The organism is Sphingomonas sp. Leaf231 (assembly GCF_001421995.1).
GTDB lineage: Bacteria > Pseudomonadota > Alphaproteobacteria > Sphingomonadales > Sphingomonadaceae > Sphingomonas.
Genome location: NZ_LMLS01000001.1, coordinates 903,221 through 1,325,000 on the forward strand (window position 1 = coordinate 903,221; position 421,780 = coordinate 1,325,000).

General features: G+C 67.3%; 368 protein-coding genes, 4 tRNA genes, 2 rRNA genes, 2 pseudogenes, 3 riboswitches and 1 other annotated feature (2 of these 380 cut by a window edge). Of the genes and pseudogenes, 211 read left to right on the forward strand and 165 right to left on the reverse strand.

Annotation, left to right across the window (positions count from 1 at the left end):
* A protein-coding gene (locus tag ASE95_RS04290; RefSeq protein ID WP_056631857.1) for a biliverdin-producing heme oxygenase crosses the window boundary here: on the forward strand, nucleotides 1–468 show its 3' portion. The gene continues 54 nt to the left of window position 1, outside the view; only the last 468 of its 522 coding nucleotides appear in the window; the start codon falls outside the window, past its left edge; its stop codon occupies nucleotides 466–468.
* 4 nt (nucleotides 469–472) lie between these two features.
* Here the strand turns inward: ASE95_RS04290 and ASE95_RS04295 are convergent, their stop codons facing one another.
* Nucleotides 473–2,611, reverse strand: coding sequence for a histidine kinase dimerization/phosphoacceptor domain -containing protein (locus ASE95_RS04295; protein WP_056631863.1), 2,139 nt, complete (start codon nucleotides 2,609–2,611; stop codon nucleotides 473–475).
* A 136-nt stretch (nucleotides 2,612–2,747) separates the two neighbouring features.
* Between ASE95_RS04295 and ASE95_RS17930 the strand changes: the two genes are divergently transcribed.
* A complete protein-coding gene (locus ASE95_RS17930) occupies nucleotides 2,748–3,104 on the forward strand; it encodes a PilZ domain-containing protein (protein WP_162234662.1) in 357 nt (118 codons plus the stop codon).
* A 44-nt stretch (nucleotides 3,105–3,148) separates the two neighbouring features.
* Nucleotides 3,149–3,700, forward strand: a complete 552-nt coding sequence (locus ASE95_RS04305; RefSeq protein ID WP_056631870.1) for a (2Fe-2S)-binding protein — start codon at nucleotides 3,149–3,151, stop codon at nucleotides 3,698–3,700.
* On the opposite strand, the gene ASE95_RS04310 is transcribed toward ASE95_RS04305, so the two are convergent.
* Nucleotides 3,682–5,037: a L,D-transpeptidase family protein gene (locus tag ASE95_RS04310; RefSeq protein ID WP_235528174.1), complete on the reverse strand. Its 1,356-nt coding sequence runs from the start codon at nucleotides 5,035–5,037 to the stop codon at nucleotides 3,682–3,684. The genes ASE95_RS04305 and ASE95_RS04310 overlap by 19 nt on opposite strands.
* The gene (locus ASE95_RS04315) at nucleotides 5,037–5,288 is read right to left on the reverse strand and encodes a hypothetical protein (protein ID WP_056631875.1); all 252 of its coding nucleotides are present in this window, start codon (nucleotides 5,286–5,288) and stop codon (nucleotides 5,037–5,039) included. Before ASE95_RS04315 ends, ASE95_RS04310 begins: the two co-directional genes overlap by 1 nt.
* A 227-nt stretch (nucleotides 5,289–5,515) precedes the next feature.
* Here ASE95_RS04315 and ASE95_RS04320 point away from each other — a divergent pair, with 227 nt between their 5' ends.
* The gene (locus ASE95_RS04320) at nucleotides 5,516–5,788 is read left to right on the forward strand and encodes a DUF1488 family protein (RefSeq protein ID WP_056631877.1); all 273 of its coding nucleotides are present in this window, start codon (nucleotides 5,516–5,518) and stop codon (nucleotides 5,786–5,788) included.
* Nucleotides 5,789–6,085: 297 nt separating this feature from the next.
* Here ASE95_RS04320 and ASE95_RS04325 read toward each other — a convergent pair whose 3' ends face one another.
* A complete protein-coding gene (locus ASE95_RS04325) occupies nucleotides 6,086–9,127 on the reverse strand; it encodes a TonB-dependent receptor domain-containing protein (RefSeq protein WP_056631880.1) in 3,042 nt (1,013 codons plus the stop codon).
* A 176-nt stretch (nucleotides 9,128–9,303) separates the two neighbouring features.
* Here ASE95_RS04325 and ASE95_RS04330 point away from each other — a divergent pair, with 176 nt between their 5' ends.
* From ASE95_RS04330 to nagE, 6 genes are read left to right on the forward strand one after another with little or no spacing between them, the layout of a single operon-like run.
* Complete coding sequence (locus ASE95_RS04330; protein WP_056631885.1) at nucleotides 9,304–10,311, forward strand: N(4)-(beta-N-acetylglucosaminyl)-L-asparaginase; 1,008 nt, start codon at nucleotides 9,304–9,306, stop codon at nucleotides 10,309–10,311.
* Nucleotides 10,308–11,060, forward strand: coding sequence for a copper homeostasis protein CutC (locus ASE95_RS04335; RefSeq protein WP_056631888.1), 753 nt, complete (start codon nucleotides 10,308–10,310; stop codon nucleotides 11,058–11,060). The genes ASE95_RS04330 and ASE95_RS04335 overlap by 4 nt, the downstream gene beginning before the upstream one ends.
* 46 nt (nucleotides 11,061–11,106) lie before the next feature.
* Entirely contained in the window at nucleotides 11,107–12,177 is a 1,071-nt protein-coding gene (locus ASE95_RS04340; RefSeq protein WP_235528175.1) for an SIS domain-containing protein, read from the forward strand.
* Nucleotides 12,174–13,310: an N-acetylglucosamine-6-phosphate deacetylase gene (gene nagA / locus ASE95_RS04345; RefSeq protein WP_056631890.1), complete on the forward strand. Its 1,137-nt coding sequence runs from the start codon at nucleotides 12,174–12,176 to the stop codon at nucleotides 13,308–13,310. The genes ASE95_RS04340 and nagA overlap by 4 nt, the downstream gene beginning before the upstream one ends.
* A 22-nt stretch (nucleotides 13,311–13,332) precedes the next feature.
* Entirely contained in the window at nucleotides 13,333–15,825 is a 2,493-nt protein-coding gene (gene ptsP, locus ASE95_RS04350) for a phosphoenolpyruvate--protein phosphotransferase (RefSeq protein ID WP_056631893.1), read from the forward strand.
* Nucleotides 15,822–17,531: an N-acetylglucosamine-specific PTS transporter subunit IIBC gene (nagE, locus tag ASE95_RS04355; protein WP_056631896.1), complete on the forward strand. Its 1,710-nt coding sequence runs from the start codon at nucleotides 15,822–15,824 to the stop codon at nucleotides 17,529–17,531. Before ptsP ends, nagE begins: the two co-directional genes overlap by 4 nt.
* Nucleotides 17,532–17,604: 73 nt before the next feature.
* Here the strand turns inward: nagE and ASE95_RS04360 are convergent, their stop codons facing one another.
* On the reverse strand, nucleotides 17,605–18,342 hold the full coding sequence (locus ASE95_RS04360; protein ID WP_056631900.1) for a GntR family transcriptional regulator: 738 nt from the start codon (nucleotides 18,340–18,342) through the stop codon (nucleotides 17,605–17,607).
* Between the two features lie 340 nt (nucleotides 18,343–18,682).
* Here ASE95_RS04360 and ASE95_RS04365 point away from each other — a divergent pair, with 340 nt between their 5' ends.
* The 7 genes from ASE95_RS04365 (at nucleotide 18,683) to ASE95_RS04395 (ending at nucleotide 34,899) form a co-directional block, all read left to right on the forward strand.
* Nucleotides 18,683–21,514, forward strand: coding sequence for a TonB-dependent receptor (locus ASE95_RS04365; protein WP_056631903.1), 2,832 nt, complete (start codon nucleotides 18,683–18,685; stop codon nucleotides 21,512–21,514).
* A gap of 135 nt (nucleotides 21,515–21,649) precedes the next feature.
* Nucleotides 21,650–23,980, forward strand: coding sequence for a beta-N-acetylhexosaminidase (locus ASE95_RS04370; RefSeq protein WP_056631906.1), 2,331 nt, complete (start codon nucleotides 21,650–21,652; stop codon nucleotides 23,978–23,980).
* Entirely contained in the window at nucleotides 23,980–26,571 is a 2,592-nt protein-coding gene (locus ASE95_RS04375; RefSeq protein WP_056631908.1) for a beta-mannosidase, read from the forward strand. Before ASE95_RS04370 ends, ASE95_RS04375 begins: the two co-directional genes overlap by 1 nt.
* Complete coding sequence (locus ASE95_RS04380) at nucleotides 26,568–29,090, forward strand: glycoside hydrolase family 3 C-terminal domain-containing protein (RefSeq protein ID WP_056631910.1); 2,523 nt, start codon at nucleotides 26,568–26,570, stop codon at nucleotides 29,088–29,090. The genes ASE95_RS04375 and ASE95_RS04380 overlap by 4 nt, the downstream gene beginning before the upstream one ends.
* 127 nt (nucleotides 29,091–29,217) lie before the next feature.
* Nucleotides 29,218–30,657, forward strand: coding sequence for a glycoside hydrolase family 125 protein (locus ASE95_RS04385; RefSeq protein ID WP_056633188.1), 1,440 nt, complete (start codon nucleotides 29,218–29,220; stop codon nucleotides 30,655–30,657).
* Nucleotides 30,657–32,969, forward strand: coding sequence for a GH92 family glycosyl hydrolase (locus tag ASE95_RS04390; RefSeq protein ID WP_082449527.1), 2,313 nt, complete (start codon nucleotides 30,657–30,659; stop codon nucleotides 32,967–32,969). The genes ASE95_RS04385 and ASE95_RS04390 overlap by 1 nt, the downstream gene beginning before the upstream one ends.
* A 28-nt stretch (nucleotides 32,970–32,997) precedes the next feature.
* Nucleotides 32,998–34,899: an alpha-L-fucosidase gene (locus tag ASE95_RS04395; protein WP_056631916.1), complete on the forward strand. Its 1,902-nt coding sequence runs from the start codon at nucleotides 32,998–33,000 to the stop codon at nucleotides 34,897–34,899.
* A 65-nt stretch (nucleotides 34,900–34,964) separates the two neighbouring features.
* Here ASE95_RS04395 and ASE95_RS04400 read toward each other — a convergent pair whose 3' ends face one another.
* Nucleotides 34,965–36,794, reverse strand: coding sequence for a methyl-accepting chemotaxis protein (locus tag ASE95_RS04400; protein ID WP_235528178.1), 1,830 nt, complete (start codon nucleotides 36,792–36,794; stop codon nucleotides 34,965–34,967).
* A 115-nt stretch (nucleotides 36,795–36,909) separates the two neighbouring features.
* Complete coding sequence (locus tag ASE95_RS04405) at nucleotides 36,910–37,965, reverse strand: DUF2332 domain-containing protein (protein ID WP_235528179.1); 1,056 nt, start codon at nucleotides 37,963–37,965, stop codon at nucleotides 36,910–36,912.
* Nucleotides 37,966–38,262: 297 nt separating this feature from the next.
* On the opposite strand from ASE95_RS04405, the gene ASE95_RS04410 reads away from it, so the two are divergent.
* Genes ASE95_RS04410 through ASE95_RS04450 form a run of 9 tightly spaced genes read left to right on the forward strand, consistent with a single transcriptional unit; the run spans nucleotide 38,263 to nucleotide 45,408 of the window.
* Nucleotides 38,263–38,526 (forward strand): STAS domain-containing protein, encoded by a 264-nt coding sequence (locus tag ASE95_RS04410; protein ID WP_082449529.1) that lies wholly within the window; start codon nucleotides 38,263–38,265, stop codon nucleotides 38,524–38,526.
* 33 nt (nucleotides 38,527–38,559) lie between these two features.
* A complete protein-coding gene (locus tag ASE95_RS04415; protein ID WP_056631927.1) occupies nucleotides 38,560–40,743 on the forward strand; it encodes a chemotaxis protein CheA in 2,184 nt (727 codons plus the stop codon).
* A complete protein-coding gene (locus tag ASE95_RS04420) occupies nucleotides 40,740–41,594 on the forward strand; it encodes a CheR family methyltransferase (RefSeq protein ID WP_056631929.1) in 855 nt (284 codons plus the stop codon). Before ASE95_RS04415 ends, ASE95_RS04420 begins: the two co-directional genes overlap by 4 nt.
* A complete protein-coding gene (locus ASE95_RS04425) occupies nucleotides 41,591–42,616 on the forward strand; it encodes a protein-glutamate methylesterase/protein-glutamine glutaminase (RefSeq protein ID WP_056631932.1) in 1,026 nt (341 codons plus the stop codon). The genes ASE95_RS04420 and ASE95_RS04425 overlap by 4 nt, the downstream gene beginning before the upstream one ends.
* Nucleotides 42,604–43,173, forward strand: coding sequence for a chemotaxis protein CheD (locus ASE95_RS04430; protein WP_082449531.1), 570 nt, complete (start codon nucleotides 42,604–42,606; stop codon nucleotides 43,171–43,173). The genes ASE95_RS04425 and ASE95_RS04430 overlap by 13 nt, the downstream gene beginning before the upstream one ends.
* A 34-nt stretch (nucleotides 43,174–43,207) precedes the next feature.
* Nucleotides 43,208–43,582: a response regulator gene (locus ASE95_RS04435; protein ID WP_056631934.1), complete on the forward strand. Its 375-nt coding sequence runs from the start codon at nucleotides 43,208–43,210 to the stop codon at nucleotides 43,580–43,582.
* A gap of 20 nt (nucleotides 43,583–43,602) precedes the next feature.
* Nucleotides 43,603–44,043 carry a chemotaxis protein CheW gene (locus ASE95_RS04440; RefSeq protein WP_056631937.1) on the forward strand — a complete coding sequence of 147 codons (441 nt, stop codon included), beginning with the start codon at nucleotides 43,603–43,605 and terminating at the stop codon, nucleotides 44,041–44,043.
* Nucleotides 44,044–44,080: 37 nt separating this feature from the next.
* Nucleotides 44,081–45,085: a chemotaxis protein CheB gene (locus ASE95_RS04445; RefSeq protein ID WP_056631939.1), complete on the forward strand. Its 1,005-nt coding sequence runs from the start codon at nucleotides 44,081–44,083 to the stop codon at nucleotides 45,083–45,085.
* Nucleotides 45,082–45,408: a hypothetical protein gene (locus ASE95_RS04450; protein WP_235528180.1), complete on the forward strand. Its 327-nt coding sequence runs from the start codon at nucleotides 45,082–45,084 to the stop codon at nucleotides 45,406–45,408. The genes ASE95_RS04445 and ASE95_RS04450 overlap by 4 nt, the downstream gene beginning before the upstream one ends.
* A gap of 341 nt (nucleotides 45,409–45,749) precedes the next feature.
* Here ASE95_RS04450 and ASE95_RS04455 read toward each other — a convergent pair whose 3' ends face one another.
* The 8 genes from ASE95_RS04455 to ASE95_RS04490 all read right to left on the reverse strand — a co-directional run bounded on the left by ASE95_RS04455 (nucleotide 45,750) and on the right by ASE95_RS04490 (nucleotide 54,271).
* Nucleotides 45,750–46,478 (reverse strand): DUF2490 domain-containing protein, encoded by a 729-nt coding sequence (locus ASE95_RS04455; protein ID WP_056631942.1) that lies wholly within the window; start codon nucleotides 46,476–46,478, stop codon nucleotides 45,750–45,752.
* Nucleotides 46,479–46,885: 407 nt separating this feature from the next.
* On the reverse strand, nucleotides 46,886–47,440 hold the full coding sequence (gene rpsI, locus ASE95_RS04460; protein WP_082449533.1) for a 30S ribosomal protein S9: 555 nt from the start codon (nucleotides 47,438–47,440) through the stop codon (nucleotides 46,886–46,888).
* The gene (gene rplM / locus ASE95_RS04465; protein WP_082449535.1) at nucleotides 47,440–47,919 is read right to left on the reverse strand and encodes a 50S ribosomal protein L13; all 480 of its coding nucleotides are present in this window, start codon (nucleotides 47,917–47,919) and stop codon (nucleotides 47,440–47,442) included. The genes rpsI and rplM overlap by 1 nt, the downstream gene beginning before the upstream one ends.
* A gap of 182 nt (nucleotides 47,920–48,101) precedes the next feature.
* Nucleotides 48,102–49,142, reverse strand: a complete 1,041-nt coding sequence (locus tag ASE95_RS04470) for a COX15/CtaA family protein (RefSeq protein WP_056631944.1) — start codon at nucleotides 49,140–49,142, stop codon at nucleotides 48,102–48,104.
* 47 nt (nucleotides 49,143–49,189) lie between these two features.
* Nucleotides 49,190–49,735, reverse strand: a complete 546-nt coding sequence (locus ASE95_RS04475; RefSeq protein WP_056631947.1) for a CinA family protein — start codon at nucleotides 49,733–49,735, stop codon at nucleotides 49,190–49,192.
* Entirely contained in the window at nucleotides 49,699–50,400 is a 702-nt protein-coding gene (locus ASE95_RS04480; protein WP_056631950.1) for a 2OG-Fe(II) oxygenase, read from the reverse strand. Before ASE95_RS04480 ends, ASE95_RS04475 begins: the two co-directional genes overlap by 37 nt.
* A gap of 48 nt (nucleotides 50,401–50,448) precedes the next feature.
* Complete coding sequence (locus ASE95_RS04485) at nucleotides 50,449–51,327, reverse strand: RcnB family protein (RefSeq protein ID WP_082449537.1); 879 nt, start codon at nucleotides 51,325–51,327, stop codon at nucleotides 50,449–50,451.
* A 73-nt stretch (nucleotides 51,328–51,400) separates the two neighbouring features.
* Nucleotides 51,401–54,271, reverse strand: coding sequence for a PAS domain-containing protein (locus ASE95_RS04490; protein WP_056631958.1), 2,871 nt, complete (start codon nucleotides 54,269–54,271; stop codon nucleotides 51,401–51,403).
* 96 nt (nucleotides 54,272–54,367) lie between these two features.
* Here ASE95_RS04490 and ASE95_RS04495 point away from each other — a divergent pair, with 96 nt between their 5' ends.
* The gene (locus ASE95_RS04495) at nucleotides 54,368–56,410 is read left to right on the forward strand and encodes an NAD(+) synthase (RefSeq protein WP_056631961.1); all 2,043 of its coding nucleotides are present in this window, start codon (nucleotides 54,368–54,370) and stop codon (nucleotides 56,408–56,410) included.
* A 63-nt stretch (nucleotides 56,411–56,473) separates the two neighbouring features.
* On the opposite strand, the gene ASE95_RS04500 is transcribed toward ASE95_RS04495, so the two are convergent.
* Nucleotides 56,474–57,997: a fumarate hydratase gene (locus tag ASE95_RS04500; RefSeq protein WP_056631964.1), complete on the reverse strand. Its 1,524-nt coding sequence runs from the start codon at nucleotides 57,995–57,997 to the stop codon at nucleotides 56,474–56,476.
* Between the two features lie 344 nt (nucleotides 57,998–58,341).
* Between ASE95_RS04500 and ASE95_RS04505 the strand changes: the two genes are divergently transcribed.
* The 4 genes from ASE95_RS04505 to ASE95_RS04520 all read left to right on the forward strand — a co-directional run bounded on the left by ASE95_RS04505 (nucleotide 58,342) and on the right by ASE95_RS04520 (nucleotide 64,308).
* The gene (locus ASE95_RS04505) at nucleotides 58,342–60,261 is read left to right on the forward strand and encodes a ribonucleoside-diphosphate reductase subunit alpha (protein ID WP_056631967.1); all 1,920 of its coding nucleotides are present in this window, start codon (nucleotides 58,342–58,344) and stop codon (nucleotides 60,259–60,261) included.
* A gap of 129 nt (nucleotides 60,262–60,390) precedes the next feature.
* Nucleotides 60,391–62,337 carry a methyl-accepting chemotaxis protein gene (locus ASE95_RS04510; RefSeq protein ID WP_156347872.1) on the forward strand — a complete coding sequence of 649 codons (1,947 nt, stop codon included), beginning with the start codon at nucleotides 60,391–60,393 and terminating at the stop codon, nucleotides 62,335–62,337.
* 49 nt (nucleotides 62,338–62,386) lie between these two features.
* A complete protein-coding gene (dinB, locus tag ASE95_RS04515; protein WP_443025431.1) occupies nucleotides 62,387–63,490 on the forward strand; it encodes a DNA polymerase IV in 1,104 nt (367 codons plus the stop codon).
* A 14-nt stretch (nucleotides 63,491–63,504) separates the two neighbouring features.
* The gene (locus ASE95_RS04520) at nucleotides 63,505–64,308 is read left to right on the forward strand and encodes a shikimate 5-dehydrogenase (protein WP_056631977.1); all 804 of its coding nucleotides are present in this window, start codon (nucleotides 63,505–63,507) and stop codon (nucleotides 64,306–64,308) included.
* A gap of 217 nt (nucleotides 64,309–64,525) precedes the next feature.
* Here ASE95_RS04520 and ASE95_RS04525 read toward each other — a convergent pair whose 3' ends face one another.
* Together ASE95_RS04525 and ASE95_RS04530 are read right to left on the reverse strand one after the other, a co-directional pair.
* Nucleotides 64,526–65,440, reverse strand: coding sequence for an ROK family protein (locus tag ASE95_RS04525; RefSeq protein WP_056631980.1), 915 nt, complete (start codon nucleotides 65,438–65,440; stop codon nucleotides 64,526–64,528).
* Nucleotides 65,441–65,884: a MarR family winged helix-turn-helix transcriptional regulator gene (locus ASE95_RS04530; RefSeq protein ID WP_056631983.1), complete on the reverse strand. Its 444-nt coding sequence runs from the start codon at nucleotides 65,882–65,884 to the stop codon at nucleotides 65,441–65,443.
* 131 nt (nucleotides 65,885–66,015) lie between these two features.
* Here ASE95_RS04530 and ASE95_RS04535 point away from each other — a divergent pair, with 131 nt between their 5' ends.
* Nucleotides 66,016–66,924, forward strand: coding sequence for an alpha/beta fold hydrolase (locus ASE95_RS04535; protein ID WP_056631986.1), 909 nt, complete (start codon nucleotides 66,016–66,018; stop codon nucleotides 66,922–66,924).
* Here ASE95_RS04535 and ASE95_RS18180 read toward each other — a convergent pair.
* Nucleotides 66,912–67,727 (reverse strand): PEPxxWA-CTERM sorting domain-containing protein, encoded by an 816-nt coding sequence (locus ASE95_RS18180; protein ID WP_056631989.1) that lies wholly within the window; start codon nucleotides 67,725–67,727, stop codon nucleotides 66,912–66,914. The two genes, ASE95_RS04535 and ASE95_RS18180, sit on opposite strands and share 13 nt — an antisense overlap.
* Before the next feature lie 228 nt (nucleotides 67,728–67,955).
* On the opposite strand from ASE95_RS18180, the gene ASE95_RS04545 reads away from it, so the two are divergent.
* Together ASE95_RS04545 and ASE95_RS04550 are read left to right on the forward strand one after the other, a co-directional pair.
* The gene (locus ASE95_RS04545) at nucleotides 67,956–68,141 is read left to right on the forward strand and encodes a hypothetical protein (protein WP_056631992.1); all 186 of its coding nucleotides are present in this window, start codon (nucleotides 67,956–67,958) and stop codon (nucleotides 68,139–68,141) included.
* Nucleotides 68,142–68,260: 119 nt separating this feature from the next.
* Nucleotides 68,261–69,457: a GGDEF domain-containing protein gene (locus tag ASE95_RS04550; protein WP_056631995.1), complete on the forward strand. Its 1,197-nt coding sequence runs from the start codon at nucleotides 68,261–68,263 to the stop codon at nucleotides 69,455–69,457.
* Nucleotides 69,458–69,470: 13 nt separating this feature from the next.
* Here ASE95_RS04550 and ASE95_RS04555 read toward each other — a convergent pair whose 3' ends face one another.
* Together ASE95_RS04555 and ASE95_RS04560 are read right to left on the reverse strand one after the other, a co-directional pair.
* A complete protein-coding gene (locus ASE95_RS04555; RefSeq protein WP_056631998.1) occupies nucleotides 69,471–70,694 on the reverse strand; it encodes a pyridoxal-dependent decarboxylase, exosortase A system-associated in 1,224 nt (407 codons plus the stop codon).
* The gene (locus tag ASE95_RS04560) at nucleotides 70,691–72,190 is read right to left on the reverse strand and encodes an AMP-binding protein (protein WP_056632001.1); all 1,500 of its coding nucleotides are present in this window, start codon (nucleotides 72,188–72,190) and stop codon (nucleotides 70,691–70,693) included. Before ASE95_RS04560 ends, ASE95_RS04555 begins: the two co-directional genes overlap by 4 nt.
* Nucleotides 72,191–72,287: 97 nt before the next feature.
* Between ASE95_RS04560 and ASE95_RS04565 the strand changes: the two genes are divergently transcribed.
* Nucleotides 72,288–72,560 (forward strand): acyl carrier protein, encoded by a 273-nt coding sequence (locus ASE95_RS04565; RefSeq protein WP_056632003.1) that lies wholly within the window; start codon nucleotides 72,288–72,290, stop codon nucleotides 72,558–72,560.
* Nucleotides 72,561–72,884: 324 nt separating this feature from the next.
* On the opposite strand, the gene trxB is transcribed toward ASE95_RS04565, so the two are convergent.
* Nucleotides 72,885–73,853: a thioredoxin-disulfide reductase gene (gene trxB / locus ASE95_RS04575; RefSeq protein WP_056632008.1), complete on the reverse strand. Its 969-nt coding sequence runs from the start codon at nucleotides 73,851–73,853 to the stop codon at nucleotides 72,885–72,887.
* A 78-nt stretch (nucleotides 73,854–73,931) separates the two neighbouring features.
* Between trxB and ASE95_RS04580 the strand changes: the two genes are divergently transcribed.
* Nucleotides 73,932–75,317: a leucyl aminopeptidase family protein gene (locus ASE95_RS04580; protein WP_056632010.1), complete on the forward strand. Its 1,386-nt coding sequence runs from the start codon at nucleotides 73,932–73,934 to the stop codon at nucleotides 75,315–75,317.
* Nucleotides 75,318–75,417: 100 nt separating this feature from the next.
* On the opposite strand, the gene tpiA is transcribed toward ASE95_RS04580, so the two are convergent.
* Nucleotides 75,418–76,155 carry a triose-phosphate isomerase gene (gene tpiA, locus ASE95_RS04585; RefSeq protein ID WP_082449543.1) on the reverse strand — a complete coding sequence of 246 codons (738 nt, stop codon included), beginning with the start codon at nucleotides 76,153–76,155 and terminating at the stop codon, nucleotides 75,418–75,420.
* A gap of 121 nt (nucleotides 76,156–76,276) precedes the next feature.
* Between tpiA and ASE95_RS04590 the strand changes: the two genes are divergently transcribed.
* Nucleotides 76,277–78,211 carry a peptidylprolyl isomerase gene (locus tag ASE95_RS04590; protein ID WP_056632012.1) on the forward strand — a complete coding sequence of 645 codons (1,935 nt, stop codon included), beginning with the start codon at nucleotides 76,277–76,279 and terminating at the stop codon, nucleotides 78,209–78,211.
* Nucleotides 78,192–79,727 (forward strand): anthranilate synthase component I family protein, encoded by a 1,536-nt coding sequence (locus tag ASE95_RS04595; protein ID WP_056632015.1) that lies wholly within the window; start codon nucleotides 78,192–78,194, stop codon nucleotides 79,725–79,727. The genes ASE95_RS04590 and ASE95_RS04595 overlap by 20 nt, the downstream gene beginning before the upstream one ends.
* Before the next feature lie 114 nt (nucleotides 79,728–79,841).
* Here the strand turns inward: ASE95_RS04595 and ASE95_RS04600 are convergent, their stop codons facing one another.
* On the reverse strand, nucleotides 79,842–80,279 hold the full coding sequence (locus ASE95_RS04600) for a hypothetical protein (protein WP_056632018.1): 438 nt from the start codon (nucleotides 80,277–80,279) through the stop codon (nucleotides 79,842–79,844).
* A gap of 159 nt (nucleotides 80,280–80,438) precedes the next feature.
* Here ASE95_RS04600 and ASE95_RS04605 point away from each other — a divergent pair, with 159 nt between their 5' ends.
* From ASE95_RS04605 to lexA, 6 genes are read left to right on the forward strand one after another with little or no spacing between them, the layout of a single operon-like run.
* Complete coding sequence (locus tag ASE95_RS04605) at nucleotides 80,439–81,029, forward strand: anthranilate synthase component II (protein ID WP_056633209.1); 591 nt, start codon at nucleotides 80,439–80,441, stop codon at nucleotides 81,027–81,029.
* Nucleotides 81,026–82,021 (forward strand): anthranilate phosphoribosyltransferase, encoded by a 996-nt coding sequence (gene trpD, locus ASE95_RS04610; protein ID WP_056632021.1) that lies wholly within the window; start codon nucleotides 81,026–81,028, stop codon nucleotides 82,019–82,021. Before ASE95_RS04605 ends, trpD begins: the two co-directional genes overlap by 4 nt.
* A complete protein-coding gene (trpC, locus tag ASE95_RS04615; protein WP_056632023.1) occupies nucleotides 82,018–82,803 on the forward strand; it encodes an indole-3-glycerol phosphate synthase TrpC in 786 nt (261 codons plus the stop codon). The genes trpD and trpC overlap by 4 nt, the downstream gene beginning before the upstream one ends.
* Nucleotides 82,803–83,273 (forward strand): cyclic pyranopterin monophosphate synthase MoaC, encoded by a 471-nt coding sequence (gene moaC, locus ASE95_RS04620; protein WP_056632027.1) that lies wholly within the window; start codon nucleotides 82,803–82,805, stop codon nucleotides 83,271–83,273. The genes trpC and moaC overlap by 1 nt, the downstream gene beginning before the upstream one ends.
* Nucleotides 83,270–84,445: a molybdopterin molybdotransferase MoeA gene (locus tag ASE95_RS04625; protein WP_056632032.1), complete on the forward strand. Its 1,176-nt coding sequence runs from the start codon at nucleotides 83,270–83,272 to the stop codon at nucleotides 84,443–84,445. The genes moaC and ASE95_RS04625 overlap by 4 nt, the downstream gene beginning before the upstream one ends.
* A gap of 57 nt (nucleotides 84,446–84,502) precedes the next feature.
* Nucleotides 84,503–85,165, forward strand: coding sequence for a transcriptional repressor LexA (gene lexA / locus ASE95_RS04630; RefSeq protein ID WP_056632035.1), 663 nt, complete (start codon nucleotides 84,503–84,505; stop codon nucleotides 85,163–85,165).
* A gap of 332 nt (nucleotides 85,166–85,497) precedes the next feature.
* On the opposite strand, the gene ASE95_RS04635 is transcribed toward lexA, so the two are convergent.
* Nucleotides 85,498–87,753, reverse strand: coding sequence for a ComEC/Rec2 family competence protein (locus ASE95_RS04635; protein ID WP_082449545.1), 2,256 nt, complete (start codon nucleotides 87,751–87,753; stop codon nucleotides 85,498–85,500).
* A 29-nt stretch (nucleotides 87,754–87,782) separates the two neighbouring features.
* Here ASE95_RS04635 and gltX point away from each other — a divergent pair, with 29 nt between their 5' ends.
* The 3 genes from gltX to ASE95_RS04650 are packed head-to-tail and all read left to right on the forward strand — an operon-like array spanning nucleotide 87,783 to nucleotide 90,723.
* Complete coding sequence (gltX, locus tag ASE95_RS04640; RefSeq protein WP_056632037.1) at nucleotides 87,783–89,216, forward strand: glutamate--tRNA ligase; 1,434 nt, start codon at nucleotides 87,783–87,785, stop codon at nucleotides 89,214–89,216.
* A gap of 12 nt (nucleotides 89,217–89,228) precedes the next feature.
* Complete coding sequence (gene gltA / locus ASE95_RS04645; protein ID WP_056632040.1) at nucleotides 89,229–90,512, forward strand: citrate synthase; 1,284 nt, start codon at nucleotides 89,229–89,231, stop codon at nucleotides 90,510–90,512.
* Nucleotides 90,513–90,522: 10 nt separating this feature from the next.
* Nucleotides 90,523–90,723, forward strand: a complete 201-nt coding sequence (locus ASE95_RS04650; RefSeq protein ID WP_056632044.1) for a hypothetical protein — start codon at nucleotides 90,523–90,525, stop codon at nucleotides 90,721–90,723.
* Between the two features lie 9 nt (nucleotides 90,724–90,732).
* Here ASE95_RS04650 and ASE95_RS04655 read toward each other — a convergent pair whose 3' ends face one another.
* Genes ASE95_RS04655 through ASE95_RS04665 form a run of 3 tightly spaced genes read right to left on the reverse strand, consistent with a single transcriptional unit; the run spans nucleotide 90,733 to nucleotide 94,362 of the window.
* Nucleotides 90,733–92,073 carry a sensor histidine kinase gene (locus ASE95_RS04655; RefSeq protein ID WP_056632046.1) on the reverse strand — a complete coding sequence of 447 codons (1,341 nt, stop codon included), beginning with the start codon at nucleotides 92,071–92,073 and terminating at the stop codon, nucleotides 90,733–90,735.
* On the reverse strand, nucleotides 92,058–93,149 hold the full coding sequence (locus tag ASE95_RS04660) for a DUF2336 domain-containing protein (RefSeq protein WP_056632050.1): 1,092 nt from the start codon (nucleotides 93,147–93,149) through the stop codon (nucleotides 92,058–92,060). Before ASE95_RS04660 ends, ASE95_RS04655 begins: the two co-directional genes overlap by 16 nt.
* 34 nt (nucleotides 93,150–93,183) lie before the next feature.
* The gene (locus ASE95_RS04665) at nucleotides 93,184–94,362 is read right to left on the reverse strand and encodes a hypothetical protein (RefSeq protein WP_056632053.1); all 1,179 of its coding nucleotides are present in this window, start codon (nucleotides 94,360–94,362) and stop codon (nucleotides 93,184–93,186) included.
* A gap of 232 nt (nucleotides 94,363–94,594) precedes the next feature.
* On the opposite strand from ASE95_RS04665, the gene ASE95_RS04670 reads away from it, so the two are divergent.
* Nucleotides 94,595–96,793 carry a hypothetical protein gene (locus ASE95_RS04670; protein WP_235528182.1) on the forward strand — a complete coding sequence of 733 codons (2,199 nt, stop codon included), beginning with the start codon at nucleotides 94,595–94,597 and terminating at the stop codon, nucleotides 96,791–96,793.
* Between the two features lie 386 nt (nucleotides 96,794–97,179).
* Here the strand turns inward: ASE95_RS04670 and ASE95_RS04675 are convergent, their stop codons facing one another.
* The 3 genes from ASE95_RS04675 to ASE95_RS04685 form a co-directional block, all read right to left on the reverse strand.
* A complete protein-coding gene (locus tag ASE95_RS04675) occupies nucleotides 97,180–97,563 on the reverse strand; it encodes a MarR family transcriptional regulator (RefSeq protein WP_056632056.1) in 384 nt (127 codons plus the stop codon).
* Nucleotides 97,563–97,871, reverse strand: a complete 309-nt coding sequence (locus tag ASE95_RS04680; protein WP_056632059.1) for a PAS domain S-box protein — start codon at nucleotides 97,869–97,871, stop codon at nucleotides 97,563–97,565. The genes ASE95_RS04675 and ASE95_RS04680 overlap by 1 nt, the downstream gene beginning before the upstream one ends.
* 147 nt (nucleotides 97,872–98,018) lie before the next feature.
* Nucleotides 98,019–98,843 carry a class I mannose-6-phosphate isomerase gene (locus ASE95_RS04685; RefSeq protein WP_056632062.1) on the reverse strand — a complete coding sequence of 275 codons (825 nt, stop codon included), beginning with the start codon at nucleotides 98,841–98,843 and terminating at the stop codon, nucleotides 98,019–98,021.
* 117 nt (nucleotides 98,844–98,960) lie between these two features.
* Between ASE95_RS04685 and ASE95_RS04690 the strand changes: the two genes are divergently transcribed.
* On the forward strand, nucleotides 98,961–99,974 hold the full coding sequence (locus ASE95_RS04690; RefSeq protein WP_082449547.1) for an outer membrane protein assembly factor BamD: 1,014 nt from the start codon (nucleotides 98,961–98,963) through the stop codon (nucleotides 99,972–99,974).
* A gap of 100 nt (nucleotides 99,975–100,074) precedes the next feature.
* Nucleotides 100,075–101,730 carry a DNA repair protein RecN gene (gene recN / locus ASE95_RS04695; protein WP_056632065.1) on the forward strand — a complete coding sequence of 552 codons (1,656 nt, stop codon included), beginning with the start codon at nucleotides 100,075–100,077 and terminating at the stop codon, nucleotides 101,728–101,730.
* A gap of 44 nt (nucleotides 101,731–101,774) precedes the next feature.
* Here the strand turns inward: recN and ASE95_RS04700 are convergent, their stop codons facing one another.
* Nucleotides 101,775–102,110, reverse strand: a complete 336-nt coding sequence (locus ASE95_RS04700; protein ID WP_082449972.1) for a hypothetical protein — start codon at nucleotides 102,108–102,110, stop codon at nucleotides 101,775–101,777.
* An 11-nt stretch (nucleotides 102,111–102,121) separates the two neighbouring features.
* Nucleotides 102,122–103,573: a L,D-transpeptidase family protein gene (locus tag ASE95_RS04705; protein WP_056632071.1), complete on the reverse strand. Its 1,452-nt coding sequence runs from the start codon at nucleotides 103,571–103,573 to the stop codon at nucleotides 102,122–102,124.
* Nucleotides 103,574–103,783: 210 nt separating this feature from the next.
* Here ASE95_RS04705 and ASE95_RS04710 point away from each other — a divergent pair, with 210 nt between their 5' ends.
* On the forward strand, nucleotides 103,784–106,531 hold the full coding sequence (locus tag ASE95_RS04710; RefSeq protein ID WP_156347873.1) for a TonB-dependent receptor domain-containing protein: 2,748 nt from the start codon (nucleotides 103,784–103,786) through the stop codon (nucleotides 106,529–106,531).
* A 650-nt stretch (nucleotides 106,532–107,181) separates the two neighbouring features.
* Here ASE95_RS04710 and ASE95_RS17220 read toward each other — a convergent pair.
* The 7 genes from ASE95_RS17220 to ASE95_RS04740 form a co-directional block, all read right to left on the reverse strand.
* Nucleotides 107,182–107,565 carry a DDE-type integrase/transposase/recombinase gene (locus ASE95_RS17220; RefSeq protein WP_162234664.1) on the reverse strand — a complete coding sequence of 128 codons (384 nt, stop codon included), beginning with the start codon at nucleotides 107,563–107,565 and terminating at the stop codon, nucleotides 107,182–107,184.
* Nucleotides 107,566–107,856: 291 nt separating this feature from the next.
* Nucleotides 107,857–108,504: a glutathione S-transferase family protein gene (locus ASE95_RS04715; RefSeq protein ID WP_056632074.1), complete on the reverse strand. Its 648-nt coding sequence runs from the start codon at nucleotides 108,502–108,504 to the stop codon at nucleotides 107,857–107,859.
* Nucleotides 108,501–109,337 carry a class I SAM-dependent methyltransferase gene (locus tag ASE95_RS04720; RefSeq protein WP_056632077.1) on the reverse strand — a complete coding sequence of 279 codons (837 nt, stop codon included), beginning with the start codon at nucleotides 109,335–109,337 and terminating at the stop codon, nucleotides 108,501–108,503. Before ASE95_RS04720 ends, ASE95_RS04715 begins: the two co-directional genes overlap by 4 nt.
* 34 nt (nucleotides 109,338–109,371) lie before the next feature.
* Nucleotides 109,372–110,445, reverse strand: a complete 1,074-nt coding sequence (gene recA, locus ASE95_RS04725) for a recombinase RecA (RefSeq protein ID WP_056632080.1) — start codon at nucleotides 110,443–110,445, stop codon at nucleotides 109,372–109,374.
* A 112-nt stretch (nucleotides 110,446–110,557) separates the two neighbouring features.
* A complete protein-coding gene (locus ASE95_RS04730; RefSeq protein ID WP_056632081.1) occupies nucleotides 110,558–111,391 on the reverse strand; it encodes a 4-(cytidine 5'-diphospho)-2-C-methyl-D-erythritol kinase in 834 nt (277 codons plus the stop codon).
* A complete protein-coding gene (locus tag ASE95_RS04735; RefSeq protein WP_056632084.1) occupies nucleotides 111,392–112,942 on the reverse strand; it encodes a tetratricopeptide repeat protein in 1,551 nt (516 codons plus the stop codon).
* Between the two features lie 324 nt (nucleotides 112,943–113,266).
* Nucleotides 113,267–114,925, reverse strand: a complete 1,659-nt coding sequence (locus ASE95_RS04740) for an electron transfer flavoprotein-ubiquinone oxidoreductase (RefSeq protein ID WP_056632087.1) — start codon at nucleotides 114,923–114,925, stop codon at nucleotides 113,267–113,269.
* Between the two features lie 119 nt (nucleotides 114,926–115,044).
* Between ASE95_RS04740 and ASE95_RS04745 the strand changes: the two genes are divergently transcribed.
* The 3 genes from ASE95_RS04745 to moaB all read left to right on the forward strand — a co-directional run bounded on the left by ASE95_RS04745 (nucleotide 115,045) and on the right by moaB (nucleotide 118,303).
* Entirely contained in the window at nucleotides 115,045–115,809 is a 765-nt protein-coding gene (locus ASE95_RS04745; protein ID WP_056632090.1) for a uracil-DNA glycosylase family protein, read from the forward strand.
* Nucleotides 115,806–117,638 (forward strand): lytic transglycosylase domain-containing protein, encoded by a 1,833-nt coding sequence (locus ASE95_RS04750; RefSeq protein ID WP_056632093.1) that lies wholly within the window; start codon nucleotides 115,806–115,808, stop codon nucleotides 117,636–117,638. The genes ASE95_RS04745 and ASE95_RS04750 overlap by 4 nt, the downstream gene beginning before the upstream one ends.
* Before the next feature lie 137 nt (nucleotides 117,639–117,775).
* A complete protein-coding gene (gene moaB, locus ASE95_RS04755) occupies nucleotides 117,776–118,303 on the forward strand; it encodes a molybdenum cofactor biosynthesis protein B (RefSeq protein WP_056632095.1) in 528 nt (175 codons plus the stop codon).
* Here moaB and ASE95_RS04760 read toward each other — a convergent pair.
* On the reverse strand, nucleotides 118,278–118,775 hold the full coding sequence (locus ASE95_RS04760) for a hypothetical protein (protein ID WP_056632098.1): 498 nt from the start codon (nucleotides 118,773–118,775) through the stop codon (nucleotides 118,278–118,280). The two genes, moaB and ASE95_RS04760, sit on opposite strands and share 26 nt — an antisense overlap.
* A 147-nt stretch (nucleotides 118,776–118,922) precedes the next feature.
* Between ASE95_RS04760 and ASE95_RS04765 the strand changes: the two genes are divergently transcribed.
* Nucleotides 118,923–120,005, forward strand: coding sequence for a PA0069 family radical SAM protein (locus ASE95_RS04765; RefSeq protein WP_056632102.1), 1,083 nt, complete (start codon nucleotides 118,923–118,925; stop codon nucleotides 120,003–120,005).
* A 37-nt stretch (nucleotides 120,006–120,042) separates the two neighbouring features.
* Here ASE95_RS04765 and dnaE read toward each other — a convergent pair whose 3' ends face one another.
* Nucleotides 120,043–123,543, reverse strand: coding sequence for a DNA polymerase III subunit alpha (gene dnaE, locus ASE95_RS04770; protein WP_056633218.1), 3,501 nt, complete (start codon nucleotides 123,541–123,543; stop codon nucleotides 120,043–120,045).
* Between the two features lie 104 nt (nucleotides 123,544–123,647).
* Between dnaE and ASE95_RS04775 the strand changes: the two genes are divergently transcribed.
* Complete coding sequence (locus ASE95_RS04775; protein ID WP_056633221.1) at nucleotides 123,648–124,235, forward strand: HdeD family acid-resistance protein; 588 nt, start codon at nucleotides 123,648–123,650, stop codon at nucleotides 124,233–124,235.
* Between the two features lie 113 nt (nucleotides 124,236–124,348).
* Here ASE95_RS04775 and ASE95_RS04780 read toward each other — a convergent pair whose 3' ends face one another.
* From ASE95_RS04780 to ASE95_RS04800, 5 genes are all read right to left on the reverse strand, one after another.
* Complete coding sequence (locus tag ASE95_RS04780) at nucleotides 124,349–124,828, reverse strand: glutathione peroxidase (protein ID WP_056632104.1); 480 nt, start codon at nucleotides 124,826–124,828, stop codon at nucleotides 124,349–124,351.
* Nucleotides 124,825–125,421, reverse strand: coding sequence for a GNAT family N-acetyltransferase (locus ASE95_RS04785; protein WP_056632109.1), 597 nt, complete (start codon nucleotides 125,419–125,421; stop codon nucleotides 124,825–124,827). Before ASE95_RS04785 ends, ASE95_RS04780 begins: the two co-directional genes overlap by 4 nt.
* Complete coding sequence (locus tag ASE95_RS04790) at nucleotides 125,418–126,110, reverse strand: ABC transporter ATP-binding protein (protein ID WP_056633224.1); 693 nt, start codon at nucleotides 126,108–126,110, stop codon at nucleotides 125,418–125,420. Before ASE95_RS04790 ends, ASE95_RS04785 begins: the two co-directional genes overlap by 4 nt.
* Nucleotides 126,111–126,147: 37 nt before the next feature.
* Complete coding sequence (locus ASE95_RS04795) at nucleotides 126,148–127,398, reverse strand: lipoprotein-releasing ABC transporter permease subunit (protein ID WP_056632114.1); 1,251 nt, start codon at nucleotides 127,396–127,398, stop codon at nucleotides 126,148–126,150.
* A 514-nt stretch (nucleotides 127,399–127,912) separates the two neighbouring features.
* On the reverse strand, nucleotides 127,913–130,381 hold the full coding sequence (locus tag ASE95_RS04800) for a TonB-dependent receptor (RefSeq protein ID WP_056632117.1): 2,469 nt from the start codon (nucleotides 130,379–130,381) through the stop codon (nucleotides 127,913–127,915).
* Between the two features lie 201 nt (nucleotides 130,382–130,582).
* Between ASE95_RS04800 and ASE95_RS04805 the strand changes: the two genes are divergently transcribed.
* Nucleotides 130,583–131,050 (forward strand): Hsp20 family protein, encoded by a 468-nt coding sequence (locus tag ASE95_RS04805; protein ID WP_056632121.1) that lies wholly within the window; start codon nucleotides 130,583–130,585, stop codon nucleotides 131,048–131,050.
* Between the two features lie 161 nt (nucleotides 131,051–131,211).
* Here ASE95_RS04805 and ASE95_RS18185 read toward each other — a convergent pair whose 3' ends face one another.
* The 3 genes from ASE95_RS18185 to secG form a co-directional block, all read right to left on the reverse strand.
* On the reverse strand, nucleotides 131,212–132,165 hold the full coding sequence (locus ASE95_RS18185) for an SGNH/GDSL hydrolase family protein (protein ID WP_156347875.1): 954 nt from the start codon (nucleotides 132,163–132,165) through the stop codon (nucleotides 131,212–131,214).
* Nucleotides 132,166–132,347: 182 nt separating this feature from the next.
* Nucleotides 132,348–133,985 (reverse strand): CTP synthase, encoded by a 1,638-nt coding sequence (locus tag ASE95_RS04815; protein ID WP_056632127.1) that lies wholly within the window; start codon nucleotides 133,983–133,985, stop codon nucleotides 132,348–132,350.
* 86 nt (nucleotides 133,986–134,071) lie between these two features.
* Nucleotides 134,072–134,434, reverse strand: a complete 363-nt coding sequence (gene secG, locus ASE95_RS04820) for a preprotein translocase subunit SecG (protein WP_056632131.1) — start codon at nucleotides 134,432–134,434, stop codon at nucleotides 134,072–134,074.
* Between the two features lie 265 nt (nucleotides 134,435–134,699).
* Between secG and ASE95_RS04825 the strand changes: the two genes are divergently transcribed.
* The 9 genes from ASE95_RS04825 to ASE95_RS04865 all read left to right on the forward strand — a co-directional run bounded on the left by ASE95_RS04825 (nucleotide 134,700) and on the right by ASE95_RS04865 (nucleotide 143,609).
* On the forward strand, nucleotides 134,700–135,044 hold the full coding sequence (locus tag ASE95_RS04825; protein ID WP_056633226.1) for a MarR family transcriptional regulator: 345 nt from the start codon (nucleotides 134,700–134,702) through the stop codon (nucleotides 135,042–135,044).
* Nucleotides 135,045–135,096: 52 nt separating this feature from the next.
* The gene (locus ASE95_RS04830; protein ID WP_056633229.1) at nucleotides 135,097–135,351 is read left to right on the forward strand and encodes a hypothetical protein; all 255 of its coding nucleotides are present in this window, start codon (nucleotides 135,097–135,099) and stop codon (nucleotides 135,349–135,351) included.
* Nucleotides 135,348–136,277: an N-acetyl-gamma-glutamyl-phosphate reductase gene (argC, locus tag ASE95_RS04835; RefSeq protein WP_056632134.1), complete on the forward strand. Its 930-nt coding sequence runs from the start codon at nucleotides 135,348–135,350 to the stop codon at nucleotides 136,275–136,277. The genes ASE95_RS04830 and argC overlap by 4 nt, the downstream gene beginning before the upstream one ends.
* A gap of 19 nt (nucleotides 136,278–136,296) precedes the next feature.
* Entirely contained in the window at nucleotides 136,297–137,760 is a 1,464-nt protein-coding gene (gene zwf / locus ASE95_RS04840) for a glucose-6-phosphate dehydrogenase (RefSeq protein WP_056632137.1), read from the forward strand.
* An 84-nt stretch (nucleotides 137,761–137,844) separates the two neighbouring features.
* On the forward strand, nucleotides 137,845–138,549 hold the full coding sequence (gene pgl, locus ASE95_RS04845; RefSeq protein WP_056632140.1) for a 6-phosphogluconolactonase: 705 nt from the start codon (nucleotides 137,845–137,847) through the stop codon (nucleotides 138,547–138,549).
* Nucleotides 138,550–138,681: 132 nt separating this feature from the next.
* Complete coding sequence (gene edd, locus ASE95_RS04850; RefSeq protein WP_056632143.1) at nucleotides 138,682–140,511, forward strand: phosphogluconate dehydratase; 1,830 nt, start codon at nucleotides 138,682–138,684, stop codon at nucleotides 140,509–140,511.
* Nucleotides 140,512–140,564: 53 nt separating this feature from the next.
* Nucleotides 140,565–141,536, forward strand: coding sequence for a glucokinase (gene glk, locus ASE95_RS04855; protein WP_056632145.1), 972 nt, complete (start codon nucleotides 140,565–140,567; stop codon nucleotides 141,534–141,536).
* Nucleotides 141,533–142,138, forward strand: coding sequence for a bifunctional 4-hydroxy-2-oxoglutarate aldolase/2-dehydro-3-deoxy-phosphogluconate aldolase (eda, locus tag ASE95_RS04860; RefSeq protein WP_056632148.1), 606 nt, complete (start codon nucleotides 141,533–141,535; stop codon nucleotides 142,136–142,138). The genes glk and eda overlap by 4 nt, the downstream gene beginning before the upstream one ends.
* A gap of 133 nt (nucleotides 142,139–142,271) precedes the next feature.
* The gene (locus ASE95_RS04865; RefSeq protein WP_056632152.1) at nucleotides 142,272–143,609 is read left to right on the forward strand and encodes an amidohydrolase; all 1,338 of its coding nucleotides are present in this window, start codon (nucleotides 142,272–142,274) and stop codon (nucleotides 143,607–143,609) included.
* A 57-nt stretch (nucleotides 143,610–143,666) separates the two neighbouring features.
* Here ASE95_RS04865 and ASE95_RS04870 read toward each other — a convergent pair whose 3' ends face one another.
* Nucleotides 143,667–144,101 (reverse strand): NIPSNAP family protein, encoded by a 435-nt coding sequence (locus ASE95_RS04870; protein ID WP_056632155.1) that lies wholly within the window; start codon nucleotides 144,099–144,101, stop codon nucleotides 143,667–143,669.
* Between the two features lie 137 nt (nucleotides 144,102–144,238).
* On the opposite strand from ASE95_RS04870, the gene ASE95_RS04875 reads away from it, so the two are divergent.
* Entirely contained in the window at nucleotides 144,239–145,192 is a 954-nt protein-coding gene (locus ASE95_RS04875; RefSeq protein WP_056633232.1) for a 2-hydroxyacid dehydrogenase, read from the forward strand.
* Between the two features lie 46 nt (nucleotides 145,193–145,238).
* Here the strand turns inward: ASE95_RS04875 and asd are convergent, their stop codons facing one another.
* A complete protein-coding gene (gene asd / locus ASE95_RS04880) occupies nucleotides 145,239–146,093 on the reverse strand; it encodes an archaetidylserine decarboxylase (RefSeq protein WP_235528184.1) in 855 nt (284 codons plus the stop codon).
* Between the two features lie 38 nt (nucleotides 146,094–146,131).
* On the opposite strand from asd, the gene ASE95_RS04885 reads away from it, so the two are divergent.
* Nucleotides 146,132–147,790, forward strand: coding sequence for an aminotransferase class III-fold pyridoxal phosphate-dependent enzyme (locus ASE95_RS04885; protein ID WP_056632160.1), 1,659 nt, complete (start codon nucleotides 146,132–146,134; stop codon nucleotides 147,788–147,790).
* A gap of 81 nt (nucleotides 147,791–147,871) precedes the next feature.
* Here the strand turns inward: ASE95_RS04885 and ASE95_RS04890 are convergent, their stop codons facing one another.
* Entirely contained in the window at nucleotides 147,872–148,519 is a 648-nt protein-coding gene (locus ASE95_RS04890; RefSeq protein ID WP_235528185.1) for a hypothetical protein, read from the reverse strand.
* Complete coding sequence (locus tag ASE95_RS04895) at nucleotides 148,516–149,160, reverse strand: class I SAM-dependent methyltransferase (protein WP_056632162.1); 645 nt, start codon at nucleotides 149,158–149,160, stop codon at nucleotides 148,516–148,518. The genes ASE95_RS04890 and ASE95_RS04895 overlap by 4 nt, the downstream gene beginning before the upstream one ends.
* Nucleotides 149,161–149,412: 252 nt before the next feature.
* On the opposite strand from ASE95_RS04895, the gene ASE95_RS04900 reads away from it, so the two are divergent.
* The gene (locus ASE95_RS04900; RefSeq protein ID WP_200918736.1) at nucleotides 149,413–149,793 is read left to right on the forward strand and encodes a hypothetical protein; all 381 of its coding nucleotides are present in this window, start codon (nucleotides 149,413–149,415) and stop codon (nucleotides 149,791–149,793) included.
* A 132-nt stretch (nucleotides 149,794–149,925) separates the two neighbouring features.
* Here the strand turns inward: ASE95_RS04900 and ald are convergent, their stop codons facing one another.
* Nucleotides 149,926–151,014: an alanine dehydrogenase gene (gene ald, locus ASE95_RS04905; protein WP_056632164.1), complete on the reverse strand. Its 1,089-nt coding sequence runs from the start codon at nucleotides 151,012–151,014 to the stop codon at nucleotides 149,926–149,928.
* 111 nt (nucleotides 151,015–151,125) lie between these two features.
* Here ald and ASE95_RS04910 point away from each other — a divergent pair, with 111 nt between their 5' ends.
* The 3 genes and pseudogenes from ASE95_RS04910 (at nucleotide 151,126) to ASE95_RS18540 (ending at nucleotide 153,645) form a co-directional block, all read left to right on the forward strand.
* On the forward strand, nucleotides 151,126–151,611 hold the full coding sequence (locus ASE95_RS04910; protein ID WP_056632167.1) for an Lrp/AsnC family transcriptional regulator: 486 nt from the start codon (nucleotides 151,126–151,128) through the stop codon (nucleotides 151,609–151,611).
* A 1,007-nt stretch (nucleotides 151,612–152,618) separates the two neighbouring features.
* Nucleotides 152,619–153,182: pseudogene (locus ASE95_RS18195) on the forward strand (methyl-accepting chemotaxis protein); the annotation flags it as partial.
* 37 nt (nucleotides 153,183–153,219) lie between these two features.
* Nucleotides 153,220–153,645 carry a methyl-accepting chemotaxis protein gene (locus ASE95_RS18540; RefSeq protein ID WP_235528187.1) on the forward strand — a complete coding sequence of 142 codons (426 nt, stop codon included), beginning with the start codon at nucleotides 153,220–153,222 and terminating at the stop codon, nucleotides 153,643–153,645.
* A 330-nt stretch (nucleotides 153,646–153,975) separates the two neighbouring features.
* Here the strand turns inward: ASE95_RS18540 and ASE95_RS04925 are convergent, their stop codons facing one another.
* The gene (locus ASE95_RS04925) at nucleotides 153,976–154,971 is read right to left on the reverse strand and encodes a Gfo/Idh/MocA family protein (RefSeq protein ID WP_056632178.1); all 996 of its coding nucleotides are present in this window, start codon (nucleotides 154,969–154,971) and stop codon (nucleotides 153,976–153,978) included.
* A 72-nt stretch (nucleotides 154,972–155,043) separates the two neighbouring features.
* Complete coding sequence (locus ASE95_RS04930; protein WP_082449550.1) at nucleotides 155,044–156,003, reverse strand: MDR/zinc-dependent alcohol dehydrogenase-like family protein; 960 nt, start codon at nucleotides 156,001–156,003, stop codon at nucleotides 155,044–155,046.
* 35 nt (nucleotides 156,004–156,038) lie between these two features.
* Between ASE95_RS04930 and ASE95_RS04935 the strand changes: the two genes are divergently transcribed.
* The gene (locus ASE95_RS04935; protein ID WP_056632183.1) at nucleotides 156,039–156,548 is read left to right on the forward strand and encodes a DUF1003 domain-containing protein; all 510 of its coding nucleotides are present in this window, start codon (nucleotides 156,039–156,041) and stop codon (nucleotides 156,546–156,548) included.
* On the opposite strand, the gene ASE95_RS04940 is transcribed toward ASE95_RS04935, so the two are convergent.
* Entirely contained in the window at nucleotides 156,523–157,455 is a 933-nt protein-coding gene (locus ASE95_RS04940) for a glycosyl hydrolase (protein WP_056632186.1), read from the reverse strand. The two genes, ASE95_RS04935 and ASE95_RS04940, sit on opposite strands and share 26 nt — an antisense overlap.
* Nucleotides 157,452–158,243, reverse strand: coding sequence for a TIGR04290 family methyltransferase (locus tag ASE95_RS04945; RefSeq protein WP_235528188.1), 792 nt, complete (start codon nucleotides 158,241–158,243; stop codon nucleotides 157,452–157,454). The genes ASE95_RS04940 and ASE95_RS04945 overlap by 4 nt, the downstream gene beginning before the upstream one ends.
* A 117-nt stretch (nucleotides 158,244–158,360) precedes the next feature.
* On the opposite strand from ASE95_RS04945, the gene ASE95_RS04950 reads away from it, so the two are divergent.
* Together ASE95_RS04950 and ASE95_RS04955 are read left to right on the forward strand one after the other, a co-directional pair.
* Nucleotides 158,361–159,272, forward strand: a complete 912-nt coding sequence (locus ASE95_RS04950) for a glycosyltransferase family 9 protein (protein WP_156347876.1) — start codon at nucleotides 158,361–158,363, stop codon at nucleotides 159,270–159,272.
* A complete protein-coding gene (locus tag ASE95_RS04955; RefSeq protein ID WP_056632195.1) occupies nucleotides 159,229–159,627 on the forward strand; it encodes a DUF6165 family protein in 399 nt (132 codons plus the stop codon). The genes ASE95_RS04950 and ASE95_RS04955 overlap by 44 nt, the downstream gene beginning before the upstream one ends.
* A 3-nt stretch (nucleotides 159,628–159,630) precedes the next feature.
* Here the strand turns inward: ASE95_RS04955 and ASE95_RS04960 are convergent, their stop codons facing one another.
* On the reverse strand, nucleotides 159,631–160,227 hold the full coding sequence (locus ASE95_RS04960; RefSeq protein WP_082449551.1) for a histidine phosphatase family protein: 597 nt from the start codon (nucleotides 160,225–160,227) through the stop codon (nucleotides 159,631–159,633).
* Between the two features lie 157 nt (nucleotides 160,228–160,384).
* Between ASE95_RS04960 and ASE95_RS04965 the strand changes: the two genes are divergently transcribed.
* The 7 genes from ASE95_RS04965 to ASE95_RS04995 all read left to right on the forward strand — a co-directional run bounded on the left by ASE95_RS04965 (nucleotide 160,385) and on the right by ASE95_RS04995 (nucleotide 167,647).
* Nucleotides 160,385–161,497: an NAD-dependent epimerase/dehydratase family protein gene (locus tag ASE95_RS04965; RefSeq protein ID WP_082449975.1), complete on the forward strand. Its 1,113-nt coding sequence runs from the start codon at nucleotides 160,385–160,387 to the stop codon at nucleotides 161,495–161,497.
* Nucleotides 161,494–162,555, forward strand: a complete 1,062-nt coding sequence (locus ASE95_RS04970; protein ID WP_056632199.1) for an SDR family NAD(P)-dependent oxidoreductase — start codon at nucleotides 161,494–161,496, stop codon at nucleotides 162,553–162,555. The genes ASE95_RS04965 and ASE95_RS04970 overlap by 4 nt, the downstream gene beginning before the upstream one ends.
* A gap of 243 nt (nucleotides 162,556–162,798) precedes the next feature.
* A complete protein-coding gene (locus ASE95_RS04975) occupies nucleotides 162,799–163,884 on the forward strand; it encodes a glycosyltransferase family 4 protein (protein ID WP_056632202.1) in 1,086 nt (361 codons plus the stop codon).
* Nucleotides 163,881–164,990: a CgeB family protein gene (locus tag ASE95_RS04980; protein WP_056632205.1), complete on the forward strand. Its 1,110-nt coding sequence runs from the start codon at nucleotides 163,881–163,883 to the stop codon at nucleotides 164,988–164,990. Before ASE95_RS04975 ends, ASE95_RS04980 begins: the two co-directional genes overlap by 4 nt.
* Nucleotides 164,987–166,075: a CgeB family protein gene (locus tag ASE95_RS04985; protein WP_056632208.1), complete on the forward strand. Its 1,089-nt coding sequence runs from the start codon at nucleotides 164,987–164,989 to the stop codon at nucleotides 166,073–166,075. Before ASE95_RS04980 ends, ASE95_RS04985 begins: the two co-directional genes overlap by 4 nt.
* Nucleotides 166,075–167,151 (forward strand): CgeB family protein, encoded by a 1,077-nt coding sequence (locus tag ASE95_RS04990; protein WP_056632212.1) that lies wholly within the window; start codon nucleotides 166,075–166,077, stop codon nucleotides 167,149–167,151. The genes ASE95_RS04985 and ASE95_RS04990 overlap by 1 nt, the downstream gene beginning before the upstream one ends.
* A 211-nt stretch (nucleotides 167,152–167,362) precedes the next feature.
* On the forward strand, nucleotides 167,363–167,647 hold the full coding sequence (locus ASE95_RS04995) for a CsbD family protein (protein ID WP_056632215.1): 285 nt from the start codon (nucleotides 167,363–167,365) through the stop codon (nucleotides 167,645–167,647).
* A gap of 45 nt (nucleotides 167,648–167,692) precedes the next feature.
* Here ASE95_RS04995 and ASE95_RS05000 read toward each other — a convergent pair whose 3' ends face one another.
* Genes ASE95_RS05000 through ASE95_RS05010 form a run of 3 tightly spaced genes read right to left on the reverse strand, consistent with a single transcriptional unit; the run spans nucleotide 167,693 to nucleotide 172,092 of the window.
* The gene (locus ASE95_RS05000) at nucleotides 167,693–168,076 is read right to left on the reverse strand and encodes a response regulator (protein ID WP_235528189.1); all 384 of its coding nucleotides are present in this window, start codon (nucleotides 168,074–168,076) and stop codon (nucleotides 167,693–167,695) included.
* Nucleotides 168,069–171,542, reverse strand: a complete 3,474-nt coding sequence (locus ASE95_RS05005; protein ID WP_056632219.1) for a CheR family methyltransferase — start codon at nucleotides 171,540–171,542, stop codon at nucleotides 168,069–168,071. Before ASE95_RS05005 ends, ASE95_RS05000 begins: the two co-directional genes overlap by 8 nt.
* Entirely contained in the window at nucleotides 171,535–172,092 is a 558-nt protein-coding gene (locus tag ASE95_RS05010) for a PAS domain-containing protein (protein ID WP_056633251.1), read from the reverse strand. The genes ASE95_RS05005 and ASE95_RS05010 overlap by 8 nt, the downstream gene beginning before the upstream one ends.
* A 130-nt stretch (nucleotides 172,093–172,222) precedes the next feature.
* On the opposite strand from ASE95_RS05010, the gene ASE95_RS05015 reads away from it, so the two are divergent.
* A complete protein-coding gene (locus ASE95_RS05015; protein WP_056632228.1) occupies nucleotides 172,223–172,459 on the forward strand; it encodes a hypothetical protein in 237 nt (78 codons plus the stop codon).
* A gap of 103 nt (nucleotides 172,460–172,562) precedes the next feature.
* On the opposite strand, the gene ASE95_RS05020 is transcribed toward ASE95_RS05015, so the two are convergent.
* Nucleotides 172,563–173,963, reverse strand: coding sequence for an L-serine ammonia-lyase (locus tag ASE95_RS05020; protein ID WP_082449976.1), 1,401 nt, complete (start codon nucleotides 173,961–173,963; stop codon nucleotides 172,563–172,565).
* A gap of 155 nt (nucleotides 173,964–174,118) precedes the next feature.
* A riboswitch (glycine riboswitch) is annotated at nucleotides 174,119–174,206 on the reverse strand.
* A 77-nt stretch (nucleotides 174,207–174,283) separates the two neighbouring features.
* On the opposite strand from ASE95_RS05020, the gene ASE95_RS05025 reads away from it, so the two are divergent.
* On the forward strand, nucleotides 174,284–174,895 hold the full coding sequence (locus ASE95_RS05025) for a TetR/AcrR family transcriptional regulator (RefSeq protein ID WP_056632234.1): 612 nt from the start codon (nucleotides 174,284–174,286) through the stop codon (nucleotides 174,893–174,895).
* 269 nt (nucleotides 174,896–175,164) lie between these two features.
* Nucleotides 175,165–175,572 carry a hypothetical protein gene (locus ASE95_RS05030; protein ID WP_056632237.1) on the forward strand — a complete coding sequence of 136 codons (408 nt, stop codon included), beginning with the start codon at nucleotides 175,165–175,167 and terminating at the stop codon, nucleotides 175,570–175,572.
* Here ASE95_RS05030 and ASE95_RS05035 read toward each other — a convergent pair.
* Nucleotides 175,569–176,819, reverse strand: coding sequence for an arsenic transporter (locus ASE95_RS05035; protein ID WP_056632239.1), 1,251 nt, complete (start codon nucleotides 176,817–176,819; stop codon nucleotides 175,569–175,571). The genes ASE95_RS05030 and ASE95_RS05035 overlap by 4 nt on opposite strands.
* Nucleotides 176,820–176,922: 103 nt before the next feature.
* Here ASE95_RS05035 and ASE95_RS05040 point away from each other — a divergent pair, with 103 nt between their 5' ends.
* The 5 genes from ASE95_RS05040 to ASE95_RS05060 all read left to right on the forward strand — a co-directional run bounded on the left by ASE95_RS05040 (nucleotide 176,923) and on the right by ASE95_RS05060 (nucleotide 184,335).
* The gene (locus ASE95_RS05040; RefSeq protein ID WP_056632242.1) at nucleotides 176,923–180,492 is read left to right on the forward strand and encodes a hydantoinase B/oxoprolinase family protein; all 3,570 of its coding nucleotides are present in this window, start codon (nucleotides 176,923–176,925) and stop codon (nucleotides 180,490–180,492) included.
* Between the two features lie 200 nt (nucleotides 180,493–180,692).
* A complete protein-coding gene (locus ASE95_RS05045) occupies nucleotides 180,693–181,355 on the forward strand; it encodes a DUF969 domain-containing protein (RefSeq protein WP_056632246.1) in 663 nt (220 codons plus the stop codon).
* A complete protein-coding gene (locus ASE95_RS05050) occupies nucleotides 181,352–182,257 on the forward strand; it encodes a DUF979 domain-containing protein (RefSeq protein ID WP_056633256.1) in 906 nt (301 codons plus the stop codon). Before ASE95_RS05045 ends, ASE95_RS05050 begins: the two co-directional genes overlap by 4 nt.
* Nucleotides 182,254–183,249 (forward strand): DUF2891 domain-containing protein, encoded by a 996-nt coding sequence (locus ASE95_RS05055; protein WP_056632248.1) that lies wholly within the window; start codon nucleotides 182,254–182,256, stop codon nucleotides 183,247–183,249. The genes ASE95_RS05050 and ASE95_RS05055 overlap by 4 nt, the downstream gene beginning before the upstream one ends.
* A gap of 66 nt (nucleotides 183,250–183,315) precedes the next feature.
* Nucleotides 183,316–184,335, forward strand: a complete 1,020-nt coding sequence (locus tag ASE95_RS05060) for a patatin-like phospholipase family protein (protein WP_056632251.1) — start codon at nucleotides 183,316–183,318, stop codon at nucleotides 184,333–184,335.
* Here ASE95_RS05060 and ASE95_RS05065 read toward each other — a convergent pair.
* From ASE95_RS05065 to ASE95_RS05075, 3 genes are read right to left on the reverse strand one after another with little or no spacing between them, the layout of a single operon-like run.
* A complete protein-coding gene (locus ASE95_RS05065) occupies nucleotides 184,313–186,655 on the reverse strand; it encodes a xanthine dehydrogenase family protein molybdopterin-binding subunit (protein WP_056632253.1) in 2,343 nt (780 codons plus the stop codon). The two genes, ASE95_RS05060 and ASE95_RS05065, sit on opposite strands and share 23 nt — an antisense overlap.
* The gene (locus ASE95_RS05070) at nucleotides 186,652–187,641 is read right to left on the reverse strand and encodes an FAD binding domain-containing protein (protein WP_056632256.1); all 990 of its coding nucleotides are present in this window, start codon (nucleotides 187,639–187,641) and stop codon (nucleotides 186,652–186,654) included. The genes ASE95_RS05065 and ASE95_RS05070 overlap by 4 nt, the downstream gene beginning before the upstream one ends.
* Complete coding sequence (locus ASE95_RS05075; RefSeq protein ID WP_082449552.1) at nucleotides 187,638–188,156, reverse strand: 2Fe-2S iron-sulfur cluster-binding protein; 519 nt, start codon at nucleotides 188,154–188,156, stop codon at nucleotides 187,638–187,640. Before ASE95_RS05075 ends, ASE95_RS05070 begins: the two co-directional genes overlap by 4 nt.
* A 156-nt stretch (nucleotides 188,157–188,312) precedes the next feature.
* On the opposite strand from ASE95_RS05075, the gene ASE95_RS05080 reads away from it, so the two are divergent.
* Both ASE95_RS05080 and ASE95_RS05085 read left to right on the forward strand, forming a co-directional pair.
* A complete protein-coding gene (locus ASE95_RS05080; RefSeq protein ID WP_056633262.1) occupies nucleotides 188,313–189,626 on the forward strand; it encodes a metal-dependent hydrolase family protein in 1,314 nt (437 codons plus the stop codon).
* A gap of 50 nt (nucleotides 189,627–189,676) precedes the next feature.
* Nucleotides 189,677–191,734, forward strand: coding sequence for an alpha/beta hydrolase family protein (locus ASE95_RS05085; RefSeq protein ID WP_082449553.1), 2,058 nt, complete (start codon nucleotides 189,677–189,679; stop codon nucleotides 191,732–191,734).
* A 3-nt stretch (nucleotides 191,735–191,737) separates the two neighbouring features.
* Here ASE95_RS05085 and ASE95_RS05090 read toward each other — a convergent pair whose 3' ends face one another.
* From ASE95_RS05090 to ASE95_RS05100, 3 genes are all read right to left on the reverse strand, one after another.
* Nucleotides 191,738–193,444 carry a cation acetate symporter gene (locus ASE95_RS05090; RefSeq protein ID WP_056632260.1) on the reverse strand — a complete coding sequence of 569 codons (1,707 nt, stop codon included), beginning with the start codon at nucleotides 193,442–193,444 and terminating at the stop codon, nucleotides 191,738–191,740.
* Nucleotides 193,441–193,755 (reverse strand): DUF485 domain-containing protein, encoded by a 315-nt coding sequence (locus ASE95_RS05095; protein WP_156347878.1) that lies wholly within the window; start codon nucleotides 193,753–193,755, stop codon nucleotides 193,441–193,443. Before ASE95_RS05095 ends, ASE95_RS05090 begins: the two co-directional genes overlap by 4 nt.
* A gap of 198 nt (nucleotides 193,756–193,953) precedes the next feature.
* A tRNA-Ser gene (locus ASE95_RS05100) sits at nucleotides 193,954–194,043 on the reverse strand.
* A gap of 128 nt (nucleotides 194,044–194,171) precedes the next feature.
* Here ASE95_RS05100 and hspQ point away from each other — a divergent pair.
* The 5 genes from hspQ (at nucleotide 194,172) to ASE95_RS05125 (ending at nucleotide 196,676) form a co-directional block, all read left to right on the forward strand.
* Nucleotides 194,172–194,552: a heat shock protein HspQ gene (gene hspQ, locus ASE95_RS05105; protein ID WP_056632266.1), complete on the forward strand. Its 381-nt coding sequence runs from the start codon at nucleotides 194,172–194,174 to the stop codon at nucleotides 194,550–194,552.
* A 142-nt stretch (nucleotides 194,553–194,694) separates the two neighbouring features.
* Nucleotides 194,695–194,991: a 50S ribosomal protein L21 gene (rplU, locus tag ASE95_RS05110; protein WP_056632268.1), complete on the forward strand. Its 297-nt coding sequence runs from the start codon at nucleotides 194,695–194,697 to the stop codon at nucleotides 194,989–194,991.
* 26 nt (nucleotides 194,992–195,017) lie between these two features.
* Nucleotides 195,018–195,287, forward strand: a complete 270-nt coding sequence (gene rpmA, locus ASE95_RS05115; protein WP_022687450.1) for a 50S ribosomal protein L27 — start codon at nucleotides 195,018–195,020, stop codon at nucleotides 195,285–195,287.
* Between the two features lie 176 nt (nucleotides 195,288–195,463).
* Nucleotides 195,464–196,015, forward strand: a complete 552-nt coding sequence (locus ASE95_RS05120) for a GNAT family N-acetyltransferase (RefSeq protein ID WP_082449555.1) — start codon at nucleotides 195,464–195,466, stop codon at nucleotides 196,013–196,015.
* 370 nt (nucleotides 196,016–196,385) lie between these two features.
* Complete coding sequence (locus tag ASE95_RS05125) at nucleotides 196,386–196,676, forward strand: alpha/beta hydrolase (protein WP_056632271.1); 291 nt, start codon at nucleotides 196,386–196,388, stop codon at nucleotides 196,674–196,676.
* 543 nt (nucleotides 196,677–197,219) lie between these two features.
* Here the strand turns inward: ASE95_RS05125 and ASE95_RS05130 are convergent.
* A complete protein-coding gene (locus ASE95_RS05130) occupies nucleotides 197,220–198,074 on the reverse strand; it encodes a metal-dependent hydrolase (protein WP_200918737.1) in 855 nt (284 codons plus the stop codon).
* Nucleotides 198,075–198,128: 54 nt separating this feature from the next.
* Here ASE95_RS05130 and ASE95_RS05135 point away from each other — a divergent pair, with 54 nt between their 5' ends.
* Nucleotides 198,129–198,725 carry a TetR/AcrR family transcriptional regulator gene (locus tag ASE95_RS05135; RefSeq protein WP_235528191.1) on the forward strand — a complete coding sequence of 199 codons (597 nt, stop codon included), beginning with the start codon at nucleotides 198,129–198,131 and terminating at the stop codon, nucleotides 198,723–198,725.
* A 22-nt stretch (nucleotides 198,726–198,747) separates the two neighbouring features.
* On the opposite strand, the gene ASE95_RS05140 is transcribed toward ASE95_RS05135, so the two are convergent.
* Nucleotides 198,748–199,245 carry a hypothetical protein gene (locus ASE95_RS05140; RefSeq protein WP_056632277.1) on the reverse strand — a complete coding sequence of 166 codons (498 nt, stop codon included), beginning with the start codon at nucleotides 199,243–199,245 and terminating at the stop codon, nucleotides 198,748–198,750.
* A gap of 120 nt (nucleotides 199,246–199,365) precedes the next feature.
* Here ASE95_RS05140 and obgE point away from each other — a divergent pair, with 120 nt between their 5' ends.
* From obgE to lptG, 9 genes are all read left to right on the forward strand, one after another.
* Nucleotides 199,366–200,412, forward strand: a complete 1,047-nt coding sequence (obgE, locus tag ASE95_RS05145) for a GTPase ObgE (protein ID WP_056632280.1) — start codon at nucleotides 199,366–199,368, stop codon at nucleotides 200,410–200,412.
* Between the two features lie 250 nt (nucleotides 200,413–200,662).
* Nucleotides 200,663–201,607 carry an RICIN domain-containing protein gene (locus ASE95_RS05150; protein WP_056632283.1) on the forward strand — a complete coding sequence of 315 codons (945 nt, stop codon included), beginning with the start codon at nucleotides 200,663–200,665 and terminating at the stop codon, nucleotides 201,605–201,607.
* A gap of 44 nt (nucleotides 201,608–201,651) precedes the next feature.
* Nucleotides 201,652–202,755 carry a glutamate 5-kinase gene (gene proB, locus ASE95_RS05155; protein ID WP_056632285.1) on the forward strand — a complete coding sequence of 368 codons (1,104 nt, stop codon included), beginning with the start codon at nucleotides 201,652–201,654 and terminating at the stop codon, nucleotides 202,753–202,755.
* Nucleotides 202,752–203,654 carry an NAD-dependent epimerase/dehydratase family protein gene (locus ASE95_RS05160; RefSeq protein ID WP_056632288.1) on the forward strand — a complete coding sequence of 301 codons (903 nt, stop codon included), beginning with the start codon at nucleotides 202,752–202,754 and terminating at the stop codon, nucleotides 203,652–203,654. Before proB ends, ASE95_RS05160 begins: the two co-directional genes overlap by 4 nt.
* A gap of 42 nt (nucleotides 203,655–203,696) precedes the next feature.
* Nucleotides 203,697–203,939, forward strand: coding sequence for an acyl carrier protein (locus ASE95_RS05165; RefSeq protein ID WP_056632291.1), 243 nt, complete (start codon nucleotides 203,697–203,699; stop codon nucleotides 203,937–203,939).
* A 5-nt stretch (nucleotides 203,940–203,944) separates the two neighbouring features.
* Complete coding sequence (gene spt / locus ASE95_RS05170) at nucleotides 203,945–205,213, forward strand: serine palmitoyltransferase (protein WP_056632294.1); 1,269 nt, start codon at nucleotides 203,945–203,947, stop codon at nucleotides 205,211–205,213.
* 46 nt (nucleotides 205,214–205,259) lie between these two features.
* Nucleotides 205,260–207,170 (forward strand): ATP-binding protein, encoded by a 1,911-nt coding sequence (locus tag ASE95_RS05175; RefSeq protein WP_327196697.1) that lies wholly within the window; start codon nucleotides 205,260–205,262, stop codon nucleotides 207,168–207,170.
* 84 nt (nucleotides 207,171–207,254) lie between these two features.
* A complete protein-coding gene (gene lptF, locus ASE95_RS05180; protein ID WP_200918738.1) occupies nucleotides 207,255–208,454 on the forward strand; it encodes an LPS export ABC transporter permease LptF in 1,200 nt (399 codons plus the stop codon).
* Nucleotides 208,451–209,545 (forward strand): LPS export ABC transporter permease LptG, encoded by a 1,095-nt coding sequence (gene lptG / locus ASE95_RS05185; RefSeq protein ID WP_056632298.1) that lies wholly within the window; start codon nucleotides 208,451–208,453, stop codon nucleotides 209,543–209,545. The genes lptF and lptG overlap by 4 nt, the downstream gene beginning before the upstream one ends.
* 69 nt (nucleotides 209,546–209,614) lie before the next feature.
* Here lptG and ASE95_RS05190 read toward each other — a convergent pair whose 3' ends face one another.
* On the reverse strand, nucleotides 209,615–210,694 hold the full coding sequence (locus tag ASE95_RS05190) for a fatty acid desaturase family protein (protein WP_056633281.1): 1,080 nt from the start codon (nucleotides 210,692–210,694) through the stop codon (nucleotides 209,615–209,617).
* 120 nt (nucleotides 210,695–210,814) lie between these two features.
* On the opposite strand from ASE95_RS05190, the gene ASE95_RS05195 reads away from it, so the two are divergent.
* On the forward strand, nucleotides 210,815–211,966 hold the full coding sequence (locus ASE95_RS05195) for a hypothetical protein (protein ID WP_056632301.1): 1,152 nt from the start codon (nucleotides 210,815–210,817) through the stop codon (nucleotides 211,964–211,966).
* A gap of 54 nt (nucleotides 211,967–212,020) precedes the next feature.
* Here the strand turns inward: ASE95_RS05195 and ASE95_RS05200 are convergent, their stop codons facing one another.
* The 10 genes from ASE95_RS05200 to ASE95_RS05245 form a co-directional block, all read right to left on the reverse strand.
* A complete protein-coding gene (locus ASE95_RS05200; RefSeq protein WP_056632303.1) occupies nucleotides 212,021–212,263 on the reverse strand; it encodes a hypothetical protein in 243 nt (80 codons plus the stop codon).
* A gap of 155 nt (nucleotides 212,264–212,418) precedes the next feature.
* A complete protein-coding gene (locus ASE95_RS05205; RefSeq protein WP_056632306.1) occupies nucleotides 212,419–213,231 on the reverse strand; it encodes a transporter in 813 nt (270 codons plus the stop codon).
* Complete coding sequence (gene xth / locus ASE95_RS05210; RefSeq protein ID WP_056632309.1) at nucleotides 213,228–213,998, reverse strand: exodeoxyribonuclease III; 771 nt, start codon at nucleotides 213,996–213,998, stop codon at nucleotides 213,228–213,230. Before xth ends, ASE95_RS05205 begins: the two co-directional genes overlap by 4 nt.
* Before the next feature lie 37 nt (nucleotides 213,999–214,035).
* Nucleotides 214,036–214,374: an iron-sulfur cluster insertion protein ErpA gene (gene erpA / locus ASE95_RS05215; RefSeq protein WP_056633284.1), complete on the reverse strand. Its 339-nt coding sequence runs from the start codon at nucleotides 214,372–214,374 to the stop codon at nucleotides 214,036–214,038.
* An 88-nt stretch (nucleotides 214,375–214,462) separates the two neighbouring features.
* Entirely contained in the window at nucleotides 214,463–215,599 is a 1,137-nt protein-coding gene (locus ASE95_RS18205; RefSeq protein WP_235528192.1) for a M23 family metallopeptidase, read from the reverse strand.
* Nucleotides 215,600–215,789: 190 nt separating this feature from the next.
* Nucleotides 215,790–216,236 (reverse strand): peroxiredoxin, encoded by a 447-nt coding sequence (locus ASE95_RS05225; RefSeq protein WP_056632311.1) that lies wholly within the window; start codon nucleotides 216,234–216,236, stop codon nucleotides 215,790–215,792.
* Complete coding sequence (locus ASE95_RS05230) at nucleotides 216,215–218,860, reverse strand: bifunctional [glutamine synthetase] adenylyltransferase/[glutamine synthetase]-adenylyl-L-tyrosine phosphorylase (protein WP_056632314.1); 2,646 nt, start codon at nucleotides 218,858–218,860, stop codon at nucleotides 216,215–216,217. The genes ASE95_RS05225 and ASE95_RS05230 overlap by 22 nt, the downstream gene beginning before the upstream one ends.
* 221 nt (nucleotides 218,861–219,081) lie before the next feature.
* On the reverse strand, nucleotides 219,082–219,729 hold the full coding sequence (locus ASE95_RS05235) for a sigma-70 family RNA polymerase sigma factor (RefSeq protein ID WP_056632317.1): 648 nt from the start codon (nucleotides 219,727–219,729) through the stop codon (nucleotides 219,082–219,084).
* Nucleotides 219,730–219,832: 103 nt separating this feature from the next.
* On the reverse strand, nucleotides 219,833–219,970 hold the full coding sequence (locus tag ASE95_RS18005) for a hypothetical protein (RefSeq protein WP_056632320.1): 138 nt from the start codon (nucleotides 219,968–219,970) through the stop codon (nucleotides 219,833–219,835).
* Between the two features lie 85 nt (nucleotides 219,971–220,055).
* Nucleotides 220,056–220,850, reverse strand: a complete 795-nt coding sequence (locus tag ASE95_RS05245) for a response regulator (RefSeq protein WP_056632323.1) — start codon at nucleotides 220,848–220,850, stop codon at nucleotides 220,056–220,058.
* Between the two features lie 265 nt (nucleotides 220,851–221,115).
* Between ASE95_RS05245 and ASE95_RS18210 the strand changes: the two genes are divergently transcribed.
* The 3 genes from ASE95_RS18210 (at nucleotide 221,116) to ASE95_RS05255 (ending at nucleotide 223,258) form a co-directional block, all read left to right on the forward strand.
* Nucleotides 221,116–221,274: a NepR family anti-sigma factor gene (locus ASE95_RS18210; RefSeq protein WP_235528193.1), complete on the forward strand. Its 159-nt coding sequence runs from the start codon at nucleotides 221,116–221,118 to the stop codon at nucleotides 221,272–221,274.
* A 66-nt stretch (nucleotides 221,275–221,340) separates the two neighbouring features.
* Complete coding sequence (locus tag ASE95_RS05250; RefSeq protein WP_443025422.1) at nucleotides 221,341–222,873, forward strand: sensor histidine kinase; 1,533 nt, start codon at nucleotides 221,341–221,343, stop codon at nucleotides 222,871–222,873.
* A 271-nt stretch (nucleotides 222,874–223,144) separates the two neighbouring features.
* Entirely contained in the window at nucleotides 223,145–223,258 is a 114-nt protein-coding gene (locus ASE95_RS05255; RefSeq protein WP_443025432.1) for an entericidin A/B family lipoprotein, read from the forward strand.
* 562 nt (nucleotides 223,259–223,820) lie between these two features.
* Here ASE95_RS05255 and tatC read toward each other — a convergent pair.
* The 10 genes from tatC to petA form a co-directional block, all read right to left on the reverse strand.
* Entirely contained in the window at nucleotides 223,821–224,585 is a 765-nt protein-coding gene (tatC, locus tag ASE95_RS05260) for a twin-arginine translocase subunit TatC (RefSeq protein ID WP_082449978.1), read from the reverse strand.
* Between the two features lie 5 nt (nucleotides 224,586–224,590).
* The gene (tatB, locus tag ASE95_RS05265) at nucleotides 224,591–225,031 is read right to left on the reverse strand and encodes a Sec-independent protein translocase protein TatB (protein ID WP_056632336.1); all 441 of its coding nucleotides are present in this window, start codon (nucleotides 225,029–225,031) and stop codon (nucleotides 224,591–224,593) included.
* 29 nt (nucleotides 225,032–225,060) lie between these two features.
* Nucleotides 225,061–225,300 carry a twin-arginine translocase TatA/TatE family subunit gene (locus ASE95_RS05270; RefSeq protein WP_056632339.1) on the reverse strand — a complete coding sequence of 80 codons (240 nt, stop codon included), beginning with the start codon at nucleotides 225,298–225,300 and terminating at the stop codon, nucleotides 225,061–225,063.
* Between the two features lie 27 nt (nucleotides 225,301–225,327).
* Nucleotides 225,328–225,897, reverse strand: coding sequence for an SMC-Scp complex subunit ScpB (gene scpB, locus ASE95_RS05275; protein WP_056632342.1), 570 nt, complete (start codon nucleotides 225,895–225,897; stop codon nucleotides 225,328–225,330).
* Nucleotides 225,894–226,628 (reverse strand): segregation and condensation protein A, encoded by a 735-nt coding sequence (locus ASE95_RS05280; RefSeq protein WP_056632345.1) that lies wholly within the window; start codon nucleotides 226,626–226,628, stop codon nucleotides 225,894–225,896. The genes scpB and ASE95_RS05280 overlap by 4 nt, the downstream gene beginning before the upstream one ends.
* Before the next feature lie 95 nt (nucleotides 226,629–226,723).
* Nucleotides 226,724–227,272 carry a hypothetical protein gene (locus ASE95_RS17555; RefSeq protein ID WP_056632348.1) on the reverse strand — a complete coding sequence of 183 codons (549 nt, stop codon included), beginning with the start codon at nucleotides 227,270–227,272 and terminating at the stop codon, nucleotides 226,724–226,726.
* A 373-nt stretch (nucleotides 227,273–227,645) separates the two neighbouring features.
* Nucleotides 227,646–228,188, reverse strand: coding sequence for an adenine phosphoribosyltransferase (locus ASE95_RS05290; protein WP_056632351.1), 543 nt, complete (start codon nucleotides 228,186–228,188; stop codon nucleotides 227,646–227,648).
* Between the two features lie 78 nt (nucleotides 228,189–228,266).
* On the reverse strand, nucleotides 228,267–229,109 hold the full coding sequence (locus ASE95_RS05295) for a cytochrome c1 (RefSeq protein WP_056632355.1): 843 nt from the start codon (nucleotides 229,107–229,109) through the stop codon (nucleotides 228,267–228,269).
* A 30-nt stretch (nucleotides 229,110–229,139) separates the two neighbouring features.
* Nucleotides 229,140–230,426 (reverse strand): cytochrome b, encoded by a 1,287-nt coding sequence (locus ASE95_RS05300; protein ID WP_056632358.1) that lies wholly within the window; start codon nucleotides 230,424–230,426, stop codon nucleotides 229,140–229,142.
* A gap of 13 nt (nucleotides 230,427–230,439) precedes the next feature.
* The gene (petA, locus tag ASE95_RS05305) at nucleotides 230,440–231,024 is read right to left on the reverse strand and encodes a ubiquinol-cytochrome c reductase iron-sulfur subunit (RefSeq protein ID WP_082449557.1); all 585 of its coding nucleotides are present in this window, start codon (nucleotides 231,022–231,024) and stop codon (nucleotides 230,440–230,442) included.
* Nucleotides 231,025–231,195: 171 nt separating this feature from the next.
* Between petA and ASE95_RS05310 the strand changes: the two genes are divergently transcribed.
* The 3 genes from ASE95_RS05310 (at nucleotide 231,196) to ASE95_RS05320 (ending at nucleotide 233,179) form a co-directional block, all read left to right on the forward strand.
* A complete protein-coding gene (locus ASE95_RS05310) occupies nucleotides 231,196–231,648 on the forward strand; it encodes a tRNA (cytidine(34)-2'-O)-methyltransferase (RefSeq protein WP_056632361.1) in 453 nt (150 codons plus the stop codon).
* A gap of 89 nt (nucleotides 231,649–231,737) precedes the next feature.
* Nucleotides 231,738–232,580: an oxygen-dependent coproporphyrinogen oxidase gene (hemF, locus tag ASE95_RS05315; RefSeq protein ID WP_056632363.1), complete on the forward strand. Its 843-nt coding sequence runs from the start codon at nucleotides 231,738–231,740 to the stop codon at nucleotides 232,578–232,580.
* Nucleotides 232,577–233,179: a GNAT family N-acetyltransferase gene (locus tag ASE95_RS05320; RefSeq protein ID WP_156347880.1), complete on the forward strand. Its 603-nt coding sequence runs from the start codon at nucleotides 232,577–232,579 to the stop codon at nucleotides 233,177–233,179. The genes hemF and ASE95_RS05320 overlap by 4 nt, the downstream gene beginning before the upstream one ends.
* Here the strand turns inward: ASE95_RS05320 and ASE95_RS05325 are convergent.
* Nucleotides 233,149–233,892 (reverse strand): hypothetical protein, encoded by a 744-nt coding sequence (locus tag ASE95_RS05325; protein ID WP_056632366.1) that lies wholly within the window; start codon nucleotides 233,890–233,892, stop codon nucleotides 233,149–233,151. The two genes, ASE95_RS05320 and ASE95_RS05325, sit on opposite strands and share 31 nt — an antisense overlap.
* The gene (locus tag ASE95_RS05330; RefSeq protein ID WP_056632369.1) at nucleotides 233,889–234,701 is read right to left on the reverse strand and encodes a hypothetical protein; all 813 of its coding nucleotides are present in this window, start codon (nucleotides 234,699–234,701) and stop codon (nucleotides 233,889–233,891) included. Before ASE95_RS05330 ends, ASE95_RS05325 begins: the two co-directional genes overlap by 4 nt.
* A 140-nt stretch (nucleotides 234,702–234,841) precedes the next feature.
* Between ASE95_RS05330 and lipB the strand changes: the two genes are divergently transcribed.
* The 3 genes from lipB to ASE95_RS05345 all read left to right on the forward strand — a co-directional run bounded on the left by lipB (nucleotide 234,842) and on the right by ASE95_RS05345 (nucleotide 236,772).
* Nucleotides 234,842–235,513 (forward strand): lipoyl(octanoyl) transferase LipB, encoded by a 672-nt coding sequence (gene lipB / locus ASE95_RS05335; RefSeq protein WP_056633293.1) that lies wholly within the window; start codon nucleotides 234,842–234,844, stop codon nucleotides 235,511–235,513.
* Nucleotides 235,514–235,604: 91 nt separating this feature from the next.
* Nucleotides 235,605–235,865 carry a hypothetical protein gene (locus ASE95_RS05340; RefSeq protein ID WP_056632372.1) on the forward strand — a complete coding sequence of 87 codons (261 nt, stop codon included), beginning with the start codon at nucleotides 235,605–235,607 and terminating at the stop codon, nucleotides 235,863–235,865.
* 217 nt (nucleotides 235,866–236,082) lie between these two features.
* Nucleotides 236,083–236,772 (forward strand): hypothetical protein, encoded by a 690-nt coding sequence (locus tag ASE95_RS05345; RefSeq protein ID WP_056632375.1) that lies wholly within the window; start codon nucleotides 236,083–236,085, stop codon nucleotides 236,770–236,772.
* Between the two features lie 199 nt (nucleotides 236,773–236,971).
* On the opposite strand, the gene queE is transcribed toward ASE95_RS05345, so the two are convergent.
* From queE to parE, 7 genes are all read right to left on the reverse strand, one after another.
* Nucleotides 236,972–237,604 carry a 7-carboxy-7-deazaguanine synthase gene (queE, locus tag ASE95_RS05350; protein ID WP_056632378.1) on the reverse strand — a complete coding sequence of 211 codons (633 nt, stop codon included), beginning with the start codon at nucleotides 237,602–237,604 and terminating at the stop codon, nucleotides 236,972–236,974.
* Nucleotide 237,605: 1 nt separating this feature from the next.
* Nucleotides 237,606–238,304, reverse strand: a complete 699-nt coding sequence (gene queC, locus ASE95_RS05355) for a 7-cyano-7-deazaguanine synthase QueC (RefSeq protein ID WP_056632381.1) — start codon at nucleotides 238,302–238,304, stop codon at nucleotides 237,606–237,608.
* A 213-nt stretch (nucleotides 238,305–238,517) separates the two neighbouring features.
* On the reverse strand, nucleotides 238,518–239,435 hold the full coding sequence (hslO, locus tag ASE95_RS05360) for an Hsp33 family molecular chaperone HslO (protein WP_056633296.1): 918 nt from the start codon (nucleotides 239,433–239,435) through the stop codon (nucleotides 238,518–238,520).
* 118 nt (nucleotides 239,436–239,553) lie between these two features.
* The gene (gene argF / locus ASE95_RS05365; protein WP_056632384.1) at nucleotides 239,554–240,471 is read right to left on the reverse strand and encodes an ornithine carbamoyltransferase; all 918 of its coding nucleotides are present in this window, start codon (nucleotides 240,469–240,471) and stop codon (nucleotides 239,554–239,556) included.
* Nucleotides 240,472–240,510: 39 nt separating this feature from the next.
* Nucleotides 240,511–241,713, reverse strand: a complete 1,203-nt coding sequence (locus tag ASE95_RS05370; protein WP_268795800.1) for an aspartate aminotransferase family protein — start codon at nucleotides 241,711–241,713, stop codon at nucleotides 240,511–240,513.
* Nucleotides 241,714–241,818: 105 nt separating this feature from the next.
* Nucleotides 241,819–242,469, reverse strand: coding sequence for a YoaK family protein (locus tag ASE95_RS05375; protein WP_235528194.1), 651 nt, complete (start codon nucleotides 242,467–242,469; stop codon nucleotides 241,819–241,821).
* Nucleotides 242,466–244,442 (reverse strand): DNA topoisomerase IV subunit B, encoded by a 1,977-nt coding sequence (gene parE, locus ASE95_RS05380; RefSeq protein ID WP_056632387.1) that lies wholly within the window; start codon nucleotides 244,440–244,442, stop codon nucleotides 242,466–242,468. The genes ASE95_RS05375 and parE overlap by 4 nt, the downstream gene beginning before the upstream one ends.
* Nucleotides 244,443–244,559: 117 nt before the next feature.
* On the opposite strand from parE, the gene ASE95_RS05385 reads away from it, so the two are divergent.
* On the forward strand, nucleotides 244,560–245,423 hold the full coding sequence (locus ASE95_RS05385) for an outer membrane protein (RefSeq protein WP_056632390.1): 864 nt from the start codon (nucleotides 244,560–244,562) through the stop codon (nucleotides 245,421–245,423).
* A gap of 305 nt (nucleotides 245,424–245,728) precedes the next feature.
* Here the strand turns inward: ASE95_RS05385 and ASE95_RS05390 are convergent, their stop codons facing one another.
* Nucleotides 245,729–246,505, reverse strand: coding sequence for a GcrA family cell cycle regulator (locus ASE95_RS05390; protein ID WP_056632396.1), 777 nt, complete (start codon nucleotides 246,503–246,505; stop codon nucleotides 245,729–245,731).
* A gap of 63 nt (nucleotides 246,506–246,568) precedes the next feature.
* Here ASE95_RS05390 and ASE95_RS05395 point away from each other — a divergent pair, with 63 nt between their 5' ends.
* Complete coding sequence (locus ASE95_RS05395; protein ID WP_056632399.1) at nucleotides 246,569–247,420, forward strand: ABC transporter permease; 852 nt, start codon at nucleotides 246,569–246,571, stop codon at nucleotides 247,418–247,420.
* The gene (locus ASE95_RS05400; RefSeq protein WP_235528195.1) at nucleotides 247,378–248,124 is read left to right on the forward strand and encodes a phosphatase PAP2 family protein; all 747 of its coding nucleotides are present in this window, start codon (nucleotides 247,378–247,380) and stop codon (nucleotides 248,122–248,124) included. The genes ASE95_RS05395 and ASE95_RS05400 overlap by 43 nt, the downstream gene beginning before the upstream one ends.
* Before the next feature lies 1 nt (nucleotide 248,125).
* Here ASE95_RS05400 and galE read toward each other — a convergent pair whose 3' ends face one another.
* A complete protein-coding gene (gene galE, locus ASE95_RS05405) occupies nucleotides 248,126–249,127 on the reverse strand; it encodes a UDP-glucose 4-epimerase GalE (protein WP_056632402.1) in 1,002 nt (333 codons plus the stop codon).
* 66 nt (nucleotides 249,128–249,193) lie between these two features.
* On the opposite strand from galE, the gene msrA reads away from it, so the two are divergent.
* On the forward strand, nucleotides 249,194–249,733 hold the full coding sequence (gene msrA / locus ASE95_RS05410) for a peptide-methionine (S)-S-oxide reductase MsrA (RefSeq protein WP_056632406.1): 540 nt from the start codon (nucleotides 249,194–249,196) through the stop codon (nucleotides 249,731–249,733).
* A 102-nt stretch (nucleotides 249,734–249,835) separates the two neighbouring features.
* On the opposite strand, the gene ASE95_RS05415 is transcribed toward msrA, so the two are convergent.
* Nucleotides 249,836–250,726 carry an L-threonylcarbamoyladenylate synthase gene (locus ASE95_RS05415; RefSeq protein ID WP_056632408.1) on the reverse strand — a complete coding sequence of 297 codons (891 nt, stop codon included), beginning with the start codon at nucleotides 250,724–250,726 and terminating at the stop codon, nucleotides 249,836–249,838.
* 73 nt (nucleotides 250,727–250,799) lie between these two features.
* On the opposite strand from ASE95_RS05415, the gene ASE95_RS05420 reads away from it, so the two are divergent.
* Nucleotides 250,800–252,491 carry an acyl-CoA dehydrogenase gene (locus tag ASE95_RS05420; protein WP_056632411.1) on the forward strand — a complete coding sequence of 564 codons (1,692 nt, stop codon included), beginning with the start codon at nucleotides 250,800–250,802 and terminating at the stop codon, nucleotides 252,489–252,491.
* Nucleotides 252,492–252,862: 371 nt separating this feature from the next.
* On the opposite strand, the gene ASE95_RS05425 is transcribed toward ASE95_RS05420, so the two are convergent.
* From ASE95_RS05425 to ASE95_RS05435, 3 genes are all read right to left on the reverse strand, one after another.
* Entirely contained in the window at nucleotides 252,863–253,363 is a 501-nt protein-coding gene (locus ASE95_RS05425) for a hypothetical protein (RefSeq protein ID WP_156347881.1), read from the reverse strand.
* Between the two features lie 4 nt (nucleotides 253,364–253,367).
* Nucleotides 253,368–253,724, reverse strand: coding sequence for a GntR family transcriptional regulator (locus tag ASE95_RS05430; protein WP_056632417.1), 357 nt, complete (start codon nucleotides 253,722–253,724; stop codon nucleotides 253,368–253,370).
* 80 nt (nucleotides 253,725–253,804) lie between these two features.
* Nucleotides 253,805–254,383: a nitroreductase family protein gene (locus ASE95_RS05435; protein WP_056632420.1), complete on the reverse strand. Its 579-nt coding sequence runs from the start codon at nucleotides 254,381–254,383 to the stop codon at nucleotides 253,805–253,807.
* Nucleotides 254,384–254,507: 124 nt separating this feature from the next.
* Between ASE95_RS05435 and ASE95_RS05440 the strand changes: the two genes are divergently transcribed.
* The 3 genes from ASE95_RS05440 to ASE95_RS05450 all read left to right on the forward strand — a co-directional run bounded on the left by ASE95_RS05440 (nucleotide 254,508) and on the right by ASE95_RS05450 (nucleotide 259,231).
* Nucleotides 254,508–256,307, forward strand: coding sequence for a peptide MFS transporter (locus ASE95_RS05440; RefSeq protein ID WP_056632423.1), 1,800 nt, complete (start codon nucleotides 254,508–254,510; stop codon nucleotides 256,305–256,307).
* A gap of 104 nt (nucleotides 256,308–256,411) precedes the next feature.
* Nucleotides 256,412–258,049: a long-chain-fatty-acid--CoA ligase gene (locus tag ASE95_RS05445; protein WP_156347882.1), complete on the forward strand. Its 1,638-nt coding sequence runs from the start codon at nucleotides 256,412–256,414 to the stop codon at nucleotides 258,047–258,049.
* A 96-nt stretch (nucleotides 258,050–258,145) separates the two neighbouring features.
* Entirely contained in the window at nucleotides 258,146–259,231 is a 1,086-nt protein-coding gene (locus ASE95_RS05450; RefSeq protein WP_056632426.1) for a mechanosensitive ion channel family protein, read from the forward strand.
* Here ASE95_RS05450 and ASE95_RS05455 read toward each other — a convergent pair.
* The 6 genes from ASE95_RS05455 to ASE95_RS05480 form a co-directional block, all read right to left on the reverse strand.
* Nucleotides 259,204–260,361 carry a GGDEF domain-containing protein gene (locus ASE95_RS05455; protein WP_056632429.1) on the reverse strand — a complete coding sequence of 386 codons (1,158 nt, stop codon included), beginning with the start codon at nucleotides 260,359–260,361 and terminating at the stop codon, nucleotides 259,204–259,206. The genes ASE95_RS05450 and ASE95_RS05455 overlap by 28 nt on opposite strands.
* Nucleotides 260,362–260,472: 111 nt before the next feature.
* The gene (gene otsA / locus ASE95_RS05460; protein WP_056632432.1) at nucleotides 260,473–261,867 is read right to left on the reverse strand and encodes an alpha,alpha-trehalose-phosphate synthase (UDP-forming); all 1,395 of its coding nucleotides are present in this window, start codon (nucleotides 261,865–261,867) and stop codon (nucleotides 260,473–260,475) included.
* Nucleotides 261,864–263,648 carry a glycoside hydrolase family 15 protein gene (locus ASE95_RS05465; protein WP_056632435.1) on the reverse strand — a complete coding sequence of 595 codons (1,785 nt, stop codon included), beginning with the start codon at nucleotides 263,646–263,648 and terminating at the stop codon, nucleotides 261,864–261,866. The genes otsA and ASE95_RS05465 overlap by 4 nt, the downstream gene beginning before the upstream one ends.
* Complete coding sequence (gene otsB / locus ASE95_RS05470) at nucleotides 263,645–264,388, reverse strand: trehalose-phosphatase (RefSeq protein WP_056632438.1); 744 nt, start codon at nucleotides 264,386–264,388, stop codon at nucleotides 263,645–263,647. The genes ASE95_RS05465 and otsB overlap by 4 nt, the downstream gene beginning before the upstream one ends.
* 47 nt (nucleotides 264,389–264,435) lie before the next feature.
* Nucleotides 264,436–265,101 carry a hypothetical protein gene (locus ASE95_RS05475; RefSeq protein WP_056632441.1) on the reverse strand — a complete coding sequence of 222 codons (666 nt, stop codon included), beginning with the start codon at nucleotides 265,099–265,101 and terminating at the stop codon, nucleotides 264,436–264,438.
* 192 nt (nucleotides 265,102–265,293) lie between these two features.
* A complete protein-coding gene (locus tag ASE95_RS05480; protein ID WP_056632444.1) occupies nucleotides 265,294–266,280 on the reverse strand; it encodes an NAD(P)H-dependent flavin oxidoreductase in 987 nt (328 codons plus the stop codon).
* A gap of 489 nt (nucleotides 266,281–266,769) precedes the next feature.
* On the opposite strand from ASE95_RS05480, the gene ASE95_RS05485 reads away from it, so the two are divergent.
* From ASE95_RS05485 to ASE95_RS05515, 7 genes are all read left to right on the forward strand, one after another.
* On the forward strand, nucleotides 266,770–267,726 hold the full coding sequence (locus ASE95_RS05485) for a UDP-2,3-diacylglucosamine diphosphatase (RefSeq protein ID WP_082449559.1): 957 nt from the start codon (nucleotides 266,770–266,772) through the stop codon (nucleotides 267,724–267,726).
* Complete coding sequence (locus tag ASE95_RS05490; protein ID WP_056632446.1) at nucleotides 267,726–268,748, forward strand: glycosyltransferase family 4 protein; 1,023 nt, start codon at nucleotides 267,726–267,728, stop codon at nucleotides 268,746–268,748. Before ASE95_RS05485 ends, ASE95_RS05490 begins: the two co-directional genes overlap by 1 nt.
* Nucleotides 268,749–268,868: 120 nt before the next feature.
* Entirely contained in the window at nucleotides 268,869–269,546 is a 678-nt protein-coding gene (locus tag ASE95_RS05495; RefSeq protein WP_056632449.1) for a DUF1013 domain-containing protein, read from the forward strand.
* A gap of 152 nt (nucleotides 269,547–269,698) precedes the next feature.
* Nucleotides 269,699–270,469, forward strand: coding sequence for a 3'-5' exonuclease (locus ASE95_RS05500; RefSeq protein WP_235528196.1), 771 nt, complete (start codon nucleotides 269,699–269,701; stop codon nucleotides 270,467–270,469).
* 141 nt (nucleotides 270,470–270,610) lie between these two features.
* Nucleotides 270,611–272,182 (forward strand): sensor histidine kinase, encoded by a 1,572-nt coding sequence (locus ASE95_RS05505; protein ID WP_235528197.1) that lies wholly within the window; start codon nucleotides 270,611–270,613, stop codon nucleotides 272,180–272,182.
* Nucleotides 272,179–272,628, forward strand: a complete 450-nt coding sequence (locus ASE95_RS05510) for a response regulator (RefSeq protein WP_056632452.1) — start codon at nucleotides 272,179–272,181, stop codon at nucleotides 272,626–272,628. The genes ASE95_RS05505 and ASE95_RS05510 overlap by 4 nt, the downstream gene beginning before the upstream one ends.
* A gap of 2 nt (nucleotides 272,629–272,630) precedes the next feature.
* Entirely contained in the window at nucleotides 272,631–273,659 is a 1,029-nt protein-coding gene (locus ASE95_RS05515) for a sensor histidine kinase (RefSeq protein WP_056632454.1), read from the forward strand.
* A gap of 116 nt (nucleotides 273,660–273,775) precedes the next feature.
* Here the strand turns inward: ASE95_RS05515 and metH are convergent, their stop codons facing one another.
* From metH to ASE95_RS05540, 5 genes are all read right to left on the reverse strand, one after another.
* Nucleotides 273,776–276,451 (reverse strand): methionine synthase, encoded by a 2,676-nt coding sequence (gene metH, locus ASE95_RS05520; RefSeq protein ID WP_056632458.1) that lies wholly within the window; start codon nucleotides 276,449–276,451, stop codon nucleotides 273,776–273,778.
* Nucleotides 276,448–276,678: a hypothetical protein gene (locus ASE95_RS05525; protein ID WP_022687539.1), complete on the reverse strand. Its 231-nt coding sequence runs from the start codon at nucleotides 276,676–276,678 to the stop codon at nucleotides 276,448–276,450. The genes metH and ASE95_RS05525 overlap by 4 nt, the downstream gene beginning before the upstream one ends.
* Nucleotides 276,675–277,721: a homocysteine S-methyltransferase family protein gene (locus tag ASE95_RS05530; RefSeq protein WP_056632461.1), complete on the reverse strand. Its 1,047-nt coding sequence runs from the start codon at nucleotides 277,719–277,721 to the stop codon at nucleotides 276,675–276,677. The genes ASE95_RS05525 and ASE95_RS05530 overlap by 4 nt, the downstream gene beginning before the upstream one ends.
* 81 nt (nucleotides 277,722–277,802) lie before the next feature.
* On the reverse strand, nucleotides 277,803–278,771 hold the full coding sequence (gene metF / locus ASE95_RS05535; protein WP_056632464.1) for a methylenetetrahydrofolate reductase [NAD(P)H]: 969 nt from the start codon (nucleotides 278,769–278,771) through the stop codon (nucleotides 277,803–277,805).
* The gene (locus ASE95_RS05540) at nucleotides 278,768–279,706 is read right to left on the reverse strand and encodes an ArsR/SmtB family transcription factor (RefSeq protein ID WP_056632466.1); all 939 of its coding nucleotides are present in this window, start codon (nucleotides 279,704–279,706) and stop codon (nucleotides 278,768–278,770) included. Before ASE95_RS05540 ends, metF begins: the two co-directional genes overlap by 4 nt.
* Before the next feature lie 127 nt (nucleotides 279,707–279,833).
* Between ASE95_RS05540 and ASE95_RS05545 the strand changes: the two genes are divergently transcribed.
* The 3 genes from ASE95_RS05545 to ASE95_RS05555 are packed head-to-tail and all read left to right on the forward strand — an operon-like array spanning nucleotide 279,834 to nucleotide 281,758.
* On the forward strand, nucleotides 279,834–280,130 hold the full coding sequence (locus tag ASE95_RS05545) for a hypothetical protein (protein ID WP_056632469.1): 297 nt from the start codon (nucleotides 279,834–279,836) through the stop codon (nucleotides 280,128–280,130).
* A gap of 55 nt (nucleotides 280,131–280,185) precedes the next feature.
* Nucleotides 280,186–281,127 carry an aldo/keto reductase gene (locus ASE95_RS05550; protein WP_056632472.1) on the forward strand — a complete coding sequence of 314 codons (942 nt, stop codon included), beginning with the start codon at nucleotides 280,186–280,188 and terminating at the stop codon, nucleotides 281,125–281,127.
* Nucleotides 281,120–281,758, forward strand: a complete 639-nt coding sequence (locus ASE95_RS05555; protein WP_056632474.1) for a hypothetical protein — start codon at nucleotides 281,120–281,122, stop codon at nucleotides 281,756–281,758. The genes ASE95_RS05550 and ASE95_RS05555 overlap by 8 nt, the downstream gene beginning before the upstream one ends.
* Nucleotides 281,759–281,807: 49 nt before the next feature.
* On the opposite strand, the gene ASE95_RS05560 is transcribed toward ASE95_RS05555, so the two are convergent.
* Both ASE95_RS05560 and ASE95_RS05565 read right to left on the reverse strand, forming a co-directional pair.
* Nucleotides 281,808–282,431 carry a DUF4893 domain-containing protein gene (locus ASE95_RS05560; protein ID WP_056632477.1) on the reverse strand — a complete coding sequence of 208 codons (624 nt, stop codon included), beginning with the start codon at nucleotides 282,429–282,431 and terminating at the stop codon, nucleotides 281,808–281,810.
* Nucleotides 282,428–283,213: a 3-hydroxybutyrate dehydrogenase gene (locus ASE95_RS05565; protein WP_056632480.1), complete on the reverse strand. Its 786-nt coding sequence runs from the start codon at nucleotides 283,211–283,213 to the stop codon at nucleotides 282,428–282,430. The genes ASE95_RS05560 and ASE95_RS05565 overlap by 4 nt, the downstream gene beginning before the upstream one ends.
* A 125-nt stretch (nucleotides 283,214–283,338) precedes the next feature.
* Between ASE95_RS05565 and ypfJ the strand changes: the two genes are divergently transcribed.
* Together ypfJ and ASE95_RS05575 are read left to right on the forward strand one after the other, a co-directional pair.
* Nucleotides 283,339–284,256 (forward strand): KPN_02809 family neutral zinc metallopeptidase, encoded by a 918-nt coding sequence (ypfJ, locus tag ASE95_RS05570; RefSeq protein ID WP_056632483.1) that lies wholly within the window; start codon nucleotides 283,339–283,341, stop codon nucleotides 284,254–284,256.
* A 146-nt stretch (nucleotides 284,257–284,402) separates the two neighbouring features.
* Nucleotides 284,403–285,473 (forward strand): acyltransferase family protein, encoded by a 1,071-nt coding sequence (locus tag ASE95_RS05575; RefSeq protein ID WP_056632486.1) that lies wholly within the window; start codon nucleotides 284,403–284,405, stop codon nucleotides 285,471–285,473.
* A gap of 83 nt (nucleotides 285,474–285,556) precedes the next feature.
* On the opposite strand, the gene ASE95_RS05580 is transcribed toward ASE95_RS05575, so the two are convergent.
* Entirely contained in the window at nucleotides 285,557–286,897 is a 1,341-nt protein-coding gene (locus ASE95_RS05580; RefSeq protein ID WP_056632488.1) for a DUF2171 domain-containing protein, read from the reverse strand.
* 238 nt (nucleotides 286,898–287,135) lie between these two features.
* On the opposite strand from ASE95_RS05580, the gene ASE95_RS05585 reads away from it, so the two are divergent.
* Nucleotides 287,136–287,211: transfer RNA gene (locus ASE95_RS05585), tRNA-Ala, on the forward strand.
* 330 nt (nucleotides 287,212–287,541) lie between these two features.
* Here ASE95_RS05585 and ASE95_RS05590 read toward each other — a convergent pair.
* Complete coding sequence (locus tag ASE95_RS05590; RefSeq protein ID WP_082449561.1) at nucleotides 287,542–287,724, reverse strand: IS3 family transposase; 183 nt, start codon at nucleotides 287,722–287,724, stop codon at nucleotides 287,542–287,544.
* A 158-nt stretch (nucleotides 287,725–287,882) separates the two neighbouring features.
* Here ASE95_RS05590 and ASE95_RS05595 point away from each other — a divergent pair, with 158 nt between their 5' ends.
* From ASE95_RS05595 to ASE95_RS17560, 3 genes are read left to right on the forward strand one after another with little or no spacing between them, the layout of a single operon-like run.
* Entirely contained in the window at nucleotides 287,883–288,818 is a 936-nt protein-coding gene (locus ASE95_RS05595; protein WP_056632492.1) for a hypothetical protein, read from the forward strand.
* Between the two features lie 24 nt (nucleotides 288,819–288,842).
* Nucleotides 288,843–289,634 (forward strand): metallophosphoesterase, encoded by a 792-nt coding sequence (locus tag ASE95_RS05600; RefSeq protein WP_082449562.1) that lies wholly within the window; start codon nucleotides 288,843–288,845, stop codon nucleotides 289,632–289,634.
* Nucleotides 289,631–290,344: a hypothetical protein gene (locus tag ASE95_RS17560; RefSeq protein WP_156347883.1), complete on the forward strand. Its 714-nt coding sequence runs from the start codon at nucleotides 289,631–289,633 to the stop codon at nucleotides 290,342–290,344. The genes ASE95_RS05600 and ASE95_RS17560 overlap by 4 nt, the downstream gene beginning before the upstream one ends.
* Nucleotides 290,345–290,366: 22 nt before the next feature.
* Here the strand turns inward: ASE95_RS17560 and ASE95_RS05605 are convergent, their stop codons facing one another.
* Nucleotides 290,367–290,732 (reverse strand): hypothetical protein, encoded by a 366-nt coding sequence (locus ASE95_RS05605; protein ID WP_156347884.1) that lies wholly within the window; start codon nucleotides 290,730–290,732, stop codon nucleotides 290,367–290,369.
* A 246-nt stretch (nucleotides 290,733–290,978) separates the two neighbouring features.
* A pseudogene (locus tag ASE95_RS18215) lies at nucleotides 290,979–291,127 on the reverse strand (integrase core domain-containing protein); the annotation flags it as partial.
* A gap of 42 nt (nucleotides 291,128–291,169) precedes the next feature.
* Between ASE95_RS18215 and ASE95_RS05610 the strand changes: the two are divergent.
* Nucleotides 291,170–291,694: a hypothetical protein gene (locus ASE95_RS05610; protein WP_156347885.1), complete on the forward strand. Its 525-nt coding sequence runs from the start codon at nucleotides 291,170–291,172 to the stop codon at nucleotides 291,692–291,694.
* On the opposite strand, the gene ASE95_RS05615 is transcribed toward ASE95_RS05610, so the two are convergent.
* Nucleotides 291,604–293,628, reverse strand: coding sequence for a TonB-dependent receptor (locus tag ASE95_RS05615; RefSeq protein ID WP_200918740.1), 2,025 nt, complete (start codon nucleotides 293,626–293,628; stop codon nucleotides 291,604–291,606). The two genes, ASE95_RS05610 and ASE95_RS05615, sit on opposite strands and share 91 nt — an antisense overlap.
* Nucleotides 293,629–293,858: 230 nt before the next feature.
* Complete coding sequence (locus tag ASE95_RS05620; protein ID WP_056632502.1) at nucleotides 293,859–294,272, reverse strand: DUF2946 family protein; 414 nt, start codon at nucleotides 294,270–294,272, stop codon at nucleotides 293,859–293,861.
* Nucleotides 294,273–294,496: 224 nt separating this feature from the next.
* On the opposite strand from ASE95_RS05620, the gene nhaA reads away from it, so the two are divergent.
* Complete coding sequence (gene nhaA, locus ASE95_RS05625) at nucleotides 294,497–295,663, forward strand: Na+/H+ antiporter NhaA (RefSeq protein ID WP_056632505.1); 1,167 nt, start codon at nucleotides 294,497–294,499, stop codon at nucleotides 295,661–295,663.
* A 33-nt stretch (nucleotides 295,664–295,696) separates the two neighbouring features.
* Here the strand turns inward: nhaA and ASE95_RS05630 are convergent, their stop codons facing one another.
* Entirely contained in the window at nucleotides 295,697–296,347 is a 651-nt protein-coding gene (locus tag ASE95_RS05630; RefSeq protein WP_156347886.1) for a response regulator transcription factor, read from the reverse strand.
* Nucleotides 296,348–296,657: 310 nt separating this feature from the next.
* Here ASE95_RS05630 and ASE95_RS05635 point away from each other — a divergent pair, with 310 nt between their 5' ends.
* From ASE95_RS05635 to ASE95_RS05660, 6 genes are all read left to right on the forward strand, one after another.
* Nucleotides 296,658–297,167 carry a Csu type fimbrial protein gene (locus ASE95_RS05635; protein ID WP_056632508.1) on the forward strand — a complete coding sequence of 170 codons (510 nt, stop codon included), beginning with the start codon at nucleotides 296,658–296,660 and terminating at the stop codon, nucleotides 297,165–297,167.
* A 5-nt stretch (nucleotides 297,168–297,172) separates the two neighbouring features.
* Entirely contained in the window at nucleotides 297,173–297,697 is a 525-nt protein-coding gene (locus ASE95_RS05640) for a Csu type fimbrial protein (RefSeq protein WP_156347887.1), read from the forward strand.
* An 11-nt stretch (nucleotides 297,698–297,708) separates the two neighbouring features.
* Nucleotides 297,709–298,422 (forward strand): fimbrial biogenesis chaperone, encoded by a 714-nt coding sequence (locus ASE95_RS05645; protein WP_056632515.1) that lies wholly within the window; start codon nucleotides 297,709–297,711, stop codon nucleotides 298,420–298,422.
* A gap of 18 nt (nucleotides 298,423–298,440) precedes the next feature.
* Complete coding sequence (locus ASE95_RS05650) at nucleotides 298,441–300,726, forward strand: fimbria/pilus outer membrane usher protein (protein ID WP_056632518.1); 2,286 nt, start codon at nucleotides 298,441–298,443, stop codon at nucleotides 300,724–300,726.
* Nucleotides 300,717–301,673 carry a Csu type fimbrial protein gene (locus ASE95_RS05655; protein ID WP_056632521.1) on the forward strand — a complete coding sequence of 319 codons (957 nt, stop codon included), beginning with the start codon at nucleotides 300,717–300,719 and terminating at the stop codon, nucleotides 301,671–301,673. The genes ASE95_RS05650 and ASE95_RS05655 overlap by 10 nt, the downstream gene beginning before the upstream one ends.
* Before the next feature lie 433 nt (nucleotides 301,674–302,106).
* The gene (locus ASE95_RS05660) at nucleotides 302,107–302,367 is read left to right on the forward strand and encodes a hypothetical protein (RefSeq protein ID WP_056632524.1); all 261 of its coding nucleotides are present in this window, start codon (nucleotides 302,107–302,109) and stop codon (nucleotides 302,365–302,367) included.
* Between the two features lie 45 nt (nucleotides 302,368–302,412).
* On the opposite strand, the gene ASE95_RS05665 is transcribed toward ASE95_RS05660, so the two are convergent.
* Nucleotides 302,413–306,744 (reverse strand): YadA-like family protein, encoded by a 4,332-nt coding sequence (locus ASE95_RS05665; RefSeq protein ID WP_056632527.1) that lies wholly within the window; start codon nucleotides 306,742–306,744, stop codon nucleotides 302,413–302,415.
* Nucleotides 306,745–307,124: 380 nt separating this feature from the next.
* Here ASE95_RS05665 and ASE95_RS05670 point away from each other — a divergent pair, with 380 nt between their 5' ends.
* The gene (locus ASE95_RS05670; RefSeq protein WP_082449568.1) at nucleotides 307,125–309,317 is read left to right on the forward strand and encodes a putative bifunctional diguanylate cyclase/phosphodiesterase; all 2,193 of its coding nucleotides are present in this window, start codon (nucleotides 307,125–307,127) and stop codon (nucleotides 309,315–309,317) included.
* Nucleotides 309,318–309,377: 60 nt separating this feature from the next.
* Here the strand turns inward: ASE95_RS05670 and ASE95_RS05675 are convergent, their stop codons facing one another.
* Nucleotides 309,378–311,627 carry a hypothetical protein gene (locus tag ASE95_RS05675; protein WP_235528198.1) on the reverse strand — a complete coding sequence of 750 codons (2,250 nt, stop codon included), beginning with the start codon at nucleotides 311,625–311,627 and terminating at the stop codon, nucleotides 309,378–309,380.
* A 116-nt stretch (nucleotides 311,628–311,743) separates the two neighbouring features.
* On the opposite strand from ASE95_RS05675, the gene ASE95_RS05680 reads away from it, so the two are divergent.
* The 4 genes from ASE95_RS05680 to ASE95_RS05695 all read left to right on the forward strand — a co-directional run bounded on the left by ASE95_RS05680 (nucleotide 311,744) and on the right by ASE95_RS05695 (nucleotide 316,781).
* Nucleotides 311,744–311,944, forward strand: coding sequence for a hypothetical protein (locus ASE95_RS05680; RefSeq protein ID WP_056632532.1), 201 nt, complete (start codon nucleotides 311,744–311,746; stop codon nucleotides 311,942–311,944).
* A gap of 69 nt (nucleotides 311,945–312,013) precedes the next feature.
* The gene (locus ASE95_RS05685) at nucleotides 312,014–314,335 is read left to right on the forward strand and encodes a glycoside hydrolase family 31 protein (protein WP_056632535.1); all 2,322 of its coding nucleotides are present in this window, start codon (nucleotides 312,014–312,016) and stop codon (nucleotides 314,333–314,335) included.
* Nucleotides 314,332–315,147, forward strand: coding sequence for an SGNH/GDSL hydrolase family protein (locus ASE95_RS05690; RefSeq protein WP_056632538.1), 816 nt, complete (start codon nucleotides 314,332–314,334; stop codon nucleotides 315,145–315,147). The genes ASE95_RS05685 and ASE95_RS05690 overlap by 4 nt, the downstream gene beginning before the upstream one ends.
* Nucleotides 315,144–316,781, forward strand: a complete 1,638-nt coding sequence (locus ASE95_RS05695; RefSeq protein ID WP_056632541.1) for an alpha-L-fucosidase — start codon at nucleotides 315,144–315,146, stop codon at nucleotides 316,779–316,781. The genes ASE95_RS05690 and ASE95_RS05695 overlap by 4 nt, the downstream gene beginning before the upstream one ends.
* Nucleotides 316,782–316,962: 181 nt before the next feature.
* Here the strand turns inward: ASE95_RS05695 and ASE95_RS05700 are convergent, their stop codons facing one another.
* Nucleotides 316,963–319,932, reverse strand: a complete 2,970-nt coding sequence (locus tag ASE95_RS05700; RefSeq protein WP_162234665.1) for a TonB-dependent receptor — start codon at nucleotides 319,930–319,932, stop codon at nucleotides 316,963–316,965.
* Between the two features lie 226 nt (nucleotides 319,933–320,158).
* On the opposite strand from ASE95_RS05700, the gene ASE95_RS05705 reads away from it, so the two are divergent.
* A complete protein-coding gene (locus tag ASE95_RS05705; protein WP_056632547.1) occupies nucleotides 320,159–321,709 on the forward strand; it encodes a tryptophan halogenase family protein in 1,551 nt (516 codons plus the stop codon).
* A 69-nt stretch (nucleotides 321,710–321,778) separates the two neighbouring features.
* On the opposite strand, the gene ASE95_RS05710 is transcribed toward ASE95_RS05705, so the two are convergent.
* The 3 genes from ASE95_RS05710 to ASE95_RS05720 form a co-directional block, all read right to left on the reverse strand.
* Nucleotides 321,779–323,440 (reverse strand): DUF5597 domain-containing protein, encoded by a 1,662-nt coding sequence (locus tag ASE95_RS05710; protein ID WP_156347889.1) that lies wholly within the window; start codon nucleotides 323,438–323,440, stop codon nucleotides 321,779–321,781.
* A gap of 492 nt (nucleotides 323,441–323,932) precedes the next feature.
* Nucleotides 323,933–325,384, reverse strand: a complete 1,452-nt coding sequence (locus ASE95_RS05715; RefSeq protein WP_200918742.1) for a PepSY domain-containing protein — start codon at nucleotides 325,382–325,384, stop codon at nucleotides 323,933–323,935.
* Nucleotides 325,371–327,761, reverse strand: a complete 2,391-nt coding sequence (locus tag ASE95_RS05720) for a TonB-dependent receptor (protein ID WP_235528200.1) — start codon at nucleotides 327,759–327,761, stop codon at nucleotides 325,371–325,373. The genes ASE95_RS05715 and ASE95_RS05720 overlap by 14 nt, the downstream gene beginning before the upstream one ends.
* Nucleotides 327,762–327,788: 27 nt before the next feature.
* On the opposite strand from ASE95_RS05720, the gene ASE95_RS05725 reads away from it, so the two are divergent.
* Nucleotides 327,789–328,568, forward strand: coding sequence for a UTRA domain-containing protein (locus ASE95_RS05725; protein WP_200918744.1), 780 nt, complete (start codon nucleotides 327,789–327,791; stop codon nucleotides 328,566–328,568).
* A 60-nt stretch (nucleotides 328,569–328,628) separates the two neighbouring features.
* Here ASE95_RS05725 and ASE95_RS05730 read toward each other — a convergent pair whose 3' ends face one another.
* Nucleotides 328,629–329,972, reverse strand: coding sequence for a formimidoylglutamate deiminase (locus ASE95_RS05730; protein WP_056632556.1), 1,344 nt, complete (start codon nucleotides 329,970–329,972; stop codon nucleotides 328,629–328,631).
* A 72-nt stretch (nucleotides 329,973–330,044) separates the two neighbouring features.
* On the opposite strand from ASE95_RS05730, the gene hutI reads away from it, so the two are divergent.
* The 11 genes from hutI (at nucleotide 330,045) to ASE95_RS05785 (ending at nucleotide 343,149) form a co-directional block, all read left to right on the forward strand.
* On the forward strand, nucleotides 330,045–331,241 hold the full coding sequence (gene hutI / locus ASE95_RS05735; RefSeq protein WP_056632559.1) for an imidazolonepropionase: 1,197 nt from the start codon (nucleotides 330,045–330,047) through the stop codon (nucleotides 331,239–331,241).
* Complete coding sequence (hutH, locus tag ASE95_RS05740; RefSeq protein ID WP_056632562.1) at nucleotides 331,238–332,758, forward strand: histidine ammonia-lyase; 1,521 nt, start codon at nucleotides 331,238–331,240, stop codon at nucleotides 332,756–332,758. Before hutI ends, hutH begins: the two co-directional genes overlap by 4 nt.
* A complete protein-coding gene (gene hutG / locus ASE95_RS05745) occupies nucleotides 332,755–333,552 on the forward strand; it encodes an N-formylglutamate deformylase (protein WP_056632566.1) in 798 nt (265 codons plus the stop codon). Before hutH ends, hutG begins: the two co-directional genes overlap by 4 nt.
* Nucleotides 333,549–335,204, forward strand: a complete 1,656-nt coding sequence (gene hutU, locus ASE95_RS05750) for a urocanate hydratase (protein ID WP_056632568.1) — start codon at nucleotides 333,549–333,551, stop codon at nucleotides 335,202–335,204. The genes hutG and hutU overlap by 4 nt, the downstream gene beginning before the upstream one ends.
* Before the next feature lie 35 nt (nucleotides 335,205–335,239).
* Nucleotides 335,240–335,695 (forward strand): HutD family protein, encoded by a 456-nt coding sequence (locus ASE95_RS05755; protein WP_056632571.1) that lies wholly within the window; start codon nucleotides 335,240–335,242, stop codon nucleotides 335,693–335,695.
* An 11-nt stretch (nucleotides 335,696–335,706) separates the two neighbouring features.
* Complete coding sequence (locus tag ASE95_RS05760) at nucleotides 335,707–335,982, forward strand: metal/formaldehyde-sensitive transcriptional repressor (RefSeq protein ID WP_056632574.1); 276 nt, start codon at nucleotides 335,707–335,709, stop codon at nucleotides 335,980–335,982.
* Nucleotides 335,979–336,902: a CDF family Co(II)/Ni(II) efflux transporter DmeF gene (gene dmeF, locus ASE95_RS05765; RefSeq protein WP_443025433.1), complete on the forward strand. Its 924-nt coding sequence runs from the start codon at nucleotides 335,979–335,981 to the stop codon at nucleotides 336,900–336,902. The genes ASE95_RS05760 and dmeF overlap by 4 nt, the downstream gene beginning before the upstream one ends.
* Nucleotides 336,903–337,126: 224 nt before the next feature.
* Nucleotides 337,127–337,462 (forward strand): hypothetical protein, encoded by a 336-nt coding sequence (locus ASE95_RS05770; RefSeq protein ID WP_056632579.1) that lies wholly within the window; start codon nucleotides 337,127–337,129, stop codon nucleotides 337,460–337,462.
* Nucleotides 337,463–337,517: 55 nt separating this feature from the next.
* Nucleotides 337,518–338,792 carry a TolC family protein gene (locus ASE95_RS05775; RefSeq protein WP_056632583.1) on the forward strand — a complete coding sequence of 425 codons (1,275 nt, stop codon included), beginning with the start codon at nucleotides 337,518–337,520 and terminating at the stop codon, nucleotides 338,790–338,792.
* Entirely contained in the window at nucleotides 338,789–339,937 is a 1,149-nt protein-coding gene (locus tag ASE95_RS05780; protein WP_056632587.1) for an efflux RND transporter periplasmic adaptor subunit, read from the forward strand. The genes ASE95_RS05775 and ASE95_RS05780 overlap by 4 nt, the downstream gene beginning before the upstream one ends.
* Nucleotides 339,934–343,149, forward strand: coding sequence for an efflux RND transporter permease subunit (locus ASE95_RS05785; RefSeq protein WP_056632590.1), 3,216 nt, complete (start codon nucleotides 339,934–339,936; stop codon nucleotides 343,147–343,149). The genes ASE95_RS05780 and ASE95_RS05785 overlap by 4 nt, the downstream gene beginning before the upstream one ends.
* Nucleotides 343,150–343,311: 162 nt before the next feature.
* Here ASE95_RS05785 and ASE95_RS05790 read toward each other — a convergent pair whose 3' ends face one another.
* The 3 genes from ASE95_RS05790 to ASE95_RS05800 form a co-directional block, all read right to left on the reverse strand.
* Nucleotides 343,312–343,503, reverse strand: a complete 192-nt coding sequence (locus ASE95_RS05790) for a hypothetical protein (protein WP_156347890.1) — start codon at nucleotides 343,501–343,503, stop codon at nucleotides 343,312–343,314.
* A gap of 114 nt (nucleotides 343,504–343,617) precedes the next feature.
* Nucleotides 343,618–344,106 carry a chemotaxis protein CheW gene (locus tag ASE95_RS05795; protein ID WP_235528214.1) on the reverse strand — a complete coding sequence of 163 codons (489 nt, stop codon included), beginning with the start codon at nucleotides 344,104–344,106 and terminating at the stop codon, nucleotides 343,618–343,620.
* Nucleotides 344,087–345,958, reverse strand: coding sequence for a methyl-accepting chemotaxis protein (locus tag ASE95_RS05800; RefSeq protein ID WP_056632600.1), 1,872 nt, complete (start codon nucleotides 345,956–345,958; stop codon nucleotides 344,087–344,089). Before ASE95_RS05800 ends, ASE95_RS05795 begins: the two co-directional genes overlap by 20 nt.
* A 290-nt stretch (nucleotides 345,959–346,248) precedes the next feature.
* Between ASE95_RS05800 and ASE95_RS05805 the strand changes: the two genes are divergently transcribed.
* The gene (locus ASE95_RS05805) at nucleotides 346,249–347,355 is read left to right on the forward strand and encodes a DUF3616 domain-containing protein (RefSeq protein ID WP_082449575.1); all 1,107 of its coding nucleotides are present in this window, start codon (nucleotides 346,249–346,251) and stop codon (nucleotides 347,353–347,355) included.
* A 250-nt stretch (nucleotides 347,356–347,605) separates the two neighbouring features.
* On the opposite strand, the gene ASE95_RS05810 is transcribed toward ASE95_RS05805, so the two are convergent.
* Nucleotides 347,606–347,875: a GlsB/YeaQ/YmgE family stress response membrane protein gene (locus ASE95_RS05810; protein ID WP_056632606.1), complete on the reverse strand. Its 270-nt coding sequence runs from the start codon at nucleotides 347,873–347,875 to the stop codon at nucleotides 347,606–347,608.
* 161 nt (nucleotides 347,876–348,036) lie between these two features.
* On the opposite strand from ASE95_RS05810, the gene ASE95_RS05815 reads away from it, so the two are divergent.
* Nucleotides 348,037–349,506, forward strand: coding sequence for a PAS domain S-box protein (locus ASE95_RS05815; protein ID WP_056632609.1), 1,470 nt, complete (start codon nucleotides 348,037–348,039; stop codon nucleotides 349,504–349,506).
* A gap of 71 nt (nucleotides 349,507–349,577) precedes the next feature.
* Here the strand turns inward: ASE95_RS05815 and ASE95_RS17565 are convergent, their stop codons facing one another.
* Nucleotides 349,578–350,225 carry a hypothetical protein gene (locus ASE95_RS17565; RefSeq protein WP_156347891.1) on the reverse strand — a complete coding sequence of 216 codons (648 nt, stop codon included), beginning with the start codon at nucleotides 350,223–350,225 and terminating at the stop codon, nucleotides 349,578–349,580.
* Between the two features lie 104 nt (nucleotides 350,226–350,329).
* Between ASE95_RS17565 and ASE95_RS05820 the strand changes: the two genes are divergently transcribed.
* Nucleotides 350,330–350,926: an arylesterase gene (locus ASE95_RS05820; protein ID WP_056632612.1), complete on the forward strand. Its 597-nt coding sequence runs from the start codon at nucleotides 350,330–350,332 to the stop codon at nucleotides 350,924–350,926.
* Between the two features lie 484 nt (nucleotides 350,927–351,410).
* A complete protein-coding gene (locus ASE95_RS05825; RefSeq protein WP_056632615.1) occupies nucleotides 351,411–352,355 on the forward strand; it encodes a hypothetical protein in 945 nt (314 codons plus the stop codon).
* A 162-nt stretch (nucleotides 352,356–352,517) separates the two neighbouring features.
* Here ASE95_RS05825 and ASE95_RS05830 read toward each other — a convergent pair whose 3' ends face one another.
* Entirely contained in the window at nucleotides 352,518–353,426 is a 909-nt protein-coding gene (locus ASE95_RS05830) for a LysR substrate-binding domain-containing protein (RefSeq protein ID WP_162234667.1), read from the reverse strand.
* 97 nt (nucleotides 353,427–353,523) lie between these two features.
* Between ASE95_RS05830 and ASE95_RS05835 the strand changes: the two genes are divergently transcribed.
* Together ASE95_RS05835 and ASE95_RS05840 are read left to right on the forward strand one after the other, a co-directional pair.
* Nucleotides 353,524–354,708, forward strand: a complete 1,185-nt coding sequence (locus tag ASE95_RS05835) for an acyl-CoA dehydrogenase (protein WP_056633337.1) — start codon at nucleotides 353,524–353,526, stop codon at nucleotides 354,706–354,708.
* Nucleotides 354,708–355,832, forward strand: a complete 1,125-nt coding sequence (locus tag ASE95_RS05840; protein WP_056632621.1) for a CaiB/BaiF CoA transferase family protein — start codon at nucleotides 354,708–354,710, stop codon at nucleotides 355,830–355,832. Before ASE95_RS05835 ends, ASE95_RS05840 begins: the two co-directional genes overlap by 1 nt.
* A gap of 42 nt (nucleotides 355,833–355,874) precedes the next feature.
* Here ASE95_RS05840 and ASE95_RS05845 read toward each other — a convergent pair whose 3' ends face one another.
* Nucleotides 355,875–357,095, reverse strand: coding sequence for an NAD(P)/FAD-dependent oxidoreductase (locus ASE95_RS05845; protein WP_056632624.1), 1,221 nt, complete (start codon nucleotides 357,093–357,095; stop codon nucleotides 355,875–355,877).
* 147 nt (nucleotides 357,096–357,242) lie between these two features.
* A riboswitch (cobalamin riboswitch) is annotated at nucleotides 357,243–357,469 on the forward strand.
* 172 nt (nucleotides 357,470–357,641) lie between these two features.
* Here ASE95_RS05845 and cobW point away from each other — a divergent pair.
* From cobW to cobJ, 6 genes are read left to right on the forward strand one after another with little or no spacing between them, the layout of a single operon-like run.
* The gene (gene cobW / locus ASE95_RS05850; RefSeq protein ID WP_056632627.1) at nucleotides 357,642–358,679 is read left to right on the forward strand and encodes a cobalamin biosynthesis protein CobW; all 1,038 of its coding nucleotides are present in this window, start codon (nucleotides 357,642–357,644) and stop codon (nucleotides 358,677–358,679) included.
* Nucleotides 358,680–358,686: 7 nt separating this feature from the next.
* Entirely contained in the window at nucleotides 358,687–361,959 is a 3,273-nt protein-coding gene (gene cobN, locus ASE95_RS05855; protein ID WP_056632629.1) for a cobaltochelatase subunit CobN, read from the forward strand.
* Nucleotides 361,960–361,961: 2 nt separating this feature from the next.
* Nucleotides 361,962–363,059, forward strand: a complete 1,098-nt coding sequence (locus ASE95_RS05860) for a cobalamin biosynthesis protein CobG (protein ID WP_443025434.1) — start codon at nucleotides 361,962–361,964, stop codon at nucleotides 363,057–363,059.
* Complete coding sequence (locus ASE95_RS05865) at nucleotides 363,059–363,688, forward strand: precorrin-8X methylmutase (protein ID WP_056632634.1); 630 nt, start codon at nucleotides 363,059–363,061, stop codon at nucleotides 363,686–363,688. Before ASE95_RS05860 ends, ASE95_RS05865 begins: the two co-directional genes overlap by 1 nt.
* Nucleotides 363,685–364,410, forward strand: a complete 726-nt coding sequence (gene cobI / locus ASE95_RS05870) for a precorrin-2 C(20)-methyltransferase (protein WP_056632637.1) — start codon at nucleotides 363,685–363,687, stop codon at nucleotides 364,408–364,410. Before ASE95_RS05865 ends, cobI begins: the two co-directional genes overlap by 4 nt.
* Nucleotides 364,407–365,150, forward strand: coding sequence for a precorrin-3B C(17)-methyltransferase (gene cobJ / locus ASE95_RS05875; RefSeq protein ID WP_056632641.1), 744 nt, complete (start codon nucleotides 364,407–364,409; stop codon nucleotides 365,148–365,150). The genes cobI and cobJ overlap by 4 nt, the downstream gene beginning before the upstream one ends.
* Here the strand turns inward: cobJ and ASE95_RS05880 are convergent.
* On the reverse strand, nucleotides 365,126–365,875 hold the full coding sequence (locus tag ASE95_RS05880; protein ID WP_056632644.1) for a cobalt-precorrin-6A reductase: 750 nt from the start codon (nucleotides 365,873–365,875) through the stop codon (nucleotides 365,126–365,128). The two genes, cobJ and ASE95_RS05880, sit on opposite strands and share 25 nt — an antisense overlap.
* Between ASE95_RS05880 and ASE95_RS05885 the strand changes: the two genes are divergently transcribed.
* The 19 genes from ASE95_RS05885 (at nucleotide 365,874) to ASE95_RS05975 (ending at nucleotide 384,170) form a co-directional block, all read left to right on the forward strand.
* The gene (locus ASE95_RS05885) at nucleotides 365,874–367,082 is read left to right on the forward strand and encodes a bifunctional cobalt-precorrin-7 (C(5))-methyltransferase/cobalt-precorrin-6B (C(15))-methyltransferase (RefSeq protein ID WP_056632646.1); all 1,209 of its coding nucleotides are present in this window, start codon (nucleotides 365,874–365,876) and stop codon (nucleotides 367,080–367,082) included. The two genes, ASE95_RS05880 and ASE95_RS05885, sit on opposite strands and share 2 nt — an antisense overlap.
* A complete protein-coding gene (locus ASE95_RS05890) occupies nucleotides 367,064–367,444 on the forward strand; it encodes a cobalamin biosynthesis protein (protein ID WP_082449580.1) in 381 nt (126 codons plus the stop codon). The genes ASE95_RS05885 and ASE95_RS05890 overlap by 19 nt, the downstream gene beginning before the upstream one ends.
* Entirely contained in the window at nucleotides 367,441–368,226 is a 786-nt protein-coding gene (gene cobM, locus ASE95_RS05895; RefSeq protein ID WP_056632650.1) for a precorrin-4 C(11)-methyltransferase, read from the forward strand. The genes ASE95_RS05890 and cobM overlap by 4 nt, the downstream gene beginning before the upstream one ends.
* Nucleotides 368,223–369,530 (forward strand): cobyrinate a,c-diamide synthase, encoded by a 1,308-nt coding sequence (locus ASE95_RS05900; protein WP_056632654.1) that lies wholly within the window; start codon nucleotides 368,223–368,225, stop codon nucleotides 369,528–369,530. The genes cobM and ASE95_RS05900 overlap by 4 nt, the downstream gene beginning before the upstream one ends.
* The gene (gene cobA / locus ASE95_RS05905) at nucleotides 369,527–370,252 is read left to right on the forward strand and encodes a uroporphyrinogen-III C-methyltransferase (RefSeq protein ID WP_056632657.1); all 726 of its coding nucleotides are present in this window, start codon (nucleotides 369,527–369,529) and stop codon (nucleotides 370,250–370,252) included. Before ASE95_RS05900 ends, cobA begins: the two co-directional genes overlap by 4 nt.
* Nucleotides 370,249–371,010 carry a precorrin-6A synthase (deacetylating) gene (cobF, locus tag ASE95_RS05910; protein WP_056632659.1) on the forward strand — a complete coding sequence of 254 codons (762 nt, stop codon included), beginning with the start codon at nucleotides 370,249–370,251 and terminating at the stop codon, nucleotides 371,008–371,010. The genes cobA and cobF overlap by 4 nt, the downstream gene beginning before the upstream one ends.
* Nucleotides 371,007–371,648: a 5,6-dimethylbenzimidazole synthase gene (bluB, locus tag ASE95_RS05915; protein WP_056632662.1), complete on the forward strand. Its 642-nt coding sequence runs from the start codon at nucleotides 371,007–371,009 to the stop codon at nucleotides 371,646–371,648. The genes cobF and bluB overlap by 4 nt, the downstream gene beginning before the upstream one ends.
* 31 nt (nucleotides 371,649–371,679) lie before the next feature.
* The gene (locus ASE95_RS05920) at nucleotides 371,680–372,090 is read left to right on the forward strand and encodes a DUF1636 family protein (RefSeq protein ID WP_056632664.1); all 411 of its coding nucleotides are present in this window, start codon (nucleotides 371,680–371,682) and stop codon (nucleotides 372,088–372,090) included.
* Nucleotides 372,091–372,168: 78 nt separating this feature from the next.
* Nucleotides 372,169–372,400: riboswitch (cobalamin riboswitch) on the forward strand.
* 163 nt (nucleotides 372,401–372,563) lie between these two features.
* On the forward strand, nucleotides 372,564–373,631 hold the full coding sequence (locus ASE95_RS05925) for a HoxN/HupN/NixA family nickel/cobalt transporter (RefSeq protein WP_056632666.1): 1,068 nt from the start codon (nucleotides 372,564–372,566) through the stop codon (nucleotides 373,629–373,631).
* A gap of 492 nt (nucleotides 373,632–374,123) precedes the next feature.
* Nucleotides 374,124–374,435 (forward strand): STAS domain-containing protein, encoded by a 312-nt coding sequence (locus ASE95_RS05930; RefSeq protein WP_056632670.1) that lies wholly within the window; start codon nucleotides 374,124–374,126, stop codon nucleotides 374,433–374,435.
* On the forward strand, nucleotides 374,432–374,800 hold the full coding sequence (locus ASE95_RS05935) for a response regulator (protein WP_056632674.1): 369 nt from the start codon (nucleotides 374,432–374,434) through the stop codon (nucleotides 374,798–374,800). Before ASE95_RS05930 ends, ASE95_RS05935 begins: the two co-directional genes overlap by 4 nt.
* Nucleotides 374,797–376,749, forward strand: a complete 1,953-nt coding sequence (locus ASE95_RS05940; RefSeq protein ID WP_056632677.1) for a chemotaxis protein CheA — start codon at nucleotides 374,797–374,799, stop codon at nucleotides 376,747–376,749. The genes ASE95_RS05935 and ASE95_RS05940 overlap by 4 nt, the downstream gene beginning before the upstream one ends.
* Complete coding sequence (locus ASE95_RS05945) at nucleotides 376,736–377,254, forward strand: chemotaxis protein CheW (protein WP_327196698.1); 519 nt, start codon at nucleotides 376,736–376,738, stop codon at nucleotides 377,252–377,254. The genes ASE95_RS05940 and ASE95_RS05945 overlap by 14 nt, the downstream gene beginning before the upstream one ends.
* Nucleotides 377,251–378,135 (forward strand): transporter, encoded by an 885-nt coding sequence (locus ASE95_RS05950; protein WP_156347892.1) that lies wholly within the window; start codon nucleotides 377,251–377,253, stop codon nucleotides 378,133–378,135. Before ASE95_RS05945 ends, ASE95_RS05950 begins: the two co-directional genes overlap by 4 nt.
* Before the next feature lie 31 nt (nucleotides 378,136–378,166).
* Complete coding sequence (locus tag ASE95_RS05955; RefSeq protein WP_056632686.1) at nucleotides 378,167–379,969, forward strand: methyl-accepting chemotaxis protein; 1,803 nt, start codon at nucleotides 378,167–378,169, stop codon at nucleotides 379,967–379,969.
* Entirely contained in the window at nucleotides 379,966–380,451 is a 486-nt protein-coding gene (locus ASE95_RS05960) for a chemotaxis protein CheW (protein WP_056632688.1), read from the forward strand. The genes ASE95_RS05955 and ASE95_RS05960 overlap by 4 nt, the downstream gene beginning before the upstream one ends.
* Nucleotides 380,452–380,518: 67 nt before the next feature.
* Complete coding sequence (locus ASE95_RS05965; protein ID WP_056633343.1) at nucleotides 380,519–381,373, forward strand: CheR family methyltransferase; 855 nt, start codon at nucleotides 380,519–380,521, stop codon at nucleotides 381,371–381,373.
* A gap of 5 nt (nucleotides 381,374–381,378) precedes the next feature.
* On the forward strand, nucleotides 381,379–382,452 hold the full coding sequence (locus tag ASE95_RS05970) for a protein-glutamate methylesterase/protein-glutamine glutaminase (protein WP_056632691.1): 1,074 nt from the start codon (nucleotides 381,379–381,381) through the stop codon (nucleotides 382,450–382,452).
* A gap of 20 nt (nucleotides 382,453–382,472) precedes the next feature.
* Nucleotides 382,473–384,170 (forward strand): hypothetical protein, encoded by a 1,698-nt coding sequence (locus ASE95_RS05975; protein ID WP_056632694.1) that lies wholly within the window; start codon nucleotides 382,473–382,475, stop codon nucleotides 384,168–384,170.
* An 85-nt stretch (nucleotides 384,171–384,255) separates the two neighbouring features.
* On the opposite strand, the gene ASE95_RS18220 is transcribed toward ASE95_RS05975, so the two are convergent.
* Nucleotides 384,256–384,663, reverse strand: coding sequence for a MerR family DNA-binding protein (locus ASE95_RS18220; RefSeq protein ID WP_156347893.1), 408 nt, complete (start codon nucleotides 384,661–384,663; stop codon nucleotides 384,256–384,258).
* A gap of 72 nt (nucleotides 384,664–384,735) precedes the next feature.
* On the opposite strand from ASE95_RS18220, the gene ASE95_RS05985 reads away from it, so the two are divergent.
* Nucleotides 384,736–385,491, forward strand: a complete 756-nt coding sequence (locus ASE95_RS05985) for a glutaredoxin family protein (RefSeq protein WP_056632696.1) — start codon at nucleotides 384,736–384,738, stop codon at nucleotides 385,489–385,491.
* A 128-nt stretch (nucleotides 385,492–385,619) separates the two neighbouring features.
* On the opposite strand, the gene ASE95_RS05990 is transcribed toward ASE95_RS05985, so the two are convergent.
* Nucleotides 385,620–387,890, reverse strand: a complete 2,271-nt coding sequence (locus tag ASE95_RS05990) for a family 43 glycosylhydrolase (RefSeq protein WP_200918747.1) — start codon at nucleotides 387,888–387,890, stop codon at nucleotides 385,620–385,622.
* 677 nt (nucleotides 387,891–388,567) lie between these two features.
* On the opposite strand from ASE95_RS05990, the gene ASE95_RS05995 reads away from it, so the two are divergent.
* The 4 genes from ASE95_RS05995 (at nucleotide 388,568) to ASE95_RS17230 (ending at nucleotide 393,216) form a co-directional block, all read left to right on the forward strand.
* Entirely contained in the window at nucleotides 388,568–390,736 is a 2,169-nt protein-coding gene (locus ASE95_RS05995; protein ID WP_235528201.1) for a TonB-dependent siderophore receptor, read from the forward strand.
* Between the two features lie 68 nt (nucleotides 390,737–390,804).
* Entirely contained in the window at nucleotides 390,805–391,437 is a 633-nt protein-coding gene (locus ASE95_RS06000) for a nickel uptake transporter family protein (RefSeq protein ID WP_056632701.1), read from the forward strand.
* Nucleotides 391,438–391,827: 390 nt separating this feature from the next.
* On the forward strand, nucleotides 391,828–392,844 hold the full coding sequence (locus ASE95_RS06005; RefSeq protein ID WP_268795806.1) for a sensor histidine kinase: 1,017 nt from the start codon (nucleotides 391,828–391,830) through the stop codon (nucleotides 392,842–392,844).
* A 135-nt stretch (nucleotides 392,845–392,979) separates the two neighbouring features.
* Entirely contained in the window at nucleotides 392,980–393,216 is a 237-nt protein-coding gene (locus ASE95_RS17230; RefSeq protein WP_082449588.1) for a hypothetical protein, read from the forward strand.
* Between the two features lie 65 nt (nucleotides 393,217–393,281).
* Here ASE95_RS17230 and ASE95_RS06015 read toward each other — a convergent pair whose 3' ends face one another.
* The 7 genes from ASE95_RS06015 to ASE95_RS06050 all read right to left on the reverse strand — a co-directional run bounded on the left by ASE95_RS06015 (nucleotide 393,282) and on the right by ASE95_RS06050 (nucleotide 398,885).
* A complete protein-coding gene (locus ASE95_RS06015) occupies nucleotides 393,282–394,022 on the reverse strand; it encodes a Crp/Fnr family transcriptional regulator (RefSeq protein WP_056632707.1) in 741 nt (246 codons plus the stop codon).
* Between the two features lie 224 nt (nucleotides 394,023–394,246).
* Entirely contained in the window at nucleotides 394,247–394,930 is a 684-nt protein-coding gene (locus ASE95_RS06020) for a Crp/Fnr family transcriptional regulator (RefSeq protein ID WP_162234668.1), read from the reverse strand.
* A gap of 324 nt (nucleotides 394,931–395,254) precedes the next feature.
* Nucleotides 395,255–395,509 (reverse strand): DUF6894 family protein, encoded by a 255-nt coding sequence (locus tag ASE95_RS06025; protein ID WP_056632713.1) that lies wholly within the window; start codon nucleotides 395,507–395,509, stop codon nucleotides 395,255–395,257.
* A gap of 436 nt (nucleotides 395,510–395,945) precedes the next feature.
* On the reverse strand, nucleotides 395,946–396,134 hold the full coding sequence (locus tag ASE95_RS06030) for a DUF3008 family protein (protein ID WP_056632716.1): 189 nt from the start codon (nucleotides 396,132–396,134) through the stop codon (nucleotides 395,946–395,948).
* 157 nt (nucleotides 396,135–396,291) lie between these two features.
* Nucleotides 396,292–397,344, reverse strand: coding sequence for a zinc-dependent alcohol dehydrogenase (locus tag ASE95_RS06035; protein ID WP_056632719.1), 1,053 nt, complete (start codon nucleotides 397,342–397,344; stop codon nucleotides 396,292–396,294).
* Nucleotides 397,341–398,192 carry a lactonase family protein gene (locus ASE95_RS06040; RefSeq protein ID WP_082449590.1) on the reverse strand — a complete coding sequence of 284 codons (852 nt, stop codon included), beginning with the start codon at nucleotides 398,190–398,192 and terminating at the stop codon, nucleotides 397,341–397,343. The genes ASE95_RS06035 and ASE95_RS06040 overlap by 4 nt, the downstream gene beginning before the upstream one ends.
* Nucleotides 398,193–398,360: 168 nt before the next feature.
* Nucleotides 398,361–398,885 (reverse strand): ferritin-like domain-containing protein, encoded by a 525-nt coding sequence (locus tag ASE95_RS06050; protein WP_056632728.1) that lies wholly within the window; start codon nucleotides 398,883–398,885, stop codon nucleotides 398,361–398,363.
* Nucleotides 398,886–399,057: 172 nt separating this feature from the next.
* Between ASE95_RS06050 and ASE95_RS06055 the strand changes: the two genes are divergently transcribed.
* The 3 genes from ASE95_RS06055 to ASE95_RS06065 all read left to right on the forward strand — a co-directional run bounded on the left by ASE95_RS06055 (nucleotide 399,058) and on the right by ASE95_RS06065 (nucleotide 403,655).
* A complete protein-coding gene (locus tag ASE95_RS06055) occupies nucleotides 399,058–400,605 on the forward strand; it encodes an MFS transporter (protein WP_082449592.1) in 1,548 nt (515 codons plus the stop codon).
* Between the two features lie 87 nt (nucleotides 400,606–400,692).
* A complete protein-coding gene (locus ASE95_RS06060) occupies nucleotides 400,693–402,915 on the forward strand; it encodes a hypothetical protein (protein WP_056632735.1) in 2,223 nt (740 codons plus the stop codon).
* A gap of 2 nt (nucleotides 402,916–402,917) precedes the next feature.
* Nucleotides 402,918–403,655, forward strand: a complete 738-nt coding sequence (locus ASE95_RS06065; protein ID WP_056632737.1) for an SDR family oxidoreductase — start codon at nucleotides 402,918–402,920, stop codon at nucleotides 403,653–403,655.
* Between the two features lie 16 nt (nucleotides 403,656–403,671).
* Here ASE95_RS06065 and ASE95_RS06070 read toward each other — a convergent pair whose 3' ends face one another.
* From ASE95_RS06070 to glf, 4 genes are all read right to left on the reverse strand, one after another.
* Entirely contained in the window at nucleotides 403,672–404,898 is a 1,227-nt protein-coding gene (locus tag ASE95_RS06070) for a dicarboxylate/amino acid:cation symporter (RefSeq protein WP_443025435.1), read from the reverse strand.
* A complete protein-coding gene (locus tag ASE95_RS06075) occupies nucleotides 404,892–405,896 on the reverse strand; it encodes a methyltransferase (RefSeq protein ID WP_200918748.1) in 1,005 nt (334 codons plus the stop codon). Before ASE95_RS06075 ends, ASE95_RS06070 begins: the two co-directional genes overlap by 7 nt.
* A gap of 280 nt (nucleotides 405,897–406,176) precedes the next feature.
* Entirely contained in the window at nucleotides 406,177–407,178 is a 1,002-nt protein-coding gene (locus ASE95_RS06080; RefSeq protein WP_056632740.1) for an alpha/beta fold hydrolase, read from the reverse strand.
* A 202-nt stretch (nucleotides 407,179–407,380) separates the two neighbouring features.
* The gene (gene glf / locus ASE95_RS06085) at nucleotides 407,381–409,774 is read right to left on the reverse strand and encodes a UDP-galactopyranose mutase (protein WP_235528203.1); all 2,394 of its coding nucleotides are present in this window, start codon (nucleotides 409,772–409,774) and stop codon (nucleotides 407,381–407,383) included.
* A 119-nt stretch (nucleotides 409,775–409,893) separates the two neighbouring features.
* Between glf and ASE95_RS06090 the strand changes: the two genes are divergently transcribed.
* Both ASE95_RS06090 and ASE95_RS06095 read left to right on the forward strand, forming a co-directional pair.
* Nucleotides 409,894–412,074, forward strand: a complete 2,181-nt coding sequence (locus tag ASE95_RS06090) for a family 1 glycosylhydrolase (protein WP_056633358.1) — start codon at nucleotides 409,894–409,896, stop codon at nucleotides 412,072–412,074.
* Between the two features lie 369 nt (nucleotides 412,075–412,443).
* Entirely contained in the window at nucleotides 412,444–414,225 is a 1,782-nt protein-coding gene (locus ASE95_RS06095) for a glucan ABC transporter ATP-binding protein/ permease (RefSeq protein ID WP_056632745.1), read from the forward strand.
* Between the two features lie 107 nt (nucleotides 414,226–414,332).
* On the opposite strand, the gene ASE95_RS06100 is transcribed toward ASE95_RS06095, so the two are convergent.
* Together ASE95_RS06100 and ASE95_RS06105 are read right to left on the reverse strand one after the other, a co-directional pair.
* Nucleotides 414,333–415,148, reverse strand: a complete 816-nt coding sequence (locus ASE95_RS06100) for a Crp/Fnr family transcriptional regulator (RefSeq protein WP_056632750.1) — start codon at nucleotides 415,146–415,148, stop codon at nucleotides 414,333–414,335.
* Entirely contained in the window at nucleotides 415,145–415,756 is a 612-nt protein-coding gene (locus ASE95_RS06105; RefSeq protein ID WP_056632754.1) for a sensor histidine kinase, read from the reverse strand. The genes ASE95_RS06100 and ASE95_RS06105 overlap by 4 nt, the downstream gene beginning before the upstream one ends.
* A 430-nt stretch (nucleotides 415,757–416,186) precedes the next feature.
* Here ASE95_RS06105 and ASE95_RS06110 point away from each other — a divergent pair, with 430 nt between their 5' ends.
* Nucleotides 416,187–416,996 carry a Crp/Fnr family transcriptional regulator gene (locus ASE95_RS06110; protein WP_056632757.1) on the forward strand — a complete coding sequence of 270 codons (810 nt, stop codon included), beginning with the start codon at nucleotides 416,187–416,189 and terminating at the stop codon, nucleotides 416,994–416,996.
* 162 nt (nucleotides 416,997–417,158) lie between these two features.
* On the opposite strand, the gene ASE95_RS06115 is transcribed toward ASE95_RS06110, so the two are convergent.
* The gene (locus tag ASE95_RS06115) at nucleotides 417,159–417,968 is read right to left on the reverse strand and encodes a carotenoid biosynthesis protein (RefSeq protein WP_235528216.1); all 810 of its coding nucleotides are present in this window, start codon (nucleotides 417,966–417,968) and stop codon (nucleotides 417,159–417,161) included.
* Here ASE95_RS06115 and ASE95_RS18225 point away from each other — a divergent pair.
* Nucleotides 417,879–418,067, forward strand: a complete 189-nt coding sequence (locus ASE95_RS18225; protein WP_235528220.1) for a hypothetical protein — start codon at nucleotides 417,879–417,881, stop codon at nucleotides 418,065–418,067. The genes ASE95_RS06115 and ASE95_RS18225 overlap by 90 nt on opposite strands.
* A gap of 180 nt (nucleotides 418,068–418,247) precedes the next feature.
* Nucleotides 418,248–419,153, forward strand: a complete 906-nt coding sequence (locus tag ASE95_RS18545) for a MerR family DNA-binding protein (RefSeq protein ID WP_443025427.1) — start codon at nucleotides 418,248–418,250, stop codon at nucleotides 419,151–419,153.
* A gap of 527 nt (nucleotides 419,154–419,680) precedes the next feature.
* Here ASE95_RS18545 and ASE95_RS17570 read toward each other — a convergent pair.
* The 5 genes from ASE95_RS17570 to ASE95_RS06145 all read right to left on the reverse strand — a co-directional run.
* Nucleotides 419,681–419,932, reverse strand: coding sequence for a hypothetical protein (locus tag ASE95_RS17570; protein ID WP_156347895.1), 252 nt, complete (start codon nucleotides 419,930–419,932; stop codon nucleotides 419,681–419,683).
* A gap of 166 nt (nucleotides 419,933–420,098) precedes the next feature.
* Nucleotides 420,099–420,175: transfer RNA gene (locus tag ASE95_RS06125), tRNA-Met, on the reverse strand.
* Nucleotides 420,176–420,200: 25 nt separating this feature from the next.
* Nucleotides 420,201–420,277: transfer RNA gene (locus ASE95_RS06130), tRNA-Met, on the reverse strand.
* Nucleotides 420,278–420,354: 77 nt separating this feature from the next.
* Nucleotides 420,355–420,469: ribosomal RNA gene (gene rrf, locus ASE95_RS18550) — 5S ribosomal RNA — on the reverse strand.
* 35 nt (nucleotides 420,470–420,504) lie between these two features.
* Nucleotides 420,505–420,589: a sequence feature (5S ribosomal RNA rRNA prediction is too short), on the reverse strand.
* Between the two features lie 227 nt (nucleotides 420,590–420,816).
* A 23S ribosomal RNA gene (locus ASE95_RS06145) occupies nucleotides 420,817–421,780 on the reverse strand (it continues 1,819 nt past the right edge of the window).

Consider the following 421,780-nt stretch of genomic DNA (forward strand, 5'->3'; position numbering starts at 1 on the left):
GATGCGGCGTTCGGCGGGCACGACCTGTCCGCCCCCGCGGCGTATCGCGCCTTCCTGCGGGCGCATGCGCTCGCGTTGCCGGCCGCCGAACGGGCGATGGCGGCGCTGCCGTTCGCGCTCACCCTGCCGACGCGAACGTCGTTGCTCGCCGACGATCTCGGCACGCTGGGGATGGCGATGCCCGATCCGCTGCCTTTTCCGATTGGGGACGACGCGGCCAGCCGGTGGGGCGTGCTGTACGTGGTCGAGGGGTCGCGGCTGGGCGGCGCGTTGCTCGCGCGGCAGGTGCCGGAGGGCATGCCCCGCGCCTATCTGGGCGCGGTCCACGCACCCGGCCAATGGCGGGCGATCCGCGCCGCGCTGGATGCGGCGGCGACTGGGCGGGATGCCGACTGGAACGCGCGCATGGTGTCTGGCGCGCTGGCGACGTTCGCGCTTTACGCCGCCGCAGCCGGCGGCGGCGCGTAACGGCTCAATCCGCCTCGATCGGCGCGCTCAGTACCGCCCGCACGCCGGGGTCATTGTCCAGATATTCGACCTGCCCGTCGATCCGCTGGACCACCGCGCGCATCATGCGGCTGCCGAACCCTTCGCCTTCGTTGGTCTTGCCCACCCCCTGATCGGCGACGATCAGCCGAAGCCGGTTGCGATATTGCTCCAGCGTGATCTCGATCGGCCCGCCGTCCCGATCGGGATAGGCGTATTTGGTGGCGTTGATGACCAGCTCCGCGGCGATCAGCCCGATGTTCACCGCCCGATCGGTGGGGATCAGCACCGGCGCGAGCGCGAGCGTCATGCACCTTCCCCATTCGTCGCCCAAGGACGCCTTCATATCGTCGAGCAATTCGCTGAGATAGCGGCTGAGATCGATCGTCTCGATCTGATCCTCGCGATACAGGCGGCGGTGGACCAACGCGACCGCCGACAGCCGCGACCGCGCCTCGCGCAGCTGGTCGGCCACTACCCCCGGCCCGGCATCCCGTGCCTGGATCGCCAGGAACGACGACACCAGCTGCAGGCTGTTCTGCACGCGGTGATCGACCTCGCGCATCAGCAGATCCTTCTGCGCCAGCAGTGCGTCCTTCTCGACGCTGGCCCGCTCCAGTTCCTGGTTCAGCCGGCGCAGCTCGTTCGAGGCCCGCGCCTCCCGCAGCAGGCGGCGCAGCCGGCTCGCCCCCTCCACCTGCTCCAGCGTCCAGCGACGCGCCCGGCCACGGACCGTTTCATGCCACGATTCGAACGACGCCCGCGGATGCAGCGTGGCGCCGGGTTCGAGCGGCACCGCCTTGTGCGGATTGCCCGCCCACTCGATCTCCTCGATCTGTTCGACCCGCAGCCACATCAACAGGTGGCGATCATCAAGGCGCAGCGCGAGCACGCCGGTGATCGCACCGAAGCTGCCCGCGCCGTTCCATTCCGTCGCCAGTTCGCGGGTCACGAACGGCAACGCATCCTCGCGCAGCGACAGCGCCTGCACCAGATCGAGCACATCCTCCGCCGCCGGCACCACGCCGCTGCCGGTCACCGCCGCGCCGCGGATCAACACCAGCCCGTCGGCGTCGAGCATGCGGCGTACATCGTCGGCACGTTGCCCAAGGATCTTCAGCGGATCGCCGTCCTGAAACAGCAACGGGCGCAACGCATCTTCATCGCTGCGCAGTGTAAGGCGGCTGCGATAGGCCTCCGCCTCCTCCTTCGCCAGGATCTGCCGCGCCAGCGCGCCGGCCATCGCCGCGGCGGCCGCACGGATGCTGCGCGACAGCGTGCGGGGGGTCATGTGGTGGCACGCCACCAGCCCCCACAACAATCCGTCCTTCACGATCGAGATCGACGCAGACGCTTCCACGCCCATGTTGCGCAGGTATTCAACGTGCACCGGTGAGACGCTGCGGATCGCGACGTCGCTCAGGTCGACCCCTTCGAACCCGGCGGGGCGTAGCGGTGCCGGCACGTAGTGGACGTCGGGGATCACACGGGTGCGGTTGCGGACGTACAGCGCGCGCGCCTGTCGCGGAATATCGGTGGCGGGGAAATGATGGTGCAGGAACGACGACAGCGTGGGCGCCCGGTCCTCGCCCACGACGCACCCCGCCTCATCGTCGAGGAAGCGGTAGATCATGACCCGGTCGAAGCCGGTCAGCGTACGAAACGCCGAGGCGGCGCGCTCGCACAGCGCCTTCAGCGTACCGGCGCGCTCGAACCCGGCCGTGATCGCGTCCAGCCAGCCGAGCATCCCCGCGACCGACCGTGGTGCCTCCCCGACCCGCTCCAGTTCGGCGATCAGCCACGGGCCGGCGCGATGCAGCGCCACGTCGTGCCCGGCGACCGGCTCGGCCAACACCGTGCCACCCGGCCCCACCGGCGCGGCATCGGTGAGCCCCGCGACGTCCTGCCCGAGCAGAAGCGACAGATCCTCCCCGAGCCAATCAGCCCGAAGCGCGTCCTCGATCGGGCCGGCCCCCGCCACGACGCGCATGGTCCGCGGATCGGCGACGAGCAGGATTCCGTGAGGCTGGACCGCGCCCGACAGGTGGATGGGTTCGCGGTCGCAAGGCGTGAGTTCCGCGCCTGCCGGAAGTATCGCGCTCTCCGGCGCTGGTTGCGGATCCATCGTCGATCAATATGGTACCCGCGCGCCCGCTGGCAACCGCACTGACCCAAATCAACCATTTTCTCCTTTTAAGACAATCAACGGGATGCTCGCAGAGGTAATTGCCTGCGCGTCACGGCATGCTATCGGGGTGATGATGTCTGATTCTCCGCCTCGCGAGCCGCGCAGCAGCGTCATCCTCTACGCGCGGATCGAGCATGGCGAGCGTTCGGTCGAGGTGCGGGTGCGCAACCTGTCCGCGACGGGTGCCTGCGTCGACAATCCGGGCGAGCTTCAGAAAGGTAACCGGATCGGGGTGACGATGGGTTCGCTGGTCGCGTTGTCGGCGGAGGTGATGTGGACCTCGCCGACGCTGGCGGGGCTGCATTTCAGCGACGGCGTGATCGACCTGGCGGAGGCGCGCCGACCACGCGAACGCGGCACCGCCGGGACGAAGGCGAGCGCAGGATGGATCAACAACGTCCAACACGCCTATCGTCGCCGCGACACTTGACCATCACGCTTGTCGCGATGGCGCCCGCACCCTAGCACGGCGGCATGACCCGCCTGACCGTCAACAACGAGGCCGTCGAATACCGCATGGCCCCGGACACACCGCTGCTATGGGCCTTGCGCGACGCGTCCAACCTGACCGGCACCAAATACGGCTGCGGCACAGGCAGTTGCGGGGCGTGCACGGTGGATGTCGACGGACGGGCGGTACGATCGTGCCAGTTGACGCTAAAGGCGGCGGAGGGCGCGTTCGTCACCACGATCGAGGGGCTGTCGCGCGATCGCGGACATCCGGTGCAACTGGCGTTGATCGCCGACAACGTTCCACAATGCGGTTACTGCATCCCGGGCATCACCATGGCTGCCGCTGCGCTATTGAAGCACGATCCCGCGCCCGGCGAAGCGGCGATCCGCGCGACGATCACCAACATCTGCCGGTGCGGGATCTATCCACGCCTGGTCGAGGCGATCCAGAAGGCCGGCCGTGCCATGCGGGGTGACGAACGACTGCCCGCCGCGCCGCGTCCCGGGATCGATCCCGTCGACGCGGCGCGCCGTGTCCCCGCGCTGGACCCGGCTCAACCGTCCCGACCGTAGACGTCGTTGCGAAACGCCAGTCGCGTCGGTCCGCCGGTCGCGGTCAGATAGGTCAGGTACACCGGCGTCGGCACCGACAGGGCCACCGCCTGCTCGGGCTTCGTGCCGGGACGCAGCGGCTTGCCCATCAGCCATCGCGCCAGCCGCGGCGCATCCTCCAGCCGGATGCAGCCGTTGCTGAAATGGCGATCGTCCTTTTTCAGGAGCGCGCGATTGGGCGTGTCGTGAAGGTAGATCCCCTCCTGGTTGGGAAAGAGGAATTTGACCTTGCCCATCGAGTTCGACGGACCCGGCAGCTCGCGCAGCCGCAAGTCACGCTTTCCCGCAGCTACCGCACGCCAGTCGATCGTGTCGGCGGGGACGGGGCGCGCGTTGTCGCTCCAGTCGCTCAGCGCCTCCATCTTGAGCGACGCCAGCGTGCGCCCGCCCAGCACCTTGGTCGCGATATTCTTCTTCACCAGATAATCCGGTACGTTCCAGTACGGATTGACGATCGCCCATTGCAGCGTGCCCGCCAGCATCGGCGTCTGCGTTTCGCGCGTGCCCACCACGACGCGCATCTCGCCCTTCGGCACCCCGCGCTCATAGAACCACAGCCGACCGGAGGAAGCATCGACCTCGACATGCCGGGTCCATGGTCCCGGCAGGATGCGCGCACGATCGAGATTGCGCCGCAATCGGGCCAGCGCCGCGGGTGCGATCCCGCCGCTGCGCGCCTGCGTCGACAACGCGCGAAGCTCCACGTAGCGCGGACTCATCCAGGCCATGTCGCTGACGTACTTGGCGAACGATGTCGGGAAGCTGGCCGCACGCAGCACCGCCTCGGGCTTAGGCCGCTTCGCCTTCAACGCCGGGTCGGCCCAGATCATCCCGACATTACGCGGCCGGCGCTGATCCCGGACGTAGCGGACGAACGAATCGGACAACGCCAGTTCCGCCTTTGCCACCGCCGTCGGATCGCCGCCACGCGCCGCCGCGATCCGCTCGCGCAGCTTCGGCACGTCGTAGGAAGATGGATCGAGGGCGTCGAGATCGGCACTGCCCAGATGCCGCAGCAGCGTATCGGCGGCGGGACCGATCCGGCCGTCGGGCGCCCACAGCGCCCGATAACCACGATCGGCATAGACCCTCGCCATCCAGCCGCCGGCGTTGCTGCGGATCGCGGTGGCGACCGCGCGCTCACGCGCGGCGCGTGCTGGGTCGACGCGTGGCTTGGCGGGCTTGGCCGGCTTGCGCGTGGCCATCGCCGGCGCAAGCGGCACCGCCAGCATCAGCACGGCCAGCATCAACGATCGGGTGGAAGGGCGACGACGCCGCCCTTCCTCTCCTTCTGCCATCAGCCTCGTTCGCCGCGGCGAGTCGGTGCGGGCGGCGGGGGCGGCGGCGCCGGCGGGGCATAGGGGTGATAGATGCCGTCGGACGTGTAGTAACCGTCGACGATTCCGTCGCCATCACGGTCGGCCGCGGCGCTGCCGGCGACCGCACCGGGGGGCGGCGGGGGCGGCAGCGGTGCCGGCGGTGCCTTTTTGGCGCAGGCGCCGAGCATCAACATGCCGCATGCCGCGACCATGACCGAACGATAACGCATGAACTTTCTCCCTCTGGCGTCAACGACATCGTCGCGTTGCGCCGTTCCCCTGTCATGGCACGGCTGGTCCATTGCCGGCGTCGCCACCATCCGTGCTGCGACCAGATGTGCGTGTGGCGCGACGACATGGTTAACATGCGGCGCTTGACGGTTATCACGACGAGGCGCGGAACCTCATCGCGCTTCCCGTTTTCTCCGTGATCGACAACTGATGAAGGACACATGCCATGGCGGCCGACCGGCTCGACATCGACAACAGCACCCTGCTCGACAACATCGACGAGCGGCAAGTGGAGTTCAACGCCGAGGCCGATGGCGACGAATACGAATTCGCGGTCCAGTATGACGTGCTGGAGGCGCTGAGCGGCGACGAGCCGGATGGCGACGCGATCGACACGTTCAACCGCTTCTCCGACACGATCATCGAGGCTGCGTTGTCGGCGCTGGCACGCAACGCCGATGCAGTCCCGATCGTGGTGAGCGAAAGCGATCTGGAATAGCCCGCACCACCCATGCTCCATCCCGCCGCAACAATGTTGTTGCGGCGGCGACCGCGCCGGTCCACTCTTCCACTCCTGAAATGAAAAGTCGCCACCAAGGCGGCAGGGAGAGGATGATGGACGGACCGAGCTTGATGGTGATCGGCGTTGGCGCGATCGGGGCGCTGGCCACATTGGTGATGGTGGCGGTCCTCGCGCGCCGCGCGCCGCAACGATAGGGCGGCATATCCCCGATAACGGGTGATCACATACGGCGACAAAGGCCGCGGGCACCCCGCCCGCGGCCTTTTCTTCGGATCAGAAGTTGACCGTCGCCCCGATGGCGATCTGACGGCCCAGCGGGTCGTAACGCTGCGGGATCGTGTTGTTGCGCGCCAGCGCGATATTGTACGAATTGGGCACGAACGGCGCGACCTTGTCGAGCACGTTGTTCGCGATCAACCGCAGCGCGAACTGGCGGGTCAGGTTGAAGGTCAACGCCAGATCGAAATAGTCCATCGGATCGACCCGGTAGTAGGTGCTCTGTTCACGATCCGGCGTGCCGCCGATCGCCGCATCGCCCGAGTTGTTGGCGTTGGTCAGCGAACCGACGTGACGCCAGTTGAGCGAGGCGTTGAAGAAGTCGTCCGGCGACGTCCACGTACCACGCAGGCCATGCGACCATTTCGGGATCAACTGCCCGCATCCGTTGCCATAATAGCCGGCGCAATTGCGTTCCGGCTGGATCGGCGAGTCCTGGCCGCCCGCGAACGACGTCAGCGATCCGTTGAACCCCAGGTCGAAGCGACCCGCGGCATTGGTGTTGATCGTGTATTGCGCCTGGAAATCCCACCCGCGCGAGATCGAGCGGTAATAATTGGTGGTGCCGCGGCGGATGAAGCCGTCGGTCGGGCTGCCGGCCGCGGGCGAGTCGAGCGTCCCGTCGGCCGAGCGAACGATGCCCGAACAGAAGAACGGATCACCGCCGGACCGCAGACAGCCGTCGAGGTAATAATTGTCGTCGTTATAGCCGAGCGAATTGTCGATCTTGATCCGGTAGTAATCGACCGAGAAGGTCAGGCCCGGAATGAAGCTGGGCCGCACGACGACGCCGTAGGTCTGGGTGTAGGCGGTTTCCGGATCGGCGGTGAATCCGCCGGAGCGCACCGTGCACTGGTTGTCGCCGGGGCACAGCAAGGTCGGGCTGCCGTACAGCGAGTCCGCCAGGCCGGTCGCGCGGCAGACGTCGATCGACGCCGCCGGGGCGCCGAACGACCCGTCCGGGTTGCGGGTCGGCGCGCAGAAGTCGCCGCGCGTGCCACCCTGCTGCGCGAAGCTGATGTTGGTCGCCTGGCTGATCTCGACCACGGTCGGCGCGCGTTGCGCCTTGTTGAAGCTGGCGCGGAACGTCAGGTCGCGGACTGGTGCCCACAGCCCCTCTGCCTTCCACGTCGTGAACGTGTCCGGGTTGGTGCTGTACTTGGACACGCGGAAGCCGCCATTGGCCTGCAACAGGTGCGCGAAGGGCTTCTCCTGCACCAGCGGGGCCTGAACCTCGATGTTCGATTCCCACACGTCCTGCGACGCATTGAAATTCTCGCCGGCGTTCAGTTCGCGAAAGCGCTCGTTCGCGGAGGAGCGATAGCTGTCCTTGCGATATTCCGCGCCCAGCGCGACCGCGACGCCGTCGTTCGCGAACGGCGAGGTGATGCCGTATTCGCCGAGATCCCCGGTCATGTTGGCCGTGACGTCCCACAGGGTGCCGACGCCGCGGGTGCGGGCGCGATTGCCCGCCAGCAGGTAGTTCAGCACGCTGCCGTCGTTGCCCGCGCGGAACGCATCGAGCGGGCGGCAGGCGGGATCGGTGCCGTTGACCACCGAAACGCAGGTCGGCGTGCCGCCGACGTTGACGACGTTCAGCGCGTTGTTGACGCGGTTGAAGTCGGGGATGTCGCCGTACGCCACGTCCTGCTGGTTGCGGGCGTACACGCCGCCTACGTCATAGGTCCATGCCGTGCCCACCTTGCCGCGCACGCCGGCCACCGCACGGATGCCGCGGTTGACATATTGGTCGAGGGTATAGGGCAGGTTGTTGAAGCCGTAGCGCACGTCCAGCGGCACCAGCGCCGACGTACCCGCCGCCGGGCCGCACAGCGCGCCCGCCTGCGATCCCGACAGGAACGGATTGTCGCAATTGACCTGGAACGGCTGGTCGCCGTAGCTGGTGGAGCTGAGGATGCGGGTCGGATAACGATTGTTCGACGTATCCTTGAACCAGATCGCGGAGCCGTACAGTTCCAGTTCCGGGGCCAGCGTCAACGTGGCGAAGCCGCCTGCGTTCACACGCTCCATATCGCGCTGCAACGGATAGCCGCGGCGGTCGAACACGTTGCTCGATCCCTGGCCGTACGGGACGAAACCGCGCGTGCCGTCGGGATTGTTGATGAACTCCGGCTGCGCGATCGAGCCGACGGAGGCGTTGCCCGGCCGCACGTAGCCGCCCGGAGCGTAGGTGGAGACCGTGCACGACAACGGCCCGTCGATCACCGGCTGCTGCACCTCGCACGCGGAAGTCGAGCGCGCGTTATAGGGGACGAAATTGGCCTGGCGGTAATTGACGAAGCCCATCAGGCTCAGCTTGTCGTCGAACAGCTTCTTGCCCGCGGTCAGCGTCAGGTCGCTGCGCCCGCCGTCATTGGTCAGCCCGCGCACCGGCGTGACGCCCGCGGCGCGCGCAACGTCGCCCGCGGTCGTGCCCTTGTTCTGGTGATTGTAGAAGCTGTAATTGCCGTCGACGCGAACCCCCTCGAAGCTGGGGCGCAGGATGAAGTTCACGACGCCGGCAACCGCATCGGAACCGTAGACCGACGACGCACCGCCGGTCAGCACGTCGACCCGCTCCAGCAACGACGGCGGGATGATGCCCGTGTCCTGCCCGTTCTGCGTGCCCAGCCGCTTGCCGTCGATCAGCACCAGCGTGCGCTCAAACCCGAGGCTGCGCAGCTTGATGCGCTGGCGACCGTCGGAATCCTGATAATTCTGCTGACTGTCGGGGGCGATCTGCGGCAGGCGGTTCAGCACTTCCTCGACGTTCAGCGGCGCCTGCGCACGAATGTCCTGCGCCGTGACCGATGTGATCGGCGCAGCCGACGCGACGTTGGGGCGCTGGATGCGCGATCCGGTGACCACGATGTCGCCCGTGGCGGCGGGCGTCTGGTCCGGCTCCGCCTGGATCGCGGCCGCGCGCTGCGCTGCGGCGTCGGTATCCCCCGGAGCCGCCTGTTGCGCGAGCGCGGGTGCCGCAAACAGCATGGCCCCCGCCAGTGCCGTCACTGATACGCTGTGACTGAGGAATGTCATCGACCGCTCCCGTACATACTTGAATGTGTTGTCGTTTCTTCCTTTACGGTTGGATGACAGCCTGGCTATCGTCAATACCTTAATAGAACCAACTACATAACCAATGCATGTTTGCGTTGCGACCGGCGGTAGGACGTGCATGGTAGCCGACGACACGACAAGGGTGGAGGGATCGCATGACGAATCGACGTTCGGTGATGACCGGACTGGCCGCGCTGGGGGCGTCGGCGCCGGTCATGGCGCGTGCGGCACCGGCCGATGCGGCGCTGATCGTTTCGACATGGGATTTTGGCGCCGCTGCCAATGACGCCGCATTCGCCGCGATGAAGGCGGGCGCCACCCTGATCGACGCGGTCGAAGCGGGCGCGAAGGTGCCGGAGGCCGATCCCGCCAACCATTCGGTCGGCTACGGCGGCTATCCCGACCGTGACGGACATGTCACGCTGGACGCGGTCATCATGGACGACAACGGCGGGGTCGGCGCGGTCGCCGCGCTGGAAGACACGATCCACGCCATCTCGGTCGCGCGCCGCGTCATGGAGCGCACGCCGCACACCATGCTGGCTGGCGAAGGCGCGACCCGCTTCGCCCGCGATCAGGGGTTCGCCAGGGAGAACCTGCTCACGCCCGACGCCGAACGCGCGTGGCGCGAATGGCTCAAGACCGCGCAATACCAGCCGGTCGCGAACAGCGAGACGGGCACCTATGGCAGCCGGCGTCACGTCACGCCCGGCGGCGCACTGGATCACGACACCATCGGCTTGTTGGCGCGCGATGCCGGCGGACGGATGGCGGGCGCGTGCACGACCTCCGGCATGGCGTTCAAGATGCGCGGGCGGATCGGCGATTCACCGCAGGTGGGCGCGGGCCTGTACGTGGAGCGCGGTGTCGGCGGTGCGACGTCGACCGGGCTGGGCGAGGAGGTGACGCGCGTGTCGGGCACCGCCCGCGTCGTCGCGTCGATGCGCGCCGGCATGTCGCCGCAAAAGGCATGCGAAGAGGTGGTGCGCCATATCGCGCACCTGCGCGGCGCGGCGATAAAGGGCGTGCAGGTCGGCTTCCTCGCGCTCGATCCACGCGGAAATGTGGGGGCGTTCTGCCTCCTGCCCGGCTTCAGCTATGCCGTCACCGATGCGGCCGGCCGCACCACCGTCCGCCCCGCACCGGCGCTGTTCCGCGCATGAACCGTCGCCTGCTCGAGGTCTGCGTCGAGGATCCGCGCGGCATCGCCGCGGCGGTTGCGGGTGGCGCGGATCGCATCGAATTATGCGCCGCGCTGGATGTCGGCGGGCTGACCCCACCCGCCTCGCTGGTGCGTGCGGCGGCGTTGGCGCCGGTGCCGGTCCACCTGCTCGCCCGTCCGCGGGCCGGTGGCTTCGTCTATGATGCGGCCGAGCGCGCGCTGGTGGCAGACGACATCCGCACCGCGGCGGAGGCCGGATTGGCCGGCGTGGTGATCGGCGCGAGCACGGCCGATGGAGCGCTCGACGCGGCGACGCTCGCCGCATGGATCGCGCTTGCCCGCGATCTCGGCGCGGCACGCGGTCGACCGCTGTCACTGACGCTGCACCGCGCCTTCGACCTTACCCCCGACCTGCCGGCGGCGCTCGAAATCGCGGTGGCGCTCGGCTTCGACCGGATCCTCACCTCGGGCGGGATGCCCCGGGCCGCCGACGCACTCGCGATGCTGGCCCGGCTGGTCGAACGTGCCGGTGACGAGATCATCGTGCTGGCTGGCAGCGGCGTATCGCCAGCGACGCTGCCCGCGATCCTGACGAGCGGGGTGCGCGAGGTGCACGCCTCGTGCCGCCGCGCCACGGCGGAGCAGAACCCGGCGCTGGTCCGCTTCGGCTTTGGCGCGTCGACGGCGAAGATCACCGATGTCCGGGTCGTCGCGGACCTCGCGGCGATGCTATCCGACGAGCGGACTTGAACAATACCAATCTAGGACTTAATCCTCGCCCAGCGAGCGGGGCATCATGTCCGCACCATTTCAGGAGCCGCAGTTCATCATGCCCGTGATCGCCGACCAGACGTTGATGTTCACCGAGGCTGGCGAATCCGCCGCCGCGGTCGCGCGCATGATCGCGGCGAACCGCGACACGCTCACCGCGCTGGCGCGGGAGCTGCGCGCCGATCCTCCCGCCGTCGTCGTCACCTGCGCGCGCGGATCGTCCGACCACGCCGCGACCTATGGCAAATATCTGATCGAGACGTTCGTCGGCGTGCCGGTGGCTTCCGCCGCGCCGTCGGTGGCGTCGGTGTACGGTTCGGCGGTCACCACCCCGGCCGCACCGCTGTGCATCGCCATCTCGCAAAGCGGACGCAGCCCGGATCTGCTGGCGACCGTCGCGGCGCAGAAGGCGGCGGGCGCGCGGATCGTCGCGCTGGTCAACGACGCGACTTCTCCGCTGGCCGACGCCGCCGACACGCTGGTACCGCTGATGGCAGGGCCGGAAAAGTCGGTTGCGGCGACCAAATCCTACATCACCGCGCTGGCTGCCTTGGCGTTGCTGGTCGCCGAATGGTCCGGCGACGAGGCGTTGGGCCACGCGGTGGCCCGCCTGCCGGAGCGGCTTGCGACCGCATGGACGCTCGACTGGAGCGAAGTGGTCGCGATGCTGCGCGACGCGAACAACCTGTTCGTGATCGGGCGCGGGCTTGGCTACGGCATCGCGCAGGAAGCGGCACTGAAGCTGAAGGAAACCTGCGCGCTCCACGCCGAGGCGTTCAGCGCCGCCGAGGTCCGTCATGGCCCGATGGCGATCGTGAACGAGGGCTTCCCCTTGCTCGCCTTCGCGACTTCCGACGCGATCGGCGACGGCGTGCGAGAGGCCGCGGCGGAGTTCGCCGGGCGCGGCGCGCGCGTGGCGCTGGCCGATGCGCGCGCGGATGGCGGGGGCAGCCCGCCCGCGCTGGCGGATCATCCCGCGATCGAACCGATCCTGACGATCCAGAGCTTCTATCGCATGGCCAACGCGCTATCGGTCGCGCGCGGGCTGGACCCCGATTCGCCCCGCCACCTGAGCAAGGTCACCCGCACGCTATGACGCTGCACCGCTTCACCAACGGCCATATCGTCACGCCCGACGGGGTGTCGTCCGCCGCGACGATCGCCGTCGAGAATGAACTGATCGCATCGATCACGCCCGAAGCGGACGGCGTCAACGGCGCGGTCGATCTCGACGGCGGCTGGGTGATGCCGGGTTTCGTCGATACGCAGGTGAACGGCGGCGGAGGCGTGCTGTTCAACGACACGCCCACCGTCGACGGGCTTGCCACGATTGCCGCCGCGCATGCCCGTTACGGCACGACCGCGACCATGCCGACGCTCATCAGCGACACGCCCGACGTCATCGCGCGCGGGCTGGACGCGGTGGACGCGGCGATCGAAGCGGGCGTGCCCGGCGTCGTCGGCATCCATGTCGAAGGTCCGGTGATCGCGGTATCGCGCAAGGGCATCCACGATCCCGCGCGCTTTCGCCCGCTCGACGATGAATTGCTGGCGCTGCTCACCCGTCCGCGGCGCGGGCGCGTGATGGTGACGCTGGCGCCCGAACGCGTCACGACGGCGCAGATCGCCGCGCTGGTCGCGGCGGGCGTACGGGTGTGCCTTGGCCATACCGACGCCGATTACGCGACCGCCAGCGGCGCCTTCGCCGCGGGTGCGACCGGCGTCACGCATCTGTTCAACGCCATGTCGCCGCTGGTCCACCGCGCCCCCGGCGTCGTCGGCGCGGCGCTCGACAATGCCGATGCGTGGTGCGGAATCATCGTCGACGGCTTCCACGTCGACGATGCCGCGCTGCGGATCGCGCTGCGTGCACGCCCGGTCGACCGTTTCATGCTGGTGTCGGATGCGATGCCGTGCGTCGGCGCGGCGCAGAAGGATTTCGTGCTGCAGGGCAAGCCGATCCGCGTCGAGGACGGTCGCTGCGTCGGTGCGGACGGAACGCTGGCCGGATCGGACCTCGACATGGCGGGCGCGGTGCGCAACGCCGTACATCGGCTGGGCCTGACGCCCGAGCTGGCGGCGGGGCTCGCGGCGACCAGCCCGGCGGCGTTCCTGGGCCTGTCGGACGAGCGCGGGACGCTCTCGGTAGGCAAGCGTGCCGACTGGGCGATCCTGACCGCCGACCTGCATCCCGCAAGCACCTGGATCGGCGGACAGCCGGTCGCCTGACCTTCCTTCGTTCGGAGCTGCCATGGCCATCCTCTCGTTGACCGCACCGCTCGCGGGCTGGGCCGCACCCTTGGACGAGGTGCCGGACGCGGTGTTCGCGGAGCGGATGCTGGGCGACGGGCTGGCGATCGATCCCACCGGCGACGTGCTGGTCGCCCCGTGTGACGCGCACGTTCGGACGGTGCAGCCGACCGGTCATGCGATCACGCTGGTCACGCCGGAAGGCGCCGAACTGCTGATCCACATCGGGCTGGACACGGTGACGCTGGGTGGGCGCGGGTTCGAGATGCTGGTGGCCGCGGGTGAGCAGGTGACCCGGGGCCAGCCGCTGATCCGCTTCGATCTCGACCTGATCGTGCGCGAGGCGCGGGCGGCGGTGACCCCGATCGTCGTCACGAATGCAGAGGCGTTCGCCATCGACACGCGGATTGCGCCGGGCATCGTCGCCATCGGCGATACGTTCATGACGCTGACGGCGCGCGGTGCCGCCGCCACGCGATCGGCCGTCGACGGCCCTTCGGCCACGCGCACGATCGTCGTGCCGCTGCCCCACGGCATCCACGCCCGCCCTGCCGCGCGGATCGCGGAAACGGCGCGGCGCTTCGATGCCGCCATCACGCTGGACAAGGGCGGCACGCCGGTCGGCGCGACCAGTCCCATCGGGCTGCTGTCGCTGATCGTCGCGCAGCACGACCGGCTGACGATCACCGCGACCGGCACCGACGCCGACGCCGCCGTCGCAGCCGTCGCCGAGCTGATCCTGCACGGCATCGAGGAGGAGCCCGCCGCCCCTGCCCGCCAGGCTCCGCCTCCCTCTGCGCCGCCCCGACTTCCCGACACCCTGCCCGCTGGCGCGATCGCCGGGGTCACCGCGGCCCCGGGGCTGGCGATCGGGCCGGTCGCACGCTGGGACGTGCAGGATCTCGACGTGCCCCGGGACGGGTGCGGGATCGCCGCCGAAGAAGCCGCCTTCGCCGCGGCCTGTGCCGACCTTTCGGCCGATCTGACCGCGAAGGCCGCCGCCGCGCGCGGCCCGATGCGCGCGATCCTCGATGCGCATGGCGCGATGCTGGGCGACGACGCGCTGCTCGATGCCGCGCGTGCCACGATCGCACGCGGGCATAGCGCCGCCTTCGCGTGGCGTGCCGCGATCCGCCCGCAGGCCGATGCGCTGCGTGCCGGTGGCGATCCGCGGCTGGCCGAACGCGCCGACGACATGCGCGACCTCGAACGCCAGCTGATCGGCCGGCTGATGGGTGTCGAGGACAGCGTCATGGCGTTGCCGCACGGCGCGATCCTCGTCGCCGACGACCTGCTGCCGTCCCAATTCATGGCGCTCGACGTGGATCGTCTCGCCGGGGTGGCGGTGGTCCGTGGTGGGCCGACCTCGCACGTCGCGATCATGGCCGCCGCGCGCGGCGTGCCGATGCTCGTGGCGCTTGGCGAAGCCCTGAACGGAGCAGCGGTGGGCGCGCAGGTGATCCTCGACGCCGGCGCCGGCCTGTTCCATGCCGCGCCGGACGCCGCCACGCTGGCCGATGCGCAGGCGCGGATCGCCACCGCGGCCACCCGCCGTGCGGACGCGCTCTCCCGTGCAGCAGAGGAATGCCGCACCGCCGACGGCACGCGCATCGAATTGTTCGCGAACTGCGGCTCGCCCGCCGATGCCGAGGTCGCGGTTCGCAACGGCGCAGAGGGCTGCGGCCTGCTGCGCACCGAATTGCTGTTCCTGGATCGCGACACCGCCCCCGACGTCGCCGAACAGACCGCCGACTATCAGGCGGTGGTCGACGCGCTGGATGGCCGCCCGCTGATCGTACGGCTGCTGGATATCGGCGGCGACAAGCCGGCCCGTTATCTGCCGATCGAGGGTGAGGAAAATCCGGCGCTGGGCCTGCGCGGGGTGCGCGTGGTGCTCGCGCATCCGCACATCCTGGAGGATCAATTGCGCGCGATCCTTGCGGTGCGCCCGCTCGGCCGCTGCCGGATCATGGTGCCGATGATCGCCGGGGTCGACGAATTGCTGCGGGTCCGCGCGGTGCTCGACCGGCTGACCGGCGGCGCGCGCGACGTCGAACTGGGCGTGATGGTCGAGACGCCGGCTGCCGCGATCGGCGCGGACCTGCTTGCCGTGGAGGCCGATTTCCTGTCGATCGGCACCAACGACCTGACGCAATATACGCTGGCGATGGACCGCGGGAACGCGGCGGTCGCCGGTGCGCTCGACGGCCTGCATCCGGCCGTGCTGCGGCTGATCGGTGAAACGGTGCGCGGCGGCGCGGTGCGCGGGCGCTGGACCGGCGTGTGCGGCAGCCTGGCCTCCGATCCGCTGGCGGTGCCGATCCTGCTGGGTCTGGGCGTCACCGAACTGTCGGTCGCGCCGGCGGTGGTGCCCGAGATCAAGTCACTGGTCCGCGATCTCGATTTGGCGGCGGCCCGCGACCACGCCCGCGCGGCGCTGGCCTGCCCGGACGCCGCTTCGGTCCGACGCCTCGCACGGGAGTTTGCGCGATGAAGAATATTCTGGGCGCGCTCCAGCCGCTGGGCCGCGCGTTGATGCTGCCGATCGCGGTGCTGCCGATCGCCGGCCTGTTGCTGCGGCTCGGTCAGCCCGACCTGCTCGACATCGCGTTCGTCAGCGCCGCGGGCGACGCGATCTTCTCACACCTCGGCCTGTTGTTCGCGATCGGCGTCGCGACCGGTTTCGCGCGCGACGGCAACGGCGCGGCGTGCCTTGCCGGCGTGATCTGCTTTCTGGTCGCGACCGAGGCGGCCAAGGTGCTGCTCATCGTCCCGCCGGAGACGGGCGCGGGGCTGAGCGGCCCCGCCGCCGAACTGGCGATCGCGGCGTGGAAGGCAAAGGCGATCACGCGGCTCGACGTGCCCGCCGGCATCATCTCCGGGCTGGTCGGGGGGCTGTTCTACAACCGTTTCTCGACGATGAAGCTGCCCGAATATCTTGCCTTCTTCGGAGGGCGGCGCTTCGTTCCGATCGTCAGCGGCATCGCCGGGCTGGTGCTGGCCGTGCTGATCGGCACCGGCTTCGCCGCGATCGCCAGCGGCATCGACCGGCTGAGCTACGGCATCGCCGCCTCGGGTGGCGCGGGACTGTTCCTGTTCGGGCTGCTCAACCGCCTGCTGCTCGTCACCGGATTGCACCATCTGCTCAACAACATCGTGTGGTTCGTGATGGGCGACTATCACGGCACCACCGGCGACCTGCGGCGCTTCTTCGCGGGCGATCCCACGGCCGGGCCGTTCATGGCGGGTTTCTTCCCGGTGATGATGTTCGGCCTGCCCGCCGCCTGCCTCGCGATGTACCATGCGGCGCTGCCCGACCGGCGCAAGGCGATCGGCGGCATGCTGTTCAGCCTGGCACTCACCTCCGCGCTGACCGGCGTGACCGAGCCGATCGAGTTCAGCTTCATGTTCCTCGCCCCGGTGCTGTACGCGGTCCATGCCGTACTGACCGGCGTGTCGATGGCGCTGATGAACGCGCTGGGCGTCAAGCTCGGCTTCGGCTTTTCCGCGGGGCTGCTCGACTATGTCCTGAACTTCAACCGCGCCACCCGTCCACTGCTGCTGCTGCCGGTCGGCCTCGTCTACGCCGCGCTCTATTACGGGTTGTTCCGGTTCTTCATCGCGCGCTTCGACCTGAAGACGCCGGGCCGCGAACCGGCGGAGGCGGGCACGCCGGTCGCGGTGGCAGCCGGAGAGCGCGGCGCAGCGTTCGCGCGCGCGCTGGGCGGGGCGGGCAACCTGACCGAGGTGGGCGCCTGCACCACCCGCCTGCGCCTGAACGTCCGCGATCAGTCGGCGGTGGACGATGCCGCGCTGAAGACGCTGGGCGCACGCGGACTGATCCGCCCCTCCCCCACCGCGTTGCAGGTCGTGCTCGGCCCGATCGCCGATGTGGTGGCCGTGGAGATCCGCGACGCGCTCGCGTCCGGCGGCGTCGTGACGGCGGCCGCGCCGAAGGTCGCCGATGCCGCCGATGCCGCCGACGCCCCCGTGGTCTTGTCGCCGCCGGTGCTCGCGGCGCTGGGCGGGACCGATAACGTGCGCGCCGCCACCCTCCATCCCGGCCGGGTCCGCGTTACTTTGATCCACGACATCGTGGACGACGCCGCACTCGCCGGGCTGGGCATCCGCGCCGTGGCGCGGCCCGCCGGCGGCATGCTGCACCTGCTGGTGACCGATACGACGTCGCTGACCGTCTAGCGGCTAGGGCGGTATTCTCTCCCCGGCGTCAGGCCGTGAGTCCGGACGGGGACGCATGGCCGGGGTGGACGCGCTAAAGGTCGGACAATTCCGCTACGAAATCATAGGCGTCGCCGCGATAATAGGATCGCGTGAACTCCACGGCGCGCCCGTCGCGCCGAAACCCGCGGCGTTCGATCAACAACCCGGCATGACCGGCGTCGACGCCGAGCATTTTGGCATGTTCCGGTCCGAACGGCACCGCGCGCAACCGCTGCAACGCGCGCACCGGCCGGCTGCCCGCCTTGTCCAGCGCGCTGTAGAGCGAGTCACCCACCGCCTCGGCGGAGGGCAGGCAATAGCCGGCGATCGCCGACATCTCGAACGCCATCGGTTCGTCATCGGCGTGGCGAATGCGCTGAAAGCGGAAGACCGGGGCGCCGGGCGACAGGCCCAGCGCCATGCTCTCCTCCGGGTTCACGGTGCTCGCCACCCGGCTGATCCAGCTGCTCGACGCCGTCTTCCCACGTGCGGCCATGTCCTCGGAAAAGGACGATAGCTTGGAGAAGCTCTTCTCGACCCGTCCGGCGACGAACGTGCCGGCACCGCGGCGACGGGTCAGCAGCCCATCCTCGACCAGGCCGCCGATCGCCTTGCGCACCGTGATGCGCGACACGTCGTATTCGGTCGCCAGATCGCGTTCGGCGGGAATGGCATCGCCGTGGTTCAGGATGCCGCCGTCGATCGCCTCGCGAATCACCTGATGCAACTGGAGGTAGAGCGGCGCGGCGTTCCCTTCGCGAAACCGTCCCACCTCGTCCGAAAAGGCCATCCACGTCCTCCCACTCGTTATCGTGCGTGCGATCCCCATACGCCGACGAACCGTAGCTTATGGCCGCAAACGCGCAAACCCGTCTGCCGACCCTATTCTTGATGCGGAACGAAGCAGCGGAGCGGCAAAGATGTCGCAAAAAAGTCACAAGTCGGAAGATAAAGTGAAAATCGCTTTCGGGAATGAAACATTTCGCGCTGGGGCTATGTCCGTCCTGATTCAGATTGGTTACAAGACCAGTCTAGGACCGATGGAGACGACAGCAGCACTCGCGGCAAGTCCTTCATCGGCCGGATAAACGATAACGCCCGACGATCCGGGCATCTTGGGGGATTCAGATATGCGCTTGCGTCACGTGATGCTGGTTTCCACCGCCATGCTCGGCTTTGCCGGCGCAGCGCAGGCACAGGAAGCGCCCGTAGCTCCTCCCGCGAACACCGCGCCCGGCAGCGGCGCGCCGGAGGCGGAAACCGCCGGCGAGGATATCGTCGTCACCGGTTATGCGGGTAGCCTTCGCCAGGCGATCGAGCTGAAGCGCAACGCCAATGCCGTCGTCGATTCGATCTCGGCCGAAGACATCGGGAAGTTTCCCGACCGCAACGTCGCCGAGTCGCTCGCGCATATTCCGGGCGTGTCGATCGATCGACGCTTCGGCGAAGGCGAGAAGGTCGCGATCCTGGGCACCGACCCCGCGTTGAACCGGATGCTGCTGGACGGCCACGCGCTCGCCTCGGCGGACTGGGGCGGTAACGACAACGATCCGTCGAGCCGCACCTTCAACTATTCGCTGCTCGCACCGGAACTGGTCGATCGGCTCGAAGTCTACAAGTCGCCGGAGGCACGGCTCGAAGACGGCAGCCTGGGCGGCACGGTGATCGTGCGTACGCGCCGACCGCTGGAACTGGCCGCCAATTCGCTGTTCGCGTCGGGCGGCTATATCTACAACGACCGGTCGGAGAAGGGCAGCATCCGCGGCTCCGGCCTGTACAGCTGGCGCAACGATGCGGAGACGTTCGGCGTCCTCATCGCCGCGACCTATGACAAGCAGCAGCTGGTCCGCTCCGGCATCGAGTTCTTCGGCTACGAACAGGCCGACGGCCGCCTGTTCCAGACCGTTAACGATGCCAAGGGCGATCCGACGCGGGACGGCAACGGCAACCTGATCCTCGTGCGGGATGCGGGCGGTCAGGCCGTTTTGAAGAATCCGGCAGCGACCGTCTCCGGCGGCACGCGCAACGATCTGGCCGCCGCAAGCATGCCGTTCGGCATCAACTACGCCTATTTCCAGCAACAGCGCGAACGCACCAGCGTTTCGGGCACGGTGCAGTATCGCCCCGCCGAAAATCTGACGCTGACCCTCAATGGCCTGCACATCGACGGCAATTACAACAACTACAGCCAGTCGATGTACACCATCCCGGGTGCGTGGAGCGGCGCCGACCTGCAATCGGCGACGGTCTCGAACGGTCTGGTCAGCGCCGCCTCGTTCGGTGCGGCGACCAGCCAGCGCAATGCACAGCTCGACACGCTGGTGCGCGCCACCAAGCTGAAGACCGACAATCTGAACTTCTTCGCCGATTGGGAAGGCGACGATGGCGCCAAGGTGTCGTTCCTAGGCGGGTGGAGCAAGGCCAGCGGCGGGCGCAACCCCGAATATCTGTTCAACGTGCAGACAAAACTGCCGTTCAGCTACGCGATCACGCCAACGTCGGCGGCGGTAAACTTCACCGGCGATCTGACCAACCCGGCGAATTACTTCACCAATCCGCAGAACAACCCGGTCACGATCGAGGGCCGTCCATTCAACATGAACGGCGCACAGGTCAACGCCGCCCAGATCGGCGGGCTGGATTATAGCGTCACTACCGACCGCGACATCTTCGGCGGCTTCGATGCCACCGTTCCGCTGGGTGACAGCTTCTTCAAGCAACTGCTGATCGGCGCGCGTATCACCGACCACGTCAACCGCATCGACGCCCGCGGCGTGAACAGCTACTTGGCTTCGTCGCGGCTCGGCACCCAGCTTGGCGTCGAAACGCTGACCACCCCGGACGGCATCTTCGACGGCTCGGGCGGTTCGGGTTCGGCGACCAAGTACCTGAACCTGCCGCGCGAGTCGGTGATCGACATTCTCGCGAACAGCATCAACACCCCGCAGTTCAACAAGGTCGGCGCGACGACCCGCGTCGAGGAGCGCACCGCGGCCAGCTATATCCAGGTCAATTTCGACCAGGGCGGCCTGCGCGGCAACCTGGGCGGTCGCATGGTCTATACCCGCGACCTGTCCTATTACGCGCTGTCGCTGCCGACGCTTGGCAACGACAATCCGGTTCCGGTGCCGACCAGCACCTCGACCGACTATCTGAAGTTCCTGCCTGCGCTGAACGTCGCCTATGAAATCAGTCCGCAGATCATCGTGCGCGGGGCGGTCGCCAAGGTGATCTCGCGTCCGCGCTATCAGGATCTGGCCGCCTCGATCTCGCAGAACGACGTGACGTTCGACGCCGGCGGCGGCAACCCGAACCTGAAGCCGTATGAATCGACCAATTACGAATTGACCGCCGAATTCTACCCGCGCGCCGGCGCCTTGCTGTCGCTGGAACTCTATCGCCGCGAGATCGACAATTACATCGTATCGACCACGGTCAACAATCAAAGCTTCTTCAATTCGCTGGAGGGTCGCGTCCGGAACATCTACCGGGTGACCAGTCCGATCAATGCGGGCAAGGCGAAGGTCAACGGCGTCCTGGTCAACGGTCAGGCGGAGATCTGGGGCGGGTTCGGCATTCAGGCGAACTATGCCTATCAGGAAAGCTCGACGACGCTCATCCCGGGCGTGGTCGGCGCGCTGAACCTGCCGTATCTGTCCAAGCACACCGTCAACGTGATCCCGTATTTCGAGAAGGGACCGTTTCAGGCGCGGGTGAGCTATAACTATCGCTCGTCCTACTTCCGCGCGATCAGCCGCCTCAATTCGTTCGACATCGTTGCACCGTACAACCAGCTGGACGCCTCCGCCTCGCTGGCGCTGACCCGGAACATCTCGCTGACGGTCAACGCGCAGAACCTGCTGGACGAAACCTATCTGCAGTACAGCGGCACCCCGGATCGCCCGTCCGCTTCCTACAAGAACGGCCGCACCTTCATCGGGAGCATCTCGTTCAAGCTGTGACATCAACTACTTACCCATAAGCCGCTTGGGCCTTCGTCGTTGACGGAGGCCCATTTTTATACGCGCGGGGCATGGACGCGGCGGGCCGCGGTCGGCATGATGGCCCTAATACCAAAACGGGACCAAGGAGCTGAGATGACCGGCAAGGCGACCATCGCCATGATCGGAGCTGCCGCTGCGGGGGCGCTCGCCGCCCCCGCCGTCGCGCAGACGCCGCCATCGCTGCTTCCAGTGCCGCGCTCGGTGGTCGCGGGCACGGGTACGATCACGATTGGCGATGGCGCGACCGTCGGCACGAAGGCGTCGGAGGCGATGGCGGCGGCGCGGTTGCTGGTGGAGCATGTTCGCACCACCCGCGGGCTGGCGCTGGCCCCGGCACAGGGTGACGCCCGCATCACCTTCGAACGGGACGCCGCGATCACCGGCGCGGAGGCGTATCGCCTGATCGCCGCCCCAGCCGGCATCCGCATCCTCGCGGCGACGCCCGCCGGCTTCGTGCATGGCGCGATGACGCTGGCACAATTGCTCAGCCCGGACGCACGGACCGGACAGCCGGTGCGTGTCCCCGCACTGACGATCGACGACGCCCCGCGCTTCGCCTGGCGCGGGTTGATGATCGATCCGGCGCGCCACTTCATGCCGCTGCCGGCATTGCGCCGCATCGTCGACCAGATGGCGGCGGTGAAGCTGAACACGCTTCACCTCCACCTGACCGACGATCAGGGCTGGCGCTTCGAGGTGAAGCGCTATCCCAAGCTGACCGAGATCGGCGCGTGGCGCACCGCGCCATCGATCGGTGGACCGGCATCGACGGAGCGTGTGGGCGGGTTCTATACCCAGGACGAACTTCGCGCCCTGGTCGCCTATGCCGGGGAACGCGGCGTCACGATCGTGCCCGAGCTCGACCTGCCCGGCCATGCGACCGCGCTGGTCGCCGCCTATCCGGAGCTTGGCATGCTGGGCGATCGTCCGCCGGTCGGCAATCGCTGGGGCATCGAGGCGTATCTGTTCAATCCGGGGCCGCGCGGCATCGCCTTCGTCAAGGAAGTGCTCGACGAACTGACCGACGTGTTCCCTGGCACCTACGTCCATCTGGGCGGCGACGAGGCGGTCAAGGACCAGTGGCAGCGCAGCCCGCAGGTGCAGGCGCAGATCACGTCGCTCGGCCTGAAGGACGAAAACGCGCTGCAAGGCTGGATGATCGACCAGTTCGGCGAATATCTGCAATCCCGCGGCCGGCGGCTGATCGGCTGGGACGAGATACTGGAGGGCGGCCTGCCCGCCTCCGCATCGATCATGTCGTGGCGTGGCGAACAGGGGGCGGTCGCCGCCGCCAATCAGGGGCATGACGTGGTGCTGTCGCCCGGCACGCCGCTCTACCTCGACCGTGTGCAGAGCGGCTTGCCCGACGAGCCGCCGGGGCAGAACGTCGCCAGCACGCTGGCGGCGGTCTATGCCTATGATCCGATGCCGGCCGGGATCGCGGCCGACAAGGCGCAGCATGTGCTGGGCGCGCAGGGCAATGCGTGGAGCGAATATCTGGTCACCCCGGCCGCGGTCGAGCACAAGCTGTTCCCGCGCGCCGCCGCCATCGCAGAGATTACGTGGTCCGCGAAGGAAGCACGCGATTTCGGGGATTTCCTGCCGCGCGTGCGACGGCAGGCGGACCGCTGGACGAAGGGCAGGGTCAACGTCGCCGACAGCGCGTTCGCCGTCGACTTCGCGGTGCAGGGCACGCGCGGCGACGCGCTGCGTCGCGGGCGCGTGCCGCTGACCCTTGCGACGCAGGCCGGCTATGGCACGATCCGCTACACGCTAGACGGCTCCGCGCCGACCGCACGGTCGTCCGCCTATCGCGCGCCCTTGGCGCTGAAGCCGGGGGTGACCGTGCGTGCTGCCGCGTTCGACGCTTCCGGGCTGCCCACTGCGGCCCCGCGCCGCTTCGACACGTCGCGCGCGGCGTTGCTGGCGCGCGGCAACGCGCAACTCGCACCGTGCGGTATCGACCGGTTCGGGCTGCGCGTACCGCTCACCCCCGACGCCACCGACAGCGCACCCGCGTTCAACCTGAACCTGTTCGACACCTGCTCGGTCTATCCGGCCGCGCCGTTCGATATCGCGGGCGGATATAGCGTCGAGGTGGTGCGGCTTGCGCGCAACTGGGCGCTGGCGCACGATCAGTCCAAGCTGCGCGAACATTATGCGGTATCCCCGCACGGCGAGTTGCTTGTGCAGCTCGGCTGCGCGGCCGCCGCCGCGGCGCGCAAGGCCGGCGACAAGACTGCGCAACCGGTCGCGCTGGGCGCGTTCCCGCTGCCCGATCCGGCCACCGCGCCGCAACGTTTCACCTTTGCGGGCGCACTGCCCGCCATGACCGGGGATCAGGATATTTGTTTCCAGTTCACCTCGCCGCTGAGCGATCCATATTACGCCGTCGCCGACGTCCAGCTGACGGAGCGCCGCTGATGCGCGCACGCTGGCTGGCGATCCCGCTGCTCCTCGCCTCCACCGCCGCGGTCGCCGCGCCGAAGACGGTGACCACGCTCGACGACGGCTGGCAGGTTCGCATCGACCCCGCCGACGCACCCGCCGCGAAGGCGCATCCACGCGCCGCCAAATGGTTTCGCGCGACGGTGCCGGGCAGCGTGCAGCAAGCGTTGATCGCCACGAAACAGGTACCCGATCCATTCAAGGGCACCAACGAGGCGGCGATCCAATGGGCCGGGCTGACCGGATGGCAATATCGACGCACGCTGAAGCTGACGCCGGAGCAACTGGCGCGCGACCATCTCGATCTGGTGTTCGACGCGCTCGACACGTTCGCGACCATCGCGGTCAACGGTCAGGCCGTGCTGACCACCGACAATGCGCATCGCACGTGGCGCGTCGATGCGAAGCAGCATCTGAAGGCGGGGGACAATGTCATCGCCCTCACCTTCGCCTCGCCGATCCGCAAGCTGCAGCCGATGGTGCTGGCCGAGGCGAATCCCCTGCCCGGCGAATATGATTCCGCGTTCGGGGACGAGCCGAAGGGCAAGCAGACGTCGCCCTATATCCGCAAGCCCAAGTACGACTGGAGCTGGGACTGGGGTCCCCGCATCGTCAACATCGGCCCGACGCAACCGATGCGACTGGAGGCGTGGGACGATGCGCGACTGGCGGCGATGCGCGTCGAGCAGGTCGCGCTGAACGATGCCGAGGCGCGGCTGGATGCGCGGTTCGACGTGGTCGCCGATCGCGCCGGCCCGGCGGTGCTGCGCGCGACGATCACCGCGCCCGACGGCAAGCTGGTCACCGCGGAACAGACCGTCACGCTCGCCCCCGGCGACAACCGCGTCACGATCCTGCTGACGATCGCGCGGCCGCAACGTTGGCAGCCGGTCGGCTACGGCGCACAGCCGCTGTACCGCGTCGCCGGCGCGCTGGTCGAAAACGGCGCGGAGAGCGACCATGCCGATCGCCGCATCGGGCTGCGCACCGTCGAGTTGATCCACGGCAACGGGGCGTTCGGCTTCAAGGTCAACGGCACCGCGATCTTCGCCAAGGGCGCGAACCTCATCCCGTTCGACAGCTTCCCGGCGCGGGTGACGGCGGGGAAGATGCGCGGGCTGCTGGCGGACGCCAAGGCCGCGAACATGAACATGATCCGCATCTGGGGCGGTGGCTATTATCTGCCGGACGCCTTTTTCGACGCTGCCGACGAACTGGGGTTGATGATCTGGTCCGACTTCATGTTCGGCGGCGCGGTGACGCCGCCGGATGCCGCGTTCCGCGAGAATGTGCGGATCGAAGCGGAGCAACAGGTCGCGCGCGTCTCTGGCCATCCCTCGATCGTGTTGTGGGCGGGCGGCAACGAAGTGCTGTCCGGCTGGGAGAATTGGTCGGATCGCAAGGCGTTCAAGAAGCGCGTCGGCGCGGACGAGCAGGAACGGATCGGTGCCGGCATGGCGGTGCTGTTCGACCGCGTGCTGCGGCAGGCGGTGCGCGATTTCGATCCAGGCGTTCCCTATTGGCCCGGTTCCCCGTCCACCGACTATGAAGGTCCGGTCGACACCGATGCAGCGGGCGATCGGCATTTCTGGGATGTGTGGTCGGGGTCGAAGCCGGTCGCCAATTATCTGAACAGCTGCCCGCGCTTCATGTCCGAATACGGCTTCCAGGCGATGCCGGATCTGGCGACGATCAAGGATTTCGCCGGCACGCTGAACGTGGCGCCGACCGACCCGGTGATGAAGGCGCACCAGAAGTTCCTGGCAGGCGAGGGCAACGACCGGTTGCTCCATTACATCCGCGAGCGGCTGGGCGAGCCGAAGGGACTGGCCGATTACGCCTATCTCACCCAGGTCAACCAGGCGCAGGCGATCGAGATGGCCGCACTCCACCACCGCGCCTGCCGCCCGGTGACGATGGGGTCGCTCTACTGGCAATTGAACGACGTCTGGCCGGCGATCTCGTGGTCGAGCATCGATTATGAAGGGCGCTGGAAGCTGCTGCATCACGCCGCCCGCCGCTTCTTCGCCGATCAGGTGATCGTCGCCGAGCACAAGGACGCCGCGACGCGCATCGCGCTGGTTTCGGATGCGACCACGCCGGTCGCCGCGGTGTGGCGCGTACGCGCGCTGCGCACCGACGGCCGCGTGGTCGACGAGCGCAATGCCGCGGTGACGCTGGCCCCGCTTTCCGCCACCGAGGTCGCGACGATCCCGGACGAGGAGTTGTTCGGGCTGACCGACGCCAGGGACAGCGTCGTGCTGGCCGAATTGTCGATCGGCGACCGCTTGGTCGATCGCCGCATCGTCGAACGGGTGTTGCCCAAGGACGTGCGCTGGCCGGACCCCGGCCTCACCGCACGCTGGAACGGGCGCGACGTGACGATCACCGCCACGGCGCTGGCGCGCGCGGTGATGCTCGATTTCGGCGCGACGCCCGCCCAGCCCGCCGACGACGGCTTCGACCTGTTGCCCGGTGAAAGCCGGACCATCGCCGTGGCGTCCGACGCGACGCCCGCACAATTGAAGCGCGCGCTGACCCTGCGCTCGCTGGGAGGACGCAAATGATCTGGCTGTTGCTGGCGAGCGCCGCCGCCGATCCGGTCGCGACGACGATCGCGACCATGACGATCGAGGAAAAGGCCGCGCAACTGCAAAGCACCGCGCCCGCCGATCCGAAGGCCGGGCTGCCCGCCTATGACTGGTGGAACGAGGGGCTGCACGGGCTGGCGCGCAACGGCCATGCCACCGTCTTTCCGCAGGCGATCGGCATGGCGGCGACCTGGGACACCGACCTCGTCCACCGTATCGGCGACGTCGTCGCGACCGAAGCGCGCGCCAAATTCAACGCGAAGCCCGCCTCCGCCGATCGCCGCATCTACGAAGGGCTGACGATCTGGTCGCCTAACATCAACATCTTCCGCGACCCGCGCTGGGGGCGCGGGCAGGAAACTTACGGCGAGGATCCGTATCTGACCGGCCGGCTCGGCGTGGCCTTCGTCACCGGCTTGCAGGGGCCGGACCCGCTACAGCCAAAGGTGATCGCGACGCCCAAGCACCTTGCGGTGCACAGCGGGCCGGAAGCCGGGCGCGACGGGTTCGACGTCGATCCCAGCCCGCAGGATCTGGAGGCGACATACCTTCCCGCATTCCGGCTGGCCGTGACCGAGGGCAAGGCGCTCTCGCTGATGTGCGCCTATAACTCGATCCTCGGCACCCCCGCCTGCGCATCCGGTCCGCTGCTCAACGATCGCGTCCGGGGCGACTGGGGCTTCAAGGGTTTCGTCGTGTCGGATTGCGACGCGGTGGCCAACATCCACCTGTTCCACCATTACCGGCTCGATGCCGCTGCGGCCGCCGCCGCTGCGGTGAAGGGCGGCAACGACTTCAACTGCGGCACTACTTATGCCGCGCTGCCCGACGCGGTGCGCCGCGGGCTGGTGAGCGAAGCGGAGGTCGATACCGCGCTGCACCGCTCGCTCGACGCACGCCGCGCGCTCGGCATCGCGTTCGGCGCGACCAGCCGCTGGTCGTCGATCAAGCCCGACGCGATCAACACTCCTGCCAACGCCGCGCTGGCGCTGGAGGCGGCGCGCAAGGCGATCGTGCTGCTGCGCAACGAAAACGCGCGCCTGCCGCTGGCACGCACGACAAAGCTGGCGGTGATCGGCGCGAATGCCGACGATCTCGGCGTGTTGCAGGCCAACTATCACGGCACCGCCGTGCGCCCGGTCACCCCGCTGGCAGGATTGCGCGAGCGTTTCGCGGAGGTTGCCTATGCACAGGGTTCCGTACTGGCGGATGGCGCGCCGGTGGTGCTGCCGGAAACCGCGCTGAGCGGACTGAGAGCCAGCTACAGCGTCGGCGGCCGCGAGGTGGTGACGCGCGCCGAACGTCACATCGACCTGGACCTGACGCGTGTCGCCGCAGCGCCGGGGCTGCCGGTCACCGGCTATGTCGCACGCTGGACCGGTACGCTGACGCCGCCTGGACCCGGCGCATACCGGCTGGTGCTGGATCAGGCGCAATGCTGGAAGGATTGCAGCACCCACGACACTGCGACGCTGACGATCGGCGGCCGCGTCCTTCACGACGGCGCCCTTCCCAAGGGCCGCGTCGATCTCGCCTGGGACAGCGACGGACAGCCGCAGCCGATCGAGCTGGTGCTGAACCACGCCAGCCAGGACGAGACCTTCCGGCTGATGTGGCTGCCGCCCGAGGAACCGATGATCGCCGAGGCGGTCGCCGCGGCGCGGACGTCCGACGTGGTGGTGATGGTCGGCGGGCTGTCACCCGATCTGGAGGGCGAGGCATTGCAGGTGCAGGTGCCCGGCTTCGTCGGCGGCGACCGCAGCGACATCGCCTTGCCCTTCGCACAGCAGCGGCTGCTTGCCGCGCTGAAAGCGACCGGCAAGCCGATCGTGCTGGTGCTGGCGAGCGGCAGCGCCGTGGCGGTCGATCCCTCGCTCGCCGATGCGGTGCTGGCGCTCTGGTATCCCGGCGAGGCGGGCGGCACCGCGCTGGCCGACGTGCTGACCGGCACGACCAATCCGTCCGGCCGCCTGCCCGTCACCTTCTACAAGGCGACGACCGACCTGCCCGCGTTCGTCGATTACGGCATGAAGGAACGGACCTACCGCTACTTCACCGGCACGCCGCTTTGGGGCTTCGGGCACGGCCTGTCCTACACGTCGTTCGGCTATGACCGGCTGACCGCCACCGCCAGCGTCGCCAGTGGGCAGCCGCTGACCGTCACCGCGCGGGTCACCAACGCTGGCCGCCGCGATGGCGAGGAAGTGGTGCAGGCGTATCTCGTCCCCCCGCGTCGCGCGGGGGGCGGCCTGACCTCACCGGTGCTGCAACGCCAGCTCGTCGGGTTCCAGCGAGTGTCGTTGCGCGCGGGCAAAAGCGCGACCGCGCGGCTGACGATCGATCCGCGCATGATGAGCATCGTCGAGCGCGACGGCCGCCGCCACATCGCACCGGGCGCATACCGCCTGTGGGTCGGCGGAGGTCAGCCGGGCAGCGCGTCCGGGGCGTGGACCGACGTGACCATCACCGGACAGGACATGGACCTGCCGAAGTGAGGGTCACGCGCCGTCGTTGCGACGGCAGCCGGATACCGACGAGATTGACCTGTCCGCCCCCCGCCGGTCGCCATGAAGGCGCGATAACAGGGCGACGGGGAACGTCGATCATTACAAGGATGTACGCATGAACATCGACCGCCGCCATTTCGTCGCCGGTGCCGCCGCGCTCTCCGCGACGCCCGCGTTCGCCGCGCCCGCGGCCCGCCCCGCCGCCGGACTCGCCAGCAAGCGCCCGGCCCTTGCCGACCGCCGCTTCACCTCGCCTGCGGTCGAGCGTGAGCTGGCGCGGGTGGCCAAACAGATCGCCGATCCCAAGCTGCGCTGGATGTTCGGCAATTGCTATCCGAATACTCTCGACACCACCGTGAAGATGGGCACGGTCGACGGTCGGCCCGACGCATTCGTCATCACCGGTGACATCAACGCCTTGTGGCTGCGCGACAGCTCGGCGCAGGTCACGCCCTACCTCCATCTCGTCCGCGAGGACGCGAAGCTGGGCGAGCTGTTCCGCGGGCTGATCGCACGGCAGGCGCGCTCGATCCTGATCGATCCCTACGCCAACGCCTTCACGCAGGATCCAGCAGCGATGACCGAGCTGGAATGGTCGCTCAAGGACCAGACCGAGATGAAACCCGGCGTGGCGGAGCGCAAATGGGAGATCGACTCGCTATGCTATCCGATGCGCCTCGCGCACGGTTACTGGCGGGCCACCCGCGACGCCCGCCCGTTCGACAAGACGTGGGCCGCCGCCGCGCGCGCCAGCGTCCGCACCTTCCGCGAGCAGCAGCGCAAGGATGGCCGCGGCCCGTACAGCTTCCTGCGCACCTCCAACCGTAATACCGAAATGATGCCGCTGGAGGGCTGGGGCAATCCGATGCGCCCGGTCGGGCTGATCGTCTCCGGGTTTCGCCCGTCCGACGATGCGTGCCAATATCCGTTCCTGATCCCGTCGAACCTGTTCGCGGTCACGGCCCTGCGCGAAATGGCGGTGGTCGCCAACGATGCCGCGCAGGACGCCGCACTGGCGCAGGACGCTACCGCGCTGGCGGCGGAGGTCGAGGCGGCGCTGCGCCAGCACGGCACGATGCGGCTGCGCGACGGCCGCGAGGTATGGGCCTATGAAGTCGACGGATTCGGCAACGCGATGTTCATGGACGACGCCAACGTGCCGTCGCTGTCCGGCCTGTCGTACCTCGGCTGCGTCAAGCCCGACGATGCCCTGTGGCGGCGTACCGAGGCGGCGGCGTGGAGCGACGCCAATCCGTACTTCTTCCGCGGCAGCGCGGGTGAGGGGATCGGCGGCCCGCACGTCGGGCTGGGCCAGATCTGGCCGATGTCGCTGATCGTCCGTGCCCTGTCGAGCAGCGACGCGGGCGTCATCCGCGCCTGCCTGAAAACGTTGCGTGATACCGATGCCGGCACCGGCTTCATGCACGAGACGTTCGACAGCAACGATCCCGCCAAGTGGACGCGGCACTGGTTCGCCTGGGCGAACGGGCTGTTCGGCGAACTGATCGTGCGGCTGGCGCGCACCAGTCCCGCGATCCTGAAGGAAGCGCTGTAATGCTGACCCGCCGCGCGCTGCTCGCCACCACCGCGACCGCCGCTGTCGCCCCGCTCCCGGCCTTCGCCGCCACCACGCCGCGCGCCGCGCCGAACCTGTTCGTCGGCACCGGCGGCGACGGACACACCTATCCCGGCGCGACGCTGCCGTTCGGGATGGTGCAATTGTCGCCGGATACCGATGTCGATCGATGGGACACATGCTCGGGCTACCATCACGGCGATGGCTCGATCATGGGGTTCAGCCACACCCATCTGTCCGGCACCGGGATCGGCGACATGCTGGACGTGCTGGTGGTGCCGACGCGCGGGCCGGTGAAGCTGCTTCCCGGGCCGCTGAACGATCCCGACGCGGGTTACCGGCAACGTTATGCCGACGAACATGCCGAGCCGGGTTATTACCGCGTCGCCCTCGAAACCGGCGTGCGCGCCGAACTGACCGTGACCGAGCGGACCGGCTGGCATCGCTACACCTTCCCGCGTGGTGCCGGGCACGTCCTGGTCGACCTGTCGCACCTCGTGCTCGACAAGTCGGACGCGCGCCCGCTGATCGACGAGGCGAGCCTGCGCATCGATGCCGACGGCACGCTGACCGGCAGCCGTCGCGTTCACCGCTGGGCCAAGGGCCGCCGCATCCACTTCGCGATGCAATTGTCGCGCCGCCCGGATCGCGTCGCCTTCTACGGCGACGATGACGCGGAGCAGCCGGCAGGCGCGACCGGGGTGGCGGGCAAGCGCGTGAAGGCGGTGCTGTTCTACGAAGATGCCGGCGCCGCGCCGATCGTGGTCCGCTGCGGCATCTCCGCCGTCGACGTGGCGGGGGCGCGCCGCAATCTCGCTGCGGAGGCGAAGGACTGGAACTTCGACGGCACCCGCCGCGCCGCCGCCCGCGCATGGGCCGGGCAACTCGGCGCGATCGCCGTGGAGGGCGGCACCGCCGACCAGCGCGCGATCATGTCCTCCGCGCTCTATCACGCGCTGGTCGCGCCGACGCTGTTCTCCGACGTCGACGGCCGCTACATCGGGCTGGACCGGCAGGTGCATGAAGTGCCCGCCGGACAGCGCGCCTATTCCACCTATTCGCTGTGGGATACGTACCGCACGCTCCACCCGCTGCTGACGATCGTCGCGCCGGATCGCGCGAAGACGCTGGTCGACGATCTGATCCGCCAGACGCAGCAAAGCCCCTACGGCCCGCTGGTCTGGCCGTTGCAGGGTGTCGAGACCGGCACGATGATGGGCTGGCACGCGGTGCCCGTGCTCGCCGAGGCGCAGGCCAAGGGCATCGCGGCGGATTACGCCGCCGCATGGCCGGCGATCGCCAGACGCTCGTTCGATTTCACCGCGCCCGATCTCGACAACAGCAAGGGCCGCGACCTCTACGACGCGAAGGGCTATGTTCCCGCGGACAAATGGTTCGAAAGCGTCAGCCGCACGCAGGAATATGCCTATGACGACTGGGCGTCGGCGAAACTGGCGCGCGCCGCCGGGAAGGATGCGGATGCCGCACGCCTGCTGAAGCGGTCCGGCAATTGGCGCAACGTCATCGACGGATCGATCGGCTTCGCCCGACCGCGCTTCGCCGACGGCAGCTGGTGGACGCCGTACGACCCGATCCAGCTGGGGCACATGCCCAAGCCGTGGTGGCGCGACTATACGGAGGCGAACGGCTGGCAGGCGACCTTCCTGAACCAGCACGACATCTACGGCCTGATCGCGCACATCGGCGGCCATGCCAGGTTCGAGGCGAAGCTGGACGCGCTATTCACCGCACCCTCGACGCTGCCCGAAAACGCGCCGCCCGACATCGCCGGGCTGGTCGGCCAATACGCCCATGGCAACGAGCCGGATCAGCACGCCGCGTACCTCTACGCCTATGTCGGCGCGCCGTGGAAGACGCAGGCGATGGTCCGGCGGCTGTGCACCGAAATGTACCACAACGCCCCCGCCGGGGTGATCGGTAACGACGATTGCGGGCAGATGAGCGCGTGGTTCGTCATGTCCGCGCTCGGCTTCTATCCGGTCGATCCGGTCGAGGCGGTCTATGTGTTCGGCTCGCCGCTGTTCGAACGCGCGACGGTGGCGCTGTCCGGCGGCAAGCGACTGGTGGTCGAGGCCCCCGGCAACACCGCCGCCACGCCCTATGTCACCGCCGTGACGTGGAACGGTCGCCCGTGGAGCAAAAGCTGGATCGCCCACGCCGATCTGGTCAAGGGCGGCACGCTGCGCTTCACGATGTCCGCCACGCCGAATCCGGCGTTCGGACGCGCGATGAACGATCGTCCGCCGTCGTTCGGCCACGCGCCGGCATGACACGCGCCTTCTTCGACTGGAGTCCTCGATGACCGATCTCACCCGCCGTGCCCTGATCGCCGCCGGTGCCGCGACCACCGCGCTCCCGGCGCTGGCGCAGGGCACCGCCGCGCCGCGGCCATGGGGCGCGACGCCGTCCGCGCGGCAGCTCGCCTGGCACCGGCGCGAGCAATATGCCTTCGTGCATTTCTCGATCAACACGTTCACCGATCGCGAATGGGGCTTCGGCGATGAAAGCCCCAAGTTGTTCGATCCGACCGACTTCGATCCCGATCAGATCGTCGCCGCGGCCAAGGCAGGCGGGATGCGCGGGATCATCCTGACCGCCAAGCATCACGACGGCTTCTGCCTGTGGCCGACGATGCTGACGGAACATTGCATCCGCAACAGCCCGTATAAGGGCGGCAGGGGCGACATCGTGCGCGAGATGGAGCAGGCGACCCGCCGCGCCGGTCTTGCGTTCGGGCTGTACCTTTCCCCCTGGGATCGCAACCACGCCGAATACGGCCGTCCCGCCTATATCGATTACTATCGCAAGCAGGTGGTGGAACTGTGCACCCGCTATGGCGAATTGTTCGAATTCTGGTTCGACGGTGCCAACGGCGGCGATGGTTATTACGGCGGCGCCCGTGAGACGCGGAAGATCGACGCCCCGAAATACTACAACTGGCCGTCGATCATCGCCCTGGTCCATCGGCATCAGCCGATGGCCTGCACCTTCGACCCGCTCGGCGCGGACGTGCGTTGGGTCGGCAACGAGGATGGCGTGGCCGGCGACCCGTGCTGGCCGACGATGCCGAACCACCCGTACGTCCAGTCGGAAGGCAATTCCGGCGTGCGCGGCGCGCCGCTCTGGTGGCCGGCGGAAACCGACGTGTCGATCCGCCCCGGCTGGTTCTACCACGCGGACGAGGATGCGAAGGTCAAGAGCCCGGAGCGACTGCTGCGCCTCTACGACGAATCGGTCGGGCGCGGCACGAACCTGAACCTCAACCTGCCGCCGGACCGGCGCGGCCGGCTGAACGACCATGACGTCGCGGTCCTCCGCAGCTTCGGCGAGGCGCAGGCCCGAACCTATGCGCGCGATCTGGCGCAGGGCGCGGTCGCGCATGCCACCGCGGACCGCGGTCGCGGCTTCGCCGCCGCGCGCGTGCTCGACGGCCGCCACGACACATATTGGTCGACCCCCGACCGCGACACGCGACCGACACTGACGCTCGACCTGCCGCCCGGACGGACGTTCGACGTGATCCGTCTGCGCGAGTTTCTGCCGCTCGGCGTCCGCGTCACGCGCTTCGCGCTCGACCTGCAGGAAGCCGGCGCATGGCGCACCGTCGCCGAGCATCAGGGGATCGGCGCGCAACGGATCGTGCGGCTGGCGAGACCGTCATCGGCACGGCGGCTGCGGCTGCGCATCCTCGACGCCCCCGCCTGCCCCGCGATCAGCGAGATCGCGCTGTTCCGCCAGGTGCAGCCGGTGCCGGTCGCACCGCCACGCTCCTCCGACACGACCATCATCCCGCGCGACGGCTGGACGATCGTCACCGCCACCGGCGCGGGAGCCGAGGCACTGATCGACGGCGACGCACAGACGCGCTGGACGGTACCGTCGCCCGCCGCGGGAAGTCCGGCCAGCGTCACGGTGGATCTCGGCCGCAGCCAGTCGCTTGCGGGGTTCAGCCTGACCCCGTCGCGCACCGTCGCCAAGGATACCGCGCCACCGCGCGGCTATATCGCGGAGACCAGCGCCGACGGTAAGGTCTGGGCACCTGCGGCGACCGGCGAATTCGGCAACATCGCCTATGCGCTCGCGACGCAGCGGATCGCGTTCGCGGCGCGCCCCGCCCGCTACCTGCGGCTTCGGTTCGAGGCACCCGCGATCCCGGCCGGAAAGATGACGATCGCCGATATCGGCGCGTTCACCGGCTGATCGCTCGCTCCGGCCCGTGAAGCGAGACATCCGGACGACGCCGGATGACTTCGCGCTTCGCCGCGTCAGAACGACGACCAGTCGTCCTCCACGGTCGCCAATGCGGTATTCCCCGTCGAACGCACCACGCGCGGCGTGCTGCGCACCGGCGCGGCGACGGCGCGCGGCCGCTGCACGGGGGCCGGCGCGCGGGCCGGCTCATCGACCGCGAAGATCGCCACCGCCCCGGCCAGCTGCTCCGATTCGCGTGCCAGCAGGTTGGCGGCGGCGGTCGATTCCTCGACCATCGCGGCATTCTGCTGCGTCACCCCGTCCATCTCATTGATCGCGATGTTCACTTGCCCCAGGCTTTGCGCCTGGTGATCGGACGCGCGGGCGATCGTATCCATGATCGTGCTGACGCTGCCGACGCGGTCGATGATCTTGTTCAACGCCTGACCGGTTTCGCCGACCAGCTGCACCCCCGACTGGACGTGGTTGATCGCCGACAGGATGCGCGTCTTGACGTCCGACGCCGCGTCGGCGGAACGTTGTGCCAGCGCACGCACCTCGCTGGCCACCACGGCAAAGCCCTTGCCCGCCTCGCCCGCACGCGCCGCCTCGACGCCGGCGTTCAACGCCAGCAGGTTGGTCTGGAACGCGATCCCGTCGATGACGCTGATGATGTCGGCGATTTCGCGGCTGGCCTTGTCGATGCCGTTCATCGCCTCCACAGACTTGCGCACCACCTCGCCGCCCTGCTCCGCGGCGTTGCGCGCGTCGGCCATTGCCGCGTTCGCGCTCGCGGCGTTGGTCGCACCCTCGCGGACCGTGCCGGTGATCTCGTCCATCGCGGCCGCCGTCTCGCGCAACGAGGACGCCTGCTGTTCGCTGCGTGCGGAAAGATCGCGGGCCGACTGGCTGATCTCGTCGGCATTCTGCTTGATCGTCTCGACGCTGCGCCGCACGTTGCAGGTCAGGTCGGACAGCTTGGCCGCCGCGCCGTTGAAATCATGCGCCAGTGCCGCGAACGAGCCCGGCAGCGCCGTCAGCCGCACCGTCAGATCGGCCTCCGACAGGCGGTGAAGCCCGTCGCCGATCGCGCGCATCGCCAGTTCGCGTTCCTGGTCTGCGGTCAGCTTGGCCTGCGCAGCGTCGCGGAAGACCAGCACGGCGCGCGCCATGTCGCCCAGTTCGTCGGCGCGGTCGGCATTGGGCACGTCGATCCCGTTCTTGCCCGCCGCCAGATCGGCCATGCGCCGGGTCAGCGCGGTGATCGGGCGCGCGATGCTGCGGCTCAGCGCCATTTGCAACATCACCGCCACGCCGATCAACGCCAGTCCGCCCAGCACCAGCGCGATCGTCGCGGTGGTCAGCGCCTGCGCCTGTCGTTCGGAATTGCGTGCGATCGCTGCCGTTTCCTGCTCACGCAAGTCACGTAGCGGCAGCACGATCGCACTGGTCAGCACCTTCTTGCCCGCGTCGCGCACCGCTTGCTCGGCCGCCTCGCGCTGCCCGGCCTTCACCATCGCGACCAGCCGGTCGCTCCAGTCGTGACGCCATTTCGCGGCTTCGTGGCGGGAGGTGGTGACGAGTTCGCGGCGCTCGGGGCTGGTCAGCAGCGCCTCCAGCGCTACCGTCGTGGCGTCGTGTTCGGCGCGCGCTTCGTTGAAGGATTTCAGGTACGACGGGTCCGCCGTGACCAGATATCCGCGTAACTGGCTGTTTTCGCGGAGGATTGATGTCTCCAGCGTCAACGCCTTGGCATAGACTTCCTGGCTGTGGTTGCTGCCCGCCGTCGCCGACCGGATCATCCAGACGTTCGCAAAGAACACCACCATCATGATCGCCGCAGAAGCATTGATGACGAGGAAGGAGAAGCCCAGCTTTCTTGGAATACTCAAGGTCCGGAACATCAAAACATCTTCCTGTAGCTGGTCGGGGCGTTGATTCCGCAATTCCCGAAATGACATCTCGCAGGACTTAGGTGAGATTAGTTAAACGGGAATAAAGGCGCCCGATCGATCGACTTTATCCTTCGTCCGCACCGGCCCAGTCGATCCACGCACCGTAGGGATGGCAGGTGGCGAGCAGGCGCGTCCCGCCGTCCGGCCAGCAGGTCAGGCGCAGTTCCACGGCCGTGCGCTGTGCGTTCCATTCGAAGCATATCCACGCCAGCGGCCGTTCACGGTCTGCCAACGCGCCCGCCGCGGCGATCGCCTCCGCAAGACGGCGACGCTCCGATGCTCCGACATACTGCATCACCATCGAATGGAACACGACGCGCACCTGCCCCGGCGGCGCGGGCGAATCGAGTTGGCGAAGCAACCAGCTTGTGGCGTCCGCGCGCGTCAACGAAGGGGGGTGTCGGCGTGCGATCGCCAGCGCATGGGACAAGCGTGCGGACCGCTCCGGCTGATCCGCGAAGACATAGGCCATCAACCGCTCGCATGTCGCCGGATCGTGCGGGTCGAGCGGATGGAGATCGACCCCGCGCGCCGCCGCCACCTCGACCGGTTCGTCCGGCGCGGACGAGCCGCGCCATTCGGGCGCGATTCGCACCGACGATCCCGGCTGGCCCGCGACGACGCCACCCAGGTCGTAGGCATAGCGATCGAGATTGAGGTTCAGGCCTGCGCTGGAGCCAAGCTCGATCAGTTCGACCGGCAATGGAAAGCGCCGTCGCACCATCATCAGCGCGGCCAGGATCGCCGCCGCACGCCCGACCTCGTTGGTCTGCGGCGCGTCATGCAGCCATTCGGCGATGAAACCATCGTGCGCGGCCAGTGCGGCGCGCACCGCACCGTCCACATCGTCGTGCGCGCCGCGGTACAGCGCGCCAAGCACCGGCGGCGTGTTGCGGCGGGCGAGCGCATGAAGCGCAGCGTTGAAGCGCATCGCCACCGCCGCCGCCGCCGGATCGCCCGGCCAACCCGCCAGAATCGCCTGTGTCAGCGGCGCATGGATCAGATGCCGGTCGCCCGCCGCCAGCACATCGGCGACGAACGGAGAACCGATCGCCCGCATCACGGCCGACTGACGTGCGAGTTCGCCAGTCGCGGCGTCGCCATGCTCGGCCCCTGGCAAATTAAGGTTCCACGCTTCTAACAAGTTTACCTGCAATCAGGCGTAAGCGCCCTTCGACGCCGGTCAATGCGGCCAATTGGTTGTCATCAGATTAACCGCCGAAGACTTCTTACAATTCACGTCGAAAGCGATCGGTGATTAACGGCATATTAGGAGGCATCGGGCACATCGGGAAACAGCCCGGCGCTCCGTTGCGACAACAGGAGATGCCGGCGACCGCAAGCCAGGGGGCAGGAAGATGAACGCGCGTCACCGTCGACCAACCCGCCCTGCTGCTATCTGACAGGAAGTTCCGCGATGTCGATCGTCCTCACCTCCCGCATGGACACCGCCGCGGCGGGACCGCTGCATCAATCGCTGAAGAAGCTTATCGAGGCGGCGCAACCGATCGCGATCGACGCCAGCGCGGTCGACCAGATCGGTCAGGCGTGCCTGCAGGTGCTGGCCGGCGGCCGGGCCGCGGCGGTGGCGCGCGGCCTGACGTGGCAGGTGGCCTTGCCCAGCGTGGCGATGATCGAGGCTGGCCAGCTTGCCGCCCTCGACGTCGTCACCGCCGCCTGATCCCCCGACACTTTCTCGCGCAGGAGCCCGACCTTGGACCTCGACGCAATCCAGCAGATCTTCTTTCAGGAATGTGAGGAAGGGCTCGCCGGCATGGAAAGCGCGTTCGCCGCGCTCCGCGACCAGAATTACGATGGCGAGACGATCAACGGCATCTTCCGTGCCGTCCACTCGATCAAGGGCGGAGCCGGCGCGTTCGGCCACGAACGCCTGCAAGCCTATACCCATCAATACGAGACGCTGCTCGACCTGCTCCGCAGCGAGACGCTGGCGCTCACCCCGCCGTTGGTCGACCTGATCGTCGCGGCGTTCGACATGCTGGCCGATCACGTCGCGGCGGCACGCGACGGCGGCGACGTCCCCGACGATGCCGCGATGCTCGCCCGGTTGATCGCGGCGGCAAGCGGCGAGGCACCCGCCGCCGCGGCCAAGCCGGCGGAGGCGGCACCCGCGGCGGAGGTTCCGTCCACGGACGCGCCGGCCGGCATCGCCGATGACTTCGACGATCTGATGGCGATGCTGGACGATGTCGGCTTCGCGCTGCCGGTCCTCGAATTGCCCGAGGAAGCCGCACCGGCGTGGCTGGTGACGTTCCGCCCGCCGTCCAACGCACTGGATCACGGCGCCGAACCGCTGCTGCTGCTGCGCGAATTGCTGCGCATGGAAGGTCGCGTGCTGTCGTGCGACGCCGACGCGATGCCGGCGTTCGCCGCACTCGATCCGGAGACCTCCTATCTCGCGTGGCAAATCGCGGTGCCCGGCACCGTCGAGGAAGACGACATCCGCGCGGTGTTCGAATTCACCGATGGCAGTGCGGTGACGCTGACGCGCGCCGATTGCGCGACCCCCGCCGTCGCTCCGCCGACGATCGTGGTGGAAGAATCGTCGGCGGCACCTGCGCCGACCCTCGCGATCGTCCCTGCCCCCGCACCGGTGGCGCTGGTCGCCCCCACTCCCGTGTCCGCCCCTGCACCAGCCGCCGCCGCGCCTGCTCCGGCTGCAGCGGTGCGCACCGCGCCGTCGGCGCCGCCCGCCCCGGCCGCCCAGACGATTCGCGTCGATCTCGACAAGCTCGACCGGCTGGTGAACCTCGTCGGCGAACTGGTCATCACCCAGGCGATGCTGGCGCAACGGCTGAGCGAAAACGACATGGCCGGCATCTCGGAGCTGACCGATCTCGATCACCTGACGCGCGAGTTGCAGGAATCGACGATGGCGATCCGTGCGCAGCCGATGAAGACCGTCTTCAGCCGCGTGCCGCGCATCATCCGCGAACTGGAGGGCGAAACCGGCAAGCGCGTCCGCCTGGACATCGAAGGCGAGATGACCGAGGTCGACAAGACCGTCGTCGAGCGGATCGGCGAGCCGCTGACCCACCTGATCCGCAACGCCGTCGATCACGGACTGGAAACGACCGAAGAGCGCGTCAAGGCGGGCAAGCCGGAAACCGGCGTCGTCACCCTGTCGGCCGCGCATCATTCGGGCCGCATCGTCATCACCGTCGCCGACGACGGTCGCGGAATCGACCGTGCGCGCGTCCGCGCCAAGGCGGTCGAGCGCGGGATCATCCTGCCCGACGCGGTGCTGAGCGACGAGGAAGTCGACAATCTGATCTTCGCGCCCGGCTTCTCCACCGCGGCGACCGTATCGAACATCTCGGGCCGCGGCGTCGGCATGGACGTGGTCCGCAAGAACGTCCAGGCGCTGGGCGGCCGGATCGGCATCCATTCGCGCTTCGGTTCGGGATCGAGCTTCTCGCTCAGCCTGCCGCTGACGCTGGCGGTGGTCGACGGGATGATCGTCACGGTCGGCGACCAGACGTTCGTCATCCCGCTGAGCCATATCGTCGAAAGTCTGCGCCCGTCCGATCGCTCGGTCACGAACATCGGCGTGACCGGCGCGGTGCTGGACGTGCGTGGCGCCTATGTGCCGATCTACCCGGTCGCCGAGCAACTGGGCATCGGGGGCGGTGAGCGCGATCCCGAGAAGGCGGTGCTGATCGTGGTCGAGGGCGATCAGGGACAGGCCGCATTGCTGGTCGATTCGATCCAGGACCAGCGGCAGGTGGTCGTCAAGAGCCTGGAGGCCAATTACCAGGCGATCGACGGGCTGGCCGGTGCGACGATCCTGGGCGACGGGCGCGTGGCGTTGATCATCGACGTCGACGCGCTGACCTCGCAGCGGTCGCGCCGCGGCCAGCTGGCGCACGCGGCATGAGCGCGGCCGCCCTCGCCGGGCCATCGAGCCGGCGCGAGTTCGACTTCGCGCCTGCGGACCATCAGGCGATCTCGCGCATCGTTTATGAAACGCTCGGTATCCTGTTGCCCGATGGCAAGGCGCAGCTGGTCTATGGCCGGGTCGCACCACGGGTGCGCGCCTGCGGGCTGAACAGCGTCGCCGCCTATCTGAAGGTGATCGAGGACGACGAGGAGGAGCGCAGCCGGATGCTGGACGCGCTGACCACCAATCACACCAGCTTCTTCCGCGAATCGCACCATTTCGACGATTTCGTCGAACGGATGTGGCCGACGCTGGCGCAACGCTTGTCGGGCGGCGGACGCGTGCGGCTGTGGTCCGCGGCCTGTTCGAGCGGCGAAGAACCCTATACCTGGCTGATGGCCGCGCTGGGCGCAGAGAAGGCGACCGCGCAACGTCTGCTGAAGGGCGACTTCCGGTTGCTCGCCACCGACGTGTCGCCCAGCGTTCTGGATACCGCGCGTGCCGGGCAATATTCGGCCGATACGCTGCGCACCGTACCCGCGCGGCTGCGTGCGACGTGGGTCAGCGACCGGCTGGTGATCGATCCGCTGTTGCGCGACGCGGTGTCGTTCCGACCGCTCAACCTGCTCGGCCCATGGCCGATGAAAGGGCGGTTCGACGCGATCTGCTGTCGCAACGTCATGATCTATTTCGACGAACCAACAAAAGCCAAGCTGCAATCACGGCTGGCGGATCATCTGGAGACCGGGGGGATGCTGTACATCGGCCACTCGGAACGACTGTCGCCCGACGTGGCGAAGCGTTTCGAATGCGTGGGGCGCACCGCCTATCTGAAGGTGCGCGCATGAGCGTCCGCACCCTCGTCGTCGACGATTCGCTGACCATGCAGGCGCTGATTCAGCGCACGCTGGCCAGCGATCCGCAGATCCAGGTCGTCGGCACCGCCTCCAGCGCGGACGAGGCGCGGATGCGGATCAAGGAACTCGATCCGGACGTTGTCACGCTCGACATCGAGATGCCGGGGATGAACGGGCTCGATTTCCTCGAACGGCTGATGCGGCTGCGCCCCACCCCGGTGGTGATGCTGTCGACGCTGACGTCCGAAGGCGCGGATGCCAGCATCGCCGCGCTGGAACTGGGCGCGTTCGAGTGTTTCGACAAGCTGGCGTTGCGCCGCCCGGACGATGCGATCCGCCTGCCCGCGCTGGTGCGCGCCGCGTCCGGATCGCGCGGGCGCAGCGTCGCCGCCGCGCCGCGTGTGGCCGAGCCGGCGGCGCAGGCCGATTACCGCCCGCGCGACCATGCGATGCTGGCGATCGGCGCGTCGACCGGCGGGGTGGAGGCCTTGATCGAGCTTTTGTCGGGCTTCCCCGCCAATTGCCCGCCGACGGTGATCGTCCAGCACATGCCGCCCAGCTTCACCGCCAGCTTCGCGGCGCGGCTCGACCGGTTGTGCAAGCCGCACGTCGAGGAGGCTCGCGCCGGTGCGGTGCTGGCACCCGGCAAGGTGTATCTGGCACCCGGCGGCGACAAGCATATGGAGATCGCCGGCCCGGCGACGCGCCGTTATTGCCGGTTGCTGCCCGGCGCCAAGATGAGCGGGCACCAGCCATCGGTCGACATCCTGTTCCACTCGGTCGCGAAGATCGCGGGTGCCGATGCTGCGGGCGCGATCCTGACCGGCATGGGCGCCGACGGTGCCGAGGGGATGCTGGCGATGCGTCAGGCGGGATCGGTGACGATCGGCCAGGACGAGGCGTCGAGCGTCGTCTACGGCATGCCCGCCGTCGCCCATCGGATCGGTGCCGTCGTGCAGCAGATGCCGCTGCGCCGCATCGCCGCGCGCCTGCTTCAGGAATGTCGCGCATGACCGGCATCGTGCTTCGCGACGGCCTGCGCCGCATGACGGTGGCGCAGGGCGAAACGCGCGTCAGCGGCGAAACCGACGTGGTGCTGAGCACCGTGCTGGGCAGCTGCATCGCCGCATGTTTCTACGATCCGGTCGCCAAGGTAGGAGGTATTAACCACTATCTGTTAGCGGAGGGTCATGCCTCCGATCCCGCCTCGATGCAGCGCTACGGCGTCTATGCGATGGAAGTCCTCATCAATGCCATGCTGGCGATGGGCGGCGTCCGTTCGCGGCTCAAGGCGCGGATCTTCGGCGGCGCGACGATGCGCAGCGGATTTCGCGACATCGGCGGGGACAACATCGCCTTCGCGCGCCGTTTCCTGCGCGACGAGCGCATCCCGCTGGTCGGCGAGGATGTCGGCGGCAGTGGCGCGCGGCGGGTCGAGTTCCGCCCGGCGCTCGGACTGGCGCGGTGCCGCGTCGTGACCGAACGCTCGATCCCGGCACCGGTCGTGTTCGCACGCCCGGCCGCCCCGCCCCCGCCGCCCGCGTCGCTCGGCGACGTCGAATTCTTCTGACGATGACCCGCATTCTGCCCAGGAGCCGCAATCCGTGACCAAGACGATCATGACCGTGGATGATTCGCCCAGCATGAGAATGCTGCTGCGCGCCGCGCTGACCGACCTGGGGTATCAGGTCGTGGAGGCCGAGGACGGCGTCCATGCGCTGGAGACGCTCGCCAATTTCGACGAGGAGGACGAACCGGACCTGCTCATCACCGACATCAACATGCCGCGTATGGACGGGTTCGGGCTGATCGAGAACGTCCGCGCCGACGGCCGCCGCACCTTGCCGATCCTGGTGCTGACCACCGAAAGCTCCGACGAGAAGAAGCAGCGTGCCCGTCAGGCCGGCGCGACCGGCTGGATCGTCAAGCCCTTCAACCCCGAAAAGCTCGCCGCCGCGATCCGGCGCGTGCTGCACTGATCGCAGAAGGAACGCGCCTCATGTCCCGTCAGCTCATCACCTTCCAGCTCGGCGACCAGTATCTGGGCGTCGACATCATGGCGATCCGCGAGATCCGCGCCTGGTCGCCCGCCACCCCGTTGCCCAACGTGCCCAGCCACGTGCGTGGCGTCGTGAACCTGCGCGGCGTCGTGCTGCCGGTACTCGACCTGCGCCACCGCCTGGGCTGGGGCATGACCGATCCGACCGCGCGCCACGTCATCATCGTCGTGCGTATCGGCGAGCAGTTGCAGGGCGTCATCGTCGATGCGGTCAACGACATCGTGACCGTCCAGAACGAGGACATGCAGCCGCTGCCCGACATGGGCGACGCCGCCGCGCAACAGTTCCTCGACGGCCTGGCGACGATCGACCAGCGGCTGATCCTGGTGCTGGCGCTCGACCGACTGGTGGAGCGGGCCGCGATGGCCGACGCTGCCTGAACACGAATAGTTAACGCGCCTGCAGTAGGACGGGATCATGGCTGGAACGAAAGTATTGGTGGTCGACGATTCGCTGACCATGCGCGCGCTGATCTCGGGTGCGCTGGAGCGGATCCCGGGCGTGGAAGTGGTCGGCATGGCCGATGGCGCCGCGGAGGCGCGCGGGTTGGTCGAATCCGCCCGCCCCGACGTGATGACGCTGGACGTCGAGATGCCGGGGATGAGTGGGCTCGATTACCTGGCCGAGATCATGGACAGCAAGCCCATGCCGGTCATCATGTTCTCGACGCGGACGCAGGACGGTGCGGCGGAAACGATCGAGGCGCTGCGGCTGGGCGCGATCGACTGTTTTCCCAAGCCGCGCGTCGCCGCGCCGGCCGAGCTGGACGCGATCATCGCCAAGCTGGCCAAGCGGCTGAAGGCAGCCAAGAAGGCCGACCTGAAGCCCAAGAGCGCGCCCAAGGGAGCCAAGGCGCCGCCGATCGACTGGAACGGCCGCCTGCTGTTGGTCGGTGGTGACGCGTCGAGCACCAAGTCGATCTTCGACCTGTTCGCGGGCTTCCCGGCGAACTGCCCGCCGACCGTGGTGGTGCAGCATCTTGGGCCGGGGCTGGTCGACAGCATGGTCGAGAAACTGGCCGAGCAATGCGCGGCCAAGGTGGTGGTCGCCGCCGACGGGATGAAGCCGGAACAGGGCACGATCTACCTCGCGCCGCACGGCGACGCGCATCTGGTGATCGACAGCTGGCCGAACGGCACGCTGCGCCTGCTGCCCAAGGATCCGGTCGCGGGCGAGCGCCCGTCGATCTCGCTGCTGTTCGCCTCCGCGGCGAAGGCCGCCGCGGCCAACGCGGTCGGCGTGCTGCTGCTCGACGCCAATGAGGATGGCGCCGGTGGCCTGCGTGCGATGAACGCGGCCGGCGGCTACGCCTTTGCGCCGGCCGAGAGCGGCGGCGGCTACACGCTGACGCGCGGCATGGTGTCGCAGCCGGTGACGAGCGAGGGGCTGGTCGCGGGCGTCATGAAGATGTGCTCCAAATGAGCGCGGCGGCGGAACTGGCACCGCATCCGGAGGGCATGACGGCCGGGGCTGGCGTGACCCGTCCGCTAGCCAAGGCCCTGGCAGCCGAGCTGGTGCTGGCGTCGAGCATGCTCGCCGACCTCGCCTATGACCTGGGCAGCGACGGCGACACGCTGCGCCGCCACATGGCGAGCCTGCAACGCATCGACCATGTCACCCAGATGCAACTGGCGATCGCCGAACTGCTGCGCGGTGACGATGCGAGCAACGGCGACATCCGCGGCGTGACCCTGCAGGACATGGCCGATCGCCTGCACGCCTTCGTGGCGAACGTCGACGCGTAGGTCCGGTCGATCCGGCGATGAACGATCGCGGATCGTCGGCCGGATCGAGTCCACGGCACCGCTTTTTGCGACCCTCGTGGAAGTGAGGGGCCGAATACGGTCCGGGGCGACCGCAAAGGGGGGCAAGGCTGGATGGAAGCCGGGCTGGTTTCGGTTCGACACGGCCCATACTGCCCCTCCCGACGTCGCGGCATTCGGCGGTGCCCGGCGGCGGATCGTCGCCGCCGCGTTGATGCAGGGTTCCGCTTCCCAAGGATAACCGGCGAAACGCATTCTCGCTCGCGTGCCGGGCGCGACGAAACGGTCCCCGGACGTCGCGACGACCGCGACGACCGCGCCGGTCAGTCGTGCGTCGCTGGCGCTTCCTGTGCGTGCAGGTTCACCGTCAGCTGCAGGGTCAATGCGTGGTCCATCTGGTTGCGTCCCCCGGCGCGGCCCGGCCGGAACTGGTTGAGGTACCCGATGTCGAGACTGGTGTCCGCAATCGGCCTCACCATGATCCCGACGATGTTCCGCATCCGCTCATAGCCGCTACGCTGGCCCCAGCTGGTGCTGTTCGGAAGCCAGAAGCTTTCGTGACTGACGAACAGCGCGGTGCCCTTCGGCCCGACACGGTGATTGTAGCGGACCAGCGGCCGCACCCGAAATCCGATCTCGTCGCCGCGCGGATTGAAGCGTTCGTCGACGCGAAAGCGCGTGGTGAAGCGGCCGAAGGTGGCGACCACCTGCTGGCGTATACGGTCCTCGTCTGCGGCGGTGTTCAGGCTGTGGGTGCCCACCTTGCGGTATCCCGCACCCAATTCGATCCCGCGCGCGATGCGATAGGACAGCAGCACGCCGAATTCGGTCTGGTACAATCCCTCCTGCCGATCGCTGAACCGGCCGATCTGCTCCAGCGTGATGCGCGCCTCGTCGGTGACGGGGACGTTGGTGTTCGCCTGCAACCAGAGCTGTTCGTCGTGCTCCTGCGCCGACGCCGGCAGCGCAGCGATCGACGCCGCGGCAGCCGCGGCCAGCACGGCGCGATGGCATCCGTCCGGGAGAGTTACAGTCAGTGCCGTGCGCTTCATGGCGGCGATATGACGGCTGCTTCGGCGCGCGGCAATGGTATGTTACAGATCCATCGTCGAGGTGCGGCCGACGCCCGGCTCAGACGGTGGATGGCGCGTGTGGATCGGTGACACGCAGGCGTCAGGCGCAGTCGGGATGATCCCGACGCGATGACGTTGCCGCAACTGATTCGTCATGGCGCGTATCGCTAGGCAAGCCCGGGCGTTCCGGGCCGGATCTGGATCGCGTCGCTGCGCGCGCCGACGAAGCACGCTCGGGACGACGGCATTCTGCCCCCTTCGCGCTCAAGAACGCGCCGCGACGTCCGGATCGCGCGCATACGGAAAGGGCGGCCCGTTGCCGGACCGCCCCTTCGTTGCCGTGGCAGGTCGCGGGATCGCCGAAGCGATCTCGCGCCATCCGCGTATCAGCGCTTCGAGAACTGGAAGCTGCGGCGTGCCTTGGCGCGGCCGTACTTCTTACGCTCGACGACGCGCGGATCGCGGGTCAGGAAGCCTGCCGCCTTGACGGGGGCGCGCAGCGCCGGCTCGTAGCGGGTGATCGCCTGGCTGATGCCGTGCTTCACCGCGCCGGCCTGACCCGACAGACCACCGCCCTTGACGGTGCAGATCACGTCATACTGGCCTTCGCGCTCGGTGATACCGAACACCTGGTTGATGACGAGACGCAGCGTCGAACGCGCGAAATAGATTTCCTGATCGCGACCGTTGATCGTGATCTTGCCCGAACCCGGCTTCAGCCAGACGCGCGCGACCGCGTCCTTACGACGGCCGGTGGCATAGGCGCGACCGAACTTGTCGATCTCCTGCGCACGCAGCGGCGCGCGCTGTACCGGCTCCTGCACGTCGCCGGCCAGATAGGCATCGGCCGACGTCTCGACCTGATCGCCTTCGTTGGTCTCACGCTGCTGCTGCTGGAGCGCGGCGCCGAGATCGGAAAGGGACTGGCGGTTGTCGGACATTATGCGCCCACCTTGTTCTTGCGGCTCATGCCGGCGATGTCGAGGACCTCGGGGTTCTGCGCTTCATGCGGATGCGCCGAACCGGTGAAGATGCGCAGGTTGCGCATCTGCTGACGGCCGAGCGGGCCGCGCGGGATCATCCGCTCGACGGCCTTTTCCAGCACGCGCTCCGGGAAGCGGCCTTCCAGCACCTTCGCGGCGGTCACGCCCTTGATGCCGCCGGCATAGCCGGTGTGCTTGTAATAGATCTTGTTGGCCAGCTTGTTGCCGGTGAAGCGCACCTTGTCCGCATTGATGACGATGACATTGTCACCGCAATCGACGTGCGGGGTGAAGCTCGTCTTGTGCTTGCCGCGCAGCACGTTGGCGATCACCACCGCCGCCCGGCCGACCACGAGGCCCTCCGCATCGACGATGTGCCACTTCTTCTCCACCTCATGCGGCTTGGCCGCCTTGGTGGTCTTCATCAGCGCCTTCATGGTGCCTGGTGACCTTCATTTCGCGTCTAAAAAGATAAGGACGCGCCACCCCGCCGGGTGCACGCGCCGTTACGGTCCCAATGCCGCCGGTCGGCGACGATGTCAACGTTTCCGCGGCTTTGCTGACGGGTATTATGATACCACGCCCGTGGGAGCGCCGGTTATCGCCGTCGCCGGCAAGCTTACGCGCGGCGGCGACTGACCGCGTGCGCGGCGGCGATCGTGGCGATCAGCAGCAGCGCGGCATTGGCCTGATGCGCGACCGCGACGACGATATCGACGCCGGTCAGCAACGTCGCGACCCCCAAGGCGATCTGCACCACCACCAGCACGACGACCGCCAGCGCAGCGCCCGGCGCCCGGCGCATCCGCGCGCGATACGCCAGCCACAGCAGCGCACCGGCGGCGGCGAAGGCGATCCAGCGATGGAGGAACTGCACGACGACCGGATTGTCGAACGCGTTGCGCCACGCCGGGGCGACCATCGGCACGTCGGCGGGGAACCACGCGTCACCCATCAACGGCCAACTGGAAAAGGCATAGCCTGCATCGAGGCCGGCGGTGAACGCACCCAGCACGATCTGAACCGCCAGCACCGCGATCACCAGGGCCGCCCCCATGCCCAGCCGTGCGGGGCGGGCACCCGGATCGGCGGCCAGCGCACGCAGGTCGCGCGCGGTCCAGACGATCCCGCCCAGGATGAACAACGCGGTGCCGAGGTGCGCGGCCAACCGCAGATGGCTGACGTCGGTGCGCACCGACAGGCCGGAAGCGACCATCCACCAGCCGATCGCGCCCTGCAATCCGCCGAGCGCGAGCAGCGCGCACAGTCGCCAGCCGTAGCCGCGCGGGATCTGCCGCCGGATCGCAAACCAGACCAGCGGCACCGCAAAGGCCAGCCCGATCACGCGCCCCAGCAATCGGTGGAGATATTCCCAGAAGAAGATCGCCTTGAACCCGTCCAGCGTCATGCCGCGGTTCAGCTGCTGATATTCCGGAATACGCTGGTAATTGGCGAACTCGGCCAGCCATTGCGCATGGGTCAGCGGGGGGACGATGCCGCTGATCGGCTTCCATTGGGTGATCGACAGGCCGGATTCGGTCAGCCGGGTGATCCCGCCGACCACCACCATCGCCACGATCAACGCCGCGACGATGTGGAGCCAGCGCGCGATCGCCGCCGGCCGGGTGGAGAACGAGAAGCCCGAGCTTGCCTGTAGCATGGCGCCTTCTAGTCGCCGGGGGGGGCGAAGGAAAGCGCTTCCGCCCGCTACGCCCCGGCCAGCGCTGTCTCCAGCATATCCAGCGCGACCTCCAGCGCCGCCTCGCGCACGGGGCCGCGGCCGATGTCGCCGAAATGGCATTCGCGGTGCCACACACGCTCGTCGCTGCGCCGCCGGCAGGCGAGATGGACGAGACCGGGCTCGTCCCCCGGCGCGCCCGCGCCCGCGAAGCCGGTGATCGCCAGCGCCACGTCCCCGTCCGAATGGAGCAGCGCCCCTTCCGCCATCGCGCGCGCCACATCCTCGCTCACCGCGCCGCAGCGATCGATCCGCTCCGCCGCGACGCCCAGCAATTCGCATTTCGCCTTTGCCGAATAGACCACGAAGCCACGCTCGAACGCATGGCTCGCGCCTTCCACATCGGTCAGCAGGGAAGCGAGCAGCCCGCCGGTGCAGCTTTCGGCGGTGACGATCGACAGTTCGCGTGCGCAGGCTGCCTCCAGCACGCGGCGCGCGGCGTCGATCACCGCCGGCGGGATTCCTTGCAGCGGCTCGGTCACGATGCGGTCGCCGCGCGCGGGCGGCGTCCCCATGGCTCTTCCCGGAACCACTTGGTGACGATGTACTTGGTGCCTTCCAGCACGGCCATCCCCTCGTGCAGGGTCGCGGTGTTCGGGCTGCCGTCGGCCGCCATGTTGTTCCACACCAGCAACATGCCCCGGCGCGGCGCGACGCGCAGCCCGCCCTTGGGGAACCAGGTCGCCCCGCCTTCCTCGACATCGTCGAGGTAGATCATCGCGGTGAAGGTGCGCTGCCCGCCGTTCTCGCGCATTGCCGGCCAGTAGCTTTCGGCCTCATGGAAGTAGTCATGATGCGCGCGAAACAGCTGCCCGGGTGCATAGCGCTGCCCCTGCATCGTCTCGCCGAATTCCGCGCCCAGCCCCAACGCGCTGGCGATCGCCTCGTCCACCCGGCGCACGTCGGGGGCGTTGCGGTCCATGTCGCAGCTGTCGCTGGTGCGCGCCTCCGGCCCGCCGCGATCGCTGAACAACCGCGACGGGCGGCGGTTGGCGTCGATCACCTGCACCAGCCAGTCGCACGTGGCGTCGTCGAGGAAATCGATGCAGCGCCACGCCGCGACCGTGTCGCTGGGCAGGCGCTGCATCCGCGAGTCGGCGTCGAGCCGGGCGGCCACCGCCTGCCCGTGCGCGGCGCGAACGGCGGAGGGATAGCCGGGGGGTGTGGTCGCAAGAGACATGACCGCACGAATTTCGCGCGACGCCGCGCCGGATTCAAGTGACCTGCGTCAATCGAAGATGCCATGAATCACATCCGCCACGATACCGTCCTCGATATCGACCAGCAGCGCATCGTCATAATAGCGCACCCAGCGATACGGCTCCCCGGCGTCGGGCAGGCGATAGGTATAGGGATCGTAGATCCAGTAATGCGGCGTGTAGAGCATCGACGCCAGCGGCACGCCGACCCCGAACCGCCGGTAGCCGCCATCCCAGCCATATGGCGCATAGTAACGCGGCAGACGGAACGCGGCGCCGCGCTGCGTCCGGTAGCGGTTCCAGTCGTAGCGCGGGTCGCGTCGCCAGTCGCGATCCCACCCAGCGGCGCGACCGGAACGCCAGATCGTGGACGACGGTGCACGATCGTACCCGCCGAACCGCTGCCGCGGCACCGCCCGGTCGCTGCGCCAGACGCGATCGGCGGGCACCGCCCGTGACATGCCGCGATCCCGGCCACGCTCCCGACCGCGATCGCCATTGCCTTCGCGATAGCCGCCGCCCGGCTCACCGCGGCGGTCCACGTTTCCACGCCACCCGCCGTCGGTGTTGGCCGGGCGGGGATCGTCCCGGTCCATTCGGCGCCGATCGCCCCCGCGCTCAACCCATTGCCGATCGCCCCGCTCCCGACCACCGAACACGGGGCGTCCGTCGCGTTGCCGGGGATCGCTGCCGATATCGCGCTCCGGTTTGGGGCGCGGCATCGCGACGGCGGGCGGGTCCGGGCGCTCGGCCCGCTCGCGCCGCCACGTGCCGCGATCCATCGACCGTCCATCCTGCGCCTGAGCCTGAGCCTGAGCCTGAGCCTGAGCCGGCGGAGCCAGCGCCGTCATCGACAACAACCCCGCCATCACCGTCTTCCACATCGCGCGCACCCTCCGCCGGATCATGCCGCCTTCCTGCCGGACGACGATGCAACCCACACTGAACCGGATCGTCAGCCGATTGAAAGGCGGGCGCGGATCAGCCGTCGTGCAACAATGCGCTGACGCGGTCGACCAGCAGGCGGCGCGAATACGGTTTGCGGATCAGGCGATCCTCGCTGACCAGCGGGATTTCCGCGGGATCGGCATGGCCGGTCACGAACAGGATGCCGATGTGGCGATGCAGCAGTTCGACGCGCTGGGCGAATTCGATCCCGGTCATCCCCGGCATCGCGATATCGGTGACGACCAGCGCGATGCGCGGTTCCCGCGCCAGCGCCTCCAGCGCCGATGCGCCGTCGCTCGCCTCCACCACGTGGCAGCCGGCCTCGCGCAGCGTTTCCACCGCGATCTGTCGTACCCGGTCGTCGTCGTCGAGCACCATGACCGTCACGTCGCGCAGCGGCTCTCCGGGCGGCAGAGGCGCCGGCGGCGCGACATCGGCGGGTGGCGTATCGGCACGCGCGGACGCCGCCGCGCGCGGCACGAAGACGCTGATCGTCGTCCCCTGCCCCGGCACGCTGTCGATCCGCACCCCTCCACCTGACTGTTTGGCGAAACCAAACACCTGCGCCAGCCCCAGCCCCGATCCCTTGCCGACCTCCTTGGTGGTGAAGAACGGCTCGAACGCCCGCGCCCGGACCGCCGCGGTCATGCCCTCGCCGGTATCCTGCACCGCGACACGGACGTAATCGCCGGGCGGCGGCTCCTCCGGCGAAGTGGGTGGCCCGCGCGTGACGTTGTCGACCGCCAGCGTCAGCGTGCCGCCGCCGGGCATCGCGTCGCGCGCGTTGATCGCCAGGTTGAGGATGATGAGTTCCATCTGCGTCGGATCGACGAGGGCTGGCCAGATCGGTCCGGCGCTGCGCGTCTCGATCGCGATCTCGCGCCCCAGCGTGCTGGCGAGCAGATCCTGCATGTTGGTCATGGTGCGGTCGAGCTCGACCACCCTCGCCTCAAGCCGCTGCCGTCGCGAAAAAGCGAGCAATTGCGTGGTCAGCGCCGCGCCGCGCTCGGCGGCGATGCGGATATGGTCGAAACGCGGCTGGAAGCGCCCGTCCACCAATCCGCGTCGCGCCGCCGCGACCAGCGCGTCGACATTGCCGAGGATCACCGTCAGCAGGTTGTTGAAATCGTGCGCCACCCCGGACGTCAATTGCCCGACCGCCTCCAGCCGCTGCATCTGGTGCAGCGTCTCCTCCACGCGCTCGCGCTCCGCGATCTCCTCGGTCAGTTCGGCGGTGCGCTGCGCGATCCGCGCCTCCAGCCGCTCGCCCGCCAGATGCGCCTCCGTCACGTCGATCCCGCACGACAGATAGCCCTGGAAGACGGTGCCGAGGTAGCGGGGCCGCGCCTCGATATGGATCCACCGCTCCTCGCCGCCGGGCGTGAGCAGCGGGTATTCGCCGCTCAGCGCGGATGGACTCGCCAGCCACTCGATCCGCCGCCGCCGCGTATGCTCGCGCCGGTCGGGACGTAGCAGGTCGACCCAGCCGTGTTCGACCACCGTCTGCGGCGCAACGCCCAGGATCGCCTCGAAACCGCGGCTGGCGAAGGAGATGCGACCGTCCGGCTCGGTCATCCACACCACGGCGGGCAAGCTGTCGGCGACGGTGCGGAAACGTTCCTCGCTCTCGCGCCACGCTTCCGCCTGCAACTTGCGCGCGGTGACGTCGGTCAGGGTGCCGACGATGCGCACGCAGACGTCGCCGTCGAACAGGCCCCGCCCGCGCACCGATAGCCAGCGCACCTCGCCCAGCCGGTCGCGCGCCACCCGGTATTCGATGTCCAGCAGCCCGCGTGTGGCCGGGTCGACCACTGCCGGATATGCCGCCTCCAGCATCGCCCGGTCGTCCGGATCGATCAGCTCGCGGAACTCGGCCCGGGTCATCGGCGATGCATCCGGCTGCATGCCGTAAAGGTACATGCCGCGCGGCGAGCAGACGAAGCGGTCGCGCACCACGTCATAGTCCCAGATCGCCACCTCGCCCGCCTCCGTCGCCTGCTCCAGCGCGGCGCGTCCACGCGCCAGCGCCTCGCGCGCGCGATGCCCCTCCGTACGGTCGATGCCCTCGATGAAGATCGCGGTCACCTCTCCGTCTTCATCGGCGATCGGCTGGCAGATGAAGTCGATCCAGTAATCGCGCATCGTGCCGGGTTCTTCGCCCGGCAACTCGACCAGCATGTCGAGCGCCCGGAACGGCGTGTTCGTTCGCCGCACCTCGTCCAGCCGCGCGATGAAGCCGGCGGCGGCGACCTCGGGCAGCGCCTCGGCATAGGGGCGGCCGACCAGCGGGCGGTTGCCGGTCATCCGCCGATAGGTGCTGTTGGCCAGTTCGATGACATAATCCGGCCCGCGCAGCACCGCGATGAAACCGGGCGCCTGATCGAACATCGCGCGCAGCCGCTCGCGCTCCTGCCCTACCGCCGCTGCGTCGCGAACGCGCTCGGTGGTGTCGGACACGATTGACAGGATGCCGCCGACGCTGCCGTCGGGCAACAGGATCGGCGAATAGGACACGTCGAAATACACGATTCCGGTGCGGCCCGCGCGTTCGAAGGGGAGCGCGCGATCACGGTCGGCCACCGTCTCGCCGGTGGTGCGCACGCGTTCCATCAACGGGCCGATCGTCTCCCAGGTCTTGCCCATCCATTCGGCGGCCGGACGCGCGAAACCATCGGGGTGCGCCGATCCCATCACCGCGGCGTGCGCGTCGTTGTACAGTGTGTGATATTCCTCCCCCCAGAAGATCGCGACCTGCGCGGCGGAGGGCAGGCACATCGTCAGCGCGTTCCGCAACGTCGCCGGCCAGTCCGCCGGGGGGCCGAGCGGCGAGGACGACCAATCCACCGCCAGTATCCGCTTCCCCGTCTCGCCCCCAAGGGCCAGCGAGCGGGCAAAGTCATCCAACGGTAGATTATCTCTTTGCATCAGTGCGTAGCGTAGCGTGAACGCCAGACCGCGAATAGTTGGCAAAGCGTCGCTTCCGTCGGTATTTACGCAGGCATGAATCCCGCTTTCCGCTCGTTGCATCGCCACGGCATGGTGCGCGTCGCCGCCGCCACCCCGCTCGCCACCGTCGGCGATCCCGCCGCCAATGCGGAGGGGACGATCGCGCTGGCCCGCACCGCACACGACGCCGGCGTGGACCTGCTGGTCTATCCCGAGCTGAACCTCAGCAGCTACGCCATCGACGACCTGCACCTGCAATCGGCGTTGCAGCGCGCGACGCTGGCGGCGATCGCCGCGGTGGTCGCCGCCAGCGCGACGTTGCGCCCGGTGCTGCTGGTGGGTGCGGCGCTGGAGCGCGGCGGGCGGCTGTACAATTGTGCGCTGGCCGTCGCGCGCGGGCGCGTGCTGGGCGTGGTGCCCAAGACGTTCCTGCCCAATTACCGCGAATATTACGAAAAGCGCTGGTTCGCGAGCGGCGCGGGGCTGACCGGGATGACGATCGCGATCGACGGGCAGGATGTGCCGTTCGGCACCGACCTGCTGTTCGCCGCCGATGACCTGCCGCATTTCGTCATCCATGCCGAAATCTGCGAGGATTACTGGGCGCCCACCCCGCCGTCGACGATGGGCGCGCTGGCCGGGGCGCTGGTGTGCGCGAACCTGTCGGCATCGAACGTGGTGATCGGCAAGTCGCGTGAGCGGATGATGCTGTCCGCTTCGCAATCCGCACGCGCGATGTGCGCCTATGTCTATTCCGCCGCCGGCCCGGGGGAGAGCACCACCGATCTGGCGTGGGACGGTCAGGGCAGCGTCCACGAACTCGGCGAGTTGCTCGCGCAATCCGAACGGTTCGCGCACCAGCCGGGGCTGACGATCGCGGATGTCGATACCGAACGGCTGGTGCAGGAACGACTGCGCAACGGTACGTTCAACGACGCCGCGATGGTCGCGGGCCATCCCGAAACGCGCTTCCGCCGCATCGCCTTTTCGCACCGGCCCGATTTCGCGGACCTGGGGCTGAAACGCGAGCTGCGGCGCTTCCCGTTCGTGCCCAACACCCCCGCGACGCTCGATCAGGATTGCTACGAAGCGTTCAACATCCAGGTCGAGGGGATCGCCAAGCGGCTGGTCGCGGCACGCGCGCAGCGGCTGGTGATCGGCGTGTCGGGCGGACTCGACAGTACTCATGCGCTGATCGTCGTCGCCAAGGCGCTCGACCGGCTGGGGCGGCCACGCAGCGACATCCTGGGCATCACCATGCCCGGCTTCGCCACCAGCGCGGGCACGAAGGACAATGCGTGGAAGCTGATGCATGCACTGGGCATCACCGCGGAGGAGATCGACATCCGCCCCGCCGCGACGCGGATGCTGCAGGACATGGGTCACCCTTATGGCCGCGGCGAGCCGGTGTACGACATTACGTTCGAGAATGTGCAGGCGGGCCTGCGCACCGACTATCTCTTCCGCATCGCCAACCAGCGCGACGGGCTGGTAGTCGGCACGGGCGACCTCAGCGAACTTGCGCTCGGCTGGTGCACCTACGGAGTCGGTGACCAGATGAGTCATTACGCGGTCAACGCCGGCGTGCCCAAGACGCTGATCCAGTTCCTGATCCGCTGGGCCATCGGCACCGACCAGTACGACCGCGAAACCGATGCGGTGCTGGAAGCGATCCTGGGGCAGGAGATCAGCCCCGAACTGGTGCCCGGCGCGGAGATGCAGAGCACCGAGAGCAAGATCGGACCATATGCGCTGAACGACTTCTTCGCGCACTACCTGATCCGCCACGGCCTCGCCCCGTCGAAGGTCGCGTTCCTGGCATGGCATGCGTGGCACGATGCGTCGGCGGGACGCTGGCCGCTCGGCTATCCGCAGGAAGCACGCACCGCCTATGATCTGGCGACGATCGTCCACTGGCTGGAGCGATTCCTGATCCGCTTCTTCCAGACCAGCCAGTTCAAGCGTTCGGCGCTGCCCAACGGCCCGAAGGTGTCGGCCGGCGGCGCGCTATCCCCGCGCGGCGACTGGCGGGCACCCTCGGACGGAACCGCGGCAGCGTGGCTGGCCGAACTGAAGGAGAACGGCCCGGAGGTGTGAAGCCGCCCTTCATCCGACGCGCCGCTTCAACCCACGCCGTTGCCCGCGCCCGCCCCGGGGCGCTTACGCCCCGACCAGCAGCCCCTCGCGCGCGATCTTCTCGCGCCAGACCAGCGGGGCGAGCTGGTGGACGTTGTTGCCCTCCGCGTCGACCGCAACCGTCACGGGGAAGTCGCTGACCTCGAATTCATAGATCGCCTCCATGCCGAGGTCGGCGAACCCGACGACCTTGCTGCCCTTGATCGCGCGCGCGACCAGATATGCCGCGCCGCCGACCGCCATCAGATACGCGCTCTTGCCCTCGCGGATCGCCTCGGTCGCCGCCGGGCCGCGCTCGGCCTTGCCGACCATCGCCAGCAGGCCCTGGTCGAGCATCATCCGCGTGAACTTGTCCATCCGCGTCGCGGTGGTCGGGCCGGCGGGGCCGACCACTTCCTCCCCGACCGGATCGACCGGCCCGACGTAATAGATCACCCGGCCCGCGAACTCGACCGGCAACGGCTCGCCGGCCGCCAGCATGTCGGCGATGCGCTTGTGCGCGGCGTCGCGCCCGGTCAGCATGCGGCCGTTCAGCAGCAAGCGGTCGCCCTGCTTCCACGTCTGCACGATTTCCGGCGTCAGCGTATCGAGATCGACGCGGATCGCCGCCTTGTCCGGCGTCCAGTCCACCTTCGGCCATTCGTCGAGCTTCGGCGCTTCCAGATAGGCCGGCCCCGATCCGTCGAGCGTGAAATGCGCGTGGCGCGTCGCGGCGCAATTCGGGATCATCGCGACCGGCTTGCCCGCGGCATGGCACGGCGCGTCCTTGATCTTCACGTCGAGGATCGTCGAGAGCCCACCCAGCCCCTGCGCACCGATGCCCAGCGCATTGACCTTGTCGAAGATCTCGATGCGCAGCGCCTCCACGTCGTTGCGCGGCCCGCGCGCCTTCAGCGGCCCCATGTCGATCGGCTCCATCAACGCCTGCTTGGCCAGCAGGACGCAATGTTCCGCGGTGCCGCCGATGCCGATCCCCAGCATCCCCGGCGGGCACCAGCCCGCGCCCATTTGCGGCAACATCTCCACCACCCAGTCGACGATCGAGTCGCTGGGGTTCATCATCTTGAACTTCGACTTGTTCTCGCTCCCGCCGCCCTTGGCAGCGACGTCGACCGACACCGTATTTCCCGGCACCAGCTCGACGTGCAGCACGCACGGCGTATTGTCCTTGGTGTTGCGGCGGGTGAAGGCAGGGTCGGCCAGTACCGATGCGCGCAGCTTGTTCTCGGGATGGAGGTAGGCGCGGCGCACCCCCTCATCGACGACGTCCTGCATCGAGCGCGTGTTGTCGTCCAGCCGGCACTCCATGCCCCATTTGACGAACACGTTGACGATGCCGGTATCCTGGCAGATCGGGCGATGCCCCTCCGCGCACATCCGGCTGTTGGTCAGGATCTGCGCGATCGCGTCCTTGGCGGCGGGCGATTGCTCCGCCTCGTACGCCTGGCCCAGCGCGCGGATATAATCCATCGGGTGGTAGTAACTGATGAACTGGAGCGCGTCGGCGACGCTCTCGATCAGGTCGGCGGTACGGATCACGATCGTCATGGGCGGGGTGTATAAACCGTGACGCGCCGGGGGCAACCGCACCACCGGTTCGTGCGCGCACCGATGCGCGGCGTGTAAAAATATTTTGCCCGTCTTGCATTCCCGGAATCGGCGGAACTCCGCGCGTCGCCGCACTTAGGGCCGTTTGCAACCCTATCGCGGGACTTGCCCGAACCGCGCATCTGCCACAATCTGTAGAGGTAGAGGCCGGCTATCGGCGCTAGCGGTGGTAAAGCGAACGGTCCGAACGAGGATCACGCCGGACCATCGTGGCGCGAACCGGCCGGTGATTTCGAACAGCCGATCCGCACGGATCGCACCACAGACAGGCGGGATGCGAGCGCATGAACTTCACGACCACGAACGGGGACGCGATGACCAGCGAGACGATCGACACCGCAGCGATCGACGCGGCGACCACCGAGGAGGCGATCGCCCGCCACGGCGCGCGCAACCAGCCTTTCCCGCTCGACGTCGATCATGGCCGTGATGCGCTGCTCACCGACTTCGGCAAGGAAACGCTGAAGGACCGCTATCTGCTGCCGGGCGAAAGCTACCAGGATCTGTTCGTCCGCGTCGCCTCCGCCTATGCCGACGATGCCGCGCACGCGCAGCGGCTGTACGACTACATTTCGAAACTGTGGTTCATGCCCGCCACGCCTGTGCTGTCGAACGGCGGCACCGGACGCGGCCTGCCGATCAGCTGCTACCTCAATTCTGTCCCGGACAGCCTGGACGGGATCGTGCAGACCTGGAACGAGAACGTCTGGCTCGCCTCGCGCGGCGGCGGGATCGGCACCTATTGGGGCAACGTGCGCGGCATCGGCGAGCCGGTCGGGCTGAACGGCAAGACCAGCGGGATCATCCCGTTCGTGCGCGTCATGGATTCGCTGACGCTGGCGATCAGCCAGGGGTCGCTGCGCCGCGGGTCGGCCGCCTGCTATCTCGACATTTCGCACCCGGAGATCGAGGAGTTCCTCGAAATTCGCAAACCCTCGGGCGATTTCAACCGCAAGGCGCTGAATCTCCACCATGGCGTGCTGATTCCGGACGCGTTCATGCATGCGGTGCGCGACGGCACGGAATGGCATCTGAAGTCGCCGAAGGACAATTCGGTCCGCGCCACCGTCGATGCCCGCGCGCTGTTCCAGAAGCTGGTCGAAACCCGGCTGGCGACGGGCGAGCCGTACATCGTCTTCTCCGACCATGTGAACTCGACGATGCCCAAGCATCACCGCGAGCTGGGGCTGAAGGTATCGACCTCCAACCTGTGCAGCGAGATCACGCTGCCGACCGGCAAGGACCATCTCGGCAACGATCGCACGGCGGTATGCTGCCTGTCGTCGCTCAACATCGAGACGTGGGACGAGTGGAAGGACGAAAAGGGCTTCATCGAGGACGTGATGCGCTTCCTCGACAACGTGCTGCAGGATTACATCGACCGCCACGAACCTGGCATGGAGCGCGCGGCGTATAGCGCCGGGCGCGAGCGGTCGGTGGGCCTCGGCGTGATGGGCTTCCACTCGTTCCTTCAGGCGCGCGGGCTGCCGTTCGAGGGGGCGATGGCCAAGAGCTGGAACCTGCGCATCTTCCGCCACGTCAACGCACAGGTAAATCAGGCGTCGATGACGCTCGCCGCCGAGCGTGGCCCGTGCCCCGATGCCGCCGACGTCGGCGTCATGGAACGATTCAGCTGCAAGATGGCGATCGCGCCGACCGCGTCGATCAGCATCATCTGCGGCGGGACCAGCGCGTGCATCGAGCCGATCCCGGCCAACATCTACACCCACAAGACGCTGTCGGGCAGCTTCGCGGTAAAGAACCCGTACCTGGAAAAGCTGCTCAACGAGAAGAGCAAGAACGCCGAGTCGGTGTGGAGTTCGATCCTGGAACATGGCGGGTCGGTGCAGCACCTCGACTTCCTCAGCGCGGAAGAGAAGGATTGCTTCAAGACTTCCTTCGAGATCGACCAGCGCTGGCTGCTCGAACTGGCCGGGGATCGCACGCCCTATATCGATCAGGCGCAGTCGCTGAACCTGTTCATTCCCGCCGATGTCGAGAAGTGGGATCTGCTGATGCTGCACTTCCGCGCGTGGGAACTGGGCATCAAGTCGCTGTATTACCTCCGCTCCAAGTCGGTGCAGCGCGCCGGCTTCGCGGGGTCCGAGGGGTCGGGCGGGGTCGAGGCCGACAATACGATCGATCTTCCCAAATTCTCGCTGGGCGAGACGACCGACTATGACGAATGCCTCGCCTGTCAGTAACGGGCGGGACCGGTAACGCGGTGAACTGAGCAAAGGCGACCGTCGCCCCGGCCCGGCGCCGGCATGACGGTCGCCGCACGGCGGGACGATTAACGTCTCCTCAGTGATGTTACGTTAATGCGACGGATCATGCCGCTGCTCGCTCCCCTCCGACGTACGCGTGCGCTGATCGGCACCCGCGTGGCGACGGCGGAAGGCGGCACGCGGTCGATCCTGTGGCTATTGATCGGGCTGATCGTGATCGCGCTGCTCAGCGGGATTCTAACGGTCGCGCTCCTCATCGGGGAGCTGGATGCGGACGCCGCCGCGCTGGTCCGCGCCAAGGCGCGCGCCGCGATCCAGTATGAGGCGGAAATGGCCGGCGAGGCGGTGTTTTCCCCGTCCCGGTGGGATGCCGCCGCCGACGCCGCCGACCACGTCTATGGCACGTTCGACCGGCAATGGGTCATCACCAATCTGGTCGGGGGTGGCTCGCCGACGCTAATTATCGATCATCGCGGCGACACGCTGTTTGCGGTCGATGGCGGCGTGCGCCCGCTGCCATCGCTGGCGCAACTCACCAGCCCCGCCGTCGCGCGCGAGCTGGCGTCCGAGGCACCCGCGACGGTGGACGCGGCGCGTCGGATGCGCGTTGCCAAGGTGATGACGGTGCGGCTGGGCGGGCAACCAGCCGTAATCGCCGCGATGCCGATCACCCCCGCCTCCGTGGACAAGCGTTCGCCGGCCGGACGCCCGCGCCTGCTCGCCAACGCATTCCTGCTCGACGAGGAGCGACTGGCCTCGCTGGGCAAGATCTTCGACCTGCCCGGCCTGCACTGGACCGCGCGCGGCGAACGCTACGATCCGGTCCATGCCGTGGCGATTCCCGACGGGCACGGCCGGACGATCGGCGTATTGGCGTGGGAACCATCGGCACCCGGCATGCGCGTGCTGCGCAAATTGCTGCCGGCGATGCTGGTCGGTGCCGGACTGTTCCTTTTGCTCGCCGGGTTGCTGGTCACGTACGTGCTGCGCGCCGGCAGGGGACTGGAAGCCGCCCTGGCCGGCGCGGCTGCCGCCGCCGCCGCGCGTGAGGCGGCGCTGCGCGATGTGGAAGCGGTGCTGGCGCAGGCGGAATCCGCCCGGGTCGAGGCCGATTGCGCCCGTATCGAAGCAGAGGCAGCGCGCGGGGAGGCGATCGTCGAGGCGCGCCGTCGTGCCGACACCGACGAACGGCACCGCCGCCAGCTGCGCGCCGCGGCGCACGACACCGCCGGCCAGCTGGAGCAATCCGTCGCCGGGCTGGTCAGGCAATTGCTGGACGCCGCGCGCGCGCTGGACGGCAGCGCCGATCGTACGCTGGGCACGATCCAGCAGCAGCAACGCGAGGCGGACATCGCGCGCCACCGCTGCCGCGACAGCGCCGTCGCGATGCGCGGCATGTTGCGGACCGTCGCCGACCTGACCGAGATGGTGAAGCATGTCGGCGGCGAGGCGCAGCGTTCCGCGCGGCTGGCGTTCGACGCCTCGCATCATTCCGCCGCCGCCTTCGCCGCGAACGAAGCGCTGGAAACCAGCGTCTACGCCGTCGAAAGCGCCACCCAGCGCATCAACGCCCTGACCGGGCAGACCAACCTGCTCGCGCTGAACGCGCGGATCGAATCGGCGCGCGCCGGAGAGGCGGGTCGCGGCTTCGCGGTGGTCGCGCAGGAAGTACGCAGCCTCGCCACCCAGACCGCGGAGACCAGCGGCGACATCTCCAACCGGATCGCCGGCATCCGCGAGGCGACCGGATCTACCGTGGCGCGCGTGGTGGCGCTGCACGAGGCGATCGCCACGCTCGATCAGTCCGCACGCGAGACGGCGGGCATGGTCGCGCAGCAGGAACTCGCCGGGCAGGAAATGACCCGCGCGATCGACGCGATCGATCATAGCGCGGCGACGATCGACGAAGCGGTCGGCGCGATCGCGCAATCGCTGTCCGACACTACCGACGCGGCGCTGCTGACCCGCGAGATCGGCGGCGAGGTCCGCGCCCGCGCGGAGACGCTGCAGGCCGAATGCGGCCGCATCATCTCGACGCTCCGCGCCGCCTGACACGCCACCATTCGCGCTTTGTTCCGCTTTTCGCTGGCGATGGCGGATCATCTCGGCTAATCCGCCGCATCGTCAGCGTGATGCCGTGCCAGAACCTCGCAAGATCATCCATGTAGACATGGACGCCTTCTACGCGTCGGTCGAACAGCGCGACGCGCCCGAACTGCGCGGTCGGCCGGTCGCGGTCGGTGGCCATCGCGCGCGCGGCGTGGTGGCGGCCGCCAGTTACGAGGCGCGCACCTACGGCGTGCGCTCCGCCATGCCCTCGGTGGTGGCGGCGCGGCGCTGCCCCGACCTCGTCTTCGTCCCGCCGCGCTTCGATGTCTATCGCGCGGTCAGCCGGCAGATCCATGCGATCTTCGCCGACTATGCCGACGCTATCGAGCCGCTCTCGCTCGACGAGGCGTATCTCGACGTCAGCCAGGATCGCCGCGCACTCGGCTCGGCCAGCGCGATCGCCGCGGAGATCCGCGCGCGGATCCACGCCGACACCGGGCTGACCGCCAGCGCCGGGGTCAGCTACAACAAGTTCATCGCCAAGCTGGCGTCTGACCAGAACAAGCCCGACGGGATGTGCGTGATCCCGCCTGCGAAAGGCGCGGCATTCGTCGCGGCGCTGCCGGTCAAGCGCTTCCACGGCATCGGCCCGGTCACCGCGGAGAAGATGGCGCGGCTGGGCATCCACACCGGCGCCGACCTGCGCGATCGTCCGCTGGAGTTCCTGCGCGCGCATTTCGGCAGCCATGCCGACTATCTGCACGGCGCGGCGCGCGGCGTGGACGAGCGCCCGGTGCGTGCCGAACGCCGCGCCAAGTCGGTCGGCGCGGAGCGGACGTTCGAAACCAACCTGACCGAGGCCGCCGCGATCGACGCCGCGCTGGAGACCGTCGCCGACGCGGCATGGACCCGGATCGAGCGGGCGGACGTGCGCGGCCGCACCGTGACGCTGAAATTGCGCCACGCCGATTTCCAGACGATCACCCGCGCCCGTTCGGTCGCGGGCGTCGTCGGTACGCGCGCGGAGATGCTCGACATCGGCCGGGTGCTGCTGTCGCCGCTGATGCCGGTGCCGGGCGGCATCCGCTTGCTCGGCCTGACATTGTCGGCGATCCTGCACGATGCCGACGCGGTGCAACCCGCGCTGCCGCTGTGAAAGGATCCGCCACCATGAAGCCACCGATCGGCCCCGCCACCCGCCTGTGCATGTCGCTGGCCGCGCGCCCCGGCACGTTCGGATCGCGCTTCCAGAACCATCTCTACGATGCGCTGGGGCTGGATTACGTCTACAAGGCGTTCACCACCACCGACCTGGCCGGCGCGGTCACCGGCATCCGCGCGCTGGGCATCCGCGGCTGCGCGGTGTCGATGCCGTTCAAGGAGGCGGTGATCCCGATGCTCGACGGGCTGCGCGATTCGGCGGCGGCGATCGACAGCGTGAACACGATCGTCAACGACGATGGTGTGCTGTTGGGCTACAACACCGATTACAGTGCGGTGCGCGACCTGATCGAGCCGTTGCCGCGCGTGCCGTTCCTGTTGCGCGGCAGCGGCGGCATGGCGAAGGCGGTGGCGACCGCGCTGGTCGATGCCGGCTTCGCGCAGGGCACGATCGCGGCCCGCAACGAGGGCGCCGGGCGCACGCTGGCCGAAAAGCTCGGGTGCCGCTGGCAGGCGGAGGCGGATGGCGAGGCGGCGCTGCTGGTCAACGTCACGCCGCTGGGCATGACCGGCGCGGATCAGGATGCACTGGCCTTCACCCGCGAACAGATCGGCGCGGCACGATTGGTCATGGATGTCGTGGCGCGACCGGTCGAGACACCGCTGCTGCGCGCCGCGCGCGATGCGGGCAAGCAGATCGTGACCGGCGCGGCGATCGCCACGCTACAGGGGCTGGAGCAGTTCGTGCTCTACACCGGCATCCGACCCACCGCCGCACAGGTCGCCGCGGCGGAGGCCCATGCGCTGGGGTGAAGCGCGGATGGGGGGCGTTCCCACACCCGGGCGCGCTCGCTATCAGCCTTTCCGGATCGCGAAAGCTTCGTTCCCGTCCCGGTATCGTTACCCGCCGCCCCGGCGCTCGGCCGGGGGGGGTAAGTAACGTCACGCGAAATGGCCGGCCGGACTCGCAAACGCCGCACCGTTCCGCAAGCCAGCCCGGCTGCCCCGCGGAACGGTGCGTGACGTTCCCCTACCCCAGCACCGCCACGCCGGTGCGATCCTCCAGCGCCTGCGCGCCCAGCACCACCGCACCCAGCGGTCCGGCATTGCCGCCCAGCGCGGCGGAGACGATGAACGTGTCCATGTCCGCCACCGCCGGCAAGGCGACATAGCCGTTCAGGTTGGCCGCCGTTGCCGCGCGCAGCCGCGGCAGCAGCCACGGATTGCCGACCATCACGCCGCCGCCCAGCACGATCCGCCGCGGCACGCCGGTCAGCGTCAGCGTCGCGAACAGCGACGACAGCGCGCCGACCACCGTTTCCCACGCCGCGTGGTCGTGCGGCAGGTCCTCGCCCTTGATGCCGGTACGCGCCGCGATTGCCGGCCCCGCCGCCAGCCCCTCGACGCACGCGCCGTGATACGGGCACACCCCGGCCCAGTCGTCGCCGGGCAGACGCGGCGGGCGGATGTGGCCGAATTCGCTGTGGGTCAGCCCGTCGACCGGGCGGCCGTGCGCGATCATTCCCGCGCCCACGCCGGTGCCGACCGTGACATAGGCCAGGTCGCCCAGCCCCTGCCCCGCGCCCCAACGCGCCTCCGCCATCGCGGCGCCCACCACGTCGCTGTGGAAACCGACCGGCACGTCGTAGCGTGCCGCCAGCCGCCGGGCGATGTCGGTGCCTGCCCAATGCGGCTTGGGGGTGGAGGTGATCTTGCCATAGTCCGCCGATTGCGGATCGATCGAAACCGGCCCGAAGCTGGCGATACCGATTGCGGCCACGCCCCGCCACTTGTCCATGGCCGCTTCCAGTGCGGGCAGCGTCTCCTCCGGCCGGGTGGTCGGCACGCGCACCTCTTCCAGGATCGCATCCGGCCCGCTGGAGAGCACCGCGATGCACTTCGTACCGCCCAGTTCCACGCCCGCAATCAACGGCTGCTGCGCCATTCAGTCTTCCTCCTCGACCGCGGCGTCGATCCGCCGCAGCATGTCCGTGAATTGCGCCAGTTCGCGCGCGCCGAACCGCCCGAATATCCGACGCTCCAGCGCGGCGGCCTGCGGCGCGACCTGCGCGTACAGCGCTTCACCGTCGCCGCTCAAGCGCAGATGGTGCGAACGGCGATCGGTGGCGTTGGGCGTGCGGCTCAACAGCCCGCGTTGTGTCAGGGAGATCGCCGCGCGGCTGACCGTGACCTTGTCCATCCGGCTGCGGTCGCACAATTGCGCCTGCGTGACCGGCGCATGCTCGGCTATCAATGTCACCAGCCGCCATTCCGGGATCGTCAGGCCGAACAGCGTCTCATACGACCCCGCGATCCTCCCGCTGACGCGGTTCGACGTGACCGACAGGAGATAGGGCAGGAATTGATCGAGATGAAGGCGTTCGGCCATGGGACACCTGCGCTAACACGGGACGGGAGGGAGCGGAACCAGAACCCGAAATGTTGCATTAATGTTACGACGCCTACAAGAAGCTTCGGATTCGGCGGAAAAGCGTTCGAGGTGGCGCGACGGAGCAGACGATGGCATTGATACGGGCGAACGGGATCGAGATCGATTACGAAGACGAAGGGCCTCGTGACGGCCCGGCGATCCTGATGGTGATGGGTCTGGGCGCGCAACTGGTCCGCTGGCCGCAGGCGATGGTCGATGCGCTGGCCGCGCACGGCTATCGCGTGATCCGCTTCGACAATCGCGACGTGGGCCTGTCCACCAAGTTCGATCATCTCGGCGCACCCCATATCGTGTGGACCGCGATGCAGATGCAGTTCGGCCGCGCACCCACGGTTCCCTACACGCTGACCGACATGGCGCAGGATGCGATCGGCCTGCTGGACGCGCTGGGCATCGACCGCGCGCATGTCGTTGGCGCCTCGATGGGCGGGATGATCGCGCAATTGATCGCGGCGCGCTGGCCCGAACGCGTCCGCACGCTCACCTCGATCATGTCCACCACCGGCGCGCCGGCCTGCTCGCGTCCGTCGATGCGCACCACCGCGCTGCTGCTGCGTCACCCGCGTAGCGACGATATCGAGGCGATCGTCGCACATGGCACGCTGGCCGGACGCGCGGTCGGCGGGCGCTTTCCGATGGAGGATGCGGTGATGGCCGACCGGATCCGCGCGGAGACGCTACGCAACCGCTGCCCCACCGGCTTTCTGCGCCAGATGGCGGCGATCATCGCCGATGGCGACCGCACCGATCGCCTGCGCCGCATCACGGCGCCGACGCTGGTGATCCATGGCAGCGACGATCCGTTGGTGCCCGTCGCCGGCGGTCGCGCCACGGCGCGCACAATCCCCGGCGCGCGGCTGCTGGAGATCGACGGCATGGGTCACACCCTGCCGCCGGAGCTGGTCGATCCGATCGTCGCGGCGATCGACGACCATATCCGCCATCGCCGCCGCGACCCGATCCCTCAGGCGGCCTGACCCAGCTGCCGTGCTGCGCGAGCGGCCGGCGCGGCGGCCCGCCCGTGACGCAGGCCCCCGCCGATCAGCGCGAAGCCCAGCAGCATCATCGCCCATGTCCCCGGCTCCGGCACCGCGCCGCCGGTGACCTGCAACAGCGTCGGGGCAAGCGTCAGCCGCGTGCTGTAATCCACCCCGCCGGACCGATCGCCGGCGCTGAAGACGGTGGCGAACGCGCCCGTGCCGCTCACCGCGAACGTGCCGTCCTGACGATAATCGGGGGACGTGAACGACGCGTCGAACAACGAGAACCGCAAATCGTCGGTCGCGATACTGTACCAACTGCCGTAATCGGCGCAGCATCCCGCATAGCTGTCGTACCCCGCCGACAGCGAAAGGGTGCGCGCCACCGCGTTCTTCACGATCTCGCCGCTGTCGTCGATGCCCGACGATGCGCCGAAGCAGCCGAACCCGGGGATGCACATCGGTGGCATGTCCTCGTCGCCCGTCCGGACCGCACGTTCCACGCCGTTGATGGTCAGCATGGCGGCGACCGGCGGTCGCGTTCCGTCCTGGATCGATCCGCCCCCGCGCGCCGACGATCCGCCGGTGTCCGCCACATACAGCGCCAGCGGCATCGCATCGTCGACCTCGAACCGCGCGGTGAAGCCGCGCCCGACCACATCCTCGCCGAACGCCGCCCCGCCGTCGCTGGCGTCCCCGATGACGTTGCCGGTGACGATATAGGTGAAGATCGCGGCGCGCACCGGCGTCGCGACCATGGCGGAGATCGTCATCGCCATTCCGATCAGAAGCTGTCGCATGGTCCATTCTCCCTGGCGCGACGGCAACCGGGTGCGTGCTGCCCCGGATCGGTATCGGCGCGCGCCCGGCAGCATAGCAGCTTTTCGAACACCCGATCAGTCACTTGGTGAAGAAGGTCGATGCGGCCGCCCACCAGCCGGCATGGCAATCCGCCGTGCCGCCGCGGATCGATCCCGCGTCCGGGCGATTGATGCCTTTGCGGGCGGCGTGCCCGTCAGGGACATCGCATGTTCGTCGACTTCCGCGACCAGCCCCCGCCGCCGCCGTGGCAGCCGCGCCGCCCCAGGCCGCGCCTGACCGCGCGTCAGGAAAAGACGCTGGCGGCGATCATCGGTGTCAATATCGTGTTGCTGATCGTCGCGCCGATCGGCGGCGTGACGTTGCTCGGCGCGGTGGCGCTGCTGTTCCGCTGACCGCGCACCACACGAACGAAAAAGGAATTTTCGGGTAACGACCGATACTTGTGCAGTCGCCGGCCCACGCGTATGATCCTGTCGCGCGCCGGGGGGCCCGTAATATTTGGGGGGTTGCGGTGACGCTCGACGTGGCCACGCTGTTCGTCGCCAGCATTGCGATCGAGTTCGTCCTGGCATTGTATTTCTGGACGCTGTGGCTGGGCCGCCGCGAACAGCGCATGCACCTGTGGATCGCCGCGTCGATCACCACTGGAATGGCGGGATCGCTCGGCTTCATGCTGCGCGGTGTCGCGCCGGACTGGATCGCGGTCTGGGCGGCGCAGGTGTGTTTCATTCAGGTGTTCGCGTTCCTATGGGCCGGGGTGCGCCGCGTCCACGGTCGCACGCATCCGACGCGCGTCGTCTGGGCGGGGTCGCTGCTGTGGAGCGCGGCGTGTCTGATCCCGGCGTTCTTCCATGCCGAGGCGGTGCGCAACGCCGTCGCCACGCTTGCCTTCACCGCTTATTGCGTGGCGATGTCGGCGGAGTTGCTGCGCCGCGCCGGTGCGACGTCGCCCAGCCGGCGGTTGACCGCCGCGCTGCTCCTGTCGCTGTCCGCCGCGTCGGTGGCGATGACGGTCTATTCGGCGCTGCGCGATGACGTCGTGACCCCGCTGTCCAGCCCCTCCTCGCTTCCGGCGTTGTGGCTGCTGCTCTACACCGCGATCTACCTCACGCTGGTGGTGGCGCTGACCACGCTCGAACTCGGCAACGAGGCGCAGCGCCAGCGCGAGGCGGCGGCCACCGACGCGCTGACCGGGCTGCTCAACCGCCGGGCCTTCATCGACGGCGCGGCGCGGCTGGCGACGCATCCCCGCGGCGCGACGCTGCTGATGCTCGATCTCGATCATTTCAAGCAGATCAACGATCATTGGGGCCATGCCGCCGGTGACCGCGCGCTGGTGCTGTTCGCGGGCGCATTGCTGGACGTGACGGTACGCAGCCCGCATGCGGTGGTGGCGCGGATCGGCGGTGAGGAGTTCGCGGTGCTGCTGCCCGGCACCCGGCGCGCCGACGCGCTGGCGATCGCTGCGGAAATCGCCGCCCGCACGCGTGAGCTTCGCCACACGCCTGGCGCGCCCCGCATGACCGTCAGCATCGGCACCGCCGCCGGGCCGATGAACGACCGCAAGCTCGACGAATTGCTCGCCGCCGCCGATCAGGCGCTCTACCGTGCCAAGCGCGGCGGGCGCGATCGTGTCGAACAGGAATACGCGCCAAGCGGCGGCAACGCGATCGCCTATGTCGCGGGCGACACCGACCTCGCGGCCTGAGCACCGCTCCGCGTCACACCACGATCTCGCCCGCCGGCGGATGCCCCAGGAACGCCGCCGGGCTGGCGGTCGCCCCGTACGCCCCGGCCAGAAAGATCGCGATCACCTCCCCCTCGCTTGCCGGGGGCAGCGCGATGCGGTCGCCCAACCGGTCGAGCGGGGTGCACAGGCAACCCACCACCGACACCGCGCCGTCGCCCGCCGCCGCGCCCATCCGACCCGCCACCGCCAGCGGATAGTTGCGCCGCACCACCGTCCCGAAATTGCCGCTCGCCGCCAGCTGATGATGCAACCCGCCGTCGACCACCACGAACCTCTCGCCGCGGCTCTCCTTCACGTCGACGATGCGGGTCAGGTACACGCCCGCCTCCGCGACCAGCCAGCGCCCCAGTTCGATCGCGAAGCGGCTGTCGCGCAACACCGCGGCGCGCGTCGCCAGCGCCTCGCCCAGCGCCGCACCGACCGCCTCGACGTCCAGCGCTACGTCGCCCGCGAAATACGGCACCCCGAAACCGCCGCCCAGATTGACCAGTGGCGGGACGGCGCCCGCCTCCTCCGCCAGCCGCGCGGCGAGCGCCAGCGTCGCACCCTGCGTCTCGATCAGCGCACCCGCGTCCAGCGCCTGCGACCCGGCGAAGATGTGGAACCCGCGCCAGTCCGCCCCGCCCGCGATCACCGCGCGCACCAGCGCGGCGGCCTGCTCCGCATCGACGCCGAACGGGGAGGCGCGGCCGCCCATCTTCATCCCCGATCCGCGCAGTTCCAGATCGGGGTTCACCCGCACCGCCACGCGCGGCCGCACGCCCAGCCGCTCGCCCGCCGCCAGCGCACGCCGCGCTTCCCCGGCCGATTCGAGGTTGATCGTCGCCCCGGCGCGGATCGCCGCTTCCAGTTCGTCATCACGCTTGCCCGGCCCGGCGAAGCTGATCGCCGCCCCCGCCCCGACCGTCAGGGCGCGCGCCAGTTCGCCCGCCGATGCGACGTCCAGCCCGTCGACCAGCGGCGCGACCCGCGCCAGCAGCACCGGCAACGGATTGGCCTTGATCGCATAATGCAGGTCGACTCCCGCCGGCATCGCCGCACGGAACCGCGCCACCTGCGCCGCGACCAGCGCCGCGTCGTACACGAACAGCGGCGCGCCATGCGCCGCGACCAGCGCCGCCGCATCCCGCCCGCCGATCGTCAACGCCCCGGTCTGCGCAGCGAAGGCGGGCGGGATCGGCCCCATCGGCTTCATGGGCGCTCGCTCCTCGCCGCCGCCGCGATCGCCGCGCGGTCCAGCTTGCCATTGGCGTTGCGGGGCAAATCGTCACGCCAGTCGATCCGCACCGGCTGCATATAGGCGGGCAATTCGCGTTTCAGCCGTGCACGCAGCGCCGGTTCGGCAGCGGCATCGCCGCGCGCGACCAGCACGATCGCCTGCCCCAGCCGCGCGTCCGCGATGCCCAGCGCCACTGCCTCCGCCGCCTCGCCGCCCGCGGTGGCGGCTTCCTCCACCTCCTGCGGGCTGACGCGGTGCCCGGCGGTCTTGATCATCTCGTCGTCCCGCCCGACGAAGCGCAGCAGCCCCGCGTCATCGGCGACGACCGTGTCGCCGGACCACACCGCCATGCCGCCATAAAGCGATCCCGCCGGCGCGGGGCGGAACCGCAGCGCGCTGCGCGCCGGATCACGCCAATATCCCTTCGCGACCAGCGGCCCGGCATGCACCAACTCTCCCGCCTCGCCCGGCACCGCCAGTGCGCCGTCGCCCCGCACCACCATCACCTCCGCGAACGGCACCGCCCGCCCGATCGAGTCGGGATACGCATCGACCAGCGCGGGGTCGAGATACGTCGATCGGAATGCCTCGGTCAGCCCGTACATCGCAAACAGCCGCGCCGCCGGGAACCGCGTCCGCAACGCGCGCACCATCGCCGGGGTCAGCGCGCCGCCCGAATTGGTCAGCCGCCGCAGCCCGCCCGCCACCTCCTCGGGCCATTCCGCCTCCAGCAATTGCGTCCACAACGGCGGCACCCCGGCCAGCGTGGTCGCCGCGAAACGCCCCGCCGCCTTCACCACGTCGCGCGGCGTCAGGTAATCGAGCGGCGTGACGCACGCCCCCGCCGCCCAGGTCGAAAACAACTGGTTCTGCCCGTAATCGAACCCCAGCGGCAGCACCGCCAGCACCCGGTCGTCGGGCAGAATGCCCAGATATCCGGCCACGCCGATTGCGCCCAGCCACAGATTGGCGTGGCTCAGCATCACGCCCTTCGGTCGCCCGGTCGATCCCGAGGTATAGAGAAGCGCCGCCAGCGTATCCGGGTCCGCCCCCGATCGCGGCAATGCGTCGCCGCTGCCCGGCGTCGTCACCACCGCGCAGTCCGGCGGCACGTCGCCGGGCTCCAGCGTCGCGGCGCGCGATTCCTGCGTCACCAGCACCGCCGCCCCGCTGTCGGCAAGGATATGTGCGACTTGCCCGCGCCGCAGCACCGGATTGACCGGCACATGGACCAGCCCGGCCCGCGCCGCCGCCAGCGGCATCCAGCATGCGATGCGCGTCTTGGGCAGCCACGTCGCCACCCGCGCGCCCGGGTCCAGCCGCAACGCCGCCAGCCATCCCGCCAGCCGCGCCACCGCCGCCTCCGCCGTGGCATGATCGACCATCCCCTCGCGATCGAGCAGCGCGGGCGCATCGGGCCCGCCGCGCAGGACGTGGTCGATCGGGCGCGGCGTGGCATCGATGGGCACCATGTTTCGCCTTCTAGGGTCAGGCGTTGCGGAATCCACCCCTTGCGCCTAACGCGGCGCCGGGCGTCGGCTTCGCAGCCGCAGCAGATGGGAACGAAGCGTGATACCCGAAGGCACGAGCGAGATCGAAACGACCGTCCGCGCGGTGCTGGTGGACGCGCTCGGCCTGTCGCCCGAACGGGCCGCCGACTTCCGCGCCGACACCCCGCTGTTCGGCGCTCTGCCCGAGTTCGACTCGATGGCGGTCGCGGGCGTCTTCACCGAGCTGGAGGATCGGCTCGGCATCGTCATCGAAGACGACGAGGTCGATGGCGAGATGCTGGAGACCTTCGGCGCGCTGGTGACGTTCGTCGCGGGCAAGGCGCTGGTCTAGGGAAGCAAGGCGTCGTCGCGAACGCCGGGCCATTCTCCGGGCGTCGCGCGCGTGGCCATGGATGGCATCGCGGCGCTCGCAACGACGAAGCGGGCGACGCCGACCGCCCGCGAGTTATCGACGACGCTCGCGGCGGCACCCACCATCATCGCGGGCAAATCGACGCGATCCACAGCGGCCTGATCCGACCGCGGTCCATTCCCGACGCGCGCCATCAATCGCTGCGCCCGGCGGCGTCGCACCCCACGAGCAAACGCAGGATCACCCCGCCCCGACACCTCGGCCACCGACCCCGGGTGCCGGATCGCACCCGGACAGGCGAACCTACTCCGCGGCTTCCTTCACCGCCTCGAACTCCGCCGCCGCCAGGAAGCGTTCGGCGTCCAGCGCCGCCATGCACCCGGTCCCCGCCGCGGTCACCGCCTGCCGGTACACCTTGTCCATTACGTCGCCGCACGCGAACACGCCCGGCACGCTGGTGCGCGTCGATCCGGTCTCCACCGCGATATAGCCGTCCTCGTCCAGCGAGAGATGGCCGCGGAACAGCTCGGTCGCCGGATGATGCCCGATCGCGACGAAGCCGCCGTCGACGTCGATCCGCGACACCTCGCCGGTCCGCGTATCCTCCAGCGACAGCGCGACCAGCCCGGCGTTGCCGCCGCCGTCCACGAACTCGCGCACTTCCTTGTTCCACAACACCTTCACGCCGGGATGCGCGAACAGCCGCTCCTGCAGGATGCGCTCGGCGCGCAGCGAATCGCGGCGGTGGATCAGCGTCACGTCATGGCTGTGGTTGGTCAGGTACAGCGCTTCCTCGACCGCGGTGTTGCCGCCGCCGATCACCGCTACCTTCTTGCCACGATAGAAGAAGCCGTCGCATGTCGCGCAGGCGCTGACGCCCTTGCCCTTCATCGCGTCCTCGCTGTCCAGCCCCAGCCACTTGGCCTGCGCGCCGGTGGCGATCACCAGCACCTCGCCCTCGTACACGTCGCCGCCGTCGCCGATCAGGCGGAACGGTCGCGCGGTCAGGTCGACCTCGACGATCGTGTCCCACATCAACCGCGTGCCGACATGCTCGGCCTGCGCCTGCATCTGCTCCATCAGCCACGGCCCCTGGATCACTTCCTTGAAGCCGGGATAATTCTCGACGTCGGTGGTGGTGGTCAGCTGGCCGCCGGGCTGGATGCCCTGCACCACGATCGGCGCCATCCCGGCGCGCGCGCCGTAAATGGCGGCGGACAGACCGGCGGGCCCGGAACCCAGGATCAACATGCGAGTCGAATGTGTCGTCATGCCGCGCGATGTAGGATGCCGGTGCGCCCAAGGGAACCGCGCGTTGCGCGTAAGGGCAAGTCCTGCTTTGGTCCGGCCATGACCGACTTTACCGCTTTGCTCCAGCCCGATCGCGGCCAGCCCGCGCGCGACATCCATGTCGTCCACCCCGATCGTTTCGCCGAATGGCTGGCACGGCAGCCCGCGCGTATTCGCACCGCCGTCGCTGCGAACAAAGTCTCCGGGCGCGCCGGCAATCGCGCGATTCTGCCCGGCGAGGCGGCGGAGGACTGGGCGATGCTGCTGGTCTGCGACGAGGCGCTCGATTCGCCGTGGCGGATCGCCTCGCTCGGCGAAGGATTGCCGGAAGGGACGTACCGGCTGGCGGATGGCGGCGCCACCGGCGCGGCGGGGCTCGGCTGGCTGCTCGCGCAGCACCGCTTCACCCGGTATCGCAAGCCGGAGCCGGCGGGCGCGCGCGTCCTGCTGACCACCGACGTCGCCTCGATCGACGAAACCGTGCGCCTCGCCGCCGCCACCGCCCGCGTCCGCGATCTGGTCGACACCGGTGCCAGCGACCTTGGCCCGGCCGAGCTGGAGGCGGAGGTCGATGCGCTCGCCGCTGCGCATGGCGCGACCGTCACCGTCACGCGCGGCGACGCGCTGGCCACCGGCTATCCGATGATCCATGCGGTCGGACAGGCTGCGGCGCGGGATCGCGCACCGCGGCTGATCGAGCTGGAATGGGGCGATATCGCGCACCCTCGCGTGGCGATCGTCGGCAAGGGCGTGTGCTTCGATTCGGGCGGGCTGGATATCAAGCCGTCGGCTGGCATGCGGCTGATGAAGAAGGACATGGGCGGCGCGGCGCACGCGCTGGCGCTTGCCGGGCTGGTGATGCAGGCGCGGCTGAAGGTGCGCCTCCACCTGCTGATCCCCGCGGTCGAAAACGCCATCGCCGGCAATGCCTTCCGCCCCGGTGACGTGCTGCCGACGCGCAAGGGCCTGACGGTGGAAAACACCAACACCGATGCGGAAGGGCGGCTGATCCTGGGCGACGCCCTGACGAAGGCGGTCGAAGGCGCGCCCGACCTGCTGCTCGATTTCGCGACGCTGACCGGCGCGGCGCGCGTCGCGCTGGGGCCGGACCTGCCCGCCACCTTCGTGCAGGACGAGGCGCTGGCCGCCGACCTGCTCGCCGCCGGCGACACGGTCCGCGATCCCTTGTGGCGGCTGCCGCTGTGGAGCGGTTATGACGACATGCTAAAATCCGACATCGCCGACATGGTCAACGCGCCCGACGGCGGCTTTGCGGGCGCGATCACCGCCGCGCTGTTCCTGCGCCGCTTCGTGCCGGCGACGATCCCATGGGCGCACCTCGACACCTTCGCGTGGCGCCCCGCCGCACGTCCGGGCCGGCCGAAGGGTGGCGAAGCCTATGGCCTGCGCGCGACATGGGCGCTGCTGAAGGCCCGCTTCGGCTGAGCCCGCGCCGCGCCACTTGACGCGACCACCTTCGTTCGGTCGGCGGGCACCGCGACAGGCCACCGGCCCATCCGACCCCGCCTGCCCGAACGACGCGCCATTACGCCGCCCCCTCGATGATCGGCACGAACTTCGCCGCGGTCAGGCTCGCGCCGCCCACCAACGCGCCGTCCACATCGGCCACGCCCATGATCGCACGCGCATTGTCGCCGGTCACCGACCCGCCATAGAGGATGCGGACGCCGTCCGCCGCCTCGCCGATCAATTGGCGCATCTTGGCCCGCGCGATCGCATGGATGGCGGCGATGTCCTCCAGCGTCGGGGTACGTCCGGTTCCGATCGCCCAGCGCGGTTCGTAGGCCAGCGTCAGCCAGTCGCCGCTCGCCGCCTCGGGCAGCGACTTTTCGATCTGGGCCTGCACCACGCGCTCCGCACGCCCCGCGTCGCGCTCCGCGCCGGTTTCGCCGCAGCACAGGATCACCGACAGCCCCTTGCGCCGCGCCGCCGCCGCCTTGGCCCAGGCGTCCTGGCTGGTCTCGCTCTGATATTCGCGGCGTTCGGAATGGCCGACGATCGTGAAGCGCGCGCCCGCCTCGCGCACCATCGCGGCGGAAACGCAGCCGGTGTACGCGCCGCCATCCGCCTCGTGGATGTCCTCCGCGCCGATCGCCAGGCCGGGCACGCGCGCGGCGGCGGCGGCGATCAGCGTCGCGGGCACCGCCACCGCCACGTCGACCCCGGGGTGCGCGGCGGCCGCGGCCGCGATCGCGTCCAGTTCGGCCAGCATCGCAATGTCGCCGTTCATCTTCCAATTGCCCGCCACCAGCTTGCGCCGCATCGCCCGAAACTCCCGCCTTTGATCCATGTGGGGACCAGCGTTAGCCGCGTGCACGGCTTGATGCCAACCGGACCTGTGCCTAAAGCGTCGGGCCTCACTCCTGTCCGGTCTGCCTTTCTCCATGCTCAGCTCCCTCCGCGGCATCATCCATTCGAAGGTCGGCATGATCGTCACCTTCGGCATCCTGATCGTGATCGCGATCGCGTTCGCCGCCGGGGACGTGACCGGCTTCTCCAGCGCGGGCGGCATCCTCGGCCATCCACTGGCCAGCGTGGATGGCGAGAAGGTGACCGCCGACGACGTCCGCCGCCGCGCGCAGGACGAATTGCGTTCCGCACGCCAGCAGCAACCCGATCTCGACATGGCCGGGTTCGTGCAGGCCGGCGGGGTGGAAGGCCTGATTACCCGATCGCTGACCGGGCTGGCGCTGGAAACCTTCGGCGAGGAACAGGGCATGCGCGTCAGCCGCGCCCTGATCGGCAGCGAGCTGAAGGCGATCCCCGCCTTCGCCGGCGCCACCGGGCAGTTCGACCAGCAGGCATATCTGCGCCTGATTGCGCAACGCGGGATGACCGACGCGCAGGTCCAGCGCGAAATCGCGCGCGAGACGATGTCGCGCTTCCTGATCGTGCCCACGGTCGGCGCGACGCAGGTGCCGCAACAGCTCGCGCTGCGCTACGCCTCGCTGCTGCTGGAGCGACGCGGCGGACAGGCCGCACTGATCCCCGCCGCCCCCGCCGGCCCCGCGCCCACCGACGCGCAGGTGCAGGACTGGTACAAGCGCAACGTCGCGCGCTACACCACGCCCGAACGCCGCGTGATCCGCTACGCGCTGGTCACGCCGCAGCAGGTCGCGGCGCAGACCGCGCCCAGCGACGCCGAGATCCAGCAGGCGTATAATGCCGACAAGGCCAAATACGCCGCCAAGCCGTTGCGCGACGTCACGCTGGTGACCGTGCTCGATCAAAAGGCCGCGCAGGCGCTGACCGACGAGGTGAAGGCCGGCACCGCGCTGGCCGCCGCCGCCCGCGCCGCCGGGCTGGAGGCGCGCACCGTCACCGCCGCCGATCGGGCGACGCTCGCGACGCAAACCGCGCCCGCGGTCGCCGCCACGCTGTTCGCCGCGCCGCAGGGGACGCTGGTCGGCCCGTTGCGCGGTTCGATCGGCTTCGTCGTCGCGCGCGTCGAGAAGGTGACGCAGCAGCCCGGCAAGACGCTGGCCGAGGCGCGCGCGGAGATCGTCGCCGCGCTGACGAAGCAGAAGGGCGCCGACGCGATCGGCAAGATCCGCGACGCGGTCGAGGATGCCCTGGCCGACAACGCCAACATCAACGAGGTCGCGCGCGACCAGAAGCTGACCGTGCAGGCGACCCCCGCCGTGCTGTCGAGCGGCGCGAACCCCGATCAGCCCGGGACGCAGCCGGATGCCGTACTGGCGCCGATCGTCGCCGCCGGCTTCGCCGCGGAGGACGGCGACACGCCGACCACCGTCGCATACGGTCAGGACGGCGGCTTCGCGATCGCGGCGCTCGATCGCATCGTCCCCGCCACACCGGTCCCGCTGGCGCAGGCGCGCGCGCAGGTCGTCGCCGATCTCACCGCCGATCGCGCCCGCCGCGCCGCGCGGGCCGCCGCCGACGCGATCGTGGCGAAGGTCAACGCGGGCGCGCCGCTCGCCACGGCGGTCGCGCAGGCCGGGATCAAGGCACCGGTGGAGCGTGTCGAGGCGACCCGCGCACAGATCACCGCCAATCAGGGACAGGTGAACCCGGTGCTGGCGATGATGTTCGGGATGAAGCAGGGCACCGCCCGCGCGATCCAGGCCCCGGATGGCCGCGGCTGGCTGGTGCTGCGCGTCGACACCGTCGTGCCGGGCGACGCCACCGGGCAGCCGGCGGTGATCCAGGCGACGCGCACCGATCTCGGCCGCTCGATCGGCGGCGAATATGCGCAGCAATTCGCCAACGCCGTTGCCGCCGCCCAGGGTGCGAAGCGCTACCCCGATGCCATCGCCCAGCTGAAGAAGGATCTCGTCGGTGGCGACGCCGGTCAGTGACGCCGGTGCCGCGCCCCGCGCGGCCGACCCCGCCGTCGCGGCGCTGGGTGCCGGGCGTCCCGCGCTCGTCTGGCGGCGGCGGATCGCCGATACGGAGACGCCGGTCGCCGCCGCGCTCAAGCTGATCGAGCCGGGGCGCGGCGACTTCCTGCTCGAATCGGTCGAGGGTGGTGCGGTGCGCGGGCGTCACTCGATGATCGGCCTCGCCCCCGATCTCGTGCTGCGCGCGCATGGCGACCGCGCCGAACTCAATGCGCGCTGGCTGGACGATCGCGACGCCTTCACGCCATGCGCGGCACCGACGTTGGCGGCATTGCGCGATCTGGTGGCGTCGATCCGCATGGATCTGCCCCCGGAACTACCGCGCGCGCTCGCCTGCCTCGTCGGCTATTTCGGCTATGAGACGATCGGGCTGGTCGAAAATCTGCCCGCACCGGAGACGGACGCGCTGGGCCTGCCCGATCTGATGTTCGTGCGTCCGACCGTGATCCTGATGTTCGATCGCCTCGCCGACGAACTGTTCCTCGTCGCGCCGGTGTGGCCCGATGCCGCGCAGATGCCCGACGCACAGGTGTCCGCCGCCGAAGAACGGCTCGACGCGGTCGAGACGCGGCTCGCTGCCGCCGCGCTGCCGCCTCGCCCGCGCGTCCAGTCCGCGGAGCCTGCGCTCGCCCCCGTGCTCGCCCCCGGTGCCTATGCCGGCATGGTCGCACGCGCGAAGGAATATATCGCCGCGGGCGACATCTTTCAGGTCGTGCTGGCGCAGCGTTTCACCGCGCCCTTCCCGCTCCCTGCGTTCGAACTGTACCGCGCGCTGCGCCGCATCAACCCGTCGCCGTTCCTCTACCATCTCGATCTGCCCGGCTTTGCGCTGACCGGCTCCAGCCCCGAGATCCTCGTGCGTGCGCGTGATGGAGAGGTCACGATTCGCCCGATCGCCGGCACCCGCCCGCGCGGGCGCACCGCCGCGGAGGATGCCGCCCATCGCGACAGCCTGCTCGCCGATCCCAAGGAGCGGGCCGAACATCTGATGCTGCTCGATCTCGGCCGCAACGATGTCGGCCGCGTCGCATCGCCTGGCACGGTGCAGGTCACCGACAGCTACGGCGTGGAATTCTACAGCCACGTCATGCACATCGTCTCGAACGTCGTCGGGCGGCTCGCCCCGGAACATGACGCGATCGATGCGCTGTTCGCGGGCTTCCCCGCCGGCACGGTCAGCGGCGCGCCCAAGGTTCGCGCGTGTCAGGTCATTGCCGAACTCGAACCCGAAAAGCGCGGGGCCTATGCCGGCGGGGTCGGCTATTTTTCCCCCGACGGATCGATGGATTCGTGCATCGTGCTGCGCACCGCGGTGGTCAAGGACGGCACGATCCACGTCCAGTCGGGCGCGGGCATCGTCGCCGACAGCGACCCCGCCTACGAACAGCGCGAGTGCGAAGCGAAAGCGGGCGCGATCCTCGCCGCCGCACGCGAGGCGCTTCGCCGTGCGGAGGCGTCCGACTTCGGTCAGTAACGCTCCCACCGGGCGCGAACCGTCACCGCAAGCAGCGCGGGGCGTTCCGGCGTCCCAGCGGTACGCCCCGATCACCTCGCCACCCGCGTCGGTGGCGAAGCGTGTGTCAGGCCTTCACCGCCCGCCGGGGATCATCGAGTCGTTCTTCTCCGCCGCCCGGCGCTCCGCCGCCCACGCACGGTTGATCGACAGCGCACAACCGGTCTGCCCGCCCGATCCGACCGGCGAACACGTATCCGGCAGCCCGCCGGCGACGCGGCTCACCTGATCCGCCGTCGCGACGCGATTCGTCCATGCTTGATTCTTCGCCACCGGCTCGGCGCTGTCGCGCAACGGCTTGGGAATGCGGAATTGCTCGTCCGGGTTGATCCGGCTGCACACCACCACTTCGTCGCCCTGCGCCTTGGGACAGGCTTCGTTCCCCTCCAGCGTGACGCTGCGCACGCGCTGCGGCGCGCGACCGGCGTCTCCCGCGGATTCGACCTGCGCCGCGGCGGCCATCGGCATCGCCAGCCCGACGGCGAACAGGATAGCAACAGCTTGACGACGCATTGACGTTCTCCTCATCACCGCGAACGCGCGGCATGGCGCTTTTCTCCGCGCCGGACCATCCCGGCGAATGACGTTTCATTGCCCGCTTTTGCGACATTCTCCGGCGCCGCGCCGCGCCTGCGCCATTGCGATGGCGCGCGCATCGGCTATGGCAGGGTCATGATCCTGGTGGTCGACAATTACGACAGCTTCACATGGAACCTGGTCCATTACGTCATGGAACTGGGGGCGGAGGTGCGCGTGGTCCGCAACGATGCGCTGACGGCTGCCGATGCGCTGGCGACGGGCGCGCAGGCGATCCTGATCTCGCCGGGGCCATGCACCCCGAACGAGGCGGGGATCAGCCTCGATCTGGTCGCCGCCTGTGCGGAGGCGCGCCGCCCGCTGTTCGGCGTATGTCTGGGGCATCAGGCGATCGGCCAGCATTTCGGCGGGCGCGTGGTGCGCGGGGGGCTGATGCACGGCAAGACCAGCCCGGTGGACCATGACGGCAGCGGCGTGTTCGCCGGTCTGCCCGCGCCGTTCACCGCGACGCGCTATCATTCGCTGATCGTCACCGACGTGCCGGATTGCCTGGCCGTCAACGCATCGGCCACCGACGGTTCGGTGATGGGGTTGCGCCACCGCGAATTGCCGATCCACGGCGTGCAATTTCATCCCGAAAGCATCGCGACCGAACATGGCCACGATCTGATCGCCAATTTCCTGCGCCTCGCCGGCGTCGACCACGCAGGCCGGATCGCCGCGTGACCGCGCTGGCGTTGCTGCCCGACCCGTCGTCGCCGCTGTCGCGCGAAGCGGCGGCGCAGGCCTTCGCCGATATCCTCGACGCCCGCAGCAGCGAAGAGGCGATCGCGGATTTTCTGATCCGCCTCGCCGAACGCGGCGAAACGAGTGTCGAGATTGCCGAGGCTGCGCGCGCGCTGCGTGCCCGGCTGCTGCCGATCGAGGCACCGGCGGGTGCGATCGACGTCTGCGGCACGGGCGGCGATGGCCAGCACACGCTCAACGTGTCGACCGCCGTCAGCCTGGTTGTCGCGGCGTGCGGCGTGCCGGTGGCGAAACACGGCAATCGCGCCGCCTCGTCCAAGGCGGGGGCCGCCGACACGCTCGAGATGCTCGGGTTGAACATGGAACGCGCCGGCGCCCAGGCGGAGGCGACGCTGCGCGAACTCGGCATCTGCTTCCTGTTCGCGGCCAACCATCATCCCGCGATGAAGCGCATCACCCCGATCCGCCGCCGGATCGGCCGCCGCACGATCTTCAACCTGATGGGGCCGCTCGCCAACCCCGCGCACGTCACCTGCCAGCTGATCGGCATCGCCCGCCCCGATTACGCGCCGATCTACGCCGACGCGCTGGCGCAGCTGGGCAGTGCGGCGGCGGCGGTCGTCGCGGGAGAGGAAGGGCTGGACGAAATATCCGGTGCCGGCCCCACCCGTGTGGTCACCGTCGGCGACGTGCCGCTGCCCGCGCGGATCGTGCCCGAGGATGCCGGCGTCGCGCGCCATCCGACGATCGCGATCCGCGGCGGCGACCCGGCCTATAACGCCGCCGCGCTCCGCCGCCTGCTGGCGGGCGAACATGGCGCGTATCGCGACGCGGTGGTGCTCAACGCCGCCGCCGCACTGGTGCTGGCGGGGCGCGCGCGCGATCTGGCGGACGGCGCGCTTCACGCCTCCCGGGCGATCGACGACAAAAGCGCTGCGACCCTCCTCGATCGCTGGATAGATTGGTCATGACCATCCTCGCCGACATTTGCGGAACGAAGCGTGCCGAGGTGGCGGCGCGAAAGGCGCAAACGTCCTTGTCGGAGTTATCGGCCCGTGCCGCGGCGCAGTCCGCGCCGCGCGGATTTCGCGCTGCGCTCGACGCGGCCGTCGCGAACGGCCGTCATGCGCTGATCGCCGAAATAAAGAAGGCCAGCCCGTCGAAGGGACTGATCCGTGAGGATTTCGATCCGCCCGCGCACGCCCTCGCCTATGCCGATGGCGGCGCGACGTGCCTGTCGGTGCTGACCGATGCGCCCTATTTTCAGGGGCATGAGGATTATCTGATCGCCGCACGCACCGCCTGCGCCCTGCCGGTGCTGCGCAAGGACTTCACGGTCGATCCATGGCAGGTGCTGGAGGCGCGCAGCATCGGGGCGGACGCGATCCTGCTGATCGCCGCCGCGCTCGACGATGCGTGCATGGCCGAATGTGAGGCGGCGGCGATCGAACACGGCATGGACGTGCTGGTCGAGGTGCATGACGCAGCCGAAATGGCGCGCGCCGCACGGCTGCGCACCCGCCTTGTCGGAGTTAATAACCGCGACCTGAAGACGTTCACCGTCGATTTCCGCCGCACCTACGATCTGGTCGCCGATGCGCCCAAGGGCTGCACCTTCGTCGCCGAAAGCGGACTGTCGACGCGCGCCGATCTCGAGGAACTGGCGGCGCATGGCGTGCATTGTTTCCTGATCGGTGAGGCACTTATGCGCCATGCCGATGTGGCCGCCGCCACCCGCGCGCTGGTCGGATAGTGACCGGCCTCACCCACCTCGACGCCGACGGCGCGGCGCATATGGTCGATGTCGGCGACAAGCTCGTCACCCGGCGAGAGGCAGTGGCGACCGGCCAGATCGTCATGTCCGATGAAGCACTTACCGCGATCCGCGCCGGGGCGGTCAAGAAAGGCGACGTGCTCGCGGTGGCGCGGGTCGCCGGGATCATGGCGGCCAAGCGTACCAGCGACCTGATCCCGCTGTGCCATCCGCTACCGATCACCCGCGTGACGCTGGATTTATCCCCCGATGCCAGTGGGATCACAGCCACCGCGACCGTCGCGACCGATGGCAAGACCGGCGTGGAGATGGAGGCGCTGACCGCCGTCTCGGTCGCGCTGCTGACCGTGTACGACATGGCCAAAGCGATCGACAAGTCGATGACGATAAAGGACATTCGCCTGCTGGAAAAGCGTGGTGGCCGCTCGGGCGACTGGCGCGCGGCATGACGTTGCTGCCCGTCGCAGAGGCACAGGCCCGCGTCCTCGCGCTCGGCCAGCCGGTCGATAGCGTCGAAGTGCCGCTCGATCAGGCACTTGGCCGCTGGGCCACTGCTCCGGTGATCGCCCGTCGCACGCAACCCTCGTGCGACCTGTCGGCCATGGACGGTTATGCGCTGCGCTTCGCCGATCTTCCCGGACCATTTCAGGTGGTTGGCGAAAGTGCCGCTGGCGCGCCGTTCACCGGCTCGGTTGGCCCGGGCGAGTCGGTCCGCATCTTTACCGGCGCGGCCATGCCCGATGGCGCCGACACCGTGCTGGTCCAGGAGGAAGCCGCCCGCGACGGGGCCATTCTGACGCTCGCCGGCGAAGGCCCCGCCCACCTCGGGCGAAACGTGCGCCGTCGTGGGCTGGACTTCTCCGCAGGCGAGACACTGGTCGAGCGGGGTCAACGACTTACCGCCGCACGACTTGCCGTCGCCGCGACCGGCGGCGTCGCGCGGCTGACCGTCGCCCGTCCGGTGCGCGTGGCATTGGCGGCCACCGGTGACGAACTGGTCGAACCCGGCACGCCCGGCGATGCGCTGCCGGAGTCCAACCGCTTGTTATTGCGGGCCTTGCTCGACGGGATCGGTGTAGAGATCGTCGACCTCGGCATCCTTCCCGACCGGCTCGATCGCCTCACCCACGCCTTTGCCACCGTCGATGCAGACGTGCTGGTGACCACCGGCGGCGCCTCCGTGGGCGATCATGATCTCGTGCGCCCCGCGCTAGCCGCCGCGGGCACTAAGCTCGATTTCTGGCGGATTGCGCTGCGTCCGGGCAAGCCGATGCTCGCGGGACGGCGTGGCGCGATGGCGGTGGTCGGACTGCCGGGCAACCCGGTCTCCGCGTTCGTCACCGCGTTGCTGTTCGTCCGCCCGCTCGTCATGCATCTCGCCGGCGCGGCCGATCCATTCCCCCGCGTTTCCCGCATCTTGCTCGGCGAGGATTTGCCTGGCAACGGTGAGCGGACCGACTATCTGCGCGCCGAAATCCGCGATGGGCGGGCGTTTGCGTCCACGATCCAGGACAGTTCGATGCTGCGTACTCTGGCGCGTTCGACGTGCCTGATCGTGCGCGAACCCCACGCCCCCGCCGCGACGGCGGGCGACTCGGCGGAAGTCCTCATGATCGCTTGACGGACTGCGATATGTTCCATAAAGGTTCGCACTCCGTTCACAAGGAAGGCGCCGGACATGCTGACGCGCAAACAGCACGAGCTGATCTGCTTCATCGAGGATCGTCTGGCCGACAGCGGCGTGTCGCCCTCGTTCGAGGAGATGAAGGATGCGCTGGAGCTGAAGAGCAAGTCGGGCGTCCACCGTCTCATCAGCGCGCTGGAAGAGCGCGGCTATCTTCGCCGCCTGCCCAACCGCGCGCGCGCGCTGGAGGTGCTGAAGGCACCGGAGCGCGGCGTCGAGGCGAAGCGCGCCGCGCCGCCCTCGGTCAAGCGCACGCTTCCCGGGCCTGCGAACGACGTCGTCGAGATCCCGCTCCACGGCCGGATCGCCGCCGGCGTTCCGATCGAGGCGTTCGAGGGTTCGACGATGTTGCCGGTCCCCGCCGCGCTGCTGGGCACGGGCGAGCATTTCGCGCTGGAGGTTTCCGGCGATTCGATGGTCGAGGCCGGTATCTTCGATGGCGACTATGCGCTGATCCGCCGCCAGGAAGTGGCGCGCGACGGTGAGATCGTCGTCGCACTGATCGACGACAGCGAAGCGACGCTCAAGTATTTCCGTCAGGAAGGTGCGATGATCCGGCTCGATCCGGCCAATCGCGCCTACGATCCACAACGTTACGCCCCCGCACAGGTTCGCGTACAAGGTAAGCTGGCGGGCCTGCTGCGCCGCTATTCCTGAAATCGCTCACCGGAACATTTCATTATTTAGCAGTAACTTACTATTGATCTCGGTGAAAGTGCGGCGGTTGCGGCGGGTGGCCGCGTCGCCGATCGCGACGCGTTGATATTGGGCAGTGCGTAGGTTCGTCTGACGGCAAGCCGGGGCGTTGTTTTGCGCTGACCGACTTGCGTTATGCGAACCGTCCCGCTTCCCGCACTGCCCCGTCGGCTGCGACGGGGGCGAGAACGGGAAGTGATGATTTCCCGGCATTCAGTACGATGCCGCGCGGGCATCGACGATCGATCAGCAAGCACGCCGTCTGCCGACTACGGCCGCAGCGGGTTACCGGTTCAACGATGGGTGAAGGGCAGTGCTTCGGTCCGGGGCGCACGACCTCCCGCCGCAGAAGCGGCCCGTCGCGCACCGTTCACGTCGGCCGACCGCCCCACGATGCGACGGCCGCGACCTTCCACCGCCACCACCCACGGATGGGCGTCGCCGGCACGGTTGACCGTCGCAACCCGCCGCGTCGCCAACGTCACCGCCACGCCGCCCGTTCGCGCCAGAGCCGCCCGGTCGAGCGTCAGCCAGCGCGCGCGGCAGCGGCGCGGCAGGCGGCGGTCGCTGATCACCACGTCGGCCATGCGGCATAGCGGGACGAACGAAGCCGCCGGCACCATATCGCCGCTACGTGTCGCCAGGATACGCCACTGCCGCCCGCCGGCCTTCCGCTCCATCCAGCACAGGTCGCGGTTGCAACGCGCCCCGCGTGCCTCGCTCAGCAAGGCCGGCGCGCCGTCCAGCCCACCCGCTTCCGCAAGCAGATCGCGCATATAGTCGCCGGTTCGGTCGCGAAGGATCGCGACTTCTCCACCGTCACCGCGCAGCGCCAGATGCCGCCCGTCGCCGGTCACGATCAGGTCCGGGGTCGGCATCGCCAGTGTCCACGCCAGCCCGATCGCCACCGGCATGATCCCGAAATACCGCCACCGCTTCCGCCAGATCGCCAGCCACAGCCCACCCGCCACGATCGCGCCGAAGGCGGCATGCGGCATCACCGGCACCGCCGCGACCGCGCCCGGTGCCGAAGCGACGGTGCGCGCCAGCCAGAGCAGCACGGCGAGCGCCTGCCCCACGACCCACCATGCAGCCGATCCCAGCCCGACCGGGTCGAGCAACAGCGCGAGCGCCTCGGCCGGCATCACCACGAACGTCGTCAACGGGATCGCGATCATATTGGCCAGCGCGCCGTACAGTCCCGCCTGATGGAAGTGGAACACCGCGATCGGCATCAGCGTCAACTCGACGGCGAGGCCGGTGAGCAGCAACGATCCCAGTCCGCGCAGCACCCGCCGCCAAAGAAGGGCGTCATCGACGACGAACCAGCGGCGCACGCGTGGATGTTCGTGAAGTGCGACAATGACGGTAACCGCCGCGAACGACAGCTGGAAGCTCGCACCCACCACCGACTCGGGCCATGCCAGCAGGACGGTCATCGCGCCCGCCGCCACCAGCCGCAGGGTCAGCGCCTCCCGCCCCAGCGCCAGCGCCACCAACACCATCAGCGCCGCCACGCAACTGCGGATCGTCGGCACCTGCGCGCCGGTCAGCCATGTATAGCCGATCGCCGCGACCGCCCCCGCCGCCGCGGCGATCAGCGGCAACCGGCCGGTCAGCGCCAGCCGTGGCGACAGCGCAAGCAACCGCAGCGCCAGCCACATCACCAGCGCGACCGCAGCGGTGATGTGCAATCCGCTGACCGAAAGCAGATGGGCGAGCCCGGCGCGCCGCATCGCTTCCGCATCGGGTTCGTCGATCGCGCCGGTATCGCCGGTGGCGAGCGCCGCGGCGATCCCGCCCGCGCTGCCGGGCAGCCGCGCCTCGATATGTGCGGTCAGCCGCTCGCGCACCCCCGCGCCGGTATCGGACGCGGCGGTGACGACCGTCAGCGGCGCGAAGCCGCGTCCGCTCGCTCCCAGCCCCGCAAACCAGGCCACGCGTGAGAAATCATACGCGCCGGGGACCGCTGGCGGTGCCGGCGGCATCAACCGCGCGCGCACCCGGATCGTCGCGCCGCGTGCCACGCCCGGCGGCAACCCGTCCGCCGCCATATTGACGCGCACCCGCGACGGTGGACGGGCGCCGCCGTCCCACGCCTGCACCGCCAGCGTCATCCGCACCAGCCGCCGTGCCGGCAGGGGCTCGACGCGCACCACGTGACCCTGCACCCACGCGATCGTCGGTCGCGACAGCACCGGCGCGGCGACGCGGACGGCGCGCGCCCACACCATCCCCAACCCGATCGCGAAGCCGAAGGCCAGAACCGTGAGGAACACCGGTGCCCGCCCGCCACGCGCCACGGCCAGCCCGGCCAGCCCGGTCGCGCACGCCAGCAGGAGCGCCGCTGACCAGCCGCGCGGATCGGGCAGCACGAACCACGCGGCCGCCCCCGTCCCCAGCGCGACGGGCACCCACAACACCAGCTGGTCGCGCTCGACCTCCAGCCGCCGCTCGACCGCCGATCGTGACAAAGCGATTCCATGCCGCGCGCGCGTTTGAAGCGTCGACCATGCTTTGCTAGAGGCGGGCGCGGCTAAACTGGCCATCCGATTTTCCAGCCTGGGAGCAAGCGCGCTTGAGCGCAACCGACAAAACCGCCAGCGCGCCCGATCGCGCCGTCGTCACCCGCTTCGCCCCGTCACCGACGGGGTTCCTGCATCTGGGCGGCGCACGCACCGCGCTGTTCAATCTGCTGTACGCGCGCCACCACGGCGGCACGTTCCGGCTGCGGATCGAGGATACCGATCGCGCACGCTCCACCCAGCCCGCGATCGAGGCGATCCTGAACGGCATGCGCTGGCTGGGGCTGGACTGGGATGGCGAGGAGGTCTTCCAGTTCGCGCGCGCCGATCGCCATGCGGAGGTCGCGCACGCGATGGTGGCGAGCGGCCACGCCTATCGCTGCTATTTGACGCAGGAGGAGCTGGAGGCGATGCGGGCTGCCGCACAGGCCGCCAAGCAGCCGCTGCGCGTCCGCTCGCCGTGGCGCGATCGCACCGATCATCCCGCCGACAAACCCTTCGTGGTCCGCCTGCGCGCGCCGACCGAGGGCGCGACGACCATCCACGACGAGGTGCAGGGTGCGGTGACCGTCCAGAACGCCGAGCTGGACGATCTCGTCCTGCTGCGGTCCGACGGCACGCCCACCTACATGCTCGCGGTGGTGGTCGACGATAACGACATGGGCGTCACCCACGTCATCCGCGGCGACGACCATCTGAACAACGCCTTCCGCCAGCTGCCGATCTATCGCGCGATGGGGTGGGCCGAGCCGGTTTATGCGCATATTCCGTTGATCCACGGCAGCGACGGCGCGAAGCTGTCGAAGCGCCACGGCGCGGTCGGGATCGAGGCCTATCGCGACGACCTGGGTATCCTGCCGGAGGCGCTGGGCAACTACCTGCTGCGGCTCGGCTGGGGTCATGGCGATGACGAGATCATCGCACGGGAGGATGCGATTCGCTGGTTCGATCTGGATGCGGTCGGCAAGTCGGCGAGTCGCTTCGACCTGAAGAAGCTCGAGCATCTGAACGGCCATTACATCCGCGCCACCGACGATGAGCGGCTGGCCGCGCTGGTCGCGGAGAAGCTGGGGTTCGACCATGACGATACCCGGCGTTCGATCCTGCTGGCGGCGATGCCGTCGCTGAAGCCGCGCGCGGCGAACATCAACGAGCTGACGGAGGCGACCGCCTTCCTGTTCGCGGCGCGCCCGCTGATGGTGGAGGATGCCGCCCGCCCGTTGCTGGACGGTGACGCTCCCGTGCTGCTGGCACGCCTGCACACGGCGCTTGACGCAGTGCACAACTGGGATACGGAGACGACCGAAGCGGCGGTGCGTTCGGTGGCCGAAGAGGCAGGCGTAAAGCTTGGCCAGGTCGCCCAGCCCCTCCGCGTCGCGCTGACCGGCCGCAAGACCTCGCCGGGAATCTTCGACGTACTCGTCCTTCTAGGACGCGATGAAAGCCTGGCCCGCATCGCGGACCACATCCCCGCCCGCGGGGACTGACAGGAGAAGATCATGACCGAAGCCGCCAAAGTCTCGCTCGCGGGCAAGGACCTCGATTATCCCGTGCTGTCGGGCTCCGTCGGCCCCGACGTGGTCGACATCCGCAAGCTGTATGCGCAAACTGGCGCGTTTACCTACGATCCGGGCTTCACGTCGACCGCGTCGTGCCAGTCGAAGCTGACCTATATCGACGGTGACGAAGGTGTCCTGCTTCACCGCGGCTACGCGATCGGGGAACTGGCCGAACAGTCCAGCTTCATGGAAGTCTGCTACCTGCTGCTGAACGGCGAGCTGCCGGACCAGGGCGAACTGGACAGCTTCGACCGCACGATCACGCGCCACACGATGGTGCATGAACAGCTCGCGCAGTTCTTCCGTGGTTTCCGCCGCGATGCGCACCCGATGGCGATCCTGTGCGGCGTCGTCGGCGCGCTTTCCGCCTTCTACCACGATTCGACCGACATCCACGATCCGCAGCAGCGCATGATCGCGTCGCACCGGCTGATCGCCAAGATGCCGACGATCGCGGCGATGGCGTACAAGTACAGCGTGGGCCAGCCGTTCGTCTATCCCGACAACTCGCTGAGCTACACCGGCAATTTCCTGCGCATGACGTTCGGCGTCCCGGCGGAGCCGTACGTGGTGAACCCGGCGGTCGAAAAGGCGATGGACCGCATCTTCATTCTCCACGCCGATCACGAACAGAATGCGTCGACATCGACCGTCCGGCTCGCCGGTTCGTCGGGTGCGAACCCGTTCGCGTGCATCGCCGCGGGCATCGCGTGTCTCTGGGGTCCGGCGCACGGCGGCGCGAACGAGGCGGCGCTCAACATGCTGCACGAGATCGGCACGCCCGAGCGCATTCCGGAGTTCATCGCCCGCGCCAAGGACAAGAACGATCCGTTCCGCCTGATGGGCTTCGGTCACCGCGTCTACAAGAACTACGATCCCCGCGCGACCGTGATGCAGAAGACGGTACGCGAGGTGTTCGAGGCGCTGAACGTGCAGGACCCGCTGTTCGAAACCGCGCTGCGACTGGAAGAGATCGCGCTGAGCGACGATTATTTCGTCGAGAAGAAGCTGTTCCCGAACGTCGATTTCTATTCGGGCGTGATCCTGTCGGCGATCGGCTTCCCGACCAGCATGTTCACCGTGCTGTTCGCGCTGGCGCGCACCGTCGGCTGGGTGGCGCAGTGGAACGAAATGATCACCGATCCCGACCAGAAGATCGGCCGCCCGCGCCAACTCTACACCGGCCCGACGCAGCGTGCGTACGTGCCGGTCGGCCAGCGCTGAGGCCCGGCGGATGCCCCGCCTCCGCCCGGTCCTGATCGCCATCGGCGCGCTGTGCGCGCTGATGGGGGCGCTGTGGATCGCGCAGGGGCTAGGCTATGTGGACTGGCCGCGCTCCAGCTTCATGCTGGGGCGCGCGGTCTGGGCGGATTACGGCACCGGACTCGCGGTGTTCGGACTGTTGCTGATCCTGCTCGGCCGGCGATTGCGCTGACGCCGGCCGTCAGGGCGCGGCGGGGAGCGACAGCGTGAAGCACGCCCCCTCGCCCGACACGCTCTCCACGGTCAACGCGCCGTCCATCGCCTGCGCGAGGCGCCGGGCGATGTAGAGGCCCAAACCATTACCGTCCGGCGCGCTGCCGTCGCCGCGGACGAACTTCTCGAAGATGCGCGCCTGCTCGTGGGCCGGAACCCCTTGGCCCCGATCGTAAACGAGCAGCCGGACCTGTCCGCCGCCCGCCTCCAGCCGCATGTCCACCGTGCCGCCCTCCGGCGAATAGGTGACCGCATTGCCCAACAGGTTGACGACGATCTGCAACGCGCGGCGGTGCTCGCCGATCGCCGATGCCGGCTCCTTGCCCGTGCGCGACACGATCGTGACCCCGCGCGCCGCCGCGGCCACCGCCAGCAACACCGCGGCTTCGCGCGCGACGTCGGCCAGGTCGATCCGGTCCCGTGCGGTGGTGAAATCCATGCGTTCGATCGCCTCGATATCGACGAGGTCGTCGACCAGCCCCATCAGGTGCCGCCCCGCCGTGGCGATGTCGGCGGCGTAATCGACATATTCCGCGTCGACCGGTCCGTCGGCGGCCGCGCGGATGTTCTCCGCCTGCGCGACGATCGTGCGCAGCGGCGCGCGCAGCATCCGGTGCAGCCGGGTATTGAAGTCGCTGATCGCCCCGCCACCGGTGACTGGGACCGCGAGCACACCCCCGACGAAACCCGCGAAGCCGCCCGCAGCATCATGCCGGACGTGCCCGGCCAGTGTTACCGGGATGCCGGTCGCCCGGAGGATCGCCTGCTGACCGGTGAAATCCTGCGCCCTCGACAAGGCCTCCAGCAACGGCATCGCGCCACCAGCATCCGCCTCCAGCACGAACAGACCCGCCAGCGGCTGACCGACGATCGTCACCGGATCCAGACCGACACGCGCGATCGACGCCGCGTCGATCCGGGTGACGATCAACGCGGCGTCGACCTCCCAAGTCCATGCCGCGTCGGTCGGCGGCACGATCTCCACGATCGCGCCCGGCACGACAGGTGCCATCGGTCGCTCGCGCAGCAAGGTCGCCGCCAGTGCCACGGTCCGGTCGTCGCCCGGCACCGCGCGGACATGCCAGTCGGTGTCGCTGCGGTCGTCACCGATCGTGATCGTGCGCGCCACCGGCACGCGCAGCCCGCGCGCGATCCGCACCAGCGCGCCGACCGTCGCCAGCGCAAGTTCCGCACCTACTACGCCCCCGGCACGATCGTTCAACTCGACGAAGCGCGCGTCGCCGCTCAACACGCGGTCGTCGGCATCGACCAGCGCGTGGAAGACACCGCGGGTCACGCTGGTGGACATCGCGCCAATGCCCGCGCCGCCTCACGGAAATCGCGCGGCAATCGCAGCCCTGCCACCGCCGCGGCCGCGACGGCGGGATCGAGCGCGGCCAGCGTGTCGAGCGTCTCGATCAGGAGTGACAGGTCGCGCTCGCGATCCGCCTCGCACAGCAGGAAACCGGCGCGCGCCAGTGCGTCATGCGGCAGACCCGCCGCGCGCAGCGCCAGCCATAACCCGTCGCTCGCCGAATCCAGCACCAGGGCACGCGCGTCGTTCGCCTCGATCGACACGGCGTCCGCCAGCAGCGCCACGAAAAGGGCCACCCGCGCGCCGTCCAGAGCGCGGACCATCAGCTCGGCGCGCTCGGCAGGCGATGGCGCAAGCGCGCGCACCAGCGCCGCCGCCGCGGGATCGACCGCTCCTCCATCATCGGCATGATCGGCGATGCAGCGATGCGTCGCGTCGGCAAGCGCCCGATCCCCCACCGGGCCGGCGGTGGCGCCCAGTTGCTCGCGAAGCGCGGCGGCGACCCACCATGCTATGCGGGCGTGCAGCGTGGCGGACAGCATCGCCCGCCGCCCGCTCGCCCCGCCGCGACGCGTCCCATCCGCCACCAGATAAGCGACCGCGGCCACCCGCTGCGCCGGTGCGCCGCGCTCGACCAACGTGGCGACCAGCGTCGGTGCGGCATCCGGCGCGCGCATCGCCGCCAGTGATTCGTCGAGCAGGTCGACCCGCGCCTGCGCGATCAGTTCGCCGATCACATCGGCATCGCGCATCAATCCCGCTTCCAGCAGCCGCGGCCATGCCAGCGACCTGTTCGTATCGAGGATCACCGCCGCCTCGTGCCGGTCGGCCATCGTCAGGTCGCGCGCGGTCTCGCCGGCGATCCGCTGCTCGATCGCGCACACCGTCGCCTCCGCCAGCCGCAGCGTCGCGGCACGGGTACGGTCGTCCAGCCGCCCTGGTTGCGACAGGAAGATATCCGCCACCGCCACCTCCAGCCGTGCTTCCGCCACGCGCGCCGCATCGGCGACTCGCGACGCGAGTCGCGCCGATTCGGCCGTCAGCGAGGCGCGATGGGTAGCGGCGGACATGCCGCAGTCTTAACCGCCGATCGTTAAGGCCCGGCTAAGTCTGGCGCAGGCGTTCGACGGCGGCGATCAACGTCGCCGAGGCATAGGTCGCCACCGCGGCGATCCCGATGACGGGCAGTCCAGACAGCGCGAACAACGTCAGTAGCGCCAGATAAGCGGGGGCCACGCCCCACCATGGCCGTCGCCCGCCCGCACTCGCCGCGCGTTCCCCTACCCCGCCCACGACCAGCGCGAACAGCGCCAGCAGCCGCGCGCTCGTGGTTGCGGTCTGTCCATCGACGACATGCGCCAGCAACAGGATCGCCAGCGCCGGCGCGACGAGGATCGCGACACGATTCGCGCGCAGCATTCCGGGTTCGTCGCGGAACAATGCCAGCGCACCGGCCAGTTCGGCGGCAAGCACGCCGACCAGGACCAGCGCCAGTCCGCTGCCCGGCAGGCCGAAAGCGATCGTCGCCAACCCGGCCAGCGTCGCCGTCCCGGCCGCAGCGCTGCACGCCTCGGTCCCGATGCCGTTGCGCGCGATCCACGGGATGGCGAGTCGCGCCAGCGGGCGGAGCACCACCCGCTCGAACCAGCTCGGGCGCACCGCCATCGATGCGGAAAGCACCGCGCGCCCGCGCTCCTCCAGCGCTACGCCGCGACGCTCGATCCCGTGTCCCATCGCCATTCCGTCCAGCCGCAGCGTGACGTGGCGCGCACCGGCCTGCTCGGCGGCGTGAAGCAAGGTGGATTGCAGGTCATAATCCTCGGGCAGCCGCGCCGCATCCGCCACGCGCCCCGCATCGATCCGCGCCACCCCGGCCCATGCCGCACCGCCGCCGACCCGCTCGAAGCCCGGCGACGCCTGCGCAGCCGGCACGACCAGCAAAGCATCGCCGGCCTCTCCGGCCACGCGGCTCACCACATCCCCGGTCGTGACCAGGCCGTCGGCGATCATCACGACACGCGCCAGCGGGTGCAGCTTGGCCAGCGCGTCGGCGGCACCGCGCACTGTATCCACTGCCACCCCGCGACGCCCGATCCGCGCCAGCGCGCCGATCAGTTCGGGCGTCAGCCGGGAAACGACGACGACGATCTGCGCCGCATCGCATGCCAGCAGCAACCGCGCCTGATATTCGATCAGCGTGGCCGCAGCGAACGGCAGCGTCGCCGCCAGCATCCCAGAGCGATCCTCCGCCTCATGGGTCGCGAATAACAGGCCAGCCAGCATGGAACAGGCTGTTAGGATCGGCGGTCGCGGCTGGCAACAACCGTGACGTGACCGCTGGTTGCGCCGAACCGAACGGGCCGGGTGGCTTGAAACGGCTTTGCGGGGGCGGCAAACGTGTTACACCGGCATCATGAACGGGGGGCCGTCTTCCATTTTCGACATTCGACCAGCTGGCGCCGAGGCGCCGGCAGTATCTTTCGTCCCGACGCCGCCTGCGGAGCCGCAAACGTACGTGACCGATCCCGTCTTCTCCGATGACGACGACGCGGCCGCGCCGCTGCGTCGTCGCGCGATCCTGGGCTGGGTCGCCGCGGTGCTTGCTGTCGCATGGATCGCCACGCTGCTGTGGATCGCGGGCGATGCGTTGCTGACCATGCCGCCGCTCGCACTCGCGCAATTCGGCGCAGCTGCGGCGACCGTTCCCGCACTCGCGGGCATCGTATGGCTGCTAGCGTTGCGGACCAGCGATGCGGAAGCGCGGCGTTTCGGCGCGACGGCGCGGGCCATGCGCCTCGAATCGGCGGCGCTGGAAAGTGCGGTGGCCGCGCTCGGTGACGAGATCGAGGATCGCCGCACGACGCTCGCCGAACAGGTACGGCTGCTGACCGCGCTGGGCGAAGCGGCGACGGCGCGGCTCGCGACGATCGGTGATGACCTGTCGGCCGAGATCGGCCGCGCCGACGCCCATGCGCGCGCGCTGGCGGCGGCGACCGGCCATGCCAACGAACAACTGGCGGCATTGCTCGCCGCTTTGCCTGCGGCCGAGGACGAAACGCGCACGCTGGCCGCGACGATCGATCACGCCGGGCTGGTCGCCTACGAACATACCGCCGCGCTTGATGCGCAGGTCGCGGCGCTGACCGCGCGCGGTCGGGAGGCCGAGACGGTCGCCGGCGGCGCCGCGGAAAAGCTGGCCGCCTACATGCAGCGGATGGAGGCGACCAGCGCCACCGCCGGGCTGCGGCTGGACGGCGTCACCTCCGACGCTGCGGCGGCAGTCGACGCGCTGCTGGAGCGGACCGCCACCGCCATCGACGCCTCGCGCAAGGGCATCGTGGCGCAGGGCGAGGCGATGCTGGCGATGGTCAACGCCAACCAGCAGGCGCTGGATCACGCCGCGCGCGGCAGTGCCGAAGCGCTGGGCGAACGCATCGCGTTGGTCGAGGTGGTGATCGAACGGATCGCCGCGCGCCTTGATGCGCAACGTGGTGCGGGCGAAATGCTGTTCAGCACGCTGGACGATGCGATCGATCAGGCCAGCGGTCGTTTCGACCTGCTTCACGCGCAGGGCACGGAACGCAGCCGGCAACTCGCCGCGACGATCAGTGCGCTGCAGGCGACCACCGAGGCGTTGATCGATGCCGTGAATACGGGCAACGGCTCTGCCGAGCGGACGATCACGACCACCGAGAACCTGCTTGTCGCGCTCGACGCTGCCGCGCGTGAGATGGACGAGACGATGCCCGATGCCATCGCGCGGCTCGAATCGCGCGTCGGTTCCACCAAGCAGGTGATCGTCGCCGCCAAACCCGAACTGCTCGCGCTGGTGACCGCGGCGGAGAGCACGCACGACGCGATCGAGGCGGTGGCGCAGGTCGTTGCCGAGCAACGCCAGACCGTCGAGACGCTGACCACCCGGTTGAGCGAAGGGCTGGAGCGCGGTCGCGCGCAGGCCGGCCTGATCGGCGAGGCGGTGGACGACGCGACCCGTCGTGCCGACGATCTCGCCGAGAAAGCGGCACCGCGCTTGCTGGAAGCGCTGCTGCGTGTGCGGGAAACCGCCGCCGCTGCCGCGGATCACGCGCGCGAGGCACTGGCGCGGGTCATCCCCGAGGCTGCCGATGCGCTGGAAAGCGCCGGCGTCGCCGCGCTGGAGCGCGCGATCGAAAGCGGCGTGCAGCATCAGGTCGAACAGGTCGCGCGCATTTCGGAGAACGCGGTCGTGGCCGCAGGCCGTGCCGGCGAACGCCTGCAATCGCAACTCAACGGCATCGAGGAGACGATCGCGCTGATCGATCAACGGCTGGAGGACGCGCGCACCGCAAGCGAGGAAAACGAACGCGATACCTTCGCACGTCGTGCATCGTTGCTGATCGAATCGCTCAACTCGGCGTCGATCGACTTGACCCGAACGTTCGCACCGGAAATTTCGGACAGCGCCTGGGCCGCTTATCTGAAGGGCGATCGCGGCGTCTTCACGCGGCGCGCGGTGCGCCTGCTCGACGGCAGCGAACAGCGCGACGTCGCGCGCCTCTATGACGACGACGCGTCGTTCCGCGAACAGGTCAATCGCTACATCCACGATTTCGAGGCGATGCTGCGCACCATCCTCGCGCAACGCGACGGTTCGCCGTTGGGCGTGACTTTGCTCTCCTCCGACATGGGCAAATTGTACGTCGCATTGGCGCAGGCCATCGAACGCCTGCGATAACCGGGTCGAGGGTCGGCCTTCCGGGTGAGAGCAGCCAAGGGCGTTTCCAGGCCCGATCGGCATTCAGCCGGCGCCCTGCAAGCACCGTCATTGCGGGCGTAGCGCAGCAGTCGGGGGCTTTGTCGGAACCCTGCGTCGCTTCGCTGCGCTCGCAATGACGCGTGGATGGGACAAGTCTGCCTGATCGTGCGGGAGCGGTCAGCCCGATCGGATGAATGATCTTCATCGGCATGCAGTCCGGCACCCGTGAAGCGCTGAATGTCGATCCGGCCTGGCCCTGACCCCATCACCCGGAGGTAACGGCGCTCAGGGTCACTCCCAGATGACGATGGCCCTGACGACGGACGAACACCGCGTCGCGCCAGCCTCCGCGCGGCCCGGCCGGCTCAGATTTGTTCCGCCGCCATCAGATAGTCGCGCATCCGCTGCTCGCCATCCCCGGTGATCCGCAGCAGCACGCGGCGGCGATCGTCCGGATCGGGCACCCGCGTCACCATACCGCGCTCGACCAGCATCGCGATCTGCCGCAGCGCGGTGGTAAGTGGCGCGCCGGACGCGATCGCGGCGCTGGTCGTGTAGGTGCTGCGTCCAGCCAGATGCCGCACGAACAGGTCCAGCATCACGTCGAATGCCGGTTCGCCGAACATCTCTTCCTCGAAATACTGGCCGCGCAGCCGGCGCTTGAGCAGGATGCGCTCGGCCACGCCGCGCAGCACCCGGTCCTCCTCACCCGGCGGCGGGCCATCCAGCAACTCGACGGTCGCCATCATCAGCCGCGCGGTCCGGCATTGAACAGGCTGATGTGGTTGGTGACCCACAATATGCGGTCGTCGGCACCGACGTATCGCTTGGTGATTGAGAAAGGCGTGCCACCGTCCTTCAGCGCGTCGGCACGTTGCTGGTTCACCTCGCGGTCGTCGGGATGGGTCAGCATCAGGACGCTTCGGCCGATCAAGCCGTCACGTTTGTACCCGAGCACTGCGGCATAATCCTCGTCTGCGTCCACGATCCGGAAGTCATCGTCCGTCAGGCAACTCAACAGCCTGCGCGCTCCGGTCCGCTTGCCGGCCCGATCCATGTTCCTTCGCCCCCGTCGTCACCCTGGCACGTCGACCGGTCGGTCGCGCGCGACAATAGGGACATTCCGGCGAAATCACTGCGGTGCAACAATAATCTGGTCTTAACCGAATGGCGGGTGGCGTCATGCCCGCCACCCGGCTTTCGATCAAAGCCGCGCGTCGCCGGGATAAGCGAACAGCAGGTCGGCGTCCTCTGACGCATGCAGTTCCTCCTGTCCGGTAACGGTGACGCATTCCCCCGCCTTCCAGGCCACGCCGGCGACCACGCCCTCGCCGCGAATCGGCACCAGCCAGCCCGTCTTGCCCTCGGGCAGCGCTATCGGGCGTTTGCCGCCGGTCCAGCGCTCCAGCACGAACGTCGGCCCCTCGACCATGATCGTCCGTCCGGGCGCGACCTCCCCGGGCTGCGGCGGCGCGACATACGGGGTCAGTTCGGCGACCGCGACGCCGTCGTCCAGATGCAATTCGCGCGGGCGACCGTAATCGAACAGGCGATAGGTGGTGTCGGAGTTCTGCTGCACCTCGATCAACGTCAGTCCGGCACCGATCGCGTGGATCACGCCCGAATGCGAATAATAGAAGTCGCCGGCCTTCACCGATTTCCAGTCGAGCTTGTGTTCGAGGCTCCCGTCCTCGGCAGAGGCGCGCAATTCCTCGCGCGTCATCGTCTGCAGCGGACCGACCGCAATCGTCGAATCGGGTTCCGCGGCCAGGATCGTCCAGCATTCGTCCTTGCCGCGCGGCAGGCCACGCTTGTGCGCCTCCTCGTCGGAAGGGTGGTTCTGCACCGACAGTTTCTCGCTGGTGAACAGGTATTTGATGAGCAGTTCCGACTGCTCGGGGTGCGGCGACTGAAACCACACTTCGCCGATCGGTTCGGCACCGGCCGCGGGATCGGGGAAGCCCGGGTACAGATGATGCCGCCCCCACGGCTTCTCGACGCGCTTGGTGGCGAGCAGGGTGGCGGGCATGGCAAAGGTCCTTCGTCAGATCGTTGACGGCGGCATCAACGCACCCGCGCTACTGCGTGTTGCACGATCGCGAAAGCCGTTGTTCCGCAGCCGTGGTCTACGCTAAGAGCCGAATAGATGCGTACCCTCTTCCACCGCCCGCTCACGCCGCGCCCTCGCGCGCCCCGCCTGTTCGCGACCGGGATCGTTGCCGCGTTGGCCATCTCCCTTGCCGGCTGTTCAGGCGGCGGGCGCAACCGCGCCGACCTGCCGTATGTCGCGCGCGATGTCGGCACGCTCTACTCCGCGGCCAAGCAGCGGCTGGATCAGGCGCGCTACAAGGAGGCGGCGGCGCTGTTCGACGAGGTGGAACGCCAACATCCCTATTCGATATGGGCGCGCCGTGCGCAGTTGATGGGCGCGTTCAGCTATTACCTGTCGGGCGATTACACGCAGGCAATCCAGGGGTCACAGCGCTTTTTGTCGGTGCACCCGGGCAACCGCGACGCGCCCTACGCCTATTACCTGATCGCAATGAGCTATTACGAGCAGATCAACGACGTCACCCGCGATCAGAAGATCACGCAGCAGGCGCAGGACGCGCTGGGCGAGTTGATGCGCCGCTATCCCAACTCGCGCTACGCCGCCGACGCGCGGCTCAAGCAGGATCTGGTTAGCGATCACCTGGCCGGCAAGGAAATGGAGATCGGCCGCTTCTACGAACGCCGTCGCCAGTGGCTCGCCGCGATGCTGCGTTTCCGGCGCGTGGTCGATCAATATCAGACGACCACCCACGCGCCCGAAGCGTTGCTGCGCCTGACCGAAACCTATCTGGCGCTCGGCGTGCGTAACGAGGCCGAGAAATCGGCGGCGGTGCTCGGTGCCAATTATCCCGGCACCGACTGGTACAGCCGCGCCTATAAGCTGATGAAGGACAATCCACCGGCGACCATCGCTCCGCTCGCTCCGGGCGAGGCGATCGTGACCACATCGACCAAGCCGGCGATCCCCGGCGAGGCCACTGGCGGCACGCCGAAGGCCGATGCCCCCGTGCCATCGACGCCGGCGACGACCGGTGGTGATTCGACGGCGGGCGTTCCGACGCCGGGCGTTGGTTCGCCGTCGCCGGCAACGAACCCGACCGGCGGCTGAGCGTTCCGGCACGCGCCGCGACACGTTCGTCGTCGCGGCGCGTGCGCACAGAACAAAAAGGGTAACCAACCGCGAATTTTGCGGGTAAGGCACCGCTGGCATGCTGACCGCACTTGCCATCCGTGACGTCGTGCTGATCGAGGCGCTGGAGCTGGAATTCGGCCCTGGGCTGGGCGTGCTGACCGGCGAAACCGGCGCGGGCAAGTCGATCCTGCTGGACGCACTCGGCCTTGCACTCGGACGGCGCGGGGAAAGCACGCTGGTGCGCGCGGGCGCGACCCAGGCCGTCGTCACCGCCACTTTCGATACGCCCCCCGCCGTCGCTACGCTGCTGACGGACAACGGGCTGGAGATCGACCGCGGCGAGCCACTTATCATCCGCCGGCTGGTCAAGGCGGATGGCGGCAGCCGCGCCTTCGTCAACGATCAGCCCGCCTCCGCCGCGCTCCTGCGCGAGATCGGCCCGATGCTGGTCGAGATCCACGGACAGCACGACGATCGCGGCCTGCTCGCGGCATCCGGGCACCGCACGCTGCTGGACGCCTATGCACGCGGCGGGGTGCGCGACGTCGCCAGCGCCTATGCCGCGTGGCGCGAGGCGCGTGACGCGCTGTCGACCGCGCGTGACGCGATCGCGGCCGCGCGCGCCGATCGCGACTGGCTGGATCACGCCGTCAACGAACTGGAGGCGCTGGCCGCCGAACCGGGCGAGGAAGAGACCTTGGCCGAGCGCCGCCGATCGATGCAGCGCGCCGAGAAGACGGCCAGCGAACTCGAGGCGGTCGTCGAGCATCTCGAAGGCAGCAACGGCGCGCTCAGCCACTTGCGGCAGGCCGCGCGCGTGCTGGAACGGATCGGCGAGGATCATGCCGCGCTGGGCGAGGCGCTTGAGGCGGTCGACCGCGCGCTGATCGAAGGCGGCGTTGCTGAGGAAAAGCTGCGCGAGGCGTCGTTGGCGCTACTCCACGATCCGCGCCAGCTTGAGGACGATGAGGCGCGGCTGTTCGAATTGCGTGCGATGGCACGCAAGCATCGTGTCCAGCCGGATGCGTTGGCCGATCTCGCCGCCGAACTGAGCGAGCGGCTGGCACGGCTCGATGCCGGAGAACAGGGGCTGGTCGATCTGGAGGCGGCGGTGTCGTCGACCCGCGCCACCTATGATGCGGCCGCCGAACAGCTGACGGCGATCCGCATGGCCGCCGCGACACGATTGGATGCGGCGGTCGCTGGCGAACTGGCTCCGCTCAAGCTCGATGCCGCACGCTTCCGTACCGTCGTCGCGCCGCTGCCCGAAACCGATTGGTCGGCGGCCGGGCGCGACCGGGTGGAGTTCGAGATCGCCACCAACCCCGGCGCGCCGTTCGGGCCGCTGGCCAAGATCGCATCGGGGGGCGAATTGTCGCGCTTCATTCTGGCGCTGAAGGTCGCGCTGGCCGAAGAAGGCGGCGCGGCGACGATGATTTTCGACGAGATCGATCGCGGCGTCGGCGGCGCGGTCGCCAGCGCGATCGGGGAGCGACTGGGGCGTTTGGCGGAGACCACGCAATTGCTCGTGGTGACGCATAGCCCGCAGGTGGCGGCGCGCGGCGCGACGCATCTGATGATCGCCAAGGCCAGCGATGGCACCGTCACCCGCACCAGCGTCCGCCCGCTCGACGCATCCGGTCGGCGAGAAGAAATCGCGCGGATGCTATCGGGGGCGACCGTCACCGATGAAGCGCGCGCGCAGGCCACGCGATTGCTCGAAACCGCCTGACCTGCGTGCCGGGGGCGTCATCTGCCCCCGTTCCGCCGAAGCCGTCAGTCGCGCCGACGTGTCTCCGCCGGGGCGTTATCCTCGCCCCCGCTGCGATCGGTGCGCGCGGTCATGCCGGTGGCCGATGCATCGTCCATCATCTGGGCGTCCTCCTCCGGCTCTTCGGGCGGGGGCAGCGGCGCGGTATCGTTGCTCGGCTCGGCAGTCGGTGCAACCACCGGAGTCGGCTCTTCGGTCGGGGTGGGCGTCGGCTCGGGCGTCGGCTCCAGCTCCTGCACGGTCATGTTCATCTCGGGCGGCTCCGGTTCCGACCGCGAGCATCCCGCCACGCCCAGACTTGCCAGTGCGACCAATGCCAACCGATGCCGCCATGCCGTCATTCGTTCATCCTTCACTTCGCCGCCAGCGCCTGCGCCGCGGATCGCCGCTCGACCGTAGCAGCCAGCTTGCCGTCCCAGCCATAGGGATCTTCGCGGAAACCTACCTGCCCGTTCGCGCCCGCAAACGCCGACCAGTAAAGCAGATAGACCGTCACGGGCTCGGCCATCTTCGCGCGCACCGTCTTGCCGGCGGCCACCGCAGCGTCGATCGCCTCCGGCTGCCAGTCGGGCGTGGTCGCCATCAGCAGCTTGGCGAGGTCTTCGGGTTTCTCCAGCCGAACACAGCCATGGCTGGCCAGCCGGTCGAACTTCGAAAAGCCCGATCGCGCCGGCGTGTCGTGCAGATAGACCGCGAAATCGTTGGGGAAATCGAACTTGAACCGCCCCAGCGCACTCTGTTCCGATGCCTGCTGCAACCGCTTGCCGCCGTCGGGCGTCGCGATCACGCGGAAGCCGTTGCGCTTCAGGTAACCCGGATTGGCGCGCTCCTTGGGCCACAGTTCCTTGGTCGCGATCGATGTGGGCACGTTCCACGGCGGATTGATGACGATGCTGTTGATCTGCGACACCAGCATCGGCGTCTCGTTGCCCGGCCGGCCGGTTACCGCGCGCATCGACATGGTCGGGCGGTCGCCGTCGAATGCGGTCAGCACCGCGGCGGCGATGTTCACCTGCACACGCCGCCGGTCCAGCGTGGGAGGCAACCAGCGCCACCGCTCCAGATTGGCCATGATCTGCTGCACGCGCTGCTCGACCGGCACATTGAGCGCGGCCAGCGTCTGCGCGCCCACCTGCCCGGCGGGGTTAAGCCCATAACGCCGCTGCGCCCGCCGCACCGCCTCCAGCAACGCGGCGTCAAAACGGTCGCCGGTGCCAGCCAGTTCGCTGTCCTCGATGGCCAGCCGTTCGCGCAGCTTGCCCACCGCCGCACCGCTCGTCCCGTAAGCCGGTGCGGTCGTCAACGTCGGCCAACCGCCGGCCCCGGCGATCTTGCGATAGCGCGCCAGCCCTTCGATCAGCGTGTCATACCCTTGATAAGGCGGCGGCAGCGACCGCATCCATGTCGTGATCCGGTCGCGCTTCACCGCGTCAGCGAAGCCAGGTAGCGGATCGTAGGCGGTCGGCCGGATGCCCCAGTCGCGCTGGAAATCCGACGGCATCAATCGTCCGCCATGCACCGCCCGCGCGTGATCCAGCGCGACGCGGACCAGCGATGGCCCGTCGAGCGACTCCAGATCCGCACGTGGCGTGCGGCTCAGCCCCTGCGCAACCTCGTCCTGCGCGATCAGGCGGGCGAGTTCGCGCTGCTGCGCAACGCTCAGCGTGGGCAGCGGCAGGTTCGGCTCCACGATCGGGATCGGGGGCACGGCCGGAGTGGGTGGCGTGACCGGCACCTGCGCGGCGGCGGGGACGGCGGCCAGCGCGGCAGTGAACAGCAGGCGGTGGAAGGCGGAACGTATCATGGTCGAGGGTCTAGCACCTTTGGTGGACAGCGTTGAGCCGCCGAATCGCACAATCGCCATCGGGCACCATGCGACACGTCGGCATCCTGCCCGTCAAACGAGCGGTACCGCGAAAGGTCGCGTGTCGCGTTCACCGCCTTAACCATTCCTTATGCACGCCCGCTTTACGGACGACCCCGAAAAGCAGGTTGGCTTGACGGGAAGATGGCGATGACGACGGCGGTGTCAAAGACGGTCCTTCATCTGTCTGCGGCGATGATCGCGCTGGTCGCAGCACCTGCGGTCGCGCAAAATCTGCGCGGCTCGGCCGCCGACGCCAAGACCGGCGACGCCGCGCAGGAGGCATCGCCGAATACCGCCGACATCGTCGTCACCGCCACCCGCCGGTCGGAACGCCTGTCGAACGTGCCGATCGCGGTGTCCGCCTTCGGTCAGGCCGCGCTCCAGAATTCGGGCGCGACGGACATCCGCCAGATGACGCAGATCGCCCCGTCGCTGCTCGTATCGTCGACGGGCAGCGAGGCGAACGCGTCCGCGCGCATTCGCGGCGTCGGCACCGTCGGCGACAATCCCGGCCTCGAAAGCTCGGTCGCTGTGTTCATCGACGGCATCTATCGCAGCCGCACCGGTTCCGGCCTGAACGATCTGGGCGAGGTCGAGCGGATCGAGGTGTTGCGCGGACCGCAGGGCACGCTGTCGGGCCGCAATTCCTCGGCCGGCGCGATCAGCATCTATACCAAGCTGCCGGAATTCGACTTCGGCGGCATGGGCGAGGTCACGTACGGCAATTACGACATGATGCGCGCGCAAGCGGCGTTGACCGGGCCGATCGTCAAGGATCTGCTCGCCTTCCGTATCGATGGCGTCGCTTCACGTCGTGACGGCTTCCTGAAGGACGTCGTCAACGACACCGACTTCAACGATCGCCAGCGCTATTTCGTACGTGGGCAATTGCTGTTCACGATCACTCCGGATCTGGCCGTGCGGTTCATCGGCGACTACACGCACCGTGACGAAAAATGCTGCGGCGCGGTATACGTCGACACGAACGAGAAGGTCGATCCGACCCCGGGCGTTACGGGCGATTATGCAATCAACCCGGGCGGCAATCGCATCACCTCGATCCTGCGCAGCCTCGGCGGCGTACTGCCCAGCGAGGGCGATCCCTACAACCGGCGCATCGCGCAAACGGCGGGCCGCGCCTATTCGAACGTCACCACCGACGGCGGCTTGTCGATGCGCGTCCGCTGGAACCTCGGCGCGACGCAGCTGACCTCGCTCACCGCCTATCGCGAGTACAAGTCGGGCGGCGCGGGCGACATGGACTATAGCAACGTCGATCTCGTCTACCGCCCCGACGACGGGCAAAACTATCGTCAGTTCAAGGTTTTCAGCCATGAGAGCCGCCTCTCCGGCTCGATCTTCGACAATCGGCTCGATTGGCTGGTCGGCGGCTATTACGCGCACGAGAAGCTGCAGGTCGTCGACAATCTACGCTTCGGCGCGCAATATGGCGCGTTCGCCGCGTGCCGGATGGTGGCGACGATCAACCCGCTTGCCGCGCTTCGCAACCCGACCAACCCCGGCTGCCTCAGCGCCGCGGGTCGCGGCGCACTTACCCCCGCTGTCGGCACCGCGATCATCGGCGGGATCGAACGGCTGAGCACGCTCAACAATCTCGGGAGCCTGCGTGACGTCTACGACCAGACCAGCGAGAACTTCGCCTTCTTCACGCACAACATCTATCGGATCACCGACCGCCTCAGCGCGACGATCGGGTTGCGCTACACCAACGACCACAAGACGCTCGCCGCCGGTTTCAACAACAACAACACCATCTGCCCCGCGCAGCAGGCGGCGCTGCGCCCGCTGCTCGCCAGCGGCAACGCGACGCTTCAGTCGCTGGCCGGTGGCATCATCACGCTGTCGTGCACCGGCAATTCCACTTCGCCGCTGACCGGCGTCGCCCTGGACGACCAGATCCGCGAAGGCCAGCTGACCGGCACGGGCGTCTTGTCGTGGAAGGCGCACGACAGCACGCTGCTCTATGCCTCCTACGCACGGGGCTACAAGGCGGGCGGATACAATCTCGACCGATCGGACCTGACCGCAAACGTGTTCGCCACGCCGGTCGCCGCCAACGCCGTGAACCTGCGCTTCGACCCGGAAACCGTCAACGCCTACGAACTGGGGCTGAAGTTCACCTCGCGCCAATTCACCGCCAACGTCGCGGCATTCCGGTCCGAATTCGCCAACTTCCAGCTCAACACCTTCAACGGCACCAATTATATCGTCCAGAACATCGGCGGGTGCGACGCGGGGCTGAACGGCGCCGACCGCGACGCGTCGAGCACGACGGGCGCGTGCACCGGCAAGGTCGGCAAGGGCCTGGTGACGCAGGGGGTTGAGCTGGAAGTGGGCATGTACCCGACGCGGGACGTGACCGTGAACCTCGGTTACACGTTCACCGACGCCAATTACGCCCGCGACCTGGTCGGCAGCAAGGCAGGCGAGCCGTTGAACGCCGCCCTCTTCCTGCTTCCGGGCGCACAGATGTCCAACGCGCCGCGCCACACCGTCACCAGCTCGGCCAGCTGGACGCCCGACATCGGCGGCAACGGCATGAGCGCCTTGTTCTACGTCGATGGCCGCATGACCAGCGACTACAACACCGGCTCGGACCTGTTCATCGAGAAGGTGCAGGACGGCTTCTTCCTGATGAACGCACGCGTCGGCCTGCGCGGCGACCAGCAACGCTGGGCGGTCGAGGTCTGGGCGCAGAACCTGCTCGACACGAACTATCAGCAGGTCGCGTTCAATGCGCCGTTCCAGGGTGCCAACACGCAGTCGCAGGTCCAGGCGTTCGGCGCACCCGGCTTCGCCACGGCCAACACGGTGTTCACATCGTTCCTGGCCGAGCCGCGCACGTACGGGCTCACGTTGCGGACGCGCTTCTAAGGAGAAATCGAACGCCGATCGCCGGCCTTCCGCGTCGGCGAACGGCTGCCGGTGCGGGCACGGTTGAGCGGCAGGCGAGCGGTGGCGAGCGGTGGCGAGCGGTGGCGAGTGTCGGCCATGCTCGCGGCGCGACACTGCCGAAAGAAGGAGCGTGGGGTCGCATCGCTGCGCCTTACCGATCAGCCGTGACGTCGCGCGCGGCCATATGCGCGCTTGTGGTCTTTTCGGTTTTTCAGGACCGTCGACGTGCGTTGATACGGCCGATCGTCGCTGCGAACCTGATCCGCCGAATGCTCCGTCCCGGATAGAAGAAGGCGCTTCGCACCAAGTCCGGATCGACGGAGAATACGCCATTTAGGAAAGCGTTGTCTTCTCGACCGAACGATCCGCCGGCGCAGGTGACGATGCGGGTCGACTTGCCCGCGCCTCCGCTGCCGACAGTGGCCAAGCCTGTACCGCGCGACAACGCACCGCAACGGAACTGATGACGGTTTGCACCCGTGCTGCACGGCGTCGTAACGGGGCGCACGAACGGGCTCGCCCCGCTCGCTCGCAGCCGCCGCGCATCGGGACATCCAGCCGACCGCACGTGCCGGGCCGCTTGGGGCCCCGCACAGACGTCCACATAACGCGTGCCGAACAGGGTCGCTCTACATTCTTTTTTGTTGCCCCCTACATGGCTGACGGCGCTTCGCGGGTTCTCGCGATGAACCCGGGGGGTGAAAGATAGCCCGGCGCGCCTGCGGATGCGCCTTATTGTAACGCGCCAGCCATGCTGGCAGCTGTTCGATGATTCTCCGAGCATCCGGCGTGGGGCTCGCGCGAACATCGTCGCATCCAAAACTTCGGACGAACGCCTCGGCCATGCCGTTCGACTGCGGCTGTTGACCGGGCGTGCGCGGGATCATCCCGTTGTCGCGGGCGAACCTGCCGGTATCGCGGGCGGTGTAGCTGCTGCCATTGTCGGTCAGCCACTCGATGGGCTTGGATCGGCGGTTCACGGGTCCGCAGCGGTGCGCGACCGTGGCGACCATCAGGTTCTGCACGTCCCCGGCGGTAAGCCGCCCGTCGCCACATGCCCCATCGCGTCGCGATCGCAGCAGTCGAGCGTGAAGGCGACGCGTACTTCGCGCCATTGTCGCGGCACGTACAACCGGCTGACGGTCGGATATGGGCAGTGGCGCGGTCGGACGCGACTGATCGCCACGACGCCACCGACACCCCGACCAGCCGCGTCTAGCCCGCCGCGGGCGTCTCGCCGTACATCATGGTCACGCGAGCGATCGTCGCACGCCTCCGCCGGTGACCGCGCTCAACGCTCCGCCTTACGCATAGGCATATGGACCACCCGCTGCCAACGCACGCTGATACGCCGGCCGTGCGTGGATGCGATCCAGCCAGCCGATCGTGTTCGGGCGGCTTGCGCCCAGCCCCGCGCGATGCCGCGCGGCCTCCAGCGGGAAGCTCATCATGATGTCCGCGCCGCTGAACGCGTCGCCTGCGAACCATGGACGATCGGCGAGCGCGCCCTCCACATAGTCGAGATGCCGGTCGATCATCGGCTGGATACGTGTCCCGACCCGCTTCCCGACGAGCGGTATGCGCGACACCACCAGCTTCACCAGCAGCGGCGGCATCAACGAGCCTTCGGCATAATGCAGCCAGAAACGATAGGCGAGCGCATCGTCACGCCGCACCGGCGCGCCCAACCGACCGTCGGCGCGGTCGACCAGATATTCCACGATCGCTCCGGTCTCGGCGATCACGCGCGGTCCGGTGGCGTCCGGCGCATCGATATCCTCGATGACCGGCGACTTGCCGAGCGGATGCACGCGGCGCAGTTCCGGCGGCGCGAGCATCGTCGCCTTGTCGCGTTCATATCGCCTCACCTCATAAGGGAGATCGAGTTCCTCGAGCAGCCACAGGACCCGTTGCGAGCGGGAGTTTTCGAGGTGATGGACGACGATCGTCATGACAGTTCCTTCGGCGCGCGGGCGGACACCACCCATATCGCAGCGGAGAACGTGACCGCGCCGTCGCGTATCCGCCGCGACAGCATATCGCCGAGCCGTCGCTCCAGTTCGACCCGCTGGTCGGGCTCCGCCGCAGCAAGGACGGACGCCGCCGGGCCAATCCTGCGGTAGAAGGCGAGCGCGTCAGCGACGGGATCGTCACCCGTCCCGACCACATAGTCGACGTCATGCGCATGCAATCGCACGTCGCGCCATCCTGCGCCGGTCAGCACCTCCTGAACCGTCGCGCGTTCCGACAGCGCGAATGGTCCCGGCGCATAGCCCGGCGCTACCGGACGGACGAGATCGAGCGCATTATCGAGCGAGGCTGCCCAGTCGTTCTCGGCCCGCGCCCGGAAACAGGAAAAGACGAGCGGCGCACCCGCGACGGCACTGTTGCCCAAGCTCGCGAAACCCGCGACCGGATCGTCGAAAAACATCACGCCATGCCGCGATACCAGCAGGTCGACGGGTGCCAGCCCCGGCAGCACCTCGGCTATGTCGCCGGCCATGAAGCTGACACCGGCACGCGCCGGGCGAGCGCGAGCCACCGCGACGAGCTCGGCCGACAGGTCCACGCCGGTGATTGTCAGGCCGGGCCGCGCCGCAGCGAGCGTCAGCGCTGTGCTGCCACCGCCGCATCCCAGGTCGACAGCCCGCCCGCGTGCCGGCGCCACCGCCACGATCGCCGCATCCAGCACCGCGGCCACGCCGGCCAACGCCTGTTCGGTACGGGCATGTTCCTGCGCCCATACCGAACCGACCGCGCCGCTCCACTCCGTCGCGCCGGTCACGCCCTACCGTCGCGAAACGAAGCGCATCGCACGATCAAACGTCGTCTTCCTCGCTCGGCCCCGCCATCATTCCGTCCGATACCTGTTCGGTGCGGCCGCGGATCGCCTTTTCCAGCCGGTCCATCATCTCCGGGTTCTCGCGCAGGAAATTCTTCGAATTCTCCCGCCCCTGCCCGATCCGTACTGAATCGTAGGAGAACCAGGCACCGGCCTTCTCGACCAGCCCGGCCTTGACCCCGATATCGAGGATCTCACCGACCTTCGAGATGCCTTCGCCATACATGATATCGAACTCGACCTGCTTGAACGGCGGCGCGACCTTGTTCTTCACCACCTTCACGCGGGTCGCGTTGCCGGTCACCTCGTCGCGATCCTTGATCGCGCCGGTGCGACGGATGTCGAGGCGGACCGAGGCGTAGAATTTCAGCGCATTGCCGCCCGTCGTCGTCTCAGGATTGCCGTACATCACGCCGATTTTCATGCGCAGCTGGTTGATGAAGATCACCATACAGCGCGAACGGCTGATCGAGCCGGTCAGCTTGCGCAGCGACTGCGACATCAGCCGCGCCTGCAGGCCGACGTGGCTGTCGCCCATCTCGCCCTCGATCTCGGCGCGCGGCACCAGCGCGGCGACCGAATCAACCACCAGCACGTCGATCGCATTCGACCGCACCAGCGTGTCGACGATCTCCAGCGCCTGCTCGCCCGTATCAGGCTGCGACACGATCAGTTCGTCGATGTTGACGCCCAGCTTCTTGGCATACACCGGATCGAGCGCGTGCTCGGCGTCGACGAACGCCGCGGTGCCGCCGCCTTTCTGCGCCTCGGCGATGACGTGCAGCGCCAGCGTCGTCTTGCCCGAGCTTTCCGGACCATAGACCTCGATCACGCGCCCGCGCGGCAACCCGCCGACGCCCAGCGCGATGTCGAGCCCCAGCGAGCCGGTGGAGATCGTCTCCACCTCCATCGATTGCTTCGCGCCCAGCTTCATCGCCGAGCCCTTGCCGAATGCGCGGTCGATCTGTGCCAGCGCGGCGTCGAGCGCCTTTTGACGGTCTGTGTTCGCGGTTGCCATGCCGGTATCGATCACCTGAAGTTTGGCGGCCATTGCCGTGGAGCCTTTCGCTAGAGCAACCGCGCGCACCATTCAACGCGCCGTGCCGTTGTATTCACTTTGTTCCGTAAGAACAAGTAGCGAACTTTGGCGCACATTCAACCACTCAGGCGATCGTGGTCGCGGATTGCCACCAGTCGGGTGTCTCGATCGCGATCCGCGCCGCCGCCGAATCGCGCGCCGCCGCATCCTCGAACAGCGCAAAACAGGTCGCGCCCGATCCCGACATACGCGCCACGACCACGCCATCGCACGCACGCAGCCGCGCCACCACGTCGCGGATCACCGGGGCCACCGCCTCGGCGGGCGGCTGCAGATCGTTACGTCCGGCCAGCGCGCGGGCGAGCGTCGCGCCCGTTGTCGCCAACGCGCCGCGGTCCACCCCGTCCCAACGCGCGAACACCGCCGCGGTCGACACCGCCACGCCCGGGTTGACCAGCAACGCGGGCATATCGCCCAGCCCCTCGATCCGGGTCAGCGCATCGCCGCGCCCGCGCCCGAACGTGGCGCGGCCCAGCAGGCAGGCGGGCACGTCGGCTCCCAGCGCCGCGGCGATCGTCATCAGCCGCGGCGTTTCCTGCGATACGTCGTGGAGCCGCGCCAGCGCACGCAGCGTCGCGGCGGCGTCGGCCGAACCGCCCCCGATCCCGGACGCGACGGGCAGATGCTTGTCGAGCGTTATCGAATGGCGGGCATCAGGTGCAAACGCCTGACAAAAGGCTCGTTCCGCACGGGTCACCAGATTGTCGGCGGCCGGCCCGACTGCTGCCGCAAACGGCCCGGTGACCGCGAAAGACTCCCGGTCGGCCAGCGACACCGACACGCGATCCCCGTCGCGCGCGAAGACGAACAGCGTCTCCAGCTCATGATAGCCATCGGCGCGGCGCGCACGGACATGCAGCGCGAGATTGATTTTCGCAGGCGCGGTTTCGGTCGGCATCTATTCGGACAAGCCCCCTGCGATCCGCGCATCCAAACGCTGCGCCGCCTCATCATCGGCGGTGACCCGGGCCGCGCGCCACGCATGGCGCGCCTCGAATCGCCGCCCCGCGCGCCAGTAGATGTCGCCGAGATGTTCGCCGATCTCCGCGTTCAGCGGATCGGCGAGCGCGGCGCGTTCGACCAGCGGCAGCGCGCGGGCGGGCTGCCCGCGCAGATAGAACGCCCAGCCAAGCGAATCCGCAATCGCCGCATCGTCGGGCTTCAGTCGGGCGGCCTTCTCCAGCATCGCCTGTGCCGCCGCCATCCGTTCGCGGTGAAGGATCAGTGCATAGCCGAGATAATTGAGCGCCAGGGGCTCGTCCGGGCCGCCCGCCACGGCCCTTTCCAGCGCGGCACGCGCCTCCGGCCATTGCCCCGCCCCGTCCAGCGCCGCACCATATTGCAGCCAGTCGGCCCAATCGGCCTTGTCACCGGCGCGCTCGACCAGCCGGGCGTATAACGGAACCGCCGCCCCCGGCCGGTCAAGCTGCATGTGCAGATCGGCAAGCCGCTGGATCTCCCCGGTCGGCGCATCGGCGGGGGCGGACAGCCCCGCCAGTGTGGCGGACGCCGCATCGGCGCGGTCGTTCTCCGCCAGCATCTGCACCCGCCCGGTCGCCGCGATCGAGGCATAGGCGCTGTCGGCCTTCACCTCATCCAGCACCGCCAGCCCGGCGTCGAGCGCGCCGTCACGCGCCAGCACCCCCGCCAGCAGCAATCGCGCCCGGTCGCCGCCGGGGTCGGCGCGCAACGCGGCGCGCAGCAGCGTGTAGGTCAGCGGCCCCGGCTCCCCGGTGGCGAGGTCGGCGGCAACGCGCGTGAACAAGTGCGACGCGCCGAATGCCAGCGACGGAGCCGCCCCGCGCGCGGGGACCACGCCCAGCGCGGTGTCGCCGCCATCCTCGCCGACCAACGCGCGCGCCGCCGCCGCCTTGCCCTGCCCGATCAGCAGTCGCGCGGCGGCGACGCGCTGGTCGAACGCCGCAAGATCGCCGCCGCCCAGCGCCCGCAACGCCGCCACCCCCTCGTCCGTGCGCCCCGCCGCGATCAGCAGCAGCGCGCGCGTCTCGCTGGCGAAGCGCCGCGCGACCGGCTCGTCGGGCGCCTGCGCCAACGCCGGGAGCGGATCGCCCCCGGCGTCCAGCGCCACCCACCCACGCAGCGGTGCGGATAGGATGCGCAGCCGATCGCCATCGAACCGCGCCAGCGCGGCGGTCGCCGCCGCACGGTCACCTTCGCGCGCCGCCTTGGCCAGCGCCAACAGCGCGGTATCCGCAGGGGCGGCGCGCAAATCGGCCAGCGTCGCTGCCGCGCGATCGGCCAGCGCCATGTCGCCCGCGCGCACCGCCGCACGATAGGCGCGCGAGGCGGTGGGTATGTCGCGCTGGTCGTCGGCCAGCACGCGCGCATAATCCCGCGCGGCAGCCGCCAGGGCGCCGTCTCCCTCGGCGATCCGCGCCCGCGCATACGCGGCCAGATCGCCTGTCGCGGCGGTCGCGGGCGCGGCCATGGCGAGGAGCGACGCGGCAATGGGCACGGAGAGGCGACGGGAGAGCGGGATGGCGATCTTTCGGTATCGGGCGGAACGATTGCCGGGGTAATGACCGCGATCGACGAGGTCCAGTGGCGGTGCGGGGCGCATCATCCCGCATCAACTCGCGAACCGGCGACAGCGTTCACGAGACGTGCGGCGCGATGTCGCGTGATCCAGCCCGTCATAGCCGACAGCCGCAGCCTCGCGCGCATCCTACCGCCGCCGCACCGCACGACCGCACAACGGTTCCGAGACCTGGGGCCGACCGACGGATGACGACCCGTCCGATCGCCAACTCGTTCACATATTGGGGTAGTTCGGCCCGCCCCCACCTTCGGGCACCACCCAGTTGATGTTCTGGGTCGGATCCTTGATGTCGCACGTCTTGCAGTGGACGCAATTCTGCGCGTTGATGACGAACTTCGGGTCGCCCACATCTTCGCCGACGATCTCGTACACGCCCGCCGGGCAATAACGCTGCGCCGGTTCGTCGTAGAGCGGCAGGTCGTACTCGACCGGCACCGCCGGGTCCTTCAACGTCAGATGAACCGGCTGGTCCTCCTCGTGGTTGGTGTTCGACAGGAATACCGAGGACAAACGGTCGAAGGTCAGCACGCCATCCGCCTTGGGATAGTCGATCTTCTTGACCAGATCCTTGCGCCACAAGGTTTCGTGGTCGGGATGATGACGCAGCGTGAACGGCATCTTCAGCCCCAGATATTCCGCCCACATCGTTACCCCCGACAGCCCGGAGCCCAGCAGGTCGCCGAACTTCTTGACCAGCGGCACGACGTTGCGGACGATCGACAGCTCCTTCTTCACCCAGCTGCGCTCGAACGCCTCCGGATAGGCCGTCAGTTCATCGCCGCCTCGCTGCGACAGGATCGCGTCGACTGCCGCCTCGGCGGCCATCATCCCGGTCTTCATCGCGGTGTGCGTGCCCTTGATCCGCGGCACGTTGAGGAACCCTGCGCTGTCGCCGATCAGCGCCCCGCCCGGGAACACCAGCTTGGGGATCGACTGCAAACCACCGTCATTGATCGCGCGCGCGCCATAGCTGACGCGCTTGCCACCCTTCAGCAGCGCGGCGACCTGCGGGTGCGTCTTCCACTTCTGCATCTCCTGGAACGGCGACACATAGGGGTTGGAATAGTTCAGCCACGTCACGAAGCCGATCGACACCTGCCCGCCGGCCTGATGATAGATCCATCCGCCGCCGTTCGCGCCATGCTCGCTGATCGGCCAGCCCTGGGTGTGGATCACCTTGCCCGGCTCGTGCAGCGCAGGGTCGATGTCCCACAATTCCTTGACGCCCAGTCCATAGACCTGCGGATCGCAATCGCGGCGCAGGTCGAAGATGCGCATCAGTTCCTTGGACAAATGCCCCCGGCACCCTTCCGAAAAGAAGGTGTATTTGGCATGGAGTTCCAGCCCGGGCTGATAATCGGGCTTGCGCGTGCCGTCGCGCGCCACGCCCATGTCGCCGGTCGCGACGCCCTTCACCCCGCCATCCTCGTCGAACAGTATCTCGGCGGCGGCGAAACCGGGGAAGATCTCGACGCCCAGCTCCTCGGCCTTGCCCGCCAGCCAGCGACACAGATTGGCGAGGCTGCCGGTGTAGGTGCCCTTGTTGTGCAGGAACGGCGGGGTCCACAGGTGCGGCAGATCGAACTTGCCGTTCTTCGTCAGCACCCAATGCAGGTTCTGCGTTACCGGCACCTCGGCCAGCGGGCAGCCGGCGTCGCGCCAGTCGGGCAGCAATTCGTCCAGCGATTGCGGGTCGATCACCGCCCCCGACAGGATGTGCGCACCGACCTCGGACCCTTTTTCCAGCACGCAGACCGAGATGTCGGCGTCACGCTCGGCGGCGCACTGCTTCAGGCGGATCGCCGCCGACAGCCCCGCGGGGCCGGCACCGACGATCACCACGTCATAGGGCATGGATTCGCGGTCGCTCACTTCGTCATCTCCTGCGCGGGCGCCGCGTCGGGCGCTCGTCGTATCGTGCCAACGCTCTATCGGCATCGGCGGTGCCAGTAAGTTGACCTTCGCGTCAACTCCACATCCTAATGAGCCGGATGGGGGCGGACCAGAATCTCGATTGGGCGGCAAGCGCGGCCAGCGTGCTCGAATGGTGGCACGACGCCGGCGTCGACGTAAGCGTCGGCGACGAGGGATTCGCCTGGCTGGAGACCGCGGCACGCCAGGCGGAGGCGCGGCGATCGGCTCCGGTGCCCATCGAGCCACGATTGCCGGGACGGGTGGGTCATGCCGCCGCGATCGTCGACGACGCGCTGCCCGCTGACCATGATGCGTTCACGGCATGGCGGATCGGCGACGCGACGCCGGAGGCGCGCTGGGGCGGCGCGGCGATCGCCGCCAGCGGGCCTCCGGGCGCGGACCTGATGGTGTTCGTCGACTGCCCGGAACGCGACGACCGCGATTTGTTGATGGAGGGCGATGTCGGGCGGCTGTTCGAGCGGATGCTCGCCGCGATCGGCCGTTCCCGCGCCGATATCGGGCTGGCCTCGGTGTGCGTGCGCCGCCCGACCACCGGCCGCGTGCCCCGCGACGTGGAGGCGCGGCTGGGGGAGATCGCGCGCCACCATGTGTCGCTCGCCGCGCCGAAACGGTTGCTGGTGATGGGCGATGCGGCCAGCCGTGCGATCCTGTCGATGAATGTGGCCGACGCGCGCGGGCGTTTTCACACGCTTAACCATAAGGACGGCACGGTCACGCAGGTCGTGGCGAGCCATCATCCGCGGTTCCTGCTGGACCGGGCGGCTGCCAAGTCGGAAGCATGGAAGGATCTGTTGATGCTGACCGGGGACGTCGAACGATGAAGCGCGCTTACGCTGCCGGGCTGCTGCTTGCCGCCGCGACGCTCATACCTGCCGCGCACGCCGCGCCGGTCGGCGGCGTACTGCCGGTCGTCGCGCCTCCCGCTCCGGCACCCGCCCTCCCTGCCGACGCCGGCATCCCGTCGCAGCTCACCCCCGAACAACGCAGTGGCTATCGCGCGGTCTTCGCCGCCTTGCACGAGGGGCGGTGGAACGACGCGCAGCTCGGGCTGGACGCGATGGCCCCCGGCCCGCTCCATTCCTACGCCCGCGCCGAACTCTTCACCGCAAAGGGATCGCCGCGTGCCGATGGCGTGGCGGTGGCGCGGCTGCTGGCCGAAGCCCCCGAACTGCCGCAGGGCGATGCCTTGGTGCGCGTCGCGCGCGCGCGCGGGCTGACCGACCTGCCGGTGCTGCCGGAACAGCAACGCCTGATCTGGCAGGACGGCGCGCCGATTCGCGTGCGTGCCCGCGCGACCGGCAGTGATCTGGTCGCCGCCGATCTGGCCGTGAAGATGCAGCCGCTGGTCAAGGCGGATCTCGGCGCGGAGGCGCAGGCGCTGCTCGAATCGACGCCAGGCCTGTCGCCGGAGGCGCAAACCGAATGGCAGGCACGCGTCGCCTGGATCTACTTCCTGCAAGGGCTGGATACGCGGGCGCGCGATCTGGGCGCACGCGCCGCGGCGGGCAGTGGCGACTGGGCGATCCAGGGCCGCTGGACGCAGGCGCTGGCGGCGTGGCGGCAGAACGATTGCGCCACCACGCAGGTCGAGTTCGAGAATGTCGCCGCACGTTCCGCCGACACCGACATGCGCGCCACGGCGCTGTTCTGGGCGGCGCGCGCGGACACGGCTTGCGGTCGCCCTGACCGTGTCGAGGCGCGGCTGAAAACCGCGTCGCAATATGGCGAGACCTTCTATGGCCTGCTCGCGCGGCAGGCGCTCGGGTTGGGAATGCCGGCGGTCCGTCCGCAGCGTATCTCGGGCGACTGGGCGCGGCTGGAGCGTCGGCCCAACATTCGCGTCGCCGCCGCGCTAACCGAAATCGGCGAGATCGAGGAGGCGGATCGCGTCGTGCGGCAACAGGCGCGGATCGGCGACCCGACCGAGTTCGGCCATCTCGTCCGGCTCAGCGAGACGCTCGATCTGCCCGCCACCACCGTATGGCTGGCGCACAACATGCCGCAGGGTGCCGTCGCCACCGCCGACACGCGCTATCCGATGCCGAAATGGACGCCCGACACCGGCTGGCGGATCGACAAGGCGTTGGTCTATGCGCACACGCTGCAGGAATCGGGCTTCCGCAACAAGGTGCGCAGTCCGGCCGGCGCGTTCGGCCTTATGCAGATCATGCCCGCCGCCGCGACCGATTACATGCGGGAACGCGGCATCGCCGTCGATCAGAACGCGCTCGCCCGCCCGTCCACCAACATCGACATCGGCCAGCGCCATATCGAAAAGTTGCGCGACATGGGGCTGACCGGCGGGCTGCTGCCCAAGGTGATCGCCGCCTATAATGCCGGGCCCAAGCCGGTCGGCGAATGGAACGCGCTGGTCCGCGATGGCGGCGATCCGCTGCTCTATATCGAGAGCATCCCTTATTGGGAGACGCGCGGCTACGTCGTCACCGTGCTGCGCAATTACTGGATGTACGAGGCCCAGGGCGGCAAGGCGAAAAGCCCCAGTCGCGTCGCACTGGCACAGGGCATGTGGCCGCGCTTCCCCGGCCTGCCGGGCGCGACGGCGGTACGCATGAAGACCCCGGTCGCCCGCGATACCGCGCTCGCGGTCAACGCCAGCGTCGACGTGCGCACCCCGGTGCAGGCGAACTGACGGATCATCTTCATCGGCTTTCGGTCCGCCACCCGTGAAGCGCTGAGTGCCAATCCGCCCTGGATCGCGTTCAGCCACCATCTCGCGACGAACGCGCGGCGCTGGACGCCGCCACGCCCGGGGGTTAACCCACGGAGATGCCGATCGACGAGAACCGCAACTTCCTTCCCGTCCGCATCGCGGTGCTCACCGTGTCCGACACGCGCGGACTGGCCGAGGATCGCTCCGGCGACACGCTGGTCGCGCGGTTGTCGGCGGCGGGGCACGTGCTGGCGGATCGGGTGATCCTGCGCGACGATGCCGACGCGATCGTCGCCCGGCTTCACCGCTGGATCGACGATGCGGAGGTCGATTGCATCATCACCACCGGCGGCACCGGCGTTACCGGGCGTGACGTCACGCCCGAAGCGGTCGAACGCGTGGCGGACAAGATGATCCCCGGCTTCGGCGAGCTGTTCCGCTGGCTCAGCTTCCAGACGATCGGCACCTCGACCGTTCAGAGTCGCGCCTGCGCCTGCGTCGCGCGCGGCACCTATATCTTCGCGCTGCCCGGATCGACCGGCGCGGTGAAAGATGCGTGGGACGGCATCCTCGCCAGCCAGCTCGACAGCCGCCACCGCCCCTGCAACTTCGTCGAACTCATGCCGCGCCTGACGGAGCGGTAGGGCTCGCCTGTGCCGCCAGCATCTCGCCCACCACGTCGTAGCAATCCTCGACATGCTTGTTGCCGATCAGCTTCATCATCCCGAAGCTCAGCCCCGCCGCAACGCCCGATCCGATGACCGGCACGTAAGACGCCGCCGTCTTCGTCGCCAGCCGGACTCCGACCTGCTTCAGCACCGTCGCGATCATCCCTTCGGTTATCAGCTTTCCGATGAAGCCGCTGCCGATCCGCGCGACGGTCACCGCCACCTGCTCCTTCATCTGCTCGTCCAGCTCGTCGACCTGCGTCGGGTCCAGCCCGAACTTCTTGTTGACGGCCGGCAACAGCGAGCGGAGGTTGACGATGTCGCTGGCCGCGCCCGCGATGCCACCCGGAAGTGCGCCGGTCGCGGCGGAAAACAACGATCGCTTGGTCACCAGCCGCCGGCATTCCGCCCGGACGCGAGCGAGTTGCTGCTGGTCCTTGATATGCATCGTTTTCCCCAAGATGTTCGGTGTCGATCTACGCCGGATCGGATCGGGTGGGACAGGCGCGGCTATGGGATATCGCGCCGTTCCGGATGCACTTTCGCCACCGACGATGTTCTTGATACGTTCGCGCCTTGGTGCTAGATTGCCTCGATGGGGTCCGGCAAGATTCGCGCCGTTCGCGGTGCCACGCTCAATACGCACAGCACCCGCTTCAACCTGCCCCAGGCGGAGGAGGACGGCGACTGGCTCGATGCGCGTGCGGCGATCGACGGCGCGCCACCGCCGGTGCGTACCTCGGTAACGGTCGAGCACCCGCGCACGATCATCTCGCGCAACCAGTCCCCCGACGTACCCTTCGATCGCTCGATCAACCCGTATCGTGGCTGCGAACACGGCTGCATCTATTGCTTCGCCCGGCCCAGTCACGCCTTCCACGATCTGTCACCGGGGCTGGATTTCGAGACGAAGCTGTTCGCCAAGCCGGATGCCGCCGTCCTGCTGCGCGCCGAATTGCGCAAGCCGGGTTATGCCTGCGCACCGATGGCATTGGGCACCAACACCGATCCCTATCAGCCGATCGAGCGCGAGTGGCAGGTCACGCGCCGCCTGATCGAGGTGTTGGCCGCGTGCGATCACCCGCTGGTCATCACCACGAAATCCGACCGGGTGGTGCGCGATCTCGATCTGCTCGCCCCGATGGCGGCGAAGGGGCTGGTGGCGGTCGCGATCTCGATCACCTCGCTCGATCCGCGCATCGCGATGACGCTGGAGCCGCGCGCGACCGCGCCGGAGCGGCGGCTGGCGGCGGTGCGCACGCTGACCGACGCAGGCGTGCCGGCCTATGTCAACATGGCCCCGATCATCCCCGCGATCACCGATGACGAGGTCGAGACGATCGTCGCGCGCGCCGCGGCGGCCGGGGCGCTGGGCGTGTCGTACATACCGGTGCGGCTGCCGTGGGAGGTCGCGCCACTCTTTCGCGCGTGGCTCGACGCTTATTATCCCGATCGCGCGGCCAAGGTGATGGCGATCATCCAGTCGCTGCGTGGCGGCAAGGACAACGATCCGCGCTTCGGGATGCGGATGAAGGGTCAGGGACCGTGGGCGGAACTGCTGCGAACGCGTTTCCGGATCGCGCGCACCAGGGCCGGTTTCGAGGATCGACGGCGGCGGCTGGAGCTGCGCTGCGACCTGTTCCGCCCGCCGGCCGGCGCGCAGGGTGAACTCTTCTAGCCGCTCGTCGCTCGATACCGCACGATAAGCGGCACCCTCACCCTACCGAGCGCAGCCGCGTCTCCTCGATCTCGAACTCGACCTTCGTCACCCCCGGCAGCGCCTCGATATGCTCCGCCAATTCGGCATCCAGCACGAAGTCGCGATCGAGGATCACCGTCGCAACCTCGCCGTCGTCGATCGGCACCTTCAGCGTTACCTTGCCGCGCGCGCCGCGTACCGGACCGATCAGCGTTGCCAGCGCCTGCACCGCCGCCACATCGACGACATGCACCTCCAGCGCGAACCGCGTCGACGTCGCCAGCGTCTCGAACGGCTTGATCGACTTCACCGTCACCCGCGGCGTTTCCTCGCCCGGACGGCGATCCAGCTCGACCGTCGCCAGCCCGCACCCGCCGTTGCGTGCCGCCTCTTCCAGATCGGCGGCCGGGCCATCGTCGAAACACGTCGCCACGAATTGTCCGCTCGCATCGGACAGCGTCGCCATCATATAGCGCTTGCCACGGGCCGACGTGCGCCAGCGCGCATCCTCGACCAGCACCGCCATCGTCGCCATCACCCGCGCGCCCTCGGCAATCGCAAGATCGCCCAGCGTGACGTAGCTGCGCGCGCCATGCGTCTTGGCCAGATGGCGGTAACGGTCGACCGGATGCGCGGAGAAATAGAAGCCGAACGCTTCCTTCTCCTGCTCCATTCGCTCCGCCAACGCCCAGCGTGCCGACGCCGGCAGTTTGATTGCATCCCCAGCACCGGCATCGTCGCCGAACAGACCGCCCTGCCCGCTCGTCCGTCCTTCATGCGTGCGCGCGGCGATCGCCAACACGGTTTCGGCGACCGCATGGACGCCGGCCCGGTTGCCGTCGATGCAATCGAACGCGCCCGCCGCCGACAGCGTCTCCAGTTGCCGCTTGTTGAGCAATCGCGGATCGACGCGCGCCGCCAGATCGTCGAGGCTGCGGAACGGCCCCTTGCCGGCACGCTCCTCGCACAATTTCTCCATCGCGCCCTCGCCAACGGATTTCAGCGCCGCCAGTGCGTAGCGGACCATCGGCCGGCCGTCCTCGCCAGGCTCGACGTCGAATTCGGCGACGCTGCCGTTGATGCACGGCGGCAGCAGCCCGATGCCCAGCCGCCGCGCATCGTCGACGAAGATCGCCAGCTTGTCGGTCTGGTGCAGGTCGTAACACATCGACGCGGCGAAGAACTCCGCCGGGTGATGCGCCTTCAGCCACGCAGTCTGGTACGCCAGCAAGGCATAGGCGGCGGCGTGGCTCTTGTTGAAGCCATAGCCGGCGAACTTGTCGATCAAGTCGAACAGCTGGTTGGCATAAGGCGCGGGGATCTGGTTGTGCGCGGCACAGCCCTCGACGAACGTCGAACGCTGCGCGTCCATCTCCGCCTTCACCTTCTTGCCCATCGCGCGACGCAACAGGTCGGCGCCGCCCAGCGAATAGCCGGCCAGCACCTGCGCGGCCTGCATCACCTGTTCCTGATAGACGAAGATCCCGTACGTCTCGCTCAGGATCGGCTCCAGCAGCGGATGAGGATAGGCGATCTCCTCCGTCCCCTGCTTGCGCCGGCCGAACGACGGAATATTGTCCATCGGCCCGGGGCGGTAAAGCGAGACCAGCGCGACGATGTCGCCGAAATTGCTCGGGCGGACCGCGGACAGCGTGCGCCGCATCCCTTCCGATTCCAGCTGGAACACGCCGACGGTGTCGCCGCGCTGGAGTAATTTGTAGACGCCCTCGTCATCCCATTCCAGCGCGTCCAGATCGACATGGATGTCGCGCTTCTTCAGCAGCTCGACCGCCTTCTTCAGCACCGACAGCGTCTTCAGGCCGAGGAAGTCGAACTTCACCAGCCCCGCACCCTCGACATACTTCATGTCGAACTGCGTGACCGGCATGTCAGAACGCGGATCGCGGTACAGCGGCACCAATTGCGCCAGCGGCCGGTCGCCGATCACCACGCCCGCCGCGTGGGTGGAGGAATGGCGCGGCAACCCCTCCAGCTTCGTCGCCAGATCCCACAGATGGCGGACCTGATTGTCGTTCGAATATTCCTTGGCAAGTTCCGGCACGCCGTTCAGCGCGCGCTTCAGGTCCCACGGATCGGTCGGGTGGTTCGGCACCAGCTTGGCCAGCCGGTCGACCTGCCCATAGCTCATCTGGAGCACGCGGCCGGTATCCTTCAGCACCGCGCGCGCCTTCAGCTTACCGAAGGTGATGATCTGCGCCACCTGGTCGCGGCCGTATTTCTCCTGCACGTAACGGATCACTTCGCCACGCCGCGTTTCGCAGAAGTCGATGTCGAAATCGGGCATCGACACGCGTTCGGGGTTCAGGAACCGCTCGAACAGCAACCCCAGCTTCATCGGATCGAGATCGGTGATCGTCAGCGCCCAGGCGACGACCGAACCCGCGCCGGAACCACGGCCGGGACCGACCGGTATGTCATGATCCTTGGCCCATTTGATGAAATCGGCGACGATCAGGAAATAGCCCGGAAAGCCCATCTGGATGATGACGTCGACCTCGAATGCCAGCCGCTGGCGATACGCCTCTCGCCACTCGGGATCGTCGGCGGGCTGTCCGCCAAGCTGCTCGATCCGGTCCAGCCGCGCCTCCAGACCGGCGGCGGCGTCGTTGCGCAGCATCGTCGCCTCACCCTCGCGGTCGCCCGCCAGGCTGGGCAGGATCGGCTTGCGCTTCGGCGCGGCGACCGCGCAGCGCTGCGCGACCACCAGCGTATTGGCCAGCGCCTCGGGCAAGTCGGCGAACAGCGCGGCCATCTCGATCGCGGGCTTCATCCATGCATGGCCGCAACTGCGCGGGCGATCCTCGCTGACGACATAGCTGGACGACGCGATGCACAGCATCGCATCGTGCGCGTCGCTGAAATCGGCCTCCTCGAAACAGCACGGGTTGGTCGCGACGATCGGCCAGCCCCGGTCATAGGCGAGGTCGAGCAGCAACGGCTCCGCCTTGTCCTCCACCGCATCGTCGCGACGGCACAGTTCGAGATACAGCCGGTCGCCGAAGATCGCGTGCAGCCGGTCGCCGTAAGCCGCGGCGCGCGCGGGCTGATCCTCCGCGAACAGCCGCGCGACCCCGCCCTCGCCCCCGGCGGTCAGCGCGATCAACCCGGTGGCATGGCGTTCCAGCACGTCGAACCCGACATGCGGCACCAATTCCAGCGGCCGGTCGAGATGCGCACGGCTGACCAGCGCGCACAGATTGTTATAACCGTCCTCATCCTGCGCATATAGCGCGATCCAGTCGATCGCGGGGGCCACCCCCTCCGGCATGTCGGGGCGTGCGATGCCCAGCATCGTGCCGATCACCGGCTGCACGCCCGCGCCCATCGCCGCATCGGAAAATGCCATGGCGGCGTACAGGCCGTTGCGGTCGGTCAGCGCGGCGGCGGGAAAGCCCAGCTTGGCCGCGCGCTTGGCGATCGCCTTCGGCTCGATTGCGCCGTCGAGCATGGTGTAGCTGGAAAAGATGCGGAGAGGCACGAACCCGGAATGCGGCATCGGCATAAACTAGGCGTGCCGACCCGATTCGACCATCCCCGACACGTCCGCCGGAACCGCCGGCACGCCGGTCCGTTCGCCAGACCCGAACAGGAGTGATCGGCATGGTACAATTCGGCAGCAACCCGGCAGGCGGCCTTCGCCCCGCGACCGCGTCGATCGGGGCGGGCTGGGGCTGGATCATGGCGTATGGCATCGTCTCGGTGCTGGTCGGCATCGCCGCCTTCGTATGGCCGTTCGCCGCCACCTACGCAGCAACGGTAGTGATCGGGACGTTGCTGTTCGTCTCCGGCGTGTTCTCGATCGCCGCCGGCCTGTTCGGACAGGGCCACGAAGGCCGGCTCTATGCGGTCGTGTTCGGCGTGCTGACCGTCATCGTCGGCGCGGTCATGGTGTTCGAACCCGCCACCGGCGCACTGTCGCTGACGCTGATCGTCGCGATCTGGCTGGGGGTGCGCGGCGTGCTGGAAGTGGTGCTGGGTCTGCGGATGCGGCGGCGGCGCGGGCTGATGATCGCGCTCGGCGTGCTCAACATCCTGCTGGCCGGCTTCATCCTGTCGACGGTGCCATGGTCGGCGCTGACGCTGCCCGGCTTCATCCTCGGCCTCAGTTTCCTGGTCGGCGGCATCACCGCGATCACCGCCGCGAGCGACCATCGCAAGGGTGCCGAGGCCTTCGCTATTCCCGGTTGAACGAACGACGCGGCGAGCCATGGTGCGCGCCGGGTCGAACCGGCGAGGCGGGTCGTTGTTTCGCCACCCCCGGTCCGATCCGGAGCATGCGATCTGTCGCCGGTCAGAAGCGCCTACAGCAACGCCTCGATATCGGCGGCGATGTCCTCGGGCTTCGTCGTCGGTGCGTAGCGGTGCACGACCCGCCCGGTGCGGTCGATCAGGAACTTGGTGAAGTTCCACTTGACCGCCTTGGTCCCCAGCAGTCCCGGCGCCTCGGCCTTCAGCCGCTCGAACAATGGATCGGCATCCGCGCCGTTGACGTCGATCTTCGCGAACAGCGGGAACGTGACGTCATAGGTCAGCGAACAGAAGTTCGCGATCTCCGCCGCATCGCCCGGTTCCTGTGCGCCGAACTGGTTGCACGGAAACCCCAACACGGCGAACCCACGTGCGGCGAAGCGGCGGTACAGCGTCTCAAGCCCCTCATATTGCGGCGTGAACCCGCATTTCGAGGCTGTGTTGACGATCAAGAGGACTTGCCCGCGCCAGCGCTCCAGCGACACCGCGCTGCCGTCGGCCGCGATAACGGTCAGTTCGGTGATCGCGCTCATCGGGGTCGCTCCAGCAGATAGTCCAGATTGCGCCGCACCTGCGGCCATTCATGCGCCAGGATCGAATAGACGACGCTGTCCCGCACCTCGCCCTCCCCGGTCACCATATGCCCGCGCAGCACGCCGTCCATCCGCGCGCCCAATCGCTCGATCGCGGCGCGCGAGGCACGATTGTGCCAGCTGGTGCGGAACTGCACGCACTGGCAGTCCAGCACCGCGAATGCATGGTCCAGCAACAGTCGCTTCGCCTCGGTGTTCAGGCCGGTTCGTTGCACGCGCCGTGCATACAGGGTGCCGCCGATCTCGACGCGGCGATGCGCCTCGTTCATGCGCAGGAACCGCGTCGCGCCCGACACGCGCCCGGCGGCATCCAGCACCGTGAACGGCAGCGCGCGCCCCGCCGTCCGCTGCGCCTCGATCGCGTCGAACCAGCCGTCGATCGTCGCCGCATCGGGCACGACCGTCGCGAACACATGATCCAGCCCTTCGCCGAACGCCGCCAGCAACGCCGCCCGGTCGTCGCGCTCCAGCGGGCGCAGCGTGACATGGCGGCCGGCCAGCGTCGGCACCTCCCGCCACGCCGCCGACGTCACGGCGCGACTTCCAATTGCCCTTCGTGAAGCCGCACCACCCGGTCCATTCGCGCCGCCAGCCGCTCGTTATGGGTCGCGATCAGCGCCGCCGATCCCTCGCCACGCACCAGCCGCAGGAACTCCGCCAGGACCCGGTCGGCGGTCGCCTCGTCCAGATTGCCGGTCGGCTCGTCGGCCAGCACCAGCGCCGGGCGATTCGCCAGCGCACGCGCCACCGCCACCCGCTGCTGCTCGCCACCCGACAGCTTCGAGGGACGATGCGTCAAACGATGCCCCACGCCCAACGCGGTTAGCAGCACCGTCGCACGCTCCTCCGCCGCGGCGCGCTCGGCACCATGGATCAGCTGCGGCAGCACGACATTCTCGATCGCGTTGAAATCCGCCAGCAGATGGTGGAACTGGTAGACGAAGCCCAGTCGGTCGCGGCGCAGCGCAGTGCGCCCCGCCGCATCCAGCTTCGCCGCCTCGGTCCCGGCGATGCGGATCGATCCGGAAAATCCGCCCTCCAGCAACCCGACCGCCTGCAACAGCGTCGACTTGCCCGATCCCGACGGCCCCAGCAACGCGACGATCTCCCCCCGCGCGACCGTCAGGTCCACCCCGCGCAGGACGTGGATCGTCGTTTCGCCCTGCGTGAAGCTGCGCGCCAGCCCGGTGGTCTGCAGGACGGGTTGCGCGCCATCGAACATCGGCTGGCTGTGCGGCCCTGCGCGCGTATCGTTCGCGTCATTCATACCGCAACACCTCGACCGGATCGGTATTCGCCGCCTTCAGCGCCGGATAGATGGTCGCCAGGAACGTCATCAGCAATGTGATGAGCACGATCGCGGTCACCTCGACCGGATCGACCTTCGACGGCAATTCGGTCAGATACCGGATCGACGGATCCCACAGGTTCTGCCCGGTCACCAGCTGGACGAAATTGACCACCGCCTGCCGGAAGAACAGGAACACGGTGCCCAGCAGCAGCCCGGCGAACGTGCCCAGCACGCCGATCGACGTGCCCACCGTTATGAAGATCCGCAGCATCGCGCCCCGGCTCGCCCCCATCGTGCGCAGGATCGCGATGTCGCGCGTCTTCGACCGCACCAGCATGATGAGCGAGCTGGCGATGTTGAACGCCGCCACCAGGATGATGATGCACAGCACCACGAACATCGCCACCCGCTCGACCGCCAGCGCGTCGAACAACTCGGAATTCAGCCGCCGCCAGTCGCTGATGACGCCGTAGGGCTGCACCTGTCGCGCCAGCGGGGCCAGGATCGGGCCGACCTGATCGGCGTCGCGCGTCTGCAATTCGATCATGCCAACCGTGTCGCCGGTCAGCAGCAGGGTCTGCGCATCGGCCAGCGGCATGATGACGTAGGCCTTGTCGTAATCGTAGACCCCGACCTCGAAGATCGCGCCGACGACATAGCCGACGCTGCGCGGCACGGTGCCGAACGGGGTGGAGCGGCCAAGCGGGCTGATGACGGTGATCTCCGACCCGATCGTCGCGCCCAGCTGTTCCGCCAACCGCGCGCCGATCGCCACGTTGCCGCTGTTCGGGGTCAGCGATGCCAGGCTGCCGGCCACCACCTTGCTGCGGATCGTCGGATTGGTGCGAATGTCCTCGGGCCGCATACCGCGCAGCAGGATGCCCTCCGCACGACCGTTGAAGGTCGCGAACAACGGCTGCTCGATCATCGGCACCGCGCTGGTCACTCCCGGCGTCGCCTTCGCCAGCGTGACGACACGCTGCCAATTGTCGAGCCGGTTGTTGTAGCCCTGCACCACGGCGTGCCCGTTCAGCCCGACGATCTTGTCGAACAGCTCGGCGCGAAAGCCGTTCATCACGCTCATGACGATCACCAGCGCGGCGACGCCCAGCATCACCGCACCCAGCGAGAATCCCGCCACCAGCACGATGAAGCGCTCACCCTTGCCCGGCAGCAGATACCGCCGCGCGATCATGCTTTCATAGCGGGACAGCAACATGGACGTGGCGATAGGGAGCCGTGGGCGCTTCCGCAATGGGCGCTGTGGCGGAATCGTCACAGGAGCGCCACAATCGGTTTTGCCCCGGTTCATTTGTATCGACAGCGAACACGCTCCACCGCATACCTCGGGCACTGGCACACAGGCAAAGGCCGTGGTTCGGGGAACGCCATCAAGTCCCGCTTTTTCTTACAAAAAGCGCGTGGGCAATGGGCAGGATAGGGGGCTGACGAGCGATCGTCACGCAGGCGCCCGGGTCGTAAAAGCGGCCCGGGCGTTTGCCGTTCCGGGACAGCCGCGACCCCGCCTAAAACCTTGCCGATCGCGGGAAGCGAAAGCCGGTATCGACCCACTTCCCCGTGGCAGGGATGCCACTTTGCCCAGCTACAGAACCTGCACCAGCAGCCGAGCGTAGCGAAGCATGCGGCTTGGCGCGGAACGGCGGATTGCTTCGCGCCTGTCACGACGGCTGGATGAAGCGCGGCACCCGCGAAGCGCCGAATGTCGATGCGGCCTAGAAGCCGAAGCCCACCGTCAGCCCATAGGTCCGCGGGTCGCCGACGTTCCCCGCGATCAGGCCGGTGTTCCCAGGCGTCGTCGCCAGCACCTCGTAATATTCGGCGTCGAACAGGTTGCGGACCCAGCCGAACACATTCACCCCGCTGTCCGTCCGGAAACCCAGGCGCGCGTTCACCAGCGTATAGCCCGCCACGTCGGTGTAGATCGATCGCGACGCATTCGACGAAAACTTCGTCCGCGAATTGGCGTCCACCCCGGCATAGGCTTCGCCCGTTTGTCCGAACACGTCGGCCGGAAGGTTATATTCCCCGCCATAGGAGAAGGCGAACTTGGAGATTCCCGGCAGCCACTGGCCGGAGATGTCGCACGCCACCGGGCTGTTGGTGCCCGGCGCACCCGGCGCACCGATCGTCCCCCCGCTGCCGCCGCCCGACAGTTCGGGCGGGCACGGCGCGTTCCTGAAGTCGACATATCGGTGATCGGTGAACGCGCCGTTGGTATAGAAGGTCAACCGGTCGCTGGGCCGCACGGAGAAGTCGGCTTCCACCCCGCGCACCCGCACCTTGCCGGCATTGGCCAGATAGCCGCGCAACGTGGAGGTCGAGCTGTTGTTGACCACCGCCTGATAGTCGCTGATCTCGGTCCAGAAACCGGTGACGTTCAGCGTCACCTTGCGGTCCCAGAATTGCGTCTTCGCGCCCAGCTCGAAATGGTCGACCTTCTCGGGGTCGACCTGTGCCAGCTGCGTCTGGACCACACCGTTCACCACCGGCACGCCGTTCAGGTTCAGCCCGCCCGATTTGAAGCTGTGCGCATAGGTGGCGTACAGCAGGACGTCGCGGGACGGCTTGTACGACGCGGTCAGATCGTAGGACACGTTCCATTCGCGGAACTTCTGGTCGCGGAACTCCTGCGGCTGGATCGCGTCGCGCTGCGCCGCCTGCCGCGCGGTGCCGCCGGTGCCGGGCACCAGATTGCCCTGCGCATCGCGCACCACGCTGATGTAGCTGCCGGTCTTGTCGTCATAGTTCAGCCGCACGCCCGGCGACAGCGTCACGTCCTCGCCCAGCTTCCAGTTCAGCTTGCCGAACAGCGCGCCGGAAAAGTTCTTCAGGCTGATGTCGTTGGCCGCGGTCAGCCCGTCGAGCACCGAGGGATCGCGCGACAGCGGGTTCGACGGATTGATCAGCCACGCGCTCGCCGCCGGTCCCTGACGCTGCGTGCCGGTGGTATCGATCGTCTGATAGAAACCGAACAGGCCAAGGACATAGTCGAAGCCCCTGCCCTCACCGGCATAGCGGAATTCCTGCGTATATTGATCCTGCCGCGTCGGATTCTGCGACAGCGTGGTGATCGGCAGCCCGGTGAAGTCGCGGTCGTTGGCCGGCAGCCAGTCCCAGAAGCGATAGGCGGTGATCGACGTCAGCGTCCCCTCGCCCAGCCGGTATTCGCCACGCAGCGACAGCCCGCCCAGCTCGTTGCGCGCGCTCAGCGTCGCGTCCAGATCGGTCAGCCGGTCGAACGGATTGCGACTGGGCGGCTCATATCCCTGCGCGGCCGCCAGTGCGTCGAACTGGCGATTGAGCGGACGCTGCGTCGCGCCGACCCGCACGAAGATCTGCGCGCAGCAATCCGGGTTCTGGCGTGAATAATCGCCCGACAGCGTCAGGTTCAGGTCGTCGGTCGCCTTCCACAGGATCGCGGTGCGGATGCCCAGATTGTCCTGCGCGTTCACATTGTCGCCGGACGCGACATTGTAGACGGTCCCGCGCCGGCTGGTCGTCGACAGCCCCAGCCGGATCGCGACATTGTCGGTCAGCGGTCCGGAAACCGACGCCTTGGCCTGCTTGAACTCCAGATTGCCGACCGACACTTCCGCGCGGCCCTGCGGGGTGAAGCTGGGCGCCTTGCTGGTGATGTTGATCGCGCCCGCGACCGTGTTCTTGCCGTACAGCGTCCCCTGCGGCCCGCGCAGCGTCTCGATCTGCTGCACGTCGAGGAAGTCGAGCGTCGCCGCGGCGACGCGGCTCAGATATACCTGATCGATATAGATGCCGACGCCCTGCTCGATCCCGTCGTTGGTCAGGCCCAGCGGCGCGCCCAGGCCGCGGATGTTGATCGACGAATTGCGCGGGTTGGTGGAATAGAATTGCAGCGTCGGCTGGAGTTGCTGCAGCCGCTGGACGTTGAAGCTGCCGGTCGCGTCCAGTTCCTTCACCCCGACCACGGAGATCGGGATCGGCACGTTCTGCGCCGATTCGGCCCGCCGGCGCGCGGTGACCACGACGTCCGATGCGGCGGAACTGCGCTGCACCTGTTCCTCGCTCCGGTCGGGATCGCCCGGCGTCGTGGCGGGCGCGATCCGCTCTCCCACCACGACCGGCGTGGATTGTTGCGGCGGCTGCGGCACGGCGACGGGTGCGCCGGACTGGGCGGCCAGCAACATGGCGAGCGTGACGGACATGCGATTCCCCTTTGGTCGTCTTGATGGCCTTCTGCAGCTTTGCGCATATCCCATCAAGAAACTAGGAGTTTAACACCCCCTTGAATCGCTTCGTTCCGAACCCAAATTCATGCTCGTGCGGCGCCGGTCACCGGGCCGCACGGAACAGGTGCCGCGCAATGCCGGGCGCCGCTTTCAAATAGCTCGCTGGAGGATTTGACGATGCGTTTCGACCTTACCCCCTATCGCCGCTCCACGATCGGTTTCGACCGTCTCTTCGATCTGATCGAAGCCAATGCGCGGAGCAGCGCAGAGAATTATCCGCCCTTCAATCTGGAGCGCGTGGCGGACGACCGCTACCGCATCACGCTGGCCGTCGCCGGGTTCAGCCGCGAGGAGATCGAGATCACCGCGCAGCAGAACCTGTTGCTGGTGACCGGCAAGAAGGATGACAAGGCGGACAACAACCAGTTCCTCCACCTCGGCATCGCGAACCGCAGCTTCGAGCGGCGGTTCGAACTGGCCGACTTCGTGTTCGTGGAGGATGCACGGCTGAACGACGGACTGCTGGTGGTCGATCTGGTCCGCGAGGTGCCCGAGGCGATGAAGCCGAAGAGCATCGCGATCCGGACCGGCGCACCGCTGACCGCCGTCGAGAACCAGGCTCCCGGCGAAGCACGGGCGGCCTGAACGGGATCGGCGCTTCTTTGCTCCCTTTCGAGGCGCCGGTGGGGGCGTCCGGGCCGCAAGGCTCGGGCGCCTTTCCCTTGCCGGCTTGAGCCCGGAGCGATGTTCGCCGATCGAGACGCTCCGCCACCCCGGATCGGCTCCGCGGTGACACTCCGGCAATGCTACGCCGCCGCGCGCACCCGGCGGTCGCGCCGCAACGCCGCCCCCATCGCCGCAAACCCCATCAGCATCATCGCCCAGGTCGTCGGTTCCGGCACCGCCGGCAGCCCGAACCCGAATTGCCGGTTGATGTCGTTGTACAGCGCGCGGTGGATCGCCGCGGTCGGATGAGTGCCGTCGAACGAGAAGAATCCCGTACACGCCGGCAAGGCCCGCGCTCCCCGGCAGGTCGTCGTCGCGGGCGAAGCCGGATCGGGCAGGGTCAGCGTCGCGGGCAAGTCGTAGGCGGCGGGGTTCGCCTGCACGCGGCCGAAGAAGTCGAGGTAGCTGTAGCGCATCAACGTGGTGCCCTGCGCCAGCGACAATCCCGCCAGCGCCTCCGTCAGATAGCCTTCCGCCGCGAGCGAATAGCCAAGCGGCAGCCCCTCGGTCGCCACCGGAAAACCGGTGAGCAGGATGTTGCGCGCGCCGATGTCGTTCAACGACTGCACGGCCCGGGCATAATTGCCGGCGGCCTCCTTCAGGAACGACGTGTCGCTGTCATAACCCGCCGGGTTGCCGGGCAGACTCGCCGCGAACACGTCGTTCCCGCCGAAGTTCAGCAGGAACAGGCCGCCGGCATCGACCCCTTTGCCGGTCGCCGCCACGGCCCGGTAGACCGCCACCTGCTCCAGCGCGTCGGGAAGCAGCGAGGTCGACGTCGCGCGTGCGCCGCCAAAGGCATAATTGCTGCCGCCGCGCAGCGACGCCACCGTCGGCGTACCATACATCGCCATGCTCAGCAGGTCGGTGTAATCCAGCCCGTTGGTGAACCGCCCCGCGACATATCCGTCCGCCGGGTTCGCCCCCAATCCCAGCGCCCGGACGTTGCCCGCATCGACCAGGCTGTCACCGAACACCGTCAACGATGAATAAGGCGGCGCGACCTGCGCCATGGCCGGGGCGGCGATCGTCATCGCACACGCCAATGCCGTCATTCGTCCGATCATGACTATCCTCCCGTTTTATCTTGTAAACGGAAGGTTAACGCACGTGAGGGGGGCTGCGCAACGACTTGCGCACGACCATCGCCGCAGGCACGGCGCAGCAGGTCGGGATACCCCGGATCGCCGCGCCGTGCCTGCCGTCGCGACGCGTTTCAGACCAGCCGGCTCTGCTTCAATGCCGCGGCGATGAAGCTGGCGAACAGCGGATGCGGCTCGAACGGCCGGCTCTTCAACTCGGGATGGAATTGCACGCCGACGAACCACGGATGGTCCGGACGCTCGACGATCTCGGGCAGCGTGCCGTCCGGCGACATGCCGGAAAACACCAGCCCGCCCTGCTCCAGCGCCTCACGGTAAGAGGTATTCACCTCGTAGCGATGACGATGCCGCTCGCTGATCGTGTCGCTGCCATAGATCGAGCCGACCACGCTGTTGCCGGTCAGCGCCGCCGGATACGCGCCCAACCGCATCGTGCCGCCCAGATCGCCGTTCTCGGCGCGCTTCTCCAACCCGCGATCGCCCATCCATTCGGTGATGAGACCGACGACCGGCTCCGGCGTCGGTCCGAATTCGGTCGACGACGCCCCGGCGATCCCGGCCAGATCGCGCGCACCCTCGACGCACGCCATCTGCATCCCGAAACAGATCCCGAAATACGGCACGTTATGTTCGCGCGCGAACCGGACGGAGGCAATCTTGCCCTCTGCCCCGCGCGAACCGAACGCACCGGGGACGAGGATCGCGTGGCATGGTTCAAGATGCGCCGCGATCTCGCTGTCGTCGTCACCCTCGAACAATTCGGCGTCGATCCAGCGGATATTGACCTTTACGCGGTTGGCGATCCCGCCGTGCACCAGCGCCTCGTTCAGCGATTTGTACGCGTCCTGCAGACCGACATACTTGCCGACCACGCCGACCGTCACTTCGCCCTCGGGCTGCATCAGCCGCTCGACGATTTCTTCCCAGCGGCTCAGGTCGGGCGGCGACGACGGCGTGATGCCGAACGCACGCAGCACTTCCGAATCGAGTCCCTCGCCATGATATTGCAGCGGCACCGCATAGATGCTCTTGGCGTCCAGCGCCGGGATCACCGCGCTTTCGGGCACGTTGCAGAACAGCGCGATCTTGGCGCGCTCCGATTCGGGCAACGGCTGCTCGCAGCGACACACCAGCACGTCCGGCTGCACGCCCAGCGCCGCCAGTTCGCGCACCGAATGCTGCGTCGGCTTGGTCTTCAGCTCGCCGGCCGCCGCGATATACGGCACCAGCGTGACGTGGATGCTGATCGCATTGCCGCGCCCCACTTCGTTCTTCAGCTGCCGGATCGCCTCGATGAACGGCAGCGACTCGATATCGCCCACCGTCCCGCCGATCTCGCACAGGACGAAGTCGAGGTCGTCGGTCTCCGCCTTGGCGAACGCCTTGATCGCGTCGGTGACGTGCGGAATCACTTGCACCGTCGCGCCCAGATAGTCGCCGCGCCGCTCGCGCTCGATGATCGTCTTGTAGATCCGGCCGGAGGTGACGTTGTCGGACTGGCGCGCCGACACCCCCGTGAACCGCTCATAATGGCCGAGGTCGAGGTCGGTCTCCGCCCCGTCGTCGGTGACATAGACCTCGCCGTGCTGATACGGGCTCATCGTGCCCGGATCAACGTTCAGATACGGATCGAACTTGCGGATGCGCACGCGATAGCCGCGTGCCTGCAGGAGAGCCGCGAGGCTCGCCGCCATGAGACCTTTGCCGAGCGAGGAGACCACGCCGCCGGTGATGAAAATGTACCGCGCCATGGGACGCAACCCCTAACCTTCAACTACGCAAAAGGGCAAGCGCGCAGGGACGCTGCGCGCGACGAACCGACCTCGATGTCGGTGGATCAGCGCGCCAGCGGCACGCCGTTGTCGGCGGGGGCGGGCTCGGCCGCGGGCGGGGCCGCCTGTCCGGCGACCGGGGGCTGCGCCGGGGTCTGCGCGGCGGGCGCGCGACGCTGGAGCGAGGTATCGACCGACACCGCGCCGCGGCTGGCCGCCAGAAACGCCAGCGTGATGCTCATCAGGATGAACAGCGCGGCCAGTACGGACGTGGCGCGGGTCAGGAAATCCGCCGCGCCGCGCGCCGACATCAACCCCGACGGGCTGCCCGAAGAGGTCAGGCCGCCGCCTTCCGACCGCTGCATCAGGATCACGGTGACGAGGGCCGCCGCGATGATGGCCTGGAGGACGATCAGGAAGGTGAACATGGGCTGGGCGCGATTCCGAAGCGAGGAACGGGCGGTGGCGCGCGGATGGGCGCGCCCCGGATGACCGGCCACATAGGGGAGCGGCGCGCCGGGATCAACCGCGCCGCCGGACCCCCGACGCCGCGCTGCCGTCCCAAATTCGTGACATTACTGAAACCAGCCGCGAAAGCGGGCGTTACCCTGACGACGACCGGGATCATCCGGGCTTTTATCGAAGCGGGACGAGGACATGGCGACATTGGTTCAACCCGAACTCAGTTCGTGGATGAAGGCGCTGGTCGATTACGTGCGCTCGGGCGAACCCGATCTCACCAATCGCCAGATGGCGCTGCTGCTGGTCGTATACCTGCGACCTGGCCCGCACACCGTGCGTGGGCTGGCGCGGATTTTGAACGTGTCGAAGCCCGTCGTGACGCGCGCCTTGAATCGGCTGGGTGCGCTGGGCTATCTGCGCCGCCAACGCGACGATAGCGACAAGCGCAACATCTTCGTCGCCCGCACGACCGAAGGGGCAGATTTTCTTGAAGAGTTCGGCCAGTTCATCGGCGATGGGGACGCCGCCCCTGCCGCTGCCCGTGTCGGCGGCGCCGTCGACGCGGCCCGGGCGTAGCGGATTCGCGCTGACCGGCCGCTCGCGCGCGCTCGATCCGCTGACTCACGCTGTGCGCCCCGACATTGCCGACGTACGGCTGGCCGACCGCGTCTTCGCCCCGCATTATGCCGCGCCGCTGCGCCGTATTCTGGTGTGCGACGCGGTGCTGCGTGCGGAGCGCGACCCCGCCAGTGCGCCGCTCGCCTCCTTGCCGGCCGGCGCACCGTTCGACCTGCTCGACATGACCGGCGGCATCGCCTGGGGAATCGCGATCGACCACGAACGCGTCGGCTATATCGATGGTGCTGCGGTGCAGCCGCAATGACCGTGCGTGTCTTCATCGACGGAGCGGTCGGCACCACCGGGCTGGAGATCCGGGAGCGGCTGGAATCGCGCCGCGACATCGCGCTCATCACCCTGGACGAAGGCCGCCGCAAGGACGATGCCGCCCGCGCGCAGGCGATCAACGACGCCGATGTCGTGATCCTATGCCTGCCCGACGACGCGGCGCGCGGCGCGGTGGCCATGATCGCCAACGATCGCACGCGCGTGATCGACGCTTCCACCGCGCACCGCATCGCCGATGGCTGGACCTATGGCCTCGCGGAACTGGAACCGGATCAGGCCGACCGGATCGCGTCGGCGCGCTTCGTCAGCAATCCGGGCTGCTATCCCACCGGCTTCCTCGCGCTCGTCCGGCCGCTGGTCCGCGAGGGGCTGCTCGGCGCGGACGCCTTGCTCAGCGTCAACGCCACCTCGGGTTATTCCGGCGGCGGCAAGGCGATGGTCGCCGAGTTCGAGGGTGGCGAGGCGAACACCGCCTTCCGCCCCTATGCGCTGGCGCTGTCCCACAAGCACGCGCCGGAAATGCGGCAGCACGCCGGGCTGGTCCACGCGCCGATCTTCCAGCCCGCGGTCGCGCGCGCCTATCGCGGGATGGTGGTGCAAGTGCCGCTGCACCTGGCGCAGCTGACCCGTCCCGCATCGCTGACCGATGTCGCGGCGGTGCTGGCCGGTGCCTATGACGGCGGGCGGGTGGTCCGCTTCGCGCACGAAGCGGCGATCGTCGTGCGTGTCGAGGACGATGCGAACACCGATCGCATGACGCTGCGCGTCACCGGCAACGCCGCCACCGGACAGGCGTTGCTGATCGCGACGCTCGACAATCTCGGCAAGGGTGCGGCCGGCGCGGCGGTGCAGAACCTGAACATCATGGCCGGGCTCGATCCCGTCGCCGGCCTGACCCTGTAAGCAATCAAGGAGACGCGAGTTGGAGCGCAACCCGGTCGGCAAGCTGCTGTTGTTCGGTGCGACGGGCGATCTCGCCAAGCGGATGCTGCTGCCGTCGCTATACGGCCTGCACGCCGACGGGCTGTTGCCCGCGGGGCTGACGATCACCGGCTCCGCACGCGGCGACCTCGACGACGAGGCATTCCGCGCCGTCACGCGCAAGGCACTGGACGAATTCCTGCCCGACGATCGCAAGGACGAGGCTGCCTTGTCGTCGTTCCTCGACCGCATCTTCTTCCAGCCGGTCGACCTGTCGGATCAATCGACCTTCCAGGCGCTGGCGGACAAGATCGGCGACGTCTCGGGCGGCCTCGCCATCTATCTGTCGACCGCCCCGTCGCTGTTCGAGCCGGCGGTGAAGGGCTTGCAAAGCGTCGGCCTCGCCGGTGACACGGTGCGGATCGGCCTGGAGAAGCCGCTCGGCTACGATCTGGAAAGCAGCCGCGAGATCAACGACACCGTCGCTTCGGTCTTCCCGGAGGACCGCATCTTCCGCATCGACCATTATCTCGGCAAGGAAACGGTGCAGAACATCCTGGCGCTGCGGTTCGGCAACTCGATGTTCGAGCCGATCTGGAATGCGCAGGGCATCGACAACGTCCAGATCACGATTGCCGAAACGGTCGGGCTGGAGGATCGCGCCGGCTATTACGAGGGTGCGGGCGCGCTGCGCGACATGGTCGCCAACCACATGCTGCAACTGGTGGCGCTCATCGCGATGGAGCCCCCCGCCCTTTACGACGGCACCGCGATCCGCGACGAAAAGGCGAAGGTCTTCCGCAGCTTGCGTCAGATTTCGCCGGACGAGGTGCGCCAGAACACCGTCACCGGCCAATATGAGGAAGGCGCGGTCGGCGGGAAGGTCGTGCGGGGCTATGACGACGAACTGGGCTATGACAGCGGCGTCGAGACGTTCGTCGCGATCAAGGCGCATATCGACAATTGGCGTTGGCAGGGCGTGCCCTTCTACCTGCGCACCGGCAAGCGCATGGCCAAACGCCGCAGCGAGATCGCGATCCAGTTCAAGCCGGTGCCGCACTCGATGTTTTCCGGGCGCGGCGGCCTGCTGCAACCCAACACGCTCATCATCCGCCTCCAGCCGGAGGAATATGTCCAGCTGCTGGTGATGACCAAGGAGCCGGGGCTGGACCGCGAGGGGCTGCGCCTGCGCGAGGTGCCGCTGAACCTCAGCCTCGATGCCGAATTCGCGGGCAAGCGCCGCCGTATCGCCTATGAGCGGCTGCTGCTCGACCTGATCGAGGACGATCAGACGCTGTTCGTGCGCCGTGACGAGGTGGAGGCGCAGTGGAAGTGGATCGACGCGATCCGCGCCGGTTGGACCGCGAACCAGATCAAGCCGAAACATTATGCCGCCGGCACCTGGGGCCCGGCCGGCGCGATCGCGCTGACCGAGCGCGACAATGTGACCTGGCAGGACGATTGAGCGACCGCCGCGCGCCGATGGGCGGCGCGGCATGTGAGTATCAGATACTGGCTCCCGCCCCCGCGGGGCCGACCGAGGTGTAGAATGACCGAGATCGAATGGTGGGAATATGACGACGCGGCCGAGCTGGCCGATGCGATCGCGGGCGATATCCAGTTCGTGATCGAAAGCGCGATCGACGCGCGTGGCTCGGCGGTGATCGCGCTGGCCGGCGGCAAGACGCCCCTGCCCGCCTATGAGAAGCTGGCCAAGGCCAAGCTCGACTGGAAGCGCGTGACGATCATTCCCGGCGACGAACGCATCGTGCCGCTGGGCGACGCGCTGTCGAACGTCACCGCGCTGGGCAAGATCTTCATTCCGAAGGGCGCACGCGTGATGCCGATCGTCCCCAAGGCGACTGACGATTACAAGGCGGCGGGACGCTCGGCCGACGCGCTGATGCAGGATCTGCACTGGCCGCTCGATCTGTGCCTGCTCGGCGTCGGCGGCGACGGGCATACCGCGTCGATCTTCCCCGGCCCCGATTACGACGAGGCGCTGAACGGTCCCAAGGAACGCCGCGCACTGGGCGTGATGCCCGATCCGCTGCCGCCCGAGGCGCCGGTGGCGCGCGTGTCGCTGACGCGGCAGGGCATCGTCACCGCACGCGCGCTGATGATCGCGGTGACCGGCGCGGACAAGCGCAAGGTGATCGAGGACGCGATCAAGGAAGGCGTCGGCTCGCCCTATCCGATCGGGCGCGTGCTGGCGGATGCCGAACTGCCCGTGGATATCCACTGGGCGGCCTGACCGACCGACTGGACAGGTCATCGCGCTCCCCGGCCTTGTTCCGGGGAGCGTGCTGTCGCAAAGACTTAGCGAAACCGGCCCCGCGGGGCCGTGAATGCCGGGACCGGCCCGGCGTGACGAGGACGTAACAGCATGAACCCCGCCGTCAGCGCCGTCACCGATCGCATCATCGAGCGCAGCCGCCCGACCCGCCAGGCCTATCTGTCGCTGATCGAGCGGGAACGGCAGGGCTGGATCGGCCGTCCGCGGCTCGGCTGCGCCAACCTCGCCCATGCCTATGCCGGCACGCCCGAGGATCGCGATGCGATGAAGACGCAGCATGCGGCGATGAACATCGGGCTGGTCACCGCCTACAACGACATGCTGTCCGCGCACGCCGTCTATTATCGCTATCCCGAACAGATGAAGGTCTGGGCGCGGGAGGTCGGCGCGACCGCGCAGGTCGCGGGCGGCGTTCCCGCGATGTGCGACGGCGTGACGCAGGGCTATGCCGGAATGGAATTGTCGCTGTTCAGCCGCGACACGATCGCGCTGTCCACCGCCATCGCGCTCAGCCACGGCACGTTCGAGGGTGCGGCGCTGCTCGGCATCTGCGACAAGATTGTCCCCGGCCTGCTGATGGGCGCGCTGCGCTTCGGTCATTTGCCGATGATCCTGATCCCCGGCGGGCCGATGCCCTCGGGCCTGCCGAACAAGGCCAAGGCGGCGGTGCGGGAGCGGTTCGCCACTGGCGAGGTCGGACGCGAGGAATTGCTGGAGGCCGAGATCCAGGCCTATCACACGCAGGGCACCTGCACCTTCTACGGCACCGCGAACACCAATCAGATGATGATGGAGGTGATGGGCCTCCACATGCCGGGTGCCGCCTTCGTGAACCCGGGCACCAGATTGCGGCAGGAACTCACCCGCGCGGCGGTCCACCGGCTCGCGGCGATCGGGTCGCACGGCGACGATTACCGCCCACTGGGCGCGTGCGTCGATGAAAAGGCGATCGTCAACGCCGCCATCGGCTTGCTGGCGACCGGCGGCTCGACCAATCACCTGCTCCACGTTCCCGCGATCGCGCGCGCGGCGGGGATCGTGATCGACTGGGAGGATTTCGACCGCCTCTCCGCCGCCGTTCCCACGCTGGCGCGGGTCTATCCCAACGGCTCGGCCGACGTGAACGGGTTCGAGGCGGCAGGCGGCATGCCCTATATCATCGATCAGCTGCTGTCCGGCGGCTACCTGCACCGCGATATCATGACCGTCGCCGGCGATGACCTGACCGCCTATGCCAGCGCGCCGGCGATCGAGAACGACGTGCTGACCTGGAGTCCCGCCGGCGCCAGCCGCGACGAGACGATCCTGCGCCCGGTGACGCAGCCGTTCGCCCCCGATGGCGGGATGCGCATCCTGCAGGGCAACATCGGCCGCGCCTGCATCAAGGTGTCGGCGGTCGACCGCGAACGCTGGATCGTCGAGGCACCGGCCCGCGTGTTCGCCGACCAGCTCGACGTGCTGGAGGCCTTCAAGAACGGCGAGCTGGAGCAGGATGTGGTGGTCGTCGTCCGCTTCCAGGGGCCGCGCGCCAACGGCATGCCCGAACTGCACAAGCTTACGCCGCCGCTCGGCGTGCTCCAGAATCGCGGGTTCAAGGTGGCGCTGGTCACCGATGGCCGCATGTCGGGGGCCAGCGGCAAGGTGCCGTGCGCGATCCATTGCTCGCCTGAGGCGTTGCCGGGTCTGAACGGCGCCGGCGGCGCGATCGGCCTGATCCGCGACGGTGACCTGATCCGCGTCGATGCGGAAGCCGGCACGCTCGACGCGCTGGTGCCCGCCGACGAATGGGCGCTGCGCGAACAGGCCGCCTCGCCGCCGCCCGCCACCGGCATGGGCCGCGAATTGTTCGGTATGTTCCGCGGGCTGGCGGACGAGGCCGAAAAGGGTGCCAGCGCCGTCTTGGCGGGCGCGGGACTCTGACAGGACGACACCCCGGTTGACGGCGTGATGAAGAAGGCGGGGAGGAGACGAATATGCAGGTCGTAGCGGTCGATATCGGGGGCACGCACGCCCGTTTCGCGATTGCGGAGGTGGAGGGCGGCCGCGTGCTGTCGCTCGGCGAACCTGTCACGTTGAAAACCGCGGAACATGCCAGCCTCCAGACCGCCTATGAGGCGTTCCGCGAACGGCATGGCGGCACGCTGCCGGACGCCGCCGCGATCGCAGTCGCCTCGCCGATCACCGGCGACGTGATCCGCATGACCAACAATCCGTGGGTCATCCGTCCATCGCTGATCCCGGAGCGGCTGGGCGCCGCCACCTGGTCGATCATCAACGATTTCGGCGCGATCGGCCATGCCGTCGCGCAGTTGCCCGACGCCGATTTCGAACATCTCTGCGGCCCCGACGTGCCCTTGCCGGCGCAGGGCGTCACGACGGTCTGCGGCCCGGGAACCGGGCTGGGCGTGGCGCAGGTCTACAAGCACGACGGCCGTTACAACGTGCTGCCGACGGAGGGCGGGCACATGGACTACGCCCCGCTTGACGGCATCGAGGATGCGCTGCTCAAGCGACTGCGCAAGACCTTCACGCGCGTGTCGGTCGAACGGATCGTCGCCGGCCCCGGCATCGTCGCGATCTACGAAACGCTCGCCGAGCTGGAAGGGCGCGCCTACATCCACAAGGACGACAAGGCGATCTGGACCGAGGCGCTGGAGGGCACCGATTCGATCGCGCTCGCCGCGCTCGACCGCTTCTGCCTCGCGCTCGGCGCGGTGGCGGGCGATCTGGCGCTCGCGCATGGTGCGAAGGGCGTCGTGATCGCCGGCGGTCTCGGCCTGCGCATCAAGGACAAGCTGCTGCGCTCCGGCTTCGACCAGCGCTTCGTCGCCAAGGGCCGTTTCCAGTCGCTGATGTCCGGCTTGCCGGTCAAGCTCATCACCCATCCCCAGCCCGGCCTGTTCGGTGCCGCGGCCGCTTTCGCGCAGGAGCATCACGCATCATGAGCACCATCGAAACCGTCATGCGCACCAGCCCGGTGATCCCGGTGCTGGTCATCCACGACGCCGCGCAGGCGCGCCCGCTCGCCGAGGCGCTGGTCGCCGGCGGGCTGAAGGTGCTGGAGGTGACGCTGCGCACCCCCGCCGCGCTCGACGCGATCCGGGAGATGAAGCAGGTTCCCGGCGCGATCGTCGGCGCGGGCACCGTGGTCACCGTCGATCAGGTCGCGCAGGTCCGGGATGCCGGGGCCGAGTTCATCGTCTCCCCCGGCCTGTCGACGCGCACCGGCGACGCGATCATGGAGGCGGGCATCCCGTGGCTCCCCGGCGTCGCCACCGCCGGCGACATCATGCGCGGGCTGGACATGGGACTGGAGCATTTCAAGTTCTTCCCCGCCGAAACCAGCGGCGGGGTAAAAGCGCTGAAGGCGCTCGCCGCACCCTTCTACCAGTGCAAATTCTGCCCGACCGGCGGCATCACCGCCGCCAGCGCACCCGATTGGCTGGCGATCGCGCCGGTCCTGTGCGTGGGCGGCAGCTGGGTGACCGAGGGTACCCTGCCCGAGATCGAAGCCCACGCCCGCGCCGCCGCCGCCCTCCCGCGCTGACCCACGCTTCGCCGGGCGACCGAACCGGCTCACATCATCCCGTCACCCCCGGACCCGGTCCGGGGTGACGTACCGCGCTGCCCCTTTCCGCCCCGTCGATCGCCCGCTAGGCTGCGGAAAACAGGGGGTCTCCATGCGTCATCTGCTCGCCGCCGCCGCCGCACTCGCGTCCATCGCCCAGCCCGCGCTTGCCGAGCCGGATTACGCCGCGGCGATCCGCGCCGATTACGATCGCTCGCTCGCCGCGATGTGGGACGATTTCCATCGTCACCCCGAATTGTCGTTCAGGGAAACCCGCACCGCCGCGAAGATGGCCGCCGCGCTGAAAGCGGTGCCCACGATGCAGGTCACCGAAAAGGTCGGTGGCACCGGGGTCGTCGGCGTGCTGCGCAACGGGGCCGGCCCGGTGGTGCTGGTCCGCGCCGACATGGACGGGCTGCCCGTGGCGGAGAAATCCGGCCTCGCCAACGCCAGCACCGACCGGCAAGTCGGCATCGACGGCGTCGAGGCGCCCGTCATGCACGCCTGCGGCCACGACACGCACATCGTCGGGCTGCTCGCCACCGCGCGCCGCCTCGCCGCGATGAGGGATCGCTGGTCCGGCACGGTCGTGTTCGTGGTCCAGCCGGCCGAGGAACGCGTCGGCGGCGCGGCGGCGATGGTCAGGGACGGTCTCTACACGCGCTTCCCCAAGCCCGATTACGCGCTGGCCTATCACTCCAATTCCGAGGGGCTGGCCGGCACCGTCTCCGCCTCCGAGGACATCCAGTACAGCTCCTCCGACAGCGTCGACATCACCGTCCCCGGCATCGGCGCGCACGGCGCCAGTCCGCAGACCGGCAAGGACCCGGTCTACATGGCCAGCCAGCTGGTCATCGCGCTACAGGGGCTGGTCAGCCGTGAGCGCCAGCCGCTGCGGCCCGCGGTCATCACCGTCGGCAGCTTCCACGCCGGGCTGAAGCACAATATCATCTCCGACGAGGCGAAGTTGCAGGTGACGGTGCGCGCCAATGACGAGGCGACCCGCGCGCAGCTGCTCGCCGGCATCCGGCGCGTCGCGCGCGGCGTCGGCGAACTGAACGGCATGCCCGCCGACAAGCTGCCGGTCGTCAAGGTCATCGAAGGCACGCCGACGACGATCAACGACGCGGTCCTGGCCCGCCGCCTGAACGCGGTGATGGCTACGACGCTGGGCGCGGACAAGGTCATCCCGTTCCAGCAAAAGGGCATGGGCGCGGAGGATTTCGCCGCCTTCATCGAGCCGCAATATGGCATCAAGGGCTATTATTTCGCGGTCGGCGGCACGCAGAAGGCGGCGTTCGACGCCGCGGCGAACGGCGGCGCGCCGATCCCCTCGCATCATTCGCCGTTGTTCAAGGTCGATCCGCAAGCGGTCGTCACCACCGGCGCGACCGCGATGACCGCGGCGGTACTCGACCTGCTCAAGCCCGGCGGGGCCACCGCCTCCTGAGCGCACCCTCCCGCAGATGACGGCACGATGCCGTCACCTGCGGGAGGTGAACCCGCTCTATCGCGGCAGGATCGGCGGGGAATAATCCGCCGCGTTCATGAACACGCTGTCGACGCGCGTCACCAGCTTGCCCGCCGCCTCGGAGGTCGCAACCACCTTGCGCCACTCCGGGTCAGTCCCGAACGCCGCCCAGTCGGCGTCGCGAGCCGCGCGGCTGGGATACGCCAGCACGTAGATCAGCCGCCCCTCCGGTGCCGCCTCGGTCGCGATCTCGTTCCAATATGCGACGTTCGTCATGCCGTGCTTGGCGAACAGCGCGGTCGTATGCTCGCGAAAGCGCGCGTTCAGCGCCGCCGCCTTGCCCGGCGCGGGATAATAGGTGCGCAGTTCGTACACCGCCGTCTTCGCATCCAGCGCCGCCGGCCCGGCCTGCGCCGCCGTGCCCGCCATCATCAACCCAGTCGCCACGATCATGCCCAGCCGCATCGCCATCCTCCCTCGTTCCCGTCGCCGCTTATCGCCATCCGCCGATCCCCGGCGCAAGCCCGTCCCCACGCTTTCACCTTGTCACGCATCAATTCGCCGCCCGGCCGCGCGACGCACGGCGCGGGATGGTGTACGGATCGCGCATGACCGACACCGCCATCCTCATGCCCGCGCCGATGCCCGCCGCGGTGATCGACGCGCTCGACCGGCGCTTCGCGCTGCACCGCTTGTGGGAGCAGCCCGATGCCGGCGCCTTCCTCGCCGATCACGGCGCCGCGATTCGCGGTCTTGCCGCCAACACGCTGGCGGGGCGTGTCGACGCCGCATTGTTCGACCGCCTTCCCGCGCTGGAGATCGTCGCCAATTTCGGCGTCGGCTACGACAATATCGACGCACGCGCCGCCGCCGATCGCGGGATTATGGTCACCAATACCCCGGGCGTGCTCGATGCGGAGGTCGCGGACCTGACCATCGGGCTGTTGCTCGCGACGATCCGCCGCCTGCCGCAGGCCGATCGCTACGTCCGCGAAGGGCGGTGGCCCCATGCGCCGTTCCCGCTGTCGCCGACGCTGCGCGGGCGCACCATCGGCATCCTCGGGCTCGGGGCGATCGGCAAGCAGATCGCGCGCCGGCTGGAGGGGTTCGACGTCAGGCTCGCCTATCATGGCCGCAGCCGCCAGGCCGATGTCGCGTACGATTATCACGACACGCCCGTCGCGCTGGCGACGGCGTGCGACGTGCTGATCGCGATCGTTCCCGGCGGTGGCGGCACCCGCCACCTGATCGATGCGGACGTATTGCGGGCGTTGGGTGCGAACGGCGTCCTCGTCAACGTCGCGCGCGGCAGCGTGGTGGACGAACCCGCGCTGATCGAGGCGTTGCAATCGGGCACGATCCTCGCCGCCGGGCTGGACGTCTATGCCGACGAACCCAGCGTGCCCGACGCGTTGCTGGCGCTGCCCAACGTCGTGCTGCTGCCGCACCTCGGCTCGGCTTCCGAACACACCCGCGCCGCGATGGGGCAGTTGGTGGTCGACAATCTCACCAGCTGGTTCGGCGGCCATGGCCCGCTGACCCCCGTGCCCGAAACCGCCTGACGAGGCCCGGAACGGCGGATGCGGCCGCCTCCGCCACCGGCCGACCTCACCAATCCGCGATCGCCTCGCCCGCCCTGATCGCCCGACCTTCGCGCAATTCGCCGCGCAGCCGCGCTGCGGCGGGCAGGAACATCACGATCGTCGAGCCATGCTCGAACCACCCCATCTCCGCGCCCTTCTCCACCGTCGCGTCGCACGCGCGCCGTCCCGCGCCCTCCTCGCGCAGCAACCGCCCGGTATCGAGGAACGTCAGCCGGATGCCCGCCACCAGGATCGCCGCCACCGGCACCAGCAACAATTCGCGCCCGCCGGTTCCGCGCGCCTCGATCACCGCACGCTCGTTGCGACAGAACAATCGCTCCACCCGCTTCAACGCCACCGGATTGACGTTCCAGCAATCGCCTGACTGATACGTCACCCCCTCCACCGTCAGGTCGGCGGGAGCGTGGAAACGGTGGTACATTCCCGCGGTCAGCCGCAACGTCACGAACCAGCCATCCACGAAACGCCCCGCAACCATCGCATCGGGCACCAGTTCGTCCAGCCGGTACGGAAAACCCTTCACCTGATAGACGCACCCGTCCTCGACCCGGCCATGCGCGCCGACGATCGCGTCGCACGGGCTGGCTACCACTCCCTCGCCCGCCGCGAACACCCGTGCGCCGGCCCGCAACCGCCGGACGAACCCCTCGCGCAAGCTCGCGAAGCGCGTCGTCTCCGCATCCGACAGATCGACGTCGCAGAAGAACCGCCACGCGGCCAGCGCTGGCCGCGCCACCCACGGATGCTCCACCGCCGCGATCCGCCCGACCAGATTGGTCGCCCAGCGCCGTGGCAGCCGGTTGGTCAGCAGGAAGTTCAGATCCTCCTGCATCAGCATCCGCATCGGTCCGTTGCGCATTGTCACACCTGCGTCATCGCGGCGCGCGTAGTGGCGCCATGGAAAAAAAGACCCTCGCCGCCGTCGCCGGGCTCGTCGCCGGTACCCTGTTCGCCGCGACGAAGGGCCGTCAACGGCTCGCCCTGTCGCGCGCCAAACATCCCGGCCCCGCCGGCCACGTCCGCATGGCCAAGCGGATGGCGGCGCACATCCCGTATTACGCGCATGTCGACGACGGCTTCTTCCGCGCCGATGCGTGCGACGATATGGTCGCCGCGCGCCGCCGCGCCGGCTTTGCCCGCCTTGCCGCGCTCTACGCCGAACGATTCCCGGAAACGCTCGCGCTCACCGCCGGAACGCGCCCCGGGCTGTCGGACCTGCAATTCACCGGCCGCTACCGCGTGCCGTTCCCGTTTGCCGCGACGGTGCGCGAACATCTGCCCGTCGGCGCGTTCATGGCCCGCTCCGACGGAGCATGGCTGACCGATCTCGACGGCAATCGCTTCGTCGACCTGACCGGCAGCTACGGCGTCAACCTGTTCGGCAACGACTTCTACAAGGCGACGATGCGCGAGGCCGTCGCCATCGCGGAGCCGCTGGGCGGCGTGCTCGGCAGCTTCCACCCGGTCGTCGCCGACAACGTCCGCCGGCTGCGCGACCTGTCGGGGCTGGACGAGGTGTCGTTCCACATGTCGGGGACGGAGGCGGTGATGCAGGCGGTGCGCCTTGCGCGCTACCACACCGGACGCCGCCGGCTGGTCCGCTTCGCCGGCGCGTATCACGGGTGGTGGGGCGACGTGCAGCCCGGCATCGGCAACCCGGTTCCCGCCGATCATACGCTGACCCTTGCCGACCAGTCGGACCGCACGTTGGCAGTGCTCGCCAGCCGCCGCGACATCGCCTGCGTGCTGGTCAACCCGTTGCAGGCGCTGCACCCGAACGGCGGCGCGCCGTCGGACGGCCAGTTGGTCGACAGCGCGCGCGCCGCCGGTGCGGATCTGCCCGCCTATATCGCATGGCTCCGCCGCCTCGCCGACACATGCCGCGCGAACGGCATCGTGCTGATCCTCGACGAGGTGTTCATGGGCTTCCGCCTTGCCCCCGGCAGCGTCGCACGCGCCTGGGGGATCGATGCGGACATGATCGTGTGGGGCAAGACGCTGGGCGGCGGGCTGCCGATCGGCGTGCTCACCGGCCGCGCCGCGCTGATGAAGCGGTGGCGCGACGATCGTCCGGTGGACATCTGCTTCGCGCGCGGTACCTTCAACGCGCACCCTTATGTCATGGCCGCCACCGACGCCTTCCTGCGCCGCCTCGCCACGCCAGAGGTGGCGGCGATGTACGATGGCATGACGGCGCGCTGGGATGCGCGTGCCGCCCACCTCAACGCCGCGCTGGCCGCGGCCGGAGTGCCGGTGACGGTCGCGCACCTCGAAACGGTCTGGACGCTCCTCTACACCCGTCCGTCGCGTTATAATTGGATGCTGCAATATTACCTCCGCGCCGAGGGGCTGGCGCTGTCGTGGATCGGCACCGGGCGGCTGATCTTCAGCCTCGATATCGACGAGGCCTTGTTCGAGGAGATCGTCGCGCGGATGGTCGCGGCGGGTCGTGCGATGCTGGCGGATGGCTGGTGGGACGGGCCGGACGCGACGAACAGGCAGTTGAAGCGCCGGACGCTCGGGGAATCGCTGCGCGCGCGCCTGCGCGGCGGCTGATCTCACCCCTTATGGCGGGAGCAGCGGAACGAACCGGCGCGTCGATATGCCGCGCCGGCCCGTTCCGCCGCGGGCGCGCGTTCAGGCCGCGGCGTGGTGCTCGTCGGTCCGCCCATGCTTCAGCAGTCGCACCGGCGCGCTGCGATACAGGCGAAAGTCGCTGAACGGATCGGTGACGATCTTCGTCGCCCACACGATCCCGGTCTCCAGATCGCGCTCGATCCACAATTGGCCGACCCGGAACAGGATCGCGGACACGCCGAAGAACAGCCATCCGAACCCGACATGCCGCAGGAAGCCCGTCGTTCCCGCGGTGCGCTCCAGCACCCCGAACAGCGTCGGCGACAGCGCCAGTACCACCGGGATCGCCAGCCACAATCCCATCAACACGTATTTGCGCATCAGATTGTAGCCGACCTTCACCTCCTCCTTATATTCGTGGCTCACGCCATTCTCTTCGTCGTAATCGCGCGGCTCGAAGAAGAAATGCCCCGCCTGCCGGCTGGTCATCGCCACGCCCCACGCCAGCAGACTGGCCAGCGCGGCATCGACGAACAGCAACGCATAAGCGGTGATGAACGTGCAGGCGCTGACGAAATGCAGGCTCTGGTTGATCAGGTCATGATGATAGAAGCGGTGATCGTCCCAGCGCTGCTCCTTCAACTGCGCGCGGAACCCCGGATTGCCCTGTTCGTCCACGAAACGAAGCTTGCGTAACGACGGCATCATGCCTTCTCCTTGGCAATCCGGACGAGCGAGAAATGGCCCAGCGGGGGGATCGGCCGGCGTTCGGCCAGCCGCACGTCGTCGCGCGTCGCGATCCAGTCGGTGTACAGCGCAAACGGGAAGTCGGTGCGAAAGCCCATCCGCTTGGTCACCGGCATCAACGCTTTCTCGATTCCGCCGCGCACCCCCTGTTCCGCGCCGACGCGCGTGGTGATGACGATCTCGCCACCCGGGCGACACACGCGCGCGAACTCGTCCAGTGCGCGCTGCGGATTGGCGACCGCGCTCACCACATATTGCGCGACGACGACGTCGAACGATGCGTCGGCGAAGTCGAGCGCCTCGGCGTCGCCGACCCGGATGGCATCGACATTCGGCAGGTTCAGCCGCCGCGTCCGCGCCCGCGCCTTGTCGAGCATATCCTGCGATATATCCACGCCGGTCACCCGGCTGGTCGTGGCGTAACCGGGCAGCGAGATGCCCGTGCCCACGCCCACCTCCAGGATGCGTCCGCCGATCCGGTCGGCGGCGCGGATCGCCGCGGCGCGGCCCTGCCGGAACACCGGGCCGAACACCAGATCGTAGACCGGTGCCCAGCGGTCATATGCCAGCGCAACGCCGGCCGTCGTCATCGTCGCAGTCATGCCCGCCACTTACCTTAGCTCATGGGCCGAAGCCGGCCCGGGGACCGCGAACCTTGTGCGACGGACAGGTGTCAGGGTGACGACGATTGGGTGACGGCGGCCGTCACGCAAACGCCACGCCGCTGACACATGCGCGGGCGGTCGTTTCGGCGACGGCGTTGTTTAATCGCACGCTTGATCTGGATCACGGACCCAAGCTTGTCCGCGCTACGTTCGCGGCACGGGGCTTTTCCCTGCAAAAGGAAGATGTTGATGGCCGTCAAGTTTGCCGGAACGATGAACGCGATCAACCGCGGTCTCGACGCTACCAAGCCCGCAAAGGGCGCCGACATGATCGAGGATTGGGAAGCCGCCCTCGCCGAAACCGACGTTCCCGGCGCCAAGGGAATTCTTCGTGATCTCGGCTCGCTCCGCAAGCAGCTGGAAAAGGACGCGCCCGATGCCGACCGCGTCCATGCCCTGCTCCACCGGCTCGGCGTGGCGACGACGAAGATCGCCGACAAGGCCGACAAGTCGCAGGACAAGCTGAAGGCGCTCGGCGAGGCGCTGACCGAAGCCGGCGAGGAAGATACCGACGAGGAGGAAGACACCGCCGCCGCCGCCGCCCCGCAGCGCGCCCGCAAGAAGAAGTAATCGGCCGACGCGAGCGCAGCGGAACGGCCCGAACTTCGGACGAACCCATTGCGCTCGCGCCAGACCGTCATTCCTGATCGGCTCCCGCCACCTCCATCTCGAAGGTAGCGGGGGCCTGATCCATCGCGAAGATCAGCCCGCGATCCCCAGCGCCGCGGCCACCACCTTGTTGACGATCCGGCCGCCGCGCACGTTCACGCCCTCCATCAATCCGGCGTCCGCCTCCGCCGCGGCATAACCGCGATCGGCCAGCGCCAGCCCGTAAGGCAGCGTCGCGTTGTTCAGCGCATGGCTGCTGGTCAGCGGCACCGCACCCGGCATGTTCGCGACGCAATAATGGATCACGCCGTCCACCTCATAGGTCGGCTCGGCATGGGTGGTGGCATGGCTGGTCTCGAAGCACCCGCCCTGGTCGATCGCCACATCGACCAGCACCGCGCGCTGCTTCATCAGCTTCAGCATCGGGCGCGTCACCAGCTTGGGCGCCGACGCGCCGGGGATCAGCACCGCGCCGATCACCGCATCGGCCTCCGAAATCTCGTGCTCGATCGATTCCAGCGTCGAGACGCGCGTCCGCACCCGTCCCTGGAACAGCTCGTCCAGTTCGCGCAGCCGCGGGATCGAACGGTCGATGATCGTCACCTCCGCGCCTAGCCCCACCGCCATGCGCGCCGCATGCGTGCCGACCACGCCGCCGCCCAGCACCACGATCCGCGCCGGCTGCACGCCGGGGACGCCACCGATCAGGACGCCGCGACCGCCGTTGACCGCCTTCAACGCGGTGCCCGCCGCCTCGATCGACAGCCGCCCCGCCACTTCGCTCATCGGCGCCAGCAGCGGCAGATGCCCGCGCGCATCGGTCACCGTCTCATAGGCGACGGCCGTCACGCCGGATGCCTGCAAACCCTTCGCCTGCTCGGGATCGGGGGCGAGGTGCAGGTACGTGAACAGGATCTGGTCCTCGCGCAGCTGCACCCATTCGCCGGGCTGCGGCTCCTTCACCTTCACCACCATCTGCGCGGTGGCGAACACTTCCTCGGCGGTATCGACGATCCCCGCGCCCGCCGCGCGATACGCCGCGTCATCGGCGGCGATCCCCGCCCCCGCGCCGGTCTGCACGATCACCTCATGCCCGTGCGCGACATATTCACGCACCGCGCCGGGCGTCAGGCCGACCCGATATTCGTGGTTCTTGATTTCCTTGGGCACGCCGATGCGCATGGGTCCGTCTCCTGTGTTTTGCGGCAATATAGCGCGGCTCGCCTGCCGAAACCCGGCGAACTACATAAGCGATGCGTGACAACGCGCCGAAATCCGGCATGATCGCCGCCGATGACGCAGGAAACCTTCGCCGCCGATCGAATCGACCGCCGGCTGCTCGCGATGTTGCTCGACAATGCGCGCGCCACCGCCTTCACGCTGGCCGAGGCGATCGGGCGATCGGCCACTGCGGTCGCACGGCGGCAGCGCGCGCTGGAGGAGGCCGGCGTCATCACCGGCTATGCCGCACGGCTCGATCTCGCCCGGCTCGGCTGCGGCACGGTCGTCCACATCAAGGTGACGCTGGAAAGCCAGCGGATCGACGTGCTCGATGCGTTCGAAACCGCGATCGCCGCCAGCCCCTCCGTCGTCCGCTGCGACCTGATGTCGGGCAGCTACGACTATCTCGTCACCGTCCGGGTGCAGGATCTGTCGCACTTCGCGCGCATTCACCGCGACGAATTGTCGCGCTTGCCGGGCGTCACCCAAATGGAAAGCGGCTTCGTCCTGCGCGAGGTGGTCGCATCGCGACTGCCGCTTGCTCTGCTGGACGCATAAAACACTCGTGGCCGTGCGCGAGGATCATGATCCCGATCAACTTTTCAGGCTGAACTTGATCTGGATTTATCCTTTGATTGCGGCAGATTAAGGCCGCTTTTAACCTGACTTTCAGCAATAGGTCGTATATCACGCCTTGCTAATATCGATCAGTAGATAGATCGGAAGCAACGGAGTTCGTGATGGTCAGATGGTTCCAGTATCATGCGCCCATCCGCGCGAAGTTCACCGTACTCGCCATCATCTACATGGCACTGTCGGCGATGTCGCTCGGATCGACGGCGGCAGTCGCCTATGGCTTGTTGCCGGGCATGACCGGGATCATCATCGCAGCCGCCGCGCTCGCAATGGTAGCGATCGTCGCAGTCGCCTCACGTCAGTTGATCTGCGGCCCCTATGTTTCGACGGTGGTGCGGATGGAGGGGCTGGCCGCCGGTGATCTTACCAGCGCGATCAACTACACCAGCTCGCGCGATTGCGTCGGCCGCATGACCAAGGCGATGGAGGTCTTCCGTGCCAATGGTCAGGCGCTGGCCGCCGCCTCGGCGACCCAGCGCGAGGTGGTCGAGGCGCTCGGCCAGGGCCTTGGCCGGCTTGCCGACAGCGACCTGACGCACCGCATCGATCGTCCGTTCACCGCCGATTACGAGGCGCTGCGCGTGGACTTTAACCGCGCGATGACCGCGGTGTCGGATGCGATCGTCGCCGTCACCGCCGCGAGCAACGGCATCAACAGCGGCGCGTCCGACATCCGCCAGGCTTCCGACGATCTGTCGCAGCGCACGGAGCAACAGGCCGCGTCGCTGGAGGAAACCGCCGCCGCGATGGACGAGATCACCGGCACCGTGCGCGAGACGGCGGCCGGTGCGCGTCGCGCCAACACCGCCGTGAGCGAGGCGCGGACCGAGGCGGAAAGCTCGGGCGAGGTCGTGCGCCGCGCGGTCGAGGCGATGGGCGGGATCGAGCGGTCGTCCTCCGAGATCATACTCGCGCGCGCGGTGAACGGNCGCGAGACGGCGGCCGGTGCGCGTCGCGCCAACACCGCCGTGAGCGAGGCGCGGACCGAGGCGGAAAGCTCGGGCGAGGTCGTGCGCCGCGCGGTCGAGGCGATGGGCGGGATCGAGCGGTCGTCCTCCGAGATCAGCGAGATCATCAGCGTCATCGACGGCATCGCCTTCCAGACCAATTTGCTGGCGCTGAACGCCGGCGTCGAGGCGGCCCGCGCCGGGGACGCCGGCCGCGGCTTCGCCGTGGTCGCCAGCGAGGTGCGCGCCCTGGCGCAGCGTTCCGCCGACGCCGCCAAGGACGTCAAGACCAAGATCCTCGCCTCGACCGAGCAGGTCGACGCCGGCGTGTCGCTGGTCAGCGAGACCGGCAAGGCGCTGCAACGCATCATCGCCCGCATCGGAGAGGTCAGCACGCTCGTCTCGACGATCGCCTCGTCCGCCGAGCATCAGGCGACCGGGCTGCAGCAGGTGAACACCGCCGTCTCCGAGATGGACGGGGTGACGCAGCAGAATGCCGCGATGGTCGAGGAAGCGACCGCCGCCGCGCGCAGCCTCGCCCAAGACCAAGATCCTCGCCTCGACCGAGCAGGTCGACGCCGGCGTGTCGCTGGTCAGCGAGACCGGCAAGGCGCTGCAACGCATCATCGCCCGCATCGGGGAGGTCAGCACGCTCGTCTCGACGATCGCCTCGTCCGCCGAGCATCAGGCGACCGGGCTGCAGCAGGTGAACACCGCCGTCTCCGAGATGGACGGGGTGACGCAGCAGAATGCCGCGATGGTCGAGGAAGCGACCGCCGCCGCGCGCAGCCTCGCGGGTGAAGCCGATCGCCTGCTCGCGGAGGTGTCGCGGTTCCGCACCGACGGGAAGCAGCGTCCGTCGGCCCCCGTCCACGCCTCCCCCGTCCACGATCTTCAGGCACGCGCCGCGGCCGCCGGGCGCGACATCGCCCGCACCTCGCGCCGTCCGGTCACCGGCACACGCGGCAACGCGCTGGCCGTCGCGGAAGACGAATGGTCGGAGTTCTAGGGCCAGTCGACGATCAGCCGCCACCCTGGAAGCGCGGGCGTCACGCAGATCGATGATCTTCATTGCCGGGCAGGCCGGCATCCGCGAAACGGTGAATGTCGATAAATCCAGCGCAACCCGGCCGTCGCCGTGCCGCGCCACAACGATCGGCCTTTATCGAAACGCCTCCTTCTTGCCGGCCCCCGGAAGCGCCGCTTCCCCGCGCTCGGCAAGCGGCGGTGCCCCGGATCGACTCCGGGGCGACGGCGCGAACCCGTCGACCGTGTCCACGGTCCGCCCGGGCCGCTCCGTCCAGCGGGGGTAGTGTGGCCGCGGCGGGAGCCGGTGGCGCTATCCCCGCCCCGCCGCATAGATCGCATCCAGCACCCGCGCCGTCGCGACATATTCCGCCGCCACCGCATCGAACCGCGCTCCCGCCGCCAGCCGCATCGCCCAGTCCACGGCGGCGCGTCCGCCCCACTCGTCCGGCGGCACCGCCAGCATCTCGCGCGACGTGCCGCGGAAATGCTCCGCGGTGAAATCGTAGAACGATCCGCCGACGTTGCGCAGCGCGGCACCGCCCTCGGTGCCATAGAATGCCGCCTCGATCACCGCATCCTGCCCGGCGTGCAGCCGCCACGAACACGCCAGCCGCACCGTCACGCCATTGTCCAGCCGCACCGTCGCGGCGGCATAATCCTCCACCGCGTCCGGGCCGACCGGCGCACCCCCCGCATAAAGCGCGGCATCCACCCCGGCCACCGCCGCGCCCGGGTTCAGCCACAGCGCAAGATCGGCAAGGTGGATGCCCAGATCCATCACGCACCCGCCGCCCGATTGCGCACGATCGTAGAACCAGGGCTTGTCGGGGCCGTAAGCATTGTGGAACGTCAGATCGATCGCGAACACCCGCCCCAGCGCCCCGCCTTGCACCAGCGGCGCGATCGCGCGCATCCCCGCGGTGTGGCGATACGACAGGTCGACGCCCAGCAGCCGGTCCGCCCGCCGCGCCGCCGCGACGACCGCCTCGTTCTCGGCCGCATCGCGCCCCAGCGGCTTCTGGCAGAATACCGCCACCCCCGCCTCCAGCGCCGCGATCGACTGTGCGGCGTGCAACGCGCTCGGGCTGGCGATCACCAGGCCGTCCAGCTCCAGCGCCAGCATCTCGTCCAGCGACCCGCACACCTTCGCGCCCGCCGCGACCGCCTGCGCCTCTGCCAGCATGTCCGCCGATGGATCGCTGATCGCCACCGCCGCCACCGCGCCGCTGTCGACCATCGCCGCCATCCGGTGCCGCCCGATCCAGCCGGTGCCCAGGAAGCCGACCCGTGGCTTGCTTTCACTCATCGATCATTCTCTTTCTCTTCGATCCGTCCAGGCGCGGCGATCCGCCGCCGCTGCCGCCCCGCGAGACCGGCCTCACCCGAACGTCACCACCGCCTTGACGAACCCGGCCGGCTTGTCGCGCGTCGCCGCCACCGCCTCGTTCAATTCGGTCAGATCGAACCGGTGCGTCAGCAGCGCGGACAGATCCACGCGACCGCCCGCCACCGCCGCCACTGCTTCGTTCAACCCGCGCAGGTTCACGCGCGGATCGCGTTCGTGCGCGTTGATGACGTCGATGCCCTTCCAGTTCCAGTCCTGCATGTTCACCTGCCGCGGACCGTCCTGATGATATCCCGCCACCACCAGCCGGCCACCGAACCCGACGATCGCGGAGGCGAGGTCCAGCGGCCATTGCTTGCCCACCGCCTCGATCACGCGCTCGCACAGCGCGTCGCCGGTCAGCGCCTTGACCCGTTCGATGATCGCCCAATGGTCGGCCATCGCGATCGTCTCCGCCGCGCCGTTCGCCCGTGCCAGCGCCAGTGATTCCTCTCGGCGGGAAATCGCGATCACTCGCGCACCCGCGTCGCTCGCCAGTCTGGTCAGCACCGCGCCCAGAAAGCCGATGCCGACGATCGCCACCGTCTGCCCCGGCAGCACGTCGGCGCGGCGGAAGATGTTCATCGCACATGCCAGCGGCTCGCCCGGAAACGCCTGTCCGTCCAGCGCGTCGGGCAGCGCCACCAGCTGGTCGACGCGCGCGACGTCATAAGGTGCGAAGCTGTTGCCCGACAGCATCGTCACCCGCTGCCCGATCGCCACCTCGCCGACATCGGCACCCAGCGCGTCAACCACGCCCCAGCCCTCATGCCCCATGCCGCCGGGCGCGCCGGGATAGGTCGACCACGGCTGCCCCTCCCAAGGCTCAATGTTCGATGCACATACGCCGCATCCCTCCAGCCGCACCCGCACCTCACCCGGTCCGGGTTGCGGCACGGGGGCATCCTGCATCTCGAAACGTCCCGGCCCCACCAGCACCGCCGCGCGCATCATGCTTCCATTTTCCTGGTCCAAGCGTTTGACTTCCCATGAATGTTTCTACCGACCTCAACGGCGCGCTCGCCGCCAACATCGATCGGCTGACCGATCGGCAACGCCGCGTGGAAGCCGAAGCGCCATGGTCGGAACGGCTGGCCGGCCGCATCACCGCCTTCACCGGGTCGATGCTGTTCGTCCTGCTGCATCTGTGCTTCTTCGGCGGCTGGATCGTCTGGAACCTGTGGCTCGCGCCGAAGTTCGATCCGACGTTCGTGGTGCTGGCGATGATCGCGTCGGTGGAGGCGATCTTCCTCTCCACCTTCGTCCTCATCAGCCAGAATCGCATGGCGGCGCAGGCGCAGGCCCGTGCCGATCTCGACCTGCACATCAACCTGCTGGCCGAACACGAACTCTCCCGCCTGACCACCCTGGTCCGCCGCATCGCCGAGCGGCTCGACATCGAACCGCCCGCCGACCTGGCCGAAATCGAGCAGGACGTCCGTGCCGAGGATGTGCTCGACACCCTCGATCAGGTCACGCCGCGACAATCTGCGGGGTGACCGCCTTCGGCGCGGCGGTGGCCGGCGCGTAACGGTCGATCATCCACGCACAGAAATCCGCGAACGCCTGCGGGTCGCGCGCCGCGCTGCTGTGATGCGGCTGGATGCCGAGATGCTCGGGCGTGAAGCAGAACGTCACCGTGGTGTCGAACTCGGCCAGCGCTTCCATCTGCCGGTCGAACCAGTCGATCGCGTCGGGACGGAAGCTGTCGGCCCAGCTCAGCCCGGTGCGCAACTTCTTCGTCCCCAGCCGGCGCATCCACTTGACCGCATCGTCCAGCCGCGGGTCCTGATAATGGAACCACTGCATCAGCCCCATCTCCGACGCGACCTTGGCATAACTGTCGAGCGACGGCTTGGGCGTGCCGTCGGCGCGGATCAGCCCCATGTAGAAATGCCGGTAATAGCTCGATCCCTCCGCCTCGCGGTGGCGGGTGGTCGCGCCCCATTCCTGCGGCAGGTCGAACAGCGAATACCAGTAGATGCGCGGCACGCGACCGATCAGCAGCTCGGCGGTCTTCTCGACGCCGAACACCTGCACCTCCTCGGCCCCGAACGATCCGACGCCGACCTCGGTAACCCACACCGGCTTGTCCGTCACCGCCTCGATCTCCGCGATCTTGGCGGGCCAGTCGTGGATGCTCCACAGGTTCCAGTCCAGCGGGAAGCCGTGCACCGCGATCACGTCGACCGCGTCGAGGCAGCCGTGCCCCTCCAGCCTTTTCACCCACAGCGGATCGATCGGCGACATGCCGCCCAGCACGCGCGTGACGTTCGGGTTGACCGCGGCGATCGACGCGCCCGCGCGCGACACCGTGTCGGCGAACAGCGACCAGTCGGGGTCGACCTCCGGGTCCCAATGCGACTTGTTGTTGGGCTCGTTCCAGATCATCGCCGCTTCGATCACGCGCGCATTCCCCCCATGGATGGATAGACCGCCGCGGCCCCGTGCTCCGCGAAGGGCACGTCGGCGATGCGGCAGAGATAGACGTCGTCCTGCGGATGCGCGGTCACCGTGAAGCCGGCGGCGCGCAGCATCGCTTCGGAACAGGCGCGGTTGGGCGCCCACCAGTTGGTCCAGTCGCCCGCGAACTTCCGCTCGATGAAGTGCATCTTCGGGTAATCGCGATCGTCGAAATATTCGGGCGGCGTCCACGTGCCCGGCACGTAGAACGGGTGATCCTCCGGCACCTGCGCATCGTCCTTCGACCCCTGCTGCATCGTCTGGAACAGCATCATGTCGCCCGCGACATGTTCGCGGATCAGGTCCAGCGCCAGCAGCGGATGGCGCAGGTGATACAGCACCCCCATGAAGATCACGAGGTCGAACCGCTCGCCCAGCTGCGCGACGTCATAGACCGACAGGTTGCGGAACTCGACGCCGTCGCCGAACCCCAGCGCCTCGCTCGCCAGCCGCGCCTGCGCCAGATACCGGTCGTCGGAATCGATCCCCACCACGCGCGCCGCGCCGCGCCGCTTCATCTCGACCGAGTAGAAGCCGGCGTTGCACCCGATGTCCAGCACGGTCTTGCCGGTCAGGTCGTCGGGGAGGCACACGCCGAATTCCGCGAATTTGTTCGCGGGGTAATCCAGCAGGAAATGGTCGGGCGCCGTCTCGAGCCCCCCCGGCAAATGGATATTGTGAAACCACGGCGCGAGCCGTTCGACGCGCGCGCGCAAATCCGCAGCCATCATGCCCCCATCATTCATCGTCAAGCATCAACGATGCTGCCTGCAGGCCGTTCCACCTGCTGATCTCGCTCAGTATTTTCGCGCGGAACCATGTGCCGGGTACGCCGCGTTTGCGCCGCGATGACCGCTGCCGACTGGACCGATGCGATGCGCGACGCGCGCTACGGCGACGCGTGGGCGATCGAGCAGGCGACGCTTGGGGCGCGTGATCCCGCCACCCGCGACGATCCCCGGCTGCCATATCATCAGCGCTGGGTCTGGGATGGTCGCGGCTTCGACGGCCGCGACGTGCTGGTCCGCTGCTACCACGGGCTTGGCGACACGCTGCAATTCGCGCGCTTCCTGCCCGTACTCGCCGCACGCGCCCGCTCGGTCACCGTCGAGGCGCCGGCTCGCCTCCACCCGCTGCTGCGCTTTCCCGGCATCGCCCTCGCCGCCTTCGACCATGCGCAGCCGTTGCCGCCGGCCGAATGCGACATCGAGATCACCGAACTCGCCTTTGCACTGCGCTGCGCCCCGCGCGACGTGGCGCTGCCCTATCTCCACGCCGCCCCCGCGCCATTGCCGCCGGCCACGATCGGCCTGTGCTGGCAGGCGGGCGACTGGGACGCCGAACGCTGGGTCCCGCCCGGGCTGCTCGCACCGGTCGCGCACGATCACCGCTGCCTGTCGCTGGTCGGCGCACCCACGACGCTGCCGGTCCTCAATCCGGCGGGCTGCCCGTTCGACCTGCCCGCCACCGCCGCGCTGGTCGCGGGCTGTGCGCTGGTCGTTACCGTCGACACGATGATCGCGCATCTCGCCGGCGCGCTCGGCCGCCCGACATGGCTGCTGGTGAAGGCCGCCCCCGACTGGCGCTGGAACCCGGCCCGCCGCGACAGCGACTGGTATCCGTCGATGCGCCTCTACCCGCAACCGACCCCCGGCGACTGGGCGACCCCGCTTGCGGCGGTCACCCGCGATCTCGCCGACCTGCAAGGAGAAGACCATGGCCAGCCTGCCCAGCCCGTCGGTGCCGGTTTCCTGGGGTGAGTTGCTCGACAAGATCACCATCCTCGAAATCAAGCAGCACCGCATCGCCCGTGCGGAGGCGCGCGCCAACGTGTCGCGCGAACATTCGTTGCTGGCGCGGATCGGGGCGGGCGTGCTCGGGCTGGACCGGGTGGCCGCGCTGTTCGGCCGCCTGAAGTCGGTCAACGAGGATCTGTGGGAGATCGAGGATGCGATCCGCCGTCAGGAAGCCGCGCGCACCTTCGGCGGCGAATTCGTCCGCCTCGCCCGCGCCGTCTACGTCAAGAACGACGAACGCGCCGCGCTCAAACGCGAAATCAACCTCGCGCTCGAATCCGATCTGATCGAGGAAAAAAGCTACGCCGATACCGCGTGACCCTCACCGCGCGATCGCTACCCGCTCGTTCAACGTCACCAGCCGCGCGCCGTCACCCTCCAGCGCCAGCGTCGTCACCGACGCTGGGTCGCACCCCAGTGAAAAGATGCGGTCCAGCGGCAGGCCAAGGTAATGCGCCACCACTCCGCGGATCACGTCGCAATGCGACACGCACAGCGTGACGCCGGCGGGCAGCGCTGCGACGATACCGACCGCACGCGCCACCGCCTCCGCCATCGTCTCGCCGCCCGGGCAGCGCGCTTCGCCGCGCGCCGCATTCCAGTGCCGCCAGTCCGCATCCTCCTCCAGCGCGGCGAAGCTGCGTCCGGTGAAGCCGCCGAAATCCACCTCGTCCAGCGCCGCGCTGGTCTCCACCGCCAGCCCGTGCGCCGCTGCGACCACCGCCGCCGTTTCCCGCGTGCGCGGCCGCGGGCTCGACCAGATCCGCGTCGGCGGCTGCGCCGACAGCCGCCGCGCCAGCGCCGCCGCCTCGTCGCGCCCCTGCGCATCCAGTGAAATCGCCGAGCGCCCGCTAAGGATGTGACCGACCTCCGCATGGTGGCCGTGACGGGCAAGCAACACCAGCCGTGTCACGCGCATTGACCTGGATCAGTCACTATTCACCTGCCAACACGTTACGATAGCGCAATAAGTTCGGGAACTAAGCTAAGTAGAAGATGTTCTTGCCTGCGTAATCAAACAGCAATGCGCGCTCGTGTCATTGATGTCGATCAATCATGGGGCGGGAAGGATCAGCGTGGAAACCATTCTCATCACCGGTGGAGCCGGGTTCATCGGGCGATTCGTGGCCGATGAATTGCTCGCACGTGGCAACAAGGTCCGCGTCCTCGACAGTCTGATCGAGCAGGTACACGGCGATTGCGAACGCCCGCCGCTGCTGAACGACGAGGTGGAACTGATCCGTGGCGACGTCCGCAACGGCGATGTGGTCAGCAAGGCGCTGGACGGGGTCGACAGCGTGATCCACCTCGCCGCGGAGGTCGGGGTCGGCCAGTCGATGTACGAGGTCGAACGCTACACTTCCACCAACGACGTCGGCACCGCCGTCCTGTTCGAAAAGCTGATCGACAAGCCGGTGCGCCGCGTCGTCACCGCCTCCTCGATGTCGATCTATGGCGAGGGGCTGTACCGCGACGCCGACGGCAATCTGGTCCAGGATGCCGAACGCAAGGGATTGCGCGACGGCCTCAGCAATTGGGAGCCGGTCGATGCGCAGGGCCGCCCGCTCACCCCGGTCGCCACGCCGGAGTGGAAGCAGCCCAACCTCGCCTCGATCTACGCGCTCAACAAATACGTGCAGGAACGCACCACCCACATCATGGCCGCGCCTTACGGGATGGAGGGGGTGTGCCTGCGCCTGTTCAATGTCTACGGGCCGGGTCAGGCGCTGTCGAACCCCTACACCGGCGTGCTGGCGATCTTCGCCTCGCGGTTGCTCAACGGGCAGCAGCCGATGATCTTCGAGGATGGCGAGCAGCGTCGCGATTTCGTCCACGTCACCGACGTGGCGCGCGCCTTCGCCGACGCGCTGGTCCTGCCGCAGGCGGTCGGCGGCACGTTCAACATCGGTTCGGGCCATGACCGTTCGGTGCGGGAGATCGCGACCGAACTGGCCAGGGCGATGGGCAAGAACGATCTCGAACCGGAAATCGTCGGCAAGGCGCGGATCGGCGACATTCGCCACTGCTTCTGCGACACCACGCTGGCGCAGGACCGCCTCGATTTCCGCGCTACGCAGGATTTCACCGCCGGCCTTGCCGAACTCGCCGAATGGGTCGCGCAACAGACCGCCGAGGACAAGGTCGCGACGATGCGCGCCGAACTCGAAAAGCGCGGGCTGGTCGCATGAGGACCGATGCGGTCAGGGGGCCGGTGCTGGTCACCGGCGGCGCCGGCTTCATCGGGTCCAACCTTGCCGATCGGCTTGCCGGCGACGGGCATGACGTCGTGGTCTATGACGCGCTTGCCCGCCCTGGCGTGGAGCGCAATCTGGCGTGGCTGCGCAGCCGCCACGGCGCGCGCATCCGCTTCGTCCATGCCGACATCCGCGACGCCGCCCGGCTCGCGGACGAGGTGGCGCAGGCTTCGGCGGTCTTCCACTTCGCCGCGCAGGTCGCCGTGACGACCAGCCTCGACGATCCCGTCGACGATTTCACCACCAACATCACCGCTACCTTCCAGTTGCTGGAGGCGCTGCGCACCCGCGCCCCGCACGTGCCGCTGATCTTCGCCTCCACGAACAAGGTCTACGGCGATCTCGGCGATCTCGATTTCGTGCTGGAAAACGACGCCTATCACCCCGTCGACGCGAACGTCCGCGCGCACGGTATCGGGGAGGCACGCCCGCTCGACTTCCACACGCCCTATGGCGTGTCGAAGGGGGCGGCGGATCAATATGTCCTCGATTATGCGCGCAGCTTCGGGTTGAAGACCTGCGTGTTCCGCATGAGCTGCATCTACGGCCAGCGTCAGATGGGCACCGAGGATCAGGGCTGGGTCGCGCATTTCCTGATCCGCGCGCTCAATGGTGAGGCGATCACCCTCTATGGCGACGGGCATCAGGTCCGCGACGTCCTCGATGTCCGCGACGCGGTGAACGCCTATGTCGCGGCGTGGCAGCGGATCGACGATGTTGCCGGACGTGCCTTCAACCTCGGCGGCGGTCCCGACAATGCGGTCAGCCTGCGCCAGCTGCTCGCGCATATCGCCACGCTCACCGGCCGCCCGGTCGACGCCCGTTATGCTGGCTGGCGCGCGGGCGACCAGCGCTATTTCGTCGCGGACACCCGCGCCGCGCAGGCCGCGCTGGAATTGCCTGCCCGCCGCGACTGGCGCGAAGGCGTCGGGGCTTTGGCAGACTGGCTGGAGCATGAACGCGGCACCGTCGCCATCGAGGCGGCGGCGTGAAGCCACGCGCCTGCCCGGTCGCCGCTACGGCGCCCGGCGACGCCCGGCATCCCGCGCCCGCAACGGCGCACGACGGGAGGGTCGCGGCGTGACGCGCGACCCACGGGCCGATCGGGCGGTACCGCGCCCCGAACGGCGTCGCCGCATGGATCGCCGACATGGCCTGATCGCGACGGGCCGTCGCCGGTCGGCGCATGACCCTGCCTGTGCCCGCCGATCGGCCGGCGAGCGGCACGCCGTCGCATGACCCGCCGCGTGTTGATGACCGCCGATGCGATCGGCGGCGTTTGGCAATATGCGCTCGGCCTCGCTGCCGATCTCGTCCGCGCCGGCTGGACGGTGGACATCGCCACGCTCGGCCCGTCTCCCTCGCCCGCGCACCACGCGCAGGCCGACGCGGCGGGCGTCACGCTGATCGACACCGCGCTCCCGCTCGACTGGCTCGCCGCCGACGCCGCGGCGGTGACCGATGCCGCCGCCGCGATCGCCGATCTCGCCCGCGCGCGCGCCGTCGACGTCGTGCAACTCAACCAGCCCGCGCTCGCCATCGCCACCTTCGCGATGCCGGTGGTCGCGGTCGTGCACAGCTGCGTCGCCAGCTGGTGGGACGCGGTCGAGAGCGGCCCGCTGCCCGCCGATCTTGCGTGGCAGCGCGATCTGACCGCGCGCGGCCTCGCCCGTGCCGATGCGATCGTCTGCCCCACGCGCGCCTTCGCCACCACCGTCCAGCGCCTCTACGCCTTGCCCGCCGCCCCGATCGCGATCCACAACGGACGCGCCCTCCCCGCCGCCACTGGCGCGCTTGCCGACCGTGCCTTCACCGCCGGGCGGCTGTGGGATCGTGCGAAGAACGTCGCCACGCTCGATCGTGCCGCCGCCACGCTGCCGCTGCCCTTCGCCGCCGCCGGCGCCACCGTCGGCCCGCATGGCGAGCGGATCATGCTCGACCATCTCCAGCCGCTCGGCCAGCTGGACGATGACGCCATCGCCGCGATCCTTGCCACCCGCCCGCTCTTCGTCTCCTCCGCCCGGTACGAGCCGTTCGGGCTGGCCGTGCTCGAAGCGGCGCTCAGCGGCTGCGCGCTGGTGCTGTCGGATATCGCCACCTTCCGCGAATTGTGGGACGGGGCCGCCACCTTCGTCCCGGCCGATGACGTCGCCGGCTTCGCCCGCGCGATCGCCGCCCTCGCCGCCGATCCGGCGCGGCGGCTGGCATTGGGCGCGCGCGCCCGCACCCGCGCGTTGGACCATGCTCCAGCACGCACCGCATCGGCGATGATCTCCGTCCTCGATCGCGCGATCGACGCCACCAACCGGGTTGCCGCATGAAACTCGTCTACTTCACCCACAGCCTCGCCTCCTGCTGGAACCACGGCAACGCGCATTTCCTGCGCGGAGTAATGTCTGAGTTAATCGCGCGTGGTCATGACGTGCATGTCTACGAACCCGCGGGGTCGTGGAGCCTCGACAACCTGTTGAGCGACAACGGGCAAGCCGGTCTCGCCGCCTATCACGCCGCTTACCCCGAACTGTCCTCGCGCACCTTCGCGCCCGATGCCGATCTCGCCGGGCTGGTCGACGGTGCCGATGTCGTGATCGTCCACGAATGGAACGCCCACGATCTGGTTGCCGGTCTGGGTAAGCTGCGCCGTGAAGGTGCGCCTTACACGTTGTTTTTCCACGACACCCACCACCGCGCGGTCAGCGCGCCGGAGGAGATGCGCGCCTACGATCTCGATGGCTACGACGGCGTGCTGGCATTCGGGGAGGCCTTGTCGCGCGTCTACCGCCACTGGGGGTGGGGCGACCGCGTCTGGACGTGGCACGAAGCTGCTGACACCCGGCGCTTTTTTCCTATAGATGCCGACCGCGAGGGGCTGGTGTGGATTGGCAATTGGGGCGACGGCGAACGCACTGCGGAAATCGAGGATTATCTGCTCGCCCCCGCGCGCGCTGCCGGCTTACCGCTTGATATCTATGGCGTCCGCTACCCGGACACCGCCACGGCGATGCTGGCCGATTATGGAGCGCGCTATCACGGCTGGGCGCCCAATGCCGCCGCCCCGGCGATCTTCTCCCGCGCGCTCGCCACGGTCCACGTACCGCGCAGATATTACACGACGATCCTGCCCGGTATTCCCACGATCCGCGTCTTCGAGGCGCTCGCCTGCGGCCTGCCGCTCGCCTCGGCGCCATGGGACGATGCAGAGGGGCTGTTCCGCCCCGGCAGCGACTTCCTCTTCGCGCGGACGTCGGAGGAAATGACCAGGATCCTCAAGGACTTCCGCAACGATCCCGCCCTGCGCGCCGCCCTGGCCGCATCGGGGCTGGAAACCATCCACGCGCGCCACACCTGCGCGCACCGCGTCGACGAACTGCTGGCGATCCTCGCCCGGCTCGACGCTCCCTCGCCTGCACGGAGCATCCCAGCGTGAAGATCGCTTTCTACGGTTCCAGCCTGCTGTCATCCTATTGGAACGGTGCCGCAACTTATTACCGCGGCATCCTGCGCGCGCTTGGGGAGCGCGGCTACGACATCACCTTCTACGAACCCGACGCCTTCGATCGGCAGCAGCACCGCGACATCGATCCGCCGGCTTACGCCAAGGTCGTCGTCTATCCCGCCACCGAAGAAGCGATGCGCAACGTCCTGACGGAGGCCGGAAAAGCCGATATCGTCGTCAAGGCCAACGGCGTCGGCGTGTTCGACCGCGAGTTGCTGGAGGGCATTATCGCGCATGCCCGTCCCGACGCACTGAAGATCTTCTGGGACGTCGATGCCGCCGCCACGCTGGACGAGATGCGCGCCGATCCCGACCACCCTGTCCGCGCCGCGCTGCCGCACCTCGACATGGTGCTCACCTACGGCGGCGGCGATCCGGTCGTGAACGCCTATCGCGGCTTCGGCGCAGCCGAATGTATTCCGGTTTACAACGCCTTGGACCCGCAGACCCATCACCCCGTTGCCGCCGACGATCGCTTCGCCTGCGACCTCGCCTTCCTCGGCAACCGCCTTCCCGACCGGGAAGCGCGGGTCGAGGAATTCTTTCTGCGCGCCGCCTCGCTGCTGCCTGAGCGGGAATTCCTGATCGGCGGCAACGGCTGGGATTCCAAGGCGATGCCCGGCAACGTCCGCCATCGTGGCCATGTCTTCACCGCCGAACACAACGCCTTCAACTGCACGCCAAAGGCGGTGCTGAACGTCGCACGCGATTCGATGGCGCATATCGGTTTCTCCCCTGCCACCCGCGTGTTCGAAGCGGCGGGTGCCGCCGCCTGCCTCATCACCGACGCATGGGAGGGGATCGAGTTGTTCCTGATTCCCGATCGGGAGGTGCTGGTCGCGCGCGACGGGCAGGATGTCGCCGATCACCTCGCTGCACTCACCCCCGATCGTGCGCAGGCGATCGGCCAGGCCGCGTTGCGGCGCGTGCTGGCCGAACACACCTACGACCTGCGCGGAGCACAGGTCGATGCGCTGTTCAAGGCGCATGCCGCGCGCCAGCGGGAGGCGGCGTGATGAAGCTGGTCGTCCTCGGCCTTTCGCTGAGTTCCGCATGGGGCAACGGCCATGCCACCACGTTCCGCGCGCTGCTCCGCGCCTTCGCCGCACGCGGGCATGACGTGCTGTTCCTCGAACGCGACATGCCGTGGTACGCCGCACACCGCGACGAACCCGATCCCGATTACTGCCGCCTCGCATTGTACGACAGCCTGCCCGCACTGGCCGAATGGCGTGCCGAGATCGAGGGTGCGGACACGGTCATTGTCGGCTCCTATGTGCCCGACGGTATCGCCGTCGCGCGGCTGGTGCAGGCGTGGGCGCGCGGCACCACCGCCTTCTACGACATCGACACGCCCGTCACGCTGGCGCAACTCGCGCGCGGCGCCTGCGATTATGTCTCGCCGGAGGTGATCCCCGGCTACGACGTCTATTGCTCGTTCACCGGCGGGCCGACGCTGCGTCTCATCGAGGAACGCTACGCCGCCCCCGCCGCCCGCGCACTGTATTGCTCGGTCGATGCCGACCGCTACCGCCCGACGGGTGCGGCCAAACGCTGGGACCTGTCGTATCTGGGCACCTACAGCGACGATCGCCAACCGACGCTGGAACGCCTGCTGATCGAGCCTGCGCGCCGCAATCCCGATCAGCGCTTCGTCGTCGCCGGCCCGCAATATCCGGCCACGATCCAGTGGCCCGCCAATGTCGAGCGGATCGAGCACCTCGGCCCCGCCGATCACGCTGACTTCTACTCGGCCAGCCGCGCGACGCTGAACGTCACTCGCGCCGATATGATCGCCGCCGGCTGGTCCCCCTCCGTCCGCCTTTTCGAAGCGACCGCCTGCGGCACCCCGATCATCTCGGACAAATGGCCGGGCATCGAAGAATTGCTGATCCCGAACGCCGAAATCGTCTTGGCAGAGGGTGTTGCGGACGTCGCAGCGGCACTGAGGCGTGACGATCTCGACGCGATCGGTGCCGCCGGGCGTGCTCGCGTACTGGCCGAACACACCTCGCATCACCGCGCCGCGGAACTGGAGGCACACCTGCACGAAGCGGCAGCGGCGAAGCGGACGCCCGCTCTTCCGGCCTGACACCTGCCACATCGACGGTGCCGGGGACTCGATCCCCGGTACCGCCGTGGCGCCGGCTGGTTCGCTCTAGGCCGGCGGATTACGTCAGCGCGCCCTGCGCCTCCGGGGAACGAAGCGCGCGCCGTCCGGTTGTGCACCGCAAGCGCGCGGTCGGCGGTCGATCGGCCATCCCCTGCGCGTCCTATTCACTCCCGAAAGAAGGACAAACGCGATGAACACCGACACGCTGGCAGGCTCGACCACGGACGTAGGCGGCAAGCTGAAAGAAGGTCTGGGCAAGGCGTTCGGCGACGACACGCTCCGTACCGAGGGCAAGGCCGATCAGGCCGAAGGCACGATCCAGAAGACCTATGGCGAAGCCAGGGACGTGGTCGAAGGCTCGATCCGCCCCGTCATGGACTATGCGCGGCAGTTCATGCGGGAGCGGCCGTTCACCGCCGCCGCGGTGGGCGGCGTGCTGGGCATCGCGATCATCAACTCGCTGCGCGGCAAGTAAGCCGCGACCGTGGGCGGGAGCATCGATCAGGTGCTCTCGCTCCTGTCATGCAACCCGGCCCTGGTCCGCACATCGCTTGAGCGCAGCGGCTAGCACGTCGGGCGCGCTCGGCTTGGGACATACCGTCGCGCTCGGATAGCGTTCCCGTAACGCCACGTCATCGGCATGACCCGAATGAAATAACAGCGGCACTCCGGCGGCGTGCAGCCGGTCGGCGGCCGGAAACACCGTACCGTCGGCCAGGCGCACGTCCAGCACGGCCACCGCGAACCGCGCGGCCCCGCGATCGATCTCCGCGTGGGCCTCCGCAATCGTCGCACATGGCCCGACCACGCGAAAGCCCGCCTCCTCGATCGTCTCCTGAAGATCGAGCGCGATGAACAGCTCGTCCTCCACCAGCAAAACATCGTCGGCGTCGGGGTCAGTCACTGGCCAGAATACCCATTGGAAGTTTCATACGCAGCCGGAACGATCGTCCCGCTGCCTCGCTCCGTACCTCTCCGCGCAATTGGCGCACGCTGGTCTCGACCAGCAACGAACCGAACCCGCGCGGTGCGGCATCGACATCGTGATCGCGGCTTCCGCGCTCGTCCCAGACCAACGTCAGCCCATCGTCGCCTACGCTCCAGCTGACCGACAGGCCCACGTCGTCCATTTCGCTCGCATCGCCATCCAGCGCGCCGTATTTCACGGAATTCGTCGCCCATTCGTGCAGCACCAGCGCAAGCGAGGACAGGCAGTTACGATCGAGTGCCACCATCGGCCCGTCGATCACGATCCGTGAATGGTCGCGGTACGGCGCCAGGGTCAAGTCGACGAGTTCGGCCAGCCCGATCGCCTGCGGCTGTCCGGCGGGTGCGGCGAGCGAATGGGCCGAACCGAGCGCGGCGATGCGATGGCGCAAGTCGTTCGCGAACGCGCGCACGTCATGCTGGCTGCGAGCCGCGACCGTGATCATTCCCGCGATCACCGCGAACAGGTTTTTCACGCGGTGATTCATCTCGCGCAGCATCAGGTCGCGGGTATGCGCCAGCGCATATTCGGCGGTGACGTCGATCGACACGCCGACCAGCCGCGGCGGCTGGCTGCCCGCCACCACCCGGCCGAACCCCTTGATCCAGCGCTGTTCGCCATGTGCGGTACGGATGCGGAACGTCGCCTCGTAATCGGCGCTGCGTTCCATCGCGCGCCGCAACGCCGCCTCCACGGTGCCGCGATCGTCCGGCTCGATGCGGTCGAGCAGCGCGTCGATGCGCGTCGCCTCCGTCGCGCTCAAGTCGAACAGGCGCCGCTGCGCATCGTCGAGCATCGTGTCGCCGGTTTCCGGTCGATATTCCCACACGCCGATCCCCGCGGCCCTGACCGCCAGTTCCAGCCGCTCGCGCTCGGTGGCAAGCTGCCGCTCCAGCGACAGCGCCTCGGTGATGTCGGTCAGCACCAGCGACGCACCGTCCACCGCGCCGCTCTGCGTCCGGTACGGCAGCACGCGCAGCGACAGCACGCGCGTGCCGTCGGCGGTGGTGACGCGCCGCTGTCGCGCGGCGCTGCCCCCGGCGACCGCGCGCGCGTCGTCCAGATGCTCCGATCCGCTCAGCCTGCTCGCCACGTCGGCCAGCGGGCGTCCGCGATCGCCGGGTTGCAGCGGAAAGATCGGCGTCGCGGCGGCGGTGTAGCTGCGCACCTTCAACCCGGCGTCCAGCACCACCACCGCCAGTTCGGTCGACTGATAGAAATTGCGGAGGTCGGAATTGGCGAGCGTCAACTGCTCGACCTTGCTCTTCAACTCGTCGTTGACGGTCGACAACTCTTCGTTGGTCGACTGCAACTCCTCGTTCATCGACATCATTTCTTCGTTCGAGCTTTTCAGCTCCTCGTTCGCCGTCTCCAGTTCCTCGATGGCGGCGCGCAGCCGATGCCGCGTCTGCCGCAGCTCGTCCTCGATCGCCTCCAGATGATCGTCGTGCGCGGCCAGATCCTGTTCGTCACGGTCCGACGGGCGGAACGGACCGCTGTCGCGGAACACGCACAACAAGGTCCCGTCGCCCAGCGGATCGCAGATCACCTCCACCGGCTGCACGCCATAATCGCCCTGCACCTGAACCTCGCGCGCGATGACGCGGCGTCGTTCCTCCCGCGCCTGCCGCAGCAACGGCCCGATGATCGTGCGCAATCCCGGTCGCGCCAGGTTCACCGCGCTGCTGCCGCCGCTGCGCGTAACCGGGAACTCGAAGTAACGGCTCAGCTTGCCATAGGCCGAAATGATCCCGCCATCCTGGTCGACGACCATGCTGGCGGGGGCATAGCGCTCGACGATGCGTCGGATCGCCACGCCTTCATCGGTCAGCGCCGGCCCGTCGCCACGCCCCTCGCGATCGCGCCGCTGAATGATCTGACGCGCGCTGCCCGGCAATTCGATCGGGTAGGTCGGCGCACCGGGCGTGCGTTCGAACAGTCGGGCGGGCTGGTCGATCGGCGCGAACAACTGCTCAAACCGTCCGATGCTCTCCGACGGGCCAAGGAACAGATATCCGCCGGGGCGCAGCGCGTAATGGAACAGGGGGATTACCGATTGCTGCAGGCGATCGTCGAAATAGATGAGCAGGTTGCGGCACGACACCAGATCGATGCGCGAAAACGGCGGATCCTTGATCAGGCTGTGATTCGAAAACCGGATCATGTCGCGGATCGGTGCCGCCATCGTGAAGCGATCGGCATGCGGCACTGTATATCGCTCGCGCAACGCCGGTGGCACGTCGGCGAGCGCCGCGGCCGGGTAGCTCGCGTCACGTGCGATCGCCAGCATCTGTTCGTCGATGTCGGTGGCGAAAATCTGCACTGCCGGCCGTTCGCCCGCGACGCGCGCCGCCTCCGCGAACAGCATCGCGATCGTATAGGCCTCCTCGCCGCTCGAACAGCCCGGCACCCAGACGCGCAGATCCTCGTCGGCGGTGCGCTGGCGCAACAGCGGCTCGACCACGCGGGTGCGCAGCGTTTCGAACGCGTCGGCGTCGCGGAAAAAGCAGGTGACATTGATCAGCAGGTCGCGGAACAGCGCCCGGCACTCCTCGCCATCGGTGCGGATCCGGGCCAGATAGGCGTGCCCGGTATCGATGCCCAGCACATGCATCCGCCGTTCGACCCGCCGCACGACCGTCGAGCGCTTGTACCCCGAAAAGTCATGCCCGGTCGCGTTGCGCAGCACGCTGCACAACGCGTCGACGTGATCCGCGACCACGCCCGCCGGCGCCCCCGCGGCTGCGCCCGCACGGGGATCGGTGCCGCGTCGGCGGAAGAACTGTTGCAGGCACGCCAGAATGTCGCCCGCCGGCCTGACGTAATCGATCAACCCGGTGCCCACCGCCGACAGCGGCATCCCGTCATAGCGCGCGCTCTCCGGCTGCTGGACGATGCCCAGCCCGCCATGCTCCTTGATGGCCCGCAACCCGGTGGTCCCGTCCGCGCCGGTCCCCGACAGGATCACGCACGCCGCATTCGCCTGCTGGTCGACGGCCAGCGACAGGAAGAAGTCGTCGATCGGCCGACGCAGCCCGCGCGGCTGCTGGAAATCGGTAAGTTCGAGAACGCCGTCGCGGATCGCCAGGCCACGCCCCGGCGGGATGATGAAGACGGTGTCCGCCGCGATCCGCTCGCCGCCCGCGCATTGCTGTACCGTCAGCGCGGTGGCGCGGTCGAGCAGTTCGGCCAGCATGCTTTCGTGATGCGGATCGAGATGCTGGACGACCACGAACGCCAGCCCGGTCGGCAGCCGCGCGGGGGCCAGCATGTCGCGCAACGCTTCCAGCCCGCCCGCCGACGCCCCGATCCCGATCACCGGGACCGCCGCTGCCGGCCTGTCGACGGCGGCATTGTCGTGCGGGGTGGCGAGCTTATGCATCGGTGGCGAAGTCGATTTCCGCGAGCATCATCTTGGCCTGCGCGACGGTGGCGGCGCTGTTGGCGATGGTCATCAACGTGCCCTCCACCACGATCCCGGCGTCGCTCGCGATCGGCACCAGCCGCCCCAGCGTGTGCCCGAGCTGCGCATCGTATTCCGCCAGCAATTCGGGTTGCGAGCGACTGACGTCGAATTGCGACGCGAAGAAATAGCGGGTCGTCCCGTCGATGCCGCGCAGCCGGGACATGTAGAGCAGGTTGACGAACGGCGTGCCGTTCTTGCGGAAATTGACGATCGGCGTACGGACGCTCGCCTGATCCGTCCGTGCGAGAAACTCGCGCAGCCGCGCGCGCGGCTCGACGTTTGGTGCCTCCCGCTGCAACATTCGGCAATTTCGGCCGACGACGTCGTCGGAGACATAACCGGTGAGCGCGGAGAACGAGTCGTTGACCAGCAGAAGATGGTTGTCGTCCTCGGCCGTGGCCAGCGCCAGGGCGACGCGGGAATGGGTCAGGTAATCGACCAGCGTTCGTGGAAGTTCCGGGGTCACGCGCACTCCGATCTCGACGGAATCTCACCCGATTACGCACGATGCTCCGACAATAACAACCCGCTTCGCCGCTGCGGCGTCACGGATCGGCACGCCCGTGCCCCGCGACGGCGCGGCCCGATGCCGGGGGATGACCCGCCGAACGCCGCCGCCCCGCATCCGAAGGTTTGAAAGGACAGCGGTATTCATCGGCACCGCCGACAGCGATGCACAAGGCCGCAACCTGCTGAAGATGCCAGCCTATGTCACCACCGACGTGCTGCACGCGATCGCGCCGACCCGCATCGACGAAGATCGCATCCCGGCCAGCCACATCGTGCGTGGGCGCGCGCCACCGGCCGCGCGATGGCCACCACGTCGCGACTGAACTTTCGGGGCGAAGCCAAAGAACGTCGGGTCCTCCCGAAGCCATCATCTCGAACGCCGCAGCTTCGCCATGCTCGCGCTGACGTATCGTTCGGCCTTCCCGCTCAGCATTCCACCACGTTGACCGCCAGTCCGCCCAGGCTCGTCTCCTTATACTGGGTGCGCATGTCCTCGCCGGTCTGGCGCATCGTCTCGATCACCGCGTCCAGGCTGACGACATGGCTGCCGTCACCGCGCAGCGCCAGATAGGCGGCGTTGATCGCCTTTACCGCGCCCATCGTGTTGCGCTCGATGCACGGGATCTGGACCAGCCCGCCGATCGGATCGCAGGTGAGGCCGAGGTTGTGCTCCATGCCGATCTCCGCGGCATTCTCGATCTGCCGGTTGCTACCGCCCAGCACCGCCGCCAGCGCCCCTGCCGCCATCGAACAGGCGACGCCCACCTCGCCCTGGCACCCCATTTCCGCCGCGGAGATCGAGGCGCGCTTCTTGTACAGCATCCCGATCGCCGCCGCGGTGTACAGAAACCGCCGCGCACCGTCGCGCCGCACCGCCGTCGGTTCGTCGTGCGCGACCAGCGTCTCGTAAAAACGCAGCACCGCCGGCAGTACGCCCGCCGCGCCGTTGGTGGGGGCGGTCACCACGCGCCCGCCCGCGGCATTCTCCTCGTTGACCGCCAATGCCCACAGGCTGACCCATTCGAAGACCTCGGCCGGGTTGTGCCCGGGCGTGTCGCCGGTCAGCGCCTGCGCCAGCGCGCTGGCGCGGCGTCGCACCTTCAACCCACCGGGCAGCACACCGTCCTGCGCGATCCCGCGATCGATGCACGCACTCATCGCGTCGCGCACCGCATCCAGGAACGCATCCGCCTCGTCAGGGCTGCGCCATGCCTCCTCGTTGGCGCGCACGATGTCGGCGATCGACAAGCCGGTCAGGTCGCCGGTCGCCAGCAATTCGGCGCCCGATGAGAACGCATGACGCACGTGGACGTTGTGCGCCGCGGCGGGCGCGCTCTTGCGCAGTATCGCGCCCCCGCCGACCGAGAAATAGGTTTCGGCATAGCCGGTGCCGTCGCCCAGGCGCGCGGTGAAGGTCAGGCCGTTGGGATGCTCCGGCAGGAAATCGCGGGGGTGGAAGACGATATCGACCGCCTCGGCGAAGGGGATCATGCGCTCCCCCGCCAGCGCCAGCTTGGCGCGGTCGCGGATCGCCGTCAGCAGCGCCGGCGTCTCGTCCGGGTCGAGCCGCTCCGGCTCCCAACCAGCCAGCCCGAGGATCGCTGCGGTATCGGTGGCATGACCGCGCCCGGTCAGCGCCAGTGACCCGTACAGGTCGCACCGTACCCCCACGACGACGGCGTCCTGCGCCACCGCGCGCTGCGCGAAGTCGAACGCCGCGCGCATCGGCCCGACGGTGTGGGAACTCGACGGTCCGATGCCGATCGTGAACAGTTCGGCGACGCTGATCGGGCGCGTGGCGCAGCGATCCAGCGTGGTGGCGGGCATGTCGGCGTGCATCTGTCCTCCCCGGTGGTCTGGCCCGGTTGGTGGGGCCCGGTCCGGGTCGCTGCCCGGCTGCATGCCCCATCTGTCCCTTGCGCCTGAGATCGCTATCCCGTCGGCGGGCGCGGGACATGCCCGTCGCCACTCTCCAGATGTCCGTCGCCGCCGTGGTCCTTCTGCCTGAGAGTTTCCGGGGCGGTTGCTCCTTCGGCGCCGGGCATGCCCGGTCTCTCCCACGTCGACACACTAGGTATCGGCCGGGACACCGGACCGGTCAAGCACCCCTCGACGCCGCGCACCCCCGCTATTATATACCGTCCGTTATGGAATCGATCACCACCGTCTCTCCGCGCGGTCGCCCGCGCGAGTTCTGCACCGATGCAGCGCTCACCGCCGCGCTCGGCGTGTTCTGGGCCAAGGGCTATGACGGTGCCTCGATGGCGGACCTGACGGCCGCGATGGGCATTACCAAGCCGAGCCTGTACGCCGCCTTCGGCAACAAGGAACAATTGTTCAATCAGGCGCTCGACCGCTACGAATCGGAAAAGCTCGCCTTCACGCGGGAGGCGTTGCAGCAACCCACCGCGCGCGAGGTCGCCGAACATTTCATGCGCGGCGCGGTAGCGGCGCAAACCAGCAATTGCGATCCCAAGGGCTGCCTCGGCGTCATCAGCACCACGGCCTGCGGCGGGGAAGCCGATTCGATCCGCGACCATGTGCATCAACGCCGCGCCTCCTCCAACGCCGCGCTGGTCGATCGCTTCCACCGCGCGCAGCGTGAGGGGGATCTGCCTGCGCACGTCGATCCGCAGGGACTGGCGCATCTTCTCTACGCCGTGTTGCAGGGGATGGCGGTCCAGGCCGCCTCCGGTGCGACCCGCGCCGACCTCGACCGGATCGTCGACACCAGCCTGTCGATGTGGCCCAGCGCCTGACCCGGAATAAATTACCGGCCGGTACAGAAAGCAATTGACGCCCCGCGCGGCCCTTTATATACCAGACGGTATGGAATGAGGAGCTACCCCGGCACCTCGCCATAACGGAGGCCGGCCATGGATCCTCGTCTGTACGCCTGCCCCGTCGCGACCTGAAAACCGCGAAGACCGCCATCCGTCTCGATCCCGCGCCATTCCACCCGTCGTCGTCCCGACGCCGGACACGATAGCGCCTGCCCGTTTCACCCGTTCGCTCCAGGGAGTTCCCCATGGCCTATCTCATGCTCGACGATCCCCGTGCGGTCGTCACCACCGCCCCCCAGCCTGCCCCGCTTCCGGTGGCGACGATGCCCTGCGCCGATCCGACCCCGACCCGGCTGACCGCGCTGGAATGGTCGGTCGTGGCGCTGGCCCGCAAGGACCGGCTGTCGTCGCTGCGTCGGCCGGGGCGGCTCGCCGTCGCGCTCGGGATCGTGTTCAAGCCGCAGCACAATCCGATGCTCGCGGACGAACGGCTGGAGGCGCTGCGCCGCATGGCCGTGCTCGGCTGGCATTACGGCTACACCGTGCCCACCACGGAATTGAGCCGCTTCCTCGACGCCGGCTTCTCGCCCGCGCAATACGACCTGATGATGGACAGCATCGGCGTCGCGAAGCTGCGCACCGCACACCGCTAACCCAGCGACAACCGCGCGCCCAGCGCGGCGGCCAGTGCCGGGATCATCGTCGCCGCACCGACCTTCAGGAACCGCACGAAGCCGACGTCCTCGCCCTCGCGCCGGATCGCCTGCAACCACAGGATCGTCGCCAGGCTGCCGGTCACCGACAGGTTCGGTCCCAGGTCGACCCCGATCAGCAGCGCGTCGACGATCACGCGCGGCGGATGCGCCTGCGCCACCGCGGTGCCGGCGATCAGCCCGGCGGGCAGGTTGTTCATCAGGTTGGACGCGAACGCCAAGACGGTTCCCGTCCACGCCGCGCCCCGCACCGGGTCCGCCGCCGCATCGCGCAAGCCCTGCGCGACCCATGCGATCACCCCGGTGCGGTCCAGCGCCTCGACCAGCACGAACAGCCCTGCGACCAGTGGCAGCACGCTCCACGACACCGCACGCGCGGTCGCCAGCGGCGATCGCCGGACCAGCGCCGCGATGCCCAGCGTCGTCGCCATCCCCGCCGCAAAGGTCGCCGACCCCAATGGCCGGTCGAGTGCGGACACGACCAGCAACAGCACCGCCGTCGCCGCGATCCCCGCCAGCGCCGCCTTGCCGCCGCGCGACAGCCCGGCGCGCCCGGCCACCGTCTCGCACGTACCCGCCAATCCCGCCCGCTCGACATGACGCAGCATCGCGAACGTCACCGCGATCGCCGCGATGGAGGGCAGCGCGAACGACGCGAACCACGCGCCCAGCGGCGGCATCCGCCCGCCATACAGGACGAGGTTCGCCGGATTGGAGATCGGCAGCACGAAGCTGGCGGCATTGGCGATCAGCGCGCAGGCGAACAGCAGCGGCAGCGGCTCCGCCTTCGCACGCCGCGCGGCGGCATAGACCGCCGGGGTCAGCACCACCGCGGTCGCGTCGTTCGACAGGAACGTCGTCGTGACGATCCCGGTGGCATAGACCAGTGCGAACAAGCGACGCGGCGATCCGCGCGCATGGCGCACCGCAACCGCCGCCACCCAGTCGAACAAGCCCTGCTCGCGCGCGGTCTCGCTCAGCAACATCATGCCGACCAGGAAAAGGTAGACGTCGGTCCCCTTGCCGATCGCCCGCAGCGCGTCGGAAGGTGCCAGCAACCCGAACGCCAGCAGCGACGCCGCCCCGCTCACCGCCCACACCGCTTCGGGCCAGCGGAACGGACGCGCGATCACTCCCGCGGTCGCCGCGGCGCAGATCGCCCAGGTCGCGCCGGTCGCGACGATCATCGAACGACGGGTGAGGCGACGAACATGCCGGCTCCCTGCCCGATCGCCACGGTGAGCGCCAGCGCTCTGGCGGCAGGCACGGATCGGTGACAGACAGGGCCGCATGACATGGCATTTCTGGATCGATCGCGGCGGCACCTTCACCGACGTGGTGGCGCGCCGTCCCGATGGCACGATGGTAACCGCCAAGCTGCTGTCGGAGGATCCGGGCCGTCGTCACGACGCGGCGGAGGCGGCGATCCGTCAGCTGACCGGCGTAACCGAAGGGCCGTTACCTCCCTGCGCGATCCGCATCGGCACCACGATCGCCACCAACGCGCTGCTCGAACGACGGGGCGCGCCGGTGCTGCTGGCGATCACCCGCGGCTTCGGCGACGCGCTGACGATCGGTTATCAGGACCGGCCGGATATCTTCGCCCGCGACATCCGCCGCCCGGCGCCGCTGTTCGCCGAGATGGTCGAGATCGACGAACGCCTGGCGGAGGATGGCACGTTGCTGGTTCCGCTCGACCGGGCGGCGGCGGCGGCGGCGTTCGCCCGCGCCTATGACGCCGGTCTGCGCGCCATCGCGATCGTGCTGGTCCACGGCTGGAAACACCACGCCCACGAAAGCGCGCTGGCGGAACTCGCGCGCGCCGCCGGCTTCACGCAGATATCGGTCAGCCATCGCACCGCGCCGCTGATCCGGCTGGTCGCGCGCGGCGATACGACGCTTGCCGACGCCTATCTGTCGCCGGTCCTGCGCCGCTACGTGCATGGACTTGAAACGTCGCTCGGCGATGCGGCGGCGGGCGGGCTGCTGTTCATGCAGTCCAGCGGCGGGTTGGTCGCGGGCGATCGCTTCGGTGGCAAGGACGCGTTGCTGTCCGGCCCGGCGGGCGGGATCGTCGGCATGGCGCGCACCGCCGGGGCGGCGGGGTTCGACCGCGTGATCGGCTTCGACATGGGCGGCACCTCCACCGACGTGTCGCTCTACGCCGGCCGATACGATCGTCGTTCGGACGCGGTGCTGGCGGGGGTGCGCGTCGCGGTGCCGATGATGCGCATCGATACGGTCGCGGCGGGCGGCGGATCGATCTGCCATTTCGACGGCGGGCGGCTGCTGGTCGGTCCGGCCTCTGCGGGGGCGGACCCCGGCCCCGCCTGCTATCGGCGCGGCGGGCCGCTGACCGTCACCGACTGCAACCTGATCCTCGGCAAGATCCAGCCGGCGCACTTTCCCGCGCTGTTCGGCCCCGATCGCAACCTGCCGCCCGACGCCACCGCCGCGCACGCCGCGCTCGACGCGCTGCTTGGCGAGGTGGCGGCGGCAACCGGCGAACGGCTCGATCCGCGCGCCGTGGCCGAGGGGCTGGTGGCGATCGCCGTCGCCAACATGGCGCGTGCGATCCGCGCCGTTTCGGTCGCGCGCGGTGAGGACCCCGCCGGCTATGCACTGGCCTGCTTCGGCGGCGCGGGGGGGCAGCACGCCTGCCTCGTGGCCGATGCGCTGGGTATGGAGCAGGTGCTGATCCACCCGCTCGCCGGCGTCCTGTCGGCGGTCGGTATCGGGCTGGCGGAACGCAGCATCGTCCGCGACGCCACCGTCGCGCTCCCGCTCGATGCTCCCGCACTCGCCACCGCGCTCGCGACGCTGCGCGACGAAGCGTCCGCCGCCCTCGTGGCGCAGGGTGTCGCCCGCGACACGGTCCGCACCGACGCACTGGCGCACCTGCGCTACGCCCGCAACGATCAGACGATCGCCGTGCCCTGGGGCACGCCCGCTGTGATGCGGGCCGCCTTTGCGGCGGCGCACCGCCAGCGATTCGGCTTCACCGGCGACGATGCACTGGTCGTCGAACAACTTCGTATCGAGGCACGCAGCGGTGACGCCGACGCCGGTCTTCCCGCGCCCGCGCTACCCGCCGTCTCCGCCGCCCCGCTCGCCACGGTCGACATGTATCTGGCCGGTGCGGCGCACCAGGTGCCGGTTCATCGCCGCGAGGGTTTGGCGTTCGACGCGCGCGTCGCCGGTCCGGCGCTGATCGTCGACCCTGTGTCCACCGTCGTCGTCGAACCCGGCTGGTCGGCGCGCGTCCTCGCCGAAGGGACGTTGCTGCTCGAACGCGGCGCGGCGCGGCGTGGTACGGCCGCCGATGCGAAGGTCGATCCGGTCCGCCTGGAGATTTTCGCCGGGCTTTTCATGGGCATCGCGGAAGAGATGGGGGCCGCGCTCCAGCGTAGCGCCGCCTCGGTCAACATCCGCGAGCGGCTGGATTTCTCCTGCGCGCTGTTCGACGCCGACGGCGGGCTGGTCGCCAACGCCCCGCACATCCCGGTCCATCTCGGTTCGATGGGCGAAAGCATCCGCACCGTCATCGCCGCCCGCTCGGGCACGATGCGCGCGGGGCAGGTCTATGCCCTCAACGATCCCTATCGCGGCGGCACCCATTTGCCCGACATCACCGTCGTCATGCCGGTGTTCGCGGACGGCGATGCGCCGGTGTTCTTCGTCGCCGCGCGCGGTCATCACGCCGACGTCGGCGGCACCACCCCCGGCTCGATGCCGCCCGACAGCCGCACGCTGGCGGACGAAGGCGTCGTGTTCGACGACGTGCTGCTGGTCGAGGATGGCGTCCTGCGCGAAGGCGCGGTCCGCGATCTGCTGGCCAGCGGCCCCTACCCGGCCCGCAACATCGACCAGAATATCGCCGACCTCGCCGCGCAGGTCGCCGCCTGCGCCCGCGGTGCCGAAGGGTTGCGCCACCTCGCCGCACGACAGGGCACCGAAGTGGTCGCCGGCTATATGGCGCATGTCCAGTCGCATGCCGAGGCGATGGCGCGCCGGATGATCGTCACCCTGCCCGACGGCCACTTCCGCTACGCGATGGATGACGGTGCGGCGGTGGAGGTCGCGGTGCGCATCGACCGTGCGACGGGCGGCGCGACGATCGACTTCACCGGCACCAGCGAACAGCGCCCGACCAACTTCAACGCGCCCCTCGCGGTGACGCGCGCCGCCGTCCTCTACGTGCTGCGGCTGCTGGTGGACGAGGCGTTGCCGCTCAACGAAGGCTTCCTGCGCCCGGTGACGATCGTCGTACCCGAAGGATCGATGCTCAACCCGCGCTTCCCCGCAGCGGTCGTGGCGGGGAATGTCGAGGTCAGTCAGGTCGTCACCGATGCACTGCTCGGCGCGCTTGGTGCGATGGCGGGCAGTCAGGGGACGATGAACAACCTCACCTTCGGCGACGACAGCTATCAATATTACGAGACGATCGCCGGCGGCGCGGGGGCCGGCCCCGGCCACGACGGCGCGGACGCGATCCAGACGCACATGACCAACAGCCGCCTGACCGATCCCGAGGTGCTGGAGACCCGCTACCCCGTGCTGGTCGAACAATTCGCGATCCGTCGCGGCTCCGGCGGCGCGGGGCGGCACCGTGGCGGCGACGGCACCCTGCGCCGGCTGCGCTTCCTGCACCCCTTGCGCGCCGGCATTCTCAGCAACCGCCGCATCGTCGCGCCGTTCGGGCTTGCGGGCGGTGCCGACGGCCTGCCCGGCGAAAACCGGGTCGAGCGCGCCGACGGCACCGTCGAACCGCTCGCCTCCACCGCGCGCATCGAAATGCGTGTGGGCGATACGCTGGTGATCGCGACGCCGGGCGGCGGTGGCTATGGAGCGACCGAATGACCGATAACGGCGCGCCTTGCCGGGCGGCGGCCGTCACGGCCGACTGCGACCGACCTCTCCTGACACACCGTGACAGGAACATCACGCAACCCGCTGCCCCAAGGGCAGGATCACCCTGTATGGCCAGCGAACGCGCCCAAGCGCGAACCCTCGTTCGGTCTCAACATTCGCAACATTCGCGCCGCGGGAGCATCCGCTAGATGCTCGTCCTTGCCGGCATCGTCGTCATCGCCGCGGGCTTCCTGCTGCGCTTCAATCCCCTGTTGGTCATCGCCGCCTCGGCACTGGTCACCGGCCTTGCCGCCGGGCTGGACCCGCTGAAGATCCTCGCCACGTTCGGCCACGCCTTCAACGACACCCGCTACGTCACCGCCATCTACATGGTGCTGCCGGTGATCGGCCTTCTGGAACGCCGTGGGCTGCAATCCCGCGCCCGCGCGCTCGTCGCCGGGCTGCGCGGCGCGACCGCCGGGCGGCTGCTGATCGGCTATCTGCTGTTCCGGCAGGTCACCGCCGCGCTCGGCCTCACCTCAGTGGCGGGACCGGCGCAGACCGTCCGCCCGCTCGTCGCGCCGATGGCGGAAGCTGCGGCGGAGCGGCAGGGGGCGGCGGACCATGCCGAACGGGTCAAGGCGCTGGCCGCCGCGACCGACAATATCGGGCTGTTCTTCGGGGAGGACATCTTCATCGCGATCGGCTCGATCCTGCTGATGAAGGGCGTGCTGGAGGGATATGGCATCGCGCTCGAACCATTCCAGCTGTCGGTGTGGGCGATCCCCACCGCGATCGCCGCCTTCGCGATCCACGGCGTTCGGCTGCTGCTGCTCGACCGGTGGCTCGCGCGCGGCGCGGCGCGGCGATGATCGGCCTCAACCTCGTCTATGGGGCCGCCGGGCTCGTCTTTGCGATCTTTGCGGCGCTGTCGGCGCGTGATCGGCGCTGGGCCAATGCCGCATTCTTCGCGCTGATCGCGGTGTCGTTCCTGGCCGGCGACCGGCTGGGCGATATCGCCAACGGCGTGCTGGTGCTGGCGCTGGTCGCGATCGCCGCCTCGGGCCGGATGAAACGCGCCGCTGCCGTCGCACCTGCTGAGGACCGCCACGGCGCCCGCGTGTTCGTCCCCGCGCTCGTCATCCCCGCGGCCGCGCTGCTCGGCACGCTGGCGTTCAAGCAATTTCCCGGCATCGTCGACCCGAAACAGGCGACGCTGGTCGCGCTGACGCTCGGCACGGTCGCGGCGCTGCTATTGTGCCACGCGCTGCTCGGCGCGCGCGCTGCCGAGCCGTTCGTCGCCGGGCGCGGGCTGATCGACGACATCGGCTGGGTCGCGATCATGCCGCAGATGCTCGCCAGCCTCGGCGCGGTGTTCGCGCTGGCCGGCGTCGGAGAGGTCGTCGGCGGGCTGATCGGCGCGGTGATCCCGGCGGGCAGCATGCTGGGAGCGGTGCTCGCCTACGCATTGGGCATGGCGCTGTTCACGATCGTCATGGGCAACGCCTTCGCCGCTTTCCCCGTCATGGCCGCCGCGGTCGGCGTGCCGCTGTTGATCCGGCAGGGCGGCGGCGATCCGGCGGTGGTCGCGGCGATCGGGATGCTCGCGGGGTTCTGCGGGACGTTGCTGACGCCGATGGCCGCCAACTTCAACCTGCTGCCAGCCGCCTTGCTCGACCTGAAGGATCGCTACGGCGTGATCCGTGCGCAGGCACCGACCGCAATACCGCTGCTCGCCTTCAACATCCTCCTCCTCTACGCGATGGTCGCATGACGCAATTGGACCGAGCCACCGCCGATCGCTTCGCCACGATGACGCTGGGTCACGTCGGTCGCGAATATCCCAACGTCCTGATGCATGTCCTGAACGGCCCGGACGATGCGAAAAGCCCGTCGCAGCTCCATCCGGTCTTTCACGGCAGCTTCGACTGGCACAGCTGCGTCCATGGCTGGTGGCAATTGCTGCGCCTGCTGCGCCTCTACCCTGATCTCGACATTGCCCCCGCGATCCGCGCGCGCGCCGATGCGATGCTGGTGCCGGACAAGATGGCCGGCGAAGTCGCCTATTTCGAACGTCCCGGCGCGGCGGGGTTCGAGCGTCCCTACGGCTGGGCATGGGCGCTGGCGCTGCATGACGAGGCGTGCCGCCACCATGCCGGTTGGGGCGACGCGCTCGAACCGCTCGCCGCATTGCTGGCGGCGCGGTTTCGCGCGTTCCTGCCGCGCCTCACCTATCCGTTGCGCGTCGGCACGCACTTCAACACCGGCTTCGCGCTGACGCTGGCATGGGATTGGGCGGCGGCGCGCGACCCGGAACTGCGCATTCTGATCGCCGACGCCGCCACGCGCTGGTTCGCGAGCGATCGCGATTGCCAGGCGTGGGAGCCGGGCGGCGACGAATTCCTTTCGCCCGCCCTGTGCGAGGCATTGGTGATGAGCCGCGTGCTCGACGCACCCACCTTCCGCGCGTGGTTCGACGCCTTCCTGCCCCGCGTCGCTAGCGGCGAACCGGTCACCCTGTTCGTCCCCGCGCGCGTGTCGGATCGTTCGGACGGCAAGATCGCGCATCTCGACGGGCTGAACCTCAGCCGCGCATGGTGCTGGCGCGCGATCGCTGCGGCGCTCGGCCCCGCGCATCCGGTCGCGCCGCGCGCGGAGCAGGCAGCGGTCGACCACCTCGCTGCCAGCCTGCCGCATCTCGGCGACGATTATATGGGCGAGCATTGGCTGGCGACGTTCGCACTGCTGGCGTTGGAAACACCATAGCCTTCAACGCGATGCCTCCTTTTACGCTCGCGGTGGGTTGATGACCGGTACCGTGCGGGGAACATCATGAACCGACCACTTCCGGACTGCGGCATCGCGCTGGTGCTTGCCGGCGGCAACGCGCTCGGCGCGTATCAGGCCGGCGTTCATCAAGCGCTGGAGGAAGCCGGCATCGTCCCCGACCGCGTCGTCGGCACGTCGATCGGTGCCATCAACGGCGCGATCATCGCCGGCAACGCGACGGCGGACCGCACCGCACGCCTGAACGACTTCTGGCGCCCCGCCCCTCCGGGCAGCGACACGCCCGGCTGGTGGGGCACCGTTCCCGATACGTGGCGGCGCACCGGTGAGGTGCTCGGCACCTTGCTCCACGGGCGCAGGGGGATGTTCTCGGGACCGGGCAGCGCGACACTGGCCGGTGCGCCCGCCGTGTTCGACACCGGCCCGATGCAGCGAACGCTCGCGACGCTGGTCGATTTCGACCGGCTGAATCGCGACACGATCCGCTATGCCGCGACCGCCGTCGACCTCGACAGCGGCGATGACGCGATCTTCGACAGCGCCGATCGCACGATCACCCCTGACCATATCCGCGCCAGCGGTGCATTGCCGCCCACCTTCCCCCCGGTCACGATCGACGGCACGCGCTATGTCGACGGTGGCGTGTCCGCGAACCTGGCGCTCGACGCGGTGCTGGAGACACCGGGCGATGCGCCGTTGCTGTGCATCGCGGTCGACCTGCTGCCGCTCGCCGCGCCGCGCGCCACCACGCTGGGCGAGATGACCGAACGGGCGCAGGACCTGACGTTTGCGATACAGACCCGCCGCAGCATCATGCGCTGGCAGGAACGCTACGCCGCCGACCCCGCCTTGCGCGACCGCTCGGTCGTGCTGGCGCATCTCGCCTATGCCGATCAGCAGCCCGAAGTGGCGGGCAAGGCGCTGGACTTTTCCCCGCTATCGGTGCGCCGTCGTTGGGATGCGGGGCAGCGCGACGGCGCGGCGCTGGTCGCACGCTGGCGGCAGGCCGCGCTTCCGATCGGAAGCCGCGGCCTGCACGTCGTCACAGCAGCTTGTCGAGCGTGATCGGCAGGTCGCGCACCCGCTTGCCCGTCGCGTGCCATACCGCGTTGGCGACCGCCGCCGCGACGCCGGTGATGCCGATCTCGCCGATCCCGTGTGCGCCCATCGGGGTGTGCGGGTCGGGAATATCGGTCCAGATCACGTCGATCTCCGGCACGTCCATGTGCACGGGGATGTGATATTCGGCGAGGCTGGGGTTCATGATCCGGCCGTTGCGCTCGTCGAACTGCGTCTCCTCCATCAATGCCATGCCCAGACCCATGATGATCCCGCCGCGGAACTGGCTGGTGGCGGTCTTGGGGTTCAGGATTCGCCCGCAATCGAACGATCCCAGCAGCCGGCTTACGCGTAGTTCGCCAGTGACGGCGTTGACCCGCACTTCGCAGAACAACGCGCTGTGCGAATGCATCGACCAGTGCATCAACTCCAGCGGCATCGATCCCGCCTTGGTCACGGTCACGCTGTCGCGCTGCGCGCGCGCCAGGATCGAGCCATAGCTTTCGCGGCGTGCCGGATCGTCGCGCTTCGCCAGTCCGCCGTCGTCGCTGGCGACCTCGTCGGGCGACAGCCCGGCGAGTGGCGAATCGTTGCCTGCGAGGGTCAGCAACTCGGCGACCAGCGCATTATGTGCCGCGATCACCGCCGCACCGATTGCGGCGGTCTGCTGCGATCCGCCGGCCATGATCGCGCCGGGGATTGCCGAATCGCCGTAACCGACTTCGATCTGCGCGATCGGAAGTCCCAGCCGCTCCGCCGCGACGATCGCTGTGGTGGTGGACGTGCCCATCCCCATCTCCGCCGCCGCGACCTCCACCGTCGCGCGCACCGTCGCGCCGTCGCGCGCCAGCGTGATGCGCGCTTCGCCGCCCGGCATCCGGTAATAGGGGTAGGTGCCCGTGGCGCAGCCGGTGCCGATCAACCACTCGCCCTCGCGACGTACGCCGGGCGTCGCGTCGCGCCCCGCCCAGCCGAACCGCTCCGCCCCCTGCCGCCACGCGGTGACGATATGTCGTGAGGAGAACGGCAGTCCGTTGACCGGATCCTGTTCGGGCTCGTTGCGGATGCGTAGTTCGATCGGATCGATCGCCAGCTCGGCTGCCAGCTCGTCGATCGCCACCTCCAGCGCGAAGGTGCCGACCGCTTCGCCCGGCGCACGCATGAACGTGTTGGCCAGCATGTTCATCCGCGCCACCTCCACCTTCAGTGCGATGTGACGCGCGGCATAGGTGCAGCGGGTCCCGAGGATGAACGGCTCGGGCATGTTGTTGTGCGGCGTCATCACCGACAGACCGGTGTGGATCAGCGCATCGAACGTCCCGTCCCGCTGCGCGCCGATCGCGACCCGCTGTTCGGTCAGCGATCGCCCGCCGACCGTCCGGTACACGCCCTCCCGCGACAGTGCGATGCGGACAGGCCGTCCCGCCAGCTTCGCGGCCGCGGCACCGATGATCTGGTGATCCCACAATCCCTTGCAGCCGAACCCACCACCGACATAGGGCGAGGTCAGCCGCGTCTTGCCCTCCGCGACGCCGAACACGTCGCCGATCGTCTGCGCCTGTTGCGTGACCATCTGGCTGGCGTCGTGGATCAGCAACTCGTCACCCGCCCAGGCGATCGTCGCGGCGTGCGGTTCGATCGGATTGTGGTTGTGGCGCGGCGTGCGATACGTGCGATCGACCTTCACCGGCGCCGCGGCCAGCGCGGCCTCCGCCTCCCCGATGTCGTTACGCAACGGTTGACCGAAGAACATGCCCTGCTCGGTCCCGTTCGCCTTCGCGCCCGCCAGCGTCGTCGTCGATGGTTCCTCGGCATAGCTGAAGCGCAGCAGCGCGGCGGCGTGATCGGCCTGCTCCTGCGTCTGCGCCAGCACGCACGCGATCGGCTGGCCATTCCAGTGGATGCGATCGTCCTGGAAGATCGGCAGGTCGGCGGGGCCGACCGCGTTCGGCCCCGAACCGAACACCGCCGGCGTCTTCATCGGCGGCGCGTTCAGGTGCGTCATCACCAGCACCACGCCCGGCGCAGCCTCCGCAGCGCCGCCGTCGATCGCCGATATTCTCCCGCGCGCGATCGTCGCATAACGCAGCGCGGCAAAGACCATGCCATCGAAGCGGAACTCGGCCGCGAACGGCGCGGCCCCTTTCACTTTCAACGCGCCGTCCAGCCGCGATACCGGCGTGCCGATCAGCCCGTGCTTGCGCGCGATCAACGGGTCGGGCACCCCGCCCGGTATCCAGCTGTCCGGAGCCAGCGGCACCAGTTTTTCCATCGCGCCCTGCATCAGCCCCTGCGCCGCCTGTTTGGCGGTATCGACGATGCTCATGCCACCTCTCCCCGTGCCAGTTCGCTCAGCACCGCCGCCAGCGTGCGGGTGGTCAACGCCGGCTTGAATGCATTGTCACGCAACGGGCGCGCATCGGCGAACTCGCGCGCCGCCGCCGCGTGGAACGCCTCTTCTGTAGCCGGGCCATTGCGAAGCGCGGCTTCCGCACGCGTCGCGCGCCACGGCTTGTGCGCGACCCCGCCGAACGCGATCCGCACGTCGGCGATGCGATCGCCCTTCATCTCCAGCGCCGCCGCCACCGATACCAGCGCAAAGGCGTAGCTCGCGCGGTCACGCACCTTGCGATAGGTGGAGCGCGCCGCCATCGGCAACGGCGGCAGCGCCACGCCGGTGATCAGGTCGCCCGGCTCCAGCATCGTGTCCCGTTCGGGCGCGTCGCCGGGCAGCCGGTGCAAGTCACCGAACGGCAGCACCCGCGCGCCGCCACGCCCCTCGACATGCACCACCGCATCCAGCGCAGCCAGCGCCACGCACATGTCCGACGGGTGCGTAGCCACGCAGGCCTCGGACGCGCCCAGCACGGCGTGGATGCGCGTGAACCCGCCCCGCGCATCGCAACCCGATCCCGGTGCCCGCTTGTTGCAGCGCGAACCGTCGGTGTCGTAGAAATAGGTGCAGCGCGTCCGCTGGAGCAGGTTGCCGCCCACCGTCGCCATGTTGCGGATCTGCGCCGACGCGCCCGCCAGGATCGCACGGGACAGCATCGGATAGCGTGTGCGCACCGTCGGATGGGCGGCCAGCGCCGTGTTGCGCACCCCCGCCCCGATCCACAGGCCGCCGTCCTCGCTGTCGTCGATCCGGTCGGACAGACCGGTGACGTCGACCAGCAGGTCGGCCTCCGCCACCGTCTCCCGCAGCAGGTCGACCAGATTGGTCCCCCCGCCCAGATACGCCGCCCCGGCCGTCGCGCCCAGCCGCAACGCCTCGCCCGTGTCGCCGGCGCGCGTATAGCCGAACGGCGTCATGCCCCCGCCTCCGCCGCGAACGTGTGCCGGATCGCATCGACGATGCCGTTGTGCGCGCCGCACCGGCACAAATTGCCGCTCATCCGCTCCTGCACCTCCTCACGCGTCAGCACGACGTCGCCGGAGAGGTCGCTGGCAAGATCCACGGTCACATGACTCGGCACGCCGCGCCGCGCCTCCGCCGCCATGCCGATCGCCGAACATATCTGCCCGGGCGTGCAATAACCGCACTGGAAACCGTCATGCTCGATGAACGCCGCCTGCAACGGGTGGAGCGCGTCGCCGTCCGCCAGCCCCTCGATCGTGGTGATCTGCCGGCCGTCATATTGCACCGCCAGCGCGAGGCACGACAGAATGCGCTCGCCATCGACCAGCACCGTGCAGGCACCGCACGCGCCCTGATTGCAGCCCTTCTTCGTGCCGGTCAGGTGCAACGTCTCGCGCAGGTGATCCAGCAACGACACGCGCGGATCGGTGGGTGGTGCCGCCGGCACCCCGTTGATGATCAGCGACATTCATCCGTCTCCGTGGGCGTGGACCGCCGGAACGTCAGGATAACATTGATTTACCCGGCGGGAAGCCTTTTCAGGGTCGCAGCGGCCATCGACACGCGACGCGCGCTTGCCTTGCAACGCGGCATCGGCAAGCATGGATCGACAAGGGGATGACAGATGATGAAGCCGTTTCTGACCGGCCTGTCGGTGTTGGCCGCGTCCACCGCGGCCGCGCAGACAGCGCCGGTGGCGACCACCTATATCCACGCCGGCACCTTGCTCGACCGTCCCGGCAAGCCACCGCGCGGCCCAACGACGATCGTGGTGCGCGACGGCAAGGTCGCGGAATTGCGCGACGGCTTCGTCGCGGCGGCGCCGGGCGCACGGCTCGTCGACCTGCGCGGCGCCTTCGTCATGCCCGGCATGGTCGACATGCACGTGCATCTCTGGGGGATCGGCGGCGATCCGCTGCGCGCGCGGCTCGCTGCGCTCAATCGCGACCGCTTCGACGATCAGATGACCGCCGTCGCCAATGCCCGCACCACGCTGGCCGCCGGCTTCACCTCGGTCCGTGATCTCGGCGGCGATCCGCGCGGCATACGTGCGTTGCGCGACGCGATCGACGCCGGAACGGTCGAAGGCCCGACGATCACCAACGCCGGGGAAATGATCTCCGTCACCGGGGGCCACGGCGACGCCGGAAACGGCCTGGGCGAAGAGTTCGCCGAAGCGGTCCACGCGCATGAGATCAACCTGTGCGACGGCCCGGACGATTGCCGACGCGCGGTGCGTGCGCAGGTGTCGCTCGGCGCGCGCGTCATCAAGTTCGCGGCGACCGGCGGCGTGCTGTCGAACGTCAGCGGCGGGCTGGGTCGCGCGATGACGCCGGAGGAGATGCGCGCGATCGTCGACGCCGCCCACGCGCTCGGCCGCAAGGTCGCGGCGCACAGTCATGCGGCGGAGGGCACGAAGGCGGCGCTGGAGGCCGGCGTCGATTCGATCGAGCACGGCACGTTCCTCGACGACGACACCATCGCGCTGTTCAAGGCCCGGGGCGCGTGGCTGGTCCCGACCGAAATCGCGCCGGTCGCCGCGCTGGCACAGGCACGCGGCGGCGCGCTGCCGCCCGCAACGATCGCCAAGGCCGAAGCCGCCGCAACCGCGATGGCGGCCAACCACCGCCGCGCCTATGCCGCGGGGGTAAAGGTGGCGTTCGGCACCGACACTGGTGTGTCGAAGCATGGCGACAACGCCGGCGAGTTCGCGTTGATGGTGGAAAACGGGCTTACCCCGACGCAGGCGATCGTCGCGGCGACGGTGGGAGCAGCCGAACTGCTCGGGCGCGACGATATCGGCACGCTTGCCCCCGGCAAGACTGCGGATATCATCGCCGTGACCGGCTCCCCGCTTCAGGACGTCTCCAGGCTGCGCCACGTCGATTTCGTCATGCATCGCGGCACGATCGCGAAGGCGACGCCGAACGACGGCTGACGCCAGCGCCCGTTTCGATCGAATCACAGCTTCTGCCAAGGAAACCGACGTTGCGCCTTACCCTTGCCATCGCCCTGCTCACCGCCACCCCCGTCGCCGCGCAACAGCAACAGCAACAGAATGCCGCACCTGCCGACGCGCCGACCCGCGCCTTCACGGGCAGCGACCTGTTCGGCCTGTCGATCGCCGCCGATCCGCAGATCAGCCCGGACGGGCGGACGATCGTCTACGTCCGTCGCACCGCCGACGTGATGACCGACCGCATGGCATCGTCGCTGTGGCTGATCGACGTCGCCACCGGTCGTCAGTCGCCGTTCGCCGCGCAAGGCTCCAGCCCGCGCTGGTCGCCGGACGGCACGCGTGTCGCCTATGTCGCGGGCGATGGTGATCGGTCGCAGCTGTTCGTTCGCTGGATCGCCACCGGCGCAAGCGCGCGGGTGACCGGTTTCCCCGGCGATCCGCAGGCGCTGACATGGTCGCCGGACGGCACCCGCCTCGCCTATGTCGCGACCGTCGCCGGAGAGGCGACCACGCTCGGCAAGGCGCCGCCCCGTCCGGAAGGCGCGAAATGGGCCGAGCCGCTGACCGTCATCGACCGCGTCAACTATCGCAACGACGGCCCCGGCTACGTCAAGCCCGGTCGCGATCATCTGTTCGTCGTCGCCGCGGATGGCGGGGCGACGCGGCAGCTGACCTTCGGCGCATTCGACGATGGCGGTCCCCTGTCATGGGCGCCGGACGGCCGTGAGATCGTGTTCGCCGCCATTCGCGGTCCGGACGCGGAACGTCAGGTGATGAACTCGGACGTGATCGCGGTCGACGTGGTCAGTGGTGCGCTGCGCACGCTCACCACCCGCGACGGGCCGGACGCGCAACCGCGCGTCTCCCCCGACGGCACGCGCATCGCCTGGCTCGGCTTCGACGACCGGCGACGCAGCTACGAGAACACGCAATTGTACGTCGGCGCACGCGATGGTGCCGCGCCGCGATCGCTGACCGCCGCGCTCGACCGGTCCATCGAGGATGCGGTCTGGGCCGCGGACGGGCGCAGCCTCTATGCCAGCTACGACGACCACGGGCACCGCAAGCTCGCGCGCGTCGCGCTCGACGGCCGGCTGACGCCGCTGGTCGACAATGTCGCGGGTGGCGGGCTCGACCGTCCCTATACCGGCGGCGAGTTCTCGGTCTCGCGCAACGGCACGATCGCCTATACCGGCGGCGACGCGGGGGCGCCGGCGGACATCTGGGTACGCACCGGCGGGACGTCGCGCCGCCTGACCCAATTGAACGCGGTGATGACCGCTGCCAAGGCGCTCGCCCCCGTCCGAAAGATCGCGGTCACCGCGCCGGACGGCCGGCCGATCGACGCGTGGCTTGCCACGCCCCCGGGCCGCGCGCCCGGTGCGCGGCTGCCGCTCATCCTCGAAATCCACGGCGGCCCGAACAGCGCCTATGGACCGGGCTTCGCCACCGATGTGCAACTATACGCCGCGGCCGGCTATGCGGTGCTGTGGACCAACCCGCGCGGGTCGACCTCGTACGGGGCGGAATTCGCCAATCTGATCGACAAGAAATATCCCGCCGACGATTACGGCGACCTGATCGCCGCGGTGGACGCAGCGATCGCGGATGGCACCGCCGATCCCGACAATCTGTTCGTCACCGGCGGATCGGGCGGCGGGGTGCTGACCGCCTGGATCGTCGGCAAGACCGACCGCTTCAAGGCAGCCGCCACGCAGAAGCCGGTCATCAACTGGACCAGCGAAGCACTGACGATGGACAATACGCTGTTCACGTCGCGCTACTGGTTCGCGAAGCTGCCATGGGAGGATCCGATGGATTACTGGAACCGCTCGCCGCTCAGCCTCGTCGGCAACGTCAAGACGCCGACGCTGGTGGTGGTCGGCAGCGACGATTACCGCACGCCGGTTTCCGAATCCGAGCAATATTATGCCGCGCTCCAGATCCGGGGGGTGCCGACCGCCTTGGTCAAGGTGCCCGGCGCCAGCCATGGCGGCTTCACCGCGCGCCCGTCGCAATCGGCGGCCAAGGCATCGGCGATCGTGGCGTGGTTCGACCGTTACCGGGCCGCCACGCCACCGAAGTGACCGTCAGTGCGTCGACGCCGTGGCCGCGCCGATCCCGGTCTCGGCGCGGACGCGCTGCGCCAGATACCCGCCGCGGTCGATCGCCGCGCGCGGGCTGCGGTCCAGCGTCGACACCAGCCAGATCGTGAAGAACGCCACCGGCATCGAGAAGATCGCCGGCGAGGAATAAGGGAACACCGCGGTCGCATGGCCGAGGATGGTCACCCACACCGCCGGCGAAAGCACCGTCAATCCGACCGCCAGCACCAGCCCCAGCGTCCCGCCCGCCACGACGCCGCGCGTCGTGCACCCCTTCCAGAACAGCGAGAGCAGCAGCACTGGAAAATTCCCCGACGCCGCCACCGCGAACGCCAGGCTGACCATGAACGCGACATTCTGCTTCTGGAACACGATCCCGAGCAGGATCGCCGCCACCGCCAGCACCAGCACGGTGCGCCGCGATACGCGCAACTCCGCTGCGGGATCGGCATCCCCCTTGCGGACCACCGTCGCATAGAGGTCGTGGCTGACCGCCGACGCACCGGACAGCGTCAATCCGGCCACCACCGCCAGGATCGTCGCGAACGCCACCGCCGAGATGAAGCCCAGGAACAGGTTGCCGCCGACCGCATGCGCCAGATGGATCGCCGCCATGTTGCCACCGCCCAGCAATCCGCCGGCCGCGTCGAGATAGCGCGGCTGCGTCGCTACCAGCACGATCGCGCCGAAGCCGATGATGAACGTCAGCAGGTAGAAATAGCCGATCCATCCGGTTGCCCACAGCACGGAGCGCCGCGCCGCCTGCGCGTCCGGCACAGTGAAGAAGCGCATCAGGATATGCGGCAAACCGGCGGTGCCGAACATCAACGCCAGCCCGAACGACACCGCCGATACCGGATCCTTGATGAAGTTGCCCGGCCCCATGATCGAGCCGCCCCGCGCGGCCGCCTCGGCCGGGCCGATGCCGGCGGCGGTCGCCAGCCCGGTCTTCACCGCCACGGCGCGTGCGAACAACGCCTCGAACGAGAAGCCGAACTGCGCCATCACCACCAGCGCCATGAACGTCGCGCTGCCCAGCAACAGCACCGCCTTGACGATCTGCACCCATGTCGTCGCGGTCATGCCGCCGAACAGCACGTACAGTGTCATCAGGACGCCGACGATCACCACCGCATATTCGTAACGCAGCCCGAACAGCAGCTTGATCAGCTGTCCTGCGCCGACCATCTGCGCGATCAGGTAGAACAGCACCACCGTCAGCGTGCTGATCGCCGCGAACGTCCTGACCGGCGGTTGCGCGAAGCGGAAACTGGCGACGTCCGCGAACGTGTAGCGGCCCAGATTGCGCAGCCGTTCGGCCATCAGGAACAGGATCACCGGCCAGCCGACCAGAAAGCCGATCGAGTAGATCAGCCCGTCATAGCCATCCGCGAAGATTTGCGCGGAGATGCCCAGGAACGAGGCCGCCGACATATAGTCGCCCGCGATCGCCAGCCCGTTCTGGAACCCGGTGATCCCGCCGCCGGCGGTGTAGAAGTCGTTGACCGTGCGCGTCCGCCGCGCCGCCCAGCGGGTGATCGCCAGCGTCAGCAACGCGAAGACCGCGAACATCGCGATCGCGGTCCAGTTCGTCGCCTGCTGCACCGTCTGCCCGGCGATCGCATCCGCCGATGCCGTACCCGGCAGCAGCGCCACGCCCGTCGCGACGGCCCGCACGGCCACCGCCCTCACGCGCGTGTCTCGCCGCGAAGCGCTTGGGTCAGCGGATCGAACACCCGCGCGGCGCGGCGCACGTAGATGCCCGTCAGCACGATCGCCAGCACGATCACCCCGAAGCCGATGACGATCCCGATCGAGGTCACTCCTGCGCCGATCGGTCGTGCAAGCAGGTCCTTGTCGAATGCGATCAACAGGATGAAGCCGAGGTACGCCGCCAGCATCACGCCCGTCAGCGTCCAGGTGAACCGCCCGCGCTGTCGCACCAGCGCGATATAGCGTGGATCGGCGGCGATCCGCTCCGCATCGGCATCGGCATCGTTCATCATCGGCCCCTTCCCTGAGTTACATACCATGCAGAGAAGCCCGCGCCGCGCAAGCGCGTCGCATGTCGGGGGTACGATACCGGCTGAGGGGATGCCCATCACGCCCGGCCCGCCGCACCCGGCATCGAACGCAGAGCCGCCGTTTCGAACGAACCGACGAACCGCTGCCATCGATCATTGCTTGCTGGAAAGCGTAAGTGGCGGAGAGGGTGGGATTCGAACCCACGGTACCCGTGAGGGCACGCCGCATTTCGAGTGCGGTGCATTCGACCACTCTGCCACCTCTCCGCGAGGGTCACCAGGGGGCCGGTCGGCGCACCCGGTGGCAGGTCGAGGCGCGGCCCCTACCCTGCCGTCGCACCCGACGCAAGCGCATCTCGTGTTGTGCGGCAAGATTTCCGCACTAGATACGAACCATGACCTGCGACACGCTGGCTGACCCATGCCCCGACAACGATCCGGTCGCTCCGCCGATCGCCCATGCCCGCTTCGCGATTGGTGAAGTGGTGCGCCACCGCATGCTCGACTTCCGCGGCGTGATCTTCGATGTCGATCCGGTCTTCGCCAACAGCGAGGAATGGTATCAATCGATCCCCGAAACGCTGCGCCCGCGCAAGGACCAGCCGTTCTACCACCTGCTCGCCGAGAACATGGAATCGAGCTACGTCGCCTATGTCAGCCAGCAGAACCTGGAGCATGACGACAGCGACGAACCCGTCGAGCATCCCGCGATCGCCGGGCTGTTCGACCGGCTGGCGGACGGGCGTTACGGATTGAAGCCGTTGCACCGCCACTGACCGGCGGCGCGCGGTTCCTTTCAGGGAATCGGTTGACACCGGCGGGGTCGCACCTTACTCGCCGCCCTTCAACCGCATCGGCGCGCCCGACGCGGTCCATGACATTTGGGAAGCAATTCCCGTTGAAGGAATGAACGTAGCCATGTTCGCAGTCGTGCGCACGGGCGGCAAGCAGTATCGCGTCGCCGCCGGAGACAAGATCGTCGTCGAGAAGATCGAGGGCGAGGCCGGCGCGTCCGTGACGCTCGGGGACGTGCTGCTCGCTGGCGAGGGCACGGAACTGAAAGACGTCGCGGGCCTGACGGTCGCCGCCGAGATCATCGCCCAGGCAAAGGGTGAGAAGGTGATCGTTTTCAAGAAGCGTCGCCGTCACAACTATCGTCGCCGCAACGGCCATCGCCAGAACCACACGATCCTCAAGATCGTTTCGGTCGGCTGAGCCAGTAGCGCGAAGGAGCAAAAGCAATGGCACATAAGAAAGCAGGCGGTTCGTCGCGCAACGGTCGTGACTCGGCCGGTCGTCGCCTCGGCGTGAAGAAGTTCGGTGGTCAGGAAGCGATCGCCGGCAACATCCTCGTGCGTCAGCGCGGGACCAAATTCTATCCGGGCCGCAACGTCGGCATCGGCAAGGATCACACGCTGTTCGCGCTCGTCGACGGTCGCGTGGTGTTCCACGATGGCAAGCTGGGCCGTAAATTCTGCTCGGTCGATATGATTGCGGCTGCGGCCGAGTAACATGGGGTGACCACACGGGTTGCCCACCAGGGTGACCCGGGGTTCCAGACGGAACCCAGCCAGACAAGGGAGACGGGTCCGCCCCGGCTCCCTTTTTTTCATGCTCCCTGCCCCTGATGCCCGTTGTCGCGCCATCGTCATGGTTGCGTGGCACGGCCTGTCGAAGGAGATGGAGCATGTTTGCGTTGACGCCCCGTTTGACGTTGCGGCCGGGCTGGCTGGAGGACGCGCCCGCACTCGCGCGCGCGATCGGCCATGAGGCGGTCGTGCGCCGCCTTGCCCGCGCGCCCTGGCCCTACGCACTGGGCGATGCGGAAGCGTTCCTGTCGTTGCCGCACACCGCCGCCGACGCACGCTTCGTCATCATCGAGCGTTGCGCCGGATACCGCCTGATCGGTGGGATCGGGTTGCAACGCACCGACGCGGGCGATCACGAACTCGGCTATTGGCTGACCCCCGACGCCTGGGGCCGCGGCTACGCGACGGAGGCTGCGCGCGCCGTCATCGACATCGCGCGCCACGCCCTGCCCGTCACGCGCATCGCCGCATATCACCACGCGGACAATCCGGCGTCGGGCCACGTCCTGCGCAAGCTCGGCTTCGTCCAGACCGGTCGGTCGCAGCGCCACGCGCTGGCACACGGCGGCCTGGTCGAGGCGATCGACTTCGCGCTCGATCTCGACGCCGATGCCGCGCGAAACGAACTGGCGATGCCGATCGCAGCGTAAGATAAGGCCGCACCCCGCTCCATCACGGCCGGCGACGCCGTCGTAGCGCGCACCGACGATGCCTCGATCGCGGTTCCTCAAGTGGTCGACACATCATCGCCCGCTTCCCCGCCCCGGACATATTGCAGGACGATTCCATGGAAGGGAGGCATCACATGTGCCGGAGATGATCGGGCCGGAATAAAGCCGGCTTCTATTCGCAATGCCATCCAAGCGACCGTGCTGGGGATGTGCCATGCTGTCCCGTGGTCTACTTGTCTTGCTATGCCTCGCCGGCTGTGTTTCCGACCGTCATCGACTTCCGACCTCGGCCACTCCGGTGTCGTTGACGCTAATCGACACAGCCCGACAACGACCTGTGACTATCCTGATGTTCGGCAAGGTATCGACGGTACTGCCGAAACCTTTGGCTGTCATATCCCATGGCCATGGCGGGCACGCGAAGGACCATACATTCATCGCAAATGACCTGGTCGCAAAGGGTTATGTCGTCGCCTCCGTTGAGCACGAGGAGCGGCCCGGTGATCCGCCGATGGCGAACAGTGGCGACCTCGCGAAGCTGCGGCGGCCGGTTTGGCGGATCGGAGCCGACAGCATCAGGTTCGTGATCGCGGAGATGGCGCGCCGGGGCTTTGTCGATCCGAGCATCCTGAAGCCGTGACGGCCGCAATCTCGCTGGACAATCGAAGGATGCGGTTGCCGCGAACAAGTCGCCCAAAGGTCTGCTCGCTTCGATCCAGCGACTTCGAGGTCGATCGGGGCGTTCTGCCATCATGGACCGAGCAGCAGGCTATGGGCATGCTGATCGTCGACGTACCTGCGAAACATGATGACATGTGGGATGGAGGTACGTCCGGGCAGAAAAAGGCGATTTTGAAGGTCATCGCGGATTGTCTCGATCACGCTGCGGTGCGGTGACCGCCCCCCATGACGGACGTATGACGGGCGGCGGCACCGGCGATCTCGCCGCAGACTGCGGATGTCAGCCGCTTTCCCGGATGCCGTTCGCCGGCCGCGCGCTGTCCTACACGGCCGTCCGCGGCTATCGTCCGCGACGATGGCCGCCCGTCACATCCCGCTACGCATGTTACGCGAGCCGCCGCCCTCGCCGGCCGCGCGGGGGAAGTGTTGCGGAGCGCGACGTGGTGTAAGCTTTGTCAACTTCCAGCCGTCAGCCCAGGCGTCGCGCGCACAGGTCGCCGCGCTATGCCGCCGCGCGCGGCAGCACCGCCGCCTCGTAATCGCTCTCGGCCAGCGCGATCAGCGCACGGTCGTCGTGCTGCCATGGGTGGAAGCCGGGCAGAAAATAAGCCGCCCACACCCGCGCCACCTTTCGCGCCATGCCGGGGTTGCCGAAAGCGTACCAGAACATCCGCGCCCACACCTTCGGCCCGGTCAGGCCGTCCTGCCGCAACAATTCGGCCATGCCGCGCGCGCGGCCATGGACGAATCGCCACGTCGTGATCAGCATCACCAACGCCTTGACCCGCCAGCGGGTGAAGCGGGGCCAGTCGCGCGTCGCGTGCAGCCACGTGTCATATGCGACACCCTTGTGCTCGATCTCCTCGGCGGCATGCCACAGCCACAGCGCGCGTGCCTGCTCGTCGCCGCCCGCCAGATGCCGGGGGTCGGCGATCAGTTCGTGCGCCAGCATCGCCGTGAAATGTTCGAGCGCGCTGGTCGCCGCCAGGCTTCCGATCGGCGGGCGTCCCTTCGTCAGCGCCAATGCCGCATCAACGTCGCGCTCCAGCAGGGCCGTGTCATACCCCTGATCCACGACGTGGCGGTTGAACGCGACATGCTCGCGCGTGTGGATCACCTCCTGCTTCACGAAGGCGTTGATCTCGCGCGCCAGCCGCGGCGGCGTGCCCTCGCGGAACCGACGCACGCTGTCGACGAAGAACCCCTCTCCCTTGGGGAACGTCACCGACAATGCATTGTAGAAGGCGGTGGCATAGGGATCGTCGTTCAGCCACCAGCGCCGAATCGACCGACCGCGACCGAACCGGCGGTCGCGCGGGCTGATCGTCAGGTCGGCCGGGGTGGTTGCTTTCGCCACGGAAACCTCCACTACGGACGAGTGCGTCCGTTAACTTACACTGGTGTCAATTAGGTGCCGTCGGTATCCATTGCAACCCCGCGCCGGCGGCTCAGTCCCGCGGCGTCGCGCGATGCGGCGCTGGAGGCGGCGCGCACGTTGCTGGTCGAGCAAGGGCCGCAGGCGGTGACGCTGAAAGCGGTGGCGGCGCGAATCGGGCGCACGCATGCCAATCTGCTTCACCATTTCGGCTCCGCCGCCGGCTTGCAGCAGGCGCTGATCGAACGGATCGCCGCGCATGTCGTCGGCACGATTCGCGAGGCGGTGCGCCGGTCGCGCGAACGCAAGGACCCGGCGGAGCTGGTAGACGTGGTCTTCGACGCATTCGGCCGCAACGGCGCAGGCGCGCTCGCCAGCTGGATGATCCTGAACGGCAACCAGGACGCGCTCGATCCGATCCTCAGCGCGGTCCACGACCTCGTCGAGGATTTGTCGCGCGAGGAACAGCGCCCCGACGCCCCGATCAGGGACGAGACGTTGCAGCTGGTGCTGGCGGCGCTCGGCGACGCCTTGCTGGGCGGGCCGATGGCCCGCGCGCTGGGCCTGCCCCGCGACCGGGCGCGGGCGCTCGCGGGGCAGATGCTGTTGCGGGATCGGGCCGCGACCGAGTAGCGCGCCGCCGCTGGACGATCGATCAGCGTTGGACGGTCGCTTTCGGCTTTGTCAGGCTGACTTCCGCATCGAGCGCGGCAGCCAACACCTTGGGCCGGTTCCGCGCTCCCGGCGGGGTTGTGCGTTGCGGGCGGCACCCAAGTGCCTGGAATACATCAGGCAGGTCGTCGCGCGTCTCGGGGTCGGGGTGCAGCATCGCGGTTTCGATGCGGGCGCAACGCAGGTCGTTCCAGTTCGCCTTCTCCAGTGCGCGGGCCGGGATGATGACCAACGCGATCAAGGGGATGATCATGTAGATCCAGAACACCACACGGCGGAGGCGGTCCGGCCGCACATAGCGGGCGCCTGCCAGCATCGCGATCGCTCCTGCACCCCATAGTCCGGCATAGAAAAGCCAGTCCGGATCGGCAAGGCGAAGCAAGGGCTGGGTGACGAAGGCCAGCACCGCCGCCGCTGGAACGGCTCCGACGTAGATCACCTCGATTGTGTCGGCGAACGAACGCTGCCCGGTTGCGGGCATGGGATGGTCACTCACGAAATTTCCTCTTCATCGCTGGCGGGCGGCCCGACCCTATGCGGGCTGCGTTCCGGGCACGCTCCGATGTCGCTTTAGCGGCGCTAAAGCGGTACGGGACGTGCCATGCATTTTCTCGATCAAGCCAAAATCTTCGTCCGCTCTGGTGCGGGTGGTCCCGGCGCCGTCAGTTTCCGGCGCGAAAAGTACATCGAATACGGCGGCCCCGATGGCGGGAACGGCGGCAAGGGCGGCGACATCGTGTTCGAAACCGTCGCCGGGCTGAACACGCTGATCGACTTCCGCTACACCCAGCATTTCCGCGCACCGCGCGGGCTGGGCGGGTCGGGCAGCAACCGCACCGGCGGCGGCGGCGACGATCTGGTCATCCGGGTCCCCGTCGGCACACAGATCCTTGCGGACGACGAGGAACGCACGCTGCTGGCCGACCTGACCCGCGTCGGGGAGCGAATCACCTTCCTTCGCGGCGGCGACGGCGGGCGCGGGAACGCCAGTTACAAGACCTCCACCAATCGCGCGCCCCGCCAGCACGGCACCGGCTGGCCGTATGAGGAGGCGTGGATCTGGCTGCGGCTGAAGCTGCTCGCCGACGCCGGCCTGGTGGGGCTGCCCAACGCCGGCAAGTCGACCTTCATCAACCAGGTCACCAATGCGCAGGCGAAGGTCGGTGCGTATGCCTTCACCACCACCCGTCCGCAGTTGGGCGTGGTCCGCCACAAGCAGCGCGAGTTCGTGGTCGCGGACATCCCCGGCCTGATCGAGGGCGCCGCCGAGGGTGCCGGCATCGGTGACCGGTTCCTCGGTCATATCGAACGATGCCGCGTGCTGCTCCACCTGATCGACGCCAATGATGCGGACGTCGCCGAAAGCTATCGCATCGTCCGCGGCGAACTGGCGGCCTATGGCGGCGGGCTGGACGAGAAGCCGGTGGTGGTCGCGCTCAACAAGATCGACACGCTCGACGACGAACTGATCGCCGCGCTGTCCGCAGAACTCGAAGAGGCGAGCGGTGCGGAGGTCATCCCGATCTCGGGAGCTAGCGGCGTGGGCGTCGACTGGGCGCTGGATCGCCTGCTGGAGGCGATTCCGACCGCGGATCGCCCGGTCGACGACGATGGCGAGGAAGCGACGCTGGAATGGTCGCCGGTCTGACCGGCCAACTGAAATAACGCCCCTTCCTCGCGTCCGCCGATCCACCACCCTATAGATGCAGGGGAAGGGTGGATTTATAATGCAGATTATGACTCGAACGTTGGTCGGGTTGGCGGGTCTCGCTCTACTGACCTCGTGCGGTGGCGGCGACGGTGGCGATGGGGGCCAGCCCGCGGGTGGCACGACTCCGGCGCCCGCGGCGTCCCCGTCGCCCACGCCGACGCCCGCACCGTCGCCCACCCCATCACCGGTGCCGACGCCCTCGCCTGCGCCGACGCCGGCGTCGGCGCCGTCCCCCGTCGCCGTGGTACCCTATACGCTGGGCTCGCTGGGCTACACGCTGGCGCCAGACACCCCGGCCGACAAAGCAGCCGCGATCCGCGACGCAATGGATTTCGCGGTCGATCACGCCAATGCGCTCGGCGCGTTCTACGGCAACGTGAACGTCGCCTACAATGCGGGTGTGCGGACGGCGGACGCGAGCTATCTCGGCACGATCCGGTTCGGCGGGTCGATCGGCCGGCGGGTGGCCCTGCACGAACTGGCGCATTGGCTCGGCTCCGGCTCGGTCGGCGAATGGGGCCGGCAGGTACAGGCTGGCCGATTCACCGGCGCGCTGACGGTCGCACGGATCACGGCGTACGAAGGCCCCACGGCGTGGCTGAACGCCGATGGCCAGCATTTCTGGCCGTACGGACTGAACTACGACAACGAGTTCGGCGAGACCCAGCGCAACACGCAGTTGGTAAGCGCACAGGTCGTCGACATGGGGCGCGGCGGCGACGCGACCGCGGCGATCGCGGGAACTCGCCGTTTCCAGAACAGGTCGAGCAGCATCGTCCTGCAGGCGGCCGCCGCCGCCGACGTACCGTCGCAGGGACCTTCCGTCGGCGGGGGCATTCAGCAATGGCGCACCGTTTTCGCGGATGGGTTCATCACGCTCGCCAATGTCGCGGATGGCCGCATGATCCAGGCGAGCGGCACCGGCGACGGCGTCGCGGCGACCCTCGCCGCACCCGCGACGATGCCCGCGCAGCGATGGGAGATGATACCGACCGGCGACGGCTGGTTCCTGCTGCGCAACCGCGCGACCCGCAACTGCCTCGACAATGCCGGTAACCTTGCCGCGGGCGCGGCGATCCGGCTGTGGGGCTGCGGCTCCTCTCCAAACCAGCATTGGCGATTGATCCGCTGACGCCATTGCTGGGCGCGGGGGGCATGGCTAACGCTGTCCGTGTCATGACGCTGTTCCCTCCCGCCACCTGCCCGCGGCTGATCGTGAAGATCGGCTCGGCGCTGCTCGTCGATCCGGCCGGCGGGGTGCGGCGTGCGTGGCTGGAGGGTGTCGCTCGCGACATCGCGAAGCGGGCCGCCGCAGGTCAGCAGGTGGCGGTCGTGTCGTCGGGCGCCATCGCGCTGGGTGCGCGGCGGCTGGGCCTCGCCAAGGGCGGACGCGCCAGCCTTGAGGATGCGCAGGCCGCCGCCGCTACCGGGCAGATCGCGCTGGCCGGCGTCTGGGCGGACGTGCTCGCGGCGCAGGGGCTCACCGCCGCACAGATGCTGGTGACGCTGGGCGATCTGGAGGAGCGGCGCCGTTACCTCAATGCCGCCGCAACGCTGGGTCGATTGCTGCAACTCGGCACCGTGCCCGTCATCAACGAGAACGATTCGGTCGCTACCGAGGAAATCCGCTTCGGCGACAACGATCGGCTGGCGGCGCGGATCGCGCAGGCGGCGGGCGCGCAGGGCGTGCTGCTGCTGTCCGACATCGACGGTCTCTACGATCGCAACCCGGCGCTTCCGGGCGCACGGCACATCGCCCGGGTCGAACGTATCAACGGCGTGATCGAGGCGATGGCCGATCGCGGCTCCGCATCGGGAATGGGTTCGGGCGGCATGGTGTCGAAGATCGCGGCGGCGCGAATCGCGAATGCGGCAGGCGCGGGCCTTGCGATCGCCTCCGGTCGAATCGACCACCCCTTGTCCACCGACGCACGCCACACGCTGTTCGTTGCCGAACGCAGCGCTCCGGCGCGCAAGGCGTGGCTGGCGGGCGGGCTGACCGCCGCCGGTGCGATCCATGTCGATGCCGGCGCGGCGCGCGCATTGACCGAGGGGCGCAGCCTGCTGGCGGCGGGCTCGATCCGCGTCGAGGGCGCCTTTGTGCGGGGCGACCTGATAACGATCGCCGGACCGGATGGTGCGATCGCCCGCGGCCTGTCCGAATATGACGCCGCCGATGCCATGCGGCTGCTGGGGCGGCGCAGTGACGAGCATGAGGCGTTGCTCGGCTACGCGCCGCGGGCGGCGCTGGTCCATCGCAACCACATGGCGCTGCTGTGATCCTCGCGGTCACCGGCGGCACCGGATTCGTCGGCGGCCATGTGATCGACGGTGCGCTGGCCGCCGGGCATCAGGTTCGCGCGCTGGCCCGCCGTCCGCAACCGCCCCGCACCGGCGTCACGTGGATCGCGGGCGCGCTGGAGGATGCCGATGCCGTATCGGCGCTGGTCTCGACCGCCGATGCGGTGATCCACGTCGCGGGATCGGTCAACGCGCCCGATCGCCCCGCCTTCGCCGCCGCCAATATCGCGGGGACACGGGCGGTGGTGGAGGCCGCACGCACCTGGAACGTGCGACGCTTCGTCCATGTCTCGTCGCTGGCCGCGCGCGAGCCGTCGCTGTCGCATTACGGCTGGTCCAAGGCGGGGGCCGAGGATGTGGTCCGCGACAGCGGCCTGTCGTGGACGATCGTTCGCCCCCCCGGCGTGTACGGCCCCGGCGACATGGAGCAGCGCGATCTGTTCCGCGCCGCGCGGCGGCTGCGCATCGTGCCGTTGCCGCCGCGCGGGCGGCTGTCGATCATCCATGCCGCCGACCTGGCCGACCTGCTGCTCGCGCTGGCCACGTCGCCGGGCGACGCGGCGACCTACGAGCCGGCGGATGCCAGCGGCGCGATCGGCTATACCGCGTTCGGACGGGCGATCGGACGCGCGGTAGGGCGACGGGTGTTGCCCGTCCCGCTTCCCGCCGCATTACTGCGCACCGCCGCGGGCGCCGACCGGTTGGTGCGCGGCCACGATGCGAAGCTGACCGCCGATCGGGTCGCCTATATGATCCATCCCGACTGGAGCGCCGACCCCGCCAAAGCGCCGCCGCCTGCCCTTTGGCGTGCACGGATCGCCACGGACGACGGCCTGTCCGACACGGCACGATGGTATCGCGCCCACGGCTTGCTATAGCGAAGCCCGACAAACGCCGCATTTCGGGGCCAAAGCACACCCATGACCGATCGTACCCACATTCTCGACACGCTCCGCGCGCAGATCGAACCCTTCAACAAGAAGGGCGTGACCGTATCCGAAGCGACCACGTTCCAGGGCGACCTGGAATGGGATTCGCTGACCGTCATGGACTTCGTCGCCGCGATCGAGGACGAATTCGAGATCATCATCACGATGAACATGCAGGCCGAGATCGAGACGGTCGGCCAGTTGGCCGATGCGGTCGAGAAGCTGAAGGGCTGAAACGGATGACCGAAACCGGCCTCCAGCCCGAAGCACTGCCTGCCGAGCCGGCCGTGGTGCCGGCCTCGCGCGATCTGTTCGCGAAGTTCGATCCGCTGCTCGCCGAACGCGATGCGTTGATGGCATCGGGCGTGCGCGATCCGTTCGGAATCGTGATGGAGCAAGTCCTCTCCCCCACGACGGCGGTGATCCGTGGCAAGGAGACGATCCTGCTCGGCACCTACAATTACATGGGCATGACGTTCGATCCGGACGTGATCGCGGCAGGTACCCGTGCGCTGGAACAGTTCGGCAGCGGCACCAACGGCAGCCGGATGCTCAACGGCACGTTCCGCGACCATGTCGAGGCAGAGGACGCGCTGAAGGAATTCTACGGTGCGGACGGGGCGATCGTCTTCTCGACCGGCTATCAGGCGAACCTCGGCACGATCTCCACGATCGCGGGACGCGGCGAATACGTGATCCTCGACGCGGACAGCCACGCGTCGATTTACGACGGCTGCAAGATGGGCGATGCCGAGGTCGTGCGTTTCCGGCACAATTCGGTGGAGGATCTCGACAAGCGGCTCGGCCGCTTGCCGAAGGAGCCGGGCAAGCTGGTGGTGCTGGAGGGCGTCTACTCGATGCTCGGCGACATCGCGCCGCTGCGCGAGATGGTCGAGGTATCGAAGAAGCACGGCTGCATGGTGCTCGTCGACGAAGCGCATTCGATGGGCTTCTTCGGGGAGCACGGCCGCGGCGTATACGAAGCGCAGGGGCTCGTGCTGGGCGAGGACGTCGATCTGGTGATCGGCACCTTCTCCAAGTCGGTCGGGACGGTCGGCGGCTTCTGCATTTCCAACCATCCCAGATTCGAGGGCCTGCGCTTCTCGTGCCGGCCGTACATCTTCACCGCGTCGCTGCCACCGTCGGTGGTGGCGACCGCCGCGACGTCGGTGCGCAAGCTGATGACCGCGCACGACAAGCGCGCGCGGCTGTGGAGCAATGCGCGCCAGTTGCACGCCGGACTGAAGCGGCTCGGCTTCGCGCTCGGTACCGACACGTGCGACTCGGCGATCGTGGCGGTGATCCTGCGCGATCAGCAACAGGCGGTGGTCATGTGGCAGGCGTTGCTGGAAGCCGGGCTGTACGTCAACGTCGCCCGCCCGCCCGCCACTCCCTCGGGCACCTTCCTGCTGCGCTGCTCGATCTGCGCCGAACATACGTCGGATCAGATCGTCCGCGTCATCGACATGTTCGAGGCGGCGGGTCGACTTGCCGGTGCGACGGGATGACGCGATGTTTGCCTTTCGTTAACGGTTGTTAACCTAGAATCCGCGCGTGATCGATCGCGACGACCTCATGCAGCGGCTAAGCCAGTCCTGGCGCACGATCGCGCTGGTCGCGATGGCGATCGCGGGCGCGGTGGTGCTGGGTCTGCTGGTCATTACGCTGTCGGAGGCGAACGGTCAGCGCGATCGGGCGCTGGCCTCGCAACGGCACAGCTACAACGTCATGATCCTGGCGCGCACCGCGCAAGGGACGATCGCGCATTCAGAAGCATCGCTGGGCCGCTATGTCATCTCGGGCGATCAGCAGCTCGGCCAGATCTATTACGACGACTGGCGCGGCGCGCAGCAGGCGGTTCGACGGCTGGCCAAGCTGACCAGGGACAATGACGCACAGCGGTGGCATGTCGCCGCGCTGTTGGTGGCGTTCGACAAGCGTGGCGAGGAACTGGCGCTCACGGCGCTCAGCACCAATTACGGGCAGAACAGCCAGGCGCTCGCCCGCTTCTACCAGGTAAGGCGGAGCGATTCGCTCACCCGCATCAACGACGCGCTCAACGGCATCATCACCGACGAGCGCTTGCTGCTGGAGATGCGCACGACACAGGCCAAGGCGTCGGTCCGCCGGTCCACGACGATCGCCAAGGTGCTGGCGCTGTTCGGCGTCTTGCTGGTCGGCGGCGGCATTACGATGGCGTGGATCATGATGGAGGCGCTGGCCGGTCGCACGATCGCGCAGGCCGAGGCCGACAGCGAACGGCTCCGCGCCGACGAACTGGCCGCGGCGGTGGCCCGCGCGACCGAGGAGTTGCGGGCGCAAGAGGCCCGATTGCGCCAGGTGCAGAAGATGGAAGCCGTTGGCCAGCTGACCGGCGGCATCGCGCATGACTTCAACAACATGCTGGCGGTCGTTGTGAGCGGGATCGAGTTGGCCGGACGCAATCTTCCGCCCGGCGCCGTGGAAGCGGCACGCCATCTTGAGGGTGCGCGTGACGGCGCGGACCGTGCCGCTGCGCTGACGGGGCGATTGCTCGCTTTCGCCCGCGAAACCGCCATCAATCCGGAACCGATCGCCGCCGCGGGACTGTTCGCCGGTCTGCAGGACATGCTGGCCCGCTCGCTTGGCGATGGCATGACGTTGCGGCTTGAGGACGACAGCGGCGACTGGCGCACGCGGGCCGATCGTGTCCAGCTTGAGAACACGCTCGTCAATCTGGCGGTCAACGCCCGCGACGCGATGGCCGGCCGCGGTACGCTGACGATCCGCGCCGCCCGCGCGACCGTGGCTACGGACGAGTTCCTGTCGCTGGCGGTCACCGATACCGGCTGCGGGATTGCTCCCGACCTGCTCCACCGCGTGTTCGAGCCGTTCTTCACGACCAAGCCGCTCGGCAAGGGCACCGGGCTGGGGCTCAGCCAGACCTTCGCGTTCGTGCGGCAGATTGGCGGCGACGTCACGATCGAGTCAGAGGTCGGACGGGGGACCACCGTGACGCTGCTGCTGCCGCGCGATCATGCCGCGGCGGTGACCGCGCCTGCGATGGTGGCTCCACTGCCCGAACGTCCCGCCATGGCCGCCGGATTGGCGGTGCTGGTTGTCGAGGACGATCCGCGGGTTCTGGCGGCGACGATGGAGGCACTGGCCGAACTCGGCCACCGCCCGACGGCGTGCAACGACGCGACCTTTGTCGCCGAGACGCTGGCGTCGATGACGCACGTCGACCTGATCCTGTCCGACGTCCTGATGCCGGCGCTGACCGGCCCCGAGATGGTGGCCAGCCTGCCTTGCGACTTCGCGCACATTCCCGTCCTGTTCGTCACGGGCTTCGCGGGGGAGGCGAACAGCGGCGTCGCTCTGGGCGATCGTCCGGTGCTCCGCAAGCCGTTCACCCTGACGGCGCTCGATCGCGCGGTCGTCGCCGCTGCCGCCCAGGACTATTCGACTTCCCTGGCGGCCGAATAGCTGAAATCGCCTGCTGACGCGCCCCGGTGTGCGCCCTATAGCCGGTCGTCCCGTCACCCGCCAAAAGGCAGCGTTGCCCCGCCCATGACCTCGATCGACCGCTACATGGCCCGGCTGATCGCGCTGCCGCTGTTCTCGACGTTGCTGATCGCGGCGATGCTGCTGATCCTCGACCGAATTCGCCGTCTGTTCGACTTCGTTGCGACGCAGGGCGGCCCGGTCAGCGTGGTGTGGAAGATGCTGGCCAACCTGCTACCCGAATATCTCGGGCTCGGCATCCCGATCGGGCTGTTGCTCGGCGTGCTGCTCGCCTTCCGCCGCATCGCGACATCCAGCGAACTGGACGTCATGCGGGCGGTGGGGATGAGCTATGGTCGATTGCTGCGCGTGCCCTTCTATTACGCGATCGTGCTGGCGGCGCTGAACATCGCGATCGTCGGCTATGTCCAGCCCAAGGCTCGCTACGCCTACGAACAATTGCGATTCGAGCTGCGTACCGGCGCGTTGGGCGCGTCGATCAAGGTTGGCGAGTTCACCCATCTCGGTGATCGCATGACGCTGCGCATCGAACGCAGCCAGGATCGTGGGCGCAAATTGTCGGGCATCTTCGTCCACGCCCTCACGCCGAAGGGCGACTGGGTCGGAGTGACCGCCGCGACTGGGCAGTTCCTGGCGACCGACGATCCCAACGTCATCATCTTCCGCCTGACCAACGGCACGCTGATCCATAATCGACCGGATTTCACGACGCCGCGTACGCTGACCTTCACCGCGCACGATCTGCCCATCAACCTGCCGCGCTTCGAGAGCTTTCGTACGCGTGGCGGCAAAAACCTGGAATACACCCTGCCTGAACTGGCGAAGCTGGGCCACGCGCCGACCCTGAGCGAACAGCAGCGCGACGGCAGCCGGGCGGAATTCCACTTCCGTCTGGTGGAAGTGGCCTCCATGTTCCTGCTTCCGCTTCTGGCGGTGGCGCTGGGCGTGCCGCCCAAACGCTCCACATCCGCGCTGGGCGTGTTCCTGTCGATCGTAATGGTCGTCACGTATCACAAGATCAATCAATATGCCGCCTCGCTGGGCGAACGCGGCGCGGTGGACCCGGCGCTCGCGCTGTGGGTGCCGTTCATCGTCTTCGCCGTCGTGATCCTGTGGATGTATCACACGATTGCCAACGTGCCCGGCGGGCAGCCGATTGGCGCACTGGAACGATTCTTCGGCAAGGCATGGGCGATGGTCGCGCGCTACCTGCCCGGCCGTCGCCGCAAGGAGGCCGGGGCATGAACGCGCTGTTCCCGTCGCGCACGGTCGCGATCTATATGGCGCGGCTGTTCCTGACGCGGACCTTCGGCATTCTGTTCGGGCTGGTACTGGTGCTTCAGACGCTCGACCTGCTGAGCGAGAGCGGACGTATTCTGGCGACCGCCGGCAATGGCGATGCGGAAGTGTGGCGCTACGTGTCGTTACGTGCGCCGCAGCTGATCTCGACCTTCCTGCCCTTTTCGGTGCTGCTGGGCACGATCCTGACGCTCATCACGATGAACGCCAACAGCGAAGTCGTGGCCTTGAAGGCATCGGGCTTGTCCGCACATCAGGTACTGGCCCCGCTGGTGATCGCCAGCGTCGGCATCGCGATCGTCACCTTCGCCTTCAACGACCGTGTGGTCAGCCGGGCGACCGCGGAACTCGGCGCGTGGCAGAAGGTGAATTACGGCACGATGCCGATCGACCGCGGCAATCGCAGCAACGTGTGGGTGCGCGCAGGCGACGACCTGATCCAGGCGGACACGATCAGCGGGCGCAGTACCGGTGCGCGGCTGGGTGGCGTCACCCTTTACCAACGCAATCCCGATGGCGGTTTGCGCGGGCTGATTTCTGCACCCAACGGCGTTCGGGACGGTGATGGCTGGCGCATCTGGCCCGCGAAGCGCTTTGATGTCGCATCCGGCAAGGTGACGCCGCTTGGGGCGACGATCGTCGGGCGCGGCGTGACGCCCGATCAGTTCACGCTGGCCAATGTCGATGGCGATGCGCTGTCGTTTCGCGGTCTGCGCGAGGCGATCGGCGATCTCGAAGAAGCGGGGCGACCGACCAAGGCGCTGGAAGGCGTGCTGTGGCACAAGCTCTCCGGGCCGCTGTCGTCGGTGTTGATGCCGTTGCTGGGGGCGGTCGCGGCGTTCGGGATCGCGCGATCGGGCGCGTTGTTCGTGCGCGCCGTGATCGGGATGGCGCTGGGGTTCGCCTATTTTGTCGCGGACAGCTTCGCGCTGGCGATGGGCAATCTCGGCGCGTACCCGCCGGTTCTTGCTGCCTGGGCGCCGTTCCTGCTGTTCCTGCTGATCGGCGAGGCGGTGTTGCTGAGGACGGAGGAGTAATCCGGTCGTGGGTAGACGATGCGGATACCAACCCGGTCGCCTCGCCGTCTCAACGGTGTTTCCGGCGGATCAGCGCAGCCGCATCGTGGCGGACGCCAGCTTCCCGACCAGCCCCGGCAAGCCGCGATAGTTCGCCTTGTAATAGGGCGAACCCGGCTCCAGCACGTCGCTGAGGCGGCGATGCGCCTCGCCCAGCGCGTGATACGGAATACCGGGCAGCAGATGGTGCAGCGCGTGATAACGAAGGCCGATCGGCGCCCACAATGCAGGCAGCAGCGCCGGCGGCGGCACGTTGACCGAATCGAGATATTGTGCGGTCACCGTCATCACCTCGCCCTCGTTCTCCCACAGATGTGCGACCAGCGTCCGGACCTGATTGATCAGAGCCACGCCCGAACCGACGGCAAGGAAGATCAGGAAAGCTTTCAACGGCAACACGCCCGCAGCGGTGCATGCGATCAGCGCGATCGCCCACACGGCGGTTGCCGTCTCGACGCGATCCCAGCGTGCCTTTTCGTCGCCCTGAGGGAGGCGGCGGCGGAATTGCGGATTGATCGAAAGCGCCGAATAACGGGAAATCACCGTTGCGCGCAGCTTTGGCGACAGCGCCGACAGCGGAGCCAACACCGCAAAACGGATCAGCAGCCCGACCGGTGCCAGTGCGGAAACGAGGATGAAGGCCGGTAACGTCCACGGCTTCATCAGCGCAAGCGGCAGATACTCGGGATCTTCCGACGTGCCGTACCGCGTCTTGGCGTGATGAAGGTTGTGGACGCCTTCGTACATGAACGACGGGATCATCATCGGCACGCCGATCAACGCGTTCCAGCCGGCGCGAAAGCCGGGCAGCGCAGCGTGTTTCATGTGCGTCAGTTCGTGGATCATGCTCATGCCGCGATACAGCGCGAACACGGCCACCGCGCCCGCGGCCACCGCCGCCCACATCGATGCCGCCATCACCGCCGCCGCCAGCGCGGCGTAACCGACCAGCGAAGAGGCGATCAGGTCCGCCCAGTAGATCGCCGGGCGCGGCTTCACCAAATCGCGGGTCAGCTCGGCCGCGGCCTTCAGCATCGCCTTGTCGTCGGCGATCGCGGCACGCAGCTGACGCGGGGTGACGGCCGCACGGTCGAGGGTGATGGTGTTCATGGTCGTATCCATTACCCTAACATAGTGGCGAGACGGTGACGCGAACAGGACCGCCATGATCGCCATTTCGGTCAATTGTTCACTCGCCATGATCGAACCGGCCGCTTACATATCGGCGATATGGCTGAGCTTTCGATCACTCCCGTCCTGACCAAGAGCGACCGGAAGGCGTTCGTCGACTTGCCGTTCCGGCTCTATCGCGACGATCCCTACTGGATACCGCCCTTGAAGGGGGAGGCGCTGGGCCTGATCACGCCGGAAAAGAATGGCTGGTTCAGCCACGCCACCGCGCAGTTGTTCCTGGCGCGACAGGACGGAAGGGTGGTCGGCCGCATCTCCGCCCACATCGACACGCTGGGGCTGACGATGCCGGTCGAACGCGGCTTCGGTCCCGGCTGCGGGCAATGGGGGCTGATGGATGCCGAGAACGAGCAGATCTTCACCGCTTTGCTGGCGCGTGCCGAGGGGTGGCTGCGCGAACAGGGGATGACGCGCGCGCTCGGCCCAATCAGCATGTCGGTCTGGGAGGAGCCGGGCCTCCTCATCCAGGGATATCAGCAGTCGCCGACCGTCATGATGGGGCATCACAAGCCCGAATATCGCGGCTGGATCGAGCGCGCGGGTTATGCACCCGTCAAGCAGCTCGTCACGTACGAGCTGGACATTACGCAGGAATTCCCGCCGCTGGTGAAACGGATCATCCGGTCCGGCGAGGGCAATAAAAGCATCGTCATCCGGGAGGTGGACAAGCGCCGGTTCGAGGACGAGGCGGCGATCATCCTCGACATCCTCAACGATGCCTGGTCCGACAATTGGGGGTTCATTCCCTTGACGCCGCCCGAGATCAAGGACGTCGGTGTCAAGCTGAAACCGATCGTCTTCAATGACCTGATCCGCATCGCGGAACTGGACGGACAACCGGTGGCGTTCATGATCACCCTGCCCGACCTGAACGAGGCGATCCGCCCGCTGAACGGCAACCTGCTGCCGTTCGGCTGGGCGAAACTGCTGTGGTGGCTGCGCAAGCCGAAGGTGCAGACGATGCGGGTGCCGTTGATGGGTGTGCGCAAGGAATTGCAGAGTTCGCGGCTGGCCGGGCAACTGGCCTTCATGATGATCGAGGCGATTCGCCGCGCTTCCATCACACATTATGGTGCGTCACGCGGCGAAATCGGATGGGTGCTCGACGACAACCAGGGCATGAACTCAATCGCCACCGCGATCGACAGCCGCGTCAACAAGATCTACCAGATCTACGAACGGACCTTGTGAAGCCTGAGTGAGGTCAGCGACGGGCACCGCTGGTGCCCGTGCGACGTTGATCGGTCACAAGCCGGCGGGAACGATAACGCCCACGTTCTTCCAGTCGGCGCGCGTCTTGCAAACCTTCGACAGGATGCGCGAGCCGGTCATCTCGGTCTTGTAGCAATAACGGGTCGCGGCATTGGTCGGGGCCTGGAGCTGAACGGCGCGGTCGGTACTGGCTGGCGACGGTGCGGTCTTCGGTGCGGCCGTGGCGGGTGCGACGGCGAACAGGCTGGCGACGATAGCGGCGGCGATGGTCTTCATGGCGTATCTCCCTGCCCCGTTGATCGGGGACACAGGACACATTGCAGCTACTGTGCCAAATGACTTTATCTAGCGAATACAATGCGTTGTGCGAATGACAGGTGTGTTACACCAGCACAGCACGCCAATATCCGGCGCAATACGCCGAACGATGGTCAGAACAGCACGGCACCGCCGAAAGTGACGCGCGCATCCGGCGCTTCATGGTTGAGTCCGGCCACCGCCAGCACGTCCAACTGCGTTCGCTTCGTTACGCGCCACGCCACCGATGCCGCCGCCAGTGTCCGGACGTCATGATCCGCCGGATCTCGATCACGCTCGACGGAGAACTCGGCGGTGGCGGTAACAGCGTCGTTGATCGCGTAGCCCAGCCCTACCACCCCGGTCGCGTCGAAGTGGCGTCCATGCCCATCCTCGTCGACTGCGGCGGCCGCCTGTCCGGTGAAGTCTACGCTCCACTTCTCATCGATCTGCCAATAGACCGGCACCACCATTCCCGCGGCCCAGTCGCCTGCCCCGATCTCGCGTCCACCGACCGGCAGCGTCGCGTACGGTTGGATCGCCGCGGAAATGCCTTCGCCGTCGGGGTGGCTGATCGAGCGCCGCCAGCCCAATGTCACGTCGCCGCTCCCCGTCGTCCGGCTTACCGCTCCGGTCAGCCTGTCACGGGTTCTGAGCGAAGCCAGCGGGGTCCAGCCTACCTGGAGCTCGCTGTTTCCGCTCACCCCGATCCTCGCGACGAGGTCGCCGTAAAGCGTCAGATCCTCACGGCTGTCATCATCGCCCTCCCGCTGCCAATCGATGCCCGAAAGTTCGAGCTGGATTTGCCCCGGCAGGGTGGTGCAGCCGCTCGCGCCCAACGACGGGCGGTTGGGGCAAAAGCGAGGACGCGGCTCGTCGGCCCCCTGCGCGATCGCGGGAACGGCGATCATCGCCAGCCATCCGGCGGCGATGCCGGTGCGGATCATCGCAACCGTACCCAGGTCGGCGCATGGTCGCTGGCCTTTTCCCGACCGCGATATTCCTTGTCGACACCCGCCTCCGCCAGCCGGTCGGCGACAGAGGGGCTGAGCAGAAGATGGTCGATCCGGAAACCGGCATCGCGCTGCCACGCGCCTGCCTGATAATCCCAGAACGTCCACACACCGCCCTTGGGAAAACGGGTGCGCAGCGCATCGGTCCATCCCTGCGCCAGCAACGCACGATAACCGTGGCGGCTCTCGGGCTGCATCAGGGCGTCGCTTGCCATCGCGCGGACCGAGAACGTGTCGTCGTCATTGGGGATGACGTTATAGTCGCCCGCCAGCACCGCGGGCGCTTCCTCGGCGAGCAGTGCACGGGCGCGCTCCTGCAATCGCGCGATCCATCGCAACTTGTAGTCGAATTTCGGTCCCGGCTGCGGATTGCCGTTCGGCAGGTAAATCGACGCGACGACCAGCCCGAAGACGGAGCATTCCAGATAGCGGCTGTGCTCGTCCTCCGGCTCACCGGCGAGACCGCGCTGGCGCTCGACAGGGTCGATCCCCTTCGCCAAGACCGCGACACCGTTGAAACCCTTTTGCCCGTGCCACAGCGCACCGTAACCTGCGGCACGGATATCGGCCTCCGGAAAGGTTTCGTCGCTGGATTTCAGTTCCTGAAGGCACACCACATCGGGCTGCCCCTCGGCGAGATATTCCAGCAAGCGCGGCAGCCGCGCCTTTATGCCGTTGACGTTGTAGGAGACGATCTTCACGCCGCCCGGTCTATAACGGCGACCGGCGCTTGTCTAACTACACCGAGAAGCTGGTACCACAACCACAGCCGCTGGCGGCGTTTGGGTTCTCGACCTTGAACGACGCGCCACCCAGCGACTCGACGTAATCAACACTCGCTCCGCGAACAAGGTCGAGGCTCATGTCGTCGACGACCAGTTGCACACCATCGGTTTCGGTGACCAGATCGGCCGCTTCGGGAGCATCAGCGAAGCCGAATCGATATTGAAATCCGGAACAACCGCCCCCCTCCACTGACAACCGAAGGATCGCGGGCTTGTTCTGCCGGGCCGCGATCGCCGCGACACGGGCGGCGGCGGCGGGAGTCAGGGCGATGTCGGGTATCAGGCTGGCCATCACGTGAAGATAGGCGCACGCGACCGGAACGGAAAGGGCCGGCCCGCATCTCGCGAACCGGCCCATTTCCTTGTCACGATTGCGGCGATCAGTCCTGTGGCACCGGGCCGGTCGTCGACACCGGGATTTGCCCGACTGCGCGATCCTGCGCCGCCATCAGATAGTCGGCGGTGGTCAGGAACGGCACCGGGTTCACGGCATGGCCATCGATGCGGACCTCATAATGGAGGTGCGGGCCGGTCGAGCGCCCGGTGGAACCCATTAACGCAATCAACTGACCGCGCTTCACGCGGGTGTTGTCGGCGACGATGATCTTCGACAAGTGACCATAACGGGTGGCGATGCCCTTGCCGTGGTTGATTTCGACCAGATTGCCGTAGCCGCCCTGTCGTCCGGCATGGCTGACGATGCCGTCGGCCGTGGCATAGATCGGCGTGCCGCTGGGGCCGGGGATGTCGACTCCGGCGTGCATCGCGGCGGTGCCGCGAAACGGATCGGAGCGAATGCCGAAGTTGCTGGTGAACTGCAGCTTCTGCACCGGCTGAACCGACGGGATCGCGATCACGCCCTGTTCCAGCCGATCAAGCTTCTTCCAGGTCATGAACAGCGACCGGAACTGCTGGTCGGCGGCGAGATCTGCACGCGCTTCGACGCTGGTGGCCTCCACCAGCGGGCCACCCATCGCCGATCCGGCCTTGGCGACGCGGCCCGGCGCGATGCCGCGCTGGCGCAGCTGGCGTGCGGTCTGCGTGTAGCGATCGAGCAGCTGGCGCTCGGCAACGTGCGCCAGTTCGACCTGCCGGCTTTCAACCTTCAGGAATGGTCGGATCGCGTCGGCGGCGACGCGCGTCGCCTGCGGATCGATCGCCAGCGTGGCGAGCGCCAGCCGCTTGGCATCGCCCTGCCCGGTCAACGCCGCGGTCAGCAATTCCTGCCGCTGCTCGATCCGGTCGGCATGAAGCTGTGCAGCGGTGCGGATCGTCGCGACGCGCGCCTGCATCCGCTCGACCTTGTGCTCCATCGTTTGCAGCCGCTGCGCCGATGCGGCGGCCTGCGGCGTCAGCCCGGCGGCGGCGGCAACCTGCGTGGACGCCTGCAACGCACCATAACCGGCAAAGCCAAGGAGCAGCGCAGCGCCACCGCGCAGCATCATCGTTCGTGCGGGAATGGCAGCGCCGTTGCGCGCGGTCGGCCGCATGGCCGGCAGAGAAGCGGTGTCGGTCATCGAACCCCAGATCAAGACTGTGGCCGGCACACACGCCCGGCCTTCCCCTTTTCCGTGTCCGCACCGCGAGAAACCCGCCGCAGCGAACGCAATGGTTTGTGCCCGCGAGAAGGTTAATTGCGCAATAGCCCCGCGCGACGCCCGCGTCCAAGCGCCGGAGTCGTGCGCCGAGCCGTTGCAAACGGGGGGCCTACAGCCCCTTCGCCGCTTCCAGCACCGCCGTCGCATGGCCCGCAACCTTCACCTTGCGCCACGCCCGTGCCAGCCGCGCATCTCCATCGAACAGGAAGGTCGCGCGCTCCACGCCCATGTAGGTGCGGCCGTACAGTTGCTTCTCGCCCCACACGCCGAACGCCTCGGTAACGGTGCCGTCGAGATCGCTGGCGAGCATAACGGTCAGCGCGTGCTTGTCGCGGAACTTGCCGTGCTTCGCCACGGTATCGCGGGATATGCCGATCACGCAGACGCCGGCTGCGGCAAAGTCCTCGTGCAGCGCCGAAAAATCCTGCGCCTCGCGCGTGCAGCCCGGCGTATCGTCCTTGGGATAGAAGTAGACGACCAACGGGCGCGGCAAGTCCATCAAACGCAACGGCGCGCCATCCGCGCCGGTCGCGGTCACGTCGGGGAGGATGTCCATGCGATGCTCTCCTGCCAGCTTGCCGCGACGCTCTCGCGCACCGTTTCCAGTGTGGCAAGCACCGTCGCCCAATCCGGCAGCATCACCGCCCGCGCGATCAGCGCACGGGTCGCCGTCGCCGCCGGCTCCTGCGCGTCGGGCGCGACCAGCCGTCCGGTGACCAGCAGACGCGCGAGCAGATCGTATGCGGGGCGCAGTTCCGGCCGGAACGCTCCGGCGGCGATCAGCGCGTCGATCGCCTTGCCCAGTTCCGGTGTGAAGGCGATCCGGCGCGTCAGCTGCGCGACATGCACCGCGAACTCCAGGTCGACCAGCCCCCCGGGCAACAGCTTGGCATCGATCGGGCCTTGCGGCGGCTTGTGCTGGGCCATCTCGGCGCGCATTGATGCCGCGTCGGCGGCGATGTCGCGCGGCCGGCGCGCGCCGGCGAGCACGTCGGCCACGATCGCCTCCACCGCCGCGCGTGCTTCGGGACCGCCATACACCGCGCGTGCGCGGGTCAGCGCCATATGCTCCCACGTCCAGGCCTCCTCGCGCTGGTAGCGCGCAAAGGAATCCAGGCTGACGACCAGCGGCCCCTGCGTCCCCGACGGCCGCAACCGCGTGTCGACCGTATAGAGCGGCCCCGCAGCGGTCGGCACCGACAGCGCCGCGGTGACGCGTTGCGCCAGTCGCGAGAAATACAGCGTCGCGCCCAGCGGCTTCGCACCGTCCGACTCTGCGGTAAAATCGCCGGTGAACAGATAGATCAGGTCGAGATCGGACGCGTGGGTCAGTGCCGCACCGCCCAGCCGGCCCAGCGCCAGGATCACCAGTTCGCCACCCCGCACCCGGCCATGCGCGTCCTCGAACGCGGCGACCGTCGCATGGGTCAGCACCTCGACGGCCGCTTCGGCCACCCGGGCGTAACCGGCGGCGACGTCCAGCGGGTCGGCGCGCCCGGCAACGATCTGCGCGCCGAGCGCGAAGCGCCGGTCGCCCACGACACGGCGGACATGTTCGAGCATCGCCTGATAGTCGGCTCCCGCCTCCGCCGCGCGCATCGTGGCGGACAGCGCCGCCACGCTCCCGACCGGTTCGAACGCACTGGCGTCGATCAACCCGTCGAGCAGGTCGGGGCGGCGCGCCAGCGCCTCGGCCAGCGTCGACGCATGGCTCAGGATCTCCGCGAGCAACGTCGCCAGCGCCGGGCGCGCTTCCAGCAAACGGAAAATGTTGATCGCGCTCGGCAACCGCTCAAGCAACCGATCGAGCCGGTTCAGCGCCATCATCGGCACCGGCGATTGCGCCAGCGCCTCGATCAGTGACGGCAATACCGCCTCCAACGCACTTTGCGCCGCGGCGCTGCGCAAGGCGGGGTAACGCCCCTCCCGCCATGCGGCGACACGCCTCGCCGCGTCCTCGGTCTCCGCGAAGCCCGCCGCGCCGAGATAATCCGCCAGCCGCGCCGCATCGTGCGCCACCGCAGCGACCGGCGGCGGTGCCAGCTTGTCGAAGGTAGCGGCGACCCGCGCGACATGCGGGCGCAACTCAGCCAGCAGTACGTCGCCGTCCGCCGCTCCGTGCAGGCGCGCGACCCGGTCGAGTCCCTCGCCAGTCGGTAGCTGGTGCGTCTGGCGATCGTCGATCATCTGCACGCGGTGCTCGATCGTGCGCAGCAACATGTAGGCTTCGGACAACGCCCGTGCGTCCTCCGCATCGATCCGCCCCGCTGCGGCGAGCGCAGCCAGCGCGTCGCGGGTCGCGGGCGCACGCAGGCCGGCCTCGCGGCCACCGTGAATCAGCTGGTGAATTTGCGCGAAGAACTCGATCTCGCGGATACCGCCGCGCCCGCGTTTCAGATCGTAACCGGGGCCGAACGCCTGCCCTTGCGCATGATGGTCGCGGATCCGGCGGGTGATGTCGAGGATTTCGCCGACGGCCCCGAAATCGAGGCTGCGCCGCCAGATGAACGGCCTGATCGTATCGAGGAACCGCTGCCCGAGCGTCAGGTCGCCGGCAGCGGCGCGTGCGCGGATGAACGCCGCCCGCTCCCACGGCAATGCCTGCGATTCGTAGTAAGCGATGGCGGCATCGATCGGGATCACGATCGGCGTCGCTTCGGGCGATGGCCGCAAGCGCAAGTCGACGCGCAGCACATAGCCGTCCGCATCGCGGGCTTGCAGCAGTTCCAGCACGCGTCGTCCGATCCGGACCGCCGCGTCGGCGACATCCTCGCGCGCGCGGTGGGGCAGTGTCGCCGGGTCGTAGATCAGGATCGGGTCGATGTCGGACGAGTAATTCAGCTCGCGACTGCCCTGCTTGCCCAGAGCGATCGCCGCAAACCCGCGAGGCACTGCATCCGGCGTCCGCTCGGCGATCGCGGCAACGATCGCGCGGTGAAGCGCGCCATCGGCGAAGTCCGTCAGCGCCGCGGTAACCGCGGTCAGGTCCAGCGTCCCCGCAAGGTCGCCCTCCGCTACCGCCAACGCCAAGTGTCGCCGCTCCAGACGAAGCCGACGCCCGACCGGCATATCGGCGATGGCGAGTGCTTCCTCGGTCGCGCCGCGCCGCGCGAGCAGACCGGCCAAAAATGGCGCGTTTTGGGTCATCCGCTCATGGGCGGAGGCAAGAGCGTTCGTCATCAGAACGCAACCCTACCCGGAAAGGCGCGTTCGAGCATCATGGTACATGACGTCGTCCAATCCACCCCCGCACGCGGCGCTTATATCGTACGCGCGCCGCAGCAGACGGACGACCTTACCGCATCGTTGCGTGCGGCCTACAGTAAGACACCGTCTCTACCCGATGATATGGAAGCGTGCCTGGCGCGACTACGACTGATCCGCGACCACGCCTGACGACATCAGGCGTCGCGATCACGGCTCAGCTCGTCCACTTCGCTCATGATCGAATCAAGCGTGGACCGCTCGGTGTCGACCTCATGGTCGCGACGTGACGACAACGTGCTGCCCGCCATCAACGCTTCCAGAGCCACGCGCCCGCGCGCCACTCGGCTCTTGATCGTGCCGACGGCCACGCCGCAAATCTCGGCGGCTTCCTCATAGGCGAAACCACCGGCACCGACCAGGATCAGCGCCTCTCGCTGCGGCTGCGGCAAGTGCATCAACGCCCGCTGCATGTCTGCGAGTTCGACGTGCTTGTCCTGACTGGCCGGCGCGGCCAGAACCCTGTCGGCGACCAGATCGTCCCATTCTCCCTTGAAACGGGCGCGCCGCATCTGGCTGAGGAACAGATTGCGGAGAATGATGAACGTCCATGCGCGCATGTTCGTACCGGCCTGGAAACGCTTGCGCGCCGCCCAGGCCTTCAACAGCGTCTCCTGCACCAGATCGTCGGCCAGATCGCGATTGCCTGACAACGAGCGACCGAAGGCGCGAAGGTGCGGGATGACAAGCGCGAGCTGCTTCTTGAACTCCGGATCCGAGAGCGAAACATGCTCGACCGGAGGCGGCGCCGGCGCGTCGTCCGCAAGCGAGTGGGGTTGGGTCATGCCGCTCCGTTATGCTGGATCTGCGCCGGCCTGGCACTGGTCCGAGCCGCCAAGATAGGTAGCGGAAGGCCACTTGGCCAGTCCGCCGATCGATATCAGTGCGTCAAGACAACAAGATCGCAGCGAAAATCGCGATCACCAGCAACAACGAAGCTGCCAAGATGTACCGGGTCATACCCGGCGTGCTGCCCGCGCGCGCCTCATCGGTGTCGAGGTGGATACGGTCGTTATCGTCTGCCATACCCGCTCAACCCCCCAACGATGTTTTGGGTCCGTATCGATAACGGACCCAAAACGTCCTGCCACAATGACACGCCATCGCCGATTTAGGCCGGAACGGTGCTTTCGTCGAAGAACAATGCCTGGCTGATCGCAGCCTTAACCGTAGAACGCTGAAACGGCTTGGTAATCAGGAACGTCGGCTCGGGCCGCTCACCCGTCAGCAACCGCTCCGGGAAAGCGGTAATGAAGATCACCGGCACGTTGAACTCGGCCAGGATGTCCTTCACCGCGTCGATGCCGGAACTATCGTCGGCCAGCTGGATGTCGGCAAGCACCAGGCCGGGGCGGTCCTCCATCGCAAGTGCCACGGCCTCGTCGCGGGTCACCGCGACGCCGGTCACCTCGTGGCCAAGATCACGAACGATCGATTCGATATCCATCGCGATGATCGGCTCATCCTCGATGATCAAGACGCGCGCACGCGTCTGCTTCTCGATCTCCGACAGCGCCTCGGCGACCAGCGCATCGACTTCGGCGGCATCCACCTCGATCAGATACGCCGCATCCTCCGGCGTGAATCCTTCCATTGCGGTCAGCAGCAGCGCCTGACGCGACAGCGGCGTCATCCGCGACAGGCGCGCGCGCGCCACCGCTTCCTGATCTTCTGCCGGCGATTCGTCGGCGGTCTCGTCGAAATTGGCCGAGTTCCAGATCGCCTGAAACGTCCGGTAAAGTCCCAACCGGGGATCGACATCCCGCGGAAATTCTTCCGGCGCCGCCACGATCGCCTCCAGCGTGGCACGCACGTACCGGTCGCCCTGCGCCTGGCTGCCCGTCAGCGCACGACCATAGCGGCGCAGGAACGGAAGGTGCGGCGCGAGTTGTTGTCCGAGCGACATGTGTAGATAGCCCTCCCTACGACCCGCAGGCCCATGCCGCGGTCGCTGAAACCAAAACGTTCGTGGACGCCGTTCTGGTCGCAGATGAAATCCCCCGACCGGCGAAATTCGTCGCACGGGCAGGGAACCAACGACGCCAGCTTTGGTTTCATCGGCCATAAGCGCAATCGCGCCAGTCCGGTCAGGGCGCCCGGTCCGGGACAGGCCGCCGGGACACATTGATCCGCGTCGACCATGAGGGTCGGGATGTCTTGGGGGGTTTACGTTGACGTCGGATAAGGAAGCGCCTGAACAGCCGAAGAAGGGCACCGCGGCGCAGTCGAAGAATCGTGACATGGGGTCGGCGTTACGCTCCGTCTATCAGAAGACGGTCGACGAAGTCGTTCCCGACGATCTGCTGTCGCTGCTCGGCAAGCTAGACTGACGCGACGTGGCGACAGCTTCCGCCGCTGACGCCCCCCGGCGCGCAGCGGGGCGTTCGGACATGTTCATGCGCTGGCCCACCGGCGCGAAGCTTTTCCTGATCCTGAGCATCGCGCTGTTGCCGCTGGCGCTGATCGCGATCTTTGCGACGCTGCGCGTGACGCAGATCGCCGACACCGAACTTCGCTCGCACCTGCGTGTTGCCGCATCCGAGGCGAGCCGCGCAATCGCGATCGAACTTGTCGGCGATATGACAGCGTTGCGCGTCGCGGTGGACGCGCTCACCGCGGATCGGGGTGATGCACCCAGTTGTGCACGCGCGCAGGGCGTGTTCGCGCAGCAATCCGCTGCGGGCACCGGGTTCGTCATCCTCGACCGGCGCGGCCGCGCCATTTGCGGCGAGCCGTTTCCCGGCGCCGCGATGTTCGCGCGGCAGTCGCCGGACGATGCGGTCAGCGCCAGGATCGTCGAAGGACGCGGGCTGATGCTGCGTTTCGCCGGTCGGAATGACGGACTTACCGCCGCCGCCTACTTTCCCGCCCCTTTCCTCGCCCAGATCGGGCGTCCAAGCGGCTTTTCTCCGGATTATGGTCAGGCACTGACGCTAGGCGACGAGCGGCTCGAACTCGACGCACTCGCCCGACGCACCGCGCTGGAACGGCGGGAGAGCCTGCGTAGCGAACTCGGCATCGGCGGGCTCGTCCTCGATATGCAGGTGCGCAGTGCGCCGATCGGTTCACCTTTGCTGGTCGCGCTCACCCTCCCGTTACTGATGTGGGCCGCCGCGGCGGCGATCAGCTGGTTCGTGGTCGATCGACTGCTCATCGCGCCGTTACGCGCCCTGCGCGGCAGTATCGCTGCCTATTCGCCTGGCGATCAGCCCGACCCCGCCATGCTGCGCGCACTGCCGGCGCAGGAGATTCGGGATCTCGGCGACACATTCCGGGCACTCAGCCACACCGTGGCGGTACACGAGGCCGGGCTGGCGGAAGGCTTGATGCGGCAGACGAAGCTGACCCGCGAAGTGCATCACCGCGTCAAGAACAACCTGCAGGTCATCTCCAGCCTCATAAACTTCCACGCCCGCGGCGCGCACAGCATCGAGGCCACGCAGGCCTATGCCTCGATACAGCGCCGTGTCGATGCGCTCGCGGTTGTACATCGCTATCACTATGCCGAGATGGAAGAGAACCGTGGCGTCGGCTTGCGCGCGGTACTTGGCGAACTCGCGTCGAGCATACGCGCCACGGCTCCGGAGGGAGTTCGCGTCGGCATCGTTCTCGACATCGATCCTTATTACGTAACCCAGGATGTCGCGGTCGCCGTCGCGTTCCTGGTCACCGAACTGGTCGAGCTGGCGATGACCTGCGCACCGGAAGCACAGATCCGTATGACCTTGAAACCGGTCGCCGATCCCAATCGTGCGGTGTTGCGCCTTTCATCGCGGGCGTTGGTCGACACCGATCACCTGCGTGATGGCCTGAAGCACCGTTACGGCCGCGTGATCGAGGGGCTTACCCGTCAACTTCGTTCCAGTTTGCAGCATGATCCGCTGACCGGAGCGTATGAGATCGCAATTGCCGTCACCGGGCGCGAATAACCACCGGTTTTTTATACAAAGAGCGCCGGTTTGGCGGAACCGGATCGACGCCTCCCCGTTCAGAAGAGCGGGTAGCGAATTTATGCCCCCCCCGCTCTCGCTATCCATAGGCCCGGAAGCGTCACCCTCCCCCCCCCTGGTGACGCTTTCGGGCCTTACTTTTTTCCTTATTATTTCACTGGTTGCTGGCGCGGAACGAACCGGGCCGGTCGGGCATTTTCCGATCAGGTTTGTTCAGGAGATTCGTTCGATGCGTAAGGTTTTGACCGCGATGGCCCTGGCGGGTGCGATATTGGTATCGGCATGCAACACGGTACACGGCGTCGGTCGCGACGTATCGTCGGCAGGTGATGCGGTGGCCGGAGCAGCCGACAACACGAAGTAAGGGATCGCGGCGTGAACGACCCTAGGGACGGGCTGCACGGCAGCCTGTCCCTTTCGCTTATCACGAGTCGACGGGTGTCAGGCTTGCGCTTGCCTCGTAATTCGGAAAAGCATTTTTAGTCAACGTTGGTAGCTGCCAAATTTTGCGTTACCGAAAGCGATATCCGCGCTGATGCAAATAGGCTCGTGTGAGTCGAGCTGTTGGCTCCTGCCCTGTTGCAGCGTAGCAATATGGCACGGCAGCACGAACGGCGCCGCCCGGGTCGTCCGGCCCAGCGATCTTCCACAAGCGGCATCGATCGTGCCGTCGCGACTTCTCATCTGATCGAGACAACGGGCCTCTTGGTCGCGGCGAATGCAACCGCGAGCCTCCTCCCCGCCGCTACGCAGGGATTGGTCCAAGTCCCAAACCCGCACGGCATCGCTGCTGAGTTCGGTAGTTCCCGGCACCGCTTCGCATCTTCGGCCACCACCGAACGGCTGGCATCGACCACGCTGGAGCCGATTACTCGCGGATGCCGGGGGAGAAGGATGGCCGGCCTGGCGAGGCGCGGCCAGTAGCCTCAGGTCGCGGTCGCGGCGTCCTCACGCGCTCGGCGGCGTTCGGTGAACCAGATACCGATGATTGCGGCTTCGTACAGGATCACCAGCGGGATCGCGAGCAACAGCTGGGAACCGACGTCCGGTGGGGTCAACACCGCGGCGATCGCGAAGGCACCGACGATCGCGTAACGGCGCGCGCCGATCAACTGCAACCGCGTAACCACGCCGGAACGCTCCAGCAGCATCAGCAAGACCGGGAGCAAAAACGCCGCACCGAAGCCGAACAGAAATTGCATGACGAAGCTGAGGTAATTGCCGATCGCTGGCAATGCCTGCTGCTGTACGCCGCCGATCATGCCGGAATATCCCAACAGGAAATGCAACGCCATCGGGATGGCGATGAAATAGGCCATCGACGCGCCCATCAGGAACAGGACCGGTGTCGCGAGTAGGAATGGGAGCAGTGCGCGCCGCTCCTTGCGGTACAAGCCCGGTGCAACGAACTGCCACAATTGGTTGGCGATCACCGGAAAGGAAATCATCATCGCCGAGAAGAACGCGACCTTCACCTGAACGAAGAACGCCTCGAACACTTGCGTGTAGATCACCGTCTTCTGCCCGGCGTGTAGCAGAGGCTGCACCAGGAAGGCGAAGATATCTTCGGCGAAGTACCAGCAGGCGAAGAACGCCACCAAGACCGCGGCGACGCAATACAGCAGGCGGCGGCGCAGTTCGAGCAGGTGATCCAGCAACGGCGCGCGCGAGTCTTCCAGTTCGTCGACGATCTCGGTCACGATGCTGCCTTGTCCTGAAACGTGCCGCGCGGCGCTTCGACGTCACGCTCGCCGGCGTCAGCGGAAACATGCGGATCGGCGGTCGTCGGCGCCGCCGCTTCCGCCGGAACCACCTCCGGCTTTTCAACCATCACCGGCAATTGCGTGTCGTCATCGGCGGTCGGGGATTCTGGCTCCGGCAAGGCGGGTGGCGGCGGGACGAAGGGATGCTCACGCATGATCCGCTCGTTTTCCGCCTTCCACTTCTTCTCCATTTCCTCCAGCTCCGCCTCGCGCACCATCTCGTCGAAGCCCGCGCGAAACTGTCGGCCGACCGCGCGAGCGCGGCCCACCCAATAACCCAGGACGCGCATCGCCTTGGGCAGGTCCTTCGGGCCGATTACGACCAGCGCGACGAACGCGACCAGTAGGAATTCGGATGTGTCTATGCCGAACATTCAGCGGGAGCCGGATCGAGTTCGAAGGATCAGCGGCGTTCCTCGCGCACGCGTTCGGCGTCGCGATCGAACGCCGGCTCGGCGTGGCTCTTGGCCTCGATCCGCGGCTTCGGACGGCTATCGTCCTCCTCCTCTTCGGCCATGCCCTTCTTGAAGTTCTTCACGCCCTTCGCGACGTCGCCCATCAGGCTAGAGAATCGCCCGCCGCCCAGCAGCAGGATCGCGACGACCGCGAGAATAAGGATGTGCGGAAGACTGAAGCTGCCCATACGGTATCTCCTGAGATGCTAGGGTATCTAGTCGTCCTCGCGCTGGTTTACCACCGTGAGTTCGTCAAACGCCAGATCGGCCGGTTCGAGCAGGCCCGCAGCGCGCAGGTCGTCGATGCCCGGCAGGTCCCGTCGGCTGCCAAGCCCGAAATGGGACAGGAATTCAGGGGTCGTGGCAAAGGTTAGCGGACGTCCGGGCGCATCGCGGCGCGCCGCCGGCCGCACCCATCCGGCTTCCATCAGGACGTCCAGCGTGCCACGCGCGGTCTGGACGCCGCGGATCGCCTCGATCTCTGCGCGGGTCACCGGCTCGTGATAGGCGATGATCGCCAGCGTCTCGATTCCGGCGCGACTCAGCTTGCGTATCTCGTCCCGATCGCGGCGAAGCAGATGGGCGAGGTCCGGCGCGGTCTGGAATTGCCAGCGTCCGCCACGCTCGACCAATTCGATCCCGCGCCCGCGATATCGCCCCTTCAATCGGGCGAGCGCCACCCGCACGTCGCCGTCGCCGGCATGGCTGCGGATCGCATCGACGGTCAGCGGCTCCGTTGCCGCAAACAGCACCGCCTCGACCGCGCGCTCGTGCTGATCGTTCATACGGTCGTCCGGCGCAGATAAAGCGGCGAGAATGGCCCGTCCTGCCGCAAGTCGGCCCGCCCCTGCCGCGCCAGTTCCAGCGCCGCAACGAAGCTTGAGGCCAGCGCCGACCGCCGCAGCGCCGCACCGTGCACGACCGGCAGGAAATGCTCGATCGCTCGCCAGTCAGGTACGGTGCCAAGCAGCGCGGCCAGCCGCGTCAACGCCACTTCCAGCGTCACGACTTCCCGGTCCGGCACCAGGTGCAGCACTGGTCGCGACCGCGCAGTCGCGCGGCCATAGGCGGAGAGCAAATCGTAATATTCGACCGACCAGAACGCCTTGCGCACGACATGCAAGCCCTCGGGGGCGCCACGCGTGAAAACATCTCGCCCGATCCGGTCGCGCGCCACCAACCAGTCACCCGCCTGACGCATCAATTCCAGGCGTTCGAGCCGCATCTGCAGGCGCAACGCCAGGTCGTCGGCATCCTGCTCGACCTCGGGTTCGCGCGGGAGCAACAACGCCGATTTGAGATAGGCCAGCCATGCGGCCATCACCAGATAATCAGCGGCCACATCGAGCTGCAGCACGCGCGCCTCGTCGATATGGGCGAGATATTGCTCGACCAGATCAAGGATCGAAATCTCCCGCAAATCGACCTTTTGCGCGCGGGCCAACGACAACAACAGGTCGAGCGGCCCTTCGAAGCCGTCGAGGTCAAGCGTCAATTGCTCGGGCACGCCGTTCACCGGGTGACTTGATCAAATTTTGGAGCACGCAAGCGGTTCACGATGCCAAGCTTGGCACAAGCTGCGCGGTGCGGCCAGACCCGCGGACGAAGTGGTCAGCGACGAGACCGGGGCGGAAAAGCCCGGTCGTTCCGTGGCGTGCGATAACCTTCGGCGCGGTTACCACGACGCAGTTCGCGATAGTCGCGCCTGACATCCTGCCGGTAATCGCGGCCCGCGCTGCGCCGCTCCTGCCGGAACCGCTCACGTGTGAGTCGGCCGTCGCGATAAGCCTGACGATCGGTGCGCACCGCGCCGCGATATTCGCGCCGCTCCCGCCGAACATCGTGCCCGAAATCGCGCCAGTTCGCCCGAACGTCGCGGTTCGCCGTGCCATGGCGTCGTTGCTCCCAGTACCGGCGTTGACCGTCGTTCCACGCATACGCGCGACGGCCCCGATCGAAGACATAGCTGCCGGTTCCGGGGTAGTAATAGTCGCCATACCAGCCGTAATAGCCATTGCCGTACCCACTGGCGAACGATGGATCGCCATAATAACCGGAACCTAAGCCCGCCCCCGAATAACCGTACCGACCGGTACACGCCGCAGTGGCAAGCGATAATGCGCCCAGCAGACCGGCAAACAGCAGACGAGCCGACAACATGGCGATCCCTTCATGATGAGAGCCGCAATGGAAACTTGGCCTCGGCAGTAACTTACAACGATGTCAGGCCTTTACCGTTCCCAATGACAGGCGGCGCGTCGTTGCGCGCCTGCGCGGCATAGCCTTCGCGGTGGCGTCGCCGCGCTCAGGAACGGCGCGGCGTCGATTGGAATTGAGCGCCAGACACGCTCTCCCGGTCACCCCGGTCTTGCCATGGGTCCGATACTGTTCCCATTGTCCGCGATGTCGCAGCTCTCGCGAACAGCGGGAACCAGCCACGTCCGAAGCTATGCTGGTCCCGCAGATTGCAGACAACAAACCGCTGTCTATTCAGCCGCGATCACCGCCTGCCTCACCTCGTGTGCGGAATCGGTCAATGTCCGGGGTAGGCGACTAGCGACGACACGCCGATCCCGTCCGCACGCAACAGATCGGCGCCGCCCAGATCGGGCAGATCAATCACGAACTGCGCCTGCATCACCGTCGCGCCTGCTTTACGCAACAATCGAACCGCCGCGCGCGCAGTCCCGCCGGTGGCGATCAGATCGTCGACCAGCAACACGCGCGCTCCTGGCGCGCAGGCGTCGGCGTGGATTGCGATCCGGTCACGACCATATTCCAGAGCATAGTCCTCCGCGATCGTCGCGCCCGGCAATTTGCCGTCCTTGCGGATCAACAGCACGCCGGCGTTCAGCGGGATAGCCAGCGCGGCCGCGAACAGGAAGCCGCGCGCCTCCACGCCGGCGACCAGATCGACGGGACCATCTGCCACCGCCACCATCCGCTCGATACAGGTCGCCAGCCCGGTCGGTGACAGCAGCAAGGTGGTGATGTCGCGGAACTGGATACCGGGTTTGGGGAAATCCGGGATGGTCCGGATCAATGCGCGCAGTTCGTCGGCAGGGTCGTCATTCATGCGCGCCCGCCTACACGAAAACGGCGACCGGGTCAGGTACCCGATCGCCGTTCGCTCTTCAGGCCGATGTCGGCCCGCTCAATGTTTCACGTTGCGCCACACGTTCTGGTACGCGCCCCAGGTCAGATAGACGAAGATCAACAGGAAGATCACCACGGCGATCCCGGCCGCGTGCCGCGCTTCAAGGTTCGGCTCCGCACTCCACGTCAGGAATGCTGCGACATCGCGGGACATCTGGTCGCGAGTCGCTTTGGTACCATCCGAATAAGTAACCTGACCATCCGACGTGATCGGCGGCGGCATCGCGATGTTGAGGTTCGCGAAATAAGGGTTGTAGTGCAGCCCCTCCGGCGTCTTGGCGTCCGGGAATTCCTTCAGCAACTCGGCCGGCTGATCTCGATACCCCATCAACAGCGCGTGGATGTAGTTCGAGCCATCCTCGCGCGCCTTGGTCATTAGCGAAAGATCCGGCGGCAACGCGTTGTTGTTGGCGGCGCGCGCGGCGACCTCGTTGGCGAACGGCGACGGGAAATGGTCCGACGGCAGGTTCTTGCGCGTCGCCGCCTCACCCGTCTCCGGGTTCACGCTCGGCTGCTCGATCACCCAGTTCGTGGCGATCGCCTTCACCTCGGGCTCGTTGTAGCCGATCTCCTGAAGGTCGCGGAACGCGACATACTTGAGCGAATGGCAGGCGGCGCATACTTCCTTGTAGACTTGGAAGCCACGCTGCAGCTGCGCGCGATCGAACTTGCCGAACATCCCCGCCGACGACAACCCGATGTCCTCGGGATGCTGGTGGAACGCGTGTTCCGCAGTGTGCGGTGCCGGATTCTGGATCGCGTCCTTCGCGGTGAAGAACAGCGCCAGCGCGAGCACGAAGACGAACCCCGCGCCGACCAGCAGTGAAATGAGACGAACCATTGCCTATCGAATCCCCTCTTCGTCTCGTTCTCAGCTCGCCATCGCGGTCTGGGCGGGCGACGTGCCGCCATGCTTGGCCAGCACCGCCTCGGTGATCGAATTGGGCAGCGGGCGCGGGCGCTCGGCTGCCGACACCAGCGGCAGGATGATGAGGAAGTGCGCGAAATAATAACCCGCCGCGATCTGCCCCATCATCACGTTGCGGGCCGATGCCTCCGCGCCACCGACGTAGCCGAGCACCAGCACGTCGAACAGCAGCACCAGCAGGAACCAGCGATAGGTCGGACGATAATTGGCCGACCGCACTGGCGACGAATCCAGCCACGGCAGGAAGAACAGCAGCAGGATCGAGCCGAACATCGCCAGCACGCCCCACAGCTTGGCCGGCAGGATGAAGTCCGCCGTGAAACTCTTCAGGATCGCGTAGAACGGCAGGAAATACCATTCAGGCACGATGTGCGCCGGCGTCGAAAGCGGGTTGGCCTCGATGTAATTGTCCGGGTGACCCAGCAGGTTCGGCGAGAAGAACACGAAGAACGCAAAGATCAGGAAGAACACACCCACACCCACGCCATCCTTGGCGGTGTAATAAGGGTGGAACGGCACCGTGTCCTGCTCACCCTTCACGTCGACGCCGGTCGGGTTGTTGGAACCCGGAATGTGCAGCGCCCAAATGTGCAGGATGATGACGCCCGCGATCACGAACGGCAGCAGGTAATGGAGCGAGAAGAAGCGGTTCAGCGCGGCATTGTCCGGCGCGAACCCGCCCAGCAGCCACACGCGGATCGTTTCCCCGACCAGCGGGATCGCCGAGAAGAACCCGGTGATCACCTGCGCGCCCCAGAAGCTCATCTGACCCCATGGCAGCACATACCCCATGAAGGCGGTGGCCATCATCAGCAGGAAAATGACGACGCCCAGCAGCCACACCATCTCGCGCGGGGCCTTGTACGAACCGTAGTACAGCCCGCGCCCGATATGGATGTAGACCACAGCAAGGAACATCGACGCGCCATTGGCGTGCGCATAGCGCAGGAACCAGCCGGCGTTCACGTCGCGCATGATGCTCTCGACCGAACCGAAGGCCACGCCGGCATTTGCGGCGAAATGCATCGCCAGCACGATGCCGGTGACGATCTGCAGCACCAGCGCCGCGCCCGCGAGCACGCCGAAGTTCCAGAAATAATTGAGGTTGCGCGGTACCGGATAGCCCGCACCGATCGCGTTGTAGACGAGGCGAGGCAGCGGCAGCTTCTCGTCCATCCACCGCATCAGCGGCTGCTTCGGCTCGTAATGCTTGGCCCAGGGAAAGCTCATCGATCGTTCTCCCTTAGCCGACCGTGACAACGGTGTCGGAATTGAAGGTATAGTCGGGCACCGCGAGATTGGACGGCGCCGGCCCCTGCCGAATTCGCCCGGCGGTGTCGTAGGCCGAACCATGGCACGGACAGAAATAGCCGCCGAACGGCCCCTTGTTCTCACCCTCGCCCGCGCCGAGCGGCACACAGCCAAGGTGCGTGCAGACGCCCAGCGTGATGAGCCAGTTCTTCTTGCCTGCCTTCGTGCGCTCTTCCAGCGTCTGGGGATCGCGCAGCGAGCCAACCGAAACCGCATCGGCCTCGGAAATTTCCTTCGGCGTCAGGTTGCGGACGAACAGCGGCTGCTTGCGGAAGCTGGCCTTGATCGCCTGACCGGGCGCGATCTTCGAGATATCGATCTCGGTCGTCGACTGCGCCAGCACGTCGGCAGACGGGTTCATCTGATTGACCAGCGGCAGCACGATCGCGACCGCCCCGATTCCGGCGAAAGAAACCGCGGCGATGTTAATGAAGTCGCGACGACGTGGGTCGTGCGCATCCTCGCGATAGGGCGCGGGATCTTCGCCGAGGGGGATTTCCTGCTCTGCCGTCGCCATTCGCGTCAAACCTCTGCCCGTTCATTTGTCCGGCGGTTGGTTCGATGCCGCATGCGACACAGAGGCTCCCCGCCGTCTCGACCTGCCCGTCCCCACGGCGGCCTTACCGGCCTGATAGCCGCGCCTCCGCCGCTTTGCCAACAGCATTTTGCGCCGCTAACGGTCTGGGCCATGCGGATCGCGCTCTTCCAGCCCGACATTGCGGGCAACGTCGGCACCCTGTTGCGGCTGGGCGCATGCCTGGGCGTCGGCGTCGACCTTATCGAACCGATGGGCTTTCCATGGAGCGGTCGCGCGCTGGCCCGCTCCGGCATGGACTATGCCGGGCAGGTCGAGGTGCAACGTCATGTCGACTGGGAAACATTCTTCGCCGCGCGCGGCGGGCGGATCGTGCTGGCGACCACCACCGGCGCGCATCCCCTGCCCGACGTGCGCTTCAATGCCGACGACATTTTGTTGCTGGGCAGTGAGGGGGCGGGCGTGCCGCGCCACGTCCACGATCTGGCCGACGTGCGCGTGCGGATTCCGATGCGTGCCGGCCTGCGCTCGCTCAACGTCGCGGTCGCAGGCGCGATCCTGCTGGGCGAGGCGCTGCGCCAGACGGGGCAATGGCCGACGTACTGACACGGCACATAGGCGGCGTGCGAAAGGTGCCCCTCTCCGGCCAGCGCCATGCTCGACGGGGCGGCCCGTCTTTGGCTAAGGCACGGAGCATGTTGACACTGGATAACGAACAGGCCGCCGCCCGTCATTGGTTCGAGGAATTGCGTGACCTGATCTGCGCCGAGTTCGAGGCGATCGAGCGGGAGGCGGGATCATCGGCGCGATTCGACTATACCGCCTGGGACCGGATCGATCCCGCGGGCGGGCCGGGTGGCGGCGGGGTACGCGGCGTCATGAAGGGGCGCGTCTTCGAAAAGGTCGGGGTCAACGTCTCCACCGTCGGCGGCACGTTCGAGGGGGATTTCGCGCGCACCATCCATGGCGCCGGTGAGGACCCGCGCTTCTTTGCCACCGGCATCAGCCTGGTCGCGCACATGGCCAATCCGCACGTTCCGGCCGTGCACATGAACCAGCGCTTCCTCGTCACGACCAAGCGCTGGTTCGGCGGCGGCGCGGACCTTAATCCACCGCTGCCGGTCGCGGAGGATACCGAGGATTTCCACGCCACGCTGCGCCATGCCTGCGACGCGCATGACGCCACGCATTATCCGCGCTTCAGCAAATGGGCCGACGATTATTTCTATATCCCCCACCGTCAGGTGCACCGCGGCGTCGGCGGGATTTTCTACGATCACCTGGAGGGGGATTTCGCGGCGAACCTCGCCTTCACGCAAGACGTCGGCCGCGCATTCCTCGACACCTATCCGCGGATCGTTCGCCGTCGCATGACGATGCCGTTCACCGACGCCGACGTGGCGCAGCAGCGCGCGTGGCGCGGGCGCTACGCCGAATTCAACCTGGTCTACGATCGCGGTACGTTGTTCGGGCTGAAGACCGGCGGCAACATCGATGCCATCCTGATGAGCCTTCCGCCGCTCGCGACATGGGAATGAAGGCGGTGGGGCCGACAGCGCTTCCCGACGATCATGTCGGCACCATCGTCACGACGCTGGAGATGGCAGCGCGCCCCCGCCCGCGACCGATCCCGGACGCTACGTTGCGACTGACCCGCTGGGAACGGCCCGCGCCGGAGAAATATCGCGCGCTGTTCCGGCGCGTCGGCACGCGCTGGCTGTGGTATTCGCGACTGGTGATGGACGATGTCGCCCTGACCGCGATCGTCCACGACCCGCTGGTCGAGGTTTATGCCGCGGTCGATCGTGCCGGCATCGAGGTCGGCATGCTCGAACTCGATTTCCGCCGGCCGGGCGCGTGCGAGATCGGCTACTTCGCACTGGTTCCCGAACTCGCAGGTCGTGGGCTGGGGCGCTGGCTGATGGCGCAGGCGCTGCTGTTGGCCTGGCGTGGTCAGGTCGAGCGGGTATGGCTGCACACCTGCACGCTCGACCATCCCGGCGCGCTCGGCTTCTACCGTGCGCAGGGCTTCGTCGCGACGCGGCGGACGATCGAGACGTTCGTCGACCCCCGCACGATCGGCGTCCTGCCCGTGGACACCGCGCCTCAGGTACCCTTGCTGGCGCGCACCCGGTAAGCGACGACGCCCAGCAGCAGCGTCGCCAGCGCATAGACGGTCCCCACCCCCGCGATCAGCGCGTCGACCAGCGCCAGCGCCAGCGGATTGGTCGCGCCGCCGCGCAGCGTCTCGTCCGCCAGCAACAGCGGCGACACCGCGAACCATTGTCCAAGGAACAGGGCAACCAACGCGCCCGTCAGCGCGCGGTCCAGCCCCTTGGTCATCTTCCAGCTGAGCCGCAGCGCGGCGATCGGACGCAGCGCAGGGTGGCGGGCCATCGCCGGCACCGCGACGATCAATCGCGCCTGAAGGTACAGGCCGGGCAGCACCAGCATCCACAGCCCCAACGCCACCGGCACGGCGATCGCCATCGTCGCCACCGTGAACGCCACCAGCCGCACAATCGCCTGCCCCAGCGACTGCCCGATCGTCAGCCGGTCGGGCTCCAGCAGGAACAGCGCGATCGCAGCGATGCCATAGGTACCGATCACCTCGGCCAGCAGGAACCAGATGCCGTTGCCTTGACCCCACAGCGCGACGGCGTTCATCCACGCCTCCATCACCACCTCGTCGCGGGGCGCGGGTGGCAAGGGCGGCACCGGATCGCACAGCAGCAGCGCGGCGAAGGCGGGAAGGAACACGAACGTGCCGACGATCGGCAGCACCAGCGCCGCATCGCGCCGGAATAATCGCCAGACGACGGACAGAAGCCCTGCGAAACCGATCGTCATGTCAGCGATGCCGTCGGCTGGTCGTGCGTGACGGCGGTGACGTAGAAGCGGGCGTAGAACACGCTTTGCAGCACGGTAGCCCCGGCAGAGATCAACGTGGTGACCACGGCCACGACGAATTTGACACTCGCTACGGCGTCGCCGCCGAGCGCCAGCCGCGCCACGACCCCGACTACGGAGGTGGCGGCAAGCATCGTAACGGACGTGACCACGAAATACAGGATCAACACGCCGATGAGCCGAAGCGTGGCACCGCGCGTCAGGACCATGCTGCGCCGCAATGCGCCGAAGCCACGCCGCTCGTTCACGACCACGCCGAACAGCGGCACGATCCGCGCGCTGAACCACAGGCCCAGCACCGCCGCCAGCAACACCGCCAGACCGGCGCCCGCGGTATAGCCGCGCGCCGCCTGGCTGACGTCGATCGCGCCGGCAGCGGTCATCGTCGCGCCCGACAGTGCCAGAAGCATGCCAGCCGGGACGAACAGCAACGCCGCGGCCAGCACCAGTACGAGCAGCGCACCCAGCGCCGGCAACAGCCGTCGCGCCGCGATCCGCAGCGCCTGCGGTCGATCGACCGCCGGGTCGCTTGCGACCGCGGTCACCGCCAGCATGCCGAAGATCAGCAGGATCAGCGTCGCCAGCCGCACAAGCGACGTGAGCGGCGGCGCAACACCCGCGATCACAGCGCCCAGCACGCCGGGCAGGATCAGCGTCAGGGTCGCGAGGCCGGCCAGGATTTCTGCACGCCCACGCAGGACGTCGACCGTCTGATCCCAAACATCGCTGATCCTGACCGCGATCTTCACCTTGTCACCTCGATATCGCCTGCGGGTTCATGCGGTGCGGCCTACGGCGAGTCCCGTCGCTCGGCAATGGCCTCGGTGGAACGCGACTTGCCAAGTGGATGGAGCGACCGCATCTGGGCGGGGTGCAGACGAACAACGAAATGGGTACCGACGGGCCGGAAGGCATCGAATGGCGGGTCACCGCGGGGCTGACCGATTACGCGCAGGCGCTGGCGACGATGGAAGCACGGGCCGCGGCGGTGGCGGCCGGCGATGCGCGCGAACTGGTGTGGCTGCTCGAACACCCGCCGGTCTACACCGCGGGCACCAGTGCCGACCCCGACGAGCTGATCGATCCTCGTTTCCCGGTCGTTCCCGCGGGCCGCGGTGGGCGTTATACCTATCACGGGCCGGGGCAGCGGGTCGGGTATCTGGTGCTCGATCTCAACCGGCGCGGCCGCGATGTGCGCTGCTTCGTCCACGCGGTGGAGGGTTGGGTCATCGCCGCACTCGCGCGGATCGGCATCGTCGCCTTCCGTGCACCCGGCCGGATCGGGATCTGGACCCACGATGCTGCGGGGCGGGAGGCGAAGATCGGCGCGATTGGCATTCGCGTCCGCCGGTGGGTGACGCTGCATGGATTTTCGGTCAACCTCTCTCCCGACCTCGGACATTTCTCCGGCATCGTGCCGTGCGGGCTGGCGGAATTCCCGGTCACGAGCGCCGACGCCTTGGGGAAGATCGCGGATCACGCAACTTTCGACGCTGCTCTCGCGTTAACCGCCGACGCCTTTCTCGATAGCCTGATTTGTGCGGGTGAAAACGAGACTTGAGGGGCCGGTCATCTGTGATTAATGTCTACGTCGGTTTGGGTTAAAAAAACGACCGGTTGGTCGCCAAATCCACAGTCAAGGGAGCAATTTCATGCGTGCAGTCATCACCAAGGTCCTGAGCGGCTCGGTTCTTGCGGCGGCCGCTCTCGCGGTTTCGGCGTGTGGTTCGAAGACCGAGGGCACCGAGAACACCATGGTCACCGACATGAACGCCACCGAGGGCATGGACACCATGACCGACAACATGACCGCCGTCGACGGCGCCATGAACGGCGGGATGATGGCCAACGACACCATGATGAGCAACGACATGATGATGTCGAACATGGGTGGCATGTCGAACGCGATGTAATCTGCCGTACAGGCGATTGTATCCGAAAGGCCGTCCGGGCGACCGGGCGGCCTTTCTCTTTGTTTACGCGACCGTTACGGAGCGCCAACAAGTTCCGTGTTCCGCAACTCGTTTGCGCCGAACTGAATCCTTTGCACGCCAGATTACGCTTGGGTCGCACCATGAAGTTATCGTAAAGCGGTGGCGCGGCGTAGCCGTGTGCGAGGAGTGTTGGGGAATGCAGAAGGTGGGGTTCGCCGGGGCCGTGGCGGCACTGGCGGCAGGTGCGTTGATCGCAACGCCGGCGACGGCGCAGTTCTTCATGAAGAGCAAGGATCTGCGTGGAGAGCGCATTCGCGGTGACGAGACGGGTATCGGACAGATGCTGCCCGGCGCGACGGCGGACGAGCAGCGGGCGGCGGTCGTCTGGAACATGCGGGCGGCGTTGAATGTGGCGGCATTGCAATGCCAGTTCGAACCGTCGCTGCTGACGGTGCAGAATTACAACGCGATCCTGGCCGATCACAAGCAGGAGCTGGCGACCTCCTACACCGCGCTGACAAAGTATTTCGAGCGTATCGCCAAGACCAAGAAGGGCGGTCAAAACGCGCTCGACCAGTTCGGGACGCGTACTTATTCGGGCTTTGCCACGGTCGCGGCGCAATATGGTTTCTGCACCACCACCTCCAGCATCGGACGCGAGGCGCTGTATACGCCGCGCGGCGGGTTCGGCGACGTGGCGCTGTCCCGGATGCGCGAAGTACGCAACAGCCTGACGCCCTGGGGCGAGCAGCAGTTTCCGCGCATGGAAGTCTATCTGACGCCGGCATACCTGCCGCGCTTTGATAAGGCTTGCTGGAAGAAGGACGAGTTCGTCGTCAAGAAGTGCGGTCAACCGTTCGGCCAGGTCGCCTACGCCGCACGCTAGGACGAACCGACGCTTCTGCACACGAATGCTGCCCCGGACGCGATCCGGGGGGTATCAAATGCGACCGGGTCGATTTCTCGGCCGGGCAGTGCCGGCACAGCGATCCCGTTGAAAATCAGCGCCGGTCGAGCTTGCAAAGCCAGGCGTAGGTAGCAGCAACATCCGCTTCGTCGGCGCGCCGCTTGCACCGGCGACCCGATCACCGCAAGCCGAGCAGCTTGTGCGTCTGGAGCGACAGCCGCCAGCGCGGCCGCTCCATTACCGTCGCCATCGCCGCGGCGACGTTGGCCTCCCCCGCCGCATCGTCGAGCGGCTGGAGCAGGAAATGCACGAAATCCCAACCCTCGATCGCTACGATGTCGGTGCCCGGCTGCGGCCACACCAGCTTCAGCTCGTCGCCGCTGCGCTGCACCGTCTCGCTGCCCGCCTTGGGACTGATGCACACCCAGTCGATCCCCGGATGCACCGCAAGCGTGCCGTTACTCTCGATCGCAATCTCGAATCCGCCGTCGTGCAACGCATCGATCAGTGCATCGTCGACCTGCAACATCGGCTCGCCGCCGGTCAGCACTACGAAGCGTCGTGCATCGCCCAGCCCCCAGAAACCGATGACGGCGTCGACCAGTGCAGCCGCATCCGCAAAGCGCCCGCCCCCAACCCCGTCGGTGCCGACGAAATCGGTATCGCAGAAGCGGCAGATCGCGCGGGCGCGATCCTGCTCGCGCCCGGTCCACAGATTGCACCCCGCGAAGCGCACGAACACCGCCCGCCGACCCGCCTGCACGCCCTCACCCTGGAGCGTCAGGAACATCTCCTTGACCGCGTAGCTCATGTCACGACGTCGGCGGCACGACCGCATAGTCGGTCGGGTCGGGGATGCCGGCTTCGACGAAGCCCTTGTGGCGCAACCGGCAACTGTCGCACCCGCCACAGTGAAGCGCACCCGGCGCCGGATCGTAGCAGGACCAGCTCATTCCCATGTCCAGCCCCAGTCGCGCACCCTCGCGCACGATGTCGGCCTTGGTCATATGCTGGAGCGGCGCGCGAAACCGGAACGGTGCACCTTCGACACCGGCCTTGGTGGCGAGCTCCGCCATATTCTCGAACGCCGCGATGAACTCCGGCCGGCAATCGGGGTAGCCCGAATAATCCAGCGCATTCACCCCCAGGTAGATGTCGCGCGCGCCCGCCGCCTCTGCCCAGCCCAGCGCCAGGCTCATGAAGATCGTATTGCGCGCCGGGACATAGGTGACCGGGATCGTCGCCCCGACCCCGTCCTTGGGCACCGCGATCGCATCGTCGGTCAGCGCCGATCCACCGAACACCGACAGGTCGATCGGCAGCACGACGTGACGCACCGCGCCCAGCGCGCGCGCGACACGGCGCGCCGCGGCAAGTTCCACCTGATGTCGCTGGTTGTAGTCGATCGACAGCGCGAGCAGCGGATGCCCGGCCTCGCGGGCCAAAGCGGCGGACACCAGAGAGTCTAGCCCGCCCGAGACGAGCGCGACGACGGGAATGGGTTGGGTCATGATGGCTGGCGAGCTAGGCGCAGAGCGGCGCGAGCGCAACCGTCGGACGTTCGGCGACATGCGCAAAAAAGAACGGGTCGCCGTGGACGGCGACCCGCAGGGTGCCCTGGTCGGGCGGGGAGAGAGCATGCCGCCGAAACAGCATGCGATCCTTATGCCGCTGAATAGTAAACGAATCACTAAGCCTGCTGCCCGACGAAGAGCGGCAGCCGCTCACGCCGCGAGGTTAGCGGCCTGCATCGGGAACACCGTCGAACAGAAGGCGCAGTCGACCGAGATCATGCCGTCATCGTCCGCCATCTCCAGCCGCTGCTCGACCGGGAAGCGCGCCAGTACCGACCGGATATGATCCAGCGTACACCGGCATCCCTTTGCGATTGGTTGCCCGTCCAGCACGCGCACCTCGCGCTCCTCGTTGAACAGCCGCCACACCAACGTCTCCAGCGGCAGCGCGGCATCGGCGAGTTCGTCGGCACCCACTGTCTGGCCCAGCGCCTCGACATGCTCCCATTCGGGGTGGTCGAGCTTCGTATGCAGCCGCTCGCGCCCTTCTTCGCCTTCGGGCAAATGCTGGATCAACACCCCGCCCGCCACGCAGCGCCCGTCTGCATCCTTGCGCATGCCCGCGCGCACCAACGTCGGGATCTGCTCGGACTGGTAGAAATAGCTTTGCGCCGCCGCTGCCAGCGTATCGCCATCCAGCGGCACGATCCCCTGATATCGCTCGCCCGTGGACGCCAGGTCGAAGGTGATCGCCAGATAGCCCGCGCCGAACAGCGCGAACAACGTCGGCTCGGCCGGCGCAGCCGCCAGCCTCTCCGCATCATATTGAACGTAGCCGCGCACCTCGCCCCCGCGCCAGTCGCACACCAGGAGCGTGACGATGCCGTCCTGCGTCTGCGTCTGCATCGTCAGCTGCCCCGCCGGATCCTTCAGCGTCGACCCGATCAGCGCGGTTAGCGTCAGCGCCTCGGCCAGCAGCTTTTCGATGGCGGGGGGATAGGCGTGAGCCGAAAGGATCGCGTCCAGCGTCGGCCCCAGCCGCACCACGCGCCCGCGCGCGTGCCGCGCGGGGATCGTGAAGCCCAGCGCGCGGTCGATGTCGGTGTTCGGCACATCTGGATCGGTCATCATATCTTCCGTCACCCCGGCTCTGGGCCGGGGTCTCGGGCGGCAAATGCGCGCCGGGTGGTGAGAGAGCCCGGCGTCCGCCGGGGTGACGGTTATCTGGTTATCGCGGTCGCCCCGATCAACCGATTTGCCCGAGGCACCAGCGCAGCACCGACTTCTGCGCGTGCAGGCGGTTCTCCGCCTCCGCCCAGATCAGCGACTGCGCGCCGTCGATCACGTCCGGGGTCACCTCCTCGCCGCGGTGCGCGGGCAGGCAGTGGAGAAATTTGGCATCGGGCTTTGCTGCGGCCATCAATGCGGCATCGACCTGATAGGGCATCATCGCCGCCAGCTTGGTCTCGGCGTGCGACTGCCCCATCGAGATCCATGTATCGGTGATGACCACGTCCGCCCCGGCCACCGCCTCCCGCGGATCGGCCACGACCCGCGCCCGCCCGCCGCCGCGCGCCACGACGTCCTCGTCCGGCTGGAACCCCTGCGGGCAGGCAGCGACCACGTCGAAGTGCATCAGCCCCGCCGCCTCGACGATCGAAGCCAGCACGTTGTTGCCATCGCCCAGCCACGCGACTTTCAGCCCGGGCAGCGACGTGCCGCTCTCGATGATCGTCAACAGGTCGGCCATGATCTGGCACGGGTGCGACTCGTCGGTCAGACCGTTGATGACCGGCACGGTCGCGTAATGCGCCATCTCCTCGACCTTGGCATGGTCGTCGGTGCGGATCATGATCGCGTCGACGTAGCCGGACAGGACACGCGCCGTGTCCGCCACCGTTTCGCCGCGCCCGAGCTGCATCTGCCCGGCCTCCATCACGATCGACTGCCCGCCAAGCTGGCGGATCGCCATGTCGAAGCTGACGCGCGTCCGCGTGGAGTTTTTCTCGAAAATCATCGCCAGCACGTGGCCGGCCAGCGGCGCATCGGCATCGACGCGCCCTTTCGTCCAGCCGGCGCGCGCCTGCTTACGCGTCAGCGCATCGTCCAGCATCGCCGCGATCGCATCCGGCCCGGCATCGGTCAGGTTCAGGAAATGGCGCATTGTCTCTCCCCCGCTCCGCCATCGGCGGAGATCAGGCCATCAATCGTCGGCGACAGGCACGTACAGGCGCGCCGCTTCGCTCAGCTTCTCGACACATTCCGCGATGTGGCTGTCGTCGATCACCAGCGGCGGCAGGATGCGCACGACGTTCTCGCCCGCCGCTACCAGCAGCAACCCGTGGTGGTCGCGGCAATGCGCGACGAAGCGACGGCTGTCGCTCTTCAACTTCAACCCCTGCATCAACCCGTGCCCTCGCACCGAATCGAACAGCGCATCGTGATTGGGGATCAACTGCTCCAGCGAGGAACGCAGCCGTTCGCCCATCCGCGCGACCTGATCGAGGAAGCCGTCCTCCAGGATCACGTCCAGCACCGCCTCGCCCGCCGCCATCGCCAGCGGGTTCCCGCCATAGGTGGAGCCGTGCGTCCCGAACACCATGCCCTTGGCCGCCTCGGCGGTGGCAAGGCACGCACCCAGCGGGAAGCCGCCGCCGATGCCCTTGGCTGCCGCCATGATATCGGGCGTGATGCCGTACAGTTCGTGGGCGAAGAACTTGCCGGTACGGCCGTATCCCGCCTGCACCTCGTCCAGCACCAGCAGCAGGCCGTGCTCGTCGCAGGCCTTGCGCAGGCCGTGCAGGAACTCCTGCGTCGCCGGGCGGATACCGCCCTCGCCCTGGATCGGCTCGACCAGGAAGCCGGCGGTGTTGCCGTCGATCATCGCCAGCGCGCCGTCCAGATCGTTGAACTGCGCGTATCTGAATCCGGGCAGCAGCGGCTCGAACCCGTCACGCATCTTCGGCTGGTTGGTCGCCGAGATCGTCCCCAGCGTCCGGCCATGGAAGGCGGTGTCGAAGGTGATCAGATCGTGGCGCTCGGGATTGCCGTTGGCGAAATGGTAGCGGCGGGCGGTCTTGATCGCGCATTCCACCGCTTCCGCGCCCGAGTTGGTGAAGAACACCGTGTCGGCGAAAGTGGCGTCGACCAGTCGTTGCGCGAACTTCTCTCCCTGCGGGCTGCCATAAAGATTGCTCACGTGCATCAGCGTCGCGGCCTGATCCGCGATCGCCTTCACCAGCGCGGGATGCCCGTGGCCCAGCGCGTTGACCGCGATGCCGCTGGCGAAATCGAGGTAGCGTTCGCCGTTCTCGCCGTACAGGTACACGCCCTCTCCGCGCACCGGTCGCACGCCGCACCGCGGGTAGACGGGCATCAACGGCGGGATGGTTGCGTCAGGCGACACGGCGACCTTCTCCTTCACGAACGAACGAGGGCGGCCCGACAGGACCGCCCGGAGCCGCCTGATAAGGGCAAAGCGCGCGGCGAACAACACCGTGCGGGGCGGGTTTTAACCGTCGCGCCGCCTCGGGCCGGCGCCCACCCCCGCAAGTGCCGCCACAACCGCCAGCGCAAGCGAAAAGCACGTCGCACCCCATAGCGCATCGGTGCCCCATGCCGTGTACGTCACTGCACCGCCTGCTGCCCCCGCCATCAACCCGCTCCACAGCAGCAGGTACGGCAGCCAGCCGGCGCGCGGCGCGATGCCCATCAACGCACCCGCCAGCGACTGGCCCAGCCGCACCAGCGTGCCGGTCATATAGGTGATCGGAATGCCGACCGCGCCGCCGCGCTGGAACACCACGTTCAACGCGCCCATCGCCGCCGCCAGCAACACCGCGCCCGCCCCGTCGACCATCAGCAGCGCCGCCCAGGCGAGCAGCGCAGTGCACAGCAGGATCATCCCCGCCCCCGACCATCGCCCGAGCCGCGCCGCAAGGATCGCCGCGACCATCACGCCGGCAACGAAGCCGAGGATCAACGCGACCGGCAACGCCCACCGACCGCCGCGTTGCGCGACCTCGACCGCCAGCTGCGTCGAATTGCCGCTCATGAACGACACGAACAACCCGCCGATCCGCAGGAACCCGACCGCATCGACGAACCCAGCCAGCACCGCCATCGCGACGGCGAGCGCCCAGTCGGCACTACGCCCCGTCACGCGTCGATCGCCTCCTCGTCCAGCCGCGCCGCATTTTCCTGTATAAAGGCGAAGCGGTGCGCCGGGTTGGTGCCCATCAGCCGATCGACCAGATCCTTGACCACCGCGCGCTCCTCATACCCCTGCGGCAGGGTGATGCGGATCATGCTGCGCTTCGCCGGGTCCATCGTCGTCTCGCGCAACTGCGACGGATTCATCTCGCCGAGTCCCTTGAAGCGCGCGACCTCCACCTTCTTGCCCTTGAACGCCGTCCGCTCCAGCTCGGCGCGATGCGCATCGTCGCGCGCGTACAGGCTTTTGGTGCCCGCAGTCAGGCGATAGAGCGGCGGCTGCGCGAGATACAGATGCCCTTGCCGCACCAGTTCCGGCATCTCCTGAAAAAAGAACGTCATCAGCAACGTCGCGATATGCGCGCCGTCCACGTCGGCGTCGGTCATGATGACGATACGTTCGTAACGCAGCTGCTCGGGCCGGCAATCCTTGCGGGTGCCGCACCCCATCGCCAGCGTCAGGTCGGCGATTTCCTGATTGGCGAGAATTTTCGCGGAGGTCGCGGAGGCGACGTTCAGGATCTTGCCGCGGATCGGCAGGATCGCCTGCGTCTTGCGGTCGCGCGCCTGCTTCGCAGAGCCGCCCGCCGAATCACCCTCGACGATGAACAATTCGGTTCCGTCGGGGCTGTCGGCCGCGCAATCGGTCAGCTTGCCCGGCAACCGCAGCTTGCGGGCCGAGGTGGCGGTCTTGCGCTTCACGTCGCGCTCCGCCTTGCGCCGCAACCGCTCATCCATCCGCTCCAGCACATAGCCGAGCAGGGCCTTGCCGCGGTCCATGTTGTGGCCCAGCCAATGGTCGAAATGGTCTCGCATGGCCTTTTCGACCAGCCCCGCCGCCTCGGGCGAGGTCAACCGGTCTTTGGTCTGCGACTGGAATTGCGGCTCGCGGATGAAGACGCTCAGCATCAACTCGCTGCCGACCATCACGTCGTCGGCGGTCAGGTCCTTGCCGCGCTTGTTGCCGACCAGATCGGCGAACTGGCGCAGTCCCCGCACCAGCGCCTGACGCAGCCCCTGTTCGTGGGTGCCGCCGTCCGGGGTCGGGATCGTGTTGCAATACCAGCTATAGCTGCCCTCGCTCCACAACGGCCAGGCGACCGCCCATTCTACCTTGCCCTGGCCGTCGGCAAAATCCTGATGGCCGGCGAAGAACTCGGCGGTGGCGCATTCGCGCGCGCCGACCTGCTCCTTGAGGTGATCGGACAAACCACCGGGAAACTGGAACACCGCCTCGGCCGGGGTGTCGTCGCCGATCAGCGTCGCGGCGCATTTCCAGCGAATCTCGACGCCGGCGAACAGATACGCCTTCGATCGCGCCAGCTTGTAGAGGCGTGCAGGCTTGAACAGCAGCTCCGGCCCGAAGATCTCCGTATCGGGGACAAAGCTGACCGTGGTGCCGCGACGGTTGGGCGCCGCGCCGACGGTTTCCAGCGGCCCCATCGTCTTCCCGCGCGAGAAACGCTGACGATACAGCTGCCGGTCCCGCGCCACCTCGACCACCGTCTCGCTCGACAGCGCATTGACCACCGACACGCCCACGCCGTGCAGCCCGCCGGACGTGGCATAAGCTTTCCCGGAGAATTTGCCGCCGGAATGGAGCATCGACAGGATCACCTCCAGCGCCGACTTGTCAGGGAACTTCGGGTGCGGATCGACCGGCATCCCGCGCCCGTTGTCGACGATCGTCAGGCGGTTACCCGCCTCCAGCGTGATCTCGATCCGCGTGGCATGACCCGCCACCGCCTCGTCCATCGCATTGTCCAGCACCTCGGCGGCGAGATGGTGCAGCGCACGCTCATCGGTGCCGCCGACGTACATGCCGGGACGGCGGCGTACCGGCTCCAGCCCTTCCAGCACCTCGATCGACGATGCGTCGTAACTGGCGGCGGGAGCGGTGGCGGACGCGAAGAGATCGGACATGCCGGGTATATACGCTGGCGGCGACGCGCACGCCACCGGCGCGACAGCAACCCTTCGTCACGCAACCTAACGCAGGATACCTTTGTTGCCCGCGCGTGTACTCAGGGAGTTATTTGAATGAAGACGTACCTTCTGGCCGCCGCCGCCATGTTCGTGGCCGCCACGCCCGCCCTTGCGCAGGATGGCGCGGACAGCGATCCGTCGGTGACGACCGGCTTTTCCGGCATCTACGTCGGCGCATCCGGTGGCTATGACGTGCAACCCAACGACGGCGGATCGACGATCCTGTTCGACCGCAACCTCGACGGTCGCTTCGGCGACACCGTGCTGACCGGCACCGGTGCGAACGCCTTCGCACCCGGCTTCTGCGGCGGCGGCGCGCGCGCCGCGACCGGCCCACAGAACAATGGTCCGGGTTGCGGCAACGACAAGGACGGCTGGTCGTACAATGCACGCGTCGGCTTCGATCACCAGAGCGGCCCGATCGTGTACGGCGTGGTGGGCGAATTCGGCAAGACGCACATCAACGACCGCGTGACCGGCTTCTCCTCGACCCCGGCCAATTACGTGATGACGCGCGAGATCGGCTGGGAAGCCGCGGTGCGCGCGCGCGCCGGCTTCACGCCCAACGATTCGACGCTCTTCTACGGCACGTTCGGCCCGTCGCTGGCGAAGATCGACCGCGACTTCTCGTCGAGCCAAAGCACCAACACCTTCTCGCAGAGCGGCAAGCGCAACCAGTTCGGCTTCCAGGGCGGCGGCGGCATCGAGCAGCGGTTCGGCGACCACTTCTCGATCGGCATGGAATACGTGTACCACCAGTATCAGGACAACGATTTCCGCGTCCGGGCCGCCGGTCCCGCCGGCACGCCGTTCACCAACGCCACGAACGGCGGCACGGTGAGCGGCACGGACTTCCGTCGCTCGGACGACAAGTTCAACTGGCACAGCCTGCGCGCAACCGCGGCGTTCCGCTTCTGAGGTGAACGGCGGGTTCTGCGCCACAGCGGCGCGGAACCCGCTTGAGCCGAGCCGCGTGACGGATGACGGCACAGTCCCACCAGCGGCAACACGCGGGCACCGCGTCGTTTAACAAACCGACTAATCTAGGCCGGTCACGTCCGCTCGCACCGCGCTTGTCGCACGTCGGCAACCAGCCGCTCGCCCAGGTGCGGACGGTAAGCCAGCCACGAAGGGCGCGCATGACAGAAGGCGCATCGTACCGCCCGATTGCGTAGGAAACACGCCGCGAACCTCGGCATCCGCCGAAGCCCGCGCTCAAGACATCAACGCGCCCGCGGGCCGCCGAATGGCAGCGGTGCAGCGCGGCGATCGCGCCTGGGCAGTTGCGCCTGATACGCATGCCCGCAATGCGTGACGCAATACGGAAAGCCCGGGTTCACCTTGTCGCCGCAGAAATGGAAGTCCGGCTCGCCAGGGTGGCCGAGCGGCCATTTGCAGATACGGTCGTTCAGATCGAGCAGCGACGTCTTGTTCGCGAACTCGGGCGATGTCCGCGCAGGCACCAGCCGGCGCGGCGGCGCGGGGGCGATCGGCGGCTGCTGCTCGCCGGGCGACTGACGCACGAAGCCGCCCGGCCCGACGGAGCGCAGCACCGGCTGGCGCGGCTTTTCGGGCACGGGCGCTGCGGCGGTGTCCTCGCCGTCATCATCGTCGGCGTCGACCGTCTCGACAGCCGCGAACGGCGAATCGTCCTCTTCCTCCTCCTCGACCACCGGGGCGGGCGGCGGGGCCGGCGGGGGCGGGGGAGCGGCGACGATCACCGGCTTCGGGCGCGGCTCGGGTTTGGGCTCGGGGGCTCGGGCGACGACCGGCGGTGTCCCTCCCGCGGGAGCGGCGGCAGCTGCCTTTTCGGCGGCGGCGGCGCGCGCCTCTTCCTTGCTGACCACCGGCGACGGGCGCGATTGCAGGCCGAGGCGGTGCGCCTTGCCGATCACGGCATTGCGGCTCACCCCGCCCAACGCTTCGGCGATCTGGCTGGCGGTCTGGCCACCTTCCCACATCGTCTTGAGCGTATCGATGCGCTCCTCGGTCCAGGACATGATCGTCTTCCTCGTTCGCGTTCCGGTTGCGGGCGGCGGCAGCAGCGGGTACCCGCGTTTGCGATGAGCAGCCAACCCCCTATCGGACAAATTCCATCAGGCGTCAGGAACGCCCCCGGCGTCCCGGTCATCCGGAACGTGAACTGGGGCGGCCTGCAGACCCTCTATGTGAAGGAAGTGCGCCGTTTCTTCAAGGTGCAGCTCCAGACGATCTGGGCACCGGCGATCACCACGTTGATGTTCCTCGTGATCTTCACCGTCGCCAATGGCGCGCGCAATCCGGTTCGAGTCGGTGGCACCGACGTACCGTTCGCCGATTTCATCGCGCCGGGGCTGATCGTGATGGGGATGCTCAACAACGCCTTCGCCAATGCCAGCTTCTCGCTGCTGGTCGGCAAAATTCAGGGAACGATCGTCGATTACCTGCAACCCCCGCTGTCGACCGCCGAACTGCTGGCGGCATTGACAGGCGGCGCGGTGACGCGCGCCTTCTGCGTCGGGGCGACGGTATGGCTGGCGATGGCGCTGTGGCCCGGCGTCCATGTCGCGCCGCTTCACCTGTGGGCGATCCTGTGGTTCGGACTGCTCGGCGCGATCTTCCTCAGCCTGGCCGGAGTGCTGACCTCGATCTGGGCGGAGAAGTTCGACCATGCCGCAGCGGTCACCAATTTCGTCATTGCCCCACTGACGCTGCTCAGCGGCACTTTTTACTCGGTCGACAACCTCGCACCGGCATTTCGCGCATTCAGTCACGTGAACCCGTTCTTCTACGTCATTTCAGGTTTCCGTTACGGGTTCCTCGGCACCGCCGACTCGCCGATCGCGACGGGCAGCGCGGTGATCCTGGCGATCGACGTGGCGCTGGGGCTGCTATGCTACACGTTGCTGCGCCGCGGCTGGAAGCTGAAGAGCTGAGCGACCAGCTTCCTCCGGCGGAGCCGCGCGCCGCGCCCCCTGCCCCGCCGCTGGCGTGGATCATGCTGGCGATCGCCGGGCTGATCGCCGCCGCCCTACTCGCGCTGAAAGTGCGGGACGGCGGACCGCTCGGCTGGGACCGCGCGATCATCCTCGCGCTGCGCACCCCGGGCGACAATGCGCAGCCGATCGGTCCGGCATGGCTGCACGAAGTGATGGTCAACGTCACCGCATTGGGCAGCGGTACGGTGCTGACGATCGTGGTCGTCGCGATCGTCGGGCTATTCCTCGTGCAACGCCTGTGGCTTACCGCGGCGCTGGTCGCGGTGGCGACGCTGCTCGGCTCCGGCATCGCGGCGCAGGCCAAGTATTGGGTCGGCCGTCCGCGCCCCGATCTGGTCGATCATCTGGTGCAGGTCACCGGACTCAGCTTTCCCAGCGGCCATGCGACGAACAGCGCGATCGTCTACCTGACGCTGGCCGGACTCGTCGCTCAGGTCACGCGCGGGCGATCGACGCGCCTCTACGTGCTGGTGCTGGCGATGCTGCTGGCTGGCGCGATCGGGTGCAGCCGCGTTTATCTCGGCGTCCACTGGCCGTCCGACGTGCTGGCGGGCTGGTGCGCCGGCACCGGCTGGGCGGCCATGTGGTGGTGGATCGGCGCGGCGGTGCGGCAGCGACTGGCCGCCCGCCGCTCCCGATAACTTACGACGCGCGCTCGGCCAGCTGGCGCTCCCATGCCAGCGCGTCGCGGACGATTCCGTCCAGGTCGTCCCGCTGCGGCGTCCAGTCGATCGTGCGCAGGATCGCGGCATTATCCGCCACCAGCTCGGCCGGATCGCCCGCGCGCCGGCCCTGCAGCTTGCGATCGATCGTCAGGTTCGTGACCCGGTCGACCGCGTCCAGCACCTCCAGTACCGAGAAGCCGCGCCCGTAACCGCAATTGAGCACATGGCTCTCGCCCGGTTGCTCCACCAACAGTTTCAATGCCGCGACATGCGCGTCGGCCAGGTCGCTGACGTGGATGTAATCGCGCACGCCCGTCCCGTCGCGGGTGGCGAAATCGGTGCCGTACACGCCGACGCTTTCGCGCTTGCCCGTCGCCGCCTCGACCGCGATCTTGATCAGATGGGTCGCCCCCACGGTCGACTGTCCGCTGCGCCCCTGCGGGTCGGCACCCGCCACGTTGAAGTAGCGCAGGCAGCAATGATTCATCGGGTGCGCCGCCGATACGTCGCGCAACATGAACTCGGTCATCAGCTTCGACATACCGTAAGGATTGATCGGCACCTTGGGATCGCCCTCGGCGATCGGCACCTTGTCGGGCGTGCCATAAGTGGCGGCAGTGGACGAGAAGATGAAGTGCGGAACGCCCTCGGCCACCGCGCTTTCGATCAGCGTGCGCGTCGCGGCGGTGTTGTTGCGATAATATTTCAGCGGATCGCTGACCGATTCGGGCACCACGACCGATCCGGCGAAGTGCATGATCGCACGCACATCGTGATCGCGAATTACCTTGCGAACGCCGGAATCCTCCACCGCGATGTTCACGAACGCCGCGCGCCCGTCGACCGCCCAGTCGAAACCGGTGACCAGATTGTCGATCACGACGACCTCATAGCCGGCATCCAGCAGCGCCAGCACCGCATGGCTGCCGATATAGCCAGCGCCGCCCGTCACCATCACCTTGCCGTTCAACGTCGTCATGCCAGTCTCCCAGATGTTGCCGCCGCCTAGCCGCTTCCTACATGGGACGCAAAGGAGACGAACTTCATGACCGAATATGCGACACTTGCCGGAGGCTGCTTCTGGTGCACCGAGGCGGTGTTCAAGGACGTCATCGGCGTCGAAAGCGTCGAAAGCGGCTACATCGGCGGCCACGTCCCCAACCCCACCTACAAACAGGTGTGCGGTGGCGACACCGGCCATGCAGAGGCGATCCGGGTCGGGTTCGACCCCGAACAGCTGAGCTACGCCGACCTGCTCGACATCTTCTTCGCCACTCATGACCCGACGCAGCTCGACCGCCAGGGCAACGACGTCGGCACGCAATATCGCTCGGCGATCTTCCCCGAGACGGTGATGCAGGAGGAGCAGGCCAATCAGGCTATCGAGCGGGCACAGGAAACCGCCTCGGATCGGATCGTCACCACGATCGAGGAATATTCCCACTGGTACCCGGCCGAAGGCTATCACCAGGATTATTGGGACGGAGAGGGACAGCGCAATCCCTATTGCATGGCCGTGATCCCGCCAAAATTGCAGAAGCTGCGCAAGAGCTTCGCGGCGCGCAGCAAGGCGGTGACCGCCTAGGATCAGCGACGCCTCGTCCGATCGTCACCCCGGGACCGATCCGTGGTGACGAACGGGCGGCAGCACGAACACGCATGTCGGTCGTTGGCGACCGTCCGACGATCAACGATGCGCGGCGCGCCGTAACCGGTCGTTGATTGCCGCGCCGATACCCGCTTCGGGGACGGGCGCCACGGCGATGCGTGTACAGTCGCTTGCATCGGCCCGGTGCAGCGTGTCGAACAAGCGCGCCGCCGCCTCCACCGGATCGCCGCCCGCCGACAGGGTGTCGTCGCCCGTCACCGCGCCGAAGCCGATCAGCCACTCGCCCGCGCCGCCGGATACGGCGTCGAGCCTCAGCGGCTTTGCGGGGGCGTAATGCGTCGCCAATTGCCCCGGCGCGCTGACATGCGCGGTCGCACCAGCCATTACCGGCAGCACCTCCGCCAGCATTTCCGCGGTCACCGGCCCGGGGCGCAGGATCGTCCGCCCCGCCACGATCGTCGACTCCACCCCCTCGGTGGTCGCGCCGTCATCCAGGATCAATGGCACCGCCGCGCCCAGGCTGGCGGCGACATGTTCCGCACGCGTCGGGCTGATGCCGTTGCTCGCATTCGCCGATGGCGCGGCAAGCGGCGCAGCGGCCTCCGCCAGCAACGCCCGCATCGCGCGGTGCGCCGGCACGCGAACCGCAACGGTCGCCAGCCCGGCGGTCACCAGCGAGGCAATCCCTGCCCCCTCCCGCAACGGCAGCACCAGCGTCAGCGGCCCCGGCCAGAAGCGCGTCGACAGCACGCGCGCATCGTCGTCGAACACGGCGATCCGCTCCGCCGCGGCCAGATCGGTGACATGCACGATCAGCGGATTGAAATCCGGCCGCCCCTTTGCCGCATAGATGCGCGCCACCGCCGCCGAATCGCGCGCATCCGCCGCCAGCCCATAGACGGTCTCGGTCGGCACCGCGACGATACCGCCAGCCCGAATCATCGTGGCGGCTTCACGCAGGGCAGCCATGCCGTAGCGTCGAATGACGGGGGATTGAGCGTCCATTCCCAAGGGCTATAGCGGCTGCACAGGAGAGTGAGAAATGTCCTTCGCCTTCGCCGCCGCCACCGCCGACCAGCGCTTCGTCCTCGACCATGTCGTACGTCTGGACGAGATCGCCGCGACGGATCGCTTCGCCGCCGCCAGCCCGGACGTGATCGAGGCGGTACTGGACGGCGTCGCGCAATTCGCCGCGGGCGAATGGGCGCCGCTGCTGCGCGCCGGCGACACCGTCGGTGCGAAATGGACGCCCGGCGGCGTGGTCATGCCCGAAGGTTTTCGCGCCGCGTATCAGGCCTATGTCGCCGGCGGCTGGGGCACGATCGGCGTGGACGAACAATGGGGCGGACAGGGTCTGCCGTTCGTGGTGCAGGCCGCTGTACTGGAAACGCTCGGCACCGCCAACATGGGCTTCGCGCTCGCCCCCACGCTGACGGTCGGCGCGATCGAAGCGCTGGCGCACCACGGCTCGCCCGAACAGCAGGCTGCGTATCTGCCCAAGCTGGCGACCGGCGAATGGACCGGCACGATGAATTTGACCGAACCGCAGGCAGGCAGCGACGTCGGCGCGCTGCGCTCCACCGCCACTCCCATCAAGAAGGATGGGGCCGGTGACGGCACGTTCTCGATCAAGGGCACGAAGATCTTCATCAGCTTCGGCGATCACGACATGGCCGACAACATCGTCCATCTCGTGCTGGCGCGCACGCCGGACGCCCCCGCCGGTACGCGCGGCATCTCGTTGTTCCTGGTGCCCAAGGTGCGGCTGGACGGCACGCCCAACGACGTCCGCGTCGTGTCGATCGAACACAAGATGGGGCTGCACGCCTCACCGACCTGCATCCTGTCGTTCGGCGACCATGACGATTGCGTCGGCGAGCTGATCGGGCCCGAGTTCGGCGGCATCCGTGCGATGTTCACGATGATGAACAACGCGCGCCTCAACGTCGGACTGCAGGGCGTCCAGGTGGCCGAGGCCGCGACGCAGGCCGCCGCCTCCTACGCCCGCGACCGCGTACAGGGCGCGCGCGACGGCAAGGCGGCGGCGATCGTCGAACACGCCGACGTGCGCCGGATGCTGTTGCGGATGAAGGCGCAGACGATGGCCGCACGCGCGTTGGTCTATTACGCCTGCGGGCAGGTCGATCGCGCGACGCTGGGTGATCCCCGCGCGAGGGAACGGCTGGAGATCATGACTCCGCTGGCCAAGGCGCACGCCACCGATCTCGGCAACGAAGTCGCCAGCATCGGCGTGCAGGTGCACGGCGGCATGGGCTATATCGAGGAGACGGGCGCGGCGCAGTTCTTCCGCGATGCGCGCATCACCCCGATCTACGAAGGCACCAACGGCATCCAGGCCGCCGATCTGGTCGGGCGCAAGCTCGCGCTGTCCAACGGCGGCGCGTTCGCGGACCTGGTCGCCGACCTGCGCGCAGAGGCGCGGCACCCGGCGCTGGTGCGCCTTATCGACGCGTGCGAGCGGGTCGGCCGACGCTTGCAGGGCGCGAGTGCCGACGATCGGCAGGCAGCTAGCTATCCATTCATGACAATGCTGTCGGTCGCGGCCTGCGGATGGCTGATGGAGCGCCAGTCGCGCGTCCCGGCCGCGGAGGCGGTGAAGAAGGTGGCCGGCACCTTCTACCTCGATCAGATCGTGCCGGAGGCGCTGGGTCTGGAAGCCGCTGCGAACGCCGATGCATCGGTGCTGTACGCCTTGTCCGCGGAGGCGTTCTGAGTCGCTGCCCCTCATTCGTCGCGCAAAGGCAGCTCCCAGGATGAACCGCCAGTCCTTACCTCTTCATAGCGCAGCGTTGCCCCGGACTGATCCTGGCTCGGCGATCAGCCACCGCAAGTACCAGCGGGCTCGCGACTTGAAGGCCGCCGTGCCGGGTTCCCGGTACGACGGTGCTGGTCCAGCGTGCGGTGGCGAACGTCGATCCGCTTTCGATCGACCGGCTACGCTCGCGACAATGCGGATGCCCGCGCTCACCAGCGCGGCCGCCCCCTGTTCAGGGATGCACCGGCAAGCAGTGCCCTGACCCCGCACCGTCGCGCCAGACCGACCCGGGTTCCACCTTTACCGACCGCAGTGCAAGCGGCCGCCCCTCAGTCCCCTGACGGGCATCCGTTCACCGGCGCCGGCCCGGCGCCCTGGGGATACCAGCGCGCCACGCGGCGGTCCTGATCGTAATAACATACCGCCGGCGCACTGCCGTCGGGCTTCACCGTGACCGCCCAATTGTGCGGCCCGCAATTGTGCGGCTCGCACCCGAACGCCACCAGCTTGCCCTCGACCATGGCGATCGGGGTGGCGGTCACGTCGCTGCCCAGCACCAGATCGCGCACCACGACGTCCTTGACCACTTCGGCCACGCCGCTGCGCACCGCCGGATGCCGCAGGAAGCTCGGCCCTCCCGCCGCGGCTTCGGTCGGGTACGCACCGACGTAGCGCGACAGGTCGTCGGTCATCACCGCAGCAGGTGATGGGGAAGGAGTCGCTACAGGGGTCGGCGTCGGCACAGCCGTCGGCGCATCGTCGCGCTGCTGACAGGCGGCGAGCGCGAGCAGCGTGAGGACCGGAAAGAAGCGTCGGATGGTGCGGGTCAAAACGTCACGCCGTCTCACGTTCCAGCAACGTCGCTACGTCCAGCCCCAGCAGATCGATCCGCTCACAAATCCGCGGCCATTGCTGCGCGATGAAATCGGCGCGCTCCGCGGCGCGCAACCGGTCGACCGCCCCCGCGAGCACGAACATGCCCACACCGCGCCGGACCTCCACATAGCCGTCGTCCTGAAAGCTTTGATACGCCTTGGCGACCGTCAATGGATTGGCGCCATGCTCGGCGGCCAGCGCGCGTACCGAGGGAAGCTGATCGCCGGTCCCGAACTCACCACGCAGGATCGCCGCCGCAATCGTGCCGCGTAGCCGGAGGTACACCGGCGAGTCGTCGTTGCTGAGCACTGCCATGCTGCCTTAATACACCAACTGGGGCGTCTGTCGAGACTTCACCGCCTTTACGGCACCTTGCGAAACCGCAGTTTCGCCATTTAGCCCTGCCAGTCGCTCCACAATCGCGCTTCGTCCGGGCGTGGGCGCTCGTCGAGCTGGCGCGACGGCGTACCGATGAAGAAGAATCCGGCGATCCGCTCCGGCGCGGCCCCGAACGCGTCGCGGACGCGGTCGGAAAACGCCGGCCACCCCGTCAGCCACCCGCCGGCATAGCCATGCGCATGAACAGCATGGAGCAGGTTCATGCACGCCGCGCCCGCCGACAATTCCTGCTCCCACAACGGGATATGGCTGTCGGTGCGCGGGCTGGACAAGGCGATCACCAACGTCGGCGCCTGCCGCGCGAACTGTTCCATCGCCTCGATCTCGGCCCGCCCCGCGGCAGGCCGTTCCTCCCGATAAGCCCCGACCAGCAACGCGGCGAGCGCGTCGCGGCGATCGTCGCCGACGATCACGAAGCGCCACGGTGCCAGCTTGCCGTGATCCGGCGTGCGTCCTGCCAGGCGGATCATCTCCACGAGTTGCGCATGATCCGGCCCCGGCCCGGCGAGATCGCGCGGCTTGCCCGAGCGGCGCGTGGTCAGCAGCGACAGCGGCGAGGAAAGGTCGTTGAACATCGCCGCGCGGGATAACGCATGTGACGGGATATTTACAGCGCGCGCTTTGCCGTTAGTCTCCGCTGCAACCTTGCCCCGCGGAACGTCGCGGGCCGCGTTCCGTATTCAGGAGAGCCTTTCCCCCATGGTGGACACCCCTACCGCGGATTCCCCGCGCGAGCCGGATATCAGCCACGTCAATCCTGCGGCGGAGGCGACGTGGTTTGGCCACCCGCGCCAGCTTGCGCGGCTGTTCACCACCGAAATGTGGGAGCGGTTCGGCTTCTACGGCATGCGCGCGCTGCTGACGCTCTACCTGACCCAGCACTTTCTGTTCGGTGATCGGCAGGCGACCGGACTGTACGGCGGTTACACCGCGCTCGTCTATCTGACACCGCTGATCGGCGGCTATCTCGCCGATCAGTATCTGGGGTCGAAGCGCGCGGTGAAATTCGGCGCGGTGTTGATGGCGATCGGCTATTTCACGCTCTGCTTCGGCGGTGAGACCGCGCGTCCGTTCGCGACGATCGACGGCGAGCGCTACGAAGTGGCGATCGAGAAGAACGTCGCGGGCGTCGAGACGCGCTACGTGATCGACGGTGCGCAGCGGCTGGCGATCAAGGGCAATGACGACGGCACCGTCGCGCTGCTCGGCGCGGACGGCCAGCCCGCGCGCGTCGTCGCCAAGGGCGGCTTCCAGTCGGACGGGGAACGCAGCCCGTTCCACGTCACGCTGATGCTGCTGGCGCTGTGCATGGTGTCGGTCGGCAACGGCTTTTTCAAACCGAACATCTCGACGATGGTCGGGGAATTGTACCCGGCCGGGGACCGTCGCCGCGATACCGGCTTCACGATCTTCTACATGGGCATCAACATCGGTTCGACGCTGTCGCAATTGCTCTGCCCGCTGCTCGCGACGATGGTCGGCTGGTGGGCCGGGTTCGGCCTTGCGGCGGTCGGGATGCTGGCGTCGTGGTCGCTGATCCAGTTCGATGGCGGCCGGCTCAACGGCTATGGCGAGCCGCCGCTGCGCACCGGGCAACCGGATCGCGCCATGGGCATCTACGCCGCCGCCCTGATCGGCGTGCCGATATTCTACCTGCTGTTCACCAACCTGATGAACGCGCCCGATCCAGTCGCGGGCGCAGGGATAACCGGCTATGTGCTGGCGCTGCCGCTGATGGGCAAACTGCTGTTCGGCACCTTCCTGATCGCGGTGCCCGGCATTCTGATCTGGTCGTGGAGGAACGGTTCGCGACCCGAATTCCAGATGATGCTCGCGGCGATGATCCTGATCGTCTTCAACGTGGTCTTCTGGACGCTCTTCGAACAGGCGGGGTCCAGCCTGACGCTCTATGCCGATCGCAACACCGATTTGTCCGTGTTCGGGCTGTTCTCGCTCTCGGCGGGGCAGACGCAGTTCTTCAACGCCTTCTTCATCGTCGTCTTCGCTCCGATCATGGCGGCGATGTGGACGACGCTGGCGGCGGCGGGGCGGGAGCCGTCGATCCCGGTGAAGTTCGCGATCGCGCTGATCCTCGTCGGGCTCGGCTTCCTGTTCCTCGTCTTCGGCGGCCGGTTCGCCAGCCCGGACTTCAAGGTCGCGATCTGGTGGCTCGCCGGCCTTTACCTGATCCACTCGGTGGCGGAATTGTGCATCTCGCCGGTCGGGCTGTCGATGGTCACCAAATTGTCGATCGCGCGGGTGGTCGGGCTGATGATGGGCGTGTGGTTCCTGTCGGTGTCGGTCGCGCAATATGTCGCGGGCATCGTCGCGCAGGTCGCCAGCGTCGAGACGGTCGGCGGACAGGTCACCAACCTGAAGGTCAGCCTCGATACCTACAACGGCGTTTTCTGGACGATCGGTCTGGTCGCGATCGGGGTCGGCATCGTGCTGATGGCGCTGTCGCCGCTGATCCGCCGGTGGATGCACGGCGTCCGCTGAGCGGCGGGCGACCGACATCAATCGACACGCGACAAGCGCGCGTCGATCTGGCAGCACCACCTGCCGCAATCGACGATGACGATTGCGGCAGGAGAGGAGCACCGATGCCGGAATTGTTCGGATTGATGCAGGATACCGCGCTGACGGTCGATCGCTTCCTCGATCACGGCGCGACCTGGCACGGCACGCGGGAGATCGTTTCGCGTGAGGGCGACGGCACGATCGTACGCAGCGATTACCGCACCCTCCACCATGTCGCGCGCCAGGTATCCGACGCGCTGCTCGCCACCGGGATCGGGCGTGGGGACCGGGTGGCGACGCTCGGCTGGAACGGCGCGCGCCACATGGCGGCGTGGTACGGCACCACCAACATCGGTGCGGTGCTCCACACGCTCAATCCACGGCTCTTCCCCGAACAGATTGCGTGGATCGCCGCGCATGCCGGCGACCGATTGCTGCTCGCCGATCCGGCCTGCGCTGCGCTGGCGGCGCGATTGGTGCGCGACGTACCGACGATCGAAACCGTCGTCTTCCTGTGCGCGCGCGACGCGCTGCCCGCGGTGGATTTTCCCGCCATCGCGTTCGACGACTGGATCGCCCCGCATGCCGGCACCGCGCAATGGGGCGGGTTCGACGAGCGGCTGGCCTGCGGCCTGTGTTACACGTCGGGCACGACCGGCAATCCCAAGGGCGTGCTCTATTCGCATCGTTCCAATTACCTGCACACGCTGATGGCGCTGCAGGTCGACGCGCTGGCGCTGACCGAGCGAGAGACCGCGCTGCTGGTCGTGCCGATGTATCACGCCAATGCGTGGGGGGTCGTCTATGCCGCGCCCGCCGCCGGAGCGAAGCTGGTCCTGCCCGGCGCGCGCATGGATGGCGAATCTCTTTACGAATTGATCGAGGAGGAAGGCGTCACCTTCTCCACCGCGGTGCCGACCGTGTGGCAGGGGCTGCTGCAATATCTACGCGGCACCGGGCGCGGCTTCTCTACGCTTCATCGCGTCATCATCGGCGGGTCAGCTCCGCCCCCCGCCTTGATACGCGCGTTCCAGGACGATTACGGTGTGGAGGTCGTGCAGGGCTGGGGCATGACCGAAACGTCCCCGCTCGCCACGCTGTCGGCCCCCACCGCCGCCGTTCTGGCGCAGCCCTATGACGAACAGGTGCGCCGCAAGGCGATGCAGGGCCGGTTGCAGATCGGGCTGGACGTCAGGCTGGTCGACGATGCCGGCCGGTCGCTGCCGCATGACGGCAATACATCGGGGCGGCTGCTGATCCGCGGCGCGACCGTCGCCAGTGGTTACTTCCGCGACGATACCGTGGTGCTCGATGACGAAGGGTTCTTCGACACGGGCGACGTCTCGACGATCGACGATGCCGGCTACATGCAGATCACCGACCGGGCCAAGGACATCGTCAAATCGGGCGGCGAGTGGATCAGTTCGATCGAGATCGAGAATATCGCATCGGGCCACCCGGCGGTTGCGCTCGCCGCGGTGATCGGCGTTCCGCATCCCAAGTGGGACGAACGCCCGGTCCTGCTGGTTCAGCCCGCTCCCGGCATGTCCATCGACAAGGCCGCATTGCTGGCGTTCCTCGACGGGCGGATCGCCCGCTGGTGGATGCCCGACGACGTAGTGGCAGTCGATACGATCCCGCTTGGCGCGACGGGCAAGATCGACAAGAAACTGCTACGGCGGCAGTTCGCGGACTATCGGCTGCCGGATGTGCCGGAATAACTGCTCGCCGCAGCCTCGCGGTAACGAACGCTTTTCCGGAACACCCCGCCCCGCCGCATCGTTGCGCTGCCATCACCAAATGACATGAGAGAGACGATGGCCGACTGGATCAGGGCCGCGCGGGGATGGCTGCACGACCTGCCGGGCTGGCTGATCGACATGTTGTACGTGGCGGCGGCGTTGCTGGTCGCGCTGGTCATGCACCGCGTCATCATCTGGGTCGCGCGACGCGCCACCGCCGCCCGCCCCGACAGCGCCTCGGCCTTGTTCGTCGAGCGAATCCGCAAGCTGCTGCGCTGGCTGATGCTCGCGATCGCGCTGGCGGCGGTGCAGCCCGCGCTGGACCTGACGCGCGGGCAGGCGACGTTATGGGCCCGGATCGCGGCCCTGCTCGTCCCCGGACTGATGGGGTGGTGTGCGGTGGTCGCGGTGGGCACCGCCACCGACGTCATGATCCGCCACGCCGATATCAGCGTGGCCGACAATTTGCGCGCACGGCGCCGCCGCACGCGGCTCGGCATCTTCCAGCGGATCTTCGTGTCGCTCATCCTGCTGGTCACCGTCTGCACGATGCTTATGACCATCCCCAGCGTGCGCAGCCTGGGCGTGACGCTGGCCGCCTCGGCGGGGCTTGGCGCGCTGGCGGTCGGTGCCGCCGCGCAGCCGGCACTCAAGAACCTGATCGCCGGCTTTCAGATGATCTTCACCGAACCGATCCGCATCGATGACGTCGTCATCATCGACGGCGAATGGGGGAGGATCGAGGAGATCCGCCTGACCTATGTCGTCGTGAAGATCTGGGACGAGCGGCGGCTGGTCGTCCCGGTCTCCAAGTTCCTCGAACAGAGTTTCCAGAACTGGACCCGTCAGTCCAGCGCGCTGCTCGGCAGCGTGTTCTGGTACGTCGACGCGGCGACCGATGTCGACGCGCTGCGCGTGAAGCTGGGTGAGATCGTCACCGCCAACCCGCGTTGGGACGGGCGCTTCTGGAACCTGCAGGTCACCGACGTGAAGGCCGACGGCTCGGTCGAATTGCGCGGGCTGATGACCGCCAAGGACGCCTCCACCGCCTTCGATCTGCGCTGCGACATACGCGAGGCGTTACTGGCGCACATCCGCGCGGAACAGCCCGCCGCGCTGTTCCGCCACCGCGCCTATGTATCGGGTGACAGCGCCGGGTAGATCCGGTCGCGACCGGCAGCCTTCGCCTCATAGGTGCGGCGGTCGGCGCGATCGAGCAGACTCGCCAACGTATCGTCCGGGCGCAGCGTGGCGATGCCGCCGCTAACCGTCACGGGCGGCAGGAGCGGGCCCAGTCCGGCGACGGCGGCGCGGATCGCCTCGCCGGTCAGCACGGCGCCGCGCAACGTCGTTCGGCTCAGCAATGCGACGAATTCCTCGCCGCCCAGCCTCGCGACCAACGCATCGTTGGGCACGGCTTCGCAGATCGCCTGCGCCACGGCATGAAGCACCTTGTCGCCGGTCGCATGACCGAACCGGTCGTTGATCTGCTTGAACAGATCGATGTCCAGCATCACCGCGGCCATCGGATCGCCCTCGCGGCGGCTCGCGGCGATCCGCCGCACCGCCCGCCGCTCGAATCCGCGGCGATTGGCGACCTCGGTCAGCATGTCCGTTTCGGATTCATCGCGCGTCGTCTGCAACGCTGCCCGCACGATCATCAACAACACCGTCAACGCGGCCATGATCGTCAACAACCCGCCGAACGCCTGCGAGAACAACGCGTAGGAACTGGTGGTATACTCGCGCACCGTTGCGCCCGAACCGAACGCGGCGGCGAAGAACGGCTTGATCGCAAAATAGCTGGCGGTGATCGCGAACAGCACGCCTTGCGCCGCCCACATCGGATCGCGCGTGCCGCGTACCGCGCCGATCGACATCGAGGTGCACAGCAGAAGCATCGCACAAAACGGAAATTGGTAGATCAGGCCATAGCCCAGCGTGTTGCGCGCCCGATCGTCGAGCGACAGCCGCCCGGCCGCTGCGACCACGATGATCGCCGGCAGCATCATGCGGGGCAACGGCCGCCCCGAAAGCACCGCCACACCCTTGGTGAAGCACGCCGCGGAGGCCACGAGCGCCACGTAGCTGGTCGTCGTGAACACCGGGGTCAGCGGGCTGAATCGCACGCCCAGCTCGCTCAACGGCGAGAAGATGCCCAGCGTGTAGGTGGCGCAGAACCAGCCCGGACCAGGCTGTCGCGGGTAGGACGCGCGAAGGACGGCGAACGTCGCGGCGAACAACACCGCGACGCAGACATTTACGATCAGGGCATAAATCGCACCGTCCACGTACCGCTACCGTGCTGTTGCTCCGCATCGCAGGTTGTGCGGCAACCGGCGTGAACTGACAATCGGCCCCGCAGCGTTAACGGCGTCCCGGTTCAGATCTACCGCCGGGGATCACTCCACCGAAGCGGTGGTTGCCTCGGCCCGTTCCAACGCGGCGAGGAACGTCGCCGACCACCATGTGACGTCCTGTTCCTGCACGCTGGCCATCAACGACTGCCAGCGCCGCACCCGTTCCTCGCGCGACATGCGCAACGCCTGGAAGATCGCGTCCGATACTTCCTCGGCGCTATATGGGTTGACCAGCAATGCCTCACCCATTTGCTCGGCCGCCCCGGCGAAGCGTGACAGCACCAGCACGCCCGGATCTTCGGGGTCCTGCGCGGCCACATATTCCTTCGCCACCAGATTCATCCCGTCACGCAGCGGGGTCACCAGCCCGATCTTGGCGGCGCGGTAGATGCCCGCCAGCTGGTTACGCGGATAGCCCTGATTGACGTAGCGGATCGGCACCCAGTCGACGTCGGCATAAGCGCCGTTGATCCGCCCGGACAGCCCTTCGAGCGATTGGCGAATGCGCTGGTAGCTTTCCACCGACACCCGGCTGGGCGGCGCGATCTGGAGCAGGAACACCTCCTTGCGCTCCTCAGGATGCTCGTTGAGGAACCGCTCGTACCCCAGGAAACGCTCTTCCAGCCCCTTCGAATAATCGAGCCGGTCGACCCCGACGATCATGTCCCGTCCATCGGCGCTGTCACGCATCCGGCGATAGGCGAGCCGCGCGGGTACGCTCTTCGACATCTCGGCGAATTCGACCGCGTCGATTCCGATCGGGCACGCGATCAGCTCGACCTGACGGCCGTTGTAATGCGCGACATTTCCCTCGATCGTCGCACCCATGTCGTGGCGGGCGAAGTCGCAGAACGACTCCAGCCATTCCTCGGTGTGGAAACCGATCAGATCGTAGGAGAACAGCGATTCGACCAGCGCCTGCGCATTGGGCAGCGTGCCCAATAGCCGGCGCGGCGGCCACGGGATGTGCAGGAAGAATCCGATGCGGTTCGTGCATCCGCGGTCGCGCAGTTCCGCACCCAGCGGAAACATGTGATAATCCTGAATCCAGATGACGTCGTCCGGCTCGATCAGCGGGCGGACGGTGTCGGCGAACCGCTGGTTCGTGCGCTTGTACCCGCCTGCGAAATCGCGCTCATATTCCGCAAGATCGATGCGATAGTGGAACAGCGGCCATAACGTACGGTTGGCGTAACCGTCATAATATTCCTGGACGTCCTGCTCTTCCAGATCGACCGTCGCGGTCGTCACGCCTTGATTGCGCTGGAAATTGATATGGCCGCTGAACTGATCGGTCTGCTCCCCCGACCAGCCGAACCACATGCCGCCGCGATCGCGCAGCGCGGCGGCGAGCGCGACCGCCAGCCCGCCCTGCGCGCCGGCAGTGGAACCCTGCGGCGCGGTGACCCGGTTGGAGATGACGATCAGGCGACTCACCGGATACTACTCCACGGTTTGCTCAGCATGGCGGCACAATTGATCATGCCGACCAACGAATAGGTTTGCGGATAATTTCCCCACAATTCCCCACTCTGGGGATCGATGTCCTCGGACAGCAGCCCGGCCGCGGTGCACCGCGTCAGCATCTCCTCGAACAGCACCCGCGCCTCATCGGTACGTCCGGTCAGGAATAGCGCCTCGATCAACCAGAAGGTGCAAACGTTGAACGCGGTCTCCGGCAGCCCGAAATCGTCCTCCGTGTCGTAACGCAGCATCGTCGACCCGCGCCGCAATCCCTTCTCGATCGCCACCAGCGTGTCGAGGAAGCGTGGATCGTCCGCCTCAAGGAAGCGAAGGTCGAGCAATTGCAGCACGCTGGCGTCCAGATCGTCGCCGGCGAAGGTCGCCGACATCCGGCGCGTATCCTCGCGCCACGCCGCGCTTTCGATGCGGTCGCGGATCACCTGAGCGCGTTCCGACCATAATGCCTCGCGATCGGCCAGCTTCAGCCGTTCGGCGGCGTTGGCCAGCCGGTCGCACGCCGCCCAGCACATCGCGCTCGAATAGGTGTGGACGCTTTGCCGGGTACGCAATTCCCACAGCCCCGCATCGGGCTGATCGTAATAGGCCCAGGCCCGCTCGCCCACGCGCTCCAGCGCCTCGAAATCCTCGCGCCCGCTCAACCGGAACAGCCGCTGGTCGAAGAAGGCGTGGACCGAACACAGCACGATCTGGCCATAGGCGTCATGCTGGATCTGCTCGGCGGCCTGGTTGCCGACCCGCACCGGACCCATACCACGATAGCCCGGCAAGGCTTCCTCGATCCGTTCCGGCAACTGCGGCTCGCCCAGCACGCCGTACAGCGGCTGGATATGCCCGCCCCGCGCTCCGTCGACGATGTTGCGGAGGTAACCCAGATACCCCTCCAGGACATCCAGCGCACCCAGCCGGTTCAGCGCCTGAACCGTGTAATAGGCGTCGCGGATCCAGCAGTAGCGATAATCCCAGTTGCGCTGCGACCCGGCGTGTTCCGGCACCGATGTGGTCAGCGCGGCGACGATCGCGCCGGTTTCCTCGTGCTGGCACAGCTTCAGCGTGATCGCGCAGCGGATCACCACCTCCTGCCATTCCAGTGGCACCGCCAGCCCACGTACCCAGCCCTGCCAGTCCTGCGTGGTGCGATACAGCATCAGGTCGACGGTGCTGGCCAGATCGCCTTGGAAACCTTCGTCCGGCCCCAGGAAGAAGTGCAGCGGACGCTCGACGCGGAACGCATGTTCGCCCTGCACCATCGCGATCGGGGCAGTGGTGGTCAGCCGCAGCGCGATCGTGTCGAGCAACAGGCGTAGGTGGTTCGATCCGCCGATCTGCTCGCGACACCCTCCGCCCCAGCCGCAGGTCGGGCGCAACGACACGCGCACGCGTGGGCTACCCGCGATCGGGCGCACGATCCGCGCGTAGCCGACCGGGCGATAGGTCCGCCCCTCGCGCTGGAACCGCGGGCAGAAATCGATCACCTCGATCGCGCCGCCATGCGCGTCGCGGTGGGTGGTGACCAGGATCGGGGTGTTGCGGATATATTCCTGCTCCACCGATACGCTGTCCTCCAGCGTGATCCCCCAATAACCCGTGTCAGGTGCGTCGCCGCCCAGCAGCGCGGAGAACAGCGGATCGCCATCGACGCGCGGCACGCATCCCCAGACGAAACGGCCCTGCCGATCGACCAGCGCACTGACCTGGCAATTGCCGATCGGCCACAGATCCAGCGTCGTCGTCATGTCATCTCCCTGCAGGCGGCGTCGAGCCAGGCGAGCACGTCGGCGACGCAGTCCACCCGGTAAGTTGCGGCAGTGGCGCGCGCCGGGCCGACCAGCACGCCCGCGCCGCCCAGCGCGACAGCGGCGGCGAAGCCGGCTTCGTCGGTCACGTCATCCCCCACGAAGACAGGAACCGTGCGGTGGCGTGCAGGTTCCGCCATCAACCAGTCGACCGCCGCACCCTTGTCCCGCCCGGAAAGCCTTAGTTCGACGACCATCTTGCCGTGCTGAAGGTGCAGATCGTGGGTCGCGGCCAACTCCTCGGCCAGGGCGGTCACCGCCTCTCCGGTCGAAGGCGCGGCGCGGTAATGCAGTCCCACCCCGAACGGCTTGTCCTCGATCAGCGTGCCGGGATGTTCGTCCGCGAACGCGCGCGACGTTGCCAGCGCCGCATCCAGCGCCTCGGGCCGTTCGGGCGCGGCGATCGTCCCGTCGACCGCGGCGATTTCCAGACCGTGGCTGCCCGCGATCGCCAGCGCCGCCGGGGCGATCAGCGTACGCACCTCATGCACCGGGCGACCGCTGACGATCGCCACGCCGCCCGGCAACGCGTCGCCCAGCCGCGTCAGCAACGGGGCGACATCCGCGCCCACCGCCACCGCGTCGGGGGTATCGGCGATCTCCACCAGCGTCCCGTCGAAATCTAGGAACAGGCTGGCGTCGCTTAGCAGCGCGGGCGGCGGGGGGGCGAGATCGCTCATCCGGCCTCAAACGACGCGCGCGGCGTTTCGATGCAACAGCGCAACGATCATCCGGCGGCGGCGACCTTTTCCCCTGCCGCCGCGGCTGGCGCGGGCGCGCGCACCAGCCCGCCCGTCTGCCAGCGATCATAGGCGGTGAAGAAGTCGGTGAACGGCGCTTCCAGTGCAGGCAGGCGCTGCGCCGCGAACGCCGGCAGCCCCGCGGGCGGCACCGTCGCCACCGCGCTCAGCGCATCCTGCGCCGCGCTGCAAAAGCCATTATGCGCAAAATCCTGGGCAAAGAAATTGTAGAGCCGCGTCATCTGGTCATCGAACGCATCCTCCCACGCCTTGCCGCGCGTGGCGCGATACTCGCCCTGCAATCCACTTTGCGCATTGGCCAGTTCCGCTTTGCGGCTGTTGAGCAACGCGTTGTAGGCGTTGACCATCTCGGTCTGCTGCGGCCCCCGACACGCCAGCACCGCGACGTTCAGCGCGGCGCGCAGGTGCCATGTCGTCCCCGATGCCGACAGCCCGGCGTTGGGCGTCGCCCAGCGTCCGTCGGGCAATCGCGCCGGAATTCGCATCCCCGGCCGCGCACCCGCCGGCATCGGAGCCGGCACCATCGCCGTCACGGGCGGCGGCGGCGGTGCAGGCGGCCCCGGCGGGGGCGTGCGCGAACAGGCCGCGGCAAGAATGGACGCCGCAACCGCGGCGAACAGGCGCAGGCGCATCGTGAAATCCCTTTTAAGACGCGTGATGCACGCGTTCCCATCCTGGCACGTTCGGCGGAAGACGCCACCCGCCGTGCCGTGCGCCAGACGCGGCCAAGCGAGTCGTTGCCCCTCGAACCGGCTCCGTCGCTCCGGCAACGCCGGCCCAACCGCACCGGCCGCCTCACCGGCACTCGCTTCACGGATGGGAGACTATCCCGCGCGGCGATCGAACGCCTGCGCGGCCTCCTCCATCAATGCCGCGATGATGTCGGCGATCGGCTCTTCCTTCGTCACCATGCCCACCGACTGCCCTGCCATTACGCTGCCATGCTCGACATCGCCGTCGATCACCGCGCGGCGCAGCGCACCTGCCCAGTAATGTTCGATCTGCAACTGCGCCTCGGCCATCGCCAGCCGGCCTTCGTCCAGCGACTGCGCTACCTCGCGCTGCCGGGCGGAGAACAATTCGCCGCCGGCGTTCTTCAGCGCGCGCACCGGGATCACCGGCAGCCGCGGATCGATCTGCACGCTCGCCACAGCGTCGCGCGCGGATGCGCGGATGAACGCCTTCTTGAAATTGGGATGGGCGATGCTCTCGCTCGCGCACACGAAGCGCGTGCCGATCTGGACGCCCGCCGCCCCCATGTCGAGATACCCCGCGATCGCTTCCCCACGCCCGATCCCGCCCGCGACGAACACCGGCACCACGCCGGCCAGTTCGGGCAGCATCTCCTGCGCCAGCACGCTGGTCGATACCGGGCCGATATGCCCGCCCGCTTCCATCCCCTCGATCACCAGCGCGTCCACGCCGCTCCGGATCAGCTTCTTGGCGAGCGCCAGCGTCGGGGCGAAGCAGATCACCTTCGCGCCCGATGCCTTTATCTCCTCCAGCGACCCCTTGGGCGGCAATCCGCCGGCCAGCACGACATGTCCGACGGCGTGGCGCGCGCACACCTCGATCAACGCGGTCAGATCGGGGTGCATGGTGATCAGGTTCACGCCGAACGGCCGGTCGGTCATCGCCTTCGTCGCGGCGATCTCGGCATCGAGCAGCGCCGGCGTCATCGCGCCGCATGCGATCACCCCGAAGCCGCCGGCGTTCGACATCGCCGACACCAGATGCCGCTCCGACACCCACGACATCGCGCCGGCCATGATCGCCACCTCGCTACCCAGGAACGCCGCGCCGCGCTCCATGCGGCTGGTCAGGCGGCGAGCGCCGATATCGGTGGTTGGGTCAGGAGAAGCGGCGGTCTGGGTGTTCGTCATGCCCCTGGTTACGGGGGGCGCTGCGCCATGGCAACATGCCGGCGATTGCCGGTGCGTAGCAATCGATTCCACTGATCGCAATAATCTGGCCGAAACGGGTCAGTTTGCTCTTTTCGAGTCCCGAAACCTGTGTCATCCATGTGTCATAACAAGAAGGGTGAGGATTGCTGAAATGGTCTCGGGCTACAATTTTTCGCCGCGTCGTCGCTTTGCCGTTCTGACGGCTTTGGTGGCGGTCAGCTGGGGAATGGTCGGCGCCGCCGCCGACGCGATCGCGCAGCTCGCTCCCTAGGTTCACCCGGCGCAACCGGTCGAGGCACGACGCGAAAACGTCATCGATCGGTTACGCACCCGTCACCACAACGAGACGCGGGCGTCACATCAAGGCGGCATAACGGCGGCAAGGGAGAGCCGCCCATGCCGCCGATCGCCGACCCGCTCGACATACGCCCGCGTTCCTTGCCCGCTTCGGCGTCCTTTGCGCCAGCACCCGCCAGCGGGCATCTTGCCCCTGCCGCCGGGTATCTCGCCGACGTCACCGATCTGTTCGACTTCGCGAACTCGCGCCCACATCGTCCGGAGGAGCCAGCGGGGGAGCGTCGCCGCTACCGCACGATCTGGATCAGCGACGTGCATCTCGGCACCCGCGGCTGCAATGCCGATATGCTGATCGACTTCCTCGATCACGTCGATAGCGAGACGATGTATCTGGTCGGCGACATCGTCGACGGCTGGCAGATGAAGAAGCGCTTCTACTGGCCCGCCGCGCACAATGACGTCATCTGGCGGCTGATGAAGCGCGCGCGGCGCGGCACGCGGATGATCTACATTCCCGGCAATCATGACGAGATGTTCCGCCAGTTCGCAGGGCTGGATTTCGGCGGGATCAGCATCCGGCGCAAGGCGGTGCATGAAACCGCGGACGGACGCCGTCTGCTGGTGCTGCACGGCGACGAATTCGATGCGATCACGCTGTCGCACCGCTGGCTCGCCCACGTCGGCGACGCCGCTTACACCGGGTTGATGACGCTGAACCGCGCGGTCAGCGCGGTACGCCGCAAGTTCGGCATGCCCTATTGGTCACTCAGCAAGCACGCCAAGGCGAAGGTCAAGAACGCCGTCGCGTTCATCTCGCGCTTCGAAGAAATCGTGGCGGAGGCGGCGGGCAGCCGCGGGGTCGACGGCGTCGTGTGCGGCCATATCCACACCGCCGAGATGCGGGAGATCTCCGGCATCTCCTACTACAACGACGGTGACTGGGTGGAGGGGTGCACCGCGCTGGTCGAACATCTCGACGGGAGGATGGAGATCCTGCATTGGGGTGACGAGATCGCGCGTCGCCACGGCGTGCCGGTCGCCGCGCTGGCGGCGTGATGCGGATCGCGATCGTCACCGATGCGTGGACGCCGCAGGTCAACGGCGTCGTGCGGACGCTGGAGTGCGTCATCGCCGAATTGCGCGGTGGCGGCCACGACGTACTGGTCGTCTCGCCCGCCGATGCGCCGTCGCTTCCCTGCCCGACCTATCCCGAAATCCGGCTGGCGTTGATGTCGCCCGCCGCAATCGGTCGGCGCATCGCCGCATCCGGCGCGCAGGCGGTGCACATCGCCACGGAGGGGCCGCTCGGCGTCGCGGCGCGGCGCTGGTGCCTGTCGCGCGGGCTACCGTTCACCACCGCATATCACACGCAATTCCCGGACTATGTCGCGGCGCGCACCGGTGCCGATCCCGAATGGATCTGGCGCTACGTCCGCTGGTTTCATGCGCCCGCCGCCGCGGTGCTGGCGTCGACCCCGACGATCGAGCGCGCACTGAACGCTCACGGCCTCACCCGCGTCCGGCGCTGGGGCCGAGGCGTCGCGCCGGTCTTTGCCCCCGCCGGCCCGCGCGATGCCGCGATGGCCGCGCTGCCCGGCCCGGTGCTGCTCCACGTCGGGCGGGTCGCGGTGGAAAAGAACATCGCCGCCTTCCTGTCCGCCGACATACCCGGCACGAAAGTGGTGGTCGGCGACGGCCCGGCGCGCGGCGCGCTGGCACGCCAGTTCCCGCATGCGATCTTCCTCGGTGCGCTGTTCGGGGCGGATCTCGCCGCCGCCTATCGTACCGCCGATGCGTTGGTGTTCCCGAGCCGCACCGACACGTTCGGGCTTGTGATGATCGAGGCGCTGGCCTGCGGCACGCCCGTCGCCGCCTTCCCGGTGCCCGGCCCGCTCGACGTGCTGACCCCGGCGACGGGCGCGATGCATGACGATTTGGCGCACGCCATCACGCAGGCGCTGGCGCTGGACTGCGCCGCCTGCGCCACGGCCGGCGCGGGCTTCACCTGGCCGGCCAGCGCGCGACAGTTCCTCGACGCACTCGAACCGTTCGACACCGGCCTGTCCCGCGCGGCCTAGGCGGTCATCCCGTTGCCGTGTGAGCGCGCTTGCCCTAGCCCGCGCCACGCACTAAGTCCGTCTGCAACAGGCGGCCGCTCCGGGAAGGGGCGGCCCTTTGCATTTATGGAGACTTTCCGCATGGCCCAGCCGCTCATGCCGCACGCGACCGCCTCGTGGCTCGTCGACAACACGGCGCTTTCGTTCGAGCAGATCGCCGATTTCTGCGGGCTGCACATCCTTGAGGTGCAGGCGATCGCCGACGACACCGCCGCCACCAAGCTGACCGGGCGCGATCCGGTTCGCGCGCACGAACTGACGCAGGACGAGATCGACAAGGCGCAGGCCAATCCGAAGTATCGCATGACGATGACCAAGGGGCCGGACCAGGTGCGCCGCACGAAGGGTCCGCGCTACACGCCCGTGTCGAAGCGTCAGGACAAGCCCGATGGCATCGCGTGGATCATCCGCAACCATCCGGAGATCACCGACGGCGCGATCAGCAATCTGATCGGCACCACCCGCACCACGATCGCCGCGATCCGCGACCGCAGCCACTGGAACATCGGCAACATCACGCCGAAGGATCCGGTGACGCTCGGCCTCACTACGCAGCGTGAGCTGGATGCGGCGGTCGGCAAGGCGGCCAAGGCAGCGGGCATCGAAGCTTCGCCCACCGACACCCGCCTCGACGGCGATCGCGAGGCGCTGATCGCCTCGCTGCGTGCCGAGCGCGAGCAGGCGGCGCGCGATGCGGAGGCGTCGGTCGATGGCGTCGCCCCGGTCCGCCCGGCGTTCGAGGATCCGTTCCGCCGCTGACCCGCCGGGCGCGTTCGCCGAACCCAAACGCACGGACACTACATCGGCCCCGGCAATCGCCTATCGCAGGGGCGGAGGCCGGGGCCGTGTCGTTTCACGCGTATCTGCGCGACGCTGGCATTCCGTGCCCCGCCGCCCCACATCGGTCGTGCATGATGTACCCCCGCCGCACACAGTCGCAGATCATCCGCGTCATCGACCTCGAAACCACCGGCGCTGCCCCGCCCGCGCATGCGGTGTGCGAAGTCGGCTGGCAGGATGTCGCGCTCGGCACCGACGGTCGTTGGGATTTATACGGTGAAGGCGGCAGCATTCTCGTCAATCCGGGGCGTCCGATGCCGGCGATCACCCAGGCGATCCATCACATCCGTGACGAGGATGTCGCCGACGCGCCGTGGTGGCACGATGTCGCCCGACAGGTGCTCGATCCCTATCCGCGCCGCATCGCGCTGGCGGCGCACCGCGCCGCGTTCGAGGAGCAATTCTGCACGCCGGCGCTGACCCATGGCGCGGACTGGATCTGCACGTGGAAGTGCGCGCTGCGGCTGTGGCCCGATATGCCCAGCTACTCCAATCAGGTGCTGCGCTACTGGCGCAAGCCCGATGGGTTGGATCACGAACGCGGCCTGCCCGCGCACCGCGCCTTCCCCGACGCCTATGTCACCGCCCACCATCTGCGCGACCAGCTGAACGAGGCCTCGGCGGCGCAGTTGATCCAATGGTCCGGTGAACCCGGTCTGTTGCCGCGCGTCCGCTACGGCCCCGATCGCGGCAAGGACTGGCGCGAGATCGAGGAGGAGAGCCTCGTCAAGTTCCTCACCGATCGCGACCCGGATGTGCGCTTCACCGCCGAAACCGAGATGGCACGTCGGCGCGGCGGCGGTCACGTCGGCCGCATGACCGCGCAGGAATTGCTGCTGTAAGCGCAGAACGGCGTTCGCCGTCCGGGCTCGCCTTTTTCGCGCTCAGAACCAGACCTCGCTCCGCGATCGATCCCGCATCCCCGTTCGCGGTAGGACGTGGCGGAAGCCGGACTGGATCGTAACGGCAGCGAACCGACCAACATGCATGAGGAACCCCGCAACACGCGCTGGCGCAACGTCGCGGCGCACGATAACGCAGTGACGATGGCCGATCTGTCCGCCGACACTCCGATCACGCGCGCGTTGCCGCGCCGCATGACCACGCTGATGGCGTTCGGGTTCATCGCGCTGGTGCTGGTCGGCTATGCCGCAGTGCGCGTCATGCAGCGCAACGAGGTACATACCCGGCTGGTCGAACATACCTATCAGGTCGAAAACGTCGTCCTGAACGTCCGCCGCCTCGTCGAGGAAGGCGAGGCGGCGCGTCGCGGCTACATGCTCGTTCCCAGCCGCTCTGCCACGCTCGCCAACTACCGGCGCACGCAGGCGCAGCTGCCTGTCGCGCTCGCCCGCCTCGACGGGCTGGTCCGCGACAATCCGGTGCAGCGTCGCTTCCTCCAGGGACTCCGCCTCCAGCTGGCGAGCCTGACGCAGCGGCGCGCGAACACGATCGCGCTGCTGGAACGCGGCGACCAGCGCGGTGCCTTGCGCGCGTTCGGCGACGATGCGGAGATTCGCGACATCCGGACGGTGCGCAACCTGCTCGACCGGATGGCCGCAGTGGAGCGGCGATTGATGACGCGGCGCGACGCCGAACTGCGCGCCAGCGAGCGTGCCTTCTACACGATCATCGTGCTCGCCGGTGCGCTGCTGGCGGTGGTCGCCGTCATATCGCTGCTGACGATCCTCTCCTACACCCGCAACCTCGCCCGCTCGGACGAGGCGCTGCGCGAGATGAACGCCGGGCTGGAAGGGATGGTGCAGGCCCGCACCGCCGACCTGACCCGCGCGAACGAGGAGATCCAGCGCTTCGCCTATATCGTCAGCCACGATCTGCGTTCCCCGCTAGTGAACGTCATGGGCTTCACCGCCGAGCTGGAAACCGCCGCCGGGGAGCTGCGCGCGCTCGTCGACCGGGTGGAAACCGATGCCCCCGCGCTCGCCACCGACGGCGCGCGGCTGGCAGCGCGTGAGGATTTGCCGGAAGCGATCGGCTTCATCCGCACTTCGACGCAGAAGATGGACCGCCTCATCAACGCGATCCTGCAATTGTCGCGGCAGGGCCGCCGATCGCTGACGCCCGAGAAGATCGACGTCGCCGCGCTGGTGCGGCAGGTCGGTGAGACGCTGTCGCACCGGTTGACCGAGACCGGGACGACGCTGACCGTCGAGGGAAGATTGCCGGTGGTGGTCAGCGACCGGCTGGCGCTCGACCAGATCCTGTCGAACCTGATCGAGAACGCGGTGAAATACCTGCGCCCCGGTGTGCCCGGCCGCATCACCGTTAGTGGACGGCGCGAGCGCGATCGCGCGGTCTACATGATCGCCGACAACGGCCGCGGCATCGACCCACGCGACCACGCCCGCGTGTTCGACCTCTTCCGCCGCTCCGGCGCGCAGGACCGTCCGGGCGAGGGCATCGGCCTCGCCACCGTCCGCGCGCTGGTTTTCCGGCTCGGCGGCAACATCGACGTCGCCTCCACCCTCGGGCAGGGTGCGACCTTCACCCTTTCGCTTCCGCTCGTTTTAGCCAAACAGGAAATCGCTGCATGAACGCCCCGCAATCCGTCAACATCGTGATGATCGAGGATGACGAGGGTCATGCGCGGTTGATCGAGAAGAACATCCGTCGCGCAGGGATCATGAACCCGATCCGCCATTTCACCGACGGCACCAGCGCGCTCGACTATATCTTCAATGATTCCACCGGACCGCAGCTGAACGGCCCCGCGCTGGTGCTGCTCGATCTCAACCTGCCGGATATGAGCGGGACAGACATCCTCACCCGCATCAAGGGCAGCGACGGCCCGGTCAAGCGCACGCCGGTCGTCGTCCTGACCACCACCGACGACAGTCGCGAGATCCAGCGCTGCTATGATCTCGGCGCCAACGTCTACATCACCAAGCCGGTGAATTACGAAAGCTTCGCGCAGGCGATTCGCCAGCTCGGACTGTTCCTGTCGGTCATCCAGGTGCCCGATCTGGGCGACGGTCACTGACCATGGACGCGCCCCGCATCCTCTATATCGACGACGATGCGGGTATCCGCCGCCTGGTGTCGCGCGCGCTGGAGCGCCGCGGCTACGCGGTGACGGTCGCCGACGGTGGCGAGGCGGGCGTGGCGGCGGCGCGGGATGCGCGGTTCGATATCGTGGCGGTCGATCACTACATGCCGGGGATCGACGGGCTGGAGACGATGGCGCGGCTTTCCGCGCTGCCCGATGCACCGGCGATGGTGTATGTCAGCGGGTCGGAGGAGACGCAGGTCGCGCTCGCCGCGCTGCGCGCCGGCGCGGCGGACTATATCGTCAAGACGCCGGGCGAGGACTTCTTCGATCTGCTCGATGCCACGTTCCGCCAGGTCATCGCGCGTGCGCAGATGGCCCGGGCGAAGGCGCGTGCCGAGGACGATCTGCGCGCCAGCAACGCGCGGCTGGAGGCTCTGCTGGCGGAGGTGAACCACCGCGTCGCCAACTCGCTGCAACTGGTCTCCGCGATGGTGCGGATGCAGGCCAGCGCATTGACCGACGAGGCGGCCCGCGCGGCGCTGGAGGATACGCAGGCGCGGATCAGCGCGATCGCCCAGGTCCACCGCCGCCTCTACACCGGCGACGATGTCGAAAGCGTCGACATGCTCGACTATCTGACCCAGCTGATCGACGAGTTGACCAAGACATGGTCCACCAACGATCGGCCACGCGCGCTGTTGCTCAGCGCCGACCCGCTACGGCTCCCCACCGACCGGGCAGTATCGCTCGGGGTGATCGTCACCGAACTGGTCAGCAACGCCTGCAAATACGCCTATCCTTCGGGTAGTGGCGAGGTGCGGGTGCGACTGTCGCGCGAAGGTGACGAACGCTTCCGGCTGACCGTGGAGGACGACGGTATCGGGCTGGGCGACGCCACGCCCAAGGGCACCGGCGTGGGCACCCGTCTGATCCGCGCCATGGCGCAGAGCCTTGATTCGGTCGTCGAATACGACCGCACACACACCGGCACCCGCGCCACCGTCGCCGCCGCCCTGGGCTGATCGCCTACCTCGTCTTGGCGGGCGCGGCGAGGCGGTCGGACGCTGAAGGAAGCTATGGCTACTCCGGAGATACGAGGCGTCGGACGACCAAAGCCGTCCGTGAACCACGCCCCGCCTTAATCCAGATTCGGCCGCAACAGCCGCGTGGCGTCCTTCATCTCCACGCCCAGCCGCTGCGCGTAGTCGGCGACCTGATCCTCGCCGATCCGCGCGACGCCGAAATATTCTGCCTGCGCGTGTCCGAAATAGAAGCCGCTGACCGCCGCGGTCGGCAGCATTGCGAAGCTTTCGGTCAGCTCCAGCCCGACCTTCGCCTCCGCGTCCAGCATCTCGAACAAGCGCACCTTTAGCGAATGCTCGGGGCACGCCGGATAGCCCGGCGCCGGGCGGATGCCGCGATATTGCTCGCGGATCAGCGCGTCGTTCGTCAGCTGCTCGTCGGGCGCATAACCCCATAGCACATGACGGACGTGCGCGTGCAGCGCCTCGGCGAACGCCTCCGCCAGCCGATCGGCCAGCGCCTTCAGCAGGATGTCGTTATAATCGTCGTTATCGGCCTTGTAGCGCGCGATATGCGCATCGATGCCGTGGATGCCGACCGCGAAACCGCCGATCCAGTCGCCCGCCGGATCGATGAAGTCGGCCAAGCACATGTTCGCGCGCCCCTCGCGCTTGGCGATCTGCTGGCGCAGGAACGGCAGTCGCGTCGAATGTTCGTTGCGACGGTCGAGGTCTGGCAGGTTGAACCCGGCTGGCACGCTGCCACCGTCCGGCGAGCGTGTGTCGACCACATGGCGGTCGTGAACCCAGACGTCGTCGTCGTGGCGATGGCACGGCCACAGCCCGGCGACACCGCGCGCGGTAAGCCACTTTTCCGCGACGATCCGGTCGAGCATCGCCTGCGCGTCCGCGAACAGCGACGTGGCGCTTTCGCCGACCACGTCGTCGGTCAGGATCGCGGGGTAATTGCCCGCCAGCTCCCACGCGCGGAAGAACGGCGTCCAGTCGATATACTGCCGCAGATCGGCCAGATCCCAGTCGTTGAACACATGCACGCCCGGCTGTTTCACCGGTGCCGCCTTCAACGCCATGTCGGCCGCGAAGCCGCGCTTGCGCGCCTCGTCCAGCGGCAGCAGCTTGTTCTGCCCCTTGCCCTCGCGCGCGTCGCGCACCGCCTGATAATCGGCCGCGACGCCCGCAACATACTTGTCGCGGATCGTATCGCTGACCAGCGTCGTCGCCACGCCGACCGCGCGGCTGGCGTCCAGCACGTGCACCACCGGGCCGGTATAGGCCGGCGCGATCCGCAGCGCGGTGTGAACCTTGCTGGTCGTCGCGCCGCCGATCAGCAGCGGCATCTGCATCTCCGCGCGCTGCATCTCCTCGGCCACCGTCACCATCTCGTCCAGCGACGGCGTGATCAGCCCCGACAGCCCGATCATATCGGCGTCGTTCTCGTTCGCCGCCGCCAGTATCTTCGACCACGGTACCATCACGCCCAGGTCGATCACCTCGAAGCCGTTGCACTGGAGCACGACGCCGACGATGTTCTTGCCGATATCGTGAACGTCGCCCTTCACGGTCGCCATCACGACCTTGCCCTTGCCCTTCGCGCCCGGCTCCTTCGCGGCCTCGATGAACGGCATCAGGTGCGCAACCGCCTTCTTCATGACGCGCGCCGACTTCACGACCTGCGGCAGGAACATCTTGCCCGATCCGAACAGGTCGCCGACCACGTTCATCCCGTCCATCAACGGCCCCTCGATCACCTCGATCGGGCGCGGGAACAGCTGGCGGCATTCCTCGGTATCGTCGACCACATGCGCGTCGATGCCCTTGACCAGCGCATATTCCAGCCGCTTGGCGACCGGCAGGCTGCGCCATTCCGCGGCCTGCTTCTCGGCGACCGCATCGGTACCGCGGTATTTCTCCGCCAGCGCGACCAGCCGGTCGCCAGCTTCGGCGTCACGGTTGAGGATGACGTCTTCGCACGCCTGCCGCAGTTCGGGGTCGATCGTGTCATAGACGTCGAGCTGCCCGGCGTTGACGATCGCCATGTCCATGCCCGCGGGGATGGCGTAATACAGGAACACGGAATGCATCGCGCGGCGCACCGGCTCGTTCCCGCGGAAGCTGAACGACAGGTTCGACAGCCCGCCGGAGATATGGACGTGCGGGCAGCGCGCCTTGATCGCCTTGCACGCCTCGATGAAGTCGACGCCGTAATTGTTGTGCTCCTCGATCCCCGTCGCCACCGCGAACACGTTGGGGTCGAAGATGATGTCCTCCGGCGGGAAGCCGATGCCGATCAACAGATCATAGGCGCGGGCGCAGATCTCGACCTTGCGCGCCTGCGTATCGGCCTGCCCCACTTCGTCGAACGCCATCACGACGACGGCGGCGCCATAGTTCATGCACTTGCGGGCATGGGCCAGGAATTGCTCCTCGCCCTCCTTCATGCTGATCGAGTTCACGATCGGCTTGCCGCTGACGCATTTCAGTCCGGCCTCGATCACGTCCCACTTGGACGAATCGATCATGACCGGCACCCGCGCGATATCGGGTTCGGCGGCGATCAGCTTCAGGAACGTCGTCATGGCATGGTGCGCGTCGAGCAGCCCCTCGTCCATGTTCACGTCCACGACCTGCGCGCCATTCTCGACCTGCTGGCGCGCGACCTCGACCGCGCGATTATAGTCGCCCGCCATGATCATCTTCTTGAACGCCGCCGATCCGGTGACGTTGGTCCGCTCGCCGATGTTGACGAACTGGGTGGCGGTGCTGGTGGTCATTGCGTATCCGAGAAACGAGCGAACAGTTCGACGAGTGCGGCTTCGCCCGCGATCTCGCCGGCAGAGGTATAGCGTTCGATCTCGACGTGCCCGTCCTCGAACACCTCGATTTCCCAACGCTCGCCCGGCACCGCGGCATCGATCATGATCGCATCGTCACGAATGCTGGTGATGGTGTGGTGGATGCGTGCGGCATTGAGCCGCGCGATGATGGCAAAGGGCGTCATGCGGCCATCGTGAACGGTTCGAGCCCGGCCAGCCGTGTCTTCACCGGCGGCACCGCCACCCGGCGTGGCGCAAGGTCACGCACGCCATCGGCGATCGCCCTGATGTGCGCGGGCGTCGATCCGCAGCATCCGCCCAGTACGTTCACCTGCCCCGCAAACGCCCATTCGCCGACCAGCCCGGCGGTGGTCGCCGGCTCCTCGTCGTACGCGCCCAGTTCGTTGGGCAAACCGGCGTTCGGATAGACCATGATCAGCGTGTCGCACAATTCGCTCAGCACCTTGACGTGTGGGCGCAACTGCTCGGCACCGAACGAGCAGTTCAGCCCGATCGTCAGCGGTTTGGCGTGCCGCACCGCGTGCCAGAACGCCTCGACGGTGTGTCCGGACAGGTTGCGCCCGGACAGATCGGTCAGCGTCATCGACAGCATGATCGGCAGGTCGCGGCCCAGCGCCTCGCCCGCCTCGATCGCCGCCATGATCCCGGCCTTGGCGTTCAGCGTGTCGAACACCGTCTCGATCAGCACGAAGTCCGCACCGCCCTCGACCAGCGCGTCGATCTGCTCGCGGTACACGTCCTTCAGGTAATCGAAGTCGATCTCGCGATAGCCTGGATCGTTGACGTCGGGGCTCAGCGACAGCGTCTTGTTGGTCGGTCCGATCGCGCCGGCCACGAAGCGCGGGCGGCCGTCCTTCGCCTGATATTCGTCGGCGATCCGCCGCGCCAGCTTCGCGCTCTCGACGTTGATCTCGCGCACCAGCCCTTCGGCGCCGTAATCGGCCTGGCTGATCCGGTTCGCCGAAAACGTGTTGGTCTCCGCGATATCCGCCCCTGCCTCGAAATAGGCACGATGGATCGCCTCCGGAACCTCGGGCTTGGTCAGCGCCAGGATGTCGTTGTTGCCCTTCTGGTCGTGGCCCAGCGTCAAATGCCCGGCGTAATCCGCCTCCGATAGCTTCCAGTTCTGGATCTCCGTGCCGAACGCGCCGTCGGTGATCAGGATGCGCTTGGCCGCTTCGGCGTTGAAGGTCTCGCGTATGGTCATATGCGTGCCCCCGGGGTGAGTGCCGGGGCTCCTTGTGATACGGCATGAGGCTCCGGCCCGCGGGCCGAAGCGACGATCGGCTTACGCCGCGACCCGCCCCTGCGACGGCCGCGCCCGCGCGCCCAGCAGGTGACAGATCGCGAAGCTCAGCTCCGCCTTGTTCATCGTGTAGAAGTGCAGCTGCTTGACCCCGCCGGCATACAGCTTGCGGCACATTTCCGCCGCCACCGTCGCCGCTACCAGTTGCCGCGCGGCGGGCAGGTCGTCCAGCCCCTCGAACAGCCGCGCCAGCCAGCCGGGCACGTCGGTGTTGCACATCGCGGCCATCCGCTGGACCCCCGCGAAGCTGCCGATCGGCATGATCCCCGGCACGATCTCGGCGGTGATCCCCGCCGCCGCCGCCGCATCGCGGTAACGGAAGAACGTCTCGGCCTCGAAGAAGAATTGCGTGATCGCGCGGTTCGCGCCGGCATCCAGCTTACGCTTCAGATTGTCGAGATCGGCGGCAAGGTCCGACGAATTGGGGTGCATTTCCGGATAAGCCGCGACCGAAATCTCGAACGGGTGCAGCCGCCTCAGCCCGGCGACCAGCGCTGCGGCATTCTCATATCCGCCGGGATGCGGCGCGTAATCCGCCGCGCCCGCGGGAGGATCGCCGCGCAGCGCGACGATGTGCCGCACCCCCGCCGCCCAATATTCCTGTGCGACCGCGTCGATCTCCTCGCGAGTCGCCTCGACACAGGTCAGATGCGCCGCCGCCGGCACGTCGGTATCGCGAGCGATCCGCGCCACGGTGGCGTGGGTCCGGTCGCGTGTCGATCCGCCCGCGCCGTAAGTCACGGACAGGAAACGCGGATTCAGCGGGCACAAAGTCTCGATCGACTGCCACAGGTTTTCCTCGGCCTTGTCGGACTTGGGTGGTGAAAATTCGAAGCTGACGTCCACGTCGCCGCCGACATCGGCATAGAGGGGCGCGCCGAGCGCCACCGCACTCTCGCCATCGGCGTGGACACGCCGCGCTTCCTCAAGCTGGTTGACCGAGAACGTCATGCCGCCTTCACCTCCCGAACCGCGACGCCTTGTTTGCGCCCCAGCCACAATTTCACCGTCAACTCGCCGCCTTCCAGCGTCTGCACGCGCTCCAGCGTCAACCCGGCAGCGTCGAACCAGCCCGCGATCTGCGCATCGCCGAACCCCAGCCGGGTATGCGCCGCACGCGTGCGCAATTCCTCGCGATCATGGCTCGCGAAATCGGCGATCAGCAACCGTCCGCGCCCCGCCAGCACGCGCGCCGCCTCGGCGATCGCCGCGCCGGGCTGTTGCGCGAAATGCAGGACGTGATGGAGGATGGCGACGTCCGCACCGTCGTCCGCCAGCGGCAGCGCATACAGATCCGCCTGCCGCAACTCCGCACGCTCGCCGATCCGCGCCCGCGCCAGCCGCAGCATCTCGCTGCTCTTGTCGATGCCCAGCGCCGAATGCGCCGCCGGTGCGAACAATTCGATCATTCGCCCGGTGCCGGTGCCGATGTCGATCAACCGGCCCAGCGGCTCGCCGCCCAGCACGGCGCGCATTGCCGCCTCCACCTGCTCCTCGGCGACATGCAGCGACCGGATCGCATCCCATTCGCCGGCATGCGCCTCGAACCATGCCGCCGCCGCCGCCGCACGATCGGCGCGCACCGCCGCCAGCCGCGCCACATCGGCCTCGACATCCGCCGCCACGCCGTAAGCGTCCAGCGCCGCCATCACCGGCGCGACCCGCGCACGGTCGCCCAGCGCCACGAACACCCAGCTGCCTTCCTTGCGCCGCTCGGCCATCCCGGCATCGCACAGAATCTTTACGTGCCGCGACACACGCGGCTGGCTTTGCCCCAGCACCTGTGCCAGCTCGCCCACCGACAATTCCATCGTGCCCAGCAGCGCCACGATCCGCAGGCGCGACGCGTCGGCAAGGGCGCGAAAGATGTCGAGAGCCTGCTTCATCCCACGACATATAAAGATATCTTTATATGCGGTCAACGGATCTGCGATGGACCCTTTTGCCGCGATGTTTCGTTCGCGTGACCGCTACGGCAGTATTGCCGGCGTAACGAAACAGGGGAGAGACCCAATGAAGCGTGTTCTGACCACAGGCCTGATCGCCGCCGCCGCCCTCGGCCTTGCCGCCTGCAGCGAGCGTGCGCAGAACGAAACCGCAGAGGCAGGCAACGCGATCGCAGCCGACACTTCTGCGACCACTTCGAACGCCGTCAACGACGTCGACGCTGCCACCGATCGCGCGCTGAACAGTGCCGAGAACAGCCTCGATCGGGCCGGCGCGACGTTGCAGAACAGCGGTGACCGCGCCGCCGACGCGACCGGAAACGCAATGGTCCGCGCGGGCGAGGATCTGCGCGACAACAAGTAAGCGGGTCGGGCGGCCGCCGCCGCGCGCAGCGGCCGCCCGCAACGAAGGAAATGCGATGACCGACCTGCGGCGCCTCGGCGCTTCCGACCTGCGGATCGCGCCACTGGTGCTTGGCGGCAACGTGTTCGGCTGGACCGCCGACCGTGCCGCGTCCTTCGCGGTGCTCGATGCGTTCGTCGCGGGTGGCGGCACGATGATCGACACCGCCGACGTCTATTCCGCCTGGGTCGACGGCCATGCCGGCGGCGAATCCGAGTCGATGATCGGCGAGTGGCTGAGGGCGAGCGGTCATCGCGACAAGGTGCTTATCGCCACCAAGGTCGGGATGCTCGGCGAGGAAAAGCTCGCCCCCGCCGCGATCGTTGCGGCATGCGACGCGTCGCTGCGCCGCCTCGGCACCGATCGGATCGACCTTTATTTCGCGCACCGTGATGACGAGAGCCAGCCACAGGAAGTCGTCGCCGAAGCGTTCGCGACGCTGGTGCAGGCCGGCAAAGTCCGCGTCCTCGGCGCATCGAACTTCCACGCCGCCCGACTGAAATCCGCGATCGAGGTCGCGCGCGCCGCCGGGCTGCCCCATTACCAAGTGCTGCAACCCGAATACAACCTCGTCAGCCGTCACGCGTTCGAGGGCGAGTTGCAGGATTATTGCATCGTCGAAAATATCGGCGTGACACCCTATTACGGCCTCGCCTCCGGCTTCCTGACCGGCAAGTACCGCACCCGCGACGATCTGTCGCAAAGCGTGCGCGGCGCGCGGATGGGCGACCTGCTCGCCGGCAAGGGGCGCGCGGTACTCGATGCGATGGACGCGGTCGCGGCGGAGAACGGCGCGACGTTGGCACAGATCGCGCTCGCATGGCTGATCGCCCAGCCCGGCGTCACTGCCCCGATCGCCAGCGCCACGTCGGCACGGCAGGTCGGGGAACTGCTCGGCGCGGTCGATCTGCGGCTGAGCGACCTGCAACTCGAACGGCTGACCGTCGCCGGTGCCTGACGCGGCGCGGCGGTGGGTGTTGCGGCTGGCGCTGGTCGTCACCGCCTTCGCCGCGTCACCCGCGCACGCCTCGATTACGATCACTTTCTGGAGCCGCGACTTCGGCAATTACTTCCCGCATGCGTTTTTCATGCTGCGCGGCACGCCCGACGCCGGAGGAGCGCCAGTGGACGCCAGCTACGGCTTTACCGCAAAATCGCTCAGCCCTGCGTTGCTGTTCGGCAACGTAAAGGGCAGGGTCGAGCGGCCGAAGCCCGGTTACATCGCGGGCAGCCACGTCCGTTTCGCCCGCACCCTCACCGATGCGCAATATGCCGCGATCCTGTCGCTGGTGCGCGAATGGGACGAACGCACCGGCGATGCCACCTACAACCTCGGCAAGCGCAATTGCGTCACCTTCGTGCGCGAGGCGGCGCGACGTTCCGGCCTGACGATCGTCGAATTCCCCAAACTCATGAAGAAACCCAGCAGCTATCTGCGCGCGGTCATCGCCGCGCAGCCGCAGGCGGTGACGGTGATCGACCGCACCGGCAAGGAGTTTCTCGCCACGCTGCCCCCCCTGAACGGTGCCGTTCCGATCGACGCGCCGATCTCCACCCCCGGCACCATGCCGGGCAAGAAGGACGAATGATCCGTGCCGTCCGTGCCACGCCGTCCGCGTGACTTCCGCGCCAACGCCCCTACCCGGCCGGCACCAGTTCCAGCACGTCCAGCGTCGATTCGAATGCCGGATAGGGCATCGCCACCCTCCACCGCTGCGATTCGATCCGCTCGACCCAGCCCGCCACGTCGCGGGTCCGGTCGGCGCCATATCGATAGGCACGCGCCTCATCCCCCAGCATCAGCGTGCCCAGCAACGCCGCGCGATCCCCTTCCGCAGGGTAGATCGTTCCAACCTGCCGCTGCGATCCGTTCAGCTTCACCAGCCGCACCTCGCCCTGCGCGGAGGGCGTGATGCGACAGTCGAACCATGGGTAGGTGACGAACCCGCCCACACCCGGCTCAACGGGCGGCTTCACCCCCAGCCTGAACGTGCGACAGCGATACGCCCCGGCCGGCGGCACCGGATCGGCCAGCGCCGCCTCGATCGTGAACAGCGCGCCCTGACCGGCCAGTTCAGCGCCGTCCGCCTGCGCCAACGCTTGCGTCCATGCGTCACGCCAGCGCCGCATCCGCGCACGGTCCGCGGGGGTCGCCCGCATGCGCCACGATTCAGCGGTGCCGGCCCCCAATGGCAACGTCGCCGCCGCCCCGCCTCCGCATACCGCCAGACATAGGAACAGCGCGCCCGCCGCGCGCTTCACGCGGCGGTCCAGCCACCATCGACCGAAAGGTTCGCACCGGTGATCGCCTTGGCCTCATCCCGACAAAGGAACAGCGCCAGTGCGGCGACCTGTTCCGGCGTCACGAATTCCTTGGTGGGCTGCGCGGCCAGCAGCACGTCGTCGATCACCTGCTCGCGCGTCAGCCCGCGCGCCGTCATCGTATCCGGGATCTGCTTTTCGACCAGTGGCGTCCATACATAGCCGGGCGAGATGCAGTTCGCGGTGATCCCGTCGGTTGCCGTCTCCAGCGCCACGGTCTTGGTCAGCCCGACCAGCCCGTGCTTGGCCGCGACATAGGCCGATTTGTTGGGACTCGCGACCTGGCTGTGCGCCGACGCGGTGGAGACGATACGGCCCCAGCCGCGTGCGCGCATGTGCGGGATCGCGGCGCGCATCGCGTGGAACGCGCTCGACAGGTTGATCGCGATGATCGCGTCCCACTTCCCGACCGGAAAATCCGCCACGCCGCACACATGCTGGATACCGGCGTTATTGATCAGGATGTCCGGCCCGCCCCATGCCGAATGCGCGCGCGCGACCATCGTCGCGATTGCCGCCGGATCGGTCATATCCGCCGCATCGTACAGCGCCTCGCCCGCGCCCAGCGCGGCGACGCTTGCGCGCGCCTCCTCGACCGCATCCGCCTCGCCCAGCCCGTTCAGCATCACGTGCGCACCCGCGTCGGCCAGCGCGCGCGCCACCGCCAGCCCGATGCCCGACGTCGATCCCGTCACGATCGCGCTCTTGCCCTTCAGGAACATTTTCGGCCTCCGGTATCGTGATCGTCGTCTCTCCATCGCCGTGCGCGCCGGACGTTGCAACCCGCACGGCGTGGCGCGCATTCATGCCGTATCGGCAACGACCTGCGTTTCGGGGGAGACCAACCATGCGGCTCGACGATTACGACAATGATATCAACGTCGGTGAAGCGCGCGGCGGTGGCGGTGGGCTTGGCGGTGGTGGTGGCGGCGGCGGCTTGCTGCTCGGCCTGTTGCCGATGATCGGCAGCCGCTTCGGCTGTGGCGGGGTGGTCGTCGTGCTGATCCTGCTGGCGGTATTCGGCGGCCTCGGCAATCTTGGCGGGATGCTCGGCGGCGGCACCGGCGGCAGCAGCGTACCGCAGGTCGGCAGCCCACCATCGCGAGAGACGATCCAACAGGTCTGTGATGCCTCGCCTGCCCGTCGCGATACCTGCCGCGCGTTCAGCAATGCGCAGAATACGTGGGAGAAAATCTTCGCGAGCGAGAGTCAGTCGTTCAGCCCGCCGAAATTGCAATTCTTCACCGGCAGCGGCGAGTCAGGTTGCGGCTCGGCAATGTCAGCAATGGGGCCGTTCTATTGCCCCACCGACCGCGGCATATACCTCGACACGAGCTTCTTCGATGAACTATCCAGCAAGTACAAGGCTGGCGGTGACTTCGCGCAATATTACGTGATCGCGCACGAATTCGGCCATCACATTCAGAATCTGCTCGGCACCTCGTCGCAGGTGCAGCAGGCACAGCGCCGCGCGGGCGAAGCGGAAGGCAATGCATTGTCGGTGCGGCTCGAGCTTCAGGCCGATTGCTACGCCGGCGTCTGGGCCTCCCTGAACCGCGACCGTCTCGATCCGGGTGACGTGGAGGAGGGGATGCGCGCGGCGCAGGCGATCGGCGACGACACGCTGCAACGTCAGGCACAGGGTCGCGTCGTCCCCGACAGCTTCACCCACGGCACATCGGCACAACGTCAGGAATGGTTGCGCAAGGGCATGGAAAGCAATGGTAATCCAGCGGCCTGTGACACCTTCTCGGGGCAAATATAGTATCGCACATACCGGAATCGTATTCGCTCATCACGCCGAGCCAACATCGTCACCGTTGGTTCGGCGTAACGATAATGTAAATAAAAACACTTCCCTGAAACAGGGTTGCGCATCATGGAAGCCTACGATTCCGGGGATGCGCGACAATGGCCAAGGCAATTCTGTTACCGAACGTGCAGGTCGCGCGCGGCCTGGCTGCGGCCATGGTCGTCGCCCAGCACGCGTTCGACCAGACGCACAATCATCCGATCGCCGGCATCGCCGAAACCAGCTTTTTCAACAAGACGTCGCTCGGCAATGGTGTGGATATCTTCTTCGTCATCAGCGGATTTATCATGGTGTATATCACCGGTAGCGACAAAAGCGACGAGGTGCGGCCCGGCACTTTCTTCCTGCGCCGCCTGCAACGGGTAGCGCCCCTATACTGGTTGTTCACGTTGCTGATGATCGCAGCGGCACTCGCCAACCCCGGCAGTGTAAACAAGGGACTGGGATCTGCATGGCACGTCGTGTCGTCGTTCCTGTTCATTCCGTCCGAACGGCCGGACGGCATGCTGCACCCGGTGCTGGGATTGGGCTGGACGCTCAATTACGAGTTCTTCTTTTACAGCGTCTTTGCGTTGGCGCTCTTTGCAGGACGCCATCGGGCACCCTTTATCGTCAGCGGCCTGTTCGTTCTGCTCGCGATCTTCGGCTCCTACGCCCCGCACGGGGCGCTGTCGTTCTGGAGCAAATCGATCATCCTCGAATTCGTCATGGGCATGGCCCTCGCCGGACTTTTCCTGACCGGCCGACGGATGAACATGCCGGCTGCGATTGCCGTGGCAGCGATCGGCATCGCCGCGACGTTGTTCTTCCCGTTGCTAATCCCCGAGGCGCCGCGGTTCGTCGTCAGCGGCCTGCCATCGTTGGCAATCGTCGCGGTTGCCGTTCTTTCGGCCCAGCGTGCATCGGCACGGCTGCCTGCGATGATCGGCGACGCGTCCTATGCGATCTACCTCAGCCATCCATTCGCGCTCAACATCACCACCGCCATCTGGCGAAAGGCGCATCTACCCGCCGTCACGGCGCTCTATCTCGCCGCGCTCTTCTGCGCCTCGCTGATACTTGGCTATATCGTCCACCGCCTCGTCGAGATGCCGATCGCCAGGTACGTCAAGCGCCTGCGCCCGTACATCGAGCGGTCCGGCAACCCGCATCCCGCACTGGCCGGCTAACCCTGGCACGAAAACCCCGAGCCTTGCGGCCCGGGGCTTCCTCACGACAACTACGCCGCGAGAGCGGAGTGGGCGTCACCGGCTCAATACGTGCCGGAGAAGCTGCTGTTCAGGTTCGTATCCTTCCCCGTCGTGTCGGTGCTTGAGGTCGACGCGCCCGTGGACGTCCCGCTGCTCGCAGTTGAACCTGTTCCCGCGCCAGTGCTACCGGACGCGCTCGACGATCCCGCCTGGCTGCCATAGCCGGTCGAGTTGCCTGACCGCTGCGACGCGCCGCGCTCGTTGTCGCCGTAACCGAACAGCGCCTGATTCTCCTCCTCGTTGCGCCAGTGGCGCTTGGCCTCGTCAGCGGTTTTGGACAACGTCACCTTCTTGTCCTCGACCGACGTGATCCAACGCGACGGGATCGAGTGGTGCTGTCCGCCGGCATCGCGGTCGGTCTTGGTCAGCAGGATACGGTCGCCACGCACCTTGTCGACGGTGCCGACGTGGCTGCCGTCGGAGCCGAGCACTTCGTCATGCTCCTTCACCTTCTCCAGCGATGCGCGCTGCGTCTGGCGCTCACTGCGGAACGACGAGAACTCGTTCTCGAACCGGCTCCGGTTTTCCTGCCGATACTCGTCGTAGTCGCGGTCGAGTGCCGCGATCTGGCCAGAACGCCAGCTGTGGTAATCGCCGTCGCGGTCGCGCCCGCCCTGCTGCTGGTAATAACGGTCGTCGTAGCGGCTGTCCGCCTCGCGGCGCCGTTCGGCATCCTCATCGCCGAACCAACTGCGGACCTCGTCGCCCGCCCGCGCCAGGAAGCCACGGTCCTCATAGTCATAGCCTTGCGGCTGCCGCCCGTAATCGCCGCGATCGCGGTGCCGGCCGCCCTCACGTCCGCCACGATAATTGTCGTCGTCAGCATGCCGCCGGGAACCGACATCCTCGAACCGCCGCCCATCGGAGGCATAGCTGCCGTGATATTCGCTGTCCCGGCCCGGCCGCGACTGACCATATTGCTGGGCACCATAGCCGCCGTACCGCTGCTCGCCGTAACCGCCGCCCGACTGGCCGCCGCGCTGGACGCCGTAATTGCCCGAACGCTGGCCGTACCCGCCGCGATCGTCGTCCCGCTGGCTGCGATAGCCGCGCTCGTCGTCACGGTCGTAGCTGCCGAAGCCGCCCCGCTGCTGCCCATATCCTTCGCGCTGGCTGCGGTTGTCGCTTTGCGCGTAGCTGTCGCGCTGGCCGTATCGATCGCGCCCACCACGCGCACCGCGATCGTCGTCGCGGTCGAACGCCCCAGCCGCCGCGTAATCGCGGGCGCTGGAATAGCTGCCTTGACGGCCGGAGCCATAATCGCGGCCGTAATCCTGAGTCTCGCTGCGACCGTAATAGTCGTCCTGCGGGTTGGTCCCGCGCGGGTAGCGTTCGTAGCCCATGATGTTTCTCCTGCGTCCAACACAGTCGCGCTCCGCTTTGCGGCGTCACGACGGTACGCTTAGGAAAGCTGATCTGGCGCAATCGTTCCTGTCGTTACGGGGACTTAACGGACTTTCGTCGCGCTGCGCCCCGCTCGGTCGACATTAAAAAGTGATGATGCGGCCAGCCTCGGCGGTTGCGTCGCCCGACGATCGCGGTTAAGGGCGGCGCTCCCGGCATCTGCCGGGCTTGGCGGGCGGGGCTGTAGCTCAGATGGGAGAGCGCTGCAATCGCACTGCAGAGGTCAGGGGTTCGATTCCCCTCAGCTCCACCACCCGCCCGCAAGCTGCCGAACCGCAGTTGATCCGTGACAACCCGGCGAATTTTACGATCGCTTGTTACATTCAGAGCAGGGTGCTGCAGACCGGTGGGCGTACCGCGATCGGATCGACAGCAGTTAACATTCGCGCCGGGACAGTCGCGCCGGGTCGTGCCGCTTGAGCTTCACCAAGCCACTCGCACCAGATCGAACGGGCGGCGTGGCCATTGCAGGATCCCGCCCGGCGTACGGTTGATCAGACCGCAGGCACCTTTCCGGATTGGGACAGCCAAATCACCGCGAAGATTGACTGGACCTGTCCCGAACAGGTGGAGAGGCACGTGTTCAGCATGACGCGGTTCGTTCGAACTGCGCTGGACTGATGTGGTCGAGCCCGCAGTGGCGCCGGACCGGATTGTAGAAGGCGTCGATGCAGCGGGCAATGGCTTGGCCTGCCTCGTTACGGGCGTAGAAGACGGTGCGCCAGACCAGTTCGGGTTCGATGGCCTTGAAGAACGTCTCGGCCATGGCGTTGCATCAACGTGCCAACCAAACAGAACAACAGCGGCGACGTGCTGACGACGTGATGGATACCCGCGACAAATCGTACGTTTAGAGGAAGCTTGCCGCTCTCCGGCAGGCTTGCTGTCGCGATGGCCATGCTACCGTAGCGAAGAGGAGGTGGCATGAAGAACGAAACGCTACTTGGGGCGGTCGCACTGACCGCGTTCGTCGCGGCTCCGGCGTTGGCTCAGGATCGCCCCTCCGGCGATCGCCCTTCCTGGCAGAAGGCGAGTTTCGAAGGCGACAGCGCGATCTCTCCATCGAGCGCGACGGCAACCGTCTCGGCGAGCAGCGTCCCGCAAGCGATGGAGCGGCTCGGCGGCAACGATACGAGCCTCGACCTGTCGTTGGGCACGCTGTACGGTGCCGGAAAGTTCGGGACGAACTCTACCACCACCATTTGGAGCTCCGCGCTGAGCGCCCGGGTTCATGTCGAGAACCTGACCGTGTCCGCCTCCTTGCCGTGGATGCAGATCCGCAGCCGGTCGACGATCTTCACCGGCATCGATGCGACGCCGGTACTGGTCGCGCCCAATACGTCGGCCACGAAACGAACAGCAGAGGGATTTGGCGACCTGACGCTCGGAGCCGCTTACACGATCGCGCCGGCGGGTTCGCGGCTTGAGGTCGAGCTTTCCGGGCGCGCCAAAATCAACACCGCCAGCAGCAGTAGCGGCCTCTCCAGCGGCGCAAACGATTACGCTGTAGGGGCTGACGTGTCCGTGCCGTTAGGCGCAGTGACGCCTTTTGCCTCGTTTACCTATCGGTTCCTGGGCGACACGAACGCTTTCACCCTTCGTGACGGACCGGCTGCCTCGACGGGCGCGTCGATCGCGCTTGGCAGCGGGGCGTTCCTCGTCGGTTCCTACCATTATTCGAGCGCCGCGACACGACAGGTCTCCGCGGCGCACGAGTTGTTCGCGGGCGTGTCGCAACGGCTTGCGGGAACACCACTTCGCCTGACCGGCTTTCTCACCACCGGCCTATCGCGCGGTGCCGCCGCGATCTCGGGCGGAGCCGCGCTTTCGATCGGACTTGGCCCGCGCACCGGGATTTAGTGTGCGCCTGTACGAAAATAGTGGATGATCGCCATGCAACGTGACCTTCCAGACGAAAGGATCGAGCGCGTCTACGCAATCGGTGACGTGCATGGTCGTCTCGACCTGTTTACCAAGCTGATCGGACGCATCGGCCGCGACCACGAAGTCAGGTCGTCGGGCGCGGCGAAGATCATCCTTCTGGGCGACATCATCGATCGTGGCGCCGATGGCGCGGCGATGGTGCATGGGTGCATGAAGCTGACCGCCGCAAGCGATCGCTTCGTGGTTTTGAAGGGCAATCATGAGGAAATGATGGTACAGGCGTTGGACGGTGATCTGAAAACCTATCGCGCATGGCTGGAGTTCGGCGGCCGGGAGACGCTGATCAGCTGGGGTGTGGACCTGGCTGCCGTCACCGCGGACGCCACCAAATCCGATCTGCGCAGGGCGGCCAGAAGGGTCGGTCCTGCGGTGCTGACGTGGCTTGACCAACTGCCACTCTACTCCCAGCACGACAGCTTCGTATTCGTACATGCCGGTATCAGGCCCGCTATACCGCTTGGGCAACAAGATCCTGGCGACATGCTTTGGATCACCGATGATTTCCTCGAGTCTGAACTGGATCATGGCGTGACGGTGGTGCACGGGCATTCGATCACGGACGATGGGCCCGATGTGCGAGCAAACCGCATCGGCATCGACACCGGCGCTTTTCGAACCGACCGCCTGACCGCCATAAGGATCGAACGGGGTGATGTCTGCTTTGCCGACACATATGGACACGATGACTTCGTGCCGCTGTCTAGCGACCGCTTCTTGGGCCGGCCACGATGAACATTCCCCGCGCCTTTGAAGATGATCGGTTGAACGCCGATCTAGCGGCGATCCTTCGCTTGCGCGACCGCGCAGATCCGCCCTTGATCGACCATCCACCTCATCGGGCGCGAAATACCCTCACGAGCGCATTACGATCGCCCCGAGCATCGGCGACGATTGGTGTGTCGTTCTTCATCGCCATGCTGGGAACCACCGCCTTTCTGATGTACCATTCGCCCGGCAAAGAACTAGTCGACGCCGTTCCAGTACCTTCCACGCCCCAGCTACGCGCAGACAAGGCGCCAGCAAGTCACCCGGCCTCTGCGGCAACCATCGGCGACGCCAAATCTGCAACCGTGCTTGCTGCGGGTTCTCGCATTATCCAAGGAGCGGGCGGAGCAAGCCAGGACAGCAGACACGGTCGATCGGCGCTCAGGTCACGATCGAAAGTCCAGTCACGACGAAGCTACCCAGCGACCGCCGTTGCGGATTCTGAAGGCAAGTTCAGCACGCCGGTCTTGTTGGAAAGTCAAGGAAAGCTCGAAGCCCGGCCCGCAACCGATCTGGCGCAGAATTTTACGACGCTTCCGCTACAGCATGTCAAAGTTTATGTTGACCAAACAAGCGATGCATCACCCACTTCTCCTGACGCCGGCGGGGAAGATCAATCGGCGCAGGCGCGACGGAATAGCGTCGCTGCTATACGGGCTCTTCGTCGCCAGTGGTAGCCTTGGAAAAACAACAATTCGCCTAAGCGTCATAATAGTTCGAGAAGCCAATACGTCTTCTTCGGCTCCGGGTTTTGAACGCCCATGCTGATAGCATGGCGCCGGTCAACGGCGGCAGGGACATCAAAAGGGTAACGTCACTTGGATCCCTGACGTTGGCGATACCGCACGAGAGCGCGGTAGCCGCCGTGTAGAAGATACATGCGACCATCACCCTGCTTCGTCTGACACGCTCATAGGCGGGAAACGGCAGAACTACGATCAAGGCCAGCACACCGAAGCATAGCGGGGCCAGCGCAAAGATTGGCACGCTACTGACGTATGCCGACCCGCCAATGACCACCGCCATAATAACCGAGATCAAACAAAATGCTCTCAACAATCCCATTGCAGCTTCCCTGGGCAATTGATCTAACGCCGATTTATCCTCACGCCGCCGGCTACATGGAGAGGATAATAGCGATATTCCAGACTATTTTATGCGGCCGCTGCACTAATTAAAAATCCCGCCCGCTTCTAATCAGCCTGAGAATCGCGCAAACTCCTGCCACGTCTTTCCGCATGCATCACCTGCCACATGCATCGGTGAGAGGCCGTCGGTTTCTCATCCAAGTTGAGGGTGAGCATCAGGCGTTCATTCGGCGGCGACCTTGGCCATGGCAGCACCATATTCGACTGGCGTCAGCCAGCCAAGCGATGTGTGAGGACAGCTCTCGTCATAGCCGCGCCGCCAAGCCTCGATCTTGGCCGGGCGTCCTCCAGCGACAGGAACCAGCGCGGGTTCGGCGCGCAGGCCAATTTCACCTATATCGACGTGAGCAGGTGGTGCCGGCGGCAGCGAACTTCGCGGGCGGGCGCGACACGCTGCCCGGCGTGTCGAAGTACAGCTTCGACGTCATCGGCCTTTGCGAACCGGGCCCGGCAAGCGTGCGGCTGGCCTATAACTACCGCAGCGCCAACGTCGACGGCTTCGGCGCGCGAGGCGTATTCACGACCGTCTATTCGGATGCGGTCGGCCGCCTCGACCTGTCGGCCAGCTACAATGTACACGACAACATCGCGCTGACGGTCGACGCCACCAACCTGGTGCGCACGCCCTACCACAGCTACGTCAAGGACGCGCGCTATCCGCGCGACGTGCGTTGGGAAGCCAGCCTGTTGTCGGCGGGGGTGCTTCCGCTTCTGACCGACGGCGGCGAGGAGAAGGTGGATGTTCGGATGCTCGGCGCGTCCGGCCATCACCTCCTCCCCCTTCGACGTCAGAAGCGCGCCCGCACCACGCCGAAGACGCTGCGCGGATCGGCCGGCGCGTGCAGCCGCTGCGTGCCGTCGAACCAGACATATTCGTAGCGGTCATTCGTCAGGTTGCGCACCTGCGCGGACACTTCGATCGCCTTGGTCATGCGATAGGCAAGTTCGGCGGTGACCTGAAAATAATTGCCATAGCGCCCCTGGCTGTTCGCGGTATCCAGTTCGTAGGACGACTGGCCGTTACCCCATAGCGAGGCGCGCCACGGCAGTGTGTCCGGTGCCCATTCCACCCCGGCGGTAAAGACGTCGCGGGGCACGTGATCGATCTCGTTACCCGCGGTCAGCGGAGCGGACGGGTCGGCGACGCGGATGACCGCTTTCTGGTGCGACCAGCTGGCCCATGCCGACAGACCCGGCACCGGTTGCACGCTGGCCTCAAGATCGAGGCCGCGCCGGCGCGTCTCGCCGAGGTTGTCGAACTCGCCCGAGGGATCGTTGAGCCGCCGTCGCAACTCGCCGCCTGCGGTCTGTTGCCAGATCGCCGCGCGCGCGGTCAGCCAGCGCCCCCGCGCCAGCTTCACCCCAGCCTCGAACCCCTCGTTGATCGATGGTTCGACGTCGCGGACCCGTGGCGGCACGACGAACGCACCCGAACCGGCCCCGATCTGGAAGGTGCGGCCGTAATTGGCGTACGCGGCGAGCCCGGCGAGCGGTGCCAGTGCCACCGACAGCTTGGGCTGGCTGATTGTGCCATAGTCGTTCAGCGGATAGTCGCGACCGTTCAGCCGGTTGGTGTAACTGCCGCCGACGCGATCGATCCGCCATGCCGGGGTGATCGTCAGCCAACCTAGCGGCGTCACGATCGCCTGCACGTAGCCGCCGCCCACCGTCAGGTCGAAATCCTGATCGCGCGTCGCCGCGATGATCGTACGCCGATTGGTCGTCCAGCGCAGGCTGCGATTGTGCTGCCATTGCACGTCGCCGCCCACCTCCGCCATCAGCCAGTCGGCGGCATGCCAGTGCAATCCGGTGACGATGCCATATTGCTGCTCATCGGTCAGCCGCTGCTGCTGCGCGACGTTGGCGGAAAAGCGAACGTAGCGATTGTCGTCGATACTGTTGGCGTAGCCGACCGCGGTCAACGAAACGCGCGACGTCAGATCGGCATCGAGGTGCAGGCTGTATTGCGACAGCTCGCGGATGCCGCCATCCGTCTCCGACACCGCGTAGGAGCGCCGTCGATCCGTGCTCGCGTCGGCATCGGTGAGATAGCCGGGCTCCTCCGCATCCGCGCGGCCGTGACGGACGGTCAGCCCGAGCCGCGCCGGGCCGAAGTCGTAGAACCACTTGCCCGCGAAGTTCAGCCGTTCGAGGTCGGCATGTTCGCGATAGCCATGCGAGCGCCGATAGCCGAGCAGGTAGTTCTGGCTGAGTCCGCCCGCCTCTACCCCTGCGGACACTTGCGCGTCATAGGTGCCGAACGCCCCGCCGATCGCGCGCGCATCGATGTAGGTGCCGCCGGTGCGCGTCTTGATGTTCGCGCTGCCTGCGATCGCATGCAGACCCCAGCGCGGGTCGGATGTTCCCCTCACCAGTTCGACCGAGGCGATGTCGAGCGGAGAGATCAGGTCGATGAAATCCATGCGCCCGGCATTGTCGTTGGCGGGAACGCCGTCGATCAGCAGCTTGACCGCGTTGATCTCACCCTCGCCATTGAACCCGCGGATCGAGAACCGGCCCGACGTCGTTCCCTGATTATAGTCGGTGAGCACCACGCCCGGCAGCCGTGCGAACAGCTCCCACGCGTTGTCGACATTCTGGCGTTGCGCCACGTCGCCGCCGAGCACGTCGACGGAGGTCAGCACGTTGGCGGTCGACCGCGCCATCGAACCAGCGGTGACGACGATGTCGCCGGAGCCGATCGCGACCTGCGTATCGGGGCGGGTTCGATCATCGGATTCCGGCGAACGATCCTGCGCGATGGCCGGGAGGGTGGTCAGGAAGGACGCGGCGACGCCCGTCAACAACTTCATGCGAGACATGGATGTACCTTGGAAGATGGCGGCGTAATCGCCGACGATGGTCGGCGTGATGCCGCCGGCACGCACCCGACCAGCGGCAAGGGCGCGGTCGTCTGGCGGTCGGGCGGCATCACGCCATGGTGCAAGGCCCGGCTCTCCGGCGCGGTTGTTCGCGCAGAGGCTGTCGAGCGGTATCCGACCACGCATCGGCTCCCGCGCTTCGGCGCAGGAGCAGGCGGCCGTCAGGTCGACGGCAGCGGCGGTCCGCGCAAAGGCGGGCGTAGATACGGCGCGACCGGGAGCAGCGCCCGCGGTCTGGTCCGCAGCGCCATGCCCGCTACCACGGCGAGCGCGGCCACCAGCATGACGGGATCGACCGCACCCAGCACCTGCGCCGAAAGCCCGGCGTAGGCACACGGCATGTCGACCTTCCCGTGATCGGTTGGCGCGCCACGATCCGGCGCGTCATGGTGCATCGCCGCCATGTCGTCGTCCACGGTCGTGGTCGCGGTGCCCGGGCATACCATGATGGTGAAGGAACTGTGATCGTTGCCGATCATGTAGCCAGCCGGCACGATCAGCTTCATCAGAAGCGCCGCCGCGCAGATCAGCACGGCCAGGTGGCGTAGCGCGAGGAGATGCCGGACGACGGTCACGCAGACAGATTACGGCGATCGGGCGCAGGTGTCACTTGTGCATTTTCCTTCGAGCCGCGCGCCGACTACATCGAAGGAAGAGCACCGCATCCGGCGGTTATGGGTTGCGCCGGCAGACGCGCGATGCGACATTCCATGGCGGGTGGCCGGCTCCTTTTCACTGGGGACGGGCAGGTTTTCACGCTGGTCGGGCCGCCAGCGGCGTCACTCGGCCGGAAACCTTCATGACCATCACCCCTCACCTGCGTGCGAGCGCGATCCGCCGCTTCCTCGCCTCGCAATCGTCCGCCGGGCTGATGTTGATGGGCGCGGCCCTTGCGGCACTGGTGATCGCCAATTCTCCCTGGGCGGCGGACTATGACGCCATACTCCATGCGCGCATCGGGTCGCTGAGCGTCGGTCATTGGATCGACGACGGGTTGATGGCGATCTTCTTCCTGCTGGTGGGGCTGGAGATAAAACGTGAGATGGTGGACGGCCAACTGTCGACATGGTCGCGCCGCATTCTACCGGGCGTGGCGGCGATGGGCGGCATGATCGCGCCGGCGCTGGTCTATCTGGCGTTCAATACCGGCGCCACCGCTGCCGGCTGGGCCATCCCCGCAGCGACCGACATCGCCTTCGCCCTCGGCGTGATCGCGCTGCTCGGGGACCGCGTTCCCGCGTCGCTGCGCGTGTTCCTCGCGGCGCTGGCGATCATCGACGATCTGGGTGCGGTCGCGATCATCGCGCTGTTCTACACCAGCGGCGTGTCGCTGCCCGATCTCGCCGGGGCAGGCGCCGTGTTGATCGTCCTTGCGTTCATGAACCGCCTCGGCGTGCGGCGACTATCGCCCTATCTCCTCGTCGGGATAGTGCTGTGGGTGCTGGTGTTGCGATCCGGCGTCCATGCGACGCTGGCCGGCGTGATGCTGGCCTTCACCATCCCGATGGCGCGCACGCCGGCACGGCCGGATGCGGGCTGCGCAAGCCCGCTGCACCGGCTGGAGCGGGCGCTGCATGTCCCGGTGAGCTTTTTCGTCGTTCCCGTGTTCGGTCTGGCGAATGCGGCAGTGCCGGTCCTCGGCCTTCCCGCCGGTGCGCTTCTCGCGCCGGTGACGCTGGGCGTCGCGGCCGGCCTGGCGATCGGCAAGGTGGTTGGCGTGTTCGGTGTCGCGAGCCTTGCCATCCGGGCCGGACTGGCGGACATGCCCGCGCACGCCGGGCGGCGCCAGTTGCTGGGTGTCGCCATGCTGTGCGGCATTGGCTTTACGATGAGCATCTTCATCACGTTGCTCGCCTTTCCCGGCGATCCGTTGCTCCAGACCGAGGCGAAGATCGGCGTGCTGGCGGGTTCGTTCCTCGCCGGGACGATCGGCTACGCCATCCTGCGGTTTACGCGATCGGAATAGCGGGCCCGGCGGCTTCGTTGACGGCGCGCGTCTTCACTGCCTTGTCGCGGATGTCCCGATGTCGCCCAAGATCGGTTGCAGCGTCAGCAACGCCTGCGTCCGATTGACGACGCCCAGCTTGCGAAAGATCGCGGTCAGATGCGCTTTCACCGTCGCCTCGCTCACGTCCAGGTCCCGTGCGATCTGTTTGTTGGCACGGCCGTCCGCAAGCGCGACCAGAACGCGCATCTGCGCGGCGGACAGGGTCGACAGACGCTGGGTCATCTCCTGGGCATGGAGCGACGGCTCGGCATCGCTGGGGAACACCGTACCGCCGGCGAGCAGCCGTCGCAGGATCGCCACCGTCTCGTCCATGCTGACGCTTTTCAGGATGAAGCCCGCCGCCCCCAGCGCCTTGGCGGTGCTGACGAGGATCGGTCCGTCGCGATCGGAGAACAGTGCGATCGGCGTGCGGCCAAGCCGGTGCTGGATCGCCATCAACCCCGAAAAACCGTTGCTGTCGGGTAGCAGCAGATCAAGGATGCAGCATTGATAGCCGGCCGTGCGCGCGATCAATTGCTCTGCCTCCGCGACGCTGGCCGCCTGATCGACGACCGCGCCGGGTAGCGCGAAGGAGGAGGCGAGGCGCAGTCCCTCCCGCATCAGGGGATGATGTTCTACCACCAGCACACGTGACGTCGGCACCCCTGCTTCTCCCCTGTATCGATCTCCGCCGTATGTGCGGGCGACGGACCGACCTGACACTCTCCGGAAATTATCGTGCGATTTTAACGACGTGAAACGAAAAATGATTCGTGGCTAGTACAAAACTACCATCCACCGCACGCGCCAGTCGGGTGAAGGTTCCCGTATCAGCCAAAAAAGGTGCCGGCGACGTTAGACATCGGTCTAATCCGCAGGGTGTTGAGAAAGGCAGGTAATCACCTGTTTACCTAGGGAGCGCCAGATCCAGCCCATCAATCGGGAGGACAGGCACTTGTTTAGGTTGCATTTTTTGGCTTCCGTCGCGGCATTCGCCACGATCGCGACCTCTGCCGGTGCCGACACCGCAGGCACGATCGACGTATCTTTGAACGTCACGAGCGCCTGCGTCATTAACGGTGCTGCGGCACTTCAGGCGAACGCCGGCACGGTCGGCACGCTGCGCTTCCCCGATCAGCCCGGCGTGTTCGGCACCGCCGATGCCGAACTGGTCGGCGCAGCTGGCACCGGCGCCATGTCGGTGCTGTGCTCGCCGGGTGTGTCGCCCAAGCTGACGATCGGATCGGGCAGTCACGATGCGGCCGGGCGACGCCAGCTGGCGTATAACGGCATGTCGGTTCCGTACCGACTGTTCACGGATGCCAGCCGCACGACCGAGATCGGCATCGGCCAGCAGATCGCACTGCCGGTTGCGACCAACACCGCCGCCGTCGTGCCGATCTACTCACGGATCAGCGGTGCCGGCTATGTGCTTCCGGCCGGCGCGTACGTGGACACCGTTCAGGTCACGCTGAGCTGGTGACGATCATGACCCGGTCGCTTCTCGGCCGCGCCGGTCCGGCACTATTCCTCGCCTCCGCGATGGTGTTACCGGCTGCGGCCGCCGACCGGCGTCAGTCGTTCGAAGTGTCCGCCTCCGTCGTTCGCGGCTGCGTCGTCACCGCCGAGGCGGGTGGGCGCTGGGGCGCGATCTCGCTCGGCACGGTCAACGGACTGCCGGGCACCAGTGCGACGGGCACGTTGCTGTCCGGCGGGGTAGCCGGGCTGGCATTGTCCTGCACACCCGGCACGCGCGTCAACGTGACGGCCGATGCGGGCGATCACGCCGTTGCCGGGCAGCGCCGTCTGCAGCGCAACGGCGGCAACGAGGCGCTGGGCTACGCGCTCTATGCGGATGGCGGGACCACCGCGTGGACGACGCAGGCGGTGACGCTCACCTTCGCCGACGACGTGGCGCGTCGCATGTTGCCGGTCACCGCCTCGGCGACACTTGCGCAGGCGATGCCGGCCGGAACCTACACCGACACCGTCCGCGTGACGCTTACCTTCTGAGGATCGGGCCGATGTCTTCGCGCTTCCTGTCACTGGCATTCGCCGCCCTGCTGTCGATCGCGACAGCCGCGCCGGCCGCCACCGTCGTGATCTGGCCGGTCGACCCCGTGCTGTCGGGAACGCAGCAGGCCACCGCCTTGTGGCTGGAGAACAAGGGCGACACGCCCGTCACGCTACAGGTCCGCTCGCTGGCATGGACACAGGCCGGCGGCGAAGACGTCACCATCGATCAGGACGAGGTGGTTGCCAGTCCGCCGATCGCGAAGGTCGGACCCGGCCAGCGTCAGATGGTGCGGATCATCCGTCGGCAACCCGCCGCTGCGCCGCAGGAGCGCAGCTACCGCCTGCTCATCGACGAACTGCCGCCGCCGCCGGGCACACCGTCCGGCGACGCGGCCAGCGCACACCTCTCGGTGAAGATGCGCTATGCGATCCCCCTGTTCGTGCAGCCCGCCCCGGGGGCCCCTGCCCCGCGCCTGACCGCGCGGCTGGTGGTGCGCGATACCGAGCGGATGCTGGAAGTGAGCAATCAGGGCACCGGCCGTGCCCGGCTGACCGACCTGCGCGTCGCCGCCGCCAAATCGGACGGTCGCGCGCCGGGTGGCCTGATCGGCTATGTCCTGCCCGGCGCGACGATGGCTTGGCCGGTTCCGCCAGGCGACATCGCCAACGGTGTGACCGTGGCGGTCAATGGCGTCGACCAGACGCTGCTGCCGACGTCCTGAGCGTGGCGTGAGCCAGCCATGCGCATCGCCGTTCTCCTTGCCGCACTGCTGCTTGGCTGCATTCCGGCGAGCGCGCGTGCGGACGATGCAGCATCGGTGGCCGTCGCCGCGCCGGCCGACCTGATCGTGGAGCTGGTCCTGAACGGCGTCGGCAAGCCCGATCTGGTGCCGTTGCGCGTCGATGGCGCGCATCTGTGGATCGATGCCGCCGCGCTGCGCACCGCTGGCCTGTCGCTCGACACGCCCGGCGCGATCGACGTCGCGGCGCTCGACGGGTTCCGCTCCCGCTACGATCCGCTCAACCAGCGCCTGCTGCTCGACGCGCCGCCCGAATTCCTGCCGGTGCAGCATGTCGCCAGCCGTCGCGCCACACGCACACCCACCACCGCCGATACCGGCGCCATGCTGGCGTATGAGGCCTTCGGCTATCATGGGGGACGCAGCACGAGCGCGTCGTTGTGGACCGAGCAGCGCTTCTTCGGTAATTTCGGCGTCATCTCCAATCAGGGTACATTCCGCATGGGCGGCATGGGCGGGGCGCGTTACGTGCGGCTCGACACGCGCTTCCGCCACGTCGACGAAGACCGGCTTGTCGAGGCGACGGTCGGCGACTTGATGACCAACGCGCTGAGCTGGACACCGTCGGTGCGGCTGGGCGGCGTTCAGGTAGCGCGCTCGTTCCGCGCGCGCCCGGACCTTATCACCACGCCCCTGCCACGCTTTGCCGGACAGGCGGCGGTGCCGACCGGCGTCGAGCTGTTCGTCGACGGTTATCGTCAAAGCCAGACGCAGGTGCAGCCCGGGCGGTTCGTGCTGGACGACATTCCGGTTGTCAACGGCGCCGGCGCGGTGACGGTGGTCACCACGGATGCGGTCGGCCGGCAGGTCGCCACGACGGTGCCGTTCTACGTCGCACCCGAATTGCTGAAGCCCGGCATGACCGACTTCTCGGCCGAACTGGGCAAGCTGCGTCGCGGCTATGCGCTCGACAATTTCCGCTATGGACGCGCCGCCGTCAGTGGCTCGCTGCGCCACGGCGTTTCCGACCGGCTGACGATGGAATTGCACGGCGAGGGCGCGGCGAGGCTCGCCAACGTCGGCGCCGGGGCATTATGGACGCCGGGACATGTCGGCGCGCTGCGGGGCGCGGTGGCGGTGAGCCGGCGCGACGGCGTGATCGGTCACCAGATCACCGCCGGCTACAGCTACACCAACCGCCGCTTCGCAATCGGGGCCGAACACAATATCCGTAGCGAAGGCTATGCCGACCTCGGCACCTTCGATCTGGCGCGATGGCGCGGGCGTGGCAGCAACGATCGCGTCAGCGGCAGCATCGCGCTGGAGCGGGTCGGCAGCTTCGGCGCCGGCTACGTCGACGCGCGGTCGCGCGACGGCTTTCGCGTGCGATTGGCGTCGCTCTCCTGGTCTAAGGCGCTTGGCCCGCGTATCTCCGCCTTCGCCAACGTCAATTACGATGTCGATCGGGCGCAGGCCAGCGGCCAGGTGCGGTTGGTGATGGCGCTCGGCAGAGCCAGTGTCCACGCCGGGGTCAGCGCCGATCGCGATCGCGGCGCGGTGATGCAGGCCGGCTTCTCGCGTGCGATCCCGACCCAGGGCGGGTTGGGCTTCGCAGCCGATGGTGCGGTGGCAGAGGACGGCGCGGGTTACGGTCAGGCCAACGTCGGCTGGCGCGGTCGCGCGATGAACGTCGAACTCGGCGCGTCGGCCGCGCGTTCCGCCGCGTCGATTTACGCCGGCGTCAGCGGTGCCCTGGTAATGCTGGCCGGCGAGACCTTCGCGGCGGCGACAGTGCCCGATTCCTTCGCCGTCGTCGACACCGGCGCGGCCAACGTCCCGGTCCGCTACGAAAACCAGCTGGTCGGTCGCACCGGCGCCAAGGGGCACCTCTTCATCCCCGGCGTGGCGGCCTTCTATGCCGCGCATTATTCGATCGACACGCTGGACCTGCCCGTCGACAACACCGCCGAGCAGGTCGAACGGCATGTCGCGCTGCGGCCCGGCACCGGCGCGATGATCCATTTGCCGGTGCGCCGGACACGCAGCGTCATGGTGCTGTTGTCCGACGCGAACGGTGCGCCGCTGGCGCCCGGCGGCGAGGCGCGCGTGGCGAATGGCGACGCGTCGCCGATCGGTTGGGGCGGGTTGCTGGTGCTCGACCGTGTGGTGGCGAGCGGAGTCGAGCTGGACGTCGTGCGCGCCGACGGCGGAACGTGCCGCGCACGCGTGGCCGTGCCCGCCGACCTGCCGTCGTTTGGGCGGATCGGGCCGGTCGCATGTCGTTGATCGTGCGCTTCATCGTGTTGCTCGGGGCGCTGTTGGCCGCATCCCCCGCGCTGGCGCTGTGTTCGGTCGCAAGCGGCGCGCTGACCTTCACGCCGCGTTCGACCTATGACGTTCGCGAAAGCCGCGTCGACGGGGTGGCGGGATCCGCGGGTTTTACGTGCAGCGGGTCGCTCATCAGCATCATCTCGTCCAACCGGGCCCGTGCCACCGCGACCAGCACCAATGGCTTTACCCTACGTAGCGGCGGGGCGAGCATCCCCTATCGGCTGTCCGCCGACGCCGCCGGCAATTATGCGCTCAACGGCGGCGCGACGATCGATTATTTCGACCCGGCGCTTCTTTCGCTGCTCGGCATCCTGAACGCGGGCAGCTTCAACCCCACGATCAATGCCGCGGTGACCGCCGCGCCGAACGTGCCGCCGGGCACGTACACCGACATCGTCACGATCCGCTGGGACTATGCCATCTGCCATGGCATCGGCCTGGGCGGCCTGTGCATCCTGAGCGAGACCGGCACCGCGAGCGCCGCCATCACCGTCACGCTGGTGGTTTCCGCCGACTGCCGGATCGCCGCGCCCAACCTGTCGTTCGGTGCCGCGCCGCTGGTCAGCGGTTTCGCGACCGTTCGACAGGCCGTGGCCGTCGACTGCTCGCTTGGCACGGCATATTCTGTGGCCTTTTCATCCGGCGGGTCGGGTTTGTCGCGTCCGTGGCGCGCGATGCGCAACTCGGCAGGCAAGCCGCTGTACTACAATCTGTACCGGTCGGACGGCACGACGATCTGGGATGAGACATCCCCGCTGGCCGCCAGTACGCTCGGCGTCGCCGGCACCGGTGCGACGACGCCGCTTCAACTCTATGGCTATGTCGCGCGCATCGATCCGTCGCAGGCCGCAGTCGGTGCGGGAAGCTATACCGATACGGTCAGCGTCGTGGTGACCTTCTAGGCGGGATCGACATTCGGCGCTTCACGGGTGCCGGACTGCTCGCCAAAGAAGATGATCCGTTTGTTCGGCCATCCGCGCTCGCACGATCGGGCAGATCTGCTCCGTCCATCCGTAATTGCTTCGCTACGCTCGTCAGGACGGCGTTTGCAGGGGACGGGGCTGAAAGTCGGCCGGCCATAGATACCGTTCTCCCGACTTTTTACCGCGACCCGGCGTGCCGCAGAACCGCGCGAGAGATGACGGGTGAATCCACTTTGCGAGGTCGGCGATCTTGAATGCGCGGCAATGTCCGCGCGCTGTGTCACCGACCCGGCATCAAATCGGCAGGCGGCAGTCGCTGGACGGCTTCCCGCGCGTCGGGGAGAAGGTGCCTTGCGATCTGACGAGCAGATTATCATGATAGCTTCAACACTTAGGGTGAAGGACTCTCGCCATGGCGGTAGCTGACGTTCATAAGATCGCCGGTGCGATCGAATCCGTGATGCACCAGGCGGACACCGCTTACATCGGTGTCGTTGCGTTGTTGCAGACGCTCCATAATCGCGGCGCGTTGACGCAGGACGAGATCAAGGCGATCGCCGACGCGATGGTCGCGTCGGTGCCGACCGAACGGCACCATGCCTTCGCGCAATCCTTCGCGGGCATGCTGCCCGGCTACAAATCTCCGAAGGCCGGCAAGATCGCGCAGGACTGACAGGCGGGCGAGCGCCGTCCGACGCTCGCTCCACAATCAGACACCTTAGAACTGGTAGCCGATGCCCACGTTGGCACCCACACGCTTGCGGCTATTGTAGGTCGCCCCGAGCTTGATGATGGTGTGGCCGTCGCTCATGATCCGCGACACGCCCATCGCCACCGCCGACTGACCCTGGAAAGTGCCGGCCCCCAGCGAGAACATGCTTTTTCCTTCCTCATAGGGCTGCGGCATGCCGGCCATTGCCAGCGCTCCGGCAACCCCGGCGCTGAGATCGCGGTTCACGCGGCCGAGATCGAACGACAAGGCGGCGACCCGCTGGTCGGTGTAATTGTTCGCCGCAGCGACCGCATTGTTCATCGCACCATTCAGCTGTGCCACGTTCACCGCGTCATTGTCGGCGACGCCGGGCGCGAGGTTGTGCAGCGCGACCGGCTTCTCACCGCCGAGCGTCACCGACGTCCCATCGCCATCGTCGTATTTGATCGACCGGTTGCTGGCGGCGAGTGCCTGATCCGCTTTCGTCTCGACTGTCCCGACCCGGGTTTCCACGGCGGCGACACGGGTCGTTGTGGCGGCAAGCTGCGTCGTCGTCGCCGCCAGTTGCGCGTTGGTGGCGCCCGACCCGACGCCGGACCCTCCATCGGACGGCACGCCGGTTGCCGGCGGCGTACCGACGGCTACGGTCGTGTCGGCCGGCGGCGCGCCGATGGTGCCGCCATTCCCCGGTGTGTCCGCATCGCCCGAACCCGCGGCGCCGTTCAGACGCGCATTGATCGCCTGCAAGGCGTCGCCGACCGACGAATAGGTGACCCCGCCCAACGTATAACTGGGTGCGGCGAGCGTACCGGTCGCGCTGTCGTAGCGCGCACCACCACCGAACCCGGACACGAACGCCGCGCCCATCATACCTGACACACCGCGAAGCTGCGACACGTTGACGGCGTCGGTGTCCTCGGCACCGGCTGCCAGACCGGTGATCTGCCGGTTGCCGGTGGGCGAGTACAGGTTGGTAGCAGGATCGAGATAGGCCAGGTTGCGCGCGATCGCGACTTCACCGAGCGATTGCTGCAACCCGCGCACGCCGAAGGCGCTGTAACCATTCACTCCGCCGCGCAACGTCTGCGATGCCGAACCGAGCGCGACGCTGCCGTCCTTGTCGGCGATCGCGCCCGAGCCGAGGGCGCTGGCGGCATAGCCGCTGGCGCTGGCCAGTGTGCCGAGCGCGGTGCCGCCAAATCCTTCGGCACGCGACAACGTACCCATAGACGTCGAATATTCGGCCTTCGCCTCCGCATCGTAGCCGAAGGCCGCGGCATTGGTGGCGGTGGCCGCCGCGCTGTTGCCGATCGCCAGCGCGCGCGTGCCATGGGCACTTGCGGCGTTGCCGAGGGCGAGCGTGTCGGCCGCGCTGGTCATGACGTTGGAACCGATCGCCAGCGCACCGTCGCCGATCGCGCTGTTGTTGGTGCCGATCGCGATCGCGCCCTTGCCGTCGGCGATGTTGGTGAAGCCAAGCGCCGCGGCCCCCAGCCCGCTGGATCGGTTCATGGAGCCGATCGCCGTGCTGCCGTTGCCGGTCGCCACGTTGACGTTGCCCAGCGCGATCGCACCGACGCCAGCCGCGTTATTGTCCTTGCCCAGCGCCGTCGCGCCCTCTCCGGTCGCGTAGTTCGGATCGCCGATCGCGACCGCGCCATCGCCGGACGCGACGTTGCCGAGACCGATCGACACCGCCTTGCCGTTCATCGCCGAGGCGCCGTCACCGATCGCGACCGAACTGTCGCCACCGGCGACGGCGTTGCGGCCGACCGCGATGGCGGCGATACCCGAAGAGGTCGAGGCCGGTCCGATCGCCGTCGAATCGAAACCGGACGCCTCGCTGTCGAGCATCGTCGAATTGGCGTGGAAATACTTCATGCCGTCCAGATCGGCGGCGGGGACGCCGGTGCCCGGCTGGCCGCCGGCCGAACTGCCGAGCGACGTCTCGATCGCGCCGAACACCGACTGTATCGAAGTGAACGACTGCCCCTTGAACGTGTAATCGCCGACAAAGCCGCTGAGCGGATCGTAGCGGAAGCCAGATCCCAGCGCGCCGGCCATCGCCGAGCCGAGCGAGAAGAGCTGATTTCCGCTGACCGCGTCGAGGGAACCGGCGGCGATCACCCCGTTGGCGATGTTGTGCAGACGGACCGGTCCGCTGCCAGCGCCGACGAGCGTCAGATCCTGCGACCGCACGCCTCCGTTCGGCGTCGTCGGCGTGAGGGCGTCTGCGTACCGCATCGGACCCCGCGCACCGTTGTCGAACGCCTGTCCGAGCTGGTCCACGTCCTGTGCCAGCGTGCCGATCTGCCCGGCGTGAAGCGTGGCGAAACCGGAGAGCGCGTCGACATTACGGTTGGTGTCGAACAACTGGCCTGCAGTAGCCGCGTCGCCAGAGCCGGCCGCAAGCGTTCCCGCCGCCACGTTGCGCAGTGCAACGGGCACCCCCGACGCGCCCAGCGTGATCGATGCCTGCGCGGCGTCGTCGTACCGGATCGCGAGATCGGCAAGCCCCTGATAGCTTTGCGCCAACGCGAACAGCTGCCCGCCATTGACCGCATCGGTCGATCCACCCGCCAGGCGTCCGTCGGCGACGTTGTGCAAGGTCACGGGCGCAGGGTCACGTCCGATCAACGCCAGCCCCTGACTGACGACGCCGCCATTGGGCGTCGACGGGGTAAGCGGATCGGAATAGCGTACCGGGCCGATCGATCCGTTTTCCATGTCGCTGCGGAGCGCCGAAGTCGCGGTGGTATTCGAGCCGATCAGCACGGCCTGCGCATTCAACGAGGTGCCGAGCGCGGCAACCGCCGAGTTCGTGTCGTACAACTGTCCGCCGTTGACTGCCTCCATCGACCCCGCCGCAATGCGGCCCGACGCGATATTGCCGAGCACGACCGGCGCGGCGGCGGCGCCGCCCAGCGTGATCCGGGCGCGAGTGACATCGTCATATTGCACGGTCGCCGCGGCAAGCCCGCCGACTTGCTCGCCGATCTCGAACAACTGTCCACCGTTGACGGCGTCGGTCGAACCGGCGGCGACCAATCCTTCCCCGACGTTGTGGATCCGCACCGGACCGGGCTCCGCCCCCAGCACGGCGACATCGTTGGTGGCGGTGGTCGTCGCCACCGTCGGGGCGGCCAAGGTGGTGTATTGCAACGGACTGGCGTTGCCGGAAACCGCCATATTGCGCAGCGACAGAATCGCGTCGGCATTGGCGACGATGCGAGCGTCCTGCTCGCTGAGCAACGTCCCTTGCGCAGTGACGGTCGTGCCCAGCGAACCCAACGTCCCCGCTTGCGTGTTCACCAGACCTTGCAAGCTCGCGATGTTGGCGGCGGCGGTCGCCAGATCGCCACCCTGCGCCGTCACGGTCGCACCGAGCGTACCGATCGACGCGGTGTTCGCGCCGATGCGAATTTCGTGATCGGCCACTCGCGAGGAAAGATCCACGACATCGCTGGCGGCAGTGCCAAGCGTCACGCGCAGGTCCGCGAGGTCGACAACGTTGGCGCCGACACTCGCCTGAAGCGCCCCGATCTCGGTGGCCTGCTGCGCGATCTGCGTGCCCGCCACCGCCACATCGCCGATGAGGCTGCCGACCGTGCCGGCCAGTGCCCCGACATTGGCCGTGACTGTCGTCACGCTCCCCTGCAACGCCTGCAGTGTCTGATCCTGATCGATCACCGAGCCGGCAAGCGAGGTCACGTCTTGGGTAAGCGTGTTCAACGCACCAAGACTGGCGGTGAGTTGCACACCCTGCTGGTTCAGCGTCGTGGATAGCGAAGCCACGTCCGTGACGTTGGCGGAAAGGCTGGTCTGCAATCCCTGGAGGGCGCTGCCCTGCGTCGTGACGATCGACCCGAGCGTGTCCAGCGCGCCGAGGCTGGCGGTAAGTTGTACGCCCTGCTGGTTCAGCGTCGTGGAAAGCGACGCCACATCCGTGACGTTGGCGGCGAGGCCGGTCTGCAATCCCAGGAGCGTGGTGCCCTGCGCAGTGACGGTCGATCCCAGCGCGCCCAGCCCGGTGTCGATGGTGTTCAACAAGCTGCTGTTGACGGCCAATTGAGTTTGCTGCTGGTTAACCGATGCGGTGACGGTCGCGAGGTTGCTGGCCGTAGCCGTCGCAGCGGTCTGTACGTTCTGCAGCAGCGTCGACTGGGAGTCGACGGTCGTGGTGAGCGCATTCAGGTTCGTGCTCAGCGTGTTCGTCAGGTTCGTGTTCGCCGTGATCTTGATGCCCTGCTCGGTTACCGAGGTCGTCAGAATATTCAGGTCGTTCGCCAGCCCGGTAAGCGACAGCAACTGGGCGTTCGCTGGCGAGGCTTGCAGCATCGTCACGCCCGCGAAAAGCGTCGTTATGCATGTCGTATGACGCAACCGCCGACGCGCTGTCCGGTCGTTCGTAGAGATAAGAGCAGACACAACAACCTCCCCCGGATGAAGCTCCTCGATCGCCCGGCCTGGTTAACAAACTTCAATTTTCATGATTAAGCAGTCTAAACTTAGACCAAAGTCTCACCAAAAACCTATTTATTCTAGTTTGTTAGGCGGAACACTCGGCGTAAAGCCCTCTCACGCACACACCTCGGCAAGTGGCGCGGAACACGCGCGGCCTGATCCCGCCGTCGCCCGACTGGCCAAGCCGCGCCCGGAGATTAGACGTAAGTATAACCACTTGTGACGTAACGACTTTATGGAGCCGCCACGGTACGATGAGGTCAAACCGGGGGAGTTGGGACGTGCAGCGGTCGGGGCGAATAAAGCGACGGTTCAAGGACGGTGCCACTTCGGCACTCACGAAACCGCCCGGCGCCACGCGGATCGAAGAAGCATGCGCCGGACTTCACGGCAGTGAGCATTACCGCATCAGTGTCGAGCTGGCTCACCACATCAGCTGGAGCGCGGACCCGGGCGGGGCGATCCGTACGGTCAGCTCGCGTTGGGAGGAGGTCACCGGCATAGCCCCGGCGAATGCACTCGACAACGGATGGATCGACGCGCTCCACCCTGCGGACGTGGAACCGACGCTCGACGCCTGGGCGCATGCGGTGGCGGCTCAATCGCCGATCGATGTCGATTACCGGCTCCGCTCCGCCGGGGGCAGCTATCGCTGGTTCCGGTCGCATGCATCCCCGTATCTGGATGAAGCAGGGCTGGTGCTCGCCTGGTTCGGCACGTTAGACGACATTCACGACCGCAAGCGCGCCGAAACTGCGCTGGTGGCCAGTGAAGAGCGCTTCCGCCTTGCGGCGCAGGCGGCGGGCATCGGGATCTGGGACTACGACGCGCTGCTGCACCGGCGGACGTGGTCGGACGAATTTCGCGGCATGCTGGGCCTGAAGCGTGACGTCCCGGCCGAGCCGGCGACCGCGCTGGCGCTGGTGGTTCCGGAGGACCGGCCGTTGCTGCAGAGCCTCATCAACTCGATCCCGGACGGAAACGCCGACGCGCGGTTCGATGTCACGCTGAGGATCAGGCGCGCCGACACCGGCGTGATACGCTGGATGCAGACGAGCGGCTGGCGGGTCAAGGCGGCCAACGACCGGATCGAGCGCGTGCTGGTGACCGTCCGCGACGTCACCGAGCAGATCACCGCCGAGCAGCGGATCCGCTGGGCGGCGGAGCATGATCCACTTACCGGACTTGCGAACCGGACGACGTTCAACCGGATGCTGGAAGAAGCGATCGTCCGGCGAAGCGGCGACGACAGCGCGGTCCTGACGCTCGCATTGTTCGACGTGGATCACCTGAAGGACATTAACGACACCATGGGGCACGACGCCGGAGACCGGCTGCTGTGCGCCGTGGCCGACCGGCTTGGTGCTGCGATGGGGAACGGAGCATTGCTGGCGCGACTGGGCGGCGATGAATTCGCCGCCCTCATCGAAACGAACACCGACGGGGCCGCGCACGCCCGATTCGCTGCGGCGCTGCAATCGCTGCGACAACCGCTGATGACGGAGTTGATGACGCTCGACTGCCAGGCGACCGCCGGCACCGCAGTCTTTCCACGCGACGGTCGCGATGCGCACGATCTGTTGAAGGCGGCGGATATCGCCCTCTACGCCGGCAAGGCCGGTGCGCGCGGTGCTATCTCGAACTTTCAATCCGAGATGCGCGCGGGGATGCAGCGCCGCGCGTCGATGCTGTCGGTCGCGCGCATGATCGCACGCGACGATCGCATCATGCCGTTCTATCAGCCGAAGGTGACGCTGATCGATGGTGGTTTATCCGGTTTCGAGGCGCTGCTGCGCTGGCGACACGACACCCTCGGCGTGCAGGGACCGGACACGATTACCGCCGCCTTCGACGATCTGGCCGTCGCAAGCGAACTGGGCGAGCGGATGCTGGAGCGGGTATGTCTCGACATGGCGCGATGGAGGGACGCGGGGCTGACGCTCGCGTCCGTCGCCATAAACCTGTCACCGGCGGAATTCCGGCGGGACGACCTGTTCGACAGGGTCATGGCCCAGCTTCGCCAGCATGACTTGCCCGCGACGTTGATCGAGCTGGAGGTGACCGAAACGGTGTTCCTCGATCGCGGCAACGAACTGGTCGGCGACACCTTGTCGGCGTTCCACGACGCGGGCGTCAGCATCGCGCTCGACGATTTCGGCACCGGCTATGCTTCCCTCAAGCACCTCCGGGAATTTCCGGTCGACGTGATCAAGATCGATCGCAGCTTCGTTGCGGATCTCGCCGAGAATACCGGCGATGCCGCGATCGTCGATGCCGTGCTCGGTCTCGCGCAGCGGTTGGGCATCACCGTCGTCGCCGAGGGCGTCGAAACGCAAGAGCAGGCCGCATATCTGCTGTCTCGTGATTGCGCCCTCGCCCAGGGATATCTGTTCGGACGTCCGATGCCCGCTGCGCAAGCCGCCGAACTATTACGCAGCCGAATGTGATGCCATGACGGGGTCGGCACGCCGCATTACCGTTCGCGCTGCGCGCGGCTCCTCGACCAGTCAGGAAGAGGGCGAGGTGATCCCTTCGCGTTGCGCACCCGGCGTACCGGGAACGGGATCGCCGTAGAATAGCCCGCGTCCATCCGTGCCGACATAGACGCGGCCGGGCCGGCGCGGATCGCCCGAGATAACGCGGAAACGCCCGCCCCAGCGGTGGGCGTCGTCGTCGATCCGCGTCCACCGCCGACCCTCATCATGGGAGCGCCAGATGCCGCGCACGCCGTCCAGCGTTCCGATCGCGAATAGCGCGCCCTGTCCCAACCCATACAGTTCGACCGAAAGCGTGCCGCTGGCCGGCACGAACCGGGCGCCGCCGTCGCGGCTGTGGAACAGCCGTTGGCCGGCCTGAAGCCAGATCTCGCCCGCGCGGTCTGTCGCGGCGAGCAGCGCGCTCTGCGCCTCGCGTCCGCGCCGTCCGGCCGGGGCAAGATCGCCCGGCAAGCCGTGTCCGGCGACCGGCGCGAAGCTGGCCGCGGCGTCGGTCGAGACCAACAGGCGGCCATGTTCGACATCGACCGCGTAGAAGCGCCGCGGATCGACCTTGTCGGCGACCGCGCGGGTTCGGCCGGGAAGGCCGCGCACCGCCGTCCAGCTCCGCCCCTTGTCGCGCGATACCTGCGGCTCGCGCGTGGCGACCACCATCGCATTGCCGTCCGCCGACACGGTGATCGCGGCTTCCCCGACGAGATCGTCACGCATCGGGGGGGTGCCGAGCGGCGGCACGCGCACCGGGGTCCAGTGACGACCGCCATCGTCGGACCGACCCAGCGTCGCGTCGCGCGGGCGGTCGGCGTAAAGGCTGCCGCTGCGTACCACGATGTGCGGCGCATGACCGGCGTAATCCAGCGTGTTGGTATTCGACAGATAGGGATGGGCGAAGCTTGGCACGGGCGAGCGATCGAGGTCGGCGTGGACGAAACCCGCGAGGTCGCCGAAGCCCGAGATCAGCGGCGCGCCGCCGGTCGGGGAGATCAGCGTGATGATCGCGGTCTGCTCGATCCCGGCGGTCCACGGTGCCCAACGTACCGCACCGTCGCGCCCCAGCCGGTCGGTTGCATAAACCGTGGCACCGGTGGTGTAGGCGACATGATCCGGCGCGAACGGGTCGATCGCCAGACCTGAAATCCAGTGGCCGAAATCCGCGCCCTTGCCTTCGTGAAGCAGGAACGGGGTTGCCGAAACGTCCCGGCGGCTACGCCGCCCGACATCCTCCCAATGTACGCCGTCGTCATGGCTGATCCATAGCGAGTCGCCCGCACGGTAGCGATCGATGGTGGAGACCGCCACGGTGCCCGGCGAGGAGCGCGCGATCGCCACGCCCAGAAAGCCGCCTTCGGCTCCGGCGGCGCGCCACGAATGCGGTGTGACGTCGCGCGCCTCGCCGCCGGGGGTATAGCGCCAGACTGCGCCCGTTCTGGCGTCGCTCGGCCCGATGCCGCTGGCATAGCCGACCCAGAGCACACCGCGCGGATCGAGCACGCCCTTGGCCGCGAGCAGCGGCGGCGCGGGCATGGGCGACCATGTCGCACCGCCGTCGTCGGAGCGGTACAGCGGCGCGCCGCCCGGATCGGCGATGCCCGCCCACAGCCGACGCGACGGCTGGCCGCGTGTCCCGCTGGTCGGATCGATCGCGACGAACGAGACGCCGCCGTGGCTGGTGCGCGGCGCGGGCGTGCCGAGACCCGGCGCCGGGAAGTGCGCGACCTTGGCCCAATGCGCACCGGCATCGTCGCTGCGCCATAGCCCATCGTGGCGAGAGCCGAAGAACAGCCGACGCGGATCGTTGGGGTCGACTGCCAGCCGCTCGCCCAGCCCCCGTCCCGGTTCATTGCCGCCCATCGCGAATGGCACCGGCGTGACGCGCCATGTGCGACCGCGATCGGCCGAGCGCAGGATGGCCGCGGGTTGCCCCGCGTTCATCCCTGCGGCCAGATAAACGATGTCGGCATCGACCGGATCGGCAACGACGCTCTCGATTCCCATGTAGCTGGAGACGGCATTGCCGTCCTGTAACGGTACCCAGCGCCGCGCCGCGTCGTCCCAGCGATAGGCCCCGCCCATATCGGTGCGCAGATAGGCGAGACCACGCTCTACCGGGCTGAAGACGATGTTGGGCGCATAGCCGCCGGCCCCCACGGTTACATTGCGCCAGACGTAAGGCGCAGGCGCTTCCGGCGTGGCATGGACCCCCGCGGCCACGCTTGCGGTCACGACGAAGGCCGCCCATGCCCGCGGATACCAGAACCTCAACGCCACATCCTTCCACCACCCCGATCGCGAGAGACGAGCCTTGCGATACCGCTACCAGTCTGATTAGTAAGATATTTAGGACGCAGCAAGGCGAGCGAGCCGACGGAGGGGAAGCGATGGCCAGTCTGATCACGCAGCTCGCGGCCCGGCCGTCGATCCGGATGCGATCGCGCTTTCCTGCGACAAAGCCGATCGGCACGATGCCGATTATGGCGATGTCATCGCGCCATCCGTGCCGCATGGTCCGCATTTCAACGTTCCTCCGACCCGATCCCACCCTCCATCGCGACGGCTCGATCCGGCGCGCCGGCCTGTAAAGGAATATCGTGCTCCTCCTCCGCCCCCGCACCGCCGATCGCACTTCCGCCCGCAGCCTGCGCTCCGCCATGTTGCTGGCCTGCACCGCCATCGCGGCGACGCTGGCCGCGACCATTCCGGCGGGAGCGGCGCCGCTGGCGACGCTCGACCGCAATGGCGGGCTGGTGTCGATCGAACCCTACGCGCCCAACATCGTGCGCGTGACGATCTCGCTGGACCGGTCGCAGGCCGAAGCGCCACCGGGCGACGGCCCGAACGCCGCGCCCGATGTCGCCGGCTGGTCGCATAGCAGCGACGCAGCCGGCGACGCCTTCGCCTCTTCCGCGATGACGCTGACCGTCAAGGCGCAACCATGGCCGGGAGCGCCCAGCCAGATGCAGCGCTATTTCGCGCCCTCGCTGCCGCCCGTGTCGATCCGCGTCGCGGATCCGTCTGGCACGACCGTGACCGAGATGACGGGCTGGGAAATGGCTCCGCATGTCGTCAACGGCGAAAAGACGTTTCGCGTCGGTGCCAGCTTCGCAGTTGCGCCGGGCGAACATTATTATGGTTTGGGACAGAACCAGGAGGGTCAGCTCGACCTGAAAGGGCGGACGATCGACTGCCGGCATAATTACGACGCGCCGGCCGGAGAAACGGTGTGCGTGCCGTTCATGGTCACCAACAAGGGCTATGGCATCGTCTGGGACAATGCGTCGGTGACCACGGTGTCGCCGGGGCTGCACAACGCGACCCGCTGGCAGTCCGAGGTTGGGGAGCGCGTGTCGTTCTTCGTCATCACCGGGCGGACGACCGACGACCTCTATGCCGGCTACGCCAAGCTGACCGGACGCACGCCCTTGCCGCCGAAGGCCGCATTCGGTCTGATACAGAGCAAGGCACGCTACGAATCGCAAAAGGAACTGCTCGAGGTCGCCGAGGGGTATCGCAGCCGCGGGCTGCCGCTCGACGTGATGGTGCTCGACTGGTTCTACTGGACGCGCATGGGGCAGCTCGACATCGACCGCGCCTACTTCCCCGATCCCAAGGGGATGAACGACAGGCTGCGTGCGATGGGCATGCGCTCGATCATCAGCGTGTGGCCGCGGTTCGAGCGGGAGTCGCGCTATTTCGACTTCCTCGACAGCAAGGACTGGCTGCTGAAGGACAAGGACGGCAACCCGGCCGATGGGCTGGCGATCCGCTCGGACCGCGCAGGCGCGCTGATCGACAGCACCAACCCGGCGGCGCGCGCCTGGTTCTGGGATCGGCTGCGCGACAATATCGCCAGTCAGGGCTTCGACTGGTTCTGGCTGGACGAAACCGAGCCCGATCTGGTGCCAGACGGCTATTTTTACTCGATCGGATCGGGGGATCGTTTCCACAATTTGTTTCCGCTGGTGCACACCACCGGCGTCGCCGAAGGCTCGGCGCGCGATCGGCCGACGCTGCGCAACCTGATCCTCTCGCGTGCTGCCTATCTGGGCGTGCAGCGCAACGGGGCGCTGTTCTGGTCGTCGGACATCAAGTCGACATGGGAGGCGTATCGCCGCCAGATCCCGGCGGGTCTGGGCTTCACCGCGACCGGCATGGCCTATTGGGGCAGCGACATCGGCGGCTGGCAATGGCCGAACGGGCCGAAGGCGCAGAAGCCGGTGCTGCTCGACCCGGCCGGCGCCACCGCCATGGCACCCGATTACGCCGACTATCCCGAACTGTTCACGCGCTGGTTCGCCTATAGCGTGTTCACGCCGACGCTGCGCATCCACGGCCAGCGGCCGGGCGCGTCGTTGTGGGAATATGGCCGCGCGGCGGAACCCGTGCTCGCCGGCTTTCTGAAGCTGCGCTACGCGTTGATGCCGTACATCTATGCGCTGGGCCGCCAGACGTACGAGACGAACGCACCGTTCATGCGGGCGCTGTTCATGGACTTCCCGAACGATCCCAAGGTGCTCGACATGGGCGACGAGTACATGTTCGGCCCTGCCTTCCTGGTCGCGCCAGTTACCGAACAGGGGCAGACCAGCCGCCAAGTCTACCTGCCGGCCGGAGCGGACTGGTACGATTACTGGACGAACCAGAAGCATCGCGGCGGGCAGACGGTCACCGTGCCGACGCCGATCGACCGTATTCCGCTGTTCGTGCGCGCCGGATCGATCGTGCCGATGGGCACCGCCGTCCAGAGCACCGCGACGCGACAGCAGCTGGATAGCATCCGTGTCTATCCGGGCGCCGACGCGCGCTTCACGCTGTATGACGACGACGGCGTGACCAACGCCTACAAGGACGGCAAGAACGGCAGCAGCGCGACGCTGCGCTGGGACAATACCGCGGGACGTCTGACGGCATCGGGCAAGCTGCCGACCGGGCAGGACGCGGCACGGCTGGTGCAGGTGGTGGGAACGCGATGAGGACGCCGCGCGCGATCGCCGCCCTCTTTCTGGCGGCACTGCCCGCCGTTGTCGCGGCGCAGGTGCCGGCCGCGGGTGACCCGTATGCCGGCGACCCGACCGGGATCGTCGACGACCCCTGCCCGGTCGATCCCAGGCCGGCAAACGACGCGGAATGGCAGCGGTGGAACCGACACGTGCTGACGCGCGACTTCGGGCAGCATTGCCGCTATTCAGCGGATAATGCCGCACTGAAGCGCAGCGGGAAGCCGGTGCGGGTCGTCTTCATGGGCGACTCGATCACCGACAATTGGATCAACCTGGATCCCGGCATGTTCGCGAACGGCCTTGTCGATCGCGGGATCAGCGGACAGACAACACCGCAGATGCTGGTGCGTTTTCGCGCCGACGTGATCGCGTTGCGCCCGCAGGCGGTGCACATCATGGCCGGCACCAACGACATCGCCGGCAACACCGGCGCGACCACGCTGGAGCGGGTGCAGGGCAATATAGCCACGATGGCGGAGCTGGCGCGGGCGCACGGCATCAAGGTGATCCTTGGCGCCATCCCGCCCGCCGGCGCGTTCGGCTGGGCCAAGGACAAGCGGCCCGTGGCCCCGATCCGCGCGATGAACGCGTGGCTACGCGATCATGCGCGTGCCAACGGCTTTGCGTTCGTCGACTATCAGGCTGCGATGGCGACGCCCGACGGAGCGATGAAGCCCGGTCTGTCGAGCGACGGGGTCCATCCGACCGCGGCAGGCTATGCCGTGATGCGGCCGCTGGCGCTGGACGCGATCAGCCGCACGCTCGACGGAAAGGCGCGACCATGACCCCGGCGCTGTCGCGGCGCGCCGTGCTGGCGGGACTGGCGGCGAGCGGCATGGCGCAACGGGCGCTGGCGCAAAGTCCGATGGGGCTGGCGCGCGGCCCGGTTCAGCCGAGCTGGTCGTCGCTGGTGGCGCATTATCGCTATCCGGACTGGTTCCGTGACGCGAAGCTCGGCCTGTGGTCGCATTGGGGACCGCAGTCGGTACCCGAACAGGGCGACTGGTATGGCCGCTTCATGTACATGCAGGGCCACCCGATGTACGAGCATCACCTCAAGACGTACGGCCATCCTGCCGACGTCGGGATGATGGAGATCCAGCGCCGCTGGACCGCCGAGCGCTGGGACCCCGATGCGCTGATCGCGCGCTACAAACGAGCGGGGGCGAAGTATTTCGTCAGCCTGGCCTGCCATCACGACAATCTCGACTGCTACGACAGCCGCTATCACGCGTGGAACAGCCTGCGCGTCGGTCCCAAGAAGGATGTGGTCGGCATCTGGGCGCAGGCGGCGCGCCGGGCCGGGATGAAGTTCGGCGTGTCGAACCATGCTGCTCATGCCTGGCACTGGTATCAGACCGCCTATGGCTACGACCCGGTCGGCCCGCGCAAGGGAGAGCGTTACGACGCATACCGGCTGCGCAAGGAGGACGGGCGCGGGCGCTGGTGGGAGGGGCTCGATCCGCAGCACCTCTACACCGGGCGGCACATGGTGGCACCCGATGGCATCGACAGCGTGGCGGCAATGAACGCGTGGCACGACCGCCACGACGGGCAATGGATCGAGAGTGCGCCGCCGGGAGACGCCGCCTATGCGGCGCGATGGTTGCTGCGGCAGGCCGATCTGATGGAGAAGTATCGCCCCGACTTCTGCTATTTCGACGATTACGAGCTGCCGTTCGGGCCGATCGGGCTGCAGGCGGCGGCCGATTACTACAACCGCTCGCTGCAATGGCACGGCACGATCGACGTGGTGCTCACCGCCAAGCAACTGAAACCCTATGCCCGCTTCGGCATCGTGCAGGATGTCGAGCGCGGCTTCACCGACCATCTGTGGGACGAACCGTGGCAGACCGATACCTGCATCGGCGATTGGTTCTACAACGTCGCGCGGCTGAACGACAAAAGCTACAAGAGCGCCGAGCAGGTCATCCAGCGGCTGGCCGACGTGGTGTCGAAGAACGGGAACCTGCTGCTGTCGGTCCCGCAACCCGGGGACGGCTCGATCGATCGCGAGGAGGAAGCGATCCTCGACGGCATGTCGGCCTGGGTGGCGGTGAACGGCGAGGCGATCTTCGGATCGCGGCCGTGGCGCGTGTACGGCGAGGGGCCGACGCGGTTGCAGGTGGGGATGCAGAACGAGCAGTCGGCCGGTGCCTTCACCGCAAAGGACGTCCGCTTCACCACCAACCGTGGCGCGCTCTATGCGCTGGCGCTGGCGTGGCCGACGCGGCGGCTGTCGATCGCCTCGCTTGGCACCGATCGACTGAAGCACGCGACGGTCGAGCGGGTCACGCTGCTGGGCGGCGGACCGGTCCCCCACCACCGCGATGCGGCGGGGCTGCACGTCGATCTGCCGCCGCCGACTGGCGCGCGGTTCGTGCCGGTATTGCGCATCGACGGGCGCGGGCTGGCCTGACGATAGCCTGCGCCGTCAGCGCAGGCGCAGCAAAGCAATCCCGGGCTGGACCGGAACGCCCCGCTTTGCGTTCGCCATCACGCGCAATGCGGCATCACCAAAAAAACCCGCCCGTCCGGTGGAAAACCGGGCCGACGGGCGGGCAGGAGGAACAGTGCGGCGGAGTGAACCGCCGCCCCGGTCAGTTGCGCATCCGGAACGAGATGCCGAAGCGGCGATCGTTCAGTTCGAAGTTGCGCGGATTGCCCGGATAATATTGGTAGCTGTCGAAGCGCGATCTGGTCAGATTGATCGCGTCGATCGTCACGGACACCTTCGGCGTGAAGTTATAGCCGATCGACGCGTCGAGTTGACCGTAGGCCCGATTGTAGATCGGGACGCCGCCGGTGCCGTTGCTGGCTGGATCGAACAGGTAGCTGCTGCGCCAGTTATAGGCCGCGCGGGCGGTGAAGCCGTACTTCTCGTACAGGCCGACCAGATTGTAGCTCCACTTTGACAGACCCTGCAGCGCAGTCGGCACCTGATCGCCGTTCAGTAACGTGCCGGTCACGCCGGGAGCGCTGCTGTCGACATAGGTGACGTTCGCCTGCGCACCGATGCCGGACAGCGGGCCGGGCAGGAAGTCGAAGAAGGTGTTGCCGCCGATCTCGAACCCCTTAACCTCTCCACGCGCGCCGTTGACGAACGCGGTGTACCGGAAGGTCTGGGGCGCCTGCCCGGGCACGTCGATCTGCTGGTTGAACACCTGCGAAGTCGTGAAGTTCGTCAGCTTCTTGTAGAATGCGGTCCCGTAGAAGAAGGTGGTCGGCGCGACGTTCCATTCCAACGCGAGATCAGCCTGATCGACGGTCAGCGGCTTGAGCGACGGATTGCCGCCCGACCCGGTGTTCGTCCCGTTCGGCTGATAACCGATCACGGTCGAGCCATCCAGCAGCTGCACATAGCCGACCGAGAACTGCCGGTTCGGATTGAGCTGCGAGAACTCGGGGCGCGACAGCCCCTTCGACGCGCCCAGGCGCAGTTGCAACCGCTCGGTCAAATGCGCGCGCAGATTGATGCTTGGCAGCACCTTCGTATACGATTGATCCACCGCATACGGCTGATCCAGCGTCACCTGCTGCGAATCCGCGCCAAGCGTCGGGCGGTAGTTGAGCCGGGTGGTACCCGCCGCGTCGTTTTCGGTCTTAACGAAGCGCACTGCGATGTTGCCGTCGATCGGCAGCCCCGCATCGACCTTGAAATAGGCGGCGAGATAGCCGGCATAGGTCTTTTCGCGCTGCGTGTTGATGTCCTGCGGAGCGAAGGTGGTGATCGGACGGCCGCCGATCGTGCGGAACGCCGCGGCCGCATCATCGAACAGCCGAGCCGAGGCATAGGGAACCGGCCCGATGATCGCGCCGCCATTACCATCGAACAGCGCGCCGTACGGCGACACCTGTCCCAGCGCGATGGGATTGGCGAGGTTCAACGGCGTGCCGTCCGCGTTGGTGGGCGACGCGGACGTCCAATTGTATGGCGTGCTGCGATTGATCGCCTCGCGATCGGTGTAGCGGATGCCACCCTGGATCGAGGTCAGGATGCTGTCGTCGAAATCCCATTCCAGGTCGAGCCGCGCCGCCTTCTGCGTGGCGACGCTGTCCTCCAGATGGTCCATGATCGCAGCGAAACGATAGGCGGCAGGGTCGGAGATGGAGCCGGTGCCCGGCGCGCTCTGGAACGAAATGGCTGGCAAGTCGCCGCTCAGGTCGATCGTGTATCCGGCCAGATCCTTCTGCGCGAAGGCGGTGTAGCTGGATACTTCCGCCGTCGCCCGCTCGTATTGCAGGTCGAGGTTGACGTGCAGGCGGTCGGTCGGCTGCCACTTCACCCCGCCGGCGTAGTCGGTGGTCTTGGTGCGCGAGAAGGCGACCTGGGTGTTGTTCTGCACGTTCAGCGCCGTGTTCACATACGGCGGCACCGAATAGGCGGGCGTGAAGCCGTTGAACCCACCCGACACGAAGCGCCCGTCATCGAAGCGGAACCCGCCGGCATTCGGCTGGAAGTTGCTCAGGAAATCCGGGCTGGTCCCATTCGTGACGAAGCTGGAATAGTTCGGGGTGTACAGGTCGTAGTTCGACTGGAAAAAAGTACCGTAGAACTGGAGGTTGGTCGTCGGCTCCCATTGCGCGGCGGCATAATAGCCGCGCCGCTTGCGGCTGCCTTCGGTGACCTGAATGCCTGCACCGACCGGCATCGACACCGTCTGACCAGCAGAGCCAGGAACGCCCGTGACCGGAACATAGGGCTCGATCGTCGCCTGGTCACGCCGGAACGCGGATTCGTAATATGCGACGTCGAACAGGATACCGAAGTCGCCGATAGCGGTATCATTCCACGTCTTGCTGACCAACGCCGACCCGTTGAAGCGCGCATCGTCCGACAGGTCGAAGTAATTGGCACCCATGTTCGCCGAAAGTACGAAGCCCTTTTCGTCGAACGGCATCCGCGTGCGCAGGTTCACCAGGCCGCCGATGCCGCCCTCGATCTCCTTGGCCGACGGGTTCTTGTAGACATCCACGCCCGCCAGCAGCTCCGACGGAACGTCCTCGAAGCTCAGCGAGCGACCGCCGCTGCCGCCGAACACGTCGCGGCCGTTCAGCTGCGTCTTTACCAGCGTCAGACCGCGGATGGCGATGCCCGAGCCTTCGCCATAATTGCGGCTGATCTGGATGCCCGACACGCGCTGCAATGCCTCTGCCACGTTCTTGTCGGGCAGCTTGCCAATGTCGGTCGCGGTGATCGAATCCACGAACTGATCCGAATTGAATTTAAGTGCCTGCGCGGTGGCCAGACTCTGCCGGAGACCGGTGACGACGATGTCCGTTGCACCATCGTCCTGCGGGCCGGCACCCTGCTCGACCGTGGCAGCGTCGGCCGGCGCGACGGCGGCCACCGTGCCACTGGCGTCACGCGGCAGCGATCCGGCGGCAGGCGTCCCCTGCTGCGCGGCCGGCGAGCCGCTCCGCTCCGATTGTGCGGGGGCACCGGTGCCGGGCTTGCCTGCATCCTGCGCCCAAGCCGGTGCGGCGACGAGCGCGAGCGTCAACAGCGACGCACCGGCGGTTGCGGCACGGACGCGGCGCCGGAGCGATATAGGCGTATCGATATGCATCATTCTTCCCCAAGGTTCCGGATCGCGCCGGCGGCGTCGCAAGGGGGAACGATCGCAAGCCCAAGGGGCTTGCCTCATCCTCTCCGACACCGGCCCGGCAGCGCTTTGACGCGATCGCCCGGAATGATGTTATCGGTACCTTTGCGAAAAAAGAGCGTCAATCCGGATAATTACTATTAATATGCCTTATCGGTGCGATGGTGCTTTCGCACCACAGTGGAAGAGGATGAGCGTGTCGTTGAAGTTTGCCGCCGAGCCGATCCGCTCTATCATCGTCGTCGGTGGCGGCACCGCCGGGTGGATGACGGCCGCCGCGCTCGCCCGTTCGCTTGGCCCCCAACGCCCGTCCATCACGCTGGTTGAATCGGATGCATTGGGGACGGTCGGCGTAGGCGAGGCGACGATCCCGCCGATACGCGAGATGAACCGGCTGCTCGGGATCGACGAGGATGCGTTCGTGCGCGCGACGGCGGCGACCTTCAAGCTGGGCATCGCGTTCGAAGACTGGCGCGCGATCGGCCACCGCTATTTCCATCCATTCGGACGAATCGGCGCCGCGATCGGCCCGTTGCCGTTCCATCATTACTGGCAAGCACTGGCGGCGGCCAACCCGTCTGCGGCGGGCGCGTTGACCGACTATAGCTTGCCCGCGGCCGCGGCGACCGCGGGCGTATTCTGTCGACCGAGCGACGATCCGCGCAGCACCCTGTCGACGATCAGCTATGCGTTTCACTTCGATGCGGGCCGCTACGCCAGGCTGCTGCGGCAGCGTGCGGAGGCTGACGGCGTGGTGCGGCACGAGGGCCGGATCGTCGCGGTCGAGCGTGGGGACGGCGGCCATCCTGCCGGGCCGATGGTCCGCGCGATCCGGCTCGCGGACGGTGGCGAACTGGCTGCGGACCTGTTCATCGACTGCTCGGGGTTCACCGGGCTGCTGATCGGCGATGCCGCGGACAACCCCTATCAGGACTGGCGGGAGTGGCTGCCGTGCGACAGCGCATTGGCGATGCCGACCGCGCGCACCGCCGAACCGTTGCCCTATACCCGTTCGATCGCGGAGGCGGCGGGATGGCAATGGCGCATCCCGCTCCAGCACCGCATGGGCAACGGCCATGTCTTCGCCAGCGCGTTCGTCGACCGCGAGGCGGCGGAGCGTGTGCTGCGCGACAGCGTCGACGGCAAACCGCTCGCCGAACCCAAGCTGCTACGCTTCACGCCGGGGCGACGGTCGCGCGCGTGGTCGGGCAACGTCGTGGCGATCGGTTTGGCCGCCGGCTTCCTGGAGCCGCTCGAATCGACCAGCATCCATCTGGTCCAGTCGGCGATCACTCGGCTGCTGGCGCTCTGGCCGGACCGGGCGTTAGCCCCCCCGGACATCGCCTATTTCAACCGCGCTACTGCGAGCGAGTACGAGCGGATCCGCGATTTCCTGATCCTTCATTACCATGCGACGCAGCGCGACGATTCCGCATTCTGGAACCACGTCCGTACGACGGCGATCCCGGATACGCTCGCCAGCCGCCTTGAGCTGTACCGCAGCCGCGGGCGCTTCTTTCCCGAGGCGTTCGACCTGTTCATGGAGCCGAGCTGGATCGCGGTGCTCGACGGTCAGGGTATCCGGCCTGAACGGCCCGACCCGCTGGCGACGGGTGCGATCGATACGCTGGCCGACGTGCTGCCGCGGATGCGCGCCGCCATCACGCGCGCCGTGGCGGCGATGCCGCGCCACGGCGACTTCGTCGCAGGTCTCAGGGACGACCCGGCGGACGGCGTCTGACGGCGCCCGCCTTCGTCGTCGGTAACGTAGCAGGTCGGCGAACGGGATCTTGCCCGACCGCCGCATCAGCTATCGATAACGGCCCATCGTCACCTTCAGAATGGCCGGGCGGTCGATCAGGTTGATGCCGTAATCGGTCTGGTCGCCGTTCCAGACCCGATCCATGACCCAGCGGCCATCGGTGAAATGCCCCTCCTCCACCTTCACGACCATGCCGTTTGGCGGACCGCCCGCGCGCGTGGCGAACGACAGCCGGACGTGATCGCCGGTAAACAGGAACTCGTCAGGCGACAGCTGCGCCACCGCGACACCGCCGATCGGCTCCTTCGCCCACGGCGCCGGTTCCGACTTCAGCCACGTCCAGTCCTTCATGCCGAACTGCCACTCACCCCAACTGGCCGTGATGGTCCAGTCGCCCATGGTCGTGGAGACCGCCGCACCGTCGTCGGGCTTCGCCGTGCCCCACGTCGGATGCTCGAAGGCGATGCGCGCCCACTCGCGCTGCATCCCCGCGAACACGCCGTATGGCAAGGCGAAGGCATCGAGCGTCTCCGCATCCAGTGCCTGCGCACCGAGGGGATAGTTGAAGAAGCCGGTGTCATCCATGCCGAACGGCGAAAAGCCGATCGCGCCGCGACCGACCGCCGCGTAGAAATAGCGCGCGAAGGTGCGTGCATTGCCGATCTCGGGCACCATCAGCGCGTTGTCCGGCCGGCGATAGGCATCCAGGTACAGATCGACGTTCTTGCTGACCTTGTCATAAAGGTCTGGCGCGGCGAAGTCGATCGACGGCGCGGCGGCTTTCCAGATGTCGAGCACGTCCTGCTGTGGCCCGCCGCTGGCGACACCGGTCGGGTCGGGCACGTTCGACGGCCCGGCCAGTGATGCGTTGACGTACATGGGCAGCGGCTTCACCGCCTTGCCCGCCGCGGCGATCGCATCGATGTAGCGTGCGGTGTACCAGGTGTTGAACGCACGGTCGGCCTGCCCCGCGAATACCTCCGTCCAGTTTCCCGATTTGCCGATCGCGCGCGCCAGCGCGGGCGGGATCGGACGCGCGAACTCGGCGTTGGCGGCGGCACTGTAATCGCGTGGGTTGCGATAGCTGCCGACCTCGTTCTCCGGCTGTACCAGGATCACGGTGTTTTGCGGATCGTGGTCGCGCAGATACGTCATCAGCGCCACGAAGGCGCGCTTGTCCGCGTCGCGCGTCGTCTCCGCCATCGGCGTCAGAACGTAATGGTCCTTGCCGCTCTTGTCCTTCATGCGCGGAAAGCGCCGGTTGTTGAGCTTCACCCAATCGGGCGTATAGCTGGGGGACGTGTTCTTCCAGGTGCCGAACCATAGCAGCACGACCCGCTTGTCATGCGTGCGCGCCTGGTCGAGCAGCTTCTGGACGAAGCCGAAGTCGAACTGCCCCTCGCGCGGTTCGATCTGCTGCCAGGCGACGGGTATCTCCACCGTGTTTGCATGGATGCGGTCGAGCATCGGCCATACCTTCGGCAGCGACACCGCGTAATTGCTGCTGTTGTTGACCTGCCCCGCCAGCATCAGGAACGGAGCGCCATCCACGATCAGGGCATGGCGGCCGTTGCGGCGTTGCAGATACGGCACCTGGGTCTTCGTCGCGCCCACAGCGGCCTGAGACGGTGCCTGCGACAACGGCCGGGCGAAAGCCGGCGCCACATTGATCAGGAGCGCGGCTGCCGCGATCGTACGTGTTAGCGTCATTCTACCTCTCTTGCGCCGCCAGCGCAGCGTTTCAAACGGCGGGACCCGAGGTCCACCCTTCATCGCTGCGGACGACCGTCATCGTCGCCCGCCTTCTCCTTGCGTCATCGTAGGGAGCGCTAACAAGTGATTTCAACTCTTTACCGGTAACAATGAGCGTCCGCGACCGCCTGCGTCATGAGCACGGACATGTTCGCCGCATGGCCGTTCCGCGCCTGGTGCTCGCCGGACTACGCTCTCGCGCCACCTCATGAAGCAAATTTCATCCTCCATCCCTGACGCCGCCGACTGACGATATCCCGATCCCGACATCGTGAAAACCGCCCGTTGCACACGGGCGGCAAACCTGTGCCACGATGGGGACGGTAATCGATGCCGATCCTGACCGATCGCATCGACGATCACTTGCCCTGGGGCGAGGAAGGTCGATGTCGATGTCGATGACATCGCCTTCACCTCGACGCCTCTTATGGCCTTACCTCCTTTGGTCGATCAGAAGCTCTTGCGGATGCGTTGCACGCCGAGAACGACGCCGGTGATGCTGAACAGGAAACCGAAAACCATCGGTATCAGCACCAGCGTCTGCCGCAGGACCGGTCGTGTGGTCAGCCCCGGAAAATTGAAGGTGTGAAGTGCGTAATAAATCCAGGCGTAGCTTGCCCGGCTATTGCCCATCACCGTCAGCAACCGCCCGTCAACGCCATCGACATAGACATCTGGCTGCCCCTCGCCAGCGAGCGCCACGCGCAACGCCGTCCGGGGCCATCCTTCCGCCGAGGCGTAGGTCGCGCTGGCGTCGATCGGCTCGACGCTGACATTCGTCGCGCCTGAAAATGCACGCATGACGGCGTCCCCTATCAGACGGCGGACGACCGCCGGGGCAACAGGTGCATAGTCGGCATCGTAGTTCACCACGGTCCCATCCTGCTGCCAGACACCGATCAGGCAACGGCCGCCGACCATCGAAAAGTCGACTTCTCCGGTGCCTGTGGGAAGAGCCGCAGGAACTGATGCCGGAAGCGATGCCGACAACCGAGCACCGGCATATCTGATCGCCTGAGCGGCGGTCGGCTGGCCGCGCGAGAACAACCGGCCATGATCCATCGACAGCCATCCGCTCAACATCCAGCTCAGGACGAAGGCGCTGGCGAACAAGCCCAGAAGGTGGTGCCACCGCATCCACCGCATCCGATAGAAGGTCAGCGACGGCGTGCGCTGACGTCGAGCCGCCATCATCCGGACAATCCCGAGAATCGTCCCCGCGACCGCCACCATGAGCGCGACGAACGACACGATCCAGATCGTTCGGTCCCACGCCGTGAAGCTGGACCGCAACGGCGTGAAATAGGCCCAGTGCAGGACGGCGCCCACCCAGTTCCAGCCGCGGTCTGAGGCGTTGGTCCGCTGAACCAGCTCGCCGGTTCTGGCCGATACATACAGGCTGGTCCGCGCGTCGTCGGCTTCATCCAGACGATAGAAAGGGCGCAGCGGATCGAACCGATTATGGACGACCCACTGGTCATAGGTGAACAGCGCCGACATGGTCGCGCCGGCCGTCGCGGTTCCGGACGTTGCCACCGCAGCGGGCCCAAGGTCGCCGAGTTGCCGGCCCGACCGCGCATCGATCGCGATTGTCCCGGCATCCGTAGTCGCGATGTAAGCTGGCGAGCCGCCGCGCTGGACCAGCCGCAACGCCGTTATCGGCCGACCAGCAGCGTTCGACGCTGCCCTGGGGGTCACAGTCACTGCGGCAAGGTCGATCGGTGCCTGAAGCCTCAACTGCTCAATCCGCGACAGCGATGGAAACGGCTTGAACAGCAGCACGGCACCACTTGCAAACCAAAGCGCGAACACCAGGCAGGTTACCACGCCAAGCCAGCGGTGGAACCAGACCAGCTTTCCTGTCGCCTGCTTCGTCCATGATCTCGACTTAAAGACGGGCAAGAATGCTCACCTCGAACCGGCGCGGCTCACCGAGCATGACCTGTGCCGGATAATAGATGTCCGCCCACTGGACGAATGTCCTGTTCCAGACATTGTTTACTCGTCCGGTTAGCGACAGGGTGGGCGAAAGCACGTAGGTCGCATAGACGATCCCCGTTGCATACGGTTTCAACACCAGATTGTTGGCGGTATTACCGAAACGTCTGCCGACATATTTTACGCCGCCGCCTGCTTCCAACGGCAGACCGCCAATGCGTTGCACCGTCGTCCAGAAATTGCCGACCCATTGCGGCACATTGGGCGGCGTGTTGCCCGAAGCGGCGATACCATAGTTCGGATCGACGAAATCACCATATGCTGCATCGACGTAGGTGCCACTCGCGGTTACCGCCCAGGCCGGGGTCACCCGCATTTCGCCCGACAGTTCGATCCCGCGTGATTTCTGGCTGCCGACGTTGCTGACGGTGTCGATCGCGACCTGGGTGAGGATATTCTCGCGTTTGATATCGTAGGCCGCGAAGGTGACCGAGCCGCGGCCGTTCATCAGATCGGCTTTCACGCCCGCCTCAAGCTGACGCGATGAACTCAACCCGAAGTTCTGCCCGGCGTTGACCAGGAAGATATTGGCGCCGACAGGGTCCTTGCCGGTGCTGTACGACGCATAAGCGGTGACGCCCGGCACGATATCGTAAGTCAGGCCCGCACGCCAGTTGAACAGCTTGTAGGTACGAGTGAAGCTCGTCCCTTCATCGAAGCTGCCATCGACATTGAAGTTCTCGCGCGTCAGATAGAGCCGCTCGGCGCGTAATCCCGTTACCAGCTTCAGCGTCGCCGTCAGATTGAGCGCGTCCTCGACGAACAGCGCCGCTTGATCCCAGCGGGTTGGACTGACCCGCGAAACGATCGGTCCGAAGTTTCCGCGAGCGGGCATGAACGGATCAACGCTGTCGCCATCCGGGAAACCGCGGCTGCGGATGAAGTCGAGGTGGCTGTAATCGATGCCGGCGACCAGCTTGTTGTCGAAGCCGAACAACTTATGCCTGAACGCGACGGAGAGCTGGTCGCCGATCAGATCCTGGTCGTGGAAGACGAAGAACCGGTCGCGATCGATTTGGTTGGTCGCTCTATCGAAGACGTAGTTCTCGGCGTTGACCCATTGCCGTTCGGCGTGAAATGCATACGCGGTGTTGATGACTGTTACGGCGGCTGAAGGCGACCAGGTGACCACCGTCCGCGGCCAAACCTGCCAGCTTTTTGCGCGGTTATCGGCGACATTGTAGTTCTTGAATCGCAAGCGTTCGTCGATGACGAAGCCGCTGGCGGCCGAGAGAATGCCCTTGATCGGGTCGGCTGCGTAGGAGGAAGGGACGAGCGGCGTGCCGTAGTACGTCGACAGATTGTCGCGCAGGTAATCCACGCTCACGTCGATCGACAGATTGTCCCTCGGTTTGAACACCACCGCGCCGGTCACGTTCAGCGAGTTTGATCCGGCGTCGTCGACATAGCCGCTCGTACGATGATAGCTCCCATCGAGCCGGCTGGCGACGCTCTCGCTGAACACGTGATTGCCGCCAAGACCCATGCTCGCGGTGTCGAAAGACGCATAGGACGCCAGCGCCTGGAGGCTATCGCCGGCGAAGTCGGGCGATTTGTTGACGATGTTGACCGCGCCCCCGACAGCACCCTGGCCGTAAAGAACAGATGCAGGCCCCTTGAGCACGTCGATGCTGTGGATATTGAAGGTATTGCCGGGGCGATTGATCATGTTTGCGGGCCCGAAATACAGCCCGTTGTGCAACACCGTGATCTGTTCGCCCGTGAAACCGCGCATTGAGAACAGCGAGGGGTCGCCGGGCGAACCACCCGAGATGACGCCCGGCAGGCTGACGGTGGCCTCCTCGACGGTTCGGAAACCGCGGGTCAGGATCTCGTCGGTGCCGATCTGGTCGATCGTTGCGGGCGTTTCCCGGATCGATAGCCCGAGGCGACTAGCTGTCGAGGCGCCGACGTCAAGCTGGCGCAAGCGCCAGCCGGTGACGGTAATATCTTTTTCCTGCGCGATGGGATACGCCCTCGTCACACTGTCTTCCGGCGCGGGAGGAGAGAGATCCTGGGAAAAAGCAGGCACCGCCCACGCGCCTGCCAACGCGACCAGCGACGTCGGGATCAGCAATTCCGATAGCGCAACCCGCATTGTCCGAACCCTTCGAAAGATCGAATATTCCCTCTCCACGCTGATTTTGGTTGGCGTATTCAGATCAAGCTGACGTGCGTCAGCAAATGCGTCAAGAGTGCAGCACACCGCCTTGACGAGTACCGCTGACGTTTGCCGATCGTAGTGCGATAGGGCGGCATGTTCGACGATTTGAAAGGCCAATATTCATGACATTCATCCGGAATCCCGATGCGGGCTGAAGCGGCGACCCCACGGGCAGCGCCCGTCGTCGACGAACAGGTTCGGGTGCCGCCGCTCGATGGTGACGGGCCGATGTGGTTGCAGATTCGCCGTTCGATGGCGCTGGCGATCTTGACCGGAGACTGGCCGGCAGGAACGCGAGTGCCCGCAGAGATGGCGCTGACGGACCATTACGCCACATCGCGAATGACAGTGAACAAGGCGATCCAGAGCCTTGCGTCGGAGGGATTGGTCGAGCGCCGTCCGAAAACCGGCACCGTGGTGACGTCGCGCGCGCGCGAACGGCCTGTCATGGAAATCTGGGATGCGGCCGATATCGTACGCCGGGAAGGGCGACAGTACGGCTACCGGTTCCTGTCGTGCGAAATGTTGACGGACGACGCGCCCGAACGCGCCGACTTGCCGACAGAACCGTCTGTGCCGATGATGCGGATGCTCTGCCTTCACCTATCCGATGGCCGCCCCTTCCAGCTTGAGGAACGGCTCATCAATGTCGAGGCTGCGCCACGCATCACCCGCCAACCGCTCGAAAATGTGAGTCCGGGATCGTGGCTGCTTGCCAACGTGCCGTGGACCGACGCGCGGCACCGCATTTCGGCGCGCGGTGCGACCGAGGCCGTCGCCGCACATCTGGCGATCGAACCGGGGGAGGCTTGCCTGGTGGTCGAGCGCCGAACCTGGAACGATACGGTGCCCGTCACGATGGGCCGCTTCTGGTATCCCGGCGACGATCATCAACTGGAAGGGCAGTTCCGCCCCTCGTGGTGACACTCACCGGATCACCGGCAGCGCCGCGGCGAGCGATAATGCGAATGCCTCGATCGTCGATCAGAATATCAATCGATCGATGACGGTCGCGAAGCGCGCCTCGATCCGGGCACGATCGTGATGACGGCCGTCCGCAACGACCTTCCGTCCGGAGCGCCATACCGCCTCCACTGTCGGCCCACCACCCGCGAATATCCAGCGGTCCAGAACGCGGTCGCCCGACCCGACCATGTCTTTCGACAGAGCGACGATATCAGCGGGCGCTCCCTCCACGAGCGCACCTGTGCAGCCAAGGGCCCGGCCACCACCGTCGAGCATCGTTTCGATCAATGACCGTCCGACCGAACTCCCCGGCAGGGCAAGCACGGTACGTCGCTTCTTCACCAATCGCTGGCCGTATTCGAGCAACCGCATCTCTTCGGCAGCGTCGATGCGTACGTTCGAATCACTACCGATGCCGAAGCGGCCGCCGGCCATGAAATAGTCGTCCGCCGGGAAGATGCCGTCACCCAGATTGGCCTCGGTGACGGGACAAAGGCCGACGATCGCACCGCGGGCGATGATGGCCCTCTGCTCGTCCGGATCGATATGCGTGGCGTGCACCAGACACCAGCGTCCATCGACCGATGCGTGATCCATCAACCATGCAACCGGGCGCTGGCCGGACCATGCCACACAATCGGCAACCTCCTTGACCTGCTCGGCGACATGGATGTGGATCGGCTCCGACGGTGCCATGGCTTCCAGCACCGACAATTGGGCGGGCGTTACCGCTCGCAAGGAGTGCGGCGCGATCCCGACGACGGCATCCAGCAGGCAGGCGACGGTGTGGCGGCTTGCGTCCACCAAAGCCGCGAAATCGTCGATGCTGTTCACGAAGCGGCGCTGACCAACACTGGGCGCGAGAGCGCCGAAACCGGCATGTGCATAAAAGACCGGTAACAGCGTCAGTGCGATCCCCGTCTGCGCAGCCGCGGCAGCGATCGCCGCTGCCATCTCCGCCGGATCGTCATAGGTTCGTCCGGACGGTTGATGGTGGAGGTAGTGGAACTCACCGACGCGCGTGAAACCCGCCTCCAGCATCTCGACGAATGCCATGGCAGCGATCGCGGCGACGTCGTCGGGCGTCAGCGTCCCGACCAGACGGTACATCAGCTCGCGCCAGCTCCAGAAATCATCATGCGCCGGGCCGCTCCGCGACTCCGTCAGCCCCGCCATCAATCGCTGGAAGCTGTGGCTGTGGAGATTGGGCAGGCCGGGAAGCGCCGTGGCATATCGTGGTTCGTCGGCCGCCGGGACGGTGCCCGCGAGGACGCTTGCGAAGCGACCATCTACGATCGAGAGCCGAACGTCCTTTGCCCAGCCTCCGGGCAGCAAGGCCTGTCTGAACCAGATCGTCTGCATCCGTCCCTCCAACAGGACTGGACAGTAAAACCGGTCCGTGTATTTGTATATACAAATAGCGGGGGCCATCACATGCGCTGCGATACCATCTGGCGAAATGCACGGCTGGCGACGATGATGGGCGACGGGCTTGGCATTGTCGAGCATGGCGTGATCGCCGCAACGGCGGGCCGGATCGCTTATGCAGGGCCGGCTGCGGACGCCCCGTCACTGGTCGCAGCGGACGATGTCGATTGCGACGGACGCTGGATCACCCCGGGACTGATCGACTGCCACACGCATCTCGTCCACGCCGGCAACAGGGCGGGCGAGTTCGCCGCGCGGCTGGCCGGCGCCAGCTACGAAGAAATCGCCCGGGCGGGTGGTGGAATCGTCTCGACGATGCGCGCGACGCGCGACGCGAGCGAGGATGGGTTGGTCGCGGAGACCTTACCGCGGCTCGATGCGCTGATCCGGGAAGGTGTCACCACGGTCGAGATCAAGTCAGGCTATGGCTTGACCGTCGATCACGAGGCCAAGATGCTGCGGGCGGCGCGTCGTCTCTCGCACATACGAGACATGCGTGTCGCGACGACGTTCCTCGGCGCGCACGCGCTGCCCCCCGAATATGCCGACGATGCCGACGGCTATATCGACAGCGTCTGTGCGCAGATCCCTGCCCTCGCTTCGACCGGCCTGGTCGACGCCGTGGACGCCTTCTGCGAGGGGATCGGCTTCCTTCCCGCGCAAGTTGATCGCGTCCTCGCCGCGGCGCGCGCCGCAGGGCTGCCGGTGAAGCTGCACGCCGAGCAACTGTCGGCGCTTGGCGGGGCGACGCTGGCAGCGCGTCACAGCGCCTTGTCGGCCGACCATCTCGAGCACGCGACCGATGCCGATGTGGCGGCGATGGCGGCGGCCGGAACGATCGCGGTGCTGCTGCCCGGTGCCTTTTACTTCATGCGCGAGACGCAAATGCCACCGATCGCGGCCTTGCGCGCTGCCGGCGTCCCGATCGCGCTGGCGACCGACTGCAACCCCGGCACGTCACCGCTGACCTCGCCGCTGCTGGTGATGAACATGGCCGCGACCTTCTTTCGCCTGACCGTCGAGGAAGCCCTGCGCGGCCTGACCGTAAACGCCGCCCGCGCGCTCGGCCTCCGCCCCGAGATCGGCACGCTGGAGGCCGGCAAGGCGTGCGACCTCGCCATCTGGGACGTCCTGGACCTCGCCGAGCTGGTTTACCGGATCGGCTTCAACCCTCTCCACTCCCGCATCAGGAACGGTCGATGATCCTCCATCCCGGCACCATCGCGTATGACCAGTGGCTGGCCATCTATCGCGGCGCGGCTCCCCGGCTCGATCCGGCCTGCGCGTCCGGGATCGCTGCCAGCGTCGCGGCGGTCGCGCGGATCGTCGCACGTGGTGAGCCGGTCTACGGCATCAACACCGGTTTTGGAAAACTGGCGAGCGTTCGCATCGACGCGTCCGACCTCGCCACCCTCCAGCGCAACATCGTGCTCAGCCATGCGGCGGGGGTGGGCGAAGCGATGCCGGTGCCGGTCGCCCGACTGATGATGGCGCTGAAACTCGCCAGCCTTGCACAGGGCGCATCCGGCGTGCAGCCGGCGACCATCGCGCTGATCGAGGCGATGCTGGCGCGCGGCCTGACGCCGGTGGTTCCGGCGCAGGGCTCGGTCGGGGCAAGTGGCGACCTCGCTCCCCTCGCCCACATGACGGCTGCGATGATCGGCGTGGGCGAGATGATCGTCGACGGCAATGCGGTTCCGTCCATGCGGGCGCTGGAAGATGCCGGTCTCGCACCGCTGGTGCTGGGCCCGAAGGAGGGACTCGCGCTGCTCAACGGCACGCAGTTCAGCACCGCCTATGCCTTGGCCGGTCTGTTCGAGGCAGAGCGGCTGTATCGATCAGCGCTTGTCACCGGCATCGTATCGACAGAGGCCGCGAAGGGCTCCGATGCACCGTTCGATCCACGCATCCACGCGCTTCGCGGTCATCGCGGGCAGATCGATACTGCCGATGCCCTGCGCGCGATGATGGCGGGGTCGGCGATCCGCGCGTCGCACCGCGAGAACGACGTCCGCGTGCAGGACCCTTATTGCTTGCGCTGCCAGCCCCAGGTGATGGGCGCGATCCTCGACCTCCTCCGCCAGGCTGCCGCGACGCTCGTCACGGAGGCGAACGGGGTCAGCGACAATCCACTGATCTTCCCGGAAACCGACGAGGCTCTTTCAGGCGGCAACTTCCACGCCGAGCCGGTCGCCTTCGCCGCCGACATGATCGCAATGGCGCTGTGCGAAATCGGCAGCCTGTCGGAACGCCGTATCGCGATGCTGGTGGACCCGGCGCTCTCGGGGCTGCCGGCGTTCCTGACGCCCAGGCCGGGCCTCAACTCCGGTTTCATGATCCCGCAGGTAACCGCCGCCGCGCTGGTCAGCGAAAACAAGCAGCGCGCCTTCCCCGCCTCGGTCGATTCCATCCCTACGTCCGCCAATCAGGAGGACCACGTATCGATGGCAGCGCACGGCGCGCGCCGTTTGATCGCGATGGCTGCCAACGTCGACGCGGTGATCGGCATCGAACTGCTTGCGGCTACGCAAGGATGTGACTTCCACGCGCCGCTCACGTCGAGCGCACCCGTGGAGCGCGTTCGAGCGCTGCTCCGCGCGCAGGTGTCGACGCTGCTCGACGACCGCCACATGGCCCCCGACATGGCGGTGGCCACGGCACTGGTGGTCGAGGGCGCGCTGTTGACGGAAGTCGGCGCGCTGCCCGGGCTGGCCGCATGACTGCTGACTGGTTGCATGTCACGCGGGCCGACACGCCGTTGATCCTTGCCATGCCACATGGCGGAACGGCGCTGCCGACCGGCGGTTTTCGATCGGACTGGCTGGCTCGCCGCGACACGGATTGGCATATCGCCGATCTGTATGCGGAGTTGGCCAATGCGACGATCGTGGCGACCGACATCTCGCGCAGTGTCATCGATGTGAACCGCGATCCCTCCGGCGTGTCGCTCTACCCGGGGGAGGCGACGACGGAGCTTTGCCCGACGACCACATTCGACGGCGATCCGCTATACGGAGACGCTCCGCCTCACGCGGACGAGATCGCGCGACGCCGGACGCTCTATTTCGATCCTTACCATGCGGCGCTGGCTGGCGAGATCGCGCGGCTGCGCAAGCGCCACGACCACGTCGTCGTCTACGACTGCCATTCGATTCGCAGCCGGATACCGCGCTTGTTCGAGGGCAATCTGCCCGAACTGAACATCGGCACCAACAACGGCGCCACCTGCGCTCCCGCGCTCCGCGATGCGGTGGCGGAAGTCACGGCGAGTTCAGGCCGCAGCTACATCGTAGATGGCCGGTTTCGTGGCGGCTGGACCACGCGCCACTATGGCCGCCCAGATGCCGGTGTCCACGCGATCCAGATGGAGACGGCCATCCGCGCCTATCTTCGCGAGCCGGTGGGCGACGTGACCCCGGCCACGTGGCCGCCCGTCTTCGATCCCGCCTATGCCGTCTCGTTGCGCGAAACGCTGAGCCCGATCCTGTCCGTATGTCTGGAGTTCGCCCGATGATCCGCATCGATCCCAACCGTGTCATCGGCGCCGCCACCGGAACGACGCTGACCGCGAAAAGCTGGCTGACCGAAGCGCCCCTGCGGATGCTGATGAACAATCTTCACCCCGACGTCGCCGAGCGTCCGGAAGAGCTCGTCGTCTATGGAGGCATCGGCCGCGCGGCGCGCGACTGGGAAAGCTATGACCGCATCGTCACGGCATTGCGTGCGCTAGCCGACGACCAGACGCTGCTGGTGCAATCGGGCAAGCCAGTCGGCGTATTTCGCACGCATCCCGATGCACCGCGCGTGCTGATCGCCAATTCGAACCTTGTGCCGAAATGGGCGAACTGGGAACATTTCGACGAACTCGATCGCAAGGGTCTGGCAATGTACGGCCAGATGACTGCGGGATCGTGGATCTACATCGGCACGCAGGGCATCGTGCAGGGAACGTACGAGACATTCGTCGAGATGGGGCGCCAGCATTACGGTGGCGATTTGTCCGGACGGTGGCTGCTGACCGCCGGCCTTGGCGGAATGGGGGGGGCGCAGCCGCTCGCCGCGGTGATGGCGGGCGCGTCGTGCCTTGCGATCGAATGCCAGCAGAGCCGGATCGAAATGCGGCTGCGCACCGGCTATCTCGACCGCGCCACCGATAGCCTCGAAGAGGCGCTGGACATCGTGACCAGCGCGACGACGCCGGTTTCCGTGGGCCTACTCGGCAACGCCGCCGAGCTTCTGCCCGAGATGTTCGCCCGTGGCGTGCGGCCCGATCTGCTGACGGACCAGACCAGCGCGCATGATCCGGTCAACGGCTACCTTCCCGCCGGCTGGAGCGTCGAGCGCTGGGTGGCCAGCCGCGAACAGGATCCGGCCGGGGTGGCTGCGGCGGCCAAGGCGTCGATGGCGCGCCACGTCAAGGCGATGCTCGATTTCCAGGCGGCAGGCGTGCCGACGGTCGACTACGGCAACAACATTCGTCAGGTCGCGAAGGACGCGGGCGTGACCGACGCCTTCGCCTTCCCGGGGTTCGTCCCGGCCTACATCCGCCCGCTCTTCTGCCGCGGAATCGGCCCGTTCCGCTGGGTCGCCCTGTCCGGCGATCCGGAGGACATCTACAGGACCGACGCAAAGGTGAAGGAACTGCTGCCCGACAACCCTGCCCTCCATCGTTGGCTCGACATGGCGCGTGAGAAGATCCGGTTCCAGGGCCTGCCGGCGCGGATATGCTGGGTGGGACTCGGCGATCGCCATCGTTTGGGTCTCGCGTTCAACGACATGGTGGCACGTGGCGAATTGAAGGCGCCGGTCGTGATCGGCCGCGACCATCTCGACAGCGGCTCCGTCGCCTCGCCCAATCGCGAGACCGAAGCGATGCGCGACGGATCGGATGCGGTGAGCGACTGGCCATTGCTGAATGCGCTGCTGAACACCGCGAGCGGCGCGACCTGGGTGTCGCTGCATCATGGCGGTGGCGTCGGCATGGGTTACTCCCAACATTCCGGAATGGTGATCGTCGCCGACGGCACGGCCGCCGCCGCACGGCGGCTGGAGCGCGTGTTGTGGAACGACCCGGCCACCGGCGTCATGCGCCACGCCGATGCGGGCTATCCGCTCGCGCTGGACTGCGCACGCGAAAGGAGCCTCGATCTGCCGGGTATATTGTGACCCCGTCTATCGTCCGGTACGCAGATTCGCCTGAGGTGCCGTGGGCGAACGGATGCGGATCGACGCGGCTGCTCTGGTCCGATCCGTCGCGTGAGCGCCGGATCAGCGTGGCGATGCTGGAGCGATCGGCACCCTTTTCGGTGCTCCCGGGTAATGCGCGCCTCCTGCTGGTGCTCGACCCGATCATGATCGAACTAACCGTTCGCGGTTGTCGCAGCAGCTTGCGCCGGCATGATGCCCTCGCGTTCGCCGGGGACGATCCGGCGACACTGAGCCTGGTCGACGGGCCGGGGCGCGTGCTCAATCTCATATGCAGGAGCGATCGCTGGATTCCCGCCGTCGATCGTCATGGGTCCGCGCCAATCGGCTGGCTGGCATGGGGCGACAGCGAGGTCGCGAAGACCGGCGACATGATGTTCGGCGATCAAGCCCTCCCCTGTTCCACATCGCTTCACTTCGTACAGATTGATCGCACCCCGCCGGTAGGGTAAGGGGGTATGGTATGTCTCATCTAGCCGCGGACAGGGATCCGCTGATCAAGCGAATCCACCGCATCGTCGGTCAACTGCAGGCGATTGAACGTGGTCTGCTGGACGATGCCGATTGCGCGAAGACATTGCATCTGACGGCGGCGGTACGCGGCGCGGTGGGCGGGTTGATGGATGAGTTGATCGAGATGCATGTGCATGCGCACGTCGCAGACGATGCCCTGACCCCCACCGAACGCCGCGAAGGCGCCGACGCTCTTGTCGCGGCCATTCGCCGCTACGCGAAATAGGGTCTTCAGATGGGCACCGAACCGAACTGCTGGCCCACGATCATGTCTTCCTGGGCGCTGCTCATGACGAGAACGCCCGGCGCACGCGTCGGGTCGTGGTGCTGACGGCCCTGATGATGGCCGGCGAGGTTCTCGCGGGCTACGTCACCGGCTCGATGGCCCTGCTTGCCGACGGCTTCCACATGGCGACCCATGCCGGTGCGCTCGGCGTCGCGGCGGGAGCATACGCCTATGCGAGGCGGCACGCATCGGACCCCGCCTTCAGCTTCGGTACGGGGAAGGTCGGCGACCTCGCGGGATTCGCCTCGGCGATGGTGTTGGGTTTGGTCGCGCTCGGCATCGCGGTCGAATCCTTGCTGCGCCTGTTCCACCCGTCAGCCGTGGCATTCGGCGAGGCGACGATCATCGCCGTCATCGGCCTCGCCGTGAACCTCGCCAGCGCGTTGCTGCTTTCCGGCGGCCACCATCACCATCATCATGGTCGCGACCATCCGCATGGTCATGCCCACAGCCATGCCGGCGACAACAACCTGCGCTCCGCCTACGTCCACGTGCTGGCGGACGCGCTGACGTCGGTTCTGGCGGTCGCGGCGTTGCTGGCGGGCAGGTACCTGGGGTGGGTGTGGATGGACCCGGCGATGGGGATCGTGGGTGCCGTCGTCATTACCCGTTGGTCCTGGACGCTGATCCGCGACACGGCGGCGGTGCTGCTCGACCGAACCGATCCCCATGTCACAAAGGAAATCCGGGAGTTATTGGAAGGTCCCGGCGACGCGCGCATCAACGACTTGCACGTCTGGCGGGTGGGACCGGAAGCCCATGCAGCGATCGTGAGCGTGTGCGGCGTTACAGACGCCACCGTCCGCCAGCGTCTGACGCCCGTCCATGAGATAGCCCATCTGACCGTGGAGGTGCGGTGATGGTTTACCTCGCAATCGAGGCGAGAAGCTCCGGCGTCAGCATTGCGGTCGCGTGCGAAACGGCGGAGCCCTTTTCCGGATTCGGCGCGCTGGTCGCCTCGCAACCGCTCGTGTCGGCCCTCGCATGATCTGGCTGGGGCGCGCCGCGGCCCGGCATCAGGTTGTGGCAAGGTGATGCCTGCCACCCTTCGCCGCGTCACGTCGCGCAGCACCGGCTGCCTCACGTGACCGCATGGCGTCGTGTATCGGCATCGGTGATCGGCGCCTTGTTCGCGCTCATCGCGGTGCTCGGGCTGATCGCGCTCTCCACTTGGCACGGTTCGATCGTGCACGACGATGCCTCGCTTCACATGGTGCAGGTTCATGACGCCGGGTTCGACGACGATGCCGACAGCCTGATCCATGTCGCAGCTCATTCCGCCGGTCATGGGTTGGCGATGCCTTCCTCCACGACGCCGCTTCCCCGGCTGACGTCGGGCGGCCAGCGCTGGCCCGAATGCTTGACTGCCATGCTGTCCGGCCTCGATCCCGGCTCGATCCTGAGGCCCCCGCGCGCCTGATCGCAGCTGCGCGGCGCCAGCCGCGGCGGATCAATCGTGACGAGGATCGACACACATGAACGGCACATCATGCCGGCAGCGCACTCGCGCGCTGTTCGGCGGGCTTGCAGGCGTTCTGCTCGCCAGCGCCGCCTGGGGGCAGACCACGCCCGACGGCAGGGCGCCGCCTTTTGCGCAGCTTCTTCGGGAGAGCGCATCATCGCCGCGACTGGCCGCGCTCGACGCCGATGTCGATCGGGCCGAAGGACTGGCGCAGCAGGCGGCCGCCCGACCCAACCCGACCATCAGCGTCTATGGCGAAAACTTCGCCGGCAGCTCACCTTACGGGGGCTTCGGACGCACCGAGACGACGTTGCAGGTCAACCAGCCGATCGAAATCGGCGGGAAGCGAGCAGCCCGAGTTTCGGCGGGCGACGCCGGCGTGGTCGCCGCCATGGCCCGAAGCGTGGAGGCCCGGCTGGCTTACGCCTATGATCTGGCGCGCGCCTACGCCGCGGCGGACATTGCCGACCGCCGGATCGGTCTGGCTGAGGACGAGGTGGAGGAGGCGACCGCCGACCTCAAGGTTGCCCGTGCTCTGGTGACGGCCGGTAAGGAGGCACGCTTGCGCCAGCTACAGGCCGAGACGGAGTTGAGTACGCTCCAGTCCCAACTGGAGACCGCCAGCGCCGATCGCGCCGCAGCGTTGGCGAGACTCGCTGGGATGGCCGGAGCGGTCACGCCCTATACCGGCCTGTCGGAGTCGCTGCTGGATCGCATGGCGACGCAGCCGCCCAGCGGCCCGCCCGATCCCCTGCACAGCATTGCGGTTCGTGCTGCGGAAGCGGAGCGCGATGCCGCCGCGCGACGGGCCGCCGCGCAGCGCAAGGCAGCCATTCCCGATGTGACGGCCCAGTTCGGCGTCCGGCGGCTGGAACTCGACAATGCGACGGCAGTCGTCGCGGGCATCTCCATGCCGCTCAACCTGTTCGATCGTAACACGGGCAACATCGCCGCAGCAGATGCCGAAGCGCGGGGAGCGGAGGCACGAGCGGCTGCCGCCCGCATTGAGGCGCAGGCGAATGCGCACGCAGCGCACATCCTTGCCGCCGCCGCCGACGCCCGCACCGCCGCGGCGGCAAGGACGATGACAACGGCCGAGGAAGCCTATCGCCTCGCGCGCATCGCCTATGAGGCCGGCAAGTCGCCGCTCATCGAACTTCTCGCTGCGCGTCACGGCCTTGGCGTGGCCCGTGGGGTCGTGCTCGACGCTATGGCAGCCCGACTGGACGCGCGCGCCGCGCTGGCTCGTGTTCAGGGCCTGACCCTCACCGGAGACGTGGTCCGATGAACGACCGGAATCGCCTTTACGCCGGCGCAGCCCTTGGCCTTGCCGCGGCGGCAGCCCTGGGCTTCGGGGCCGCCCGCCTCACCCAATCGACGCCATCGGCATCTCCCGCGCCGCAAGCCCCTGCTGCGGACGCCTTCACGAACGAGATCGCGATCTCGGAACAGGGTATCGCCCTGTCGCAGATCGGGACCGCGCCGGCGACCGCCGGCGAACTTGATGCCGCCATCCCGGCATCCGCCATCGTCGAGACGACGCCCGATGCCGAGGCAGTGCTGACGGCGCGCGCTCCGGGAACCGTCACCCGCATCCTTAAACGCATCGGCGACCCCGTTCGACGGGGCGAGACGGTGGCGCTGGTCGAAAGCCGCGATGCATCGCAGATCGCTGCGGACCGTGCGGCGGCATCCGCACGTGTCACGCTGGCAAGCCGGCAGGCAGCGCGCGAACGCTCACTCGTCGGGCAAGGTGTCTCCGCACGGGCGGACTATGAAGCGGCACAGGCCAACCTTGCCGTCGCGCAGGCGGACGCGCGACGCGCCAGCGCTGCCGCCGGTGCGGTTCGACTTGCCGCCGACGGTCGCTCGGTGGCCGTGGTCAGCCAGGTGACCGGCCGCATCACCGCGGCACCGGCCAATCTCGGCCAGTATGTGGCAGCGGAGACCGAGCTGTTCCGCGTCGCCGATCCCCGTCGGGTTCAGGTCACGGCCAGCCTTCCAGCGGCCGATGCGCCGCGGGTGCGCCCCGGCGACCGGGTGGAAATGACGACCAGCGACGGTCGCAAGATCGAGGGCCGGGTGCGAGCATCGACCGGCGTCGTGGATACCGAAAGCCGGGCAGCCACCATCGTCATCACCCCGGGCGACAGCCCCCTCGCGCCCGGTCAGACGGCGCAGGCACGCATCTTCGCCAGTGGCGGTGCACGCAAGGACGGCGTGATGGTGCCGCAGGATGCGGTGCAGACGGTGGGTGATCGCAGCGTCGTGTTCGTGCGGACACGAACCGGCTTCCGCGCCCGGCCGGTCCAGGTCGGCGATCGGTCCGGCGGCCTGATCGCCATCGTGTCTGGCCTCGCCGCAGGCACCCCGATCGCCACCACCAACGCCTTCCTGCTGAAGGCCGAGATCGAGAAGGATGCCGCGGAATGATCGCCCGCATCCTGTCGCTGTCGGTCCGCTACCGTTGGCTGGTCGCGTTCCTGACCCTGCTCGTCATCGGCTTCGGTGCCTGGCAGATCACCAGGCTGCCGATCGATGCGGTTCCGGACGTCACCAATCGCCAGGTCCAGATCAGCACCTTCGCTCCCACTCTCGGTCCGGTCGACATCGAGAAGCAGGTGACCTTTCCGATCGAGACCGCCCTGGCCGGCATATCGGGGCTGGAGATGACGCGATCGTTTTCGCGCAACGGCTTCAGTCAGGTCACTGCCGTCTTCACCGATGCCACCGACATCTATTTCGCGCGGGCGCAGATCATCGAACGGCTGGCGCAGGCGCAAGACAGCCTCCCCTCTGGCATCCAGCCGAACCTCGCGCCTCTCAGCACCGGACTCGGAGAGATCTTTTTCTACTCGGTCGCTTTCCGTCATCCCGATGGCCGGGGCGGCGCCGAACATGTCGACGGCAAGCCGGGCTGGCAGTCGGACGGCAGCTACATGACGCCGGAGGGCGAGCGGCTCACCAACGAGCTCGCCAAGGCAGCCTATCTGCGCACGGTGCAGGACTGGATCATTCGGCCGCAGATGCGCAACGTGAAGGGGGTCGCGGGGGTCGATTCCAACGGCGGCTACGTGAAACAATATCTGGTCGAACCCAATCTGACGGCCCTGTCCACCTATGGCCTTTCGATCACGGAACTGGCGGACGCACTGGAGCGCGCCAACGTGTCGGCGGGTTCGAACTACGTCAGGCGCGCGGGCGAGAGCTTTCTGGTCCGCGCCGACGCGCGACTGAGATCGATCGACGACATCCAGGAAGCGGTTGTCGCGACCCGCGGCGGGGTTCCGGTCCGGGTGAAGGATGTCGGCGACGTCGTGATCGGCGGTGCCGTCCGCACCGGCTCGGGCAGCCGGATGGGTGCGGAGGCGGTGATTTCCACCGTGCTGATGCTGGTCGGCGAGAACAGTCGGATCGTGGCCAACGCCGCGGCCGACAAGCTCACCCAGATCAACCGCACGCTCCCCCCCGACGTCTTCGCCGAACCGGTCTACAATCGCTCGAAGCTGGTCAACGCGACGATCGCCACGGTCGAAAAGAACCTGATCGAGGGCGCCTTGCTCGTCATCGCCGTGCTGTTCCTGCTGCTGGGCAACATTCGCGCAGCCCTGATTACGGCGACGGTGATCCCGATCACGATGCTGATGACCGCGGCGGGCATGAACGGCCTGGGCGTGTCGGGCAATCTGATGAGTCTCGGCGCACTCGACTTCGGACTGATCGTCGATGGCGCCGTCATCATCGTCGAAAATGCGTTGCGTCGCCTTGCCGAGCGGCAGGAGCATGAAGGGCGGCTGCTGAGCCGATCGGAGCGGATGGAAGAAACGACGCTGGCGGCACGGGAGATGATTCGACCGACCTTGTATGGTCAGCTCATCATCTTTCTGGTCTTCGTTCCGCTGCTCACCTTTCAGGGTGTAGAGGGCAAGACCTTCGCGCCCATGGCGATCACGCTGATGGTGGCGCTTGCTTCCGCCTTCGTCCTTTCGATCACGTTCGTCCCGGCGATGATCGCGCTGTGCATCACGGCCCGTGTCAGCGAAACGGAAGTCAAGCCGATCCGCTGGTTCAAGGATCGCTACGCACCGATGCTCGGCAAGGCGGTGGCGCGGCCGATGCCATTCATTCTAGGTGGTGTAGCGGTGCTCGTCGCGGCGGTGCTGGGTGTCGGAACGTTGGGCCAGGAATTCATGCCGCAGCTCGACGAGAAAGATATCACCGTCACCAACTTCCGCGTGCCGTCCGCCTCGATCGATCAATCGACGCAGATGCAGCTTCAGATCGAGAATGCGCTGAAAACGCTGCCGGAGGTGGCGCTGGTCTTCTCCAAGAACGGCAATGCCGACCTCGGCACCGACCCGATGCCTCCCAACGCATCGGACACCTATGTCATTCCGAAGCCGGAAAGCGAATGGCCGGCGGCGGTGAAGTCCAAGGACGACATCCTGCGCCGTATCGAGGCGAGGATGAAGCCGCTGATCGGGAACCGCACGGAAATCCAGCAGCCAATCCAGATGCGCTTCAACGAGCTGATCGCAGGCGTTCGCGCCGACGTTGCGGTGAAGCTATACGGCGACGATCTGGACGCCATGAGCATACAGGCGAAACGCATCGCTGGCGTGCTGCGATCAATCCCCGGTGCCGGCGACGTCAACGCCGAGCAGACATCCGGTGCCCCGACCTTCGACGTGAAGATCGATCGGCAGGCTGCCGGTCGATACGGCCTGTCGGTGGAGGAGATCGCGAACACCGTATCGGCGGCACTTGGCGGGCGAGAAGCCGGGCTGTTGTTCGAGGGCGACCGGCGGTTTGCGGTGGTGGTCCGTCTGCCGGATGCGCAACGCGACGATCTGGAGACGCTGGGCGCGATCCCGGTGATACTCCCCGCAGCAGAGGGGCAGACCGCCAGGTCGATCCCGCTGCGCGAGGTGGCGCGGTTCAGCTACACGCAGGGGCTGAACCAGATCAGCCGAGAGAATGGCAAGCGCATGGTGGTCGTGCAGGTCAACGTGCGGGGCCGCGACATGGGCGGCTTCGTCAAGGAAGCGAAAGCCAGCATCGGGGCGCTCGATCTGCCGCCCGGGATGTACACCGGTTGGGGTGGTACGTTCGAAAGCCTGCAATCGGCGAGAACTCGCTTGCTGATCGTCGTGCCGATCTGCTTCATCGCGATCTACGCGCTGTTGTTCATGGCCCTTGGCGGGTTCGTGCCGGCTGCGATCGTGTTCTCGGCAGTGCCGATGGCACTGGCCGGCGGCGTGTTCGCGCTGCTGCTCCGCGGCATCCCGTTCTCGATCACCGCTGCGGTCGGCTTCATCGCGCTCTCGGGCGTGGCCGTGCTCAACGGTCTCGTCATGATGAGTGCGATCCGCAAGCACCGCGAGGACGGCGACGACGAGGATCAGGCGATCATCGGCGGGGCGATGGAACGCGTCCGCCCGGTGCTGATGACCGCGCTCGTCGCCAGCCTTGGCTTCGTGCCGATGGCGCTGGCCACCGGCACCGGGGCAGAGGTTCAGCGTCCACTCGCTACGGTCGTGATCGGCGGGCTCATCACCTCGACCATCCTGACGCTATTGGTGCTGCCCGCGATAACCGCCTGGGCGTCGCGACGCCGACCTGCGGCGAAGCCCGAAGCGGCATAGGTCGGCGGTGCCCGCCGCTCGCGCGGGCGGCTGGGCACCTTTTTCATGATGTCTGGCGCTACTGCATCGACCGGAAGTCAGCGCGATGATGCCCGTATGCGCTCCTGTTCCGCCGAAATTGAATGACGGAACCGTTCGATCACCCTTGCACCCCGTGCGCGATCATGAACTCGGAGCCGGTCGTTTGGCGAAGGATGCGTTCAGCTCCAGCTTGCTTGCTCTGGCGATCTCGGCGTGATGCTCCGCAGCCCGGAGGTGAATGGCCCGTATCGCCTCGATCGGTGAAGCGACGGCAAGCGCGATCTGCTGCCGCATCACGTCGCGAGGATCGTCGATAAAGGGACTCTTCGGCATATCATTATCCTCTGCGGACCAGCCGGATGTGTCGTCTCGCTTCATCAAACGCCGAACCGGGGTCTTTGCTCCTCCCGTATCGTGGCCTCACCTGCTGATGGCCGCGCCAGGCGGTCAGGCCGCTTCGCGCATTTCCGCCGGGCCGCCGATCGCGTCGAGCGACAGCATGAGCACCATGTTGTCGCCCTGATTGGTCAACCCGGTGATAAAGCCCGATCGCTCGCTACTTCCCTCCGGAACCGGCTGGACGTCCGCATGGTCGATCGTGACGATGTCGTTGACGGCATCGACGATCAAGCCGCGTTGTTGCGCACCCACCTGGACGACGATGATGACGTGGCGGGCGGTCGGCTCGGTGCTGCCCCAGCCTAGACGGTAGCGCAGGTCGAGAACCGGCAGCACCACGCCACGCAGGTTGACGACGCCTTTCATATAGGCCGGCACCCCCGGCAGCGGAGTCGACGGCGTCCATGCGCGAATTTCGCGGATCGCCATGATATCCACGCCCAGGCACTGCTCGCCGAGCTGGAACGTGATCAGTTGTTGGCCGCTCATGTCGTCGTCTCCCGCTCGATTACCCACGTCAGAAAGACGACCAGTCATCCACGGCGACTGCGGCATTTCCCTCGGTCGCGTGCGTTACGGCAGGGCGCGCGGCAGTGGCAGCGATGCGGCGACCGGCGTGCGCGGCGCGTGCCTGCAGCTTGTGGACCGGTGACGCGGCAGGAGCCGGTGCGCGGCCCGAACCCTGCGCGAGCGTGAAGCGGGCGACCTCACTTGCGAGCGTATCGGCTTCCTCGGACAGGCTGCGCGCCGCCGCCGTCGCTTCCTCGACCATGGCGGCGTTCTGCTGGGTCACGCCGTCCATTTCCGAGACCGCAGTGTTCACCTGATGCAGTCCGACTGCCTGCTGCTCTGCGGCGCTGGCGATCCCCGATACCAACTCGTTGATCTCGGCGATACGTGCGATGATACGGGTGAGCGACTTCCCGGTTTCGCTCACCAGTTCGACCCCGAGGTGGACCTGCTCAGACGATGCAGTGATGCGCGTCTTTACGTCCTTGGCCGCATCCGCCGAGCGCTGCGCCAGCGCGCGCACCTCGGAGGCGACGACGGCGAACCCCTTGCCCGCGTCGCCGGCGCGGGCCGCCTCGACGCCGGCGTTCAGCGCCAACAGGTTGGTCTGAAAGGCGATACCGTCGATCACCGCGATAATCTCGCTGATCTCGTTGGACGAACGCTCGATGCCGCTCATGGCGTCCATCGCTTTCTGCACCACCCCGCCCGACTGCTCCGCATCGCGACGGGTCTCGCCGACCATCATGTTCGTGCGCCCGGCGCTCTCGGCCGTCTGCTTCACCGTCGAGGTAATCTCATCCATCGCCGCGGCTGTTTCTTCCAGCGAGGCGGCCTGCTGTTCCGTGCGGCGCGACAGGTCGTCCGACGCCTGGCGGATGTCGCCCGCGCCGTTGGTGATACCAAGCGCGCTGACCGACACCGCGCCCATCGCAGTGGAAACCGCCGCCATGGCGTTGTTGAAGTCTGTTTTAAGCTTGGCGAATGCCCCCGTCAGATCGGCATCGACACGTGCCGTCAGGTCTCCGCGCGCCAGCGCATCAAGGCCGTTGCCGATGCTGCCGACGATCAGGCTGGTCTGCTCCTGCTTCGCCTGCTCGGCAGTCGCCAGCTGGTTGCGCAGCCCCATCATAGCGGTGGCGAGATCGCCGACCTCATCTGCGCGCTGGTCGACGGGCACCTGTACGTCCATTCGCCCGGCCGCGAGCTGACCCAGCGCCCCGGACATGGCGCGCAGCGGCTGAGCGATGCCCCGGATCAGCGCACTAAGCATGATGGCTACCAGAGCGCCCACGCAGACGATCATCGCCAGCATCAGGTTGCGGCTCCAACCGTGCAACGCCTGTGCATCGGCGACGACGCCGTTCATGATGTCCGACTGCGCCTCTTGCATCGCGCTCGCCTCGACGGCAACACGGTGGAACACCGCTTTATTGGCGCGGAAGCCGGCCAGCGCCTGTTCGTTCTGGTCCAGCCGCGAATGGGCGAGCATCGCGTCCGACTTCAGCAGGTAATCGGCCCAGAGCGGCTTGAACCTTTCGAAGGCGGCGCGTGTCGTCGCCTTGTTGAGGCGAGGTTCAAGGTACGCGACCTTCTGGGCGATGAAGGCGCGCTGCGTCTTTATGACGGCCTCCGCCAGCTGCATATTCGCCGCATCGGCGGACAGAATGTGGTTTGCTTCGCCGATGCGATGATCCGACAGTGCTGTCTTCATGGCGGCCGTAGCTTCCAGCTTGAGACGACGTTCGACGCCGAGTTCGGTGGCGATGCCGCTCAATCGGCCCTGATTGTAAAGCGCAAGTCCGCCCAGCGCGAGAATCGCTGCGAACAAGATCGAGAAGCACAAGGTCAGCTTCTTGCCGATTCGAAGGTTTTTCATGCGTGGTCTGTTCCGCGTGGAGGAGAAGCCATCGTATCCGGGAGTCGTTAAACCTTTGATGCTGGCTTGTTAATTCCGCATCATTCGATGATTGATCGTCATCAATCGACAGGGATGGCGTGGTCAGACTGTAACGTGCGCCAACGCTCCTCGTCTTCGCCGCGCAGCAGTGCACGCATCGCTTTCAAACAAATTGGGCTACAAATGGATCTTGGCTCATCTCCTCTGGGGGAAAAATTCAGGCCATAAGGCAGCAGCGCCCGCTCACTCATCGCGAAAGAAAGCCGTAGATGCCGAGATCCTCCGCTCTTCACTCCCCATGGGCTTCCACCACGACACTGGCAGGCACCGAACTCTTGGTGCTGAATGCGGACTGCGCGGGCGCGGACGATCCGACACTCGACCTGTCGGCCGCCGCTCGACACGGCAACACCCTGTTTCTTGGTAGCGACGAGGGTGTCTGTCTTGAACGATTGAGTCGCGACCCGGCAGCATGGGTGGATCATCGGCGCTTTCCGCTCGACGCCATCCTGGATCTCGATGCATCCGGAGAGGCCGATATCGAAGGCTTGGCCGAAGATGATGGCTGGCTCTGGGTGCTGGGATCGCATGCGCGAACGCGGCCGAAGGTCGGGAAAGCGGGCGACGACCGGATCGACCTGTCCGTATTCGCGACACTGAAAGATACCCGTCCCCGCTGTCTGCTCGCGCGGGTGCCGCTGGCGCCGGACCCGGACGCGGCCGACACGATGCGGCCCGTCCGAACCAACGGAGATCGCCGCGCGGGCATGGTGCGCCAGACCAAGCACGGTAACCGGCTGGCGCGGATGATGAACGATAGCCCGCTCCTGAAGCCATTCACCCGGATCGCAGCAAAGGAAGGGGGCGTCGATCTGGAGGGGATCGCCGTCGCGGGCAACAGGGTGGCGATCGGCATGCGTGGGCCGGTGATCCAGACCTATGCCGTGCTGCTGGAAGTGGAGATCGTCGCGAAAGCTTCGGGTCGCCTGAAGATCACCGGCCCGCTCCACAAACGACTTCTCGAGCTGGACGGACTGGGTATTCGCGACCTGAAGCGCGATGGGGCGGATCTCTTGATCCTTGCCGGACCGACGACCGGCCTCGACGGGCCATGCGCCGTCTATCGCTGGACGGATTGGCTCGGCGATCCGCCGCAGGACAACACGGTGGTTCGTCGGCACAAACCGGATCGGATCATCGACCTCCCGTTCGGTCGCGGAGACGATCACCCCGAGGGGTTGGTGTTGCTGGAGGGGATCGACGGCGCGCGCGAGCTGCTCGTGATCTGCGACAGCCCCGCCGCGAGCCGCGTCGATCCAGGGACGCGCGGGATCACATGCGATCGATTCCGGCTGCCCGTCAAACAGAACGGCTAGCGAGCGGGGCGTGGCGCAAAGTCGGGCGTCTACGGCCGGTCGCGGTTGCCCGTTTACCGACGAGAAGATGCCGTGCCCGATCTCGATTCAGCGCGGCGCCGTTCCGGCGTGATGCGGGTGGTGGTAGCCCGGCCGTCCATGCAGACGTCGGCAGCGTCGGCAATTCAGGGAACGTCCCCGTCCGGGGCGGCCCGTTCGCCGGCCCCGTCGCTGTCGACGGGTGACGGCGACGGGCCTTCCCTTGCGTGGCTTAACGAACCGAGCCGCGTCGAAAGAGGTTGAGGATCGCGAGCAGGACGATGGCACCCAGCAGTGACACCAAGACCGACTGGACGCTGATGATGCCGCTGGTGATCGGGGCACCGCCGATTAGAGGCGTCACGACGAATCCGGCGAGCAGCGCCCCGACGATTCCGACGACGATGTTCAGGAAGATGCCCTGCTGTCCGTCGGTGCGCATGATCATGCTGGCAACCCAGCCGATCAGGCCACCCACGATGAGTAGTACGATGAGGCCCATGGTCGTTCCTTTTACGTGATTGACGATGACAGCAGAACCTGCGGCGATGCCTGCTTGTTCAAAAGGCGCATCAAACGGGCGGTGCGTCGCATGGTGCGGCAGCACTATTTCGGATAGTATCGGCTTGGGAACGCTGCGACGACCATGCGGGTTGACCGGTCATGTCGAACAGGCCCTCATCCGATGCACAGCCTGCATTGCGTCATCTCGAACAACTCATGGCGCAGCTGCTCGATGGCGTGATCCTGATGGACCCCACCGGCGTGATCCTGAGCGCCAACGCCGCCGCGCTCCAGATGCACGGCGTAGCGGAGGCGGCCGATCTAGGTGCGACCGCAGAGGATTACGCCAGGCGTTTTTCGCTCCGATCGCATCACGGACGCGCGCTGAAGACGCGCGAATACCCTCTCTTCCGCCTGCTGGCGGGCGAAAGCTTCCCGGACGAGATCGTCGGAGTGGTGCCGGATGGAGACGACGAGGTGCGCTGGGTGCATCAGGTCCGCGACGTGAGCATGGACGTGGACGGAGGCGATGCCGACTATCTGGCGCTGGTCATCTCCGACGTGTCAGCCCGTTTCGACGCCGAGGCGCGCTTCGATGCCATGTTCCGGGCGAACCCCGCACCTGCGCTCATCGTGCGGCTAAGCGACCTGCGGATCGTGCAAGCCAATCAGGGTTTTCTTGCGCTCACCGGTTTCACGGAGGGCCAGCTGAGGGGAAAGCCGATTTTCGGCCTCGACCTGCTCGGCGCGTTGAAGGATGTCGATGGCGTGCGTAGCTTGCTGGAGGCGGGACAGATCGTCCCTCAGTCGGAAGCCGAGCTGCGCGTGGCGAATGGTTCCCGGCGGCTGGTGCTGTTCGCCGGTCAGCCGATCGACGTGACGCAAGAAGATGCACTCCTGATCACCTTCGCGGATCTGGAGCCTCGACGGCAGGTCGAGCAGGCGCTGGCGGCGAGTGAACGGGATCTTATGGCGGTATTCGAGATGGCGCCGATCGCGATGGCGATCACCCGCGAAAACGACGACACCATGTTCCGCGTCAACGCGGCGTTCCGCCAGATGACCGGGGTTGACCTCGCCGACCGCACCGCCCGACCGGCTACCGACATCGTGCGCTGGGCCACCGGGGAAGAGCGGCGAAGGGCCATGGACGACGTGCTGGAGCAGGGAAGCCTTCGTGGACGCGAGGCACGCCTGCGAATGCCGTCCGGCGAAGAGGTCGACTGCCTGGTTTCGGCTGAGACGATCAGGGTCGACGGTGCTGGCTGCACGCTTTGGGTGTATCAGGACGTCACCGAGTATCGGCGTAGCGAGCGGGAACTTGGCGTTGCGATCGACGAGGTGATGAAGGACGCGAACTGGCTCAGCCGGTCGATCCTCGACAAGCTTGCGACGTTGCGTCGACCGCAACCATCGACGCCTGCCGCGGAGTTGACGCAGCGCGAACGCCAGGTTCTGGACCTGATTTGTGATGACCTGGACGACACGACCATCGCCGAGCGGCTGGCTCTTTCACGCAACACCATCCGGAACCACGTGGCCAGCATCTACGCCAAACTCGGCGTCAATCGACGCAGCGGCGCGGTCCTTTGGGGGCGGGAACGGGGCATGGGCTCTCCAGGCATCTAGCATCGGTCGGCCGTCGCCAGGCACGACCGACCGATCATACCGCGACACCCGCTCGCCGGCTCCTTGCTTCCTCAATCCGGGTCGGTCGGATCCTCATCAAGCGTGGCGACACCCATCATCGGATGCATGACGAACGTCCAGCCGTCACCGCCGACGATCATCAAGCGCAGTGACTGCCGATCTGCAGTGCCGAGCAGCGATGCCGCTCCCGACGACGCCGGCAACGTAACGGTTGTACCATCCTGCCGAATGCCGGTCGCCCAACCACGGCGTCCATCGCGGATTTCGCCGGCGAGACGCCCAAGCGCCGTCTCCAGCGCGGTGCGAGCGCGGGAACCGGTGGCCCACGCATGACTGGCGGGTGCCGGCTCAGTCGGCGCCGCAACGGTTCGGGTGGCGGTTGCGCGCGGCACCCCCGCGGATCGGCCGGGCGTCTCTTTCGGCCGACCAAGCGGACGAACGCCCTCCATGCTCATCATTCGTGCAAATTCATCCATCGCCGTTCCTCTGTTCGCTGCGTCCGGCGCGCGCGGGTTCACTACGCTCCTTCGATGATTGTTGAACGTCCTGTCCAGCCGCTGCGTTGACCTCGAACTCGCGCGTGCGATGACGCCGCTTCGCGAAGCGCTCCGTTCGTGGGCGCTGGCCGGCGTGGTGTACGTCGTGGACGAGCGAAAACAGCCACCCCGCTGTTCCTCCAGCGCTGCCGGCCCGGTCACGGGTCGGCCCCATCAGCGAACGCTTGCCGCCGCTGCGCCAATTTTCATAACCAGCCGCGCGTCCATACAGCTGAAGGTCGGGCATACGATCCTATATCCGGGACATGTTCATGTATCCCTTCGTGCTCGCGCTTGGAGATAGTCTGACGGCTGGTTACGGGCTGCCAGCAACCGCGTCGTTCAGCGTAAAGCTGCAGCATTCCCTGAGAGAGAGCCATGCCACCGCGCTCGTGCAAAATGCCGGCGTGTCCGGCGACACCACCGAGGATGCTCTTCGCCGGCTCCCACGGGTGCTAAGCAGCCTCGTTCGCAAGCCCGATCTCGCCATCGTCGAACTTGGCGCGAACGACTTGCTACGCGGCCTTGCCCCCGTCCGAACCAGGACGAACCTCGACCAGATCCTCGCGGTTCTGAAATCGTGCGGGATCGCCACCTTGCTGGCGACGTTCGAGGTGCCCCCGTTTTTCAGGACGCTTGCCGCGCCCTACGAAGGCATGTTCGCCGACGTGGCCGCAAAGCATGGTGCCGATCACGCCCCCTTCTTTCCGCCCGGCGTCCTTGGCAACCCACAGCTGACCCTGCCGGATGGCCTCCACCCGAACGGCAAGGCGATCGAGATGGTCGTCACCCATTTTCTGCCAAGTGTCCTCTCGGCGATCGGCGATCGGCCAGCTAACCTGAGCATGCGCAATGAACGGTGAGCGCCGTTCCCGACTTTCGCTATTCGGTCATGCCGGTCTTCACCGATAGCGGGGCCCCGGAATGGCTATCAGGACGGCTTTGAACCCATACGGTGAAAACATTGTAATGAGCGGCCCGCTGCTCCGCCGCGCCAAAGACCCGGCAAAGGTGCGGTCATGCTCGGGCTGCGAGGCATAGCCGACCCATTCGCCGCTTGGCTTCGGCGTTGACGCCGCACAGTCCCGAAGAATCTGTCATCGTCAGATGCCTCCAGCATCAGCCACGGCTCTTTCGTCCCCGTGATCCGGCAGCTGCTCGCCGGATGACAGATAGATGATCGCTGCCAAGATCGCGACAATGCCGCGCCTGGCGAACGTCGGAAATCGAGCATTGGCCGAAGTTATCGGGTAAATCCGTCCTGAACCCGCAAACAGTTCAAAACACGCCTCTTCACAGTTTGATGCGGTACCGTTACGACCCTCGACAGCTTTGAAAAGGTGGCTGATGGCTCTGCGTGGGATTTGGGTGGCGGCGCTGATGTCGGCCGCGGCGGTAATGGGCAATGCCGGAGCTGTGGAGGCACAGTTCGGCGGACTCGGCGGTTTGGTGAAGCGCGCCGGCATCTCGCTACCCAGCCTTCGTAAGGAGCCGATCTCTACCAGTCTTGCCGATGCCCGCTGGAGCGACCCAAGCCGCGACGGCTTCGTACCTTCCTCCCCCAAGCGCAGCCTGTCCGAATTGCAGCGGACGCCCAACGGTGGCTTCGTCCTCCAGGCCGGCTATTTCAGTTTCCACGGCCAGAGCTATTGCCTGCACGCTGGCACCCATGGTCCCGGCAACGGCGATGGTTACTTGTACGCGCCGCCGCTGGGTAGCGCCAGGGACGCCGTGATCGCGATCGTCCGCAACTCGGTGCAGCATCCCGAGATCGATCAGCATACGATCCAGGCGCTCCTCTGGGCGATCCTCTCACGCGCGAAAATCGAGGATCTGTCGAACGATCAGAAGATGGCGGCCGCCCAGCTGCTGACGCCACGACAGCTCGCCGGCCTCAACCGCAACGTGCTCGACATGCTGGGATCGGGTCCGATCGCCGACCACCTGCCCAAGGAAGTCCGGTCGGCCATGCAGGCGGAAGCCGATCTGCGCCGTATGCTCGCGACGCCGGGCACCAGCTACGGCGAACTGGAGCGCGTCGCCGTACTTGCCGGCATCGCACCCGTCGGTGCCGGCAGCATCGGCGTGCCGACCGGGCGCTGGAGCCAGCATCCCGACGGATATTGGATCCGCTACCTTCCGGGAAGCTACACGAATACCGTCGTCGAGATATGGGTGCCGAGCGATGCGTCCGGCATCGGCAAGGAATATGATCCGGCGACGCATATCGCCGTTCCCGGCAACACCGCGCGCCAGCGGCTCATCCAGTCGGGACGGCCCTATCGTTCTTAGAGCTTATCTGAAAATCGTTGCGCGGGCTGGCTGGTCTTGATTCACTGTCCGGATGTCGACCCGCGAGAGCGGGCGCCGGCAAGCCGAGGCGGGGGACAGGACGAGGCGCGCTCCCGGTGACCTGCCCGCCTGATCGCCCACGACGTTCGATCGTTACAGCCTCTACGACGCCGGGCTGTTCAGCCACTTCGCGGACACCACCAACTGGCTCAGGCGATGGACGATCGGCGATCCTTCCTTGTGCCAGATCAACGCGGTATCGATCCTGTCCGTAAAGCCCTCGATCGGCCGCGCCGTAAGTCCCGCGATCCCCGACCGGATCAGCGACGCCGGCGCGAGCACGACGCCATATCCTGCGGCCGCCATGCTGGCGGCGCTGATGAAGTCGCTGGTTCTGACGATCCCGGGCATGGCGAAGCCGCTGGCAGCGGCGAGGCGCTCGACGGTTTCGACCAGCCCGACCCGCTCGTTGAACTGCGGAAGCAGAAACGTCTGCGATGCCAGCGCGGCGGCCGGCACCACCGGAAGGTCCGCCAGCGGATGAACCGTGGCGACCAGCAACAACAGTGGTTCGTCGACGACCGTCACCGCCTCTACGCCCGCCGGGTAGGACGGACGCGTCCGCACGATCCCGACGTCGAGCCTCCGTTCGGCGACCGCCACAATCTGGTCGGGCGTTTCGGCCTGCCGCGGCTGTACCTCGACCAACGGCATCGTGCGGCGGATGAGCGCAAGCAGTTGCGGCAACACACCACTGGTCACCGCCGAGAAGATATAGCTGAGCGCCATTGATCCTGCCTCGCCGCGCGCCATCGCCCTGCCGATCGATTCCGCACGCGACAGATGTTCCAGAACGTCGCGCGCCTCGATCAGGAAATGGCGTCCGACATCGGTGAGTTGTACCGCCGCGCGCTTGTTCCGCATGAACAACGGCGCACCGATGATGTCTTCCAGCCGCCGCAACTGCGCGGATGCTGACGACTGGGCGAGACTGGCGCGCTCCGCTGCACGTCCAAAATGCCGTTCCTCCGCGAGGAGAACGAACAATCTGAGAAGCTGCGGGTCAAGCATCGCGACTTTTAATCGGCCGCGCCGATGAAAGACCAGCATTTAGTTGATTGAACATCCTCACCGGATGACCGACCTTCCGCCCGATCAGGAGAAGACGATGTCTGGAATGGGTAAGTTCGACTGGGCGGATCCGCTGTTGCTGGACGACCAGCTTACCGGTGACGAACGGATGATCCGCGATACCGCGCGGGCCTATGCCGAGGACAAGCTGGCGCCGCGGATCGTCGAGGCGTTCGCGCACGAACATACCGATGTCGAGATTTTTCGCGAAATGGGCGCGCTGGGGCTGCTCGGCCCGACCATCCCGGAAGAATATGGCGGCGTCGGCGCCAGCTACGTTGCCTACGGCCTGGTCGCGCGCGAGGTGGAGCGCGTCGACTCCGGCTATCGCTCGATGATGAGCGTGCAGTCGAGCCTGGTGATGTACCCGATCCACGCCTTCGGCTCGGAGCAACAGAAGCGCACATACCTGCCGAAGCTAGCATCGGGTGAGTTCATCGGCTGCTTCGGCCTGACCGAACCGGACGCCGGCTCCGATCCGGGTGGCATGACGACGCGCGCGCGCAAGGTCGATGGCGGTTATGTCATTTCGGGCGCCAAGACGTGGATTTCGAACTCGCCGATCGCCGACGTGTTCGTGATCTGGGCGAAGTCCGATGCCGATGGCGGTGCGATCCGCGGGTTCATCCTCGACAAGGGGATGAAGGGATTGGTCACGCCCAAGATCGAGGGCAAGCTTTCTCTGCGCGCCTCGATCACCGGCATGATCATGATGGACGACGTGGAGGTAGGAGAGGATGCGCTGCTGCCCGACGTCACGGGTTTGAAGGGGCCGTTCGGCTGCCTCAACCGGGCGCGCTATGGCATTTCGTGGGGTGCAATGGGCGCGGCGGAGTTCTGCCTGCACGCCAGCCGGCAATATGGCCTCGACCGCAAGCAATTCGGCACGCCGCTCGCCGGTCGCCAATTGTACCAGAAAAAGCTCGCCGACATGGAGACGGAGATCGCGCTCGGGCTTCAGGCGTCGCTGCGCGTCGGGCGCCTGATGGACGAAGGCAGGTTCGCGCCCGAGATGGTCAGCCTGATCAAGCGGAACAATGTCGGCAAGGCGCTCGAAATCGCCCGCATGGCGCGTGACATGCACGGGGGCAACGGCATCTCGGGCGAGTATCAGGTCATGCGCCACATGATGAACCTGGAAACCGTCAACACTTACGAAGGCGCACATGACGTCCATGCGCTGATCCTCGGGCGCGCGATCACCGGCATCGCGGCGTTCTGATGCCCGGGTTGCCACTGGCTGGGGTCCGCGTGATCGAGCTGGCACGTATCCTCGCCGGCCCGTGGGCGGGACAGGTGCTTGCCGATCTCGGGGCGGAGGTGGTGAAGATCGAGAGCCCGGCGGGCGACGACACGCGTCAATGGGGCCCACCGTTCGTCGACAATGGCGACGGCACGCAGGACGCCGCCTATTTCCACGCCGCCAACCGCAACAAGACGTCGCGTATCGTCGATTTTTCCACCGTCGAGGGGCAGGCGCAGATACGGGCGCTGGCGGCCACGGCGGATGTGGTGATCGAGAATTTCAAGGTCGGCGGGCTTGCCGCCTACGGCCTCGATTATGCCGCGCTCGCCGCGATCAATCCCGGTCTCGTCTATTGCTCCATCACCGGCTTCGGACAAGACGGCCCCTATGCCGCGCGTGCGGGCTACGACTTCATTATCCAGGGCATGAGCGGGATCATGGACCTGACCGGCGATCCGGATGGACCGCCGCAGAAGATCGGCGTCGCCTATGCCGATATCATGACCGGCCTGTACGCGGTGATCGGCATTCAGGCCGCGCTGCGCCAGCGCGAACAGACCGGCCGGGGCCAATGGATCGACATGGCGCTGCTGGACGTGATGGTCGGCACGCTCGCCAATCAGGCGATGAACGCGCTGGTCTCCGGCACCAGCCCACGGCGGCTGGGCAACGCGCACCCCAATATCGTGCCATACGAGGTCTTTCCGGCCGCGGACGGCTGGTTCATCCTCGCCGCGGGCAACGATGCGCAATTCGGACGCGTCCGGGCGCTGCTCGGCCTGCCCCATGACGACGCGCTGTCCACCAATCGTCAACGGGTGGCGGAGCGCGAGCGCGTCAGCCAGACCATCGCCGCCGCGACGCGGCTGTGGCCGCGCGACGACCTGCTCGCCGAACTGGAGAGACTGGGCGTGCCCGCAGGACCGATCAACGATGTCGGGCAGGCGCTCGCCGATCCGCAGGTCCGCGCACGCGGCATGGTGGTGCCGGCGGAACGGGACGACGGACTCGCCTCCGTGCCGGGGGTCAGAACGCCGATCCGCTTCGTCGGCGCACCGCCCGCGGATCATCACGCTTCGCCTCGCCTTGGTTCGGGTTGAACGACCACCCGCCGTGACGCCATCGGGGTCGCTGCCGAGCAGTTACCTGGCCAGCGACTTCAGCGGCACTCCGGGATCGGCCAGTGCCGCGGGCGCAACCCGCCGGCCGAGCAGCGCCCTGCCCTGCACGTAGTCGCGGGTCGCATTGACGCAGTCCAGAGCGAGCACTTCGCCGTTGCCGAGGTAGACCACCGAGAAGCTGCCGGTGGCCGGATCGCCGCGCACGATCTCCTGATCGAAGCCGCCCGACAGCCCGACCGTCTGGAGGTTGAAGTCGAACTGGTGCGACCAGAACCAGGGCACGGCCCGATACGGCTCTGGGTTCCCCACGACCGCTTTCGCGACGGTTCCCGCCATATCATTGGCATTCTGCACCGATTCCAGCCGGAGTGCCCTGCCCTGCGCGAAGCGGTTCTCGTGAAGAGCGCAATCGCCGATCGCGAACACATCGGGCAACGACGTTCGGCCATGATCGTCCACCGCCACGCCGTCGCCGCCATCGGCACCGGCCGCGATCAGTGGCGCGATGTTCGGGACGATGCCGATCCCGACAAGCACTAGCTCGGCCGGAACCACCTCGCCATCGTGCAGCCTGACGCCGCCAGCACGACCGTCTGCCTCGACGATGCTGCGAACCTGTGCGCCCAACCGGACGTCCACCCCGCGCTCACGATGCGCCTGCGCGAAGAAGCGTGACAGGAGGCCGCCGGCCACGCGCGCAAGCACGCGGTCCTGCGCCTCCAGCACCGTCACCGCCTTGCCCAGCTTCGTCAGCACCGCCGCCGCCTCCAGCCCGATATAGCCGCCGCCGACCACCGCGACGCGCGCGACGGCGGGCAGTTCGGAGATGATCCGGTCGACATCGGCGCGGCTGCGCAGGGCGTGAACACCGGGCAGGTCGTGCCCCTCGCACGTCAGGCGGCGCGGCTGGCCGCCGGCCGCCCAGATCATTCGCCCATAACCGATCGCCTCACCGTCTTCCACCGTGGCGACATGCGCGGCGGCGTCCACCGCCACGACACGCCGCCCAAGCAGCAGATCGATGTGACGCTCGATCCAGAACGACGCCGGGCGCAGCAACAGTCGCTCGAACGGCTTGGTCTGTTGCAGATAATCCTTGCTGAGCGGCGGGCGCTCGTACGGAAGCTCGCCCTCTTCGCCGACGATCGCGATCGTCCCGGCATAGCCGCGCTGGCGCAGCACGGTTGCCGCCTGCGCCCCGGCGTGCCCGCCACCGACGATCAGCACATCGTACCGCATCATCGTCTTTCTTCCTTCTTGCTGGTCAGCGGATGCCGGTCTCCGGGTGCTTGTCGCGGAGGATCGATGTCAAGTCATCGTCAACTGGGCGCGAATGATGAATTGGCAAGTGGCCGCCGCAAAGGTAATGCGGGCACGAGGGCCGTTCCGGCTCTCGATGATCGCGCCGGTGCCCCGAAAGGGGCTTGAATGGGAATGCGGTGCGGGGTTCGCCCCAAATCCGCGGCTGTCCCTGCAACTGTAAGCGGCGAGCGAAGGCGTCATGCTCCCTGTCGGAGCGGCCACTGGGACGGTGCATCCGCGGATGCCCGCCTGGGAAGGCGATGCCCCAGCTTTGACCCGCGAGCCAGGAGACCTGCCGGCGATAAGGTCGCTCTTGCTTCGGTCCAGGGGATGGCCGCGGCACGGTTCTCCGTCTGAGCGACGAACCTGTGTGGCTGGGGCCGCATCGGTGCGCGTGGCGGAGGGCATTTCGGCGCCCCGACGACAGCGCGCGCCGGCCGACATGTCGGTCCCCGCCGGTCGCTGCGCATGCCGAGGGGGGAACACATGTCCGATCTGTCAAAGGTGCCCGTCACCATCGTCACCGGCTTTCTTGGGGCAGGCAAGACGACGCTCATCAGCCACCTGATTCGTCAGTCCGCCGGGCGCCGGCTGGCCGTCGTCGTCAATGAATTCGGCACACTGGGGGTGGACGGCGACATTCTGAAGGGGTGCGCGATCCCGGATTGCCCCGCCGAGAACATCGTCGAGCTGGCCAATGGCTGCATCTGCTGCACCGTCGCGGACGATTTCATCCCCACCGTCGAGACGCTGCTCGCGCTCGATCCGCGTCCCGATCACATCCTGATCGAAACCTCGGGACTTGCCCTGCCCAAACCGCTGCTGAAGGCGTTCGACTGGCCGGCGATCCGGTCGCGGATCACCGTAGACGGCGTGATCGCGCTGGCGGATGCGGAGGCGGTGGCGGCCGGTCGCTTCGCCCCCGACGTGGCGGCGCTCGACGCGCAACGCGCCGCCGATTCCAGCATCGATCACGAGACCCCGCTGTCAGAAGTGTTCGAGGACCAACTCGCCTGTGCCGACATGGTGCTACTGACGAAATGCGACCTTGCCGGACCGGACGGCATCGCCGCCGCGCGCGCGGTGATCGCGGCCGAAACCCCGCGCGTGCTGCCCGTGATCGAACTGATCGACGGCGTGATCGACCCGCGCGTCGTGCTCGGCATCGGTGCCGCTGCGGAGGGCGACATCGCCGCCCGCCCGTCGCACCACGATGGCGAGGACGATCACGAGCATGACGATTTCGACAGCATCGTCCTGGAACTCGGCGAGATTGCCGCGCCGGACGATCTCGCCGCCCGGATCGAGGCGCTTGGCGACGGTGGCGACGTGCTGCGCGTCAAGGGCTATGCCGCGGTTGCGGGCAAGCCGATGCGGCTACTGGTACAGGCGGTGGGCGCACGGGTTCGCACGCATTACGATCGGCCGTGGCGCAACGACGAACCGCGTGCCACCCGGCTGGTCGTGATCGCGGAACGCGACCGGCTGGAGCCCGCCGCCGTGCGGGCCGCGCTGGAGGGCTGATCCCGCGATGCACGTCGTCTTCCGCGAAACCCACGGGCTGGAGGAGAGCGCATCGCCACGCGATCTGGGGCAGGACGCCGCCGATCTCGTGATCCTGTCATTCTCCGACAGCGATCTCGGCGCGTTCGCTGCCGGGTGGCGCAGCGCCGTGGCCGATGCGGGCACGGCGGCCATGCCCAGCCTGCGGCTCGCCAATCTTGCCGAACTGACCCATCCGCTGTCGATCGATACCTATGTCGAACGCACGCTGTCCGGCGCGAAGGGCATCCTGATCCGGTTGATCGGCGGCGCGCCTTACTGGTCCTACGGCCTCCAACAGGTGGAGGCGCTCGCCCGGCGGCAGGGCATCGCGCTGGCCGTCGTGCCGGCGGACGGCCGCGCGGACGAACGGCTCGACGCGGTGTCCACCGTGCCGCCATCGACGCTGCACCGGCTGGCACAACTTTGCGATGTCGGCGGGGTCACCGCAGCCCAAGCGGCGCTGGCGCAGTTCGCGCTGGCCTCGGGCTGTTATGTCGGCCCCCTAAAGGGCGCACGCGCGGTCGCAACGGTCGGCGGATGGCAGGCGGAGCGCGGCGTGGCCTGCCCCGCCGCCTTCGCGCTGACCGCATCGCGCCCGCGTATCCTGATCGTGTTCTATCGATCATATCTGACGGCCGCCGATCTCGATCCGTTCGCGGCGCTGCAAGCGGCGTTCGAGGCGCGGGGCTATGACGTCTTCGCCCTGTTCGCGCCTTCGCTGAAGGATATGGAGGCTGCGCCGTGGCTGAGGCGCTGGCTGGTGGCGCTCACACCGGCAGCGATCGTCAACGCCACCGCCTTTTCCGCCAAAGACGCAACAGGAACGACGCCGCTGGACGATGCCGGGGTTCCGGTGTTCCAGGTCGCGCTCGCCACCTCGAACCGGATGGCATGGGCAGCGGCCCCACGCGGCCTGTCACCGGTCGATCTCGCGATGCATGTCGTCCTGCCGGAGGTCGATGGCCGGGTGTTCGCGGGCGTGGCGAGCTTCAAGGACGACGCGCCGCGCGATCCGCACCTGCAATTCGCCCGTCGCGAACACCGCGCCGATCTGTCGCGGATCGCGGCGATCGTCGCCCGTATCGACGGCTGGATCGTGCTGGGGCGGACCGCACCGGCGCATCGGCGGCTGGCGATCGTCCTGTCGACCTATCCGGGCAAGGCGCATCAGATGGCGCATGCGGTCGGGCTCGACGCGCTCGCCTCCGCCACCGCGATCCTGCACGACATGGGCGAGGCGGGCTATGCTCGGTCGCCCTGCCCTGCCGATCTGGCGAACGCGCTGGCGACGCAGGCGCTCGACTGGCCGCTCGCAGATTACCGCGCGGCGCTCACGACGCTGCCTGACGAATTGCGGGCGGAGCTTTTCGCGGTCTGGGGCGAGCCAGAGGACGATCCCGCCGTCAGTGACGGCCGGTTCCGCTTCGCCGCATTCGATCTGGGCGGAACCGTCGTCGCTCTGCAACCCGAACGCGGCGGCTCCTCAACGCGCACCGAAGAATATCACGATCTCTCGCGTTGCCCGCGCCACGCCTATGTCGCCTTCTACCTGTGGCTGCACGCACGCGGCACGCACGCGCTGGTCCATGTCGGGGCGCACGGCACGCTCGAATGGCTCCCCGGCAAGGCGGTCGCGCTGTCGGGTGCCTGCTGGCCAGAGGCGCTCACCGGCGCCCTGCCGATCGTCTACCCCTTTATCGTCAACGATCCCGGCGAAGCGGCGCAGGCCAAGCGGCGGATCGGCGCGGTGACGATCGGTCACGTCCCTCCGCCGTTGAAGCGGGCCGATCGCGGTGCGGGTCTCGGCCGGCTGGAAGCGCTGCTGGACGAATTCTCCAATGCCGACGGCCTCGATCCACCACGTCGGGCGCGGCTGCGCGCCGACATCCGCGACGAGGCGCGGGCAATCGGGCTGGACGGCGCGCTCGGCCTGGATGCGGCGCGTTCCGATGCGGAGGCGATCACGCGGATCGACACCTTCGTGTGCGACGTGAAGGACAGCCAGTTCGGCGACGGGTTGCACGTCTTCGGCCGCGACGAACAGGGCGCAGCGGAGCGTACCGGGCTGCTCGCCGCGCTGGACGGACGCCGGGTGCCCGCGGGGCCGTCCGGATCGCCGTGGCGCGGGCGGCGGGACGTGCTGCCAACCGGGCGCAACCTCTACACCACCGATCCCCGCGCGGTGCCGTCCCGTTCCGCCCATGCGCAAGGGATGCGGCTCGCCGACGAATTGCTTCGCCGCCACCTGCAGGATCACGGCGATTACCCCCGTACGCTCGTCATCGACCTGTGGGGATCGGCGACGATGCGCACCGCCGGCGAGGAGTTCGCCATGGCGCTCCACCTGCTGGGCGCGGAGCCGGTGTGGGACATAGGATCTGAACGCGTGACCGGGATCGAGATCCTGCCGCTCCTGCTGCTCGATCGCCCGCGCATCGACGTCACGCTGCGCGTGTCCGGCCTGTTCCGCGACGCTTTCCCGACCCTGTGCGCGATGTTCGGGCAGGCGGTCCGTGCGATCGCCGCCCGCGACGAGCCGAACGATCGCAACCCGTTCGTCGGCACCCCTGCCACATCGCGGGTCTTCGGTCCCGCGCCGGGCCGCTACGGCATCGGGCTGGGCGATGCGGCGGACACTTACACGGCCGAGGCGCGCCGATCCGCCGGCGACGCATGGCTGGCCGCGTCGTCGCACGCCCTCGACGGATCGCAGGAGTGCAACGATCCCGCCGGCCTGCGTGCCCGCGTCGCCGCCGCCGATCTGTTCGTCCATGTTCAGGACCTGCCCGAAACCGACCTGCTGCTCGCCGCCGATTACGCCGCGCACGAAGCCGGCTTCTTTGCGGCTCAGGCCGTGACGGGCGGCAGCGCCAGCGCCTGCCACCTCGACGCGACCGATCCCGATCGCCCCCGCGCCCGTCCGCTTGCCGAGGAGATCGCCCGCGTCGTCCGCGCCCGCGCCGCACACCCCGGCTGGATCGCAGGCATGATGCGCCATGGCTTTCGCGGCGCGGCGGAGATCGCCGCGACGCTCGACCATCTCGGCACCTTCGCGCATCTGGCCGGCGCGGTGACGGCCGAGTCGTTCGACCTCTATTTCGACGCGACGCTAGGTGACGACGATGTCCGCGCCTTCCTCGCCGCCGCCAACCCCGCAGCGCTTGCGGCGATGGAAGCGCGGTTCGCGGCGCTGCACGCGGCAGGCCTGTGGCAGACACGGCGCAATTCGATCCTCGCGCGCATCGGCGACGCGGCATGAGCATGGTCCGTGGCTGGTGCCCCACCGCATGGCGGCCGATGGCGGCCGGCGACGGCCTGCTGGTGCGCGTCCGGCCCCGCCTTGCCCGGCTGGACCGCGACGGGATGCTCGCTTTATGCGCCGCCGCCGCGCGCCATGGCAACGGCCAGATCGACGTCACCAACCGCGCCAACCTCCAGATCCGCGGCGTGACGGATACGACATGGCAGACGCTGTTGGCCGATCTGGTGGCGCTCGACCTGATCGATGCCGATCCGCAGCGGGAAGCACGCCGTCAGATCCTCGTCGCGCCCGACTGGTCGGCCGGTGACGACACGCACCGCATCGCCACAGAACTGGAGCGCCGCATCGACGAGTTGCCCGCACTACCCGGCAAGTTCGGCTTCGCGATCGATGCCGGACCCGCACCGATGTTGACCGGTGCGCCCGCCGACCTCCGCCTGGAACGCGCCGCGTCCGGCACCCTGATGCTGCGCGCGGACGGCCGCGATACCGGCATGGCCGTCGCGGCGGGCGGCGAGGTCGATGCGCTGATCGCGCTCGCCGACTGGTTCGTCGCCACCGGCGGCCACGAAGCCGGACGCCTGGCGCGCCATATCGTAAGCCTTCCCTACTGGGCCGCTGGTGACGATTACCCCGCCACGCCCGCAAAATCGCTGGTCACCGGACGTCATCCGGTCGGCGCTGCGCAGCCCCTGCCGTTCGGCAGGATCGACGCCGAAACTTTCGGCGCGGCGCTCGACGCCAGCAGGGCGTTTGCCGTCCGCACCACCCCATGGCGCATCCTGTTGATCGAGGGCGCCGACTGCGCCCCCGCGCCGGACCCGCTCGCCGCCGTCGACGCCTGCGTCGGGGCACCCGCCTGCCCGCAGGCCAGCGTGGAGACGCGCGCGCTCGCCACCCGGCTCGCTCCCTTCGTGGCGGGCCGGCTGCACGTGTCGGGCTGTGCGAAGGGTTGCGCGCGCGCCGCTCCCGCCGCAATCGTGCTCACCGGCCGTGATGGCCGCTACGATCTCTCGTTCGACGGACGCGCCGGTGCGCCGCCCGCGCATGGTGGTCTGGACGCCGCCCACATCCTCCAGCGCTTCGGAGCCGCCTGATGCCCCATGTCTATGAGACAGACGGCGCCGCCATCTATCGACAGTCCTTCGCCACGATCCGGGCTGAGGCCGCACTGGCCCGGTTCGACCGTGACGAGGAAATCGTCGCGGTACGCATGATCCACGCCGCCGGGCTGGTCGAACTGGCCGGGCATATCCGCTTTTCGCCGGGCTTCGCGACGATCGCGCGCGCCGCGCTCGAGGCAGGCGCACCGATCCTGTGCGATGCGCGAATGGTGACGGAGGGGATCACCCGCGCGCGCCTGCCCGCCGACAATCCGGTGATCTGCACGCTGCATGCACCCGAAACGGTCGCGCTCGCCCGCGCGATCGGCAACACCCGCTCGGCGGCGGCGCTGGAATTGTGGCGTCCGCATCTCGCCGGAGCATTGGTGGCGATCGGCAACGCGCCCACCGCCCTGTTCCATCTGCTCAACATGCTCGAAGACCCCGATTGCCCCCGCCCCGCCGCGATCATCGGCTGCCCGGTCGGGTTCGTCGGTGCGATGGAATCAAAGGCGGCGCTCTGGGCGGAACAGCCCGTGCCCTGCGTCATCGTCGAGGGACGCATGGGTGGCAGCGCGATCACCGTCGCCGCGATCAACGCACTGGCGAGCCGCGCCGAATGACGCCCGGAACCATCCACGGCGTCGGCCTCGGCCCCGGCGCGCAGGACCTGATGAGCGTCCGGGCCGACCGGCTGGTGCGCGGTGCACGCCATGTTGCCTTCTTCCGCAAGGCGGGACGTGCGGGCCATGCGCGCCGCATCGTCGATGGCATGCTCCGCGACGATGCGGTCGAGTTCGCGATGGAATATCCGGTCACGACCGAAATCCCGGTCGCCGATCCGCGCTACAACGCGTGCCTGAGCGCGTTCTACGCCGATTGCGCGCGCCACATCGGCACGCTGGCGCAGGCGGGCGAGGAGGTCGTCGTGCTGTGCGAAGGCGATCCGTTCTTCTACGGATCGTTCATGCACCTCCACAGCCGGCTAAGCGGGATCGTGCCGGTGCAGGTCGTCCCCGGCATCACCGGCATGTCCGGCGCATGGACCGCCAGCGACAGCCCGATCACGTGGGGCGAGGACGTGTTGACGGTGTTGACCGCAACCCTGCCCGAAGCCGACCTCGCCCGGCGGATCCGCGACACGGATGCGCTGGTGGTAATGAAGATCGGCCGTCACCTCGGCAAGCTGCGCCGCGCCGTCGCCGCCGCCGGGCGTCTGGACGCCGCGTGGCTGGTCGAACACGCCGCCATGCCCGATCAACGTGTCACCCGGTTGGTCGACGCAGACGGAATCGCGCCCTACTTCGCGATCCTGCTGATCCATGGCCAGGGACGCCGTCCATGACCGGCTGGCTGGCGATCGCCGGACTCGGCCCCGGCGACGACGCGCTGGTCACGCCGGAGGTCACCGCCGCGCTTCGCGGGGCGACGGATGTCATCGGTTACATCCCGTATGTCGCGCGCGTCGCCGCGCGTGACGGGCTGACGCTCCACCCGTCCGACAATCGCGTCGAGATGGATCGCGCCCGCCACGCGCTCGGCCTCGCGCTCGCCGGGCACCGCGTCGTCGTGGTGTCGTCGGGTGATCCCGGCGTGTTCGCGATGGCGGCTGCGGTGTTCGAGGCGATAGAACACGGCCCGCCGGCATGGGCGGCTCTGGACGTGCGCGTGCTGCCCGGCATCACCGCGATGCTCGCCGCCTCCGCCCGCGCCGGTGCACCGCTCGGCCATGATTTCTGCGCGATCAACCTGTCGGACAATCTGAAGCCGCAGGCGACCATCGATCGCCGTGTCAGGCTGGCGGCGGAGGCGGATTTCGCCATCGCCTTCTACAATCCTCGCTCCCGATCACGCCCCGACGGCCTGATCGCGGCGCTGGCGATCCTGCGCGACACGTGCGCGGACCAGCGCCCGGTGCTCTTCGCCCGCGCGGTCTCGACCCCGGACGAACATCTGCACATCGTCGCGTTGCGGGACGCGCGTGCCGACATGGCGGACATGCGAACCGTCGTGATCGTCGGGTCCAGCCGCACCCGCATGGTTCCGGGAACCCGCTTCATCTACACGCCGCGGTCGGCGTCATGACCGATCCAGCGCAGCACCGCCGCGACGTCATGCACCTCGACCCGCTCGGGCACGGCCGGTCGGTCGATCATGACGACCGGCAAGCCAAGCTCGCGCGCGGCGATCAGCTTGGCCTGCGCCCCCACGCCACCGGCGTTCTTGCAGACCACCAGGTCGATCGCATGCGCCCGCATGAGCGCGCGGTCGCCCGCGACCGTGAACGGTCCGCGATCGACGACCAGCCGGTGGTGCGGAAGTGCGACGGTCTCGCGCGGTGCATCGACGAAGCGCAGCAGGTAACGATGCTGCGGCTGAGCGGCGAACGCCTCGACGTGCATCCGCCCCAGCGCCAGCATCACGCTGGCAGGAGCGCCGGTCAAGGCCGCGGCCGCGCCGGGGATGTCGGCGACACGGGTCCAGCGGTCGCCCGCCTCCGCCACCCAGCCCGGCCGGGTCAGCACGATGTGGGCGACGTGCGCCTGCGCGGCGGCCGCGACCGCATGCGCGCTCATCTGTGCCGCAAAGGGGTGCGTCGCATCGACAAGGTGGCTGACGTCTGCGCGCTGCAGCCAGGCGACCAGCCCCGCGACCCCGCCGAACCCGCCGACGCGCACCGCCACAGGTTGCGCCTTCGGGTTCGCCACGCGCCCGGCATAGCTCAGCGTCGCGCGGATACCGCGCGCGGCCAGCGCGGTGGCGACGGCGCTCGCTTCGGTCGTGCCGCCAAGGATCAGGACGTGGGTCATGGCTGAAGGGGTCGGCAATCCGTGGCTGACGATCGTCGGGATCGGCGAGGATGGACCGGCCGGCCTGTCCGCCGCAAGCCGCGATGCGATCACGCGCGCCGACTGGCTCACCGGCGCGGCGCGGCATCTGGCGTTGCTGCCCGATCCGGGGTGCCCGGCGACGCCCTGGCCGGTGCCGTTCGCGGACGGCATCGCGCCTCTGCTCGCACGGCGCGGCAGCCGGGTGGTGATGCTGGTATCGGGCGATCCGTTCTGGTTCGGGGCGGGCTCGGTCGTCGCGCGTCACCTGCCCCCCGACGAGTGGGTGGCGCACCCCGCGCCCTCTACCTTCACGCTCGCCGCGGCGCGTCTCGGCTGGGCGGTCGAGGACACGCGCTGTCTAGGCCTGCACGCCGCGCCGTTCTCCCGCCTGCGGCCCCATCTCGCCCCCGGCCGGCGCATCATCGCCACGGTTCGCGACGCAGCCGCGGTGGGCTCTCTCGCGCGCTACCTGAGCGACAACGGGTTCGGCGACTGCGACCTGTGGGTGTGCGAGGCGCTCGGCGGCCCGCGTGAGCGCATTCGCCGCAACGACGCCGCGACCTGCACGTTCATCGACATTCGGCATCCCGTCGCCGTCGCCATCGCGGTCGCGGGATCGGGTGCGATACTCCCCGCCGCCAGCGGCCGACCGGACGAATGGTTCGCGCACGACGGGCAGATCACCAAGCGGCCGGTCCGCGCGCTGACCCTCTCCGCACTTGCCCCCCGCCCCGGCGAGCTATTGTGGGACATCGGCGCGGGTTCGGGATCGATCGGCATCGAATGGCTGCTCGCCGACCCCGCCAACCAGGCCGCGGCCTTCGAGGCCCACCCCGGCCGCGCGGTTCGCGCGCGCGCGAATGCCGACGCGCTCGGCATGGATCGCCTGCTCGTGATCGAGGGTCGCGCGCCCGACATCCTCGCCGGTCAGCCCGCGCCGGATGCGGTGTTCATCGGCGGCGGCCTGTCCGGCACTTTGCTGACGTGGCTATGGGCGCATCTGCCGCCCGGCACCCGGCTGGTCGCCAACGCGGTCACGCTGGAATCCGAGGCGCTGCTCGCGCAATGGCAAGGTGAGAAGGGCGGCCTCCTGATGCGGATCGAACTGGCGGACGCCGCGCCGATCGGCACACGGCGCGGCTGGCGGTCGCATTATCCGATCGTGCAATGGAGCGTGACGCTGTGATCGTCGCCGGCTTCGGCTATCGCAGCGGCGCGACCCCGGCGTCGCTGCACGCCGCCTTGGCGCTGGCGCAGGCCGGGCACGCCCCGGTCACCGCATTGGCGGCCCCGGCCGACAAGGTCGCGTCGCTAGCCACCCTCGCCGTCACGCTGGCGCTTCCCGTGATCGCGATCTGGCCTTCGGACCTGCGCACGCCGCTCACCCCGACGCGATCCCTCGCCAGCCTCGCCGCGCGCGACACCGGCAGCGTCGCGGAAGCCGCGGCGCTCGCCGCCGCTGGCAAGGGCGCGCGCCTGCTCACGCCTCGTCACATTTCCCCAGACCGGATGGCGACGTGCGCCATCGCCGAAGGACCTCATCGATGACCGTCCACTTTATCGGGGCCGGCCCCGGCGCACCCGATCTGCTGACGCTGCGCGGGCGCGACCGCATCGCCGCCTCGCCTGTCTGCCTCTACGCCGGATCGCTCGTGCCGCCGGCCTTGCTCGACCATTGCCCGCCCGGCGCGCGCATCGTGAACACCGCCCCGCTCTCACTGGACGCGATCGTGGCCGAGATCCAGACGGCGCATGCTGAGGGGCAGGACGTCGCCCGCCTTCATTCGGGCGACCTGTCGATCTGGTCGGCGATGGGCGAACAAGTGCGTCGCCTGCGCGCGCTCTGCATCCCGTTCACGATCACCCCCGGCGTTCCCGCCTTCGCCGCCGCTGCCGCCGCGCTGGAGGCGGAACTGACGCTGCCGGGGTTGACCCAATCGGTGGTGCTGACGCGCACCCCGGGGCGCGCCAGCACCATGCCCCCGGCCGAACGCCTCTCCACGTTCGCGGCCACCGGCGCGACCCTGGCGATCCACCTGTCGATCCACGCGCTGGACCGCGTCGTCGCCGACCTGATGCCGGCTTATGGCTCCGATTGCCCGGTGGCGATCGTCTGGCGCGCGACGTGGCCGGACGAGCGCATCGTCCGCGCGACGCTCGCCACCATCGAGACGGCGGCGGCGGGCGGTCCGGAGCGCACCGCACTGATCCTCGTCGGCCCCGCGCTTGCGGCAGACGATTTCGCCGAAAGCAGCCTCTACGCCGCCGGCTATGATCGTCGCTTCCGCCCGCAGGGCGCGGGATCGCGTTTCGCGGACCCGCAGGCATGACGCCCGGCCTGATGATCGCCGCCCCGGCGTCCGGGACCGGCAAGACGACGGTGATGCTCGGCCTGCTTCGCGCGCTCCGCGACGACGGCGTGGCGGTGCAGCCGTTCAAGAGCGGTCCCGATTACATCGATCCCGCTTTCCATACCGCCGCCAGTGGCCGGCGCTCGTTCAACCTCGACAGTTGGGCGATGCCGGAAGACATGCTCCACAGCCTTGCCGGCCATGCGTGCGACGCCGACCTCGTCCTCGCCGAGGGATCGATGGGTCTGTTCGATGGTGTCGCCAGCGCCGGGGCGACCGGCAACGGTGCCAGCGCCGACGTCGCACGCCGTATGGGCTGGCCGGTCGTGCTGGTCGTCGACGTGTCCGGACAGGCGCAGTCCGCCGCCGCCACCGCGCTCGGCTTCGCGCGCTACGACCCCGACCTGCGGATCGCCGGCGTGATCCTGAACCGGGTCGCCAGCCCGCGCCACGAACGCCTGGCGCGCAGCGGCATGGCGGCGGTCGGCCTGCCGGTCCTCGGCGTGCTTCCCCGTCGCGGCGACCTGACCCTGCCGGAGCGGCATCTCGGCCTTGTCCAGGCGACCGAACATGCCGACCTGGATACCCGCATCGCGGCCTATGCGACCTTCCTGCGCGCGCACGTCGATCTTCCCGCGTTGCGTGCCGCCGCCGCCTGCGCGTCGCGCACTCCGACTGCGCCGTGGCGCTTCGCCCCGCCGGCGCAGCGGATCGCGCTGGCGCAGGATGCCGCCTTCTCCTTCACCTATCCGCACATCCTCGACGCATGGCGCGGTGCCGGAGCCGAAATCCTGCCGTTCTCGCCGCTGGCCGACGAAGCGCCCGGCCGTCATGCGGATCTCGTCTGGCTGCCCGGCGGCTATCCCGAACTCCACGCCGGCCGCCTCGCCGCCGCCGCCACCTTCCGCGCCGGTCTGGTCGATCATGCCCGCACCCGCCCGATCCATGGCGAGTGCGGCGGCTACATGGCGCTTGGCGAAGCGCTGATCGACGCCGAAGGAACCCGTCACCGCATGGCGGGGCTGCTCGGCCTCGTCGCCAGCTACGCGCAACGGCGCATGCACCTCGGCTATCGTCATGCGACCCTGCTCTCCCCGATGGCGGGCCTGCCGGGCGGCACCGCGTTGCGCGGCCACGAATTCCATTATTCGACGATTCTCGATCAGCCGGATACAGCGCTCGCGCATGTCGTCGATGCCGAAGGGACCGCTGTCGCCGAAACCGGATCGTGTCGCGACCGCGTGTCCGGCACCTTCTTCCACCTGATCGCGCCAGCGCAATGACCGGCTTCGTGTCCTTCGTCGGCTCCGGGCCAGGCGACCCCGAACTGCTGACGCTGAAGGCGGTCGCGCGGCTTCAGGCGGCGGACGTGGTGCTGTTCGACGACCTGTCCTCCGGCCCGCTGCTGGGCCACGTTCGCCCCGGCGCGAACCTCGTCGCGGTCGGCAAGCGCGCCGGGCGGCCGTCGCCGTCACAGGCGCACGTCTCGCAGTTGCTGGTCGATCACGCCGCCACCGGGGCGCAGGTGGTCCGGCTGAAGTCCGGCGATCCCGCGATCTTCGGCCGGCTGGAGGAAGAGATCGTCGCGCTGCGTGCCGCCGGCATCCCGTTCGAGATCGTGCCAGGCGTCACCTCCGCCTCCGCCGCCGCTGCCGCCGCCGCGATCCCCCTCACCCGTCGGCTCAGCGCGCGACGGGTCCAGTTCGTCACCGGCCACGACGTCACCGGCGGCCTGCCCGGTGCGCTGAACATGGCCGCGCTCGCCGATGCGGAGGCGACGACGGTGATCTTCATGCCCAAACGGACCTTCACCGCACTGGTCGCGCGGCTGGTAGAGCACGGCCTGTCGCCCGCCACGCCGGCGTTGCTCGCCGAACAGGTCGGCCACCCCGAACAGCGGCTGACCCGCTCGACCATTGGCGCGCTGGCGCAGGCGCTCGCCGCCGACGTCGGCACCGCGCCGGCGCTGATCCTCTACGGTCCGCTGATGGACGATGCGGCATGATCGACCTCCACCTGATCGGGGTCGGCACCGGCAATCCCGATCACCTCACGCGGCAGGCAGCCGTGGCGATGAACGCCGCCGACCTGATCCTGCTGCCCCGCAAGGGCGACGCCGCGTCGGACCTGATCGATCTGCGCCGGACGCTGTGTGCCACCGCATTGACGCGGTCGGTCCGCATCGTGGAATTCGACCTGCCGGTCCGTGCCGCGACCGGAGACTATCTGGCCGCCGTGGGCGACTGGCATGACGCCATCGCCGCGGCGTGGGCGACCCAGATCGCCCGACACCTTCCGGATGGCGGACGACTTGCGCTGCTCGTGTGGGGCGACCCGTCGCTCTACGACAGCACTCTCCGCATCGCCGATCGGCTGCGTACGGGCGGCATGGCAATGCGGGTCCATGTCGTTCCCGGCATCACAAGCCTTCAGGCGTTGACGGCGGCCCATGCGATCCCGCTCAACGCGCTGGGCGCACCCGTCGTCATCACCACCGGCCGCCGCCTGCGCGAGGGTGGCTGGCCGATCGCGGCGGACAATGTCGCGGTGATGCTGGACGGCGATTGCGCCTTCACCACGCTTCCGCCGGCCGAAATCGCGATCTGGTGGGGCGCGTATCTGGGCATGACGCACGAAGCGCTGATCGCCGGTCCGCTTGCCGACGTCGCCGCGCGGATCGTTGCGCAACGCGCTGCGCTCCGCGCCCGACATGGCTGGATCATGGACACCTATCTTCTGCAACGCGCGGGCGTCGCGGCATGATGCCGCCGCTCTTCGACGCCGACTTCGTCGTGCGGTTGGACGAGCTGTTCCGATGGCGACGCGATGTCCGGCATTTCGACACGCGACCGATCCCCGACGCCGATCTGCACGCGCTGCTCGCCACCGCCGCCAGCGCCCCGTCGGTCGGCAATGCCCAGCCGTGGCGCTTCGTTCGCATCCGCTCCTTGCCCTTGCGGCACCGCCTCGCCGCGCATGTCGACGCCAGCAGCCGCACCGCCGCAGCCGCCTTCGCCGATCCCATCCGTCGCGATGGCTATGCGGCGTTGAAGCTTCACGGCCTGCGCGAGGCGCCCGAGATCCTGGCGGTGTTCAACGACGACGATCCGGCGGCGGGCTACGGCCTCGGCCGCGCAACGATGGCGGAAACGTTGCGTTATTCCACGGTCACCGCGATCCACACGCTGTGGCTGGCCGCCCATGCGCGTGGCTATGGGCTGGGCTGGGTATCGATCCTCGATCGCGACGTGGTCACCGCCATGCTGGACGTGCCCGCCGGCTGGTCGTTCGTCGCCCTGCTGTGTCTCGGCACGCCGCTGGCCCCCTCCGACGTTCCCGAACTGGAACGCCGCGACTGGCAGGCACGCGAACCGATCGCCGATCGGATGTTCGAACGATGACCTGTTTCCTCCCACGAAGGCCCATGACCCGATGCTGACCCCGGTCGATGACACGCTCGCGATCGTCGCGTGCAACACCTGCCGCTTCGCACCCGACCAGCGTGAGAACGGGAGCGGAATTCGTGGCGGCGCGGCATTCGTCGCGGCGCTCCTGGCGGTCAGGGCCAGCGACCCGCGCTACGCGGGCATCGCGGTGCAACAGATGCCATGCCTGTTTTCCTGCACCGAACATTGCTCGGTCCACCTGCGCGCGCCGGGTAAGGTCGGGTATCTGCTGGGCCGCTTCCAGCCGGACGAGGATGCCGCGCGGGCGTTGCTCGACTATGCGCTGGCATACGGCGAAAGCGAGCAGGGCCGCGTCCCGTTCAAGCAATGGCCGCAAGGGGTCAAGGGTCACTTCATCGCCCGCCTGCCGCCCGCCGGGTTCGTCACGGACAGCTGACGGGTGGCGATGTCCGCTTGCCCGCTGCCGGTCGTTTCGATAGTCGGTCGGTCGAGGTTCACGGTCCATCGGACCATGCGCCTCATGATCGCGCCGGTGCCCCGCAAGGGGCTTAAAAGGGAACGCGGTAAGGGACCCGTCCCGAAGCCGAGGCTGTCCCTGCAACTGTAAGCGGCGAGCGCGATGCACAACGCCCCGATCGAACGGGGCAGCCACTGGGTCGGGCACGCATGCGTGATCGTCCTGGGAAGGTCGTGCATCGTGGCGTTGACCCGTGAGCCAGGAGACCTGCCGGCGTGGGTCGCTCTTGCCCTGGCCCAGGGGTTGGCCGCGGCACGGTGAAGTCCGTCGAGCGACGAAGGTGCGGGGGGCCGCACGGGCAGGCGTGCCGGTCGCGATGGCGTCCGATCGGCGCGACTGCCGCCGTTCGCACGGAAGGCCCGCCGCGTCGTCCGACGCCCGGGGAATCACGCATGCCACTTACCGACGAAGGCGAACCGGCGACGATAGCGCGGGCGACCGGCCCGGCCCGGCTCAGAACGCGTATCGGCATCTTGTTCGCACTGCTGTTGGCCGCAAACCTCGGTGCATGGTTATGGGCTGGGAGCCTGTTCCATGCGGCGCCCGCGATGCTCGCGACGGCGTTGCTGGCGTGGACGCTGGGGTTACGCCACGCCGTGGACGCCGATCACATCGCGGCGATCGACAACGTCACCCGCAAGCTGATGCAGGATGGTGCCCGCCCGATCGGTGTCGGGCTGTGGTTTGCGATCGGGCACAGCGCCGTGATCCTGATCGCCTCGGTGGCGATCGCCGCCACCGCCACCGCGCTGGCCCGTTTCGAAACGCTCAAGGCGGTGGGCGGCGTCATCGCCACGCTGTTTTCCGCCGGGTTCCTGTTCGCCATCGCAGCGATCAACCTGATCATCCTCCGCTCGGTCTGGCGCACGTTCAGGCATGTCCGCGCCGGCGGAGACTATGACCAGGACGATCTGGACATGCTGCTCGCCGGACGCGGCCCGCTCTCGCGCCTGTTCCGTCCGCTCTTTCGTCTGATCGACCGGCCGTGGCACATGGCCCCGCTCGGCTTCCTCTTCGGGCTGGGTTTCGACACCGCCACCGAGATCGCGATCCTCGGCCTGTCCGCCGCACAGGCGGGTCAAGGCTTCTCACTCGCCGCCGTGCTGGTGTTTCCGGCGTTGTTCGCGGTCGGCATGGCGCTGGTCGATACCGCCGACGGCGTCCTGATGCTGGGTGCCTATGAATGGGCGTTCGTCCACCCGATCCGCAAGCTCTACTACAACGTTACGATCACGGCCGCTTCCGCGCTGGTCGCGGTGATGATCGGCGGCATCGAAACCGCAGCCCTGCTCGCCGACAAGCTCGAGCTGTCCGGCGGCGTATGGGACCTCGCAACGGCATTGGGAAGCCGCTTCAACATGCTGGGATTCATCATCATCGGTCTGTTCGGTGCGGCCTGGCTGGTCAGCTTCGCCGTCTATCGATGGATGCGGTTCGAAGATCGTCCGATTCGCGGATAACCGAACGGAACCGTCGCGCCCGCCGGTCGCCGGCCTCAGGCTCGACCTTCGCGCCGCCAGGGCCGCGCCTGTACGCGAGTGACGCCGCCTCGTTCACCGGGCGGCGGGGCGCTGACGCCTGCCCTGCGGCGGGCGGGGACGGCGACCAGGCGATCACGTGCCCACCATCATCGGCGCAGAAGCCTCCGCCAACAGGCGCAACTGAGGCAAACCGTTCACAAAAAAAGATTTTATAAGTAAGATTTAACCGAACTCGCTCAGCTGAAGCGTTACGTTCAAGAAATAAAATAACGAAATATATCGAGATGACACTGACGTCACGGTACATTTTTTCAAACAGCCGTCGCGATCCCAAACGGAGCAGCTTTCAAGCTATTGTACTATAACAATTATAATTCGTTTGGCCACGATTAGAACCGCGTAACCTAGTATTTACGTTATTCCGCCATTTAGGACGAACAGCAAAGTTGTTCGTCACAGGTGCAATCAAGCATGGATGCAAACACGGTCGATCTTCGCGATCACGCCGGAAAACCGCTCGTCGAGATCCTTAAAGATCTTACCCTCGAACTCCGGTCGGCATTGTCATCGAGTGACATCGTCCGGCTCGACCTTTCCGATTTGACCGATCCCGACATCCGCATTGTGCAGATCGTAGCAGCAGCGCGCCGCCATGCCGCAGAGAGCGGCGTGGATTTCGCGCTCGTCCGCCCTGTCGACGACCGGTTCACCGATCTGCTCGCCCGCGCCGGCTTCGCCGTGGGCGAAGACCCATTCTGGTTTCAGGGAAATGCATCGCAATGACCGCCTCCATCCTTACCGTCGATGACAGCGCCAGCCTGCGGATGGCCATCCGGATCGCGCTGACCGGTGCCGGCTATTCCGTGACGGAGGCCGGCGACGGCGTCGAAGGGCTGGCCAAGGCGGCCGAGAGCAAGTTCGACATGATCGTCACCGACCTCAACATGCCCAACATGGACGGGCTGACGATGATCCGCGAGCTGCGCAACCAGCCCGAACAGGCCGGCGTGCCGATCATCTTCCTCACCACCGAATCCGATGCGGAGATGAAGGCGCAGGCCAAGTCGGCGGGCGCGACCGGCTGGTTGGTGAAGCCGTTCGTGCCGGATCAGCTCGTCAAGGTCGCCCGCAAAGTGCTCGGCCGGTGAGCGCCGACGATCCGATCGCAGCCTTCCGGGTCGAGGCGGCGGAAGTGCTCGACCAGGTCGAGCAAGGCCTGCTGGATCTGGGTCACCGGCTTGACGACACCGACCTCGTCGATGCCGTGTTCCGTGGGCTGCACACGCTGAAAGGCTCGGGCGCGATGTTCGGCTTCGACGCGCTCGCCGCCTTCACCCATCATTGCGAAAGCGCATTCGATCAGGTGCGCAAGGGCAGCGTTCCCGCCACCGCGCAACTGGTCGCCGTCATCCTTTCCGCGGGCGATCATATGCGCGCGCTGGTCGACGGCGACGCGCCCAAAGCGGAGGGCGACGCCATCCTCGTGCGCCTCGCTGCGGCGGTAGAGTCGGCGCGCGGCGAACCGGCACTGCCGTCGGCCGCGCCGGCGTTGCTAGGCTGGGCCATGTCGTTCCGCCTGCCCGCGAACGCGATGGTCAACGGCTCCAACCCACTGATGCTGCTCGACGAACTGCGGGAGCTCGGCGAATGCACGATCGTCGCGCGCACCGACACGGTGCCGCCGCTGGACAAACTCGTCGCCACCGACATCCACCTGACGTGGGATGTGACGCTGACCGGCGACATCTCGCGCGATGACATCGAGGACGTCTTCATCTTCGTGATGGACGACATGACCTTGTCGATCGAGCCGCGCGGCGCGATCGTCCACGAGGGCGACGACGCGGCGGAGACCGTACCCGAGCCGACCTTTGAGGCCGCCGAACCCGAGGCCGCCGCAGCCCGCAGCGCCGCCAAGCCGGCCGGCGAAAGCGTCCGCGTTCCGGCCGAGCGGCTGGACGCGCTGATGGACCGCGTCGGCGAGCTGGTGATCGCGCAGAGCCGCCTGTCGCAGCTGGCGCATCAGGACGGCGGCGTGGCGATGCGCTCGATCTCCGAGGAAATCGAACGGTTGGCCGGCGAGTTGCGCGATACGATGATGGTGTTGCGCATGGTGCCGGTCGGGCAGTTGTTCGGCCGCTTCCGCCGCCTGATCCACGACCTGTCGCGCGACACCGGCAAGGCAATCGAACTGGTCACGGAGGGCGAGGCGACCGAGGTCGACAAGACCGTGATCGAACGCCTGTTCGATCCGCTGGTCCATCTGATCCGCAACAGTTGCGACCACGGCCTGGAAATGCCGGAGGATCGCCGCGACGCCGGCAAGCCGGATGCGGGGACGGTGCGCCTGTCCGCGCATCAGGCGGGCGGCGAGGTGGTCATCACGATCCGTGACGACGGCCGCGGCATCGACCGGGCCCGCGTCCGTGCGAAGGCCGAGGCGAACGGGCTGATCCAGCCCGATCAGCCGCTGAACGACGGCGAACTGCTGCAGATGATCTTCCACCCCGGTTTTTCCACCGCGGCGCAGGTGACCAACCTGTCGGGGCGTGGTGTCGGCATGGACGTGGTGAAACGCACGATCGAAAGCCTGCGTGGCACGATCGACGTTGCCAGCGTCGATGGCGCCGGATCGACGATCACGTTGCGCATCCCGCTGACGCTGGCGATCATCGAGGGATTGCTGATCCGGGTCGGCGAGGGCCGCTACGTCGTGCCGCTGTCGGCGGTCGAGGAATGCCTGGAACTGACGCGGGAGGAAGACGGTCGCTCGCGAGGCCAGAACCTGATCACGCTGCGGGACCGGTTGATCCCGTTCGTCCGACTGCGTGAGATGTTCGCCACCGGCACCAGTCCCGACCCGTTCCAGAAGATCGTCGTGGTGTCGGTCGGCCAGGAACGCGTCGGGCTGGTCGTCGACCAGATCATCGGCAACCACCAGACGGTCATCAAGCCGCTGACCGTCCTGCACCGCGGTGTCGGGTCGTTCGCGGGTGCGACCATCCTTGGCGACGGCAGCGTCGCCCTGATCCTCGACATCGGCCAGCTCGTCGCGGCCGCCCAACCCCGGGAGGAGCGGCTGCGTGCCGTCGGCTGACATGATCCATTCCTCATCATCCACATTCGCGGCGGCCGCAGATGGCATGCTGGAAGTGCTGACCTTCGGCATGGGCGGCGAGACATTCGCGCTCGACGCGGTGCTCGTGCGCGAGATCCTCGACATGGTGCCGCGCACCGCCGTGCCCGGCGCGGACCCGCTGGTCGGCCATGTCATCAACTTCCGCGGTCGCGTGATCCCGCTGGCCGACCTGCGCCCTGCCTATGGCATGGAAAAGCTCGCCGCCACGCTCGACAGCCGCATCATCGTGATCGAGCTGACGATCGACGGCGAGGCGACGCTGGTCGGTCTGACCACCGACCACGTCGACGAAGTCACGACGCTGGATGCCGCCGTGTGCGAGCGGCCGCCGGCGATCGGCATGCGCTGGCCGCAAGAACATGTCAGCGGACTGGTGCGACGCGCGCACGACATCGTCGTGCTACCCGATCTGGACGCGCTGTTCCGGGGGTTCGGCCAGCCTTCCGTGGCGCGGGCGGCGTGACGACGCCATCGATCGCTCCGCGCCGTGCCGGAGCGGAGCGAACCCTTATAAGTCTGACCGCTCTCTTCGCTGCCGCGGTGTCGATGGTGGAACCGGTACCGGCCGGGGCGCAGGCCCAGGCACAGGCTGGCGCACAATCTGCCACGGGAGTTCGCGGCTATTGCTCCGATCGTCCGGGTCTCGGCACGCCGTCGTGCACGATCGATCGCGGTCGCATTTCGGTCGAAACCGGCCTGGTGGACTGGCAGCGCGATCGCAGCACCGGGTCGGTGTCCGACCTCGCCCTGATCGGGGAAACCCTGGTGCGGATCGGCGTCGGCGACGCCATCGAAATCTTCGGCGGTGCCCGGCCCCTCGCCGTTGCCAGAATTCGCGAGAACGATGCCGGCGGCTCCACCATCCGGGGCACGGGCGACGCTCTGATGGGGGTGAAGGTCAATCTCGCGAACCCGGATGGTTCGGGATTTTCGGTCGCCGTCATGCCTTTCGCCACGTTGCCGCTCGGCAACAAGGCGCTCGGCGCGGGACGATGGACCGCAGGGATCAGCGTACCGCTTTCCTATGCGATCCGGGACGACATCAGCCTCCAGCTGACGCCGCGGATCGACGCATCTGCCGATCAGGCTGGCTACGGCCGCCATCCGGCCTGCGGCCTGGTCGCCGGTGTCGGCATGGCATTGCGCGACGCGGTCTCGATCACCCACGAACTCGCCGTGGAGCGCGACCACGACCCCGGTGGCCCGACGACCCGCTCCTATCTCGCGTCGTCCCTTGCGTGGATGTTGCGACACGATCTCCAGTTCGACTTCGGGGCCGTACTCGGCCTCGATGCCGCCTCACCCGATGCCCGCTTCTACGTCGGGATCGCCCGTCTTTTCTGAACCCAACATCTCCCAAATCGGAGCCATTGCCATGCGCGCAACTATCAAGATGAAGCTGGGGGTCACGTTCGCGATCCTCGTAGCGTTACTGATCGCCGTCGTCGGCGTCGGGATCACCCGGATGTCGGCGCTTAACGACGCGATGAGCGACGTCATCGCCGGACCGGCGGCACGCCTCAGCCGCGCACAGACGATCGATTCGAAGATCAGCATGACGATCCGTGCCGAGAAGAACCTGACGATGACGCGGACGGAGGCCGAGAACCGCGAAGTCGAAGCGTCGCTGATGAAGAACCGGAACCAGGTGACCGCACTGATCGGCAGCGCCGTGGCCAACGCCACGGTGCAGGGCAAGCCGATCTGGCTGCAACTGCAGCAGAAGTGGAACGAGTTCCTGCCGGTCAACGAGCGTGTCCGCATTTTCGCCATGACCAACAAGAATGCCGAAGCATCGGCGCTGTCGATCGGCGAAGGGCGCGCCATCGCAAAGGTGATGAGCGAACTGACCGACCAGATCGTCGAGCTTTCCGAGCTGCAGATGAAGGAAGCGCAAGCCCAGTCCGAGAAGCTGTACAGCGCTGCAAGGACGATGCTGTTCGTCGTCGCCGGACTGGCATTGCTGATCGCGGTCGGCGGCGCGGTTTGGATCTCGCGCGTGGTGTCGAACGGGCTTCGCCGCGTGGGCACCGCCATCGATGCGGTAGCGATCGGGGACCTCGACAATGAAGTCGTGGTGACCAGCAACGACGAGATCAAGGATCTGGTCGACACGGTCAACCGCATGACCGTCAACCTGCGCAAGTCGGCCGCGCTGGCCGACACCATCGCGCGCGGCGACCTGACCGTCGATCACCAGCCTTTGTCGAACAAGGACAAGCTGGGCCATTCGCTGGTGTCGATGGTCGAGCGGCTGCGCGGCGTCGTCGGCGACGCTACGCTCGCGGCGCAGAACGTGGCATCCGGCACGCAGCAATTGTCGTCGACCGCCGACCAGATGTCGCAGGGCGCGACCGAGCAGGCCGCCGCCGCCGAGGAAGCCTCCGCGTCGATGGAGCAGATGACCGCCAACATCAAACAGAATGCCGACAATGCGGCGCAGACCGAGAAAATCGCGCGCCAGTCGTCCAAGGATGCCGAGGCGAGCGGCCAGGCCGTCGACAAGGCCGCAACGGCGATGCGGACTATCGCGGAGAAGATCGGTATCGTGCAGGAAATCGCGCGCCAGACCGACCTGCTCGCCCTGAATGCGGCGGTCGAGGCGGCACGCGCCGGCGAACACGGCCGAGGCTTCGCCGTGGTCGCATCGGAAGTGCGCAAGCTGGCCGAGCGTAGCCAGACCGCCGCAGCCGAGATCAGCGCGGTCTCGTCAGACACGGTCGCCGCAGCGGCGCAGGCCGGTGAGATGCTCGCCCGGCTGGTTCCCGACATCCGCCGTACCGCCGAACTCGTTTCGGAGATCAGCGCGGCCTGTCGCGAGCAGGATATCGGGTCGAGCCAGATCAACGAGGCGATCCAGCAGCTCGACAAGGTAACGCAGCAGAACGCCTCCGCGTCGGAGCAGATCTCCTCCACGTCGGAAGAACTGGCCGGTCAGGCGGAGGAACTGCAGGAGGGCATCTCCTTCTTCCAGGTCGAGACCGTGCGTCCGACCACGGCCGCCGCGCGCAAGGCACCGTCGGCCGCGACGAAGAAGGCACCCGCGCGCCCGGCTGCGAAGGTCAAGGCCAGGCCCAATTCGATCGCCGACCAGCAGGCGCGCGCCCGCGGCTTCGCGCTCGACCTGAACCATGGCGGCGCGGATGGCGAGGACGCCGAGTTCGGTCGCGCGGCATGAACGCGCAGGCCGACGTACAGGCGGTCGTGTTCAACCTGGGGGGCGAGACCTTCGCCCTCCCGGTCGGCAACGTCCGCGCGATCATGGATCATCGCGAGGCGTTCCGGATGCCGCAGGGTCCGGAATGGCTGTTGGGGCTGATCGAGGTGCGTGGCGAGGCGATCCCGATGGTCGACCTGCGTGTCCGGCTGGGCCTTCCGGCAGCCGCCATCGGTGCGACGACGCGCATTCTGGTCGTCGACGTTCCGATGGAGCACCGCACGCTGGCACTGGGACTGGTCGTCGACCGCGTGCTCGACGTCGCAAGCTTCGCGGCGGGCGCGGTCGAGACCACCCCCGACATCGGCGTACGCTGGCGATCGGAGTATATCGAGGGCGTGGTGCGCCGGCAGGACGGCTTCGTCGTCCTGCTCGCCGCCGCCCATATCTTCTCTGCCGAGGATGGCGTGCTCGCGCAGGCCCACCTCGATCGGGCCGCCTGAAAACCCGTACCGGAAGATCATCGATGACCCTCACTTTCTCGCCCTTTCCACGGTCGGAGCCGAACGCGTGAGCACGCAGGTGGCAACGAACGACGCCGCCTCGGACCGGCTGGACGCGCGCGACTTCGCCCAGCTGGCCGCCCTCATCGGTGAGGTGGCCGGGATCAAGATGCCGGGAGGCAAGGCCACGATGCTGGAGGGCCGCTTGCGCCGCCGGGTACGCGCGACCGGTACGGGAACCATCGCGGCCTATTGCGACTGGTTCTTTGCCGAGGGACACCAGGGCGAGGAACTGACTCACCTCATCAACGCGGTAACCACGAACAAGACCGACTTCTTTCGAGAGCCACGCCATTTCGACTATCTGCGTGACCACGTTCTGCCCGCATTCCTGAACAATGGCCGCCGAAAGATCCGGATGTGGAGTGCCGCCTGCTCCACCGGTGCGGAGCCCTATACCATGGCGATGGTCGTCGATGCTTTCGCCGCACAGCACGGCGCGCCGGATTACAGCATCCTCGCGACCGACCTCGACACCGAAGTTCTCGAAGCGGCGCAGCGTGGTATCTATCCGGCCGCCATGGTCTCGCCGGTGCCGCCCGCCCATCGCCAGCGCTACGTGCTGGGCGCGAGGGAAGCGGGGCGCATGGACGTGCGCATCGTCCCGGCGCTGCGGGCAGCGATCGGCTTCGCGCGTCACAACCTGATGGACGAACGCTACGACGTCGGTGAGCCGATGGACGTGATCTTCTGCCGCAACGTGCTGATCTACTTTGACAAAACCCAGCAGGAAAAGGTCGTGCGGCGACTTGCCGAGTGCCTGCGCCCGGATGGCTACCTGTTTCTGGGCCATTCGGAATCGATCGCCGGCTTCGACCTTCCCCTGGCCTCCGTGGCCAACACCGTCTTCCAGCGGATTTGATCGATATGAAAAAAGTCCGAGTGCTGGTGATCGACGACAGCGCCAGCGTGCGTCAGGCCATGACGGCGATCCTGTCCGTCGATCCCGAGATCGAGGTCATCGCCGCCGCCGCCGATCCCTTCGCCGCAGCGCGCTACATCCAGTCCGAGGTTCCCGACGTCATCACATTGGACGTGGAGATGCCGCGGATGGACGGGATCACCTTCCTGCGCCGGTTGATGAGCCAGTGCCCCACGCCGGTGGTGATGTGCTCCTCGCTGGTCGAGGACGGATCGGAAACGCTGCTCCAGGCGCTGGAAGCGGGCGCGGTCGACATCATCCTCAAACCCAAGATGGGCGTCGCCGATCACCTTGCCGAGGCGCACCTGCACATCTGCGAAACCGTAAAGGGCGCCGCGGCCGCGCGGCTGGGCGCGCGGCGTTCGTCGCGGGCATCCGCCCCGGCGGCGAAGCTCACGGCCGACGCCGTACTGCCGCCGCCGACCGGTCGCGCGATGAGCCGCACGACCGAGATGGTCGTGTGCATCGGCGCCTCGACCGGTGGGACGGAAGCGCTGCGGGAGGTGCTGGAGGCGTTGCCCGCCAACTCGCCGGGCATCGTCATCGTGCAGCACATGCCCGAAAGCTTCACCAAGGCGTTCGCCAAGCGCCTGAACGGCCTGTGCGAGGTCGATGTGAAAGAGGCGGAAGACGGCGACACCGTCATGCGCGGCCATGTGCTGATCGCCCCCGGTGGGCTGCGTCACACGATGCTGGAACGCCAAGGCGCGCGCTATGTCGTCGCGGTGAAGGAAGGGCCGCTGGTCTCGCGTCACCGCCCATCGGTGGACGTGCTGTTCCGGTCGGCCGCGCGCAACGCCGGTGCCAACGCGGTCGGCATCATCATGACCGGCATGGGCGACGACGGCGCGCGCGGCCTGCTCGAGATGAAGCAGGCCGGTGCCCGCACCATCGCGCAGGACGAAGCCACGTCGGTGGTGTTCGGCATGCCCAAGGAAGCCATCGCGCGCGACGCGGCCGACCGCATCGTGCCGCTGGGCACGATCGCGCGCGAATTGCTCGCGGCATCGGCCCGCTAACAGACTTTACGGAGAGCGTTATGTTCCTTGAGGCGATCAAAGTCGAATTGCCAGCCCAGCCGACCGATTGCACGATCCGCAAGGATCTCGCGCAGCTCGCCGCCAGCCTCGACAAGCAATTTCTGCGCGTCGGCACGACGCTGGCCAATGCCGTCGAGATGATCGACCGCGTGATCGCCGGACTCGACGGCGTCGCCGCCGCGCTCGACGAACGCACCGCGGGGGCCGCGGTGGCGGATCTGCGCCAGGTCGCCGTCGACCTGACAAACCTGCCCGTTCGCCAGGCCGGCCGCGCCGAGCATATGGCCGGCGTGGCCACGATCGCGCGATTGCTGAACGAACATGTGCTGGAAATGCACCAGACGCTACGCGTGCTCAGCATCTACGGCATGAACATCAAGATCGCCGCGTCCGGAGAAGAGCAGTTCGTCGGCTTCGTCGAAGGGATGAAGGTCAAGCTGGGTGTCGGCGAGCAGGAACTGGGCAAGTTTATCGCGCAACTGAAAGAACTGATGAGGTCCGTCGCCAGCGTTCAACAAGCCGATCGTTTGCTCGCCGCCGAAAGCGCGAAGGTCATACCCGCCATTCCAGCCCAATTGTCGAGCGATGCTGCGGCACTGGCTGCGCATCTCACCGGCGTGGCGACGCTGGCCCGCTCCGTCTCGTCGATCGCGCGCAGCGTTCAGGGCAAGGTGGTCGTGGTGCTGGGCGCGCTGCAGGTCGGCGACAGCACGCGCCAGCGCCTGGAACACGTCGTTTCCGCCTTGCAGATGCTGCAAACGAGCGCCGGGGAAGGCGCCGTGGATACGGCGATGGTCGGCCACGTCGAACGCATGCTGGCGGCACAGCTGGAGGCGGCAGCGACGGATTTCGAGCGCGAGACGCAGGCGATGATGTCCTCACTTGCCGATCTGGTGCCGGATACCAGCAAGCTGCTCGATCTGATCGCGGAGCAGAATGACGGTGGCGGGCGCGACTTCCTGAACCGGCTGGAGCGCGGGATCACCGACGTGGAGCATCTCACCGCGCGGCTGCGCGACACCGATGGACGGTCGAGAGCGATGATCGGGATCATCACCGACACGGTGGCGGAACTGTCGGTGCGGCTGGTCAGCGTGCAGCGTATCCGCGTCAACGTGCAGGATATCGCGACCAACACGCGTCTGTTGTGCCGCCGCCATGGCGCGACCGGGCGCGCCGTGTCCGTGATCGCGACCGAGGTCGATGCCAATGCCATCCAGCTCGGCACCGCCACGACACAGGTGGCGCGGGCGATCGGCGATCTCGGCGCGATCGAGGCATCGTTGCGTAACGGCATCACCGATGCGGACGAGCGCGATATGGGCAAGACGCTCGACGGTGCGCTGGGCATCGTGCGACGCGCGTGTCAGCGTACCGAGCAGGTGGCCATGGAGGGTAGCGACGACATCGGGCATCTGATCGAGATGCTGATCGTCACCGGCGACGAACTGAAGCAGGAACTGGGCGCCGCCGGAATGATGCGCGATGCCGCGGCGACGCTGTCGCAGCGGACGCCGGTGGCGGAAATGAACGAGAGCGCGGAGGCGGCCCTTCTGCGACTGCTGCCCGACATCGCGCGTCTTTATACGATGGCGCAGGAGCGAACGGTCCATGCCGGCTTCCTGCTGCCCGGCATGGCCGCCGCCGCGGAGCCGGTCGCGAGTGTCGACGATGATGACGACGACGGACTGTTCTGACGGTCACCGATCAATCACGGCCGGGCCGGACGGTATCGGATTCCGCCGCGCGCGCGACGGTACGATAACGGTTCCATCCACGGGACTACGACCGCTCGAACGATGTCAGGATTGGACACGGACCGTCCGAACCTCTGGCGCACTCGGCGGCCAGCCGGCGTAGTGATGCGCGAGCGTCCTCCAGTGCGGCGATCCTCGCATCAAGGGCGGTGATACGTTCGTTCGCCAGCTCGCGCACCCGCGCGCGATCGTCCGTCGCATCTAGCGCAAGCAACTCGCCGATTTGTTCGAGCGTAAAGCCCGCCGCCTGCCCCGATCGGATGAAGCGCAACCGGCGAACGTCGGCGTCACCATATCGACGGATACTGCCCGCCCGATCGCTGCCCGCTGGCCGGTCCGGGGTCTCCAGCAGCCCGCGTCGCTGATAATAACGGACGGTTTCCACGCAGACCTCGCCGGCGCGCGCCAATCCGGCAATGGTCAGTTCGGCCACACCTTGACTCCGTACTATGGTACGGCACTTATATGGGAGGCAGACACCCGATCGCCATGGGAATTTGCCATCATGTCCGCCCAAGCCACCCGCAAGCACGCCACCCTCTACCGAATGGTGATGGAGAAGCACGTTTGCCCCTATGGCCTGAAAGCCAGGGATCTGCTGCGACGCGAAGGGTATGCAGTGGATGACAGATGGCTGACCACCCGCGCGCACGTCGATGCGTTCAAGGATGAACATGGGGTCAGGACCACGCCGCAGATATTCGTGGAGGGCACCCGAATCGGCGGATACGACGACCTGCGTCATCATTTCGGCAAAAAGGTCGTCGACCCCAAAGCGACCACCTATAAGCCGGTGGTGGCGCTGTTCGCGATCACTGCCTTGATGGCGTTGGCGGCAAGTCACGCCGCATATGGCGCCCCTTTTACCGTTCATGCCGCCCGATGGTTCATCGGTTTCAGCATGACAATGCTCGCACTGCTCAAACTGCAGAATGTCGAGAACTTCGCCACCATGTTCCTCAACTACGATCTGCTGGCGAAACAATGGGTGCCGTATTCCTATATCTATCCTTTCGCGGAGGCGCTGGCCGGGGTGCTGATGATCGCGGGCGTGCTGACCTGGCTCTCGGTGCCGATCGCGCTGTTCATCGGCGGCATCGGCGCCGCGTCGGTCATCAAGGCGGTCTATATGGACGGGCGCGCGTTGAAGTGCGCCTGTGTCGGCGGGTCGAGCAACGTGCCGCTCGGCTTCCTGTCGCTTACCGAGAACCTGATGATGATCGCGATGGCGGTGTGGATGACCTTCGGCATGGCCGGGTGACGGTGCGGCGCTGCGGCGGTGTCGCCGGCACGCTGCCGGCGCCGCATAACGTCCGCCCGGGCGAGCGGGATGTCGCCGCCCGGTCCCGTTGCGCCGACCTGATCGCCGGCGAGCGACCGCGCCACCATCTACCGGACCGTCACCGTCATCGTCACCGAACGGTTGGCGGGCGCGACCTCTTCCCCGGCGGTCATGTCCAGCAACGGGCGACCATCGGCGGCCCAATGGACCCGCCGCACGCGCGTGTCGCGGCCGTCACCACCGACGCCGTTGCCCCATGTGTGATAGACGTACAGCGCGTTTCCGTCCTCATCGGTCGTGAAGGACCCATGGCCCGGACCCTGTTCGTACCGCCGGTAATCGACCACGCCAGCGGGCATCGGCGCGCTTTTCTGAAGCGGAGCACGCCACTTGCGCCAGGAGTCGATTCGGGTGAGGTCGGCATTCCGGTCTGCGGATGCGCCGCCGACGACATAGGTCGGGCTCACGCTGGAGCTTGAATATACCAGCGTTACCCGGTTGCCATGCTGGAGCGCGAACGCACCCTCCGCCAGATTTTCCTCCACCGACAGGTCGGGGGCGATGATCGGCGTCGGTACCGATGCAAGCGACGTCGGCCGCGAAGGATCGACTTTGGCGATCCATGTCAACGGATCACCTAACGGGCCCGCATCTGTCAGGTAACGCTGCGACCATGTGTAATAGGCCTGACCGCCCACTTCGAAATAGGACATGTCGAGGCTGATGTTGCGGTCCTTATCCGGGCGGCCGAGAAACGATCCGTCCGCCTTGCGCACTGCCGATGGCTTCGACCAATCCGCGGCATTCGCCGGGTCGCCGCCGTCGCGCAGCCGCATGATGTGCGATTGCACCGTCACCCAGGTGCCGTTCTCGTTCGATTGGTCGTCCTTGGGGTTGAAGCATGGCGCGAACAGGATCGACAGCTTCCCGCCGATCTCGTGCAGTTCCGGCGCCCAGTAACAGCCGGCGATGACGCGACCCTCGGTGGTCCGATCACGGCGGGTGCGGCGGTTGAGCAGGTCGACCTCGCGTGCGCGACCGCCCTGTTCGTCGGCGAGCTGCGCGATGGTGTCGGCAACGCGGATCGGCAGGTGGGGCGATGACACGTTGCCGTTGTTCGTGTCGTCGGTGGCGACGAACAGATAACGGACCTTGCCATTCCGCTCCCAGCGATAGACGTCGGGATCGGCGCGGTTATAGGCGAATATCGGCGGATAGGCGGGCTGACGTACCGTGCCGCGCACGACGTATTTTCCCGGTCGCGCGCGTGCGAGACGACGAAGGTCGGCGACATTCCAGTCCACCGCGCGCGTCGCATGGGAACCGTCCGAATAATCTAGCTTCGCGCGTACCGATTGCAGGGCTGCCACCCGGCCGGCCGTGACCGTCTGGGGTGCGACCGAGGCCGCGACGTTGACGATCCGGCCGAACCGCCGATGCAACGCCGCGGCAGCGTCGCCGTCGATCGGCAGCGACGAGGCGACGCTTGCTGCGCCGCCGGGGTGCGGGACCGATCCGGTGCCGTCGATCGTGGCGACATCTCCCGACCGCACCTCGCCGACATTGCCAGCCGACACGATCCGGCTGCGGCGACCGTCGGTTTCGGGGAAGAACGGCGTCTCGTGCCGCTCGGTCCGCGCAAGATCCTTCACGGTCGTCCAGCGCGGCTTGCCGGAGCCGTTGATCCACGACACGACATAACGGTTCGCCGCTGCGTCCCACACCGCCCTCGGCCTGCCCACCCCCTCGGTGGTGCGCAGATCGAGCGGGCCGAGTTCGGTGAAGTCGTCCGGATGCGCCCGGTCGGCCTTGAACAGGATCGTGCCGGTCGAGGGCGGGTCGACCTTGCCGGCCATGTCGACCCGCGTCGCGATGATACCGAGCGATCCATCGGCGAAATAGAATAACGACGGATCGATGGTCCCCCGCAGGGCGACGCGATCGACCGCCACATAGTCTCCGCGCGCGAACACCGCGCCGTAATCGTCGTTCAGCGGGGCCGCCGCCCGGTCCCCGCCACGCAGGGCGAAGTGGACGCTGCGCGCGACCTCCGGCTGATTGGCGTCATGCGCGCTCGTCGGCACGCGGGCGTAGGACAACAAGTGGCTGGCGGCCTTGCCGAGCAAGCGTACCGTGAAGCGCTTCTCGATCTTTCCGCCGTCCGGCCTCATCAGCGTGCCGGCGATCCGCACGACCTTCGCCTCCACCCCCGCGTTGACCAGAACGCCACCGGGCAGCGCGACGCCGTCGACGCTCCATGTCACCTCGTGGTCAGCGGGCACGGGCAATCGGGTACCGGTGGCGAGGACCGGCGGAACCACCCAGCTATCGGCGATCGACACCGGATCGATCGTCCGGGAACCGCCCGGCGCGGCCATCGGCTGTTCCGCTGCAACGGCAGCCGGACCGAAGTGCGCCGTCGCCCCTACGACGACGAGCGCGACGACCCTCATCATGACGGCTGCGGGGAGGCTACGTTTCTTGACAATCGACGACATGAAGTTCCATCCGGGCAAGATCAATCTGGGCGCCGATCAGCGCAATCGTTCCATCGGCAACATGTCAGACATCGGGCACACCGCAAGCCCCGAATGATCGGCACATCGGAAGATGACGGCATCCCATTTGCCTGGCTGGATTTTCAGCCAAGCTCTTTTCAACTGTGGGCATCTACGGATGACATCGCTGGAGGAGATTCCACATCGATCAGCCGTCAGGATTGTTCGGCACACAACCGCTTGAAGCCGCTGATGATATTCCGAGATGTGCATCCTCTACGCTCGTGCTCACCAGCCGCTGCTTGGTCCGCCCTCCCTCCCGCGAACGCACGCGCAGGGGAACACCAGCGCCATCAATCCTTCTGTAGCGTTCGGAAAAATAACAGAAACAATTCAGCAACTGATATTGCTAGTGACTCGCAACTTCGACCCGACTAATGGGCTTCCGATCGAAGGGGAAAGTCGTGGTTTATTTCAGCGTTCTACTGGCCGGCGTGGCTGCAATCGGCGGGGTTGGACCTGCTGCCGAAGGATCGGCGCCGGCAGCATCCGCGGACGTGGACAGCGCGGATCAGGCCCGCGAGGGTGACATCCTTGTCGTCGGGAAAAGCTACGGGCGCGCGGTCGGGAAAACCGTGACGCCGCTCAAGGACACGCCGAACACGATCACGGTCATCGACCGCGACCAGATCGAGGCGCAGAATCTGTTCACGCTGGAAGACGCGCTGACCGCCACGAACGGCATCACCGTTAACGGCGTGGGCAGCGAAGACCCATCGTTCCTGTCGCGTGGCTTCGCGATCAACAACTACCTGATCGATGGTGTCCCGACGCTGTCGGTGAACTTCCCATCGGCGGTACCTGACCTGTTCTTCTACGACCGGCTGGAGGTGTTGCGCGGCCCCGCCGGCCTGTTCAGCGGATCGGGCAATCCGGCGGGCAGCATCAACCTCGTGCGCAAGCGGCCGCTGGATTCCGCGCGAATGCAGGCCAGCGCCGGCTATGGCAGCTACGAAAATATTCGCCTCGAACTCGACGCCTCGACACCGATCGGCAGCACCGCGGGCCTTCGCGCCGGAGTGATGGCGCAGGATCAGGATCAGTTCTTCGACACCGCACACCGCAACCGGCTCGACGCCTTCGTGGTCGGATCGCTGGAAATCGGCACGCGGACGACGCTGACCGCGGGCGTGAACTACGATCGTTTCCGTCCCGCCGTCCAGTCGGGCCTGCCCGGCTATGCCGGTGGTGCGGACGGCAGCGACGGCCGTCTGCTCGATGTGCGGCGTTCGACCTATCTGGGTGCGGATTGGAACCGCTTCGATGCGACCACCTGGTCGGGCTTCGCCGAATTGACGCACCGTCTGTCCGATCGCTGGACGCTGCGCGCGACCGGGCTGTATACCGATGTCGATCGCGTCGACATCTACAGCTACATCGGCGCGCAGCCGGTGACCGCGGCCAATCGCGGGCTCACCAACCAGATCGCCTATCGCGGCGACAGCAAGCAGCAGACGCGCTCCTTCGATTTCAACGGCATCGGCAGCTTCCCGCTGTTCGGGCGCGACCAGACGCTGATCCTGGGCGCGGACTATCAGGCGAGTTCCGGCACGTCGTATTTCACCCGGCTGTCGAATTACGCCCGGATCGACGTGTTCAACCCGGTGTCGCCCGCCGAGCCGCCGCTCGATCCGTACGGCCCCCTGCCCCCGTACCCGGTGCAGGGCACGCCCGGCATCTGCACGCCGCCGCAGACACCCGTACAATGCGTGACGCAGGTTTACGGCGCGTCGGCGACCGAGGTCGAGCAATACGGCATCTATGGCCAGACGCGGCTCAGCCCCCTGCCCGGGCTGACGCTGATCGGCGGTGGTCGCCTGACCTGGTACGACACCGATAGCCAGACGTTGTTGCCGGCCGTCGGCATGCGAACCGGCTATACGATCGAGAACCGCTTCACCCCTTATGCCGGGATCGTGTGGGATGTGACCCGCGATCTGAACCTGTATGCCAGCTATGCCGACAGTTTCACGCCGCAGGCACAGCCGGTCGGGCGTCAGCGCGGTGATGGCGAGGGCATCGAGCCGATGATCGGCGAGCAGTTCGAGGTGGGCAGCAAGCTGTCGTTGATGAACAACCGGCTGTTGCTGTCCGCGGCCGCCTATCAGATCACGCAGACCAATCGCCTGTTCAACGATCCGGTCGACACGACGCTTTACTATCAGCTCGGCAAGGTTCGTTCGCGCGGGGTCGAGGCCGAGGCGAGCGGCGAAATCCTGCCCGGCTGGCGCATCAACGGTGGCTATAGCTACACCCGCACCAAGCTGCTGGAGGACATCAATCCCGCGATCGAGGGCACGTCGCTGGTGCCGGTCATCCCGCGCCACATGGGCAAGCTGTTCACCAACTACGCGCCGACCGACGGCCCGCTGGCGGGGGCGAGCATCGGCGGCGGGGTGACCGTTTTCGGCGAAACGTCCGGCGGCACGCCATCCTTGGTCGCCGCGAATGGAACGCGCTCAGTGTCGACACTGGTCCGGCAGGGCAGCTATGCGGTCGTCGACCTGCGCGCCGGGTACAAACTGACGGAGCAGCTCGGGATATCGATCAACGTCAACAACGTGCTCGATCGCAGCTACTACGCGCGCATCTTCTCCACCGCGCGCGGCAATTACTACGGCAGCCCGCGCACCGTGTTCGCCACGTTGCGCTACACCATCGGGTGAGCGGCGAGTTCTCCGCCCTGCCTCTCACCCGGTTCGTTGCGACAATCCCATTCCGGAGGAAATAAACCATGCGCCTATCATCCCTGGCCGCCGTCGTCCTGGCGATGCTCCCGTCCGTTGCGGGTGCGCACGAGATCTGGATCGAACGCGACGCCGCCGGTCCCGCGCGGATCTATCTGGGTGAACCAGGCGAGGCGCCGCCCCCCGGTGGCGACCCGGAATTCGCCAAGCTGCAGAAGCCGAGACTGCTTGGCACCGCTACCGCCCCGCTCGTTCGGCGCGCCGGTTTTCTGGAGGCAGCGGTTCCTGCGGGTGACGTGCGTTTGTGGGACGACACCGTCTTCGCGCCGTGGGGTCCGACCGAAAAGCGCGAGGGCGTCGTCTATTACGCGCGCGCCGGTCGTGAACAGCCGGTCGCGGCGCTCCCGTTCGAACTGGTGCCGGTCGCCCCGAACGCGTCCCGCTTCATCCTGACGCGTGATCGCAAGCCGGTGGCGAATACGGCCGTCACCCTGTTCGCGCCCGATCGCGCGAAAACGGAATTGCGAACCGACGCAGCCGGAATGGTGGCGGCACCGACCGCGCGGCCGGGCCGCTACCTGCTGGTCGCCGCGGCGCGGGACGATGGCCCCGCCACGCTGCCGGGTGGCCCGGTGCATGTGGTGCACCACATCACCACCACGTCGTTCGTCGCCCCCTGAACGTCCAGCGTCCGTTTTGGCGGACAGGGCTGCGGGACACCGCGATCACGAGTCCCGCAGCCCTTTGCACATCGATGCGAAACCATCGTGCCGGCAGCCGCGCCGCGACTCTCCTGGCCGCACCGGGTAGCAGCCGTGCCTGCCAGACCGCCGGAATTGCGAAGCGGGGGCGTCACCGCGTGACCGTCGGCGCTGGGCCGCCCTCATGACCCCGCCATCATCTTCACGAAGCGGCGAACCGGATTTCTTGACCTGTGTTCGTGGTGGATCGCACAATGGCTTGCCACGCGACCGCGGATCGCGAGAGATTACGAAGCATTTGAGATTACCGGATACATTCTGATCAATCCGGTAAAATGGGAGGCTCGGAATCCATGCCGAAACAGCGCCTTGACTGACGGGGATGCCGGGAGCGCGACACCGGCGGAATCCTGGCTCCTGACGCTTGTCGAGGGCATGCCGCAGATGATCTGGCGGGCGATCGATGCCGGATCATGGACGTGGGCCAGTCCACAATGGCAACGATATACCGGGCAAACCTGCCAGGATAGTGAGGACTGGGGCTGGCTGGACGTGGTCCATCCCGAGGACCGGGGGGTCGCGCGCTGCTCGTGGCAGCAGGCGCATGCGCAGGGCGAGTTCCACGCCGATTTGCGGCTGCGATCGGGAAGCGGCGATTACAAGTGGTTCCAGACACGCGGAAAGCCCGTTTTCGACCCCAACGGGCAAGTGATCGAATGGATCGGAACGTCGACCGATGTCGACGACCTCCGCCGCTTGCAGGCCGAGCAGAAAGTGCTCGTGGCCGAACTCCAGCATCGAACGCGCAATCTAATCGCGGTCGTCCATTCGATTTGCGCACAGACGCTCCAGCGCGCGTCCTCTCTCGACGATTTCAGGGACCGCTTCGAAGATCGCCTTTCCGCGCTCAGCCGCGTGCAGGGATTACTGTCGACGTCGGAACATGATCCGATCACGATCAGACGCCTGCTGGAGATCGAGCTGAGCGCGCTGGGCGATGGAGAGATCGGAAGCAAGATCGTGCTGGATGGTCCCGATACGATCATCAGGAACTCGACGGCGCAAACGCTTGCGCTCGCCGTGCACGAATTGTCGACCAACGCATTGAAATACGGTGCGCTTTCTTCTTCTGCGGGACGACTGGACGTCACCTGGCATGAGGAGGAACGCGATGGCGCACCGTGGCTGAGCCTGTTGTGGCGCGAAACCGCTCCATCGCGGCCGCCTGCGGCACCTCAGCAGAAACGTGGCTATGGCCGCATCCTCATCGAACAGGCTTTGCCCCTTCAGCTGGGTGCGCGCACCGACCTGTCGTTCAAGGAAGGAGGACTGTCGTGTTTGATCGACCTGCCCCTGAAGCTTGCCCACGAGAGCGATCTTTCATGAGCGGCAGCGTGTCCCCGCCCACGACGACGTCGCGGCGCATCCTCGTCGTCGAGGACGATGCGCTGGTCGGCTTGAACCTCACCGCCTATCTGGAGGATCTCGGCGCGCAGGTGACATGGGCGACGAGCGTCGAGGATGCGATCCCGACCATCGAACGCAACGCGCCCCATCGACATCGCGATCGTCGATCTGAACCTGCACGGCGTCAGGAGCGATCCGGTGCTGGACCATTTGCTGTCGCGCAACGTCTTCACGATCCTGTGCACCGGCTACGACGGGTCCAGCGTTCCCGATTGTTTCAGGGCGCTGCCGCGGTCGGAAAAGCCGTTCACGCTGTCGAAGATCAGGACGTTGTTGGGCGCACACCTGTAGCGCCGGTTAACCGTGGCGCGGATCGCCTGTCGGAGCGATCCGGCCGCGGTGGCAGCCACTGCCCGTCAGGGCTGGCCGACACCATCCTTACCGAACGAGCCGATCAGGCGGCGGTATTCCAGTTCGGGAACGCCATAACCCTCGCCTGCCATATCGATCAACTTCGCACGATCGACGATCAGGACGCGCCCGCGCGTGGAGCGGATCATCCCTGCACCCTCAAGGATGTGCAACGCCACCGTAACGCCGCTACGCTCCGCGGCGATCATCATGCCGATGAACTCGTGAGTCAGCCGGATCTCATCGCCTTCGACCCGGTCGTGACACATCAACAGCCAGCGGGCGAGGCGGGATTCGATCCGCTGGTGCGCGTTGGTCGCCGCGCTCTGCGCGGTCTGGACGGTAAGGGTCTGGACATACCGCAACAACAGGGTGCGCATCGTCCGGCTCTGCTCGATCGCCTCAAGGTAACGATCGGCAGCGATACGCAGGGCAAATCCGCCACCGACCTGGATGAAGGTTTCGTGCGGCGATCGGTCCGATCCCAACAACAGAAACGAAGCGGACACGCCTTCATAACCGAAGATGCCGACCTCGGTTCGCGACTTGCCCGGCGTGTCCGACACGATCGAGGCGATCGCCTCTTCCATGAAATACACGTGTTCGACGGGTGTATGGGCCGGAACCATCACCATCTCGCGCTCGACCGCTACGCGGCGCAGGTGCGGCTGGAGCACGCCGTAGTCGTCCGGCGACATCGCGCGCAGCAGGATGTTTCTGGTCGACGACTGGTCCGGATGCGGCATGGTCGCCCCACAATCTCAAGGGCGAAAGCGCACAGGTCTTCCAGTCGCTTGCGCCCCTGGACATTGGCAAGCGATCAGGAGCACCTATGTAGCTGGTCCGTCATTGCCTACCAATTGTGCGATAGCCCACAGTTCCCGTTCGGATGCATTTGGGCTTGACCGGCATTCGATCGCCGTGGCCGCACCGGTCGGCACCGCCCCCGTCCGGCACCCGACCACCCCGCTCACGATGCCGCGATCCACGGATCGGTCTTGCCGAACGGCGCGATCATCGCGCGATACTCCGCTTCCGACCGACCATAGCCATCCCCCGCGAGTTCTTCCAGCAGATTACGGTCGAGAATCGCCACCCGCCCGCGCCGCGAGCGGATCATGCCGGCACCTTCCAGCACGTGCAGCGACACCGTGACGCTGGATCGTTCGGCCGCGATCATCATCGCCATGAATTCATGCGTCAGCGGTATCTCGTCAGCATCGTAGCGGTCGTGACACATCAACAGCCACCGCGCGAGCCGGGCTTCGATCCGCTGATGCGCGTTCGACACCGTGCTATGTGCAAGCTGGACGATGAACGTCTGCACGTAGCGTAGCAAGGTCGTCCGCAACGTGGCGCTCTGGTCGACTGCCGCCATGAACGGCGCTGCCGCGATGCGCAGCCCCATGTGCCCGTCCACCTGGATGAAGGTTCGATGGGGCGAGGCGGTGGCGCCCAGCAACAGCGGTATGCCGGAAAACCCCTCCCTGCCGAAAATACCGATCTCGGTCATCCCGTGATCGGCGGTGTCGACGACCACCGAGGCGATGCCCCCCTCCGGAAACCAGAGGTGTTCGATCGGCCGACCCGCTTCGATCAGCACCGCTTCGCGCGCAAGTTCCTCGCGCACCAGATACGGTTCGAGGAGCGCCACATCTTGCCGCGACAATGACGCGATCAAAATATTCGTAGAATGTAGCCTGTCCGCTTCCGCCACGAGATCGCCCTTGCACATGGGGCGAAAGCGCTGACGTCTTTCAGTCGCCCGCGCCCTGATCGTCGGCAAACGATCCCCGGAACGTACAACTATGGCTCACGCTCTTCCAGCGTTCGTCGTCAACTGTGCGCCATCGCACATTCAATCGACCGACCGCAGGCGTCGCCGCTGAAAAAGCGGGAGCCCCGCAGGTTTTTGTTCCGGCGAAAACGCCACCGTTTGCAAATATTGGATATATAACAGAGGGTTGGCCAGTATCGCTCAAACGCCGACATCTTGCGACGGCCCGGTGACCGTCACCTCGAACGGCAAGGTCGCCTGCAGTCGTCCGGCCTCATCCTCGATAAGGAACACGATCCTTATGCTCGTGCTGCCACTCGCAACACCTTCCGCCAGCAGTGCGGTGCTGGCCCGGACCGCGGCCCGACGAGCCTCCGCCAAACTCGCGAACGCCTGCCCCTCCTCGTCTTTCGCTAGGCCGGAAGCCATATGAACGTGGGTGTAAAAAATCGGCATCACTGCTCAACCCACTGACAAGCTTGAATGTTCTGTCTAATTATCACAGAGCCGCATACTCCCGCTTACGGCACAGCAGCGCCAGTTCCACACGGCGCTCTCAGGCGCAAACTGCAAGCTTCGCGGCCGACATCGGCTCACGAATGTGGCCGCCGCCCTCGCCTGCCCCCGAAGCCGATGTGATCGACCCGCCGTGCCTCGGTCGCCGATGCGCATGCGTTCGGATCGGGCATGACCGGACCGGTGCTGGTCGAGGAGATTCGCGAAACAGGATCGCGAAGACCGTAGCCGGTCGCGACGCCGTGCCGTGGCGGCAACCATTCAGCGCGTCGAGCGGATAAGCCGCCGCCGATGGTCCACGCGCGCTGGCGTCGGGCGTCGCCGGCGACCGTCGCTCCCGCCGTCGGACGACGCGCTGCGCGTGGCCGCCCACCGCTCAGCTTTTCGAAGCGTGCTCGACCTTGCCTTTGCGCTTGGTGTGCGCAAGCTCCTCAAGCTGTGGCTCGGTCATGGATTGCTCCATGCTCTTCGCCGCGTCGCGCAATTTCGATACGGGCTGGTCGCCCCGCCTGGCGCTAAGGGCTGCGCCGGCGGCTTTTTGTTGAGCGGCGGATTTTGCTGGCATGACGGATCTCGCTGACCGGTTTCCAGGCATCAACGATCCTGTCGGTCGCCGGTGCCCATGTCGTGCCACAAACAGACCTGTGTTATTGTGTTCCGTCGATAGTGCCGGGGATGGATTGTTCGAACAGGTCGCCCCCGGCGGGATCGGTCGTATCCGTTCAGACCGTCAGGCCGACGAATATCGCGCCGGTACGCCGCCGGTCCTGCGCAACCTCGAACGCCTCGTTGATCCGGTCCAGCGGAAAGCGATGGGTAATCAGTTCCTGCGTCTTCAGCTTGCCGCGCGCGACCAGCTCCAGCGCCTCGACCTGCTCGGCATCGATGTCATGAAACGCGAAGCTGGCGCTGGGAATCAGCGTGATTTCCGACATCTGGATGCGCTGCCATTCCAGCGCGATCGACGTGGCACCAGCGTCGAAGCCGCCGACGATCACGACCTTGCCGCCGCGCCGCGCCAGCGTCGTCGCAAGCGGCAGCGTGTCGGGCATCGACTCGCCGCCGGCGCACTCGAAGACGATGTCGGCACCGCGCCCGTGGGTGAACGCCATGACCGCGTCGTAGGGATCTTCGCTGGCAGAATCGACGACGCGATCCGCGCCCAGCCGCTCGGCAAGCGCCAGCGCATGCGGAACGGTGTCGATGATCAGCACGTCGGCACCGCTCGCCTTCGCCAGCATCAATTGACCCAGGCCGATCGGCCCCGCCCCGATGATCGCCACCCGTGCGTTGATCGTCAGCCCCGACAGATGCTGCGCGTGAAGCGCAACGGCATAGGTATCCAGCAGCGCCGCATCGTCATACCCGATCGAATCGGGCAGCGGGTGGAACTTGTGCGCAGGTCCGACGACATATTCGGCGTAGGCACGCGACACGCTGGCGCGGCGCGTCGCGTACAGATCCGGACAGCGGTTGTACTGCTGGACTCGGCACCATTCGCAATGACCGCATCCCAGTACCGACTCGATCAGCACGCGGTCGCCCACGGCGACATGCGTCACCTCCGCACCCGCCTCCACGACCTCGCCCGCCAGTTCGTGGCCCATGATGCAGCAGTGCAGTTCCTCCTCCGCCTTCTTCCAATGGCGAAGGTCGGTGCCGCAGATCCCGGCCATCCGCACGCGCGCCTTGACCCAATCGGCGGCGGGCAGCGTCGGCTCCTCCACCTCCTGCACTTCGAAACGTCCATCGGCGGTCTTCAGCGCGGCTTTCATGGCAGAACTCCCAGAAAGGCGGGACCGGGCACATCGACGCGACCGTCGACGGCGCATGGCACCCCATCCCTATCCAGCGGCAGCATCGTGACGCCGCCCGCTTCCTCATGGGCGACCAGCAGCCGCCCGTCGTCGATCAGCAGGAACCGCGGCGATCGACCGCCGCTGTCGTGCACCGCCAGCAGCCGCACGTCGCCGGCATCGTCGATCGCGAAGGTGGCGATACTGTCGTGCCCGCGATTGCTGACGTGAACACGGTCGGCGTGAAGCAGGATCGCCCCGCCCAGCGTCTCGCCTCGCTCCACGCCCGGCGGCAACGTCGATGTCACGCACCGCTCGCTCAGCGTCCCGTCTTCCGCCACATCGAGCACCGTCAACGACACCGCCAGTTCGCTGACGAGATAGGCGATCGGCAGCGACGGATGAAAGGCGATCTGCCGCGGACCCGATCCGGGCGGCGCGACGTACGCGATGCGCGGCACCGACAACGACTTGTCACCGTCTTCGAACAGCAGGATCTGGTCGGTGCCCAGATCGGTGACGTAGAGCCGCCCATGGGCGTCGAAGCCAACCCAATGCGCGTGCGCGCCGTCTTGCCGGTCGGCTACGGGACCATGGCCGTGATGCTGGTACAGCGCGGGTGCCTCGCTCGGCACGCCGTTTGCGTCCAGCCGAAACGATGCGGTCGTGCCACTGCCGTAATGCGCGACGGCAAGCCGGCGACCCGCGTGGTCCAGGGCGAGGTGACAGGGTTCGCGGCCCCCGATGCCACGCGGGCAATCTCTCTCCAGCCCTGCGCGCTGTCGTACAGCAGCAGCGTGCCCGTCATTTCGTCGACGAAGAACCATCGTTCGCCGTCGATGCCGGCGACGCCGGCCGAGACGTTGCACGCCGGTGCGACGATGCCCGCATCCATGAGCCGCCCGGGCTCGTGCTCCAGCAGATAGAGCCCCTGCGCACCCTGCGCGGCATAGCCGCCCGCGATCACGCGTCGCATCGCCCCGATCCCGTCCGTGTCACACCTTTGCGGTGATCGATCCGGCCTCGGCGTACAGGCCGGCATAGCGCCGGGTGACCATCGGCAGCGATTCGTCGATCCATGCTGCCATCGCCTCTTCCTCGGACAAGGATTGCTGCAGCAGCGGGATCGCCTTGGCAAAGCCGCCATCCTCGGCCAGTACGAGCAGCGATTTGTAGGCCGCGATCTCGAAATGCTCGAAGGCGTAATTGGCGAAGCTGTTCTTGACGATCTCGTCACCCGCCGCGCTGTGCACGATCGCCGCCATGCTGCCCGACATGCTGAGTCCCAGATCCTTTAACGTGGAGCCGGTGGTAGCGAAGTCGGCCAGTATCTCGTCCAGCCTCGCGATCTGCGCGTCGGTTTCGTCGATGTGCAGCCGCAGGCGATCGGCCACTTCCGGATAATTGACGATCCGCGACACTTGCGGCGTCATGATCGACAAGGCCTGCTTCTCGACGGCATGCGCGTTGGTCAGCCCGGTGACGAACAGTTCGCGCAGCGTATCGGATGGTACAGCCATCGGATCAACTCCTCTCGTTGGCGACCGGAGCCCATAAGAGGCAGCGCCGGTGTTATTGAACGGATCAGCCTAGAGACGCGCGATGGTCGTCCGACGATCCGACAAATTATCCATATTTTCCCGCAACATGAATCAACATGTCCGTTATGCGTGACGCGAAACCCTGTCCGGCATGGCGACGTTTCGCGGAGTGATGGGCATCTATCCGCAAAGCGAGATGACCCCCGCCGAACAGGAGCGCGGGTTGCGCCTGCTCGTCATCGAGGCGCTCTTCTCGGGCGGCACCGCGGCGCTCACCACCGGCGTGATCCTGACCGCGTTCGCACTCCATCTGGGCGCATCGACCGCGATGGTCGGCGTGCTGGCGAGCATCCCGTTCCTCGCCCAGTTACTGCAACTGCCCGCGATCCATCTGGTCGAGCGCTGGCGCCGTCGCAAGCAGATCGCTGTGGTCACCAGCCTTGTCGGCCGCACGATGCTGGTGATCATGGCGGCGGCGGCGTTTTTCAGCGGCACCGTTCCGCTGCTCGTCTTCCTGGTCGCGCAACTGATCCTGTGCGGGCTGGGCGCGATCGGCAGTTGCGCATGGAACGCCTGGATGCGCGACCTCGCGCCGGAGGAGCGGCTGGGCCAGATCTTCGCGCGACGCAGCGTGTGGCTGACCGCGATCAGCCTGTTGCTCGGGTTGGTCGCGGCGCTCGCGCTGGAGATGACCGCACCGGGCTCCTCCGGGCGCGATCTCGCCTTTGCCGGCATGTTCGCGATCGGCTGCGTGACCGGCCTGGCCAGCGCACGCGTGGTTGCGATGATGCCCGAACCGGCGATGCCGCCCGCCGTCCAGCGGCTCGACCTGCAACAGCTTCTGCGCCAGCCGCTGCTCGACGCCAATTTCTGCCGCCTGCTGGTGTTCGTCGCCAGCTGGCAGTTCGCGATCAACCTCGCGACGCCGTTCTTCACCGTGTTCATCGTCCGGCAGCTGCATCTGAACATCAGCTTCGTCATGCTGCTGAGCGTCGCCAGCCAGGTCGCCAATATCCTCGCACTCCGCCTCTGGGGCACGCTGAGCGATCGGTTCGCCAACAAATCGGTGCTGGCGATATGCGCGCCCGCCTACATCCTTGCCATCGTCGCGATGATCGGCGCATCGCAATTTGGCGATCGCACCACGGTCAAATTGTGGCTGATCCTGCTGCACCTCGTCATGGGCGCTACGATCGCCGGCGTGACGCTGGCCAGCACGAACATCGCACTGAAACTGTCGCCGAAGGGGGCCGCCACCGCTTACGTCGCCACCAACGCGATGGTCACGGCGATCGCCGCGGGGGTCGCGCCGGTCATCGGCGGGCTGCTCGCGCAATTCTTCGCCGTCCGCCGGCTTGAACTGGTGGCGCGCTGGACCGGGCCGAACGGCGATTTCGCAGTGCCGGTCGTGCTGAGCCAATGGGACTTCTACTTCCTGATCGCGGGCGTGATCGGGCTGTACGCCGTGCACCGCCTGTCGCTGGTGGAGGAACATGGCGAGATCGAACGACGCGAGATGGTCGGGCAATTGCTGAGCGAGACCCGCCGCACCATCCGTAACATCTCGAGCGTCGCGGGACTGCGCGCGGCGACCGACCTGCCGGGCGCGTTGCTGCGCGATGCCCGACTTCGCGCACGTCTGCGGCGCGCGCAGGCGACGAAAAGCCGCGACCGCGAAAATATGTCTAGCCTGAATTAAGAAATCGCCGGACCGTCGCATCATCGAGGAACCGGCCTGTGGCTGACGTCTTGAAATGCCGATCCTTTGGTTATTTGGGAAAGGCTCATGCCGAAAACGGCGACTATCCAGGCATCGCCTCCGACCAGCCCCTACGCACTTGCCTTGCGCGCGGCGCTGAAAGACGGACACTCGCCGCTTCACCAATTCGCAATCGGGGAGTTGAAGGTCGACGTCGTTGTCACGAACGACTCGGTGTTCGCGATCGTGCGGCGGCCGGGTGCGGGCGGACTCGCGGTGCGCGCCGCCTATCTGCCGGTCCCGTTCGAGACGCATATGATGCGCGCGGAGCCGGGCGAGGCGACGCGGCTGCGCCTCACCAGCGCCATGGGCGAACATGTGCTCAGCTTCAGCGCCTGTCAGGACGCGCTGGAGCAATCGCGGATCACCACCGCTTTCACGCCCGCACGACCCATGGTCATCCCCTTTGCTCCGCGCGACCTGTATCCGCTCGACGAGGACGACGATCCGCTGCCGGCACGTGGCACGGTGGAGGCGTCGCAGCGCGGCATCAACACCGGGCTGCTGTACTTCCACATCGACGAGCCTGCGTTCGGCAACATCCTGTACGTGCAGAATCTGACGGCCTCGAACGATTACTTTCGCGCCACCGGCACCAAGCCGCGCGAAGCGATCGGCGGTGCCTGGCCAGAGCTGGGCTACGACCTGCCGACCCCCTCCGCGAAGGCCGACCCGGACAAGGTGGCGCTACGCCCCGGGGAAGCCGTGACGCTGTCCGACACGATCATGGTCTTCCGCCACGACGTGCCGACGCACGAGCGCGAGAGCGCCCGCCAATTCGTCCAGATGCTGGGCGCGGCCTACCGCATGATCGAGCTGCCGCCGGTCGAGTACCGTGATTGGGTCGACCGCGCGGATCGCTCCGCGCGCGATCTGGCGGACGCGCCGGAGGCGACGATCCGGCATTACGGACACCGCTATGTCCATCCCTATGTCGCGGCGGAATATCCCGACATCATGGTCCAGATGTCGGTGATCGCGGCGCTGCATGACTGGGGCAAGTGGCGCGGCGAGCCGCACCCGCTGGAAGAGGAATTGAAGGCGGGCCTGCGCAAGTTCTTCGATCCGAAGCTTGGTGCGCTGCGCCGCTACCTGCCCAACGTCGGCGCGGACAAGACGGCGGATGCTGTCGACAGCTGGTATCTGTATCATCCGCTCGTCAACCTGGGCGCGCTGGCGCTCGACGGTGATGAGGACGCGCACGCGCTTTTTCTCGATGCCATCGACTACGGCATCAAGGCGGCACGGCATTTCGACTACCGGTGGCCGGTGCAGTACGACATCACCGACTTCTCGATCATCGAGGAAACCGCGCCGGTCGATGGCCGCGGCCAGACCGATGTCGGCGGGATCTACGCCTGGCTGATGCTGCAGGCGTTCGAGCTCACCACCGACAAGACTTTCCTCGACGAAGCGCGTGCCGCGCTCGACGCGGCGATGGGGTTGCGCTTCAACATCAATTATCAGGCGAACCTCACCGCATGGGGCGCGGCGGCGTGCATGCGGATGTGGCGGATCACCAACCGCGACGTCTATCTCGAACAAAGCTACGTCTATCTGGCGAGCTTCCTGCACAATGCGGTGATCTGGGAGAGTCGGCTCGATCATGCCGCGTCCTACGAGACGTTCCTGGGCGTCACCTGCCTTCAGGATGCGCCGTACATGGCGCTGTACGAATGCTTCGACAGCTTCGTCGCCTTCGAACACTATCTCAGTGACAGCGGCCCCGATCTCGATCCTGCGGCGCGGATGCTGATCAGCGAATATTGCAAATACGCCCTGTCGCGCGCCTGGTTCTATTACCCCGACGCGTTGCCGGCCGAGGCGGTCGCGGAACAGCAGCGCGAGCCGAACGGACATGTCGATCCCGCGCTCTCCTTCCCGCTTGAGGACCTTTACCCCGACGGGCAGCAAGCCGGACAGGTCGGGCAGGAAGTGTACGGCGCGGGGGCGGCCTTCATCTTCGCGTCACGCGCGTTCCATCGCATCGACGGCGCGCCGTTCATGCTGTTCTGCGACAACTTGCTGCGGGCGGTGGAGCGGACCGGCGACCGTGCGCTGACGATCATGCTCGATGGTGGCGAAACCTGCATCGCGAACCTGCGCCTGATCCGGTTAAAGCGGCGAAGCCTTTCCAAAAGCACCGTGACGACGGCGGGCGGCGACGCCATCCGCCCGCATTGCTCGACCCGCGACCGCGTCGACTATCACGTACCGGCGAACGGCCGGCTGATCCTCACCTGGGAATGACGATGAGCACCAGCACCACGAACCTCGCCGGCAAACGCATCCTGCTGACCGGCGGCACCACCGGCATCGGGCGCGCGACCCTGCTTCGGCTTGTCGCGGCGGGTGCCCGTGTCCTGACCTTTGGACGCGACCAATCGACGCTCGACGAAGCGCTTTCGTCGGCCGATGGGACGGAAGCCCCGATCGGCATCGCCGCCAACGCCGCGACCCGGCAGGGCATCGATACGGTGTTCGCCGCCGTCGACGAACGGCTGGGCGGGATCGACATGCTGGTCGCGTGCGCGGCACTGGGCGCGCAGCCGATCCACGAAATGGCTGATGACGACTGGCGCTACGTGATCGAGGCCAATCTGACCGGCTATCTCGCCTGCGCGCGCGCCGCGATTCTGCGCATGGAGGAAAGTGGCGGACATCTGCTGTTCGTCGGCTCGATCAGCACCGAGATCAAAGCGGCGGGGGAGAGCGTCTATGCCGCGACCAAGGCGGGCGTCCAGGCCTTCGCCGAAACGCTGCGCAAGGAAGTCGCGGACAGGGGCATCAAGGTCAGCGTGGTGCAGCCCGGCTCGGTCGACACCGACATGCAGGAATGCAGTGACACGGAGAAGAACGACGCGGTCGCCGGCGGGCAGATGCTGGTTGCGGACGAGATCGCCGACGCCATCGTCTTCGTGCTCACCCGCTCGAAGACGTGCGACGTCGTCAACCTGCGGATCGAGCCCATCATCCAGAAGACCAGCTGAGCGCGCGGTCAGGCGATCACGCCCGATCCGCCGCTCCGTCGACACGCCCGACGATCCGCGCCACCGCCAGATCGGCGGTGACGTTGCCGAGCGTGCGGAAGATGTCGGGCAGCGTCTCGATCGCGAGCAGAACGGGTAGCAGCACGACGGGCACCCCCATCGCGATGCAGACCGGGGCGATGATCGCGAAGAACGATACCTGCGCCGGCAGCCCAACCGCGGCGACGCTGACCGCCGCGGCGACGATCGCACCGCCCACCAGCGTCGTGACGCCAAGCGGCACGGCGTGTACCTGCGCGAGGTAGATCGCGACCGCCACGTTCGCGGCGGCGCTGGCGGCGCGGAACAGTGACACGGCAAGCGGCAGCACGATGCCGGCGGTGGCGGGCATGACGCGGAGCGGTGCCGCCGCGCTGATCATCGCCGGCAGGGACGCCAGCGATGATTGGGTGCTCACCGCGATCACCTGCGAGGGCAAGGCGGCCCGCGCGAAGGTCAGCGGGCTGATACGGCCGAACAACGCCGCCGCCGCATAGCATAACAGCGTTGCGAACAGACATGCGGCGATCACCACGAACACGTAGTGCGCCAGCACGCCAGCCGCCGCGCCGCCCATACGGCTCCCGACCCCGACTGCCAGCGCGAACACGCCGACCGGCGCGATCCACAGCACCCATGTGACGATCCGCAGCATGGTCTGTCCGATCCCGCGAAACACACGCTCCAGGGCGGCACGCGGCTCTGCCTCGATCCCGCTTGCGCCCAGTCCGAACAGCAGGGCGAAGATCACCAGCGGCACCATCGCTGTGTCCGCCGCCGCCCGGATCGGGTTGGTCGGAATGATGTTGTCGAGCCAGTGCGCATCCCCGAGCGGAACCGGTCCCGCACCCCGCGCCTCGCCGAGCGCCGCCGCTCCCGGCGGCAACGGCACCCCGCGCAGGACCAGCGTCGTCGTGACGGCCGCCAGCAGCGTCGAGGCGATCAGCAGAATCGCGAACCAGCCGATCGCGCGCGCCGCCACCTTCCCGCCCGACGCCTCCCGCGCTGCCTCCATGACGCCCGTGACGAGCAGCGCGAACACCAGCGGGACCACGGTCATCGTCAGCGCGTCGAGCCACAGCTTGCCGACCGGCTGTGCGACGCGCACCGCGACCTCGCCATGGGCGGTGCCCGTCAACCAGACGCCGATGGCGAGGCCCGCGACCAGGCCGATCAGGATCCGCGCAGGTGGCGTGTTCAGGATCGCGGCGACCCTTCGCTCTCCAGCGTCCCGGCTTCCGCGTGGGTGATGCACATGCCGACCGCCGCGATCCGATCGACCTCTAGATAGGCCGGCTGGTCGAGATCCTCGCTGAAGATGTCGGGGTCCAGCTCGTGATAGTCGATCGTCCACTCGGGCCCATCGAGCCGCGCCATGACCTGTTCGCGGAACAGGTCGCGCCCGCCCACGATCGAGATCCCGGTGTGGAGTATCAGCTGCCCGCCAGGTGCTAGCTTTTTTACCCCGGCCAGCACCCAGTCGAGCGACAGTCGCGCGCCATACAGGTCGCCGCCGTCGCGATAGGCACGCTTGTCGCTGTCCATCATGAAGGGTGGATGGGTGACGATCAGGTCGAACGGACCGTCGACCTGCGACGGGCTGCTGGCCTGGACCGCGACGTGCCTGACGCCGGCGACTTCCGCGTTGACCGACGCGAGGACCAGCGCCTTGGGATTGATGTCGGCCAGCGTCAGCGTGGCATCCGCTATCTTACTGGCCGCGGTGATGCCGCCCACCCCCGCGCCGGCACCGTAATCGAGGATGCGGCTGCCCGGCAGCCGTCGCGATTTGGCGGCGATATAGTCGGCAAAGCGATAGCTGTCGGGGCCGAGGAACACCGCATCGGCCTGGAGCGTCGGAAAGGCCGAGTGCACGAACAGGATGTCATGCACGCTGGAGACGCGGACCCGTGCCTTCAGGAGTGCGTCGGGGCCGTGATCGATCGCTTCGGCGACTTCCAGCGCATCCATGATCCCGGTCGGCAGCACCGCCGGATCGAACGGCAGGCTCCACCCCAGCACATCCTCCAGCGAACGCGCCCGCTCGCGTCCCGCGCGCTTCACGACCCGCGTATGTGTCGCAGGAGTCGGCGTGACGAAGCGATAGCCCGTATCATGCAGACGGCGCAGCAACTCAGCGTATGCGCGATGATTATTGTCGCCCGTGCGAAGCTCGGACGGACGGGTCAGAACCTGATCCACGTAGCTTACCCGAAAATCTGCGATATGTTAGTGGGACAGATATCATCCAGGTAGGTCATCGACACACGTCTTGCTTGATAAAGACGTTCCCTGATCCCACCGTCGCTGGCGAGACTTCTATAACCTGAATCTGAAATGCCGGATTATTGTGCCTGACCTGTGCTGCATCATCCGGTTCGCGGCAATGCCGATCGTGCGCGATCGAACCATCCTGCGGCGCTGGTTTGGCCTGTCCTCGCCATGGCGCCACGGTGCGGAGCGATCGGGATGGGCGGACGCTTCACGGCGTGATCGCCGCGCGCAACGTGCGCACGAAGATCGCAGGCGCCTCGACCTGCGGCGAATGCCCCAGGCCTTCGAGCCGGATGAGGCTGGCCCTCGGTATCCGCCTCGCCGCCTCCTCGGCCGCTTGTGGCACGGTCCGGATGCGCGCGCGCCGGGCCGGCGGTGCCGTGTTGGCGCGAAAGGCGGTCAAGTCGCGCTGGCCGATGATGAGAGACACCGGCATCGTCAATCGCGGCAATTCGGCGGCGACGGGCTGCGTCTGGATCATGTCCGACAAACGCGCCTGCGCATCGCGTACCACATCGCCGTCGGGGCTGGCATATTGACCCGCCAGCATCGCGACCCACCGATCGTAGGCGGGACGCCACTCTCCATGATAATAGGTGCGCAGTTGGTACGCCTTGATCGATGCGGCGTCCGTCTTCGCCTCCTTGGCGCGCAACACTCCCAGATCCGCATAGGGCACGCCCTCGGCCAGCGTATCGTTCAGGCCGAGCGGATTGACGAGCACGAGCCGCGACACCCGATCGGGATAGAGCAGCGCGAACCGGGCAGCCAGCAACCCGCCGGTCGAGTGACCGACAAGGATGACCTTCGTTGCGCCGGCTCGGTCGAGAAGCGCTGCCGTCAACGCGGCCATCGTATGGAGACTATATTGGTAGCCGGCGGGCTTCGATGACTTGCAAAAGCCGATCTGGTCCGGTGCGATCACGCGATAGCCGGCGGCGGCGAGGCCGCGCATCGTGTCGTCCCACGTCGCCGCGCAGAAGTTCTTGCCGTGAAGAAGAACGACGGTCGCGCCATTCGACGCCGCGGAAGGCGCGACATCGAGATAGGCCATCTGAACCGCTCCGCCCTGCGATCCGGTTTCGAATCGATGAAGCGGTGCGGGGTAGGCGAACCGCTCCAGATTGGCACCGAGCGGCGTGGTCTGGGCCGCAGCGGTGGACGTGACGATGGCCGGCCAGGCAAGAGCCGCAAGAAGGATCTGAGGCATGGCACACCGAACGATCCATGTCCCGGCGATATCCCCGCTTGGCAAATGGCTTCGGGAACCGTTTGGCTTTCGACAGAGCGGCCCACGGGTGATTGCCTGGGGGATATCGCCGTCAGAGCGGTGGTCGATCATCGGCGTTTCGGATCTCGGGCGCGAACGCGTGTCCCCGCCTGAAGTCATATCACTCCCGCAGCTGCGATGCTCACTCCGCAGCCGCATCTGCGATTACGACAGGATCTCCTGCCGGCACCAACTCGCTTAGTTTCGATTTGAGCCGTCGATATGTTGCAAGCGCCTGTCCGACGACCTGGTCCATATTGTAGTAGCGGTACGTGGCGAGACGCCCGACGAAGGTTACGTTGGGTTCGGCCAGAGCCAGCGCCTCATAGCGCTTGAACAACGCCTGATTTTCCTCACGCGGGATCGGGTAATAGGGGTCTCCGGTCGCACTTGGGTATTCGTACGTTATACTGGTTCGATCCGCGACTTGCCCGGTCAGATGCTTATACTCGGTCACCCGGGTATGGGGTACGTCCTCTCCGGGATAGTTGACCACCGCGACCGGTTGATGCTGCTCCTCATCCAGCGTTAGATGTTCGAAACGCAATGAGCGATAGGGTAGCCGTCCGTAACGATAGTCGAAATACTCGTCGATCGGGCCGGTAAAGACCAGATGGTCGTGCGGATAGGCCGCACGTACGTCCGAATAATCGACACCTAGCAGCACGTCGATGTTAGGATGGTCGAGCATCGCCTCGAACATCCTGGTAAAGCCGTCGCGCGGCATCGCCTGATGCCGATCACTGAAATATCGGTCATCGTCATTGGTACGGGTCGGCACACGTGCCGTCACCGACTTGTCCAGCTCCGACGGGTCCATACCCCATTGCTTGCGCGTGTAACCGCGGAAGAAGGTTTCGTAGAGTTCCCGTCCCACCTTCGATATCACGACGTCCGCCGAGGTGAGGACCGCATCTATCGGTTCGGCACGCGCGGCCAGAAAAGCTTCGACCTCGGCATCACTCGACAGGTTCAGCCCGTACAGCAGGTTCAGGGTCGTCCGGTTGATCGGCATCGGCACGCGCCGGCCATCGACATCGGCGAGCACGCGATGCTCGTACGGCCGCCATTCCGTAAACCGGGAGAGGTAATCGAATATCTCGGTCGAGTTCGTGTGGAAGATGTGCGGTCCATATCGGTGCACCAATATGCCGGCGGCATCATAATGATCATACGCGTTGCCGGCGATGTGCGGACGGCGGTCGACCACCAGCACGCGCTTGCCACCGTCCGCGGCAAGCCGTTCGGCCATCACCGCGCCGGCAAATCCCGCGCCGACGATCATGACGTCGTACTGCTGGCGAACCGGCGGCCATGTCACGGGCGACACGATCGGTTCGTGACGGTTGCGGCTCGCGATCTCCGCGTTGATCAACGCCGCCATTTCGAGCGTCGTGCTCCGCCATGATCCCCGTGCGAGCTGCGTATCGGCTTCCTCGCGCCATGCATCGCCGGCGGCGCGCATCTTCAACGCCTCTTCGCAAGCGACGACGAACTCCTCGGCCGTATCTGCGATGCTGACACCCGGCAGATCGCCGTAATGACGAACGACGTCGGTGATCGGGGTGCTTACGACCGGGCATCCGGCGGCCAGATACTCCGGCGTCTTGGTCGGACTGATGAAGCGGGTCGCTTCGTTGATGGCAAATGGCATCAAGGCGACATTCCAGCCCGCCATATAGTCCGGCAATGCCGTATAAGACCGGCCGCCAAGATAATGAATATTGGCGCGGCGTGGCAGGGTTGCCTCGTCGATCTTCACGATTGGCCCGATCACGACGATCGACCATTCCGGATGTGCATCGGCAACGGCGGCAAGCAGGTCCAGGTTCATTCGCTCGTCGACAACGCCGGCAAATCCGAGCCGTGGCGAAGGGAGGAGCGACTGGTCTTCCGGCTCGACCACGGGTTGCTTTCGCGCGCGTGCGAAGTGCGAAACATCGATGCTGGAGGGAAAGGCATGCACATTACCGTGGCGCTCCCGCTTCGCCTCGTACAGGCTGGTCCCGCCGGTAAAGACGAGGTCGGCTCGCTCAATCAGCAATTGTTCACGCGCAAGCAGCTCCGGCGGCGCACCCTTGAACGCGGACAGTTCGTCCATGCAGTCGTAGACGACGCAGGCAGCCGCCACATGATCCGAAAACGGCAACATCATCGGCGTGTAGTACCAACGGATCACTTCGGCGCGGTCCGGCCCGAGTTCGTCATCGAGGAGCGCAGCAAGCGTCGCATCCTCGCTCCCGCGCAGGCTTTCGTCGAGTTGCGGCGTGAGAACGATCACGCCGCTGTCCGGACAGATATGGCGACTTAGTGTGGATGCTCCCGACCGATATTGCGGCTCTTCCCAGAACAAGACGTCGTTGGTCACCGCGAAGCGGGTCATCAGGTGCTGCGGACGCTGAAACACAAAAGCCCAACGCAGATGACTAAAACAGATCACCGTGGGACGACGCGGGCCCTTTGTGAAAGCGGGCGCCAAGGCCGGATCGGAAGACTGCTCGGTAGGCACAATTATCCCCTCTTTCCCTAATTGCATCGGGAAACTTGGCAGCGCTGTAGCGGGTTCCGGCTAAGCTATTGATTCCTGCTGCAAATCAATATGATTTCAGGAACGATGCCGTCTGGCGCCCGTTCAGCGAACGGGAGGGGGTATCGATGGTTCTGCAACTTTGGGGCGGGCCGGAGTGTACCGTAAATCGCACCGCGGGCGGCTATCACGACCAGACGCGACTAAGCGGTCATCATGATCGCCTGAACGATCTGGAGATCTTCTCGTCATTGGGGATGGCGGCCATTCGTTATCCAATTCTATGGGAACGGGTGGCGCCCGACCCGATGAAGGAGGCCGACTGGTCATGGACGGACCGGCGGCTATCGCGGCTTCGCGAACTCGGCATCCGTCCGATCGCCGGGCTTGTGCATCATGGCAGCGGGCCAGCCCATACCAACCTTCTCGACGATGCGTTCTCCGCCGGGCTCGGCCATTATGCCGGACAGGTTGCGCGGCGCTATCCGTGGATTCAGGATTGGACGCCGGTCAATGAACCGTTGACGACGGCGCGGTTCTCGGCGCTGTACGGGCACTGGTACCCTCATGCTCGTGATGAGAGGTCGCTCTGGTGCGCGCTCCTGAATCAGGTCGATGGCACGCGCGCCGCCATGCGGGCTGTTCGCGAGATCAATCCTTCAGCACGGCTCATCCAAACGGACGATCTCGGTCGAACGTACGCGACCCTGAACCTGGCGGAGCAAGCGGCCTTCGACAATGTTCGCCGCTGGGCGAGTTGGGACCTGTTGTTCGGTCGCATCGTACCCGACCACCCGCTTTGGAGCCGGCTGGTCGGGTTGGGCTTTGCCGAACGACTTCGCCGGATTGCCGATGATCCCTGTCCACCCGATGTTGTTGGCGTGAACCACTATCTGACGAGCGATCGTTTTCTGGATCATCGTCTGCAACGATACCCCCGGCAAACTCACGGCGGCAACGCCTGCCATCGCTACGCAGATATCGAAGCTGTACGCGTCCTCGATCCACCGCCCGCAGGCCTTGCCGGCACCCTTCGCGAAGCGTGGGAACGCTATGCCACGCCACTTGCCGTCACCGAGGTCCACAATGGGTGCACCCGAGAGGAGCAACTCCGCTGGGCTGCGGAGGCATGGGATACATGCGTGGCCCTGCGCGATGCAGGAGTGGACATTCAGGCGGTGACAGCCTGGTCGCTGCTTGGCAGTCATGGCTGGAACACCCTGCTGACCGGACCCGGCGTGTACGAGCCGGGCGTGTTCGACGTGGCGACCGGCACGCCGCGACCGACGGCCCTGGCATCGCTGTGGCAGGGGCTGCCGACAGGTACCGCGCGCCACCCGGTGGCGGATGAGCCGGGCTGGTGGCGCCGGGCGGATCGGCTGATCTATCCGGCGCTGAGTCACCCTGCCCGGCCAGACGTGCGAGTAACGCCCTCGACCACGCCGACGCCGGCGCCGACGCTATTGATCTGCGGCGCCGGTGAGGCAATGGGACGGTTGTTCGCGCGCGCTTGCCGCCAGCGTGGCATCGGGTATCGTTTGATCGACCAAGGCGCGCGGGATCTCGAACGTCCCTGTGCGATCGGCACCGTCCTGGATCAGGTGAAGCCGTGGGCGCTCGTCAACGCGGCCGGCTGGGCCCGCATCGACGATGCCGAAGACGATGAGGCCACATGCCATGCGGCGAACGCGACGGACGCGATCGCGCTGGCCGAAATTTGCGCCGATCGGGGCATTGCGAGCCTCAACTTCTCCAGCGAGCTGGTCTTCGATGGCACCATCGATCGATCGTACGTCGAGTCCGATGCACCGAATCCACTCAACGCGCTTGGCCGGAGCAAGGCAGCCATGGAGCGGGGATGTGCAGACCTCCCGCTCGCGCTGGTCGTGCGAACCGCCGCGCTCTTCTCCACGGAAGACCAGCACGATTTCGCCGTCTCGGCGGCGAATGCCCTTTCGGAGGGCCGAATATTTCGCGCCGCCGACGATCATGTCGTCAGCCCGACATTCGCACCGGCTATGGTCGATGCCGCGCTGGACCTGCTTATCGACCAGACGGTCGGCGTTTGTCACGTGGCCGGGGCGGAGGCGATGAGCTGGGCAGGCTTTGCCCATCGGATCGCCGACAAGCTCAACCTCGATGCGAACCTGATTGAAGAAGTTCCCGGAGACTTACTAGGCTGGCGAGCGACGCGACCGCTTCGCGCAGGTCTTTCGAGTGAGCGTTGCGCGTCGATCGGTCTCGATGAAAGCCTGTCTCGCTTTGCGAGCGACATGGGCGCGACCGGCAGACGATCGAAGGCAGCCTGAAGCTTGTCGCGCCTTTGCCGGGGCGCACGGATTCTCGACTTGCAAACGGATCGCCGGGCGATCAGCGAACATGATCCCGAACAGGCGACGAAAGAACGTGCGGCCGAATCGGGAAGGGCCGCGACGCTGGAGGGGCGAACGCGCCTTCCCATCACCGGCGCGCGCCGCCGACCTTGCCATCGCGGACGCGTAAGCGCCGCCCCCTGCTTAAATGTCACCGATCATCAAGGCGTTATCCGCGCCGTTAACCAAAGCTTGAGATCACATCCCGTAGGCCGGTTTTCAGCGAGGTCCCCGCGACCCGCCAGTCTGCCCTTCTCACGGCGATGGGAGGGCGGCCTGCGATGTTTATCGGCTGAAGAGGTTGCGATGGCTGAGGCGGAAAAAGGAAAGCGGCACGCTCGCCAGCCGGGCGAACTCGTCCGTGCCCTGCGATTGCTTGCCGTCGAGCGCACCCGGGCCTTGGCTATCGTAAGCGCGAGCATCGTGATCGGCTTGCTCCATGTCGCCGAACCGTTGCTGTTCGGCGCGGCGGTCGATGCCCTCGCGCGCGGTGCGGATCCGCTCCGTCATGTCGGCATGTGGTCGAGCCTGAGCTTCGTCGTGTTCGTCTCCGGAATGGTCGTTGCGCTCACAGCCGATCGGCTGGCGCATCGCCGCCGGCTCGCGGCGATGGCAAGCTTTACCGAGCACCTTCTCGCCTTGCCGCCCTCGTTCCATACCAAAGCCCGCTCGGGCCGTATGCTGCGCATCCTTAACTCGGGCATCGACGCCCTGTTCGGCCTATGGCTGCCCGTCCTGCGTGAGCAGATGACCAACATCGCCTGCCTCGCCGCGATGTTACCGGCGGCATTCCTGCTGAACTGGCGACTTGCCTGTGTTCTAATGGTCATGATGACGGTCTATTTCGGCGTCACGGCGTTGGTATCGAGCAAAACATCGGCGGGGCAACGACAGGTCGAAGAAAACTTCACCACCCTGTCCGGTCATGTCGGCGACCTGTTCGGCAACGTCTCGGTGCTGCAAAGCTTCCTTGCGGCCAATAGTGAATTGCGCACGATCCGTGACTCGCTACAGCAGGTTCTTGCCGCGCAATACCCTGTGCTTAACTGGTGGGCGATCGCCAGCGTGCTCACGAAAGGGGCTTCGTCGCTCTCGATCGTGCTAATTTTCGCTATCGGCGCATGGCTTGCCGCGCGCGGTCAGGCGAGCATCGGGGACATCGTATCGTTCATCGGCTTCACCACCCTGCTGATCGGTCGGTGCGACCAGCTCGCCGGCTTCTTCATGCAAACGATGCTGCGGCGGCCGATGCTTCAACAGTTCTTCGCGGTGCTTGATGAGGAATCGGCAATCGCCGAGCATCCAGATGCGCGTCCCCTCCACGTGACGAACGGCCATGTGCGTTTCGAGCAGGTCAGCTTTTGCTACCCGAGCGGATCGGGCGCGGTGCATGATCTGACCTTCGAAGCGCATCCCGGTCAGACCGTTGCGATCGTCGGCCCCACCGGATCCGGCAAGTCCACGGCAATGGGTCTGTTTCAGCGCGCCTATGATCCCGGCCGCGGTCGCATCCTGATCGACGGTCAGGATATCCGCGCGGTGACGCTTGCTTCGTTACGGGCCGCGACCGGTGTGGTGTTTCAGGAAGCCGGGCTGTTCAACCGCACGATCGCCGAGAATATCGCCATGGGTGATCCATCTGCGACACCTGAGCAGATCGAGGATGCCGCTCGCCTGGCGGGTGCCTATGACTTCATCATGCGGAAGGCGGGCGGTTTTCAGAGTCCCGTCGGTGACCGCGGACAGGGTCTTTCGGGCGGCGAGCGTCAGCGCATTGCGATCGCCCGTGCAATCCTGAAGAATGCACCGATCCTGCTGCTGGACGAGGCCACGTCGGCGCTGGATGTCGAGACCGAAGCCAAGCTCCAGGCAAGTCTGGATCGGCTTCGGCGGGGACGCACCACCTTCGTCATCGCGCATCGGCTGTCCACTATCCGCGCAGCAGATCGGATCATCGTGCTCGATCAGGGCCGGATCGTGGAAAGCGGCACGTTCGACGATCTGGTGAACATGGGCGGCATGTTCGCGAAACTGGCGGCGGAAAGCGGGATTGGGCCTCGCCCGCTCCCGCAGCTGCTGGCGGCCTGATCCCTACCAGCCGCTGTCTCTGTACATCGGCCGTCGTCTCCCCGCCGCCCGACGCTTGCCGACAAGGCGGCGAATACCCGTCGGGCGGCGGGAATAATGACGCGGCGCTACGCCTGCACGTTGTAACTCTGCACGCCGCGAGCATGCGTCGTGGAGCCACGCAGCCAGGGTGCCGTCGTCGTAGCTTCGACGTCGCCCGGCTCGTCGGCCTGAAGATATCCCTCATCAAAGCTGGCGATCCGCCGTAGCGCCGCCATGTTCGGCAAGGTCACCCGCCGGGATTGCGTCACAAGCAGCCCTTCACGGCGAAGCTGCTGGATCATTCGGTTGACGTGCACCGCGGTCAGACCCAGGGCGTCCGCGATATGCTCCTGCGTGATAGGCATGTCATAGCTGGCCCTGTCGCCTTTTGCGCAGCCCAGCCGGACGGCAAACTCGCAGAACAGGTGCGCCAGACGCTCGTGTGCCGTTTTCCGGCCCAGCGACAGCGCCCATTCGCTCAGGATCGCATTCTCGACGATCGTCAGCCAGGTGAATGCGCGGGCGATCGCGGGGCTGTCGGCCGCGAGCGCCTGCACACGCTCGCGGGGCAGCCCGATGGCGACACCCGGCGTGATCGTCCTCACCGCGTAGTTCACCTGGGGAAGCATGAACGAATCAAGATTGCACACGTCGCCCGGCACGACGATCCCGGTAATCTGGCGAGCACCCTGGCGCGTTATCTTGTAACGGCACGCCCATCCGCGCGGGATGATGAATATGGTGTCGGTACGGCCACCTTCGACGATAAGATCCACTCCGGCCTTGAACGGCCGCGGCTCCGCGGCAATCTGTATCAACGCTTCACGGTCCGCGGGTGAAAGCATCGGCGACCGAACCAGCGCGGTTTCCCACAATGCCGAATGGGCGGAGGACGTGTTCATGCCGTCACCTGCTTGTTGTTGTTTGAAAACCTGAGTTCGAAGGCCTTGCCAGTCCCGGTCGGCTCGATCAGCTGACCATCGATCGACGTCATCAATCGTCTGGCAAGTCGGAGACCCAGCCCACTACCGCCTGGCGGTGGCTGGTCCGGAAACGGCATGCCATCGTCGACGACGGCCACCACGGCGGCTCCATCAGCGCTGCGGCCGACAGTCACCGTGATCTGTCCCGGTACCCCAGCCTGAAACGCATACTTGATCGCGTTCGTTATCAGTTCGTTGGCAACGAGGGTGACCGCGGCAATGCGGTCCGCCGGCATGTCGCCGACCGGTTGATCGACGCGAAACGTGATCGCGATCGAGCGTGGCTCGGCATGAAGCGAGAGCGCATGGCACACGCGGCGGAGCGCGATTTCCAGGCTCGATGTTCCCCCATCGAACATGGCCGATCGTGCATGGGCGAGCACCGCAAACCGGTCGGCGGCGTCGCTCAGCGCCACGCGGGTTTCGTCGCTTCTGGCGCGACGGCTCTGAAGCGACAGCAGGCTTACGATCATCTGAAGGTCGTTGCTGCACCGGTGATGCGTCTCTTGCAGCAGCGTGTCGCCCACGCCGGCATCGCGCCATCTCGCTTTCGCTCGCGTCGGTGCTGCCCGGCCTGTCGATGCGTTTGAGATACGCTTCGGCAAGTTGGGCGTGTGCCCTCACCGCCCTTGGATCGGCCGCGTGCTGCGCTCGCTCCCGTTCCGTTTCAGCGCGACGGTAGAAGTAGCTTTGTTCGTCGATCATGGTCGAGGGCCCACCGTAAGACCTGATTCAAAACGATTTTCTACGTTAATGAATGCCACCGCCACCCTTTGTGGGACGCGACACGATCACGATTGCGCAAGATCAAGCAGCGTGGTGCGCCCACCGATCAGGCACCGCCGGGCAGCCGCTCCCGATCAAGTCGCCGCCCGCCACGATTGTGCGATGTCGCACAGAGACTGGCCCGGTTCTGGTAAATGCGCGAGATCAACTCATCATCCACATCGATCTCGAATGATCGAGGCGAGATCGACTGAAGGGCCGCAGCGCCCTGTCGCGAATGAAAGGGCGGATGTGTCGCATTCAGCCGAACGTTACTCAACGAACATCTTGCTCGAAGCGCTTTCGCCGCAAGATCTTGAACTGCTCAAGCCGCATCTGGTGCGCGAGGAACTCCATCGCGGAAAGGTGCTGCTCGAACGGGGGCAACCGATCTGGTCGATCTGGTTCCCTGAAGGAGGCGTGGCGTCGATCATTTCCGAGACCACCGATCATGGCCGTACCGAAGTCGGCATCTTCGGGCGGGAGGGGTTTGCCGGAACTCCGGCTCTGCTCGGCGAAAATACGTCACCGCACGAAATCTTCATTCAGGTCGATGGCCCCAGCGCGCTTCGTATCGAAACATCCAGGTTTCTGGCAGCGGTCGAGGAAAGTGCGACACTACGCAGGATAATGTTACGTTACGTCCAGACCTTCCTTGTTCAGGCTGCGCACAGCGCGGTATCGAACGCGCACCAACGCATCGAGGCGCGGCTCGCGCGCTGGTTGCTGATGTGTCACGATCGGCATGACGGCGACGAGATCCCGCTGACCCACGAATTCATGGCGATGATGATCGCGGCGGAGCGCTCCAGCGTGACGATGTCGCTGCACGTCCTGGAGGGCGCCGGTATGATCCGGGCCACTCGCGGACTCGTCCGCATCCTCGATCGCCAAAAGCTCGAAGATCTGACGGGTGAAGCATATGGGCAAGCGGAAGCGGATTATCGGCGACTGATTGGACCCTTTGGCAAGCACCATCCCCGGCGTGTGCCGGTCGATTGAACGCAGTGCCTTTTCGCGAAGACCGGATCGGCTGCTGAAGCGTCGGCGGTTGGCCGGGCGAACGCGACAGCGGCGGCGGAGCGGGTATATGCGCCCACCACCCTGGCAGCGCACGGGCGAGGTGGCTCTCCCCCCGACTAGGCCGATTCACCGATAAGGGGGCTAACCCGACGTATCCGCCGGAGCAACGGAGATCAGCCGGGGGCGGGATATCGCGGCGATGATCGTGATGATGGCGGGGAGTATCATCGCCGGGAGGCTGATCGCGGCCGACGCCTCGTAGATGTCGGCGATGACGAACGTCCGTTCCCCGACGCTCGTCGTACCCGGCGCCGCGACAGCGTATTGAAGGAAATAGCTCAGCGCAGTGCCGATCCAGATCATCGGCGGCAGGAGCGCGAAGGTCATGGTTTCTGCCGCGGACGTTCGTACGAAGCCTCGCTGCACTCGTGCGAGAATCTGGAACGCGACCCAGCCGGTCACGAGCCAGCCCAGAAAGTTGCTCAGCGGCACGCCGAACAGGCCGCTCGGATCGCGGAAACCGTGGACCTTGAGGACGGTCGCGCCGATCGGGTCCCAGGGATAGTCATAGCCGGCAAGGAGGAAAGTGCCGACGACCGGTGCACTTAGCAACGCCGTGCGGCTTGTGGTGCCAAGGCTGCGCATCAGGGTCATGGTTTGTGCCCAGGCCGGCCAACCGAACACCGCATAGCCGATGGGAACGGCCATAGGCACGCCCAGCAAGCGCGGACCCGCCGTATTGTGGTGGAAGAAGCCGAACGGCACCCCCGTAGCGATGCTGATCGCCTCCAGCACGAAACTGGCGGCCCCCATGATGGCGAAGAAAGCGAAGGCGCCGGGCCAGCCGCCCGCGAGCGAGGCGTGGACGAGAACGAAGCCAAGCAGTGCCAGAAACTGTATCCCGGCCGCAGCGCCGCCAGCGGACGATTGCGGGAACAGGCTGGCGATGATCGTGGCAGCGAACCACGCGAGTACGAATATCCGGCACAGCATGAGCCGGCGGAAACCTGCATGATCCGGGTTTCGACGTTCTTCGCTCATGAAGGCTGATTATGATCCCATGTCGGGGATGGCAACGTTCGGAGCATCAGGCAAGCTGATGCTCCTGCCACTCGATCCTAATCGGTCATGAGCAGATGCCCTTGAACCTCTCGTAGCTATCGCCCCCGATGCCCTTCCCGGGCGCACCGGCCAAAATTCGTTCGCCAGCGTCAGCGCGCCGAGCGTTGCATGCAGCACCGTTCCGTCGACAGCCGGCTCGGTCGCGGCGTGATCCGCACCGTACACGTCTGCCGCACCCTCCAGCAGCCGCGACCGCCATTGATTGATGAGGTTCGGGTGAACGTCATACTGCTGCGACATTTCGGCCATCGTCCTCTCGGCTTTCACGGCGGCCAGCGCCACCTTGGCCTTGAACGCCAGGCTATCGTTTCGGCGCGGTCGCTTGCTCATCTTGCCTTCTGCTCGCGGCTAACATGGCCGCTGTCAGACCGGCAAACGTCGTTCGCGAGCGCGGCGCGTGCACGCCAGCACAGCGCCGTCACGCCCGCGACGGCTTCGACCCCGAGTACGCCGGCGCTGATCACGAACACCACCCACCGCACGACCCGCCATGCCGAACGGCGTCATGGCGATGGGACGGCGCAACCATCACGGCTCTCCTGCCATGTCGACAAGCCTTCAACCTGGGCGCCCCCCCCGGTAAGGTCTGCAGCAGTTGGAGGGGTCGAGAACACGGCGTTGACGATCGCCGATCTGGGCAAGGCAACCAACACGAAGGTCAAAACGACGGGCTATTACCCGCGTATCGGCCCGTTGCCGAAGCCCATCCGCTGTGCAGGCAACTACCGCACCAATGGCGTGGACGAGATGGGATGCCGGTCTTTCATCCGACGCACCCACGATCTGGGCCTTTCGCTCGATCAGGTGTTCGCGCTGGTGGACTCGTCGGATGATCGAGCGTGCGACTGTGCTGGTATCGGCCCGATCGCCAATGAACGTTTGCAACACGTGGATCGCGAGCCCGCTGATCTGCCCGCACTCCGGCGCGAATTGAAGGTGTCATCTATTTCTGTGGCGGCGGCACCGTTGCCGGATGCCGGATCATCGAAGCGCTGGGCCCACTATCGACAGTGAAAGGCACCGCTGAATTTGTCGCTCGCGGCGACGAACGAGGCTCGCTGTTTCTCTTTTCCGCTCTTGGCTGGCAACGGCCGCTAGGCTCTCCATCCGCAAGCGCACGGTTGCCCCGCTCGGGCGCGGGCCGCGTGGCAAGCCGAGGATCAGGCCGGAGTTGCCGGCCCGCATGGCCAGGCCCTGGATACGCTCGGCGTCGAGCAGATTGCGCACCCAGACCATCACCTCGATGCCGTGGCGAAGCGATAGCCGGCATTGGCTTTGGTCAGGTTGGAGCCGCGGATATAAGTAAAGTGTGACAAGCTCGGTCGTCGCTATAGCCGCTACGCAAGGCGGCACCGACAAGGACGAACGCCTCGCCGCTGCCGACCGCGCGCGTGTAAGCGAGCCGAGCAGTGAGCGCGAGGCGCAGTAGCGAGGCGAGGCGGCGGCCAGCGAAGCTGCATGCCTCGTCGCGGCGGTCGGCGCGTTCGCCGGATCGTCCGGCAGGCAAGGGCCGGCGGGATCGTCGCACAACCCTCATCCGACTAGGCGAAGCTGGAACGCGCGCTGAGGCCAAGCAGCCGGATCATGGTGCCATCCGGCGCGATGTCCTTCACCGTCACCATGGGGATGGTCGACAGATCGCGGTGCAGCAGCACCGGGGCGCATGGGTCGAGGTGCTCGGCAAGCGTGATCGCTTCCCGCGCCTCACTCCGGATGCGGAGAAGATCATCAGCGATGCACTGCCGCCACGCATCATGGCAGGTATGGAGGACGACGATGGCGCTCGCGCCCACTGACGACCCGACTAAAGCAGGTGAGAGCCCGGGGGCACGGGTGAAGCGAAGCGCCGGCCCGTCCAGCTCGACGGTGGCCTGTACCGGATGCTGGCGTTCGCGCAGGGCCTGCGCCCCGAACGCAGGAAAGCCCCGGACCGTGTGGTCTGGGGCGTTTGTGTATTGTTGGTTGCGGGGACAGGATTTGAACCTGTGACCTTCAGGTTATGAGCCTGACGAGCTACCGGGCTGCTCCACCCCGCGCCGAGGTATTCCTGCCATGGATGGGTGGTTGCGGGGACAGGATTTGAACCTGTGACCTTCAGGTTATGAGCCTGACGAGCTACCGGGCTGCTCCACCCCGCGCCGAGGTATTCCTGCCATGGATGGCGGGATGGTRTKTGGATTGTGGATGGGTTCTTTGTGTTCGTGCTGGCTTCAATGCCTGGCGGCGACCTACTCTTCCATCGCTTGAGCGATAGTACCATTGGCGCGGTCGGGTTTCACGTCCGAGTTCGGGATGGGATCGGGTGGGACACCGACGCTATGGCCACCAGGCAATGGAGCCAGCACGGATTTCNCTTCCATCGCTTGAGCGATAGTACCATTGGCGCGGTCGGGTTTCACGTCCGAGTTCGGGATGGGATCGGGTGGGACACCGACGCTATGGCCACCAGGCAATGGAGCCAGCACGGATTTCSTTGCCGGCTTTTRTGCCGGKTCGGAGAGGTTCAAAATCGATGCACTGATACTGGTTGTGAGATGATCACCCACGCCCAACGCTGTTGTTGGGGGTGTGAGCTCATCAAGCGCGAATAGGANTCGGAGAGGTTCAAAATCGATGCACTGATACTGGTTGTGAGATGATCACCCACGCCCAACGCTGTTGTTGGGGGTGTGAGCTCATCAAGCGCGAATAGGACGATTAGTATCGGTTAGCTTCACGCGTTACCGCGCTTCCACATCCGATCTATCAAGGTCGTGGTCTCCGACCGTCCTGTGAAATCTTATCTCGAGGGAGGCTTCCCGCTTAGATGCTTTCAGCGGTTATCCCGTCCGTACATAGCTACCCTGCTGCGCCGTTGGCACGACGACAGGTACACCAGAGGTACGTTCAACCCGGTCCTCTCGTACTAGGGTCAACTCCTCTCAAATTTCGACGCCCACGGCAGATAGGGACCAAACTGTCTCGCGACGTTCTGAACCCAGCTCACGTACCACTTTAATTGGCGAACAGCCAAACCCTTGGGACCTGCTCCAGCCCCAGGATGTGATGAGCCGACATCGAGGTGCCAAACAACCCCGTCGATATGAGCTCTTGGGGGTTATCAGCCTGTTATCCCCGGCGTACCTTTTATCCGTTGAGCGATGGCCCTTCCACGAGGGACCACCGGATCACTATGACCGACTTTCGTCTCTGCTCGACTTGTCAGTCTCGCAGTCAGGCTGGCTTATGCCATTGCACTCTAACAGCCGGTTTCCAACCGGCCTGAGCCAACCTTCGCGCGCCTCCGTTACTCTTTAGGAGGCGACCGCCCCAGTCAAACTACCCGCCACAGAGGGTCCCTGTACCGGTTTCACGGTACGAGGTTAGACAATAGACAACAACAGGGTGGTATTTCACCTGTGGCTCCACACCGGCTGGCGCCGATGCTTCAAAGCCTCCCACCTATGCTACACAGTTCTTGTCCACTGCCACTCTGAAGCTGCAGTAAAGGTGCACGGGGTCTTTCCGTCTAACCGCGGGTACTCCGCATCTTCACGGAGAATTCAATTTCGCTGAGCATGTCCTGGAGACAGTGGGGAAGTCGTTACGCCATTCGTGCAGGTCGGAACTTACCCGACAAGGAATTTCGCTACCTTAGGACC

What these genes read in the sequence shown, in the direction of transcription:
- ASE95_RS04295 (WP_056631863.1), bottom strand. Translation starts at nt 2,611, where the DNA reads ATGGATCCGCAACCAGCGCCGGAGAGCGCGATACTTCCGGCAGGCGCG.
- ASE95_RS17930 (WP_162234662.1), top strand. Translation starts at nt 2,748, where the DNA reads ATGTCTGATTCTCCGCCTCGCGAGCCGCGCAGCAGCGTCATCCTCTAC.
- ASE95_RS04305 (WP_056631870.1), top strand. Translation starts at nt 3,149, where the DNA reads ATGACCCGCCTGACCGTCAACAACGAGGCCGTCGAATACCGCATGGCC.
- ASE95_RS04310 (WP_235528174.1), bottom strand. Translation starts at nt 5,037, where the DNA reads ATGGCAGAAGGAGAGGAAGGGCGGCGTCGTCGCCCTTCCACCCGATCG.
- ASE95_RS04315 (WP_056631875.1), bottom strand. Translation starts at nt 5,288, where the DNA reads ATGCGTTATCGTTCGGTCATGGTCGCGGCATGCGGCATGTTGATGCTC.
- ASE95_RS04320 (WP_056631877.1), top strand. Translation starts at nt 5,516, where the DNA reads ATGGCGGCCGACCGGCTCGACATCGACAACAGCACCCTGCTCGACAAC.
- ASE95_RS04325 (WP_056631880.1), bottom strand. Translation starts at nt 9,127, where the DNA reads ATGACATTCCTCAGTCACAGCGTATCAGTGACGGCACTGGCGGGGGCC.
- ASE95_RS04330 (WP_056631885.1), top strand. Translation starts at nt 9,304, where the DNA reads ATGACGAATCGACGTTCGGTGATGACCGGACTGGCCGCGCTGGGGGCG.
- ASE95_RS04335 (WP_056631888.1), top strand. Translation starts at nt 10,308, where the DNA reads ATGAACCGTCGCCTGCTCGAGGTCTGCGTCGAGGATCCGCGCGGCATC.
- ASE95_RS04340 (WP_235528175.1), top strand. Translation starts at nt 11,107, where the DNA reads ATGTCCGCACCATTTCAGGAGCCGCAGTTCATCATGCCCGTGATCGCC.
- nagA (WP_056631890.1), top strand. Translation starts at nt 12,174, where the DNA reads ATGACGCTGCACCGCTTCACCAACGGCCATATCGTCACGCCCGACGGG.
- ptsP (WP_056631893.1), top strand. Translation starts at nt 13,333, where the DNA reads ATGGCCATCCTCTCGTTGACCGCACCGCTCGCGGGCTGGGCCGCACCC.
- nagE (WP_056631896.1), top strand. Translation starts at nt 15,822, where the DNA reads ATGAAGAATATTCTGGGCGCGCTCCAGCCGCTGGGCCGCGCGTTGATG.
- ASE95_RS04360 (WP_056631900.1), bottom strand. Translation starts at nt 18,342, where the DNA reads ATGGCCTTTTCGGACGAGGTGGGACGGTTTCGCGAAGGGAACGCCGCG.
- ASE95_RS04365 (WP_056631903.1), top strand. Translation starts at nt 18,683, where the DNA reads ATGCGCTTGCGTCACGTGATGCTGGTTTCCACCGCCATGCTCGGCTTT.
- ASE95_RS04370 (WP_056631906.1), top strand. Translation starts at nt 21,650, where the DNA reads ATGACCGGCAAGGCGACCATCGCCATGATCGGAGCTGCCGCTGCGGGG.
- ASE95_RS04375 (WP_056631908.1), top strand. Translation starts at nt 23,980, where the DNA reads ATGCGCGCACGCTGGCTGGCGATCCCGCTGCTCCTCGCCTCCACCGCC.
- ASE95_RS04380 (WP_056631910.1), top strand. Translation starts at nt 26,568, where the DNA reads ATGATCTGGCTGTTGCTGGCGAGCGCCGCCGCCGATCCGGTCGCGACG.
- ASE95_RS04385 (WP_056633188.1), top strand. Translation starts at nt 29,218, where the DNA reads ATGAACATCGACCGCCGCCATTTCGTCGCCGGTGCCGCCGCGCTCTCC.
- ASE95_RS04390 (WP_082449527.1), top strand. Translation starts at nt 30,657, where the DNA reads ATGCTGACCCGCCGCGCGCTGCTCGCCACCACCGCGACCGCCGCTGTC.
- ASE95_RS04395 (WP_056631916.1), top strand. Translation starts at nt 32,998, where the DNA reads ATGACCGATCTCACCCGCCGTGCCCTGATCGCCGCCGGTGCCGCGACC.
- ASE95_RS04400 (WP_235528178.1), bottom strand. Translation starts at nt 36,794, where the DNA reads ATGTTCCGGACCTTGAGTATTCCAAGAAAGCTGGGCTTCTCCTTCCTC.
- ASE95_RS04410 (WP_082449529.1), top strand. Translation starts at nt 38,263, where the DNA reads ATGTCGATCGTCCTCACCTCCCGCATGGACACCGCCGCGGCGGGACCG.
- ASE95_RS04420 (WP_056631929.1), top strand. Translation starts at nt 40,740, where the DNA reads ATGAGCGCGGCCGCCCTCGCCGGGCCATCGAGCCGGCGCGAGTTCGAC.
- ASE95_RS04425 (WP_056631932.1), top strand. Translation starts at nt 41,591, where the DNA reads ATGAGCGTCCGCACCCTCGTCGTCGACGATTCGCTGACCATGCAGGCG.
- ASE95_RS04430 (WP_082449531.1), top strand. Translation starts at nt 42,604, where the DNA reads ATGTCGCGCATGACCGGCATCGTGCTTCGCGACGGCCTGCGCCGCATG.
- ASE95_RS04440 (WP_056631937.1), top strand. Translation starts at nt 43,603, where the DNA reads ATGTCCCGTCAGCTCATCACCTTCCAGCTCGGCGACCAGTATCTGGGC.
- ASE95_RS04445 (WP_056631939.1), top strand. Translation starts at nt 44,081, where the DNA reads ATGGCTGGAACGAAAGTATTGGTGGTCGACGATTCGCTGACCATGCGC.
- ASE95_RS04450 (WP_235528180.1), top strand. Translation starts at nt 45,082, where the DNA reads ATGAGCGCGGCGGCGGAACTGGCACCGCATCCGGAGGGCATGACGGCC.
- ASE95_RS04455 (WP_056631942.1), bottom strand. Translation starts at nt 46,478, where the DNA reads ATGAAGCGCACGGCACTGACTGTAACTCTCCCGGACGGATGCCATCGC.
- rpsI (WP_082449533.1), bottom strand. Translation starts at nt 47,440, where the DNA reads ATGTCCGACAACCGCCAGTCCCTTTCCGATCTCGGCGCCGCGCTCCAG.
- rplM (WP_082449535.1), bottom strand. Translation starts at nt 47,919, where the DNA reads ATGAAGGCGCTGATGAAGACCACCAAGGCGGCCAAGCCGCATGAGGTG.
- ASE95_RS04470 (WP_056631944.1), bottom strand. Translation starts at nt 49,142, where the DNA reads ATGCTACAGGCAAGCTCGGGCTTCTCGTTCTCCACCCGGCCGGCGGCG.
- ASE95_RS04475 (WP_056631947.1), bottom strand. Translation starts at nt 49,735, where the DNA reads ATGGGGACGCCGCCCGCGCGCGGCGACCGCATCGTGACCGAGCCGCTG.
- ASE95_RS04480 (WP_056631950.1), bottom strand. Translation starts at nt 50,400, where the DNA reads ATGTCTCTTGCGACCACACCCCCCGGCTATCCCTCCGCCGTTCGCGCC.
- ASE95_RS04485 (WP_082449537.1), bottom strand. Translation starts at nt 51,327, where the DNA reads ATGATCCGGCGGAGGGTGCGCGCGATGTGGAAGACGGTGATGGCGGGG.
- ASE95_RS04495 (WP_056631961.1), top strand. Translation starts at nt 54,368, where the DNA reads ATGAATCCCGCTTTCCGCTCGTTGCATCGCCACGGCATGGTGCGCGTC.
- ASE95_RS04500 (WP_056631964.1), bottom strand. Translation starts at nt 57,997, where the DNA reads ATGACGATCGTGATCCGTACCGCCGACCTGATCGAGAGCGTCGCCGAC.
- ASE95_RS04505 (WP_056631967.1), top strand. Translation starts at nt 58,342, where the DNA reads ATGAACTTCACGACCACGAACGGGGACGCGATGACCAGCGAGACGATC.
- ASE95_RS04510 (WP_156347872.1), top strand. Translation starts at nt 60,391, where the DNA reads ATGCCGCTGCTCGCTCCCCTCCGACGTACGCGTGCGCTGATCGGCACC.
- ASE95_RS04520 (WP_056631977.1), top strand. Translation starts at nt 63,505, where the DNA reads ATGAAGCCACCGATCGGCCCCGCCACCCGCCTGTGCATGTCGCTGGCC.
- ASE95_RS04525 (WP_056631980.1), bottom strand. Translation starts at nt 65,440, where the DNA reads ATGGCGCAGCAGCCGTTGATTGCGGGCGTGGAACTGGGCGGTACGAAG.
- ASE95_RS04530 (WP_056631983.1), bottom strand. Translation starts at nt 65,884, where the DNA reads ATGGCCGAACGCCTTCATCTCGATCAATTCCTGCCCTATCTCCTGTCG.
- ASE95_RS04535 (WP_056631986.1), top strand. Translation starts at nt 66,016, where the DNA reads ATGGCATTGATACGGGCGAACGGGATCGAGATCGATTACGAAGACGAA.
- ASE95_RS18180 (WP_056631989.1), bottom strand. Translation starts at nt 67,727, where the DNA reads ATGCGACAGCTTCTGATCGGAATGGCGATGACGATCTCCGCCATGGTC.
- ASE95_RS04545 (WP_056631992.1), top strand. Translation starts at nt 67,956, where the DNA reads ATGTTCGTCGACTTCCGCGACCAGCCCCCGCCGCCGCCGTGGCAGCCG.
- ASE95_RS04555 (WP_056631998.1), bottom strand. Translation starts at nt 70,694, where the DNA reads ATGAAGCCGATGGGGCCGATCCCGCCCGCCTTCGCTGCGCAGACCGGG.
- ASE95_RS04560 (WP_056632001.1), bottom strand. Translation starts at nt 72,190, where the DNA reads ATGGTGCCCATCGATGCCACGCCGCGCCCGATCGACCACGTCCTGCGC.
- trxB (WP_056632008.1), bottom strand. Translation starts at nt 73,853, where the DNA reads ATGACGACACATTCGACTCGCATGTTGATCCTGGGTTCCGGGCCCGCC.
- ASE95_RS04580 (WP_056632010.1), top strand. Translation starts at nt 73,932, where the DNA reads ATGACCGACTTTACCGCTTTGCTCCAGCCCGATCGCGGCCAGCCCGCG.
- tpiA (WP_082449543.1), bottom strand. Translation starts at nt 76,155, where the DNA reads ATGCGGCGCAAGCTGGTGGCGGGCAATTGGAAGATGAACGGCGACATT.
- ASE95_RS04590 (WP_056632012.1), top strand. Translation starts at nt 76,277, where the DNA reads ATGCTCAGCTCCCTCCGCGGCATCATCCATTCGAAGGTCGGCATGATC.
- ASE95_RS04600 (WP_056632018.1), bottom strand. Translation starts at nt 80,279, where the DNA reads ATGCGTCGTCAAGCTGTTGCTATCCTGTTCGCCGTCGGGCTGGCGATG.
- ASE95_RS04605 (WP_056633209.1), top strand. Translation starts at nt 80,439, where the DNA reads ATGATCCTGGTGGTCGACAATTACGACAGCTTCACATGGAACCTGGTC.
- trpC (WP_056632023.1), top strand. Translation starts at nt 82,018, where the DNA reads ATGACCATCCTCGCCGACATTTGCGGAACGAAGCGTGCCGAGGTGGCG.
- ASE95_RS04625 (WP_056632032.1), top strand. Translation starts at nt 83,270, where the DNA reads ATGACGTTGCTGCCCGTCGCAGAGGCACAGGCCCGCGTCCTCGCGCTC.
- lexA (WP_056632035.1), top strand. Translation starts at nt 84,503, where the DNA reads ATGCTGACGCGCAAACAGCACGAGCTGATCTGCTTCATCGAGGATCGT.
- ASE95_RS04635 (WP_082449545.1), bottom strand. Translation starts at nt 87,753, where the DNA reads ATGGCCAGTTTAGCCGCGCCCGCCTCTAGCAAAGCATGGTCGACGCTT.
- gltA (WP_056632040.1), top strand. Translation starts at nt 89,229, where the DNA reads ATGACCGAAGCCGCCAAAGTCTCGCTCGCGGGCAAGGACCTCGATTAT.
- ASE95_RS04650 (WP_056632044.1), top strand. Translation starts at nt 90,523, where the DNA reads ATGCCCCGCCTCCGCCCGGTCCTGATCGCCATCGGCGCGCTGTGCGCG.
- ASE95_RS04655 (WP_056632046.1), bottom strand. Translation starts at nt 92,073, where the DNA reads ATGTCCACCAGCGTGACCCGCGGTGTCTTCCACGCGCTGGTCGATGCC.
- ASE95_RS04660 (WP_056632050.1), bottom strand. Translation starts at nt 93,149, where the DNA reads ATGTCCGCCGCTACCCATCGCGCCTCGCTGACGGCCGAATCGGCGCGA.
- ASE95_RS04665 (WP_056632053.1), bottom strand. Translation starts at nt 94,362, where the DNA reads ATGCTGGCTGGCCTGTTATTCGCGACCCATGAGGCGGAGGATCGCTCT.
- ASE95_RS04675 (WP_056632056.1), bottom strand. Translation starts at nt 97,563, where the DNA reads ATGATGGCGACCGTCGAGTTGCTGGATGGCCCGCCGCCGGGTGAGGAG.
- ASE95_RS04680 (WP_056632059.1), bottom strand. Translation starts at nt 97,871, where the DNA reads ATGGATCGGGCCGGCAAGCGGACCGGAGCGCGCAGGCTGTTGAGTTGC.
- ASE95_RS04685 (WP_056632062.1), bottom strand. Translation starts at nt 98,843, where the DNA reads ATGCCCGCCACCCTGCTCGCCACCAAGCGCGTCGAGAAGCCGTGGGGG.
- ASE95_RS04690 (WP_082449547.1), top strand. Translation starts at nt 98,961, where the DNA reads ATGCGTACCCTCTTCCACCGCCCGCTCACGCCGCGCCCTCGCGCGCCC.
- recN (WP_056632065.1), top strand. Translation starts at nt 100,075, where the DNA reads ATGCTGACCGCACTTGCCATCCGTGACGTCGTGCTGATCGAGGCGCTG.
- ASE95_RS04700 (WP_082449972.1), bottom strand. Translation starts at nt 102,110, where the DNA reads ATGACGGCATGGCGGCATCGGTTGGCATTGGTCGCACTGGCAAGTCTG.
- ASE95_RS04705 (WP_056632071.1), bottom strand. Translation starts at nt 103,573, where the DNA reads ATGATACGTTCCGCCTTCCACCGCCTGCTGTTCACTGCCGCGCTGGCC.
- ASE95_RS04710 (WP_156347873.1), top strand. Translation starts at nt 103,784, where the DNA reads ATGACGACGGCGGTGTCAAAGACGGTCCTTCATCTGTCTGCGGCGATG.
- ASE95_RS17220 (WP_162234664.1), bottom strand. Translation starts at nt 107,565, where the DNA reads ATGGTCGCCACGGTCGCGCACCGCTGCGGACCCGTGAACCGCCGATCC.
- ASE95_RS04715 (WP_056632074.1), bottom strand. Translation starts at nt 108,504, where the DNA reads ATGACGATCGTCGTCCATCACCTCGAAAACTCCCGCTCGCAACGGGTC.
- recA (WP_056632080.1), bottom strand. Translation starts at nt 110,445, where the DNA reads ATGGCCGCCAAACTTCAGGTGATCGATACCGGCATGGCAACCGCGAAC.
- ASE95_RS04730 (WP_056632081.1), bottom strand. Translation starts at nt 111,391, where the DNA reads ATGCCGACCGAAACCGCGCCTGCGAAAATCAATCTCGCGCTGCATGTC.
- ASE95_RS04735 (WP_056632084.1), bottom strand. Translation starts at nt 112,942, where the DNA reads ATGGCCGCGCCCGCGACCGCCGCGACAGGCGATCTGGCCGCGTATGCG.
- ASE95_RS04745 (WP_056632090.1), top strand. Translation starts at nt 115,045, where the DNA reads ATGGGGGCGGACCAGAATCTCGATTGGGCGGCAAGCGCGGCCAGCGTG.
- ASE95_RS04750 (WP_056632093.1), top strand. Translation starts at nt 115,806, where the DNA reads ATGAAGCGCGCTTACGCTGCCGGGCTGCTGCTTGCCGCCGCGACGCTC.
- moaB (WP_056632095.1), top strand. Translation starts at nt 117,776, where the DNA reads ATGCCGATCGACGAGAACCGCAACTTCCTTCCCGTCCGCATCGCGGTG.
- ASE95_RS04760 (WP_056632098.1), bottom strand. Translation starts at nt 118,775, where the DNA reads ATGCATATCAAGGACCAGCAGCAACTCGCTCGCGTCCGGGCGGAATGC.
- ASE95_RS04765 (WP_056632102.1), top strand. Translation starts at nt 118,923, where the DNA reads ATGGGGTCCGGCAAGATTCGCGCCGTTCGCGGTGCCACGCTCAATACG.
- dnaE (WP_056633218.1), bottom strand. Translation starts at nt 123,543, where the DNA reads ATGCCGCATTCCGGGTTCGTGCCTCTCCGCATCTTTTCCAGCTACACC.
- ASE95_RS04775 (WP_056633221.1), top strand. Translation starts at nt 123,648, where the DNA reads ATGGTACAATTCGGCAGCAACCCGGCAGGCGGCCTTCGCCCCGCGACC.
- ASE95_RS04780 (WP_056632104.1), bottom strand. Translation starts at nt 124,828, where the DNA reads ATGAGCGCGATCACCGAACTGACCGTTATCGCGGCCGACGGCAGCGCG.
- ASE95_RS04790 (WP_056633224.1), bottom strand. Translation starts at nt 126,110, where the DNA reads ATGTTCGATGGCGCGCAACCCGTCCTGCAGACCACCGGGCTGGCGCGC.
- ASE95_RS04795 (WP_056632114.1), bottom strand. Translation starts at nt 127,398, where the DNA reads ATGTTGCTGTCCCGCTATGAAAGCATGATCGCGCGGCGGTATCTGCTG.
- ASE95_RS04800 (WP_056632117.1), bottom strand. Translation starts at nt 130,381, where the DNA reads ATGTCCGTCACGCTCGCCATGTTGCTGGCCGCCCAGTCCGGCGCACCC.
- ASE95_RS04805 (WP_056632121.1), top strand. Translation starts at nt 130,583, where the DNA reads ATGCGTTTCGACCTTACCCCCTATCGCCGCTCCACGATCGGTTTCGAC.
- ASE95_RS18185 (WP_156347875.1), bottom strand. Translation starts at nt 132,165, where the DNA reads ATGACGATCGCCGCCCCGGCCATGGCGCAGGTCGCGCCGCCTTATTCA.
- ASE95_RS04815 (WP_056632127.1), bottom strand. Translation starts at nt 133,985, where the DNA reads ATGGCGCGGTACATTTTCATCACCGGCGGCGTGGTCTCCTCGCTCGGC.
- secG (WP_056632131.1), bottom strand. Translation starts at nt 134,434, where the DNA reads ATGTTCACCTTCCTGATCGTCCTCCAGGCCATCATCGCGGCGGCCCTC.
- ASE95_RS04825 (WP_056633226.1), top strand. Translation starts at nt 134,700, where the DNA reads ATGAAGGCGCTGGTCGATTACGTGCGCTCGGGCGAACCCGATCTCACC.
- argC (WP_056632134.1), top strand. Translation starts at nt 135,348, where the DNA reads ATGACCGTGCGTGTCTTCATCGACGGAGCGGTCGGCACCACCGGGCTG.
- pgl (WP_056632140.1), top strand. Translation starts at nt 137,845, where the DNA reads ATGACCGAGATCGAATGGTGGGAATATGACGACGCGGCCGAGCTGGCC.
- edd (WP_056632143.1), top strand. Translation starts at nt 138,682, where the DNA reads ATGAACCCCGCCGTCAGCGCCGTCACCGATCGCATCATCGAGCGCAGC.
- glk (WP_056632145.1), top strand. Translation starts at nt 140,565, where the DNA reads ATGCAGGTCGTAGCGGTCGATATCGGGGGCACGCACGCCCGTTTCGCG.
- eda (WP_056632148.1), top strand. Translation starts at nt 141,533, where the DNA reads ATGAGCACCATCGAAACCGTCATGCGCACCAGCCCGGTGATCCCGGTG.
- ASE95_RS04865 (WP_056632152.1), top strand. Translation starts at nt 142,272, where the DNA reads ATGCGTCATCTGCTCGCCGCCGCCGCCGCACTCGCGTCCATCGCCCAG.
- ASE95_RS04870 (WP_056632155.1), bottom strand. Translation starts at nt 144,101, where the DNA reads ATGGCGATGCGGCTGGGCATGATCGTGGCGACTGGGTTGATGATGGCG.
- ASE95_RS04875 (WP_056633232.1), top strand. Translation starts at nt 144,239, where the DNA reads ATGACCGACACCGCCATCCTCATGCCCGCGCCGATGCCCGCCGCGGTG.
- asd (WP_235528184.1), bottom strand. Translation starts at nt 146,093, where the DNA reads ATGCGCAACGGACCGATGCGGATGCTGATGCAGGAGGATCTGAACTTC.
- ASE95_RS04885 (WP_056632160.1), top strand. Translation starts at nt 146,132, where the DNA reads ATGGAAAAAAAGACCCTCGCCGCCGTCGCCGGGCTCGTCGCCGGTACC.
- ASE95_RS04890 (WP_235528185.1), bottom strand. Translation starts at nt 148,519, where the DNA reads ATGATGCCGTCGTTACGCAAGCTTCGTTTCGTGGACGAACAGGGCAAT.
- ASE95_RS04895 (WP_056632162.1), bottom strand. Translation starts at nt 149,160, where the DNA reads ATGACTGCGACGATGACGACGGCCGGCGTTGCGCTGGCATATGACCGC.
- ASE95_RS04900 (WP_200918736.1), top strand. Translation starts at nt 149,413, where the DNA reads ATGGCCGTCAAGTTTGCCGGAACGATGAACGCGATCAACCGCGGTCTC.
- ald (WP_056632164.1), bottom strand. Translation starts at nt 151,014, where the DNA reads ATGCGCATCGGCGTGCCCAAGGAAATCAAGAACCACGAATATCGGGTC.
- ASE95_RS04910 (WP_056632167.1), top strand. Translation starts at nt 151,126, where the DNA reads ATGACGCAGGAAACCTTCGCCGCCGATCGAATCGACCGCCGGCTGCTC.
- ASE95_RS04925 (WP_056632178.1), bottom strand. Translation starts at nt 154,971, where the DNA reads ATGAGTGAAAGCAAGCCACGGGTCGGCTTCCTGGGCACCGGCTGGATC.
- ASE95_RS04930 (WP_082449550.1), bottom strand. Translation starts at nt 156,003, where the DNA reads ATGATGCGCGCGGCGGTGCTGGTGGGGCCGGGACGTTTCGAGATGCAG.
- ASE95_RS04935 (WP_056632183.1), top strand. Translation starts at nt 156,039, where the DNA reads ATGAATGTTTCTACCGACCTCAACGGCGCGCTCGCCGCCAACATCGAT.
- ASE95_RS04945 (WP_235528188.1), bottom strand. Translation starts at nt 158,243, where the DNA reads ATGATGGCTGCGGATTTGCGCGCGCGCGTCGAACGGCTCGCGCCGTGG.
- ASE95_RS04950 (WP_156347876.1), top strand. Translation starts at nt 158,361, where the DNA reads ATGACCGCTGCCGACTGGACCGATGCGATGCGCGACGCGCGCTACGGC.
- ASE95_RS04955 (WP_056632195.1), top strand. Translation starts at nt 159,229, where the DNA reads ATGGCCAGCCTGCCCAGCCCGTCGGTGCCGGTTTCCTGGGGTGAGTTG.
- ASE95_RS04960 (WP_082449551.1), bottom strand. Translation starts at nt 160,227, where the DNA reads ATGCGCGTGACACGGCTGGTGTTGCTTGCCCGTCACGGCCACCATGCG.
- ASE95_RS04970 (WP_056632199.1), top strand. Translation starts at nt 161,494, where the DNA reads ATGAGGACCGATGCGGTCAGGGGGCCGGTGCTGGTCACCGGCGGCGCC.
- ASE95_RS04975 (WP_056632202.1), top strand. Translation starts at nt 162,799, where the DNA reads ATGACCCGCCGCGTGTTGATGACCGCCGATGCGATCGGCGGCGTTTGG.
- ASE95_RS04980 (WP_056632205.1), top strand. Translation starts at nt 163,881, where the DNA reads ATGAAACTCGTCTACTTCACCCACAGCCTCGCCTCCTGCTGGAACCAC.
- ASE95_RS04990 (WP_056632212.1), top strand. Translation starts at nt 166,075, where the DNA reads ATGAAGCTGGTCGTCCTCGGCCTTTCGCTGAGTTCCGCATGGGGCAAC.
- ASE95_RS04995 (WP_056632215.1), top strand. Translation starts at nt 167,363, where the DNA reads ATGAACACCGACACGCTGGCAGGCTCGACCACGGACGTAGGCGGCAAG.
- ASE95_RS05005 (WP_056632219.1), bottom strand. Translation starts at nt 171,542, where the DNA reads ATGCATAAGCTCGCCACCCCGCACGACAATGCCGCCGTCGACAGGCCG.
- ASE95_RS05015 (WP_056632228.1), top strand. Translation starts at nt 172,223, where the DNA reads ATGACCCGCCGAACGCCGCCGCCCCGCATCCGAAGGTTTGAAAGGACA.
- ASE95_RS05020 (WP_082449976.1), bottom strand. Translation starts at nt 173,963, where the DNA reads ATGCCCGCCACCACGCTGGATCGCTGCGCCACGCGCCCGATCAGCGTC.
- ASE95_RS05025 (WP_056632234.1), top strand. Translation starts at nt 174,284, where the DNA reads ATGGAATCGATCACCACCGTCTCTCCGCGCGGTCGCCCGCGCGAGTTC.
- ASE95_RS05030 (WP_056632237.1), top strand. Translation starts at nt 175,165, where the DNA reads ATGGCCTATCTCATGCTCGACGATCCCCGTGCGGTCGTCACCACCGCC.
- ASE95_RS05035 (WP_056632239.1), bottom strand. Translation starts at nt 176,819, where the DNA reads ATGATCGTCGCGACCGGCGCGACCTGGGCGATCTGCGCCGCGGCGACC.
- ASE95_RS05040 (WP_056632242.1), top strand. Translation starts at nt 176,923, where the DNA reads ATGACATGGCATTTCTGGATCGATCGCGGCGGCACCTTCACCGACGTG.
- ASE95_RS05045 (WP_056632246.1), top strand. Translation starts at nt 180,693, where the DNA reads ATGCTCGTCCTTGCCGGCATCGTCGTCATCGCCGCGGGCTTCCTGCTG.
- ASE95_RS05050 (WP_056633256.1), top strand. Translation starts at nt 181,352, where the DNA reads ATGATCGGCCTCAACCTCGTCTATGGGGCCGCCGGGCTCGTCTTTGCG.
- ASE95_RS05055 (WP_056632248.1), top strand. Translation starts at nt 182,254, where the DNA reads ATGACGCAATTGGACCGAGCCACCGCCGATCGCTTCGCCACGATGACG.
- ASE95_RS05060 (WP_056632251.1), top strand. Translation starts at nt 183,316, where the DNA reads ATGAACCGACCACTTCCGGACTGCGGCATCGCGCTGGTGCTTGCCGGC.
- ASE95_RS05065 (WP_056632253.1), bottom strand. Translation starts at nt 186,655, where the DNA reads ATGAGCATCGTCGATACCGCCAAACAGGCGGCGCAGGGGCTGATGCAG.
- ASE95_RS05070 (WP_056632256.1), bottom strand. Translation starts at nt 187,641, where the DNA reads ATGACGCCGTTCGGCTATACGCGCGCCGGCGACACGGGCGAGGCGTTG.
- ASE95_RS05075 (WP_082449552.1), bottom strand. Translation starts at nt 188,156, where the DNA reads ATGTCGCTGATCATCAACGGGGTGCCGGCGGCACCACCCACCGATCCG.
- ASE95_RS05080 (WP_056633262.1), top strand. Translation starts at nt 188,313, where the DNA reads ATGATGAAGCCGTTTCTGACCGGCCTGTCGGTGTTGGCCGCGTCCACC.
- ASE95_RS05095 (WP_156347878.1), bottom strand. Translation starts at nt 193,755, where the DNA reads ATGAACGATGCCGATGCCGATGCGGAGCGGATCGCCGCCGATCCACGC.
- hspQ (WP_056632266.1), top strand. Translation starts at nt 194,172, where the DNA reads ATGACCTGCGACACGCTGGCTGACCCATGCCCCGACAACGATCCGGTC.
- rplU (WP_056632268.1), top strand. Translation starts at nt 194,695, where the DNA reads ATGTTCGCAGTCGTGCGCACGGGCGGCAAGCAGTATCGCGTCGCCGCC.
- rpmA (WP_022687450.1), top strand. Translation starts at nt 195,018, where the DNA reads ATGGCACATAAGAAAGCAGGCGGTTCGTCGCGCAACGGTCGTGACTCG.
- ASE95_RS05120 (WP_082449555.1), top strand. Translation starts at nt 195,464, where the DNA reads ATGTTTGCGTTGACGCCCCGTTTGACGTTGCGGCCGGGCTGGCTGGAG.
- ASE95_RS05125 (WP_056632271.1), top strand. Translation starts at nt 196,386, where the DNA reads ATGTTCGGCAAGGTATCGACGGTACTGCCGAAACCTTTGGCTGTCATA.
- ASE95_RS05140 (WP_056632277.1), bottom strand. Translation starts at nt 199,245, where the DNA reads ATGCCCGCAACCGGGCAGCGTTCGTTCGCCGACACAATCGAGGTGATC.
- obgE (WP_056632280.1), top strand. Translation starts at nt 199,366, where the DNA reads ATGCATTTTCTCGATCAAGCCAAAATCTTCGTCCGCTCTGGTGCGGGT.
- proB (WP_056632285.1), top strand. Translation starts at nt 201,652, where the DNA reads ATGACGCTGTTCCCTCCCGCCACCTGCCCGCGGCTGATCGTGAAGATC.
- ASE95_RS05165 (WP_056632291.1), top strand. Translation starts at nt 203,697, where the DNA reads ATGACCGATCGTACCCACATTCTCGACACGCTCCGCGCGCAGATCGAA.
- spt (WP_056632294.1), top strand. Translation starts at nt 203,945, where the DNA reads ATGACCGAAACCGGCCTCCAGCCCGAAGCACTGCCTGCCGAGCCGGCC.
- lptF (WP_200918738.1), top strand. Translation starts at nt 207,255, where the DNA reads ATGACCTCGATCGACCGCTACATGGCCCGGCTGATCGCGCTGCCGCTG.
- lptG (WP_056632298.1), top strand. Translation starts at nt 208,451, where the DNA reads ATGAACGCGCTGTTCCCGTCGCGCACGGTCGCGATCTATATGGCGCGG.
- ASE95_RS05190 (WP_056633281.1), bottom strand. Translation starts at nt 210,694, where the DNA reads ATGAACACCATCACCCTCGACCGTGCGGCCGTCACCCCGCGTCAGCTG.
- ASE95_RS05195 (WP_056632301.1), top strand. Translation starts at nt 210,815, where the DNA reads ATGGCTGAGCTTTCGATCACTCCCGTCCTGACCAAGAGCGACCGGAAG.
- ASE95_RS05200 (WP_056632303.1), bottom strand. Translation starts at nt 212,263, where the DNA reads ATGAAGACCATCGCCGCCGCTATCGTCGCCAGCCTGTTCGCCGTCGCA.
- ASE95_RS05205 (WP_056632306.1), bottom strand. Translation starts at nt 213,231, where the DNA reads ATGATCCGCACCGGCATCGCCGCCGGATGGCTGGCGATGATCGCCGTT.
- erpA (WP_056633284.1), bottom strand. Translation starts at nt 214,374, where the DNA reads ATGGCCAGCCTGATACCCGACATCGCCCTGACTCCCGCCGCCGCCGCC.
- ASE95_RS18205 (WP_235528192.1), bottom strand. Translation starts at nt 215,599, where the DNA reads ATGACCGACACCGCTTCTCTGCCGGCCATGCGGCCGACCGCGCGCAAC.
- ASE95_RS05225 (WP_056632311.1), bottom strand. Translation starts at nt 216,236, where the DNA reads ATGGACATCCTCCCCGACGTGACCGCGACCGGCGCGGATGGCGCGCCG.
- ASE95_RS05230 (WP_056632314.1), bottom strand. Translation starts at nt 218,860, where the DNA reads ATGACGAACGCTCTTGCCTCCGCCCATGAGCGGATGACCCAAAACGCG.
- ASE95_RS05235 (WP_056632317.1), bottom strand. Translation starts at nt 219,729, where the DNA reads ATGACCCAACCCCACTCGCTTGCGGACGACGCGCCGGCGCCGCCTCCG.
- ASE95_RS18005 (WP_056632320.1), bottom strand. Translation starts at nt 219,970, where the DNA reads ATGGCAGACGATAACGACCGTATCCACCTCGACACCGATGAGGCGCGC.
- ASE95_RS05245 (WP_056632323.1), bottom strand. Translation starts at nt 220,850, where the DNA reads ATGTCGCTCGGACAACAACTCGCGCCGCACCTTCCGTTCCTGCGCCGC.
- ASE95_RS05250 (WP_443025422.1), top strand. Translation starts at nt 221,341, where the DNA reads ATGCGCTGGCCCACCGGCGCGAAGCTTTTCCTGATCCTGAGCATCGCG.
- ASE95_RS05255 (WP_443025432.1), top strand. Translation starts at nt 223,145, where the DNA reads ATGGCCCTGGCGGGTGCGATATTGGTATCGGCATGCAACACGGTACAC.
- tatB (WP_056632336.1), bottom strand. Translation starts at nt 225,031, where the DNA reads ATGTTCGGCATAGACACATCCGAATTCCTACTGGTCGCGTTCGTCGCG.
- ASE95_RS05270 (WP_056632339.1), bottom strand. Translation starts at nt 225,300, where the DNA reads ATGGGCAGCTTCAGTCTTCCGCACATCCTTATTCTCGCGGTCGTCGCG.
- scpB (WP_056632342.1), bottom strand. Translation starts at nt 225,897, where the DNA reads ATGAACGATCAGCACGAGCGCGCGGTCGAGGCGGTGCTGTTTGCGGCA.
- ASE95_RS17555 (WP_056632348.1), bottom strand. Translation starts at nt 227,272, where the DNA reads ATGTTGTCGGCTCGTCTGCTGTTTGCCGGTCTGCTGGGCGCATTATCG.
- ASE95_RS05290 (WP_056632351.1), bottom strand. Translation starts at nt 228,188, where the DNA reads ATGAATGACGACCCTGCCGACGAACTGCGCGCATTGATCCGGACCATC.
- ASE95_RS05295 (WP_056632355.1), bottom strand. Translation starts at nt 229,109, where the DNA reads ATGGTTCGTCTCATTTCACTGCTGGTCGGCGCGGGGTTCGTCTTCGTG.
- ASE95_RS05300 (WP_056632358.1), bottom strand. Translation starts at nt 230,426, where the DNA reads ATGAGCTTTCCCTGGGCCAAGCATTACGAGCCGAAGCAGCCGCTGATG.
- petA (WP_082449557.1), bottom strand. Translation starts at nt 231,024, where the DNA reads ATGGCGACGGCAGAGCAGGAAATCCCCCTCGGCGAAGATCCCGCGCCC.
- ASE95_RS05310 (WP_056632361.1), top strand. Translation starts at nt 231,196, where the DNA reads ATGCGGATCGCGCTCTTCCAGCCCGACATTGCGGGCAACGTCGGCACC.
- hemF (WP_056632363.1), top strand. Translation starts at nt 231,738, where the DNA reads ATGTTGACACTGGATAACGAACAGGCCGCCGCCCGTCATTGGTTCGAG.
- ASE95_RS05320 (WP_156347880.1), top strand. Translation starts at nt 232,577, where the DNA reads ATGAAGGCGGTGGGGCCGACAGCGCTTCCCGACGATCATGTCGGCACC.
- ASE95_RS05325 (WP_056632366.1), bottom strand. Translation starts at nt 233,892, where the DNA reads ATGACGATCGGTTTCGCAGGGCTTCTGTCCGTCGTCTGGCGATTATTC.
- lipB (WP_056633293.1), top strand. Translation starts at nt 234,842, where the DNA reads ATGGGTACCGACGGGCCGGAAGGCATCGAATGGCGGGTCACCGCGGGG.
- ASE95_RS05340 (WP_056632372.1), top strand. Translation starts at nt 235,605, where the DNA reads ATGCGTGCAGTCATCACCAAGGTCCTGAGCGGCTCGGTTCTTGCGGCG.
- ASE95_RS05345 (WP_056632375.1), top strand. Translation starts at nt 236,083, where the DNA reads ATGCAGAAGGTGGGGTTCGCCGGGGCCGTGGCGGCACTGGCGGCAGGT.
- queE (WP_056632378.1), bottom strand. Translation starts at nt 237,604, where the DNA reads ATGAGCTACGCGGTCAAGGAGATGTTCCTGACGCTCCAGGGTGAGGGC.
- queC (WP_056632381.1), bottom strand. Translation starts at nt 238,304, where the DNA reads ATGACCCAACCCATTCCCGTCGTCGCGCTCGTCTCGGGCGGGCTAGAC.
- hslO (WP_056633296.1), bottom strand. Translation starts at nt 239,435, where the DNA reads ATGACCGATCCAGATGTGCCGAACACCGACATCGACCGCGCGCTGGGC.
- argF (WP_056632384.1), bottom strand. Translation starts at nt 240,471, where the DNA reads ATGCGCCATTTCCTGAACCTGACCGATGCCGGGCCGGATGCGATCGCG.
- parE (WP_056632387.1), bottom strand. Translation starts at nt 244,442, where the DNA reads ATGTCCGATCTCTTCGCGTCCGCCACCGCTCCCGCCGCCAGTTACGAC.
- ASE95_RS05385 (WP_056632390.1), top strand. Translation starts at nt 244,560, where the DNA reads ATGAAGACGTACCTTCTGGCCGCCGCCGCCATGTTCGTGGCCGCCACG.
- ASE95_RS05390 (WP_056632396.1), bottom strand. Translation starts at nt 246,505, where the DNA reads ATGTCCTGGACCGAGGAGCGCATCGATACGCTCAAGACGATGTGGGAA.
- ASE95_RS05395 (WP_056632399.1), top strand. Translation starts at nt 246,569, where the DNA reads ATGAGCAGCCAACCCCCTATCGGACAAATTCCATCAGGCGTCAGGAAC.
- ASE95_RS05400 (WP_235528195.1), top strand. Translation starts at nt 247,378, where the DNA reads ATGCTACACGTTGCTGCGCCGCGGCTGGAAGCTGAAGAGCTGAGCGAC.
- galE (WP_056632402.1), bottom strand. Translation starts at nt 249,127, where the DNA reads ATGACGACGTTGAACGGCAAGGTGATGGTGACGGGCGGCGCTGGCTAT.
- msrA (WP_056632406.1), top strand. Translation starts at nt 249,194, where the DNA reads ATGACCGAATATGCGACACTTGCCGGAGGCTGCTTCTGGTGCACCGAG.
- ASE95_RS05415 (WP_056632408.1), bottom strand. Translation starts at nt 250,726, where the DNA reads ATGGCTGCCCTGCGTGAAGCCGCCACGATGATTCGGGCTGGCGGTATC.
- ASE95_RS05420 (WP_056632411.1), top strand. Translation starts at nt 250,800, where the DNA reads ATGTCCTTCGCCTTCGCCGCCGCCACCGCCGACCAGCGCTTCGTCCTC.
- ASE95_RS05430 (WP_056632417.1), bottom strand. Translation starts at nt 253,724, where the DNA reads ATGGCAGTGCTCAGCAACGACGACTCGCCGGTGTACCTCCGGCTACGC.
- ASE95_RS05435 (WP_056632420.1), bottom strand. Translation starts at nt 254,383, where the DNA reads ATGTTCAACGACCTTTCCTCGCCGCTGTCGCTGCTGACCACGCGCCGC.
- ASE95_RS05440 (WP_056632423.1), top strand. Translation starts at nt 254,508, where the DNA reads ATGGTGGACACCCCTACCGCGGATTCCCCGCGCGAGCCGGATATCAGC.
- ASE95_RS05445 (WP_156347882.1), top strand. Translation starts at nt 256,412, where the DNA reads ATGCCGGAATTGTTCGGATTGATGCAGGATACCGCGCTGACGGTCGAT.
- ASE95_RS05450 (WP_056632426.1), top strand. Translation starts at nt 258,146, where the DNA reads ATGGCCGACTGGATCAGGGCCGCGCGGGGATGGCTGCACGACCTGCCG.
- ASE95_RS05465 (WP_056632435.1), bottom strand. Translation starts at nt 263,648, where the DNA reads ATGACGACGACGCTGGATCTGTGGCCGATCGGCAATTGCCAGGTCAGT.
- otsB (WP_056632438.1), bottom strand. Translation starts at nt 264,388, where the DNA reads ATGAGCGATCTCGCCCCCCCGCCGCCCGCGCTGCTAAGCGACGCCAGC.
- ASE95_RS05475 (WP_056632441.1), bottom strand. Translation starts at nt 265,101, where the DNA reads ATGCGCCTGCGCCTGTTCGCCGCGGTTGCGGCGTCCATTCTTGCCGCG.
- ASE95_RS05480 (WP_056632444.1), bottom strand. Translation starts at nt 266,280, where the DNA reads ATGGAGCGCGGCGCGGCGTTCCTGGGTAGCGAGGTGGCGATCATGGCC.
- ASE95_RS05485 (WP_082449559.1), top strand. Translation starts at nt 266,770, where the DNA reads ATGCCGCCGATCGCCGACCCGCTCGACATACGCCCGCGTTCCTTGCCC.
- ASE95_RS05490 (WP_056632446.1), top strand. Translation starts at nt 267,726, where the DNA reads ATGCGGATCGCGATCGTCACCGATGCGTGGACGCCGCAGGTCAACGGC.
- ASE95_RS05495 (WP_056632449.1), top strand. Translation starts at nt 268,869, where the DNA reads ATGGCCCAGCCGCTCATGCCGCACGCGACCGCCTCGTGGCTCGTCGAC.
- ASE95_RS05500 (WP_235528196.1), top strand. Translation starts at nt 269,699, where the DNA reads ATGATGTACCCCCGCCGCACACAGTCGCAGATCATCCGCGTCATCGAC.
- ASE95_RS05505 (WP_235528197.1), top strand. Translation starts at nt 270,611, where the DNA reads ATGCATGAGGAACCCCGCAACACGCGCTGGCGCAACGTCGCGGCGCAC.
- ASE95_RS05510 (WP_056632452.1), top strand. Translation starts at nt 272,179, where the DNA reads ATGAACGCCCCGCAATCCGTCAACATCGTGATGATCGAGGATGACGAG.
- ASE95_RS05515 (WP_056632454.1), top strand. Translation starts at nt 272,631, where the DNA reads ATGGACGCGCCCCGCATCCTCTATATCGACGACGATGCGGGTATCCGC.
- metH (WP_056632458.1), bottom strand. Translation starts at nt 276,451, where the DNA reads ATGACCACCAGCACCGCCACCCAGTTCGTCAACATCGGCGAGCGGACC.
- ASE95_RS05525 (WP_022687539.1), bottom strand. Translation starts at nt 276,678, where the DNA reads ATGACGCCCTTTGCCATCATCGCGCGGCTCAATGCCGCACGCATCCAC.
- ASE95_RS05530 (WP_056632461.1), bottom strand. Translation starts at nt 277,721, where the DNA reads ATGACCATACGCGAGACCTTCAACGCCGAAGCGGCCAAGCGCATCCTG.
- metF (WP_056632464.1), bottom strand. Translation starts at nt 278,771, where the DNA reads ATGACGTTCTCGGTCAACCAGCTTGAGGAAGCGCGGCGTGTCCACGCC.
- ASE95_RS05540 (WP_056632466.1), bottom strand. Translation starts at nt 279,706, where the DNA reads ATGAAGCAGGCTCTCGACATCTTTCGCGCCCTTGCCGACGCGTCGCGC.
- ASE95_RS05545 (WP_056632469.1), top strand. Translation starts at nt 279,834, where the DNA reads ATGAAGCGTGTTCTGACCACAGGCCTGATCGCCGCCGCCGCCCTCGGC.
- ASE95_RS05550 (WP_056632472.1), top strand. Translation starts at nt 280,186, where the DNA reads ATGACCGACCTGCGGCGCCTCGGCGCTTCCGACCTGCGGATCGCGCCA.
- ASE95_RS05565 (WP_056632480.1), bottom strand. Translation starts at nt 283,213, where the DNA reads ATGTTCCTGAAGGGCAAGAGCGCGATCGTGACGGGATCGACGTCGGGC.
- ypfJ (WP_056632483.1), top strand. Translation starts at nt 283,339, where the DNA reads ATGCGGCTCGACGATTACGACAATGATATCAACGTCGGTGAAGCGCGC.
- ASE95_RS05575 (WP_056632486.1), top strand. Translation starts at nt 284,403, where the DNA reads ATGGCCAAGGCAATTCTGTTACCGAACGTGCAGGTCGCGCGCGGCCTG.
- ASE95_RS05580 (WP_056632488.1), bottom strand. Translation starts at nt 286,897, where the DNA reads ATGGGCTACGAACGCTACCCGCGCGGGACCAACCCGCAGGACGACTAT.
- ASE95_RS05590 (WP_082449561.1), bottom strand. Translation starts at nt 287,724, where the DNA reads ATGGCCGAGACGTTCTTCAAGGCCATCGAACCCGAACTGGTCTGGCGC.
- ASE95_RS05595 (WP_056632492.1), top strand. Translation starts at nt 287,883, where the DNA reads ATGAAGAACGAAACGCTACTTGGGGCGGTCGCACTGACCGCGTTCGTC.
- ASE95_RS05600 (WP_082449562.1), top strand. Translation starts at nt 288,843, where the DNA reads ATGATCGCCATGCAACGTGACCTTCCAGACGAAAGGATCGAGCGCGTC.
- ASE95_RS17560 (WP_156347883.1), top strand. Translation starts at nt 289,631, where the DNA reads ATGAACATTCCCCGCGCCTTTGAAGATGATCGGTTGAACGCCGATCTA.
- ASE95_RS05605 (WP_156347884.1), bottom strand. Translation starts at nt 290,732, where the DNA reads ATGGGATTGTTGAGAGCATTTTGTTTGATCTCGGTTATTATGGCGGTG.
- ASE95_RS05615 (WP_200918740.1), bottom strand. Translation starts at nt 293,628, where the DNA reads ATGAAGTTGTTGACGGGCGTCGCCGCGTCCTTCCTGACCACCCTCCCG.
- nhaA (WP_056632505.1), top strand. Translation starts at nt 294,497, where the DNA reads ATGACCATCACCCCTCACCTGCGTGCGAGCGCGATCCGCCGCTTCCTC.
- ASE95_RS05640 (WP_156347887.1), top strand. Translation starts at nt 297,173, where the DNA reads ATGACCCGGTCGCTTCTCGGCCGCGCCGGTCCGGCACTATTCCTCGCC.
- ASE95_RS05645 (WP_056632515.1), top strand. Translation starts at nt 297,709, where the DNA reads ATGTCTTCGCGCTTCCTGTCACTGGCATTCGCCGCCCTGCTGTCGATC.
- ASE95_RS05650 (WP_056632518.1), top strand. Translation starts at nt 298,441, where the DNA reads ATGCGCATCGCCGTTCTCCTTGCCGCACTGCTGCTTGGCTGCATTCCG.
- ASE95_RS05655 (WP_056632521.1), top strand. Translation starts at nt 300,717, where the DNA reads ATGTCGTTGATCGTGCGCTTCATCGTGTTGCTCGGGGCGCTGTTGGCC.
- ASE95_RS05660 (WP_056632524.1), top strand. Translation starts at nt 302,107, where the DNA reads ATGGCGGTAGCTGACGTTCATAAGATCGCCGGTGCGATCGAATCCGTG.
- ASE95_RS05665 (WP_056632527.1), bottom strand. Translation starts at nt 306,744, where the DNA reads ATGCTGCAAGCCTCGCCAGCGAACGCCCAGTTGCTGTCGCTTACCGGG.
- ASE95_RS05670 (WP_082449568.1), top strand. Translation starts at nt 307,125, where the DNA reads ATGAGGTCAAACCGGGGGAGTTGGGACGTGCAGCGGTCGGGGCGAATA.
- ASE95_RS05680 (WP_056632532.1), top strand. Translation starts at nt 311,744, where the DNA reads ATGGCCAGTCTGATCACGCAGCTCGCGGCCCGGCCGTCGATCCGGATG.
- ASE95_RS05685 (WP_056632535.1), top strand. Translation starts at nt 312,014, where the DNA reads ATGTTGCTGGCCTGCACCGCCATCGCGGCGACGCTGGCCGCGACCATT.
- ASE95_RS05690 (WP_056632538.1), top strand. Translation starts at nt 314,332, where the DNA reads ATGAGGACGCCGCGCGCGATCGCCGCCCTCTTTCTGGCGGCACTGCCC.
- ASE95_RS05695 (WP_056632541.1), top strand. Translation starts at nt 315,144, where the DNA reads ATGACCCCGGCGCTGTCGCGGCGCGCCGTGCTGGCGGGACTGGCGGCG.
- ASE95_RS05700 (WP_162234665.1), bottom strand. Translation starts at nt 319,932, where the DNA reads ATGCATATCGATACGCCTATATCGCTCCGGCGCCGCGTCCGTGCCGCA.
- ASE95_RS05705 (WP_056632547.1), top strand. Translation starts at nt 320,159, where the DNA reads ATGAGCGTGTCGTTGAAGTTTGCCGCCGAGCCGATCCGCTCTATCATC.
- ASE95_RS05710 (WP_156347889.1), bottom strand. Translation starts at nt 323,440, where the DNA reads ATGACGCTAACACGTACGATCGCGGCAGCCGCGCTCCTGATCAATGTG.
- ASE95_RS05725 (WP_200918744.1), top strand. Translation starts at nt 327,789, where the DNA reads ATGCGGGCTGAAGCGGCGACCCCACGGGCAGCGCCCGTCGTCGACGAA.
- ASE95_RS05730 (WP_056632556.1), bottom strand. Translation starts at nt 329,972, where the DNA reads ATGCAGACGATCTGGTTCAGACAGGCCTTGCTGCCCGGAGGCTGGGCA.
- hutI (WP_056632559.1), top strand. Translation starts at nt 330,045, where the DNA reads ATGCGCTGCGATACCATCTGGCGAAATGCACGGCTGGCGACGATGATG.
- hutH (WP_056632562.1), top strand. Translation starts at nt 331,238, where the DNA reads ATGATCCTCCATCCCGGCACCATCGCGTATGACCAGTGGCTGGCCATC.
- hutG (WP_056632566.1), top strand. Translation starts at nt 332,755, where the DNA reads ATGACTGCTGACTGGTTGCATGTCACGCGGGCCGACACGCCGTTGATC.
- hutU (WP_056632568.1), top strand. Translation starts at nt 333,549, where the DNA reads ATGATCCGCATCGATCCCAACCGTGTCATCGGCGCCGCCACCGGAACG.
- ASE95_RS05760 (WP_056632574.1), top strand. Translation starts at nt 335,707, where the DNA reads ATGTCTCATCTAGCCGCGGACAGGGATCCGCTGATCAAGCGAATCCAC.
- ASE95_RS05775 (WP_056632583.1), top strand. Translation starts at nt 337,518, where the DNA reads ATGAACGGCACATCATGCCGGCAGCGCACTCGCGCGCTGTTCGGCGGG.
- ASE95_RS05780 (WP_056632587.1), top strand. Translation starts at nt 338,789, where the DNA reads ATGAACGACCGGAATCGCCTTTACGCCGGCGCAGCCCTTGGCCTTGCC.
- ASE95_RS05785 (WP_056632590.1), top strand. Translation starts at nt 339,934, where the DNA reads ATGATCGCCCGCATCCTGTCGCTGTCGGTCCGCTACCGTTGGCTGGTC.
- ASE95_RS05790 (WP_156347890.1), bottom strand. Translation starts at nt 343,503, where the DNA reads ATGCCGAAGAGTCCCTTTATCGACGATCCTCGCGACGTGATGCGGCAG.
- ASE95_RS05795 (WP_235528214.1), bottom strand. Translation starts at nt 344,106, where the DNA reads ATGACTGGTCGTCTTTCTGACGTGGGTAATCGAGCGGGAGACGACGAC.
- ASE95_RS05800 (WP_056632600.1), bottom strand. Translation starts at nt 345,958, where the DNA reads ATGAAAAACCTTCGAATCGGCAAGAAGCTGACCTTGTGCTTCTCGATC.
- ASE95_RS05805 (WP_082449575.1), top strand. Translation starts at nt 346,249, where the DNA reads ATGCCGAGATCCTCCGCTCTTCACTCCCCATGGGCTTCCACCACGACA.
- ASE95_RS05810 (WP_056632606.1), bottom strand. Translation starts at nt 347,875, where the DNA reads ATGGGCCTCATCGTACTACTCATCGTGGGTGGCCTGATCGGCTGGGTT.
- ASE95_RS05815 (WP_056632609.1), top strand. Translation starts at nt 348,037, where the DNA reads ATGTCGAACAGGCCCTCATCCGATGCACAGCCTGCATTGCGTCATCTC.
- ASE95_RS05820 (WP_056632612.1), top strand. Translation starts at nt 350,330, where the DNA reads ATGTTCATGTATCCCTTCGTGCTCGCGCTTGGAGATAGTCTGACGGCT.
- ASE95_RS05825 (WP_056632615.1), top strand. Translation starts at nt 351,411, where the DNA reads ATGGCTCTGCGTGGGATTTGGGTGGCGGCGCTGATGTCGGCCGCGGCG.
- ASE95_RS05830 (WP_162234667.1), bottom strand. Translation starts at nt 353,426, where the DNA reads ATGCTTGACCCGCAGCTTCTCAGATTGTTCGTTCTCCTCGCGGAGGAA.
- ASE95_RS05835 (WP_056633337.1), top strand. Translation starts at nt 353,524, where the DNA reads ATGTCTGGAATGGGTAAGTTCGACTGGGCGGATCCGCTGTTGCTGGAC.
- ASE95_RS05840 (WP_056632621.1), top strand. Translation starts at nt 354,708, where the DNA reads ATGCCCGGGTTGCCACTGGCTGGGGTCCGCGTGATCGAGCTGGCACGT.
- ASE95_RS05845 (WP_056632624.1), bottom strand. Translation starts at nt 357,095, where the DNA reads ATGATGCGGTACGATGTGCTGATCGTCGGTGGCGGGCACGCCGGGGCG.
- cobW (WP_056632627.1), top strand. Translation starts at nt 357,642, where the DNA reads ATGTCCGATCTGTCAAAGGTGCCCGTCACCATCGTCACCGGCTTTCTT.
- cobN (WP_056632629.1), top strand. Translation starts at nt 358,687, where the DNA reads ATGCACGTCGTCTTCCGCGAAACCCACGGGCTGGAGGAGAGCGCATCG.
- ASE95_RS05860 (WP_443025434.1), top strand. Translation starts at nt 361,962, where the DNA reads ATGGTCCGTGGCTGGTGCCCCACCGCATGGCGGCCGATGGCGGCCGGC.
- ASE95_RS05865 (WP_056632634.1), top strand. Translation starts at nt 363,059, where the DNA reads ATGCCCCATGTCTATGAGACAGACGGCGCCGCCATCTATCGACAGTCC.
- cobI (WP_056632637.1), top strand. Translation starts at nt 363,685, where the DNA reads ATGACGCCCGGAACCATCCACGGCGTCGGCCTCGGCCCCGGCGCGCAG.
- cobJ (WP_056632641.1), top strand. Translation starts at nt 364,407, where the DNA reads ATGACCGGCTGGCTGGCGATCGCCGGACTCGGCCCCGGCGACGACGCG.
- ASE95_RS05885 (WP_056632646.1), top strand. Translation starts at nt 365,874, where the DNA reads ATGGCTGAAGGGGTCGGCAATCCGTGGCTGACGATCGTCGGGATCGGC.
- ASE95_RS05880 (WP_056632644.1), bottom strand. Translation starts at nt 365,875, where the DNA reads ATGACCCACGTCCTGATCCTTGGCGGCACGACCGAAGCGAGCGCCGTC.
- ASE95_RS05890 (WP_082449580.1), top strand. Translation starts at nt 367,064, where the DNA reads ATGGAGCGTGACGCTGTGATCGTCGCCGGCTTCGGCTATCGCAGCGGC.
- cobM (WP_056632650.1), top strand. Translation starts at nt 367,441, where the DNA reads ATGACCGTCCACTTTATCGGGGCCGGCCCCGGCGCACCCGATCTGCTG.
- ASE95_RS05900 (WP_056632654.1), top strand. Translation starts at nt 368,223, where the DNA reads ATGACGCCCGGCCTGATGATCGCCGCCCCGGCGTCCGGGACCGGCAAG.
- cobA (WP_056632657.1), top strand. Translation starts at nt 369,527, where the DNA reads ATGACCGGCTTCGTGTCCTTCGTCGGCTCCGGGCCAGGCGACCCCGAA.
- cobF (WP_056632659.1), top strand. Translation starts at nt 370,249, where the DNA reads ATGATCGACCTCCACCTGATCGGGGTCGGCACCGGCAATCCCGATCAC.
- bluB (WP_056632662.1), top strand. Translation starts at nt 371,007, where the DNA reads ATGATGCCGCCGCTCTTCGACGCCGACTTCGTCGTGCGGTTGGACGAG.
- ASE95_RS05920 (WP_056632664.1), top strand. Translation starts at nt 371,680, where the DNA reads ATGCTGACCCCGGTCGATGACACGCTCGCGATCGTCGCGTGCAACACC.
- ASE95_RS05925 (WP_056632666.1), top strand. Translation starts at nt 372,564, where the DNA reads ATGCCACTTACCGACGAAGGCGAACCGGCGACGATAGCGCGGGCGACC.
- ASE95_RS05930 (WP_056632670.1), top strand. Translation starts at nt 374,124, where the DNA reads ATGGATGCAAACACGGTCGATCTTCGCGATCACGCCGGAAAACCGCTC.
- ASE95_RS05935 (WP_056632674.1), top strand. Translation starts at nt 374,432, where the DNA reads ATGACCGCCTCCATCCTTACCGTCGATGACAGCGCCAGCCTGCGGATG.
- ASE95_RS05955 (WP_056632686.1), top strand. Translation starts at nt 378,167, where the DNA reads ATGCGCGCAACTATCAAGATGAAGCTGGGGGTCACGTTCGCGATCCTC.
- ASE95_RS05960 (WP_056632688.1), top strand. Translation starts at nt 379,966, where the DNA reads ATGAACGCGCAGGCCGACGTACAGGCGGTCGTGTTCAACCTGGGGGGC.
- ASE95_RS05970 (WP_056632691.1), top strand. Translation starts at nt 381,379, where the DNA reads ATGAAAAAAGTCCGAGTGCTGGTGATCGACGACAGCGCCAGCGTGCGT.
- ASE95_RS05975 (WP_056632694.1), top strand. Translation starts at nt 382,473, where the DNA reads ATGTTCCTTGAGGCGATCAAAGTCGAATTGCCAGCCCAGCCGACCGAT.
- ASE95_RS05985 (WP_056632696.1), top strand. Translation starts at nt 384,736, where the DNA reads ATGTCCGCCCAAGCCACCCGCAAGCACGCCACCCTCTACCGAATGGTG.
- ASE95_RS05990 (WP_200918747.1), bottom strand. Translation starts at nt 387,890, where the DNA reads ATGGCCGCGCCGGGCGGTTCCCGGACGATCGATCCGGTGTCGATCGCC.
- ASE95_RS06000 (WP_056632701.1), top strand. Translation starts at nt 390,805, where the DNA reads ATGCGCCTATCATCCCTGGCCGCCGTCGTCCTGGCGATGCTCCCGTCC.
- ASE95_RS17230 (WP_082449588.1), top strand. Translation starts at nt 392,980, where the DNA reads ATGCGATCCCGACCATCGAACGCAACGCGCCCCATCGACATCGCGATC.
- ASE95_RS06015 (WP_056632707.1), bottom strand. Translation starts at nt 394,022, where the DNA reads ATGCCGCATCCGGACCAGTCGTCGACCAGAAACATCCTGCTGCGCGCG.
- ASE95_RS06025 (WP_056632713.1), bottom strand. Translation starts at nt 395,509, where the DNA reads ATGCCGATTTTTTACACCCACGTTCATATGGCTTCCGGCCTAGCGAAA.
- ASE95_RS06030 (WP_056632716.1), bottom strand. Translation starts at nt 396,134, where the DNA reads ATGCCAGCAAAATCCGCCGCTCAACAAAAAGCCGCCGGCGCAGCCCTT.
- ASE95_RS06035 (WP_056632719.1), bottom strand. Translation starts at nt 397,344, where the DNA reads ATGAAAGCCGCGCTGAAGACCGCCGATGGACGTTTCGAAGTGCAGGAG.
- ASE95_RS06040 (WP_082449590.1), bottom strand. Translation starts at nt 398,192, where the DNA reads ATGGTTCTTCGTCGACGAAATGACGGGCACGCTGCTGCTGTACGACAG.
- ASE95_RS06050 (WP_056632728.1), bottom strand. Translation starts at nt 398,885, where the DNA reads ATGGCTGTACCATCCGATACGCTGCGCGAACTGTTCGTCACCGGGCTG.
- ASE95_RS06055 (WP_082449592.1), top strand. Translation starts at nt 399,058, where the DNA reads ATGGCGACGTTTCGCGGAGTGATGGGCATCTATCCGCAAAGCGAGATG.
- ASE95_RS06060 (WP_056632735.1), top strand. Translation starts at nt 400,693, where the DNA reads ATGCCGAAAACGGCGACTATCCAGGCATCGCCTCCGACCAGCCCCTAC.
- ASE95_RS06065 (WP_056632737.1), top strand. Translation starts at nt 402,918, where the DNA reads ATGAGCACCAGCACCACGAACCTCGCCGGCAAACGCATCCTGCTGACC.
- ASE95_RS06080 (WP_056632740.1), bottom strand. Translation starts at nt 407,178, where the DNA reads ATGCCTCAGATCCTTCTTGCGGCTCTTGCCTGGCCGGCCATCGTCACG.
- glf (WP_235528203.1), bottom strand. Translation starts at nt 409,774, where the DNA reads ATGCAATTAGGGAAAGAGGGGATAATTGTGCCTACCGAGCAGTCTTCC.
- ASE95_RS06090 (WP_056633358.1), top strand. Translation starts at nt 409,894, where the DNA reads ATGGTTCTGCAACTTTGGGGCGGGCCGGAGTGTACCGTAAATCGCACC.
- ASE95_RS06095 (WP_056632745.1), top strand. Translation starts at nt 412,444, where the DNA reads ATGGCTGAGGCGGAAAAAGGAAAGCGGCACGCTCGCCAGCCGGGCGAA.
- ASE95_RS06100 (WP_056632750.1), bottom strand. Translation starts at nt 415,148, where the DNA reads ATGAACACGTCCTCCGCCCATTCGGCATTGTGGGAAACCGCGCTGGTT.
- ASE95_RS06110 (WP_056632757.1), top strand. Translation starts at nt 416,187, where the DNA reads ATGATCGAGGCGAGATCGACTGAAGGGCCGCAGCGCCCTGTCGCGAAT.
- ASE95_RS18545 (WP_443025427.1), top strand. Translation starts at nt 418,248, where the DNA reads ATGCAGCACCGTTCCGTCGACAGCCGGCTCGGTCGCGGCGTGATCCGC.